Annotated in this window: 440 protein-coding genes, 10 tRNA genes and 1 riboswitch (2 of these 451 cut by a window edge); of the genes, 182 read left to right on the top strand and 268 right to left on the bottom strand. The window is 68.7% G+C overall.

From position 1 onward, the window contains the following. The 3 genes from N7L95_RS23365 to N7L95_RS23355 form a co-directional block, all read right to left on the bottom strand. Positions 1-330, bottom strand: the 5' end (the start) of a protein-coding gene (locus N7L95_RS23365; protein ID WP_301257643.1) for an HlyD family secretion protein. Its footprint begins 645 nt before the window's first position; 330 of the gene's 975 nt are visible here — the first part of the coding sequence; its start codon is at positions 328-330; its stop codon lies off the left edge, out of view. 1 nt (position 331) lies between these two features. Further along, the gene (locus N7L95_RS23360) at positions 332-1,726 is read right to left on the bottom strand and encodes a TolC family protein (RefSeq protein ID WP_301257642.1); all 1,395 of its coding nucleotides are present in this window, start codon (positions 1,724-1,726) and stop codon (positions 332-334) included. A 233-nt stretch (positions 1,727-1,959) separates the two neighbouring features. Then, entirely contained in the window at positions 1,960-3,075 is a 1,116-nt protein-coding gene (locus N7L95_RS23355) for an AI-2E family transporter (protein ID WP_301257641.1), read from the bottom strand. Positions 3,076-3,303: 228 nt separating this feature from the next. Here N7L95_RS23355 and N7L95_RS23350 point away from each other — a divergent pair, with 228 nt between their 5' ends. Then, entirely contained in the window at positions 3,304-4,176 is an 873-nt protein-coding gene (locus tag N7L95_RS23350; RefSeq protein ID WP_301257640.1) for a putative Ig domain-containing protein, read from the top strand. Positions 4,177-4,243: 67 nt separating this feature from the next. Here the strand turns inward: N7L95_RS23350 and N7L95_RS23345 are convergent, their stop codons facing one another. Beyond that, entirely contained in the window at positions 4,244-5,485 is a 1,242-nt protein-coding gene (locus N7L95_RS23345; protein WP_301257639.1) for a YihY family inner membrane protein, read from the bottom strand. Positions 5,486-5,504: 19 nt separating this feature from the next. Here N7L95_RS23345 and N7L95_RS23340 point away from each other — a divergent pair, with 19 nt between their 5' ends. The 6 genes from N7L95_RS23340 to N7L95_RS23315 all read left to right on the top strand — a co-directional run bounded on the left by N7L95_RS23340 (position 5,505) and on the right by N7L95_RS23315 (position 10,020). Next, entirely contained in the window at positions 5,505-5,900 is a 396-nt protein-coding gene (locus N7L95_RS23340) for a DUF2069 domain-containing protein (RefSeq protein WP_301257638.1), read from the top strand. Next, positions 5,897-7,315, top strand: a complete 1,419-nt coding sequence (locus N7L95_RS23335) for an FAD-binding oxidoreductase (RefSeq protein WP_301257637.1) — start codon at positions 5,897-5,899, stop codon at positions 7,313-7,315. The genes N7L95_RS23340 and N7L95_RS23335 overlap by 4 nt, the downstream gene beginning before the upstream one ends. 115 nt (positions 7,316-7,430) lie before the next feature. Then, positions 7,431-8,189: a molybdate ABC transporter substrate-binding protein gene (gene modA, locus N7L95_RS23330; protein WP_301257635.1), complete on the top strand. Its 759-nt coding sequence runs from the start codon at positions 7,431-7,433 to the stop codon at positions 8,187-8,189. Positions 8,190-8,209: 20 nt separating this feature from the next. Further along, entirely contained in the window at positions 8,210-8,881 is a 672-nt protein-coding gene (gene modB, locus N7L95_RS23325; RefSeq protein WP_301257634.1) for a molybdate ABC transporter permease subunit, read from the top strand. Between the two features lie 10 nt (positions 8,882-8,891). Continuing rightward, positions 8,892-9,590: an ABC transporter ATP-binding protein gene (locus N7L95_RS23320; protein WP_301257633.1), complete on the top strand. Its 699-nt coding sequence runs from the start codon at positions 8,892-8,894 to the stop codon at positions 9,588-9,590. Positions 9,591-9,639: 49 nt separating this feature from the next. Beyond that, entirely contained in the window at positions 9,640-10,020 is a 381-nt protein-coding gene (locus tag N7L95_RS23315; protein ID WP_301257632.1) for a winged helix-turn-helix domain-containing protein, read from the top strand. A 79-nt stretch (positions 10,021-10,099) separates the two neighbouring features. Here the strand turns inward: N7L95_RS23315 and N7L95_RS23310 are convergent, their stop codons facing one another. The 24 genes from N7L95_RS23310 to N7L95_RS23195 form a co-directional block, all read right to left on the bottom strand. Continuing rightward, positions 10,100-10,567: a DUF1178 family protein gene (locus N7L95_RS23310; RefSeq protein WP_301257631.1), complete on the bottom strand. Its 468-nt coding sequence runs from the start codon at positions 10,565-10,567 to the stop codon at positions 10,100-10,102. 7 nt (positions 10,568-10,574) lie between these two features. After that, positions 10,575-11,210 carry an NUDIX domain-containing protein gene (locus N7L95_RS23305; protein WP_301257630.1) on the bottom strand — a complete coding sequence of 212 codons (636 nt, stop codon included), beginning with the start codon at positions 11,208-11,210 and terminating at the stop codon, positions 10,575-10,577. 17 nt (positions 11,211-11,227) lie between these two features. Then, positions 11,228-11,533 carry a DUF2818 family protein gene (locus N7L95_RS23300; protein WP_301257629.1) on the bottom strand — a complete coding sequence of 102 codons (306 nt, stop codon included), beginning with the start codon at positions 11,531-11,533 and terminating at the stop codon, positions 11,228-11,230. A gap of 13 nt (positions 11,534-11,546) precedes the next feature. Beyond that, positions 11,547-13,025 (bottom strand): NADH-quinone oxidoreductase subunit NuoN, encoded by a 1,479-nt coding sequence (gene nuoN / locus N7L95_RS23295; protein WP_301257628.1) that lies wholly within the window; start codon positions 13,023-13,025, stop codon positions 11,547-11,549. Between the two features lie 13 nt (positions 13,026-13,038). Continuing rightward, complete coding sequence (locus N7L95_RS23290) at positions 13,039-14,523, bottom strand: NADH-quinone oxidoreductase subunit M (protein ID WP_301257627.1); 1,485 nt, start codon at positions 14,521-14,523, stop codon at positions 13,039-13,041. Positions 14,524-14,539: 16 nt separating this feature from the next. Continuing rightward, positions 14,540-16,573, bottom strand: a complete 2,034-nt coding sequence (gene nuoL / locus N7L95_RS23285) for an NADH-quinone oxidoreductase subunit L (RefSeq protein WP_301257626.1) — start codon at positions 16,571-16,573, stop codon at positions 14,540-14,542. 18 nt (positions 16,574-16,591) lie between these two features. Then, on the bottom strand, positions 16,592-16,900 hold the full coding sequence (nuoK, locus tag N7L95_RS23280; protein WP_301257625.1) for an NADH-quinone oxidoreductase subunit NuoK: 309 nt from the start codon (positions 16,898-16,900) through the stop codon (positions 16,592-16,594). Continuing rightward, a complete protein-coding gene (locus tag N7L95_RS23275) occupies positions 16,897-17,553 on the bottom strand; it encodes an NADH-quinone oxidoreductase subunit J (protein WP_301257624.1) in 657 nt (218 codons plus the stop codon). Before N7L95_RS23275 ends, nuoK begins: the two co-directional genes overlap by 4 nt. A gap of 69 nt (positions 17,554-17,622) precedes the next feature. After that, on the bottom strand, positions 17,623-18,120 hold the full coding sequence (gene nuoI / locus N7L95_RS23270) for an NADH-quinone oxidoreductase subunit NuoI (RefSeq protein ID WP_301257623.1): 498 nt from the start codon (positions 18,118-18,120) through the stop codon (positions 17,623-17,625). A gap of 7 nt (positions 18,121-18,127) precedes the next feature. Then, a complete protein-coding gene (gene nuoH / locus N7L95_RS23265; RefSeq protein ID WP_301257622.1) occupies positions 18,128-19,222 on the bottom strand; it encodes an NADH-quinone oxidoreductase subunit NuoH in 1,095 nt (364 codons plus the stop codon). A gap of 17 nt (positions 19,223-19,239) precedes the next feature. Continuing rightward, positions 19,240-21,555 (bottom strand): NADH-quinone oxidoreductase subunit NuoG, encoded by a 2,316-nt coding sequence (gene nuoG, locus N7L95_RS23260; protein ID WP_301257621.1) that lies wholly within the window; start codon positions 21,553-21,555, stop codon positions 19,240-19,242. A 14-nt stretch (positions 21,556-21,569) separates the two neighbouring features. Beyond that, positions 21,570-22,901, bottom strand: a complete 1,332-nt coding sequence (gene nuoF, locus N7L95_RS23255; protein WP_301257620.1) for an NADH-quinone oxidoreductase subunit NuoF — start codon at positions 22,899-22,901, stop codon at positions 21,570-21,572. Next, positions 22,901-23,398 (bottom strand): NADH-quinone oxidoreductase subunit NuoE, encoded by a 498-nt coding sequence (nuoE, locus tag N7L95_RS23250; RefSeq protein ID WP_301257619.1) that lies wholly within the window; start codon positions 23,396-23,398, stop codon positions 22,901-22,903. Before nuoE ends, nuoF begins: the two co-directional genes overlap by 1 nt. Beyond that, positions 23,395-24,648 carry an NADH-quinone oxidoreductase subunit D gene (locus tag N7L95_RS23245; RefSeq protein WP_301257618.1) on the bottom strand — a complete coding sequence of 418 codons (1,254 nt, stop codon included), beginning with the start codon at positions 24,646-24,648 and terminating at the stop codon, positions 23,395-23,397. Before N7L95_RS23245 ends, nuoE begins: the two co-directional genes overlap by 4 nt. Before the next feature lie 15 nt (positions 24,649-24,663). Continuing rightward, on the bottom strand, positions 24,664-25,263 hold the full coding sequence (locus tag N7L95_RS23240; protein WP_301257616.1) for an NADH-quinone oxidoreductase subunit C: 600 nt from the start codon (positions 25,261-25,263) through the stop codon (positions 24,664-24,666). Between the two features lie 12 nt (positions 25,264-25,275). Beyond that, entirely contained in the window at positions 25,276-25,752 is a 477-nt protein-coding gene (locus tag N7L95_RS23235) for a NuoB/complex I 20 kDa subunit family protein (protein WP_301257615.1), read from the bottom strand. A 14-nt stretch (positions 25,753-25,766) separates the two neighbouring features. After that, a complete protein-coding gene (locus N7L95_RS23230) occupies positions 25,767-26,126 on the bottom strand; it encodes an NADH-quinone oxidoreductase subunit A (protein ID WP_301257614.1) in 360 nt (119 codons plus the stop codon). 216 nt (positions 26,127-26,342) lie between these two features. Beyond that, a tRNA-Leu gene (locus N7L95_RS23225) sits at positions 26,343-26,427 on the bottom strand. A 168-nt stretch (positions 26,428-26,595) separates the two neighbouring features. Continuing rightward, positions 26,596-27,072, bottom strand: a complete 477-nt coding sequence (gene secG, locus N7L95_RS23220; RefSeq protein ID WP_301257613.1) for a preprotein translocase subunit SecG — start codon at positions 27,070-27,072, stop codon at positions 26,596-26,598. Positions 27,073-27,106: 34 nt separating this feature from the next. Then, entirely contained in the window at positions 27,107-27,847 is a 741-nt protein-coding gene (gene tpiA / locus N7L95_RS23215; protein WP_301257612.1) for a triose-phosphate isomerase, read from the bottom strand. 43 nt (positions 27,848-27,890) lie between these two features. Beyond that, positions 27,891-28,877 carry an NAD(P)H-quinone oxidoreductase gene (locus N7L95_RS23210; protein WP_301257611.1) on the bottom strand — a complete coding sequence of 329 codons (987 nt, stop codon included), beginning with the start codon at positions 28,875-28,877 and terminating at the stop codon, positions 27,891-27,893. Between the two features lie 99 nt (positions 28,878-28,976). After that, positions 28,977-31,115 carry a polyribonucleotide nucleotidyltransferase gene (gene pnp, locus N7L95_RS23205; RefSeq protein WP_301257610.1) on the bottom strand — a complete coding sequence of 713 codons (2,139 nt, stop codon included), beginning with the start codon at positions 31,113-31,115 and terminating at the stop codon, positions 28,977-28,979. 201 nt (positions 31,116-31,316) lie between these two features. Further along, positions 31,317-31,586 (bottom strand): 30S ribosomal protein S15, encoded by a 270-nt coding sequence (gene rpsO, locus N7L95_RS23200; protein WP_301257609.1) that lies wholly within the window; start codon positions 31,584-31,586, stop codon positions 31,317-31,319. 240 nt (positions 31,587-31,826) lie between these two features. After that, positions 31,827-33,083: a branched-chain amino acid ABC transporter substrate-binding protein gene (locus N7L95_RS23195; RefSeq protein WP_301257608.1), complete on the bottom strand. Its 1,257-nt coding sequence runs from the start codon at positions 33,081-33,083 to the stop codon at positions 31,827-31,829. Between the two features lie 143 nt (positions 33,084-33,226). Between N7L95_RS23195 and N7L95_RS23190 the strand changes: the two genes are divergently transcribed. Next, the gene (locus N7L95_RS23190; RefSeq protein WP_301257607.1) at positions 33,227-33,694 is read left to right on the top strand and encodes an Hsp20/alpha crystallin family protein; all 468 of its coding nucleotides are present in this window, start codon (positions 33,227-33,229) and stop codon (positions 33,692-33,694) included. A gap of 139 nt (positions 33,695-33,833) precedes the next feature. On the opposite strand, the gene tsaD is transcribed toward N7L95_RS23190, so the two are convergent. Next, on the bottom strand, positions 33,834-34,865 hold the full coding sequence (gene tsaD, locus N7L95_RS23185) for a tRNA (adenosine(37)-N6)-threonylcarbamoyltransferase complex transferase subunit TsaD (protein ID WP_301257606.1): 1,032 nt from the start codon (positions 34,863-34,865) through the stop codon (positions 33,834-33,836). A gap of 197 nt (positions 34,866-35,062) precedes the next feature. Between tsaD and N7L95_RS23180 the strand changes: the two genes are divergently transcribed. Together N7L95_RS23180 and N7L95_RS23175 are read left to right on the top strand one after the other, a co-directional pair. Further along, positions 35,063-35,353 (top strand): hypothetical protein, encoded by a 291-nt coding sequence (locus N7L95_RS23180; protein WP_301257605.1) that lies wholly within the window; start codon positions 35,063-35,065, stop codon positions 35,351-35,353. Between the two features lie 297 nt (positions 35,354-35,650). Next, positions 35,651-36,130 (top strand): DUF2846 domain-containing protein, encoded by a 480-nt coding sequence (locus N7L95_RS23175; protein WP_301257604.1) that lies wholly within the window; start codon positions 35,651-35,653, stop codon positions 36,128-36,130. 334 nt (positions 36,131-36,464) lie between these two features. Here the strand turns inward: N7L95_RS23175 and lgt are convergent, their stop codons facing one another. Together lgt and N7L95_RS23165 are read right to left on the bottom strand one after the other, a co-directional pair. Further along, entirely contained in the window at positions 36,465-37,262 is a 798-nt protein-coding gene (gene lgt / locus N7L95_RS23170) for a prolipoprotein diacylglyceryl transferase (RefSeq protein ID WP_301257603.1), read from the bottom strand. A 22-nt stretch (positions 37,263-37,284) separates the two neighbouring features. Next, positions 37,285-38,178 carry a LysR family transcriptional regulator gene (locus N7L95_RS23165; protein WP_301257602.1) on the bottom strand — a complete coding sequence of 298 codons (894 nt, stop codon included), beginning with the start codon at positions 38,176-38,178 and terminating at the stop codon, positions 37,285-37,287. Between the two features lie 118 nt (positions 38,179-38,296). Between N7L95_RS23165 and ilvD the strand changes: the two genes are divergently transcribed. Continuing rightward, the gene (gene ilvD / locus N7L95_RS23160; RefSeq protein ID WP_301257601.1) at positions 38,297-39,979 is read left to right on the top strand and encodes a dihydroxy-acid dehydratase; all 1,683 of its coding nucleotides are present in this window, start codon (positions 38,297-38,299) and stop codon (positions 39,977-39,979) included. 44 nt (positions 39,980-40,023) lie between these two features. On the opposite strand, the gene N7L95_RS23155 is transcribed toward ilvD, so the two are convergent. From N7L95_RS23155 to N7L95_RS23140, 4 genes are all read right to left on the bottom strand, one after another. Beyond that, entirely contained in the window at positions 40,024-40,413 is a 390-nt protein-coding gene (locus tag N7L95_RS23155) for a thiol-disulfide oxidoreductase DCC family protein (protein ID WP_301257600.1), read from the bottom strand. After that, positions 40,410-40,949, bottom strand: coding sequence for a DUF4166 domain-containing protein (locus N7L95_RS23150; RefSeq protein ID WP_301260218.1), 540 nt, complete (start codon positions 40,947-40,949; stop codon positions 40,410-40,412). The genes N7L95_RS23155 and N7L95_RS23150 overlap by 4 nt, the downstream gene beginning before the upstream one ends. A gap of 77 nt (positions 40,950-41,026) precedes the next feature. Beyond that, positions 41,027-42,139: a saccharopine dehydrogenase family protein gene (locus N7L95_RS23145; RefSeq protein WP_301257599.1), complete on the bottom strand. Its 1,113-nt coding sequence runs from the start codon at positions 42,137-42,139 to the stop codon at positions 41,027-41,029. Positions 42,140-42,289: 150 nt separating this feature from the next. Next, positions 42,290-42,532 (bottom strand): TIGR04438 family Trp-rich protein, encoded by a 243-nt coding sequence (locus N7L95_RS23140; protein ID WP_301257598.1) that lies wholly within the window; start codon positions 42,530-42,532, stop codon positions 42,290-42,292. A 112-nt stretch (positions 42,533-42,644) separates the two neighbouring features. Between N7L95_RS23140 and N7L95_RS23135 the strand changes: the two genes are divergently transcribed. After that, entirely contained in the window at positions 42,645-42,956 is a 312-nt protein-coding gene (locus N7L95_RS23135) for a c-type cytochrome (RefSeq protein ID WP_301257597.1), read from the top strand. A 69-nt stretch (positions 42,957-43,025) separates the two neighbouring features. On the opposite strand, the gene pabB is transcribed toward N7L95_RS23135, so the two are convergent. Both pabB and acs read right to left on the bottom strand, forming a co-directional pair. After that, entirely contained in the window at positions 43,026-44,786 is a 1,761-nt protein-coding gene (gene pabB / locus N7L95_RS23130; RefSeq protein WP_301257596.1) for an aminodeoxychorismate synthase component I, read from the bottom strand. A gap of 75 nt (positions 44,787-44,861) precedes the next feature. Continuing rightward, positions 44,862-46,838, bottom strand: coding sequence for an acetate--CoA ligase (acs, locus tag N7L95_RS23125; RefSeq protein ID WP_301257595.1), 1,977 nt, complete (start codon positions 46,836-46,838; stop codon positions 44,862-44,864). A gap of 738 nt (positions 46,839-47,576) precedes the next feature. Here acs and N7L95_RS23120 point away from each other — a divergent pair. Together N7L95_RS23120 and N7L95_RS23115 are read left to right on the top strand one after the other, a co-directional pair. Then, complete coding sequence (locus N7L95_RS23120) at positions 47,577-49,103, top strand: fumarate hydratase (RefSeq protein ID WP_301257594.1); 1,527 nt, start codon at positions 47,577-47,579, stop codon at positions 49,101-49,103. A gap of 209 nt (positions 49,104-49,312) precedes the next feature. Next, positions 49,313-49,801 carry a VOC family protein gene (locus N7L95_RS23115; RefSeq protein ID WP_301257593.1) on the top strand — a complete coding sequence of 163 codons (489 nt, stop codon included), beginning with the start codon at positions 49,313-49,315 and terminating at the stop codon, positions 49,799-49,801. Between the two features lie 817 nt (positions 49,802-50,618). On the opposite strand, the gene N7L95_RS23110 is transcribed toward N7L95_RS23115, so the two are convergent. After that, complete coding sequence (locus N7L95_RS23110) at positions 50,619-51,908, bottom strand: mechanosensitive ion channel family protein (protein WP_363324855.1); 1,290 nt, start codon at positions 51,906-51,908, stop codon at positions 50,619-50,621. Between the two features lie 132 nt (positions 51,909-52,040). Beyond that, the gene (locus N7L95_RS23105) at positions 52,041-52,976 is read right to left on the bottom strand and encodes a histone deacetylase family protein (protein ID WP_301257591.1); all 936 of its coding nucleotides are present in this window, start codon (positions 52,974-52,976) and stop codon (positions 52,041-52,043) included. Between the two features lie 50 nt (positions 52,977-53,026). Between N7L95_RS23105 and N7L95_RS23100 the strand changes: the two genes are divergently transcribed. From N7L95_RS23100 to mltB, 4 genes are read left to right on the top strand one after another with little or no spacing between them, the layout of a single operon-like run. Continuing rightward, complete coding sequence (locus N7L95_RS23100) at positions 53,027-53,953, top strand: AAA family ATPase (RefSeq protein WP_301257590.1); 927 nt, start codon at positions 53,027-53,029, stop codon at positions 53,951-53,953. 2 nt (positions 53,954-53,955) lie between these two features. Then, positions 53,956-54,972: a DUF58 domain-containing protein gene (locus tag N7L95_RS23095; protein ID WP_301257589.1), complete on the top strand. Its 1,017-nt coding sequence runs from the start codon at positions 53,956-53,958 to the stop codon at positions 54,970-54,972. 14 nt (positions 54,973-54,986) lie between these two features. After that, positions 54,987-57,143, top strand: coding sequence for a transglutaminase TgpA family protein (locus tag N7L95_RS23090; protein ID WP_301257588.1), 2,157 nt, complete (start codon positions 54,987-54,989; stop codon positions 57,141-57,143). Then, positions 57,136-58,254, top strand: a complete 1,119-nt coding sequence (gene mltB / locus N7L95_RS23085; RefSeq protein WP_301257587.1) for a lytic murein transglycosylase B — start codon at positions 57,136-57,138, stop codon at positions 58,252-58,254. The genes N7L95_RS23090 and mltB overlap by 8 nt, the downstream gene beginning before the upstream one ends. A 79-nt stretch (positions 58,255-58,333) precedes the next feature. Here the strand turns inward: mltB and N7L95_RS23080 are convergent, their stop codons facing one another. Genes N7L95_RS23080 through N7L95_RS23055 form a run of 6 tightly spaced genes read right to left on the bottom strand, consistent with a single transcriptional unit; the run spans position 58,334 to position 63,873 of the window. Further along, positions 58,334-60,301, bottom strand: a complete 1,968-nt coding sequence (locus tag N7L95_RS23080) for a hybrid sensor histidine kinase/response regulator (RefSeq protein WP_301257586.1) — start codon at positions 60,299-60,301, stop codon at positions 58,334-58,336. An 11-nt stretch (positions 60,302-60,312) separates the two neighbouring features. Further along, positions 60,313-61,218, bottom strand: coding sequence for a sensor histidine kinase (locus tag N7L95_RS23075; RefSeq protein WP_435870039.1), 906 nt, complete (start codon positions 61,216-61,218; stop codon positions 60,313-60,315). Then, positions 61,215-62,264 (bottom strand): SpoIIE family protein phosphatase, encoded by a 1,050-nt coding sequence (locus tag N7L95_RS23070; protein ID WP_301257585.1) that lies wholly within the window; start codon positions 62,262-62,264, stop codon positions 61,215-61,217. Before N7L95_RS23070 ends, N7L95_RS23075 begins: the two co-directional genes overlap by 4 nt. Then, positions 62,237-62,641 (bottom strand): anti-sigma regulatory factor, encoded by a 405-nt coding sequence (locus N7L95_RS23065; RefSeq protein WP_301257584.1) that lies wholly within the window; start codon positions 62,639-62,641, stop codon positions 62,237-62,239. The genes N7L95_RS23070 and N7L95_RS23065 overlap by 28 nt, the downstream gene beginning before the upstream one ends. Beyond that, complete coding sequence (locus N7L95_RS23060; protein WP_301257583.1) at positions 62,625-63,002, bottom strand: STAS domain-containing protein; 378 nt, start codon at positions 63,000-63,002, stop codon at positions 62,625-62,627. Before N7L95_RS23060 ends, N7L95_RS23065 begins: the two co-directional genes overlap by 17 nt. A gap of 13 nt (positions 63,003-63,015) precedes the next feature. Then, positions 63,016-63,873, bottom strand: coding sequence for an STAS domain-containing protein (locus N7L95_RS23055; protein ID WP_301257582.1), 858 nt, complete (start codon positions 63,871-63,873; stop codon positions 63,016-63,018). A gap of 345 nt (positions 63,874-64,218) precedes the next feature. Here N7L95_RS23055 and N7L95_RS23050 point away from each other — a divergent pair, with 345 nt between their 5' ends. Then, positions 64,219-65,301: an HPP family protein gene (locus tag N7L95_RS23050; protein WP_301257581.1), complete on the top strand. Its 1,083-nt coding sequence runs from the start codon at positions 64,219-64,221 to the stop codon at positions 65,299-65,301. Positions 65,302-65,369: 68 nt separating this feature from the next. Here the strand turns inward: N7L95_RS23050 and N7L95_RS23045 are convergent, their stop codons facing one another. The 4 genes from N7L95_RS23045 to N7L95_RS23030 all read right to left on the bottom strand — a co-directional run bounded on the left by N7L95_RS23045 (position 65,370) and on the right by N7L95_RS23030 (position 71,147). Beyond that, entirely contained in the window at positions 65,370-66,164 is a 795-nt protein-coding gene (locus N7L95_RS23045; protein WP_301257580.1) for a transglutaminase family protein, read from the bottom strand. 13 nt (positions 66,165-66,177) lie between these two features. Then, on the bottom strand, positions 66,178-67,137 hold the full coding sequence (locus N7L95_RS23040) for an alpha-E domain-containing protein (RefSeq protein WP_301257579.1): 960 nt from the start codon (positions 67,135-67,137) through the stop codon (positions 66,178-66,180). Between the two features lies 1 nt (position 67,138). Then, positions 67,139-68,575, bottom strand: coding sequence for a circularly permuted type 2 ATP-grasp protein (locus N7L95_RS23035; RefSeq protein WP_301257578.1), 1,437 nt, complete (start codon positions 68,573-68,575; stop codon positions 67,139-67,141). A gap of 142 nt (positions 68,576-68,717) precedes the next feature. Further along, entirely contained in the window at positions 68,718-71,147 is a 2,430-nt protein-coding gene (locus tag N7L95_RS23030) for a DNA internalization-related competence protein ComEC/Rec2 (protein WP_301257577.1), read from the bottom strand. Positions 71,148-71,215: 68 nt separating this feature from the next. Here N7L95_RS23030 and N7L95_RS23025 point away from each other — a divergent pair, with 68 nt between their 5' ends. The 3 genes from N7L95_RS23025 to N7L95_RS23015 all read left to right on the top strand — a co-directional run bounded on the left by N7L95_RS23025 (position 71,216) and on the right by N7L95_RS23015 (position 72,665). Further along, positions 71,216-71,671 carry a RidA family protein gene (locus tag N7L95_RS23025; protein WP_301257576.1) on the top strand — a complete coding sequence of 152 codons (456 nt, stop codon included), beginning with the start codon at positions 71,216-71,218 and terminating at the stop codon, positions 71,669-71,671. Positions 71,672-71,712: 41 nt separating this feature from the next. Beyond that, positions 71,713-72,195 (top strand): disulfide bond formation protein B, encoded by a 483-nt coding sequence (locus tag N7L95_RS23020; protein WP_301257575.1) that lies wholly within the window; start codon positions 71,713-71,715, stop codon positions 72,193-72,195. Between the two features lie 128 nt (positions 72,196-72,323). Further along, positions 72,324-72,665, top strand: coding sequence for a hypothetical protein (locus N7L95_RS23015; protein WP_301257574.1), 342 nt, complete (start codon positions 72,324-72,326; stop codon positions 72,663-72,665). 113 nt (positions 72,666-72,778) lie between these two features. Here N7L95_RS23015 and N7L95_RS23010 read toward each other — a convergent pair whose 3' ends face one another. The 7 genes from N7L95_RS23010 to aepX all read right to left on the bottom strand — a co-directional run bounded on the left by N7L95_RS23010 (position 72,779) and on the right by aepX (position 80,258). After that, entirely contained in the window at positions 72,779-73,345 is a 567-nt protein-coding gene (locus N7L95_RS23010) for a hypothetical protein (RefSeq protein ID WP_301257573.1), read from the bottom strand. Further along, positions 73,320-74,624, bottom strand: a complete 1,305-nt coding sequence (locus tag N7L95_RS23005) for a CDP-glycerol glycerophosphotransferase family protein (protein ID WP_301257572.1) — start codon at positions 74,622-74,624, stop codon at positions 73,320-73,322. Before N7L95_RS23005 ends, N7L95_RS23010 begins: the two co-directional genes overlap by 26 nt. 61 nt (positions 74,625-74,685) lie before the next feature. Beyond that, positions 74,686-76,533, bottom strand: coding sequence for a hypothetical protein (locus tag N7L95_RS23000; protein ID WP_301257571.1), 1,848 nt, complete (start codon positions 76,531-76,533; stop codon positions 74,686-74,688). Continuing rightward, complete coding sequence (locus tag N7L95_RS22995; RefSeq protein ID WP_301257570.1) at positions 76,530-77,222, bottom strand: YidC/Oxa1 family membrane protein insertase; 693 nt, start codon at positions 77,220-77,222, stop codon at positions 76,530-76,532. The genes N7L95_RS23000 and N7L95_RS22995 overlap by 4 nt, the downstream gene beginning before the upstream one ends. Positions 77,223-77,234: 12 nt before the next feature. Beyond that, positions 77,235-78,098, bottom strand: a complete 864-nt coding sequence (locus N7L95_RS22990; protein ID WP_301257569.1) for a phosphocholine cytidylyltransferase family protein — start codon at positions 78,096-78,098, stop codon at positions 77,235-77,237. Between the two features lie 11 nt (positions 78,099-78,109). After that, complete coding sequence (locus tag N7L95_RS22985; protein WP_301257568.1) at positions 78,110-79,303, bottom strand: pyridoxal phosphate-dependent aminotransferase; 1,194 nt, start codon at positions 79,301-79,303, stop codon at positions 78,110-78,112. 46 nt (positions 79,304-79,349) lie between these two features. Continuing rightward, positions 79,350-80,258, bottom strand: a complete 909-nt coding sequence (gene aepX / locus N7L95_RS22980) for a phosphoenolpyruvate mutase (RefSeq protein WP_301257567.1) — start codon at positions 80,256-80,258, stop codon at positions 79,350-79,352. 165 nt (positions 80,259-80,423) lie between these two features. Between aepX and N7L95_RS22975 the strand changes: the two genes are divergently transcribed. From N7L95_RS22975 to N7L95_RS22955, 5 genes are all read left to right on the top strand, one after another. After that, the gene (locus N7L95_RS22975) at positions 80,424-81,548 is read left to right on the top strand and encodes an extracellular solute-binding protein (protein WP_301257566.1); all 1,125 of its coding nucleotides are present in this window, start codon (positions 80,424-80,426) and stop codon (positions 81,546-81,548) included. A gap of 29 nt (positions 81,549-81,577) precedes the next feature. Beyond that, positions 81,578-82,642, top strand: coding sequence for an ABC transporter ATP-binding protein (locus tag N7L95_RS22970; protein WP_301257565.1), 1,065 nt, complete (start codon positions 81,578-81,580; stop codon positions 82,640-82,642). Next, the gene (locus N7L95_RS22965) at positions 82,642-84,297 is read left to right on the top strand and encodes an ABC transporter permease (RefSeq protein WP_301257564.1); all 1,656 of its coding nucleotides are present in this window, start codon (positions 82,642-82,644) and stop codon (positions 84,295-84,297) included. The genes N7L95_RS22970 and N7L95_RS22965 overlap by 1 nt, the downstream gene beginning before the upstream one ends. 100 nt (positions 84,298-84,397) lie before the next feature. Then, positions 84,398-85,276 carry a phosphonopyruvate hydrolase gene (locus N7L95_RS22960; RefSeq protein WP_301257563.1) on the top strand — a complete coding sequence of 293 codons (879 nt, stop codon included), beginning with the start codon at positions 84,398-84,400 and terminating at the stop codon, positions 85,274-85,276. Positions 85,277-85,294: 18 nt separating this feature from the next. Next, entirely contained in the window at positions 85,295-85,810 is a 516-nt protein-coding gene (locus N7L95_RS22955; RefSeq protein WP_301257562.1) for a hypothetical protein, read from the top strand. A gap of 130 nt (positions 85,811-85,940) precedes the next feature. Here the strand turns inward: N7L95_RS22955 and parC are convergent, their stop codons facing one another. From parC to N7L95_RS22940, 3 genes are read right to left on the bottom strand one after another with little or no spacing between them, the layout of a single operon-like run. After that, complete coding sequence (gene parC, locus N7L95_RS22950; protein ID WP_301257561.1) at positions 85,941-88,265, bottom strand: DNA topoisomerase IV subunit A; 2,325 nt, start codon at positions 88,263-88,265, stop codon at positions 85,941-85,943. A 25-nt stretch (positions 88,266-88,290) separates the two neighbouring features. Further along, the gene (locus N7L95_RS22945; RefSeq protein ID WP_301257560.1) at positions 88,291-88,818 is read right to left on the bottom strand and encodes a GNAT family N-acetyltransferase; all 528 of its coding nucleotides are present in this window, start codon (positions 88,816-88,818) and stop codon (positions 88,291-88,293) included. A 1-nt stretch (position 88,819) separates the two neighbouring features. Further along, entirely contained in the window at positions 88,820-90,808 is a 1,989-nt protein-coding gene (locus N7L95_RS22940; protein ID WP_301257559.1) for a DNA topoisomerase IV subunit B, read from the bottom strand. Between the two features lie 104 nt (positions 90,809-90,912). Here N7L95_RS22940 and N7L95_RS22935 point away from each other — a divergent pair, with 104 nt between their 5' ends. From N7L95_RS22935 to N7L95_RS22905, 7 genes are all read left to right on the top strand, one after another. Beyond that, positions 90,913-92,127 (top strand): MFS transporter, encoded by a 1,215-nt coding sequence (locus N7L95_RS22935; protein ID WP_301257558.1) that lies wholly within the window; start codon positions 90,913-90,915, stop codon positions 92,125-92,127. A 7-nt stretch (positions 92,128-92,134) separates the two neighbouring features. Beyond that, positions 92,135-92,278, top strand: a complete 144-nt coding sequence (locus N7L95_RS22930; protein ID WP_301257557.1) for a hypothetical protein — start codon at positions 92,135-92,137, stop codon at positions 92,276-92,278. A 1-nt stretch (position 92,279) separates the two neighbouring features. Next, entirely contained in the window at positions 92,280-93,086 is an 807-nt protein-coding gene (locus tag N7L95_RS22925; RefSeq protein ID WP_301257556.1) for an SDR family oxidoreductase, read from the top strand. Further along, on the top strand, positions 93,083-93,655 hold the full coding sequence (locus tag N7L95_RS22920; RefSeq protein WP_301257555.1) for a class I SAM-dependent methyltransferase: 573 nt from the start codon (positions 93,083-93,085) through the stop codon (positions 93,653-93,655). Before N7L95_RS22925 ends, N7L95_RS22920 begins: the two co-directional genes overlap by 4 nt. Positions 93,656-93,700: 45 nt before the next feature. Next, positions 93,701-94,582, top strand: coding sequence for a 4-hydroxy-tetrahydrodipicolinate synthase (gene dapA / locus N7L95_RS22915; RefSeq protein WP_301257554.1), 882 nt, complete (start codon positions 93,701-93,703; stop codon positions 94,580-94,582). An 88-nt stretch (positions 94,583-94,670) separates the two neighbouring features. After that, on the top strand, positions 94,671-95,843 hold the full coding sequence (gene bamC / locus N7L95_RS22910) for an NlpB/DapX family lipoprotein (protein WP_301257553.1): 1,173 nt from the start codon (positions 94,671-94,673) through the stop codon (positions 95,841-95,843). Positions 95,844-95,871: 28 nt separating this feature from the next. After that, complete coding sequence (locus tag N7L95_RS22905) at positions 95,872-96,645, top strand: MBL fold metallo-hydrolase (RefSeq protein WP_301260216.1); 774 nt, start codon at positions 95,872-95,874, stop codon at positions 96,643-96,645. 86 nt (positions 96,646-96,731) lie between these two features. On the opposite strand, the gene N7L95_RS22900 is transcribed toward N7L95_RS22905, so the two are convergent. From N7L95_RS22900 to N7L95_RS22890, 3 genes are all read right to left on the bottom strand, one after another. Continuing rightward, entirely contained in the window at positions 96,732-96,974 is a 243-nt protein-coding gene (locus N7L95_RS22900; RefSeq protein ID WP_301257552.1) for a hypothetical protein, read from the bottom strand. A gap of 149 nt (positions 96,975-97,123) precedes the next feature. Further along, complete coding sequence (locus N7L95_RS22895) at positions 97,124-97,624, bottom strand: hypothetical protein (RefSeq protein WP_301257551.1); 501 nt, start codon at positions 97,622-97,624, stop codon at positions 97,124-97,126. A gap of 39 nt (positions 97,625-97,663) precedes the next feature. Then, positions 97,664-98,785: a JmjC domain-containing protein gene (locus N7L95_RS22890; protein ID WP_301257550.1), complete on the bottom strand. Its 1,122-nt coding sequence runs from the start codon at positions 98,783-98,785 to the stop codon at positions 97,664-97,666. 26 nt (positions 98,786-98,811) lie between these two features. On the opposite strand from N7L95_RS22890, the gene N7L95_RS22885 reads away from it, so the two are divergent. Beyond that, entirely contained in the window at positions 98,812-99,333 is a 522-nt protein-coding gene (locus N7L95_RS22885; protein WP_301257549.1) for an FKBP-type peptidyl-prolyl cis-trans isomerase, read from the top strand. A 67-nt stretch (positions 99,334-99,400) separates the two neighbouring features. Here the strand turns inward: N7L95_RS22885 and dut are convergent, their stop codons facing one another. After that, positions 99,401-99,850, bottom strand: coding sequence for a dUTP diphosphatase (gene dut / locus N7L95_RS22880; protein WP_301257548.1), 450 nt, complete (start codon positions 99,848-99,850; stop codon positions 99,401-99,403). Next, positions 99,847-101,091 (bottom strand): bifunctional phosphopantothenoylcysteine decarboxylase/phosphopantothenate--cysteine ligase CoaBC, encoded by a 1,245-nt coding sequence (gene coaBC / locus N7L95_RS22875; RefSeq protein ID WP_301257547.1) that lies wholly within the window; start codon positions 101,089-101,091, stop codon positions 99,847-99,849. The genes dut and coaBC overlap by 4 nt, the downstream gene beginning before the upstream one ends. A gap of 294 nt (positions 101,092-101,385) precedes the next feature. Here coaBC and N7L95_RS22870 point away from each other — a divergent pair, with 294 nt between their 5' ends. Genes N7L95_RS22870 through N7L95_RS22860 form a run of 3 tightly spaced genes read left to right on the top strand, consistent with a single transcriptional unit; the run spans position 101,386 to position 104,349 of the window. Beyond that, on the top strand, positions 101,386-101,961 hold the full coding sequence (locus tag N7L95_RS22870) for a GbsR/MarR family transcriptional regulator (RefSeq protein ID WP_301257546.1): 576 nt from the start codon (positions 101,386-101,388) through the stop codon (positions 101,959-101,961). 1 nt (position 101,962) lies between these two features. Next, positions 101,963-103,357, top strand: coding sequence for a cytochrome ubiquinol oxidase subunit I (locus N7L95_RS22865; RefSeq protein ID WP_301257545.1), 1,395 nt, complete (start codon positions 101,963-101,965; stop codon positions 103,355-103,357). Further along, on the top strand, positions 103,354-104,349 hold the full coding sequence (locus N7L95_RS22860; RefSeq protein ID WP_301257544.1) for a cytochrome d ubiquinol oxidase subunit II: 996 nt from the start codon (positions 103,354-103,356) through the stop codon (positions 104,347-104,349). Before N7L95_RS22865 ends, N7L95_RS22860 begins: the two co-directional genes overlap by 4 nt. 11 nt (positions 104,350-104,360) lie before the next feature. On the opposite strand, the gene N7L95_RS22855 is transcribed toward N7L95_RS22860, so the two are convergent. The 5 genes from N7L95_RS22855 to alaS form a co-directional block, all read right to left on the bottom strand. Beyond that, a complete protein-coding gene (locus N7L95_RS22855; RefSeq protein ID WP_301257543.1) occupies positions 104,361-104,780 on the bottom strand; it encodes a hypothetical protein in 420 nt (139 codons plus the stop codon). Then, positions 104,774-105,373 carry a peptidoglycan recognition protein family protein gene (locus N7L95_RS22850; RefSeq protein WP_301257542.1) on the bottom strand — a complete coding sequence of 200 codons (600 nt, stop codon included), beginning with the start codon at positions 105,371-105,373 and terminating at the stop codon, positions 104,774-104,776. Before N7L95_RS22850 ends, N7L95_RS22855 begins: the two co-directional genes overlap by 7 nt. 164 nt (positions 105,374-105,537) lie before the next feature. Further along, positions 105,538-105,819 carry an HNH endonuclease signature motif containing protein gene (locus tag N7L95_RS22845; protein WP_301257541.1) on the bottom strand — a complete coding sequence of 94 codons (282 nt, stop codon included), beginning with the start codon at positions 105,817-105,819 and terminating at the stop codon, positions 105,538-105,540. Between the two features lie 63 nt (positions 105,820-105,882). Further along, on the bottom strand, positions 105,883-106,626 hold the full coding sequence (locus N7L95_RS22840) for an NMCC_0638 family (lipo)protein (RefSeq protein WP_301257540.1): 744 nt from the start codon (positions 106,624-106,626) through the stop codon (positions 105,883-105,885). Between the two features lie 101 nt (positions 106,627-106,727). Continuing rightward, entirely contained in the window at positions 106,728-109,367 is a 2,640-nt protein-coding gene (gene alaS / locus N7L95_RS22835) for an alanine--tRNA ligase (protein ID WP_301257539.1), read from the bottom strand. 291 nt (positions 109,368-109,658) lie between these two features. Between alaS and N7L95_RS22830 the strand changes: the two genes are divergently transcribed. Together N7L95_RS22830 and N7L95_RS22825 are read left to right on the top strand one after the other, a co-directional pair. Further along, on the top strand, positions 109,659-111,137 hold the full coding sequence (locus N7L95_RS22830) for an NAD-dependent succinate-semialdehyde dehydrogenase (RefSeq protein WP_301257538.1): 1,479 nt from the start codon (positions 109,659-109,661) through the stop codon (positions 111,135-111,137). 467 nt (positions 111,138-111,604) lie between these two features. Continuing rightward, the gene (locus N7L95_RS22825; protein WP_301257537.1) at positions 111,605-113,164 is read left to right on the top strand and encodes a methyl-accepting chemotaxis protein; all 1,560 of its coding nucleotides are present in this window, start codon (positions 111,605-111,607) and stop codon (positions 113,162-113,164) included. Between the two features lie 33 nt (positions 113,165-113,197). Here the strand turns inward: N7L95_RS22825 and N7L95_RS22820 are convergent, their stop codons facing one another. From N7L95_RS22820 to atpE, 3 genes are all read right to left on the bottom strand, one after another. Beyond that, positions 113,198-113,488, bottom strand: a complete 291-nt coding sequence (locus tag N7L95_RS22820; protein WP_301257536.1) for a hypothetical protein — start codon at positions 113,486-113,488, stop codon at positions 113,198-113,200. Further along, positions 113,485-113,943, bottom strand: a complete 459-nt coding sequence (locus N7L95_RS22815; protein WP_301257535.1) for a DUF2778 domain-containing protein — start codon at positions 113,941-113,943, stop codon at positions 113,485-113,487. The genes N7L95_RS22820 and N7L95_RS22815 overlap by 4 nt, the downstream gene beginning before the upstream one ends. A gap of 134 nt (positions 113,944-114,077) precedes the next feature. Further along, positions 114,078-114,320 carry a F0F1 ATP synthase subunit C gene (gene atpE, locus N7L95_RS22810; RefSeq protein WP_301257534.1) on the bottom strand — a complete coding sequence of 81 codons (243 nt, stop codon included), beginning with the start codon at positions 114,318-114,320 and terminating at the stop codon, positions 114,078-114,080. Between the two features lie 122 nt (positions 114,321-114,442). Between atpE and N7L95_RS22805 the strand changes: the two genes are divergently transcribed. Next, positions 114,443-115,237, top strand: coding sequence for a Rossmann-fold NAD(P)-binding domain-containing protein (locus N7L95_RS22805; protein ID WP_301257533.1), 795 nt, complete (start codon positions 114,443-114,445; stop codon positions 115,235-115,237). A gap of 30 nt (positions 115,238-115,267) precedes the next feature. On the opposite strand, the gene N7L95_RS22800 is transcribed toward N7L95_RS22805, so the two are convergent. After that, positions 115,268-116,833, bottom strand: coding sequence for a phospholipase D-like domain-containing protein (locus tag N7L95_RS22800; RefSeq protein ID WP_301257532.1), 1,566 nt, complete (start codon positions 116,831-116,833; stop codon positions 115,268-115,270). A 140-nt stretch (positions 116,834-116,973) separates the two neighbouring features. Next, a complete protein-coding gene (locus N7L95_RS22795) occupies positions 116,974-117,786 on the bottom strand; it encodes a helix-turn-helix transcriptional regulator (protein WP_301257531.1) in 813 nt (270 codons plus the stop codon). Positions 117,787-117,929: 143 nt separating this feature from the next. Between N7L95_RS22795 and N7L95_RS22790 the strand changes: the two genes are divergently transcribed. Continuing rightward, a complete protein-coding gene (locus N7L95_RS22790; RefSeq protein ID WP_301257530.1) occupies positions 117,930-118,619 on the top strand; it encodes an O-methyltransferase in 690 nt (229 codons plus the stop codon). A 331-nt stretch (positions 118,620-118,950) separates the two neighbouring features. Here N7L95_RS22790 and N7L95_RS22785 read toward each other — a convergent pair. After that, a tRNA-Gly gene (locus N7L95_RS22785) sits at positions 118,951-119,024 on the bottom strand. A gap of 141 nt (positions 119,025-119,165) precedes the next feature. Between N7L95_RS22785 and N7L95_RS22780 the strand changes: the two genes are divergently transcribed. Together N7L95_RS22780 and trmB are read left to right on the top strand one after the other, a co-directional pair. Then, complete coding sequence (locus N7L95_RS22780; protein ID WP_301257529.1) at positions 119,166-121,130, top strand: 3'-5' exonuclease; 1,965 nt, start codon at positions 119,166-119,168, stop codon at positions 121,128-121,130. A 24-nt stretch (positions 121,131-121,154) separates the two neighbouring features. Continuing rightward, positions 121,155-121,895, top strand: coding sequence for a tRNA (guanosine(46)-N7)-methyltransferase TrmB (gene trmB / locus N7L95_RS22775; protein ID WP_301257528.1), 741 nt, complete (start codon positions 121,155-121,157; stop codon positions 121,893-121,895). 69 nt (positions 121,896-121,964) lie between these two features. Here trmB and N7L95_RS22770 read toward each other — a convergent pair whose 3' ends face one another. The 5 genes from N7L95_RS22770 to N7L95_RS22750 all read right to left on the bottom strand — a co-directional run bounded on the left by N7L95_RS22770 (position 121,965) and on the right by N7L95_RS22750 (position 126,819). Continuing rightward, positions 121,965-122,822 carry an undecaprenyl-diphosphate phosphatase gene (locus N7L95_RS22770; protein WP_301257527.1) on the bottom strand — a complete coding sequence of 286 codons (858 nt, stop codon included), beginning with the start codon at positions 122,820-122,822 and terminating at the stop codon, positions 121,965-121,967. A gap of 85 nt (positions 122,823-122,907) precedes the next feature. Then, positions 122,908-123,531: a YceB family lipoprotein gene (locus tag N7L95_RS22765; RefSeq protein ID WP_301257526.1), complete on the bottom strand. Its 624-nt coding sequence runs from the start codon at positions 123,529-123,531 to the stop codon at positions 122,908-122,910. After that, positions 123,524-124,756: an ABC transporter permease gene (locus tag N7L95_RS22760; protein ID WP_301257525.1), complete on the bottom strand. Its 1,233-nt coding sequence runs from the start codon at positions 124,754-124,756 to the stop codon at positions 123,524-123,526. Before N7L95_RS22760 ends, N7L95_RS22765 begins: the two co-directional genes overlap by 8 nt. Next, a complete protein-coding gene (locus tag N7L95_RS22755) occupies positions 124,753-125,469 on the bottom strand; it encodes an ABC transporter ATP-binding protein (RefSeq protein ID WP_301257524.1) in 717 nt (238 codons plus the stop codon). The genes N7L95_RS22760 and N7L95_RS22755 overlap by 4 nt, the downstream gene beginning before the upstream one ends. A gap of 12 nt (positions 125,470-125,481) precedes the next feature. Then, entirely contained in the window at positions 125,482-126,819 is a 1,338-nt protein-coding gene (locus N7L95_RS22750; protein WP_301257523.1) for an efflux RND transporter periplasmic adaptor subunit, read from the bottom strand. 233 nt (positions 126,820-127,052) lie between these two features. Between N7L95_RS22750 and N7L95_RS22745 the strand changes: the two genes are divergently transcribed. From N7L95_RS22745 to N7L95_RS22720, 6 genes are all read left to right on the top strand, one after another. Further along, a complete protein-coding gene (locus N7L95_RS22745) occupies positions 127,053-127,742 on the top strand; it encodes a TetR/AcrR family transcriptional regulator (RefSeq protein ID WP_301257522.1) in 690 nt (229 codons plus the stop codon). A 43-nt stretch (positions 127,743-127,785) separates the two neighbouring features. Further along, positions 127,786-128,994: an efflux RND transporter periplasmic adaptor subunit gene (locus N7L95_RS22740; RefSeq protein ID WP_301257521.1), complete on the top strand. Its 1,209-nt coding sequence runs from the start codon at positions 127,786-127,788 to the stop codon at positions 128,992-128,994. 18 nt (positions 128,995-129,012) lie between these two features. Further along, positions 129,013-132,213, top strand: coding sequence for an efflux RND transporter permease subunit (locus N7L95_RS22735; protein ID WP_301257520.1), 3,201 nt, complete (start codon positions 129,013-129,015; stop codon positions 132,211-132,213). 43 nt (positions 132,214-132,256) lie between these two features. Continuing rightward, the gene (locus N7L95_RS22730) at positions 132,257-132,922 is read left to right on the top strand and encodes a protein-L-isoaspartate O-methyltransferase family protein (protein WP_301257519.1); all 666 of its coding nucleotides are present in this window, start codon (positions 132,257-132,259) and stop codon (positions 132,920-132,922) included. 6 nt (positions 132,923-132,928) lie between these two features. Further along, positions 132,929-133,267, top strand: a complete 339-nt coding sequence (locus N7L95_RS22725; protein ID WP_301257518.1) for a rhodanese-like domain-containing protein — start codon at positions 132,929-132,931, stop codon at positions 133,265-133,267. 64 nt (positions 133,268-133,331) lie between these two features. Then, positions 133,332-134,702 carry a TolC family outer membrane protein gene (locus N7L95_RS22720; protein ID WP_301257517.1) on the top strand — a complete coding sequence of 457 codons (1,371 nt, stop codon included), beginning with the start codon at positions 133,332-133,334 and terminating at the stop codon, positions 134,700-134,702. 31 nt (positions 134,703-134,733) lie between these two features. On the opposite strand, the gene N7L95_RS22715 is transcribed toward N7L95_RS22720, so the two are convergent. Together N7L95_RS22715 and N7L95_RS22710 are read right to left on the bottom strand one after the other, a co-directional pair. Continuing rightward, entirely contained in the window at positions 134,734-135,993 is a 1,260-nt protein-coding gene (locus tag N7L95_RS22715) for a 3-deoxy-D-manno-octulosonic acid transferase (RefSeq protein WP_301260215.1), read from the bottom strand. 163 nt (positions 135,994-136,156) lie between these two features. Then, on the bottom strand, positions 136,157-137,545 hold the full coding sequence (locus N7L95_RS22710; RefSeq protein ID WP_301257516.1) for a phosphomannomutase/phosphoglucomutase: 1,389 nt from the start codon (positions 137,543-137,545) through the stop codon (positions 136,157-136,159). A gap of 168 nt (positions 137,546-137,713) precedes the next feature. Here N7L95_RS22710 and N7L95_RS22705 point away from each other — a divergent pair, with 168 nt between their 5' ends. The 4 genes from N7L95_RS22705 to pcaC all read left to right on the top strand — a co-directional run bounded on the left by N7L95_RS22705 (position 137,714) and on the right by pcaC (position 141,192). Beyond that, positions 137,714-139,240, top strand: a complete 1,527-nt coding sequence (locus N7L95_RS22705; RefSeq protein ID WP_301257515.1) for an Ada metal-binding domain-containing protein — start codon at positions 137,714-137,716, stop codon at positions 139,238-139,240. After that, positions 139,237-139,740 carry a methylated-DNA--[protein]-cysteine S-methyltransferase gene (locus N7L95_RS22700; protein ID WP_301257514.1) on the top strand — a complete coding sequence of 168 codons (504 nt, stop codon included), beginning with the start codon at positions 139,237-139,239 and terminating at the stop codon, positions 139,738-139,740. The genes N7L95_RS22705 and N7L95_RS22700 overlap by 4 nt, the downstream gene beginning before the upstream one ends. 83 nt (positions 139,741-139,823) lie before the next feature. Further along, complete coding sequence (locus tag N7L95_RS22695; RefSeq protein ID WP_301257513.1) at positions 139,824-140,702, top strand: DMT family transporter; 879 nt, start codon at positions 139,824-139,826, stop codon at positions 140,700-140,702. Positions 140,703-140,751: 49 nt separating this feature from the next. Further along, positions 140,752-141,192 (top strand): 4-carboxymuconolactone decarboxylase, encoded by a 441-nt coding sequence (gene pcaC / locus N7L95_RS22690; protein ID WP_301257512.1) that lies wholly within the window; start codon positions 140,752-140,754, stop codon positions 141,190-141,192. Positions 141,193-141,492: 300 nt separating this feature from the next. On the opposite strand, the gene N7L95_RS22685 is transcribed toward pcaC, so the two are convergent. From N7L95_RS22685 to N7L95_RS22550, 28 genes are all read right to left on the bottom strand, one after another. Continuing rightward, positions 141,493-141,569 (bottom strand) — tRNA-Asp (locus N7L95_RS22685). Positions 141,570-141,627: 58 nt separating this feature from the next. Beyond that, positions 141,628-141,703: transfer RNA gene (locus tag N7L95_RS22680), tRNA-Glu, on the bottom strand. Positions 141,704-141,776: 73 nt separating this feature from the next. Continuing rightward, positions 141,777-141,853 (bottom strand) — tRNA-Asp (locus tag N7L95_RS22675). A 58-nt stretch (positions 141,854-141,911) separates the two neighbouring features. After that, positions 141,912-141,987 (bottom strand) — tRNA-Glu (locus N7L95_RS22670). Positions 141,988-142,027: 40 nt separating this feature from the next. Then, positions 142,028-142,103, bottom strand: a tRNA-Ala gene (locus tag N7L95_RS22665). Between the two features lie 86 nt (positions 142,104-142,189). Beyond that, positions 142,190-143,584 carry a glutamate--tRNA ligase gene (gene gltX, locus N7L95_RS22660; RefSeq protein ID WP_301257511.1) on the bottom strand — a complete coding sequence of 465 codons (1,395 nt, stop codon included), beginning with the start codon at positions 143,582-143,584 and terminating at the stop codon, positions 142,190-142,192. Next, positions 143,581-144,822 (bottom strand): O-succinylhomoserine sulfhydrylase, encoded by a 1,242-nt coding sequence (locus tag N7L95_RS22655; RefSeq protein WP_301257510.1) that lies wholly within the window; start codon positions 144,820-144,822, stop codon positions 143,581-143,583. Before N7L95_RS22655 ends, gltX begins: the two co-directional genes overlap by 4 nt. 13 nt (positions 144,823-144,835) lie before the next feature. Next, positions 144,836-146,356, bottom strand: a complete 1,521-nt coding sequence (gene purF, locus N7L95_RS22650; RefSeq protein WP_301257509.1) for an amidophosphoribosyltransferase — start codon at positions 146,354-146,356, stop codon at positions 144,836-144,838. Between the two features lie 31 nt (positions 146,357-146,387). Next, a complete protein-coding gene (locus tag N7L95_RS22645) occupies positions 146,388-146,882 on the bottom strand; it encodes a CvpA family protein (protein WP_301257508.1) in 495 nt (164 codons plus the stop codon). A 2-nt stretch (positions 146,883-146,884) separates the two neighbouring features. Then, positions 146,885-147,745, bottom strand: a complete 861-nt coding sequence (locus N7L95_RS22640; RefSeq protein ID WP_301257507.1) for an SPOR domain-containing protein — start codon at positions 147,743-147,745, stop codon at positions 146,885-146,887. A 77-nt stretch (positions 147,746-147,822) separates the two neighbouring features. Next, positions 147,823-149,169: a bifunctional tetrahydrofolate synthase/dihydrofolate synthase gene (gene folC, locus N7L95_RS22635; protein WP_301257506.1), complete on the bottom strand. Its 1,347-nt coding sequence runs from the start codon at positions 149,167-149,169 to the stop codon at positions 147,823-147,825. Positions 149,170-149,293: 124 nt separating this feature from the next. After that, the gene (accD, locus tag N7L95_RS22630) at positions 149,294-150,166 is read right to left on the bottom strand and encodes an acetyl-CoA carboxylase, carboxyltransferase subunit beta (protein WP_301257505.1); all 873 of its coding nucleotides are present in this window, start codon (positions 150,164-150,166) and stop codon (positions 149,294-149,296) included. After that, entirely contained in the window at positions 150,163-150,993 is an 831-nt protein-coding gene (trpA, locus tag N7L95_RS22625) for a tryptophan synthase subunit alpha (protein WP_301257504.1), read from the bottom strand. The genes accD and trpA overlap by 4 nt, the downstream gene beginning before the upstream one ends. Continuing rightward, a complete protein-coding gene (gene trpB / locus N7L95_RS22620) occupies positions 150,990-152,240 on the bottom strand; it encodes a tryptophan synthase subunit beta (protein ID WP_301257503.1) in 1,251 nt (416 codons plus the stop codon). Before trpB ends, trpA begins: the two co-directional genes overlap by 4 nt. Before the next feature lie 24 nt (positions 152,241-152,264). Continuing rightward, the gene (locus N7L95_RS22615) at positions 152,265-152,912 is read right to left on the bottom strand and encodes a phosphoribosylanthranilate isomerase (RefSeq protein ID WP_301257502.1); all 648 of its coding nucleotides are present in this window, start codon (positions 152,910-152,912) and stop codon (positions 152,265-152,267) included. Positions 152,913-152,925: 13 nt separating this feature from the next. Further along, positions 152,926-153,711, bottom strand: a complete 786-nt coding sequence (truA, locus tag N7L95_RS22610; protein WP_301260214.1) for a tRNA pseudouridine(38-40) synthase TruA — start codon at positions 153,709-153,711, stop codon at positions 152,926-152,928. A gap of 53 nt (positions 153,712-153,764) precedes the next feature. Further along, positions 153,765-156,404: a FimV/HubP family polar landmark protein gene (locus tag N7L95_RS22605; protein ID WP_301257501.1), complete on the bottom strand. Its 2,640-nt coding sequence runs from the start codon at positions 156,402-156,404 to the stop codon at positions 153,765-153,767. 274 nt (positions 156,405-156,678) lie between these two features. Then, positions 156,679-157,812: an aspartate-semialdehyde dehydrogenase gene (asd, locus tag N7L95_RS22600; RefSeq protein WP_301257500.1), complete on the bottom strand. Its 1,134-nt coding sequence runs from the start codon at positions 157,810-157,812 to the stop codon at positions 156,679-156,681. A 121-nt stretch (positions 157,813-157,933) separates the two neighbouring features. Continuing rightward, positions 157,934-159,013 (bottom strand): 3-isopropylmalate dehydrogenase, encoded by a 1,080-nt coding sequence (gene leuB / locus N7L95_RS22595; RefSeq protein ID WP_301257499.1) that lies wholly within the window; start codon positions 159,011-159,013, stop codon positions 157,934-157,936. A 122-nt stretch (positions 159,014-159,135) separates the two neighbouring features. Next, entirely contained in the window at positions 159,136-159,783 is a 648-nt protein-coding gene (leuD, locus tag N7L95_RS22590) for a 3-isopropylmalate dehydratase small subunit (protein WP_301257498.1), read from the bottom strand. A gap of 66 nt (positions 159,784-159,849) precedes the next feature. After that, complete coding sequence (gene leuC / locus N7L95_RS22585; protein ID WP_301257497.1) at positions 159,850-161,259, bottom strand: 3-isopropylmalate dehydratase large subunit; 1,410 nt, start codon at positions 161,257-161,259, stop codon at positions 159,850-159,852. Positions 161,260-161,399: 140 nt separating this feature from the next. Next, the gene (locus N7L95_RS22580) at positions 161,400-162,713 is read right to left on the bottom strand and encodes a citrate synthase (RefSeq protein ID WP_301257496.1); all 1,314 of its coding nucleotides are present in this window, start codon (positions 162,711-162,713) and stop codon (positions 161,400-161,402) included. A gap of 27 nt (positions 162,714-162,740) precedes the next feature. Beyond that, positions 162,741-163,013 carry an FAD assembly factor SdhE gene (locus N7L95_RS22575; protein ID WP_435870038.1) on the bottom strand — a complete coding sequence of 91 codons (273 nt, stop codon included), beginning with the start codon at positions 163,011-163,013 and terminating at the stop codon, positions 162,741-162,743. A gap of 34 nt (positions 163,014-163,047) precedes the next feature. Then, positions 163,048-163,755 (bottom strand): succinate dehydrogenase iron-sulfur subunit, encoded by a 708-nt coding sequence (locus N7L95_RS22570; protein ID WP_301257494.1) that lies wholly within the window; start codon positions 163,753-163,755, stop codon positions 163,048-163,050. Positions 163,756-163,780: 25 nt separating this feature from the next. Beyond that, the gene (gene sdhA, locus N7L95_RS22565) at positions 163,781-165,556 is read right to left on the bottom strand and encodes a succinate dehydrogenase flavoprotein subunit (RefSeq protein WP_301257493.1); all 1,776 of its coding nucleotides are present in this window, start codon (positions 165,554-165,556) and stop codon (positions 163,781-163,783) included. Next, positions 165,556-165,954: a succinate dehydrogenase, hydrophobic membrane anchor protein gene (sdhD, locus tag N7L95_RS22560; RefSeq protein ID WP_301257492.1), complete on the bottom strand. Its 399-nt coding sequence runs from the start codon at positions 165,952-165,954 to the stop codon at positions 165,556-165,558. The genes sdhA and sdhD overlap by 1 nt, the downstream gene beginning before the upstream one ends. 17 nt (positions 165,955-165,971) lie before the next feature. Continuing rightward, positions 165,972-166,391 (bottom strand): succinate dehydrogenase, cytochrome b556 subunit, encoded by a 420-nt coding sequence (gene sdhC / locus N7L95_RS22555; protein WP_301257491.1) that lies wholly within the window; start codon positions 166,389-166,391, stop codon positions 165,972-165,974. A 95-nt stretch (positions 166,392-166,486) separates the two neighbouring features. Further along, complete coding sequence (locus N7L95_RS22550) at positions 166,487-167,263, bottom strand: GntR family transcriptional regulator (protein ID WP_301257490.1); 777 nt, start codon at positions 167,261-167,263, stop codon at positions 166,487-166,489. A gap of 193 nt (positions 167,264-167,456) precedes the next feature. Between N7L95_RS22550 and N7L95_RS22545 the strand changes: the two genes are divergently transcribed. The 7 genes from N7L95_RS22545 to acnB all read left to right on the top strand — a co-directional run bounded on the left by N7L95_RS22545 (position 167,457) and on the right by acnB (position 176,502). Next, positions 167,457-168,443, top strand: a complete 987-nt coding sequence (locus tag N7L95_RS22545) for a malate dehydrogenase (protein ID WP_301257489.1) — start codon at positions 167,457-167,459, stop codon at positions 168,441-168,443. A 96-nt stretch (positions 168,444-168,539) separates the two neighbouring features. Beyond that, positions 168,540-169,586, top strand: a complete 1,047-nt coding sequence (locus tag N7L95_RS22540; protein ID WP_363324854.1) for an HpcH/HpaI aldolase/citrate lyase family protein — start codon at positions 168,540-168,542, stop codon at positions 169,584-169,586. Beyond that, complete coding sequence (gene prpB / locus N7L95_RS22535; protein ID WP_301257488.1) at positions 169,583-170,467, top strand: methylisocitrate lyase; 885 nt, start codon at positions 169,583-169,585, stop codon at positions 170,465-170,467. Before N7L95_RS22540 ends, prpB begins: the two co-directional genes overlap by 4 nt. Before the next feature lie 13 nt (positions 170,468-170,480). Next, positions 170,481-171,653, top strand: coding sequence for a bifunctional 2-methylcitrate synthase/citrate synthase (gene prpC, locus N7L95_RS22530; RefSeq protein WP_301257487.1), 1,173 nt, complete (start codon positions 170,481-170,483; stop codon positions 171,651-171,653). A gap of 67 nt (positions 171,654-171,720) precedes the next feature. Then, positions 171,721-172,206 (top strand): hypothetical protein, encoded by a 486-nt coding sequence (locus tag N7L95_RS22525; RefSeq protein ID WP_301257486.1) that lies wholly within the window; start codon positions 171,721-171,723, stop codon positions 172,204-172,206. A gap of 28 nt (positions 172,207-172,234) precedes the next feature. Then, the gene (locus N7L95_RS22520) at positions 172,235-173,686 is read left to right on the top strand and encodes a bifunctional 2-methylcitrate dehydratase/aconitate hydratase (RefSeq protein WP_301257485.1); all 1,452 of its coding nucleotides are present in this window, start codon (positions 172,235-172,237) and stop codon (positions 173,684-173,686) included. 230 nt (positions 173,687-173,916) lie between these two features. Continuing rightward, on the top strand, positions 173,917-176,502 hold the full coding sequence (gene acnB / locus N7L95_RS22515; protein ID WP_301257484.1) for a bifunctional aconitate hydratase 2/2-methylisocitrate dehydratase: 2,586 nt from the start codon (positions 173,917-173,919) through the stop codon (positions 176,500-176,502). 171 nt (positions 176,503-176,673) lie between these two features. Here acnB and N7L95_RS22510 read toward each other — a convergent pair whose 3' ends face one another. Next, on the bottom strand, positions 176,674-177,420 hold the full coding sequence (locus tag N7L95_RS22510) for a DUF72 domain-containing protein (protein ID WP_301257483.1): 747 nt from the start codon (positions 177,418-177,420) through the stop codon (positions 176,674-176,676). Between the two features lie 199 nt (positions 177,421-177,619). Here N7L95_RS22510 and N7L95_RS22505 point away from each other — a divergent pair, with 199 nt between their 5' ends. Together N7L95_RS22505 and acnA are read left to right on the top strand one after the other, a co-directional pair. Beyond that, the gene (locus N7L95_RS22505) at positions 177,620-178,510 is read left to right on the top strand and encodes a DUF4349 domain-containing protein (RefSeq protein WP_301257482.1); all 891 of its coding nucleotides are present in this window, start codon (positions 177,620-177,622) and stop codon (positions 178,508-178,510) included. 132 nt (positions 178,511-178,642) lie between these two features. Continuing rightward, positions 178,643-181,396, top strand: coding sequence for an aconitate hydratase AcnA (gene acnA / locus N7L95_RS22500; protein ID WP_301257481.1), 2,754 nt, complete (start codon positions 178,643-178,645; stop codon positions 181,394-181,396). A gap of 83 nt (positions 181,397-181,479) precedes the next feature. On the opposite strand, the gene N7L95_RS22495 is transcribed toward acnA, so the two are convergent. From N7L95_RS22495 to tolB, 8 genes are all read right to left on the bottom strand, one after another. Further along, a complete protein-coding gene (locus N7L95_RS22495) occupies positions 181,480-181,830 on the bottom strand; it encodes an ArsC family reductase (protein ID WP_301260212.1) in 351 nt (116 codons plus the stop codon). Positions 181,831-181,832: 2 nt separating this feature from the next. After that, positions 181,833-182,369 carry a hypothetical protein gene (locus N7L95_RS22490; protein ID WP_301257480.1) on the bottom strand — a complete coding sequence of 179 codons (537 nt, stop codon included), beginning with the start codon at positions 182,367-182,369 and terminating at the stop codon, positions 181,833-181,835. 227 nt (positions 182,370-182,596) lie between these two features. Then, positions 182,597-182,672 (bottom strand) — tRNA-Lys (locus tag N7L95_RS22485). A 95-nt stretch (positions 182,673-182,767) separates the two neighbouring features. Then, a tRNA-Lys gene (locus tag N7L95_RS22480) sits at positions 182,768-182,843 on the bottom strand. A gap of 47 nt (positions 182,844-182,890) precedes the next feature. After that, positions 182,891-183,697 (bottom strand): tRNA threonylcarbamoyladenosine dehydratase, encoded by an 807-nt coding sequence (locus tag N7L95_RS22475; RefSeq protein ID WP_301257479.1) that lies wholly within the window; start codon positions 183,695-183,697, stop codon positions 182,891-182,893. A 152-nt stretch (positions 183,698-183,849) separates the two neighbouring features. After that, positions 183,850-184,635: a tol-pal system protein YbgF gene (ybgF, locus tag N7L95_RS22470; protein WP_301257478.1), complete on the bottom strand. Its 786-nt coding sequence runs from the start codon at positions 184,633-184,635 to the stop codon at positions 183,850-183,852. A 10-nt stretch (positions 184,636-184,645) separates the two neighbouring features. Then, positions 184,646-185,179, bottom strand: coding sequence for a peptidoglycan-associated lipoprotein Pal (gene pal / locus N7L95_RS22465; RefSeq protein WP_301257477.1), 534 nt, complete (start codon positions 185,177-185,179; stop codon positions 184,646-184,648). A gap of 158 nt (positions 185,180-185,337) precedes the next feature. Then, a complete protein-coding gene (gene tolB / locus N7L95_RS22460; RefSeq protein ID WP_301257476.1) occupies positions 185,338-186,615 on the bottom strand; it encodes a Tol-Pal system beta propeller repeat protein TolB in 1,278 nt (425 codons plus the stop codon). On the opposite strand from tolB, the gene N7L95_RS22455 reads away from it, so the two are divergent. Next, positions 186,614-186,775, top strand: a complete 162-nt coding sequence (locus N7L95_RS22455; RefSeq protein WP_301257475.1) for a hypothetical protein — start codon at positions 186,614-186,616, stop codon at positions 186,773-186,775. The two genes, tolB and N7L95_RS22455, sit on opposite strands and share 2 nt — an antisense overlap. Before the next feature lie 33 nt (positions 186,776-186,808). Here N7L95_RS22455 and rng read toward each other — a convergent pair whose 3' ends face one another. Genes rng through N7L95_RS22415 form a run of 8 tightly spaced genes read right to left on the bottom strand, consistent with a single transcriptional unit; the run spans position 186,809 to position 193,822 of the window. Beyond that, positions 186,809-188,275 carry a ribonuclease G gene (gene rng, locus N7L95_RS22450; protein WP_301257474.1) on the bottom strand — a complete coding sequence of 489 codons (1,467 nt, stop codon included), beginning with the start codon at positions 188,273-188,275 and terminating at the stop codon, positions 186,809-186,811. A 16-nt stretch (positions 188,276-188,291) separates the two neighbouring features. Next, the gene (locus N7L95_RS22445) at positions 188,292-188,915 is read right to left on the bottom strand and encodes a Maf family protein (protein ID WP_301257473.1); all 624 of its coding nucleotides are present in this window, start codon (positions 188,913-188,915) and stop codon (positions 188,292-188,294) included. Positions 188,916-188,928: 13 nt separating this feature from the next. Further along, positions 188,929-189,399: a 23S rRNA (pseudouridine(1915)-N(3))-methyltransferase RlmH gene (gene rlmH / locus N7L95_RS22440; RefSeq protein WP_301257472.1), complete on the bottom strand. Its 471-nt coding sequence runs from the start codon at positions 189,397-189,399 to the stop codon at positions 188,929-188,931. Further along, positions 189,396-190,202 (bottom strand): ribosome silencing factor, encoded by an 807-nt coding sequence (gene rsfS, locus N7L95_RS22435; RefSeq protein WP_301257471.1) that lies wholly within the window; start codon positions 190,200-190,202, stop codon positions 189,396-189,398. Before rsfS ends, rlmH begins: the two co-directional genes overlap by 4 nt. 31 nt (positions 190,203-190,233) lie before the next feature. Then, positions 190,234-190,848 carry a nicotinate-nucleotide adenylyltransferase gene (gene nadD / locus N7L95_RS22430; protein WP_301257470.1) on the bottom strand — a complete coding sequence of 205 codons (615 nt, stop codon included), beginning with the start codon at positions 190,846-190,848 and terminating at the stop codon, positions 190,234-190,236. After that, positions 190,839-191,747, bottom strand: coding sequence for an oxygen-dependent coproporphyrinogen oxidase (gene hemF / locus N7L95_RS22425; RefSeq protein ID WP_301260211.1), 909 nt, complete (start codon positions 191,745-191,747; stop codon positions 190,839-190,841). The genes nadD and hemF overlap by 10 nt, the downstream gene beginning before the upstream one ends. 20 nt (positions 191,748-191,767) lie before the next feature. Continuing rightward, positions 191,768-193,048, bottom strand: coding sequence for a phosphoribosylamine--glycine ligase (gene purD / locus N7L95_RS22420; protein WP_301257469.1), 1,281 nt, complete (start codon positions 193,046-193,048; stop codon positions 191,768-191,770). Between the two features lie 48 nt (positions 193,049-193,096). Further along, complete coding sequence (locus N7L95_RS22415; RefSeq protein ID WP_301257468.1) at positions 193,097-193,822, bottom strand: YebC/PmpR family DNA-binding transcriptional regulator; 726 nt, start codon at positions 193,820-193,822, stop codon at positions 193,097-193,099. Positions 193,823-193,953: 131 nt separating this feature from the next. Here N7L95_RS22415 and N7L95_RS22410 point away from each other — a divergent pair, with 131 nt between their 5' ends. The 6 genes from N7L95_RS22410 (at position 193,954) to N7L95_RS22385 (ending at position 200,536) form a co-directional block, all read left to right on the top strand. Then, positions 193,954-195,474, top strand: coding sequence for a helicase HerA-like domain-containing protein (locus N7L95_RS22410; RefSeq protein WP_301257467.1), 1,521 nt, complete (start codon positions 193,954-193,956; stop codon positions 195,472-195,474). Positions 195,475-195,595: 121 nt separating this feature from the next. Further along, a complete protein-coding gene (locus N7L95_RS22405) occupies positions 195,596-196,000 on the top strand; it encodes a DUF2306 domain-containing protein (protein ID WP_301257466.1) in 405 nt (134 codons plus the stop codon). A 25-nt stretch (positions 196,001-196,025) separates the two neighbouring features. After that, complete coding sequence (locus N7L95_RS22400) at positions 196,026-197,183, top strand: sensor histidine kinase (protein WP_301257465.1); 1,158 nt, start codon at positions 196,026-196,028, stop codon at positions 197,181-197,183. Next, on the top strand, positions 197,158-197,952 hold the full coding sequence (locus tag N7L95_RS22395) for a LytR/AlgR family response regulator transcription factor (RefSeq protein WP_301257464.1): 795 nt from the start codon (positions 197,158-197,160) through the stop codon (positions 197,950-197,952). The genes N7L95_RS22400 and N7L95_RS22395 overlap by 26 nt, the downstream gene beginning before the upstream one ends. A gap of 167 nt (positions 197,953-198,119) precedes the next feature. Beyond that, positions 198,120-199,253, top strand: coding sequence for a branched-chain amino acid ABC transporter substrate-binding protein (locus N7L95_RS22390; protein WP_301257463.1), 1,134 nt, complete (start codon positions 198,120-198,122; stop codon positions 199,251-199,253). Between the two features lie 314 nt (positions 199,254-199,567). Continuing rightward, positions 199,568-200,536 carry an MBL fold metallo-hydrolase gene (locus tag N7L95_RS22385; protein WP_301257462.1) on the top strand — a complete coding sequence of 323 codons (969 nt, stop codon included), beginning with the start codon at positions 199,568-199,570 and terminating at the stop codon, positions 200,534-200,536. Between the two features lie 87 nt (positions 200,537-200,623). Here N7L95_RS22385 and N7L95_RS22380 read toward each other — a convergent pair whose 3' ends face one another. After that, a complete protein-coding gene (locus tag N7L95_RS22380) occupies positions 200,624-201,007 on the bottom strand; it encodes a hypothetical protein (RefSeq protein WP_301257461.1) in 384 nt (127 codons plus the stop codon). A gap of 252 nt (positions 201,008-201,259) precedes the next feature. Here N7L95_RS22380 and N7L95_RS22375 point away from each other — a divergent pair, with 252 nt between their 5' ends. The 9 genes from N7L95_RS22375 (at position 201,260) to N7L95_RS22335 (ending at position 208,281) form a co-directional block, all read left to right on the top strand. Then, positions 201,260-203,311 carry a glutamine--tRNA ligase gene (locus N7L95_RS22375; protein ID WP_301257460.1) on the top strand — a complete coding sequence of 684 codons (2,052 nt, stop codon included), beginning with the start codon at positions 201,260-201,262 and terminating at the stop codon, positions 203,309-203,311. A gap of 247 nt (positions 203,312-203,558) precedes the next feature. Then, entirely contained in the window at positions 203,559-203,993 is a 435-nt protein-coding gene (locus N7L95_RS22370) for a hypothetical protein (protein WP_301257459.1), read from the top strand. Positions 203,994-204,060: 67 nt separating this feature from the next. Continuing rightward, a complete protein-coding gene (locus N7L95_RS22365; protein WP_301257458.1) occupies positions 204,061-204,705 on the top strand; it encodes a LysE family translocator in 645 nt (214 codons plus the stop codon). A 135-nt stretch (positions 204,706-204,840) separates the two neighbouring features. Continuing rightward, the gene (locus N7L95_RS22360; protein WP_301257457.1) at positions 204,841-205,143 is read left to right on the top strand and encodes a DUF4177 domain-containing protein; all 303 of its coding nucleotides are present in this window, start codon (positions 204,841-204,843) and stop codon (positions 205,141-205,143) included. Beyond that, complete coding sequence (locus N7L95_RS22355) at positions 205,140-205,352, top strand: hypothetical protein (protein ID WP_301257456.1); 213 nt, start codon at positions 205,140-205,142, stop codon at positions 205,350-205,352. The genes N7L95_RS22360 and N7L95_RS22355 overlap by 4 nt, the downstream gene beginning before the upstream one ends. Before the next feature lie 129 nt (positions 205,353-205,481). Next, the gene (locus tag N7L95_RS22350; protein ID WP_301257455.1) at positions 205,482-205,718 is read left to right on the top strand and encodes a hypothetical protein; all 237 of its coding nucleotides are present in this window, start codon (positions 205,482-205,484) and stop codon (positions 205,716-205,718) included. Positions 205,719-205,875: 157 nt separating this feature from the next. After that, positions 205,876-206,682: a hypothetical protein gene (locus N7L95_RS22345; RefSeq protein ID WP_301257454.1), complete on the top strand. Its 807-nt coding sequence runs from the start codon at positions 205,876-205,878 to the stop codon at positions 206,680-206,682. A 249-nt stretch (positions 206,683-206,931) separates the two neighbouring features. Then, positions 206,932-207,588: a PEP-CTERM sorting domain-containing protein gene (locus N7L95_RS22340; RefSeq protein WP_301257453.1), complete on the top strand. Its 657-nt coding sequence runs from the start codon at positions 206,932-206,934 to the stop codon at positions 207,586-207,588. Between the two features lie 207 nt (positions 207,589-207,795). Continuing rightward, entirely contained in the window at positions 207,796-208,281 is a 486-nt protein-coding gene (locus N7L95_RS22335; protein WP_301257452.1) for a hypothetical protein, read from the top strand. Here N7L95_RS22335 and N7L95_RS22330 read toward each other — a convergent pair. Further along, positions 208,278-209,255 (bottom strand): DNA-processing protein DprA, encoded by a 978-nt coding sequence (locus tag N7L95_RS22330; protein WP_301257451.1) that lies wholly within the window; start codon positions 209,253-209,255, stop codon positions 208,278-208,280. The two genes, N7L95_RS22335 and N7L95_RS22330, sit on opposite strands and share 4 nt — an antisense overlap. Before the next feature lie 206 nt (positions 209,256-209,461). Between N7L95_RS22330 and N7L95_RS22325 the strand changes: the two genes are divergently transcribed. Then, entirely contained in the window at positions 209,462-209,785 is a 324-nt protein-coding gene (locus N7L95_RS22325; protein WP_301257450.1) for an H-NS histone family protein, read from the top strand. A 36-nt stretch (positions 209,786-209,821) separates the two neighbouring features. On the opposite strand, the gene N7L95_RS22320 is transcribed toward N7L95_RS22325, so the two are convergent. The 5 genes from N7L95_RS22320 to N7L95_RS22300 all read right to left on the bottom strand — a co-directional run bounded on the left by N7L95_RS22320 (position 209,822) and on the right by N7L95_RS22300 (position 212,949). After that, a complete protein-coding gene (locus N7L95_RS22320) occupies positions 209,822-210,169 on the bottom strand; it encodes a hypothetical protein (RefSeq protein ID WP_301257449.1) in 348 nt (115 codons plus the stop codon). 116 nt (positions 210,170-210,285) lie between these two features. Next, positions 210,286-210,828, bottom strand: coding sequence for a YgjP-like metallopeptidase domain-containing protein (locus tag N7L95_RS22315; RefSeq protein WP_301257448.1), 543 nt, complete (start codon positions 210,826-210,828; stop codon positions 210,286-210,288). A gap of 100 nt (positions 210,829-210,928) precedes the next feature. Further along, positions 210,929-211,879: a DUF808 domain-containing protein gene (locus tag N7L95_RS22310; protein ID WP_301257447.1), complete on the bottom strand. Its 951-nt coding sequence runs from the start codon at positions 211,877-211,879 to the stop codon at positions 210,929-210,931. Positions 211,880-211,995: 116 nt separating this feature from the next. Continuing rightward, the gene (locus N7L95_RS22305) at positions 211,996-212,217 is read right to left on the bottom strand and encodes a hypothetical protein (RefSeq protein WP_301257446.1); all 222 of its coding nucleotides are present in this window, start codon (positions 212,215-212,217) and stop codon (positions 211,996-211,998) included. Between the two features lie 213 nt (positions 212,218-212,430). Then, positions 212,431-212,949 carry a GNAT family N-acetyltransferase gene (locus N7L95_RS22300; protein ID WP_301257445.1) on the bottom strand — a complete coding sequence of 173 codons (519 nt, stop codon included), beginning with the start codon at positions 212,947-212,949 and terminating at the stop codon, positions 212,431-212,433. 159 nt (positions 212,950-213,108) lie between these two features. Here N7L95_RS22300 and N7L95_RS22295 point away from each other — a divergent pair, with 159 nt between their 5' ends. Beyond that, the gene (locus N7L95_RS22295) at positions 213,109-213,432 is read left to right on the top strand and encodes a 2Fe-2S iron-sulfur cluster-binding protein (protein ID WP_301257444.1); all 324 of its coding nucleotides are present in this window, start codon (positions 213,109-213,111) and stop codon (positions 213,430-213,432) included. Positions 213,433-213,455: 23 nt separating this feature from the next. Here the strand turns inward: N7L95_RS22295 and N7L95_RS22290 are convergent, their stop codons facing one another. Beyond that, positions 213,456-214,001: a hypothetical protein gene (locus tag N7L95_RS22290; protein ID WP_301257443.1), complete on the bottom strand. Its 546-nt coding sequence runs from the start codon at positions 213,999-214,001 to the stop codon at positions 213,456-213,458. A 251-nt stretch (positions 214,002-214,252) separates the two neighbouring features. Between N7L95_RS22290 and arfB the strand changes: the two genes are divergently transcribed. Next, positions 214,253-214,660 carry an alternative ribosome rescue aminoacyl-tRNA hydrolase ArfB gene (gene arfB / locus N7L95_RS22285; protein ID WP_301257442.1) on the top strand — a complete coding sequence of 136 codons (408 nt, stop codon included), beginning with the start codon at positions 214,253-214,255 and terminating at the stop codon, positions 214,658-214,660. Between the two features lie 22 nt (positions 214,661-214,682). On the opposite strand, the gene N7L95_RS22280 is transcribed toward arfB, so the two are convergent. Continuing rightward, positions 214,683-215,453 (bottom strand): ParA family protein, encoded by a 771-nt coding sequence (locus N7L95_RS22280; RefSeq protein ID WP_301257441.1) that lies wholly within the window; start codon positions 215,451-215,453, stop codon positions 214,683-214,685. A gap of 226 nt (positions 215,454-215,679) precedes the next feature. On the opposite strand from N7L95_RS22280, the gene N7L95_RS22275 reads away from it, so the two are divergent. After that, positions 215,680-216,702, top strand: coding sequence for an LLM class flavin-dependent oxidoreductase (locus N7L95_RS22275; protein WP_301257440.1), 1,023 nt, complete (start codon positions 215,680-215,682; stop codon positions 216,700-216,702). Between the two features lie 24 nt (positions 216,703-216,726). Here N7L95_RS22275 and dbpA read toward each other — a convergent pair whose 3' ends face one another. Then, a complete protein-coding gene (dbpA, locus tag N7L95_RS22270) occupies positions 216,727-218,148 on the bottom strand; it encodes an ATP-dependent RNA helicase DbpA (protein ID WP_301257439.1) in 1,422 nt (473 codons plus the stop codon). 341 nt (positions 218,149-218,489) lie between these two features. Here dbpA and N7L95_RS22265 point away from each other — a divergent pair, with 341 nt between their 5' ends. Next, positions 218,490-219,971: a cellulase family glycosylhydrolase gene (locus N7L95_RS22265; RefSeq protein WP_301257438.1), complete on the top strand. Its 1,482-nt coding sequence runs from the start codon at positions 218,490-218,492 to the stop codon at positions 219,969-219,971. A 108-nt stretch (positions 219,972-220,079) separates the two neighbouring features. On the opposite strand, the gene N7L95_RS22260 is transcribed toward N7L95_RS22265, so the two are convergent. Continuing rightward, a complete protein-coding gene (locus N7L95_RS22260; RefSeq protein ID WP_301257437.1) occupies positions 220,080-220,868 on the bottom strand; it encodes a DUF4397 domain-containing protein in 789 nt (262 codons plus the stop codon). A gap of 174 nt (positions 220,869-221,042) precedes the next feature. Next, a complete protein-coding gene (locus N7L95_RS22255; protein ID WP_301257436.1) occupies positions 221,043-222,302 on the bottom strand; it encodes an FAD-dependent oxidoreductase in 1,260 nt (419 codons plus the stop codon). Positions 222,303-222,523: 221 nt separating this feature from the next. Here N7L95_RS22255 and N7L95_RS22250 point away from each other — a divergent pair, with 221 nt between their 5' ends. Then, entirely contained in the window at positions 222,524-222,799 is a 276-nt protein-coding gene (locus N7L95_RS22250; protein WP_301257435.1) for a hypothetical protein, read from the top strand. 364 nt (positions 222,800-223,163) lie between these two features. Here N7L95_RS22250 and N7L95_RS22245 read toward each other — a convergent pair whose 3' ends face one another. After that, positions 223,164-223,853 (bottom strand): NUDIX hydrolase, encoded by a 690-nt coding sequence (locus tag N7L95_RS22245; protein WP_301257434.1) that lies wholly within the window; start codon positions 223,851-223,853, stop codon positions 223,164-223,166. Between the two features lie 187 nt (positions 223,854-224,040). Here N7L95_RS22245 and N7L95_RS22240 point away from each other — a divergent pair, with 187 nt between their 5' ends. Genes N7L95_RS22240 through N7L95_RS22225 form a run of 4 tightly spaced genes read left to right on the top strand, consistent with a single transcriptional unit; the run spans position 224,041 to position 228,927 of the window. Next, positions 224,041-224,898 carry a cysteine hydrolase family protein gene (locus N7L95_RS22240; protein WP_301257433.1) on the top strand — a complete coding sequence of 286 codons (858 nt, stop codon included), beginning with the start codon at positions 224,041-224,043 and terminating at the stop codon, positions 224,896-224,898. A gap of 23 nt (positions 224,899-224,921) precedes the next feature. Next, the gene (pncB, locus tag N7L95_RS22235; RefSeq protein WP_301257432.1) at positions 224,922-226,109 is read left to right on the top strand and encodes a nicotinate phosphoribosyltransferase; all 1,188 of its coding nucleotides are present in this window, start codon (positions 224,922-224,924) and stop codon (positions 226,107-226,109) included. Between the two features lie 14 nt (positions 226,110-226,123). Next, positions 226,124-227,824 (top strand): NAD+ synthase, encoded by a 1,701-nt coding sequence (locus tag N7L95_RS22230; RefSeq protein WP_301257431.1) that lies wholly within the window; start codon positions 226,124-226,126, stop codon positions 227,822-227,824. A gap of 11 nt (positions 227,825-227,835) precedes the next feature. Continuing rightward, entirely contained in the window at positions 227,836-228,927 is a 1,092-nt protein-coding gene (locus N7L95_RS22225; RefSeq protein WP_301257430.1) for an NUDIX domain-containing protein, read from the top strand. A 204-nt stretch (positions 228,928-229,131) separates the two neighbouring features. Here the strand turns inward: N7L95_RS22225 and N7L95_RS22220 are convergent, their stop codons facing one another. Further along, the gene (locus N7L95_RS22220) at positions 229,132-229,536 is read right to left on the bottom strand and encodes a hypothetical protein (protein WP_301257429.1); all 405 of its coding nucleotides are present in this window, start codon (positions 229,534-229,536) and stop codon (positions 229,132-229,134) included. 125 nt (positions 229,537-229,661) lie between these two features. Between N7L95_RS22220 and N7L95_RS22215 the strand changes: the two genes are divergently transcribed. Further along, on the top strand, positions 229,662-230,471 hold the full coding sequence (locus N7L95_RS22215) for an MmyB family transcriptional regulator (RefSeq protein ID WP_301257428.1): 810 nt from the start codon (positions 229,662-229,664) through the stop codon (positions 230,469-230,471). A 12-nt stretch (positions 230,472-230,483) separates the two neighbouring features. On the opposite strand, the gene N7L95_RS22210 is transcribed toward N7L95_RS22215, so the two are convergent. The 4 genes from N7L95_RS22210 to N7L95_RS22195 all read right to left on the bottom strand — a co-directional run bounded on the left by N7L95_RS22210 (position 230,484) and on the right by N7L95_RS22195 (position 234,763). Further along, complete coding sequence (locus N7L95_RS22210) at positions 230,484-232,370, bottom strand: putative bifunctional diguanylate cyclase/phosphodiesterase (RefSeq protein WP_301257427.1); 1,887 nt, start codon at positions 232,368-232,370, stop codon at positions 230,484-230,486. A gap of 1 nt (position 232,371) precedes the next feature. Beyond that, positions 232,372-233,502, bottom strand: coding sequence for an FIST N-terminal domain-containing protein (locus N7L95_RS22205; RefSeq protein WP_301257426.1), 1,131 nt, complete (start codon positions 233,500-233,502; stop codon positions 232,372-232,374). Positions 233,503-233,661: 159 nt separating this feature from the next. Then, positions 233,662-234,183: a DUF4142 domain-containing protein gene (locus N7L95_RS22200; protein WP_301257425.1), complete on the bottom strand. Its 522-nt coding sequence runs from the start codon at positions 234,181-234,183 to the stop codon at positions 233,662-233,664. Positions 234,184-234,295: 112 nt separating this feature from the next. Then, positions 234,296-234,763 carry a hypothetical protein gene (locus tag N7L95_RS22195; RefSeq protein ID WP_301257424.1) on the bottom strand — a complete coding sequence of 156 codons (468 nt, stop codon included), beginning with the start codon at positions 234,761-234,763 and terminating at the stop codon, positions 234,296-234,298. A gap of 194 nt (positions 234,764-234,957) precedes the next feature. On the opposite strand from N7L95_RS22195, the gene N7L95_RS22190 reads away from it, so the two are divergent. The 8 genes from N7L95_RS22190 to N7L95_RS22155 all read left to right on the top strand — a co-directional run bounded on the left by N7L95_RS22190 (position 234,958) and on the right by N7L95_RS22155 (position 241,701). After that, positions 234,958-235,362 (top strand): response regulator, encoded by a 405-nt coding sequence (locus N7L95_RS22190; RefSeq protein ID WP_301257423.1) that lies wholly within the window; start codon positions 234,958-234,960, stop codon positions 235,360-235,362. A 93-nt stretch (positions 235,363-235,455) separates the two neighbouring features. Next, on the top strand, positions 235,456-235,845 hold the full coding sequence (locus N7L95_RS22185) for a four-helix bundle copper-binding protein (protein WP_301257422.1): 390 nt from the start codon (positions 235,456-235,458) through the stop codon (positions 235,843-235,845). Between the two features lie 166 nt (positions 235,846-236,011). Then, the gene (locus tag N7L95_RS22180) at positions 236,012-236,338 is read left to right on the top strand and encodes a hypothetical protein (RefSeq protein ID WP_301257421.1); all 327 of its coding nucleotides are present in this window, start codon (positions 236,012-236,014) and stop codon (positions 236,336-236,338) included. Between the two features lie 11 nt (positions 236,339-236,349). Further along, entirely contained in the window at positions 236,350-237,690 is a 1,341-nt protein-coding gene (locus N7L95_RS22175) for an erythromycin esterase family protein (RefSeq protein WP_301257420.1), read from the top strand. 153 nt (positions 237,691-237,843) lie between these two features. Beyond that, the gene (locus N7L95_RS22170) at positions 237,844-238,617 is read left to right on the top strand and encodes an esterase/lipase family protein (RefSeq protein WP_301257419.1); all 774 of its coding nucleotides are present in this window, start codon (positions 237,844-237,846) and stop codon (positions 238,615-238,617) included. Positions 238,618-238,634: 17 nt separating this feature from the next. Next, positions 238,635-239,399 carry an endonuclease/exonuclease/phosphatase family protein gene (locus N7L95_RS22165; RefSeq protein WP_301257418.1) on the top strand — a complete coding sequence of 255 codons (765 nt, stop codon included), beginning with the start codon at positions 238,635-238,637 and terminating at the stop codon, positions 239,397-239,399. Then, complete coding sequence (gene clsB, locus N7L95_RS22160; protein ID WP_301257417.1) at positions 239,396-240,664, top strand: cardiolipin synthase ClsB; 1,269 nt, start codon at positions 239,396-239,398, stop codon at positions 240,662-240,664. Before N7L95_RS22165 ends, clsB begins: the two co-directional genes overlap by 4 nt. A gap of 2 nt (positions 240,665-240,666) precedes the next feature. Next, positions 240,667-241,701 carry a lysylphosphatidylglycerol synthase domain-containing protein gene (locus tag N7L95_RS22155; RefSeq protein WP_301257416.1) on the top strand — a complete coding sequence of 345 codons (1,035 nt, stop codon included), beginning with the start codon at positions 240,667-240,669 and terminating at the stop codon, positions 241,699-241,701. Positions 241,702-241,743: 42 nt separating this feature from the next. Here N7L95_RS22155 and N7L95_RS22150 read toward each other — a convergent pair whose 3' ends face one another. Continuing rightward, entirely contained in the window at positions 241,744-241,965 is a 222-nt protein-coding gene (locus N7L95_RS22150; protein WP_301257415.1) for a hypothetical protein, read from the bottom strand. Between the two features lie 97 nt (positions 241,966-242,062). Between N7L95_RS22150 and N7L95_RS22145 the strand changes: the two genes are divergently transcribed. From N7L95_RS22145 to N7L95_RS22135, 3 genes are all read left to right on the top strand, one after another. Then, positions 242,063-243,304: an extracellular catalytic domain type 2 short-chain-length polyhydroxyalkanoate depolymerase gene (locus N7L95_RS22145; RefSeq protein ID WP_301257414.1), complete on the top strand. Its 1,242-nt coding sequence runs from the start codon at positions 242,063-242,065 to the stop codon at positions 243,302-243,304. A 112-nt stretch (positions 243,305-243,416) separates the two neighbouring features. Continuing rightward, a complete protein-coding gene (locus tag N7L95_RS22140) occupies positions 243,417-244,346 on the top strand; it encodes a LysR family transcriptional regulator (RefSeq protein WP_301257413.1) in 930 nt (309 codons plus the stop codon). A gap of 95 nt (positions 244,347-244,441) precedes the next feature. Beyond that, positions 244,442-244,684 (top strand): hypothetical protein, encoded by a 243-nt coding sequence (locus N7L95_RS22135; protein WP_301257412.1) that lies wholly within the window; start codon positions 244,442-244,444, stop codon positions 244,682-244,684. A gap of 79 nt (positions 244,685-244,763) precedes the next feature. Here the strand turns inward: N7L95_RS22135 and N7L95_RS22130 are convergent, their stop codons facing one another. The 10 genes from N7L95_RS22130 to N7L95_RS22085 all read right to left on the bottom strand — a co-directional run bounded on the left by N7L95_RS22130 (position 244,764) and on the right by N7L95_RS22085 (position 255,591). Beyond that, positions 244,764-245,078, bottom strand: a complete 315-nt coding sequence (locus tag N7L95_RS22130; protein WP_301257411.1) for a hypothetical protein — start codon at positions 245,076-245,078, stop codon at positions 244,764-244,766. Between the two features lie 23 nt (positions 245,079-245,101). Next, positions 245,102-245,383 carry a hypothetical protein gene (locus N7L95_RS22125; RefSeq protein WP_301257410.1) on the bottom strand — a complete coding sequence of 94 codons (282 nt, stop codon included), beginning with the start codon at positions 245,381-245,383 and terminating at the stop codon, positions 245,102-245,104. Positions 245,384-245,410: 27 nt separating this feature from the next. Continuing rightward, positions 245,411-246,091, bottom strand: coding sequence for a DUF502 domain-containing protein (locus N7L95_RS22120; RefSeq protein ID WP_301257409.1), 681 nt, complete (start codon positions 246,089-246,091; stop codon positions 245,411-245,413). Positions 246,092-246,178: 87 nt separating this feature from the next. Beyond that, the gene (locus N7L95_RS22115; RefSeq protein WP_301257408.1) at positions 246,179-250,042 is read right to left on the bottom strand and encodes a PAS domain S-box protein; all 3,864 of its coding nucleotides are present in this window, start codon (positions 250,040-250,042) and stop codon (positions 246,179-246,181) included. 200 nt (positions 250,043-250,242) lie between these two features. Further along, entirely contained in the window at positions 250,243-250,488 is a 246-nt protein-coding gene (locus N7L95_RS22110; protein WP_301257407.1) for a hypothetical protein, read from the bottom strand. 49 nt (positions 250,489-250,537) lie between these two features. Further along, on the bottom strand, positions 250,538-251,476 hold the full coding sequence (locus N7L95_RS22105; RefSeq protein WP_301257406.1) for a Kiwa anti-phage protein KwaB-like domain-containing protein: 939 nt from the start codon (positions 251,474-251,476) through the stop codon (positions 250,538-250,540). Then, positions 251,473-252,021, bottom strand: coding sequence for a KwaA family protein (locus N7L95_RS22100; RefSeq protein ID WP_301257405.1), 549 nt, complete (start codon positions 252,019-252,021; stop codon positions 251,473-251,475). Before N7L95_RS22100 ends, N7L95_RS22105 begins: the two co-directional genes overlap by 4 nt. 8 nt (positions 252,022-252,029) lie before the next feature. Next, positions 252,030-253,958, bottom strand: a complete 1,929-nt coding sequence (locus N7L95_RS22095) for a DNA/RNA non-specific endonuclease (RefSeq protein ID WP_301257404.1) — start codon at positions 253,956-253,958, stop codon at positions 252,030-252,032. A gap of 129 nt (positions 253,959-254,087) precedes the next feature. After that, positions 254,088-254,432: an antibiotic biosynthesis monooxygenase family protein gene (locus N7L95_RS22090; protein ID WP_301257403.1), complete on the bottom strand. Its 345-nt coding sequence runs from the start codon at positions 254,430-254,432 to the stop codon at positions 254,088-254,090. A 19-nt stretch (positions 254,433-254,451) separates the two neighbouring features. Then, complete coding sequence (locus N7L95_RS22085) at positions 254,452-255,591, bottom strand: cytochrome P450 (protein ID WP_301257402.1); 1,140 nt, start codon at positions 255,589-255,591, stop codon at positions 254,452-254,454. Positions 255,592-255,672: 81 nt separating this feature from the next. On the opposite strand from N7L95_RS22085, the gene N7L95_RS22080 reads away from it, so the two are divergent. Then, a complete protein-coding gene (locus N7L95_RS22080; protein ID WP_301257401.1) occupies positions 255,673-256,365 on the top strand; it encodes an ArsR/SmtB family transcription factor in 693 nt (230 codons plus the stop codon). On the opposite strand, the gene N7L95_RS22075 is transcribed toward N7L95_RS22080, so the two are convergent. Continuing rightward, positions 256,362-257,282, bottom strand: coding sequence for a LysR family transcriptional regulator (locus tag N7L95_RS22075; RefSeq protein ID WP_301257400.1), 921 nt, complete (start codon positions 257,280-257,282; stop codon positions 256,362-256,364). The two genes, N7L95_RS22080 and N7L95_RS22075, sit on opposite strands and share 4 nt — an antisense overlap. A 105-nt stretch (positions 257,283-257,387) precedes the next feature. Between N7L95_RS22075 and N7L95_RS22070 the strand changes: the two genes are divergently transcribed. After that, on the top strand, positions 257,388-257,987 hold the full coding sequence (locus N7L95_RS22070; RefSeq protein WP_301257399.1) for an FMN-dependent NADH-azoreductase: 600 nt from the start codon (positions 257,388-257,390) through the stop codon (positions 257,985-257,987). Positions 257,988-258,024: 37 nt separating this feature from the next. Further along, a complete protein-coding gene (locus N7L95_RS22065) occupies positions 258,025-258,906 on the top strand; it encodes a pirin family protein (RefSeq protein WP_301257398.1) in 882 nt (293 codons plus the stop codon). Between the two features lie 20 nt (positions 258,907-258,926). On the opposite strand, the gene hpaR is transcribed toward N7L95_RS22065, so the two are convergent. After that, positions 258,927-259,469, bottom strand: a complete 543-nt coding sequence (gene hpaR / locus N7L95_RS22060; protein WP_301257397.1) for a homoprotocatechuate degradation operon regulator HpaR — start codon at positions 259,467-259,469, stop codon at positions 258,927-258,929. A 210-nt stretch (positions 259,470-259,679) separates the two neighbouring features. On the opposite strand from hpaR, the gene N7L95_RS22055 reads away from it, so the two are divergent. From N7L95_RS22055 to N7L95_RS22030, 6 genes are all read left to right on the top strand, one after another. Then, positions 259,680-260,879 carry an imelysin family protein gene (locus N7L95_RS22055; RefSeq protein WP_301257396.1) on the top strand — a complete coding sequence of 400 codons (1,200 nt, stop codon included), beginning with the start codon at positions 259,680-259,682 and terminating at the stop codon, positions 260,877-260,879. A gap of 5 nt (positions 260,880-260,884) precedes the next feature. Beyond that, positions 260,885-262,330, top strand: coding sequence for a di-heme oxidoreductase family protein (locus tag N7L95_RS22050; protein ID WP_301257395.1), 1,446 nt, complete (start codon positions 260,885-260,887; stop codon positions 262,328-262,330). Beyond that, entirely contained in the window at positions 262,330-263,400 is a 1,071-nt protein-coding gene (locus N7L95_RS22045; RefSeq protein WP_301257394.1) for an imelysin family protein, read from the top strand. The genes N7L95_RS22050 and N7L95_RS22045 overlap by 1 nt, the downstream gene beginning before the upstream one ends. A 4-nt stretch (positions 263,401-263,404) precedes the next feature. Further along, the gene (locus tag N7L95_RS22040; protein ID WP_301257393.1) at positions 263,405-264,484 is read left to right on the top strand and encodes a DUF1513 domain-containing protein; all 1,080 of its coding nucleotides are present in this window, start codon (positions 263,405-263,407) and stop codon (positions 264,482-264,484) included. Positions 264,485-264,551: 67 nt separating this feature from the next. Next, complete coding sequence (locus N7L95_RS22035) at positions 264,552-265,295, top strand: alpha/beta hydrolase (protein ID WP_301257392.1); 744 nt, start codon at positions 264,552-264,554, stop codon at positions 265,293-265,295. Positions 265,296-265,505: 210 nt separating this feature from the next. Beyond that, positions 265,506-265,862, top strand: coding sequence for a hypothetical protein (locus N7L95_RS22030; RefSeq protein WP_301257391.1), 357 nt, complete (start codon positions 265,506-265,508; stop codon positions 265,860-265,862). A gap of 165 nt (positions 265,863-266,027) precedes the next feature. Here the strand turns inward: N7L95_RS22030 and N7L95_RS22025 are convergent, their stop codons facing one another. The 3 genes from N7L95_RS22025 to gntR all read right to left on the bottom strand — a co-directional run bounded on the left by N7L95_RS22025 (position 266,028) and on the right by gntR (position 268,536). Continuing rightward, the gene (locus tag N7L95_RS22025; protein ID WP_301257390.1) at positions 266,028-266,726 is read right to left on the bottom strand and encodes a phasin family protein; all 699 of its coding nucleotides are present in this window, start codon (positions 266,724-266,726) and stop codon (positions 266,028-266,030) included. 238 nt (positions 266,727-266,964) lie between these two features. Continuing rightward, positions 266,965-267,384: a hypothetical protein gene (locus tag N7L95_RS22020; protein WP_301257389.1), complete on the bottom strand. Its 420-nt coding sequence runs from the start codon at positions 267,382-267,384 to the stop codon at positions 266,965-266,967. A 126-nt stretch (positions 267,385-267,510) separates the two neighbouring features. Beyond that, entirely contained in the window at positions 267,511-268,536 is a 1,026-nt protein-coding gene (gene gntR / locus N7L95_RS22015; RefSeq protein ID WP_301257388.1) for an HTH-type transcriptional regulator GntR, read from the bottom strand. Between the two features lie 162 nt (positions 268,537-268,698). On the opposite strand from gntR, the gene N7L95_RS22010 reads away from it, so the two are divergent. The 4 genes from N7L95_RS22010 to N7L95_RS21995 are packed head-to-tail and all read left to right on the top strand — an operon-like array spanning position 268,699 to position 272,131. Further along, positions 268,699-269,247 (top strand): gluconokinase, encoded by a 549-nt coding sequence (locus tag N7L95_RS22010; RefSeq protein ID WP_301257387.1) that lies wholly within the window; start codon positions 268,699-268,701, stop codon positions 269,245-269,247. A gap of 23 nt (positions 269,248-269,270) precedes the next feature. Next, a complete protein-coding gene (locus N7L95_RS22005) occupies positions 269,271-269,792 on the top strand; it encodes a TRAP transporter small permease (RefSeq protein WP_301257386.1) in 522 nt (173 codons plus the stop codon). 7 nt (positions 269,793-269,799) lie between these two features. Then, complete coding sequence (locus N7L95_RS22000) at positions 269,800-271,080, top strand: TRAP transporter large permease (RefSeq protein WP_301257385.1); 1,281 nt, start codon at positions 269,800-269,802, stop codon at positions 271,078-271,080. Positions 271,081-271,120: 40 nt separating this feature from the next. Then, positions 271,121-272,131 carry a TRAP transporter substrate-binding protein gene (locus N7L95_RS21995; RefSeq protein ID WP_301257384.1) on the top strand — a complete coding sequence of 337 codons (1,011 nt, stop codon included), beginning with the start codon at positions 271,121-271,123 and terminating at the stop codon, positions 272,129-272,131. A gap of 165 nt (positions 272,132-272,296) precedes the next feature. Here the strand turns inward: N7L95_RS21995 and N7L95_RS21990 are convergent, their stop codons facing one another. The 3 genes from N7L95_RS21990 to N7L95_RS21980 all read right to left on the bottom strand — a co-directional run bounded on the left by N7L95_RS21990 (position 272,297) and on the right by N7L95_RS21980 (position 276,163). Continuing rightward, positions 272,297-274,528: a molybdopterin-dependent oxidoreductase gene (locus N7L95_RS21990; RefSeq protein ID WP_301257383.1), complete on the bottom strand. Its 2,232-nt coding sequence runs from the start codon at positions 274,526-274,528 to the stop codon at positions 272,297-272,299. A 324-nt stretch (positions 274,529-274,852) separates the two neighbouring features. Beyond that, complete coding sequence (locus N7L95_RS21985; RefSeq protein ID WP_301257382.1) at positions 274,853-275,524, bottom strand: LysE family transporter; 672 nt, start codon at positions 275,522-275,524, stop codon at positions 274,853-274,855. Between the two features lie 132 nt (positions 275,525-275,656). Then, positions 275,657-276,163, bottom strand: a complete 507-nt coding sequence (locus N7L95_RS21980) for a MarR family winged helix-turn-helix transcriptional regulator (protein WP_301257381.1) — start codon at positions 276,161-276,163, stop codon at positions 275,657-275,659. A gap of 57 nt (positions 276,164-276,220) precedes the next feature. Here N7L95_RS21980 and N7L95_RS21975 point away from each other — a divergent pair, with 57 nt between their 5' ends. Together N7L95_RS21975 and gloA are read left to right on the top strand one after the other, a co-directional pair. Then, the gene (locus N7L95_RS21975; protein WP_301257380.1) at positions 276,221-276,802 is read left to right on the top strand and encodes a PaaI family thioesterase; all 582 of its coding nucleotides are present in this window, start codon (positions 276,221-276,223) and stop codon (positions 276,800-276,802) included. Beyond that, the gene (gloA, locus tag N7L95_RS21970; RefSeq protein ID WP_301257379.1) at positions 276,799-277,188 is read left to right on the top strand and encodes a lactoylglutathione lyase; all 390 of its coding nucleotides are present in this window, start codon (positions 276,799-276,801) and stop codon (positions 277,186-277,188) included. The genes N7L95_RS21975 and gloA overlap by 4 nt, the downstream gene beginning before the upstream one ends. A 73-nt stretch (positions 277,189-277,261) precedes the next feature. On the opposite strand, the gene N7L95_RS21965 is transcribed toward gloA, so the two are convergent. From N7L95_RS21965 to N7L95_RS21955, 3 genes are all read right to left on the bottom strand, one after another. Continuing rightward, positions 277,262-277,885: a bifunctional 4-hydroxy-2-oxoglutarate aldolase/2-dehydro-3-deoxy-phosphogluconate aldolase gene (locus N7L95_RS21965; RefSeq protein WP_301257378.1), complete on the bottom strand. Its 624-nt coding sequence runs from the start codon at positions 277,883-277,885 to the stop codon at positions 277,262-277,264. Positions 277,886-277,917: 32 nt separating this feature from the next. Beyond that, positions 277,918-279,732 carry a phosphogluconate dehydratase gene (gene edd / locus N7L95_RS21960; RefSeq protein ID WP_301257377.1) on the bottom strand — a complete coding sequence of 605 codons (1,815 nt, stop codon included), beginning with the start codon at positions 279,730-279,732 and terminating at the stop codon, positions 277,918-277,920. A gap of 218 nt (positions 279,733-279,950) precedes the next feature. Next, entirely contained in the window at positions 279,951-280,412 is a 462-nt protein-coding gene (locus tag N7L95_RS21955; RefSeq protein WP_301257376.1) for a hypothetical protein, read from the bottom strand. An 89-nt stretch (positions 280,413-280,501) separates the two neighbouring features. On the opposite strand from N7L95_RS21955, the gene N7L95_RS21950 reads away from it, so the two are divergent. Further along, the gene (locus N7L95_RS21950; protein WP_363324853.1) at positions 280,502-281,137 is read left to right on the top strand and encodes a gamma-glutamylcyclotransferase; all 636 of its coding nucleotides are present in this window, start codon (positions 280,502-280,504) and stop codon (positions 281,135-281,137) included. Between the two features lie 65 nt (positions 281,138-281,202). Here the strand turns inward: N7L95_RS21950 and N7L95_RS21945 are convergent, their stop codons facing one another. The 3 genes from N7L95_RS21945 to N7L95_RS21935 all read right to left on the bottom strand — a co-directional run bounded on the left by N7L95_RS21945 (position 281,203) and on the right by N7L95_RS21935 (position 284,710). Then, on the bottom strand, positions 281,203-281,847 hold the full coding sequence (locus N7L95_RS21945; RefSeq protein WP_301257374.1) for a nucleotidyltransferase family protein: 645 nt from the start codon (positions 281,845-281,847) through the stop codon (positions 281,203-281,205). 171 nt (positions 281,848-282,018) lie between these two features. Then, positions 282,019-284,241: a xanthine dehydrogenase family protein molybdopterin-binding subunit gene (locus tag N7L95_RS21940; protein ID WP_435870037.1), complete on the bottom strand. Its 2,223-nt coding sequence runs from the start codon at positions 284,239-284,241 to the stop codon at positions 282,019-282,021. A 10-nt stretch (positions 284,242-284,251) separates the two neighbouring features. Beyond that, the gene (locus tag N7L95_RS21935) at positions 284,252-284,710 is read right to left on the bottom strand and encodes a (2Fe-2S)-binding protein (protein WP_301257373.1); all 459 of its coding nucleotides are present in this window, start codon (positions 284,708-284,710) and stop codon (positions 284,252-284,254) included. Between the two features lie 130 nt (positions 284,711-284,840). Here N7L95_RS21935 and pdxH point away from each other — a divergent pair, with 130 nt between their 5' ends. Next, positions 284,841-285,476 carry a pyridoxamine 5'-phosphate oxidase gene (gene pdxH, locus N7L95_RS21930; protein WP_301257372.1) on the top strand — a complete coding sequence of 212 codons (636 nt, stop codon included), beginning with the start codon at positions 284,841-284,843 and terminating at the stop codon, positions 285,474-285,476. A 23-nt stretch (positions 285,477-285,499) separates the two neighbouring features. Here the strand turns inward: pdxH and N7L95_RS21925 are convergent, their stop codons facing one another. The 3 genes from N7L95_RS21925 to msrA form a co-directional block, all read right to left on the bottom strand. Further along, entirely contained in the window at positions 285,500-287,566 is a 2,067-nt protein-coding gene (locus N7L95_RS21925; RefSeq protein ID WP_301257371.1) for a TonB-dependent receptor, read from the bottom strand. A 108-nt stretch (positions 287,567-287,674) separates the two neighbouring features. Next, positions 287,675-288,046 (bottom strand): hypothetical protein, encoded by a 372-nt coding sequence (locus N7L95_RS21920; protein WP_301257370.1) that lies wholly within the window; start codon positions 288,044-288,046, stop codon positions 287,675-287,677. Between the two features lie 24 nt (positions 288,047-288,070). Then, the gene (gene msrA / locus N7L95_RS21915; protein ID WP_301257369.1) at positions 288,071-288,649 is read right to left on the bottom strand and encodes a peptide-methionine (S)-S-oxide reductase MsrA; all 579 of its coding nucleotides are present in this window, start codon (positions 288,647-288,649) and stop codon (positions 288,071-288,073) included. Between the two features lie 161 nt (positions 288,650-288,810). Here msrA and N7L95_RS21910 point away from each other — a divergent pair, with 161 nt between their 5' ends. The 3 genes from N7L95_RS21910 (at position 288,811) to N7L95_RS21900 (ending at position 292,102) form a co-directional block, all read left to right on the top strand. Further along, complete coding sequence (locus tag N7L95_RS21910; RefSeq protein ID WP_301257368.1) at positions 288,811-289,986, top strand: NAD(P)/FAD-dependent oxidoreductase; 1,176 nt, start codon at positions 288,811-288,813, stop codon at positions 289,984-289,986. A 13-nt stretch (positions 289,987-289,999) separates the two neighbouring features. Further along, complete coding sequence (locus N7L95_RS21905; protein ID WP_301257367.1) at positions 290,000-290,818, top strand: YdcF family protein; 819 nt, start codon at positions 290,000-290,002, stop codon at positions 290,816-290,818. A gap of 123 nt (positions 290,819-290,941) precedes the next feature. Further along, on the top strand, positions 290,942-292,102 hold the full coding sequence (locus N7L95_RS21900) for a mechanosensitive ion channel family protein (RefSeq protein WP_301257366.1): 1,161 nt from the start codon (positions 290,942-290,944) through the stop codon (positions 292,100-292,102). A 275-nt stretch (positions 292,103-292,377) separates the two neighbouring features. On the opposite strand, the gene ubiD is transcribed toward N7L95_RS21900, so the two are convergent. Next, entirely contained in the window at positions 292,378-293,931 is a 1,554-nt protein-coding gene (gene ubiD / locus N7L95_RS21895) for a 4-hydroxy-3-polyprenylbenzoate decarboxylase (RefSeq protein WP_301257365.1), read from the bottom strand. 257 nt (positions 293,932-294,188) lie between these two features. On the opposite strand from ubiD, the gene N7L95_RS21890 reads away from it, so the two are divergent. The 3 genes from N7L95_RS21890 (at position 294,189) to nrdR (ending at position 297,163) form a co-directional block, all read left to right on the top strand. Continuing rightward, entirely contained in the window at positions 294,189-295,088 is a 900-nt protein-coding gene (locus N7L95_RS21890; RefSeq protein ID WP_301257364.1) for a lytic transglycosylase domain-containing protein, read from the top strand. A 174-nt stretch (positions 295,089-295,262) separates the two neighbouring features. Further along, positions 295,263-295,379, top strand: a riboswitch (ZMP/ZTP riboswitch). Positions 295,380-295,451: 72 nt separating this feature from the next. Continuing rightward, entirely contained in the window at positions 295,452-296,699 is a 1,248-nt protein-coding gene (gene glyA / locus N7L95_RS21885) for a serine hydroxymethyltransferase (RefSeq protein ID WP_301257363.1), read from the top strand. Positions 296,700-296,719: 20 nt separating this feature from the next. Then, the gene (gene nrdR / locus N7L95_RS21880; protein WP_301257362.1) at positions 296,720-297,163 is read left to right on the top strand and encodes a transcriptional regulator NrdR; all 444 of its coding nucleotides are present in this window, start codon (positions 296,720-296,722) and stop codon (positions 297,161-297,163) included. Between the two features lie 145 nt (positions 297,164-297,308). Here the strand turns inward: nrdR and N7L95_RS21875 are convergent, their stop codons facing one another. The 6 genes from N7L95_RS21875 to N7L95_RS21850 are packed head-to-tail and all read right to left on the bottom strand — an operon-like array spanning position 297,309 to position 304,135. Continuing rightward, positions 297,309-297,761: a type IV pilin protein gene (locus N7L95_RS21875; protein ID WP_301257361.1), complete on the bottom strand. Its 453-nt coding sequence runs from the start codon at positions 297,759-297,761 to the stop codon at positions 297,309-297,311. 27 nt (positions 297,762-297,788) lie between these two features. Beyond that, a complete protein-coding gene (locus N7L95_RS21870; RefSeq protein ID WP_301257360.1) occupies positions 297,789-301,427 on the bottom strand; it encodes a pilus assembly protein in 3,639 nt (1,212 codons plus the stop codon). Between the two features lie 17 nt (positions 301,428-301,444). Beyond that, positions 301,445-302,023, bottom strand: coding sequence for a hypothetical protein (locus N7L95_RS21865; RefSeq protein WP_301257359.1), 579 nt, complete (start codon positions 302,021-302,023; stop codon positions 301,445-301,447). Then, complete coding sequence (locus N7L95_RS21860; protein WP_301257358.1) at positions 302,020-302,892, bottom strand: PilW family protein; 873 nt, start codon at positions 302,890-302,892, stop codon at positions 302,020-302,022. The genes N7L95_RS21865 and N7L95_RS21860 overlap by 4 nt, the downstream gene beginning before the upstream one ends. Continuing rightward, positions 302,889-303,476 (bottom strand): type IV pilus modification protein PilV, encoded by a 588-nt coding sequence (gene pilV / locus N7L95_RS21855; protein WP_301257357.1) that lies wholly within the window; start codon positions 303,474-303,476, stop codon positions 302,889-302,891. The genes N7L95_RS21860 and pilV overlap by 4 nt, the downstream gene beginning before the upstream one ends. 20 nt (positions 303,477-303,496) lie before the next feature. Further along, positions 303,497-304,135, bottom strand: coding sequence for a GspH/FimT family pseudopilin (locus tag N7L95_RS21850; protein ID WP_301257356.1), 639 nt, complete (start codon positions 304,133-304,135; stop codon positions 303,497-303,499). 151 nt (positions 304,136-304,286) lie between these two features. Here N7L95_RS21850 and ribD point away from each other — a divergent pair, with 151 nt between their 5' ends. From ribD to tolA, 12 genes are all read left to right on the top strand, one after another. Next, a complete protein-coding gene (gene ribD / locus N7L95_RS21845) occupies positions 304,287-305,372 on the top strand; it encodes a bifunctional diaminohydroxyphosphoribosylaminopyrimidine deaminase/5-amino-6-(5-phosphoribosylamino)uracil reductase RibD (protein WP_301257355.1) in 1,086 nt (361 codons plus the stop codon). A gap of 157 nt (positions 305,373-305,529) precedes the next feature. After that, entirely contained in the window at positions 305,530-306,162 is a 633-nt protein-coding gene (locus N7L95_RS21840; protein ID WP_301257354.1) for a riboflavin synthase, read from the top strand. A gap of 75 nt (positions 306,163-306,237) precedes the next feature. After that, on the top strand, positions 306,238-307,335 hold the full coding sequence (gene ribBA, locus N7L95_RS21835; protein ID WP_301257353.1) for a bifunctional 3,4-dihydroxy-2-butanone-4-phosphate synthase/GTP cyclohydrolase II: 1,098 nt from the start codon (positions 306,238-306,240) through the stop codon (positions 307,333-307,335). 34 nt (positions 307,336-307,369) lie between these two features. Next, positions 307,370-307,834 (top strand): 6,7-dimethyl-8-ribityllumazine synthase, encoded by a 465-nt coding sequence (gene ribH, locus N7L95_RS21830; protein ID WP_301257352.1) that lies wholly within the window; start codon positions 307,370-307,372, stop codon positions 307,832-307,834. A 5-nt stretch (positions 307,835-307,839) separates the two neighbouring features. Then, a complete protein-coding gene (gene nusB, locus N7L95_RS21825; RefSeq protein WP_435870110.1) occupies positions 307,840-308,343 on the top strand; it encodes a transcription antitermination factor NusB in 504 nt (167 codons plus the stop codon). 10 nt (positions 308,344-308,353) lie between these two features. After that, positions 308,354-309,532, top strand: a complete 1,179-nt coding sequence (locus N7L95_RS21820) for a pyridoxal phosphate-dependent aminotransferase (RefSeq protein ID WP_301257350.1) — start codon at positions 308,354-308,356, stop codon at positions 309,530-309,532. 113 nt (positions 309,533-309,645) lie between these two features. After that, positions 309,646-311,268 (top strand): serine/threonine-protein kinase, encoded by a 1,623-nt coding sequence (locus N7L95_RS21815; RefSeq protein WP_301257349.1) that lies wholly within the window; start codon positions 309,646-309,648, stop codon positions 311,266-311,268. Further along, a complete protein-coding gene (locus N7L95_RS21810; RefSeq protein ID WP_301257348.1) occupies positions 311,265-311,717 on the top strand; it encodes a TssQ family T6SS-associated lipoprotein in 453 nt (150 codons plus the stop codon). The genes N7L95_RS21815 and N7L95_RS21810 overlap by 4 nt, the downstream gene beginning before the upstream one ends. A 151-nt stretch (positions 311,718-311,868) precedes the next feature. Continuing rightward, a complete protein-coding gene (ybgC, locus tag N7L95_RS21805; protein WP_301257347.1) occupies positions 311,869-312,291 on the top strand; it encodes a tol-pal system-associated acyl-CoA thioesterase in 423 nt (140 codons plus the stop codon). After that, on the top strand, positions 312,288-312,992 hold the full coding sequence (tolQ, locus tag N7L95_RS21800; protein WP_301257346.1) for a protein TolQ: 705 nt from the start codon (positions 312,288-312,290) through the stop codon (positions 312,990-312,992). Before ybgC ends, tolQ begins: the two co-directional genes overlap by 4 nt. A gap of 9 nt (positions 312,993-313,001) precedes the next feature. After that, a complete protein-coding gene (locus N7L95_RS21795) occupies positions 313,002-313,427 on the top strand; it encodes a biopolymer transporter ExbD (protein ID WP_301257345.1) in 426 nt (141 codons plus the stop codon). 6 nt (positions 313,428-313,433) lie between these two features. Then, the gene (gene tolA / locus N7L95_RS21790; RefSeq protein WP_301257344.1) at positions 313,434-314,345 is read left to right on the top strand and encodes a cell envelope integrity protein TolA; all 912 of its coding nucleotides are present in this window, start codon (positions 313,434-313,436) and stop codon (positions 314,343-314,345) included. 78 nt (positions 314,346-314,423) lie between these two features. Here tolA and N7L95_RS21785 read toward each other — a convergent pair whose 3' ends face one another. Beyond that, positions 314,424-314,972 carry a DinB family protein gene (locus N7L95_RS21785; protein ID WP_301257343.1) on the bottom strand — a complete coding sequence of 183 codons (549 nt, stop codon included), beginning with the start codon at positions 314,970-314,972 and terminating at the stop codon, positions 314,424-314,426. A gap of 318 nt (positions 314,973-315,290) precedes the next feature. Here N7L95_RS21785 and N7L95_RS21780 point away from each other — a divergent pair, with 318 nt between their 5' ends. Both N7L95_RS21780 and N7L95_RS21775 read left to right on the top strand, forming a co-directional pair. Then, on the top strand, positions 315,291-316,001 hold the full coding sequence (locus N7L95_RS21780) for a hypothetical protein (protein ID WP_301257342.1): 711 nt from the start codon (positions 315,291-315,293) through the stop codon (positions 315,999-316,001). Between the two features lie 62 nt (positions 316,002-316,063). Then, positions 316,064-317,344 carry a pectin acetylesterase-family hydrolase gene (locus tag N7L95_RS21775; protein ID WP_301257341.1) on the top strand — a complete coding sequence of 427 codons (1,281 nt, stop codon included), beginning with the start codon at positions 316,064-316,066 and terminating at the stop codon, positions 317,342-317,344. Positions 317,345-317,394: 50 nt separating this feature from the next. Here N7L95_RS21775 and N7L95_RS21770 read toward each other — a convergent pair whose 3' ends face one another. Together N7L95_RS21770 and N7L95_RS21765 are read right to left on the bottom strand one after the other, a co-directional pair. Next, positions 317,395-318,648, bottom strand: coding sequence for a GGDEF domain-containing protein (locus N7L95_RS21770; protein WP_301257340.1), 1,254 nt, complete (start codon positions 318,646-318,648; stop codon positions 317,395-317,397). After that, positions 318,645-319,874, bottom strand: a complete 1,230-nt coding sequence (locus N7L95_RS21765; protein ID WP_301257339.1) for a GGDEF domain-containing protein — start codon at positions 319,872-319,874, stop codon at positions 318,645-318,647. Before N7L95_RS21765 ends, N7L95_RS21770 begins: the two co-directional genes overlap by 4 nt. Before the next feature lie 354 nt (positions 319,875-320,228). On the opposite strand from N7L95_RS21765, the gene N7L95_RS21760 reads away from it, so the two are divergent. Then, on the top strand, positions 320,229-322,805 hold the full coding sequence (locus tag N7L95_RS21760) for a GspE/PulE family protein (RefSeq protein ID WP_435870036.1): 2,577 nt from the start codon (positions 320,229-320,231) through the stop codon (positions 322,803-322,805). Positions 322,806-323,281: 476 nt separating this feature from the next. Further along, positions 323,282-323,887 (top strand): PEP-CTERM sorting domain-containing protein, encoded by a 606-nt coding sequence (locus N7L95_RS21755; RefSeq protein WP_301257338.1) that lies wholly within the window; start codon positions 323,282-323,284, stop codon positions 323,885-323,887. A gap of 21 nt (positions 323,888-323,908) precedes the next feature. Here the strand turns inward: N7L95_RS21755 and senA are convergent, their stop codons facing one another. From senA to xseB, 4 genes are all read right to left on the bottom strand, one after another. Continuing rightward, the gene (senA, locus tag N7L95_RS21750; protein WP_301257337.1) at positions 323,909-325,108 is read right to left on the bottom strand and encodes a selenoneine synthase SenA; all 1,200 of its coding nucleotides are present in this window, start codon (positions 325,106-325,108) and stop codon (positions 323,909-323,911) included. Positions 325,109-325,247: 139 nt separating this feature from the next. Further along, entirely contained in the window at positions 325,248-327,140 is a 1,893-nt protein-coding gene (dxs, locus tag N7L95_RS21745; RefSeq protein ID WP_301257336.1) for a 1-deoxy-D-xylulose-5-phosphate synthase, read from the bottom strand. Further along, positions 327,140-328,030 (bottom strand): polyprenyl synthetase family protein, encoded by an 891-nt coding sequence (locus N7L95_RS21740; RefSeq protein ID WP_301257335.1) that lies wholly within the window; start codon positions 328,028-328,030, stop codon positions 327,140-327,142. Before N7L95_RS21740 ends, dxs begins: the two co-directional genes overlap by 1 nt. Then, the gene (gene xseB, locus N7L95_RS21735) at positions 328,027-328,266 is read right to left on the bottom strand and encodes an exodeoxyribonuclease VII small subunit (protein ID WP_301257334.1); all 240 of its coding nucleotides are present in this window, start codon (positions 328,264-328,266) and stop codon (positions 328,027-328,029) included. Before xseB ends, N7L95_RS21740 begins: the two co-directional genes overlap by 4 nt. 263 nt (positions 328,267-328,529) lie before the next feature. Between xseB and N7L95_RS21730 the strand changes: the two genes are divergently transcribed. The 5 genes from N7L95_RS21730 to N7L95_RS21710 all read left to right on the top strand — a co-directional run bounded on the left by N7L95_RS21730 (position 328,530) and on the right by N7L95_RS21710 (position 333,790). Beyond that, complete coding sequence (locus N7L95_RS21730; protein ID WP_301257333.1) at positions 328,530-329,633, top strand: aromatic ring-hydroxylating oxygenase subunit alpha; 1,104 nt, start codon at positions 328,530-328,532, stop codon at positions 329,631-329,633. Between the two features lie 141 nt (positions 329,634-329,774). Beyond that, positions 329,775-331,469, top strand: a complete 1,695-nt coding sequence (locus tag N7L95_RS21725) for an adenylate/guanylate cyclase domain-containing protein (RefSeq protein WP_301257332.1) — start codon at positions 329,775-329,777, stop codon at positions 331,467-331,469. Further along, positions 331,469-332,359 carry a DMT family transporter gene (locus N7L95_RS21720; RefSeq protein WP_301257331.1) on the top strand — a complete coding sequence of 297 codons (891 nt, stop codon included), beginning with the start codon at positions 331,469-331,471 and terminating at the stop codon, positions 332,357-332,359. Before N7L95_RS21725 ends, N7L95_RS21720 begins: the two co-directional genes overlap by 1 nt. After that, positions 332,356-333,222, top strand: coding sequence for a sulfurtransferase (locus tag N7L95_RS21715; RefSeq protein WP_301257330.1), 867 nt, complete (start codon positions 332,356-332,358; stop codon positions 333,220-333,222). The genes N7L95_RS21720 and N7L95_RS21715 overlap by 4 nt, the downstream gene beginning before the upstream one ends. 133 nt (positions 333,223-333,355) lie before the next feature. Continuing rightward, positions 333,356-333,790 carry a universal stress protein gene (locus N7L95_RS21710; protein ID WP_301257329.1) on the top strand — a complete coding sequence of 145 codons (435 nt, stop codon included), beginning with the start codon at positions 333,356-333,358 and terminating at the stop codon, positions 333,788-333,790. A gap of 147 nt (positions 333,791-333,937) precedes the next feature. Here the strand turns inward: N7L95_RS21710 and N7L95_RS21705 are convergent, their stop codons facing one another. Both N7L95_RS21705 and N7L95_RS21700 read right to left on the bottom strand, forming a co-directional pair. After that, positions 333,938-334,714: a ZIP family metal transporter gene (locus tag N7L95_RS21705; protein WP_301257328.1), complete on the bottom strand. Its 777-nt coding sequence runs from the start codon at positions 334,712-334,714 to the stop codon at positions 333,938-333,940. A gap of 65 nt (positions 334,715-334,779) precedes the next feature. Beyond that, positions 334,780-335,649, bottom strand: a complete 870-nt coding sequence (locus tag N7L95_RS21700; protein WP_301257327.1) for a dienelactone hydrolase family protein — start codon at positions 335,647-335,649, stop codon at positions 334,780-334,782. Positions 335,650-335,834: 185 nt separating this feature from the next. Between N7L95_RS21700 and N7L95_RS21695 the strand changes: the two genes are divergently transcribed. Beyond that, positions 335,835-337,382 (top strand): Ppx/GppA phosphatase family protein, encoded by a 1,548-nt coding sequence (locus N7L95_RS21695; RefSeq protein WP_301257326.1) that lies wholly within the window; start codon positions 335,835-335,837, stop codon positions 337,380-337,382. Between the two features lie 40 nt (positions 337,383-337,422). Here the strand turns inward: N7L95_RS21695 and sixA are convergent, their stop codons facing one another. The 4 genes from sixA to N7L95_RS21675 all read right to left on the bottom strand — a co-directional run bounded on the left by sixA (position 337,423) and on the right by N7L95_RS21675 (position 342,108). Then, complete coding sequence (gene sixA / locus N7L95_RS21690; RefSeq protein WP_301257325.1) at positions 337,423-337,899, bottom strand: phosphohistidine phosphatase SixA; 477 nt, start codon at positions 337,897-337,899, stop codon at positions 337,423-337,425. 30 nt (positions 337,900-337,929) lie between these two features. Further along, positions 337,930-340,005 carry a polyphosphate kinase 1 gene (gene ppk1 / locus N7L95_RS21685; RefSeq protein WP_301257324.1) on the bottom strand — a complete coding sequence of 692 codons (2,076 nt, stop codon included), beginning with the start codon at positions 340,003-340,005 and terminating at the stop codon, positions 337,930-337,932. 213 nt (positions 340,006-340,218) lie between these two features. Continuing rightward, positions 340,219-340,980: a LytR/AlgR family response regulator transcription factor gene (locus tag N7L95_RS21680; RefSeq protein WP_301257323.1), complete on the bottom strand. Its 762-nt coding sequence runs from the start codon at positions 340,978-340,980 to the stop codon at positions 340,219-340,221. Between the two features lie 33 nt (positions 340,981-341,013). After that, positions 341,014-342,108, bottom strand: a complete 1,095-nt coding sequence (locus N7L95_RS21675) for a sensor histidine kinase (protein WP_301257322.1) — start codon at positions 342,106-342,108, stop codon at positions 341,014-341,016. A 153-nt stretch (positions 342,109-342,261) separates the two neighbouring features. Between N7L95_RS21675 and argH the strand changes: the two genes are divergently transcribed. Continuing rightward, positions 342,262-343,665 (top strand): argininosuccinate lyase, encoded by a 1,404-nt coding sequence (gene argH / locus N7L95_RS21670; RefSeq protein WP_301257321.1) that lies wholly within the window; start codon positions 342,262-342,264, stop codon positions 343,663-343,665. Between the two features lie 80 nt (positions 343,666-343,745). Next, positions 343,746-344,219: a hemerythrin domain-containing protein gene (locus tag N7L95_RS21665; protein WP_301257320.1), complete on the top strand. Its 474-nt coding sequence runs from the start codon at positions 343,746-343,748 to the stop codon at positions 344,217-344,219. A gap of 27 nt (positions 344,220-344,246) precedes the next feature. Here N7L95_RS21665 and N7L95_RS21660 read toward each other — a convergent pair whose 3' ends face one another. From N7L95_RS21660 to N7L95_RS21650, 3 genes are all read right to left on the bottom strand, one after another. After that, entirely contained in the window at positions 344,247-345,038 is a 792-nt protein-coding gene (locus N7L95_RS21660) for a copper resistance protein NlpE N-terminal domain-containing protein (RefSeq protein ID WP_301257319.1), read from the bottom strand. Positions 345,039-345,161: 123 nt separating this feature from the next. After that, positions 345,162-345,875 carry an MgtC/SapB family protein gene (locus N7L95_RS21655; RefSeq protein ID WP_301257318.1) on the bottom strand — a complete coding sequence of 238 codons (714 nt, stop codon included), beginning with the start codon at positions 345,873-345,875 and terminating at the stop codon, positions 345,162-345,164. Between the two features lie 252 nt (positions 345,876-346,127). Continuing rightward, positions 346,128-347,039, bottom strand: a complete 912-nt coding sequence (locus N7L95_RS21650; RefSeq protein WP_301257317.1) for a DUF72 domain-containing protein — start codon at positions 347,037-347,039, stop codon at positions 346,128-346,130. Between the two features lie 142 nt (positions 347,040-347,181). Here N7L95_RS21650 and N7L95_RS21645 point away from each other — a divergent pair, with 142 nt between their 5' ends. The 4 genes from N7L95_RS21645 to N7L95_RS21630 all read left to right on the top strand — a co-directional run bounded on the left by N7L95_RS21645 (position 347,182) and on the right by N7L95_RS21630 (position 352,223). Continuing rightward, positions 347,182-347,661 carry a hypothetical protein gene (locus N7L95_RS21645; RefSeq protein ID WP_301257316.1) on the top strand — a complete coding sequence of 160 codons (480 nt, stop codon included), beginning with the start codon at positions 347,182-347,184 and terminating at the stop codon, positions 347,659-347,661. Positions 347,662-347,937: 276 nt separating this feature from the next. Next, the gene (adh, locus tag N7L95_RS21640; RefSeq protein WP_301257315.1) at positions 347,938-349,458 is read left to right on the top strand and encodes an aldehyde dehydrogenase; all 1,521 of its coding nucleotides are present in this window, start codon (positions 347,938-347,940) and stop codon (positions 349,456-349,458) included. Positions 349,459-349,531: 73 nt separating this feature from the next. Then, entirely contained in the window at positions 349,532-349,915 is a 384-nt protein-coding gene (locus N7L95_RS21635; RefSeq protein ID WP_301257314.1) for a DUF779 domain-containing protein, read from the top strand. Positions 349,916-350,192: 277 nt separating this feature from the next. Further along, positions 350,193-352,223, top strand: a complete 2,031-nt coding sequence (locus N7L95_RS21630) for a sigma-54-dependent Fis family transcriptional regulator (protein WP_301257313.1) — start codon at positions 350,193-350,195, stop codon at positions 352,221-352,223. Positions 352,224-352,253: 30 nt separating this feature from the next. Here the strand turns inward: N7L95_RS21630 and N7L95_RS21625 are convergent, their stop codons facing one another. The 7 genes from N7L95_RS21625 to N7L95_RS21595 all read right to left on the bottom strand — a co-directional run bounded on the left by N7L95_RS21625 (position 352,254) and on the right by N7L95_RS21595 (position 356,902). Then, positions 352,254-352,844 (bottom strand): DUF1287 domain-containing protein, encoded by a 591-nt coding sequence (locus tag N7L95_RS21625; RefSeq protein WP_301257312.1) that lies wholly within the window; start codon positions 352,842-352,844, stop codon positions 352,254-352,256. Between the two features lie 232 nt (positions 352,845-353,076). Continuing rightward, positions 353,077-353,832, bottom strand: a complete 756-nt coding sequence (locus N7L95_RS21620; RefSeq protein WP_301257311.1) for a hypothetical protein — start codon at positions 353,830-353,832, stop codon at positions 353,077-353,079. After that, positions 353,829-354,401 (bottom strand): riboflavin biosynthesis intermediates N-glycosidase, encoded by a 573-nt coding sequence (ybiA, locus tag N7L95_RS21615; protein ID WP_301257310.1) that lies wholly within the window; start codon positions 354,399-354,401, stop codon positions 353,829-353,831. The genes N7L95_RS21620 and ybiA overlap by 4 nt, the downstream gene beginning before the upstream one ends. Positions 354,402-354,464: 63 nt before the next feature. Then, positions 354,465-354,791 carry an antibiotic biosynthesis monooxygenase family protein gene (locus N7L95_RS21610; protein WP_301257309.1) on the bottom strand — a complete coding sequence of 109 codons (327 nt, stop codon included), beginning with the start codon at positions 354,789-354,791 and terminating at the stop codon, positions 354,465-354,467. 103 nt (positions 354,792-354,894) lie between these two features. Next, the gene (locus N7L95_RS21605) at positions 354,895-355,497 is read right to left on the bottom strand and encodes a gamma carbonic anhydrase family protein (protein WP_301257308.1); all 603 of its coding nucleotides are present in this window, start codon (positions 355,495-355,497) and stop codon (positions 354,895-354,897) included. Positions 355,498-355,632: 135 nt separating this feature from the next. Next, complete coding sequence (locus N7L95_RS21600; RefSeq protein ID WP_301257307.1) at positions 355,633-356,151, bottom strand: DUF7674 family protein; 519 nt, start codon at positions 356,149-356,151, stop codon at positions 355,633-355,635. 166 nt (positions 356,152-356,317) lie between these two features. Continuing rightward, complete coding sequence (locus N7L95_RS21595; protein WP_301257306.1) at positions 356,318-356,902, bottom strand: YdcF family protein; 585 nt, start codon at positions 356,900-356,902, stop codon at positions 356,318-356,320. A 380-nt stretch (positions 356,903-357,282) separates the two neighbouring features. On the opposite strand from N7L95_RS21595, the gene dinB reads away from it, so the two are divergent. The 5 genes from dinB (at position 357,283) to N7L95_RS21570 (ending at position 362,620) form a co-directional block, all read left to right on the top strand. Then, positions 357,283-358,494, top strand: coding sequence for a DNA polymerase IV (dinB, locus tag N7L95_RS21590; protein ID WP_301257305.1), 1,212 nt, complete (start codon positions 357,283-357,285; stop codon positions 358,492-358,494). Between the two features lie 34 nt (positions 358,495-358,528). After that, the gene (locus tag N7L95_RS21585) at positions 358,529-359,482 is read left to right on the top strand and encodes a LysR substrate-binding domain-containing protein (RefSeq protein ID WP_301257304.1); all 954 of its coding nucleotides are present in this window, start codon (positions 358,529-358,531) and stop codon (positions 359,480-359,482) included. A gap of 40 nt (positions 359,483-359,522) precedes the next feature. Then, positions 359,523-360,707, top strand: coding sequence for an alpha-hydroxy acid oxidase (locus N7L95_RS21580; protein ID WP_301257303.1), 1,185 nt, complete (start codon positions 359,523-359,525; stop codon positions 360,705-360,707). 860 nt (positions 360,708-361,567) lie between these two features. Next, a complete protein-coding gene (locus N7L95_RS21575; RefSeq protein ID WP_301257302.1) occupies positions 361,568-362,275 on the top strand; it encodes a CPBP family intramembrane glutamic endopeptidase in 708 nt (235 codons plus the stop codon). A 66-nt stretch (positions 362,276-362,341) separates the two neighbouring features. Beyond that, positions 362,342-362,620: a hypothetical protein gene (locus N7L95_RS21570; protein WP_301257301.1), complete on the top strand. Its 279-nt coding sequence runs from the start codon at positions 362,342-362,344 to the stop codon at positions 362,618-362,620. Positions 362,621-362,663: 43 nt separating this feature from the next. Here N7L95_RS21570 and N7L95_RS21565 read toward each other — a convergent pair whose 3' ends face one another. From N7L95_RS21565 to N7L95_RS21540, 6 genes are all read right to left on the bottom strand, one after another. Further along, a complete protein-coding gene (locus N7L95_RS21565; RefSeq protein ID WP_301257300.1) occupies positions 362,664-363,026 on the bottom strand; it encodes a DUF1801 domain-containing protein in 363 nt (120 codons plus the stop codon). 485 nt (positions 363,027-363,511) lie between these two features. Further along, the gene (locus N7L95_RS21560) at positions 363,512-364,342 is read right to left on the bottom strand and encodes a DUF2243 domain-containing protein (protein ID WP_301257299.1); all 831 of its coding nucleotides are present in this window, start codon (positions 364,340-364,342) and stop codon (positions 363,512-363,514) included. Positions 364,343-364,421: 79 nt separating this feature from the next. Continuing rightward, entirely contained in the window at positions 364,422-364,760 is a 339-nt protein-coding gene (locus N7L95_RS21555; protein ID WP_301257298.1) for a hypothetical protein, read from the bottom strand. Positions 364,761-364,950: 190 nt separating this feature from the next. Further along, on the bottom strand, positions 364,951-365,202 hold the full coding sequence (locus tag N7L95_RS21550; protein ID WP_301257297.1) for a hypothetical protein: 252 nt from the start codon (positions 365,200-365,202) through the stop codon (positions 364,951-364,953). A 147-nt stretch (positions 365,203-365,349) separates the two neighbouring features. After that, positions 365,350-365,919, bottom strand: a complete 570-nt coding sequence (dcd, locus tag N7L95_RS21545; protein ID WP_301257296.1) for a dCTP deaminase — start codon at positions 365,917-365,919, stop codon at positions 365,350-365,352. A gap of 39 nt (positions 365,920-365,958) precedes the next feature. Then, positions 365,959-366,759: an FTR1 family iron permease gene (locus tag N7L95_RS21540; protein ID WP_301257295.1), complete on the bottom strand. Its 801-nt coding sequence runs from the start codon at positions 366,757-366,759 to the stop codon at positions 365,959-365,961. Positions 366,760-367,004: 245 nt separating this feature from the next. On the opposite strand from N7L95_RS21540, the gene N7L95_RS21535 reads away from it, so the two are divergent. Continuing rightward, positions 367,005-367,532, top strand: a complete 528-nt coding sequence (locus N7L95_RS21535) for an Mpo1 family 2-hydroxy fatty acid dioxygenase (RefSeq protein WP_301257294.1) — start codon at positions 367,005-367,007, stop codon at positions 367,530-367,532. Between the two features lie 20 nt (positions 367,533-367,552). Here the strand turns inward: N7L95_RS21535 and apbC are convergent, their stop codons facing one another. Continuing rightward, a complete protein-coding gene (gene apbC, locus N7L95_RS21530) occupies positions 367,553-368,644 on the bottom strand; it encodes an iron-sulfur cluster carrier protein ApbC (RefSeq protein WP_301257293.1) in 1,092 nt (363 codons plus the stop codon). A gap of 140 nt (positions 368,645-368,784) precedes the next feature. On the opposite strand from apbC, the gene metG reads away from it, so the two are divergent. Further along, positions 368,785-370,848, top strand: a complete 2,064-nt coding sequence (gene metG, locus N7L95_RS21525) for a methionine--tRNA ligase (protein ID WP_301257292.1) — start codon at positions 368,785-368,787, stop codon at positions 370,846-370,848. A gap of 78 nt (positions 370,849-370,926) precedes the next feature. Here the strand turns inward: metG and lolA are convergent, their stop codons facing one another. The 3 genes from lolA to N7L95_RS21510 form a co-directional block, all read right to left on the bottom strand. Further along, a complete protein-coding gene (gene lolA, locus N7L95_RS21520; RefSeq protein ID WP_301257291.1) occupies positions 370,927-371,535 on the bottom strand; it encodes an outer membrane lipoprotein periplasmic chaperone LolA in 609 nt (202 codons plus the stop codon). Then, complete coding sequence (locus N7L95_RS21515; RefSeq protein ID WP_435870035.1) at positions 371,532-373,958, bottom strand: DNA translocase FtsK; 2,427 nt, start codon at positions 373,956-373,958, stop codon at positions 371,532-371,534. The genes lolA and N7L95_RS21515 overlap by 4 nt, the downstream gene beginning before the upstream one ends. Positions 373,959-374,052: 94 nt before the next feature. Then, on the bottom strand, positions 374,053-374,721 hold the full coding sequence (locus N7L95_RS21510; RefSeq protein ID WP_301257290.1) for a Crp/Fnr family transcriptional regulator: 669 nt from the start codon (positions 374,719-374,721) through the stop codon (positions 374,053-374,055). Positions 374,722-374,965: 244 nt separating this feature from the next. Between N7L95_RS21510 and trxB the strand changes: the two genes are divergently transcribed. The 3 genes from trxB to rpmG all read left to right on the top strand — a co-directional run bounded on the left by trxB (position 374,966) and on the right by rpmG (position 376,627). After that, the gene (gene trxB, locus N7L95_RS21505; protein WP_301257289.1) at positions 374,966-375,928 is read left to right on the top strand and encodes a thioredoxin-disulfide reductase; all 963 of its coding nucleotides are present in this window, start codon (positions 374,966-374,968) and stop codon (positions 375,926-375,928) included. 271 nt (positions 375,929-376,199) lie between these two features. After that, entirely contained in the window at positions 376,200-376,433 is a 234-nt protein-coding gene (rpmB, locus tag N7L95_RS21500; RefSeq protein WP_301257288.1) for a 50S ribosomal protein L28, read from the top strand. 26 nt (positions 376,434-376,459) lie between these two features. Then, the gene (gene rpmG, locus N7L95_RS21495; protein ID WP_047194013.1) at positions 376,460-376,627 is read left to right on the top strand and encodes a 50S ribosomal protein L33; all 168 of its coding nucleotides are present in this window, start codon (positions 376,460-376,462) and stop codon (positions 376,625-376,627) included. Positions 376,628-376,733: 106 nt separating this feature from the next. Here the strand turns inward: rpmG and N7L95_RS21490 are convergent, their stop codons facing one another. The 4 genes from N7L95_RS21490 to purN form a co-directional block, all read right to left on the bottom strand. Beyond that, positions 376,734-377,447, bottom strand: a complete 714-nt coding sequence (locus N7L95_RS21490; protein WP_301257287.1) for a PEP-CTERM sorting domain-containing protein — start codon at positions 377,445-377,447, stop codon at positions 376,734-376,736. A gap of 264 nt (positions 377,448-377,711) precedes the next feature. Continuing rightward, the gene (locus N7L95_RS21485; RefSeq protein WP_301257286.1) at positions 377,712-378,935 is read right to left on the bottom strand and encodes a DesA family fatty acid desaturase; all 1,224 of its coding nucleotides are present in this window, start codon (positions 378,933-378,935) and stop codon (positions 377,712-377,714) included. Between the two features lie 153 nt (positions 378,936-379,088). Beyond that, positions 379,089-380,348 (bottom strand): RsmB/NOP family class I SAM-dependent RNA methyltransferase, encoded by a 1,260-nt coding sequence (locus tag N7L95_RS21480; protein ID WP_301257285.1) that lies wholly within the window; start codon positions 380,346-380,348, stop codon positions 379,089-379,091. A 146-nt stretch (positions 380,349-380,494) separates the two neighbouring features. Further along, positions 380,495-381,121 (bottom strand): phosphoribosylglycinamide formyltransferase, encoded by a 627-nt coding sequence (gene purN, locus N7L95_RS21475; RefSeq protein ID WP_301257284.1) that lies wholly within the window; start codon positions 381,119-381,121, stop codon positions 380,495-380,497. 142 nt (positions 381,122-381,263) lie between these two features. Here purN and N7L95_RS21470 point away from each other — a divergent pair, with 142 nt between their 5' ends. Next, positions 381,264-382,571 carry a tryptophan--tRNA ligase gene (locus N7L95_RS21470; RefSeq protein ID WP_301257283.1) on the top strand — a complete coding sequence of 436 codons (1,308 nt, stop codon included), beginning with the start codon at positions 381,264-381,266 and terminating at the stop codon, positions 382,569-382,571. Positions 382,572-382,612: 41 nt separating this feature from the next. After that, on the top strand, positions 382,613-383,047 hold the full coding sequence (locus N7L95_RS21465; protein WP_301260207.1) for a DUF3717 domain-containing protein: 435 nt from the start codon (positions 382,613-382,615) through the stop codon (positions 383,045-383,047). A gap of 39 nt (positions 383,048-383,086) precedes the next feature. Here N7L95_RS21465 and N7L95_RS21460 read toward each other — a convergent pair whose 3' ends face one another. The 6 genes from N7L95_RS21460 to N7L95_RS21435 form a co-directional block, all read right to left on the bottom strand. After that, entirely contained in the window at positions 383,087-384,463 is a 1,377-nt protein-coding gene (locus N7L95_RS21460; protein ID WP_301257282.1) for a sensor histidine kinase, read from the bottom strand. Then, entirely contained in the window at positions 384,463-385,185 is a 723-nt protein-coding gene (locus N7L95_RS21455) for a response regulator (protein ID WP_301257281.1), read from the bottom strand. Before N7L95_RS21455 ends, N7L95_RS21460 begins: the two co-directional genes overlap by 1 nt. A 107-nt stretch (positions 385,186-385,292) precedes the next feature. Then, positions 385,293-385,886, bottom strand: coding sequence for a Spy/CpxP family protein refolding chaperone (locus N7L95_RS21450; RefSeq protein WP_301257280.1), 594 nt, complete (start codon positions 385,884-385,886; stop codon positions 385,293-385,295). Positions 385,887-386,013: 127 nt separating this feature from the next. After that, complete coding sequence (locus tag N7L95_RS21445; RefSeq protein WP_301257279.1) at positions 386,014-387,051, bottom strand: XdhC family protein; 1,038 nt, start codon at positions 387,049-387,051, stop codon at positions 386,014-386,016. 28 nt (positions 387,052-387,079) lie between these two features. Further along, positions 387,080-388,507, bottom strand: a complete 1,428-nt coding sequence (locus tag N7L95_RS21440) for an ATP-binding protein (protein ID WP_301257278.1) — start codon at positions 388,505-388,507, stop codon at positions 387,080-387,082. After that, a complete protein-coding gene (locus N7L95_RS21435; RefSeq protein ID WP_301257277.1) occupies positions 388,504-389,169 on the bottom strand; it encodes a response regulator transcription factor in 666 nt (221 codons plus the stop codon). Before N7L95_RS21435 ends, N7L95_RS21440 begins: the two co-directional genes overlap by 4 nt. Before the next feature lie 123 nt (positions 389,170-389,292). Here N7L95_RS21435 and N7L95_RS21430 point away from each other — a divergent pair, with 123 nt between their 5' ends. The 4 genes from N7L95_RS21430 to N7L95_RS21415 all read left to right on the top strand — a co-directional run bounded on the left by N7L95_RS21430 (position 389,293) and on the right by N7L95_RS21415 (position 398,689). Beyond that, entirely contained in the window at positions 389,293-389,820 is a 528-nt protein-coding gene (locus N7L95_RS21430; protein ID WP_301257276.1) for a hypothetical protein, read from the top strand. Positions 389,821-389,910: 90 nt separating this feature from the next. Continuing rightward, entirely contained in the window at positions 389,911-393,156 is a 3,246-nt protein-coding gene (locus tag N7L95_RS21425) for an AAA family ATPase (RefSeq protein ID WP_301257275.1), read from the top strand. 11 nt (positions 393,157-393,167) lie between these two features. Beyond that, positions 393,168-396,398: an AAA family ATPase gene (locus N7L95_RS21420; RefSeq protein ID WP_301257274.1), complete on the top strand. Its 3,231-nt coding sequence runs from the start codon at positions 393,168-393,170 to the stop codon at positions 396,396-396,398. 14 nt (positions 396,399-396,412) lie between these two features. Next, positions 396,413-398,689 carry an AAA family ATPase gene (locus tag N7L95_RS21415; protein WP_301257273.1) on the top strand — a complete coding sequence of 759 codons (2,277 nt, stop codon included), beginning with the start codon at positions 396,413-396,415 and terminating at the stop codon, positions 398,687-398,689. 509 nt (positions 398,690-399,198) lie between these two features. Here N7L95_RS21415 and N7L95_RS21410 read toward each other — a convergent pair. After that, entirely contained in the window at positions 399,199-399,669 is a 471-nt protein-coding gene (locus N7L95_RS21410; protein ID WP_301257272.1) for a hypothetical protein, read from the bottom strand. Positions 399,670-400,139: 470 nt separating this feature from the next. Here N7L95_RS21410 and N7L95_RS21405 point away from each other — a divergent pair, with 470 nt between their 5' ends. Next, positions 400,140-400,997, top strand: coding sequence for a hypothetical protein (locus tag N7L95_RS21405; RefSeq protein WP_301257271.1), 858 nt, complete (start codon positions 400,140-400,142; stop codon positions 400,995-400,997). A 790-nt stretch (positions 400,998-401,787) separates the two neighbouring features. Here N7L95_RS21405 and N7L95_RS21400 read toward each other — a convergent pair. The 8 genes from N7L95_RS21400 to N7L95_RS21365 all read right to left on the bottom strand — a co-directional run bounded on the left by N7L95_RS21400 (position 401,788) and on the right by N7L95_RS21365 (position 409,380). Continuing rightward, positions 401,788-402,426 (bottom strand): GAD-like domain-containing protein, encoded by a 639-nt coding sequence (locus N7L95_RS21400; RefSeq protein WP_301257270.1) that lies wholly within the window; start codon positions 402,424-402,426, stop codon positions 401,788-401,790. An 8-nt stretch (positions 402,427-402,434) separates the two neighbouring features. Continuing rightward, positions 402,435-403,697, bottom strand: coding sequence for a DUF6861 domain-containing protein (locus N7L95_RS21395; RefSeq protein WP_301257269.1), 1,263 nt, complete (start codon positions 403,695-403,697; stop codon positions 402,435-402,437). Between the two features lie 302 nt (positions 403,698-403,999). Further along, entirely contained in the window at positions 404,000-405,322 is a 1,323-nt protein-coding gene (locus N7L95_RS21390; protein WP_301257268.1) for a M12 family metallo-peptidase, read from the bottom strand. Between the two features lie 1,296 nt (positions 405,323-406,618). Continuing rightward, positions 406,619-406,990 (bottom strand): hypothetical protein, encoded by a 372-nt coding sequence (locus tag N7L95_RS21385; protein ID WP_301257267.1) that lies wholly within the window; start codon positions 406,988-406,990, stop codon positions 406,619-406,621. Then, positions 406,987-407,433 carry a lysozyme gene (locus N7L95_RS21380; RefSeq protein WP_301257266.1) on the bottom strand — a complete coding sequence of 149 codons (447 nt, stop codon included), beginning with the start codon at positions 407,431-407,433 and terminating at the stop codon, positions 406,987-406,989. The genes N7L95_RS21385 and N7L95_RS21380 overlap by 4 nt, the downstream gene beginning before the upstream one ends. Positions 407,434-407,453: 20 nt before the next feature. Further along, a complete protein-coding gene (locus N7L95_RS21375) occupies positions 407,454-407,735 on the bottom strand; it encodes a hypothetical protein (RefSeq protein ID WP_301257265.1) in 282 nt (93 codons plus the stop codon). A 61-nt stretch (positions 407,736-407,796) separates the two neighbouring features. Further along, a complete protein-coding gene (locus N7L95_RS21370; protein ID WP_301257264.1) occupies positions 407,797-408,222 on the bottom strand; it encodes a hypothetical protein in 426 nt (141 codons plus the stop codon). Continuing rightward, positions 408,223-409,380 carry a carbohydrate binding domain-containing protein gene (locus tag N7L95_RS21365; protein ID WP_301257263.1) on the bottom strand — a complete coding sequence of 386 codons (1,158 nt, stop codon included), beginning with the start codon at positions 409,378-409,380 and terminating at the stop codon, positions 408,223-408,225. 147 nt (positions 409,381-409,527) lie between these two features. Between N7L95_RS21365 and N7L95_RS21360 the strand changes: the two genes are divergently transcribed. Then, complete coding sequence (locus tag N7L95_RS21360; protein ID WP_301257262.1) at positions 409,528-410,034, top strand: hypothetical protein; 507 nt, start codon at positions 409,528-409,530, stop codon at positions 410,032-410,034. Here N7L95_RS21360 and N7L95_RS21355 read toward each other — a convergent pair. From N7L95_RS21355 to N7L95_RS29645, 27 genes are all read right to left on the bottom strand, one after another. Further along, positions 410,024-410,482 carry a hypothetical protein gene (locus N7L95_RS21355; protein WP_301257261.1) on the bottom strand — a complete coding sequence of 153 codons (459 nt, stop codon included), beginning with the start codon at positions 410,480-410,482 and terminating at the stop codon, positions 410,024-410,026. The two genes, N7L95_RS21360 and N7L95_RS21355, sit on opposite strands and share 11 nt — an antisense overlap. 1 nt (position 410,483) lies before the next feature. Beyond that, the gene (locus N7L95_RS21350) at positions 410,484-410,825 is read right to left on the bottom strand and encodes a hypothetical protein (protein WP_301257260.1); all 342 of its coding nucleotides are present in this window, start codon (positions 410,823-410,825) and stop codon (positions 410,484-410,486) included. Position 410,826: 1 nt separating this feature from the next. Next, positions 410,827-413,922 carry a phage tail protein gene (locus N7L95_RS21345; RefSeq protein ID WP_301257259.1) on the bottom strand — a complete coding sequence of 1,032 codons (3,096 nt, stop codon included), beginning with the start codon at positions 413,920-413,922 and terminating at the stop codon, positions 410,827-410,829. Further along, positions 413,919-414,335 (bottom strand): DUF6950 family protein, encoded by a 417-nt coding sequence (locus tag N7L95_RS21340; RefSeq protein WP_301257258.1) that lies wholly within the window; start codon positions 414,333-414,335, stop codon positions 413,919-413,921. Before N7L95_RS21340 ends, N7L95_RS21345 begins: the two co-directional genes overlap by 4 nt. Then, positions 414,332-414,898, bottom strand: coding sequence for a hypothetical protein (locus tag N7L95_RS21335; RefSeq protein ID WP_301257257.1), 567 nt, complete (start codon positions 414,896-414,898; stop codon positions 414,332-414,334). The genes N7L95_RS21340 and N7L95_RS21335 overlap by 4 nt, the downstream gene beginning before the upstream one ends. Next, positions 414,895-415,494, bottom strand: a complete 600-nt coding sequence (locus tag N7L95_RS21330) for a hypothetical protein (RefSeq protein WP_301257256.1) — start codon at positions 415,492-415,494, stop codon at positions 414,895-414,897. The genes N7L95_RS21335 and N7L95_RS21330 overlap by 4 nt, the downstream gene beginning before the upstream one ends. Then, positions 415,491-417,620, bottom strand: a complete 2,130-nt coding sequence (locus N7L95_RS21325; protein ID WP_301257255.1) for a phage tail tape measure family protein — start codon at positions 417,618-417,620, stop codon at positions 415,491-415,493. Before N7L95_RS21325 ends, N7L95_RS21330 begins: the two co-directional genes overlap by 4 nt. Continuing rightward, the gene (locus N7L95_RS21320) at positions 417,620-417,793 is read right to left on the bottom strand and encodes a hypothetical protein (RefSeq protein WP_301257254.1); all 174 of its coding nucleotides are present in this window, start codon (positions 417,791-417,793) and stop codon (positions 417,620-417,622) included. The genes N7L95_RS21325 and N7L95_RS21320 overlap by 1 nt, the downstream gene beginning before the upstream one ends. Positions 417,794-417,855: 62 nt before the next feature. Continuing rightward, the gene (locus tag N7L95_RS21315) at positions 417,856-418,218 is read right to left on the bottom strand and encodes a hypothetical protein (RefSeq protein WP_301257253.1); all 363 of its coding nucleotides are present in this window, start codon (positions 418,216-418,218) and stop codon (positions 417,856-417,858) included. Then, a complete protein-coding gene (locus N7L95_RS21310) occupies positions 418,218-418,835 on the bottom strand; it encodes a phage tail tube protein (protein ID WP_301257252.1) in 618 nt (205 codons plus the stop codon). Before N7L95_RS21310 ends, N7L95_RS21315 begins: the two co-directional genes overlap by 1 nt. Before the next feature lie 149 nt (positions 418,836-418,984). Further along, positions 418,985-419,335, bottom strand: a complete 351-nt coding sequence (gene gp17, locus N7L95_RS21305) for a tail completion protein gp17 (RefSeq protein ID WP_301257251.1) — start codon at positions 419,333-419,335, stop codon at positions 418,985-418,987. A gap of 10 nt (positions 419,336-419,345) precedes the next feature. Beyond that, positions 419,346-419,801, bottom strand: coding sequence for an HK97-gp10 family putative phage morphogenesis protein (locus N7L95_RS21300; protein WP_301257250.1), 456 nt, complete (start codon positions 419,799-419,801; stop codon positions 419,346-419,348). Next, positions 419,798-420,133, bottom strand: coding sequence for a phage head closure protein (locus tag N7L95_RS21295; protein WP_301257249.1), 336 nt, complete (start codon positions 420,131-420,133; stop codon positions 419,798-419,800). The genes N7L95_RS21300 and N7L95_RS21295 overlap by 4 nt, the downstream gene beginning before the upstream one ends. Positions 420,134-420,142: 9 nt before the next feature. Next, complete coding sequence (locus N7L95_RS21290) at positions 420,143-420,424, bottom strand: head-tail connector protein (RefSeq protein WP_301257248.1); 282 nt, start codon at positions 420,422-420,424, stop codon at positions 420,143-420,145. Positions 420,425-420,427: 3 nt separating this feature from the next. Continuing rightward, positions 420,428-420,724, bottom strand: a complete 297-nt coding sequence (locus tag N7L95_RS21285) for a hypothetical protein (RefSeq protein WP_301257247.1) — start codon at positions 420,722-420,724, stop codon at positions 420,428-420,430. Positions 420,725-420,812: 88 nt separating this feature from the next. Further along, a complete protein-coding gene (locus N7L95_RS21280) occupies positions 420,813-421,982 on the bottom strand; it encodes a phage major capsid protein (protein WP_301257246.1) in 1,170 nt (389 codons plus the stop codon). Between the two features lie 65 nt (positions 421,983-422,047). Next, the gene (locus N7L95_RS21275; protein WP_301257245.1) at positions 422,048-422,737 is read right to left on the bottom strand and encodes an HK97 family phage prohead protease; all 690 of its coding nucleotides are present in this window, start codon (positions 422,735-422,737) and stop codon (positions 422,048-422,050) included. Further along, a complete protein-coding gene (locus N7L95_RS21270) occupies positions 422,706-423,962 on the bottom strand; it encodes a phage portal protein (RefSeq protein ID WP_301257244.1) in 1,257 nt (418 codons plus the stop codon). The genes N7L95_RS21275 and N7L95_RS21270 overlap by 32 nt, the downstream gene beginning before the upstream one ends. Then, a complete protein-coding gene (locus N7L95_RS21265) occupies positions 423,959-425,620 on the bottom strand; it encodes a terminase large subunit (protein WP_301257243.1) in 1,662 nt (553 codons plus the stop codon). Before N7L95_RS21265 ends, N7L95_RS21270 begins: the two co-directional genes overlap by 4 nt. Before the next feature lie 44 nt (positions 425,621-425,664). Then, the gene (locus tag N7L95_RS21260) at positions 425,665-426,147 is read right to left on the bottom strand and encodes a P27 family phage terminase small subunit (RefSeq protein WP_301257242.1); all 483 of its coding nucleotides are present in this window, start codon (positions 426,145-426,147) and stop codon (positions 425,665-425,667) included. Between the two features lie 179 nt (positions 426,148-426,326). Further along, on the bottom strand, positions 426,327-426,695 hold the full coding sequence (locus N7L95_RS21255) for an HNH endonuclease (RefSeq protein WP_301257241.1): 369 nt from the start codon (positions 426,693-426,695) through the stop codon (positions 426,327-426,329). A 135-nt stretch (positions 426,696-426,830) separates the two neighbouring features. Beyond that, positions 426,831-427,253, bottom strand: a complete 423-nt coding sequence (locus N7L95_RS21250; protein ID WP_301257240.1) for a hypothetical protein — start codon at positions 427,251-427,253, stop codon at positions 426,831-426,833. Continuing rightward, complete coding sequence (locus N7L95_RS21245; protein ID WP_301257239.1) at positions 427,253-428,602, bottom strand: replicative DNA helicase; 1,350 nt, start codon at positions 428,600-428,602, stop codon at positions 427,253-427,255. The genes N7L95_RS21250 and N7L95_RS21245 overlap by 1 nt, the downstream gene beginning before the upstream one ends. Then, positions 428,589-429,410, bottom strand: coding sequence for a helix-turn-helix domain-containing protein (locus N7L95_RS21240; RefSeq protein WP_301257238.1), 822 nt, complete (start codon positions 429,408-429,410; stop codon positions 428,589-428,591). Before N7L95_RS21240 ends, N7L95_RS21245 begins: the two co-directional genes overlap by 14 nt. A gap of 76 nt (positions 429,411-429,486) precedes the next feature. Then, positions 429,487-429,729 (bottom strand): hypothetical protein, encoded by a 243-nt coding sequence (locus N7L95_RS21235; RefSeq protein ID WP_301257237.1) that lies wholly within the window; start codon positions 429,727-429,729, stop codon positions 429,487-429,489. 71 nt (positions 429,730-429,800) lie between these two features. After that, positions 429,801-430,322: a phage regulatory CII family protein gene (locus N7L95_RS21230; protein ID WP_301257236.1), complete on the bottom strand. Its 522-nt coding sequence runs from the start codon at positions 430,320-430,322 to the stop codon at positions 429,801-429,803. Next, positions 430,303-430,545 carry a transcriptional regulator gene (locus N7L95_RS29645; protein WP_363324852.1) on the bottom strand — a complete coding sequence of 81 codons (243 nt, stop codon included), beginning with the start codon at positions 430,543-430,545 and terminating at the stop codon, positions 430,303-430,305. The genes N7L95_RS21230 and N7L95_RS29645 overlap by 20 nt, the downstream gene beginning before the upstream one ends. Here N7L95_RS29645 and N7L95_RS21225 point away from each other — a divergent pair. From N7L95_RS21225 to N7L95_RS21180, 10 genes are all read left to right on the top strand, one after another. Continuing rightward, positions 430,544-431,446, top strand: coding sequence for a helix-turn-helix domain-containing protein (locus N7L95_RS21225; protein ID WP_301257235.1), 903 nt, complete (start codon positions 430,544-430,546; stop codon positions 431,444-431,446). The two genes, N7L95_RS29645 and N7L95_RS21225, sit on opposite strands and share 2 nt — an antisense overlap. Beyond that, on the top strand, positions 431,443-431,691 hold the full coding sequence (locus N7L95_RS21220) for a hypothetical protein (RefSeq protein WP_301257234.1): 249 nt from the start codon (positions 431,443-431,445) through the stop codon (positions 431,689-431,691). The genes N7L95_RS21225 and N7L95_RS21220 overlap by 4 nt, the downstream gene beginning before the upstream one ends. 149 nt (positions 431,692-431,840) lie before the next feature. After that, the gene (locus N7L95_RS21215; protein WP_301257233.1) at positions 431,841-432,065 is read left to right on the top strand and encodes a hypothetical protein; all 225 of its coding nucleotides are present in this window, start codon (positions 431,841-431,843) and stop codon (positions 432,063-432,065) included. A gap of 15 nt (positions 432,066-432,080) precedes the next feature. Then, a complete protein-coding gene (locus tag N7L95_RS21210; RefSeq protein WP_301257232.1) occupies positions 432,081-432,695 on the top strand; it encodes a hypothetical protein in 615 nt (204 codons plus the stop codon). Between the two features lies 1 nt (position 432,696). Continuing rightward, entirely contained in the window at positions 432,697-433,149 is a 453-nt protein-coding gene (locus N7L95_RS21205; protein WP_301257231.1) for a hypothetical protein, read from the top strand. A gap of 35 nt (positions 433,150-433,184) precedes the next feature. Further along, a complete protein-coding gene (locus N7L95_RS21200; RefSeq protein WP_301257230.1) occupies positions 433,185-434,873 on the top strand; it encodes a ParB/RepB/Spo0J family partition protein in 1,689 nt (562 codons plus the stop codon). Continuing rightward, on the top strand, positions 434,870-435,880 hold the full coding sequence (locus N7L95_RS21195; protein WP_301257229.1) for a hypothetical protein: 1,011 nt from the start codon (positions 434,870-434,872) through the stop codon (positions 435,878-435,880). The genes N7L95_RS21200 and N7L95_RS21195 overlap by 4 nt, the downstream gene beginning before the upstream one ends. Before the next feature lie 77 nt (positions 435,881-435,957). Continuing rightward, entirely contained in the window at positions 435,958-436,326 is a 369-nt protein-coding gene (locus N7L95_RS21190) for a hypothetical protein (protein ID WP_301257228.1), read from the top strand. Between the two features lie 21 nt (positions 436,327-436,347). Then, positions 436,348-436,566 (top strand): excisionase family protein, encoded by a 219-nt coding sequence (gene xisR, locus N7L95_RS21185; RefSeq protein ID WP_301257227.1) that lies wholly within the window; start codon positions 436,348-436,350, stop codon positions 436,564-436,566. Further along, positions 436,536-437,762 carry a site-specific integrase gene (locus N7L95_RS21180; RefSeq protein WP_301257226.1) on the top strand — a complete coding sequence of 409 codons (1,227 nt, stop codon included), beginning with the start codon at positions 436,536-436,538 and terminating at the stop codon, positions 437,760-437,762. Before xisR ends, N7L95_RS21180 begins: the two co-directional genes overlap by 31 nt. A gap of 46 nt (positions 437,763-437,808) precedes the next feature. Here N7L95_RS21180 and N7L95_RS21175 read toward each other — a convergent pair. From N7L95_RS21175 to N7L95_RS21160, 4 genes are all read right to left on the bottom strand, one after another. Beyond that, positions 437,809-437,899, bottom strand: a tRNA-Ser gene (locus tag N7L95_RS21175). 92 nt (positions 437,900-437,991) lie between these two features. Next, positions 437,992-439,299, bottom strand: coding sequence for a serine--tRNA ligase (gene serS / locus N7L95_RS21170; RefSeq protein WP_301257225.1), 1,308 nt, complete (start codon positions 439,297-439,299; stop codon positions 437,992-437,994). Between the two features lie 73 nt (positions 439,300-439,372). Next, positions 439,373-440,323 (bottom strand): 4-hydroxy-3-methylbut-2-enyl diphosphate reductase, encoded by a 951-nt coding sequence (ispH, locus tag N7L95_RS21165; RefSeq protein ID WP_301260206.1) that lies wholly within the window; start codon positions 440,321-440,323, stop codon positions 439,373-439,375. Positions 440,324-440,325: 2 nt separating this feature from the next. Next, entirely contained in the window at positions 440,326-440,802 is a 477-nt protein-coding gene (locus N7L95_RS21160) for an FKBP-type peptidyl-prolyl cis-trans isomerase (protein ID WP_301257224.1), read from the bottom strand. A 49-nt stretch (positions 440,803-440,851) separates the two neighbouring features. On the opposite strand from N7L95_RS21160, the gene radC reads away from it, so the two are divergent. Together radC and N7L95_RS21150 are read left to right on the top strand one after the other, a co-directional pair. Further along, complete coding sequence (gene radC / locus N7L95_RS21155) at positions 440,852-441,526, top strand: RadC family protein (protein ID WP_301257223.1); 675 nt, start codon at positions 440,852-440,854, stop codon at positions 441,524-441,526. A gap of 10 nt (positions 441,527-441,536) precedes the next feature. Further along, positions 441,537-442,202: a Smr/MutS family protein gene (locus N7L95_RS21150; RefSeq protein WP_301257222.1), complete on the top strand. Its 666-nt coding sequence runs from the start codon at positions 441,537-441,539 to the stop codon at positions 442,200-442,202. A 21-nt stretch (positions 442,203-442,223) separates the two neighbouring features. On the opposite strand, the gene N7L95_RS21145 is transcribed toward N7L95_RS21150, so the two are convergent. From N7L95_RS21145 to N7L95_RS21125, 5 genes are all read right to left on the bottom strand, one after another. Beyond that, positions 442,224-442,634: a group II truncated hemoglobin gene (locus N7L95_RS21145; RefSeq protein WP_494516330.1), complete on the bottom strand. Its 411-nt coding sequence runs from the start codon at positions 442,632-442,634 to the stop codon at positions 442,224-442,226. Between the two features lie 10 nt (positions 442,635-442,644). Then, complete coding sequence (locus tag N7L95_RS21140; RefSeq protein ID WP_301257220.1) at positions 442,645-443,988, bottom strand: M48 family metalloprotease; 1,344 nt, start codon at positions 443,986-443,988, stop codon at positions 442,645-442,647. A gap of 95 nt (positions 443,989-444,083) precedes the next feature. Then, positions 444,084-444,893: a MinD/ParA family protein gene (locus N7L95_RS21135; protein WP_301257219.1), complete on the bottom strand. Its 810-nt coding sequence runs from the start codon at positions 444,891-444,893 to the stop codon at positions 444,084-444,086. A gap of 4 nt (positions 444,894-444,897) precedes the next feature. Next, positions 444,898-445,617, bottom strand: coding sequence for a GGDEF domain-containing protein (locus tag N7L95_RS21130; protein WP_301257218.1), 720 nt, complete (start codon positions 445,615-445,617; stop codon positions 444,898-444,900). A gap of 182 nt (positions 445,618-445,799) precedes the next feature. Beyond that, positions 445,800-445,992: the 3' end of an ABC transporter permease gene (locus tag N7L95_RS21125; protein WP_301257217.1), read on the bottom strand. The gene runs 2,339 nt beyond the window's last position; only the last 193 of its 2,532 coding nucleotides appear in the window; its start codon lies beyond the right edge, outside the window; its stop codon occupies positions 445,800-445,802.

Raw genomic sequence — 445,992 nt, 5'->3', positions numbered from 1 at the left:
CTCCACCTCCTCGGGCCGCGCACCGGCGCCGGCCTTGGCCGCCACCGCCTGGGCCGCCTCCTGGGCGGCGCGTGCCTGGGCCACCTTGGCCTGCACCTCGGGGCTGTCGAGTTCGAACACCAGGTCGCCCGCCTTCACCTTCTGCCCCAGCTGCACGTGCAGCTTGCTGACCCGGCCGGGCACCTTGGCGGACAGGTTCACTTCCTGCGCATCGATCTGCCCCTGCAACGGCAGCCGCTGCGGTGCAAAGGCCCGGCTCAGCCCCCAGCCCAGGAAGGCGAGCACGGCCAGGCCCAGGATGGCCGGCACGAGACGGTTCTTGCTTGTCATGTCATTCGGCTTCGAGTGGAAGGACGATGTCGGCCGTGGCGGCCAGCTCGGGCAGGCGCTGCGGCTGCCCGCTCGCCTCCAGCAGCCGGGCCAGCGCCATCACGTATTCATACGCGGCCTGCGTGCGCTCGATCTCGGCCTTGGCCAGGCGCAGCCGCGCATCGGTCACGTCCACCGAGGTGGACTGGCCCTGCTGGAAGGAGGCGGTCTGCAGGCGCAGGTCCTCCTGGCTCAGTTCGAGCGTGGATCCCATCGACAGGAATTGCACCCGGGCCTGCTCCATGGCCCGCCACTGCTTCTCGATCAACGTGGGGATGTCGCGGCCAGCCTGCTCGGCGGTGACTTCCACCCGCTGCTGCTCGAGCCGGGCAGCTTCCCGTGTCTTGGCCTTGTCGATGCGCCCGACCAGCGGCATGCTCATCATCACGCCGAAGAACCAGTTGGGTTCGACCGCCTTGTCCTTGCCGTGGTTCAGGTTGTAGTTGGCCACGGCCAGCACCGTCGGCGCATGCTCGCTGCCCTGCAGCCGCAGCGCCTGTGCCGCCTGCTCGCGCTTGCTGTCGATTTTCTTCCAGGCCGGATGGTGGGCCAGCCCGGCGTCGACGAAGGACTGCAGCGCGCCCACCGGCTGCCGGTGCACGAACAGCGGGGTGGTCGGGCGCACCGGCTGCGGCGACGCCAGCAGCCGGTCCAGCGCGACACGCGCAATCTCCAGGTCGCTGCGGGCCTTGGCCTCGTCGCGGCGGGCACCGTCGAGCGCAACATCGGCGCGCAGCCGCTCGGCACGGGCAATGAGGCCGCCCTGCTCGAGCCGGGTGGCCATGCGGTGGTGCTCGGCAATGCCCGCGGTGGCCTCGCTGCGCACCCGCGCCGCTCGCTGCGCCAGCTGCACCGCGAAGTAGCGCTGCGCCACCAGGGCCGCCTCCTTGTCTTGTGCATCCAGGCGCTCGGCCTCGGCCTCCTGGGCGCGCCCGCCTGCCAAGCCCTGCACGGCCTGCAGCCGGCCACCGGTGTACAGCGGCCAGCTGGCGCCGAGGCCCAGCGAGGTGATGTCCACCACGCGCTCGGTGCGCCAGCGGTTCGGCACGGGCGGCAGGTCCGGCCCGGGCAGCACCGGACCGACGCCCCCCAGCACCGGATTCACCGCACCGGCCACGCGCGAAAGGTCCAGGTCGAAGCTGGTCTTGACCCGGCCGGCAAAGCCGGTCAGGTTGAGCGCCGGGCCGTCCAGGCGCTCCAGTGCCTGGGCCTGCAGCTGCTTGGCTTCTGCATCCAGCCGGGCCCCCTGCACCTGGCCCGAGACGCGCCAGGCCAGTTGCAAGGCCTCATCGAAGGCCAGCGGCCGCCCGGGCGGCACGGCCGCCGTCTGGGCCGCCACGGCGGTGGCGCCGAACAACAGCAGGCTGGCCAGCGCCGCACGGCGATGCTTCTGATCTGCCAGGACTCTTGAACAAGGCCAGGATCCGGTCGGAAACGGGGGAAGCACAGGTCGCATGGTTCTTGTTTGCCGCGGGAGAACGGCCATTGTGGCGGCCAACCGCCAGGCGAAGGCTTCAAGGTGTTGGCGGCGTGGCGGCCTCGCCGCAGCCGCTGAGGTAGCCGCTTCAATGAGGCGGCCGCGGCCGGTGCTCAAGCGTCGCGGGCGCCCGTGTGCGGGGCACGCGGATCGTTGCGGCCCGAATCGCTCGCATAGATGTCCCACACCGCGATGAACATGGCCGCGATCACGGGCCCGATGACAAAGCCGTTGATGCCAAAGATCACCATGCCGCCGAGCGTGGCGATCATCACCACGTAGTCCGGCATCTTGGTGTCCTTGCCCACCAGCACCGGCCGCAGCACGTTGTCCACCAGGCCGATCACCAGCACGCCGTAGGCGACCAGGGCTGCGCCCTGCCACAGCGACCCCGTGGCCAGAAAGTAGATGGCCACCGGCAGCCACACCAGCGCCGCGCCCACCGCCGGCAGCAGCGACAGGAAAGCCATCAGCACCGCCCAGAACACCGCGCCGCTGATGCCCAGGAAGGCGAACGCCAGGCCGCCCAGCGCCCCCTGGGTGGCGGCCACCACCACGTTGCCCTTGACGGTGGCCCGGATGACGGTGGTGAACTTCGTGAACAGCTGCTGCTTGTGCTCGGCCGCCAGCGGCACTGCGCGGCCGATGCGCCGCGACAGTGCGCCGCCGTCGCGAATCAGGAAGAAGGCCAGGTAGAGCGTGATGAAGAAGCTCACCACCAGGTCGAAGGTGTCCTGCCCGATGCTGAAGATGCGCGTGGCGATGGCCTGGCTGCCTTGAGCGAGGCCGGCGGTGATGCGGCGCTGCAGCGCGCCGATGTCGCCCAGGTTGAAGCGGTTGAGCAGGTCGGTGATCCAGCTTGGCAGCGAGGCGAAGACGCGCTCGAAGTAGGCGGCGAAGTTCAGCTCGCCGGACTGGATGCGCTGGTAGATGGCCGCGCCTTCCTGCGCCATCGAGGCCGACAGCAGGAACAGCGGCAGGATCACGATCACCACCACCAGCGACAGCGTGGCGAGCGCCGCCAGCGTCGGCCGCTGCCGCATGCGGGGCAGCAGCCGGCGGTACACCGGCGCGAACAGGATGGCGATGATGGCGCCCCACAGCACCGCGCCGTAGAAGGGTCGCAAGATCCAGGCGAAGGCCAGCGAGACCACGGCCAGCAGCAGCAGGAAGGCCTTGTTCTCAGTGACCGGCGGATGGTCGGGACCGGGGGAATGCGGGTATGCCATGGGGCGTCGGGTTTCGTGTGAACAGGTGCACATGTTAGAGCGCCGCTGGCGTCTTCCCCCTCAGACCGGGGGCGGGCTGCCTGAGCCGCGGGCCGGCGCAGGCAGGCGACTTTACAATTTGCAAACAATACGCAACACCGATCGCTTGATCGCGCGAGGGATTTCTATGTCCGTTCATCGCCGGCCGCAGTCCTGCGCGCGTTCGCCCCTGTGCTTGTTCTCGTTGGCTTGTCCGCCTGTGGCGGCGGTGGCAGTGGCGCCGACCTGGAAGTGGATTTCAACTACGAGTCGACCTCCGTCGAGGTACTGCAGTCGCTGACGCTGTCGCCTCGACTGCATGGCCTGGAAGGCCACTCGCCGCGGTGCAAGGTGGTCGGCGGCCGCCTGCCTCCCGGCATGCAGCTGGACCGCGGCAACTGCCGGGTGCATGGCACGCCGACCGAAGCCGGCCACTACACCGCCGACGTCGAGCTGACGGTGTCGGACTACCAGGGCGAGGTCTGGGCGCGGGTGAACCTCAACGTCGACGGCTACCGCCTGCAGCATTCGGTGCCGAGCGGCTTCGTGACCTGGGGCCTGCCGTATGAGTCGCGCACCGAGCTGGCGGGCTACACCGCCGTGCCGGGCGACATCGTGACCTACAGCGTGGAAGGCGCGCTGCCCGCCGGCCTGGCCATCCACCCGGCGACCGGTGTCATCTCGGGCGTGCCAGGCGAGGTCGGCACGTTCGGGCCGCGCATCGCGGTCACCGTGCAGCGCAATGGCAGCACCACGAAGGCAGCGACCGCCCTGTTGCGGGAGATCACCGTGTCGCCGCCCACCTTCCACTACACGACGCTGGACAGCGCACCCAACTGGCCAATGACGTCCTGGCCGGTATGGGGTGACTTCGCCACCGAATCGAGCTTCAGCTATGCACTCGCCGAAGTGCAGGGCTGCCCTGCTGCGCTGCCCCCGGGCCTGGCGCTGAACGGGCAGACCGGCGTCATCTCGGGTGTCCCCACCTTGGCCGACATGTCGTGCACGGGCATCGTCGCCACGATCACCCGCCAAGGGCGGACACTGCAGGTGCGGCAAGTTCTGACGTTCACGATCCTGTGACGCTCACCGGGTTCAACCGCCGCCCCTGTGCGGCGGCGACACGGGCCCAGGCCCGGTGTGCCGCGCCTCACGGCCTCAACAAATCCGCCAGGCTCATGCGCGCAAAACCTGCCCGCTCCCAGAAGCCGCGCAGCGTCGGCGAGGGGTCGAGCAGCAGCTCGGCCAACAGCGGTTGTGCCGTGGTGCGCTCCGGCTCGGCCAGCAGCACATAGCGCGCGCCAGCCGGTGACTGCTCCTCCAGCCGCGCCACCCAGTCGAGTGCGATCAAGGTCTCCAGCACCGGCTCGATCTGCAGCGGGTCGGTGCGCAGCCGCTCGGCCAGCGTGGCGGCAGACACCCCGTGGTAGTCCTGTGCACGGGCCTCGTGCAGCTCGCGCAGCATCGTCACCGCCAGGTGGAAGCGGTGGCCCGGCGTGGACGGCCGGCGCACCACCTGCATCTGCAGGCTGGGCGCATAGGCCGCCACCACCGCGCCCAGCAGCACGATGACCCAGCCAAAATAGACCCAGACGAGGAAGATCGGCACCGTGGCAAAGGTGCCGTAGACGGCTGAATAGGTCGGCACCACCCGCACATACCAGGCCAGCAGGCTCTTGGCCAGCTCGAAGCCGATGGCCACGAACAGGCCACCGGCCCAGGCATGCGTCCAGCGCACATGCGTGTTGGGCACGAAGCGGAACAGCGCCGCGATGGCGCCGGCGAAGAGGCTGAACTCCAGCACGTTGAGCAGGAAGCTGACGCCGCCCGGCAAGGCATTCACCAGCCCGCGCGAGGTGCTCAGTGCATACGAGGTCATGCTCAGGCTCACGCCCAGCAGCAGCGGGCCGAGCGTGGCGGCGGCCCAGTAGATCAGCACCCGGTGGGCGATCGGGCGGGCCTTGCGCACGCGCCAGATGGCATTGAGCGTGCGGTCGATCGTCAGCAGCAGCGCCAGCGCCGTGAACACCAGGATGACCAGGCCCAGGCTGCCCAGCCGGTTGCTGTTGTTGGCGAACTGGGTCAGCGCCTTGAGCACCGGCTTGGCAATGGTGTCCGGGATCAGGCTCTGGACGAAGTACTTCTCCAGCGAGGTCTGGAAGCGCGCGAAGATCGGAAAGGCCGTGAAGATGGCCAGCGTGACCGTGAAGAAGGGCACCAGCGCAATGATGGTGGTGAAGGTCAGGCTGCTGGCGGTCAGGCCCAGGCGGTCTTCTCTGAAGCGCTGGCGCAGCGTCTTGAGCGTCTCCATCCAGGGCCAGTCGTGCAGGGTCTGCACCGCCCTGCCGAGCTGCTCGCGCCACGGTCGGCGCAGTCCCAGGGGAAAATTCATGGCCGGTATCATGCCATCGATGAATCGAAGCACCGTCCCCGACACCACCCGTGCCCTCGCCGTCGCAAGCCTGCTCGCGCTCATCGTGCTCGGGCTGGGCTGGGAGCTGTGGTGGGCCCCGGTGCGTCCGGGCGGCTCGCTGCTCGCGCTCAAGGTCCTGCCCCTGACGCTGCCGCTGGCCGGCCTGCTCAAGCGCCGCATGTACACCTATCGCTGGGTCAGCCTGTTCGTGTGGCTCTACGTCGCCGAAGGCGCGGTACGCGCCACCAGCGACCGCGGCACCAGCGCCGTGCTGGCCGCCGTGCAGGTGCTGCTGTGCCTGCTGCTGTTCACCGCCTGCGCGCTGCATGTGCGCTGGCGCCTGCGCCAGGCCAAGCGCTCCGGCCTCGCCTCCCCTTCCACGGAAACCCCATGATGTCCAAGCCTGCCCTGCTCGACGCGCTGCGCGCGGCCGTCGGCCCGAACAACCTGCTGGTCGACGGCGACCTCTCGGCCTGGGAGCTCGACTGGCGCAAGCGCTATCGCGGCAAGGCGCTCGCCGTGGTGCGCCCCGGCAGCACCGCCGAGGTCGCCGCCGTCGTGCAGGCCTGCGCGGCGCACGGCGCCAGCCTGGTGCCGCAGGGCGGCAACACCGGTCTGGTGGGCGGCTCGGTGCCCGACCAGAGCGGCACCCAGGTGCTGTTGAGCCTGCAGCGGCTGAACCGCATCCGCGAGATCGATCCGGCCAACCTCACGATGACGGTGGAAGCCGGCTGCGTGCTGCAGGTGGTGCAGGAGGCGGCCGCCGCGCAAGGCCTGCTGTTCCCGCTCAGCCTGGCGGCCGAAGGCAGCTGCACCATCGGCGGCAACCTGGCCACCAATGCCGGCGGCACCCAGGTGCTGCGCTACGGCAATGCCCGCGAGCTGTGCCTGGGCCTCGAAGTGGTGACGGCCCAGGGCGAGACCTGGGACGGGCTGTCGGGCCTGCGCAAGGACAACACCGGCTACGACCTGCGCGACCTCTACATCGGCAGTGAAGGCACGCTGGGCATCATCACCGCCGCCACACTGAAGCTCTACCCGCAGCCGGCCGGCCGCGTCACCGCGCTGGCCGCCCTGCCCTCGCTGCAGCATGCGGTGTCGCTGCTGCAGTTGGCGCAGGCCCGGCTGGGCGCCGGGCTGACCGGCTTCGAGGTGATGGGCGAGTTCGCGCTGCAGCTGGTGGCCAAGCACTTCCCCCAGCTGGCCCGGCCGCTGGGCCCGTCGCCATGGATGGTGCTGCTGGAGCAGTCGGACACCGAGAGCGAGGCGCACGCCCGGGCCCTGTTCGAGAGCATGCTGGAGACGGCGCTGGAGCAGGAGCTGATCACCGACGCGGCCATTGCCGAAAGCATCGAGCAATCGCGCGGGCTGTGGCACCTGCGCGAGTCCATCCCGCTGGCGCAGGCCGAGGAAGGCCTGAACATCAAGCACGACATCTCGGTGCCGGTGTCGCGCATCCCGGCCTTCGTGGCCGAGGCCGACGCGCTGGTCACTCAACGCTTTCCCGGCGCCCGGCTGGTCAACTTCGGCCACCTGGGCGACGGCAACCTGCACTACAACGTGCAGGCGCCGGCCGGTGCCGCGGCGGCCGACTTCCTGCGCGAGCACGAAGCCGCCGTCAACGAGGCGGTGTACGACGCGGTGGTGGCCCATGGCGGCTCGATCTCGGCCGAACACGGCATCGGCGCCCTCAAGCGCGAGGAGCTGAACCGTCGCAAGTCGCCAGTGGCGCTGTCGCTGATGCGCACCATCAAGCGCGCGCTCGACCCGGAGCTGCGGCTGAACCCCGGCCGCACGATCGACGCCTGAATGGGCCCGGCCTGACGGGCATCAAGCACCCGCGCGGCCGATCGGATGCTCCGGGAGGCCACCGATGTGTTTGGCGGTATATTGCGCGCTGCCTTACCACTTCCCCAGGCTGCGCATGTCCCGCTTCCTTGCCCGCATTGCTGCCGGCGCGCTCCTTGTTCTCGGCGCCACCGGCCTGTCGCAGGCGGCCGAGCTCACCGTGAGCGCCGCATCGAGCCTGACCCAGGCTTTCAAGGACATCGCCGCGGCCTACGAGGCGCAGCATCCCGGGACCCGGGTGCTGCTGAACTTCGGTGCCTCCGGTGCGCTGCTACAGCAGATCGCCAAGGGCGCGCCGGTGGACGTCTTCGCCAGCGCCGACCAGCAGACCATGGACCAGGCCGAACGCCAGCAACTGCTCCAGCCCGGCCTGCGCCGCAATTTCGTTCGCAACGCCTTGGTGGTGATCGTGCCGCAGCAGGCAGCGGTGCAGCCGAAGTCGCTGCCGGACTTGCGGCAGCCCGGCATCGCGCGGGTGGCCGTCGGCACGCCGGCCAGTGTGCCAGTGGGCCGCTACACCCAGGCGGTGCTGGACAAGGCCGGCCTGTGGAGCGCGATCGGGGCCAAGGCCGTCAATGCTGCCTCGGTGCGCCAGGCGCTCGACTATGTGGCGCGTGGCGAAGCCGATGCCGGCTTCGTCTATGCAACCGACGCGGCACTGATGCCGGACAAGGTGCGCGTCGCCTTCGCGGTGCCGACCGAGACGCCGGTGCTCTACCCGATTGCACCGCTGGCGGGCAGCACCCAACCGGACGAGGCCAGCCGGTTCGTCTCCTTCGTGCTGTCGCCGCCGGCCCAGGCCATCCTCGTGAAGTACGGCTTCGCGCGGCCCTGAGCGACGGCACGGTCACCCGGATGGACGCGGCATGGATTGCCCTCGGCCTGTCGCTGAAGGTCGCAACCTGGGCTACCGCACTGGCCGCCGTGCTGGGCGTGGCCGCCGGCTATGCGCTGTCGCGCTGGCGCTTCTTCGGCCGCGAGCTGCTCGATGCGGTGCTGCTGCTGCCCATGGTGCTGCCCCCCACCGTGCTGGGCTACTACCTGCTGGTGCTCATCGGCCGCCACGGCGCGCTGGGCCGCTGGCTGGAGCAGGCGCTGGGCATCCGGCTCATCTTCACCTGGCAGGGCGCGGTGATCGCCGCCACGGTGGTGGCCTTCCCCTTTGTCTGCAAGTCGGCGCGGGCCGCCTTCGAGAACGTCGATGCGCAGTACGAGCAGGCGGCCCGCGTGCTCGGCTGCTCGGAGGTCGGCATCTTCTTTCGCGTCAGCCTGCCGTTGGCGTGGCGCGGCATCCTGGCCGGCGTGCTGCTGGCCTTCGCCCGGGCGCTGGGCGAATTCGGTGCCACGCTGATGGTGGCCGGCAGCATTCCGGGCCGCACCCAGACGCTGTCCATCGCGGTGTTCGAGGCGGTGCAGGCCGGGCAGGACGAGGTGGCTCACCTGCTGGTGGCCATCACCTCGCTGACCTGCGTGGCGGTGCTGCTGCTGGCCAGCCGGCTGGCGCCGCCCCGGGTGCAGGACCGGTGAGGCAACATCGATGAGCTGGGATGTGGCCGTTCGCAAGCAGCTCGGGCAGGGCGCGCAGCGCTTCGCGCTCGATGTGGCATTCCGCAGCGAGGCCCGGCGCCTGGTGCTGTTCGGCCGCTCGGGCGCCGGCAAGACGCTGACGCTCAAGGCGATGGCCGGGCTGATGCGGCCGGACAGCGGCCATGTGCGCATCGGCGGCCGCACGCTGGCGGACCTGGAGGCGGGCCTGTGGCTGCCACCGCAGCGCCGCGAGGTCGCCTACCTGTTCCAGGAATATGCCCTCTTCCCGCACCTCAGCGTGGCGCAGAACGTCGCCTTCGGCCTGCATCGCGGCTGGCGCAATCCGCCCCGGCAGTGCCGGCATCCGGCGGTGCAGCGCTGGCTGACAACGCTGGAGCTGGACGGCCTGGCGCAGCGTTATCCGCATGAGCTCTCCGGCGGCCAGCGGCAACGCGCCGCGCTGGCCCGCGCCCTGGTGGCCGAGCCCCGTGCGCTGCTGCTGGACGAGCCCTTCGCCGCCCTCGATGCGCAGCTGCGCCGCAAGCTGCGCGACGAATTGTCGGCCCTGCAACGCGAACTGGACCTGCCGATGGTGCTGATCACCCACGACCCGGCCGATGTCGACGCCTTCGCCGACGAGGTGCTGCACATCGACGCCGGACGCGCCGTCGCAGCCCTGCCGGGGCGCGATCCCTTCCACGCCTGTTGATTCCCGACGCCGCCGGGCCGCGCAGCGCAGCGCAGCCGGCCTACCTGCCATGTCCCAAGAGCCTGAGTCCCCTGCCCCTCCTGCCGAGCTGCGCCTGCGCATCCGCGTGACGCGGGGCGAGGACATCGCCATCGGGCCCGGCAAGATCGCGCTGCTGGAAGCCATCCGCGAGCACGGCTCCATCACGCTGGCAGCCAGGCAGATTGGCATGTCCTACCGGCGTGCCTGGATGCTGCTCGATGAAGTGAACCGGTCCTTGCGCCGGCCAGCCACCACCTCCGCGCAGGGCGGGCAGCGCGGCGGCGGCAGCGTGTTGACGGCCGAAGGGGAAACGGTGGTTCGCCTCTACCGCGAAATCGAGCGGCAGGCCGAACAGGCCTGCGCCGCACAGATCACGGCCTTGCTGGCCATGGTGGGCGACCCGGAATGAGCGCCCGGCCGCCGCACAACCGCGGGTGCGGCGGCAACCGCCGGCACGCCGGCCGGATGCGGCCGGCGACGCCAGGGGCTCACTGCACCGGGTCCTTCAGGGCCTCGGGCACCGGCAGGGCCATCACGTCGATGCCCTCCTCGACCAGCGCCTGCGCCTCCTCGGGGCTGGCGTTGCCGCGGATGGCCCGGGCTTCGGCTTCGCCGTAGTGAATGCGGCGGGCCTCGTCGGCAAACCGCTCGCCGACGTTCTCGGTGTTCTGCATCACATGGCGCACGGCCTTCAGCCACAGCGCCTGCACCTCGGCCGGTACCATCGCCCCGGCGGGCGGCGCGGCCGGTGCGGCGGCGGCCGCGGGCGGCGCCGGACTCTCCTTGGCGCCCGACAGGTTCAGGCGGGGCGCGCTCGGCAGGCGGGTCAGCGCGGTGTCGCCGCACATCGGGCAGGCCACCAGCTGACGCTCCTGCTGCAAGCGGAAATCGTCCTCCGAGCCGAACCAGCCCTCGAACCCGTGCCCGTGGCGGCACTGCAGGTCCAGCACCTTCATGGCATTCCTAGGCGGCGCCGGCGGCAGCCGTCGCCGGGGCTGCGGGCTCGGGCCGCACCGGCTCGCTGCGCCAAGGCAGCTCCCAGGCACCGGCGCGCCAGCGCTGCAGCCACAGCAGGCCGATCATGGTCTTTGCATCCGTCACGCTGCCGTCGCGGATCCAGCCATCCAGTTCCTCGGCGCTCGCGCTGAAGACTTCCAGGAACTCGCCTTCGTCGAGCTGCTTCTCGCCGGCCACCAGGCCTCGTGCGAACCAGATCTCGATGCCTTCGGTGGAATAGGCGATGGCATTGTTGAGCACGCCGGCATAAGCCCATTCCCTCGCGCGGTAGCCGGTTTCCTCCAGCAGCTCGCGCTCGGCACACAGGCCGCCGGGCTCACCCGCGTCCAGCTTGCCGGCCGGGAACTCCACCATCACGCGGCCCAGCGGATAGCGGTATTGGCGCTCCAGCACCAGCCGGCCGTCGTCCAGGATGGGCACGATCATCACCGCGCCGGGGTGCACGATGTACTCGCGGAACGCGGTACCGCCATCAGGCAGGCCGATGCGGTCGCGCCGCACGTCCAGCATGTGGCCGCGATAGACCTGGGTGGTCTCCAGGCAGTGTTCCGAGAGATGGGCGTCGCGGGCCGGGGCGGTCATGGATCGGGCTTTCGGGCTCAGGCCGGCCGGTGCCGGCGCAGGTAGCGCCAGACGAAACCGGGGAAGGCCAGGGTCAGGAACAGGCAGAGCGAAACGGCGTAGAACTCCCATCCCTGCGGCTGACGCTGGCCGATGCGCGACTCCAGGCCGAAGCCCAGCACCACGACCAGGCCGAACAGCACCAGCAGCTCGAGCAGCCGCCAGCCCAGCGCCTTCGGCGCGCGCAGGGGGCCCACGGCGAACAGGCGCTCGTTCAGGAACGGCAGGTTGGCGGCCAGTGCGGCAGCCGCCAGCACCAGCCAGACCGAGACGGTGGCATCCACGGGATGAGGCAGCTTACTTCAGCGCGTTCGTGATGGCGTTGGCGCACAAGGTCATCAGCCCGCCCGGCAGCAGGCCGAACACCAGCACCGCCAGGCCGTTGACCGACATCAGCACCCGCGCTTCGCCGCTGGAGCCGATCGGCGCGCGATCGACCGCTTCGTCGAAGTACATCAGCTTGATGACACGCAGGTAGTAGAAGGCGCCCACCAGCGACAACAGCACCGCCGCCACCGCCAGCCCCAGGTAGAGCGGATGGCTCGAAGCCACCAGTGCCTGCAGCACCGCCAACTTCGCGTAGAAGCCCACCGTCGGCGGAATGCCGGCCAGCGAGAACATGAAAATCGCCATCATCGCCGCGTACCACGGGCTGCGCTGGTTCAGGCCCTTCAGGTCGGCCAGTTCCTCGGCCTCGAAGCCTTCGCGGGCCAGCAGCGCCACCATGCCGAAGGTACCCAGCGTGGTCAGCACATAGGTGACCGCGTAGAACATCGCCGAGCTGTAGGCGTTGGCGGCCCAGGTGCTGTTCTCGTTGACCACGCCGCAGGCCAGGCCCAGCAGCATGAAGCCCATCTGGCCGATGGTCGAGTAGGCCAGCATCCGCTTCAGGTTGGTCTGGGCGATGGCGGCGAGGTTGCCCACCACCAGCGAAGCGACGGCCAGCACGATGAGCATCTGCTGCCATTGCACCGCCTCGCTGAACATGCCGTCGACCAGCAGGCGCAGCGCCATCGCGAAGCCGGCCAGCTGCGGCGCGCCGGAGATCAGCAGCGTGATAGCGGTCGGCGCACCCTGGTAGACGTCGGGCACCCACATGTGGAAGGGCACGGCGGCCAGCTTGAAGGCGAGGCCGGCCACCACGAAGACGATGCCGAAGGTCAGCACCTCCTGGTTCTTGGCGCCCGAGCTGAGCTGCTTCAGCACCTCGGGGATGTAGAGCGACTCGGTGGCGCCATACATCATCGACAGGCCGTACAGCAGGAAGCCGCTGGCCAGCGCGCCGAGCACGAAGTACTTCATCGCTGCCTCGGTGGAGGCCGCATGGTCGCGCCGCAGCGCCACCAGCGCATACAGCGACAGCGACATCAGCTCCAGGCCCAGGTAGATGACCAGGAAGTTGCGCGCCGACATCAGCAGCATCATGCCCAGCAGCGAGAACAGGCTGAGCGTGAACAGCTCGCCCTTGAGCATGCCGCGATCGGCGGCATAGGGACGGGCATAGACCAGCGACACCAGCGTGGCGATCGTCGCGAAGAACTCGAGCAGGTTGCCCAGCGGATCGCTGACGATCATCTGCTGCATGCCTTCGATGGTCTCGGTCGAGCGCAGGTCGGCCAGCTGCAGCGCGCCCACCGCCGCCAGCGACAGCAGGGTCAGCACATAGGTCGTCGTGCGACGGGGATCCTTGACGAACAGGTCCACCATCGCGATGACGCAGGTCATCACGAGCAGCAGGAGTTCGGGATAGATCGGTTGCAGTTCTTGAAAAGTCATCTCGATCGCCTCGTCAGTTCGACGCCTGCGGCAGCTTGGACTGCTGCACGTGCTGCAGCAGGTCGACCACGGATTGGTGCATCACGTCGGTGACGGGCTTGGGGTACAGGCCCATCCAGAGCACCGCCACGGCCAGCACCGCCAGCATGGCGAACTCGCGCAGGTTGAGGTCCTGCAGCGCGCGCACGTTGTCGTTGGCCACCGGGCCGAAGTAGACGCGCTTGACCATCCACAGCGTGTAGGCCGCACCGAAGATCAGCGTGGTGGCCGCCAGTGCGCCCAGCCAGAAGTTGACCTTCACCGTGCCGAGGATCACCAGCCACTCGCCGACGAAGCCCGCGGTGCCCGGCAGGCCGGCATTGGCCATCGCGAACAGCACCGCGAACGCGGCGAAGGTCGGCATGGTGTTGGCCACCCCGCCATAGGACGCGATCTCGCGGGAGTGGACACGGTCGTAGAGCACGCCGATGCACAGGAACATCGCGCCGGAGACGAAGCCGTGCGAGATCATCTGCACCACCGCGCCGGTGACGGCCACCTCGTTGAAGACGAAGAAGCCCAGCGTCACGAAGCCCATGTGGGCGATCGAGGAGTAGGCCACCAGCTTCTTCATGTCCTGCTGCACCAGCGCGACCAGGCCGATGTAGACCACCGCCACCAGCGACAGCGCCACCATCACGCCGGCCAGCTCGCGGCTCGCGTCAGGCGCGATCGGCAGCGAGAAGCGCAGGAAGCCGTAGGCACCCAGCTTCAGCATGATGGCCGCCAGCACCACCGAGCCGCCGGTGGGCGCCTCGACGTGGGCATCGGGCAGCCAGGTGTGCACCGGCCACATCGGCACCTTGACCGCAAAGGCCAGGAAGAAGGCGCCGAACAGCAGCTTCTGCGGACCCAGGTCGATCAGCGCACGGTGCCAGTCGAGGATCTCGAAGCTGTGGGTCTTGGTGTACAGGTAGACCAGCGCGACCAGCATCAACAGCGAGCCGAGCAGCGTGTACAGGAAGAACTTGAAGGCCGCATAGACGCGCCGCGGGCCGCCCCAGATGCCGATGATGATGTACATCGGGATCAGCGTGGCCTCGAAGAACACGTAGAACAGCAGCCCGTCGAGCGCAGCGAAGACGCCGATCATCAGGCCCGAGAGGATCAGGAAGGCGCCCATGTACTGGTTGACGCCCTCGGTGATGACCTCCCAGCCTGCCACCACGACGATGACGGTGATGAAGGCCGTCAGCACGACGAACCAGACCGACAGGCCGTCCAGGCCCAGGTGGTAGTTGACCTTGAAGCGTTCGATCCAGGGCAGGCTCAGCTCGAACTGCATGGCCGAGCTGGCGGCGTCGAAGCCGGTCACCAGCGGCACCGTGAGGGCCAGGCCCACCAGGGCGCCGGCGAGCGCCAGCCAGCGCACCATGCCGGCCTGTTGTTCGCGGCCCAGGGCCAGCAGCACCCCACCGAAGACGATGGGCACCCAGATAGCGAGGTTCAGCAGACTCATGTTGTTCGACCCTCGCTCAATGCGCCAGGAAGGACTGCAGGTAGGGCCACAGCTGCCAGGTGATGAGGGCGAACACGCCCACCAGCATCACCAGCGCGTAGTGGTAGATGTAGCCCGACTGGAACAGCCGCACCAGCGAAGCCGTCCAGCCGACCAGCTTGGCCGAGCCGTTGACGGCCAGGCCGTCGATCAGGGCGACGTCGCCGCCCTTCCACAGCGTGAAGCCGAGCAGGCGCGCACCGGCCGCGAGGATCTTCTCGTTGAACCAGTCCATGTAGTACTTGTTTTCCAGGATGCGGACCAGGAAGCCGAGCCGGCGATGCAGCATCGCGGGGATGGCCGGCTTCAGCATGTAGAACACGTAGGCCGTCACCACGCCGGCCAGGGCCAGCCAGAACGGCGGCGCCATCAGGCCATGGGTCGCCATGCCCAGGGCCGAGTGGAAGTGCTCGCCCAGCTCGGTCATGGCCGGGTGGCGGGCGGCATCCACGAAGATCGCGTTCTTGAAGAACTCGCCATGCAGCATCGGCTCGATGGTCAGGTAGCCGATCGCCAGCGACGGGATGGCCAGCAGCACCAGCGGCAGGGTCACCACCCAGGGCGACTCGTGCGGCTCGTGCACATGGCCATGGTGGTCGTCGTGATGCTCGTCGTCTTCCGGCGGGAAAGGCTTGTGGCGGAAGCGCTCCTCGCCGTGGAAGACGAGGAAGTACATCCGGAAGGAGTAGAAGGCAGTGATGAACACACCGGCCATCACGGCGAAGTAGGCGAAGCCGGCACCGGGCAGGTGGCTGGCGTGGACCGCCTCGATGATGCTGTCTTTCGAATAGAAGCCCGAGAACAGCGGCGTGCCGATCAGGGCCAGCGAGCCGATCAGCGAGGTGATCCAGGTGATCTTCATGTACTTGCGCAGGCCACCCATGTTGCGGATGTCCTGGTCATGGTGCATGCCGATGATCACCGAACCGGCGCCGAGGAACAGCAGCGCCTTGAAGAAGGCGTGCGTCATCAGGTGGAACACCGCCACCGAGTAGGCCGACACGCCCAGCGCCACCGTCATGTAGCCCAGCTGCGAGAGCGTGGAATACGCCACCACCCGCTTGATGTCGTTCTGGATGATGCCGAGGAAGCCCATGAATAGCGCGGTGATGGCACCGATCACCAGCACGAAGTTCAGCGCGGTGTCCGACAGCTCGAACAACGGCGACATGCGCGACACCATGAAAATGCCGGCGGTCACCATCGTCGCCGCGTGGATCAGCGCCGAGATCGGGGTCGGGCCTTCCATCGAGTCGGGCAGCCAGACGTGCAGCGGCACCTGGGCCGACTTGCCCATCGCGCCGATGAACAGGCAGATGCAGATCACGGTGATCAGCGCCCAGTCCGAGCCCGGGAACAGCACGCCGGTGAACTTGCCGGCCTGTGCATACGCGAAGGCGTCGGTGTAGTTCAGCGTGCCGGCATAGGCCAGCACCAGGCCGATGCCCAGGATGAAGCCGAAGTCGCCAACCCGGTTGACCAGAAAGGCCTTCATGTTGGCAAACACGGCCGACGGCTTCTTGAACCAGAAACCGATCAGCAGGTACGACACCAGGCCCACCGCCTCCCAGCCGAAGAACAGCTGCAGGAAGTTATTGCTCATCACGAGCATCAACATCGAGAAGGTGAACAGCGAGATGTAGGAGAAGAAGCGCTGGTAGCCCGGGTCTTCCTCCATGTAGCCGATGGTGTAGATGTGCACCATGAGCGAGACGAAGGTGACCACGCACATCATCATTGCGGTCAGGCCGTCGACCAGGAAGCCCACTTCCATCTTGAGCGTGCCGACGCTCAGCCATTCGTAGACGGTCTGGTTGAAGACCTCGGCGCCGTCGAAGGCCACCGCCTTGAGCGTCAGCGCCGACAGCACGAAGGCGATCAGGACGCCCAGGATGGTGACGCTGTGTGCGCCCTTGCGGCCGATCTGCCGGCCGAACAGGCCGGCCAGCACGGCGCCGGCCAGCGGTGCCAGCGGCACCGCCAGCAACAGGTTCTGAGAGAGCTGTGTCATTTTTCTGTTGCTCCCGCCTTAGCCCTTGAGGCTGTCCAGTTCGTCGACGTCGATGGTCGAGCGGTTGCGGAACAGCACGACCAGGATGGCCAGGCCGATGGCCGACTCGGCGGCCGCCACGGTGAGGATGAAGAACACGAACACCTGGCCCGACATGTCGCCGAGGTAATGCGAGAAGGCGACGAAGTTCATGTTGACGGCCAGCAGCATCAGCTCGATGCACATCAACAGCACGATCAGGTTGCGCCGGTTCATGAAGATGCCAATGACCGACATCGCGAACAGGATCGCGCCCAGCGACAGGTAATGCCCGAGAGTGAGCGTCATGCCTTGCTCCCCGTGGAAACTTGCTCGTTCTGCGCGGCAGCGGCCACCGGCGCCACCTCGACCTCGGCCTTCATCGCCACCACCTTCAGGCGGTCGGCCTTCTTGACCTTGACCTGGTCGGACGGATCGACGTAGCGCGAATCCTTGCGCTGGCGCATCGTCAGCGCGATCGCCGCGATGATGGCCACCAACAGGATCACCGCCGCCACTTCCAGCGGATAGAGGTACTTGGTGTACAGCTCATAGCCGAGCAGCTTGGTGTTGCCGAACTGCAGCGCACGGGCGCTCAGCGGCTCGGCCTCGGGCACGTTGAAGCCGCCCATCAGCACCACCGCCATCTCCAGCGCGATCACCGCGCCGACCAGGCCGGCCAGCGGAAAGTGCTTCCAGAAGTCCTGCCGCATCTGGTCGACGTTGATGTCCAGCATCATCACGACGAAGAGGAACAGCACCATCACCGCACCGACGTACACCAGCACCAGCGAGATGGCGAGGAACTCGGCCTGCAGCAGCATCCACACGCCGGCGGCGTTGAAGAAGGCCAGCACCAGGAACAGCGCCGAATGCACGGTGCTGCGGGCGGTGATCACGCGAAACGCTGAGAACAGCAGGATCGCGGAGAACACATAGAAGAGCGCGGTCTTGGTATCCATGTTTTTCTCGGGTTAAGGGCCGCCTCCCGGGCAGGTGCACCGGGAGCGGCCCTACGACAAGCGGAGGGCTTATCGGTACTTGGCGTCCGCCTCCTTGTTGGCCGCGATTTCTTTTTCGTAGCGGTCGCCAACGGCCAGCAGCATCTCTTTCGTGAAGTAGAGGTCGCCGCGCTTCTCGCCGTGGTATTCGAGGATGTGGGTTTCGACGATGGAGTCGACCGGGCAGCTCTCTTCGCAGAAACCGCAGAAGATGCACTTGGTCAGGTCGATGTCGTAGCGCTTGGTGCGGCGGGTGCCGTCGGCGCGCACGTCGGACTCGATCGTGATGGCCATGGCCGGGCACACCGCTTCGCACAGCTTGCAGGCGATGCAGCGCTCTTCGCCGTTGTCGTAGCGGCGCAGCGCGTGCAGGCCGCGGAAGCGCGGGCTCGCCGGGGTCTTCTCCTCCGGGAACTGCACGGTGATGTGGGGCGACAGGAAGTGCCGGCCCGTCAGGGCCAGGCCCTTGAGCAACTCCGTCAACAGGAAGGTGTTGAGGAAGTTCTTGATGGAAGCTACTGCGGACATGGTGTGTTTACCTCGTCGTCACAACGGCCGGTTGCCATTTCCAGATGTTCAGCGTCGGCGACTGCATCACCAGGCCCACCAGCACCAGCCAGACCAGCGTGACGGGAATGAAGATCTTCCAGCCCAGACGCATGATCTGGTCGTAACGGAAGCGCGGGAAGGTGGCGCGCACCCACAGGAACATCGTCACGACCACGAAGGTCTTCATGCCCAGCCAGATCCAGCCCGGCACCCAGGTGAAGGGGGCGAAGTTCAGGGGCGACGACCAGCCGCCGAGGAACATGAGCACCGCGATGATGGACACCAGGATCATGTTGGCGTACTCGGCCAGGAAGAACATGGCGAACGACATGCCCGAGTACTCGATCATGTGGCCGGCCACGATTTCCGATTCGCCTTCCACCACGTCGAAGGGGTGGCGGTTGGTCTCGGCGATGCCCGAGATCACGTAGACCACGAAGATCGGCAGCAAGGGCAGCCAGTTCCACGACAGGAAGGTCAGGCCCATGTCGGCCGCCATGCCGTGCTCCTGCGCGGCCACGATGTGGCTGATGTTCAGGCTGCCCGAGACCATCAGCACGATGACGAAGGCAAAGCCCATCGCGATCTCGTAGGACACCATCTGGGCCGACGCACGCAGCGCGCCGAGGAAGGCGTACTTCGAATTGGAGGCCCAGCCGGCGATGATCACGCCGTAGACCTCCAGCGAGGTGATGGCCATCAGGAACAGCAGGCCGGCATTGATGTTGGCCAGCGCCACGTCCGGGCCGAAGGGAATCACGGCCCAGGCGGCAAGCGCCGGCATGATGGTCATGATGGGGGCCAGGAAGAACAGGCCCTTGTTGGCCGCGGTCGGGCGGATGATCTCCTTGAAGATCAGCTTCACCGCATCGGCGATCGGCTGCAACAGGCCCAGCGGGCCGACCCGGTTGGGGCCGGGGCGGACCTGGGTCCAGCCGATGGCCTTGCGCTCCCACAGCGTCAGGTAGGCCACGCAGATCATCAGCGGCAGCACCACCGCGACGATCTTGACGAGCGTCCAGACGACCGGCCACAGGCCGCCCAGCGTGGAAAGGCCGAAAGTGTTGATGGTCTCAAGCATGCTTCACCTCTCCCGCATCAGGCCCGGGCCACGGCGATCTCGCCGAACATCGCGCCCAGCGTCGCGGTGGCCGGGTGGCCGGCCGGCACGCGCACGCAATTGGCAGGCAGCCCCAGCTCCAGGCGGGCCGGCAGCACCACCGAGGCAGCCCCCTGGCTGACCCGCACCGCATCGCCGTTCTTCAGGCCCAGCTGCTCGAACAGCGCGGCCGGCAGGCCGGCCACCGGCGGTGCGGCATCGGCCGTCAGCTGCAGGGAGTGGGCCCGGCGCACCAGGGCGTCAGACGAATAGATCGGCACCTGGGCAATGCGCTCCAGGCCCTGCGCGGAAGCAGCCACGACAGCCGGCGCCGCGGCGCTGCGGTTGCCCAGGCGCTGAGGCAGTTGCTCGATGTCGCCGAGCGCCGCCGTGCGGACGTCTTCGGAGCTTTCGTACTCGAAGCCCGGCAGGCCCAGCGTGTTGCCCAGCACCCGCAGCACCTTCCAGGCCGGCCGGGTCTCGCCGGCAGGCTTGACCACGCCGTAGAAGCTCTGCGCCCGGCCCTCGGCATTGACGAAGGTGCCCGAGGTCTCGGAGAACGGCGCGATCGGCAACAGCACGTCGGCATACTCCACCGCGGCAGTGCGGAAGGCCGTCATCGCCACCACCATCTCGGCGCCTTGCATCGTTGCCATCGCCTGGGCGGCGTTGGCCGCGTCCAGCTCGGGCTCGACGTTCAGCAGCAGGTAGGCCTTCAACGGCTGTGCCAGCATCTGGCCGGCGTCGAGGCCGCCCTGTCCCGGCAGCGCGCCGGCCAGCTGGGCGCCGACGCTGTTGGCCGCTTCGCCCAGGAAGCCGACCGAGGCACCGGTCTGCTCACCGATCCAGCTGGCCAGCGCCAGCAGGGTGTCGGCCTGCGGATGCTGCGCGGCGGCATTGCCCAGCAGCACGGCCTTGCGCTCGCCGGCCAGCAGGGAAGCGGCCACCGCCTTGGCGGCGTCGGTCGCCTCGCCGGACGCCGGCGCGGACACGCCTCGCTCGGTCGCCACGGCGGCCGCGATGTCGGCCAGCGCCTGCGGCCAGGCGCTGGGCGCCAGCGTCGTCTGGCTGGCGAGCTTCATCAGCCAGTCGTCCTGCACCGCGTGCAGGCTGTGGACCTGCGCGCCGTGGCGCACGGCCTGGCGCAGGCGTTGCGCGAACAGCGGATGGTCCTTGCGCAGGAAGGAGCCCACCACCAGGGCGGACTGCAGCTTCGACAGTGCCGCGATCGGCAGGCCCAGCCAGCGGGCCGAACCGCCATGGCGGAAATCGGCATGGCGCAGGCGATGGTCGACGTTCTCACTACCCAGGCCGCGCACCAGCTTGGCCAGCAGGTGCAGCTCTTCCACCGTGCTGTGGGCGGTGCTCAGCGCGCCGATGGCCTGCGGGCCGTGCTCGGCCTTGATGACCTTCAGGCCGTTGGCCACGTATTCGAGCGCGGTGGGCCAGTCCACCGCCTTCCACTGGCCGCCCTGCTTCAGCATGGGCGTGGTCAGGCGCTCGTCGCTGTTGAGGGCCTCGTACGAGAAGCGGTCGCGGTCGGCGATCCAGCACTCGTTGACGTCTTCGTTTTCCAGCGGCAGCACGCGCATCACCTTGCTGCCCTTGACCTGCACGATCAGGTTGGCACCGGTGGAGTCATGCGGGCTGACCGACTTGCGGCGCGACAGCTCCCAGGTCCGGGCGGTGTAGCGGAACGGCTTGCTGGTGATGGCGCCGACCGGGCACAGGTCGATCATGTTGCCCGACAGCTCGGAGTCGATCGTCGCGCCCACGAAGGTGGTGATCTCGGAATGCTCGCCCCGGTGCACCATGCCCAGCTCCATCACGCCGGCCACTTCCTGGCCGAAGCGCACGCAGCGGGTGCAGTGGATGCAGCGCGACATCTCGGCCAGCGAGACGACCGGGCTGACTTCCTTGGCCAGCACCACCCGCTTTTCCTCGGTGTAGCGCGAGGAGGAGCCGCCGTAGCCCACCGCCAGGTCCTGCAGCTGGCATTCGCCGCCCTGGTCGCAGATGGGGCAGTCGAGCGGGTGGTTGATGAGCAGGAACTCCATCACGCCCTGCTGCGCCTTCACCGCCTTGTCGCTCTTGGTGCGCACGATCATGCCTTGCGTCACCGGGGTGGCGCAGGCCGGCATCGGCTTGGGCGCCTTCTCGACGTCGACCAGGCACATGCGGCAGTTGGCCGCGATCGAGAGTTTCTTGTGATAGCAGAAGTGCGGAATGTAGGTGCCCGCCTTCTCGGCCGCATGCATGACCATGCTGCCCTCGGGCACCTCGACCTTCTTGCCGTCCAGTTCGATTTCAACCATGGTGGGGCTGTTCTTCAGACGTAGGCCGGGACCTGGCAGGTCTTGTGCTCTACGTGGTAGGCGAACTCATCGCGGAAGTGCTTGAGCATGGCGCGCACCGGCATCGCGGCGGCATCACCCAGCGCGCAGATGGTGCGGCCCTGGATGTTGTCGGCCACCGAGTTCAGCAGGTCCAGGTCTTCCGGACGGCCCTTGCCGTTCTCGACCCGCTCGACCATGCGCCAGAGCCAGCCGGTGCCCTCGCGGCACGGCGTGCACTGGCCGCAGGACTCGTGCATGTAGAAATAGCTCAGCCGCAGCAGCGACTTGACCATGCAGCGGCTGTCGTCCATCACGATGACCGCGCCCGAGCCCAGCATGGAGCCGGCCTTGGAGATGGCGTCGTAGTCCATCGTCAGGTCCATCATGATGTGGGCCGGCAGCACCGGCGCGGACGACCCGCCCGGGATCACCGCCTTCAGCTTGCGGCCCTTGCGCACGCCGCCGGCCATCTCCAGCAGCGTGGAGAACGGGGTGCCGAGCGGGATCTCGAAGTTGCCGGGCCGCTCGACGTCGCCCACCACCGAGAAGATCTTGGTGCCGCCGTTGTTCGGCTTGCCGATCTTCAGGTAGGCGTCACCGCCGTTGCGGATGATCCAGGGCACCGCGGCGAAGGTCTCGGTGTTGTTGATCGTGGTCGGCTTGCCGTAGAGGCCGAAGCTGGCCGGGAACGGCGGCTTGAAGCGCGGCTGGCCCTTCTTGCCTTCGAGCGACTCCAGCAGCGCGGTTTCCTCGCCGCAGATGTAGGCGCCGAAGCCATGGTGCGCATGCAGCTGGAAGCTGAAGGCGCTGCCCATGATGTTGTTGCCGAGGAAGCCGGCGGCACGCGCCTCTTCCAGGGCGGCCTCGAAGCGCTCGTAGACCTCGAAGATCTCGCCGTGGATGTAGTTGTAGCCCACCGCAATGCCCATCGCGTAGGCCGCGATGGCCATGCCTTCGATGACGATGTGCGGGTTGTAGCGCAGGATGTCGCGGTCCTTGCAAGTGCCCGGTTCGCCTTCGTCGGAGTTGCAGACGAGGTACTTCTGGCCCGGGAACTGCCGCGGCATGAAGCTCCACTTCAGGCCGGTGGGAAAGCCCGCGCCACCGCGGCCGCGCAGGCCGGAGGCCTTGACCTCGGCGATCACCTGGTCGGGCGTCAGGCCCTCGGTGAGGATCTTGCGCAGGGCCTGGTAGCCGCCGCGTGCCTCATAGTCCTTCAGGCGCCAGTTGCTGCCGTCCAGCCCGGCATAGATCTGCGGCTGGATGTGGCGGTCGTGGAAGCAGGTCTCGCGGCCGGTGGCCTGGAACTTGGAGAGGTCCAGCATCACTTCACCCCTTGCTTGGCGGCCGCAGCCAGTTCATCGACCAGCGCATCGAGGCGCTCGGGCGTCATGAAGCTGCACATCTGGCGGTCGTTGACCAGCATCACCGGCGCGTCGGCGCAGGCGCCCAGGCATTCGCATTCCTGCAGCGAGAACAGGCCGTCGGCGGTGGTGCCGCCCAGCTCGACATTGAGCTTCTTGGCCAGGTACTCGGCGGCGTTCTTGCCGTCGCGCAGCAGGCAGGGCAGGTTGGTGCAGACGTTGAGCTTGAACTTGCCCACCGGCCGCTGGTTGTACATGTTGTAGAAGGTGGTCACCTCGTGCACGGCGATGGCCGGCATGCCGAGGTAGTCGGCCACTTCCTTCTCGGCCTCCGGGGAGACCCAGCCCTGCTCCTGCTGCACGATGGACAGGCAGGCCATCACGGCCGATTGCTTCTGGTCCGCCGGGTACTTGGCGACCTCGCGCGCAAAGCGCGCCTTGGTGGCATCAGAGATCATCGATCAATCTCTCCGAACACGATGTCCATGGTGCCGATCACGGCCACGGCGTCGGCGATCATGTGGCCACGCGACATTTCGTCCATCGCGGCCAGGTGGGCAAAACCGGGGGCCCGGATCTTCAGGCGGTAGGGCTTGTTGGCCCCGTCGCTGACCAGATAGATGCCGAACTCGCCCTTGGGATGCTCGACGGCGGCATAGGCCTCGCCCTCGGGCACGTGGAAGCCTTCGGTGAAGAGCTTGAAGTGGTGGATCAGCTGCTCCATGCTCGACTTCATCTCGACGCGCGAAGGCGGGGCCACCTTGTGGTTGTCGGTGATGACCGGCCCCGGGTTCTTGCGCAGCCAGTCCACGCACTGCTGGATGATGCGGTTGGACTGGCGCATTTCTTCCACGCGCACCACGTAGCGGTCATAGCAGTCGCCGTTGGTGCCCAGCGGGATGTCGAAATCCAGGCGGTCGTAGACGTCGTAGGGCTGCTTCTTGCGCAGGTCCCAGGCGATGCCCGAACCGCGCAGCATCGGGCCGGTGAAGCCCAGGTTCAGCGCCCGCTCGGGCGAGACCACGCCGATGCCGACCGTGCGCTGCTTCCAGATGCGGTTGTCGGTCAGCAGCGTCTCGTACTCGTCCACATGCTTGGGGAAGCGCCGCGTGAAGTCCTCGATGAAGTCCAGCAGCGAGCCCCGGCGGTTCTCGTTGAGCTTGTCGATGGCCTTCTGGTTCTTGATCTTCGAGACCTTGTACTGCGGCATCGTGTCCGGCAGGTCCCGGTAGACGCCGCCCGGACGGAAATAGGCCGCATGCATGCGCGCACCCGAGACCGCCTCGTACATGTCGAACAGGTCTTCGCGCTCGCGGAAGCAGTAGATCAGCATGTTCATCGCGCCGCAGTCCAGCCCGTGCGCACCGAGCCACAGCAGGTGGTTCAGCAGCCGGGTGATCTCGGAGAACATGACGCGGATGTACTGCGCCCGCACCGGCACCTCGATGCCCATCATGCGTTCGATGGCGAGGCAGTAGGCGTGCTCGTTGCACATCATGGACACGTAGTCGAGACGGTCCATGTAGGGCAGCGACTGGATGAAGGTCTTGCTTTCGGCCAACTTCTCGGTGGCGCGGTGCAGCAGGCCGATGTGCGGGTCGGCACGCTGGATCACTTCGCCATCGAGTTCCAGCACCAGGCGCAACACCCCGTGCGCGGCGGGGTGCTGGGGGCCGAAGTTGAGGGTGTAGTTCTTGATTTCTGCCACGGATCTACCTCTGGCTCAGTGGTGCAGGCCGCCGTAGTTTTCCTCGCGGATGACGCGGGGGGTGATCTCGCGCGGCTCGATGGTCACCGGCTGGTAGATCACGCGCTTTTGCTCGGCGTCGTAGCGCATCTCGACATGGCCCGTCACCGGGAAGTCCTTGCGGAAGGGATGGCCGATGAAGCCGTAGTCGGTCAGCAGGCGGCGCAGGTCGAGGTGGCCGTCGAAGACGATGCCGAACAGGTCGAAGGCTTCGCGCTCGAACCAGTTGGCGGCATTCCAGATCTCGTTGACCGAAGCCACCACCGGCAGGTCGTCGTCCGGGCAGAAGACCTTCAGCCGCAGGCGCCAGTTGTGGGTGATCGACAGCAGGTGGGTCGCGACGCAGTAGCGCGGGCCTTCGTAGCGGCCATCGCCGTAGCTGGAGTAGTCCAGGCCGCACAGGTCGATCAGCTGCTCGAAGCGCAGCTCGGGATGGTCGCGCAGCATCGTGGCCACGGCCACGTAGTCGGCCGCGCCGACCGTCAGGGTCAGCTCGCCCAGGTCCTGCTCGATGCGCTTGACCTGCGCGCCGAGCACGGCCTGCAGGCGCTCCTGGAGGGTGTTGATCTTGCTCATGGTGCGCAGGGCTTAGCGGGCAATCGTGTTTTCGCGGCGGATCTTGCTCTGCAGCTGCAGGATGCCGTAGAGCAGCGCCTCGGCCGTCGGGGGGCAGCCGGGCACGTAGACGTCGACCGGAACGATCCGGTCGCAACCACGCACGACCGAATAGCTGTAGTGGTAGTAGCCGCCGCCGTTGGCGCAGGAGCCCATCGAGAGCACCCAGCGCGGCTCGGCCATCTGGTCGTACACCTTGCGCAGCGCCGGCGCCATCTTGTTGCACAGCGTGCCGGCCACGATCATCAGGTCGGACTGGCGCGGGCTGGGGCGGAACAGCATGCCGAAGCGGTCGATGTCGTAGCGGGCCGCGCCCGCATGCATCATCTCCACCGCGCAGCAGGCCAGCCCGAAGGTCATCGGCCAGAGCGAACCGGTCTTGGACCAGTTGATCAGCTTGTCGGCCGTCGTGGTGATGAAACCTTCCTTGAGAACGCCTTCGATACTCATCGGGATTTACCTCGTCATTCCCAGTCCAGGGCGCCCTTCTTCCACTCGTAGACGAAGCCCACGACCAGGATGCCCAGGAAAATCATGATGGCCCAGAAGCCGGCCGGGCCGATCTCGCGCAGCGACACCGCCCACGGGAAGAGGAAGGCGATCTCGAGGTCGAACAGGATGAAGAGGATGGCCACCAGGTAGTAGCGGACATCGAACTTCATGCGTGCATCCTCGAAGGCTTCGAAGCCGCACTCGTAGGGGGAATTCTTGGCCGCGTCGGGCTTGCGCGGCCCGAGCAGGAAGCCGAGCACTTGGGGAGCGACGCCCACCGCAATGCCGACCAGGATGAACAGGATGACAGGGAGGTACTGGTCGAGACTCATGATGATCTTGGACGCGTGGCTCGCTGGTTCAGAGATTGGCTGCGCGAAAAGTCTTCAGAGATCCGGCTCGTAGAACATTTCGGCAAAAATAAGGCGCGCTGTCCCCAGCGGCAACACCGCTGCTCAGCACGCCCACTTTTCCCTGAGTTGCCCTTATCAGATAACTTCCAGGGCGCCCGGTGCGGCACCGGATCAGAACCACACCGATTGAATTTTTGGTGCCGACGGCGAGACTCGAACTCGCACAGCTTTCGCCACTACCCCCTCAAGATAGCGTGTCTACCAATTTCACCACGTCGGCCTGCAAACCAGGGAGTACCCGCATTGTAGATTCATGAACATCTCAAGAATCGGCGGGAGGCCTGGCCGGCAAAGGTGTTCGATTTGCAAGAGGAGTAGCTCACCGAACAGCCTCGCATTCTAACCCTAAAGCAGCGCGTTCTCAATGGAGCGGGCTGCTTCGATGAAGTTATTTCGTCGGAATCTGGCCCCCACCCGATGCCGGAGTGGCGGCAGGCGCCGGCACCGCTGCTGCCGGAGCACTTGCCGCTGCGGCTGCACTGGCGGCCGGCGTGGCCGGCACCGCTGCTGCGGACGCCGCATTGCCCGGGATCTGCGCCGCACCAGGAATGCCCGCGGGACCGGAGGCCGCCGGCGCAGTCGGGATCGCGCGGTCCAGCACCGTTTCGCTGTTGCTGCTCACCGGACGCGAGGTCGACAGGTAGGCCAGGCCCAGCGTGCAGACAAAAAACAGCGAGGCACAGACGGCGGTCGTGCGCGACAGGAAGTTGGCACTGCCGGTGGCGCCGAACAGGCTGCCGGAGGCGCCGCTGCCGAAGGAAGCGCCCATGTCCGCGCCCTTGCCGTGCTGCACCAGCACGAGGCCGATCATGGCCAGCGCCGACAGCAACTGCACGACGAGGATGACGGTGGTCAGAATCTGCATCTAAGGTTCTCCAGGAAAGTGGCCGGCCCGCGGATCAGAGTGCGGCGCGGCAGATGGCGGTGAAGTCGGCGGCCTTCAAGGACGCGCCGCCGATCAGGCCGCCATCGATGTCGGCTTGGGCGAACAGGCTGGCCGCGTTGTCGGCTTTGACGCTGCCGCCATACAGCAGGCGCATCTGGTCGGCATGCGAGGTCGCGGCGCGCAGCTGGGCACGCAGCAGCGCGTGCACCTCCTGCGCCTGCTCGGGGGAAGCGGTCTTGCCGGTGCCAATGGCCCAGACCGGCTCGTAGGCCACCACGGCCTGCGGCATGCAGTGGCCCAGCGTGTGGATCACCGCCGACAGCTGGCGCTTGACGACCTCGGCGGTGTGACCCGCTTCGCGCTCGGCCAGCGTCTCGCCCACGCAGACGATGGGCACCAGGCCTTTGGCAACCACGGCCTTGGCCTTGTCGGCCACCAGCTGGTCGGTCTCGCCGTGGTAGGCGCGGCGCTCGGAATGGCCGACGATGACATAGCGGCAGCCGATGTCGGCCAGCATGGCGACCGAGACTTCGCCGGTGTAGGCACCCTGCTCATGCGCGGAGCAGTCCTGTGCGCCCAGGGCGATGTGGCTGCCCTGCAGCGCCAGCACGCACGACGCCAGGTAGGGGAACGGCGCGCACACCGCGGCCTCGCACACGAATGGCTCTGCCGCGCGCAGGCCCGCCAGCAGCTCGGCATTGCTCGCCAGCGTGCCGTGCATCTTCCAGTTGCCTACGACCAGTTTCCGACGCATCTCTTTGCTCCGTTCCCGCTCAAAAAGCCCAATATTCTAAGGTTCACCAGACCAGCATCAGCTTGCCGATGTGCTGGTTCGACTCCATCAAGGCATGCGCTTCTGCCGCCTGTGCAGGTGCGAAGGTGCGAAACACCACCGGCGTGATGCGACGCTCTGCCAGCAGCGGCCACACCCGCTCGCGCAACTCGCGCGCGATGACCGCCTTGAACGCCACCGGCCGGGGACGCAGGGTCGAGCCGGTGACCGTGAGGCGGCGGCGCATCAGCGCCGAGAGGTCGAGCTCGGCCTTGCTGCCCCCCTGCAGCGCGATGATCACCAGGCGGCCGTCGTCGGCCAGGCAGTCGATCTCGCGCGGCAGGTAGTCGCCGGCCACCATGTCGAGAATCACGTCCGCGCCGCGGCCCTGCGTCAGCCGCTTGGTTTCGGCCGCGAAGTCCTGGCTGCGGTAGTTGATGGCATGGTCGGCCCCCAGCTTCAGGCAGGCCGCCACCTTCTCGTCGCTGCCGGCCGTTGCCAGCACCGTCGCGCCGAAGGCCTTGCCCAGCTGGATGGCGGTGACGCCGATGCCGCTGGTGCCGCCCTGCACCAGCAGCGTCTCGCCGGCCGCCAGGCGGCCGCGCTGGAACACGTTGGACCAGACGGTGAAGAAGGTCTCCGGCAGGCCGGCCGCCTCCACATCGGTCCAGCCTTCGGGCACCGGCAGGCATTGCGCCACCGGCGCCACGCACAACTCGGCATAGCCACCGCCCTGCACCAGCGCACAGACGCGGTCGCCGGGCCGGAAGCCGGCCTCGGCCATCGCCTGGGGGTCGCCGCCAACGATTTCGCCGGCCACTTCCAGGCCCGGGAGGTCACTGGCGCCGGGCGGCACCGGATAGTGGCCCTTGCGCTGCAGCACGTCCGGCCGGTTCACGCCCGAGGCGCGCACGCGAATCAGCACGTCGCCGGCGCCGGCGACCGGGTCCGGCCGCTGGCAGGCGCGCAGCACCTCCGGCGCGCCGTGTTCGGCAATCTCGATGGCTTGCATGGCAGGAGTCCCCCAGCGTGGAAACGCAGGCAAGAGGAAGAAGGCGCGCCCGCCGCCAGTCCGCAGACCGGGCCGGCGGGCACGCCCGCGGGCGCAGCCTTATTGCTGCTGTTGCTGTTGTTGCTGGTCGCCGCCTTCGTTGCGGTCGATCAGCACCTTGCGCGACAGCTTGACGCGGCCCTTCTCGTCGGTCTCCAGCACCTTGACCTTCACGATCTGGCCGACTTCGAGGTAGTCCTGCACGCGGTTGACGCGCTCATGGGCGATCTGGCTGATGTGCACCAGGCCATCCTTGCCCGGCAGCAGGTTCACCAGCGCACCGATGCCGTCCAGGATCTTGGTGACCGGGCCTTCGTAGACCTTGCCCACCTCGACCTCGGCGGTGATCTCCTCGATCCGCTTGCGGGCCAGCTCGGCCATCTCGGTGTCGGTGGAGGCGATGGTCACGGTGCCGTCGTCCTCGATGCTGATCTGGGCACCGGTTTCATCCTGCAGGCCGCGGATGGTCGCGCCGCCCTTGCCGATGACGTCGCGGATCTTCTCGGGGTTGATCTTCAGCGTGTACAGGCGGGGCGCGAACTGCGAGACCTCGGTCTTGGCACCGCCCATCGCCTCGACCATCTTGCCGAGGATGTGCAGGCGGGCTTCCTTGGCCTGGGCCAGCGCGACCTGCATGATCTCCTTGGTGATGCCCTGGATCTTGATGTCCATCTGCAGGGCCGTCACGCCGGTGGTGGAGCCGGCCACCTTGAAGTCCATGTCGCCGAGGTGATCCTCATCGCCCAGGATGTCGGTCAGCACCGCGAAGCGGTTGCCTTCCTTGATCAGGCCCATGGCGATGCCCGCCACATGCGCCTTCAGCGGCACGCCCGCGTCCAGCAGCGACAGGCAGCCGCCGCAGACCGAGGCCATCGACGACGAGCCATTGGACTCGGTGATCTCCGACACCACGCGGATCGCGTAGGCGAAGTCGTCCTTGGACGGCAGCACCGGGATCAGCGCCCGCTTGGCCAGGCGGCCGTGGCCGATCTCGCGGCGCTTGGGGCTGCCGACGCGACCGGTCTCGCCGGTGGCGAACGGAGGCATGTTGTAGTGCAGCATGAAGCGGTCGGTGAACTCGCCGCTCAGCGCATCGATGATCTGGGCGTCGCGCTCGGTACCGAGCGTGGCCACCACCACCGCCTGCGTTTCACCGCGGGTGAACAGGGCCGAGCCATGGGTGCGAGGCAGCACGCCGGTGCGGATCTCGATCGGGCGCACGGTGCGGGTGTCACGGCCGTCGATGCGCGGCTCGCCCGCCAGGATCTGGCTGCGCACGATGCGGGCCTCGATCTCGAACAGCAGGCCCTCGACCTTCACTTCGTCGAACTCGGCGCCTTCGGCCTTCAGCGCTTCCTTCACCGCGGCATAGGCGTCGCGGGTGGCCTGGGTGCGGGCCTGCTTGGAGCGGATTTGGTAGGCGGCGCGCAGCTTCTCTTCGGCCAGGCCATTCACCTTGGCGATGAAGGCTTCGTCCTTCGCCGGGGGCTGCCAGTCCCACTCGGGCTTGCCGGCTTCGCGCACCAGCTCATGGATGGCGTTGATGGCGATCTTGCCCTGCTCGTGGCCGAACACCACGGCGCCCAGCATGACGTCCTCCGGCAGCTGGTCGGCTTCGGACTCGACCATCAGCACGGCGGCTTCGGTGCCGGCCACCACCAGGTCCATGCGCGAGGTGGTCTGCTGCGTCTTGCTCGGGTTGAGCACGTACTCGCCGTTGATGTAGCCCACTCGCGCGGCGCCGATGGGGCCATTGAACGGGATGCCGGAGATCGACAGCGCAGCGCTGCTGGCGATCATGGCGGCGATGTCGGCATCGACCTCGGGGTTCAGCGACAGCACGTGGATGACGAGCTGCACTTCGTTGAAGAAGCCTTCGGGAAACAGCGGGCGGATCGGACGGTCGATCAGGCGCGAGGTCAGGGTTTCCAGCTCGCTGGGGCGGCCTTCACGCTTGAAGAAGCTGCCCGGGATCTTGCCGGCGGCATAGGTCTTCTCGATGTAGTCGACCGTCAGCGGGAAGAAGTCCTGGCCCGGCTTCGGGTTCTTGGCGGCGACGACGGTGGCCAGCACCACGGTGTCGTCGATGTCCACCAGCACTGCGCCGGTGGCCTGGCGAGCGATTTCGCCGGTTTCCATGCGGACCGTGTTCTGGCCCCATTGGAAGGTCTTCGTGACTTTGTTGAACAGACTGCTCATGAGTGTCTCCAGTGATACTTGCGCGTTGTGGCAGCGCATTTGGCCTGGAGTCGCCCGCCGTAGCGCGGATGCCATTCCAGCGGGACTGCCGGTGCGGCAACCCCCCTGGAATGACACAGCAACGCTTTACGTCGGCACGGCTCCAAAAACAAAGAGCCTGTACTGGCAATCCCAGACAGGCTCTCTTTCATTGTCGGCAGCTTACTTGCGCAGGCCCAGCTTCTGGATCAGCGCGGTGTAGCGGTCGGCGTCCTTACCCTTCAGGTAAGCCAGCAGGCGCTTGCGACGGTTCACCATCTTCAGCAGGCCGCGGCGGCCATGGTGATCCTTGGCATGCAGCTTGAAGTGGGGGGTCAGCTCGTTGATGCGGGCGGTCAGCAGAGCGACCTGCACTTCGGGAGAGCCGGTGTCGGCAGCGCCACGGGCGTTGGCCTTGATGATGTCGGCCTTGTTCATTTCTGCAACGGACATTTTTACTCGATTCCTTGAATGGAAACCGCTGCCCGGAACAGAGCCTGCGGTTTCGTTTTCACTTGCGGTCGCGGGTGAAACCAACTCGCGCCGTGCGTTTCCTGCCTGGCCGGCCCGGGCCTTGAGGCACCAGGCAGGCACTCCCCTGAACGGGCAGCCTTCGGGCAGGAAGCCGGGATTATACGGCAAGCCGTGGACCGCTTGCCCACCAGCGTGGCACCGGCGGCGCAGCCCGCTGCGTCACGGCCGCGTCATGCGGCAGCTGGTGGGCTGCTCGGTGGCCTCCGGCGTGAGATAGCGCATGGTCTTGAAGCCGTAGCCGGAGCCTTCGTTGTCGAAGCGCGCGCCGTCGCCGCCGGCGCGCTGCATCTGGCTGACGTAGAGCGGCTGGATGAACTGATGGTCGGCCGCCCGCATGCGCCCGGCATGGAAGCCGCCCAGGCTGCGACCGTCGTAGGCGGCCCCCTCCATCGCGCGGGCCACCTTGGCCGGCTCGGCACTGCCGGCCTTCTGCATGGACTGCACCAGCAGCTCCACCATGGCCTGCATGCGCGCGTGCACATAGTCGTCGGCCGGTTGCGGGAAACGCTGGCGGAAGCTGGCATAGAAGGCGTCGGAGCTGGGCGTGCCGACATTGGGATGCCACTCGGCCACCGCCAGGACCTTGCCGACCCCGGCATCGCCGATGGCCGCCGGCGCACCGAGGGCATTGCCGTAGAAGGTATAGAACTTCGCATCGAGGCCCGCCTCGCGCGCCGCGCGGATCAGCAGCGTCAGGTCGTTGCCCCAGTTGCCGGTGACCACGGCTTGCGCGCCGGCCGCCTTCATCTTGGCGGCATAGGGCAGGAAGTCCTTGATGCGGCCCAGCGGGTGCAGCTCCTGCCCCACCACCTCGATGTCGGGGCGGCGGGCCGCCAGCATCTCGCGGCTCTTGCGCACCACATGCTGGCCGAAGCTGTAGTCCTGGCCGATCAGGTAGACGCGATGCACGCCACGGTCGGCCGCCAGCACATCCATCAGCGCTGCCAGTCGCATGTCGGCATGGGCGTCGAAGCGGAAATGCCAGAAGCTGCATTTCTCGTTGGTCAACGCCGGGTCCACCGCGGAGTAGTTCAGGAACAGCGCCTGGCGCTGTGGCTCGCGCTGGTTGTGCTTGTTGACCGCGTCGAGCAGTGCCGCGGCAGTGGCCGAGCTGTTGCCCTGCAGGACAAAGCCGGCGCCCTGGTCCACCGCCGCGCGGAACATCGACAAGGCTTCCTCGGTGTTGCCCTTGCTGTCGAGCCGCAGCAGCTCCAGCTTGCGGGCGCCGCCGGGCAGCTTCACGCCGCCGCGGGCGTTGACCCGCTCCACCGCCCAGGCGATGTTGCGGTGCACCGCCTCGCCGGCGTTCGCGAAGCTGCCGGACAGGCCTTCGACCAGGGCCAGCTTGATGGTCGGCGCCGGCGCCTGGGCGCAGGCCGCCGTGCCGAGCAGGGCCGCAGCGAGCACAGCGACCATGCGGCGTGCACTTTGCACGCCGCGTGTGGAGAGGACAGCAGGATGGAAGGAAGTGCGCATCTTGAAAAGAAAAAAGCCGCACTCAATTCCTGCGGCATGGGGCTGCAGACTGCGCAGCGACCGCAACGATTGTAGGAGTTCCGATGTTCGTGATGCCCATTGCCCGTACCGCCCGCAGCACCGCCCTGCGCCCCGATGTGCTGCGTGCCGTCGACCGCCTGCTGCACGACGGCTTGCAAGCCCGCGGCCAGGCGACCGAAGAGCACCGCGCCGAAGCGAGTCGCGCGCCGGCGCTCGACATCGTGGAGACCGCCACCGCCTATCTCGTCACCGCCGACCTGCCTGGCGTGACGCGCGAAGACATCCAGCTGTCGGTGGAAGGCCGCCGCGTACAGCTGCTGGCGGAGGCCAAGGCGGCCTCCGCTGCGCCGGACGCCGAGGCACCGCGCATGCTCTACCGCGAGCGCGCACCCGCCCGCTATGCGCGCAGCTTCACCCTGCCGGCGGCGGTGGACCAGGCCGGGGCCCAGGCCCGCTTCGACAACGGCGTGCTGAGGTTGACGCTGCCGAAGCAGGCCGCCGCCCAGCGCGTGCAGATCCGGGTGAACTGAGCCCGCGTGAACTGAGCCGCATCGGGACGCCAGGCTGATGGCGTTGCGGCCCTGGTGCGGCCGCGTCGAACCCGGAGCCGCCGGGCGGCGTGGCGAGAGGCGCCCCTGAAAGCACCCCTTGTCCCGATGCACGCCGCAGTCAGACCGAGGCGAGGTCCCAGCGGGGCTTGACGTCGAAGGCGTAGTCGCAGCGGGCCTGGGCGCGGCCGGCCTGCAGCCGCATGGCGCCGGCCAGCGCGATCATCGCGCCGTTGTCGGTGCACAGGGCCAGCTCCGGATAGTGCACCCGCACGCCACGACGACGGCAGGCCTCGTCGAGCTGGCTGCGCAGGGACCGGTTGGCGCCGACACCACCCGCCACCACCAGACGCTTGAGTCCGGTCTGCTTGAGCGCCTTGAGCGACTTCTTCAGCAACACCTCGACGATGGCGGCCTGGGTCGAGGCAGCCAGATGAGCCCGGTCCTGCTCACACACGTTGCTGCCGAGCTTGCGCACCTGGGTCCAGACGGCCGTCTTCAGGCCCGCGAAGGAAAAATCGAGGTTGCCACTGTGCAGCAGGGGCCGCGGCAGCTCGAAGGCGGCCGGGTCCCCGAACTCGGCCAGGCGCGCCAGCTGAGGGCCGCCCGGATAGCCGAGGCCCAACAGCTTGGCCGATTTGTCGAAGGCCTCGCCGGCGGCATCGTCGATCGTCTCGCCGAGCAGTTCGTATTGCCCCACGCCATCCACCCGCATCAGCTGCGTGTGCCCTCCAGAGACGAGCAGGGCCACGAAGGGAAACTCCGGCGGATCCGTCGACAGGAAGGGCGACAACAGATGCCCTTCCAAATGGTGCACTCCCAGCACCGGCTTGCCCAGGGCGGCACCCAGCGCACAGGCTGCCCCCGCGCCGACAAGCAGCGCGCCCGCCAGGCCCGGGCCACGCGTGTAGGCCACCACGTCGACCTCCGCCAGGCTGCGCCCGCTGTCCTGCAAGACCTGCCGCGCCAGCGGCAGCACCCGCCGGATGTGGTCGCGTGAGGCGAGCTCGGGCACCACCCCTCCATAGGCCTGGTGCATCTCGATCTGGCTGTGCAGGGCATGCGACAGCAGGCGAGGCACGGCAGAGCCGACGTTCTGTACCAGCGCTACGCCGGTTTCGTCGCAAGACGATTCAATCCCGATCACCAACATGGGACAAAGTGTAGCGGCAGCGACAAAGTCATTCGCCGGCGCTCCTCGACCATCCTTTCGCAGCCTTTTGTCACGCCTGGACACGCGCGATCCGCGTCTGATGTGAGGAATGTCACTTAGGGTGCCGGACCGGCAAGTTAGTCTCGCCCCCCGTCGCACTGTGCACAGTGCCTTCCCGACCAGAGAGCCCAGGGACCATGAAGGAATACAAACTGTCCGGCTGGCCCGAGTTGCCGAGCGCTTACCAGCGCACGGCTTACCAGCGCATGCTGCACCAGATGTCGCACGGCTTCGTGCCGCTGGCGCAGCTGGTGCGCGCCAGCGGGCTGGGCAAGGACTCGGTGAAGGCCTTCCTGTTGCAGTTGGGCAACCGCGGCGTGCTGATGGAGCGGGAACGCGTGATGGCCCCCCTGCTTCTCACCCTGGCCAGCCGTTCGCTGGACTGGCTCAAGCGAACGTTCAAGTGCCAAATGCCGCGCCGCAGCTGAGCCAGCGTCGCAGCATCGATCTCGCCCTTCGCCGGCGTGGGCCGCTGGCTACCACGCCATACCGGTCTCGGTGCGGATGGCACTCTCAGCCCAGCCGGCATGAAGCGACACTGGATCGCTTAGCACAGATCCACGCGAACGCCCGTGAGGCATGTCGCGTTGCAGCCTCCATCACCGCGTCTTGTCGCCTCCCTTTCACACCAAGGCGAGGGATTGATACAAATACTTACCAATGAAAAACTCCACCTCCTTGTAGCGACAGCCCGCCGGGCCGTCAACGAGAGTCGGAGTATCGAAATGAGAGTTGGAGCCATCAAAGCGGCGCTTGCCGCAGTCACCATCGCTGTTCTGTCCGGGTGTGCCACTCTGCCGGCACCCGAGGTGATGAAGGCGGAAGTCGCTTCGTACCAGCTGCCCAAGCTGCCGCAGGAAGGCCAGGCGATCGTCTACGTCGTGCGCCCTTCGGGCCTCGGCACGCTGATCCGCTTCAACGTCTTCGTGGACGATCAGGAGACCGACTCGGAGATGGGATACACCCGTGGCTCCCAGTTCATCTACTTCAATCTGAAGCCGGGCACGCACCGCATCTACTCGAAGGCGGAGAACTGGGCCGAGGCGGAAGTCACCGCAAACGCGGGTGACATCATCTTCCTGCAACAGGAACCCGCGATGGGTATCGTGATGGCGCGCAACAACCTCTTCGCACTGCCGGACTACCAAGGTAAGTACCATGTCAAGACCCTGACGCTCGGCACGATTCACAAGACCGACAAGTGATGCGCGCGAGCCGCTTGCAGCGACTGCGGGCGGCGCGCGCCGACACTCCTGAGGAGAATGCTGGCACCTCTCGCCGGACCGTTCCTGTTGCGCAGCTGTACACCGGCAATCGACAGGATGCCGAGCTGATCTTGCTCTCGCATCCGCGCTAGCGGTACCGGACCGACGGGAACGCTGGCTCCCGGCACGGAGCAACATCGCCCGAATCAGATGGCCCGGGTCTTGCTTTGAATGCTGGCCCTCTGCGTTGGGCGATTGCTCCTTATCTCCTCAGGGCTCCGGCCCTTCTCGGTCTTCGCACCTTCGCGTGGCAAAGACCGTTTTTTTTGGGGCGTCAGCGCGCCCGGCGGCCGGCCCACCACCAGATCAGTGCACCAGCAAGCATCATCGGCACGCTCAGCCATTGGCCCATGCTCAATCCCAGTGCAAGCAGGTTGAGGAAACGGTCGGGCTCGCGGAAGTACTCGGCGATGAAGCGGAAGGTGCCGTAGCCAAACAGGAAGGCGCCGGAGACCTGGCCAGTAGCGCGCGGCTTGCGGGCATAGAGCCACAACAGGACAAAAAGCAACAGGCCTTCCATGCCGAATTGGTACAGCGGCGAGGGATGGCGGGGATCGTTGGTGCCCGACTGGGGGAAGACCATGGCCCACGGCAGGTCCGGGTCGGCCGGCCGGCCCCACAGCTCCCCGTTGATGAAGTTGCCGATGCGACCCGAGGCGAGGCCGGTCGGCACGCAAGGCGCGATCAGGTCGGTCACTTCGAAGAAGCGGCGCTGGCGCGTGCGGGCGAACACCGCCATCGCCACCAGCACGCCCAGCAGGCCGCCGTGGAAGGCCATGCCGCCCTCCCACACCTTGAAGATTTCCAGTGGCTGCGTCAGGTAGAACACCGGCTTGTAGAAGAGCACGTAACCCAGCCGCCCGCCCAGCACGACGCCGAGCACACCGTAGAACAGCAGGTCTTCGATGTCGCGGCGGCTCCAGCCGGCCTGCGCCCATTGCGGCTGCTTGACACGCAGCGAACCGAGCCACAGGAAGAGCCCGAAGGCAACGAGGTAGGTCAGGCCGTACCAGTGGATGGCGAGCGGGCCGAGCTTGACGGCGATGGGGTCGAACTGGGGATGCACCAGCATCAGCGGGTCCTTGTGGTTGGGCTCATGGCGCGACGATCTGCGCCTGCACATGGTCGACGAAGCGATCCACCACCGGATGGTGCTGCGGCGCCCAGAGCAGGCTGGTTTCACAGGCCAGGCCGCTCGTCGGCAGCGGACGATAGACCACTCCGGGGCGCTGCAACCGGGTCACCGAGGCCGGCACCCACGCCACCCCCATGCCGGCCGACACGAGGTTGACGATGGTTTGCATCTGGTTCGCTTCCTGGCCGATGTGCGGCGCCCATTGATGGGCGCTGTACAGCGAAAGCACCGCATCATAAAGGGAGGGCGCGATGCCGCGCGGGAAGATCACCAGCGGTTCCGCCAGCACCGCAGACAGCGCCGGTGCCTCGCCTTCGGCCAGCACATGGTCGCTTGGCAGGGCCAGCACGAGCGGCTCGCGCAACACCACCTGCGACTCGAAGCCGGCCACGCCGCTGGCCCCCGGCGCATGCAGCACGAAGCCGGCGTCGATCTCGCCGGCCGCGAAGGCGGCCAGCTGCACATCCAGCGTCGCCTCCTGAAGGGCGAGCTCGACGCCGGGCCAGGCCTCCCGGAAGCTTTTGAGCCAGTGCGGCAGCGGGCCGTAGCCGATGGTGGACACAAAGGCCAGCCGCAGCCGGCCCAGCCCGCCCTGCGCGGCGGCACGCGCCAGCGGCCCCAGCCGATCGGCGTCAGCCAGCAGTCGCCGCGCCTCGGGCAGCAGCACCGCCCCGGCCGCACTCAGTGCGACCGAGCGGCGGGTGCGCCGGAACAGCTCCACGCCCAGCAAGGCCTCGAGCTGGCGGATGGCCATGGTCAGGGGCGGCTGCGTCATGTGAAGGCGGGCAGCGGCGCGGCCGAAGTGCAGTTCCTCGGCCACCGCAACGAATTGCCTGAGCTGCCTCAGTTCCACGGGCGCCCTTTCATATATCCGATGAATCAATCACAGCTGAAAGATATATTGGAGCAGAGAGAACCGTCGCCGCATACTGTGGGGCTCCAGACCCCCACGAATCCCCGAAGAGGACGCCATGAGCATCAACCGCCGCTCCAAGAACATCACCGAGGGCGTGGCGCGCGCGCCCAACCGCTCGATGTACTACGCGCTCGGCTACCAGGCCGAGGACTTTCGCAAGCCGATGATCGGCGTGGCCAACGGCCACTCGACCATCACGCCCTGCAACTCGGGCCTGCAGCGGCTGGCCGACGCGGCGGTGGCCGGCATCGAGGAGGCCGGCGGCAACGCGCAGATCTTCGGCACGCCGACCATCAGCGACGGCATGGCGATGGGCACGGAAGGCATGAAGTACTCGCTGGTCTCGCGCGAGGTGATCTCCGACTGCATCGAGACCTGCGTGCAGGGCCAGTGGATGGACGGCGTGCTGGTGGTCGGCGGCTGCGACAAGAACATGCCGGGCGGGCTGATGGGCATCCTGCGCGCCAACGTGCCGGCCATCTACGTCTACGGTGGCACCATCCTGCCGGGCCACTACAAGGGCCAGGACCTGAACATCGTCAGCGTCTTCGAGGCGGTCGGCCAGTTCTCGGCCGGCAAGATGAGCGAGGAAGACTTCTGCGAGATCGAGCGCCGCGCCATCCCCGGCAGCGGCTCCTGCGGCGGCATGTACACCGCCAACACGATGAGCTCGGCCTTCGAGGCGCTGGGCATGAGCCTGCCCTACTCCTCCACCATGGCCAACCCGCACGAGGAAAAGGCCAACTCGGCGAAGGAATCGGCCCGCGTGCTGGTGGAGGCCGTGCGGCAGGACCTCAAGCCGCGCGACATCGTCACCCGCAAGGCCATCGAGAACGCGGTGGCGGTGATCCTGGCCACGGGCGGCTCCACCAACGCAGTGCTGCACTTCCTGGCCATCGCACATGCCGCGGAGGTGGAGTGGACCATCGACGACTTCGAGCGCATGCGCAAGAAGGTGCCGGTGCTGTGCGACCTGAAGCCGTCCGGCAAGTACCTGGCGGTCGACCTGCACCGGGCCGGTGGCATTCCCCAGGTGATGAAGGTGCTGCTGAAGGCCGGGCTCCTGCATGGCGACTGCATCACCATCACCGGCAAGACGGTGGCGGAGAACCTGGCCGACGTGCCGGACGAGCCGCGCGCGGACCAGGATGTCATTCGGCCCATCTCGCAGGCGCTCTATCCCGAAGGCCACCTGGCCATCCTGCGCGGCAACCTCGCCACCGAGGGCGCGGTGGCCAAGATCACCGGCTTGAAGAACCCGGTGATCACCGGCCCGGCACGGGTCTTCGACGATGAGCAGTCGGCCCTGGCCGCCATCATGGCCAAGCAGATCCAGGCCGGCGACGTGATGGTGCTGCGCTACCTGGGCCCCAAGGGTGGCCCCGGCATGCCGGAGATGCTGGCGCCCACCGGCGCGCTGATCGGCCAGGGGCTGGGCGAGTCGGTCGGCCTGATCACCGATGGTCGCTTCTCCGGCGGCACCTGGGGCATGGTGGTGGGGCATGTGGCGCCGGAAGCGGCGGCGGGCGGCACCATCGCCCTGGTGCAGGAGGGGGACTCCATCACCATCGACGCGCACCAGCTGCTGCTGCAGCTCAACGTGTCCGACGAGGAACTGGCACGTCGCCGCGCCGCCTGGAAGGCGCCGCTGCCGCGCTACACCCGCGGCGTGCTGGCGAAGTTCGCGCGCAATGCGTCGAGCGCCAGCTCGGGCGCGGTGCTCGACAAGTTCGAGTGAACCCGGCGGCCCCGGGGCGCCGGCCGCGCTCCGGGCGCTGCCCCTCAGTCGAGGAAGCGGGCCGCCTGCTCCGGCGTCGGCATCAGGCAGGCCTCGCTGCGGCCGAACAGGCGATAGCGATGGCGAGCCACCCAGCGGTAGAGCCGGTCGCGCAACGGGGCCGGCACCAGCCAGGCCAGCCAGGCCAGGCGCCACGCACCACCAAGTGTGTGCAGCACTCGCAGGATGGCGGCGGTGTGCTGCCAGGAACGGCCGCCGTCCAGCACCAGCAGCGTTTCCAGGCCCTGCAGTGGCAGGCCGGCGGCCTGCAGCAGCGCGCGGCCGGTGGCTCCCTGCATCGACGCGAAGCGGATCCGGCCCTGCCGGTCGTGTTGCAGAAGGAACTGCACCCAGCGGCTGCACAACAGGCACTGCGCGTCGAACACCACGATCATCCCTGCCGCTCCCATTCGCAGCTGTCCAGGTCGAGGTGGCCCTGGTAGCGCGCGACCTGCCCGCATCCTGGCACCCAGGCGCCGACATCGAAGTGCAGCCGCCGCCCCGCGCCGCTCTCCACCGCGCGCACCTCGGGCATCAGCCAGCGTGGGCAGGGAATGCCGAGGAAGCGCAGGCCTTGCAAGACCATTTCAAGACGGCCCTCGCGCTCGCGCAGCTCGAACACCAGCTCGGCGGCGCCGAGGCGCTCCACCAGCCGGCGGCCGCGCAACTGCAGGCAGGAGGACATGGTGCTGAGTGGAAAGTGGCGGGTCCACACCTCCAGCGCCGGCCGCGCGTCCAGCGCGAAGCGGATCGGCCCGGCACTGGCCCGCAACGGCGCCCGCAGCGCCCAGGCCAGCAGGCGGGCAAGCCAGCCGGCCGGTGCCTGCACGACGACCTCGCCGCGCAGCGCCAGGCGGCCGGCCAGCCGATGAAAGTCTTGCACGGCAGGCGCCAGCCGACCATACGCCTCCCCCATCACCGACTCGTACATGGACGGCACTGGCGCCGCCACTGCTTGCCGCGTGGCGCCTGCCGGCGTTTCCGAAGCACCGTGCTGCCTTGCGGGCCTCATGGCTCGATCTCCTTCATCACAATCTGCAGTCCCTGCGCCTGCGCGGCGACATCGTCCAGCGTGAGCAGGCCCAGACAGGGCAGCGCACCTCGGTGGACCAGGTCACCGCCGGCCAGCCGGCGGGCCAGCGCCGCCGCCGCGAGTGTCGGCACCGAGGGTCCGTCGCCCGCGGTGGCCAGCAATTCCCATTGCCGGCGAGCCGGGCGCCCTGCGGCGTCCAGGCCCTGCACCTCCACATGCATGGCTCCCGCATCCGAACCGAAGCGGCGCACGCGGTCGGCCACCGCCTTCAGCAGCCGGGCATGCGCCGACCAGTCGCGCACCCAGCCACGCCGGGCGAGGGCCGCCATGAGGTTCATGCCGCGGTGCATCCAGCGCAGCTCCAGCCCGGCGCCGAAACGCACCGCCGGCTGCCCGGGATAGCGTGCCGGCAGCAGCGCGAGGTCGGGCACATCGCAAGGCGACAGCAGCCGCTCGCCGACCGGCGCTGCATAGCGGTGCCGCCAGCTGCCGGACCAGCCGACAGCCCCGCTGCGGCCGGGCAGTGGCTGCCCGCAATAGCTCAGGATGGCGGTCACGGTGGCCAGGCCGCGGTCGGTCCGGTTGCCGGGACTGATGCCGATGTCGATGCGGTCGACCCGCTGCCAGCCGGCGGCCAGGTGGTCGGCCGCTGCGGCAGAGAGGGCCGGCACCGAACTGGCGCCGCTGGCCACCAGCACACCACGGCGACATGCGGCGGCATCCAGCCCGCCAATGCCGCAGACGAACTCGCGGCCGTCGGCAAGGTCGACATAGTGCGTGCGAGCGTCAATGCAGGCCTGCGCCACCCGATAGTCCTGGCCCTGGAAGGGCCCCGAGGTGTGCACCACCAGCTGCGGCTGCCACTGCTGCAGCGCCTGCGCGAGCGATGCGGGTGCCGTGGCGTCCAGCCTGGTGGCCTCCAGCCGGGCGCGTGCGGCCGGCTGCAAGGCCGCGACGGCGGACCGTGCCTGCTCCAGCGAACGGCCACCCAGCACCACTTCGTAGCGTGGATCACGGCCCAGCCGCTCCACCAGCCGGCGCCCGAAAAAGCCGTAGCCGCCGATCACGAGAACACGAAAACCCGACATGCCTGGGACAATGAGAGGCAGGACCGGCGGCAAAGCAGCCGCCATGCTCACCGCTGCGCACGCTCCCGCGGCCCGGAACCAGCGCCTGGATCGGGCGGCCCCGCGCCACAGCACGGCACCGGCCGGCCACACTCCGGCGCACGCCGCATGTCAGCGACGCTTGCGCGGCTCCATGCCGAGCGCAGCCAGGTTCTTCTTGCGGCGCTCCTCCTTGCGGGCCTCCATCTTCTCGACCTCACGTCGCTTGGTGTAGCCGGTGCCGTCCGCCCACATCCACCAGAAGATGGCAGCCAGGAAGGGCGACAGCACCCACCACCACTCCCAGGCCGCGACCGGCCCGAACTCGGCCCACTTCATCAGGATGAAGAGCAGGCCCAAGCCGACAAACCACATGACTTTTTCTCCACGGTGCGAACTGTTTTCCCTCAAGGAAAGGTTTCAGCCCGCCGAATAGAATACGTTGAACAAAATGTATCCCAAACCCCACGTGAACCGAAAGGAAGCAATGAAACACGCCCTCGCTCTCGTTGCCGCACTGAGCGCGACCTGCGCCGCCTCTCCCGCGTTCGCCAGCCAGCAATTGGCCCAGCAGAAGAACTGCATGGCCTGCCACGCCACCGACAAGAAGCTGGTGGGCCCGTCCTTCAAGGACGTGGCGGCCAAGTACGCCGGCCAGAAGGACGCGGCCGACAAGCTGGCTCAGAAGGTCATCAAGGGTGGCGCCGGCGTGTGGGGCCCGGTGCCGATGCCGGCCAACGCGCAAGTCAGCGAAGCCGAAGCCAAGCAACTGGTGCAGTGGGTGTTGTCCGTCAAGTGACGCTCCCGCCCGCTCCCGGGCCGCGACTTCCAAAACCCGCCCGGCTGTCGGCCCTGGCGGGTTTTTTCATCATGGGCGCTCCAGTGTCACCTCCACCCACCCCCGGAGGCTGTTGAAGAAGGCGAGGCCGTCGGCACGCTCGAGGCAGCCGATGTCGAGGATGGCCTCGGCCAGCTGCCCCTGCTCGAGCAGCTCGGCGCGCAGCACGCCGTCGAGCAGCCCGCAGCCGAGCGCCGGCGTCAGCCAGCGGCCCTCCAGGCGCACCGCCAGGTTGCCGCGGGTGAACTCGGTGAGCTGGCCTTGCTCATTCCACAGCAGGGTGTCGAACACGCCGGGTTCGGCCGGCGCGAAAGCATCGTAGGCATCGCGACGAGTGGTCTTGAAGCGCACGAATTCGCTGCCGGCATCGATGGCGCGGGTGGCCAGACGCACCTTCTGGCCGGCCGGCGTCGGCGCCAGCGCGAAGGCCTCCAGCCGCACCCGGCCGTCGGGCGGCAGCAGCAGCCGCACGCGCCAGTCGCCCCGCACATGGGTGGCAGCCAGGGCGCGCAGGGCCCGCTCGACGGACTCGCGTTCGAAGGCGTGCCCGAAATGGCCGGCGGCGCGTTCGAGGCGCTGCAGGTGGCGCCCGACCCGCAGCCACTGGCCCTCGTGCAGCCGCAGCGTCTCCAGCAACTCGAAGGGCCGGGCCGCACGCTCCAGGAAGCGGCGCTTGACCTGCCACTCGCGCCGCTCCGCCGCCGCTTGCGCGTCGGCCGTGATGCCGCTGCCGATGCCGCACACCGCCTGCCCGCCGGCCCGCAGCTCCAGCGTGCGAATCGGCACGTTGAAGGTGGCTGCGCCACCCGGCCGCAGCACGCCGACCGCGCCGCAGTAAACCCCCCGCGGGCCGTCTTCGAGCTGGCGGATCCAGTGCATGGCCCGCAGTTTCGGTGCGCCGGTGACCGAGCCGCAGGGAAACAGCGCACGGAACACGTCCGACAGCCGGGTGCCCGGGCGGGTGCGGGCCTCCACGTCGGAGGTCATCTGCCACAGCGTGGGCCAAGCCTCGGTATGGAAGAGCCGCGGCACCCGGACGCTGAACGGCTCGGCCACGCGCGAGAGATCGTTGCGGATGAGGTCGACGATCATCAGGTTCTCGGCACGCTCCTTCTCGGAGCTGACCAGGTGGCGCGCGGCCGCCTCGTCCTCGGCCGGTGTGCCGCCGCGCGGCGCGGTGCCCTTCATCGGCCGCGACAGGAGGCCGGGCGGCTGCCAGTCGAAGAAGAGCTCGGGCGACAAGGACAGCACCTGACCGTCGCCGGTCTCGATCAAGGCCAGCAGGCCGCGCGGCTGGGCGCGGCGCAAGGCGTCGAACAGGGCGCGCGGTGAGCCGGCGAAGGCGCTGCGCAACCGGGTCGTGTGGTTGACCTGGTAGACCTCGCCAGCGGCTATGGCCTGGTGGATGCAATCGATGTCGGCAGCGAAGCGCTGTGCGTCGATCCCGTCCTGCCATTGCATGGGGGCGTAGCTCTCTGGGGGATCGGGCGGTGCCGTCCACGCCTGGGCGGCATCGAACACCGCGAACCAGGCCAGCGGGCCGTCGGGTGCATGCACCTCGGCCCGCGGCTCGAAGGCCGGTGCCGCCTCGTAGCGCACATAGCCGACACACCAGCTGCCCTGCAGCGATTGCTGCCAGGCCGCATCGATGACAGCGGCCACCTCGTCCAGGCGCAACGCCTGCAGCACCGCGCGTGGCTGCGAAAAGCTGCGGCGCAGCGGTTCGCCGCCGCGCGGCGACGCGAAATCGACAAGGGCGGAAACAGCAGGGAATGCGGAGGGAAACGACATCGCCGCGGTACAGAGTCTGGCGGCGAAGTCTAAACCCGCGCCGGGCCGGCCTGGCGGCCGCCCCGGCGCCTCGCGTCAGTTGGTCTGCGACAACTGTTCGAGGATGGCCGGGTTCTCCAGGGTCGAGGTGTCCTGCGTGATCGCCTCGCCCTTGGCGATGGCGCGCAGCAGGCGGCGCATGATCTTGCCGGAACGGGTCTTGGGCAGGTTGTCGCCAAAGCGGATGTCCTTGGGCTTGGCGATCGGGCCGATCTCCTTGCCCACCCACTCGCGCAATTCCTTGGCGATGCGCTTGGCTTCCTCGCCCTCGGGCCGGGGCCGCTTCAGCACCACGAAGGCGCAGACCGCCTCGCCGGTGGTGTCGTCCGGGCGGCCGACCACCGCGGCCTCCGCCACCAGCTCGGTGTGCGAGACCAGGGCGGATTCGATCTCCATTGTGCCCATCCGGTGGCCGGAGACGTTCAGCACGTCGTCGATGCGGCCGGTGATGGTGAAGTAGCCGGTCTTGGCATCCCGCACCGCGCCATCGCCGGCCAGGTAGTACTTGCCCTGGAAATCGGCCGGGTAGTAGCTCTTCTTGAAGCGCTCGGGGTCGCCGTAGATGGTGCGGATCATCGACGGCCAGGGCTTCTTCACCACCAGGATGCCGCCCTGCCCCCAGGGCACCTCCTTGCCGGTCTCGTCGACCACCGCGGCCATGATGCCGGGGAAAGGCAGGCTGCAGGAGCCGGGCACCAGCGGCGTGGCGCCGGGCAGCGGCGTGATCATGTGGCCGCCCGTCTCGGTTTGCCAGAAAGTGTCGACGATGGGGCAACGGCCGCCACCGACGTTCTGGTGGTACCACTCCCAGGCGGCCGGGTTGATGGGCTCACCGACCGAGCCGAGCACGCGCAGCGACGTGAGGTCGTAGTTGCGGGGATCCGCCGCGGGATTGACCTCGGCGGCCTTGATCAGCGAGCGGATGGCTGTCGGCGCGGTGTAGAAGATGGTGACCTTGTGGTCCTGGATCATGCGCCAGAAGCGGCCGGCGTCCGGATAGGTCGGCACGCCTTCGAACACCACCTGGGTGGCGCCGTTGGCCAGCGGCCCGTAGGTGATGTAGGTGTGGCCGGTGACCCAGCCGATGTCGGCGGTGCACCAGAAGATGTCATCCGGGCGCAGGTCGAAGGTCCACTTGGTGGTGAGCGCCGCATGCAGCAGGTAGCCGCCGCTGGCATGCTGCACCCCCTTGGGCTTGCCCGTGGAGCCGGAGGTGTAGAGCAGGAACAGCGGATGTTCAGCGCCCACCCATTCGGGCTCGCACTGCGTCGGTTGCGCCGCCATCGCGTCGTGCAGCCAGCGGTCGCGCGCCGGGTCGAAGTTGACGTTGCCGCCGGTGCGGCGATAGACCAGCACCTGGCGAACGCTGTCGCAGCCGCCGAGCGAGAGCGCCTCGTCGACGATGGCTTTCAGCGGCAGCTGCTTGCCGCCTCGCAGCTGCTCGTCGGCGGTGATGACGGCCACGGCGCCAGCGTCCTCGATGCGGTCGCGCAGGCTCTGTGCCGAGAAGCCGCCGAACACCACCGAATGGGTGGCGCCGATGCGGGCACAGGCCTGCATGGCCAGCACGCCTTCGACCGACATCGGCATGTAGATGACAACCCGGTCGCCCTTCTTCACCCCTGCCTCGCGCAGTGCATTGGCCAGCTGGCAGGTGCGCTCCAGCAGCTGGCGGTAGGTGTGGCGGCTCACCTGGCCATCGTCGGTCTCGAACACGATGGCGGTCTTGTCACCCAGGCCGCGCTCGACATTGAGGTCCAGGCAGTTGTAGGAGACGTTCAGCGTGCCGTCCTCGAACCACTTGAAGAAGGGTGCCTGGCTCTCGTCGAGCACCTGGGTGAAGGGCTGCCGCCAGGTGACGAACTCGCGGGCCAGCCGGGCCCAGTAGCCCTGGTAGTCGCGCTCGGCTTCGTCACACAGCTGGCGATAGGCATCCATTCCGGAGACATGCGCTTGCCTCGCGATCGCCTCGGGCGGCGGATAGATTCGGGTTTCATGCTCAGGGGTCGACATGGCGGTCTCCTTTCAAGGGGCAATGATGATCCTCATCTCGGCCGCAATCTTGCGATCGGCGAGCGCTGCACTGCGTGGCGCAGCAGCTGTTTTGGTCGGCGCACCTTAGTGGGAGCCTCTTACGAACGGCTTACTCTGGCGGCGGCGGTCCCTGCCGCTGGCCGCGGCGTGCGGGGGACGCCAGGTCGCCCCTTACCCCTCATTCTGGCCCAGGCGCGCGGCCTGCCGGCGGCGCAAGCCGAGGCCCGCGCCCCCGCGCAAGCGAAGGCCGGGCCAGAGCGCATGGCAGGTGAGCGGACGGGACGGGCCGAGGCGACATGGTCGCGCACAGTACCTGCTCTGCCGGCACAGCACCGCTGGCAAGGTCGACAGTGATTGGGCAGCCGGCGACGAGGGCACGAGCGACTCGCGGGGCGCCGTCGCCATTCGCGCACGCGCCGCGCTTCCACGGACGAGGTCCCGGGCAGGGTCCCGCAGGACCACATGCGCAAGAGATCGCGCCCTGCGCCACCGGTCGGGGTCGGACGGTGCGCCGGTGCGGCACGGCGGGCCGCGCATGGCCAAGCGCTTCACGCCCGTCCGGGCCGCGGGGGCGGCGGGCGCGGCGCGCACCGGCCCACGGCATCCAGTGAGTGCCGACTCCGCGGCCGGCGGCGTGCAAAAGTACGTGGAACCCGCCCCGGTAGGCCCTGCGGCCGCGAGAGATAATCCAGGGCTTGCCCGAGACCCTCTGACACCATGACCACCACGATCAAACACGACGACCTGGTCGAGAGCGTCGCCGCCTCGCTCCAGTACATCAGCTACTACCACCCGGCCGACTACATCCAGCACCTGGCGCGCGCCTACGAGCGCGAGGAATCGCCGGCGGCCAAGGACGCGATTGCACAGATCCTGACCAATTCGAAGATGAGTGCCGAAGGCCGGCGCCCCATCTGCCAGGACACCGGGATCGTGAACGTGTTCATGAAGATCGGCATGGACGTGCGCTTCGAGGGCTTCCCCGGCTCGATCGCCGACGCGGTCAACGAGGGCGTGCGCCGCGGCTACATGAACCCCGAGAACAAGTTGCGTGCCTCGGTGCTGAGCGATCCGCACTTCGAGCGCAAGAACACCAAGGACAACACGCCGGCCGTGATCCACATGGAAGTGGTGCCGGGCAACACGGTGGACATCATCGTCGCGGCCAAAGGCGGCGGCTCCGAGAACAAGTCGAAGTTCGCGATGATGAACCCGAGCGACTCGCTGGTCGACTGGGTGCTCAAGACGGTGCCCCTGATGGGCGCCGGCTGGTGCCCGCCCGGCATGCTGGGCATCGGCATCGGCGGCACGGCCGAGAAGGCGATGCTGCTGGCCAAGGAGTCGCTGATGGAAGACATCGACATGTACGAGCTGCTGCAGCGCGGCCCGCAGAACAAGCTCGAAGAGCTGCGCCTGGAGCTGTACGAGAAGGTCAACGCGCTGGGCATCGGCGCCCAGGGCCTGGGCGGCCTGACGACGGTGCTGGACATCAAGATCAAGACCTACCCGACGCATGCAGCGTCCAAGCCGGTGGCGATGATCCCGAACTGTGCCGCGACGCGCCACGCGCACTTCGTGCTGGACGGCTCGGGCCCGGCCTACCTGGAGCCGCCCAGCCTCGACCTGTGGCCTGACGTGCAGTGGGCGCCGGACTACAACAAGTCGAAAAAGGTCGACCTCAACACCCTCACCAAGGAAGAGGTGGCCAACTGGAAGCCGGGTGACACCCTGCTGCTGAGCGGCAAGATGCTGACCGGCCGCGACGCGGCGCACAAGCGCATCCAGGACATGCTGGCCAAGGGCGAGCCGCTGCCGGTCGACTTCACCAACCGCGTCATCTACTACGTGGGCCCGGTGGATCCGGTGCGCGACGAGGTGATGGGGCCGGCCGGCCCGACCACCGCCACCCGCATGGACAAGTTCACCGACATGATGCTGGCCCGCACCGGCCTGATTGCGATGGTGGGCAAGGCCGAGCGCGGCCCGGTCGCGATCGAGGCGATCCAGAAGCACAAGAGCGCCTACCTGATGGCAGTGGGCGGCGCCGCCTACCTGGTCTCCAAGGCCATCAAGGGAGCCCGGGTGGTGGGCTTCGAAGACCTGGGCATGGAAGCAATCTACGAGTTCGACGTGCAGGACATGCCGGTGACGGTGGCCGTCGATGCGGGCGGCACCTCGGCCCACATCACCGGCCCGCGCGAGTGGCAGGCCAAGATCGGCAAGATCCCGGTGGCGGCGGCCTGAAGCAGGCCGGCATCCAGCCGAACTGAACGGGGGCCTTCGGGCCCCCGCTTCGTTTCAGGACAGGCGGCTTGGCGGCGCGATGAAGACGGGCTTGAACGCTCCGGCCAGGGGAACTATGCTGTACGCCCATACAGTGTCCTGGGACCCCCAGCCGCCGCCCGGGCCGGCCGGGTGGGCTGTTCCCGATGGCTGCCCGGTGGAGACGCTTCATGTCGAATACAACCGTCAAACCCATTCCGGACGGCTATGCCGCCGTCACCCCCTACCTCACCATCAGCGGCGCGAGCGAGGCCATCGAGTTCTACAAGAAGGTCTTCGGCGCCGTCGAGCGCATGTGCATGAAGGCGCCCGACGGCAAGGTGGCGCATGCGGAACTGGTGATCGGCGGCTCGGTGCTGATGCTGCATGAGGAATCTCCCGAGTGGAAGGCCTTCAGCCCGCGCACCATCGGCGACTCGGCCAGCAGCGTCATGCTCTACGTCGACGATGTCGATGCCGTGGTGCAAGGTGCGGTCGACGCCGGCGCCACCCTGCTGATGGCGGTGGCAGACCAGTTCTACGGCGACCGCAGCGGCAGCGTGAAGGATCCCTTCGGGCACAAGTGGCACATCGCCACCCATGTCGAGGATGTGTCGCCAGAGGAAATCGAGCGCCGCGCCGCCGAGATGTTCGGGCAGGGCCAAGCGCGCGAAGCTTGATTTCATTCGCTGGGCGAGGCGCACGCGCTTGCTGCGGCCGGGCAGCGGGCGCCAGGCAGGGCCGGCAAGCGCAACCTGCGAGCGCCCGCTCAGGCAGGCGCCCTGCGGGCCGCGCTCGCCGCGCAGGGCGGCGCTGCACCACGGGTGCAATGCGCGCCCGAGGCGAGGCCTGAAGCGCCGGCTGCCGCACCCCCGCAGTACTGGCTTGCGTTGGTCGAGCAGTGGCTGCAGCGCGGGCCGCACCCGCTTGCAGCGCTCGGCCTGCGCGACACGCAGCAGGGCCACGGACAGCTGCGGGTTGCCTGCTCATTCGCCCCTCGCGACGAAGGTGCGGTCAGGTTACCGCTGAAGCCGCCACACTTGCGGGCAGGAAGTGAAACGCAGCGGCCGCCGCCTGCCGCGGCATCGAAGCCGTCCCTGTGAACGAGCAGAGGCACCAGCCACAACGCCAGGCACTCGACGCGACGAACGGGTGATGAGCGGGGCCTTCCTGCAGGGACTGGATGAAGCAAGCGCTCGTGCACCCACCGCAGGTCGATCGTAGGGCAAGCGTTGCGCCATGACCCCGGTTGACCGTTTCCGGTCGCTGCTCCTGGTCCGGCGTCCGATCATTGTCGACATCCTCTTGGCCACCTGCCGCCGCTTGCGTCGACCGGCTTCAGCCCGAAGCAGTGGATGAAGGTGATGCTCCACCCCAGCGGCCGGAACTTCGCGCTCGGGCAGGCGACCGCTTGCAGGCAGGGGCCCGAACCTGCCGACCGCGCTGCCTGGCTCAGTGCAATCCCGCGCGCGGTGGCACTGCCCGCCCTGAGCCGCCTCACGCCACCCGCGACACCTTCGCGCCGGCCCCCGCCACCTCATCGCCCCGCACCTGCCGCACCACCCGCTGCGGATACGGAATCTCCACGCCCGCTGCTTCCACCGCCTGCAGGATGGCCACGTTCACGTCCGAAAGCACGTTGGCCTGGCCCTGGCCCGGATCCGCGATCCAGAACTGCACGGTGATCTCCAGCCCATCGGCCACGAAAGCCGTCAGGTGCAGGCTGGGTGCGGGCTCGGCCAGCACACGCGGCACCTCGCGCACCAGGGCCAGCACCTGCTCCCGCAGCACGGTGAAATCGGTGCCGTAGGCCACGCGGAACACCGTGCTCAGCTGCTGGCTCGGGTCGGCCTGCGAGGCATTCTCGACCCGCTGCGTCATCAGCAACTCGTTCGGTACGATGGACTCGCGCCCATTGGCCGCCCGGATCACGGTGAAGCGGGTGTTGATGTCGATGATGCGCCCCTCGAAGTTGTCGACCTTCACCAGGTCGCCGATGCGCAGGCTGCGCTCGGCCAGGATGACGAAGCCGCTGACATAGTTCGACGCCAGCTTCTGCAGGCCGAAACCCAGCCCCACCCCGATCGCACCGCCAAACACCGACAGGGCCGTCAGGTCGATGCCGGCGGCCGACAGCGCCAGCAGCAGGCCCACCAGCAGCAGCAGCGAGCGCGTGGCATTGGCCGCGATCTTGCGCAGCGACAGGTTGTGCGTGGCGCCCTTGAGCAGGCGTGATTCAATGGCCGACGAGATCCACAAGGCCACCATCAGCACCACCACCGCGCTCAGCGTGCCCTCGATCAGGTTGCGCAGCGAGACCCGCGCGGCACCGATCTTCCAGTGCACCTGGTCGAGCTCCTGCATCACCAACGGCAGCAGGCCGGTGACCCACAGCACCATGCCGGCCCAGGCCAGCCAGGAGATCGACTGCTCCGCCACGCGCAGCAGGGTCGACGAGGGGAAGGCCGTCGTCAGCACCCGCACGCTGACCCGGATGACGAGCAGCGACACCAGGATGGGCACCGCCAGCCTGAACACCGCGATCGGCACCCACTGCGCCACCAGCGGCCGCACCGCCAAAGCCAGCACCAGCGCCAGCACCGGGAAGAGCACACCGTCCCAGCCCCGCTCGCCGAGCCACACCGGCAGGCGCCGGGTGTCGACACGCTGGCGCAGCAGGCGGGTGGTGAGGTAGGACAGCAGCAGGCAGGCCGACAGCACGGCCAGCTCCAGCAAGGCACCGGGCCGGGTCAGGGAATGCAGCAGTTCGCCGAGATCGGCGGTCAAGGGAGTGGCAACCATGGAAAAAAAGAAGCTGAGGTTGTTCGTCAGCGGTGCCGGCCGGCGGCGCGGCCTCACCTCGGCCCGCCGGGGCAGGCCAGGCCTCGCACCCCGGGGGCGCAAGGCCGCCAGAGGGCGCTACACGCCCGCCAGCACCCGCACGTGCGCGGCGACACTGCGAGCCAGCGCACTGAGACTGTAGCCGCCTTCGAGGCAGGACACGATACGGCCCTTGGCATGCCGCTCGGCCACCTCCTTGATGCGGCGGGTCAGCCATTCGTAGTCCGCCTCGACCAGGCCGAGCTGGCCGAGGTCGTCCTCCCGATGGGCGTCGAAGCCGGCCGAGATGAAGATCATCTCCGGCTTGAAGCGCTCCAGCCGGGGCATCCAGATGGCCTCCACCAGCTCGCGGATCTCCATGCCCTTGGTGTAGGCCGGCACCGGCAGGTTGACCATGTTGTCGGCCGCCGGCTCGGTGCCCGAGAACGGGTACAGCGGATGCTGGAAGAAGCTGACCATCAACACGCGCTCGTCACCTGCCAGGATGTCCTCGGTGCCATTGCCATGATGTACGTCGAAGTCCACCACCGCGACCCGCCGCAGGCCACGCACGTCGAGCGCATGGCGGGCGGCAATCGCCACGTTGTTCAGGAAGCAGAAGCCCATCGCCTGCGAGCGCGTGGCGTGGTGGCCGGGCGGTCGCACCGCGCAGAAGGCGTTTTCCAGCTCGCGGTCGATCACTGCGTCCGTCGCGGCCACCGCGGCGCCCGCCGCGCGCCGGGCGGCGGTCCAGGTCTCGGCGACCAGCACGGTGTCCGGATCGAGGGCATGCGGCTCGCCGGTCTGCACCACCTGCTCGGCCAGGTCCTTCAGATGGATCAGATAGGCGGTGGTATGCGCGAGCGACACATCACCCAGCGCCACCTCGGGGGCCTCGCGCTTGTCGAGCGCGATGTCGAGGCCGCTGGCCAGCAGGAAATCGTCGATCGCATCCAGGCGTTCGGGGCATTCGGGATGGCCCTGGCCCATGTGGTGGCGGTGGCAATCGGGATGGCTGTAGTAGCCGGTCGCCATTGTGCAAAGGTCCCCGTCTTCGAATCTGGATTTCAGGTATGGTGCCGGGCATGAACAGCACCGTGCACGAGCAGCTTCAGCGGCTGCTGGATCAGGTTAACACGATCATTGTCGGCAAGCGCCAGCAGGTGGAGGACAGCGTGGCCTGCCTGCTGGCCGGCGGCCACCTGCTGATCGAGGATGTGCCGGGCGTCGGCAAGACGACGCTGGCACACGCGCTGGCGGTCTCGTTGGGCCTGCGCTTCTCGCGGGTGCAGTTCACGGCGGACCTGATGCCGTCCGACCTGGTGGGCGTCAGCATCTACGAGCGCGGCAAGGAAGCCTTCGTGTTCCACCCCGGCCCGGTGTTCGCCCAGGTGCTGCTGGCCGACGAGATCAACCGCGCCGGCCCCAAGACCCAGAGCGCGCTGCTCGAAGCGATGGAAGAACACCAGGTCAGCACCGAAGGCGAGACCCGCCCGCTGCCCTCGCCCTTCTTCGTCATTGCCACGCAGAACCCGAGCGACCAGCTGGGCACCTACCCCTTGCCCGAATCGCAGCTCGACCGCTTCCTGATCTGCATCACGCTCGGCTATCCCGACCGCGCCTCCGAGCGGCTGCTGCTGGCCGGCGAGAACCGGCGCAATGCCATCGAGCACCTGGGGGCGGTGATGTCGCCGGCCGACCTGCTGGCTGCCCAGCAGGCGGTGCTGCAGGTGCACGCGGCCGACCCCCTGCTCGACTACCTGCAGGACCTGATCGCCGCCACCCGCTCAGGCCGCTGGTTCGTCGAGGGGCTGAGCCCGCGGGCCGGCATTGCGGTGCTGCGTGCGGCCAAGGCGCGGGCGCTGCTGGCGCAACGCAGCTATGTCGCACCCGACGATATCCAGGCCATCCTGCCGCAGGCCGTCGCGCATCGCCTGGTACCGGTGGCCAGCAGCGGGCGCGGCCGGCTCGAGCAGGTGCGGGCCATGATCGAGGCAGTGCCGCTGCCCTGAAGATGGCGAGTCCTTCCCTGCCCTCCCGGCCGGCCGCCGCCCGTCGCGGCCCGGGCGCCTGGCTGCGTGGGCGCTTCGACGCCTGGTTGCACGGCCGCCTGCGGCTGTCCGACACCCTGCTGCTCACGCAGCGCAATGTCTACATCCTGCCGACACGGCCGGGGCTGATGTTCGCCCTCACCTTGCTGGTGTTGCTGCTGGCTTCGATCAACTACCGGCTCAACCTGGGCTACCTGCTGACCTTCCTGCTCGCCGGGGCCGGCATCGCGGGGATGTATGTGACGCACGGCGCGCTGCGCGGCCTGACCCTGCACCTGAAGCAGCCATCGCCGGTCTTCTGCGGCGAGGCAGCGACGCTCGAGATCACCTTGACCAGCGCCGACACGCGGGCCCGCTACGGCATCGGGCTGCGCCCCTGGCGCAGTGAGCCGGGGGTGGCCGAGCCCGGCTGGAGCTGGACCGACGTGCCGCCGCAATCCCAGGCCATCGCCCACGTCAGCGTGCAGCCGCAGCGCCGGGGCCTGCACCGGGTGCCGCCGCTGACGGCCGAGACGCGTTTTCCGCTCGGCATCTTCCGGGTCTGGGCGGTCTGGCGGCCGGCGGCCGAGCTGCTCGCCTACCCGGCGCCTGAGCCACAGGCGCCGCCGCTGCCCACCGCGCAGCCGATGCCGGGCGGGCCGGTGCGCACCCGCGGTGGCCAGGGCGGCGAGACCGAGGGCGTGCGCGCCTACCGCCGCGGCGACCCGCTGAAGCTGGTGGTCTGGAAAAAGGTGGCCAAGAACGACGAGATGGTGAGCCGCGATACCTCCGCCGCCGCGCGCCAGGAACTGTGGCTCGATCTGCAGCTGGCCGGCGGCCCCGGCATCGAGCAGCGCCTGTCGCGGCTGGCGGCCTGGATCATCGATGCCGACCGTCGCGGGCTGGCCTACGGCTTGCGCCTGGCGGGCCAGGAAATCGCGCCGGACCACGGCGAAGCACACCGGCGCCGCTGCCTCGAGCGGCTGGCGCTGCACGCCTGAACGAGCCCGGCCAGATGGACACCCCGGCTCGCCCTCTCCACCCCGCAAGCGCCTCGCGCGCCGGCAGCGCCCGCTCTGCCGGCGCGCCTGGACAGCCCCCGCCCGGCCTGCCGCCCCGCTGGTCCAACCTCAAGCACCTGCCGCGCGAAACGCGCGACACGCTCTACCTGCTTGCCGTCATCGCCTGGGTGGTGATGCCGCATGTCACGCACCTGCCCGTCTGGTGTTCGGCGCTGGCCGCCGGCGTGCTGCTGTGGCGCGGCTGGCTGGCGCTGGGCGCACGGGCGCTGCCGGGGCGCTGGGTGGTGGGCGGGTTGCTCGCGGCCGCGGTCGCGGCCACCTGGCTCACCCACCGCACCGTGCTCGGCAAGGAAGCCGGCGTCACGCTGGTGGTGGTGCTGATGGCGCTGAAGACGCTGGAGCTGCGCGCGCGGCGGGACGCCTTCGTGGTGTTCTTCCTCGGCTTCTTCCTGGTGCTCACCCACTTCTTCTACTCGCAGTCGCTGGCGCTGGCACTGGTGATGGTGGTGGCGGTGTGGGGCTTGCTGACGGCCCTGGTGCTGGCCCACATGCCGGTCGGCCATCCCAGCCTGGCCAGCGCCGGCGCCTTGTCGGCACGCATGTGCCTGCTGGGCGCGCCGGTGATGCTGGCGCTGTTCGTGCTGTTCCCGCGCTTCGGACCGCTGTGGGGGCTGCCGAACGATGCGGCCAGCGCGCGCACCGGCCTGTCGACGGACATGACGATGGGCACGGTGGCCGAGCTGGCGCTGGACGACAACATCGCCATGACGATCCGGTTCGACGGCCCGGCGCCGCCGCCCGACACCTTGTACTTCCGCGGCCCGGTGCTGTCGGCCTTCGACGGCCTCACCTGGCAGCCGGCCGAGCGCCGCTACTGGGGCCGCGGCCAGCAGCTGGACGCCGAGTTGCAGGTGCGCGGCAAGCCGTTGCACTACGAGGTGACGATGGAGCCCACCCGCGTGCCGGTGCTGCCGCTGCTGGAGGCGACCACCGAGGTGGCCGAGGTCTCGGGCCTGCGCCCGCGGCTGCAGCCCTCGCTCGAATGGGCCATCGGCCGGCCGCTGATGGACCGTGAGCGCTTGCGCGCCACCAGCTACACCGATCACCGGCACGGCCCGCTGCAACCGGTGCTGGGCCTGCAGGACCACCTGCAACTGCCCGCCGGCTACAACCCGCGCACGCTGGCCTGGGCCGCGGCGCTGCGGCGCGACCCGCGCCATGCGCGCGCCGAACCGCAGGCGCTGGCGCAGGCGGTGCTGGAGCACATCCGCAGCCAGGGCTACAGCTATACGCTGACACCCGGGCCCTACGGCGACGAACAGGGCCGCCATGCCATCGACGAGTTCTGGCTGGACCGCAAGCAAGGCTTCTGCGAGCACTTCGCTGCGGCCTTCGTGGTCATCATGCGGGCCCTCGATGTGCCCGCTCGCATCGTCACCGGCTACCAGGGGGCCGAGCTCAACCCGGTGGACGGCTACTACCTGGTGCGCAACAGCCAGGCTCATGCCTGGGCGGAATTCTGGCAACCCGGGCGCGGCTGGCTGAGGGCCGACCCAACCGCCGCCGTGGCGCCCGAACGCGTCACCCGCAGCCTGGCGCTGCGGCCGGCCCCCGGCCTGGTCGGAGGTGTGCTCGGTACGGCCGACTCCACCTTCTGGCGCGCCCTGCGCAACCAGTGGGCGGCCATCAACAATGCCTGGAACCAGAAGGTGCTCAACTACTCCCGCGGCGAGCAGCTGGACCTCCTCAAGCAACTCGGCGTCCGCTCGCCCAGCTGGCAGGACCTGGCCCTGCTGCTGGTGCTGCTGCTGGCGCTGGCGTCCGCGCTCGGCGCAGCCTGGGCCTGGTGGGAGCGGCAGCGGCAGGACCCGTGGCTGCGTGCCTACCATGGCATGCAGCGCCAGCTGGCTGCCGCCGGCCTGCCGTCGGCCGCGCACACCCCGCCGCGCGAGCTGGCGCGTCTGGCCCTGCAGCGCTGGGGCGAGCCGGCGCGCGGGGTCGCCACGCTGCTCACCCGCATGGAGGCGGCGCGCTACGCCCCTCCCGCGCAGGCCGGCCACGTGCGTGGCCCTACACTGGCGCGCTTGCTGGCGCGCTCGCTGGCACGTGAACTGCGGCGCGCCCAATCTGCCCCACTGGACCATGCCTGAAACGACCCCGACCCTGCTGCGCCGAGTGCGCCCCGGCCTGCTGGCCGCCTTGTTGTGCCTGCCCGCCGCCGCTGCCCTGGCCCAGGCCACGGCCCCTTCGGCGGCGGCCGCCCCGCCCGCCGCCGAGGCGCCGGACATCGTCACCTATGGCGGCCGCGAGGACGTGGTGGCGCTGGCCGATGCGATTGCCGAACGCCGGCAGCTCGACCGCACCTGGGTGCGGGAGACGCTCGCGCAATCCCGCTTCATCCCCTCGGTGGCCCGCTACATCATGCCGCCGCCGGCCGGCAGCGCGAAAAACTGGGCCGCCTACCGCGCCCGCTTCGTCGAGCCGCGGCGCCTGCGCGCCGGCGTTGCCTTCTGGGAGGCCAACGAACGCTGGCTCAGTCAGGCCGAAGCCGCCTTTGGCGTGCCCGCCAGCGTGGTGGTGGGCATCATCGGCGTCGAGACGCTCTACGGCCAGCACATGGGCAACTTCCGGGTGCTGGACGCGCTGGCCACCCTGAGCTTCGACTTCCCCCCCGGCCGCCGCGACCGCCGCGAGTTCTTCCGCCAGGAGCTGGAGCAATTCCTTGTGCTGTGCCACAGCGAGGCGCTGGACCCGCTCTCGCTGCGCGGCTCCTATGCCGGTGCGATGGGCATGCCGCAATTCATGCCGAGCAGCTGGAACAAGTACGCGGTGGACTTCGACGGCGACGGCCACGTCGACCTGCACCGCAGCGCCGCCGATGTCATCGGCAGCGTGGCGCACTACCTGTCCGAGTTTGGCTGGGAGCGCGGCCTGCCGACCCACTTCGAAGTCGCCGCACCGGTGGAGGTGGCCGACCGGGCGGCACTCCTCGCCCCCGACATCCAGCCCACCTTCACCGCCGAGGAGTTCGCGGCCCGCGGTGCCGGCCTGCCCGAGGCCGGTCGCCGCCATGCCGGCAAGCTGGCCCTGATCGAGCTGCAGAACGGCGAGGCGGCGCCCACCTACCTGGCGGGCACGTCCAATTTCTACGCCATCACGCGCTACAACTGGTCGAGCTATTACGCGATGGCGGTGATCGATCTCGGGGAGTCGGTGGCCGCCATGCGCAAGGCGCGGCGCAGCGGCGCCGGCCCCCGCTGAGCCAGCCCGCAGGCGTTGCGGTGGCGGTGCTGCGAGCGGCTGCCGCCGCATCCGGCAGCGCGCCGCCCCGGCCGCGCCGTCAGGCAGCGCCAGCCACCTTCAGGATGCAGTTCACCAGTTCATGCGCCCGCAGCGGCTTGGCGCAATGCGCGTCGAAGCCGGCGGTGAGCGCCAGCTCACGGTCCTGCGGGCGGGCGAAGGCGGTCAGCGCCACTGCGGGCAGCCGCTTGTGGCCGTCCTGCGCGCGCTCCCGCTCACGCACGGCCCGGATCAGCGCATAGCCGTCCTGGCCCGGCAGGCCGATGTCGCTCACCATCACGTCGGCATCGAATTGCTGCAGCAGGCGCAGGCCCTCGCTGCAGTCGCGCGCGGCCTGCACCACGGCGCCACGGTCGCGCAGGATGACGGAGAGCATCTCGCTCGCTTCGAGATCATCCTCGACCACCAGGATCTTCATCTGTGCCAGCCCGGCCAGCGACTCGCCACCGTCGGCCGGCTCCTCGGCCGGCGGCGCGCCGGCCGCCCCATGCATCGCCTCCGGCGGCAACTGCGCCGGGATGAAGACGCGGAAGGTCGCCCCGCGGCCGCGGCCCTCGCTCTCGGCCGTGACGCGGCCGCCGTGCAGCTCCACCAGGTGCTGCACGATGGACAGGCCCAGCCCCAGCCCACCGTGGTACCGGTTGCTGGCCGAATCGCTCTGCGTGAAGCGGTCGAACAGGAAAGGCAGGAAGTCGGCCGCGATGCCCTGCCCCTGGTCGGTGACCACGAGTGTGGTGCCGACCTCGTCCTGGCTCAGCGTGACCCGCACCTGCGCGCCCGGCGGGGAGAACTTGATGGCATTCGTCATCAGGTTCCAGACGATCTGCTGGAAGCGGGCCGCATCGAGCGGCACCGGCCGACCCGCCGGCGGCGCCTCGAGCACCAGCTGCAGCTCCCGGTCCCGCAGCGCACCGGCCAACGCCGACAGCGAGGAGCCGAGCAGCTCCACCGGGTCGACCAGCGTCGGGTCGAGCCGCAGCTTGCCAAGGTCCATGCGCGAGACGTCCAGGATGTCGGCGATCAGCCGGGTCTGGGTGGTCGCATTGCGCTCGATCGCGTCCAGCCCGCGGGACAGGTCGGCCGCCGCCTGGCTGCGCTTGAGCACATGGACCCAGCCCATGATGGCGTTCAAGGGCGTGCGCAGCTCGTGCGACAGCACGGCCACGAATTCGTCCTTGGAGCGGCTCAGCCGCTCGGCCGCCGCACGGGCCGCCTGTTCGCGCTCGAGCAGTTGCTCGCGCTGGCGCACCAGCTGGGTCCGCTCGGAGATGTCGGTGGCAATGGCCATATTGACCCCCGGCTCCACATGGGCCGACAGGCGCCACTCCAGGTCGACCGGCCGGCCGGCCGCATCCAGCAGCGGGAACTCGCCTTTCCAGACGCCGTCGTGGCTGTCGCGCAGGTAGCCCTCGACCCGCGCCCGCCAGTCGGACGGGGCCAGCTCGGCCAGCCGGCGCCCGGCGATGGCGGGCGCATCCAGGCCCAGCAGGGCCAGCATCGCCGCATTGGCGTCGATGAAACGGCCCTCAGCATCGATCAGGCAGATGCCGCTCGGTGCCTGCTGGTAGATCGCACGAAAGCGCGCCTCGCTGCGACGCATTGCATCCTCGGCGGTGCGGGCCCGCACCAGCGCCTGCACGGTGGCCACCAGCAGTGCCGGCTCGGCCGGATGCGTCATGTACGCATCGGCGCCGGAATGCAGGCCGCGCACCTTGTCGTCGTCCTTCACCCGCGCAGCCGACAGGTGCACCACCGGCAGGCGCGCGGTGTCCTCGCGGGCCCGCAGCTCGCGGCACACCTCGAAACCGTCCATGTCCGGCAGGTGCACGTCGAGGATGACTGCGGCCAGGCTGGAACTCGCCAGGCTCAGCGCCTCGCCGCCGGTGCCCGCCTCGCAGATCTGGAAGCCGGCCGCCTTCAGCACGCGGCCGGTGGCATAGCGGGTCACCGGGTTGTCGTCGACCACCAGCACCCGCTGTGCGGCCAGCGGGGCGGACAGCTCATGCATGGGCGGCACCATCACGCCACCCCCTGCGACGGTGGCGGCTCGACCGCATGCGGCAGCCGCAGGGGCACCGTGACGGTGAAGGTGGAGCCCACCCCCAGCTCGCTGGCCAGCGAGACGCGGCCGCCCAGCAGCTCGGCCAGGCGCCGGCTCAGCGAAAGGCCGAGGCCGGTGCCCCGCAAGCGCTTCTGGACGGGCGAGTCGACCTGCGTGAAGTCCTCGAAGATGGCGTGGTGGAACTCGGGCGCAATGCCGATGCCGGTGTCCGACACCGCGAAGCTCACGGTGTCGTCCTCATTGCGACGCGCCGACACCCGCACCTCGCCCTGCGTGGTGAACTTCAGCGCGTTGGAGATGAAGTTGCGCAGGATCTGCGAGAGCTTGCGGTCGTCGCTGTAGAGCGGCGGCACGTCGTGCGGCTCCTCGAAGACCAGCATCACGTCGAGGTTGGTCAGCACCGGTTTGAACATGCCACGCAGGGCCGAAAACAAGGCCACCATGTCGAACCAGGCCGGCGAGATCTCCACCCGGCCGGCCTCCACCTTCGCCAGGTCCAGCAGGTCGTCCACCATGTCCGAGAACTCGGCCGCGGTCTGCTGGATGAAGCGGACCTGGGTTTCCTGCTCGGCCGTGAGCGGCCCGTCCACCCGGTCCATCAGCAGCCGCGCGATGCTGCGGATGGCGCCGATGGGCGTGCGGAACTCGTGGCTCATGTAGGCCAGGAACCGGCTCTTCAGCTCGGTGGCCTCGCGCAGCTGAGCCGCCTGCGCGTCCAGCTCGGCATACAGGGCGAGCACGCCGCGGTTGGTTTCTTCGAGCTCCGCCCGCAGCGCCTGCACCTCGGCCTCAGCCTCGGCCAGGCGCGCCGCCGGATCGTTGCACGCGGCCTGCGGGGCCGACGAGTCATCCAGGTTCATCATGGCTCCCTCCTGCGCAACACCACCACGGCGGTGTCGTCGCGTCCTCTGCGGTGATCGCGCATCAACCATGCCGCCACCAGCGACGGATGGCGCTGCAACAGGCCCGGCCACTCCTTCACGCTCCAGCGCGAGGTCAGCCCATCGCTGTGCAGCACCAGCAGCGCATGCGGCGGCCAGGGATAGTGCAGATCCTGCATGCGGCGAATCTGCAGTCCCACGGTGCCGTGCTGCGACAGCAGGGTGCGCTCTTCCAGTGCCGACAGCAGCCGCCCCTGCACGTTGCCGGCGCCGGCGAAGCGCAACGCCCCCTCCACCGCATTGAGCTCGGCCGCCGCCACCGCGGCGCCTCGGGTCGACCGCAGCAGGGCGTGGGCCCGTTCGATGATCTGCGCCGGCCCGCAATACGGCGCGGTGCCGAAGGTTGCCGTCGCCGCTTGCGCCGCTTCCGCCGCGCCGGGCCCGTGGCCGAGCCCGTCGGCCAGCAGCACGCTGGCGCGGCCGCCATCGAGGATCAGCGCCCACGCATCGCCCGACACTGTCTCGCCGGGCGCCGGCAACACGACGGCGCCCGCTTCGATCGCCGCGGGCGCCTGGCCCGCGACCGGCGTCGCCGCCATCACCACGCGTGCCAGGATGACGGTGCCGGCGGGCACTGCCGAGTAGATGTCGAACTCGTCGGCCAGCCGCCGCACCGCGCCCAGGCCGGTGCCCGGCGTGCCGCCCGTCGAATAGCCGTCGGCCATGCAGGCGCCCAGGTCGGCAATGCCCGGCCCATGGTCCACCGACAGCAGCTCCACCGTCTGGCGGCCGCCCAGTTCGCCGGCCCCCAGCAGCAACTGCCCCTCGCGGGCATGCCGCACCAGGTTGTTGCCCAGCTCGGTGGCGAGCAGCGCCACCCGGCCCGCGGCGACCTCGTCGAAACCAAGCGCCTCGGCCGCCTGAACCGCACAGCGGCGCACCTGGCCCACCTGGCTGGACTCCACCACCTCGAAAGCGCGATGAGGAGGCAGGACCACCATCACTTCCAGCGCGCGATGGTCACGCAAGTGCCCTCGCCGACCGCGGTGCGCACCGAGAACTCGCCGACCAGGCGCTTGCTGCCGGACAGTCCCATGCCCATGCCGCGGCCCGAGGTCCAGCCGTCCGTCATGGCGAGTTCGAGGTCGGGGATGCCCGGCCCCTGATCCTCGAAGTGCAGGCGCAGGCCCTGGCGCAGGCCGTCGTTCAGGATTTCCCAGCGCATTTCGCCGCCGCCGCCATAGACGACGGTGTTGCGCGACAGCTCACTGGCGGCGGTGATCATCTTGGTTTGGTCCACCAGCGAGAACTTCAGCTCCTGGGTCAGTCGGCGCACCACTTGGCGGCTGAGCACGATGTCCTGCTCATTGCGCAGCGGCAGGCTGCCTTCAGCCTGCTGCGACATCGCGCTGCCCTCCTGCCGTAGCCAGCAGGCGCATGCCGCGCTCCACATCGAGGGCCGTGCGCACCCCTTGCAGTGACAAGCCCAGCTCCACCAGGGTGATGGCCACCGCCGGCTGCATGCCGACCACCACCGTCTCGGCCCCCAGCATGCGGGCAATGCCGGAAATGCTGGCAAGCATCCGGCCGATGAAGGAATCGACGATCTCCAGCGCCGAGATGTCGATCAACACCCCCTCGGCCCCGGTGCGCGAGATGCGCTCGGACAGATCGTCCTGCAGCGCGAGGGCGGTCTGGTCCTGCATGTCGATCTGGATCGTGACCAGCAGGTTGCGACCCATGCGCAGGATAGGAATGCGCTCCATGTCGGCCTCCGTCTCAGGCGGCGTCGCGCGTGACCGTGTGGCCGGTGCGCTTGAGCGCCAGCGCCAACGCATCGGCCAGGGTCGACTTGGTGGTGATGCCCTGAAGGTCGATGCCCAGGTGCACGATGGTCTGCGCGATCTGCGGACGGATGCCGCTGACGATGCAGTCCGCGCCCATCAGGCGGATCGCGGTGACCGTCTTGAGCAGATGCTGGGCCACCAGGGTGTCCACCGTCGGCACGCCGGTGATGTCGATGATCGCCAGCTCCGAGGAGGTCTCCACAATGCGTTGCAGCAGGCTCTCCATGACCACCTGGGTGCGGCTGCTGTCCAGCGTGCCGATCATCGGCACCGCCAGCACGCCATCCCACAGCTTGACCACCGGGGTCGACAGCTCGAGCAGCTCTTCCTGCTGGCGCTTGATGATGTCTTCGCGGGAAGTCTGGTAGGTGTCGACCGTGAACTGGGCCATCTTGTCAACCAGCGTCGAGGCCCACCAGAGCATCTCGGCCAAGACGGCGGGGTCCTGCTGGTGGCGTTGCTGCAAGCGGTTGAACAGCGGCTTTTTCATGGCCAGCACCAGCAGGCTGGTGTCGCCGGCGCTGGATCCTTGTGCGGCACGGGAGCGCGACAGCGTGGCCAGCCTCTCGCGCAGCGGCGCCCAGGGCGCCGCGTTGAAGCGGCCAGGCTCGCCGTCTGCTGCAATGCCGATGGCGAACGCCTCGAGCACCCGCGACGCGTCGGCACTGGCGGTCTGCCCGACGGCCGCACCGGCAGACTGGTTTGCAAGAAATTCGGCAATCCATTCACTCAGGAATCGCTCCGGCTCGGTCTTCAGGCAGGCGTCGATGGACTGGTTCTGCGATTTCATCTTGGTCTTTCCTCCTCGGGAATGGCATGTGCCATGTGTTGTGTTGCCCCGGACGGCGGCCGCCCGCGATTATGGCCGCGCCTTGCGCGCAACTGCCGGGAGCAGCCTAGGCGCAAAAACCGTGCGCAGGCGAGGCGCCATCGGCCGCATGCACCGCCACAGTACTGAGCGATTTCACAAATAGGTGCACGAAAGCCCCGTCTTGGTGCCGCCTTGCATAATGCGGCCTGTTGTTTGGCTCGACTGCCTCCCACCTTGCACTGGCTTCACGCTCTTCTGCCGCCCCCCGTCCCGGCCAGCGCCGCTGAACGGGTGCGCGCCTGCTGCGGCGCCCTCGTCGGGCTCTTGATCACCGGGTTCATCACGCGGGCCGCGCTCGGCGGCACGGGGGCGCTGCCACTGCTCGTGGCGCCCATGGGCGCATCGGCGGTGCTGCTGTTCGCGGTGCCTGCCAGCCCGCTGGCGCAGCCGTGGTCGGTGCTGGGCGGCAACATGCTGTCGGCGCTGGTGGGCGTCACTTGTGCGCACTGGATTGGCGATCCGCTGCTGGCAGCGGCGCTGGCGGTGTGCACCGCCATCGGGCTGATGTTTGCCTTGCGCTGCCTGCATCCGCCGGGCGGCGCGGTGGCGCTGTTGAGCGTCATCGGGGCGCCCGCCATCAAGGCCCAGGGCTACGCCTTCGCCTGGTGGCCGGTCGGCTTCAACTCCCTGCTCCTGGTGCTGGCGGCCGTGCTCTACCACCGCCTCACGGGCCACCGCTATCCGCACCCGGCCAGCGTGCCGCCGGCCGCGCAGCCGCATGGCACCCGCGACCCGGCCCCCTCCGAGCGCCTGGGCATCCGGGGCCAGGACGTGCAAGCCGCGCTGCGGCAAGGCCCCGACCTGCTGGACATTGCGGAAGACGACCTGCAGGCCTTGATCGAGCAGGCCGAGCAACGCGCGCTGCAACGCCATGCGGGCGTTCCGAACTGCGCCCACCTGATGTCGCGCGACGTCGTCTCGGTGGCTGCCGAGGCGCCGCTCGCCGAGGCCTGGCGGCGGCTGCAGCGCCACCGGGTGCAGGCGCTGCCGGTGGTGGACGCCGAACGCCGGGTGGTCGGCATCATCTCCCAGAGCGACTTCTTCAGCCATGCCGGCTGGCAGGAGCAGGAAGGGCTGGCAGCCAACTGGCGGCGCTTCATGCGTCGGCTCGGCGATACCGGCGGCCGGGTGCCCGCGGTGGCGGAGCTGATGTCCAGCCCTGCCGTCACGGTCAGCCCCGGCGATCCGCTGACGACGCTGGTGGAAGCGATGTCCGACGGTGGCCTGCACCAGTTGCCGGTGGTGGATGAGGAGGGCCGGCTGCAGGGCATCGTGGCGCAATCGGACCTGATCGCCGCACTGCACCGCCTAGTCGTGGCGCAGGCGCTCCAGGGCGGCCGGGCCTAGCGTTCGCCCCGCCCCGCCCGGACAGCGGCGCCGCGACCAGCTGGCCGCAGCCGCCCCCCGCCGCTGCCTCAGAGGCGGCGCACCTCCACATGCACCTGCATGGTCTCCCGCCCGCCGCCATGGCGCACCCCTTTGACCGGCGGGCAGGCGGCGTAGTCAGGCCCCACCGCGAGCCGCACATGGCGTTCGTCCATCGGGCAGGCATGCGTGACGTCGACGCTGAGCCAGTGTTGCGCCGCGATGTCGAGGCAGACGTCGACCCAGGCATGGCTGGCCAGCTCCGGCTCGTCCTCGGCGTGGAAATAGCCGCTCACATAGCGTGCCGGCACCCGGTGGCTGCGGCAGGCGGCGATGAACACGTGGGCCTGGTCCTGGCACACGCCCTTGCCCCAGTCGAAGGCCTCCAGCGCGGTGGTCTGCACGCCGGTGTGGCCGGGCCGGTAGCTCACCTGGGCGCGGACCGCTGCCGCCAGCGCCAGCATGGCGTCGGCCGACACGCCGGCCGCCAGATAGGGCGCCGCCCAGGCCGCCAGGCGCGCATGTGGCTCGGCCAGCGGCGTGGGCCGCAGGTAGAGCCAGGGCGACGCACTGCCCGGCGGATCGGCGAAGCTCGCCACGCCATGCGTCTGCACCGTGCCGCCCGCGCGCAGCGTGCCCTTGCGCAAGCGGGCCGGCAGCGTGCAGCTGTGGGTGCGGTTGCCATAGCCGTCGGTGGACTCGAACAACCGGCCCGGCCCGCTCACCTGCCATTGCAACACCGTCTGCTGCGGGCCGGACGAGGGTGTCAGGCAAAGCGCCTGCACCGCATGCTGCAGCTCGGCGCTGTACTCGTAGTGCGTGGCGTGGTGGATCTGGAACAGCATCGCGTGGGGCACCTCAGTGCATCACCGGCACCAGGAAGTCCCGGCTGATGCCGACACCGAGGTCGCCAATGCGGTCGAGGAACTGCGTGAGGTAGGCGTGCAGGCCGGTGGCCAGGATCTCGTCGATGCGGGCGTACTGCAGGTCGGCCTGCAGCCGCCCGGCGCGGCGCAGCGTCTCGTGCGACTGCTGGTTGGCCACGTCCCGCAGGTTGAGCACCACCTCGTTCACGCAGGCCGCCAGCGAACGTGGCATGTCGGGCCGCAGGATGAGCAGCTCGGCCACCTTCTCGGGCCGGATCACGTTGCGATAGACCTTGCGGTAGACCTCGAAGCCGGAGACCGAGCGCAGGATGGCCGACCAGTGATAGAAGTCGTACTCCAGCTCTTTCTCGCGCGCCACGCCGAAGAAGTCGCTCTGCACGGCATGGAACTTCACGTCCAGCAGGCGGGCGGTGTTGTCGGCCCGCTCGAGGAAGGTGCCGATGCGCAGGAAGTGGAAGGCCTCGTCCTGCAGCATGGTGCCCAGCGTCACACCACGCGAGAGGTGCGAGCGGAACTTGACCCACTCGAAGAACCGCGCCGGGTCGCGCTCCAGCTCGCCCTCGTCGACCAGGCGCTTGAACTCGAGCCAGGTCTGGTTCTGCGTTTCCCAGACTTCGGTGGTCAACGTGCCGCGCACCGCCCGCGCGTTCTCGCGCGCGGCGCGCAGGCAGCTCGCGATGCTGGAGGGGTTGCGCTCCTCGCGCACCATGTAGTCCATGACGTTCTTGGCGCTCACGCTGTCGTAGCGCGCGGTGAAGTCGTGCGTCAGCTCGGAGATGCTCAGCAGGCCGCGCCAGCCCTGCTCGGCGGCGCCGGCCGACTGCGGCAGCAGGCCGGTCTGGTAGTTGACGTCGAGCATGCGGGTGGTGTTTTCGGCCCGCTCCATGTAGCGGGCCATCCAGAACAAGTGGTCGGCAGTCCTCGACAGCATCTCAAGCCTCCAGCACCCAGGTGTCCTTGGTCCCACCGCCCTGGCTGCTGTTGACCACCAGCGAGCCCTCCTTCAGCGCCACCCGGGTCAGCCCGCCGGGCACCATCTGCAGCGCCTTGCCGCTCAGCACGAAGGGCCGCAGGTCGATGTGGCGGGGCGCGATGCCACTGTCGACGAAGGTCGGGCAGCTCGACAGCGACAGCGTCGGCTGCGCGATATAGCCGCTCGGATCGGCCAGCAGGCGGGCGCGGAAGTCGGCCACCTCCTGGCGGCTGGCCGCGGGCCCGACCAGCATGCCGTAGCCGCCAGCCCCGTGCACCTCCTTGACAACCAGCTCCGGCAGGTGGTCGAGCACATAGGCGAGGTCGTCGGGCTCGCGGCACAGGTAGGTCGGCACATTGGCCAGCACCGGCTTCTCGCCGAGATAGAACTCGATCATCTTCGGCACATAGGGATAGACGGACTTGTCGTCGGCGATGCCGGTGCCGATGGCGTTGGCCAGCGTGACGTTGCCGGCCCGGTAGACGCCCAGCAGCCCCGCACAGCCGAGCGAGGAGTCGGCGCGGAAGGCCAGCGGATCGAGGAAGTCGTCGTCGACGCGACGGTAGATCACGTCCACCCGCTTCGGGCCCTGGGTGGTGCGCATGTAGATGAAGTTGTCCTTGACGAACAGGTCCTGGCCCTCGACCAGCTCGATGCCCATCTGCTGCGCCAGGAAGGCATGCTCGAAGTAGGCCGCGTTGTACATGCCGGGCGTCAGCACCACCGCGGTGGGCTCGTTGACGCCGGCCGGCGCCACCGCCCGCAAGGTCTCGAGCAACAGGTCGGGGTAATGGTCCACCGGGGCGATGCGGTGCTCGCTGAACAGCTCGGGGAAGAGCCGCATCGTCATCTTGCGGTTCTCCAGCATGTAGCTGACGCCGCTGGGCACCCGCAGGTTGTCTTCCAGCACGTAGTAGGTGCCGCTGCCGTCGATATGGGCCGCACGCACGATGTCGATGCCGGCGATGTGGGCGTAGACGCCGCCCGGCACGTCCACGCCCAGCATCTCGGGACGGAACTGGCTGTTGCCGAACACCTGCTCGGGAGGAATGAGCCCGGCCTTGACGATCTCCTGGCCGTGGTAGATGTCGTGGATGAAGCGGTTGAGCGCCGTCACCCGCTGCGCCAGGCCGCGCTCCAGCTCGCGCCATTCGTGCGCCGGGATGATGCGCGGGATGATGTCGAAGGGAATCAGCCGCTCGGTGCCGGCGCCGTCCTCATCCTTCGCGCCATAGACGGCGAAGGTGATGCCGACGCGCCGGAAGATCATCTCGGCCTCCTCACGGCGCGCCTTCAGCACGTCGCGCGGCTGGCGCCCCAGCCAGCGCTCATAGGTGCGGTAGTGCTCGCGCACCTGGTCGGCGCTCGCATTCATCTCGTCGAAACTCGGTCTCATCGTGGCACTCTCCGGGGCGACCCACATGCAAGAAGCAGGCCTTGCGCATGGTGCCATGAACCACGGCATGGCGGGGGCGGCTCGCCATGCCTTCCAGCTCGCCCGGCCGCTGCCTCGATGCGCCAGCCAGCCCGGGTCGCCCTCACGGCCGATGGTGCCAATAGCGCCGCCGCACCTCCCGCTCGCATTCACCATGGCCATCGGCCCAGCGATAGGCGCCACAGGACGGGCTGGCGATGCGTTCGATGCCGCGGCTGTCGTAGCGAGCCACGACGCTGCTGGCGGGATGGCCGAAGCGGTTGCGCCAGCCCGCCTGGAACACCACCGTGCGTGGCTGCACCGCGTCGAGGAAGGGGGCGCTGCTGGAGGTCTTGCTGCCATGGTGGGGCGCCAGCAGCAGCTCGGCCTGCAGGCCCGCTCCCAGTGCGGACACCAGCCGCAGTTCCTCGCTGCGCTCGATGTCGCCGGGCAGCAGGGCGCTGTGGCCGCCGCCGCTGACCTTCAGCACGCACGACACCCGGTTCGGCGCCAGCGGCGGCGACCGGTCGCCGGCAAACGGATGCAGCAGCTCGAAGTGCACGCCGTCCCACCACCAGGCCTGCCCGGCAAGGCAGTCGGTGTGGCGTGCCATCTGGGCCCGCAGCGGGTGGGCCGGCTCGAGCGAACTCCACACTTCGATGGACGCGAAGGCGCGCAGCAGCGAGCCGGCGCCGCCGACATGGTCGCTGTCGCGATGCGACAGGACCAGCCGGTCCGGCTGGCGCTCGCCCAAGGCTTGCAGCAGCGGCAGCAGCACGCGCTCGCCGGCGTCGGTGTCGCTGCCGTAGGGGGGGCCGCTGTCGTAGACCAGGGTGTGCTGCGCCGTGCGGACGATCACCGCCCCGCCCTGCCCCACGTCGGCAGCCAGCACTTCGAAATGCCCCGCTGCCGGGCGCGGCGCCTGCGGCATCAGCAAGGGCAGGCCAAGGGGCAGCGCCAGCAGCCGCCAGCACAGCGGCAGCGGCAGTACCGCCAGCAGCCCGGCCAGGCAGCCGGCGGCCAGGGCCCAGGCCGGTGCAGCCGCGACGGTCCAGCTGGCGAAGGGCCAGCCCGCCAGTTGCAGCAGCCAGGCATCGAGCGCCTGCATCACCGCCGCCGCCGCGTGCCACAACCGCGGCCATGCCACGCCGAGCAGCGCCAGCGGCGTGACCACCAGGGTCACCAGGGGAATGGCCACCAGGTTGGCCAGCAGACCCACCAGCGAGACCTGATGGAAGAACAGCAGGCTCAGCGGCGCGAGCCCGACGCTCGCATGCACCTGCGTGCGAACCCCGTCCCGGGCGGCACGGCCCAAGCCGGCGCCGAGCCGTCGCAGCCGGGACCCCGCCTGCGACGGCGGCGCGGGCGGCGCTTGCCCCGGTTGAGCCGCCATCAGCAGCGCCACGGCCCCGAAGGACAGCCAGAAGCCGGGTTGCAGCAGTGCCCAGGGATCGAAAGCGGCCACCACCACGGCAGCCCACAGCAGCACCAGCGGCCATGGCCACCGGCGGCCGGCGCCGCCCATCAGCGTGACCACCGCCAGCATGCACACGGTGCGCTGTGCCGGCACGCCCCAGCCGGAGAACAGCGCATAGGCGGTCGCCAGGGCCAGCCCGCCCACGCGGGCCGCCGAGGGCGCCGGCCAGCGCAGCATCAGCGGCCCGTGGAGCCGCCAGAGGCGGCCCACCCCCACCGCCGCCAGCCAGGCGAACATCGTCACGTGCAAGCCGCTGATGGCCATCAGGTGGGCCACCCCGGTGAGGCGGTAGACCTCCCAGGCATCGTCATCGATGGCAGCCTGGTCGCCCACCACGAGCGCCGCCAGCACGCCCGCGGCTCGCGGGTCCGTCACCTCCGCCTGGATGGCATCGCGCACACGCTGCCGCCAGCGCTGCCAGCCTCCGCCGTCGGGGGCGCCGATCAGCCGCGGCGCCGACGGGCCGGCGGCCCGCACCTGGCCGGTGGCACCGATGCCCTGCTCGAACAGCCACAGCTCGTGGTCGCGCGCGTGGGGGTTGAACAGGCCGTGCGGCTGCTTCAAACGCACCGTGAAGCGCCAGGCCTGCCCGGCCCGCACATCGGGTGCCGGCTCCGGACTGCCGCTGGCGCCCGGACGGAAGCTGCCTGAATACCAGGACAGGAGCAGCAGGCGCGGCAGCACCACCGGCCGCCCGTCCTGATCCGCCTCTCGTACCTCGAAGACAAAGCGCGTGCCCTGCCCGGCACCCGTCGGCTGTGGCAGCCCGGCCACGATGCCGCTGACCTGCAGGTCGACCCCCTGCAGGCTGTCGTGCAGTCGAGCGGCGCACCGCTGGCTGCCCAGGCTGCCGGCCAGCCCCCAGCCCAGCGACGCCGAAGCCAGGGCACAAAGCACCACGAAGTACCGTGCCGGCCCGCGCACGGCCAGCCACCCGCCGACGCTGCCCAGTACCAGGGCTGCCGCGTAGGACAGGCCCGGCCACAGCACCGGCTGCTGCAGCTGCATTGCCATGCCGGCCAGGACCGCAAGCGGCCCCAGCCAGGCACCCGTCGTTGCCTTGCTCTTGTGCTGCACCCCGGACCCTCCCCGTGTGGGCACCAAGTGTAGGATTGCCGCTTCGCCAATACAGGAGGCCCTGCCCCATGTCCGTCTACGACAAGCTCAAAGCGCTCAACATCGAACTGCCACCGCTGGCCGTGCCGGCTGCCGCGTATGTGCCCTTCGTGCGCACCGGCTCGCTGCTGTTCCTGTCCGGGCATATCGCAAAGAAGGACGGCGCGGTCTGGGCCGGGCAGCTCGGCAAGGACATCACCACCGAGCAGGGCCAGGCCGCCGCGCGCGCGGTGGCGATCGACCTGCTGGGCACCCTGCACGCCGCGGTCGGCGACCTGAACAAGATCAAGCGCATCGTCAAGCTGATGAGCCTGGTCAACAGCACGCCGAGCTTCACCGAGCAGCACCTGGTGACGAACGGCGCCTCGGAGCTCTTCGGCCAGGTGTTCGGCCCCCAGGGCGCGCATGCCCGGAGCGCCTTCGGTGTCGCGCAGAATCCGCTGGGTGCCTGCGTCGAGATTGAACTTATTGCCGAAGTCGAATAACGAAGCTCATCCCTTCAACTTGTACCGCTGCGGAGCCCGTCTTGCGTCTGTCGTCTTCCTCCACCCTGTCCGGCGTCATCTGCCTGGCCAGCCTGGGCGCCGTCGGCGCCGCACTGGTGTCCCAGTACGCCTTCGGCCTGCAGCCTTGCCCCTGGTGCGTGCTGCAGCGGGTGATCTTCCTGGTGATCGCGCTGCTGGCGGGCATCGCCTGGGCAGTGAAGGTACCGCTGGTGCGCCGGGTGGCGGCAGGGCTGGCGGCGGTGTTTGCCGTGGCGGGCATCGCCGCGGCGGTTCACCAGAACACCGTGGCAGCCAAGTCCTTCTCCTGCAACCTGACGCTGGCCGACAAGATCATCAGCGCACTCGGCCTGGAGCAAGCGCTGCCTTTCGTGTTCGCGGTCCGGGCGTCCTGCGCGGACGCGGCGGCGACACTGCTGGGCCTGCCGTATGAGTTCTGGAGCCTGGCGCTGTATGTCGTGCTGGGTGTCGCGGCAGTGATGATCGTGCGGCGCCCGGCCGGCTGAGCCCGGCCCCCGCCCCTTGTGGCGCCGCTGATCCCCTACCTGGGCCAGGGTCCGGCCGACCGGCGGCTGGCGCACGGAATAAGCTGGGGTCGCTTGCCGCGATGAACGCGGCATGAGGAGCTCAGCCCATGGTTCCCTGGTACACCTTCTGGACCCGCTCGATGGACATCGCAACCGGCGCGCCGGAAGTGATCACCCGCCGGCTGACGATGATGAACGCCCCCTGGCCATGGCCGATGGCCACCGTGCTGGAATCGCAGCGCATGGTCTGGGAGAAGACACTGGCAGCCAGCCAGGCCTGGTGGAGCACCTGGTTCGCGATGTGGCCGCACTTGATGCAGTCGCCGCAGACGCTGATGCGGCCCACCTTGCACCACACCGGGCACCTGGTACGCACCGCCAACCAGGCGCTGCTGCCTTACAGCCGCACGGTGAAATCGAACGTCAAGCGGCTGCGCAAGCCCGGCTGAGAGCGGGGCTGGCTCCCGGTCGCCGCGCCGTGGCCCGCACGGCGGCCTTCCGGCGACCCACCGGGCAGAGCCATGCCGGGCCGCATGCCGAGCCCCGGCCCGACCAGCCTGCGTCAGGCGCCCGGCCGCCACGCCATCCAGCCGAGCAGGGCCAGGTTGTGCAAGCTGTGCAAGCCAGCTGCACAGGCCAGTGCGCGCACCCGCACCCCAGCCTGCAGCGACAGCGTGAGCAGCGCGCACAGCAGAAGCGCCGCCGGGAAGGTGGATGTCGCAAGGGCACCATGCAATGCGGCATGGGCAGCAGCGAAGCCGGCTGCCGGCACGGCGGCGCGCCACCACAAGCCCGGGATCGCGGCGAAGCGGCGGGAGCGATGCAGCAAGCCGACCACCGCCCACAGCAGCAGATTCTCGGCCAGGGGAGACAACAAGCCAGCCGCCAGGAACAAGCGCGGGCCGGGCATGGGCACTGCCGGGGGCCTCACGGCCAAGGACGGCTGCAACACGGCGGCCACCGCGTATGTCAGCACGAGCGAGGCCGCCACGCCCGCAAGCACCAGCCGCACAGGGGCGTGCAGCAGCGCCCGCAGCAGCAGGCGCGCCTGCGGGTCGCAGGCAGCGGCTGCCGGGGCCACCCGGCCGGCGGCCGGCCGCCCGTCAAGCCGGGGATGCAGCAAGGGCACGAGCCCCCCCGGCAGCGGCCAGCTGCAGGATGTCTTCAAGCGCGTCGACCGCCGGGACGGCGGCCTGGCCGAAATGGAGCACATACTGCTCACGCAACGCCCGGATCTGTGCGGTCCGGGAAACGTCGCCAGCCATGTCGGCAGCGAGGCTGGCCAGGCGCGGCAGGTCGCCCTCGCCCACCTTCTTGCCGACGATGTCGAGCACCGTCAGCTCCCACGGATCGTAGGGCAGGTCGTTGGCTTCGAAGCCGCGGCGTTCCGGCTCGAAGGCCAGGCTGAGCACCGGCTTCTCGGTCAGGAAACAGTAGTCGAACAGCACGCCGGAGATGTCCGACACCATCAGATGCGATTCCGACATCGCATGCAGGGCGTCCCGGCTGTCGTCCCAGCGCAACTCCGCGAACTCCCGCGTTTGCTCGCGCAGATCGGCCAGCAAGGCCGCTTCGGAGATCCAGCTCTGGGGATGCGGCCGCACCGTCACGCGCAAGCCGGCCTCCACCAACGGCCGGATCACCCGCATGCCATAGCGTGTGAGGAGACCGTTCTTGCCCCAGGTGGGCGCAATCAGCACATGCAACGGTGCCTTCGCGCTGTGCTGCACCGGCGGCAGCTCGCGATAGGCCGGCAGCATCTCGTCGTAGTAGAGGCAGCCGGCCTGCACCAGCAGCTTCGGTGGCTGGCCACGCAGCTGTTCCAGGCAGCGCAGGGTGCGCTCTTGGTGCGGGCCGCAAAGGATGACCGAATCGAAGTAGTCGAAGGAGTAAGGACGATTGAAGGCCTTGTCGGTTGGCGAATGGATCAGGTGGGCATAGTGCCGCACATGGCGCGATCGCTTGATCTGCAGCACGTCCAGGCCAGGGGTGGTCATGATGCACACCTCGGCATGCAGGGTGTTCAGCTGGGCCCAGGCGGCCGGGCCGCGACCGATGTGCCGGGTGACGACACCGGCGATGCCGGACTGCAGCAAGGGATCGCCCGCATCGCTCGACAGGTACAGGCAGCCGATGCCGCGGCGTGCCAGCTCTTGCAGCAAAGGCCGGAAGGTGCCCTCATACTGCCCGCCTTCGCTATAGACCACCAGGCGCCGGTCTTGCGCGGAGTCCCCCGCGTGGCGGCCGAACCAGGCACGCAGCTGTGTCGGCGCCCGGACGATCAGGCCCTTGAGCGCGAAGAAGGACGCCGCGGCAAATCCGACCACCGCGGAAAACAGCATGCTCCCGGTACCGGGGTCGAGGTACAGCAGCAGCGACGGCAGCAGCGTGGCATCCAGCGCGCTCATGATGGCTTCCTGTCGATGAGAGGTGAAGAAGAGGCGCTGCCCGCCGGCTCACGGCCGGGAGTCACCGCAGCATCTCCCAGTTCTTGGGCTGGGTGACGTCTTCCTTTACCCGGTAGAGGTGCTCGACCCGGTAGTTGTCGGGCCCCTGGCCACTGGGCTGCCAAGGCGTTTCATGCAAGGTGACCCAGCCTTGCACTGGCGTATAGCGGATGACCTTGCCGCTGACCCGGTCCTTGCACCCCCCCAGCACGTCACAGACGATGCCGGGCACGCTGGCGTTGGCGATGAACTGCTTCGACTCGGCGATCGGGCCCGACGCACCGAAAGGCTTGATCATCAGGAAACTCTGGAACATCGAGTAGCGGGTCTGCTCCGGCACCTGCTTGAGCAGCGGGTTGTGCGACACCCAGCCGTGATCGGACACCACCACGAACATCGTGTTGTCATAGATGCCCTGGGCCTTGAACCAGTCCATGTACTGCCCGAGCATTTCCACCGTGCACCGGGTGGTCTGGTAGATGGCAGCCGTGTCGCTGCTGTTGTAGCGCTGGATCAGCGAGTGCACCGTCTCGTTCGCGTCCGACAACTTGCGGTCCGGAATGCAGTCGCCTTTCAGGAACAGCGGCGCGCGCGGCAGCTCGTTGGTGATGAAGGTGAAGGTGTCGCGCGGCGCCGCCGTATCCGACAGCTCGCCCATGCTGGCAAGACTGAAGAAGTTGTTGAGGTACTTGTCCTCCTTCTTCTTCCAGATGTAGGACAGCCCGACCCAGCTGCCCTTGCCGTAGATCGATTCACGCAGCGAGGTCGGCGCCACCCGCAGCAGGCTCAAGGCGATGTACTGGTGCGCCAGGCCGAGGCGCAGGCGATCTTCCTGGCCCTTGCGTACATTGGCCTTCTTGGCGCCGATGCGCTTGCCGATGGAGTGGATGCAGCGTGCAATGCCCGGCCCTTCGTAGCGCTGGTTGAAGTACTCGCAGTCCCCCTTGCGCTGCAGCCCGAACCAGAACGGGTCGGAGTACAGCACCTGGTAGCCATGGGCACTGAAGTTGTCGACATAGAGCCGGTAGGCGTCGCTGACCTTCTCCTTCAAGGAGGCCCCGCTGCGCTGGTTGATGCCCGAGACGGTGTAGTCGAACCCGCCGAACACGGCCGGCAGACCGTTGAAGGTGCGGTTGCCGGTGGAGACGATGTTGGAGTACCAGGTGTAGCCGGGGAACTGCGCCGGCAGGCGAGGGCTGTCGGCGAAGATGTCAGGCAGGTAGCCGCTCATCGCACCGTCGACAAAGATCATCACCACGTTCTTGCCGGTCTTGGAGTAGCTGAACAGCTTGGCGTTGCCGGCCAGCTCGTCTTCCGACTTGCGGCTGACGCGCTCATGGATCGAATACAGGCTGTAGCCGGTGGCCACCACGCTGGCCAGCAGCGCCACCCCCAGGCCGTTCAGCAGCCAGGAGAGGCGACGCGCCAGCAGGTACACAGCAGCCACGACACACGCCAGCAACACCACCGCGTCGATCAGCAGCGACGTGGCGTTCGGCGCCAGCCCGGCCGGCTCCGAGAAGCTGAAGTTGTCCAGCACGCCCGCATGCGGGGGGAGGAAGAAGCCGAAAGCCAGCGCCGCGAACAGCAGCACCAGCCCGGCAGCGATCCACAGCGAGCGAACCCTGCTGGACGAGATGCGGTACACCACGTAGGCCAGCCCGGCATAGAGGATGCCGTAGCCGAGCACCACCCCGAAGAAGAAGCTGAAGTAACCACGCAGGCCGTCGACGTCGTCCTCCAGTCCGGTCAGCGACGCCGGCAGTGCGACAGCCACCACCATGAAGAGCGCCGCTGCCAGCAGGGCGTAGACGCGCCCCTGGCGCCCCTGCAGCTCGGCGAACACGGGAAAGCGGATCGGACGGCTCATGCGCATTTGCTCGCTCGGTAGAAGTCGTGTGATCGGCGGCTCGAATAGAAGAGGCTCTTGAACACCGAGAACAGGTTGTTGGTGGTCCAGTACAGCACCAGCCCGGCTGGCGACCGATACAGCAGCACCAGGAACAGCACTGCGATGACATGGCCCTGCACCTTCTCGCTCACGCCCTGCCCCTGGCTGTACAGCCACAGCGCGATCAGGTTGAGCAAGGTCATGACGATGGGCAGCAGGTTGATTCCGAACAGCAGGCCGTCCGGCGCCCCGAGATCGGGGATGCCGAGGAAAGGCACGCCGGACAGCGGTGCATGCCGGTTCAGCAGACCGAAGGCAGCGATGAACAAGGGGATCTGCAGGGCCAGCGGCACCAACCCGCGCATTGCGAAGATCGGGTGGTAGCGGTGTTGGCGGTACAGGGCGCGCTGCATCATGTAGCGCTCCTGCCCCGCGAAGGCGAAACTGAACTCCTGCAGCTTGGGCGCCATGCGCGCCTGCGCCTCCCGTTCGCGGCCCTGCACCTTTTCTGCCCAGTGGTAGGCGGGCAGCAGGAGCAGGTTGAACACCAGGCTCAGCACCATGATGGCCACCCCCTGGCTCCTCGTGAGCTCGAAGGCCCACTCAAGCACTACCAGCAAGGCGGCCCGTATCGGCTCGATGAGGATCAGCTCCAATGCCCCGAACATCGCATCACTCCATCAACCGAGGGCTGCCGCCACGGGCAGCCCGGGCGCCGGGAGGCCTGCCCCCGCGGTGCCGGCGCTGCCGGACCCGTCAAGCGGCGGGAACAGGTCCTCCGCAATGGCCAGGTCTTCCGGCGTGTCGATCTCGAACCACCTCAGGCCGGTCGTCTCGAGGGCCTCGATGGGCAGGCCCTGGCTCACCAGGTCTTGCATCGCATACTCCAGCGGAGCCTTGACACCGCCCTTCACGATGGTGTCCTTCACCGCCGCCCGCAGCGCTTGCGCCGGCTGCCCGGCGCGCAGGAAGCTGATGTTCACGGTCTTGAACGATTCGGCCAGCGGAAAGTCCGGCGTGCGCACGCTCTCGTGCAGCCAGGCGGCCACCCGGCCCTGCCCGGTCAAGGCGAAGGTGCCGGACAGGCTGGGCTCATAGGGCGAGAGCACCGTCAGCGCCGACGCCTGCGCGGCCGAGGCAAAGGTGCGGCGGATGAGCTCCGGCTCGCACACCACGTCGCCTTCGACCAGCAGCAGGTGGGCCGCCGGGTCCACCGCGTCAAGCGCCAAGTCGAGCGAGAACACCGAGCCGGTGGCCGCGTAATTCGGGTTCTCGACGAAGTTCACCCGCAGCCCGGCATAGCGCTCGGCGAAGAACTGCCGGATCTGGTCGCCCAGGTAGCCGATGGCAACGGTGATGCCCTCCACACCGTGCGCCAGCAGCGAATCGACCATGCGCTGCAGGATCGGCGTGCCGTTGACCGGCACCAGGCACTTGGGACGGGCCGCGGTATTGGGCCCCAGGCGGCTGCCCAGGCCCGCGGCCAGAATGATGACCTCGGTGTGGCGGGCCAGGGCCAGCGCGTCCGGATGTGTGTCGCTCATGGCAATCTCCCTCATTCGATCTCGGCGAAAAACCGCTGCAGGCGCAGCAGGCCCTTGGTGACGTCTTCGCTCTTGATGGCGTAGGACACCCGTATGCCGGTCGGGTCCCCGAAGGCAGCGCCGGAGACCACCGCCACGTTCGCATGCGCCAGCGCCAGCTCGCACAATGCGTCCACATCCTTCACCTGCTGGCCGCGGAAGGACTTGCCCAGCTTGGACTGGATGTCGAGGAAGAGATAGAAGGCGCCTTCCGCTGGTGCCGCCTTGATTCCCGCCATCTCGTGCACGATGTGCAGCGCGTGCTGCAGCCGATCGTCGAGCAGGCGATTGGCCGCGTCGACGAAGGGCGCCATGCCTTCGCGCAGCGCCGCCATGACGGCGTACTGCGCCACGCTGTTCGGATTGGAAGTGGTGTGGCCCTGCAGGTTTTCCATCGCCTTGACCACCGGCGCCGGCGCGGCGACATAGCCCACCCGCCAGCCGGTCAGGGCCTGGCTCTTGGAGAAGGAGTTGACGACAACCACCCGATCCTTCACCTCCGGACGCAAGGCAACGATGTTGGAATGCTCATGGCCGCTGCGCACCAGGGAGGCATAACACTCGTCGAAAATGATCCAGAAGTCGTGTTGCAAGGCCAAATCGGCAACTCGGCGCAACTCGTCGGCGTCGTAAATGGTGCCGGTCGGGTTGTTCGGCGTGTTGATGACGATCGCTTTCGTCTTCGCCGTCACGGCCCGCTCGACGTCTGCCGCCAGCAGGCGGTAGCCGGAGCGACGCGTATCGATGAACACCGGCCGCCCCCCGGCCAGCTCCACCTGGGACGGGAAAGTCACCCAATAGGGCTGCGGGATGATCACTTCGTCGCCTGGATTGACCAGCACCAAGGCGGCATTGAAGAGCGCCTGCTTGGCACCGGCGGTCACGCCCGCCTCGGTATCCTGGTACGGGGTGCCGCACTGCCGGCTGACCAGTTCGGCCACCAGCTTCCGCAAGCCCGGCAAACCAAGCGTCGGCGTATAGATATTGTGCCCGGCATCGATCGCTGCCTTCGCGGCCGATTTCACCGTGGGGCTGGTGTCGATATCGAGCTCCCCGGCCGCGAAATTCACGACATCGACGCCGGCGGCCTTCAGCTCGTTGGCGATGACCCGCATTTTCGAGGTGCCGGGCGGAGAGAGAAGCCGAGTGCGATCGGACAACATCATGGCAAACATCCTCTGGTCGAGTGAAGGGCAGAATGGGCGATGCGATTCACCGTGTGCCGGGAATCAGGTCGAGAATTTCATTGATACCAAGGCAATAAGGCTCGGCTTCCTGCGTTCTGCCATATTTCAGAATGTCGGTCGCAGCACGGCGCATTGCCAGATACGCCGCCCTCAGCATGTGATTGGCATAGATCACGATATTGAATCCGGCTTGCTCCAGCTCATCGAAATAGGTCTGGCAATAGCTGGTCGGCACGCAGACCAGGGGCACCTGCGGGAACTCGCTGCGGAAGCGTCTGGCGAACTCGACCACTTCGGCCGGCTCGGAGCGGCGGCTGTGGATCATGATGCCGTCGGCGCCCGCGGCCAGGTAGGCCTGGGCCCGCTGCAGCGCGTCTTCCATGCCGGCCTCGAGGATCAAGCTCTCGACACGGGCGATGATCATGAAGTCGTCGCTGATCTGCGCTGCCTTGCCGGCTGCGATCTTGGCGCAGAACTCGCCGATGTTTTCCTGCTGCTGCAAGACGGTGTTGCCGAACAACGAGTTCTTTTTCAGGCCGGTCTTGTCCTCGATGATCACGGCCGACACGCCGACCCGCTCGAGCGAGCGGACATTCAACGCGAAATGCTCTGGCTTGCCGCCGGTGTCACCATCCATGATCAGCGGCAGCGTGGCCACCTCGAAAATGTCGTTGACATTGAAAAGGCGGTTGGAGATGTCGAGCGCTTCGATGTCGGGCTTGCCCCGCTCGGTGGAATCGGTCAGCGAACTGGACCAGAGCGCGTCATATTGAACCGACTCACCCGTTCGGGCATCTGGCACATCCAGGCTTTCCGCGAGCAGGGCGGATATGGGGCTGTGCGCCTCCAGCACCCTGAGGCATTTCTTCTGCGAGAGCCGCTGCCTGAGCAGTGCCCTGCGCCGATCAGCGGTAACTCCACGAGGTTTTTCCATGATCGTCCTTCCCCAAGGCGCTGCGATTCAGGGCCGTCATGAAACCGACTTCGCAGCGAGATACACGGACAGGATGGCCAGCAACCTACTTCGCTGGGGCACTGCCACGGAATTGTCACATTGAAAATTTTGCCGGGAAGCTGCCTCTTCTGACAGTAAGGTTGCATGCAGATTTACGAGAATGCGTACTTGACGACCCGCGGAATCGGTATTTACAACAATTGGCGGCCGCTCACCTGCCACAAAAATCAGGTGTTGATAAAACAGTGGCTTTGTAAGATGGCCGAGGACCATTCACCGGAGAGGGACATGCTGAATAGAGCGGCCCGGGCCTGCGCGGCCCTTTTATTGGGCGGCGCTGCGATGATCGCGTCCGCGGCGGAGGTGGTTCTTTATTCCTCGAATAACGTCGACGCCATCGGGCGCGCGGTCGAGCTATTCAACAAGACCCATCCGGACATCAAGGTTTCGGTGGTACGCGCCGGCACCGGTGCGCTGATGCAGCGGATGAAGGCGGAGGCCGCCAATCCCCTCGGTGATGTTTTCTGGTCGGGCGGCCTCGCCACGGTGCGCGAATTCCGGCATCTGCTCGATCCATATCAATCCGCGCATGCGGCGTTCGTCCCTTCGCCCTACCGGGAGCCGAGCGGGCTCTGGCTGGGCACCAACACCCAGGTGGCCGTGTTGATGGTGAACCAGCGCCAGACCGGGACCGACCCGGTGCCGGCCCGCTGGGCCGACCTGGCCGCCCCCCAGTGGAAAGACCGCATCGTCATTCCCGACCCCGAGCGCAGCAGCGCGTCCTATGCGGCCCTCTACGGCTTGCGGCAGTTGCTCGGGGCAGACACCCTCGGCCGGATCGCGCGCAATGCGACAGTGGTCAGCACCACCTCGGCGGCCTATGAGGGCGTCGCCAAAGGCGAGTTCGCCGTGGCGGTGACCATGGAGTACGCCGCGCAGGAGTACGTTGCCGGTGGCCTGAAGGAAATCCGCGTGGTGTACCCGGCGGAAGGCACCTTCGCCTCGCCGGAAGGCATGGCCCTGATCAAGGGCGGCAAGCACCCGGCCGAAGCGCGCAAGCTCTATGACTTCCTGGCCTCGCGCGAACTGCAGGCGCAGCTGGCCAAGTCCAACTACCGCCGGCCGCTGCGCAGCGACATCGACGTCAGCCAGCTGACCGGCCTCCCGGCGCTGGACCGCCTCAAGATCGTGCCGCTGGACGAAGCGAAGATGGCCGCTGCGCGTTCGGAGTTCCTGGCGCAGTGGCGCCGCCTCCTGGCGTCGCGTTGAGCTCCGCCGCGTCTGCACGGAAAGCCACAGTGCGCGTCACCTGCGAGAACATCCGCCAAAGCTACGCCGGCCAAGCGCTGTTCGCCGACCTCAACCTCTGCATCCCGGCCGGCGCCTTCTTCACCTTGCTGGGCCCCTCGGGTTGCGGCAAGACCACCTTGCTGCGCATGCTGGCTGGCTTTGTCCGGCCCGACCAAGGGCGCATCCTGTTCGGCGAGCAGGATGTGACCTCGGTGCCGGTGCATCGGCGCGGCGTCGGCATGGTGTTCCAGGATTACGCGCTGTTCCCCGACCGCTCGGTGCTGGAGAACGTGCGCTACGGGCTCTCGGCACGCCAGGTCCCGCGAGCCGAATCGACCGCCCGTGCCACTGCGATGCTGCGCCGGGTGGGGCTCGAAGCGGTGGCGCAGCGCTCGCCGGCCAGCCTCTCCGGCGGGCAGCGGCAGCGGGTGGCGATGGCCCGGGCCCTGGTCATCGAGCCTCGGCTGCTGCTGCTCGATGAGCCGCTGTCCGCACTGGACGCCAAGCTGCGGGTGGAGCTGCGCTCCATGGTGCGTGAACTGCAGGCCGAGGCCGGCATCACAACGGTGTTCGTCACGCACGACCAGGAAGAGGCGCTTGCGCTCTCCGACATTGTGGCGGTGATGGACCGGGGCCGCATTGTCCAGCTCGGCACACCGCGCGAGGTCTACCGCACGCCGCGCACGCCCTTCGTTGCCGATTTCGTCGGCCGCGCCAACTTGCTGCCGATCATCGAGGAGCTGCCGGCCGACGCAAACGGCAGGCGCCGCTTCAAGACGTCCGGCGGCGTGCTGTTGAGCGGCAACGCCAGCGCCTGCTCCCCGCCAGCGAGCTTCGCAGTGCGCAGCGAGGACATCGTGCTGACCGACGCCCGGCCGGCGGCCGAAGGGGAACTGGCCGGCATTGTCGAGCGGGCCGAGTTCCGCGGGGGAATCACGGCCTACACCGTCGGCACCCCGGCCGGCACGCTGCAGGTGGACGTGCTCTCGCAGCAGCAGCAGCGCCTGCGGCAGCCTGGCGAGCCGGTGCTGCTGCGCCTGCCCACCGATGCCCACATGGTGGAGCGCGACTGATGCTGCTCGGCTGGCGCCGCGACCCGGCCTGGACCGCCCTCACCGGATTGGCCCTCGGCGTGATGCTGTTGTTCCTCGTCTGGCCCTTGCTCGGGATGCTGGGGCAATCGCTCGTGGCCTCCGACGGGAGCACCGGCTGGGGCGCCTACCTGCGCTTCTTCTCCGAAGCCCAGTACCGCACGGTGCTGCTGAACACCCTGGTGCTTGGCGCTGCCGTGACGCTCGGCGCCGTACTGCTGGGCGGCGGCCTGGCTTTCGCGGTGGCTCGCTGCAGCTTCCCGCTGGCTGGATGGGTGGCGGCCTTGCCGCTGCTGACCCTGGTCATCCCGGACGTGGTGGTGGCCGCCGCCTGGGTGCTGGTGCTGGGCAAGCAGGGCCTGGTCAACGAATGGCTGGCGCGCTGGGGCTGGCAGCTGCCCTCGCTCTATACCTGGTGGGGCCTCGTTTTCGTCATGACGTTGGACCACTACGTCTACGCCTTCGTCGCCGTGCTGGTGGGCCTGAAGTCGATGGACCGCGGCCTGGAAGAAGCGGCCCTGAGCCTGGGCAGCCCGCCGGGGCGCGTCATGCGCACGGTCACCGTGCGGCTGCTGATGCCCTCGGTCTTCGCCGCCGTGCTGGTGGTCTTCACGCACGTCATCGGCAGTTTCGGCATACCGGCGATCCTGGGCCCGCGCATTCCCGTGCTTGCCGTGAAGGCGTACAACGAATTCGTCAGCGAGATGGGCGGCGATCCGCAGATGCCGGCCGCCACGGCGTCGGTGCTGGTCCTGCTCGGCAGTGTGCTGTTGCTCCTGCAGAAGCTCGTCGTGGAACGTCGCCAGTACCAGATGGAATCGGGGCGGCCACCGCTGCCGGTGCCCTTGAGCGGCTGGCGTGCCGCGCTAGCGACCGGCGGCGTGCTCGCTTTGGTGCTGCTGTCCGCGCTGCCGACGGTGGTCGTGCTGCTGACCGCCTTCACGCCGTCGGCCGGGCCGATCCTGCACTACGGCGAGTTCACGCTCCGGCACTTCGAATCGGCGCTGATGCGCGCGCCCGAGCCGCTCTACAACTCGCTGTTCCTGGCCGCGGTGGCGACGGCCGCCGGCGTGCTGTTCTCGGTCGTCACGGCCTACCTGGTGGTCAAGCGGCGCTCCGTCTTCACCGCCGGGCTCGACTTGCTGGTGATGCTGCCGCTGACGGTCGCCGGCACGGTACTCGGCATCGCGTTGGCGCAGGCCTTCAGTTCGGGATGGCTGGTACTGGCGGGCACTTGGCCCATCATGGCGCTGGCCTACTTCCTGCGCCGCGTGCCGAGCAGCGTGCGGGCTGCCGCGGGCCCGCTGCACAACGTCAAGGACCACCTCGAAGACGCCTCCATGAGCCTCGGCGTGGGTCCCTTGCGCACCTTCTTCCAGGTGGTGGTGCCGGTCATCGGCCCTTCTGTGGCGGCGGCCGCGGTGCTGATGTGGATCACCAGCCTGTCCGAGCTGTCCGCCACCGTGGTGCTGTATTTCGGCGGCATGAGCACCATGCCGATCGAGATCTTCCAGCAAGTGGACAGCGGCCGCCTGGCATTGGCCAGCGCCTACAGCGTGCTGCTGCTGGTGGCCATCTTCATTCCCCTGGTGCTGGCCCGGTGGGTCTTCCGCCTGCGACTAACATCGCTGCAGTGAAGCCGCTTCGCCGACCACTGGCGCCCACGGGCTGCGATCCCGGCGCCGGCCTTGGCGCCGCCATCAGATCGCCACCTGCCCGCTACCAGCCGAGACCACCATGCATCACGACAAGCACCGCGCCTTCCGCGCGGCTCTGAGCAGCGGCCAGCTGTTCACCGCCATGGCCGCCCACAACCCCCTGGTCGCCAAGCTGGCCGAGGAAGCCGGCTTCGGTGGCGTGTGGGCCAGCGGCTTCGAACTCTCGGCCAGCCATGCCGTGCCCGACGCCAGCATCCTGCCGATGAGCAGCCACCTCGAGATGTGCCGTGCCATGGCGGCCGTGCTGTCAGTGCCCCTGATCGCGGACGTGGACACCGGCTTCGGCAATGCGGTGAGCGTCTCCTACATCGTCCCCCAGTTCGAAGCCGCCGGGGCCTCGGCCCTGGTCATGGAAGACAAGAGCTTTCCGAAGGACACCAGCCTGCGCGAAGGCGGCCGGCAGGAGCTGGTCCGCATCGAGGAGTTCCAGGGCAAGGTGGAGGCCGCCTGCGCTGCGCGCGACAACCGCGACCTGTGCGTCATCGCGAGGACCGAGGCCTTGATCGCCGGCCGCGGCCAGGCCGAGGCCATTCGCCGCGCCCTGGCCTACGAGGAGGCCGGCGCCGACGCCATCCTGGTCCATTCGAAGCAGAAGACGCCGGACGAGATCCTCGCCTTCGTCGCCGCCTGGCCGGGCCGGGCACCGCTGGTGCTGGTGCCCACCGCCTACCCCCGGCTGACCGAGCGGGACATCGCCGCATTGGGCAAGGTGGCGGTGGTGATCTATGGCAACCACGCCATCCGGGCGGCCGTCGCTGCCTGGCGCAGCGTGTTCCGCCAGATCCGCCAGGACGGCGGACTGCTGGGCGTCGAGCCCGGCCTGCCGACGGTGGCGGAGATCGTGGAGTTGCAAGGCGATGCGCACATGCGCAGCATCGAGCAGCGCTTTCTCCGATAACTTGAAGGAAGGAGTTCCATGAACGAGACCCAGCTGATTTCCTGCCGTGCCGGCACGGTCTGCCTGCCGCCCAAACCGCTGATCGGGCGCGAAGACGGCGGCCATCTCATCGTCAATCCGCCGCGCCCGGTGTGGGAGCGCAGCGAGCTGACGCGCACCGAGCTGATGGAGTGGAGCTTCCTGGTGGCCGCCACCGGCCAGGCCATGCTGGAGGTGCTGCCGCAACTGCAAGGCGGCTGCCTCAACTACTGGGAGGCCGGCAACTGGGCCCTCAACGAGCTGGCCGAGCCCCGCGGCCCGAAGTCGGTGCAGGACCATCGGCGCGTGCACCTGCACATCTTCGGGCGCAGCCCGCGAGCGCAGGACCCGGACTGGCGCTGGGGCGAGTCGCCGAAGTTTCCCGACTATGTCGATTCGGCGAGCTGGTCCGCCAAGTTCACGCTGCTGGAGGACGAGGAGTGCACTGCCCTGCGCCGCCGCATCCTCGAGATCCTGAAGGACAAGTACGACGTCGACGCCACGGTGAACGGCTGAAATCGGCAGCGCCGGCCCACTCGCGGCAGGCCATCATGCGCGTCCACCGCGGCGGTACGGCCCGACAGGCACCGCCTGCCGGGGCCCTGCTCGCCGCGCGCAGCAGCCGCCGCCGGCCGCTCCGGCCGGCCTAGCCGCCGGCGAGCACGCGCTGCGGTTTCATGCCCAGGTCGGCCGGCTTGCCCTTGCGCGCCCGCTTGCTGGCGTAGCCAGACAGCGCCGCACCCTTGAGCTCCTCGTCCTTCGGTTTGCCGCCACGGCCGGTGCCCAGCACCCGCAGGCTGGTGCCGCAGGCGGCGACCGACACCAGCGGGTCCTTGGCATCGACTTCCATCAGCGTGAGGCCGCGCCCGCCCTTGGGCTGCAGCTTCAACTCGTCGATGCCGAACACCAGCAGCCGCCCGCTCAGCGCCAGGCAGGCCACCCGTGTGCTGCTGCCGACCGGCGCCGGCGGCAACAGCCGGGCACCCTCGTCCAGCGTGAGGAAACCCTTGCCGCCCTTCTGGCGCGACATCATGTCGCCCAGCTTGGCCATCAGGCCGTAGCCCGCGGTGCTGGCCAGCAGCAAGGTGGTGTCGGCGGGGCCGGCATAGTAGTGCGCCGGCTGCGAGCCCGACTCCAGCTCGATCATCGTCGTCACCGGCTGGCCGTCGCCGCGCGCGCCCGGCAGGCCGCTGACCGGCACGGTGTAGACCCGGCCGTTGCTGCCGAACACCAGCAGCGTGTCCACCGTGCGGCATTCGAAGGTGCCGTAGAGCCCGTCGCCCGCCTTGAAGGCAAAGCTCGCCGCGTCGTGCCCATGGCCCTGGCGCGAACGCACCCAACCCTTCTGGCTCACCACCACCGTCACCGGCTCGTCGATGACCTTCACCTCGGCCACCGCGCGCTTGTCCTCCTGGATCAGCGTGCGGCGCTCGTCGCCGAAGGTCTTGGCATCGGCCTCGATCTCCTTGACCACCGTGCGCTTCAGGCTGGCAGGGTTGCCGAGGATGTCCTCCAGCTTGGCCTGCTCGACACGCAGGTCCTTGAGCTCCTGCTCGATCTTCAGCGCTTCCAGCCGCGCCAGCTGGCGCAGCCGGATCTCGAGGATGTCGTCCGCCTGCCGCTCGCTGAGCTTGAAGCGCTCGATCAGCGCCGCCTTCGGGTCGTCCGAATGACGGATGATGCGGATCACCTCGTCGATGTTCAGCAGCACCAGCTGCCGGCCTTCGAGCACGTGGATGCGGTCGAGCACCTTGTCCAGCCGGTGGCGCGTGCGCCGCTGCACGGTGGCCAGGCGGAAGCCGATCCATTCGACCAGCACCTGTCGCAGCGACTTCTGCGTCGGCCGGCCATCGGCGCCCACCATGGTCAGGTTGACCGGCGCGGAGCTTTCCAGGCTGGTGTGCGCCAGCAGGAAGCGGATCAGCTCCTGCTGGTCGATCTTGCTGGTCTTGGGCTCGAACACCAGGCGCACCGCGGCGTCCTTGCTCGACTCGTCGCGCACCACGTCCAGCACGCTGAGGATGTTGGCCTTGAGCTGCTGCTGCTCGGCGGACAGGGCCTTCTTGCCGGCCTTGACCTTCGGGTTGGTCAGCTCCTCGATCTCCTCCAGCACCTTCTGTGTGCTGGTGCCGTGCGGCAACTCGGTCACCACCAGCTGCCACTGGCCACGGGCCAGGTCCTCGATCTTCCAGCGCGCCCGCACCTTCAGGCTGCCACGGCCGCTGGCATAGGCGTCCCGGATGTCGGCGGCGCTGCTGATGATCTGGCCACCGCCAGGGTAGTCGGGCCCGGGCAGCAGGGTAAACAGCTCGTCGTCGGTGAGCTTCTCGTTCTTGATCAGGGCCACCGCCGCGGCGGCCACCTCGCGCAGGTTGTGCGAGGGCACCTCGGTCGCCAGGCCCACTGCGATGCCGCTGGCGCCGTTGAGCAGCACGAAAGGCAGGCGCGCCGGCAGCTGCCGGGGCTCCTGCGTCGAGCCATCGTAGTTGGGCATGAACTCGACCGTGCCCTCGTCGATCTCGTCCAGCAGCAGCCGGGCGATCGGCGCCAGCCGCGCCTCGGTGTAGCGCATGGCCGCCGCGCCGTCGCCGTCGCGCGAGCCGAAGTTGCCCTGGCCGTCGATCAGCGGGTAGCGCTGCGAGAAGTCCTGCGCCATGCGCACCAACGCGTCATAGGCGGCCTGGTCGCCGTGCGGGTGGAAGCGGCCCAGCACGTCGCCGACCACCCGCGCGCTCTTCACCGGCTTGGCGCCGCCCGCGCCGGTGAAGGCCAGCCCCATGCGCGCCATCGAATAAAGGATGCGCCGCTGCACCGGCTTCTGCCCGTCGGTGACGTCCGGCAGCGCGCGGCCCTTGACCACCGACAGCGCGTACTCCAGGTAGGCCCGCTCGGCATAGTGGGCCAGGGTCAGCTCGTCGCCGGCGTTGCCGCCGGTGGTGCCGCTGAAAAGGTCGATCGTGTCTTGCGTCATCGTTCAGTTGTCGGTCACGCCGGGCTCAGGCCGCGGCTTCCAGGCCCGCGTCGCAGCGGGCGGCATATTCGGCTTGCAGCAGGGACATCACCACCAGCGACTCGTAGCCTTCGTCGGTGCGCACGCACTCGCGCAGCCGGCCTTCCTCAACGAAACCCTCGCCGTCGTACAGGGCCTTGGCGCGGGTGTTGTGCACCTTCACGTCGAGCCAGAAGCGGTGCGCCCCCAGGTCCTCGAAGGCGATCTTCTTGAGCAGCCGCAGGCAGGCCCGTCCCAGGCCCTGCCCCTTGGGCTGGATCACCATGCGCTTGAGCTCGATGGAGCGGTGCCGGTTGCGGCAGCCCACCAGGATCACGAAGCCCACCGGCTGCAGCGCGTCGCCGGCCTCGACGATGAAGTGGCGGAAGTCGGGGAAACGCACCGCCGCCTCGTGCTGGGTGCGGTCCCAGGGAGTGATGGACGGCAGGTTGTCCGGGTCGGTCTCGACCGAGATGACGTAGCCCAGGTCGTCGATCAGGGTCGGCCGCAGCCGGATGCGTGCGTTGCCTATCACGTCACACGTCCACTTCCACCGCGTCGCCGTGCAGCTCCATCAGCTCGCGGCGTGACTGCGCCTCGCCCTTGCCCATCAGCTTGTTGATGGACGCCTGCGTGTCGGCGAAGTCCAGTGTGCCGTAGGCCACCTGCAGCAGCCGGCGGGTGTCGGGGTTGAGCGTGGTCTCCCACAGCTGCTCGGCGCTCATCTCGCCCAGGCCCTTGAAGCGGCTGATGCTCCAGGCGTTCTCGCGGCAGCCTTCCTTGCGCAGCTTGTCGAGGGTGGCGGTCAGCTCGCCCTCGTCGAGCGCGTAGATCTTGGCGGCCGGTTTCTTGCCGCGCGCCGGTGCATCCACCCGGAACAGCGGCGGCTTGGCGATGTAGAGGTGGCCCCGCTCGATCAGCTTCGGGAAGTGGCGGAAGAACAGCGTCAGCAGCAGCACCTGGATGTGCGAGCCGTCGACGTCGGCGTCGCTCAGGATGCAGACCTTGCCATAGCGCAGCCCGCTCATGTCCGGCTCGTCGTTCACGCCGTGCGGATCCACGCCGATCGCCACCGCGATATCGTGGATCTCGTTGTTGGCGAACAGGCGGTCGCGCTCGACCTCCCAGGCGTTCAGCACCTTGCCGCGCAGCGGCAGGATGGCCTGGGTTTCCTTGTTGCGACCCATCTTGGCGCTGCCGCCGGCCGAATCACCCTCGACCAGGAAGACCTCGTTGAGCGACAGGTCGCGGCTTTCGCAATCGGTGAGTTTGCCGGGCAACACGGCCACGCCGGAGCCCTTCTTCTTTTCCACCTTCTGGCCCGCACGCTGGCGGGCCTGGGCCTGCTTGATCACCAGCTCGGCCAGCTTGCGGCCGTAGTCCACATGCTGGTTCAGCCACAGCTCCATGGCCGGCTTCACGAAGGTGGACACCAGGCGCAGCGCATCGCGGCTGTTCAGGCGCTCCTTGGTCTGGCCCTGGAACTGCGGGTCCAGCACCTTGGCCGACAGCACGAAGCTGGCGCGCGAGAACACATCGTCCGGCATCAGCTTCACGCCCTTGGGCAGCAGCGAATGCAGCTCGATGAAGCCCTTGACGGCGTTGAACATGCCGTCCTTCAGGCCGGCCTCGTGGGTGCCGCCGGCCACCGTGGGAATCAGGTTGACATAGCTCTCGCGCATCGGCGCGCCGTCCTCGGTGAAGGCGACGCACCAGACCGCGCCCTCGCCCTCGGCGAAGTTCTCGGTCTCGCCCGAACTGGCATGGTGCTCGCCTTCGAACAGCGGGATCACCGGATCGGCGGTGAGCGTCTGCATCAGGTAGTCGCGCAGGCCGCCCTTGTACAGCCAGGTCTGGGTCTCGCCCGACTTCTCGTAGGTGAGCGTCACCGTGACGCCCGGCATCAGCACGGCCTTGCTGCGCAGCAGGTGCACCAGCTCGTTCTTGGGCAGCTCCGCGCTCTCGAAGTACTTGGCATCCGGCCAGACGCGCACGCTGGTGCCACTCTTGCGGTCGCCGCTGTCGGCCTTGCGCTTCTTCAGCGGCTCGATCACGTCGCCGCCGCTGAAGGCAAGGCTGGCCGCCTGGCCGTCGCGCCAGACCGCCACCTCCAGGCGCCGGGCCAGCGCGTTGGTCACGCTCACGCCCACCCCGTGCAGGCCGCCCGAGAAGCTGTAGGCGCCGCCCGAGCCCTTGTCGAACTTGCCGCCGGCATGCAGCCGGGTGAAGACGATCTCCACCACCGGCACCTTCTCTTCCGGATGCAGGCCGAAGGGAATGCCGCGACCCTCGTCGTGCACGCTGACCGAGCCGTCGGCATGCACCGTCACCGCAATGCGCTTGCCGTGGCCGGCCAGCGCCTCGTCGGCCGCGTTGTCGATGACTTCCTGGACGATGTGCAGCGGGTTGTCGGTCCGGGTGTACATGCCCGGGCGCTGCTTGACGGGCTCCAGGCCCTTGAGGACGCGGATGGACGCCTCGCCATACGAGCCGTCGGGTTTGGAACTGCTGGGTTTGGTAGCCATGGCGGCGCATTCTAGGCGTGTCGCGAAGGCCATTTTCAGCGGGCTGGCCCACATCGCGGGCCGCGCCAGCAGGCTCGTGCGCCTTTCGCTACAGTTGCAAAACGATGCAAGCCTCCGCCCCGCCCAAACTCTCGATGACGCAGGTGCTGATCTGCGGCGCCATGATCGTCACCCTCTCGATGGGCATCCGCCACGGCTTCGGCCTGTGGCTGCAGCCGGTGACCATGGACCGCCAGTGGAGCCGCGAGACCTTCGCCTTCGCGCTGGCGGTGCAGAACCTGATGTGGGGCCTGGCTGGCCCCTTCGCCGGCATGCTGGCCGACCGCTTCGGCGCCTTCCGCGTGCTGGTGGGCGGCGCGCTGCTGTATGCCGCGGGGCTGGCGCTGATGGCAGTGTCCGCCTCGGGGCTGGCCTTCACCGGCAGCGCCGGCGTGTTGCTGGGCATGGCGCAATCGGGCACCACCTATGCGGTGGTCTACGGCGTCATCGGCCGCAACGTGGCGCCCGAGAAGCGCTCCTGGGCGATGGGGGTGGCCGCCGCGGCGGGCTCCTTCGGGCAGTTCCTGATGGTGCCGGTGGAGAGCTGGCTGATCCGCACAGTGGGCTGGCAGGAGGCCTTGTTCCTGCTCGGCTGCCTGGCGCTGGCCATCATGCCGCTGGGCTTCGGGCTGAAGGAGCCGCAGGCCAGCGGCCCGAAGGCGGCCGGCCAGAGCATCGGCCAGGCGCTGCGCGAGGCCTTCGCCTACCCCAGCTTCCGGCTGCTGATGGCAGGCTACTTCGTCTGCGGCTTCCAGGTGGTGTTCATCGGCGTGCACATGCCCAGCTACCTGAAGGACCACGGCCTGCCGCCGGAGGTGGCAACCGGTGCGCTGTCGCTGATCGGCCTGTTCAACGTCTTCGGCACCTACAGCGCCGGCCTGCTCGGCCAGCGCTTCCCGAAGCGCTACATCCTGTCGGCCATCTACCTGCTGCGTTCGGTGGCGATCCTCGCCTTCCTGGCCGCACCGCCCACCGCTGCCAGCGTCTACGCCTTTTCGGCGGTGATGGGGCTGCTGTGGCTGTCCACCGTGCCGCCCACCAATGCGGTGATCGCGCAGATCTTCGGCGTGCAGTACCTGTCGATGCTGGGCGGCTTCGTGTTCTTCTCGCACCAGGTGGGGTCCTTCCTGGGCGTCTGGCTCGGCGGCAAGCTCTACGACGCCACTGGCAGCTACGACGTGGTGTGGTGGATCTCGGTCGCGCTGGGCCTGTTCGCCGCCGTCGTGAACCTGCCGGTGCGGGAAGGCGCCATTGCACGCGCCGCCCCGCAGGCGGCATGATGTGCTGATGCAAGACCGCCACCCCGCGCCCCGCTGGCTGCGCGCCCTCGCCTGGGCGCTGGGCCTGGCCGTGCTGCTGGTGGTGTTCGCCTGGTACTGGCAGCCGGTGCTGGTGGTGGAGCTTGCCAACCAGTTATGGAGCTGCTTCTGACATGAAGGTGGTCGTCATCACCGGCGCCTCCGATGGCATCGGCGCCGAGCTGGCCCGCCAGATGGCCCGGCGTGACGGCGCCGGCCTCGCGCTGGTGCTGGCCGCGCGCAGCCTGGACAAGCTCGAGGCCGTGGCCGCGCGCTGCCGCGACAGCGGCGCGCAGGTGCTGGTGTGGCGCTGCGACGTCGGCGTGCAAGCCGACTGCCGGGCCCTGATCGACGCCACTGTCGCGGCACACGGGCGCATCGACATGCTGGTCAACAACGCCGGCATGTCCGCCCACGCCCTGCTGCAGGAGGTGCAGGACCTGGCCTGGTACGAGCAGCTGATGCGCATCAACCACTGGGGCAGCGTCTGGTGCACCCACGCCGCGCTGCCGCATCTCAAGGCCAGCCGTGGCCGCATCGTGGCGGTCAGCAGCCTGGCCGGCCTGGTCGGCGTGCCGGGCCGCACCGCCTACTGCAGCACCAAGTTCGCCCAGACCGGCTTCTTCGAGGCCCTGCGCGTCGAGCTGCAGGACAGCGGGGTGTCGGTCACGCTCGCCTACCCCGGGGTGGTCGCCACCGACATCCGCTACCGTGGCTTCAACGCCGCCGGCCAGCCGGCCGGGGTCAGCGGCCTGGACGAGCGCGGCGCGATGAGCGTCGAGACCTGCGCCCGCCTGATTCTGGACGGCGCCGAACGCCGTCGCCGTGACATCGTGATGAGCGCCAAGGGCAAGCTGGGCCGCTGGCTCAAGCTGCTGGCGCCACGCATGGTCGACCGCATGGCTCTGGCGGCGCTGAACAAATCGGGGCAAGGAGCGTGAGCGGGCCGCTGCTGCCGCCGCCCGCAAGGCCGGGCGTTGCCTCTGCCTGGGTGCAGCGCTGGTCGCACCTGGTGCCCGCCGGCGCGCGCGTGCTGGACGTCGCCTGCGGCAGTGGCCGCCACCTGCGCTGGTTCGCGCAACGCGGTTGCCAGGTGACCGGCGTGGACCGCGATGCGGCGGCCGTCGAGCCGCTGCGGCCGCTGGCAGAGATCATCGTCGCCGACATCGAGTGCGGCCCCTGGCCGCTGGCCGGCCGCCGCTTCGACGCAGTGGTGGTCACCAACTACCTCTGGCGGGCCTTGCTGCCTACCGTGGCCGGCAGCCTCGCCGACGGCGGCGTGCTCCTCTACGAGACGTTCAGCCTGGGCAACGAGCGCTACGGCCGGCCATCCAACCCCGATTTCCTGTTGCGCCCCGGCGAGCTGCTGGCGCTGGCCGCCGAGGCCGGGCTGCAGGTGGTGGCCTACGAGAACGGCTTGCTGCACGAGCCGCAGCGCTGCGTGCAGCGGCTGGTTGCGGTGCGTCCCGCAGCGGCCGGCAGCGCCGTGCTCCACGCGCTGCAAAACTGAGCCCCCGCCCCGTGGGTAAAATCGCCGGATTCTGAGGAACATCCCATGACCCCGATTGTTGGCAGCATCGTCGCCCTCGTGACCCCGATGCACGAAGACGGCAGCGTGGACTTCGACACGCTGCGCACACTGATCGACTGGCACATCGCCGAAGGCACCGACTGTATCGGCGTGGTCGGCACCACCGGCGAGTCGCCGACCGTCACGGTCGAGGAGCAGGCGGAGATCATCCGCGTCGCGGTCGAGCATGCCAAGGGGCGCGTGCCCATCATGGCCGGCGCCGGCGCCAACTCGACGCGCGAGGCGATCGAGCTGTCCAAGTACGCCAAGAAAGTGGGGGCGGACTGCACGCTGCAGGTGGTCCCCTACTACAACAAGCCGACCCAGGAAGGCATGTACCAGCACTTCAAGGCCATCGCCGAGGCGGTGGACATCCCGGTGGTGCTGTACAACGTGCCCGGCCGCACGGTGGCCGACATGCAGCACGAGACCGTGCTGCGCCTCGCCGAGGTGCCCGGCATCGTGGGCATCAAGGAAGCCACCGGCAACATCGACCGCGCCGCCTGGCTCATCAAGCAGGCGCCCAAGGGGTTCTCGATCTATTCGGGTGACGACCCGACCGCCTTCGCCCTGATGCTGCTGGGCGGCCATGGCAATGTCAGCGTCACCGCCAACGTCGCGCCAAAGGCGATGCACGAGCTGTGCATGGCCGCCATCGCCGGCGATGCCAAGCGCGCAGCGGCCCTCCACCTGAAGCTGCTGTCGCTGCACAAGCTGCTGTTCGTCGAGGCCAACCCGATCCCCGTCAAGTGGGCCCTGGCCCGCCTGGGCAAGGCCGGCGCCGCCCTGAGGCTGCCGCTGGTGCCCTTCTCTGCCGCCCACCACGCAGCGATGGAAGCCGCGCTGCGTGAAGCGGAACTGCTCTGAGCCCTTCGCTCGGACGCCGCCCCGGCAGGGGCGTGGCCGCCAGGGTCGTCCGACCCTGGCCCGCCCTGCCGAGCACATTGAACCGGAGATGTCTTCTGTGAATGCGCCCTTGAACCGGCCCGCCGCACCCACTGTCCGCCTCACCGCGGCCGCACTTGCCCTGAGCGCCCTGGCCGGCTGCTCCTCGGTCAATTCCATGCTTGAGGGCGACAAGGTCGACTACCGCTCCAGCGGCGCCAAGTCGGCCCGGCTGGAGGTGCCGCCCGACCTCACCCAGCTGAGCACCGATGCCCGCTACCAGGTGCCGGCCAGCGGCAGCGTGAGCGCGGCGGCCTACCAGGCCAACACCCCGGCGCCCACGGCCGCCCAGACAACCACCACCGGCTCGGCCGGCGTCGCGCCCAGCGCGATCGGCGACCTGCGGCTCGAACGCGCCGGCAGCCAGCGCTGGCTGGTGGTCAACCAGTCGCCCGAGCAGCTGTGGCCGCAGCTGAAGGAATTCTGGCAAGAGGCGGGCTTCAGCCTGACGACCGACTCGCCGCAAACCGGCGTGCTGGAAACCGATTGGGCGGAGAACCGCGCCAAGCTGCCGATGGACATCATCCGTCGCACCGTCGGCCGGGTGCTGGAGTCGCTGTACTCGACCGGCGAACTGGACCGTTTCCGCACCCGGATCGAGCGCACCGCCACCGGCAGCGAGATCTACATCAGCCATCGCGGCATGGTGGAGGTCTATACCAGCCAGCAACAGGACGCCACGAAGTGGCAACCGCGTGACGCCGACGAAGCACTGGAAGCGCAAATGCTCAGCCGCCTGATGGTCAAGCTCGGTGTCAAGCCCGAGCAGGCCAAGGAAGTGCTGGCCACGCCGACCGCGCCGGCACGCGCCCGGGTGGTCAGCGGCACCAGCGGCCCCGCCGTGCAGCTGGACGAGGGCTTCGACCGGGCCTGGCGCCGGGTGGGCCTGTCGCTCGATCGCAGCGGCTTCACGGTCGAGGACCGCGATCGCGCCCAGGGCCTCTATTTCGTGCGCTTCATCGCGCCGTCGGCCGAGAAGGACCGCCGCGAGCCCGGCCTGCTCAGCCGCTGGTTCGGCGGCGGCAAGTCCGACGACAGCAATGCGCCGGCACGCTACCGCGTACTGGTGAAAGGCGAGAACGAGCAACGCACGCAGGTGACGGTGCTCAATGCCCAGGGCACGCCGGAACCTGGCGAAGCCGCGCAGCGCATCGTCAAGCTGCTGGCCGAGGACCTGAAGTAAGCCTGGCCTGTCCGGCGCACCGTTCATGATCCGCTTCTGCAGTCTGGGCAGCGGCAGTGCCGGCAATGCCACCCTCGTCGAAGCCGCCAGCGGCAGCACCTGCACCCGGGTGCTGGTCGATTGCGGCTTCTCCCTGCGCGAACTGGACCGCCGGCTGGCCCGGCTGGGACTGACCAGCGCCGAGCTGGACGCGGTCTTCATCACGCACGAACACAGCGACCATGTCGGCTGCGCAGCCACGCTGGCACAGAAGCACCAGGTACCGGTCTGGACCAGCCACGGCACCTGGCAGGCACTGGGTGAGCCGCAAATGGGCGGGCAGCTGCACTGGGCACGCGACGGCGACGCCATCGTGGTCGGCGATCTGCAGCTGATGCCCTATACGGTGCCGCACGACGCGCGCGAGCCGCTTCAGCTCAGCTTCACGGACGGGGCTGCCAAGCTCGGCATCCTCACTGACGCGGGCAGCATCACCCCCCACCTGCTGGCGCACCTGCAGGGCTGCGGCGCGCTGCTGCTGGAGTGCAATCACGATCCGGAGATGCTGCAGCGGTCCCGGTATCCCGCTTTTCTCAAGGCACGCATCGCCGGCCGGCACGGCCACCTGGCCAATGCGACGGCCGCCGCCATCCTGCAAGCAAGTGCGCATGCCGCACTGAAGCACGTGGTGGCCGCCCATTTGAGCGAACAGAACAACACGCCCGCGCATGCGGCGGAAGCGCTCGCGGGCGCGCTGGGCTGCACGACAGAGGACATTGTCGTGGCTCGGCAGGACCTCGGCTTCGAGTGGCTCACCGCCTGAGGCGGGCGAGCAAGGCGCAACACGCCTTACCCCCAGCAACAAAAAAGCCGCCATCAGGCGGCTTTTTCGTCACGTCTGTGTGAGGCTCACTGCGAAGCGGCGGCCGAAGCAGCGTCGGCAGCAGCAGCAGGAGACGCAGCGTCAGCAGCCGGGGAAGCAGCGTCAGCGGGAGCGGAAGCAGCTTCGGCCGGAGCAGCAGAAGCGACGTCAGCCGGCGTGGTGGCAGCCGGCGTGGTGGTTTCCGCAGCGGGAGCCGGCTCTTCCTTCTTGCCGCAAGCAGCCAGGGCCAGAGCAGCAATCACGGAAGCCAACAGAAGCGACTTTTTCATTCCTTATTCCTCAAAAAGTTTCGACCAATCACCGGTAATTGTCGGAACCCCTCCTCGTGTGCTGAGTCCCAACCAAGACTTGGAGCATGCATCTTCTGTGATGCTTTTCCACGCCTAACCAAAAATTATAGCCTAGGGTAAACCACCATTCATAGTCCCAGCGTGGTGGCGGGGAAGGCGGAGACGCTTCGCTGCCACACTTCCTGCAGCGCTTCCTCGATTCGGATCAAGTCAGCAGCGGAAGTATCGACAACACCGCGATAGCGTAACGGGTCCAGCAGCCGCACCGAACAATGTCCTGGTGCTAGCCATGCTCGCGGCACGGTTTCCGGCGAGAGATGCCCGATGGCCCGGCACTCCACCACATGGGCCCAGTCACGTCGCCAGGTGACCCAGCGAGGGTGGCTGCGCACCACCTCGTCGTAGTGGCAAGCCATCACCTTGAGCTTGCGATGGGCATAGCCCCAGCGGGTCAGGCAGTCGACCAGGCTGCGTTCACCCAGCGGCCAGTCCGCGAAATCCACGTCGCACAGCCACAGCTCGGCACAACCGCGCTCGGCTGCCAGCTCGAAGGCGGTGCGCACGGCCTGCTGGAAGGCGTGGCGCGAGTCGAAGCTGGTGGATAACACGCCGCTCTCAGTCATCGACATCTCCTCGTTCTAAAAACCGCCAGGCAGGCCGGCCATGCATCAGGCAGGATGCAGCCAGCCGTCGTCGCCCCAGCGCTCCAGCAACTCACGCGCCCCTTCGCTCAATTGCGACACCTGGCGCGCATCGAGGCAGCGGCTGTCTGCCAGAACGCGCATCAGCTTCGCATCGCGGCCACCGGCTCGGTAGGACTCGCCGTTGAAGAAGACATGCCGCTCGTCATACATCATGCGCGAGCGCCGGTCGAGCCTGACCCCGCCCGACAGGTCAGCCGCATCGCCCACCTCGAACCAGACCTGCGGCTTGGGCTCGCTCAGGTACTCGCCCAAGGCGCACTGCAGAGAGGCCTCGTCCCGCAGCAAGGCCTGCAGGGCGTCGCGAGCGTAGTCGGCGAGGCCCTCGGGAATCGCGCCGGGCGTTTCGGTGGCCGGCTGGCGCGGGTCGCGGTAGAGCGGGCTGTCGCCCTCTGCCTCCACCGCCTCGAGCATGCGCACCATGATCTCGCGCGCCAGTTCGGTGCGGGCCGGGGCCCGAAAACCGATCGACGCCGTCATGCATTCGCCCTCGGCCACGCCGTCATGGGCCCAACGTGGCGGCAGGTACAACATGTCGCCCGGCTCCAGCACGAACTCCTCTTCCGCGATGAAGTTCTGCAGGATCTTCAGGGGCACGTCAGGCTGCAGTTGCGGATCTTCCAGGCGGCCAATGCGCCAGCGCCTGCGGCCCTGCACCTGCAGCAGGAACACGTCATACGAATCGAAGTGCGGCCCGACGCCACCTCCGTCGCTGGCCCAGGACACCATGAGGTCGTCCACCCGGGCATCGGGCACAAAGCGGAATTGCTGCAGCAGATCGTGGGCGGCGTCGCGGTGCAGGTCCACGCCCTGTACCAGCACGGTCCAGCCCGGCTGGGTCGTCGGCGGCAAGGACCGGCGCGGCAACGGGCCGCGCTTGAGCGACCAGCCACCGTTGCCCTCCTGCACGATGAGTCGGGATTCAACATCCTCGCTGGCCGCCATCTCGAACAGCTCCGAGCGGGAGACGAGCGGCTGCGCCAGCGCCACGGCCTGGCGGATCAGCAGGGGTTTCTTGTGCCAGTGGCGACGCATGAATTGTTCGGGCGTCAGACCCCCGAGCAATGACAGCTTTTGTGTAATGTCCATGAGAAGCATTGTGCGATGATTGCCCGATGTTGATTTCCACTCCCTGCGTGGTGAGCCTCACCTGGAGGCTCCAAGACACCCTCGGCCACCTGATCGACGAACTGGCCGAACCGGTCGAGTTTCTCTACGGCGGCGACGACCTGCTCCCCAAGGTCGAAGAGGCCATCGAAGGCCAGCAAGCCGGCTTCGAGACCCAGATCCAGCTCGAACCCGAGCATGCCTTCGGCGACTACAACCCCGAGCTGGTGTTCTTCGAGGAACGCAGCATCTTCCCGGAGCATGTCGAACCCGGCATGCAGTTCGACGGTCTCCCCGAAGGGGCCACCACCCAGGGCATGCCGAACGACCAGATCTACACCATCACCGAGGTCTACGAGACCCACGTGGTGCTCGATGGCAACCATCCGCTGGCGGGCATCGCGCTACGCCTGAGCCTGAAAGTGGCCGGGGTGCGTGCCGCCACCGAAGAAGAAATCGAGCAGGGCACGGTCGGCCAGCCTGCCGTGACGGTGCTCAACACCGTGCCCGGCGGCTCGCAGCTGCACTGACCATCTTCCGCCGGGCGGCCCTCGCCCGGCGCGGCAGTCCTTGGAGGGCGCGCCGCGCAGGTTCCTCTCAGCCTTTGCCGGTAGAGCCGAAGCCGCCGGCCCCTCGCTCGGACACCGAGAAGGCTTCCACCACATTGAAGCGGGCCTGCACCACCGGCACGATGACCAGTTGCGCGATGCGCTCCATCGGTTCGATGGTGAACGTCGTGCTGCCGCGATTCCAGCAGCTCACCATCAACTGGCCCTGGTAGTCGGAGTCGATCAAGCCCACCAGGTTGCCGAGCACGATGCCGTGCTTGTGCCCGAGTCCCGAGCGTGGCAACACCAGGGCCGCCAGGCCGGGGTCCGCAATGTGGATGGCCAGGCCGGTCGGGATCAGCCGGGTCTGCCCCGGCTCCAGCACCAGGGCTTCGTCCAGGCAGGCACGCAGGTCGAGCCCGGCGCTGCCGGGTGTCGCATAGGCGGGGAGTTGCTCGGCCACGCGCGGGTCGAGCACTTGCAGGTCAATGGTCGTCATACGGAGTGAGGGGCGATGCGGGCGGCGATTTCTTGCACCAGCTGGCGCGCCAGCGTCAGCTTGTCGGCGGTGCCGCCGCCCGGGGGCAGCTCCCGGTGGGTCTGGGCGTCCACCAGCAGCAAGGCGTTTTCGTCTCGGCCGAAGGTGGCCGGGCCGAGGTTGCCGACGATCAGCGGGATGCCCTTGCGCTCGAGCTTGGCGCGGGCGTGTGCGAGCAGCTGCTCGCTCTCGGCGGCAAAGCCGACGCAGTAGGGCCGCAGCGGCAGGGCCGCCACTGCAGCCAGGATGTCCGGGTTCTCGGTCAGCTCGAAGGTCGGGGCGAGCTTCTTGCCGTCCTTCTTGATCTTGTGCTCGGCCAGCGTCGCGGGCCGCCAGTCGGCCACCGCGGCCGTCGCCACGAAGACGTCATGGCCGCTGGCCAGCGGCAGCACCGTGTCGTGCATCTGCTGGGCGCTGCGCACGTCGATGCGATGGACTCCGCGCGGCGTCGCCAGGTCGACCGGGCCGGCCACCAGGGTCACCGCAGCCCCCGCTTCGCGGGCGGCTCGCGCAAGGGCAAAGCCCATCTTGCCGCTGGACAGGTTGGTGATGCCGCGCACCGGATCGATCGCCTCGAAGGTGGGCCCGGCCGTGATCAGCACCGTGCGGCCGAGCAGCGCCTTGGGTTGGAAGTAGGCGATCAGGTCTTCCAGCAACTCGGCCGGCTCCAGCATGCGGCCGTCACCGACTTCCCCGCAGGCCTGGTCACCGTGGCCCGGGCCGAGCAGCACGGCGCCGTCGGCCACCACCTGGGCCAGGTTGCGCTGGGTGGCGGGGTGGGCCCACATCTCGCGGTTCATCGCGGGCGCCAGCAGCAGCGGGCAGCGTTGCTCGCCGGCCGTCCATGGCCGTGCGAGGCACAGCAGGCTGAGCAGGTCGTCGGCCCGGCCCTGGGCCAGGCTGGCGATGCAATCGGCGCTGGCCGGTGCGATGACGATGGCATCCGCCCCGCGCGTCAGGTTGATGTGGGCCATGTTGTTCGGCTCGCGCGCGTCCCACTGGCTGGTGACCACCGGCCGGCCCGACAGCGCCTGCAGCGTCACGGCAGTGATGAAGCGCTCGGCCGCCTCGGTCATCACCACCTGCACCTCGGCCCCCGCCTTGGTCAGCAGGCGCACGAACTCCGCGCTCTTGTAGCAGGCGATGCCGCCGGACAAGGCGAGCAGCACGCGCTTGCCGTTCAGTTGCAGGGGGGCGGTCATGACGGGCCTTTCCTCAGGGTCTCGAGCGGTGGATGGGCGGCAGTGGTTCACGCAGGCGTCGGCTTTCCTATTGCGGCCACCCGCCCGGTGAAGCGGGCGTGGCCGCCGCACGGCACGCGAAGCTCCTGGCCGCGCCGGGATCCGCCGCACAACGGGGCCCGATTATCGGGGCGCCGCAGCGCCTGTGGCAGGCCCGGCTATTCCGACTGAGGAACGAGGTTTTCCCGAATTTTCAGAAATTCCTGAAAATTCAGTTGATACTTGCGCTTACTCAAGAGCAGAAGAGGACGCCTCATGTATTCGATGTCACCCCTGGTACGCAGCTTCGTCGCGCACTTTGGCGAAATGGGCAGCCGCTGGGGGATCAACCGCACCGTGGGCCAGATCTACGCACTGATCTTCGTGTCGCCCCGCCCGATCAACGCCGACGAGATCGCCGAGCGGCTGGAGTTCTCGCGTTCCAACGTCAGCATGGGCCTGAAGGAACTGCAGGCTTGGCGCCTGGTGCGGCTCAAGCACCTTGCCGGCGACCGGCGCGAGTATTTCGAGGCGCCTTCCGATGCCTGGGAGATCTTCAACCGCCTGGCCGAGGAGCGACGCCGGCGCGAGATCGAGCCGACCCTCTCGATGCTGCGCAACGCCCTGCTCGAAGAGCCGACCACCGACGAAGACCGCATCGCCCAGGAACGCATGAAGGACATGCACGACCTGATCGAGCTGCTCATGACCTGGTTCGACGACGTGCGGCGGCTCGATGCCCAGACCTTGTCTCAGCTGATGAAGATGGGCTCCAAGGTGCAGAAGCTGCTCGAGTTCACCGGCAAGGTGAAGCTGCTGCCGGGCGGCAAGGCCGCGGCGAAGGAGGAATGACATGGACGCCCTCATGCTCTCGCGCATCCAGTTCGCCGCCAACATCACCTTCCACATCCTCTTTCCGACCATCAGCATCGCGCTCGGCTGGACGCTGCTGTTCTTCCGCTGGCGCTGGCTCAGGACCCAGGCCGCCGGTTGGCTGACGGCCTACCGCTTCTGGACCAAGGTGTTCGCCCTCACCTTCGCCCTGGGCGTCGTGTCGGGCATCACGATGAGCTTCCAGTTCGGCACCAACTGGCCTGGCTTCATGGAACGGGTGGGCAATGTGGCCGGCCCGCTGCTCGGATACGAGGTGCTGACTGCGTTTTTCCTGGAGGCGACCTTCCTCGGCGTGATGCTGTTTGGCCACGGCAAGGTGTCGGAGCGGGTGCACCTGCTGGCCACCTTCCTGGTGGCCTTCGGCACCACCATGTCGGCCTTCTGGATCCTGAGCCTCAACTCCTGGTTGCAGACGCCCGCCGGTCATGAAATCGTCAACGGCGAGTTCCACGTGCGGTCCTGGCTGGAGGTGGTGTTCAACCCCTCCTTCCCCTACCGGCTGGCACACATGCTGCTGGCCTCCGGGCTCACGGTGGCCTTCCTGCTGGCCGGCCTGAGCGCCTGGCAGCTGCTGCGCGGCACTGCCAACCGGGCCACCGCCCGCGTGCTGCGGGTGGGCCTGACAGTGGCGGCCGTGCTGATTCCGGTGCAGATCTTCGTCGGCGACCTGCACGGGCTCAACACCCTCAAGCACCAGCCGCAGAAGATCGCCGCGATGGAAGGTGTCTGGCAGACCGAGCGGGGCGCGCCGCTGCTGCTGTTCGCCCTGCCCGACGAGCAGCAACGTCGCAATCACTTCGAGCTGGGCATTCCGCGGGCCGCCAGCCTGATCCTCACCCATGACGCCGATGGCGAGATCCGCGGCCTGGATGAATTCCGCGGTGCACATCCGCCGGTGGCGCCGCTGTTCTTCGGCTTCCGCGTGATGGTGGGGGTGGGCGTGCTGATGCTGGCGGTGAGCTGGATGGGCGTGTGGCTCTACCGGCGCCATGGCTGGCAGGCCGAGCGGCTGCCACGGGCCTACCTGTGGCTGGTGGCCGGCATGACGTTCTCGGGCTGGGTTGCGACGGTGGCCGGCTGGTATGTCACCGAGATCGGTCGCCAGCCCTTCATCGTGCACGGCCTGCTGCGCACCGCAGACGTGGCGGCGCGGGTGCCGCCGCCGATGATCGCGCTGACGCTGGCAGCCTACCTGGCGGTGTACCTGGCGCTGATCGTGGCCTACATCGCCGTGCTGCGCTACATGGCCGAGAAGCCCGAGGAAGTGCTGCGCCACGAGGCGGCCGAGCGCCGCCACAGCCCCAGCGCCGCGCTCACCGCGCCCCTGCCCGAGACCGACCGGAGCCCCGCATGAACATCGACACCCTGCTGCCCATCGTTTTCATGGCCCTGATGGGGCTGGCGATGCTCGCCTACGTGGTCCTGGACGGCTACGACCTTGGCGTGGGCCTGCTGATGCACCGGGCCGACGACCGCGAGAAAGACACCCTGGTCGCGTCCATCGGCCCCTTCTGGGACGCCAACGAGACCTGGCTGGTGCTGGGCGTCGGCATCCTGCTGATCGCTTTTCCGAAGGCGCATGGGGTGGTGCTCACCGCCCTCTACCTGCCGAGCGCGGTGATGCTGATCGGCCTGATGCTGCGCGGTGTGGCCTTCGACTTCCGCGTCAAGGTGCACGCCCGCCACAAGCCGCTGTGGAACCGGGCTTTCTTCGCCGGCTCCGGCATTGCGGCCATGGCGCAGGGCTGGATGCTCGGCCGCTATGTCACCGGCTTCGCCGACGGCGCGCTGGCCGCGGCCTTCGCGGCCGCCATTGCGCTGGCCCTGCCGGCTGCGTACGTCCTGCTCGGCGCCTGCTGGCTGCTCATGAAGACCGAAGGTGCGCTGCAGGCCAAGGCCCAGCGCTGGGCCAAGCTGGCCTGGGGGCCCGTGGTGATCGGCATCGCGCTGATCTCGCTGGCCACGCCGGTGGTCAGCACCACGGTGCGCGAACGCTGGTTCAGCCTGCCCGAGTTCATCGCGCTGCTGCCGATTCCGCTGAGCACCGGACTCGCCCTGGCAGCGCTGCGCGGTCTGCTGAATTCGTCGCGGGTGCGCGGCAAGCTGTGCTGGGCGCCTTTCGTGCTCGTGGTCAGCGTCTTCGTGCTGGGCTTCTTCGGCCTGGCCTACAGCCTCTACCCCTATGTGGTGATGGACCGCCTCACCATCTGGCAAGCCGCCGCGGCCAGCAACTCGCTGGTGGTCATCCTGGCCGGCACGGCCGTCTCGGTGCCCGCCATCATCGGCTACACCTTCTTTGCCTACCGGGTGTTCTGGGGCAAGACCGGCGAGCTGAGCTACGCCTGAGGGGCGGCCCGTCAAGGCGCCTCGAAGGCGGGCGTGCGGCACTCGCCGCAATGGAAGTAGAGGGTGCGCCCGTCCGGCAGCGTGAGGCGGCCGCGGCGTTCACGGTCGATGAACCAGCCGGCCGGCCGGCCGTCGGCCAAACGCAGGCTGCCGCGCGCATGGCAGCGCGACATGTCGAGGTCATGGCCAAACTCCCGCGGGCTGGCGCCGCGGGCCCGGCGGAAGAACTCGCGCACATCGTCGGGCGCCAGGACGAAGGCGGCACATTGTTCAGGCGTCTCGTCGCCGCTGATCTCGTCCGTCCAGGCGCCGTTCTCCTGCACGTCCACACTCAGCGTCGCAGGCAACCCGGCCGGCGAGCCGACGCGCTGCTGCGCCTGCGCGGCTGCAACGCCGAGCGAGGCGAGCAGGCACAGTGCCGCCTTCACCATGACGCGCTCGCCGCCTCGGTGGCGTTCTTTTGCGAGACCTGCGGATGCCGGAACACCTCGCTGGCCGGCAAGTCGAAATGGGCCCGCAGGGCCATCACCAGCCACCGCAGCGCGATGTTCTGCTCGGCGCTGACCGGCTCGTAGGTGCGCCGGTCGGGGTCGGGCTCATCGAGTGGCAGCGCCTGTCCCACCAGTTCGATGCCCAGGCTGTCCTCGTTGCAGGGATAGCGGTCGGGCACCTGCTTGCGCATCTCGTACTGGTGGCGGATCGCCGGCGACATGGCCTGCAGCGCCTGCGCCTCGCCCGGCGTGCAACGGCCTTCAGCCACGCAACGGGCCCGCAGCCGCCCCACGTGGGCACAGCGGCGACGGACCGACGCCGTCTGGTAGACCGTGCCGTCCTTGTCGATCAGGAAGTGAGCGCCGTTGCCTGCATGGCGGTAGGCATCGAGCGTCGAGGCTGCGGTGGCGCCGCCGGTCTGATGCACGATCAGGCCGCGCACCCGGTGCAAGGGTCCGCGTTCGATCTGCGGGCGGATGGCGAGCCGGATTCGGGCATCGTCGACATGGCCCTTCTCGCTGATTTTCAGCAATTCATTCCTCCCCGAAGCAGTGAAGTAGTCACTTACTATGAGAACGAACGAGGTGAAAATCCGTTAAGCGTCGTTGAAAGGTGCAATCGGGAAGACAGGCGGGAGAGGAAGTGGCAGATGCGCCACGCACCCCGCTCGGGGCGGCAGTTGCGCCATCCGAAGCGTCAGCGGCGGCGCCTGGGCCTCGCGCTGCCGTCATTGAACTCCGGCGGCTTCTTGCGGACCCACTGCACGAAGCTGGCGATCTCGGGGTGCCCGCGCAGCGCTTCCCAGCTGGCGTAGCCACGTGCCAGCTCCTTTTCGGAGAAGGTCGCGTGGATCTTGCGATGGCACACCCGGTGCACCAGGGTCTTGTCGCGGCCCCCTTCGCTCTTGGGCACCAGGTGGTGCTCGTCTGCACTCGGGCCGGGCACGATGGGCCGGCCACACAGTGGGCAGGGGGGCACCGGCTCCGCCATCGACCCAAAGGGCTGCGCACCGCGCAAGCTCCTGCGCGCGACCATCGGGCTTCAGCGGGCCGGCAGGCCGTCCGGGTCGGGAAGGGTGGCGGCCGGTGCACGTGCCAGGTGGAGTGCCTGCACACCGGGCGGCGCGTCGAGCGTGGTGACCACGTTCAGGCCCCAGTCCTGGCTGCCGCCGACGCGGCGGTAGCGCAGCTGCAGCTGGCGCCGCCAGGCTCCACCGCGATCGATGTTGCGCTCGGTGCCCTTGCTCACACGGGCGCCCTTGGCGCCCAGTTCGGCCATCGCGCGCTGGAACTCCTGGTGCACGGCCGGGCCGCTCACCCCTTCGGCCCAGACGGTGCAGCCGCCGTCAGTCAGCACCACCAGATAGAGCTTAATGCCGCCTTCGGGCTGTGCGAACACCGAGCCGGTGTGGCCGTCAAGCAAGGTACTGGCCTCGGGCGCCTGCGCGTCGCGCGGCTCGAAGCCGGCGGACAGGGCCCAATCGGTGGCGCCGGTCAGGTCGCCTTCGGTGAGCACGCAGCCATCGACGAAGGCACGGGCCACCGCGCGGCCCTGCGCCACCAGGGCCGCGCCCGGTGCCGCGGCCGCTGCCGGGGCCGGGCCGGTCGGCTCCAGCGGCGTGCTTTCGATGCGCGCGGGCAGCACCGGTGCGGTCTCGGCCGCCGTCTCTGGCTGCGGCTCCGGCTGGGCCTGCGCCTGGGCGTGGGCCGGCACCGAACCCAGCAGCGCGGCACATCCCAGCGCCCGTGCCGCCCGGGCGGCAGCCTGCCTCCAATTGCGATCCATCTGCATTGCTCCCTCCCCCCGCGGCGCTGGCTGCGCCGCCCGATGAACAACGCCCGCCACGGCGCAGCCGGAGCGGGCGTTGCAAGACATGCCGGCGCGCTTTACAGGCGCTCGGCCACCCAGGCCTGCACCGAGGCCAGCGCAGCGTCGAGCTGCGTCGGGTCGGTGCCGCCGGCCATGGCCAGGTCCGGCTTGCCGCCGCCCTTGCCGCCGACCTGCTGGGCCACGAAGTTCACCAGCTCGCCGGCCTTGACCTTGCCGGTGCTGTCGCTCGTGACGCCGGCAGCCAGCTGCACCTTGCCACCGTCCACCGCGGCCAGCACGATGGCAGCCGACTTCAGCTTGTCCTTGAGCTTGTCCATCGTGTCGCGCAGGGTCTTCGCATCGGCCCCCTGCAGCGTGGCGGCCAGCACCTTCAGGCCCTTCACATCGACCGCGCGGGACAGCAGCTCGTCGCCCTGCGACGACGCCAGCTTGCCCTTGAGCGCCGCCACTTCCTTCTCCAGGCTGCGCACCTGCTCCAGTACCTGAGCGATGCGCTGCGTGACGTCCGACGGGGTGGACTTCAGCGTGCCGGCCACCTGGTTCACGGTGGACTCGAGGGTCTGCAGGTAGGTCAGCGCGTTTTCGCCGGTGACCGCCTCGACGCGCCGCACGCCGGCGGCCACGCCGCTTTCGGCCACGATCTTGAAGAGGCCGATGTCACCGGTGCGCGCCACATGGGTGCCACCGCACAGCTCGCGGCTGCTGCCGATGTCGAGCACCCGCACGGTGTCGCCGTACTTCTCGCCGAACAGCATCATGGCGCCCAGCTTCTGGGCTTCGTCGATCGGCATCACGCGCGCGCCGGTCGGGTGGTTGGCCAGGATTTCGGCATTGACGATGGCCTCGACGCGGCGGATCTGCTCGTCGGTCAGCGGCGCGTTGTGGGCGAAGTCGAAGCGGGTGCGCTCCGCGTTCACCAGCGAGCCCTTCTGCTGCACATGGCTGCCCAGCACCTCGCGCAGGGCCTTGTGCATCAGGTGGGTGGCGCTGTGGTTGCGCACGGTGCGGGCGCGCTGCTCGGCATCGACCCGCGCGCTGATCACGTCGCCGGCCTTGATGCGGCCTTCCACCACGCGGCCGTGGTGCCCGTAGACGTCGGCCTGGATCTTCAGCGTGTCCTCGACGAGGAAGCGGCTGCTGTTGTTGCGCAGCTCGCCGACGTCGCCCACCTGGCCACCCGACTCGGCATAGAACGGCGTGTGGTCGAGCACCACCACCGCGTCGTCGCCAGCGCCGGCCGACTCCACCTGGGTGCCGTCGACATACACCGCGGTGACGGTGGCAGTCTCGCGCAGCAGGGCTTCGTAGCCGTGGAAGGTGGTGGCCTGGCCGCTGTACTCGAGGCCCTGGGCGGCCTTGAACTTGCCGGCCGAGCGGCCCGCCTCCCGCTGCCGGCGCATTGCCAGGTCAAAGCCGGCGCCGTCCACCGTCATGCCGCGCTCGCGGCAGACGTCGGCGGTCAGGTCGAGCGGGAAGCCGTAGGTGTCGTGCAGCTTGAACGCGGTCTCGCCATCGAGCTCGGCCTTGCCCTGGCGCGACAGCTCGGCCAGCGCGGCGTCGAGGATCTCCATGCCGTTGGCGATGGTCTGGAAGAAGCGTTCCTCTTCCTGCTTCAGCACCTCGACGATGCGGGCCTCGTGCTGGCGCAGCTCGGGATAGGCCTCGCCCATCTCCTTGACGAGCGCCGGCACCAGCTTGTGGAAGAAGGGAGTGCGCGCGCCCAGCTTGTAGCCGTGGCGGATGGCGCGGCGGCAGATGCGGCGCAGCACGTAGCCGCGGCCGTCCTTCTCGGGGATGACGCCGTCGGCCACGATGAAGGAACAGGCGCGGATGTGGTCGGCAATGACCTTCAGCGACGGCGAGTCGGCTTCATAGCCACTGGCGCCCGCGCCGGCCACCGCCTGGCTGGCGGCGGCCAGCAGGTTCACGAACAGGTCGATCTCGTAGTTCGCGTGCACGCCCTGCAGCACCGCGGCCACGCGCTCCAGGCCCATGCCGGTGTCGACGCTCGGGCGCGGCAGCTTGTGCATGACGCCCGCTTCGTCACGGTTGAACTGCATGAAGACGTTGTTCCAGATCTCGATGTAGCGGTCGCCGTCCTCCTCGGGCGAGCCCGGGGGGCCGCCGGGGATCTCGGGGCCGTGGTCGTAGAAGATCTCGGTGCAGGGGCCGCAGGGACCAGTGTCGCCCATCATCCAGAAGTTGTCGGACTGGTAGCGGCCACCCTTGTTGTCGCCGATGCGCACGATGCGCTCGGCCGGCACGCCGACTTCCTTGTGCCAGATGTCGTAGGCCTCGTCGTCCTCGGCATAGACGGTGACCCAGAGCTTTTCCTCGGGCAGCATGAAGTGCTTGGTCAGCAGCTCCCAGGCATAGCGGATGGCGTCCTGCTTGAAGTAGTCGCCGAAGCTGAAGTTGCCCAGCATCTCGAAGAAGGTGTGGTGGCGCGCGGTGTAGCCCACGTTCTCGAGGTCGTTGTGCTTGCCGCCGGCGCGGATGCACTTCTGCGCGGTGGTGGCGCGGCTGTAGGGCCGCTTGTCGAAGCCGAGGAAGACGTCCTTGAACTGGTTCATCCCGGCGTTGGTGAACAGCAGCGTCGGGTCGTCGCCCGGCACCACCGGGCTGGAGGCCACGATCTGGTGGCCCTTCGACTCGAAGAACTTCAGGAACTTGGAGCGGATCTCGGCGGCTTTCATCCGGGTCTTTCTGGCTGGCGCCGCAGCCCGCGACGGGCTGCCATGGCGCGTAGATGCTTGATCTGGCGAAGCTTTCGATTATAGGCGGGGGGCCTGCGAAGACGGGCCGGGGCCGCCGGCGCCGCCGCGGCAAAACCACAGGCGCCGGGCGGCCGCGCAGGCGCCCAGCGGGCCCTTGCCCCGGCCAAGGTCAGGCCGGCGCGGTCCCTGCAGGACGCCGACCGTCGTCTTATGATGCCCTTCTGCCTCTCGCGCGTTGCGCGCCCGCCATTCAAGGACGAACCGCACACCATGGACATGACTTCCTCCCCCCTCGCGAGCTTGAAGGATGCCGGCCTGCTGAAGACGGAGGCGCTGATCGACGGCGCCTGGGTCGGCAGCGACGCTCGTTTCGATGTGCATGATCCGGCCACCGGCCGCCGTCTGGCCGATGTTCCGAACCTCGGCGCCGCCGATGCCGAGCGGGCCATCGCCGCCGCCGAGCGGGCCTGGGCCGGCTGGCGTGCCATGACGGCCAAGGCGCGCGCCGCGGTGCTGATGAAGTGGTTCCAGCTGCTGCAGCAACATGCCGACGACCTGGCCCGCATCATGACGGCCGAGCAAGGCAAGCCGCTGGCCGAGGCGCGCGGCGAGGTGGCCTATGCGGCCAGCTTCATCGAGTGGTTCGCCGAGGAAGGCAAGCGGGTCTATGGCGAGACGATTCCCACCACCGACCCGGCCAAGCGCTACCTGGTCATCAAGCAGCCCATCGGCGTCTGCGCGGCCATCACGCCGTGGAATTTCCCGATCGCCATGATCACCCGCAAGGTGGCGCCGGCGCTGGCCGCGGGCTGCCCGGTGGTCATCAAGCCGGCCGAGCAGACGCCGCTGTCGGCACTGGCCACGGCGGAGCTGGCGCAGCGGGCCGGCATGCCGGCCGGCGTGCTGAACGTGCTGACCGCCGACAGCCGGCGCTCCATCGAGATCGGCAACGTGCTGTGCGCAAGCGACACCGTGCGGCACCTGTCCTTCACCGGCTCCACCGAGGTCGGCCGCATCCTGATGCAGCAGTGTGCGCCGACCATCAAGAAGCTCTCGCTGGAGCTGGGCGGCAACGCGCCCTTCATCGTCTTTGACGATGCCGACCTGGACAGCGCGGTCGAGGGTGCCATCCAGAGCAAGTACCGCAATGCCGGCCAGACCTGCGTGTGCGCCAACCGCATCTATGCACAGGACGGCATCTACGACCGCTTCGTCGAGAAGCTGGCCGCCCGGGCGCGCTCGCTGAAGGTGGGCAACGGCTTCGACGAGGGCGTGACGCAGGGCCCGCTGATCGAGGACAGCGCGGTCGCCAAGGTCGAGCAGCATGTGGCCGACGCGGTCGCCAAGGGGGCCAAGGTGCTGACCGGCGGCAAGCGGCTGGAAGGCCGATTCTTCGAGCCGACCGTGTTGTCCGAAGTGACCTCCGACATGCTGTGCGCACGAGAGGAAACCTTCGGCCCGGTGGCGCCGGTGTTCCGCTTCCGCACCGAGCAGGAAGCCGTGGCGCTGGCCAACGCGACCGAGTACGGCCTGGCAAGCTACTTCTACAGCCGCGACATCGGACGCATCTTCCGCGTGGGCGAGGCACTCGAGTACGGCATGGTGGGCGTCAATACCGGCCTCATCGCGGTGGCGGAGGTGCCGTTCGGCGGCGTCAAGCAGTCCGGCCTTGGGCGTGAGGGCTCGCGCCACGGCATGGAGGACTATGTCGAAGTGAAGTACCTCTGCCTGGGCGACCTGAACAAGTAGCCCGGCCGCCGCTGCTGCGCGAAGCGCAGTGGCGCCGCCTGTGGGGAACGTCGGGCGCCTCCGGCCTGCGCCCGCGCCGCGGCGCGGGCGCAGGCCGTACCGCGCGGACCGGCCGCCCTTCCTCCTGGGCCGCCGCCTCGGCCCACCGTGTCAGTTCACCACCGAGGGCCACTGCCCTTGAGCCACTGTCCCGAGCCACAGGCCTTAGGGCGTTGCCTTAGGCCACCGCCCTAAGGCAACGTGCCTATTCCGCCCCCGGCCGTCCCACCGGCCGAGTCGTGCGTGCGAATGTTGGCGGCCGTTGCACCGCCACGCCCCCTGGCTGTCAAGTCGCAGGGAGCGACTCCGATATTGGGTGCATATCGCTCAAGGCCGGCGAGCGTGCTCGCCTTCCTGCACCCCAAGTGCCCGGCGCCGACGACGTCCGTGCCGTCGGCGCCGCGCGGCCCTTATCCACGAGTCAGCTGATGAACTTCCTGCAACGTCTCTCGGTGGCCGGCAAGATCGCCTTTGGTTTTGCCTGCGTGCTGCTGGTCAACGTATTGATCACGGCCTTCTCCATCTCACAGCTCAGCAGAGTCAACGAACAGGCCGGCCTGGTGGCCGACGTTCGGCTCACCGGCGTGCGCGACGGCCTGATGATGGCCGAATCCGCCACCCGCTACCGCCAGCGCGAGTTCCGCCTGCTGGCGCTGGGGGCCGACCAGCACCCCGCCGCGTTGCGCGGCCTGGACGAGACGTTGAAGGAGTACGAGGGCTATCGCAGCGCCTATGAGGGCGCGATCAACGACCCCGCCGAACGGGCCTTGTACGACGCCGCGCAGGCCCGCTTGCGCGACTATGTCGAGACCAGCAACAAGGTGCGCGCGCTGGTCGCTGCCGGCCAGACGGCAGAGGCCGCCGCGCTGGCCACCAGTACCGGTGGCGAACGCTTCAACGCGCTGCGGGACGCCCTGCTGGCGCTGGCCAAGTACAACGACGAGCACAGCCGCCTGGACGCCGCCAAGGGCGATGCCATGTATGCCGAAGGCCGCAACATGATCATCGCGGCGCTGGTCGCCGCCATCGCCATGGCCTGCCTGCAATGCTGGCAGATCACCCGAGCCATCACCCGGCCGCTGCACCGCGCGGTGACGCTGGCCGAGGCGGTCACCCGTGGCGACTTGACGCAGACCGAGGAAGCCCGCGGCAACGACGAACTCGCCCACCTCACCGGCACGCTGGTGCGCATGACCGGCCAGCTGCGCACGCTGGTGGGCGACGTGCGCTCCGGGGTGGAGTCGGTGAGCACCGCGTCGGCGGAAATCGCCAGCGGCAATCACGACCTCTCGGCCCGCACGGAGCAGGCTGCCTCCAACCTGCAGCAGACGGCCTCCAGCATGGAGCAGCTGACCCACACCGTGACGCAGTCGGCCGACGCCGCGCGCCAGGCCAACCAGCTGGCCGGTGCAGCCGCGCAGGCGGCCCGCCGTGGCGGCGAGGTGGTGGCCCAGGTGGTCGGCAACATGCAGGGCATCGAGGAAGCCTCGCGCAAGATTGCCGACATCATCGGTGTCATCGACGGCATTGCCTTCCAGACCAACATCCTGGCCCTCAACGCGGCGGTGGAAGCCGCCCGCGCCGGTGAGCAGGGTCGCGGCTTCGCGGTGGTGGCGGGCGAGGTGCGCAACCTGGCGCAGCGTTCGTCGCAGGCCTCGCGCGAGATCAAGAGCCTGATCGGCGCTTCGGTGGAGCGGGTCGAGAGCGGCACCCAGCTGGTGCAGGACGCGGGCGCCAGCATGAACGAAATCGTCACCTCGGTGAGCCGGATGGCCGACATGATGGCCGAGATCACGGCCGCCGCTCAGGAACAGCGGGACGGCATCGGCCAGGTCAACGTGGCGGTCTCCGGGCTGGACCAGATGACGCAGCAGAATGCGGCGCTGGTCGAGCAGTCGGCCGCCGCCGCCAGCTCGATGCAGGATCAGGCGCGACGCCTGGCCGAGGCGGTCGGCGTGTTTCGCACCGAGGCCGGCGCGGCCGCCTGACGCGCGTGCCCGGCCACGGCCGGGCCGGCTGCCTCAGCGGCCCGGGCGGGGCGCGGGCCGATCGCCTTTGAAGCGCTTCCAGACGGCCAGCCCGAGGCCGGTGACCAAAGCCACCGCGGCGAAGGCCAGCAGCACCAGGTACAGCAGCTCCAGGTCGGCCGCCGCTTCGGCGCCGGCCGGCGCCACCGCGTCGATCAAGGCGTTGCCGCCCTGGCGCAGCAGTGCCGGGAAGGCCTCCGGCCGTGCGTACCAGAAGCGCACCAGCGCCACCGTGGCCGCCAGCAGCCACAGGCCGAGCAACGCGCGCGAGAGCGACCGCCTCATTTGACGACCACGCGCCCGTAGGCCTTCAGCTGCGTGCCGGGCACCGCCTCGGGCGCCACGCTGCGCAGGATGGCACGCAGCTGCTGGAAGTGGGTCAGTTCGTTGAGGGTGATGCAGCCCTCGCTGCGTCCCAGCGGGCCCTTCGGGTGCAGGCGGAAGTTGCCGCGGGCGACCTCGTTGCAGAAGGTCTCGTCGTCGATCTTGCCGTCGGCGGCGTACAGGGCGAACCACTCGCGCCGGTCGCTGAACAGGTTGCGGATGGCGCCCAGGGTGCCGCCGGTCTCGCGGTCGAAGATGTAGTAGGTGCCAGGCGGAATCGCGCCGGTGCCCTTGTTGCACACCAGCGCCCGCTGGTTGGCGCTGCTGCCCAGGCCCGAGAAGGCCGGAAAGGACATGGCGCCGATCTTGAAGGCGCTCATCGGCTGGTTGTTGAGTTCAAAACTGCATTCGAACATGCGGCCCCCCTGTATGTGGTTGGTTTCTCGGGCGTGAGGCAGCCACGCCGCCGCATGCGGCCACGCTGCGCTGCGCAGCGTGGCCGCGCCGGGCGCTGCCGGCAACACCTAGGATAAGGTGCCCACGCCCGCCTTCAGCCCTTGAAAGGGTTGGCCACCGCGAACCACATGCCGATGCCGGTGGCGATGATGAAGGCGCCGTCGGTGAGGCCGGCCGCCAGGAAGAACCGGCTCTGCAGCTGGTCCATCAGCTCCGGCTGGCGGGCCGAGGACTCGAGCAGCTTCATTGCCGACATCGCCACGCCGATGCAAGAGCCGAGGGCGGCCATGCCGATCAACAGGCACACCGCCAGCGGCAGCAGGTCAGGGGTGTTCATGATGGGTGCTCCTTCTTGCGTCACGGCGGGATGCCGTGGCCGCATGGTCGCCGCCTCCCGCGCCGAAAGCGATGACCTGCGACGTCATGGCCGCACCGCAAGCCGGCCGGCATACTGCAGCCATGAACCTGCTGCTTCCCGCCCTGCGCGCCGGCCACGGCCCGGCCCGCCGCCCCGCCCACCCGGCCCAGCGCGTCGCACTCGTCGCGGGTGCCGCCGGCAGCCTGGGCTCGGCGGTGCTGGAGCAGGCACTGGCCTCGGGGGCCTTCGCCCGCGTGCAGGTGCTGGTCACTTCGCCGGTCGCTGCCGCGGTGCGCGGCTTCGAATCGCTCACGCTTGCGCAGCTGGCCGCTGCCACCTCCGCCCCGGCGGACACCGCCTTCATCGTGTTCGACCGCGAGCGCCACGCGAACGGGCGAGACGGCGCCTTCCTGCGGCCCCAGCCGGCCGACCTCCCGGCGCTGGCCGAGGCGCTGCGGCAGGCCGGCGTGCAGCGGCTGCTGGTGGTGCTGCCACACGCGCCGGCCGGGCTGCCGCAGGCACTGCGCCAGGGGCTGGCCTCGCTCGACGAGCATGCCGTGGCGGCGCTCGGCTTCGAGCAGGCGGTGTTCGTGCGCTCGGCGCAGGCGGCCGCCCCGCAACACGGCCCGCGGCTGCAGGGCCTGGCGCACTGGATGTTGCGGCAGCTGCACCTGATGCTGCCCCAGCAAGAGCAGCCGGTGCGTGGCCCCAAGGTGGCCGCCTTCGTCGTGCAGCTGGCCCGCGCCTTGCCGCAGGCGAGCGCCGGCACGCGGGTGGTGCCGCCCGAGGTGGTGTGGCAGGCCGCACAGCACCCGGACAGCACGGCGGTGGCGCAGGCCTGGCTGCAGGGCCAGCCGCTGCCGCCCTTGCCGACACTGCGCCGGCCGCGCTACTGAAACGGGCCAGCCATCGAGGGCGGTGGCCCGCTACAGCATCTCTTCCGGCGCAAAGGGGGTCAGGAGCAGCAACAGGGTGCGCAGCCAGGCGCTTGCCTCCGGCTCGCCATGGTGCACTTCCGGGTCCTCCGGCGCCTCCTTGGTCCACTGCAGCCGGTTCTCGGGCGTCAAGGACAAGCGGAAGCTGCTGTGCAGGATGACGTCCTCGTAGAGCCGCACCAGCTGTTCGGCCAGCGCGGGGCTGCGCAGCACCATACCGATCTCGCTGTTGAGCCGGGCCGAGCGGGGGTCCATGTTCATCGAGCCCACCAGCACGGTGCGCCGGTCGATGACCATGGCCTTCACGTGCAGGCTGGCGCGCGAGGAGCCGTACGGCCCCAGGCGACGCCGTGGCGGCACGCGCAGCTTGGGCTGCAGTTCGTGCAGCTCGACGCCGGCGCGCAGCAGCGCCTCGCGATAGCGGGCGTAGCCGATGTGCACCACCGGCGCATCGGTGGCCGCCAGCGAGTTGGTGAGCACCCGCACGCGCACCCCGCGCTCCCGCAGCGCCTGCGTCAACGCGAGGCCGCGCGGGCCCGGCACGTAGTAGGGCGAGATCACCAGCAGCTCGCGCTGGGCACCGGCCATCAAGGCCGTCACATCGTCGGCAATGGTCTGCTCGAGATCCGGGTCGCCTTCACTGACGATCTTGGACGGCCGGTCGGCCAGCACGGTGGCCGGCACCCAGGCCAGGCGCAGGCGGCCGTCGGCGATCTCGCGCGCCAGCACCGTTGTGCGGCGCGGCGAAGGGGACGCCACGCTGCCGACCAGCGGCGGTGTCGTCGAGGCGGCCGGCGCCTGGGCGCTGGCGAGTGTCTCCACCGGATAGGCCAGCGCGCTGTTCCAGAAGGCGTCGAACGCCTTCGACAGCTCGTGCACCACCGGACCGGCCGCCACCACGTCGAGGTCGAGGAAATTGCTGGTCGGGCTGCGTACGAAATAGGCGTCGCCCAGGTTGCGGCCGCCAGTCACCGCCATCGAGTTGTCCGCCACGAACATCTTGCTGTGCATCCGGTGGTTGATGCGGCCGATGTCGGTCAGCGAGCCGGCCACCCGCGTCAGCAGCGACAGCCGCCCGCTCGGGAAAGGATTGAAGAGGCGCACCTCGATGTTCGGGTGCTGCGAGAAGCGCAGCAGGTTCTGGTCTTCGCCGACGGTGTGGATGTCGTCGAGCAGGAAGCGCACACGCACACCCCGGTCGGCCGCCGCCTGCACATGCGCCAGGATGTTGCGCGTCGATTCGTCGTTGTGGATCAGGTAGTACTGCAGGTCCAGCGTCTTCTGTGCATGGTCGGCCAAGTCGATCAGCGCGCCGAGCGCATCTTCGCCGGACACCAGCAGCCGAAAGCCGGACAGCCGGGGGTGCGGCGCGTTCGACGCGACCAGGTCGCCCAGCCGGGTACCGGCCGTGTCGCCCAGCGCCTGGGTGAGTGGCGGGGAGCCGCGGTCCGGCAGCCCGGCGCAGCCGGACAGCACCACGACCAGCAGCCCGGCCAGCCAGCGGGCCCACTGCCCGGCCAGCCAGCGGGCCCACTGCCCGGACACCGAGGCGGGCATGCACGTCCGCCGTAAAGCCGAGAAGCGCGCTGCCAGGGTGATTTGCATGGATGCGGTTGTAGCGCAACTTGCCCGGGCCGGCTGTAGGACGAGGGTTGACGGCGGCCAGGGCCCCGTCAACGCGGACGCCGGGCGACCATTCACGACTGCGCGAGCCGCCGGTATTGCGAAGGCGTGATGCCGCAGGCCCGCTTCCAGGCCCGCACGAAGTGAGCGGAGTCGAAAAAGCCGGCCAGCTGGGCGACTCCGGTGAGCGATTCGCACCCGGTCCGCATCGCGTGGCCGGCAAGGGTCAGGCGCACGGCCTGCCGCAAGGCCTCGAAGCTGACGCCGGCGCGGGTGAAGCTGCGCTGCAGCGTGCGGGGGCTGGCCCCCACCGCCCGGGCGCACTCGGCCAGCCGGGCCGAGGGTTGGGCATAGAGGCTGTCCACACTGTCCTGCAGCGCGGCACACCGGACGCCGAGCCGGCGCATGTGCTCGGCCAGGCGATGCGCCTGGTCCTGGCGGCGTGGCTGACCGCCGCCACCCGGCGGCAGCAGCCTGGCCACGCAGGCGGCCGCCAGCTGAGCACGCAGCTCGCTGGCGGCTTCTTCCCGGCCGTGCGCCGACTGCAGGTGCACGGCCGGTGCCAGCGCCAGGGAACGCGCGGCACCCAGCGGCGCCATCTGGTTGAAGCCGTTCCAACGGCAGGCAAACGAGGCCGCGTCGGTGGCGCCAAGCAGGAGGTCGGCGAGGGGATGTGCATCCGCCTCGATCGCCGAGGCGGCCTGTTGCTCCAGCCGTGCCGGCGACCAGCGCTGGCGGGCGGCCCGGGAGGCGACCTGCAGGTAGGCCTCGTGGCTGATGAAGCCGTCCACCACCTGTTGCACGGCGCGCGCGAAGCGCTGCAGGGGATCGGGCGGCGGCCCTTGCAATGCGGCCGCCAGCAGGTGGTAGCTGGTCTTCTGTGGCATCGGTGTCGGTGTCCTCCCAGCGGCTGAGGCGCCCGGGTGCGCCATTCTCGCAGCGACAGTCGCCGTGCGAGTGGCGCTTGCGTACAAGCCGCGTCGGGGAGGAGGCGCCAACATGCCGCCTCGTTTCTCACAGGAGCATTCCCATGAACCCTCAGCTCTCCGCCTCGTGCGGCACCCTCACTTCCCCGCGAGTTCGGCAGGTCCTGGACCGGCTGTATGACGACACCCTGAACACCGACCCGGTGCTGCGCCGGGCGGCCGCGGCGCGCGGCATCACGCATGAAGAACAGGCCGGCTTCTACGAGGCGATGAGCGCGGCCTACATGCCCGTCACGCCCGAGTTCGGCAAGCTGCTCTATGTGCTGGTGCGTGCCACACGGGCCCGCATGGTGGTGGAGTACGGCACGTCCTTCGGCATCTCCACCCTCTTCCTCGCCGCCGCCTTGCGCGACAACGGCGGCGGCCGGCTCATCACCGGCGAGCTGCAGCCCTTCAAGGCCGAGCGCGCCCGCGAGCACTTCGCTGCCGCCGGCCTGGCCGACCTCATCGAGCTGCGGGTGGGCGACGCCCGGGAGACCTTGGCCTGCGACCTGCCGCGGCAGGTGGACCTGGTGCTGCTGGATGGCCTCAAGTCGTCCTACCTGGCGGTGCTCCAGGGCCTCGAAGACCGGCTCGTGCCTGGCAGCGTGCTCGCCAGCGACAACAGCGACATGGCGGGTGCCCAGGGCTACCTGCAGCATGTGCGCGACCCGCAGCGCGGCTATGTGTCGTGCGCGCTGGCCACCGCGGCCCTGGGGATGCAGCATGGGCACGAGGTGGTGGTGAAGCTGTGAAGGCCGCTGGCGAGCCAGCTGCCGGCGGCGGCCAGCAATGGCCAAGGCATTATCGATCGACGCTTCAGCGGGTGAGCCGTGTCGCAGGCTCAGGGAGACGGCAGGGCCGGGGCCGGGCAGCACCTGCCCTCGCACATCCGGCGCACCTTGCGCACGCCGCCGACCTGGCCGGGCAATGGCTGCCGACCCAGGCGCCCCATCAGGCCGCCATCGCCGGCACACCTGGAGCCGGCCAGCAACGCCGGTGAAGCGTCACGGGGCCAACTCCCCGGCAGAACCACCACAGGAAGCGCTCGGAAACAAAAAAAGCGTTGGCAATCAACGCTTTAGCTGGAGCGGGTGAAGGGAATCGAACCCTCGTATGAAGCTTGGGAAGCTGCCGTTCTACCATTGAACTACACCCGCGTGTGGCCGCGTAGTGTACCGCGAACTGGCACCGGTTCAAGCAACGCAGCGTCGACGGCCGCCGCTGCACCGGCGCACCGCGGCCGCATCGCCCACAATCCCGGCTGCGCACGCTCGCGTCCCCGTATCGTAGGAACCCCCTTGACCCCGGCCCGCTTCATCCCGAAAACCATCGTTCCGACCGACGAACAGGTGGCGATCCAGACCGCCACCGCCAACACCCTCGTGGTCGAGGCCAACGCCGGTGCGGCCAAGACCACCACGCTCGCGCTGCGCATCGCCGAGTCGTGGCAGCGTGGCGTGACACCCGACCAGATCCTGGCCCTCACCTTCACCGAACCGGCGGTGGCTGCGCTGAAGGCGGCGCTGCGCAAGGTGGGCGTGCCGCACCCGGTGGTCAGCCGGCTGCGCATCGAGACCTTCGAGCGCTTCTCGGCCGCCGTGCTGCGGGTCATCGAGGGCGGCGAGGTGCCGCAGCTGCTCGCCGCCGAGGAACTGAAACCGCATGTCTGGGAGGCGGTGCTGCGCGTCGAAGGCAACCCGCACGAGAAGCACCGCGACGAACTGCAGTTCCCCACCGCCGGCGACAACTCCGCCATCGAGGCGTTCCTGGCCGAAATGCTGCACCTCAAGGGCACGCTGCAGCTGGAGCTCGACAGCTCCGAAGACGGCCTGAGCCCCGACCGGGCTGCCGAGCTCGGGCGCGACTATCTGCAGCTGCAGGTCTTCCGGCAGTACGAGAACCAGGTGCGCCGGGGCGGCCATCCCGACCGGCCGGCCTTTCGGGGCCCTTTCGACGCCACCTATGACCTGGCGCGCCTCATCCTGGCGGGCGAAACCCTGCAGGGCCTGCGGGCCTGGCCGGCCGGGCTCAAGGTGCTGGTGGTCGACGAAATGCACGACCTGAACCGCGCCATGTTCACGGTGCTGGAGGCCGTGCTGCTGAACCACCCCGGCTGCTTCTTCTGCGGCGCCGGCGACCATGACCAGGTGATCCACCAGATCACCGGTGCCGAAACCCGCTTCATGCAGGACGAGCTGTCGGTGCGCACCCGCCGCCGCATCCACCGCCTGCCGCTGACGGCCAGCTACCGCTTCGGCCGCCAGCTGGCACTGAGGGCCGGCCGCCTGGCCCGCAAGCCGTATGCCTCCAACTGCGAGCATGACACCCCGGTGGCGGTGCGCCACTACGGCCCGGGCGCGCCCTCCTGCGTGGACCAGCTCCTCGAGGAGGCGCATCGCTGGAAGACGCTGCACCGCGGCCGGCGCATGTCGGAATGGGCCGTGCTGCTGCGGCATGACCACCAGTCCATCGAACTGGAGAACCGCTTGCTGGCAGCCGGCCTGCCCTATGTCACACGCGGCTTCGACAGCTACCTGCTGCGGCCCGAGGTGCTGCTCGTGCGTGGCCTGCTGGCGGTGGCGGCCGACAACTTCTCGAGCGTGGAGAGCGCCGACACGCGCAAGCGCATCGTCGAGGCCTTCGTCTTCTTCTGCGAGGTCGAGATCATCGATGCCGAGCGCCCCGAGGTGCCGCAGCGGCGCCTGGTGCAGGAGGCCGTGCAGTTCGCCATCGAAAGCCCGCGCGTGCTGATGCAGTTCTTCGAGAACCAGGTGATGAACAACGTCACGCCACGGGTGCGCCGGCGCCTGGCGGCCGCGCTGGAGGTGGCTCGCAGCCAGGGCGGCCCGGAACTGCTGCCGCGCTTCCTCGCCGCGCTCGACCTGCGGGCGCTCGCCGCGAGCCGCCTGGTCGAGACGCGCCGGCGCGAGGAAGCGCTGGGCAACATCGACGCACTGGAGCGCCTGGCCCTGGGTCACCGCGACGTCGGCGACTTCTTCGCCTTCCTGAATGCGGCCGAGTTGCGACAGCAGGCCCTGAAGGACTCCGACAGCCTGGTGCTCGGCACCATCGAATCGGCCAAGGGGCTGGAGTTCGACCATGTGCTCATCCCGTGGCTGGAGCGCAAGGTGTTCCCCGACCCGCACGAGCCGGCCGAAGACGAGGCCAACCTGTTCTATGTCGGCATCACCCGGGCCCGCAAGCAGCTCACGCTGCTGGCCCACGCGGAGCACCCGAGCCCGCTGCTCGCCCGGCTGCAGTGACGCGGGCCGGGGCACAATCCCGGCATGTCACACGATGCTCCCCCGTCCCTGCCGCCGGCCGACGAGCCGCCGGCCAACCAGCCTCCCGCCGAGGTCGCCCATCCGCGTTCGATCCGCAGCTACGTGATGCGGGCCGGCCGCACCACCGAAGGCCAGGCCCGCGCGCTGGCCGAGCTCGGCCCCCGCTACGTCCTGCCTTACCAGGAGACCGTGCTCGACGTGGACGCGGCCTTCGGCCGCCATGCGCCGACCGTGTTCGAGATCGGCTTCGGCATGGGTGACGCGACCGCCCACATCGCGGCACTGCGGCCGGACGAGAACTTCATCGGCTGCGAAGTGCACGAGCCGGGCGTCGGCGCGCTGCTCAAGCGCATTGGCGAACAGCAGCTGGAGAACCTGCGCATCATCCGCCACGACGCGGTGCAGGTGCTGGAACACATGATCGCGCCCGATTCACTGGCCGGCGTGCACATCTTCTTCCCCGACCCGTGGCACAAGCTGCGCCACCACAAGCGGCGGCTGATCCAGGCGCCCTTCGTCGCACAGCTGGTGTCGCGGCTGGCGCCCGGCGGCTACCTGCATTGCGCAACCGACTGGGAGCCCTATGCGCAGCAGATGTTGCAGGTGCTGTCGGAAGCCGAAGGCCTGGAGAACACGGCCGACGGCTATGCACCGAAGCCGGCCTACCGCCCGCTCACCAAGTTCGAGAACCGCGGCCTGCGGCTCGGCCACGGGGTGTGGGACCTGGTGTTCCGCAAACGCTGAGATGGCGGCCGCCCGCCCGGGCGGCGCGCACGGCAGGAGCCCCCCCTGCCCAGGCCCCGGGGGCACGGCTCAGACGTGCCACTCCACCCAGCCGGTGTAGGCGGTCAGCAGCACCAGTCCGCCAAACACCAGGCGATACCAGGCGAAGACGGTGAAGTCGTGGGTGGATACGTAGCGGATCAGCCAGCGGATGCACAGCAGCGCGCTGAAGAAGGCGAACACCAGGCCGACGCCGAACATCGGCAGGTCGGCCACGCTCAGCAGATCGCGCTGCTTGTACAGCGAGTAGACGCCAGCCCCGATCAGCGTCGGGATGCCGAGGAAGAAGCTGAACTCGGTGGCCGCCTTGCGCGAGAAGCCGAAGATCATCGAGCCGATGATGGTCGCCCCCGAGCGGCTGGTGCCTGGCAGCAGCGCCGCACATTGAACCAGCCCGACCTTCAGCGCGTCCAGCGGCGTCATGTCGTCGACCGTCTCGACGCGGGCGCGGCGCCGGCCCTCCAGGTCGCGGTCGCCGAAGCTGTGGCGGTGCCGCCGCTCCACCCACAGGATGATCAGGCCGCCGATGATGAAGGCCGAGGCAACAAAGAGCGGGTTGAACAGCCGCGCCTTGATGATCGAGCCGAGGGCCAGGCCCATCACCACCGCCGGAACGAACGCGATCACCACATTGAGCGCAAAGCGCTGGGCGACCGGGTCGTGGGTGATGCCGGCCACCGTGCGCAGCAGGCGTTCGCGGTACTCCCACATCACGGCGAACATGGCACCGGTCTGGATCGCGATCTCGAACACCTTCACCTTGTCGCCCACCAGGCCGAGCAGCGAAGAGGTCAGGATCAGGTGGCCCGTGGACGAGATGGGGAGGAACTCGGTGAGCCCTTCCACGATGCCCATCACTGCGGCCTTCAACAACAACACGATATCCAAACCAATGACCCCCGACTGAGAAACGCCGGGCATCATACCCAGGCCGCCCGGCAAAGCTGTGTGGCTTCGCAACCGGGCGGCGCCCTCAGCGCACCGGCTCCAGCGAGATGGCCAGGCCGTGCGGCGTGACGCGGATCGCGCCCGGCCGCAGGCCGTGCGACTGCAGGCGCTGTACATCATCGGGCGGCAGCTGGTAGACGCTGAGCTCGCTCAACAGGTTCTCGGCCAGCGCAGCCGCCACGCGGCCCGCCCGGCCTTGCAGCCAGCCGCCTGCACTGCCCAGGTCCAGCCGCTCCACCCGCGGCTGCTCGAGCTTCACGCTGTGCTCCGCCGCATCGAAGCGCAGCCCGTAGCTCAGACCCAGCGTGCCGGCGATCGGCCGCCCGCCCAGCAAGGGGTCGACATTCACATCGAACTCGGTGGCCAGGCGGTTCTCGGCCGGCAAGAGCTTCAGCCGCGGCTGCACCACCACCAGATCGAGCGCCCCGAGCACCCGCGAATTGAAGGGAAACTGGCGATTCAAGGCCTCCAGCAGGCGGGCCTCGGACACTTCGATGGTGCGCGGGCCGCCCAACCCGGCACAGCCGGCAGCGAGCAGCGTGGCGCCAAGCCCCAGCCCGCCGGCCAGCAGCCGGCGCCGCCGCGACGGTGGGCCGTCTGCAGCGCGATGAGAGGGGGTGCCATGGAGAGGATGCAGGGTGTCACTCATGTCGCAAAGCCTGTATTGGCAAGAGCGCAGCGGCCCGCCGCGCCGGATAGAACCCGAAGAACACGCCGACGGCGGCCGAGAAGCCGGCCGCCAGCACCACGGCCTGCCAGCCGAGCACCACCTGCCAACCGGCGAAGTGGGCCACCGCGGCCGAGGCCGCCGCCCCCAGCGCGATGCCGATGGCGCCGCCCAAGCCGCTCAAGGTGACCGCCTCGATCAGGAACTGCCCGAGGATGTCGCGCGAGCGGGCACCCACGGCCATGCGAAGGCCGATCTCCCGGGTGCGCTCGGTCACGCTGACCAGCATGATGTTCATGATGCCGATGCCGCCCACCACCAGGCTGACGCCGGCCACCGCCGCCAGCAGCCAGGTCATCACCTGGGTGGACGCCTCCTGCGCTGCCAGCACTTCGGTGAGGTTGCGCACGGTGAAGTCGTCGTCCTGCCCCGGCTGCAGGCGGTGGCGCTGGCGCAGCAGCTGGCGCATGCCGTCCTCGGCCGCCTGCATGCTCATGCCCTCGTGCACCTGCACCGTCACGCTGCCCACACTGCGCAGCCGGCTAGACGACCGGCCCTGCAGCCGGTTGCGAAAGGTCGCCAGCGGCACCACGACCACATCGTCCTGGTCCTGGCCGAATGCGTTCTGGCCCTTGCGCGCCAGCACGCCCACCACCGTCAGCGGCACCCGGTTGACGCGGATCATCTGGTCGATGGGATCCGCCTCGCCGAACAGCTCGCGTGCCACCGTCTGCCCGATCACCGCCACCTTGGCCGAGCGGCTCGCCTCCTGCGGCTCGAACAGCCGGCCGGACGCCAGCGGCCAGTCGCGCACCTCGAAGTAGTCGGTGGTGGTGCCCAGCACCTGGGTCGGCCAGTTGGCGTTCATGGCCACCACCTGCGCGCCAGTGCGCTGCTGCGGCGCGGTGGCGCGCACCTCGGGCACCTCGCGGGCGATGGCGGCCGCATCGTCCTCGGTCAGCGTGTTGCCGGCGCCGCTGCCCAGCCGCACGCCGGAGGCGGTGCGCGAACCGGGCATCAGCAGGATGACGTTGGAGCCAAGCGCGCGAATCTGCTCCGCCACCCGGGCCTGGGCGCCGCCGCCCACCGCCACCATCGTGATGACGGCCGCCACCCCGATGATGATGCCGAGCATGGTCAGCAGGCTGCGCATCAGGTTGGTCAGCAGCGCCCGCCAGGCCGAGCGCCATGCCGCGGCGAGGTTCATGCCGGCGCCTTTGCTCGATGCGGCGGCTGCTGCCGGTCCTCGACGATGTGCCCGTCGCGGAACAGCAGGCAGCGGCCGGCCCAGGCGGCCACGTCCTGCTCGTGCGTCACCAGCACGATGGTGATGCCCTGCCCATGCAGCTCGCTCAGCAGCCGCATCACCTCGTCGGAGGTGGTGCTGTCGAGTGCGCCGGTGGGTTCGTCGGCCAGGATCATCTGGGGCCGGTTCACCAGCGCGCGCGCAATCGCCACCCGCTGTTGCTGGCCGCCAGACAGCTCGGCCGGCGTGTGCCCGGCGCGGGCACTCAGCCCCACCCTTTGCAGGCAGTCGAGTGCCCGGGCCCGGCGCTCGTGGCGGTCCAGGCCGGCATAGACCAGCGGCAGTTCCACGTTCTCCAGCGCCGAGGTGCGTGGCAGCAGGTTGAACTGCTGGAAGACGAAGCCGATGCGCCGGTTGCGGATGGTCGCCAGCGCATCGCCCGACAGCGACTCCACCGCCTCCCCGGCCAGGCGATAGCTGCCTGAGCTGGGCCGGTCAAGGCAGCCGAGGATGTTCATCAGCGTGCTCTTGCCCGAGCCCGAGGCGCCCATCACCGCGACAAACTCACCGGCCTCGATGTCCAGCGACACACCGCGCAGCGCATGCACCTCGCTGCCGGAATCGCCGTTCATGCGGTAGGTCTTGGTCAGTGCACGGGCCTCGATCAACGCCATCCCGATGCTCCGTCAGAAGCCCAGCCGCGGGCCGCCGGGCGCCCGCGGGCCGCCGTCACCGCCAGCCGGTGCATGGACGCCGACGACCACCGTATCGCCGGCCTTCAGCTCACCGCCCAGCACCTCGGTCATGGCACCGTCGCTGATGCCCAGCCGCACCGGCACTGCGCGCGGCTCGCCGCCCCCCCTGGGCAGCACGAGCACCCGGCCGGCAGAGCCGCCTCCGGCTTCGCCATGGCGGCCGGCGCCCGGTGCACGGGCCCCGCGCTCGCGCCGCGGCGCGGACGCCGCCCGGGCCGCCTCGTCAGCGGCCGGCAGTCGCACCCGCAGGGCGGCGTTGGGAACCTTGAGCACCTGCTCGCGCACGTCCGTCACGATGCGCACATTGGCCGTCATACCGGGCAGCAGCCGGCTGCCGGGCTGGCTGAAGCCCACCACCACCGTATAGGTCACGACGTTCTGCGTGCTGGTGGCCGCCTTGCGCACCTGCTTCACCCGGCCGGTGTGGCTCAGGCCGGGGAAGGCATCCACCGTGAAGCTGGCGGACTGGCCCGGTTGCACGCGGCCGATGTCGGCCTCGTCCACCGGCACCTCCAGCTGCATGTCCTCCAGGTTGCGGGCGATGACGAACAGCTCCGGCGACTGCAGGCTGGCGGCCACCGTCTGGCCCAGCTCGATACTGCGCTTGATGACGATGCCGTCCACCGGCGAGCGGATCTGGGTGCGTTGCAGGTCGACCTTCGCCTGCGCCAGTTGCGCCTCGCGCTGGCGCACGGTGGCCTCGGCATTGCGCACCTGCGCCTGTGCCACGCTGCGTTGCGCCTCCGCACCGCGCTGTGCCTCGGCCAGCGTCTCGGCCTGGGCTCGGCTGCGCTCCAGCTCGGCGGGCGAGATGAATTCACGCGCCAGCAGCTCACGGCTGCGCTGCAGGTCGCGCCCGGCCTGTGCCGCTTCCAGCCGGGCGCGCGACAGGGCCGCCTCGGAAGCCAAGGCATTGGCCTGGGCCGTCAACACCGCGGCGCGCGCCGCTTCGACGTCCGCCTGGGCTTGCTGCACCCGGTACTCGAAGCTCTGCGGGTCGAGCCTGGCGATGAGCTGGCCCTTGCGCACCTCCGAGTTGAAGTCGGCCAGCACCTCGTTGATCTGGCCCGACACCTGGCTGCCCACCTGCACCTGAGCGACGGCCGTCACCGTGCCGGCCGCCGAGACACTGGCCTGCAGGCTGCCCTGCTCCACCAGCGCGGTGCGGTAGCTGAGCGGTGCGTCCTGCCCGGCCCTCCAGGCTGCAATGCCGGCCAGCGCCGCCAGCAACAGCACCCCGCCCACGGCCCACCTCTGCTTGAACTTCATGGGCGGATTCTAGAAAGCTGCAGCCGCCGGCCACCGTGCCGTGGCCGGCTTCACGCTTCTTTACCTTGCCTGCGGCCGAGGCCCGCCGCCCTTGGGCGACACTGCAGGCCAGGCGGCAGCGGATGGCCGTGCCGGCGCCGACGGCTGCCGCCGCCCGGCCGGCGCGCCCCCGGCTTGACCGTGCCAGCCCTGGCACGATACATTACTGACCGGTCAGTCATTAGTGTTCCTCGATGCCCCCTCGCCCGCCCGCCCCGCCGCCCGCCGATGCCGAGCCCTCACGCCGCCGGCGCAAGGAGGCGCGTCCGCAGGAACTGCTGGACGCAGCGCTCGACTTGTTCGTCGAGAAGGGCTTCGCCGCCACCAAGATCGATGACGTGGCTGCGCGCGCCGGCGTTTCCAAGGGCACGGTCTATCTGTATTTCCCCAGCAAGGAAGAACTGCTGAAGGCGGTGATCCGCCACAACCTGTCGCTCACCATCGCCCAGGGGGGCGACATGGTGGCCAGTTTCGAGGGCAGCACCGCCGAGCTGATGCACCTGGTGGCCCGCACCTGGTGGGAGCGGGTCGGCGAGACCCAGGCCTCCGGCATTTTCAAGCTGATCATCACCGAGGTGCGGAACTTCCCTGACCTGGCACAGTTCTACGAAGCCGAAGTGATCAACCCGGGCCTGCAACTCATCACCGGCTTGCTGCAGCGCGGTGTCGATCGTGGCGAGTTCCGTCCCATCGAGTTGCTCGACACGGCCCATTCCTTCATCTTCCCGATGCTGATGCTCTCGCTGCACAAGCACTCCATCGGCGCCTGCCCCTCGTCCGAAGCGCTCGCGCAGGACCCGCGCCGCTTCATCGCCAACCACATCGGCCTGATGCTGCGCGGCCTGATGGCGGACCCGGCGACCTCGACCGGTTCCTCGCCCTAGGCCAGCACCGCTCAAAAGCAAGACGAAAACAATGAGGGTCCGCATGCAACGAGCGCTGAAATGGCTGCTGCCCGCCGTGCTGGTGCTGCTGCTGGGCGCGGTGATCGGCCGCGCAGTGATTGCACGGCGCGCGCCACAGGCGCCCGGGCCGTCGAGTGCGGCGGCCGCCGCCCTCGAGCTCGCTCCGACCGACCTGGTGGTGGCGCGCCGCCAGGCGCTGGTGCGCCGGCTGCCGCTGTCGGGCAGCCTGGAGGCCGTGCGCACCGCGGTCGTCAAGGCCAAGGTGGCCGGCGAGCTGCGCAGCCTCGATGTGCGCGAGGGCGACACCGTGCAGGCAGGCCAGCTCATCGGCCAGCTCGACACCAGCGAGTACGACATGCGGCTGAAGCAGGCCCGCGAACAAGCGGCCTCCGCCGAGGCCCAGCTGGACATTGCCGAGCGCACGCTGCAGAACAACCGGGCCCTGGTGGACCAGGGCTTCATCTCGCGCAATGCGCTCGACACCTCGGTCTCCAATGCCGCGGCGGCCCGTGCCACCTTGCTGGCGGCGCAGGCCAGCGCCGACCTCGCGCGCAAGTCGCTCGACGACACGGCGCTGCGATCGCCAATTCCGGGCCAGGTGTCGCAGCGCTTCGCGCAGGCTGGCGAGCGGGTGGGCGTGGATGCGCGGGTGGTCGAGATCGTCGACCTCTCCCGCATCGAGATGAAGGCGGCGCTGCCGCCGGAGGACGTGGCTCAGCTGCACATCGGCAGCGTGGCCTCGCTACAGGTGGAGGGCCTGGCGCAGGCGGTGCCGGCGCGGGTGGTGCGCATCAACCCGGGCACGGCCGCCGGCACCCGCGCGGTGACGGCCTACCTGAGCGTGCAGCCCCATCCGGCGCTGCGCCACGGCTTGTTCGCGAGCGGTTGGGTCGCGCTGGGCGAGCACACCGCCCTGGCGGTGCCAGAGGCCAGCGTGCGGCTGGACCGGCCCTCTCCCTACGTGCTAGTGCTGCAGGGCGGCCGCGTCGTGCAGCGGCCGGTCGTGCTCGGCGAGCGCGGCCGGGGAGCCGACGGTACCGACGGCTGGGTTGCCGTCACCGGCGGCCTGGCCGAAGGCGACGCGGTGCTGCACGCGAGCCTGGGCGCCGTGCGCGAAGGCACGCCGGCGCGCGTCACCACGCTGCCCGCCACGCTGCCCGCCACGCTGCCCGCCACGCTGCCCGCCACGCTGCCCGCCACGCTGCCCGCCACGCCGGCCGCCAGCCGCTGAAGCCCGGGCCAATCCGCCATGTGGTTCACCCGCGTCTCCATCAAGAACCCGGTGCTGGCCACCATGGTGATGCTGGCCTTCGTGGTGCTCGGCCTGTTCGCGCTGCAGCGGCTGAAGGTGGACCAGTTCCCGGACGTCGAGTTTCCCGTGGTGGTGGTGCAGGTGGCCTACCCCGGCGCCTCGCCGGAGATCGTCGAGTCCGAGGTCACCAAGAAGATCGAGGAAGCGGTCAATACCATCGCGGGCATCAACCAGCTCACCTCACGCTCCTACGACGGCCAGTCGGTCGTCATCGTGCAGTTCAATCTCGACATGGACGGTCGCAAGGCCGCGGAGGACGTGCGCGAGAAGGTGGCCGCCGTCCGGCCCCTGCTGCACGACGAAGTGGAAGAGCCGCGCGTGCTGCGCTTCGACCCCGCCTCGCGAGCCGTCTACACGCTGGCGCTGACCTCCCCGGACGGCACGCAGTCGCCGGTGGCGCTGAGCAGCTATGCCGACCAGGTCGTCAAGAAGCGGCTGGAGAACGTGCGTGGCGTCGGCTCGGTGACGCTGGTCGGCGGCCTCGAGCGCGAGATCAACATCTACCTGCGCCCCGAGGCCATGGAGGCCCTCGGCGTCGGGGTGGACCAGGTGCTGCAGGCGGTCCGCAACGAGAACCAGGACCTGCCGGCTGGCGCGCTGCGCTCGAGCGCCAGCGAGCGGGTGGTGCAGGTGAACGGCCGGATCCGCCGGCCGCAGGACTTCGGCCAGATCATCGTGGCCCGCAAAGGCAGCGGCGGCAGCAGTGTGCCGGTGCGGCTGTGGCAGGTGGCCGACGTGGTAGACGGACCGCAGGAAGTCGAGAGCCTGGCGCTCTTCAACGGCCGCCGCACGCTGGCCCTGTCGGTGCAGAAGGCGCAGGGCGAGAACACCATCGACGTGGTGGACGGGCTGAACCGCGTGCTCGACGAGCTGCGCCGCGAACTGCCGCCCGGCCTGGCGCTGGACGTGGTGAGCGACAACTCGCGGCCGATCCGGGTGGCGGTGAAGAACGTGCGCCAGACCCTGCTGGAAGGCGCGCTGCTCACCATCGCCATCGTCTTCCTGTTCCTCAACTCCTGGCGCTCCACCGTCATCACCGGGTTGACGCTGCCCATCGCGCTGATCGGCACCTTCCTCTTCATGTACTGGTTCGGCTTCAGCATCAACATGCTGACGCTGATGGCGCTGAGCCTGTGCGTGGGCCTGCTGATCGACGATGCCATCGTGGTGCGCGAGAACATCGTGCGTCATGTGCAGATGGGCAAGGACCCGCGCCGCGCCTCGCTCGACGGCACGCAGGAGATCGGCATGGCGGTGCTGGCCACCACGCTGTCCATCGTGGCGGTCTTCCTGCCGATCGGCTTCATGGGCGGCATCATCGGCCGCTTCTTCCATCAGTTCGGTGTGACCATCGTGGCGGCGGTGCTGATCTCGATGTTCGTCAGTTTCACCCTGGACCCCATGCTGTCCAGCGTCTGGCACGACCCCGCCATCGACCACCGGCCAGGCGCGCGCGGCGGGCGGCCGAGCCGCTACGACCGCACGCTGGGCCGCCTCACCGGCGCGGTGGAGCGATTCTCGGACCGGCTGTCGGTGGCCTACCAGCGCATCCTGGCCTGGTCGCTGCGCCACAAGCGGGCCACCCTCGGGATTGCGGCGCTGAGCCTGCTGCTGAGTTTCGGGCTGGTGCCGGTGCTCGGCACCGAATTCGTGCCCAAGGCCGATTTCTCGGAGACCAGCATCAGCTTCTACACGCCGAGCGGCTCATCGATCGAGGTGACGGAAGCCAAGGCCCGCCAGGTGGACGCCATCGTGCGCGAGTTCCCCGAGGTGCGCTACACGATGGCCACCCTCAACGCCGGCCAGGCGCAGGGCCGCAACTATGCAACGCTGCAGGTGCGGCTGGTCGACCGCGACCAGCGCTCGCTCGGCGTGGACCGCATGTCGGTGCTGCTGCGCGAGCGGCTGGCGCGGGTGCCGGGCATCACGGTGACCCATGTGGGCCTGCTCGACTCGGTCGGCGGCGGCAAGCCGCTGTCGGTGTCCCTGCAGGGCGGCGACCTGCGCGAGCTGCAGCGCCTGGCCGACACGCTGACCGCGCGGCTGCGCACCATTGCCGGCCTGGTGGACCTGGACACCACCATGAAGCCCAGCAAACCCACCGTGGAAGTGAGCCTGAAGCGCGACGCGGCCTCCGACCTGGGGCTGGGCGTCGGCAGCCTGACCGACACGCTGCGCGCGCTGGTGGCCGGCCAGACCACCGGCAACTGGCGGGCCGAGGACGACGAGAGCTATGACGTCAAGGTGCGCCTGGCGCCGAATGCACGCGATGCAGCGGCCGACCTGCAGCGCCTGGGCCTGAGCCTGCCGGCAACCGATGGCGGCACCCGCATCGTGCGGCTGTCGCAGGTGGCCGAAGTGAGGCCGTCCTTCGGGCCGACGCAAATCAACCGGCGTGACCTGAACCGCGAGGTCGAGATCACCGCCAACGTCTCGGGCCGCTCGCTCGGCGAGGTGTCGGCCGACATCCGGCAGGTGCTGGAGCAGACGGCGCTGCAACCGGGCTACCGCTGGCGCTTCGGCGGCGCCACCAAGGACATGCAGGAATCGTTCGGCTATGCGGTGTCGGCGCTGGCCCTGGCGGTGATCTTCATCTACATGATCCTGGCGTCGCAGTTCAAGAGCTTCCTGCAGCCGATCGCGCTCATGTCCTCGCTGCCGCTGACGCTGATCGGCGTGGTGCTCATCCTGCTCGTGTTCGGCTCGACCTTGAACATGTTCTCCATCATCGGCATCGTGATGCTGATGGGCCTGGTGACGAAAAACGCCATCCTGCTGGTGGATTTCGCGAACCGGGCGCGCACCGGTGACAGCGGCGAAGCCGGGGACGGCCGCCGCCTGGACCGCGAGGCGGCGCTGCTGATGGCCGCCCGGGTGCGGCTGCGGCCCATCCTGATGACAACGCTGGCGATGGTCTTCGGCATGGTGCCGCTGGCCTTCGCGCTGTCCGAGGGCGCCGAGCAGCGTGCCCCCATGGGCCAGGCGGTCATCGGCGGCGTGGTGACGTCCTCGCTGCTGACCCTGGTGGTGGTGCCTGTCATCTACTGCTACCTGGACGACCTGTCGAGCTGGCTCAAACGCAAGCTGGCCGCTCCAACGGGGGCGCATCAGGCGGCCGCAGCGGGAGAGGCGAAATAAAATGCCACTTTCCCGCAACGCCTACTCACCGCCTGGACGGCCCATGAACATCGAACAAGCCCGCTTCAACATGATCGAACAACAGATCCGCACCTGGCAGGTGCTGGATCAGTCCGTGCTGTCGCTGCTGGCGGTCGTCAAACGCGAGGACTTCGTTCCCGCGGCGCACCGTGGCCTCGCCTTCATGGACATGGAAGTGCCCCTGGTCGACAACGGCTCGCAAGGCCGCTCGATGCTGGAGCCCAAGGTGGAGGCCCGGCTGCTGCAGGAGCTGGCCGTCGGCAAGCACGAGAAAGTGCTGGAGATCGGTGCCGGCTCGGGCTACATGGCCGCCCTGCTGGCCCACAAGGCGCAGCGCGTGCTCAGCCTGGAAATCGATCCCGAGCTGGCCCGCTTCGCGGCCGACAACCTCAAGCGCGCCGCAGTGATGAATGCCGAGGTGCGCCAGGCCGATGGCTCCAAGGGCGCGCTGGCCGAAGGCCCCTTCGATGTCATCCTGGCCTCCGGCTCGGTGGCCACCGTGCCGCAATCGTTGCTGGACCAGCTGAAGGTGGGCGGCCGCCTGGCCACCATCGTCGGCAACGATCCCATCATGCAGGCCGTGCTGGTCACCCGGGTCGACCAGAACGCCTGGCGCACCACCGTGCTGTTCGACACCGTGGCCCCTCGCCTGCTCGGCTTCGAAGAGCAGCCCAAGTTCCGCTTCTGAACCCCCATGCAACAGCTCACCGTTCACGACGTCCAGCACCTGATCGCCAACGCAGCACCCGCCGAGCGGCCGCTGCTGCTGGATGTGCGTGAACCGTGGGAGTTCTCGCTGGCGGCATTGCGGCTGCCACAGGCGGACACCTTGCACATCCCGATGCAGCAGTTGCCCGCACGCCTGGCCGAGATCGAGCCCGGGCGCACGGTCATCTGCGTCTGCCACCATGGCATGCGCAGCCTTCAGGTGGCGCGCTACCTGGAGCAGCACGGCCATGAGGACGTGATCAACCTGCAGGGCGGCATCGACGCCTGGTCGCAACAGGTCGATCCCGCCGTGCCGCGCTACTAGCGCGTCGCCCCGCCTTTCTCTCCCCCTCGCCTTTCCAGCGGAACTCCAAACAGAAGGAAGAACCATGCCCGTGCCCCAGCAGCCCACCCGCCGCCCCCGGCGTCCCGCGACGGCCCGCCTGATGCTGTCGCTGGTGGCCTTCGCCGCCTTGTCCGTCGGCAGCGCCGGGGTGCAGGCGCAGAGCCTGGCCGAGATCTACCAGGCGGCACGCGGCTACGACGCGCAGTACCTGGCCGCCCGGGCGCAGGCCGAATCGGCCCGCTACCAGACCGAGCAGGCCTATGCGCTGCGTCGCCCGAAGGCGGAGCTGAACGGCACCTATGCGCATTCCGACGCCGAGTCGGCCGGCGGCACCGAGCGCTCCAACCGCAGCACCGAAGTGAGCGTGGCGGCCCGCCAGCCGCTGTTCAACCGTGCCAACAGCGCCAGCATCGAGCAGGCCGAGCGGGCGCTGGAGGTGGCGAGGGCCGAGCTGCAGACGGCCGAGCAGGACCTCATCGTGCGGGTGGCCGACGCCTACTTCCAGGTGCTGGGCGCACGCGATGCGCTGGCCGCGGCGCAGGCCAACAAGAAGGCCATCTCCGAGCAGCTCGCCTCGGCCAAGCGCAACTTCGAGGTCGGCACCGCCACCATCACCGACACCCGCGAAGCACAGGCGCGCTTCGACCTGGCGACGGCGCAGGAGATTGCGGCCGACAACGACCTGCGCACCAAGCAGATCGCCCTCGACCAGCTGGTGGGCCGTGGTGTCGATCCGCGTCCGCTGGCCGGCAACGTCACGCTGCCGCCGGTGGAGCCGGCCAACGTCGACGCCTGGGTGTCGCAGACCGAAACCGCTCCCGCGGTGCGGCGTGCCCGACTCGGCCTTGAGGTGGCCGAGCTGGAAACGCAGAAGGCCCGTGCTGGCCACTTGCCGACCCTGGATCTGGTGGGCCAGGTGGGGCGCAACCGGCTGCAGGGCGATCCGCAAAGCATGCTGCCCGGCGCCTCGGGCCTCGGCACCTCCAAGAGCGCCACCGTGGGTGTCGAGCTGAAGCTGCCGCTGTTCGCCGGCTTCGCGGTGCAGAACCGGGTCAAGGAAACGCTGCTGCTCGAAGACAAGTCGCGCAACGACCTGGAGGCTGCCCGCCGCGGCGTGGCGCAAGCCACCCGGCAGGCCTTCTTCGGCGTGCAGTCGCAGCTGGCCCGGGTGAAGGCGCTCGAAGCAGCGGAGGCCTCCAGCAAGCTGGCGCTGGAAGCCACCCAGCTGGGCTACAAGGTCGGCGTGCGCGTCAACCTGGACGTGCTCAATGCGCAAACGCAGCTCTTCACCACCCAGCGCGACCTGGCCCAGGCCCGCTACGACGTGTTGGTCAACAGCCTCAAGCTGCGGCAGGCCGCCGGGCAACTGCAGCCTGAGGACGTGGCACCGGTCAGCCGTCTGCTGGCCCCCTGAGCCGGCGCCCCTCGGCGCTGTGCCGGCCGCCTCACGCGGCCAGCGTCGCAATGCGGGCAGCCATCCTGGCAGCCGCCCCGCGGTTGGCCGCCGCAAACGCCAGGCAACTCGCCACCCAGCGCTCGCGCTCACCCGACAGCGCGAGCCGGCAGGCCTGCTCCACGCCCTGCGGCAGGCCCTCCACCCGCAGCGAGGCACCCGCCTGCAGCGACAGCTCGGCTGCATCGGCGAAATTGAAGGTGTGCGGCCCCATCACCACCGGACAACCGCAAGCCGCGGCCTCGATCAGGTTCTGGCCCCCGAGTGGCGCGAAGCTGCCGCCCAGCAGCGCCACGTCGGCCGCCGCGTAGTAGACCGGCATTTCACCAATCGAGTCACCCAGCCAGACATCGGCCTCGCCGGCCCGCGGCGGCGGCTGCTCGCCCCAGGCACTGCGCCGCTGCAACTGAAAGCCGGCGGCCTGCACCATCGCTGCCACTTCGTCGAAGCGTTGCGGGTGGCGCGGCACCAGCAGCAGCAGGGGGCGGGGTGCCGGCAGCTGTTGCCAGGCCACCAGCAGGGGCGCCTCCTCGCCTTCGCGGGTGCTGGCGGCTGCCACCACCGGTCGCCCGCCGGCCACGCTCCGCCAGCGCCGGCCGCGTGCCAGCAGCTCGGCGTCGGGGTTCATGTCGAACTTCACGTTGCCGCAGACCTCGACCGGCTCGGCACCCGCTTCGCGCAGGCGCTGGGCGTCGGCTTGGGTCTGCGCCAGCACCAGGCGCAGGGCATGCACCGCGGGACGCATCACCGCCTCGAGCCGGCGCGCCTGCTTCAGGCTTTTCTCGCTGAGCCGGGCATTGGCCAGCACCATGGGCACGCCAGCATCGCGGGCGCCATGCAGCAGGTTGGGCCACACCTCGGTCTCCATCAGCACCCCCACACGGGGGCGGAACTGCTGGAAGAACCGCTGCACCACACCCGGCGTGTCATAGGGCAGCCAGGCCTGGCGGTCCCCCGGCTGCAACAGCTTCTCGCCGGCTTCGCGGCCGGTGGCAGTGCCGTTGGTGAGCAGCAGGCGCATGCCGGGCAGCTCTCGCCGCAGCGCCTCGATGAGGCCCGCCGCCGCCCGTGTCTCGCCGAGCGAGACCGCGTGGACCCAGACCCAGTCGCGCGAGGGCCCGCCGCGGTACAGGCCGAGGCGCTCCAGCACCGCATGACGGTAGAGCGGCTCCTCGCGGCCACGCCACCAAAGCTTGAAGAGGTAGGCTGGCTTGAGCAGGCCGAGCAACAGGGAATAGGCATGCCGCGCCATGCCGCGGCGCAGCGCACTCACGGCGCCGCCTCCGTGGCTGGAGGGCACGGGGCCGCGCCATGGGCGCGGGACTGTCTGTAGGGGAAGGGGGCAATTCGCACCGGGCGATTGTCTACAAAATCGCCCGGCGGTCCTATCCGGGGGCCGCAAGGGCCCCGCCGGCTCAGTGGCCGGCGCCGACCTGGGCGTCGGGCTTCACGGCGCGCAGCGCGGCCATGAACTCGTGCTCGATGCGCTCCAGCGCCTCGCGGGTGTGGCCCTCGAAGCGCAGCACCAGCACCGGGGTGGTGTTGGAGGCGCGCACCAGGCCGAAGCCGTCGTCGTACTCGGCGCGCAGGCCGTCGATGGTGATGACCTCCTTGGCGCTCTTGAACACCTCGCCGCCTTGCAGCTTGGCGCGCAGCTGCTCGATCACCTGGTGATGCTCGCCTTCGGCGCACGGCACGTTGAGCTCGGGCGTGTTGAAGCTGGTGGGCAGGTCATTGAGCACGGCGCTCGGGTCGGCGCTGCGCGAGAGGATCTCCAGCAGGCGCGCCGCGGTGTAGGTCGCGTCGTCGAAGCCGTACCAGCGCTCCTTGAAGAAGATGTGGCCGCTCATCTCACCGGCGATGGGCGAACCGGTTTCCTTCAGCTTGGCCTTGACCAGCGAATGCCCGGTCTTCCACATCAACGGCTCGCCGCCAGCGGCGCGGATCACCGGCGCCAGGCGCTGGGTGCACTTGACGTCGTAGATCACCGCGGCGCCCGGGTTGCGCGAGAGGATGTCCTGCGCGAACAGCATCAGCTGGCGGTCCGGGTAGATGATGCTGCCGTCCTTGGTGACGACACCCAGGCGGTCGCCGTCGCCGTCGAAGGCCAGGCCCAGCTCGGCGTCGGTCTCCTTCACCGTGCGGATCAGGTCGGCCAGGTTTTCCGGCTTGGACGGATCGGGGTGGTGGTTCGGGAAATCACCGTTCACTTCCGAATACAACTCCGTCACCTCGCAGCCGAGGGCGCGCAGGATGCCGGGCGCCGATGCGCCGGGGATGCCGTTGCCGGAGTCGACCACGATCTTCATCGGCCGGGCCAGCTTGGCGTCGCCGCTGATGCGGTCGCTGTACTCCTTCAGCAGGTCGACCTGGCTGAGGGCGCCTGCGCCCTGCACATAGTCTTCGGCCTCGATGCGGCGGCGCAGGGCCTGGATCTCGTCACCGTAGATCGCACGGCCGGCCAGCACCATCTTGAAGCCGTTGTAGTCCTTCGGGTTGTGGCTGCCGGTCACCTGGATGCCCGACGAGCAGCGGGTGGCCGCAGCGTAGTAGGTCATCGGCGTCGTCACCGGGCCGAGGTCGATGACGTCGACACCGGTGCTGCGCAAGCCGCGGATGAGAGCCGCCGAGAGCGACGGCCCCGAGAGCCGCCCGTCGCGGCCGACCGCCACCGCCTTCTCGCCCTGGGCACGTGCCTCGCTGCCGAAGGCGCGGCCGAGGTGCTCGGCGACGGATTCGTCCAAGGTCTTGCCGACGATGCCGCGCACGTCGTAGGCCTTGAAGATGGATGCTTCAACTTTCATTTGGTACTCCCTCGTACAGCAGTGAATCGTCGGATTGTAGGGACGGTGCCCCACGTGCTTGTGACGGCGAAGTAACGGCTTCGCCGGCGCCGGCGATCACATCGCAAGCGGCGGGCCACATGTCCGGAAACGACCAGTCGTTGCCGCCGCGGCCGGGATAATGGCCGCATGATGTTCGACACCGATGCCGCCTACCTCGCCCTCAAGGCACGCGACGCGCGCTTCGACGGACGGCTCTTCGTAGGCGTCACCTCGACCCGCGTCTACTGCCGTCCGGTCTGCCGGGTGCGTACGCCGCGACAGGACAACTGCCGCTTCTACGCCACGGCAGCCCAGGCCGAAGCCGCCGGCTTCCGGCCCTGCCTGAAGTGCCGTCCCGAGATCGCACCGGCCGACCGCGGCCTCGCCTGGTCGGTGATGGACGCATCCCGCACCCTGGCGCACCAGGCCGCGCACTGGCTCGAACAGCGCGCCGCCCAGGGCGACGAGACCACCATCGAGGCCCTTGCTGCCGCGCTGGGCATCACCGATCGGCACCTGCGGCGGATCTTTCTTGCCGAGCATGGGGTGACGCCACTGCAATTTCTGCAGACGCGCCGCCTCCTGCTCGCGAAACAACTGCTGACCGATACGGCCCTGCCGGTGACCCAGGTCGCGCTGGCGGCCGGCTTCGGCAGCGTGCGGCGCTTCAATGCCGCCTTTGTCGAGCGCTATCGCATGAACCCGAGTGCGCTGCGCCGCCAGGCGCCATCGGGCGGCTCGGGCTCGGGCTCGGGCTCGGGGGACAGCATCTGCCTGCAGCTCGCCTATCGCGAGCCTTACGAAGGCGAGGGCCTGCGCCGCTTCCTCGGCCAGCGCGCCATCCCGGGCGTGGAGGTGGTGCAGGTGGACGGCCCGCGGCCCTGCATCCGGCGCAGCCTGCGCATCGAACACGAAGGAGGCGAGCAAGCGGGCTGGCTGCAAGTCAGTTTCGTGGCCGGCCGGCCGCTGGTGCGGGTCGAGCTGGCTCCCGAGCTGGCCTTGCACAGCGCGCGGGTGATCGGCGGCGTGCGGCGCTGGCTCGACCTCGATGCGATGCCGGAACTCATCGACGCGGCGCTGGCCCCCCTCCCCGGCCCCGGGACACGGCTGCCCGGCGCCATCGATGTCTTCGAGCTGGTGGTGCGGGCCGTGCTTGGCCAGCAGGTGACGGTGGCTGCCGCACGGACCTTCGCCACCCGGCTCGTGACGGCCTTCGGCGAACCGGTGCAGACACCCTGGCCGGAGGTGAACCGGCTGTTCCCGTCGCCACGGGCCGTCGCCCGGCTTCGGCCCGAGCAGCTCGGCGAGCTTGGCATCGTGCGACAACGCGCGGCCGCCATCCTGGCGCTGGCCGAGCATTGGCCCACCTTGTCGGCGCTGATCGCCGGGCGCACGGCTCCAGGCGTGCTGCTGTCCGCGCTCGAAGCGCTGCCGGGCATCGGCCCGTGGACCGCCCACTACATCGCGATGCGCGCACTGGCCTGGCCGGACGCCTTTCCGCCGCGCGACGTCGCCGTGCTCAAGGCGCTGGAGCGGCACTGTGGTGCCCATGGCCAACGCGAAGCCGAGCGCCATGCCCAGGCCTGGAGCCCGTGGCGCTCCTATGCCGTGCTGCGGCTGTGGGCGTCCCTCGCCTGCGCCCCCCGCCCCGTCGAGGAAAGCCTGGTGTCATGAAGAACCTTCATACTCGCCTCAGTGCGCAATGCCGGCTGAGCTCGCCGCTCGGTGGGCTCGTGATGGCCCGCACACCGGCCGGCCTCGCCGGCCTCTGGTTCGACGGGCAGAAGCACCATCCGGGCGAGCTGCACGCGCCGATCGATGAACAGGACAGCCTGATGCGACAGGCCGCCGAGGAGCTGGCTGCCTTCTGGCGCGGGGAGCCGGTGGCCTTCGGCGTCCCGCTGGACCTGCAGGGCACCCCGTTCCAGCGCGCGGTGTGGCAGGCCTTGCTGGAGGTCCCCCTGGGGAAGACCTGCAGCTATCGCGACCTCGCAGCCCGCCTGGGCAGCACCAGCGCCACGCGGGCGGTGGGCGCGGCGGTCGGCCGCAACCCGGTGTCCGTCATCGTGCCCTGCCACCGGGTGCTCGGCAGCAACGGCGGCCTCACCGGCTATGCCGGCGGGCTGGAGCGAAAGGCGGCACTATTGCAGCTGGAGGGCGTGCTGGCCCTGTAGAAGAGAAGAACGACAAGCAACGCTCGCGTGGGCGCGGCGCACGGCCACAGGCCTGTGCCGATCCACGCGACGGCAAGGACCCAATGAAAACTTCAGATCTGTTCGACCTCCTGCTGCTCGCGGCCATCTGGGGGGCTTCCTTCCTGTTCCTGAGGGTGAGTGCCGGCGAATTCGGGCCGGCAGCGCTGGCCTTCGTGCGCGTCATCGGCGGTGCGCTGTTCCTGCTGCCCATCGTCGCGATGAAGGGCCATGCCGGGGCGCTCCGCCGCAAGGCGGGGCACCTCATGGTGGCCGGCGTGCTGACCAGTGGCATCCCCTTTCTCTGCTACAGCTTTGCAGCGCTGTCGATCACAGCCGGCCTGTCGTCCATCTTCAACGCCACCACGCCGCTGTTCGGCGCGGTGGTCGCCTGGTGGTGGCTGAAGGACAAGCCGACCCGCTGGCGCGCCGCCGGCCTGGCCATCGGTTTCCTCGGCGTGTTGTGGCTCGCCTGGGACAAGGCCAGCTTCAAACCAGGGGCCGATGCGACCGGCTGGGCGGTGGTAGCCTGCCTGGTGGCCACCTTCTGCTATGGCCTCTCGGCCAGCTACACGCGGCGCTACCTGCAGGGCGTGCCGCCGCTGGCAGTGGCTGCCGGCACCCAGCTGGGTGCCAGCGCCTTCCTGGCGCTGCCGGCCCTGCTCACCTGGCCCGACACGTTGCCCTCCGCCCGCAGCTGGGGCGCGGCAGTGGCGCTGGCGCTGCTGTGCACCGGCATCGCCTACATCCTCTACTTCCGCCTGCTGGCCCGGGTGGGCCCGGCCAACACCATCGCAGTGACCTTCTTGATCCCCGCCTTCGCAGTGGCCTGGGGTTGGCTCTTTCTCGGTGAAGGCGTGACGCTGGCGATGCTGATCGGCAGTGCGGTGATCCTGCTGGGCACGGCCCTCGCGACCGGCCTGCTGCCGCGCAAGAGCGCTTGACTGACAATCGGCTCCAGTGTCTTGAACCCTTGATTCTGGAGTCATCGTCATGAGCGACCCATCCCGCCACGAGCTGCCCTTCGAGCCTGCCACGCCCATCGCCGCCGCTTTCGAGCAAGGCCTCGCCGTGCGTCGCCAGGTGCTCGGCGACACCCATGTGCAACGGGCGCTGGCGCAGGCGGGCGATTTTCAGGCGGAACTGCAGGAGTTGGTGACGGCCTTCGCCTGGGGCACGGTGTGGACCCGCGAGGGGCTGCCGCTGAAGACCCGCAGCATGCTGACGGTGGCCATGCTGGTGGCACTGGGCAAGCAGAAGGAACTCGAAGGCCACCTGCGCGGCGCGCTGAACAACGGCGTCAGCGTGGCAGAACTCAAGGAGATCCTGCTGCACAGCGCGGTCTACTGCGGATTCCCGGCAGCGATCGAAGGCTTCCGCACTGCTGCGGCAGTGATCGCCCAGTACGAGCCACCTCCTCCCGCAGGCGCCTGAAGCCCACGAAGGGCGGCGAGAGCAGCTGTCGCCGCAAAGAATGGCGGCCTGCAGCCGCAGGCCAGCAAGCCAATGGACGGCCGGGGCGTCGCCGCCCCGCCATTCTCTCGTTCACACTGGGGGCGCGCCGGTCCTCCCGCCACCGCCCCACAGCGACAGACGGCGCCCCGTAGCCGGCATCGATCACGCCCGCTGCCACCACGCGCCTTTGGCGCGGATGACGGCCACCACACGGCACCGGTATGCCGCCCAATGGAGCGGCAATAAAAAAGCCGCCCCGTGGGCGGCTTTTCAAAAGCTTGGCGGAGTGGACGGGACTCGAACCCGCGACCCCCGGCGTGACAGGCCGGTATTCTAACCAACTGAACTACCACTCCGCGTGGCGGCAAGTTCCGATATAAGCCAACTGGCTCACATCGCAAGCCTTGCCAAACTTGGCGTCCCCTAGGGGATTCGAACCCCTGTTACAACCGTGAAAGGGTCGTGTCCTAGGCCTCTAGACGAAGGGGACAGATTCTTCTTCTCTATCTCTACACTTCTGAATTAAAAAGCCGCCCAGGCAAGGCGGCTTTTTATCAAAGCTTTGGCGGAGTGGACGGGACTCGAACCCGCGACCCCCGGCGTGACAGGCCGGTATTCTAACCAACTGAACTACCACTCCGCGTGGCGGCAAGTTCCGATGTAAACCAACTAGCTCACATCGCAAGCCTTGCCAAACTTGGCGTCCCCTAGGGGATTCGAACCCCTGTTACAACCGTGAAAGGGTCGTGTCCTAGGCCTCTAGACGAAGGGGACAAATTCTTCATCACCTCTTGAACTGCGCGCCACCTTTAAATGGTGGAGGTAAGCGGGATCGAACCGCTGACCTCTTGCATGCCATGCAAGCGCTCTCCCAGCTGAGCTATACCCCCGTCACTCGTTTCGATCTTCAGCATTTGCTGTTGATCTACTTTGTGTGTCGCGCTGTTCAAGCGAGAATGAAAGTATATAACGGTTCTCAAACGATGTGCAAGCGGTCGAGCACAATTTTTTGATTGAACAGTTCCAGCACCGCATCGATGGACGGTGTCTGAGCCCGGCCGCACACCAGCACGCGCACCGGGATGGCCAATTGCGGCATCTTCAGTCCATGCGCCGCAATGCTCTCCTTGATGGCCTGCTGGATGGCGCCCTTCTCCCAGGCCACGCCCGCCAGCTTGCCGGCCAGCGTTTGCAGGGCCGGCTTCACGGCGTCGGTCACATGCGTGGCCAGGTCCTCGGCGCTCGGCGTCACGTCCTGCAGGTACATGGCCAGCCAGTCGGCCAGCTCCACCGTGGTGGCGCAGCGGTCCTTGAAGAGCGCGCAGCGGCGTGCCATGCGCTCGTCGGCGGGATCCACCTCGATGCCGCGCTTGGCCAGTTGCTCGGCCACCAGGCCCGCCAGGACGGTGTCGTCACAGGCCTTCAGGTGCTGGGCATTGACCCAGCGCAGCTTGGTCTCGTCGAACTGGCCGGGCGACTTGCCGAGGTGGTCGAGGTCGAACCACGCGACCAGTTGCTCGCGGGTGAAGATCTCGTCGTCGCCGTGGCTCCAACCGAGACGCGCGAGGTAGTTCACCACCGCCTCCGGGAGGAAGCCTTCGTCGCGGTAGTCAGTCACCTTTTTCGCGCCGTGGCGCTTGCTCATCTTCTCGCCCTGCTCGTTCAGCACGGTGGGCAGGTGGGCGTACACCGGCGGCTCCTTGCCGAGCGCGCGGAAGATGTTGATCTGCCGCGGCGTGTTGTTGACATGGTCGTCGCCGCGGATGACATGGGTGATCGCCATGTCGAGGTCGTCCACCACCACGCAGAAGTTATAGGTGGGCGTGCCATCGGGGCGGGCGATCACCAGGTCGTCGAGTTCGTCGTTGCTGATCTCGATGCGGCCCTTGACCTTGTCGTCCCACACCACCGAGCCGCCCACCGGGTTGCGAAAGCGCAGCACCGGTTGCACGCCCTCGGGCACCGGCGGCAGGGTCTTGCCCGGCTCGGGCCGCCAGGTGCCGTCGTAGCGCGGCTTTTCCTTGGCGGCGATCTGCCGCTCACGCAGCGCGTTCAGTTCCTCGGCGCTCATGTAGCACTTGTAGGCCAGGCCCTGCTCCAGCATCTGGCCAAGCACTTCCTTGTAGCGCTCCATGCGCTGCATCTGGAAGTACGGGCCCTCGTCATGGTCCAGGCCCAGCCACTGCATGCCTTCGAGGATGACGTCCACCGCGGCCTGCGAGGAGCGCTCGACATCGGTGTCCTCGATGCGCAGGATGAACACGCCGTTGTTGGCGCGGGCGAAGGCCCAGGGATAGAGGGCCGAGCGGATGTTGCCGAGGTGGATGAAGCCGGTCGGTGACGGGGCGAAGCGGGTGCGGATCTGGGTCATGCTGGCAGGGTGTCGAGGCCGCGCGCGAGGTCGGCGATCAGGTCTTGCACATCCTCCAGCCCGACCGCGACGCGGATCAGGCCTTGCGTGATGCCGGCGGCCTGGCGCTGCGGCTCGGTCAGGCGGCCGTGCGAGGTGCTGGAGGGATGAGTGATGGTGGTCTTGGTGTCGCCCAGGTTGGCGGTGATCGAGCAGATCTGCGTCTGGTCGATCACATGGAAGGCTTTCTGGCGAACGTGCTCCGGCCCGCCCTGCGCCTCGCCGCGCACGATGAAGGACAGCACCGCGCCGCCGCAGCCCTTCTGCTGGCGCATCGCCAGTTCGTGCTGCGGATGCGAGGCCAGGCCCGGGTAGTAGACCCGCTCCACCTGCGGGTGCTGCTCCAGCCAGGTGGCCAGCTGCAAGGCACGGGCGCTCTGCGCCTCCATGCGGATGGCCAGCGTCTCCAGGCCCTTGAGCACCACCCAGGCGTTGAAGGGAGACAGCGACATGCCGGCGCTGCGCATCACCGGCACGAACTTGCCTTCCACCAGCGCCTCGCTCGCGCAAAGGGCGCCGGCGATCACGCGGCCCTGGCCGTCCAGGTACTTGGTGCCGGAATGGATGATGAGGTCGGCGCCCAGCTTGGACGGCTGCTGCAGGGCCGGCGAGCAGAAGCAGTTGTCCACCGCCAGCCAGGCGCCGGCGGCGTGGGCGATGCCGGCCAGCGCGGCAATGTCGCACACCTCGGTCAGGGGGTTGGTGGGCGTCTCGGCGAACAGCAGCTTGGTGTTCGGCCGCAGCGCGCGCTGCCATTCAGCCACGTCGGTCTGCGAGACGAAGGTGGTCTCGATGCCGAAGCGGGCGAACTCACCGCCCAGCAGCTTGATGGTGGAGCCGAACACGCTCTGCGAGCAGACGATGTGATCGCCCGCCTTCAGCAGGCCCATCACCATGAGCAGGATGGCAGCCATGCCGCTGGAGGCGGCGATGCAGGCCTCGGTGCCCTCGAGGGCCGCCAGGCGTCGCTCCATCATCATCACCGTGGGATTGGTGAAGCGGGTGTAGACGAAGGCCTCTTCCTCGTTGGCGAAGCGCGCCGCGGCCGTGGCCGCATCGGGGTGCACGAAGCTGCTGGTGAGGAACAGGGCCTCCGAGTTCTCGCCCCAGGGCGTCGCCGGCAGGCCCTCGCGAACGGCCAGGGTGTCGGGCCGCACGTCGGCCGGGAAGCTGACTCTGGGGATCTTCTTCTCGCTCATGGCCGCCCCCCGGTTACTGTTCGTCGGCGCTCTGCAGCGCCAGGCGCGACCGCTGCGAATCCTCATCGTCGCCCTGGGCGGCGCGCTGGGTGGCCATCGCATCGAAGTCGGCCGCCGAAACGTCGCCGGTGATGTAGACGCCGTCGAAGCAGGAGGCCTCGAAGCCGTCGATGTGCTTGTTCAGCGCGCCCACCGCCCGCTTCATTGCCGCCACGTCCTGGTAGATCAGCGCATCGGCGCCGATGAACTCGCGGATGTCCTCGATGCTGCGGTCATGCGCGATCAGTTCGCTCTTGGTCGGCATGTCGATGCCGTAGACATTCGGGAAGCGCACCGGCGGCGCGGCCGACGCCATGTACACCTTGCGGGCGCCCGCCTCGCGGGCCATCTGCACGATTTCCTTGGAGGTGGTGCCGCGCACGATGGAGTCGTCCACCAGCAGCACGTTGCGGCCCTTGAACTCCTGCGCGATGGCGTTGAGCTTCTGGCGCACCGACTTCTTGCGCACCGCCTGCCCCGGCATGATGAAGGTGCGGCCGACATAGCGGTTCTTCACGAAACCTTCGCGGTACGGCTTGCCGATCTTCTGCGCCAGCTGCATGGCGGCCGGCCGGCTCGATTCGGGAATCGGGATGACCACGTCGATCTCGCTGGGCGGCATGGTCGAGATCACCCGCTGGGCCAGCGTCTCGCCCATGTTCAGGCGCGCCTGGTAGACCGACATGCCGTCGATCACCGAGTCGGGCCGCGCCAGGTAGACGAACTCGAACACACAGGGCTGCAGCGTCGGGTGGTCGGCGCATTGCTCGGCATGCACGCGGCCTTCGAGGTCGATGAACAGCGCTTCGCCGGGCGCCACGTCGCGCACGAACTTGTGCAGGGTGCCTTCCAGCGCCACCGACTCGCTGGCCAGCATGACCTGCTTGCTGCCGTCGGGCAGCTCGGCCTCGCCATAGCACAGCGGGCGGATGCCGAAGGGATCGCGAAACGCCAGCAGGCCGTAGCCGGCGATCAGGCAGACCACCGCATAGGAGCCCTTGATGCGGCGGTGCACGCTGCGCACCGCCTTGAAGATCTGTTCGGGCGTCAGCGGCAGGTCGCGCGCGGCCATCTCCAGCTCATGGGCCACCACGTTGAGCAGCACCTCGGAGTCGCTCTCGGTGTTGATGTGGCGGCGGTCGATCGCGAACAGCTCCTTTTTCAGGGCATGCGCGTTCGTCAGGTTGCCGTTGTGCACCAGCACCAGCCCGAAGGGCGCGTTCACATAGAACGGCTGGGCCTCTTCCTCGTTGTAGGCGTTGCCCGCCGTGGGGTAGCGCACCTGGCCCAGGCCCATGTTGCCGGGCAGCGCGCGCATGTTGCGCGTGCGGAACACGTCGCGCACGAAGCCGCGCGCCTTCTGCATGAACACCTTGGTGTCCATTGCGGTGACGATGCCGGCCGCATCCTGGCCACGGTGCTGCAACAGCAACAGCGCGTCATAGATCAGCTGGTTGACCGGCGTCTTGGAAATCACGCCAACGATGCCACACATACCTACACCCCAGAAGTTGTTGCTGCCGGCCTCAGGCCGGCAGCTGCTGCGCCAAGACGGCGGGCATCAGCGGCTTGAGGCCGTTGAGCACCCTGTGCAGCATCGCTGCGCCGTGAGATTCCTGCCACGCGGCGCTGCGCGCCAGCGGCGTCCACGCCACCAAGGTGGCGATGACCAATGCAATCAACAAGCCCCGCACCAGCCCGAAGCCGGCGCCAAGCGCGCGGTCTGCTGCGCTCAGCACGCTGGCATGCACCAGCCGCTTGAGCAGCCAGGCTACGAGACCCCAGACGAACAGGGTCGCGATGAAGACGATGGCAAAGGTACTCACATGGTTAAGCACCGAGCCGGCACTGCCGATCGGGATGCTGGCCGCCAGCTGCGGCGTCAGCCACTGCGCCACGATGTAGGCCACCACCCAGCCGACGATGGACAGCACCTCGAACACCAGGCCGCGCACGATGCCCACCACCAGGGACACCAGCAGCAGCGCCAACAGCGCCAGGTCGACCCAGCCCAGGCCCATGGTCACAGTGCCAGCAAGGCGGCCTGCAAGCCGGCCGACTTCAGCTTGCCCGCAGCCTGCTCCGCCTCGCTGCGCGAGGCGAAGGGGCCGACGCGCACGCGGATGCGCTGCCCCTCACCCGTCTGCACCACCTGGGTGTAGGTCTTCAGGCCCAGGCGCTCGACCTTCTGGCGCGCTTCGCGGGCACTGGCGGTCTCGCCATAGGCGCCCACCTGGAGGATGAAACGGCCGCTCTCGGCTGCAGCGGCCGGCTTGGGAGCGTCGCTGCGCGGGGTGTCACGACCTTCCAGCAAGGCCTGCGCGCGGGCCGCGTCGGTGGCCGCCGGCTTGGGCGGCTCCGGGCGCGGTGCCGGCTTGGGCTCTGGCTTCACTTCGGCCCTGGGCTCCGGCTTGGGCTTGGGTTCTGGCTTCGGTTCAGGTTTTGGCTCGGGCCGCACCGGCGCGGGCGCCGGTGCCGGTGCCGGCGGCTTCGCGGCGGGCGCCGGCGTGGCCGCAGCGACTCGCTCCTCGGCCACCGGCCGCGACGGCGGCGGCGCCACTTCCCGGCCGGCGTCGGCAGCGGTCTCGTCGATGACCTCGGCGGGCTTGGGCGCCGTGGCGGCCGGGCGCTGCGCCGGCACGACCAACGGCGGCGCGTTGTCCTTGCGCGGGATCTCGATCGGGATGTCGACCCGGATGGTGCGCGGCTCAGTCTCGAACACCAGCGGGAAGCCGATGACCCCGATGCCGACCAGCACCGCCGCGCCGATCAGGCGATGGCGTGCACGGGTGCGCGCCTGGTCGATCGACTCCTGGTTCGAGGTGGCGCCCGGAGCGACGGCGGGCGCCGCGGCGGAACGCTTGAAGAAGGAGAGCAGACCCATGCGTCTATGAGGTAGTGGCTGCGGCCGCGTCGTTGGCGGCGCGGCCGGGGGAGCTTGGTTCGGTCAGGGCTGGCGGCTCAGCCGAGGTGTTTAGCGGCGAGGCGGGGGGTGCCGTTCTGCAACACGCCGCCCACGGTGTAGAAGGAGCCAAACACGACGATTCTATCAGCGGGGTCCGCCCCCTCCAGGGCCGCCTGCAGCGCCGACATCGGGTCGGCATGGCAGTGGGCCGTGGCATTTTTCGCAGCGCCGGCGCCTGTCTTCGGCAGGGCCTGCCACTGCTGGTGCAACTGGGCCGCCGAACTGGCGCGCGGCGTGGGCAAGTCGGTGAAGTGCCAGGCATCGACCAGGGGCAGCAGCCGCTGCAGGATACCGGTGCTGTCCTTGTCGGCCATGGCACCGAAAACAGCCAGGGTGCGCGGGTAGTAGCCCATCTGGTCGAGGTTCTGCGCCAGGGTCGCGACGGCATGCGGGTTGTGCGCGACGTCGAGCACCAGCGTCGGCTGCCCCGGGACGATCTGGAAGCGGCCCGGCAGCTCCACCAGGGCCAGGCCGGTGCGCACCGCCTGGGCCGTCACCGGCAGGCGGTCGCGCAGCGCCTCCAGCGCGGCCAGCACGCCGGAAGCGTTGAGCAGCTGGTTGGCGCCGCGCAACGCCGGGTAGGCCAGCCCCGTGTAGCGCTTGCTGCGGCCGGCCCAGGACCATTGCTGCCACTGGCCACCACCGCCTTGCTGGCCGGCATAGTTGAAGTCGTGGCCGAAGCGCCACAGGTCGGCGCCGACGGCGGCCGCGTGGTCGAGCAGGCTTTGCGGCGGCACCGGGTCGCTCACCACCGCCGGGCGGCCGGCGCGCATGATGCCGGCCTTCTCGCGGGCGATGGACTCGCGGTCCGGGCCGAGGAAGTCCATGTGGTCCAGATCGATGCTGGTGATGACGGCACAGTCGGTGTCGACCACATTGACCGCGTCGAGGCGGCCACCCAGGCCGACCTCCAGCACCACCGCATCCAGCCCCGAGCGGGACAGCAGGTGCAGGAGGGCCAGGGTGGTGAATTCGAAATAGGTGAGCGCGGCGCCGTCGCGGGCCTGCTCCACCGCCTCGAAGTGCGGCAGCAGCCGTTCAGCCTGCACCACCTCGGCATCGATGCGGCAGCGTTCCTCGAAATGCACCAGGTGCGGCGAGGTGTAGACCCCCGTGCGGTAGCCCGACTGCCGCAGGATGGCCTCCAGCATCGCGCAGGTGGAGCCCTTGCCATTGGTGCCGGCCACGGTGAACACCGGACAGTCGAAGCTCAGGCCCATGCGGTGCGCGACGGCCCGTACCCGCTCCAGCGTCAGGTCGATGGTGGCGGGATGCAGGCGCTCGCAATGGGCCAGCCAGTCGGCCAGCGTGTTCGGCGAGGCAGTGGGGCGGGTGTCGGACATGACGCGATTGTTGCAGGGCGGGCGACACCCTGGAGCCGTGAATGACAAGGGCCGGCATCTGCCGGCCCAGGAGCGGGGCGTCGCCGCGCGGCGTGCCCCTCGGGTGCCAGGCGCCTGCCTGGCGTCAGGCGACGGCGTCGGCCGGCTGGCGCTGCAGCATGGCCAACGCACGGGCGACGGTGCTGCGGAGTTCGCGACGGTCGATGATCATGTCGAGCGCGCCCTTCTGCAGCAGGAACTCCGAGCGCTGGAAGCCTTCCGGCAGTTTCTCGCGCACCGTGTTCTCGATCACGCGCGGGCCGGCGAAGCCGATCAGCGCCTTGGGCTCGGCCATCACGATGTCGCCGACGAAGGCGAAGCTGGCCGACACGCCGCCCATGGTCGGATCGGTCAGCACGCTGATGTAGGGCAGCTTCGCCTTGGCCAGGCGGGTCAGCGCGGCATTGGTCTTGGCCATCTGCATCAGGCTCAGCAGGCCTTCCTGCATGCGGGCGCCGCCGGTCGCGGTGAAGCAGATGAAAGGCGTCTTCTGCTCGCAGGCGGTCTCGACACCGCGCACGAAGCGCTCGCCCACCACCGAACCCATGGAGCCGCCCATGAAGTCGAATTCGAAGCAGGCCGCGACCACCGGGATGCTGTGCACCGCCCCACCGACCACCACCAGCGCATCGGTCTCACCGGTGTTCTCGAGGGCGTCCTTGAGGCGGTCCGGGTACTTCTTGCTGTCCTTGAACTTCAGCGCGTCGACCGGGATGACTTCTTGGCCGATCTCGAAGCGGCCCTCGGGATCGAGGAACTTGTCGAGCCGGGCCCGCGCACTGATGCGGTGATGGTGGGCGCACTTGGGGCAGACATAGACGTTCTGCTCCAGGTCCGTCTTGTAGAGCACCGTTTCGCACGACGGGCACTTGATCCACAGCCCCTCCGGCACCGAACGGCGCTCGGCCGGGTCGGTCTGCTGGATCTTGGGCGGCAGCAGTTTTTCAAGCCAACTCATGCGTTCACTCCTTCCTTGAGGGTGTCGAGGGCGGCCCGCATTTCTGCCATGAACCGCCCTGCCGTCGCCGCCACGTTCTCGGGCGGTTGTTCTTCAAGCAATTGCACCAGGCGCGAGCCGATCACGACGGCGTCGCTGACCTCGCCGACCGCGCGGGCGCTCTGAGCGTCGCGGATGCCAAAGCCGACGCCCACCGGCACGCCGACATGCGCCTTGATGCGCGGCACCATCTCGGCCACCGCGCTGACGTCGAGGTGGCCGGCACCCGTCACGCCCTTCAGCGAGACATAGTAGACGTAGCCGCTGGCGATGCGCCCGACGTCCTTCATGCGCTGCTCGGTCGAGGTGGGCGCCAGCAGGAAGATGGGGTCCAGCCCGCGGGCCTTCAGCCGGGCCGCGAAGTCCTCGCACTCCTCGGGCGGGTAGTCCACCACCAGCACCCCATCGACGCCCGCGGCCTGGGCCGCGGCGGCGAAGGCATCGGCCCCGTGGCGCTGGTCGTAGCGCTCCACCGGGTTGGCGTAGCCCATCAGCACCAGCGGCGTGGTCTGGTTGCGCGCCCGGAAGGCGCGCACGTAGTCCAGCACCTGCGCCATGCCGATGCCCTTGGCCAGCGCCCGCTCGGAGGCGCGCTGGATCACCGGGCCGTCGGCCATCGGATCGGAAAACGGCACGCCCAGCTCGATCACGTCGGCACCCGACTCGGCCAGCGCCAGCATCAGCTCGACGGTGGTCTCGGGATACGGATCGCCCGCGGTGACGTAGGGAATCAGCGCCTTGCGGCCCTCGCCGGCCAGGCGGCGGAACGTCTCGGCGATGCGGCTCATGCCCGGCCTCCTTCGGCGCCGAGCGCCCGCGCCGGTTGCTCGGCGGCCATCGGGTTGATGCCGGACAGGCCGGCCACCGTGCCGATGTCCTTGTCGCCGCGACCGGACAGGCACACCAAAATGGACTGGTCGGGCCGCATGGTCTTGGCCAGCTTCATCGCATAGGCCACCGCATGGCTCGATTCCAGCGCCGGGATGATGCCTTCGGTACGACACAGGTAGTGGAAGGCCTGCAGCGCTTCCTCGTCGGTGATGCCGACGTACTCGGCCCGGCCGATGTCCTTCAGGTAGGCATGCTCGGGGCCGACGCCGGGATAGTCGAGGCCGGCCGAGACCGAATGCGTCTCGATGACCTGGCCGTTGTCGTCCTGCAGCAGGTAGGTGCGGTTGCCGTGCAGCACGCCGGGCGAGCCGGCGCTCAGCGAAGCCGCGTGCCGGCCGCTGTCCAGCCCCTCGCCCGCCGCCTCGACTCCGATGAGCCGGGTGCCGGCATGCGCGATGTAAGGATAGAAGATGCCCATCGCATTGCTGCCGCCGCCCACGCAGGCTACCACCGCATCGGGCTGGCGGCCGGTCATCTCGGGCATCTGCTCCAGGCATTCGTCGCCGATCACGCTCTGGAAGTCACGCACCATGGCTGGATAGGGGTGCGGCCCCGCCACGGTGCCGATGATGTAGAAGGTGTCCTCGACATTGGTCACCCAGTCGCGCAGCGCTTCGTTGAGCGCGTCCTTCAGCGTCTTGGAGCCGCTTTCCACCGGCACCACCTTGGCGCCCAGAAGGTGCATGCGGTAGACATTGGGAGACTGGCGCTTGACGTCCTCGCTGCCCATGTAGACGACGCATTCCATGCCGTAGCGGGCACAGATGGTGGCGGTGGCCACCCCATGCTGGCCGGCGCCGGTCTCGGCGATCACGCGCGGCTTGCCCATGCGCCGGGCCAGCAGCGCCTGGCCGATGGTGTTGTTCACCTTGTGCGCGCCGGTGTGGTTGAGGTCCTCGCGCTTCAGGTAGATCTGCGCGCCGCCCATCTCGCGGCTGGTGCGCGCGGCATGGTAGACCGGGCTGGGCCGGCCGACATAGTGCTTCAGCTCGCGGCGGAATTCGGCGATGAAGTCCGGATCGACCCGGTACTTGTCATAGGCCGCCTTCAGTTCATCGAGCGCGTGGACCAGGGTCTCGGCGACGAAGGAGCCGCCATAGGGGCCAAAGTGCCCGCGGGCATCGGGTTGCTGGTAATCGTTCATGGCTTCGGGTGAGGGTTGGGTGCTTCAGGTCCCGGCGGCCGCGATGCGGGCATCCGCCTCGCGTACCGCCTCGCAGAACCGGCGGATCGCGTCGGCATCCTTGATGCCCTTGGCGCGCTCCACGCCGGAGCTGACGTCAACGGCCCAGGGCCGTACCTGAATCACCCCACCGGTCACGTTTGCAGGCGTTAACCCACCAGACAAAACGACCGGACGAGGCACGCTTGGTGGTATGAGTGACCAATCGAATGCCTTTCCGCCACCCCCGTAGCCTTCGACGTGCGCATCCAGCAGCAGCGCCTGGGCGGAGGTGTATTGAGCGGCAAAGTGTAGCAAATCGAAGCCCGTGGCCATCCGTGCCGCCCGCAAGTAGGGACGGCCGGCCGCCTCGCAGGCTTCGGGCGTCTCGTCGCCGTGGAACTGCAGCACCAGCTGCGGCACGGCCGCGCAGGCCTCGGCCACCTCGGCTGGGGCGGCATTGACGAAGAGCCCCACCGGCGTCACGAAGGGCGGCAACCGCCGCGCCAGCGCGACGGCACGCTCCAGCGTGACATGGCGCGGGCTGCGCCGGTAGAAGACCAGGCCCACCGCGTCGGCGCCGGCATCGACGGCGGCATCGATGTCGGCTTCCTGGGTCAGACCACAAATCTTGATGCGGGTGCGTTGGTGCATGGTGGGCCGCGCCTCAGGGCAGCCAGTCGGCCGAAGGCGCGGTGTCGGGCAGGCCAAAGATCTCATCGTACCGCGGGCCCAGGAAGTACAGCCCGTCGGGCGAGAAGGTCGGCGCGGCCAGCTTGCGGTCGCGCGACGCCAGCACGCCCCCCAGCCAGGCCACCGACTGGCTGCCGGCGCCCACCGCGACCAGGCAGCCCATCAGGTTGCGCACCATGTGGTGCAGGAAGGCGCTGGCCTCGAATTCGAAGCGCCAGTAGGCACCGCGGCGCTCGATGCTGATTTCGCGCAGCGTCTTCACAGGCGACTTCGCCTGGCATTCGGAGGACCGGAAGGCACTGAAGTCGTGCTCGCCGATCAGCAGCGCCGCCGCTTCGCGCATGCGGTTGGCATCCAGCGGCCGGAACACCCAGCCGGCGAAGCCGGTCTCCAGCGCTGGCCGCACCGCGGCCTCGCGCAGCACATAGCGGTAGCGTCGCCCGATCGCGCTGTTGCGGGCGTGGAAGTGGCGCGGCACCGGCTGGCACCACTGCACCGCGATGTCGGGCGGCAGGAAGGTGTTGGTGCCTCGCACCCAGGAAAAGGGCGTGCGCTGGACCGGCGCATCGAAGTGCACCACCTGGTTGATGCCGTGCACACCGGCATCGGTGCGCCCGGCACACAGCGTGCGAACGCCCTGGCCGGCGAAGCGGCTCAGGGCGGATTCGAGGTGGTCCTGGACGGTGTGGCCACCAGGCTGGCTTTGCCAGCCCTGGTAGCCGGTGCCGCGGTAGGTGACGCCGAGGGCGATCCTGGCCAGGCCGGAATCGCTGTCCTCGGTGGTGTCTGCGGCGGTGGAGGCGGTCGGCTCGTTCAGGCCAGCTCTTCCAGCATGGTCTGGGCCTTGGCCTTCAGCGCGCCGCTGGAGCGGGTGACGACTTCCTGCAGCAGCTCGCGGGCGCCTTCACGGTCGCCGATCTGGCGGAACTCTTCCGCCAGTTCGAGCTTGCGTGCCAACGGGTCGCCGGCGTCGCCGACGTCGTCCAGCTGGAAGTCCGGCAGCTCATCGAAGGTGGCCGGCTGCGAGGGCGCGGCCTGGATGCGGGTGGTCTCGTTCGGGTCAACCGAGTTGAGGTCGAGCGAGAGATCGTCCAGGCTGAAGTCCATCGCATTGTTGGACGAGGCGGGCTCCGGCTGGCGCACAGGCTCCGCCGCTGGCGGCAGGTCCGGCAGGTCGAAGGACATGTCCAGGTCGCGCACGCCGGCCGACGCGGGGGCCGGAACCTCCAGGTCGGGCATGTCGAACTCGGGCAGTTCGGCCTGCGGTGCGGGGCTGAAAGGCTTGGTGTCGTCCAGGCTCATCGGCGCAGCCGCCGGCGGCTGCGACATCGGCAGGTCGAGGTCGAGGTCGACCGGGCCTTCGGAGTCCTGCGCATCGTGGCGCGGCGCCGCTGCAGGCGGCATCACCGAATGCGGCATCGTCGTCGCACCCAGCGGCTCCACCGGGGCCGCTGCCACACGGGCATCGGCCGGTGCGCCGCCCGGCTGGTACAGCACGTTGTCCGGATCCACCTGGCGGCCCAGTTCCTGGGCCCGGGCCCAGTCCTCGCCCTGGCCGCCGGTCAGGCTGTACAGCTGGGTGGCCAGCAGTTCGAAGCCCTTGGTGTCGCGGCGCTTGGCATAGACCTCCAGCAGCTTGGTGCGGATGGCCAGGCGCTCCGGCGTGGCACGCATCGCTTCCTTGAGGATCTCCTCGGCCTGCAGGTCGCGGCCGTAGGCCAGGTACACGTCGGCCTCGGCGACCGGATCGACGTCGCCGATGGCGTCGAGCTGACTCAGCGAGTAGCTCAGCGACGACGGTGCACCGGAGGCGTCCTTGGTGTCAATGCGCTGGCCGCCACTGGCACCGAAGAAGGAATCCGGCTGCAGGCGGCTTTCGAGGAAGGAGGTCTCGCCGCTGTCCTTCTTCGCCTTGGAGCGCACGGTGTACAGCGCAAAGCCGCCCAGCAGCAGCGCCAGCAGGCCACCGCCGACCAGGGCGAGGTTGTCCTGCAGCATGGCCATCAGGCCGGGCTCTTCCACCGGCTGGACAGCCGGCGCGGGCGGCGGTGCCGGCACCGGAGCCGGCTCGGAGGCGGCTTCGCTGGCGACCGGAGGCGCCGCCTCTGCAGCGGATGCGGTGTCCTCGGCCGAGGCGGTCAGCGCCGGCTCGGAAGCAGCGACCGGCGGCTCCACCGGCGCGGAAGCGGGCGCAGGCGCCGTCACGGGCGGCGGGGGGGCGACCGAGGCAGCCGGTGCCGGCGGCGGCGCGACCGGAGGTGCTGCCGGCACCTGCACGCCAGGCACCGGGGTCTCGGCAGCGGCCGGCGCCGGTGAGCCGGATGCGCCCGCCTTGCCCTTGCCGGAAGCAGCCTCGCCGCCCTTGATGCTCTTCAGGTCCTGAAGGTTCTTGGACAGCTCCGCAACACGGGTGTCGCCTTCCTGTTTGGCGCGCTCCTTGGCGATGCGGTCTTCGGTCGAAGGCGCCCCCTTGGCGCCCAGCGCACCCTTGCTCAGGGTCAGGCGGTCCGGCGTCTGGCTGGTGGCTTCCTTGCGGTCCTCGACCGCCGCGTCCACCTTGCCCGAGGCCTGGCGGCCGGGCTCGTCGGTGCCGGCCGACGGCACCGCACCGGCCAGGCGTTGGCGATAGGCAGCGAAGTCGGCGCTCTGCGCCTGGATGATCTGGCGCGCCTCGGACGTCGAGACCGACTGGGCCTGCTCGGTGGACGGCACCGACAGCACCGCACCCGATTTCAGGCGGTTGGCGTTGTTGCCAATGAAGGCGTTCGGGTTGCTGCGATACAGCGCGACCAGCATCTGGTCGAGCGAGACGCCGGAGCGCTGCACGCGGCCAGCGATGGAGTAGAGCGTGTCGCCACGCCGCACCGTGTATTCGTCTTCCCCGGCTTCGCTGCCCGCGGTGCGGGCCGGCTCGCTGCTGCGGGCCGGCGCCGACTCGGCGCGGCGCTCGCTGGCGCGCGGCGCCCGCGAGGCGGCGGCGGACGGCTCTGAAGCCGCCGCGGCGGCCGCAGCACGCGAGCGGCTGCTGGAAGCGCCGCTGCCACCATCGCTGCTGGACAGCGCTGGTGCCGTGGTGGAGCCGGACGCCTGCCGGGTCACCGGCGGATCGAGCAGCAGCGTGTACTCACGCACCAGGCGGCCGGAGCTCCAGGAGAGCTCGAGGATCATGTCGACAAACGGCTCCTGCACCACCCGTTCACTGGTGATGCGCAGGAACGGCCGCCCGTCGGGGCGCCGCTGCAGGCTCACCTGGGTGCCGGGCAGGACGGCGTTGTAGTCCACCCCTGCCGCACGGTAGGCGTCGGGCGCCGCTACGCGCGCGCGGAACTGGCCCTCTTCCTCCGGCGTCATGCTGGTGATGTCGATCTCGGCCCGCAGGCTCTCGCCCAGCGCCGACTGGACGTTCAGGCGGCCGAGGCCGAGCGCCGCGGCCTGGCCGGCCGCGAGGAACATGGCGGCAGCCGCCACCCCTGACAGAGCGAAACGCCCTACGGATCGTGTGTTTCGTTTCAAGGCGTCTCCCAAAGGATCAAGCGGCCGAACGCGCGAAGCTTTCATTATGAGCAGATTGGCATGCAAGAATGCCAGTCAAAAATGCAGAAATTACAATAACATCAAGCAGATACGCTGACAAGCTCATGCAATTGCTGACATTCGTTTGCCGGCAAGGGCGTTGTAACGCAAAGTAGCATGTCTCTTGGCCACAACGCCCTCATGCCTGCCCTGCTCAGGCGTCGAGCAGGATGCGCAGCATGCGGCGCAGCGGCTCGGCCGCCCCCCACAGCAACTGGTCGCCGATGGTGAAGGCACCGAGGTACTCGGGGCCCATGGCCATCTTGCGCAAGCGGCCGACAGGAATGGTCAGCGTGCCGGTGACCGCCACCGGTGTCAGGTCGCGGATGGTGGCCTCACGCGTGTTCGGCACCACTTTGACCCAGGCGTTGTCGTTGGCGATCATGGATTCGATATCGGCCAGCGGCACATCTTTCTTGAGCTTGAAAGTGAGCGCTTGACTGTGGCAGCGCATGGCACCGATGCGCACGCAGAAGCCGTCCACCGGGATGCCCGCCGTGTCGAAGCCGTCGCCGATGCCCAGGATCTTGTTGGTCTCGGCACCGCCCTTCCACTCTTCGCGGCTGCTGCCGTCACCCAGGTCCTTGTCGATCCAGGGGATCAGGCTGCCGCCCAGCGGTACGCCGAAATTCGCGGTTTCCTCCGCGCTGAGCGAGCGCTGCTTGCCGATGATCTTGCGGTCGATCTCAAGGATGGCGCTCTTTGGGTCGTCCAGCAGCGAGCGAACTTCCGCGTTCAGGGTGCCGAACTGCGTCAGCAGCTCGCGCATGTGCTGCGCACCGCCGCCCGAGGCAGCCTGGTAGGTCATGGTGCTCATCCACTCGACCAGGCCGGCCTTGTACAGCGCACCCACGCCCATCAGCATGCAGCTGACCGTGCAGTTGCCACCGATCCAGTTGCGGCCGCCCTGGGCCAGCGCGTTCTTGATGACCGGCAGGTTCACCGGGTCGAGCACGATGACCGCGTCGTCCTTCATGCGCAGGGTGGAGGCGGCGTCGATCCAGTGGCCCTTCCAGCCGGCAGCGCGCAGCTTGGGGAAGACCTCGGTGGTGTAGTCGCCGCCCTGCGCGGTGATGATGATGTCGCAGCGCTTGAGGGCCTCGATGTCGAAGGCGTCCTTGAGCGTGGTTTCGTTCTTGGCCATCGCCGGGGCGGCGCCGCCGGCGTTGCTGGTGCTGAAGAAAACCGGCTCGATCAGCGCGAAGTCGTCCTCCTGCTGCATGCGGTCCATCAGGACGGAGCCGACCATACCGCGCCAACCCACCAGTCCAACCAAAGTCGTCGTCATCTTATTGATCCTGTATTTGTTCGGTGTCTCACCGTGCCGCCGCAGGAAATCGTCACCCCGGAGGGACCTGCGGCAGATGCCATGCGTTGCAGCCCGGGGACTGCCCGGGCGCTTGGTGGGGTCAAGCCTGCGCTTTCAAGTGGGCGACCACAGCGTCGCCCATCTCCTTCGTTCCGACCTTGGTCGTGCCATTGCTATAAATATCGGCGGTTCGCAAGCCTTGCGCCAGTACGCTTTTCACGGCCCTGTCGATTCGCTCAGCGGCTTCCGGCTGATTCAGGCTGAAGCGCAACATCATGGCGGCGCTCAGGATGGTGGCGAGCGGGTTGGCAATGCCCTGCCCGGCAATGTCGGGGGCCGAACCATGGCTCGGCTCGTACAGGCCCTGCCCGCGCGCATTCAGCGAGGCCGACGGCAGCATGCCGATCGAGCCGGTGAGCATCGCTGCTTCATCACTGAGGATGTCGCCAAACATGTTGCCGGTGAACAGCACATCGAACTTTTTCGGGGCCTTCACCAGCTGCATCGCGGCGTTGTCGACGTACATGTGCTCCAGCGCCACGTCCGGGTACTGGGCATGCACCTCGGTGACCACCTCCTTCCAGAACTGGAAGGTTTCGAGCACGTTGGCCTTGTCGACGCTGGTGACCTTCTTGCTGCGCTTGCGGGCGGCCTGGAAGGCGACATGGGCGATGCGCTCGATCTCGGGCCGGCTGTAGCGCATGGTGTCGAAGGCTTCCGGCTGGCCGGCGAAGGCGCCATCCGGCGCCTCGCGGCGGCCGCGCGGCTGGCCGAAATAGATGTCGCCGGTGAGTTCGCGGATGATCAGGATGTCGAGGCCGGCCACCAGCTCGGGCTTGAGGCTGGAGGCGTGCGTCAGCTCCTCGTAGCAAATGGCCGGGCGGAAGTTGGCGAACAGCTGCAGGTGCTTGCGCAGGCCCAGGATGGCCTGCTCGGGGCGCAGCGAGCGCTCCAGCGTGTCGTATTTCCAGTCGCCGACCGCGCCGAAGAGCACGGCGTCGGCCTCCTTGGCCAGCTTGAGGGTGGCTTCCGGCAGCGGATGGCCGTGCGCCTCGTAGGCGGCACCGCCCACCTTGGCCTCTTCCATCTCGAACGGCAGGTCCAGCACACGCAGCACCTTGACCGCCTCGGCAACGATCTCGGTCCCGATGCCATCGCCCGGCAACACGGCAATCTTCATCTCTGTCCTTTCAGCAGGCGCGAGCGCGCCTCGGCAGCGCCCGCAGGGAAACAACGCAGGCAGGCCCGGGCCGCGGCGACCCCGCGGCGCCCGCCTGCATCACGCAGCAGCAGCGAACCCGCTCAGACGATGCGGTGGTTCAGCCACGGCTTGGTGGCCAGGCGCTCCGCCTCGTAGGCGCGGATCTTGTCGGCATGGCGCAAGGTCAGGCCGATGTCGTCGAGGCCGTTGAGCAGGCAGTACTTGCGGAAGGGCTGTACCTCAAAGGCCAGCTCGGTGCCGTCGGGCTTCACCACCACCTGGCGCTCCAGGTCCACCGTCAGCTGGTAGCCGGAGAAGGCATGCACCTCGTCGAACAGGCGGGCCACCTCGTGCTCGGGCAGCACGATGGGCAGCAGGCCGTTCTTGAAGCAGTTGTTGAAGAAGATGTCGGCATAACTGGGCGCGATCAGCGCCCGGAAACCGTACTGCTCGATGGCCCAGGGCGCGTGCTCGCGGCTGGAGCCGCAGCCGAAGTTCTTGCGCGCCAGCAGCACCGAGGCGCCCTGGTAGCGTGGCTGGTTCAGCACGAAGTCGGGATTCGGCCGCCGGCTGGCCGGGTCCTGCCCGGGCTCGCCAACGTCCAGGTAGCGCCACTCGTCGAACAGGTTGGGGCCGAAACCGGTCCGCTTGATCGATTTCAGGAACTGCTTCGGAATGATGGCGTCGGTGTCGACGTTCTCCCGGTCCATCGGCGCGACCAGGCCCTTGTGCACTCGGAATGCTTGCATGCTCTTTATCCCTCGGTCCGGGCCGCCCGGCGGCCCGATGCATTTCTCACGCCGTGCCTGCGCCGCTCAGCCGAGGCGGCGCACGTCGACGAAATGGCCTTCCATCGCGGCGGCAGCGGCCATGGCGGGGCTCACCAGGTGGGTGCGGCCACCGGCGCCTTGCCGGCCTTCGAAATTGCGGTTGGAGGTGGAGGCACAGCGCTCGCCCGGCTCCAGCCGATCAGCGTTCATGGCCAGGCACATCGAGCAGCCCGGCTCGCGCCACTCGAAGCCGGCGGCCTTGAAGACCTGGTCCAACCCCTCGCGCTCGGCCTGCTCCTTCACCAGCCCGGACCCCGGCACCACCAGCGCCAGCTTGACGTTGGACGCCACACGCCCGCCGATGCGCCGCACCACGGCGGCGGCCTCGCGGATATCCTCGATGCGTGAATTGGTGCACGAACCGATGAACACCTTGTCGATGCGGATGTCGTTGACGGCCTTGTTCGGCTCCAGCGCCATGTACTGCAGCGCGCGCTCCATCGCACTGCGCTTGACCGCGTCCTTTTCCTTCTCGGGGTCCGGCACCCGGTCCTCGATCGAGACGACCATCTCGGGCGAGGTGCCCCAGGTCACCTGCGGGCGGATCTGGGAGGCGTCGATCTCGACCACCGCGTCCCAGTGGGCGTCGGCGTCGGAATGCAGGGTGCGCCAGTAGGCGACCGCCTGCTCCCACTCGACGCCGGACGGCGAATAGGGGCGGCCCTTGACGTACTGCAGCGTGGTGTCGTCCACCGCTACCAGGCCGGCCCGGGCGCCAGCCTCGATGGCCATGTTGCACACTGTCATGCGGCCTTCCATGCTGAGCGCGCGGATCGCGCTGCCACCGAACTCGATGGTGTAACCGGTGCCGCCGGCCGTGCCGATGCGGCCGATGATGGCCAGCACGATGTCCTTGGCGCCGCAGCCCTGCGGCAGCTGGCCTTCGACCCGCACATGCATGTTCTTGGCCTTCTTGGCCAGCAGCGTCTGGGTGGCGAGCACGTGCTCCACCTCGCTGGTGCCGATGCCATGGGCCAGCGCACCAAAGGCGCCATGCGTCGATGTGTGCGAATCGCCGCAGACCACGGTCATGCCCGGCAGGGTCGCGCCCTGCTCGGGGCCGATGACGTGCACGATGCCCTGGCGGCGGTCGCGCATCTTGAACTGAGTGATGCCGAAACGGTCGCAGTTGGCGTCCAGCGTCTCGACCTGCAGGCGCGAGACAGGGTCGGCAATGCCTTGCGAGCGGTCGGTGGTGGGCACGTTGTGGTCGCTCACTGCCAGGTTGGCCGACAGGCGCCAGACCTTGCGGCCGGCCACCTCGATCCCTTCGAAGGCCTGCGGGCTGGTGACCTCGTGCAGCAGGTGGCGGTCGATGTAGAGCACGGCGGTGCCGTCCTCTTCGGTGTGGACGACATGCTCGTCCCAGATCTTGTCGTAAAGCGTCCGGCCCATGGTTGACTCGCGTTCTCAGGCTCGTGGGAGGGGTGCGCGGCGTGCGCGCCCCCCAATTTTAGGTGCGAACAAGCAAAAACCCCGGCACGGGGGCCGGGGTTTTTGGCGTGTGGTCGACCGTGGGGCGACCCGGGGTCCCCTCAGCCGCGCTGGGCGATGGGCTTGACGTCGCGCTTGGTGGCGCCGACGAACAGCTGGCGCGGGCGGCCGATCTTGTACTCGGGGTCGCCGATCATCTCGTTGAGCTGGGCGATCCAGCCCACCGTGCGGGCCAGCGCGAAGATGGCGGTGAACAGCGACACCGGGATGCCGATGGCGCGCTGCACGATGCCGGAGTAGAAGTCGACGTTCGGGTAGAGCTTGCGGGAGACGAAGTACTCGTCTTCCAGCGCGATCTTCTCCAACTCCATCGCGAGCTTGAACAGCGGGTCGTTGCCCAGGCCCAGCTCGTTCAGCACTTCGTGGCAGGTCTCGCGCATCAGCTTGGCGCGCGGGTCGTAGTTCTTGTAGACCCGGTGGCCGAAGCCCATCAGGCGCACGCCGGAGTTCTTGTCCTTGACCTTGCCGATGAACTCGCCGATCTTGGCGACGCCGCCCATCTGCTGGATGTCTTCCAGCATGTTCAGGCAGGCCTCGTTGGCGCCACCGTGCGCCGGGCCCCACAGGCAGGCCACGCCAGCGGCGATGGCGGCAAACGGATTGGTGCCCGAGGAGCCGCACAGGCGGACCGTGGAGGTGGAAGCGTTCTGCTCGTGGTCGGCGTGCAGGATGAAGATGCGGTCCAGCGCGCGCACCACCACGTCGTTCGGCTCGTACTCTTCGCACGGCGTCGCGAACATCATGCGGGTGAAGTTCGCGGCGTAGGACAGCGAATTCTTCGGGTAGATGTAGGGCTGGCCGATGGAGTACTTGTACGCCATGGACACCAGCGTCGGCAGCTTGGCGATCAGGCGGATGGCCGAGATCTCGCGGTGCTGCGGATTATTGATGTCGGTGCTGTCGTGATAGAAGGCCGACAGGCCGCCCACCAGCCCGGTCAGCACCGCCATCGGGTGTGCGTCGCGGCGGAAGCCGCGCAGGAAGAACTGCATCTGCTCGTTGACCATCGTGTGGTTGGTCACGCGGCTGGTGAAGTCCTGCTTCTGCGCCTCGTTGGGCAGGTCTCCGTACAGCAGCAGGTAGCAGGTCTCGAGGAAGTCGCAGTTGGTCGCCAGTTGCTCGATGGGATAGCCGCGGTACAGCAACTCGCCCTTGTCGCCATCGATGTAGGTGATGGCGGAGTTGCACGACGCAGTGGACAGGAAGCCCGGGTCGTACGTGAATTTGCCGGTCTGTGCATACAGCTTTCGGATGTCGATCACATCCGGGCCGATGGTTCCCTTGTAGATCGGCAGCTCCATGCTGGGGCTGCCATCGGAGAACGCGAGGGTCGCTTTCACGTCTGACGGTGTCATGGCATTTCCTTGGTTTTCGAGAATCGTTTACGCCGGCTGGCGCATCTGGAGGAGAACGTCACGGACCTCCGGCCGATCGAGTTCCCCTTCCGGCTCCCTGCGCGCCAGCAGCAAATCCAGCAAGTCGTTGTCGGACAGATCCATGAGAGCCATCAGGCCCTCGGCCTGACGCACGGTGAGGGTGCTCTCGTGGCGGGCGAAAAACCGCTCGACGAACAAATCGTTTTCAAGCAACCCGCGTCGGCAGCGCCAGCGCAGCTTGCTCAGGGCTCTTTCATCGAGCAGTTCGGCGTCCATCATAGGCCTTGCTTCGTACCGGGCAGGCGGGCGGGGTTTACACCGCCCGACGCACCATCAGTTCCTTGATCTTGCCTATCGCCTTCGTGGGGTTCAGGCCCTTGGGACACACGTCCACGCAGTTCATGATCGTGTGGCAGCGGAACAGACGGTAGGGATCTTCGAGGTTGTCCAGGCGGTCGTTGGTCGCCTGATCGCGGCTGTCGGCGATGAAGCGGTAGGCCTGCAGCAGGCCGGCCGGACCGACGAACTTGTCCGGGTTCCACCAGAAGCTGGGGCAGCTGGTGGAGCAGCTCGCGCACAGGATGCACTCGTACAGGCCGTCCAGCTCCTCGCGCTCCTCGGGCGACTGCAGGCGCTCCTTCTCGGGCGGCGGCGTGTCGTTCACGAGATAGGGCTTGATGGAGTGGTACTGCGTGAAGAACTGCGTCATGTCCACGATCAGGTCGCGGATCACGGGCAGGCCCGGCAGCGGCTTCAGCACGATCGGGTCCTTCAGCGTGCGCATGTTGGTCAGGCACGCCAGGCCGTTCTTGCCGTTGATGTTCATCGCGTCCGAGCCGCACACGCCTTCGCGGCAGGAGCGACGGAACGACAGGGTGGGATCCACCGCCTTCAGCTTGACCAGGGCGTCGAGCAACATGCGTTCATTGCCGTCGAGTTCGATCTCGAGCGTCTGCATGTAGGGCTTGGCGTCCTTGTCCGGATCGTAGCGATAGATCGAGAAAGTGCGTTTCTGGCTCATCGTGGGTTCCTGCGGGCTGCGGCCCTCAGAAGGTGCGGACCTTGGGCGGGATCGATTCCGCGGTCAGCGGTTTCATGTTGACCGGCTTGTAGTCGAGACGGTTGCCTTCGCTGTAGAACAGCGTGTGCTTGATCCAGTTCTCGTCGTCGCGGTTCGGGAAGTCGTTGTGGGCATGGGCGCCGCGGCTTTCCTTGCGGGCGGCGGCCGAGATCATCGTCGCCTTGGCGGCCTCGATGAGGTTCTCGACTTCCAGCGCCTCGACACGCGCGGTGTTGAAGACCTTGGACTTGTCCTTCAGGCCGATGCTGCCGACGCGCTTGTCGATCTCGAGGATCTTCTGCACGCCTTCGTCCATGCTCGCCTGCGTGCGGAACACGCCGGCGTGGGCCTGCATGCTGCGGCGGATGTCGTTGGCCACGTCCTGCGCGTACTCACCGTCGGTGGCGGAGTCCAGCCGCGCCAGGCGAGCCAGGGTGCGGTCGGCCGCGTCCTTGGGCAGGGGCTTGTGGCTCTTGTTCTTGAGGTTGAAGTCGACGATGTGGTTGCCCGCCGCGCGGCCGAACACCACCAGGTCGAGCAGCGAGTTGGTGCCGAGCCGGTTGGCGCCGTGCACGCTCACGCAGGAACACTCGCCCACCGCGTACAAGCCGTTGATGATGTCGTTGGGCACGCCGTTCTTCGGCACCACCACCTGGCCATGGACGTTGGTCGGAATGCCGCCCATCTGGTAGTGGATGGTGGGCACCACCGGGATCGGCTCCTTGGTGATGTCGACGTTGGCGAAGTTGTGGCCGATCTCGAACACCGACGGCAGCCGCTTCATGATGGTCTCGGCGCCGAGGTGGGTCATGTCCAGCAGCACGTAGTCCTTGTTGGGACCGCAGCCGCGACCTTCCTTGATCTCCTGGTCCATCGAGCGCGAGACGAAGTCGCGCGGCGCCAGGTCCTTCAGGGTGGGCGCATAGCGCTCCATGAAGCGCTCGCCGTTGGCATTGCGCAGGATGGCGCCCTCGCCGCGACAGCCCTCGGTCAGCAGCACGCCCGCGCCGGCCACGCCGGTCGGGTGGAACTGCCAGAACTCCATGTCTTCGAGCGGGATGCCGGCGCGCGCCGCCATGCCGAGGCCGTCACCGGTGTTGATGAAGGCATTGGTCGAGGCGGCGAAGATGCGCCCTGCCCCGCCGGTGGCCAGCAGCACGGTCTTGGCTTCGAGGATGAAGACCTCGCCGGTCTCCATCTCCAGCGCCGTCACGCCCACCACGTCGCCGTCGGCGTCGCGGATCAGGTCGAGCGCCATCCATTCGACGAAGAAGTTGGTGCGGGCGCGCACGTTCTGCTGGTACAGCGTGTGCAGCAGTGCGTGGCCGGTACGGTCGGCCGCGGCGCAGGCGCGCTGCACCGGCTTCTCGCCGTAGTTGGCGGTGTGGCCGCCGAAGGGGCGCTGGTAGATGGTGCCGTCCGGATTGCGGTCGAACGGCATGCCGAAGTGTTCCAGCTCGTAGACCACCTTCGGCGCCTCGCGGCACATGAACTCGATCGCGTCCTGGTCGCCGAGCCAGTCGGAGCCCTTGACGGTGTCGAAGAAGTGATAGTGCCAGTTGTCTTCCGACATGTTGCCCAGCGAGGCACCGATGCCGCCCTGCGCCGCCACGGTGTGCGAGCGGGTCGGGAAGACCTTGGTCAGCACGGCCACGTTCAGGCCGGCCAGCGAGAGTTGCAGCGAGGCCCGCATGCCGGAGCCGCCAGCCCCCACGATGACCACGTCGAACCGGCGTTTCGGGACAGAAGTTCCCACTTGCATTACAGCCTCCACAGAACTTGAACCGCCCAGCCGGCACAGCCCACCAGCCAGACGATGGTGGCCACCTGCAGCGCGAGCTTCATGCCCACCGACTTCACGTAGTCCATCCAGATGTCGCGCATGCCCACCCAGGCGTGGTAGGCCAGCGAGATGATGAGGACGAAGGTCAGCACCTTCATCCACTGTTGAGAGAAGATGCCGGCCCATTTGTCGTAGCCGACGATCTCGATCTCGCGGGTGCCGTCCGGCGATTTCTTGTGCCAGGGGACCAGCACCTGCACGATGATGGCCACCGTGAACAGGGCCATCAGCAGCCCGGTGACACGCTGGGCCAGCCAGTCGCCCAGCCCGTAGTGCGCGCCCACCACCAGGCGCTTGGATCCGTAGTTTTTGCTCATCGTGGGGTCTCGTTGGATCAGGACATGAACAGCTTGTAGCCCAGCGCCGCGGTCAGCAGCAGGCTGAAGACCAGCGTCGCGATGGCAGACTGGCGGCCCTGCGCCTTGCTGACGGTGTGGAAGGCATCCATCACCAGGTAGCGGATGCCGGCGGCGAAGTGGTGCAGGTAGGCCCAGATCAGTCCCAGCACCACCACCTTCATGAACCAGCCAGGCAGGAAGCCCCAGCCGGCGACGAAGGTCGACGTGAATTCGGCATACGACATTTCAGAGGTGACGCTCTTGTCGAACAGCCAAATAATGAAAGGCAGCAGCAGGAACAGGATCAGCCCGCTGGCGCGGTGCAGGATCGAGACGACCCCGGCCAGCGGGAGCCGGTACTGGAGTGCGTCGATCAGGCGCATCGTTCCCGGCCTTTGTTTTGCGATTTCAGGCATACCCAACCTTCTAGCTATGTAACAACGGTGAAACTCGGCGGATTTTATTGCAACGCAGCAGATGCGGTTGCACTCACGCGTTCGATGACCGCACCTTAGCTGACCTCGTTGCGGTAGAAGTGCGCGGCCGTGTTGTAGAGGCCGCGCCTCAATTCGACCGGCTTGTCGCCGTAGGTGAGCGAGAGGCGCTCGACGCTCAGCAGCGGAGCGCCCTCGGCCAGGTTCAGCAGGCCGGCCGCGGTGGCGTCGGCAGAGACGGCACGCAGCTTCTCCTCGGCGCGGATCATGCGCACGCCGAATTCGGTCTCGAAGAGGCCGTACATCGGGCCGCGGTAGTCGCTCAGGCGCTCGGCGGTCAGCCCCTTGAACAGCATGCCGTGCAGCCAGATGTCGTCGAACACCACCGGCTGGCCGCGGAAGTAAAGCAGGCGGCGGATCTGCAGCGCCGCGTCGCCCGACTTGAGCTCCAGCGCCCGCGCCACCTCGGCAGGCGCGCGCAGGCGACGGCAGTCGATGAACTTGCGCTCGACCGGCGAAGCCTCGCCGTCATCGGGCATCAGGCGCAGGAAGCGGTACTGGATTTTCTCTTCGGCATGGGTGGCGACGAAGGTGCCCTTGCCCTGGCGGCGCACCAGCAGGTTCTCGGCCGCCAGCTCGTCGATCGCCTTGCGCACCGTGCCTTGGCTGACGCGAAAGCGCGCCGCCAGGTCGACCTCGCTGGGAATGGCCTCGCCCGGCTTCCATTCGCCGGCCTGCAGGCTGCGCAGGATGAGCCCCTTGATCTGCTGGTAGAGCGGACTGAAAGCGGGGCCGCCCGCCTCGCTCGGAGAGGCAGGAAACTCGGGCAGCGTCGACGGAGGCAGGGTCGCCATGGCAGCGATTGCATCACATCGCCCCGGTGAAGTCCAGGAACTGATAAATCATGTCTTATATAAGACATAAGACCATTGACAGTGTGGAGAGCACCCTCTAGACTCCCCTACACTGTGGACCTGGAGCGTGTGCCGTGCTGCGCCGCGGCATCTCGACCCCCGATCCTCACAACACGATTCCCTGGAGTTTCACATGAGCAAGCAACCCGTACGCGTGGCCGTCACCGGCGCGGCTGGCCAGATCGGCTATGCCCTGCTGTTCCGCATCGCCTCTGGCGAAATGCTGGGCAAGGACCAGCCCGTGATCCTGCAATTGCTGGAGATCCCCGACGAGAAGGCTCAGAAGGCGCTCAAGGGCGTCATGATGGAACTCGAGGACTGCGCCTTCCCGCTGCTGGCTGGCATGGAAGCCCACAGCGACCCGATGACGGCCTTCAAGGACGTCGACTACGCCCTGCTGGTCGGCGCCCGTCCGCGCGGCCCCGGCATGGAGCGCAAGGACCTGCTGTCGGCCAACGCGCAGATCTTCACTGCCCAGGGCAAGGCCCTGAACGCGGTGGCCAGCCGCAATGTGCGCGTGCTGGTGGTCGGCAATCCGGCCAACACCAATGCCTACATCGCCATGAAGTCGGCCCCGGACCTGCCGCGCAAGAACTTCACCGCGATGCTGCGCCTGGACCACAACCGCGCGCTGAGCCAGATCGCCGCCAAGACCGGCAAGCCGGTCGCCAGCATCGAGAAGCTGGCCGTGTGGGGCAACCACTCGCCGACGATGTACGCCGACTACCGCTTCGCCACCATCGGCGGCCAGCCGGTCAAGCCGATGATCAACGACGAGGAATGGAACAAGAACGTGTTCCTGCCCACCGTCGGCAAGCGCGGCGCCGCCATCATCGAGGCACGTGGGCTGTCGTCGGCCGCCTCGGCCGCCAATGCCGCCATCGACCACATGCGTGACTGGGCGCTCGGCACCCAGGGCAAGTGGGTGACGATGGGCGTGCCGTCGAACGGCGAATACGGCATCCCGAAGGACGTGATGTTCGGCTTCCCGGTCACCGTCGAGAACGGCGAGTACAAGATTGTCGAAGGCCTGGAGATCGACGCCTTCTCGCAAGAGCGCATCAACCTGACGCTCAAGGAACTCCAGGAAGAGCAGGACGGCGTCAAGCACCTGCTGTGATCGGCCCCGGGGCCGGTCACGGCCCCGTCAAGGAAGGCCGGCAGCGTTCTTCGCCTGTCGGCCTTTTTTTCGACCTCCGATTTACGTATACGTCAATTGACCAACCGCCCTGCTCCCGCCGCGCCCCATCCGGCGCAGGCCTTGTTCGAGGCCGGTGAGGCACTGCCCGCCCTGCCGGTGTGCGACCACTATGCCGGCGTGGAGCCGCGCATGCGCAAGAGCCTGGCGCTGCAGGCGGAGCTGGGAGAGCGCCATGGCACCGCCGTCTTCGACGCGACGCTGGACGCCGAGGACGGTGCGCCGGTGGGCGGCGAGCAGGAGCATGCGGCGCTGATCGCCGAGCTGGTCGACTCGCCGCTGAACCGCTACGACCGCGTCGGCGCGCGGGTGCATCCCGTCGGCCATGCGGCCTTCGATACCGAGGTGCGCACCCTGCTTGCACGCTGTGGCCAGCGGCTGGCCTACCTGATGGTACCCAAGCCGCGCAGCCTGACCGACGTGGAGCTGGCCTGTCGCCGTATCGACGCCCTGGCGGCCGAGGTGGGCCTGGCGCGGCGGGTGCCGGTGCATGTGCTGGTCGAAACCCATGGCGCGCTGCGCGACGTGTGGCAGATCGCCGCGCATCCGCGGATCGAGTCGCTGTCCTTCGGGTTGATGGACTTCGTCTCGGCCCATCGCGGCGCGATCCCCTCGGCCGGCATGAGCGCGACCGGGCAGTTCAGCCATCCGCTGGTGCTGCGCGCGAAGGCCGAGATCGCCGCCGCCTGCCATGCCGCCGCCAAGACGCCCTCGCACTGCGTCGTGACCGAGTTCAACGATCTGCAGGCGCTGCGCGCCGCCGCCGGCAAGGCGGCCCGGGAGCTGGGCTACACCCGGATGTGGAGCATCCACCCGAACCAGATCGAGCCCATCATCGAGGCCTTCGCGCCCGATGAAGAAGAGGTGGCCACCGCCGCCGAGATCCTGCTGGCCGCGCAAGCCGCCGGGTGGGGCCCGGTGCGTCACCGCACGCGCGGCAGCGACACGCTGCACGACCGCGCCAGCTACCGCTACTACTGGCACGTGCTGGATCGTGCCCACCGCACCGGCCGGGCGCTGCCGGACACCGCCGTCCAGGCCTTCTTCACGGAGACAACCGCATGAGTTCCCCGACCCCCGGCGCCCGCTTCCGCGAGGCGCTGCGCCAGGAATCACCCCTGCAGGTGATCGGCGCCATCAACGCCAACCATGCGCTGCTGGCGCAACGGGCCGGCTATCGTGCCATCTACCTGTCGGGCGGCGGCGTGGCGGCCGGCTCGCTGGGCATGCCCGACCTCGGCATCAACACGATGGACGACGTGCTGGTCGACGTGCGCCGCATCACCGACGTCTGCGACCTGCCGCTGATGGTGGACGTCGACACCGGCTTCGGCCCGAGCGCCTTCAACATCGCGCGCACCGTCAAGAGCCTCATCAAGGCCGGCGCCGCCGCCTGCCACATCGAGGACCAGGTGGGCGCCAAGCGCTGCGGCCACCGGCCGGGCAAGGAGATCGTCACCGCGCAGGAAATGGCCGACCGGGTGAAAGCTGCGGCGGATGCCAAGACCGACGCCGGCTTCTTCCTGATCGCCCGCACGGATGCGATCGCGGTCGAGGGGGTGGATGCCGCCATCGAGCGCGCACTGAAATGCGTGGAAGCCGGCGCCGACGGCATCTTCGCCGAGGCCGCCTATGACCTGCCCACCTACCGCCGCTTCGTCGATGCGGTGAAGGTGCCGGTGCTGGCCAACATCACCGAGTTCGGCAAGACGCCGCTGTTCACGGTCGAGGAGCTGCGCAGCAGCGGCGTCGGCATGGTGCTCTACCCGCTCAGCGCCTTCCGGGCGATGAACAAGGCGGCCGAGGCGGTCTATGCCGCCATCCGCCGCGACGGCACCCAAAAGAACGTGCTGGACCTGATGCAGACCCGCGAAGAGCTGTACGAGCGCATCGGCTACCACGAGTACGAGCAGCGCCTGGACGCGCTGTTCGCCGCGAAAAAGTGACGAGGAGACAACCATGAGCGAAACGACCACCGCCGCCCCCGCCACCGCGCCGGGCTTCAAGCCGAAGAAATCGGTCGCCCTCTCCGGCACCGCCGCGGGCAACACCGCGCTGTGCACGGTCGGCCGCACCGGCAACGACCTGCACTACCGCGGCTACGACATCCTCGATGTCGCCGAGACCTGCGAGTTCGAGGAAATCGCCCACCTGCTGGTGCACGGCAAGCTGCCCAGCGTGGCCGAGCTGGCGGCCTACAAGGCCAAGCTCAAGGCGCTGCGCGGCGTGCCGGCGGCCGTCAAGGCGGTGCTGGAGCAACTGCCGCCCAGCGCCCATCCGATGGACGTGATGCGCACCGCGGTCTCCACGCTCGGCTGTGTGTCGCCCGAGAAGGACGACCACAACCACCCCGGCGCGCGCGACATTGCCGACAAGCTGATGGCCAGCCTGGGCTCCATGCTGCTCTACTGGTACCACTGGAGCCACAACGGCCGCCGCATCGAGGTCGAGACCGACGACGACTCCATCGGCGGGCACTTCCTGCACCTGCTGCACGGCCGCGCGCCGAGCGAATCGTGGGTGAAGGCCATGCACACCTCGCTGATCCTCTACGCCGAGCACGAGTTCAATGCCTCCACCTTCACCGGCCGCGTCATCGCGGGCACCGGCTCGGACATGCACTCGGCCATCGCCGGCGCCATCGGCGCGCTGCGCGGCCCGAAGCACGGCGGCGCCAACGAGGTGGCCTTCGAGATCCAGAAGCGCTATGACACCCCCGGCGAGGCCGAGGCCGACATCCGCCGGCGCGTCGAGAACAAGGAAGTCATCATCGGCTTCGGCCACCCGGTCTACACCGTCAGCGACCCGCGCAACAAGGTCATCAAGGGCGTCGCGCAACGCCTGTCGGCCGAGGCGAACAACATGAAGATGTTCGACATCGCGGCCCGGCTGGAGTCGGTGATGTGGGAAGTCAAGAAGATGTTCCCCAACCTCGACTGGTTCAGCGCGGTGAGCTACCACATGATGGGCGTGCCGACCGCGATGTTCACCCCGCTGTTCGTGATTGCCCGCACATCCGGCTGGAGCGCCCACATCATCGAGCAACGCATCGACGGCAAGATCATCCGCCCGAGCGCCAACTACGTGGGCCCTGAAGATCTGAAATTTGTCGCACTGAAGGACCGCCGCTGAACGCTGTTACAGGATGCACGCGACCACAATCGGGGCTTTCCGCTCATTCCCAGCTAGGAGACCCACCGTGAGGACCCCCCTGATTCGCGCCGCCTGCATCGCCTCCAGCGCCCTGCTGGCCCTGTCGTTGGCGCACGCCGCCGAGAACAAGCCGGTCAAGAAGAAGAAGCGTGCCGCCGCCGCAGCAGCAGCGGTGGCCGCGCCGGCCGCGCTCGCCGCGGCCACGCCGGAACAGCTGCAGGCGGCTGAGAACGTGCTCTACGGCACCAGCGATTGCGAGTTCAAGCAGTCGGTCGACCTGGCGATGAACGCCACCACCCCCGGCTATGTCGACCTCAAGTTCGGCAAGAAGAACTATGTGATGAAGCCCGTGCTGTCGACCACCGGCGCCATGCGCCTGGAGGACGTGCGTGGCGAAGCCCTGTACCTGCAGATCGCCAACAAGTCGATGCTCATGAACGTCAAGACCGGCCAGCGCATGGTCGACGAATGCGTCCATGAAAAGCAGCGCGAGGCGGCCCAGGCCCTCAAGGCCGCGGCCACCCCGCAATAACCCCGTCCCGAGACACCCAAGAGGAACCATGTCCGCCGCAATCTCCAACGTCCGTCCCGATCCCGACAAAGTCCTGGTCGACATCGTCGACTATGTGATGAAGTACGAGGTCACGTCCCCGCTGGCCTACGACACCGCACGCAACTGCCTGATCGACACGCTCGGCTGCGGACTGGAGGCCCTGGAGTACCCGGCGTGCACCAAGCTCCTCGGCCCGGTGGTGCCCGGCACCGTGGTGCCCCATGGCGCCAAGGTGCCCGGCACGCAGTTCCAGCTCGACCCCATCCAGGCCGCCTTCAACATCGGCACGATGATCCGCTGGCTGGACTTCAACGACACCTGGCTGGCCGCCGAATGGGGCCACCCGTCGGACAACCTGGGCGGCATCCTGGCCACCGCCGACTGGCTCAGCCGCAACGCGGTGGCCGCCGGCAAGAAGCCGCTGCTGATGCGCGACGTGCTGACCGCGATGATCAAGGCGCACGAGATCCAGGGTTGCATCGCGCTCGAGAACTCCTTCAACAAGGTCGGCCTCGACCATGTGGTGCTCGTCAAGGTGGCGTCCACCGCGGTGGTGGCGCAAATGCTGGGCCTCAACCGCGAGGAGATCATCAACGCCGTGTCGCTGGCCTGGGTCGACGGCCAGGCGCTGCGCACCTATCGGCATGCGCCCAATACCGGCTCGCGCAAGAGCTGGGCGGCCGGCGACGCCACCAGCCGCGCGGTGCGTCTGGCCCTGATCGCCAAGACCGGCGAGATGGGCTACCCCAGCGTGCTCAGCGCCAAGGGCTGGGGCTTCTATGACGTGCTGTTCAAGGGCAACGAATTCAAGTTCCAGCGCCCGTACGGCAGCTACGTGATGGAGCACGTGCTGTTCAAGATCAGCTACCCGGCCGAGTTCCACAGCCAGACGGCAGTGGAAGCGGCGATGACGCTGCACCAGCAGCTGGCCCAGGCCGGCAAGACGGCGGACGACATCAAGAAGGTGACCATCCGCACGCACGAGGCCTGCATCCGCATCATCGACAAGAAGGGCCCGTTGAACAATCCGGCCGACCGCGATCACTGCGTGCAGTACATGGTGGCGGTGCCGCTGATCTACGGCCGCCTGACCGCCGCCGACTACGAGGACATCATTGCCGCCGACCCGCGCATCGACGCGCTGCGCGACAAGATCGTCTGCGTGGAAGACACGCAGTTCACCAAGGACTACCACGACCCCGAGAAGCGCTCGATCGCCAATGCGATGACCGTCGAGCTGAACGACGGCACCCGGCTGCCTGAAGTGGTGGTGGAGTACCCCATTGGCCACAAGCGCCGCCGTGCCGACGGCATTCCGCTGCTGGAAGCCAAGTTCCGCACCAACCTGGCCCGCCGCTTCCCGAAGAAGCAGCAGGACGCCATCCTGGCCGTCTCGCTGGAGCAGAAGACGCTGGAAGCGATGCCGGTGCACGAGTACGTGGACCTGTACGTGATCTGACCTCCCGCACTCCTTTCGCCCGGCCATCCGTGGCCGGGCGAGCACCGGGGACGCAGCAGCCCGGGGCAGCCCGCCCTGCGGCTCCTGCGTCCTCGGCGCCTGTGCCTCGCCCCCTGCGCTTGCCGCCGCCCGTGCAGTCTTCAACACCGCGCGCCTTGGCAAGTCTTATATAAGACATAAAATACGAAAGTCGCCGGCCCGCCAGGGGCCGGCCATCCCCGGAGCCCCACATGCTGCAAACCTACCGCGACCACGTCGCTGAACGCGCCGCGCTCGGCATTCCCCCGCTGCCGCTGTCTGCCCAGCAGACCGCCGAGCTGATCGAGCTGCTGAAGAACCCGCCGGCCGGCGAAGAACAGTTCCTGCTGGACCTGCTGACGCACCGCGTGCCGCCGGGCGTGGACGATGCAGCGAAGGTGAAGGCTTCCTTCCTGGCCGCGGTGGCGGACGGCAGCGTCAAGGTGGCGCTGATCTCGCGCGCCAAGGCGACCGAGCTGCTGGGCACCATGGTGGGTGGCTACAACGTCAAGCCGCTGATCGAGCTGCTGGACGACGCCGAAGTGGCCGCTGTCGCGGCCGAGGGCCTGAAGAAGACCCTGCTGATGTTCGACTACTTCCACGACGTGGCCGAGAAGGCCAAGGCCGGCAACGCCCAGGCGAAGGCGGTCATCCAGTCGTGGGCGGACGCCGAGTGGTTCACCTCGCGCCCGGAAGTGGCGCAGAAGATCACGGTCACCGTGTTCAAGGTCACCGGCGAGACCAACACCGACGACCTCTCGCCCGCGCCCGACGCCTGGAGCCGCCCGGACATCCCGCTGCACTACCTGGCGATGCTCAAGAACGCCCGCCCCGGCATCACGCCCGAGGAAGATGGCAAGCGCGGCCCGGTGCAGTTCATTGAAGAGCTGAAGAAAAAGGGCCACCTGGTGGCCTATGTCGGCGACGTGGTGGGCACCGGCTCCAGCCGCAAGTCGGCCACCAACAGCGTGATCTGGGCCACTGGCGAGGACATTCCCTTCGTGCCCAACAAGCGCTTCGGCGGCATCTGCCTGGGTGGCAAGATCGCACCGATCTTCTTCAACACGCAGGAAGACTCCGGCGCATTGCCGATCGAGGTCGACGTCTCCGGCATGGACATGGGCGACGTGGTCGACGTCTACCCCTATGCCGGCAAGATCGAGAAGAACGGCACCCAGATCGCCAGCTTCGCACTCAAGAGCGACGTGCTGCTGGACGAAGTGCGCGCCGGCGGCCGCATCAACCTCATCATCGGCCGCTCGCTGACCGCCAAGGCGCGCGAGTTCCTGGGCCTGGGCGCCTCCACCGCCTTCCGCCTGCCGACCTCGCCGAGCGCCTCGACCAAGGGCTACACGCTGGCGCAGAAGATGGTCGGCCGCGCCTGCGGCCTGCCCGAGGGCCAGGGCGTGCGCCCGGGCACCTACTGCGAGCCGCGCATGACCTCCGTCGGCAGCCAGGACACCACCGGCCCGATGACCCGCGACGAGCTGAAGGACCTGGCCTGCCTGGGCTTCAGCGCCGACCTGGTGATGCAGAGCTTCTGCCACACGGCCGCCTATCCGAAGCCGGTGGACGTGAAGATGCACCGCGAGCTGCCGGCCTTCATCAGCAACCGCGGCGGCATCGCGCTGCGCCCGGGCGACGGCGTGATCCACAGCTGGCTCAACCGCATGCTGCTGCCCGACACCGTGGGCACCGGCGGCGACAGCCACACCCGCTTCCCGATCGGCATCAGCTTCCCGGCCGGCTCGGGCCTGGTGGCCTTCGCCGCGGCCACCGGCGTGATGCCGCTGGACATGCCGGAATCGGTGCTGGTGCGTTTCAAGGGCAAGATGCAACCCGGCATCACCTTGCGCGACCTGGTGCACGCGATCCCGCTGTACGCCATCAAGCAGGGCCTGCTGACGGTGGCCAAGCAGGGCAAGAAGAACATCTTCTCGGGCCGCATCCTGGAGATCGAAGGCCTGCCGGACCTGAAGGTCGAGCAAGCCTTCGAGCTGAGTGACGCCTCGGCCGAGCGCAGCGCGGCCGGCTGCACCGTGCGCCTGAACAAGGAACCGATCATCGAGTACCTCAACAGCAACATCACGCTGCTGAAGTGGATGATCGCCAACGGCTACCAGGACAAGCGCAGCCTGGAACGCCGCATCAAGTCCATGGAGCAGTGGCTGGCCAAGCCGGAGCTGCTGCAGCCGGACGCGGACGCCGAGTACGCGGCCGTCATCGAGATCGACCTGGCCGACATCAACGAGCCCATCGTCTGCTGCCCGAACGATCCGGACGACGCCAAGACGCTGTCGGACGTGCAGGGCGCGACGATCGACGAGGTCTTCATCGGCTCCTGCATGACCAACATCGGCCACTTCCGTGCAGCCTCCAAGCTGCTGGAAGGCAAGCGCGACATCCCGGTGAAGCTGTGGGTGGCGCCGCCGACCAAGATGGACGCGGCCGAGTTGACCAAGGAAGGCCACTACGGCGTGCTGGGCGGCGCGGGCGCCCGCATGGAAATGCCGGGCTGCAGCCTCTGCATGGGCAACCAGGCGCAGGTACGCGAGGGCGCGACGGTGATGTCCACCAGCACCCGCAACTTCCCCAACCGCCTGGGCAAGAACACCAACGTCTACCTCGGCTCGGCCGAGCTGGCCGCGATCTGCTCGAAGCTGGGCCGCATCCCGACCGTTGCCGAGTACCACGCCGACATGGGCGTGATCAACAAGGACGGCGACAAGGTGTACCGCTACATGAACTTTGACCAGATCGAGGAGTTCAGCGACGTGGCCAAGGCGGTGGCGGTCTGAACGTTCCCCTGCGGCATCGCTGCGAGAAAGGCCCGCTTCGGCGGGCCTTTTCCTTTCTCGGACCGGGCAAGGCCGGCGGCAGCCGTCGCCGGCGGTCCGCCTCAGCCGCCTTGAGGCATGGCCGCGCCCTGGCCCGGCACGGGCACCAGCCCCCGCAATAGCGGCCCGTGCTCAGCCCTGCGGCAGCCGCTCGCGGAACTCCAGGGCGTTTTCCATCGCGGCGCCGGAAGCGGTGTTGTCGAAGATGCACCAGGTGTCCGCCCCTGCCGGTCCTGGCGCCAGCGCGTCGGCCCATTGCTGCAGCACCTCGGGGCTGTAGCGCGAGTAGTAGAGGCGCGGCGAGCCATGCCAGCGGTAGTAGAGAGTGGCGCGCCGGCTGCTGCGCGCCGAGCCCATCCAGCCACCGGGCCGGGCGGCCGCCGCTGGCCGTGCCGGGTCGGCCGCGACGCGGCCCACGCGGGCGGACTTGAGCACTCGCTCCGCGACCGGCTCGAACCAGCTCGCATGCCGCGGTTCGCACACCACTGGCCCTTCATGGCGCTCCCGCAGCAGGTCGAAGAAGTTGCCGGCGACGGCGGCATCGAAGGCAAGCGACGGCGGCAGCTGCACCAGCAACACGCCCAGCTTGCGGCCCAGGCCCGCCACTTCGGCCAGGAAGCGCTCCAGCGGCTCGTCGGCCGCCTGCAGCCGCCCCTCGTGGGTGATGCTGCGCGGCAGCTTGACCGAGAAGCGGAAGTGCTCCGGCACCTGGCCCGCCCAGCGTTCATAGGTGGCCGCGCGGTGCGGGCGATAGAACGAGGTGTTGATCTCCGCGCACCCCAGCACGCGGGCATAACGGTCGAGGTGCTGGCCCTCGCCGGGAAAGGCGGAGCCCATGGCCCGGGGGATGCTCCAGCCGGCGGTACCGATGAAGATCATGCCCGGGAGCATACCAAGCCCCTGGCCACCGTCGCTCCCGCGGCGTCGCAGGCTCCCTGCCGGCGGGCGGCCGGTGCCCTTCACGGCCCCGCCGCGCGGGCCGGTGCGCGTTGCGCATCATTTTTCGCTGGCGGCCAACCCCGCGGAGGCCCCGGGCGCGTTTCACCGCCTGTCCTTACTTTGCTCCCCGGAGTCTTCCATGCGCCGCCCTCCCCGCCTGCCGTTCGTCCTGCTCCTGACCCTGGCCACGCTCACCGCCTGCGGCAGGAGCGGCCCTGCCGAGCCTGCCATCAGCGAGCAGGCAGCCCCTGCGTACGGCATGGCACCCGCGGCAGCAGCCGCACCGGTGCAGGCGGCCGAGGGCGGCGCCGGCTCCGCGCCGGCAGACAACGCCTCGCCGCAGCGCCGCTACCTCGCACTGCGCCATGACCTGACGCTGTTCACCGACGCCGACGGCGTCGAGGCGGCCTGGAAGGCCGCCGGGCAGGCGTGCGCCGCAGCCGGCTGCGAGGTGCTGGCGTCCTCCCTGGTCAACAACGCCGACCAGCATCCCACCGGCGCCTCGCTCGAAGCGCGTGTCCCGCCGCAGCAGCTCGACGCCTTCCTGGCCAAGGTGACGGCGCTGGGCAGCGTCGGCCAGCACACCACCCAGGCCGAGGACAAGACCGACGAAGTGATCGACACGGAAGCCCGCCTGAAGAACATGAGCGAGTTCCGCGACAACCTGCGCCGCCTGATGGCCACGCCCAAGGCCAAGCTGGGCGAGCTCATCGAGGTGGAGCGCGAGCTGACCCGCGTGCAGAGCGAGATCGACAGCCTGGCCTCCCGCCGCAAGGCCCTGGCCAGCCTGACGGACAAGGTGCATGTGGTGCTCAGCTTCCAGGCCCGGCCCTCGGTGATCGAGACCGGCATGTGGTCGCCGGTGCGCGGCGCGGTGCTCAACACCGGCCATGTGCTGGCAGCGAGCCTGGCCGCGCTGATCGAGCTGACCGCTGCCCTGCTGCCCTGGACGCTGGCCCTGTTGGTGCTCGGCAGCGTGGTGCGTGCGATCTGGCGCCGGCGCAGCAAGCGCCGCGCCACCACCCCCTGAGGCGTCAATCGGGGCGGCTGGGGCGGCGTGCAGGGGCGGCGAAGTCCCTGCACGCTTCTTGCGACGCAAGCTCAAACTGCGACAATCCCCACGATCTTTCCCCACCTTGAACCGCACCTCGGAGTGACCCCCATGGCCAAAGCCGCCCAAGAGAAGACCCCGAAGAAAGCCGCCCAGGCGCCCGTGCATGCCTTCGCCCAGACCTACAAGACCTTCCAGACCGCTTCCGGCAAGCAAGGCAGCTTCTTCTCGCTGCCCGAGCTGGCCAGGCAGTTCCCGAATGTCGAGAAGCTGCCGGTGTCGATCCGCCTCGTGCTCGAAAGCGTGCTGCGCAACTGTGACGGCAAGAAGGTGACTCCCGAGCACGTGCAGCAGCTGGCCAACTGGCAACCGAATGCTCAGCGCACCGACGAGATCCCGTTCGTGGTTGCCCGGGTGGTGCTCCAGGACTTCACCGGCGTGCCACTGCTCGCCGACCTGGCGGCCATGCGCTCGGTGGCCGCCGAGATGGGCAAGAACCCGAAGACCATCGAGCCGCTGGTGCCGGTGGACCTGGTGGTCGACCACTCGGTGATGATCGATCACTACGGCAGCAAGAAGGCGCTGGACCTGAACATGCGGCTGGAATTCCAGCGCAACCAGGAACGCTACGAGTTCATGAAGTGGGGCATGCAGGCCTTCGACACCTTCGGCGTGGTGCCCCCGGGCTTCGGCATCGTGCACCAGGTGAACCTCGAATACCTGGCGCGCGGCGTCCACAAGCGCGCCGACGGCGTCTACTACCCCGACACCCTGGTCGGCACCGACAGCCACACCACGATGATCAACGGCATTGGCGTGGTCGGCTGGGGCGTGGGCGGCATCGAGGCGGAAGCCGGCATGCTGGGCCAGCCGGTCTACTTCCTGACGCCCGATGTGGTGGGCTTCGAGCTGAGCGGCCAGCTGCGCGAAGGCGTCACCGCCACCGACCTGGTGCTCACCGTCACCGAGATCCTGCGCAAGGAAAAGGTGGTGGGCAAGTTCGTCGAGTTCTTTGGCGAAGGAACCGCCTCGCTGGCCGTGCCCGACCGCTCCACCATTGCCAACATGGCACCCGAGTACGGCGCCACCATGGGCTTCTTCCCGGTGGACGAGAAGACCATCGAGTACTTCAGGGGCACCGGCCGCACCAAGCAGGAAATCGAGGCCTTCGAAGCCTATTTCCGCGCCCAGGGCCTGTTCGGCGTGCCGACAGCGGGGCAGATCAACTTCACCAAGGTCGTGAAGCTCGACCTCGGCACGGTGGCACCCAGCCTGGCCGGCCCCAAGCGGCCGCAGGACCGCATCGAGATCGGCAACCTGAAGTCCACCTTCACCGACCTGTTCAGCAAGCCGGTGGCCGAGAACGGCTTCAACCAGCCGGCGGACAAGCTCGAGCAGACCTTCACCGCCGGCAAAGGCCTGGACATCCGCAACGGCGACGTGTTGATCGCCGCCATCACGTCCTGCACCAACACCTCCAACCCGGGCGTGCTGCTCGCGGCAGGCCTGCTGGCCAAGAAGGCGGTGGAGGCGGGGCTGAAGGTCAAGCCGCACATCAAGACGTCGCTGGCCCCCGGCTCGCGCATCGTCACCGAGTACCTGGAGAAGGCAGGCCTGCTGCCCTACCTCGAGAAGCTGGGTTTCTCGGTGGCGGCCTACGGCTGCACCACCTGCATCGGCAACGCCGGTGACCTGGCGCCGGAGCTGAACGAGGTGATCTGGCGCAACGACCTGATCTGCGCCGCGGTGCTGTCGGGCAACCGCAACTTCGAGGCGCGCATCCACCCCAACATCAAGGCCAACTTCCTGGCCTCGCCACCGTTGGTGGTGGCCTATGCCATCGCCGGCAATGTGCGCCGCGACCTGATGACCGAGCCGGTCGGCAAGGGCAAGGGCGGCCGCGACATCTACCTGGGCGACATCTGGCCGACCAGTGCCGAGATCTACCAGTTGATGAAGTACGCGATGGACGCCAAGGCCTTCAAGGAGAACTACGCCCGCGTCAGCAGCCAGCCGGGCAAGCTGTGGTCGCAGATCGAGGGGGTGGAAGGCCAGGTCTACAACTGGCCCAAGTCCACCTACATCGCCGAGCCGCCCTTCTTCCAGGGCTTCGGCATGGAGCCGCAGGCGGCTGAGGCAGGCGTCAAGGGCGCCCGGGCGATGGCGCTGTTCGGCGACTCCATCACCACCGACCACATCTCGCCGGCCGGCTCCATCAAGGAAGACTCCCCGGCCGGCCGCTGGCTGAAGGAAAACGGCGTGATCAAGGCCGACTTCAACAGCTACGGCTCGCGGCGCGGCAACCACGAGGTGATGATGCGCGGCACCTTCGCCAACGTGCGCATCAAGAACCTGATGATCCCGCCGCGCGAGGACGGCTCGCGGGAGGAAGGCGGCTTGACGCTGTTCCAGCCCGGCGGCGAGAAGATGTTCATCTACGACGCCGCGATGAAGTACATCGAGCAGGGCACGCCCACCATCATCTTCGGCGGCGAGGAGTACGGCACCGGCTCCTCGCGCGACTGGGCGGCCAAGGGCACCCAGCTGCTGGGCATCAAGGCGGTGGTGGCGCGCAGCTTCGAGCGCATCCACCGCTCCAACCTGGTCGGCATGGGCGTGCTGCCGCTGCAGTTCGTCGGCGAGGATTCCTGGGAGTCGCTCGGCATCAAGGGCGACGAGGAGTTCGACGTGCTGGTGGGCGAGGACATCAAGCCCCAGCAGGACGCGACCCTGATCATCCGCCGGGCCGATGGCAGCGAGCAGCAGGTGACGCTGAAGCTGCGCATTGACACGCCGATCGAGGTCGACTACTACAAGCACGGCGGCATCCTGCCCTTCGTGCTGCGCCAGCTGCTGGCGGCCTGAGCGGCTGCCCTTCGGACGGCCAGGAGCCGCGGCGCCCCGCCAGGGGGCCGCGGCTTTTTTCATGCCACGTGGCGGTGGGCCGCTCAGCCGTGCTTCAGCGCCTGGTAGGCATCGGCGTCGAAGCCGACCAGCACGGTCTCGCCGGCCTCGACCACCGGCCGCTTGATGACGCTGGCCTGGGCCAGCATCAGGGCGCGGGCACTGGCCGCGTCGGTCACGCCCGCCTGGGTGGCCGGATCGAGCTTGCGCCAGGTGGTGCCCTGGCGGTTCACCAGAGCCTGCCAGCCCTTGGCGGCCAGCCAGCGGTCCAGGCCGGCTTCGGGCACGCCCTGCTTCTTGTAGTCGTGGAAGGTGTAGGCCACGCCCTGCTCATCGAGCCAGCGGCGCGCTTTCTTGACGGTGTCGCAATTGGGAATGCCGTAGAGGGTGATCATCATCATCGACGCCTGATGGTCAGCGAGCCGTAGCGATCGTCGCCATCACAGATGGGATCGATGTTGTAGCCGGTGGCGGTGACCTTGTTGGAACTGCGGTCCAGGCTGACCTGGAACCACTGGCAGAACACGGCATCGTAGCGGTAAGACCAGATCAGCTCATTGCGCCGCGGGATGCTCATCACGTGCGACGGCCGCCCGAGCCGGTAGAGCACCTCCTGGCGGTCGATGCCAAGGGGCAGCGCATTGAAGTTTTTCTCCTCCAGCACCTGCTGCCAGCCACTGACCTTGCCTTGCGTGTCGAGGTCGACCATGTAGGTGTGCTTGCCGAAGGGGCCGCGCGCGAACTCGAGCCGCCGCGTGCCTTGTGGCCCGGTGTGCTCGCCGGTGGGCGGGCCCATGCGGGCAACCACCTCGGCGGCCGGGGTGCCGGGCTGCAGGTCGCCCGGGCTGTAGCCGGTGGCGCAGCCGGCCAGGCACAGGGCCGCCACGGCCACCGGCAGTGCGGCGCGTGAAACGGGGAAAGAAGACATCGGCATGGTGGGCTCCTTGCTGTCGCGCCTTGCATCGTGCGGGCCAGGCGTTCTCTGATGGGAGTCTGCCAGGAGGTCCACGGTTCTGTGCGCCGGGCCAACCGAGCCCCCCGGACCATCGGGGCGCCACCGCCTCATGGCTCGTGCAAGCCGGGCGCGAAGCAACATTGCGAAAGACACGATGCAAAGAAAAAACCCGCAAGTCCTGCTTCCAGAACTTGCGGGCTTTGTCTTGGTGGGCCCTGAGTGACTCGAACACTCGACCTACGGATTAAGAGTCCGCTGCTCTACCAACTGAGCTAAGAGCCCGAAACTTTTTTCTCGCCGACAGTCTTCGATCTGTCTACCAAAATTTGCGAGGACCGAAGTGTCTCACAAATTACGCTGTTGTGTGCAGCTTTTTTTGGTGGGTTGTGCAGGATTCGAACCTGCGACCAACGGATTAAAAGTCCGCTGCTCTACCAACTGAGCTAACAACCCGCGAAGCCTTAGATTATAGGCAGTCTTCTAAGATGTGCGCAAGTAGGTCAGCGCGGCTTGCACTCCCCTGCGGTGAGCTGGCGCAACACCTCGCCGGCCGCCACCAGGCCGAAGGTGGCCGTCACGCTGACCACCGATCCATAGCCATGGCAATTGAGGCTGCCGTCGACGTCGCAGCTCTCGGGCGGACGGGTCACCGGCTCGCGGGAGAAGACGCAACTGATGCCGATGCGTCCCTTCCTCGGCGCGCCATGCTCGCGCCGCAGGCGCTGCCGCAGCGACGCCAGCAGCGGATCATGCGTGGTCTCCGACAGATCGGCCAGCTCGACGGCCTGAGCCCGCTGCTTGCCACCCGCCGCCCCCACCGTCACCAACGATGTGCGAGTCGCCAGCGACCAGGCAGCCAGCGCGTTCTTGGCGCGCACCTGGTCGCAGCAATCGATCACCGCATCGACGGGACCTTGCAGCAATTGCGGCCAGTTGTCGGGCTCGACGAACTCCTCCACGCCGAGCACCCGACAGCCGGGGTGGATCAGCTCGATGCGCTCGCGCAGGGCTTGCACCTTGGACTGGCCGAGGGTGGTCTCCAGGGCATGCACCTGCCGGTTGACGTTGCTCAGTGCCACATGATCGAGGTCGAACAGCTGCAGCTCGGCGACGCCGCTGCGCGCCAGGGCCTCGGCCGCCCAGGAGCCGACGCCTCCCAGCCCGACCACCGCCACGCGCGCCGCGCGCAGCCGCTGGTAGCCTTCCGAGCCATAGAGGCGGCGCAGGCCACCGAAGCGGCGCTCGCCATCGTCGCCGTCGTCATTGCCCGTGCGGATGCCGATGTCGTCGAGCGCAAGATCGTTCATGGGGAGTACTGCCTTTGCCGTCTGCTGCATGATGCCGCAGCGCAGCCGACCGCCCAAATGAAAACAGCCCAGGAAACCTGGGCTGCTCGGCATGAGCGGGCGGCGCCTGCATGGGGCCGATTGTAGAAGTCCCGGCCAGGGCCGGCGGTGGCTCAGCGCAGGGCCGCCAGCCGCTCCTTGGCTTCAGCGGCCGCTTCGCTTTGCGGATGGGCCTTGATCAGCTCGTCCAGGGTGCGACGCGCGGCCGCACGGTCCTTGAGCTCGATCTGGCACATCGCGATCGACAGCAGCGCTTCGGGCGCCCGCATGTGCTGCGGCGAGGTCGTGACCAAGCCGCGGAATGCCGCCATCGCGTCGCGATAGTCGCGCTTGCCATAGTGCGCGTTGCCCATCCAGTACAGCACCGACTCGTTGTAGCCGCTGCCCGGGTAGCGCTTCTGGAAGCCGGCAAAGGCGGTCGCAGCGGCCGGGAAGTCGCCCTTGCGGAACAACTCCAGGGCCGCTTCGTAGTCGCGCTTCTCATCGGGACGGACCTGGAACTCCTTGCCGTCCACCGTCACCTTCTGCGGCTCGAACTGGCGCATGCGGTCGTCCAGGCCCTGCTTCAGGTCGGTCTGGCCGCGCTGTACCTCCGACAGCTGGCGTGCCAGCTGCTCGTTCTCGCCGCGCAGGCGAGCGGTTTCCGCCCGCATCTGCTCCAGCTGGTTGTTCAGGTCCAGCAGGCTGCGGCGCAGCTGGTCGATCTGCTCGGTGGTGCGCGCCTGCTCGGCACGACGCTGCTCGTGGCCCTGCTCGACCTTCTGGCGCAGGTCAAGGATGGCGCGGCGCGCCTCGTCGTCGCTGAACAGTGCATGGGCCGAAAGCGGCGCCATGCAGGACCAGGCCAGCAGCGCGGCCTGCACCGCGCTGCGCGGTCCGCGATGGATGCGGAGCTTCATGGTCGCCGGCTCAGCGCAGGTTCAGTTCGGCGCGGCGGTTCTTGGCCCACGCCTCTTCGTCGCCGCCCTGGGCAGCCGGACGCTCTTCACCGTAGCTGACCGCTTCCATCTGGGCTTCCTTGACGCCCAGCAGTTCCAGCGACTTGCGCACCGCCTCGGCGCGCTTCTGGCCCAGGGCCAGGTTGTATTCGCGGCCACCGCGCTCGTCGGCATGGCCTTCGATCGTGACGCGACGCTGGCCGCCGTTGAGCAGCTTGGCATAGGAGGCCATCGTCTGGCCGTACTCGTCCTTCACCACATAGCTGTCGAAGTCGAAGTACACCACCCGGTCGAGCTTGCTGGCCGCGTCACCTTGCTGGCCTTGCTGGGCCGACAGGTCGACGTTCTTCACGGCGGACTCGGCGGCACCGCTGCCCGTACCAACGGCCTTGGGCTCGCGGCTTTCCACCGGCGTCTCATCCAGTTTCACGCTGGATCCGCAGCCCGCCAGGACCGCGGCCAGGCATGCGGTTGCCAGCGCAGAGGACACAGTGCGAAGTTTCATGGAAATGCTCCTATCAAGAACGAAACGCGTGATTCACGACACGCCGGGGTGAATGGCCTGCCCTCAAAAAACGGGCAGGCCGGAAACGGCTGCCGACCGGCGCGGTCGGCAAGGTGCGACATTGTGAAGCATCGGCAGGCCAGGTGCAGCGGCCGCGATCAACGTGAGAACGGGCCCCAGACCGGCTCCCGCACGTCCCCCCGGTTGGACAGCAGGGTCGCTTTGATCTTGCCATCAAGCGTGGTGGTCATCAACACGTCCCGGCCCTGGGCCCGGGTGGCATAAAGAATCAGCCGGCTGTTCGGCGCGAAGCTCGGGCTCTCGTCGTCACGGGTGTCGGAAATGGTGGTCACCGTGCCGGAGGCCAGCTCCATCAGCTGCACCCGGAAGGCACCGCCGCCGTTGCGCGTGATGAAAGTGAGCCAACGGCCATCGGGGCTGACGGCCGGGCTGACGTTGTAGCTGCCGTTGAAGGTGATGCGCTCGGCCGAACCACCGCCCGCCGGCATGCGGTAGATCTGCGGCGAGCCGCCGCGGTCGCTGACGAAGTAGATGGACTTGCCGTCGGCGCTGAAGACCGGCTCGGTGTCGATGCCGGGGCTGTTGGTCAGCCGCTTCAGGCCTTCGCCGCTGCGGCTCAGGCCATACAGCTGCGACAGGCCGTCGCGGGTCAGCACCACCACCATCTGGCTGCCGTCCGGCGACCAGGCCGGCGCGCTGTTGGAGCCCTTGAAGGCGGCGATGGGGCGGCGCTTGCCGGTGGCGATCTCCTGCGAGTAGACCACCGGCTTGCGGGTCTCGAAGGACACATAGGCCAGCTCCGCGCCACCTGGCGACCAGGCCGGCGAGATGATGGGCTCGGCGCTGGCGAGGGCCACCTGCGCCGCCTCGCCGTCGGAGTCGGCCACCCAGAGGGTATGGCGCTGTGCAGCCTTGGTCACATAGGCGATGCGGGTGGCGAAGACGCCCTTCTCGCCGGTGATCTTTTCATAGATGTAGTCGGCGATGCGGTGCGCCACCAGGCGCATGTCGGCCTCCACCACTGCATAGGCCTGGCCGCCCAGGTCCTGCCCGCGCACCGTGTCCCACAGGCGGAAGCGCACGTCGACCCGGCCGTCGGCCAGCTTGGAGACGCTGCCCACCGCCAGGGCGTCGGCACCGCGGCCGCGCCATTCGGCCGGCGTGGGGCGGGCCGACTCGTCGAGCGCGGCGCCGCCGGCATCGACACTGCGGAACTGGCCACTGCGCTCCAGGTCGGCGCGCACGATGGCCGAGACCTGCTGGGTCCAGCCGGCCTCGCCCCGGAAGGGCGCGATGGCGATGGGGAACTGCGTGGCCCCCACGCCGGTGATGTCGACGCGGAACTGCGCCATCGCGCCGCCGGCGGCAAGTGCGGCCGGGACGGACAGAAAGCTACGGCGGGAGAACATGCTCATGGCGGTCTTTCTTGCATCCTTTCTGGTGGTCGATGTGCCGCGGCCCGAGGCCGGGCGGCACCGCAAAGTCGTGATCATCCGGCCTGCCGCCGCGGCGCGCGGCGTAACCGTGGTAACAAGGCCACGGCCGTCGGCGCACAGCAAGGGCATGGCCCTGTAGTGCAGGGATTCGGCCGTCAAGTTCCGCGCGCGCTCACAGCAGCACGATGTCGTACTGCTCCGGTGAGACGGTGGCTTCGGTCTGCAGCGAGATGGGCTTGCCGATGAAGTCGGACAGCGCAGCCAAGTGGGCGCTCTCTTCGTCGAGCAGCATCTCGACCACCGCCGGCGACGCCACCACCCGGAATTCCTTCGGGTTGAACTGCCGCGCCTCGCGCAGGATCTCGCGCAGGATCTCGTAGCAAACACTGCGCGCGGTCTTTACCGAGCCCTTGCCGCTGCAGGTGGGGCAAGGCTCGCACAGCATGTGGGCCAGCGACTCGCGGGTGCGCTTGCGCGTCATCTCCACCAGGCCCAGCTGGGTGAAGCCGCTCACCGTCATCTTGACCCGGTCGCGCTGCAGCTGCTTGCGCAGCTCGGCCAGCACCGCGTCCTTGTGCTCCTCGCGCACCATGTCGATGAAGTCGAGGATGATGATGCCGCCCAGGTTGCGCAGCCGCAGCTGGCGGGCGATGGCCTGGGCTGCTTCCAGGTTGGTCTTGAAGATGGTGTCGTCGAAGTTGCGGGCACCGACATAGCCGCCGGTGTTGACGTCGATGGTGGTCAGCGCCTCGGTCTGGTCGACGATCAGGTAGCCGCCCGACTTCAGGTCGACCCGCCGCGCCAGCGCCTTCTCGACTTCCTGGTCGATGTTGAAGAGGTCGAAGATCGGCCGCTCGCCACGGTAGTGCTGCAGCTTGTGCACCGAGCCCGGGGTGTACTCGCGGCCGAAGCGGGCCAGCGCCTCGAACTGCACGCGGGAGTCGATGCGGATGGCCTGGGTCTCGTCGCTGGCCAGGTCGCGCAGCACCCGCTGCGCCAGGTTCAGGTCCTGGTGCAGCAGGGAGCCGGGCGGGGTCTTGAAGCTGGCCTGGCGGATGCTCGCCCACATCTTGCGCAGGTAGGCAATATCGGCGGCCAGTTCCTCGTCGGTGGCGTCCTCGGCATTGGTGCGCAGGATGAAGCCGCCGCCCTCCTCGCCCACCAGCCGGCCCATGCGGCTGCGCAGTTGCTCGCGCAGCTCGGGCGAGCCGATCTTCTGCGAGATGCCGATGTGGTCGTCCTGCGGCAGGAAGACCAGCAGCCGGCCGGCAATGCTGATCTGGGTGGCGAGCCGGGCCCCCTTGGTGCCGATGGGGTCCTTGATGACCTGCACGGTGAGGCTTTGGCCCTCGAACACGAGCTTCTCGATGGGGGTGGGCGGGGCGCCGCCATGGCCGCCCTCGGCGAAGGCGCCGCGCTGCCAGACGTCAGCCACATGCAGGAAGGCGGCCCGCTCCAGGCCGATGTCGATGAAGGCGGACTGCATGCCGGGCAGCACGCGGGCCACCTTGCCGACATAGATGTTGCCCACCAGGCCACGCTCCAGCGTACGCTCGACGTGCAGCTCCTGCACCGCGCCGTTCTCGACGATGGCCACCCGCGTTTCCTGCGGGGACCAGTTGATGAGGATGTCTTGCATGTGCCGTGGCGGGGAGTCAGTACCGGACACCGAAGCGTTGCAGAAGCCGGGCCGTCTCGTACAGGGGCAAACCCATGATACCGGAGTAACTTCCGGTGATGCGCTCGATCCAGGCTGCGGCCTGGCTCTGGATGGCGTAGGCGCCGGCCTTGCCCATCGGCACGCCGCTGGCCACATAAGCGGCCAGCTCGGCCTCGCCGAGCGGTGCGAAACGCACCCGCGAGACGTTCACCTCGCACTCGGTACGCCGGGCGGTGCCCAGCGCCACTGCGGTGATGGCCCGGTGCTCGCGGCCCGACAGCGAGCGCAGCATCTCGGTGGCGTCGTCGGCGTCCCGCGGCTTGCCGAGGATGCGCCGGCCCAGCGCCACGGTGGTATCGGAGCAGAGGATGGGCGCCGCCGGCAGGCCGCGGCGCTTCAGGCGCTGGCGCGCGGCGCCAAGCTTGGCCAGCGTGACGCGCTCGACATAGGCGGCCGGCGCCTCGCCGGCCCGCTCGGCCTCCAGCGCCTCGGCATCTTCGTCTGCATCGGGCAGCAGCAGTTCGTAGCGCACGCCCAGCTGCTCCAGCAACTGGCGGCGGCGCGGGCTCTGCGAGGCAAGGTAGAGGAAATCGTGGGCAGGAGCTTTGTTGTTGGGCATCGGCCGCAGGGTCTCATTCGCGGTGGTAAGGATGGCCGACCATGACCGACCAGGCGCGGTACAGCTGCTCGGCGAGCAACACCCGCACGAAGGCATGCGGCAGGGTCAGGTCGGACAGGCGCAGCCGCTCCTCGGCGGCGGCGCGCAGGGCCGGGTCCAGGCCGTCCGGCCCGCCGATCAGCAGGGCCACGTCGCGGCCGTCATGCATCCAGGCCTTGAGGCGGCCGGCCAGCTGCACGGTCGTGAGCCGGTCGCCACGCTCGTCGAGCACCACCACGCGGGCACCCTTGGGCACGGCCGCCTCGATGCGGCCGCGCTCGGCGGCCATCAGCGAGTCGGTCGACTTGTTGTTGCCGCGCGGCTCGGTCTTGACGGCCTTGAGCTCCAGCCGCAGCTCGGGCGGGAAGCGCTTGGCATAGTCGTCATAGGCCGTCTCGGCCCAGGCCGGCATGCGCTGACCGACCGCGACGACCAGCAGCTTCATGCCTTGCGCGCAGGCGCCTTCTTGGCCACGGCCTTCTTGGCTGCCACCTTCTTCGCCGGCGCCTTCTTGGCTGCCACCTTCTTGGCGGCCGCGCGCACCGTGCCGGTGGTGACGGTCACGGTGCGGCTGACGGCCGGCGCCTTCTTGGCCGCGACCTTCTTCGCCGCCACCTTCTTGGCAGCAGGCGCCTTCTTGGCCGCGGCGGTCTTGCCGGCCGGACCAGTCAGGGCGGCCTTGCGCGCCGGGGTGTCGCGGCCTGCGGCCGGCTTCGGCGCGGCCGCCTTCCTGGCGGCGACCTTCTTGGCTGCCACCTTCTTCGCGGCCACCTTCTTCGCCGGCGCCTTGTCGGCAGCCGCCTTCTTGGCGGCTGTCTTCTTGGCCGGGGCCTTCCTGGCGGCCGGTGCCTCGACAGCTTCGTCTTCGTCCTCGGCCCCTTCGGCCTTGGGCAGGCGCTTGGTCTCGGCGGCTTTCAGCTTGACCGGCTTCTCGCCCCAGATCTCCTCCAGGTGGTAGTACTGGCGGAAAGCGGGTTGCATGATGTGGGCCACGGCGGCGCCGCAGTCCACGATGATCCATTCGCCATTGGCTTCGCCTTCGGTGCGCATCACCTGGAAGCCCTGCTCCCGGACGCTGTCGCGGACGCTGGCGGCCAGTGCCTTGGTCTGGCGGTTCGAGGTGCCGGAAGCGATGATGACCCGCTCGAACAGGGGCGACAGGTGTTCAGTGTTGAACACTGCGATGTCTTGGGCCTTGACGTCTTCCAGGCCATCGACGATGGCTCGCTGCAGTTTGCGGATGTCCATTGAGTCGGGCGTCTCCGTTGTATGAGAAAAATCAAAGATTTGAATAAAGGCGATGCTGCGCAATATAGCGCGCCACCGACCCAGGAACCAGCGCATCCACCGGCTCGCCCCGCGCAACGCGGCTGCGCACCTCGGTGGACGAGATCGACATGGCCGGCAACGGCAGCTGTTCGATCGCATGCGGATGCCCGGCCAGCACTGCTCCGGGGGCTGGCTCGACACCGGCTCGGCCGGCCACCGCAAGCGTCACGCGCTGCAGCAACTCGGTCCAGCCATGCCAGCGGTCGAAGCCGGCGTACTGGTCCTGGCCGATGACCAAGAGCCACTGTGCGGGGCCCGGTTCGCGCGCTTGCAGCTCGCGCACCGTTTCGATGGTGTAGCTCGGTCCGCTGCGCTCGACCTCGCAGGTCGACACCTCGAAGCCGCGCTCCCCCTCGACCGCCAGCTTGGCCATCGCCACCCGATGCTCGGCCGGCGCCAGCACGCGTGCCTTGTGCCACGCCATGCCGACCGGCACCCACAGCAGCCGGTCGAGGCCGAGGTGGTCGCGGGCCACCCGCGCCAGTGCCAGGTGGGCATGGTGGACCGGGTCGAAGCTGCCGCCGAAGATGCCGATACGCCGGGGCGCTGCACCGCTCAGAGCCATGCGCGCGGCACCAGGAAATCGGTGTACAGCCGCTGCTCGGCGCTGCCTTCCTCGGGATGCCAGTCGTAGCGCCACTTGGCCAGCGGCGGCATCGACATCAGGATGGACTCGGTGCGCCCGCCCGACTGCAGGCCGAACAGGGTGCCGCGATCCCAGACCAGGTTGAACTCGACATAGCGTCCGCGCCGGTAGGCCTGGAAGTCGCGCTCGCGCTCGCCGTAGGTCAGCACGCGGCGGCGTTGCAAGATGGGCAGGTAGGCGTGCAGGAAGGCATCGCCCACCGAGCGCATCATCGCGAAGCCGCCGTCGAAGCCGCCTTCGGTGTAGTCGTCATAGAAGATGCCGCCGATGCCACGCGCCTCGTTGCGGTGCTTCAGGAAGAAGTACTCGTCGCACCACTGCTTGAAGCGCGGGTACTTGTCCTCGCCAAAGGGTGCCAGGGCTTGCTGGCAGGTGGCGTGGAAATGGCGGGCGTCCTCTTCAAAGCCGTAATAGGGCGTCAGGTCCATGCCGCCGCCGAACCAGCTGACCGTCTCGCGGCCCGCCGGATGCGCGGCGATCATGCGCACGTTCATGTGCACGGTGGGCACATACGGGTTGCGCGGATGGAAGACCAGCGACACGCCCAGCGCCTCGAAAGGCGCGCCAGCCAGCTCAGGCCGGTGCTGGGTGGCCGAAGGCGGCAGCTGCGGCCCCCGCACATGCGAGAAGTTGCAGCCGCCGCGCTCCAGCAGCGGCCCGTCCTCGACCAGCCGCGACACCCCATCGCCCTGCAGGCGCCCGCCGGGTGGGCGGGTCCAGGCATCCCGGACGAAAGGCGTGCCGTCCTCTGCCTGCATCGTGTCGATGATGCGGTCCTGCAGGCCCAGCAGGTAGGTGCGGACGTCCTCGGTCTTCATGCCACGGCGTTGGGCTTCGCTCACCGCTTCACCGCGCGGTAGCCGATGTCGCCGCGGAACTGCATGCCGTCGAAGTGGATGCCGTGCAGCACCTGGTAGGCGCGCTGCTGCGCGGTCTTCACCGAATCGCCCAGCGCCGTCACGCACAGCACACGGCCACCGGAGGTGCGGGTCTGGCCAGCATCGCCCACGGTGCCGGCATGGAAGACCATCGCATCGGGCTGCTCGGCCGGCAGCCCGGTGATGAGGTCACCCTTGCGCGGGTTCAGCGGGTAGCCATGCGCGGCCAGCACCACGCCGAGCGCGACACGGCGGTCCCACTGCAGCTCCACCTTGTCGAGCGAACCGTCGGTGGAGGCCAGCATCACGTCCAGCAGATCGGTCTTGAGACGCATCATGATCGGCTGGGTCTCGGGGTCACCCATGCGGCAGTTGAACTCCAGCGCCTTGGGCTGGCCCTGGGCGTCGATCATCAGTCCGGCATAGAGGAAGCCGGTGTACGGAATGCCGTCGCGCGCCATGCCGGCGATGGTGGGCAGGATGATGTCCTGCATCGTGCGGCCATGCACGTTGGGCGTCACCACCGGGGCGGGCGAGTAGGCGCCCATGCCGCCGGTGTTGGGCCCCTGGTCACCGTCGTTCAGGCGCTTGTGGTCCTGGCTGGTGGCCAGGGCCAGCACGTTCTTCCCGTCGCACAGCACGATGAAGCTGGCTTCCTCGCCCTGCAGGAACTCTTCCACCACCACGCGCGCGCCGCCGTCGTTGTGCACGACACCCAGCTTGTTGTCGAGCAGCATCCAGTCGATGGCCTCGTGCGCCTCCTGAAGGGTCATGGCGACCACCACGCCCTTGCCGGCGGCCAGGCCGTCGGCCTTGATGACGATGGGCGCGCCCATGCGGTCGACATAGGCGTGCGCGGCCTGCGCATCGCTGAAGGTCTCATAGGCCGCGGTCGGAATCTTGTGGCGCCGCATGAAGTCCTTGGCGAAGGCCTTGGAGCTCTCGAGCTGGGCCGCCGCCCGGGTGGGGCCGAAGATGCGCAGCCCGCGGGCGCGGAACACGTCCACCACGCCGGCCGCCAGCGGGGCTTCCGGGCCGACCACCGTGATGCCGATCTTCTCGGCTTCCGCGAAGTCGGCCAGCGCCTGCGGGTCGCCGATGGCGACGTTGTGCAGGCGCGGGTCGAGCAAGGTGCCGCCGTTGCCCGGCGCCACATAGACGCGGTGCACCTTGGGCGACTGCGCGAGTTTCCATGCCAGGGCGTGTTCGCGGCCGCCCGAGCCGATGACGAGAACTTTCATGTGTGATCTTTCACCCGGCTCCGCGACCAGCGCGTACTGCCTGCTGCCTCATTCGTTGATGATCGCGTTGTGGTAGACCTCTTGCGCGTCGTCGAGGTCCTCGAGCACGTCCAGCAGCTTCTGCATCCGCTGCGCGTCCTCGCCGGACAACTCGATGGTGTTCTCCGCGCGCATGGTCACTTCTGCCACCTCGGGTTTCAGGCCGGCGCCGTCGAGCGCCGCCTGTACCGCCTCGAAGTCGCCCGGGGCGCAGAGCACCTCGATGGCGCCGTCGTCGTCGGTGACCACGTCCTCGGCGCCGGCTTCCAGCGCCACTTCCATGATCTTGTCCTCGGCGCTGCCAGGCGCGAACACGAACTGTCCGCAGTGCTTGAACTGGAAGGCCACCGAGCCTTCGGTGCCCAGGTTGCCACCGTACTTGCTGAAGGCATGCCGGACTTCGGCGACGGTGCGCACGCGGTTGTCCGTCATGCAGTCGACGATCACGGCCGCGCCGCCAATGCCATAGCCTTCGTAGCGGATTTCCTCGTAGCTCACGCCCTCGAGGTTGCCGGTGGCCTTGTCGACGTTGCGCTTGATGGTGTCGGCCGGCATGTTGGCCGCCTTGGCCTTCTCGATGGCCAGGCGCAGTCGCGGGTTGGTGGCGATGTCACCGCCGCCCTGGCGGGCGGCGACGATGATTTCGCGGATGACCCGCGTCCAGATCTTGCCGCGCTTCTCGTCCTGGCGACCTTTGCGATGTTGGATGTTGGCCCATTTGGAATGACCGGCCATAGCGAAGCTCCTGAATCCTGAAGGGCGCCCAGCTTGTTGTTGTGCGGTGCGCGGGTTGGCGGGTGTGTCTCTTGGATAGACTGCGATTTTATCCGGGCCCCCGACGGCCTGCCTTTTTGACGGAACCCGCCATGGCCGACCCCCTCCTGCTTGCCAAGCACCACGAGATCGAAACCTTCCTGTTGCCGGCCCTGGCGAACCGCCACGGCCTGGTCACCGGCGCCACCGGCACCGGCAAGACGATCACGCTGCAGGCGCTGGCCGAGGGCTTCTCGCGCATCGGCGTGCCGGTGTTCATGGCCGATGTGAAGGGCGACCTCACCGGCATCTCCCAGCCGGGCGCGCTGTCGCCCAAGCTGGCGAAGATCCTGCAGGAGCGCGGCCTGCCGGCGCCCGCGCCGCACGCCTGCCCCACCACCCTGTGGGACGTGTTCGGCGAGCAGGGCCACCCGGTGCGCGCCACCGTCTCGGACATGGGGCCCCTGCTGCTCGGCCGCATGCTCGACCTGAACGAGACGCAGCAAGGGGTGCTGTCGCTGGTCTTCAAGATCGCGGACGACAACGGCCTGCTGCTGCTCGACCTGAAGGACCTGCGGGCAATGCTGCAGCACGTCGGCGACAACGCCAGCAGCTTCACCACCGAATACGGCAACATCAGCGCCGCGAGCATCGGCGCCATCCAGCGCGGCCTGCTGCAGATCGGCGAGCAAGGCGGCGACAAGTTCTTCGGCGAGCCGATGCTCAACATCGCCGACTTCATGCAGACCGAGCGCGGCCACGGTGTCGTCAACGTGCTGGCGGCCGACAAGCTGATGCATTCGCCGCGGCTGTACGCCACCTTCCTGCTATGGATGTTGTCAGAGCTGTTCGAGTCGCTGCCCGAGGTGGGCGACCTCGAGCAGCCGAAGCTGGTGTTCTTCTTCGACGAGGCCCACCTGCTGTTCGACGACGCGCCCAAGGCCCTGGTCGACCGCATCGAGCTGGTGGTGCGGCTGGTGCGCTCGAAAGGGGTGGGCGTTTACTTCGTCACCCAGAACCCGCTGGACGTGCCCGACTCCGTGCTGGGCCAGTTGGGCAACCGGGTGCAGCATGCGCTGCGTGCCTTCACGCCGCGCGACCAGAAGGCGGTCAAGGCCGCCGCCGACACCATGCGCGCCAACCCGGCCATCGACATCGCCACCGCCATTACCGAGCTGGCGGTCGGCGAGGCGCTGGTCAGCCTGCTGGACGAGATGGGCCGCCCCGGCATCACGCAGCGGGTGTTCGTGCTGCCCCCCGGCAGCCAGATCGGCCCCATCACGCTGGCGCAGCGGCAGGCCCTGCTGCAGGGCTCGCTGGTGGCGGGCGTCTATGAGCAAGCCATTGACCGCGAGTCGGCCTATGAGCGCCTCAAGGGCCGGGCCGCCGGTGTGGCGGCCGGGCAGGCACCAGGCCAGGCCCCGTCCGGGCGGCAACAGGCGCCTGCGGCCGGCGGGATGCTGGACGGCCTGAGCGACGTCCTGTTCGGCTCGACCGGCCCGCGCGGTGGCCGCCGCGACGGGGTGGTGGACGCACTGGCCCGCTCGGCGGCGCGCACCATCGGCAGCAGCGTCGGCCGCGAGCTGATCCGTGGCGTGCTGGGCAGCCTGTTCGGCGGCTCCCGCCGGCGCTGAAGCGGGCACCGCTCGCGCCCTCAGGCGACAGCCTGCACCCGCTTTGCGGCGTTTCGTCGCAAGGGTGTGGCAGCCGGCGCCGGCCGGCGAGACAGTGGCGGCCACACCCCCAGGAGCCGCCATGCCACTGCCTTCACCCGTCGTCCTCGTCCATTTGTGTTTCGCCCTGGGCGCCCTGCTGCTCGGCCCCCTGGCCCTGCTCGCACCCAAGGGCCGCCCGGGCCACCGTGCCGCCGGCTATGCCTGGGTCACGCTGATGCTGGGGGCGGCCTTGTCGAGCCTGTTCATCCATAACCACCTGCGACCGAACCTGGGCGGCTACACCGCGGTGCACCTGCTGGTGCCCGCCACCCTGCTCAGCATCGCCTTCGCGGTGCGCGCCATCGTGCGTGGGCAGGTGCGCCGGCACCGGCGCCTGATGCTGGCCACCTACGTGTCCGGCTGCCTGGTCGCCGGCAGCCTGACCTTGCTGCCCCACCGCTACCTGGGGCAGCTGCTGTGGCACCACGCGCTGGGGCTGAGCTGAGCACCGCTGCCCTGAGAATGCGCCCATGAACCGCCCTCCACCGCCGTACCGACCGACTCCCGCCGGGCCGCCCGCTGCCCCGCGGCTGGCATCCCTGCTGCAACGCGGCGCCATCGTGGCGGTGCTGTGCGTGGTGGTCGCGGCGGTCCTCTACGCCATCGAGCGCCAGCCGCTCGGCCGCAGCGTGGTCTATTCGCTGTGCGTCGGCCTGCCATGCTGGCTGATCATCGACCTGGCCCGGCTGCTGCTCGCACGGCAGCTCCACCGGCGGAATCCGCACCGCATGCTCCATCCGGAATGGCCGGGCTGGGGGCGCATGGCCGGCTGCATTCTGGTCGGCGTGGCGGTGGCCTTTCCGCTCGGGCACCGGCTGGGCGACTGGCTGACCGGCAGCCGCTCACTGCATCCCGGCGCCGAGTTGCGCGGCGTTGCACCCGCGCTGCTCATCTCGCTGGTCGCAGCCCTGGTGGCCACCTGGTTCTTCTATTCGCGTGGTCGCCTGGCCAGCGCCGAGGCGGCGGCCGAGTCGGCACGGCGCCTGGCGACCGAGCACCAGCTGCGGCTGCTGGAGTCGCAGCTGGAACCCCACATGCTTTTCAACACCCTGGCCAACCTGCGTGCCCTGATCGGCCTGGACGCGACGCGCGCGCAGCTGATGCTGGACCGGCTGAACGCCTTCCTGCGCGCCACCCTGTCGGCCTCGCGGGTGGAACGCCACCCCCTGGCGGCCGAGTTCGAGCGGCTGGCCGACTACCTGGCCCTGATGCAGGTGCGCATGGGCGAGCGCCTGCAGCCGCGCTTCGAGCTCCCGGCCACCCTGGCACGCCTGCCGGTGCCGCCGCTGCTGCTGCAGCCGCTGGTGGAGAACGCGATCAAGCACGGCCTCGAGCCGGCCCTGGCCGGCGGCCAGCTGCTGGTCTCTGCCCACTGCGAGGGCCAGCGCCTGTGGCTCAGCGTGCGCGACACCGGCGTCGGGCTGCAGCCGTCCGGCGCCGCCCGGGACGGCGGCGGTTTCGGCCTCGACCTGGTGCGCCAGCGACTGCAGGCGCTCTATGGGGACACCGCCAGCCTCGAGCTGTCGCCGGTCGACGCTGCCGGCGGCGGCACCCTTGCCCGCATCGGCCTGCCCCTGCCCTTGCATGACAACCCGCACCCGCATGAATCCGACCGCGCTGATTGCTGAAGACGAACCCCTCCTCGCCCAGGCCCTGCAAGCCGAGCTCGCCCGGCAGTGGCCGCAGCTGGAGGTGGCCGCCGTGGCGGCCAACGGGCCAGCGGCACTGGCCCAGGCACTCGCGCTGCGGCCGAGCTTGTGCTTCCTCGACATCCGCATGCCCGGACAGAGCGGCCTGGAGGTGGCCCAGGCACTGGCCGAGGAATGGCCTGACGAAGCCGGCCCGCTGCCCCTGCTGGTGTTCGTGACGGCCTATGACCAATACGCCTTGCAGGCCTTCGATGCCGCGGCTGCCGACTACCTGCTCAAGCCGGTCGAGCCGCAGCGTCTGGCGCGCTGCTGCGAGCGCCTGCGCCACCTGCTGGCCGCCACCGCGCGCCCGCAGGTCGCCGAGCAGGCCCTGGAACAGTTGCGCGCCCTGCTGGCCGGCACTGCGGCGCCGTCACGTGCCCCGCTGCGTTTCATCCAGGCCAGCGTCGGCAACAGCGTGCGCCTCGTGCCGGTAGAGGAGGTGCTGTACTTCGAGGCGGCCGACAAGTACGTGCGGGTGGTAACGGCCGACCGCGAGTACCTCATCCGCACCGCACTGCGGGAGCTGCTGCCCCAACTTGATGCGGAGGTGTTCTGGCAGGTCCACCGCGGCGCGGTGGTGCGTGCCTCTGCGATCGACGGCGTGCACCGCGACGACGCAGGCAAGCTGCGCCTGTCCTTCCGGGGAGGCCATCCAGGCACGCTAAATGTGAGCCGGCTCTACGCCCCCCGGTTCAAATCCATGTGACAGGCGCGGTCCTGCGCTGACCCGCCTAGGACTTACCCGCACAATCCCTGGCGACATGCGGCGAATTGCGCAGTTTGGAGGCGCGGCATGGCCTGATTTCTGCAACAGGCCGATCCGAAGATGTTTACGTCCTGTAGCATCCAGTCCGGTTTTGAGGAGAAGATCCCATGTTCCGTCGCGTGTTCGTGCTGGGCGTCGTTGCCACCAGCCTCGTCCTTGCTGCCTGCTCGCCTGTCCCTGACACGGTGAAGATCGGCGTTGCCCAGCCGCTCAGCGGCCCGCTCGGTGCGCTCGGCACCGACATGCTGAACGGGGTGAAGCTGGCGGTAGAGGACCTGAACAAGCAGGGGCTGAAGATCGACGGCAAGACCGTCAAGGTCGAGGTGGTCGCGGTCGACGACAAGGCGGACGCGGCCACCGGCAAGACGGTGGCCAAGCAGCTCGCCGACGCCGGTGTGGTGGCGGTGATCGGCCACCTGAACTCGGGCGTCAGCATGGCGGCAGCGCCGGTCTATGCCGAGAAGGACATCCCGCAGCTGGCCATCTCCACCAAGCCCGAATACACGCAGATGAACCTGCCGACCACCTTGCGGCTGGTCGCCAACGACGCGCTGCAGGGCAAGGCCATGGGCTCGTATGCGGCACGCAACATCAACGGCATGTCGTTCGCGGTGATCGACGACAACACGCCCTACGGCAAGGGCCTGTGCGACATCGCCGCCGGCCAGCTGCAGCAGCTGAAGAAGACCGTCTCGCTGCGCAAGTCGCTGGACGACAAGACCACCGATTTCTCCGCCCTGATCCCCGAGCTGAAGAGTGGCAGCGTCGACGTCATCGTGACCACGCTGGCCGACTACCAGGTGCTGGCGATGGTGGAGCAGCTGGCGCAGGCGGGCCTCACCAAGGTGCAGATCCTGGGCGGCGACACCATCAAGACCGACAAGCTGATCAAGACCGCATTGCCGCTGCGCGTCTATGCCACCTCGCCGATCATCGAGCCGCGCGAATTCCTGCAGGGCAAGGCCTTCCTCGAAAAGTACCGCAAGGCTTTCGGTGGCGAGCCGATCTACGGCGCCCACTACGCCTATGACGCGGTGTGGGTCCTGTCGGCCGCCATGCAGCGCGGCCGCACGGTGGACGGCAAGAAGCTGGTGGCCGAGCTGAAGAGCATCGACGCGCTGGCGCCCATCACCAACGCGGTGCGCTTCAATGAAAAAGGCGAGCAGTTCTACGGGGTCATCAGCGTCTACACCGCACGCCAGGGTGTGTGGGACGCAGTGACGCGCTCGGACAACTGGTAAGCGCAGCCGCCGCACAGGCGGGCTGCCACACCCTGCTCGAGGGCGCCGCATTGTCGGCGCCCTTTTTGTTTGTCGACCATACGAAGCGCCGCCCGGCCGGGCCGGTGGCTGCCGCGCACACGGGCAGCCACCGGCGCCGGACGCCTGGCGGCTGCACCCTCCGCTGCGCCACCGGCCAGACCGGCCCACCTGCAAGATGTGCTGACCGCCACGCCCGCGCCATCCGGAAAACCGCGGCCCTTCGCCAGCAGAAAAATCGCGAACTGCATAGACTGCGCACTCTTCATCCGAGTCCAAGCCAAGGAGTTCCGTTTATGTCGACTTTCACCCGCTGGCTGCGTCGTGGCGCACTGGGCCTGGCCTGTGCGCTGACCTTCCTGCCTGCTGCCCACGCCGAGGCGCCGCAGCAGAAGACCCAGGTGCCCGGCTACTACCGGCACATGGTGGGCAGTTTCGAAGTGACCGCGCTGTATGACGGGCAGATCGAACTCGACACCAAGATCCTCAAGAACACGCCGCCGGAGCAGATCCAACGCCTGCTGGCGCAGATGTTCCGCAACAACCCGACGCCCACCGCCGTCAATACCTACCTGGTCAACACCGGAAGCCGGCTCGTGCTGGTGGACAGCGGCGCCGGCCGGATGTTTGGCAACACGCTGGGCAATGTCGTCAGCAGCTTGCGGGCGGCCGGCTACGCCCCCGAGCAGGTAGACGCCGTGCTGCTCACCCACCTGCACGGCGACCATGTCGGCGGCGTCATCGACGCCGAGGGCAAGGCGGTGTTTGCAAACGCCGACCTCTTCGTGGCGAAGAAGGAGGCCGACTACTGGCTCAACCCCGAGACCGCTGCCAAGGCGCCGAAGGAAGTGCAGGGCTTCTTCAAGATGGCCCAGAGCGCGGTGGCCCCCTATGTTGCGGCAGGGCGGTTCAAGACCTTCGAGGGTGAGCAGGAACTGATGCCCGGGGTGCGCCCGCAGGCGACCCACGGCCACACGCCGGGGCACACCAGCTACCGATTCGAGTCGGGCGGTCAGCAACTGCTGGTGTGGGGCGACATCGTGCACAACGCCTTCGTGCAGTTCCCGCGGCCGGAAACGACGATCGAGTTCGACATCGACCAGAAAGCGGCCAGCGCCACCCGCAAGCGCCTGTTCGAGGAAGCGGCACGCGGCCGGCTGCTGGTGACCGGCATGCACCTGCCCTTCCCTGGCATCGGCAATGTGCGCGCCGAGGGCAAGGGCAGCTACCGCTGGGTGCCCATCGACTACGGCCCCGTCCGTTGACCGCGGCATCCGCCGCGGCTGTACCGATGACGCAAACCGCCGGAGACGGCGGTTTTTTCATGGCGCTGCGCCCGAGGCGGCCGGCGCTCAGTCGTCCCAGTCACCGTGGCGGCCACCGCGACGGTCGTCGCGGTCCCAGCCGCGATGGCCGTGGTGGTGGTGATGGTGCCGCCAGTGGCCACCGTGGCGGCGTTGGTGGTAGTAGGGATAGGGCTGGGCATAGACCGGCTGCCCGTAGACCACCGTCGGCGGCTGCTGATAGACCACCGGCGGCGCGTAGACGACGGGCGGCGCCGGGTAAACCACTGCCGGCGGCTGGTGCACGATCACGGGACGAGCATTCGACACATGGGTGCTGACGCCCGGCCCGTGCACACCGACCGACCAATAGACGTCCTTGGCAGATGCGGGCGCAGCGGCCAGTCCGGCCAGCGCGAAGGCGGCACTTGCGAAGAGGGCACGTCGAATCATCACAGTTCTCCTTGGAGGCCCAACTTGGCGGGCCTTGCTGACTTAACGCGCCATGTGCCGAATTGGTGGTCCGCTTTACCCAGGCTTTACCTTCGCGTCGAGGTGTAACGCAGCGTGACTGAACGAATCGGCCGCGCACGTCCCTGCGCAAACCTGCGCGCGCCGCGAAGAAGACGCGCAGCGGCATGCAGCCGGCACCCGGCTCGTAGAATGCCTGCAACCTGTATCACCTTTTCCCCCCCTTTCCTGCACATGACGGCCCCAACGAAAGAAGAGCACAAGCCGAGCAACTTCCTGCGCGGCATCATCGAGCGCGACCTGGCAGAAGGCCGCTACGCCGGCCGCCACTTCGGCGGCACACCCGGCGATGGCAGCCACCACGCCGCCGGCGAGCCGGACCAGGCCCGTGTGCGCCTGCGCTTCCCGCCCGAGCCCAACGGCTACCTGCACGTGGGCCATGCCAAAAGCATCTGGGTCAACTTCGGCCTGGCGCAGGACTACGGCGGCGTCTGCCACATGCGCTTCGACGACACCAACCCGGAGAAGGAAGAGCAGGAATACGTCGACTCCATCCTCGACGCCGTCCAGTGGCTGGGCTACAGCTGGGATGCCCATGGCCGCTCCCACCTCTACTACGCAAGCGACTATTTCGACTTCATGTACCGGGCTGCCGAGTACCTGATCGAGAACGGTCATGCCTACGTGGACGAGCAGTCGCCGGAGGAGATGCGGGCCAACCGGGGCGATTTCGGCACCCCCGGCACCGACAGTCCCTTCCGCAACCGCTCGCCCGAGGACAGCCTGGCGCGCTTCCGCGAGATGCGAGACGGCCGGCATGCCGACGGCGCGATGGTGCTGCGCGCGAAGATCGACATGGCCTCGCCCAACATCAACATGCGCGACCCAGCCATCTACCGCATCAAGCACGCAAGCCACCACAACACCGGGGACCGCTGGTGCATCTACCCGATGTACACCTTTGCCCACCCGATCGAGGATGCGCTGGAGAACATCACGCATTCAGTCTGCACGCTGGAGTTCGAAGACCAGCGGCCCTTCTACGACTGGCTGCTGGAGCGCCTCGTGCCCATCCTGCGGAGCCCCGAGTTCACGCAGGCGCTGCAGCTGGTGGAAGCGATCGAACGCCAGGGTGGCGACGCGGCGCGGGAGTTCGCGATGCAGTGCATGCAGCACGCCCACAAGCTTTACGGCAGCCCGGCCGAGCAGCAGATGCGCGCGATCTTCGCGGGCTGGCAGCAAGACCCGGCCACCGTCCCGGCGGGCCTGGACGGCTTCTTCCGCCTGCTGAAGGCCGAGGCGCACCAGTTCACGCCGCTGCTGGCGCATGCGCTGCAGTCGCAGCGCATCGAGCCCTTCAAGCTGCCGCACCAGTACGAATTCGCCCGCCTCAACCTGAGCTACGTGATCACCAGCAAGCGCAAGCTCAAGCAACTGGTAGACGAAGGCATCGTGGCCGGCTGGGACGATCCGCGCATGCCGACCATCGTGGGCCTGCGCCGCCGCGGCTACACCCCCGAGGCGATCCGCCTGTTCTGTGAACGCAGCGGCGTCAGCAAGGCCGGGGGCTGGATCGACTACAGCAACCTCGACGGCGCCCTGCGCGAAGACCTGGAAGGCAAGGCGCCGCGCGCGATGGCGGTGCTCGACCCGGTCAAGCTGAAGCTCACCAACTGGACCGAGGTCTTCGGCAACGAGGCCCACCGCGAGCACAGCACCGCCCCGGCCCATCCGGCCCGGCCGGAGCTGGGGATGCGCCACTTCTCCCTCGGGCCCGAGCTCTGGATCGAGCGTGAGGATTTCATGGAGGTGCCGCCCAAGGGCTACCACCGCCTCTACCCTGGCAACATGGCCCGGCTGAAGTACGGCTACGTCGTCAAGTGCACCGGCTGCGAAAAGGACGACACGGGCCGCATCACCGCCGTGCTGGCTGAAGTGGTGCCCGACACCAAGAGCGGCACACCGGGCGCGGACAGCGTCAAGGTCAAGGGTGTCATCACCTGGGTGAGCGTGGCCGACGGCGTGCCAGCCGAGGTGCGCCTCTATGACCGGCTCTTCAGCGACGCCCAGCCCGATGCTGGCGGCAAGGACTTCAAGCAGGCGCTGAATCCGGACAGCAAGAAGGTGGTGCAGGCCTATGTCGAGCCGTCGCTCGCGAGCGCGGCGAGTGACCAGCGCTTCCAGTTCGAGCGGCATGGCTACTTTGTCTGCGACCGTCACGACCATCAACCCTCGCATCCGGTCTTCAACAAGATCACCGGCCTGAAGGACAGCTGGGGCAAGTAAGGCAAGGCGGCGCCCGCGGTGCCTGCCGGGCGGCCGGCATGGCGCTCGAAGACGGCGGACCGGCTCCGCCCGCACAGCGGCGCCCTGCTTTGGCGCCGCGCCCGCAGCAGCCGGGAACAGCTCGCGCGAACTTTTTCACGCCGGGCCGCGGCGCGCGAGCCGGCGGCTGGGCCAGCACCATCAAAACTTGCAAGACTTCCGCCTTGCGCATCCGTGAGTCGTTGACGGCTGCGCGCTTGGAGGTGGCTTGCGTCCGTTTTTCGTCCCTCGTGGCCCGCAGGCGGCCGCCGCTGCGCTGACCCTGCTGGCCGCTGCCCCGGCCCATGCCCAAGGGGAGCTCGGCCGCGCCTTCGGCTGGCTGGCATTCGCCTGCGTCCACCTTGGCCTTTATCTGGGGGCGTTGTCGCTGGCGTTTCCGCGGCGGGGTGGCAGCCGGTCGCACACGCAGTGGTTCATCATCGTGCTGCTCGGCTACCCGGCCACTGCCTACGGCGTGTTTTCGGTGGTGCTGCTCGCACGCGCGGCCGACCTGCGCGACGGCGCGACCTTCCTGCCGGTCCTCGGCGGCGCAATTGCCGTACAGTTCCTGCTCTGGAGCGTGCTGGCCCTGCTGTTTTTCCTCTGGCGGCGCAAGCTGCGCCGCGAGGCGGACGAAATGCACTCACGCATCGACGCCTGGTAGCTGCGCGGCGCCGAAGCGGGGGCTGGTTCGCGATGTCCGTATCCCCGGCCTCGGGCCAACCCTGACCATGCTCGGTACCCAGCACCTGCTCCTGTTTGTCGTTTCCGGCCTGTTGCTCAACATCGCGCCCGGGCCGGACTCCCTGCTGGTCGTCACCCGCAGTGCCAGCCAGGGCTGGCGGGCCGGTTCGGCGGCTGCACTGGGCATCGGTGCCGGCACCTGCGTGCACGTGGCGGCCGCGGCGCTCGGGCTGTCCGCCGTGCTTGCCACCTCCGCAGCGGCATTCACCGTCGTGAAGTACGCCGGCGCGGCCTACCTGCTTTACGTCGGCCTCACGCTGCTGCGGCAGCGAGGCCAGGCGCCGGCGGCCGATGCCTCGACATTGGCGGCGGTGCCGCCGCTGCCTTGGCGCCGGATCTTCCTGCAGGGCTTCCTGACCAATGTGCTGAACCCGAAGATGGCGGTGTTCTTCCTCGCCTTCGTTCCGCAGTTCATCGCGCCGGACGCGCCGAGCAAGCCACTGGCCTTCTTGCTGCTGGGTGGCATCTTCAACCTGAACGGCATGCTGTGGTGCCACCTGCTGGCCGTCGGCACTGCCTTCGCCAGCCGCCGTGTCCGCATCAGCGCGGCTGCCCGCCGCTGGATCCACCGGCTGGTGGGCGCGGTGTTCGTCTCGCTGGGCGTGAAGCTGGCGTTGTCGGCCCGCGCCTGAGCAGCCAGTCCGCCGCCGGGCTTTTCTCACGCGCGCACGCACGCGGCGCACCCCCATCTCGGGGGGACGACGCTGCCACGGTGTTTTGCAGTCGGACTTCGGTATATCGTCCCGCAGCGCGGCTGCCCGAGGGGGGTGGCCCGCGATCGCCGCTTCCGGCCCGCCGCCCGCGGCGCGGTGCCGTCGGCCGGGCAGCGGCTTGCTCATCCTGTCGAGATCATTCCAATGAAAGAATACAAAGTCGTCATTTATCAAGAGGGCATGCTGGGGTCCTTGCTGCTGGGCGCGTCGAAGGTCGATCCCGTCCGCTTCACCACCTTCCTGAACAAGAACGCCAAAGAGGGCTGGCGTGTCGTCACGATGGAGAAGGACATTCGCCGCATGCTGCTGCTGTGGCGTCGCGAGGCCTATGTGGTCGTGATGGAGCGCGAGGCGTGAAAGCCGGGGCGGTGATCTGCACCGCGATCTTCGTCACGTGGATCGCACTGGCCCTGGGGCAGCTGTGGCTGGCCTGGCTGGAACCGGTGCTGTTCGTGAAGATCTCGGTGACGCTGGCGGGCCTCTTCGTGGTGTGCCTGGCGGTCACGCTGGTGTGCCGCGAGTACGTCAGCGACCAGCAGATGAAGCGCGACGGCTTCATCGACTGACCCCTCGGACGCGCTCTAGAGCGCGGCTCGAACCGGGTGCCGCCGGGTTGTCCTCGGCGGAGCGCGGCCTCATGGGTCGCCGCTCCGCCCACGCCGCCGGCGTCGCATCGGTCCCAGCAGGATGCGCGCATGCGCATGCCTCGCCCCCTGAACCTCCACCTCGGCCTGCTGACGACCGCCCTGGGCCTGCTGGCCGGCTGTTCTTCACCGCAGCTCTACGCTGCTGGCCAGGAGTGGCAACGCCAGCAGTGCCGGCAGCTGGCTGATTCGGCCGAGCGCCAGCGCTGCCTCGAGCGGGCCGCCACCGACTACGACCGCTACCGCTGGCAGAGCCCGGCCGCCCTGCCACCGACCTCCTCCCGCTGAAGCTGCCGTCCAGCCACGCGCCACTGCAACATGGGCGCCACAGTCGCCAACGCGGGCGGCCGGGGAGCGAGCCCTTCGGCTATCCTGTCGCCCTGCTCGAAAGGGCAAGCCAGGTGCTTGCCCCTGCCCACTGCCTTCTGCCACCTCCGACCTGCCTGTGATCTTCAGTAGCCCCGCACTGTCGTTTGCGCTCGCCCTCTGTCTGGCCCTGGCCGTGGCGGCCGGCCTGCAACTCGGCTGGCTGCGGCACCTTCCGGAGGTTGTGCATGCGCGGCGCGTGGCCGGGATGGAGTTGCTGGGACAGTTGCTGCTTGCAGTGGCGCTTGCCGGTTTTGCCGCCGGCTACGCCGATGTGCAGCGCAGCCTGCTGCGGCTGCAAGCGATGGCCGAGGCCGACCGCGACGCCGAGCAGCTGCGTGGCAGCGCCCGCGTGCTGCTGACCCATGAATGCGCGAATCCGGCCGAAGACGATGACGTCTTCCGTCGGCCCAAGTTCGGCTTCTGCCTGCGACAGGCGGGGGGCCCGGAGCAAGCGCTGATGCCCACCGCCCCGGCCCAACCGGACGGCTGCCCACCGGAGGTGGACGAGTTCCTGCAGTGCCGCAACTACCTGCCGGCCCAGGCCCGGCTTTGCAGTGCGGCACGCCGTGTCGCCGAGTCGGCCGCCCCTTTCCTGGAAACCCGCGCGTTCGCCGAGGTGCTGCGTGCTCAATCGCGCTTCACGCTGTGCCCGCAGTCGGGCGTGGCGCTGGAGCATGCACTGGCGCTGTCGACCCGGCTGGACGAGCGTGACGAGCAGACGCTGAAGAGCGGCACCGTGCGCGAGGTGCCGGACGCGCAGCAACGGCCGTCCACCGGCTACTTGTGGCTTGCACTGGTTTTCGGTGTGGCCGCCATTGCCATGAAGCTCGCGCTGGCCCTCGACCGCTGGCGCCCCACCATCCAGCGGTCGACGACCTCCTGATTCCTCCAGCGGCGCTTTCTACACGGCGCGCTCGTGCACCCCTGAAGGGGGTGACAGGCTCTTTTGCCAGGTCCGCAGCGCCCTCGCTGCCGGCTCTGCAAATTGTGTTCGCCGCGACCTGCGATTCCCCCTGTCACGTCAGCACAGACATAGCTCGGCCGCCGGTCGTGGCGGAACATCCGCTCGGGGGAAACCCTGGGTCGCCCGGCCGGGCGACCGAACCTGCGCACCCAACATCAGGAGGACTACATGAAGTTGAACTCCCTCATGGCCAGCCTCGGCGTCGCTGCCGCCCTGCTGTCCACCGTCGCGGCCCAGGCCGCCACCGTCTACACGGACCTCAACCAATGGAAAGTAGATGTCGGCACCTACCAGGGCACGACGGTCGTTCCCGGCTATGACTTCGATTCCCCGGCCTCCATCGTGCTCAGCGGCGGCTCGAAGCTGGACAACTTCTCGACGCCGGTGCAGCGCTTCACGGTGGGCAGCAGCTGGCTGACCTGGCCAGGTCAGCCCGGCTCGGACGGCACCACCGTGTTCTACAGCCCCAGCAACTCCCTGAGCATCGATTTTTCGCCGGGGCTCGTGCTCAATGGCGTAAACCGGGCAGAGCGGGTGGACTCCTTCGGCTTTTTCGTCGAGCCGAATCCTTTCGGTGAATTCAAGATCACCTTGGACCTGTCCACCGGTGAATCCGTGACCCAGACGGTCGACGGTTTCGGCGGCGCCAAGTTCTTCGGCTGGACGGGCGGCTCGGTGACCCGCCTGACCCTCTCCAGCGAGGCCGATTTCGCCTTTGGCGATTTCTATGAGGGCAACCTGGTGCCGGTGCCGGAGCCCGGTACCTACGCCCTCTTCGCCCTCGGCCTGGGCGGCCTGCTGCTGGTTCGCCGGCGCCCTCGGTAAGGTCGCTGCCGGCATCGCGGCCGGCTGAACCGGGGCTGCGCCACCGCCCGGCGCCCCCATCCCCTCATGGGCGGCGTCAGACGCCGCTGACAAGTGGCTGCGCGCCTGTCCGAGTGCCAGGCGCGCAGTGATTGGCGACCATGCCAGGCATGCGCTGCGTCTTCTTCCCGGAAGGCGCATTTCGGTCAAGACATCGAGGGGTCTCGAATGCACAAAGATGATCACCCGGAAACTCTGGGCGTGTTCAAGCCGGTCGGCCACGTCGTGGCCTCCTTCCCGAGCGGGGCAGATGCGGACGGTGCCGCCGAGGCACTGGCTGACGCCGGCTTCAGCGACGCCTACGTGGTGCGCTACACCCCTGAACAAATGAAGGCACAGGTCGAGCGAGACATCGCTCAAGCCAGTCCATTGGCGTCGTTGGGACAGGAACTCAATCTGGTCAAGGCCCATGGAGCCCTGGCCGACAAGGGCTACCACTTCCTGGTGGTGCATGCCCCGAAAGACGAAGAGACCCGCAAGGTGGCCGATATTGCGCGCGCCTTCCATGCCGAGCGGGCACAGAAATACGGCAGCTTCCTGATCGAGGAGCTGATCGAGCCCGGCACTGAAGAGCGCCAGGTTTTCGAGTCGCCAGACCGGGGCCTGGATGCGCAGAACCACTCGGGACGCGAAGGCCGTCCCGGCTCGCGCTAAGCGGGGCGTTGCTGCGCCACTGCCGCTACCGCCTGGCCTGCGCCGAGTCGCTGCGCGGCTGCGGCAAGCGCCTCGAGCAGGGCCGGGTAGTCGTCACGGGTGTGGATCACGCGGGCCTGGAGCTGCTGCACCAGGCGCTGTGGCAGGCCTCGCTGCGTGCTGACGCCGGCGTCCTCCGGCGGCAGCACGGCGAACAGCACTCGGCCCAGCGCCGAGCAGTGCTGCGCGTGCGTGAAGGCAGCGCTGCTGGCCGCACCTTCCACGACGACCGAACCACAGGCGAGTTCTGCCTCGAGCCGATGGCGCGCCGCAAGCGAGTCGGGTGTCGCGCGCACGCCCGGCGCGTGCTCGGACAGGCAGGCCCCGCCCTGGGCCAGCACCCGCTCGGCCAGTTCCCGCTGGCCCTTGGGCCCGAGCCTGTCGAGGCCATGATCGACCACCAGCAGCCCCGCTCGGGCACCGTGCAGGCTCCCTTCCTGGGCTGCAGCGTCGATGCCGCCCGCCAGGCCGCCCACCACCCGCCACCCGGCTTCTGCCAGCGTGGCCCCGAGCCGGCGAGCGATCGCCTGCCCGTGGGCGGTGGCGCGCCGGGTGCCGACCACCGCCACTGCCGGTCCGTGTGCCAGGCTGTCGAGCGAGCCGCGCACGAAAAGCACAGGAGGCGATTGCGCCAGCCCGCGCAGTGCCGGCGGATAGGCAGCATCAGCGCAGGTCAGGGCCTGGATGCCCTGCGCCAGCCCCTGTTCCAGCGTTGCCCGCGCTTGCGACAGGCTGGCATTCAGCTCCCCCGGGCGCACCCCGGCCTGTACGAGCAGGTGCTGGTCCGGATCGGCCACACTGCTCGCGGCGACCGCTTCAATACACCGACGCAGCGGGGCGCCGCTGAGGCGGCCACTGCGCAACAAGGCCAGGGCGGCGACAGCCAGGGGGGACGGCCGGTCGGGCAGCGAAGCGGACGCGGTGGACGAAAGCATGGTGCGCATTCTCTCCGCCCTGCCCTGGCGACGACAGCGCACCGCCCCTGGCAGCTGTCCCCGGCAGACGCGCCGGCGCGACAGTTGTGCGAGCAGCGCCGCAGCCCGCGCAGTCTGTCTGTTAGGCTGTATGGCCGGAGCGTCGCCTTAGCGCAGCCTGCTGGCGCCCTTTGGAGGCGCGGAATGCCGTGCCGGTAGTGTTGGCCATGAATCGAAGACCCGCAGAGTCCCCACCCCCGATCGACAACCCGCAGAAGGAAGCCGCCCTGCGCACCGTGCGCAAGCTCATGGCATTCTGGGGCTTGACCGCCAAGGATCTCCGCCATGCGCCGGAGCCGGTCGCCCGGCCACCGGTCCCCGACAGCGTGCGCTACCGCCACCCCACCACCGGGGACACCTGGAACGGCGAAGGCGCCCAGCCCGACTGGCTCAAGCGGGCGTTGCTGAACGAGGGCTACACGGTGGCCGAGCTGCGGGTCGGCAACGCCGCCCCCGAGTCGGGCGCCGCGAACAAGGACCCGGCGGTCTGAAGCGACCGAGGCCGTCGCTCTGCGGTCGATCCGCGCCTATTGCGGCGCGGCTGGCCTGGCAAGTCGGGACACCCTGGCCATGACCTCCTGCGCCCGCAGCTCCGCATTCAGTGCCGCCTCCAACGGGGAGCGGCACAAGCCGGCGTGCTGGTAGTTGAGGTTCTCGTACAACTCTGCCGTGGCCGGATAGGCCGCTAGCACAGCTTGCACCGCCGCGGGCGGCGAGAGCTGGGACAAGGCTCGCGACAAGCGGGCCACCACATCGCGATATTGCTCGGGTGACGGCGCCTGCGGGCTGCGCTCCATCCGCTCCAGCAGACGTGCCAAGGTCACCACCACCCCCAGGCCGGCCGGGGCACGATCGGTTTTTCCAGTGATGTTCAAGGGCCACCTCCAAGCTTGCCGGCACGGTACGGCTGCCACGCTGCTTCCTGCCGGCTTCGATACCGCAGCTGGGGGCGAGGCGCCGGTCTTCAAGACGGCGGGCCCCGCGCTGCCGCTCAGGGCCGCGGGCCTTCGGCCCGGGGCTGCCTCGCCAGGTGGTCCTGATGGGTGAGATAGAGGCGCAGGTCGAATTCCAGCTGGTGGTAGTCGGGCGCCATGTGGGTGCACAGCTGGTAGAAGGCCTTGTCATGTTCCCGCTCCTTGACGTGGGCCAGCTCATGCACGACGATCATCTTCAGGAACTCGGCGGGCGTGTCCTTGAACAGCGCTGCCACCCGGATCTCCCGCTTGGCCTTCAACTTGCCCCCCTGCACCCGCGACACGGTGGTGTGGGTGCCCAGGGCATGCTGGATGACATGCAGCTTGTTGTCGTAGGCCACTTTGCTGAGCGGCTCCGCATTGCGCAGGAAACGCTGCTTCAACGCCTGCACATAGGCATACAGGGCACGGTCGCAGCGCACGTCGTGCGCTGCCGGGTAACGGCGCGCGAGCATCTCGCCCAGGCGCCCCTGCGCCAGCAGCTCGCGCACTTGCTGCTGCAGCGGTGCGGGGTAGGCGGCGAGGTATTTCAGCGGTGGGAGCGAATCGGAGCTGTGCATGCTTGTTGGGATCCGGCCATGAAGCGCCCGCGGCCCCCCGCCCGGCGGCTGGCGCCCGCGGTGCCGGCCAGGCCGCGCTCGCGCAGTCGGACGCAGCGGCTCAGCCGCCCTTCTTGCCGAACAGGCGTTGTGCCACGGTGACCACCGCCAGAACAACGGCGCCGGCCAGCACGCCGGCCAGCCCGTTGAGCACGGGCGGCGTCAGCGCCTGCAACACGCCACCGATGGCCGGCACGCCGGCCATGCTGTGCTCGACGCTCTCGATCACCTCGTGGGCACCGGGCAGCCCGTGTGTCAGGATGCCGCCGCCGACCAGGAACATCGCCACCGTGCCAGCCACAGCCAGGCCCTTCATCAGCAGGGGCGCGGCCTTGAGCAGCAGCGCGCCGAAGCCTTTGCCGATGCGGGTCAGGGCGTCCTGCCCTTGGCGCTTCATCAGGTAGAAGCCGGCGTCGTCCAGCTTCACAATGCCCGCCACCAATCCATAGACCCCGACCGTCATGATCAGGGCGATGCCGACCAGCACCGCCACCTTGGTCGCCAGGGGTGCGGTCGCCACCGTGCCCAGCGCAATCACGATGATCTCGGCCGAGAGGATGAAGTCGGTGCGCACCGCCCCCTTGATCTTCTCCTTCTCGTAGGCCACCAGGTCCACGGAGGGATCCGCGAGCGCATGAGCCAGCTCGGCATGGTGGGCGTCGTCCTCGGCCTGGCTGTGCAGGAACTTGTGGGCGAGCTTCTCGAAGCCTTCAAAGCAGAGGTAGGCGCCGCCGATCATCAGCAGCGGCGTGACCGCCACCGGCGCGAAGATGCTGATGGCCAGCGCGGCCGGCACCAGGATGGCCTTGTTGCGCATGGAGCCCACGGCCACCGCCCACACCACGGGCAGCTCGCGGTCGGCATTGACGCCCGACACCTGCTGGGCATTGAGCGCCAGATCGTCCCCCAGCACGCCGGCCGTCTTTTTCGTCGCCACCTTGGTGAGCACGGCGACATCGTCGAGGATGGTCGCGATGTCGTCGATCAGGGCGAGCAGGCTGGTTCCGGCCATTGAATAAGTCCTCCTGGTGATGGTGCCCGCGGCGTCTTCGGTGCGCCCGGGCGGGCGGGAGGCATTGTCTCAGAACCCGATCGCGGCCCAGCGCCGCGTTTGCCCTCGGCTGGGGATCAGTGCGTCTCGGCCGGCACGACGGCCGGCACCGCGAATTCGCGGCCCACCACGGCGCGGGCGTACAGGTAGTTCTGCCGCGCCCGGTCGCTCAGCGAGTCGAGATTGACCTGGCCCTTGGCATCGCAGGGAAACGCCAGTCCACGGCCCTGATTGAAGAGCGAGCGGAAGCGCAATTCGAAGCCTTGCAGCACGGGAAGGGTGGTGAAGGTGGCGTCCATGGCATCAGTCTCCTGGGGCGAGCGGGGTGTTGACGATGGACCAACTGTAGGCAAGGGCTTCATGGGCTTCATTCAGAGCGCCGCGGTGAGATGCGTCGGACAGCCGCTGCCCGGCTTGTAGAAAAATCCCTGACAAGGCCCCCACCTGCGGGGGCCGCGCCGCACAACAGCAGGGCCTGAGCGGCCCTGGTGCGGGCCGCAGGCACACGGGTGTCAGGCGATGTCGCGTTGCAGGCGGATCTCTTCGAGCTTCACGCCACCGACAGCCACCGTCTTGGCGGAGTTCATCTCCCGCTTGAAGCCGGCCAGCTCATGGAAGCGCAAGGCGCGTTCGTTGCGCAGGTGCACCCACACGGTGACCTTGGTGCAGCCTTCCTCCACCAAGCCGTCGCGAGCCGCGTCCCACAAGGCAAGCCCGACGCCGGTGGCCCAGTGCGAGGGCGCGGCATAGATTGCCCAGATCTCGCCGGTGGTCGACGGCGTGCCCTTGTCGCGCGAACGATCGAAGCCGACGAAACCGACCACCCGCCCGTCTTCGGTGGCCACATGCACCTGCGGTTCGAACATCTCCACCGCCTCCTTCCAGAAGGCCTGGCGCTTCTCGACCGACAGGCTCTTCAGGTGCTCGTCGGGCACCAGGCCTTGATAGGCGGTCTGCCAAGCAGCGACATGGATCTCGGCGATGGCCTTGGCATCGCGGGCGGTGGCGGGTCGGACCTGGTAACGGGACATGACGGGATTCATCGGGAAACAAAAATGGAAGGGTCGGATTGTCGTCGTTTCAGCACACATTGCATCTGCATTTGCAAAGGCACCACGCACGGCCCGCCGCCCCCAGCCGGACCATGTCGGCGCCGGTCGCCCGACAATGGCCGGATGCCACCGTCTTCCATGCCACCAGTCCAGCCAGCAGCATCTCCCGCTCCGCACGAACTCCTCCTGGAGCCCGCCGGCTGGCGCCTGCCGGTACCCGAAGGCACGAGCCTGCTGGCCGCGGCGCGTGAAGCGGGCATCCGGCTGCCCAGCTCCTGTCGCAACGGCACCTGCCGTGCCTGCATGTGCCGCCTGCAGCGCGGCAGCGTCAGCTACTCCATCGCCTGGCCCGGGTTGAGCGCCGAAGAGAAGCAGCAAGGCTGGATCCTCCCCTGCGTGGCGCATGCCCGGTCCGACCTGGTGCTGGAGGTGCCGCACGCCACGCGCATCCCCACCGCATGAAGCGCCGGCCCGCGGGGCCCGGCTCAGCTCGGCAGCCAGCGGGTCAAGCCGCGCCGGCGCCTGGCCGCCAGATAGACCGCGATGCCCAGGCCCGCCAGGGCCGACTCCCACGGTGAGGCAGCGGCCGGATCGAAGGAGGCGGACGCGGTGGAGGGGGCGGCCGGCGCCGCCGGCCGTCCACCGCCCTGCCTGGTGCCACCGGAGCCGCTGCGACTCGCCTGCCCGCCAAGCGATGCCGACCGGGTGTGAGGCGGCAGCGCGCCGGGCACCGCAGCGCCCGGGTCGGCCGCCAGCGGGAACAGTGCCGCATGGCCGATACCAGCGGCGCCCGGGCGCAGTGGCAGGGCGACGCCCCAGCCCCCGCCTGGCAGGCGCGGTGCGCCCAACCCGGCCACGAAGCTGGCAGCGGCTGGCTGGGGCGATGAGCGGCCGCGCTCTTCGCCGGTTGCCGGGGCTGGCGTCGCGCCGCCGCTGACTGCCAATGCGCTGGCCGGCTGGCCTTGCAATGCCCATACGAAGGCGGCGGCCGCAAACCATGGCCGGCGGGCCGAGATCCTCACTCTGTCCACGTTGCTGGTCTCCCTGGGAGCTCCGCAGCCGCCGGCCGAGGCGGACCGGCGGAACGGCTGGCCGCCGAAGTGGCGACGGGTTATGGAAAACCCTAGGGGACGATGCTCGGAACCGCAACGAACAAGCGTTTCACACAGTAAGGACAAGCTTCTGAATGACAGTTTCCTGGGCATAAAGTGCACGCGCCTGCCGTGGCCTTACCAGCGGTCAAGGCCGCGCCGAGGGCAGGCCCCGGCGCTATGCTTGCGCCATGCCGGAGTTGCGCTTCACACTGAAAGACGAGGAGATCGAGTTCACCGCCATTCGGGCCCAGGGGGCCGGCGGGCAGAACGTCAACAAGGTGTCGAACGCGGTGCACCTGCGTTTCGACATCACGGCCTCCTCGCTACCGCCCCTCCTCAAAGAGCGGCTGCTGGCCCTGCGCGACCAGCGCATCAGCGCCCAAGGGGTGGTGGTCATCAAGGCGCAAAGCTACCGCAGCCTGGAGCAAAACCGCGACGACGCGCTGGCACGCCTGCACGAGCTGGTGGCCCGCGCCGCCGACGTGCCCGAGGTGCGGCGCCCGACCCGCCCGACCCGCGGCTCGCAACGCCGGCGGGTGGAGGCCAAGGTGCAGCGCGGGCAGGTGAAGGCCCTGCGCGGCCGCGTCACCGAGTGACAGACCGGCGCAGCGACGCGCCCTAGCGGGTCGGCAAGGCCCGGTGCAGTGCGAGGAATTCCTGCGTCAGCTTGTGCCGGGGATCGAGGTGGATCATGGGCTTGCGCTGCTCGTGCGATTCGCGGATCTTCACCGAGGCGCTGAGATAGGGCTGTAGCACCGGCAGGCCGTCGTCCAGCAAGGCCTGCACCAGTCGCTGGGGCACCTTGGCTCGCGGCTGGAACTGGTTGACCACGATGCCATCCACCTGCAGCTCATGGTTGTGGTCGCTGCGGATCTCCTGCACGCTGTCGAGCAAGCTGTCGACCGCATGCCGGGAGAAATCGTCGCAGTCGAAGGGAATCAGGCAGCCCTGCGCCGCAATCAGTGCCGACCGGGTGAAGAAGTTGAGCGCCGGGGCGGTGTCGATGTAGATGCGCTCATGGTCGCTGGCCAGCTCGGCAAGCGCTTCGCGCAACTTGTAGATCTTGTAGCGCGTCTCCAGCTTGCCCTGGAGTTCGTCCAGCCGAGGAGAGGAAGCCAGCAGGTGCAGCCCGGGCCAGGGCGTGGCGATGACAAACTCCCGGGCTGCCCGGGGATGGACGCTGAACTTCAGGGTCTGCTCGAAGAAGTCAGCCAGCGTCGGCAGCCCGGATGGTGGCGGCCCGCCCAGCAGGTAGCGGGTGGAATTGCCCTGGGGGTCAAGGTCGATCACCAGGGTGCGCCAGCCCTGGTGGGCGCTGATGGCAGCGAGGTTGCACGTGATGGTCGACTTGCCGACCCCGCCCTTCTGATTGAACACGACATGCCGCACCGCGAACACCTCCCGCAGGGATACCGGCCGGCCGCCACATCGACAGCGGTGCGCATGCACCTTGGATGCGCGCCGCCCGCCGGATATCTTCATTGTGCAGCGCAACAAGCAGAGTGCAAAGAACGCCCGCGGCGTGGGGGCTAATCCGGTCCGCGCCGGCAGCGTGCGGGCCTTCGCATACGCTGGCGCAGCGCCTCACGGCATACGACAGCAGGCACCGCACCGCATGAAACTCTCCGTCCTTGATCAATCGGTCTCGCTTGCCGGCAGCAGCGAAGACGCCGCCATCCGCGACACCCTGGAACTCGCCCAGCACTGCGAGGCGCTGGGCTACCACCGCTTCTGGCTCAGCGAGCACCACAGCCTGCCGACCATCGTCGGCTCGGCACCCGAGGTGCTGATGGCCGCCATCGCCGCTCGCACCCGCCACATCCGCATCGGCAGTGCCGGGGTGATGCTGCCCCACTACGCGGCGCTGAAGGTGGCAGAGCAGTTCCGGGTGCTGGAGGCCCTGGCACCGGGCCGAATCGACCTCGGTGTGGGCCGCGCGCCCGGTGGCGACATGCGCACCGCCCGTGCGCTCAACCCGCAGGCGCCGACGGCAGCCGACCACTTTCCAGAACAGGTGCTGGACCTGCAGGCCTGGGTCAGCGGCCAGCCGCATCACGGCATCGTGGCTCACCCGCGGCCGCCGCGGATGGAGCACGACCGCTGGCAGCGGGTGCCCGAGCTCTGGGTGCTCGGCAGCTCGGACTACGGGGCAAGGCTGGCCGCGCAATACGGCCTGCCCTATGCGTTCGCCTACTTTTTCATGGACGGGCTGGGCGTGGAGCAGGCACTGGGGCTCTACCGGGCCCTCTACCAGCCGAGCGCCCGCCATCCGAAGCCACAGGCCACCGTCTGCGTCTGGGCGCTGGCCGCCGACTCCGAGGCAGAAGCCCGCCACCATGCGCTGAGCCGCGACCGCTGGCGCGCCGACCGCGCGCGCGGCGTGCTGGGGCCGCTGCAGGCACCCGAGCTGATTGCGGCGGGCGGCTTCAGCGCCGAGGACGCGCCGACGGTCGAAGCCTCCCGGCGCAAGGCCTTCGTCGGCGACCCGCGGCAGGTGGCCGACAAGCTGCGCGCGCTGGCCGAGGAACTGCAGCTGGACGAACTGGTCATCAACACCTGGGCCCACGATCCGGCCGTGCGCCGCAACTCCTACCGGTTGCTGGCGCGCGAGTTCGACCTGCGGGCGCCGGCCGTCTGAACGCTGGGAGCCGGTGGCACCGGCTCAGGGCTGCCCGTCGTCCAGGAAGCGCGCCTTGACCTTGCGGCCCTTCACCTTGCCACCGGAGAGCTTGCGCAAGGCCGCCGCCGCAATGTCCCGCTCCACTGCCACATAGGTCGAGAACTCGGTGACGTTGATCTTGCCGATCTGAGCAGCGGCGAAGCCGGCGTCCTGGGTCAGGGCGCCCAGCACGTCACCCGGCCGGATCTTTTCCTTGCGACCGCCGAGGATCTGCAGCGTCACCATGGGGGCCTGCAACGGCCCGCTGCCGGTCGGCTTGAGTTCCGCCAGCGGATGCCATTCGGACTCACGGCCTTGCAGTTGCTCGATGCGGCCGACCCGCCCCATCTCGTCCAGGCTCGCCAGGTTGAGGGCCCAGCCGTCCTGGTCGGCGCGACCGGTGCGGCCGATGCGGTGCACATGCACTTCCGGCTCCGGCGTCACGTCGACGTTGATCACTGCCTCCAGCTGGGCGATGTCGAGCCCGCGGGCCGCCACGTCGGTGGCCACCAGCACCGAGCAGCTGCGGTTGGCGAACTGGATCAGCACCTGGTCGCGGTCGCGCTGCTCCAGTTCGCCATGCAGCGCCAGCGCCTGGAAGCCCTGCGCGCGCAGTACATCGACCAGGTCGCGGCACTGCTGCCGGGTATTGCAGAAGGCCAGCGTGCTGAGCGGCCGGAAATGGTTCAGCAGCAGCGACACGGCGTGCAGCCGCTCATCCTCGCCGACCTCGTACCAGCGCTGCCGGATCTTGGTGGGGGCATGGCCGCCCTGCAGCTTCACTTCCTGGGGGGAGCGCAGGAATTGCTGGCTCAGCTTGGCAATCCCCTCCGGGTAGGTCGCCGAGAACAAGAGGGTCTGCCGCTCGCGGGGGCACTGCCGTGCGACGGCCGCGATGTCGTCGAAGAACCCCATGTCGAGCATGCGGTCTGCCTCGTCGAGCACCAGGGTGTTGAGCGCTTCCAGTTGGAGGTGGCCGCGCTCGAGGTGGTCGAGGATGCGGCCGGGCGTGCCGACCACCACATGCGCGCCGTGCTCCAGGCTGGCGGCCTGCGGCCGCAAGGTGGCGCCGCCACACAAGGTCAGCACCTTGATGTTGTCCTCCGCCCTGGCGAGGCGGCGAATCTCCTGCGCCACCTGGTCGGCCAGCTCCCGCGTCGGGCACAGCACCATGGATTGCACCGCGAAGCGCCGTACATCCAGCCGGGCCAGCAGCGCGAGCGCAAAAGCGGCCGTCTTGCCGCTGCCGGTGCGGGCCTGGGCGATCAGATCGTGCCCTGCCAGGGCCAGTGGCAGGCTGGCCGCCTGGATCGGCGTCATCGCCAGGTAGCCCAGTCGCTCCAGGTTGGCCAGCATGGCGGGCGCAAGCGGCAAGCTGGCGAAGGCGGAGCCGGCGGCCCCGGAGGTGGAATCTGAGCTGTTCATCGACGGATTATCCCAGCAGCCACCGCCTGCCCTGCGCCGGCCGCCGCGCCCGGGTGCGCCGTCTTGCACGCTGCAGGCCGATCGCTTGGTGTGCAGCTGCAACAGGCGGGCCAACGCGCCAGGCACCCGCCAGCGCCAGGCAAGCGAGCACGGCGGCCCCGGTTCTCCCTGGCGATCGGCCATCGATCGCTGCGGCAGCCGGCTTGCCAATGGCACCTCACCACGTCACGCCTGCTTACCCGGCACCCAATGGGTTGCCGGACGATGGCGGCCTGCCCTCCCCAGCAGACTCGCCACGGCGTGTCGCTGCGCCGTGCCCTGAAACCCCTGCATTCCAAGCCATGAAACTCAAGCAACATTGGGCCTGCGCCGCCGTGCTCGCTGCGCTGTCGCTCACAGGCACGCCGGCAGCCGCCTTCTACGTGTCTGGCGGGCAGATCCACGATCAGGCCGGCAACCGCGTGACGCTGAAAGGCGTGAACTGGTTCGGCTTCGAGACCGAAACCCGCGTCGTCCACGGCCTCTGGGCCCGCAACTGGAAGGAGATGCTGGACCAGATGCAATCCGCCGGCTTCAACGCCGTGCGCATCCCGGTCTGCCCTGGCAGCCTGCGTGGCGAGCCGACCTCGTCGATCGACGCCAGCCGCAACCCGGACCTGCAAGGCCTGAACAGCCTGCAGGTGCTGGACAAGCTGGTGGCCGAGCTGGATCGTCGCCGCATGTACGTGCTGATCGACCATCACCGGCCCGACTGCAGCCAGATCTCGGAGCTCTGGTATGTGCCCGGCTACACCGAGGCGCAGTGGATCGCCGACCTGAAGATGGTGGCGCAGCGCTACAAGGGCCACACGCACTTCCTTGGGCTGGACCTGAAGAACGAGCCGCACGGCAGTGCCACCTGGGGCACCGGCAACGCAGCGACCGACTGGAACCTGGCGGCCGAGCGTGCCGCCAAGGCGGTGCTGCAGGTCGCCCCCGACGCGCTGGTCATCGTCGAGGGCATCGGTGGGCAGAGCCAGTGCAGCACCACCCCCGGCTGGTGGTGGGGCGGCAACCTCGAACCGCTGGCATGCAAGCCGCTCAACATCCCGCTCAACAAGCTGGTGCTGTCGCCCCACGTCTATGGGCCCGACGTGGCACACCAGAGCTATTTCGACGCGCCCAACTTCCCGGCCAACATGCCGGCGGTGTGGGAAGCGCACTTCGGCCGCTTCGCGAGCCAGGGCTACGCCATGGCCATCGGCGAGACCGGTGGCAAGTACGGCAGCGGCAACCCAAAGGACAAGGCCTTCCAGGATGCGCTCTTCGCGTGGCTCAAGCGCAAGGGCATCAGCAATGTCTTCTACTGGTCATGGAACCCGAACAGCGGTGACACCGGCGGCATCCTGAAGGATGATTGGGTCTCGGTGCGCGAGGACAAGCTGGCGCTGCTGCGGACTTTCTGGAACGACGTCGGGAACCCGCCGCCGCCTCCGCCTCCGCCTCCGCCTCCGCCTCCGCCTCCGCCTCCGCCTCCGCCGCCTCCGCCTCCGCCTCCGCCGCCGCCCCCTCCGCCTCCGCCGCCCCCGCCGTCGGGCGTGACGACCCAGGTCAGCAAGACGAATGACTGGGGCGCCGGCTACTGCGCCAATGTCGACGTCCGCAACGGCGGCAGCACGGCACAGACCTGGAAGGTGAAGGTCGGCATCGAGGGCAAGGTCTACACCGCCTGGAACGCCACCTGGTCGCAGCAAGGCCAGGTGCTGACGGCTTCCGGCGTCGGCTGGAACGCGAGCGTGCCGGGCAAGGGCAGTGTGCAGTTCGGCTTCTGCGCCAACCGCTGACACGACGCGGCCCCGCGTGGCCAGAACGCCATCGCGCCCGCCAGGCAATGCCGTGGCGGGCGCGATGGCGGCAGCCCGGCGGCGATGCCGCCGGGCTGCGCTTCAAGCTCAGTCTTGCGAGGTGAGCTCCTGCGTGGTGCGGCTGCCATCGTCGGCCTTCACCACCAGCACCTTGAAGTCGTTCGGGATGACGCTGCCAATGCCGCCGCTCGGGATGACGGTCAGCAGCCAGTCGGCGTTGTCACCGAGCTTCACCGGCGAGTCGAACAGCACGTCCTTGGTGCCGGCCGAGGTGATGCGCAGGCGCCAGTCATCATGGCCCTCCACTTCCAGCGAGTCTTCACCCGAACGCGGCTGGGTCTGCTTGAAGCCGACATTGGAGAACCGCGGCGCCAGGGTGGCGATGTCTTCGTTCGCGCGGGTCAGGTAGACGTCCACCGCGGCGGAGTTGAAGGCTGCATGCAGCACCCGCACCCGCGCCTTGTCGCTCAGCAGGCCCTTGTCATAGGGGTCGTCGATCAGGTGCAGATCGGTGCCGGCCAGGGCCGGCAGCGCCACCAGGGTGTACTTGTGGCCCCGCTCGGCCTCGAAGGGCACCTTGCTGCCCACCTGCACGTCGGCGCCGGTCGTCTTCACCATCAGGTCGGTGTCACCGGTGTTGAACTCCAGGTACTGGGACGCAAACTTGTAGTTGACACCGTCCACCTCGCGCACCTTGTTGCCGTTGTGGTAGAGGGTGACGTCGGGCGCCACCGGCACGGCGTGCACGAAGCGGATCTTGGGATCGGCCGTGTCGGTGCGGTCGTCCAGGTTGTCGTCGCTGCCACCACCACCGCAGGCCGCCAGCAGGAAGGCGGGAGCGACCACTGCGAGCAGGAGCTTGGAGAGCTTATTCATGTAGGTACACCCTGTAGAAATGTTGATAGGGGACCGCTTGAAGCAACAAGCGGCTGCGATAAAGCAGACGAATGATCGAAGTGGATCGCTTGCAGCGTTATCGGAGGGGAAGCAGCGCGCGTGTCGGCGTTCTCCGACAACGATGTGCCGCGCGCGCGACGCGCGGCGAACGCATCACGCGCTGCGCGCCTCGTCCTGCGGGGCCCGCCCGGCCGCCAGTGCCTCGCGCAGGCCGGGCGTGAGGGGCAGCCGGCCGAGCACGCCGTGCTGTGTGCCGGTCAGCACGCGCAGCATATGGCCGCGGCCGAACGGCAGCCGGCCCATGGGAGCGAAGGCAAGGTCGCGCACGGCCGCGAGGCGGTCGTGCGCCGACTGGAACAGCGGTGTCAGCCACCGGCTCCAGAAGTGATAGATGCCGACATGGGCACGGCGCTCTCGTTCGTAGCGGGCCAGTGCGGACGGCAGCTGTGTCTCGGCCCGCAGCGCCTGGCGCAGCGCCCACGCATCGAGCAGCGCCATGTTCACGCCCTGCCCCAGCTGCGGACTCATGGCGTGCGCGGCGTCACCGATGGCCACCAGCCGGCCTCGGTGCCAGCAACCGAGTACCGCGTCGCGATAGCTGGCACGGGCCAGCCGCCCGGGCTCGGGCAAGGCTTTCAATACCGCCGCGGCCTCGGGCCACAAGCTCTCGACCTCGGCAGCAAAGCTGCCCGCGGCACCTGATTGCGTCGCCTCGAACTCGCCGACCGGCAAACTCCAGAAGAAGCTCAGTCGTGGCACCGGGTCGCCCGGCCGGGTGCCCACCGGCAGCAGGCCGATCATCTTGCGGGCGGCCCGATAGCGCTGGCGCAGCTCGCCACCGTGCTGCCAGCCGGCCAGAGGCAGCAAGCACCACAGCGCCCCCCAGGGGTAGGGGCGGTCGACGGTGGCAGCACCGAGCGCGGTGCGCAGCGCAGAAGCGGCACCATCAGCCGTGATGATGAGGTCGTAGGGGCCGTGCCAGGCGCCGTCGGCCGTGCGCAGCCGGCCCTGCTCGGCCTCGACTGCGGTCACGGCTTGTCCGGTGTGCAAGCTGCCCCGCCCTTGCCAGGCCGCGCGCAGGATCTCGAACAGCGCGCCGCGCTGCATGCCGAGGCCGTACAGCCCGGGGTCGAGATCGGCATAGGCCATGTCCATCACGGTGCGCCCGGACGGCGTGTCGCCATGCAGCCGAAGCACGGGGGCGCCGTGGGCGAGTGCCTGGCTCAGCAGGCCAATCTCATGCAGCACGCCCAGGCCGGTGGGCTGCAACAGGAAGCCGGCTCCTACAGGGCCGGGGGCGGCGGCGCGCTCGAACACCTCGACGCGGTGGCCGTCGTCGCTGAGCATCAACGCGGCCGCCTGGCCGGCACTGCCCCAGCCGACGATGGCAATGTGAAGAATAGGTCTGGACACGCGCGGATTATCGGGGGCGGCATCCGGAGTCGAACCACTCGCCTTGGGGGTGCGATCCCTCAAACGGGTGGCCGGCCGATATCGCTGCTGCAGGCGCCCTCCTGCCCCGGCGCGTGCGCCACACCGGGCCGGCCGCGCGACCGAAGACGGCCCGGCTGCGCCGTGAGCCCGACATGACGCATGATGTGCAGCTGTGCACTGATTCCTACGGAAGTACGCCAATGAAGAAGACCGACCTCGAGAAGAACAAGGGCCTGAAGATCGCCGGCCAGATGAAGCAGGCCGGGGTGCCGGGGCGCTTCGGTGCCGCGGCCGGCGCAGTGCCGGACCGCCGGGAGCAGCGCCGCCTTGACCAGGCACAGGGCCTCGTGCCCTTTGCCGTCAAATTGCACGCGGACCTGGCGCAACGGATTCGCACCTTGGCCGACAGCCGTGGCGGCAACCTCAACGAGGTGGTGGCCGAACTGCTGGAGAAAGGCCTTGGCGAGCAGCGCTGAGCCAGGTCGCGACAGGCGCCGGATGTGAGCACCGGCTCAAGCACCCCGGCCACCGGGGGCGCCGGCGCGTGACTATTTCACGGCCCCGCGCGAAGCGAGCAAGGACGCGACTTCCGTGACATCTGCGTTACGCTGATTCGTCATCATTTCAAGGTAAGCTCGCGGCGCCCGCCCGGACGCAGGCCATGCACTTCAGTGCCGGCGTGACGCATGGGGCACATGGTCGCCCTGGTGCGCATGGCCTGCAACGGGTTGGCACCGCCGCTTCACCACGGCCACCACTGCCTCTTGCCCATCATCCTCGTGCCCTTCTTCTTGCACGGCGGCAAGCCGGCATCGGCGCCTGCCTCCGCCCCGGCTTCCCTCATCCCCGCGCGTTGATGCCACGCTCCACCAAGGACAGCGACCGTCGGTACTCCGGCCGCAGCCGGTAGAGCTGCGCCGGCCGGTTGGCCCGACCCTGCTCCATCTCGCCCGCCAAGGCCTCCACCATGCCGAGCTCCTCGACCTTGCGGCGGAAGCTCACCTTGTTGATCGGCTCGCCCAGCACCGCCTCGTACACCGACTGCAGCTGCGGCAAAGTGAAACGCTCCGGGCACAGGTAGACCGGCAGCGACGAATACTGGCTCTTGCTGCGCACCCGCGACAGCGCCACCTCGATGATGTCGCGGTGGTCGAACGGCAGGGCCGGCAGGGAGCCGACCGGCAGCACCTGCACGTCGGGATCGTCCTGCGGCAAGAGGTGGTCTGGAACGAGCGCGTAGTAAGCGATCGCCACCGACCATCCCCGCGGGTCACGGCCCGGGCCGGAGAAGGTCGCCAGTTGCTCCAGATAGGGACTGACGATGCCGGTCTTGTCATGCAGCACCCGGGCGGCAGCGTCACCGGCATGCTGGTCCTCGGTCGGGTGAATGTAGCCGCCGGGCAAGGCCAGGGCCCCCGCGAACGGCTCACGCTCCCGCTTGAGCAGGACCACGCAGAGGCGCTCCTCGCGCAACGTCAACAGCACGACGTCGACGCTGCAGATGACGGATTCCCCTTCGGTGCGGCGCATTGAGATGGTTACTTTCGCGGTACAACGAAGTAGCTTAACAAGAGAGTGGCCCGTCCACCGCGGGCGGGTGCCGCCACCCGCGGGCGCGAGCGATGCAGGCGCCCGGGCTGCCGCTTCATCGACTTAGTTGCACACTTAATCTAAGTCAGGTACAGTGCGCTTCATGTCATCACGAAAAGGCCCAGCCATGAACCACAACATCCAGCTGCTGATCATCGACCCGCAGAACGACTTCTGCGACTTGCCAGCCGACTGGTGCCCGCTCGATCCCCTCACCGGCCAGCCACTGGCGCCGGCACTGCCGGTGGCCGGCGCGCATGCGGACATGCAGCGGGTGGCGCGGTTCATCGACGCGGCCAGCGCCCGGCTGGACGGCATCACCGTGACGCTCGATTCGCACCACCGCATCGACATCGCCCATCCCACCTTCTGGCAGCAGCGAGACGGGGCGGCGGTGGGGCCCTTCACCCAGATCACCGCCGCCCAGGTGCGCGCCGGCGACTACCGGCCGCGCGACGCCGCCGCCCTGCCCCGCACCCTGGCCTACCTCGACGAACTGGAAGCACGCGGCCGCTACACGCTGATGGTCTGGCCCGTGCACTGCGAGATCGGCAGCTGGGGCCACAATGTCCATGCTGCGGTCCGCGCCGCCTACAACCGCTGGGAGGAGGCCACCCTCACCGAGGTGCAGAAGGTGGTGAAGGGCGACAACCCCTGGACCGAGCACTACAGTGCGGTGCAGGCCGAGGTGCCGGACCTCGAAGACCCCGACACGCAACTCAACCGCGAGCTGATCGACCGGCTTGACGCGGCAGGCCTGATCCTGGTGGCCGGCGAGGCCAGCAGCCATTGCGTCAAGGCCACCACCGAGCATGTGGTGGCCCAGCTCAGCGGCCGGCTCGAGCGCGTGGTGCTGCTGACCGACTGCATGAGCCCGGTCGGCGGCTTCCAGGCGCAGCATGAAGCCTTCCTGGCCGACATGCGCAGCCGCGGCGTGCAACTGGCCACCAGCACGGACCTGCTGCAGCGCCTGCAGTCCGCCTGAACTCCCTAGATCGAAAGCACTCCATGCACGCCGTCATCAACAGCCTGCTCGAAACCGACCTCTACAAGTTCACGATGTGGCAGACCATGCTGCATCGGCACCCCCAGACGCAGGCCGAGTACACCTTTGCCTGCCGCAACCAGCCGGCCTACCCGCTGACCGAGCTGCTGGACGAGGTGAACCAGCAGCTCGACCACCTGTGCTCGTTGAGCTTCCGGGCCGATGAGCTGGCGTACCTCGGCAGCCTGCGCTTCATCAAGTCGGACTTCGTCGACTTCCTGCGCATCTTCCGCTTCCAGCGCGAATTCATCAGCGTGCGCGCCAACGGTGGCCGGCTGGAGATCGTCGCCCGCGGCCCGCAGGTCCATGTGATGGCCTTCGAGATCTATGTGCTGGCCATCGTCAACGAGCTGTACTTCCGCCGCTTCGACCCTGCGGCCGCCCTCGACGAAGGACGCCGACGCCTGCAGGGCAAGCTGGCGCAGCTGCGCGCCTTCCATGGCGAGCCGGCGCGGCGGCATCCCTTCGAGTTCTTCGACTTCGGCGTGCGCCGCCGCTACTCCGGCGCCTGGCAGCGCGAGGTGGTGGCCACCCTGAAGCGGGAAGTCCCGGAGTACTTCAAGGGCACCTCCAACGTGCTGCTGGCACGCGACCTCGACCTGGTGCCCATCGGCACGATGGCTCACGAGTACCTGCAGAGCTACCAGGCCCTGGGCGTGCGGCTGCGCGACTTCCAGAAGGCCGCGCTGGAAGACTGGGTGCAGGAATACCGCGGTGACCTCGGCGTGGCACTGACCGATGTGGTGGGCATGGACGCCTTCCTGGCCGACTTCGACCTGTACTTCGCCAAGCTCTTCGACGGCCTGCGGCACGATTCGGGCGACCCGGCACAGTGGGCCGAGAAGGCCTTGGCGCACTATGCCCGGCTGCGCATCGACGCCCATACCAAGCGGCTGGTGTTCTCCGACGGCCTGGACTTCGAGAAGGCCTTTGCGCTGTACCGCGCCTTCGCGGACCGCACCCAGCTCGGCTTCGGCATCGGCACCAACCTGAGCAACGACGTCGGACAGACGCCGCTCAACATCGTGATGAAGCTGACCCACTGCAATGGACAGCCGGTCGCCAAGCTGTCGGACAGTCCCGGCAAGACGATGTGCGAGGACGCGACCTTCCTGGCCTACCTGCGCCAGGTCTTCAAGGTTCAGGGCTGAAGGAGTCGATGCACATGATCAAGATCACCGTCGCCCAGCTCAACCCCACCATCGGCGACATCGAGGGCAATGTGGCCCGCATGGTCGACGCAGCGCGGCAGGCGGTCGCCGAAGGTTCGCAGCTGGTGGTGTTCACCGAGCTGTCGCTGACCGCCTACTATCCCGGCGACCTGCTCGACGAACCGAGCTTCCTGCAGCGCGTGGACCAGGGCATCGCTGCGCTGCAGGCCGCCTCGCGCGGGCTGCCCGGGCTGCACTGGGTGGTCGGTGCGCCGCTGCCCACCGAGGGCCCGGGCAAGCGGCTGCTCAACATGCTGCTCGTCATCAAGGACGGCGAGGTGGTGCTGCGCTATGCCAAGCAGTTGCTGCCCACCTACAACATCTTCGACGAGCGCCGCCACTTCGAGCCGGGGCCGGACGTCGCGAAGGTGCTGCGCATCGGCACCATGCAGATCGGTTTCATGATCTGCGAGGACGGCTGGAACGACGCCGGCACCGACTACCGCATCAACCCCTTCGAGCGCATGCGGGATGCCGCGCCCGACCTGGTGGTGTCCATCAACGCCAGCCCGTCCAACATCGGCAAGCGCGAGCAGCGCCACCAGATCTTCAGCGCCGCCAGCCGGCGCCACCGCCTGCCGGTGCTGTGGGTCAACCAGGTGGGCGGACACGACCAGCTGGTGTATGACGGTGCCTCCTTCGCCGTGCTGCCGGAGGAAGGAGTGGTCTACGAGGCGCGCCGTTTCACCGAGGACATCCGCACACTGTCCTTCGACGGCAGCCGCTTCCTCGCGGCCAGCGGCGAGCCGCTGCCGCCGGTGCCGGCCGAGGGCCTCTCGACGATGGCCTTCTACCGCGCGCAGATCGTCCTCGGCCTGCGCGACTACGCTCGCCGCTGCGGCTTCACGCGCGTGGTCGTCGGGTCATCGGGCGGCATTGACAGCGCCCTGACGCTGGCACTGGCGGTTGAGGCGCTCGGGCCGGACCAGGTGGTGGGCGTGACGATGCCGTCGAGCTTCTCGTCGGCCGGTTCGGTGGACGATTCGGTGGACCTGTGCCGCCAGCTCGGCATCACGCTGCACACCCATCCGATTGCCGACATCGTGTCGGCCTTCGGCCGGCAGTTCGAGGCCGGCTTCGGGCAGCCGCTGCAGGGCCTGGCCCTGGAGAACCTGCAGGCCCGGGTGCGCGGCACGGTGCTGATGGCCTACTCCAACAGCCGGGGCCACCTGCTGCTGACCACCGGCAACAAGTCGGAGATCTCGGTCGGCTATTGCACCCTCTACGGCGACACCAACGGCGGACTGGGCCTGCTCGGCGACCTGTACAAGACCGAGGTGTTCGCGCTGTCGCGCCACCTCAACGAGGCGGCCGGCCGGGAGCTGATTCCACAGGCCATCATCGACAAGGAGCCATCGGCCGAGCTGGCCCCGGGCCAGAAGGACACCGACAGCCTGCCTCCCTACCCGGTGCTGGACGAGATCCTGAAAGTCCTGATCGAGGGCGACCGCCTGCCGGCCGCCGAGCATGAGGCGGCCAGTCGCTTCGTCGAGCAGCTGCAGCAGGACGAGGCCGGCCGGGCGCTGGTGGACCGCGTGCGCGGCATGATTGCCCGCAACGAGTACAAGCGCCGCCAGGCCCCCCCCATCATCCGCGTGCGTTCGCGCGCCTTCGGCACCGGCCGGCAAATGCCGATCGCCGCCAAGCACCTGTGAGAGAACCGTCCATGGCCATCGCCACCCGCCCCGCTTCCCTGGCCTCGGTGCCCCACGCCGAGGCTGCCGTCTACATCGGCCGCTTCCAGCCCTTTCACAACGGCCACCTGGCCCTGCTGCAGCAGGCGCTCGCCCTCGCACCGCTGTGTGTGGTGGTGATCGGTTCGGCCTACCAGGCGCGCACGCCGAAGAACCCCTTCACCTGGGAAGAAAGGGCGGAGATGATCCGCCTCGCCTTGCCCGCCAGCGAGCGCGAGCGGCTGCACTTTTTGCCAATGCGCGACTACTACGATGAAGCCCGCTGGATCGACGCCGTGCGCAAAGGGGTGGAGGCCATCCTGGTGGCGCAGGGCCGGCCGGCGCATGCCGCGGTCACCCTGGTAGGCCACTTCAAGGACGCCACCAGCGAGTACCTGCGCGCCTTCGCCGGCTGGCGGCTGGCCTCCTTCGAGCGGGTCGGCGCGGTCGACGGCAAGCACCTGCGCGACGCGATCTTCAGCGCTGCCGGCCACCCGCTGGAGCCGACGCTTGCCGCGCTCACCAGCCAGGCGCCGGCTTCGACGCTCGATTTCCTGCGCGCCTGGCACGCGCTGCCCTTCATGCCGGTGCTGGCGGAAGAGTGGCGGGCCTTGAAGGCGTATCGCGAATCCTGGGCCAGCGCGCCCTATCCACCGGTGTTCGTCACGGTAGACACCGTCGTGCGCTGCGGCGACCGGGTGCTGCTGGTGCAGCGCGGCCAGGCGCCCGGCAAGGGCCTGTATGCGGTGCCGGGCGGCTTCATCGAGCAGCGCGAGACCGCCTATCAGTCGGCGCTGCGCGAGCTGAAGGAGGAGACCCGGCTCAGCCTGCTCGACGTGACGATGCGCCAGTGCCTGAAGGCGGCGGTGGTGTTCGATCATCCCGACCGAAGCCAGCGTGGCCGCACCATCACGCATGCCCACTACTTCGACCTGGGCGACCGCGAGCTGCCGGAGGTGCAGGCCGGAGACGATGCGGCCGGCGCGAGCTGGGTGCCGATCGAGCAGCTGCGCGCGATGGAAGACCGCTTCCTCGACGACCACTTCCACATGCTCGACCACTTCCTTGGCTTGACGCCGCGGTAGAGCCCGCTCGACGCCGGGGCGCCAGGGCGAAGCGAGGGTCCGGCGCTCGCCCTTGCAGGGTCCGCGGTCCGGCCCGGCGGCGCCTGGCGCCGGCCTTCCACGGTCACTCCGCTCGAGGCCGGAGAAGGCGCCCGCCGTGCACCCGGTGCCGGGCGCCGCGATGGCTCCCGCCATGGCGGGCACGGGCGCCATGCCTTGCCCGGGTCATGCGACGGCCGGCGACGCACGACGCAGCCCCAGGTACTGCAGCTCGGCGAGTGCCCCAACGACCACCGCCTGCAGCACGACAAACGCCTGGCCCAGCAGGCTCGGCTGCACCCAGCCGCTGACCAGCAGCAGCGCGCTGTCCAGCACCCACATGGCGTTGTAGGCCACCAGGGCCCATAGCCCGGCGCGCGGCAGGCGCTGCCGGCTGGCCAGCCAGGCCACCAGTGCGGCAAAGGGCAGCAGGCTGGCGCCGGCCAGCATCAGCAGCGTGGCAGGCAATCCAAGCCATTGCGCGAGCGACGACGCGCCGAGCACCAGCAGCGCACCGGTGCCGGCACTTGCCAGCGCATCGGCCCACAGCACGCGGCGCAGGAGAGGGGTCATGGAAACGAAGGCGGTCATGGCGTACTCCTTGAAGTGGCGGCCCTCACCGGAGCCGTGGCCGCATCCTGGGCCCGCGCCGGCGCCAGGTCCATGACGTCGGAGGTCATGGCCACCGGGAGGCTGCCGCGCTATCGTTCGCTCCCATGGACACCCGCAGCCTCCCCACCGTCGGCACCCTGTTGCGCCAATGGCGACAGCGGCGGCGCCTGAGCCAGCTCGATCTCGCCTGCGACGCCGAGGTCTCGGCGCGTCACCTCAGCTACATGGAAACCGGCCGCTCCTTGCCCAGCCGCGAGATGCTCTTGCGCCTGGCCGAGCACCTCGAGGTGCCACTGCGCGAGCGCAATGCCTTGCTGGTGGCCGCCGGCTATGCACCGATGTTTCCCGAGCGGCCGCTGGCCGCACCGTCGATGCAGGCGGCCCGGGCAGCGGTGGAGCGCATACTCGCCGGCCACGAGCCCTGCCCGGCGCTGGCCATCGACCGGCACTGGAACCTGGTGATGGCCAACGCGGCGGTGCCGCCGCTGCTGGCCGGCGTGGACCTGAGCCTGCTGCAGCCACCGGTGAACGTGCTGCGGCTGAGCCTGCACCCCCGTGGGCTGGCGCCGCGGATCGGCAACCTCCAGCAGTGGCGCTCGCACCTGCTCGCCCGCCTGCATGCCCAGGTGGAAGCTAGCGGCGACCCGGTGCTGGCCGGCCTGCTGGACGAGTTGCAGGCCTTGCCTCCGCCGTCCGGGGCAGTCGCCCAGCACGAGGAAGACCACGACTTCGCCGGCATCGTGGTGCCGCTGCAGCTAATGACCGAGGCCGGCCCGCTGGCGCTGATCAGCACCACCACCGTTTTCGGCACCCCGGTGGATCTGACGCTGGCGGAGCTGGCGCTCGAGACCTTCTTCCCGGCCGACGCCGCAACCGCGCGGGCCCTGCAGGCCTTGCAGGCCTCGCGCGGCTGAGCGGCCCGCGGCTCAGCGCGGCACGGCCAGCGGCAGCAGCGCGGCCGCCTGCTCCGGCGGCACCGGCCGGCTGTACAGATAGCCTTGTCCGATGTGGCATCCCTGCTCACGCAGGAAGGCCGCCTGGGCCTCGGTCTCGACCCCCTCGGCCACCACCTTCAGGCGCATGGCCGAGCCAAGCGCACCGATGGCCTGCACGATGGCCGTGCTGTCGCGGGCCGATCCGATCTCGCGCACGAAGGAGCGGTCGATCTTCAGCGTGTCGATCGAAAAGCGGTTCAGGTAGGCCAGCGAGGAGTAGCCGGTGCCGAAGTCGTCGATCGACAGCCGCACGCCCTGCGCCTTGAGCCGCTCCAGGATGCCGGTGCTCAGGTCGGCATCGGTCATCAGGCCGGTCTCGGTCAGCTCGAGCTCCAGCCAGGCCGGGTCCATGCCGGTCTCGCGCAGGACCTGCAGCACCAGGTCCACGAAGTCGGGCTGGCGCAACTGCCGCACCGAGATGTTGACCGCCATCTGCACTGGCGCCGCGCCGCTGTCCACCCAGCTCCGCCACTGGTGGCAGGCAGTGCGCAGCACCCACTCGCCGAGGGGCAGGATGGCACCGGTCTCCTCCGCCGTGGGGATGAAGCGGTCGGGCGACAGCAGGCCGAGTTGCGGATGTTCCCAGCGCACCAGCGCCTCGAAGCCGATCAGCGCACCGTTCTGCAGGTCGAACTGGCCCTGGTAGTGCAGGCGCAGCTCGCCGCGTTCGCCAGCAGCGCGCAGCCGGCCTTCGAATTCCAGACGATCCTGGGCCTGGGTGCCGAGCTGGGAGCGGAAGAACTGATAGTTGCCGCGACCCTGCTCCTTGGCCAGGTACATGGCTGCGTCGGCCTGCTTGAGCAGGCTGTCGACATCGCTGCCGTCGGCCGGGAAGAAGGACAGGCCGATGCTGGTGGCGCTGTACAGCTCCTGCCGGTCCACCAGGAAAGGGTGGTGGAAGGCTTTCAGGATCTTCTGCGCCACCGAGGCGGCCGCCTGCGGCGTCAGCCCGTACAGGGCCACGGCGAATTCATCACCGCCCTGGCGGGCCACCAGGTCCTCGGCCCTGAAGCAGGACTTCACCCGCTGTGCCACCTGCTGCAGCAGCCGGTCGCCGGCACCATGGCCCAGCGTGTCGTTGACGGACTTGAAGCGGTCCAGGTCCAGGAACATCACCGCCACCTGGGCCTGCTCGGCACGCGCCTGGGCCAGCATCTGCTCCAGCCGCTCGGCGAACAGATGGCGATTGGCCAGCCCGGTGAGGCCGTCGTAGTTGGCCAGGTAGCGCAGCTGCTCGTGGGCCCGCTTGCGCTCGGTGATGTCGCGGAAGCACCAGACCCGCCCGACCGTCTTGCCGTCCATGCGCTGCAGCGTGGAGTACAGCTCCATCACCCGGCCGTCGAGGCATTCGATCTCTTCGTTGATCTGCGCGGCGCGGTCGTAGGCCAGCTTGTGCAGGCGGTCTACGAAGGCCTCGCCATCGGCCACCTGGCGGCCCAGGTGCTGCAGCAGCGCAAGCGCCTGCCCGGCGCTGGCCAGTTGCTGCGGGATGTCCCACAGGCGGCGGAAGCGTTCGTTGTAGTCGACCACCCGCCCGTGCACGTCCACCACCACGATGCCGTCGGCCGTGGCGTCCAGCGTCGCGCGCACCAGCGACAGGCTGCGCTGCAGCTGCTCCTGCGCCTGCTGCAGGCTGGCGGTGCGCTCACCCACTTTCTGCTCCAGCGTGGCATTGGTCTTGAAGAGGGCGTAGGCGCCTTGCTCGGCCTCGGTGCGCCCTTCCGCCGCGCGCATCAGCACGGCATTGGTCTTCTCCAGCTTGCGCACCCGCTCTTCCAGCGCGCGGATCAGGGCCTGCGGGTCCAGCTTGTCGTTCATCTCAGCGGCCGATCGCGACGCCCGTCAGGGTCTGGTTGATGTGCATGGAGTTGTACTGCTCGCCGTAGGTGCTGAAGCCGACCGCGCCGTGCGCGGCCATCAGCGCACCGACCGGCTCCACCATGTTGCGGGCCAGCATCTCGTGGTAGCGGAAGACACAGTCGCAGGCGATCAGCAGCTCCGGCACGCCCACCTGCCGGCGGATGGCCTCCAGCCGCTGCGAGAGGCCGGCCATCAGGTCCGTCCCCTGGGCCACCGAGAGCACCACGCCCACATCGATGGCGCAGGCGAAGGTCATGCGGTGCGCCTCATCGACCCAGGCAATCGATCTCGGGTAGTACTCGCCGCGGCTTTGCACGCCCACCGGGAACCGGGTGAAGACCGAGATGTCCAGCTGCTCCACCGGCACGCCGACCAGGCGGGCGTACTCGAGCGCAGCCTGCTCGCCGTTGATCTCGCTGACAGAGCGGCTCTCGGGGTCGGCCTCCGTGATGACCATGCGGGTCGAGGTCGGCACATAGCTCTCCGTCTTGAAGACCACGAAGGGCCGGGCGGTGGTCACCAGCGCCAGCACCGCGGTGTCGCGATGGAATCCACCGTCATGGAAAAGATAGGGGAAATGCCCCGGATCGACCCCGTCGCCCGACGAGCCGCCGAACAGCTCGATGTCACCGAGCGCCAGGTGCAGCGAGTGCGCCAGCCGCTCCTCGCGGCAGGAGGAGCCATCCACCAGCAGGAAGGCAAAGGTATTGGCGCCGCTCGGGGCAGTGCCCCGGGCCGCCAGTTCGCCGAGCAGGCTGCCGACGATGGCGGCGCTGTCAGCAGCGGCATAGCGTCGCAGGTCCTCGATCGTCCTCAGCGCCACCGAGAACTCGCTCGAGGCCAGGCTGAAGCCGCTGATGGCGCCGGTGCGGTAGCCCAGCGGCCCGATTTCGGCCGCCGTCGTGCAGCCGATCAGCGGGGTGTCGCCGAAGCGCTCCCGCAGGGCTGTGGCAAGCGCCGGCCGGTCGTGGCCAGGCGAGCAGAAGATGACCGCCAACGCCAGCCCGGGACGCCAGATCTGCCGATGAATGGCGTCTGCCGCCCGCTGCGGGTCGCGCTCCTCGGTCATGCCGCGCAGGATGGAATTCAAGACGCACTCCACAGGAAATGGGCGCCGCCCCCGCGCCCGAGTGGCGGGAAGAGCGTCGCCTTCTTCGCTGTGGATATCGGCCCGCCCCGCGGCGACTTGAACCGGCCGGCCCGGCCGAGCGGCCGGGCCGTGACCCAGTTCACGCCCTGGCGGCGCGGGTCAGGGCTGCTTCTTGAGCTGGGCGTCCAGTTCCTTGGCCATCTTCAGGTGGTGCTCCAGGGCCGGCACCGTCTTGCTGGCAAAGGCCTTCACGTCGGCATCCTTCGCCTCGGCGGCAGCGCGGTTGAAGAGCTTGAGGGTCTCCTCATGCGCATCGACCCCCATTTCGTCGGCATAACGGCGGTCGAAGCGCGCACCGTCCATGGTGCTCAGCACCTTGGTCTTGGCCTTCTGCATGGCGGAGGGCTCGTTCGGCACTTCCACACCCTTGGATGCGGCCAGCGCCTTCAGTTCCTCGCCCACCTGGGTGTGGTCCGCGATCATCTGCGCGGCGAAGGCCTTGACCTGCGCATTGCTGGTTTTCGTCTGCGCCACCTTGCTGCTCTCGATCTCGGCATGGCCGTTCTGGGCGGCCTGCTTGAGGAAAGCGACATCGGCCTTCTGCAGGCCCTGCGCGGCAGCGGTACCCGCCAGGGCGAGGGCGGCCACTGCAGCGACCACAGGATGGAGGATGCGATTCATTCGGTCTCCTGGGAAACAGGCCGGGCACGGCAGGCGCCCGGCGATCGGCGGCACCCGCTGGGCGCCGCCCCTGCGCATGGCGGCCGGCCGCATGCGCGACCGGCCCGCACGATCACTGCTGGGTGCCGGTACCCGTACCGGTGCCCGGTGCCGGCATCTGGGTGCCAGCGGCACCCGGCGCGGAGGCCGCGCCTGCCGAGGGCAGCGTGCCAGTGGAGCCGGTACCGTCCGGCGTGGTGGCGGTGCTGTTCGCGCCCGAGGTACCGCCGGTGCCGGTGGTGCCCGAGGTGCCCGCGGTACCGGCCGCGCCGGTGCCCGGGGTCGGCGTGCTGGTGGTGCCCGTCGTGCCGGTGGTGCCCGAGGTGGCGCCGGTGCCGGCGGCCGCCGGGTCGGTGCTGCCCGGAGTGGCACCGGTGGCGGGGCTGCCACCCGTCGTTCCCGGCGTGTTGACGGTGCCACTGGTGTCAGCCTGCGCCATCGGCTCGGGCGTCGCTTCATCGCGGCGTCCGCAGGCGGTGAGCGTGAGCAGGGTGGCGAGGGCAATGCCGGTCACTTTGAGCGTCACATGTAAGCCTTGCATGGGTACTCCTTCGAATGGCAGGTGAATGAACATGCGTCAAACTCGGGCTCCAAGCTGTCATTTCCGCCAGATGCACTGGCAGGCGCGAGGAGCGCTCGACAAGAAACGGCCCGGCAGCCTGCGTGCCCGGTCTCGTCGGCCGGGCAGGCAACGGCGTCCTTTCCGCAGGGATCGGTCATTGCACTGGAGCACGCATGGAGTTTCTTGTCGTCGAAGATGACCCGACCAGCCAGATGCTGGCGGCGGGCATGCTGAAAGCGCTGGGCTATGCGGTGCGCCTCGCTGGCGATGGCGCGGAGGCGATCGAGGCCTGCCGGCAGCTGCCGCCGGACGCGATCCTCATGGACGTGCAGATGCCCCGCATGGACGGCCTGCAAACCACCCGCGAGCTGCGCCGCCTGCAAGGCGAAGAAGTGATGCCGTGGTTCCCCATCATCGTCGCCAGCGCCTTCTATTCCCCCACCGACCGGGCGGCCTGCTTCGACGCCGGCGTGGACGGCTTCGTCACCAAGCCGCTGATGCTCGCCAAGCTGGGGGCCGAGGTTTACCGGGTGGTGCAGCGCACGCGCCGCATGCCGCCCCGCAGCAGCACCGCTTGAACACGCCGGCTCGCTGGGCGCAGCGATTGCTTTTCGGGTGCAGGCTCGACACCGTCTCGGGCCCTTCCCAACAAAAGCCACCAGGAGAACGTCATGCCCGAAACCGCCGCTCCCACACAGACCCATGCCGCCTGCATCGAGGCCTGCTACGCCTGCGCCGATGCCTGCGACCGCTGCGCCATTGCCTGCCTCCAGGAGGCCGATCCCAGGCAGATGGCCCGCTGCATCGCACTCGACATGGACTGCGCCCAGGCGTGCCGGCTCGCTGCCGGATTCATGGCACGCGGCAGTGCTTCCGACAACGCCGCCTGTGCCTTCTGCGCCACGCTGTGTGACCAGTGCGCGGAGGAGTGCGACAACCATGCGATGTCTCATTGCCGCGAATGCGCTGAAGCATGCCGCCGGTGTGCCGCGGAATGCCGGCGCATGGCGGATCACAAGGCCCGGCCCACGACGGTCGCCGGCACCCACGCCCGCCATTGAACGCTGCTCCGCGCCCTTGACGTGGAACGGGGCTTGCTCGGCGTCTCTGCCCTGCAAAGCCGGGCACCGGCCCCGCCGAAGCAGGCGGGCCGGGCCCTGGCAGCCGGCAGGGTTTACATCCCAGCTGTATCCGTTTCACCCAACCGCTGTGACCCAGCCCGACGCCATGCACCTCCATCAAGTCAGGGAACGCTTTGAGCAGATCGAACTGTGCATCGACGATGCCGCACTGGCCTGCCGCTCGAGCGGTTATGCCCCCCAGGAATTGAAGGAGTACGTCGGCGAGCTGGACCGTCGCTCCGACCAGCTGAAGCGGCTGGTACAGCAGGCGCGCGACCCGGCCAGCCTGCTTGAATGCATCGAATCGCTGGAGCAGGTGGGCGAGCGGGTGATGGAGGCCTGCCGCAATGCACGCCATGTCGACCCGCAGTTGCGCAGCGCCATCCAGGAAGCCCACCTCGAGATCGCGGCCCTGAAGCGCGCCCTGCACTGAGCGGGAGCACCATGGCCAGTGACGCCGCCGCCCTTGACGCCGTTCGCCAGCAGGCATGGCGGCTCGACGGTCGCGACGCGCTGACGCGCCTGCTGGAAGAGGTGGGTGACTGCTCGCTGGTGCTGCTTGGCGAAGCGAGCCACGGCACGCACGAGTTCTACCGCCTGCGGGCGCAGCTGACACAGCGGCTGATCACCGAGAAGGGCTTCGATGCGGTGGCCGTCGAGGCCGACTGGCCCGATGCCCTGCGGGTGAGCCGCTACCTTCGGGGCCCCAGCGACGATGCCAGCGCCGAGGAGGCCCTGGGCGGCTTCGAGCGCTTTCCTCGCTGGATGTGGCGCAACGTCGAGGTCGTCGAGTTCGTCGAGTGGCTGAAGGTGCACAACCAGGCCATCGCCGCGCGGGACCGCCGCGTCGGCTTCTGGGGGCTCGACCTCTACAGCCTGCGGGCCTCGATGGACGCGGTGGTGCGCTACCTGGAGCGGGCCGACCCTGAGGCGGCCCGGCGTGCCCGCGAGCGCTATGCGTGCTTCGACCACCTGGCCGAAGATCCACAGCGCTACGGGTATGCCGCCAACTACGGCTTGCGCGAAGACTGTGAGCGCGAGGCGCTGCAGCAACTGCGCGAACTCTGCCGCGACGGCGCGCGGTGGCTGTCGCGGGATGGCAGCGGCGAGGCCGACGAGCGCTTCTACGCCGAGCAGAACGCGCGCGTCGTCCGCAATGCCGAGATGTACTACCGCACCATGTTCCAGGATCGCAACGATTCCTGGAACCTGCGCGACACCCACATGGCTGACACCCTGCAAGCCCTGCAGGAGCACTTGCGGCTGGAGCGTGGCCGCACGCCACGCATCGTCGTCTGGGCCCACAACTCGCATCTGGGCGATGCCCGGGCCACCGACACCGGCGAGCACGGGCAGCTGAACCTCGGGCAGCTGATGCGCGAGCGCCATGGCAGCAGCGCCTTCCTGGTCGGCTTCACGACCCACGACGGCCATGTGGCGGCCGCCTCGGACTGGGATGGCCCGCTCGAACGCAAGGCGGTGCGCCCTTCGCTGCCCGGCAGCATCGAGCGTTTGCTGCACGACAGCGCACTGGGCGACTTCGTGCTGCCCTTGCGCGGCCGCGAGCCGCTGGGCCAGGCGCTGGCCGAGCCCTTGCTGGAGCGGGCCATCGGCGTCATCTATCGCCCCGAGACCGAGTTGCTCAGCCACTACTTCAAAGCACGCGTGCCGGCCCAATTCGACGCGCTGCTGCACATCGACCGCACGCGCGCCGTGCGCCCCCTCGACCCCTCGGCGCTGTGGCATCACAGCACCGAGCCCGAGACCTACCCGTCCGGCCTCTAGGCCGCCATGCCGATGGCGGGGCTGTCGGACGGGTCCGACACTTCCGTGGGAGTCCCAGGAGTCGCGAGCGACAGCGCCCTTCCCTAGCATGGGTAGCCGTGGAATCCCTGCCGTGCCAGCCCTTTGCACTGGCGCGACACCGAAAGGAAAAGCATGACCGCCGTAGCCGCCGCACCGTCCTTCGCCCTGCTGTGCCTGGAACCGCTGCGCGCTGCGCTGGAGTTCACCGCCAGCCGCTTCACCCGCCACGACGACTTCCCCGCCGGTGACGGGCACCCGGTGATCCTCTTTCCCGGCCTGGCTGCCGACCGGGCGGCGCTTGCGCCGCTCTGCGACTTCTGCGGCAAGCTGGGCTACGAGGCCCACGACTGGGGCCGCGGCGTCAACACCGGCCCGCAAGGCGACCTGGAAGACTGGCTGGAGCAGCTGTGCGAGGACGTGCAGGTGCACACCCGCCGCGTCGGCCGGCGCGCCAGCCTGGTGGGCTGGAGCCTGGGGGGCATCTATGCCCGAGAGGTGGCCAAGAAGGTGCCTGAGGCGGTCCGCCAGGTCATCACCCTCGGTGCGCCTTTCGGCGGCGGCGAGCATGCACATGCCGGCTGGCTCACCCACCTGCTGAGCGGCCAGAGCCGGAGCGTCGCCGAACTGCTGGGCGAACGCCTGCGCACGGCCCCGCCGGTGCCCACCACCTCGATCTACAGCCGCACCGACGGCGTGGTGGCATGGCAGTCCTGCGTCGAAGCCGACGGCCCCCGCTGCGAGAGCATCGAGGTGAGCGACGCCAGTCACATCGGCCTGGTCTGGAACGCCCGTGTCTGGCAGGTGGTGGCCGACCGGCTCAGCCAGCCCGAGGGCCAGTGGCGCCCTTACGCCGCTGCCCCGTGCGAGCCTGCCACGGCCGAGACCGGCTGTGCTCCCCATCACTGAAGCCCGCCCCGACATCGATGACCCAGAACCCCACGGCCCTGACGCTGCGCCTGTTGACGGTCAACACCCACAAGGGATTCACGGCCCTCAACCGCCGCTTCATCCTGCACGAGCTGCGTGACGCCGTGCGCCATGTATCGGCCGACATCGTCTTCCTGCAAGAGGTGATGGGGGCCCACGAAGTGCACTCGTCGCAGGTGGCGGACTGGCCGGATGCGCCGCACTACGAATTCCTTGCCGACTCCATGTGGAAGGACTTCGCCTATGGCCGCAACGCGGTCTACCCCGAGGGCCACCACGGCAACGCGGTGCTGTCGAAATTCCCCATCGTGCGATACGACAACTGCGACGTGTCGGTGGAAGGCCCCGAGAAGCGCGGCCTGCTGCATTGCGTGCTGGACGTGCCCGCCTTCCACCGCGAGGTGCATGCCATCTGCGTGCACCTGGGGCTGCGCGAGTCGCACCGCGATGAACAGCTGCGCCTGCTGTGCCAGCGCATCGACCATGAGGTGCCGCCCGATGCACCGCTGTTCATTGCCGGCGACTTCAACGACTGGCGGCTGCGCGCCCATGCGCGGCTGGCGCGCTGCGCCGGGCTGCACGAAGTGTTCGTCGAGTCCGAGGGCCAGGCCGCCCGCACCTTCCCGGCCCGCTGGCCGCTGCTGCGCCTGGACCGCATCTACGTGCGCAACGCGCAGGTGACGCGGCCCTTCAAGCTGCCGCGCCGGCCCTGGACGCATTTGTCGGACCATGCGCCGCTGGCGGCGGAGGTGGCGCTATGAACGCGGTGCATGCGAAGGACTGGGCGCAGGGCAACCGATTGCGGCTGCTCGAGAACGGCGAGGCCTTTTTCCCGCGGGTTTTCGAGGTGATCCGCGCCGCCCGGCGGGAGGTGCTGCTCGAGACCTTCATTCTGTTCGACGACAAGGTCGGGCAGGAGCTGCGGGAGGTGTTGATCGACGCCGCTGGCCGCGGCGTCCAGGTGCAGGTCACGGTGGACGGCTATGGCTCACCGGACCTCTCCGCCGAATTCATCGGCGGCATGACTGCAGCAGGCGTGCGCTTCCGTGTCTTCGATCCGGCGCCCAAGCTGATGGGCCTGCGCACCAACGTGTTCCGTCGGATGCACCGCAAGCTGGTGGTGGTGGACGGCGAGGTGGCCTTTGTCGGCGGCATCAACTTCTCGGTCGAGCACCTGTGGGAGTTCGGTCCCGCCGCCAAGCAGGACTATGCGGTGGAAGTGCAAGGGCCGGTCGTGGCCGACATCCATCGCTTCGCCAGCGAGGCCTTGCCCGAGCCGCGCTCGCGCTGGTGGCGCCGGCGCGTGTCCATCGGCACCCAACGGGCTGCGGCCAGTGGTGGTGCGCGGGCGCTGTTCGTCACGCGTGACAACCAGGACCATCGCACCGACATCGAGCAGCACTACCTGTTTGCCATCCGGGCCGCACAACGTCGCATCATCATCGCCAATGCCTATTTCTTCCCCGGCTACCGGCTGCTGCGCGAGTTGCGCCGGGCGGCGCAGCGCGGCGTGCAGGTGGACCTCATCATGCAGGGCGAGCCGGACATGCCGATTGCGCAGCATGCCGCGCGGACCCTTTACGAGCGCCTGCTGCGGGACGGCGTGAGGATCTACGAGTACTGCCAGCGCCCGCTGCACGGCAAGGTGGCGGTGGTGGACGAGGAGTGGTCCACCGTCGGCTCCAGCAACCTCGATCCGCTCAGCCTGTGGCTGAACCTGGAGGCCAACCTCGTGATCCGCGACGCCGACTTCACCGCCCACCTGGCGCAGCGGCTGCAGGCGCTGATCGACCGCCATTGCCGCCAGTTCACGGCCGAAGACGTCGTGCCCTGCAGCCGCTGGCACCTGATGGCCAGCTCTGTCGTCTACCACTTCCTGCGCCGCTTTCCGTCCTGGTCCGGCTGGCTGCCGGCCCATGCGCCCAAGGTGCAGCTGGTGTCGCCGCCCACCTCCGCGGAGCAGCAGGGCGGCGCATCGACCGTCCACGAATCCCCCCAGTCCACCGTGACGAAAGGCGCCGGCTGACCATGCCCACCCTCCTCCATCCAAAGACCCTGCCCGGCGGGCAGCCCCGTGCCGGACGGCAGAACGGCCCTTCCGACAGCGCAGCCACGACCGCCCGGCAGCGCCGGTGGGCGGTACTGCGCAAGGTGCTCACCTGGGCCTTCTTCGCGCTGGTGATCGGCATGGTCGCCTCGCAGGCGCGCTCGGTGGAGTGGGGCCAGGTGGGCCAGGCGCTGCGAGGCTACCCGGCCATCACGCTTGCGCTGGCTGGCGCACTGGCCCTCCTGAGCTACCTGCTGTACAGCAGCTTCGACCTGTTCGGCCGCGCCTACACCGGCCACCGCCTGCCGGTGCCCACCGTGATGGGCGTGGGCTTCATCAGCTATGCCTTCAACCTCAACCTGGGGGCGCTGGTGGGCGGCGTGGCCTTCCGGCTGCGGCTCTATAGCCGCCTGGGGCTGGAGAAGGGGCAGATCGGGCAGATCCTGGGGCTCAGCGTGCTGACCAACTGGCTGGGCTATTGCGCACTGGCCGGAGCGGTGTTCAGCATGGGTCGCATCGAAGTGCCACCCGACTGGAAGATCAGCTCCGGGGCGCTGCAGGTGCTGGGTGTCGTGCTGGTGATGCTGGTGGCCGGCTACCTGGCCGCTTGTGCCTGGTCACGCCGGCGCAGCTGGCAGGTGCGCGGCCATGAGCTGGCGCTGCCCTCCCTGCGGGTGGCCCTGCTACAGCTGGCCGCCTCCAGCGCCAACTGGCTCACCATCACCGGCATCGTCTACGTGTTGCTGCAGCAGCAACTGGCCTATCCGGTGGTGGTGGCGGTGCTGCTGGTGGCCGCGGTGGCCGGGGTGCTGACCCACGTCCCGGCCGGCCTGGGCGTGCTGGAAGCGGTGTTCATCGCCCTGCTGGGCGGCCAGGTGGCGCAGGGACCGCTGGTGGCGGCCCTGGTCGCCTACCGGGCCATCTACTACCTGGCACCGCTGCTCATCGCCGCGGTGATGTATGCCCGGCTGGAAGCGCGGGCCCGGCGCACCGCCGCGCAAGCCGCGCAGGGCTGAACCGGCCCGCCGTCACGGCGGGTGGCCCGGCACCGGCAGTTCTTACTGCTTGGTTGCGGAAAACGGTGCCACCACCCCGGTGCTCTCGGCGAGTTCGGCCAGCATGGCGCGCGCCACCGGATTGAGCGACTCGTTGTGCGACGCAGCCTCCAGCGCGGACGCAAAGATCGGCATGTTGGCCTTCGATGCTGCCGCCAGGGCGAGCAAAGACTGGCGCCACACTTGCTGGAGGATGTCTAGGGTTTCAGTTTGGATGGGATTCATCGACGTCTTGACGAAAACGAGGGACCGGTCGTTGGACTCTGCCGTTACGTGAATGCCGAGCATTGCACGCGGTGACATGAGGGAGATGGAGCAGAAGATGTACCCGCTTCCGGCGATTGCCACTTCCACCGACCGGCACCGGCGCGATGCCGGCATCTCCCGCTGCGGTCGCCTGCTGCGGCCCCTTGGCGGTCTGCTTGCCGGCTGGGCAATGGTCTCCCTGGCAGGCGCCGAGCCGCTGCCGCCGCTGGGCATCGACCGCACTGCCGTGACCGTCTCCGGGCTGTCTTCCGGCGGCTACATGGCGGTGCAGCTGCTGGTGGCGTATTCGGGCACCTTCTCGGGAGCGGCCGTCATTGCAGCTGGCCCCTATGACTGTGCGGAAGGCAATGTCGAGCACGCCAGCCGCCGCTGCCTGGGCCACGGCGGGGAGATTCCGGTGGAGCGCCTGGCGGCGCTCACCCGCGCCCGGGCGGCGGCCGGCAGCATCGACCCCCTGTCGGCACTGGCCAGGGCGCGGGTCTACCTGTTCTCCGGCCGGCGCGACAGCGTCGTTCCGACGGCCGTGACCGACGCGCTGCAGCGCTACCTGCTGCACTTCCTGCCCGCCACCGCACTGCGCTACCGCAAGGACATCGACTCCGAACACGGCATGGTCACCGACGGCCATGGCAGCGCCTGCGGCCACAAGGGCAGCCCCTACATCAATGACTGCGCCTTCGACCTGGCCGGCGAACTGCTCGCCTTCCTCTACGGCCCGCTGCAACCGCGCAACGAGGGGCCCTTGCGGGGCCGCTTCGTGTCGTTCGACCAGCCGGCGTGGCCGCGCGACCATGGCCTTGCACCCAGCGGGCGGCTGTTCGTTCCCGCCGACTGCGAACGCGCCGGTGCCCACTGCCGGCTGCACCTGGCTTTCCACGGTTGCGGGCAGAACGTGGCGCGCCTCGGCGAACGCTATGTGCGCGAGACCGGCTACAACCGCTGGGCCGACACCAACCACATCGTCGTGCTGTACCCGCAAACCGGCGCCACGGCGCCCAACGGCTGCTGGGATTGGTATGGCTACAGCGGCCAAGAGCATGCCCTGCGTTCCGGCCCCCAAATGGCGGCGGTGCACGGCTTCGTGGAACGCCTGGCCGGCACGGCGGGCGCCTGCCACCATGCCACGCTCTGGGAACACCTGCTGGCAGGGCGGCTCTACCTGGCCTGGGGCATGGCATATGCCAGCGGTTCTGGTGAAGCCCTCGGTGGCTTCTGGCCGACCCGTCGCCTTGGACTGCGACAGACCGGGCCCGCACGCTACGAGCGCACCTCCTGCCCGGCCACAAGCCGGCCCTGACAGCAGCGGACCGGCGTTCCCGGGCCGCCCCAAAAACTCCTTAAACACCACCGGCCAGAATCCCGGCCAGCGGCACGCCGGTCCCGGCGCGTCCACCCACAGGAGCCGACAGATGGATCGACTGAACTCGATGCGCGCCTTCGCCAAGGTGATCGACGAAGGCGGCTTCGCCGCCGCCGCCCGCGCCATGGACGTCTCCGCGGCGGCGGTGACACGGCTGGTGGCCGACCTCGAGAACCACCTGAAGGTGCGGCTGATCCACCGCTCCACCCGCCGGCTGGCGCTGACCCCCACCGGGCAGGGCTATCTGGAGCGCGTACGGTCCATCCTGCATCAGCTCGAGGAAGCCGAAGCCCAGGTGGACGCCGCCATGCGCCTGCCCGAGGGCGCGTTGAAGATCAAGGTGCCGGCCGCCGCGGTGGCTCGTCACCTGGGCTGCCATCTGCCGCGTCTGCAGCTGCGCTTTCCCGGCTTGAAGCTCAACTTCCTGGTAGCGGCGGCGGATGCGGCCAGCAGCGCGGATACCGGCTGGGATGCCGCTGTGCTGCTTGGCGGTGCTTGTCCTCCAGCGGGGCTGGACGGCGAGGCGGTGGCGCGGGCGCTCTCGCATGGCAGCGGCGTGCTCTGTGCCAGCCCGGCCTACCTGAAGCAGCACGGCATGCCACTGCACCCGGCCGAACTGGCCCGGCATGAATGCCTGCTGGCCGACCCGGCCGGTGAAGCCGGTGCCGACACCTGCTGGCGCCTGGTCAGCGCCGGCGACAGCCACACGGTGCACAGCCGCGCCAGCCTGAGCGCCGGCTCGCTCGACACCTTGTACGCAGCCGGCGTTGGCGGCCTCGCGCTGGTGGGCTTGCCGTCGATGATGATCGAGGATGCGCTGGTCGACGGCACCCTGGTGCAGGTGCTGCCACAGTGGCAGGCGCCCACCTTCACGCTGTACGCCGCCATGCCGTCGCGCAAGTTCGTGCCAAGCCGGACGCGGGCCTTCATGGACTTCCTGGCCGAAGTGTTCCAGCCGCCGACCGCGGCCGCGATGTAGGACGACACCGACATTCCCGTCGGAGCCTGCGGGCTTCGCAAGCCTGTCACGCAGCCCTAGCATGCTGCCAAGCAGAACAACTACCGTCCACCCCCATGACAAGAGCCCACAGCGGCAAATACCTGCTTCTGGTAGGACCGCAAGACGCCCCCCGTGCCCTGCTGTTCGGCGCCCGCCATGACCTGCTGGCAGAACTGGATCACAGCGACCTGGTGATCGATGACCTGGTGCAGGCCGGCGCGCCCTGCCCTCCGCCCGAGCCCCTGGCCCGCCAGGCCGGGCTCGCCAAGCGGGGAGAAGCGGCCAACGCGCGCTGCTATCGCCTGGCCGACTGGTAGGCCACAGCGGCGCTGCAGGGGCCAGCCGGCAGGCGGCCCGCATTGCCGGCGACGGTCCGGGCCACGGCCGGCATTGGCCTCAGTCCACCACTTCGATCACTTCCCAGCGGATCTCGCAGCCACCGTCGGCGGCTTCAGCGGCCTCGATCAGGCGCCCCGCACCGCAGGCACCGCGCTCGACCGTGGCCGGGTCGAGCGCTGCGAGCACGAGGGCTGCGTCCTGGTCGTTCGCGATGCGCAGGGCGGTCGTGCCGTCCCCGGTGCTGAACGGGCCGTCGTGCCAGCGCAGCGCGCGGGCCGGGTCATCGGTCAGCCAGCGGCCGCCGCGCAGCTCGACCTTCACCCGTCGCTCACGAGGCAGGTGCAGGGTGAGCAGGACCAGCCGCGCCGACATCGCCTGTCCTTGGCCGCGGCCCGTCAGCCGCCGATGGACAGCGCCGGCGTCTGCGGCGCGCCGCTGTCGGGCCGGCCCGGCCCCTGGCTCAGGTGTTGCGACCGCTGCCGCTGCTCCCGCCAGGCGCCGAACTCGGTGCAGAAGCGCTGGTAGCGCTCGTCGCACCAGCGGCGATAGTCGTCATCGCAGCGGCGCAGCTGCTCGCTGCGCCACTGCAGGTAGTGGCTGTCGCCCGGAGCGTCATGCCGGTCCGTGTGCGGCCGGTGTCCGAGGCCCGGGTCGCGTTCGTACTCGCTGGGGTACATCGCTTCTCCTTGTTGTCTCGGGCGATGTCACTGTCCAGCAACGGGTGTTCCCATCCCGGCCGGCGCGGCGGCCATGTACTGCGGGCTGGACACCCCCATGGACACATAGATGCTCGTCACCGCTTCGACGCCCATGTCGGCCGGCTCCACCCATTCCGCCGGCACGAACAGCAGGCCGCCGCCCACCGGCACCGGAGCGGTCGGCACCAGCACCGCGAGGTAGGCGCGCCCGCCCAGCAGCAGCGGCTGGGCGCTGGACAGCAGGGCCAGCGCGGCGGCGCCGCCGCGGCCGCCGAAATGGCACCAGACCGGGCTCATCGAGGCCGGGCCGCCATCCTTGTTGCGCTCAGTGAGCAGGGCCAGCAGGCGCTTCATCACGTCATAGACGGTCCGCACCACCGGAATGCGCAGTACGGCGGACTCCAGCGCATGCCGCAAGCCCTTCTGCACGCCGGACTCCACCAGCAGGCCAAGGCCGAACACGCCGAGCATCACGATCGCGAAGCCGAGCAGGTAGGCGATGACCTCCGAGCCCGCCACGCCGACGCCAAGCAGCACCAGCACGCGGCCGACCAGGCTCTGCGGACCGATCAGGCCGTAGAGCAGTTGCATCACCCAGGCCAGCATGATGACGGTGACGGCCAGCGGCAGCACCGCCACCAGTCCGGTGAGGAAGGTCCGCAACAGCTTGCGCAAGCGATGTTTCAATCCGGTCTCCTGGCGCGGCCGGCGAGCCGGACCCCATGCCCCACGCCGCCGCGCGCTGGCGGCTATTGTGTCGTGTCGCCGGTGCGATCAGGCGAGCAGGCGCTCCAGCGCTTCGGGTTCGACCGGCTTCACCAGGTGGTGGTCAAAGCCGGCTTCGCGCGAGCGCCGCCGGTCCTCGTCCTGGCCCCAGCCGGTCAGTGCGACCAGCAACGCGTCGCGGCCCCACGGCTGTTCGCGCATCAGGCGGGCGGTCTCGTAGCCGTTCAGCCGCGGCATGCCGATGTCGAGCAGGATGATCTGTGGCCGGAAGCTGGCCGCCAGGCCGAGCGCCTCCACGCCGTCGTGAGCCACGCGGGCGTCGTTGCCCATGATCTGCAGGATGGCCGCCAGGCTCAGCGCCGCGTCCTTGTTGTCGTCCACCACCAGCATGCGGCGCCCGGCGCACTCCGCGGGGTTGACCGGCTCCGCCGGCGCCGGTGGCTGCGCCGGCTGTGAACGCGCCAGCGGCAGTTGCACGCAGAACTCGCTGCCATGACCGAGCCCGGCGCTGGCCGCCTCGACGTGGCCACCATGCATCTCCACCAGGCGCTTCACCAGGGCGAGGCCGATGCCCAGGCCGCCTTGCGAACGCTCGATGGAGCGGTCGCCCTGCGAGAACATCTCGAACAGGCGCGGCAGCATCTGTGCACCGATGCCCACGCCGTTGTCGCTGACACAAACGCGCGCCTCGGCGCCCAGGCGCTGTACCTGCAGGCCGATGGCGCCGCCCGGCTCGGTGTACTTGGCCGCGTTGTTGAGCAGGTTGGAGAACACCTGGGCCAGCCGCGTCTGGTCGGCATCCACATGCAGCGGCTCCTGCGGCAGCTCGATGGTCAAGGTGTGGCCTGCGCCCTCGATGAGCGGACGGCTGGTCTCCACCGCGTCGCGCACGACCGCTGCCAGCTCCACGCGTGCGATGCGCAGCTTGATCTTGCCGCGGCTGATGCGGCTGACGTCCAGCAGGTCGTCGATCAGGCGCACCATCTGCGCGAGCTGGCGCTCCATGACGGCGCGGGCCCGCTCCTGCGCCTGCAGGTCAGTACCGGCCAGCCGCATGATCTCCAGCCCGTTGCGCAGCGGCGCCAGTGGGTTGCGCAGCTCGTGCGCCAGCGTGGCCAGGAACTCGTCCTTGCGCTGGTCGGCCTCGCGCAGTGCCAGGGCCTGGCGCTCCAGGGTCTCGCGCGAGCGCTTGGCCTCGGTGACGTCGCGCATGATCTTCAGGAAGCCGCGCCGCTCGCCACCGGCGCTCAGCCGCATCACCAGGCCGCTGGACCAGAAACGGCTGCCGTCCTTGCGCACATGCCAGCGCTCGTCCTCGGCCTGGCCTTCGCGGCGGGCCTTGTCCAGCTCACGTTCCACCACACCCTTGGCGACGTCCTCGGCGGTGTAGAGCAGCTCGGCATGGCGGCCGAGGATGTCGGCTTCCTCGTAGCCCAGCACATGGCGCGCGCCCACGTTCCAGGCGGTGATGCAGCCCTTGGCATCGAGCGTGAAGATGGCGTAGTCGCGCGCGCTTTCCACCATCAGCCGGAAGCGCTCCTCGCTCTGCCGCAGTGCCTCCAGGGCTTGGCGCCGGTCCTGGATGTCCATGCAGGTGCCAATCCATTCACTGATGCGCCCGGACGCGTCGCGCACTGGCACCGCCCGGCTCTGGAAGTAGCGGAAACTGCCGGTGGCCGCATGCCACAGCCGGGCCTCGACGTCGTAGTGCCCGCCCGACTCCACCTCCTGCAGCCAGGCCTGGCGCAGCCGCTCGCGATCTTCGGCATGCACCGCCTGTAGCCAGCCGAAGCCGCGGTGCTCGGGCCAGTCCTGCCCGGTGCACGCCTGCCACGACGGCTGGGGCTCCGCGAACTCGCCCTGCGCATTGGTGACCCAGACGATGGCGGCGGTTGCCACCACCAGCGAGCGAAACCGCTCGGCGCTGCGCCGTTGTGCCGCCTCGGCCCGCTTGCGTTCGGTGATGTCGCGCCAGCAGTTGACCGCGCCCAGGATCTCACCCTGCGCGTTGCGGATCGCCGCAGCGTCCACCAGCACCGCCACATGCGAGCCGTCGGCCCGCTCGACCAGCAGTTCCTCGTTGCACACGGTCTCACCGTGGCGCGACGCGCGGTACAGCGGCAACTCCTCGGTGGCCAGGCGGCGCCGGCCGTCGGCGGTGTAGACAGGGTGGCCGTCCAGCGGGTGAGCGCCAGTGGCGCCGGCCGGCGCACCGATCAGCTCACGGCCGAAACGGCTGTTGGCCAGCACCGGGTAGTCGGGCGGCCCGCCGACCCAGGCGATGCCCTCCGGCAGGTTGTCGAAGATGGTCTGCAGCAGGGCCTTGGCCTGTTCGGCCTCGCCGGCGCGGCGCTCGGCCTCGGCACGGGCCTGCTCGAGTGCACGCTCGACCTGCTTGCGGTCGTTGATGTCGAGCATGGCCGCCACCAGGCCCACCACGCGGCCCTGCGCGTCGCGCTCCGGCGCGTAGGCACAGCGCATGTGCTGCACGCCCACCAGCGCATACGGGATCTCGGCCTCGAAGCTCACCGTCTCACCGGCCAGCACCCGCTGCACATAAGGCAGCAGGCTGCGCCAGGCCGCCTCGCCCACCACCTCGGCAACATGACGGCCGACCAGGGCCTCGGCGCTCAAGCCGAAGCGCTCGGCATACGCGCGGTTGGCGAAGCGATACCGGCCCTCGGCATCGCTCTGGGCGATCAGCACCGGCGCGTTGTCGGCCACCAGCCGCAACTGCTCGCGCCCCTGCCAGAGCGCCGCCTCGATGCGCTTGCGCTGGGTGATGTCCACGAAGACGCTCATGGCGCCCCGCACCTGGCCATCGGCATCGAGCAGTGGCACTGCATTGCCGACCACCGAGGCCACCTCGCGCCCCGGCACGGCCACCTCGAGCTCCACGCCCAGCACTGCCCGGCCCTCCCGGGCCGCCTGCTGCAGCGGCAGGGCTTCCACCGGCAGCGGCTCGCCCTGGCGCAGGCAACGCCAGGTCGAGCTGCCCGGCGGCACCGCCGGCACGCTGCCGCCGCGGCCCATCAACTCGGCGGCGTGGCGGTTCTCGCTGATGCGCTCACAGTTGCGGTCATGCGCCTGCCAGATGGCCACCGGCGCGGTATCGAACACCGCCTGCAGTTCCTCGACCCGGCGTTCGAGTTCGCGGTTGAGACCCTGGATGCGGCCCTCGGCCTCGCGCTGTGGCGTGACGTCGCGCGCCGCACCGTAAAAGCGCAGCACCCGCCGGTCGGCCCCGCTCACCGGCCGCAGCTTGAAGTGCACCCACACGCTGCGGCCGTCGCGCGTGACATGGCGCATCTCCGCCTCCACCTCCTCGCCAGCCAGCACCCGGCGCATGAACTCGCGTGCCGCGGCCCGTTCCTCGGGTGCCACCACGGCGCGCCAGCCGCCTCGCGCCAGCACCTCGTCCATGGTGTAGCCCAGCAGCTTGGTGAAGCCTTCCGTGATGGAGTCGATCACGGTGCGGCCATCTTCGAGCACCGTGGCTTCGAAGGCGAAGTCGGTGGTGAGGTCGGCGATCGATCGGTGGAAGGTCTGGCTGCGCTCCAGGCGCAGCCGGGTGGCATGCAGCGCCCCGCACAGCAGGCTGGCCGTCACGCCCACGGCGAGGAACAGCACCAGCGCGCCAGCCCGGTCGTGCTCGGCCAGCTCGAAGCCATGGCCAGGCGCCGAAGCCAGCCAGGCGAAGCCCACGCCACACAAGCCCGTGGTCAGCAGGCCGGGCCGCAAGCCGTTCAGCGCGGCCGACACCAGCACCGCCAGCACCGCGGGCAGCATCATCACCTCGGTGTGCAAGTGGCCTTGCAGCACCGCGCCAGCCGCCACGGCCGCCCCGGCGGCCAGCACCGCCAGCAGCCAGGCACCCAGCCTGGCGGCCCGTGCGTCGCGTAAAACTTTCATGTCGGCGCCCTCTGCTGTTCCCCCCGAAGATGGGAGCGTTGCGACCAGCGGAGCAGCGGGGCGTCCCTGCTTTCACGGCCCGTTGTCCCGCCTGCGCGACATCATGCAGGGATCACCAGGGCGCGAACGTAAGGAACTGCAGCACGCGCTACCCTCCCTGATCAGAGGGTAGCGCGTGCGCGGGGAGTGGGAGCGGCGGATCAGTCTTTCTTGACCGGCGGGCAGGAGCTGCCGGGCTGCAGCTTCCAGTCCTTGTCGTCCTTGCCGGTGGAGATTTGCCGCTCGGCATGTTCAGCCGCGGACGGCGAGATCGGGTCGCTGGCGGGGAAGGTCTGGTCCAGCGCGTCGTCGAGCAACTCCTGATAGGTAGGGACCTTGTCCTCCGGCTTCTGGGCCTTGCCCTCCAGCCGATGGTCTTCCCGCTTTTGGTTGTGTTCGTCTTTCATCGCGCTTCTCCTTTCCGGAAAGATCGTGCAAGCGCCGTGCCTGCGTTGCTCAATCGATCTTCTTCTTGACCAGCGCGTCAAAGGTCTCGTCGTTGACCGGCGAGCGCAGCCGGCCGTTGTTGAGCAGCAAGAGGACGGTGTCGACGTTGTGCTCGTCGACGACGATGCGGCCCTCGTGCACCTCCAGTCCCCACTGTTCCTGCTCGTTGAGTTCGAGCAGTCGCTGCATGAAGCGCGCATCGCGGTAGTAGCCGCTTCGGTCGAGCGCCGACATGCGGCGCAGGCGCGGCAGACTGGTACCCACTGCCTCCCGCAGCGGTGCCACGTCCACGAAGATGCCGGCCTGCTCCAGCTCCTGCAGCACCGTGTCGCGCACCCGCTCCATGCCAAGGCGGAAGTTCAGCGCGCTCTCGAACTGTCGCTTGCTGAAGATGAACACTTCGCCGTCACCGGCGAGGAAGTCGAAGCCACTGGCCAGCGTGAATACCTGGCCTTCGTCGAGGTCGAGCAGCATGTGGCCCTCCCAGAGCAGGTTGCGCAGGCCGCGCACGCGGCGGGTGCTGCTCTGCACCGCGGTCTTCTTCACCGCGTAGAGCGAACGCTCGCGGGTCTGCAGGCAGACCACATAGCACCAGGCGTTGAGCAGGTCGTCGATGTGCTGTGCACGAGGCGCGTCGAGCCCGCGGGCGACCTGTTGCTCGATGGCAGGGAAGTCGGTGTCCTCGGCCTCGAGCGTCAAGACCCGCTCGTCCTGGTCTTCGGACACGAATTCATAGGGGATGCTCTCCAGCGGCTGCTGCAGCAGCTGTACCACTTCGCCATGCAGCTTCGCCTGCAGCTTCTCGTCGATGTCCACGCCCAGCACCTCGTAGCGGGCCCGGCGGTCGACCAGGCGACGCTTGACCACCCACAGCGTGGTGGTGGCGTGCTTCCAGTCGGTGTGTTGCAGCGCGGCAAGCTTGTACTGCGGCGAGTCGGCCATCTTCATGCTTCGGTTTCAACCTTCTTGACGAAGTAGAGGAAGTTGGAGAGTCGCGTCACATGGCAACGATCTCCGACACGGAACTCGGTGCGTGACAGCAGCAGGCCCTGGCGCTCGCGCGCGCCTTCCTTGAACTGCGTGTCATAGAGGCCGTAGCCGGCCAGTCCCAGCACCGGATTGACGAGGACATTGCGCGTGCGATAGGCCAGCGCAAACAACATGCCCAGGAACAGGCCCAGGCACAGGAGCGTGCGCCAGTCGCCGAGGTTGAAGTTGTAGAAGGAAATCATGTAGGGGATGGTGTACGCGAACAGCTCCCCCGACTTGTTGCTGACCTTGGTCACCTGCACCGGCAGCCCGTCAGGGATGGACCGCACCGCGAAGAACAGCGCCAGCAGGCACAGCGCAGCACTCCCCGCCACCGCGGCTGCCAGCCGCGGGTGCTGCGGCAGGAAGCTGGTGGCATCGAGGTCCTTCACGAGGATGATCAAGGCCAGCGGGAAGTAGGAGCTGGCGAAGATCAACAGCGAGGGCCAGAAACGCAGCTTCATGGCCGGCGTCAGCCGCTGCGGCGGCGGGGGAAGCGCACGTCTTCCGGCCGGTAGATCTGGATGCCCGGCGACCAGGTGGGCACCGACTCGTCCTGCTGCCGCAGCGCGAAGTTGTCGGCATCGCGCAGCGCCTTGCCAAAGCCGATGCCGGTCAGAGCCTCCACATCGGCCAGCGGCACCTGGTAGGTCTTGAAACGGCCGTAGTGGAAGGCCTCGGCCAGCATGTCTTCCTGGGTCAGCAGGTAGGCCGCGCAGTTCAGCTCGCCGGTGTCGGCCGTGACCAGTGCCGCCACCTTCCAGAACCGCAACGGCACCTGCACGTCCTGGATCACCGGATCGCCGGCGGCGAACACCGGTCCGGTGAAGACGCACACCTTCAGATCCAGCGCGTCGGCGTTGTCGAGGACGTAGTCCTCCAGCTCCAGCCATTCGCGCTGGTTCAGGCCCGGCATCTGGGGTGCGGCATTGGTGTAGTGGAAGGTGTCCTCGTTGGCACGCGCCGCCTCGTCCGGCTCGCCCCACACCGGGTCTTCCCGGCGCACCATGTGGCCGCGGTCGAAGCTGGTCGGGCCGTAGAACTCCTTGCCGATCTGCTGCCGGCGGTCGATGCGCGAGTCGAAGAACCAGACCTGCCCCTTGCGCGAGAGCTTGCGCCTCGAGCTGCCGTCGATGTTGACCGCGGTCACCATCGGCAGCCGGCGCGAGCTGCTCATGCGCACGCTGAAGTGGGTGTAGTCCAGCCGCCAGGGGTCGGCGCCCTCGCCCACCTTGAGCAGGTCCTCGCGCAGCGCCGTCTTGGCCGGCTTGGGCAGCGGCACGCGCGGGCCCAGGAAGCGCTCGTCATAGCCGGGCGCCACATAGCTGGCGGCCGGGCGCGTCTTTTCCTGCAGCTGGGTGTGCAGCGGCGCACCACCGACCCAGGTGCGACCCTTGGCGGCGCGCAGCATCTCCAGCACCGTGTCGATGCGCACCGCGTAGTTGGCCTTGCGATGCGCGCCGGCATAGTGCAAGCCCAGCGCCTTGCCGGTCTGCATGTCGAGGATGACGCTGCCTGAATTCCCGCCCAGCGTGGTCGCATCGTGCTCGAAGAACCAGGCATCGTGGTCCACCGTCATCACCTCGCCTGGCGAGAACCGCTTCACGTCGTAGATGTCGCCGAAGATGCGGTCCACCAGCCGCGAGTCGCTGCGGCTGTCGCGCGCGGGGTAGCCCACCACTGCCATGAAGCGGCGCTGCCGCAGGTTGCGGGCCACCGATTCGACCGGCTCGATCGGCGGCGGCAGTCGCAGCCCCGGCTCGGCCACCACCCGCAGGAAGGCGACGTCAGGGGCGGATTCGCTGTGCGGCGCGATATAGAGCACCTTCTCGATGCGGAACTCGGCCGCGACGACCGAGCGGTACTCCTCGCGGAAGTCGATCCGAGGCAGCACTTCGGCGCCGCCCTGGTTGCGGATGAAGACATAACCCATGCCGGTCGCATCGCGCCGTGCAAACTCCGAAGCCACATGGCGGTTGGTCACCACCACGCCTTCCTCGATCATCCAGCCGGTACCTACCCACTCCAGCGCCGGGTGGCCGACCAGCTCGACACGCCCCACCGAAGGCAGGGCCGGCTCGAAGGCTTCGCGGTACTTGCGCACCCGGCGCGACATGACGTCGGAGCGTGTCGGCAGGGTCACCCGGTCGTTCTCGACCATCAACACGGGCCGCGCGATGGCGCGCACGATCGCCTCGGACAACGGGCGGCTCTTGAAGGCTTCTTCGGGCTCCGGGTTTTCCAGCAAGGACGCCAGCGTGCCGGTGTCCACGTCCCACAGGCCGCCCAGCTCGCTCTCGGCCGCGCGCCGCTGCAGCTCCACCCGCATTTCCTTGTCGTCCAGGATGGACCGCAGGCTGCGGCGCCTTGCCCGTTCTTCGGAGTCGTCGCGACTCGTCATGCCACTTCTCCCTGGTGCACCGCCTCCTGGCGGATACCTCAGGGTAACGCTGCAGGCTGACGCTTGCCTGCACTCTCTGTACTACTTTCTCCTGGTAACAGGAAATGGCTTGACTGGTACTGGAAGCGCTCATCCATGCTCGGTTCGGCTATCAACCGGGGCCTCGGCCCGAGGGCCCAGGCCGTAGTCGCGTTTCACCTCCGCGACCCGCAAGCGGTAGTCGGCAAACACCTCCCGCCGGCCCTCAGCCTGGGCGGCACGGTGCGCCTCCACCTGGCGCCAGCGCGCCACTGCCGCCTCGTCGCGCCAGAAGGACAGCGACAGCAGCTTGCCCGGCTCGCTCAGGCTCTGGAAGCGCTCGATGGAGATGAAGCCCTCCACCTGCTCCAGCAAGGGCCGCAGCTCGGCGGCCAGGTCGAGGTAACGGTCGGTCTGGCCCTCGTGCGGGCGGACCTCGAATATGACGGCCATCATGTGGTGCTTCCTTCCTTGGTCACAGGGTGAGCAGCGGGATGCGGGCATTGACCGACGGCCGGTACACCGGCCGCTTGCCAAAGCCAGCCGCAGCGCTGCAGAGCCGGTCCGGCTGCTGCACCAGCACCGCCATGGCGCCGCAGGTCATGGCGGCGGCCAGGTCCGAGCCGGGGCAGCGGTGCCTGCCGCTGCCGAAACCGTCGTGGCCCACCTGCCGGCGGCGGGCGTCGAAGCGCTCGGGCTGCGCATGCAGGGCTGGATCACGGTTGGCCGCGGCCAGCAGCACCAGCACGGCCTCGCCAGCCGCCATCTCGACGCCGGCGCCGAGCCGCACGGCGCGGCCCGCGTAGCGGCGCGTGTTCTGGATGGACGGGTCGTGCCGCGCCACCTCGGCCACCACGCCGTCCAGCGGCTGCCGGCCGGCCTGCACCTCCGCACACAGCGTGGCATCGCGGCCGAGTGCCAACGCGGTATTGCCGATGAGCCCGGCCGTGGCATCGCAGGTCTGGCTCAGCAGGCCGACCAGATTGGCGGCGAACACCTCGCGCGCCAGCCCCGGATCCTGCGGCGGCGCCCAGTCACCCAGGCCGCGGTCGAAACAGCCGGACAATTCGGCCGCGGCGGCCTGCGCCGCCTCCAGCTGTGCAGTACCGCTCAGGGGAGACAGGCAGGCGACAAACGCCTCGACCTGGCGGGCCACCCGCGGGCAGTCGCCGTCCGGCACACCGAGCAGCTGCGCCATCACCAGCAGCGGCACCCGGTACAAGGCTTGCGCGTCGTCGGCCGATCGCGCCGCCCACACAGCGCTCGCCTGCTCGGCCGCCAAACGCCGGGCTTCGGCCGGTTGCCATGCCGCCAGTACCGTCCTCAGCGCCCGACGTGCCGCGGCATGCGGCACGCCCTCGTTCATGCGCGCCAGCCGGCCGAACACCGCACCCGCGGCGGTGCCTTGCAGCGCCGGCGGCACCGGCTGCCCAGGCGGCCGGACCAGCAGGTCGGGATGCTGCAAGGCCCGCTCGACCAGGTCGGCACTGGCGGCCACCCAGCTCGACAGGCGCTCGTCAAAGTACCAGGGCCGCTCTGTGCGCAGGCGCGCGTAGTACGGATAGGGATCGACGGCGGTGGCGGCCTGCACCGGGTCGTGGGGATCGTGCTTCATGTCGTGAGGGATCGTCGCTGCTGTGAAGTGACTGGCAGTCTGCTAGGCTCGGAACTCCCACGCTTCCACCGACAACGAAACATGGATGCAGACTGCGGCCTGCCTGGCATTGCGGCGGCCATTGCGGAACCGGCCCGCGCAGCGATGTTGTGCAGCCTGCTGGACGGCCGCGCCCGCACCGCGACCGAGCTGGCCGCGCTGGCCGGGGTGGCCGCATCGACGGCCAGCGCCCACCTTGGCCGATTGGCTCGCCAGCAGTTGGTGGAGTGCCTGCCCCAGGGCAAGCATCGCTACTACCGGCTGGGCTCGCCGGAGGTCGCCGCAGCCCTCGAAGCCCTGCTGGTGGTGGCCGGTACGCCGCGGCCCGCCTTCCGATCGAGCGCCCCGACATCGTTGCGGCAGGCCCGCACCTGCTACGACCACATGGCCGGCGGCGTCGCGGTGTCCGTGCTGCAGACCCTGCTCTCGCGTGGCTGGCTGCTGCAGGAGGGGCGCGACTACGACGTGGCGGAGCCCGGGCTGCAGGCGCTGGCCGGCTGGGGCATCGACGTCGCGGCCACACGCGGACAGCGACGTCGCTTCGCCTGCGCCTGCGTCGACTGGAGCGAGCGCCAGCCGCACTTGAGCGGTGCACTGGGCGCGGCACTGCTGGACGCGGTGATCGGCCGCCGCTGGGTGGTGCGCGAATTCGACAGCCGCGCGCTGACGGTGACGCCGCAAGGCTGGCGGGAATGGCTCGCCCCGCTGGACCTCCGCCCCCAGGCGCCGGCCTAGACAGTGACGCCGGCCACGCCCTGCTGTTCCAGGGCTTCCTGCAGCATCTGCAGGAACACGCGGGTCTTGGCCGGCATCAGTCGCCGCCCCGGAAAGACCGCCCAGGCCGGCAGCTCCGGCAGGCACCAGGCCGCCAGCACCCGCACCAGCCGCCCCTCGGCGACCCAAGCCGCCGCCAGTACGTCGGGCAACGCAACGATGCCGATGCCCTGCAAGGCCAGCCCCATCAACAGCGGCGGCGAATTCGCCGTGCCGCGCGGCGGCGGCAGCCCTTGCCAGCGCTCCTCGCCGCGCAGCAGCACCCAGGGCATGAATTCGCCGTTGCTCGCCCGCAGCGGCAGTCCGTCGTGCTGCAGCAAGTCGGCGGGTTGCTGCGGCGTACCGCGCAGCGCCAGGTAGGACGGCGCGGCATACAAGCCCCAGGTGTGGGTGAACAGGCGCCGGGCCGCCAGGCTCGAATCCTCCTGCAAGGCACCCATGCGGATGGCCAGGTCGTAGTTCTCGCCGACCAGGTCGACCCGGCGCGCCGACACATCGACCTCCAGCGTGATGGCGGGATGCCGAAGCAGAAATTCGGCCAGAAAGGCGGACAGGTCCAAGCCGCCGAACTCCCCCGGCAGCGAGACGCGCAAGCGCCCACTCGGCAGGGCCTGCCGGTGCAGGGCCAGGGAGGCGGCGGCGTCCACCTCGGCGGCCACCTGGCGGGCATGCTCCAGCAAGGCCAGGCCGAAATCCGTCAGGCTCAGCTTGCGCGTGGTCCGCATCAAGAGGCGCTCACCCAGCTGCCGCTCCAGCAAGGCCAGGCGGCGCGAGACAGTGCTCTTCGGCAGGCCGACCCGCTCGGCAGCGCGCGTGAAGCTGCCGGCCTCGGCCACGCGGGCAAACAACAGGAGGTCGCCCGGATCAATCTGCTGCATTGTTCCTTGCATGGAACAATGTTATCCATCTTCCTGGCTTTTTAGGCGAATACATCATCAATAAAGTCTCGACATCGCCACCCACTCTTTGCAAGGTTCACTGCCATGAAGATTCTGCAAGTCAACTCCAGCGCTCGCGCCGAAGGCTCCCAATCCGCCCTACTGGCCGACCAGCTGGTGGCCCGGCTGAAGGCCGCCGCGTCCGACGCCGAACTCGTGCTGCGCGACCTGGCCCGCACGCCGCACCCGGCACTCGACGAGGCCGCGCTGCAGGCCCTGTTCACGCCGGCCGAGCAACGCACCGCCGGGCAAGCCGCCCGCGTGGCGCTGGACGACACGCTGATCAGCGAGATCCAGGCGGCCGACGTGGTGGTGCTCGGGGTGCCGATGTACAACTTCGGCATCAGCACCCAGCTGAAGAACTGGATCGACGCCATTGCCCGGGCCCGCGTCACCTTCCGCTATACCGAGACCGGCCCGGAGGGCCTGCTCACCGGCAAGAAGGTCTACGTCGTGCTGACCCGCGGCGGCCGCTATCGCGACACGCCGGCCGACACGCAGGTGCCCTACCTGCGGACCGTGCTGGCCTTCCTCGGCATGACGGACATCGAGTTCATCTACGCGGAAGGCATGGCGATGGGCGAAGACGCTCAGCGTGCAGCCCTCTCCGACGCCCAGCGCCAGATCGAGGCGGTGCTGGCCTGAACGGCCGGCCTTCGCGATCGTTTCCGAGGAGTACACCGTGAACCGCTCACCCGACCTGCCTGAAACAGTCACCCATGCACGCCGGGTCGAGCGCCTGGTGCAGGGCACCGCCACCTCAGACGGTGGCGGAGTCAAGCTCACCCGGGTCCTGACCCAGCCGCTGCAGCGGCGGCTCGACCCCTTTCTGATGCTTGACGCCTTCCACAGCGACGATCCGGACGACTACGGAGCCGGCTTCCCCGATCACCCGCACCGGGGCTTCGAGACCGTCACCTACATGATCGCCGGCCGCATGCGGCACCGCGACAGTGCCGGCAACGAAGGTCTGCTCGGCCACGGCGGTGTGCAGTGGATGAGCGCCGGGCGCGGCCTGGTGCATTCAGAGATGCCGGAACAGGAAGCCGGCCTGATGCAGGGCTTCCAGCTGTGGCTGAACCTGCGGTCCCAGGACAAGATGGGCTCGCCCTGGTATCGCGACATCCAGGCCGCAGACGTGCCGCAGTTCGATACCGCCGCAGGCGTGACCGCCCGGGTCATCGCCGGCAGCAGCCATGGTGTGCCGGGTGCCGTGCAGCGGCCGCACACCGAGCCGCTTTACCTCGACCTGCAGTTCGGCAAGGGCAGCCACTTCGAGCAATCCCTGCCTTCCGGACACAACGCCTTTGTGTATGTGTACGAGGGGGAACTCGACATTGGCGGCCAGGCCGTGCCGGCCCAGCGCATGGCCATCCTTGCCAATGCGCCGGACGCCGACGGGGTGGTGCTGCGCAGCCGCGGCCGCGCACGTGCACTGTTGATCGCGGGGCGCCCTCTGAACGAACCGATCGCCCAATACGGCCCCTTCGTGATGAACAGCAACGCCGAGATCTTTCAGGCGGTGGACGACTTCCGCGCCGGCCGCTTCACGGCCGCCGCATAAGCCGGCCTCGCGCCGGCTCCTCAGCGGGGCCGGGACGGCGAGGCCATCACTCGTGGCCTCGCCAGCGGCGCCTTGCGAGGCACCGGCGTGCGCTGGCGGCGCGAGATCGGCAGCTTCACCGGCTCGATCTGGCCGGGATCCGGCAAGGCAGCCACGCGGTCCAGCAACTCGAGCAACCGGCCCAGCACCTGCGGTCCCAGTTGGGACTCGATCTCCTGGTAGCGGGCATCGACGCGCGAGGCCATCTTGTCGACCAGGCGGCGGCTCTTCGGCGTCAACTCGACGACCACCTTGCGCTGGTCGGTGGAGATGCGAAAGCGCTTGATCCAGTCGTCACGCTCCATGCGCTCGAGGACGCCGGTGAGACTGGGGCCGGGAATGCTGCAGGCTTCGGCGATGCGGCCGATCTCCATCTCGCCGTGTTGCGAGAGGGTGCGGATCACGCGCCACTGCTGCTCGGTGACGCCGGCCAGCTTGAGGTTGGGGCGGAAGTAGCGCATGACGGCCTCACGCGCTCGCAGCAAGGCATGGGGCAGATTGCGATGCTGTATGACGGCGGGCATGGCGCTCTCCTGACAGATGTTAATTAGTTCGTTCATTAATTCTAGGCGTCGCATCTCCGCTTCGCCCTGCCTGTTAGCTGGCTTGTTTGACAGGTACCTGTGAGAAGACGCCGGCACTGCAGCCCGCCACCGCCATTCGCCGCCACTGACGGTAATAATAATTAATCGCATCTACAATGAAGTTCTTCCATAGCGACCTGAAGGAGTGAGATGTCGATCCAACGCCTGCTGCTGGCAGCTGCCTTGTCTGCTGCCGCCCTCCCGGCTTCGCTGCCCGCGTCGGCCCAGGGCAGCGCGGCGACCAGCGCGTCTGCTGCAGTGGCGCCAGTCGCCGCGCCCCAGGTCGTGGCCCACTATGCAACGCTGGTGCATGCCAGCTATGAAGACACCTTGCAAGGTGCGCTCGCGCTGCAGCAAGCGGTGACGGCCTTCACCGCCCAGCCGTCGGCCGACACGCTGGCCGCGGCGCGCAAGGCCTGGCTGCAGGCCCGCGAGAGCTACGGCCAGACAGAGGCCTTCCGCTTCTATGGCGGCCCGATCGACGACGAGCAGGGGCCCGAAGGCCGCATCAACGCCTGGCCCATGGACGAGTCCTTCGTCGACGGTACCCGCGACAAGGCCCGCGCCGGCCTCGTGAACAACCGCAAGGTGGCCCTCACGAAAAAGACGCTGGCGGGCTACAACGAGCGCGGCGGTGAAGAGAACATTTCCACCGGCTGGCATGCCATTGAGTTCCTGCTGTGGGGCCAGGATGTGGACGAGGCCGGCCCGGGTGCTCGCTCCTTCGAGGACTTCGTGGACGGCAAGGCGCCGAATGCCGACCGCCGCCGCCAGTACCTGAACGTGGTCACCGAGTTGCTCGTGGACGACCTGCGCTCGCTGGTCAAGGCCTGGGCGCCGGACGCCAGGAACTACCGCGCCCGCTTCGAGAAAGGCGGCAACGAATCGCTGCGCAAGATCTTCGTCGGCCTGGGGTCGTTGTCGCGCGGCGAACTGGCCGGCGAACGCCTCGAAGTCGCCCTGGCCAGCCAGGACCAGGAGGACGAGCATTCCTGCTTCTCGGACAACACCCACCGCGACGTGGTGGCCAATGCGCTCGGCATTCAGAACGTCTGGCTCGGCCAGTACCGGCGCAGCGACGGCCGCACGCTGTCGGGCCCCTCGCTGCGCGACCTGGTGGCCGCCCGCGATGCGGCCCTCGCCGAGCGCACCACCCAGCAGATTGCCAGCTCGGTGGCAGCCGCGGAGGCGATCCAGGCGCCCTTCGACCGCGAGATCACCGGTGGCAAGGACGCTCCCGGCCGCCAACGCGTACAGAAGACCATTGCCAGCCTCGTGCAGCAGAGCAAGGACCTGGTCGACGCGGCCAACAGCGTTGGCATCACCCGCCTCACCCTGACCCAGCCCTAGTGAACATGCCTCGAATCCCCCCGGCCTGGCGGCGACGCGCCGCGGCCGCTGCCGCCCTGCTGGTGCTGGGCGGCGCCACCCTGGCGCTGCAGGCGCAGGGCAGCGACGACGATCCTCGCGGCGAGCGCACCGGCGGCGCCACCACCGTGTTCGCCGACGGGCGCAACGCCTTCTCCTTCCCCGCTGCCAACCTGGCCGATGAAGAGCGCACTCGCTTCGCCATCGGCAATTCCTTCTTCCGCCGCAACTGGGTCGAGGCGCCGGCCTCCACCACCGCTCGCGACGGGCTGGGGCCGCACTTCATCGCGCGCTCCTGCGGCGGCTGCCATGTGCAGGACGGACGCGGTGCGCCGCCTGACCTGCGGCGCGGCCTGGGCGAGCAGCCGGTGGCCTTGCTGATGCGGCTGTCGGTACCCGGCCGCAACGAGCATGGCGGCCCGCAGCCGGACCCGGTCTATGGCGATCAACTGAACAATGCCGCCGTGCAGGGCGTCCAGCCCGAGGCGCAGGTGGCGATCCGCTACACGCCGGTGCAGGGCCGCTTCGCCGACGGCACCCGCTACACGCTGCAGCAGCCTCACTACCGGCTGCGGGACCTGGCCTACGGCCCGACTGCCGAGGGCCTGATGTTGAGCCCGCGCATTGCGCCCCAGGTCATCGGCGTGGGCCTCATCGAGGCGATCGACGAGGCGGACATCCTCGCCAATGCCCGCGAGCAGGCGGCGGCCGGCGGCCCGATCAAGGGCCAGCCGAACCGGGTCTGGGACGCGCCGTCGCAGCAGCTGCGCATCGGCCGCTTCGGCTGGAAGGCCAATGTCGCCACCATTGCCCACCAGACGGCTGCGGCCTTCCTGGGCGACATGGGCATCACCTCGTCCCTTTTCCCCGACGAGGCCTGTTCGCAAACCCAGACCGACTGCCGCCACGCCCCCCGCGGCGCCAAGGGCGAGGGCCCGGAGATCGACGACAAGACGCTGCACGACGTCGTCTTCTACCAGGCCACGCTGGCACCGCCCGCGCGACGCAAGGCGGATGACCGGCAAGTGGTGCGTGGCCAGAAGCTGTTCCATGAGGCCCAGTGCGCAAGCTGCCACCGGCCCAGCTATGTGACGGGCAGCAGCCCGTTCCCGTCGCTCGGCAGCACGGCGCTGCAAGGCCAGAGGATCTGGCCCTACACCGACCTGCTGCTGCACGACATGGGCCCCGGCCTGGCAGACGGCCGGCCCGACTTCGAGGCCGGCGGCCGGCAGTGGAAAACGCCGCCGCTGTGGGGCATCGGACTGATCCGGGACGTCAACGGGCACCAGCGCCTGCTGCACGACGGCCGGGCGCGTGGGGTGCTGGAGGCCATCCTCTGGCACGGCGGTGAAGCACAGGCAAGCCGCGACCGGGTCCTGAAGCTCAGCCGCGAGGACCGCGCGGCGCTGGTCAACTTCGTGGAGTCGCTGTGATGAGAGCCCTGCTGACGGCGGCCGCCCTGGCCGTGCTTGGCACCACCCTGCCGAATGCTGCGCTCGCCCAGGCGGCGCGCCCCATCGTTGCGGTGCCCTACTACACCGCGGTGTCCTTCATGCAGGGGTTGAACGAGCATTGGTATGCGCCGCGCTCGGAGGAATTCGCCCGCCAGAGCGCGCAGCTGCAGCCTGCCGTCCATGCCCTGTGCGAGGCCGCACCGAACGCCGCCCCAGCTGCCTTGCAGACGGCGCGAGCGCGGTGGCGCGACAGTGCCCTGGCCTGGGACCGGCTCTCGGGCGTCGCGGCAGGTGCCCTGCTGGCCCGCCGCTCGGCGCGCCAGATTGACTTCACGCCCACGCGGCCCGAGCTGATCGAGAAGGCCATCGCGCGGGCACCGGAAGGTGCCGCTGGCATGGAGCGCATCGGCACGCCAGCCAAGGGATTGCCGGCGCTCGAATGGCTGCTGTGGCAGTCGCGGCTGGCACCCGCCACGCCGGCTTGCCGCTATGCCGAGGAGGTGGCTGCCGATATTGCGCGCGAGGCGGACGCCCTGGCGCGCGCCTACCGCGAGGCGGTCGCCACGCCGGACGAAGCGGAGCAGGCGTCCGCCGCGATGGCGGAAGTCGTCAATCAGTGGGTGGGCGGCATCGAGCGCCTGCGCTGGCAAGACCTGGAGCGTCCGGTGCGCAGCGCCGGCCAGGGCGGCCGGCAGGCCGCGCAGTTCCCGCGTGCATTGAGCGGTGCCACTCGCCAGAGCTGGCAGGCCCGCTGGGAGGCCGTGGCCACGCTGTCGGCCGCGCCGTCTGGCAGCACGGCGCCGCAGCCAGGCAAGGGCCTGGTGCCGATCGAAACCTACCTGCGCGGGCGCGGCTTGAACGACGTGGCCGACCGCCTCGCGGCTGGCGTGGGGCAGGCCGATCAGGCCCTGCGCCAGGCCGGCCCCCAGGCGCCGGCTGGTGTGCTGGCCGCGGCCAGGACGCTGGGCGCGCTCAAGCGGCTGGCGGAAGGCAGCGCAGCGCCGGCGCTCGAAGTGAGCATCGGCTTCTCGGACGCCGACGGAGACTGAGGCGATGTGGAAGCGACGCGACTGGATGGTCGCCGCCCTCGCCCTGGCGGCCGGTAGCGTGGAAGCCCGCCGCCTTACCGAGCCCGCACCGCGGCTCGCCGCCACCTGGGCCACCGACGACGGCCACCAGGTCGGCATCGTCGGGCTGGCCGGCAGCACCGCGGTGATCGAAGCGCGGCTCGATGTGCCGACCCGGGCCCATGGGCTGTGGGCCGAAGCCGGCGGCACGCTGCTGACGGTGGCCAGGCGCCCCGGCGACTGGCTGCTGCGCTGGCGGCGCGACGGACGTGCGCTGGCCTGGGCCTGGATCGAGCCGGACCGCGCCTTCAACGGCCATGTGCTGGCCAGCCCTGACGGCCGCACCCTGTACACGACGGAAAGCGACTTGCAGAGTGGCCAAGGGCTGATCGGCGTGCGCGACGCCGCCAGCCTGCAAAAGCGCGCCGAGTGGCCCACCCATGGCTGCGACCCGCATGAGCTGCTGTGGGACCGTGACGGCCGCCTGGTCGTGGCCAACGGCGGCATCGCCACCCGCCCGGAGACCGGGCGGCAGAAGCTCGATCTGGCGCACATGGACTCCTCGCTGGTGCGTCTGGAGCCGGCGCGCGGCGAGTTGCTCTCGCAATGGCGGCTGGACGACCAGCGCCTCAGCCTGCGCCATCTGGCCCGCCTCGACGACGGCCGCTTCGGCATTGCGCTGCAGGCGGAGCACGACGAAGCCGGACGCAAGCAGGCGGCGCCCGTGCTCGCCCTGTTCGACGGGCGCAGCCTGCGCACGGCCGACGTGCCCGACGGCAGCCCGCTGCAGGGCTATGGCGGTGACATCGCCGCCTGGGACGACGGCTTTGCCGTCAGCTGTCCTCGTGCCGCCTGCGTGGCGCTGTGGCGACATGACGGCCGCTTCGCCGGGCGGCTCGCGCTGGACGAGGCCTGTGCGCTGGCCAGCCGCCGCGGCCGGCTCTGGACCGGCGGACGCGAGGCGGTGCTCGACCTGCACACCGCCCAGCTCGGGCAACCCAGCGCGCGGCCACTGGGCGAAGCGCTGCGCCTGGACAACCACTGGGTGCCGCTGCCGGCGCGCTGAGCCGCCACCCGATCACGGGGCATGGCCGAAGCCGGCCGGAGAGGCCGGGAACGCCGGCTGCCACGCCATGGCAATGGAGAACCACCTGCCCGTTCCGCCCGACGCCCGCCCGGGCATCAGCAGTCCGCTGCAATCGGAGCAGCTGCCGCTGCTGTATCGCTGGCGCCCGGCCCTGCCGGCCTCCACCCGGCGTCCGCTGGTGATCCTGCTGCACGGCGCCGGCGGCGACGAGATGAGCCTGGCCCCGCTGCTGGAGGTGCTGCCCCGCGACATCCATGTGGCCCTGCCCCGGGCGCCCGTGATCGCGCCGCAGGGCGGCTTTGCCTGGTACATGCTGGCAGAGACACCGCACGGCCTGCGGCCCGACGCGGACCAGGCGGAAGCCGCCCGTGTGCAGTTGCTCCAGTTCATCGGCCAGCTGCGCCTGGCCCATCCCTTCGACGCCCGCCAGGTCTATGCCGCGGGCTTCAGCCAGGGCGCGGTGCTGGCCGCCAGCCTGGGTCTGACCCGCCCGGACAAGGTGGCCGGCATTGCCATCCTCTGTGGGCGCATCCTCTCCCAGGTGAAGTGGCAGCTCGCACCCGACTCGCAGTTGTCGCGCCTGCATGCCTTCCTTGCACATGGAGGGGCGGACGAGGTGATCCCGTCCCAGTTCGCGGTCGATGCCATGCACACGCTGGCAGAACATCGCGTCAGGCTGCTGTACCGGGACTACCCCGGCGGGCATGAAATTTCGGCCCAAATGGCCCGCGACTTCGCTGACTGGGTGGCACAACGGACCGCCCTGGCCTATCTCCAGGCCGACCACTGAAGCCAGCCCGCCGGGGCGGCCACGGTCGCCCTGTGTGGGCACGCCTGGTGCTCGATGCGTGTCATGGGCATCCCGCCGGCGCCTCGCCGGTCCTCGGAAGCCCAAGGCCACTGCCCGCCCTCGCGCTACACGGTGTTGCAAGTAGCGCCTCCTTCGGCCACCGCCGAAGGCGCCGGGCTCCTCCTCCATTGAATTGAAAGGAATGCCGACATGGACACCAGGAAGACCTTGCTTGCCACCGCCGTCCTCGCCTGCCTCACGACCGGGGCCGCCCTCGCGCAAAGCAGTCCAGCCGACCCCGCCAGCCCGCCACTCAGCGGAACCCAACAGAACATCGGCAACTCGCAGGGCAACGCATCCCAGACCGGCGCGCAAGCCACCGAAGATGCCGGCGGGAGCCGGTCCCGCCATTCGCACCCGGCAGGCGACACGTCACCCGACGGCCGCACCGGGGACTTCAACATCAGCCCGTCCTCGAACCTGCAGGGCCCGGTCGGCGAAGGCGAGGCCACTCAATGGTGGCCCGGCAAGGACAGCGACTCGAACGCGAGCACGCAGGAACGCTGAAGTCGTCCCGCCGGCCGATTGCAGGAAGGCAGGTCGCGGCAGACGGCGGCGGCACACACCGCCGTTCCGCTTCGTGACGTTGCCCGCCCCGACCGGCATGCGCCGGGCGCTGCGGTGCCGGCCGCTTCGAGACGGCAACGCCGGCCACGATCGGCCGGCGTTGCTTCAATGCACCGAGCGCTGCTCGGCGCCTGCCTGGCCAGCGGCGCGTTGCCACTGGTTGGCCTGCGACAACCATTGGTCCCAGGCCGACGTGGCCCAGCTGAGGGCGCTGCGCGCGGCGTCCGGCGCCGGCCAGGCCACGCCGTTGCCGCCCCAGGCACGGGTGGATTCGCCCACCGCGCCCTGCGCCGCAGAGGCACCCCGGCCGGCCCACTGTTGTGCCGAGCTGAGGGCGGCCTTCTGCAGGTCGCCCAGCGCCGCGGCCGCCGTGCTGGCCGCCTCCGCACGGGTGCGGTGGGCGGCGTCGAAGCAGCTGGTCCAGTACTGCAGCGCGCTTTCGGCGTGGGAGCGCAGCAACTGCGCCTGCAGCCCAAACAGGTCGCCGACGTCACGCGCCTGGCTGAGCCGGGTCTGCGCCTCCTGGTAGCGCTGCTCGGCCTGCTGGCCCGCCTCCAGTTGCACCTGGCGCAGCGCCTGCGCGCCCTTCACCAAGGACTGCGCCAGCGCCAGGCCAGCGCCCAGTTGCGCCTTGCCAAGCTCGGCCCATTGGTCCAGCGCGGCGCTGGTGCCAGCGCTCAGCCGCTGCTCGACCTTCGAGGCCTGGCCGGCCGCCTGTTCCGCGGCCTGGCTGGTGGCAGCGCTGGCTGCCTGCGCGGTTTGCGCGGCCGCTGCGGCGATATCGGAGGTAGCGGGAGTTTTCATCTTGATTCTCCTGAGTCGAGAGAGGAAGTGAGAAGAGTGGGAGCAAGACAAGCACCCGGGGCGGCGGCCACCGCCCCCGGCAGAGGAAGGGGGATTGGGCGAGGTGTAGCGGCGTGAGTCAACGAAAAGCCCGGGCACGTCGTGGGCATGCTCCTCCCGAAATGTGACAAGCCGATGCCGCCTCGGCCACTGACCAGTGATTGGCAGGCCCGGCCACCCCGCTCGAACGACGGGGGTTTCAGTGCAGGCGCTGCTCGCCGCCCTGGCCGGCCCAGGCGTACCAGGGAGCCCACCATTGCTGCCAGTCCCCCATGCCTCGCCATCCCAGGGTCCACAGTTCACGCGCAGCTTCCTGGAAGGGCTGGGGCGGCACGGTGCCGGCCATCAACTTGTTCGAGTCTTCATCGACAGAGTCGTCGGGGCGCGGCGCCAGGGGGGCATTGGGATACCACCATTGCAAGGGTGTCAGCCAGATCATCGCCTGGGCCTCGACCCAGGCTGCGCTGGTGCGCTCGGCAGCGTCCACCGCCGAGCGGCTGCAGGCGTCGAAGAGCTGCATCCAGTCCGCCACCGGACCCGGCTCGCCGGCGGAATGCAGCATGCGGGGAATCACGTCGGTCGCCGTCTGCTGCGCCTGGATGTGGGACTTGGTGCTCATGCGTCGCTCCTGAAAAGGGGAAGAGGCCACCTCGGCGGTCGGACCGTCCAACATACGCGGCGGCTCCCACTGCATGCAAGCGCGGCGGCAATTCCTGACGCCGTCGTGCAGGCACTTCCCGGCGACTCAGGCGCTCTCGCGCACCACCACCTGGTAGCCCAGCCGCACGCAGCTGGCGGCGGGCGACTCGCCGCGCATCAGTTGCAAGAGCATGCGGGCCCCTGCCTCGCCCACCTCGTAGCGAGGCGTGCGCACGGTCGTCAACGGCGGAATCATCTGGTCGCTGCCGGCCAGGTCGTTGAACCCCGCCACTGCCAGCTGCCCCGGCACTGCCACACCGAGGCGGTGGGCCGCCAGCAGGCCCCCCTGCGCAAGGTCGTCATTGCAGAAGAAGACGGCGCCCACGTCGCTGCGTGTCTGCACCAGCTCCTCGAACAGGCGAGCACCGAGCGCGATCGACGAATGCTCGGGGCACAGCAACTCCAGCCGCGCGTCGTACAGGCCGGCGCGGCGCATTGCGCGGCGGTAGCCCTCGGCCCGCTGCAGCGTACGCGGATCCAGCTGGGCGGCGACGAAGGCGATGCGCCGGTGGCCCCGCGCCAGCAGGTGCTCGGTGATCGCCATGCCGGCTTCCAGCTGGGAGAAGCCGGCGCAATAGACCCCTGGCGCGTCGGTGGCCTCCATCAGGTGCACGCATGGCAGGCCGCTCGCATGGATCAGCTGGCGGGCGCCCTCGGTGCGGTCGAACCCGGTGACCAGCAGTCCGGCCGGCCGATGCGCCAGGTAGCTGCGCAGCAACTGCTCCTCTTCCTGCGGGTCGTAGTGGGTGACACCGATCAGGGCCTGATAGCCAGCCGGAAAGAGCGTGCGATGCACCGCCTCCAGCAGGTCCACGAACAAGGCGTTGGACAGCAGCGGAACCAGCACCGCCACCTGGGTGCTGCGGGACGAGGCGAGCGCCCGGGCCGCCGGGTCGGGCACATACCCGAGCCGCTGCACGGCCGCCTCGACCCGGGCCGTCAGCTCGGCGCCCACCCCTCGTTCCTTGCGCAGGGCCCGTGAGGCGGTAATGGGGCTCACCCCCGCCTCGCGAGCCACGTCCTGCAAAGTGACCCGGCCGCTGGAGCGGCGGCGGCGCGTCGGTTCGTTCATCCTCGGGTTATCCCTATTCGTTTTTCGACAATGCGGCTTAGGATAGCGCTACCCATTGACCCAGGCAACGGCCTGCATCGCGCAGCGGACTGACGGTGGCCTACCTCGTCCGGTGCGACGGGCTTTATTTTTGCCCGCCTGTTCAGGCGGTTTTTTAGGACGATGATGGATAGCGCTACCCAATCTGCTTTCCCTGCCCGCGCGCTGGTCGTGATGGGGGTGGCCGGTTGCGGCAAGTCCAGCGTGGGCGAGGCGGTGGCCCGCCGGCTTGGCTGGCCGCTGCTGGAAGGCGATGACTTCCATTCCCCGGAGAGCGTTGCCAAGATGCGCGCCGGCATTCCGCTCGCGGATGCCGACCGCGAAGGCTGGCTGGCGCGCCTTGGCGCCCAGCTGGCGGCCCACCCGGCAGGCGCGGTGCTGACGTGTTCGGCACTCAGACAGCGCTACCGCGACCTGCTTCGCGCAGCCGCCCCCGGCCTCTGCTTCGCCTTCCTCGATCTGGACGAGGCCACCGCATATCGCCGCGTTGCGGCCCGTCCCGATCATCTCTTCCCGCCCAGCCTGGTGGCGAGCCAGTTCGCCACGCTCGAATCGCCGGTGGGCGAGCCCGGGGTGCTGCGGCTCGATGCCACCGCGGCCATCGACAAGCTGGCCGACCAGGTGGTCGTCTGGTTGCGGCCCGGCCATCGGGGCGCTGCCACCGCACGCTGAGTTCCTGCTGGAAAGACAAGCACATGAGACTTGCTGCAATCCGCCGCTTCATCGCGGCAGCCACGGCGCCACTGCGGCGACTCGCGGAGGGCGCCATGGCGCTGGGCCTGGCCGGCATGGTGCTGGCGGTCTTCGTCAACGTGGTGCTGCGCTACGGGTTCGACACCGGCATCGTGTTCTATGAGGAGCTGTCGCGGCTCTTGTTCGTCTGGCTGGTCTGCATCGGCGCGGTGCTGGCCTCCGGCGAGCGCAAGCACCTCGGCTTCGAGATGCTGACCACCCGCCTGCGCGGGCTGCCGGCTCGCGTGTGCCTGTGGATCAGCCGGCTCGGCATTGCCTACATCCTGGTGCTGGTGGCGCAGGGATCTTGGCAGCAGGTACAGGCCGGCATGAACAGCTTCAGCACCGTCATCGGCTATCCGCTGGCCCTGGCCGCGGCTGCCACCCTGGTGATGGCCGTCGGCATGCTGGCCGTGCTGCTGGTGCAGTCGCTGCCCGGCGGGCAGGACGACGAGCCCCCGCACAACGACACCGCCGTGGAGTGAGCCGACCATGCTCGTGACCGTCATCTTCCTGGTCGTGCTGATTGCCTCGATGCTGATCGGCATGCCCATCGCCCACGCCCTGGTGCTGACCGGCGTGGTGCTGATGTACCACCTCGATTTCTTCGATGCCCAACTGCTGGCGCAGAACCTGCAGGCCGGCTTCGACAGCTTCCCCTTGCTGGCAGTGCCCTTCTTCATCCTTGCCGGCGAGCTGATGAATGCCGGCGGGCTGAGCCGCCGCATCATCGAGCTGGCGCGCACCTTCGTCGGCCATATCCGCGGCGGGCTGGGCTTCGTGGCGATCGGTGCGGCCATCCTGCTGGCGTCGATGAGCGGCTCGGCCATCGCGGACACCGCGGCGCTGGCCACCATCCTGCTGCCCATGATGCGCCAGCAGCAGTACCCGGACAGCTATGGCGCCGGCCTGCTGGCCTCGGGCGGCATCATTGCGCCGATCATCCCGCCGTCGATGCCCTTCGTGATCTACGGCGTCACGACCAACACGTCGATCAGCAAGCTGTTCCTTGCCGGTGTCTTTCCCGGGCTGATGATGGGCCTGTTCCTGGTGGCCGCCTGGTGGGGCATCGCCCGCAAGCACCAACTGGCTGCCATGCCCCGCATCGGCTGGGGCGAGCGTGGCCGCGCGCTGCTGCGCAGCCTGTGGGCCCTGATGATGCCGGTGATCATCCTCGGTGGGCTGAAGGGCGGCATCTTCACGCCGACCGAAGCCGCCGTGGTGGCCGCGGTGTACGCGCTGCTGGTGTCGGTGTTCGTCTACCGCGAGCTGGACTTCAAGGGCGTCTGGCACGTGCTGGTGGCGGCGAGCAAGACCACCGCCATCGTGATGTTCCTGTGTGGCGCGGCCACCGTGACCGCCTACATGATCACGCTGGCCGACCTGCCCAACGAGCTGGCACAGAGCTTCGCGCCGGTGATGGGCAACCCGATGCTGTTCATGGCGCTGATGATGCTGTTCCTGCTGCTGGTCGGCACCGCGATGGACCTGACGCCCACCATCCTGATCTTTGCGCCGGTGTGCGCGCCGCTGGCGGTGAAGGCCGGGATCGACCCCGTCTACTTCGGCTTCATGTTCATCTATGTCGGCTGCCTGGGGCTGATCACCCCGCCGGTGGGCACGGTGCAGAACGTCGTGGCCGGTGTCGGCCGCCTGCGCATGGAGACCGTCATCCGCGGCACCACGCCCTTCCTGCTGATGTATTTCGTGCTGCTGGTGCTGTTCATCGCCCTGCCGCAGCTCATCCTGACCCCCTTGAAGTGGATCCAGTGAGGTCCACCGCTGTTCCCGCCCCCTGAAGGAGATGCAAGCCATGAAGCTCAAACAACTGGTCGCCGCGCTCGGCCTTGCCCTGGTCGCCGCCGGCGCCGCACAGGCGCAGGACTTCAAGCCGCGCATGATCCGATTCGGCTACGGCCTCAACGAACAGTCCAACCAGGGACGGGCGGTCAAGCTCTTCGCTCAGGAGGTCGAGCGGGCCTCGGGCGGGAAGATGAAAGTGCGGGCGATCGGCTCGGCCGCCCTCGGCTCCGATGTGCAGATGCAGCAGGCCTTGATCGGCGGCGCGCAGGAGATGATGGTGGGCTCCACCGCCACCCTGGTGGGCATCACCAAGGAAATGGCGATCTGGGACACGCCTTTCCTGTTCAACAACACCCGGGAGGCCGATGCGGTGCTAGACGGCCCGGTGGGCCAGAAGGTGATGGCCAAGCTGCACGAAAAGGGCCTGGTCGGCCTGGTCTACTGGGAAAACGGCTTCCGCAACCTGACCAACAACAAGCAGCCGGTGGCCAAGCTGGAGGACCTGAACGGCATCAAGCTGCGGGTGATGCAGAACAACGTCTTCCTCGACAGTTTCAAGACCCTGGGCGCCAACGCGGTGCCGCTGCCGTTCTCGGAGCTGTTCACGGCGCTGGAGACCAAGGCGGTGGACGGCCAGGAGAACCCCTACAACACCATCCTGTCGAGCAAGTTCTATGAGGTGCAGAAGTACCTCACGGTCACCAACCACGTCTACAGCCCGTGGATCGTGCTGGTCAGCAAGAAGTACTGGGACGGCCTCTCGCCGGCCGAGCGCAACGTGCTGCTGGCGGCCGCCAAGAAGAGCCGCGACTTCGAGCGCAAGGACACCCGCGAGGAAGCCACCAAGGCGCTGGCAGAGCTGAAGGCCAAGGGCATGCAGATCAACGAGCTGTCCCCGGCCGAGGCCGCCCGCATGCGGGACCGCCTCACGCGCGTGAACGCCGGCCTCGCCTCCAGCGTCGGCATGGACCTGTGGAACGAGGTGCAGGCCGAGGTGGCCAAGCTGCGCGGCTCGAAGTGAGACTGGCCGGCCGACGCGCCGCCCGAGTGAGGGCGCAAGGCAGGCACCCGGCCGATGCGCCCGCCTGCGCCAGCAGGGGAGCCACCTCGCGATGCACCCCGGCCTGTCTCCTTCCCCTTCGCCCCCTGCCGCCCGGCACGGCACCGCCCTGCGGGCCGCTTCCGGTCAGCCTGCTGCCTCTACCCGCACCGGCACACCACTGAGCACCGCGTTGCCGGACAGCGGGTCCCGCCGACCCTCGTCCAGCACCGCGTTCAGGTTGGCGCCAGGCCGCTCGGCTGCCACCCGCAGCCGCGTGCCAGGCAGGTCGTGCCCCCAGCCATGCGGCAGGCTCACCACACCCGGCATCATCTCGTCGCTGACCTGCACCGGCGCCTGCACCGCGCGGCCGTCGTCGGCGATCAGGCGGGCCAGGCCGCCATCGCGCAAGCCCAGCCGGGTGGCGTCCTGAGGATGGACCAGCAGCGTGCAGCGCACCGGCCCCTTGGCCAGCACGGGCAGGTTGTGCATCCAGCTGTTGTTGGAGCGCACCTGCCGGCGGCCGACCAACAGCAAGGGCGGCACCGGCCGCTCCAGGTCACCAGTGACGCGGCTCAGGTCGCCCAGCAGCAGCGGCGGGGCCAACTCGATGCGACCCGACGGGGTGCGCAGCACCTCCGGCACCCGGGACTGCAAGGGACCAAGGTCGATGCCGCCGGGTGCCGCCAGCAGCGTCGCCAGCGTCAATCCACCCGGCCGTGTCCCGAAGCCGTCGCCATACGGCCCGCTGCGCAGGGCCAGGTCCAACTGCCGCTGCGGGCCGCGCCAGGACGAGACCGCCTCGAACACCGCCTGCGCCTGCGGGCCGGCCTGCTTGTGCAACTGCTCCAGCGTCTGCCGGTCGTCCAGTGCGTCGAGGTCGGCATCGGCACCCAGTCCCTGCACGATGGCGGCCAGCCGTAGCAAGAGCCGCCATTCGGGGGGCTGGCCGGCCGGCGGGTCAAACACCGGCTGGCTGTAGCGCGCATGGTTGCGCCAAGACAACTGCGGAAAGGCCACGTCGTAGTGAGCTTCCTCCAACGGCGACAAGCCCGGCAGGATGACGTCGGCATGCCGTGTCGTCTCGTTCAGGTAGATGTCGATGCTCACCATGAATTCGAGCGTGTCCAGGGCTGCGGCCAGGCGCGCACCATGGGGGGCCGACAACACCGGGTTGCTCGCGATGGAGATAAGCGCCCGCACCTGCCCCTCGCCCGGCGTGGCGATCTCCTCGGCCAGGCAGGTGAGTGGCAGCTCGCCGTACACCTCCGGTGCACCGCTGACCCGGCTGTGGTGCCGGCCCACCACCACCCCGCGCCCCCGGCCTGGCGCGCCGGCCGTGTTGGCCGCGAAGGCAGCGGCTTTCGGAAACAACGCGCCGCCCGGCTCGTCGAGGCGGCCGGTCAGCACATTGAGCACATCGATCAACCAGCTCGCCAACGTGCCGTACTCCTGCGTGCAGGTGCCGATGCGGCCATAGACCGCTGCTCGGGGTGCCGTCGCCAGCGTTCTGGCCAGGCGGCGTATCGACTCGGCGGCCAGGCCGCAACGCTGGGCGACCTGCTCGGCCGCGAAGCCGGCCACCGCAGCGCGCAGCTCGTCCAGTCCCGCCACATGCGAAGCCAGCCGGCCCAGCCGCACCAGGCCTTCCTCGAACAGGGTGTGCACCATGCCAAGCAGGAGGAAGACGTCGCCACCGGGGCGAATGAAGAGGTGTTCGTCCGCCAGCGCCGCGGTCTCGCTGCGGCGCGGGTCCACCACCACCAGCCGCCCGCCGCGCGCCTGCATCGCCCGGGCCTTGCCACGGAAATCGGGCACGGTCCACAGGCTCCCGTTCGAGGCCACCGGGTTGGCTCCCAGCATCAACAGGAAGTCGCAGCGCTCGATGTCGGGCACCGGAATCGACAGCCAGTGGCCGAACATCAGCCCACAGGCCAGCTGCTTGGGCATCTGGTCCAGGGTCGAGGCAGAGTAGACCTGACGGCTGCCCAGCGCCCGCGCCAGACGCGGGAAGTACAGCATCAAGCCCATCTTGTGGACCGAGGGGTTGCCCAGCACGAGCGCCGCCGCATCACGGCCATGGCGCTCCAGCAGCGGCGGCAGGCGCCGCTCGATCTCGGCGAAGGCCTCGTCCCAGCTCACCTCGACAAAGCGCCCCTGCCGCTTGAGCAGCGGCATGCGCAGGCGGTCTGGGTCCTCATGCAGGTCTTTCAGCGCGACGCCCTTGGGGCACAGGTAACCGGCGCTGAAGATGTCGGCCGCATGGCCACGCACCGCCTTCACGCGACCGTCGGCCACCGTCAGCTCCAGTCCGCAGCAAGCTTCGCACAGCGGGCAGATGCGATGGACCGTCTTCTCTTGCACTTTGCTTGGATACATGCGGGTTCCCTTCGGATCGGGTGGATCGCCAGCATGCCGGCGCCGGCCGGCCCGCACCATGACGTGCGAGGTCAAGCCCACGCGGCAGCGGCCGCCAGTCGCCGATGGTGACTCGGCCGGCGCCGCGCGCCAGTCACGCATGAGACAGCCGCTCCCGTCGGTGCGCCAGAGAGCGCCCGGTATCGGGCGCGCCATGCCGGGGCCGCGCGCCGCGAGTTCGGCCTCGGCATACCCACCACCCGGCACCGGCTGCACCGGGCCCGCGAGTGGGCCCGGAGGCCAGGCTGGCTGGCTACGGGCCGGAGGTCGATGGCCCGGGGCGCCTCAAGGCTGGCCGTGGAAGGCGGCCGGCGGCTGCGGCGACGCCGGCCGCTCGTGCACCACCAGCTCCCGCAGTGACGACAACGCCAGCGCCAGGAAGGCCACCGCGCAGGCCCGGTAGGTCAGCCGGGCCCAGTGCTGGCCGACGCTGCGGAACACCCGATCCACCAGTGCCGCGCAGATGAAGCACCACAGGATCGAGGACAGCATGAAGCCGGCGAAGAACACCCCGTAGTGCGCCGCAGTGGGCCGGGCGACGCCAACCGCCCCCATGGCACTGCCGAGCGCGGCCCAGTACGCGACATTCTGCGGATTGGTGACCGACAGCAGCACCCCGGCCCTCAAGGCACGCCGCCCCTCGGTCGGCATGCCCCCGGCCTGCAGGGCGAACTCCTGATTGGCCGCCCGCCAGGCATCCCAGGCGAGCCAGGCCAGGTACAGCACGCCCGCCACGCCGATGGGCAGGCGCAGCGCTGGGCTTTGCACGAGCAGGCCCACCCCGGCCAGCCCCAACACCGCCCACAAGGCATCCCCCACCAGCGAGCCCACCTGCACCGCGAAGGCCGGCCGGAAACCGCCTCGCACCCCCTGGCGCACGGTTTCGGCAAACACCGCACCGGGCGCCGCATTGAAGAGGAAGCCCAGCACGACGGCAGCGGCAAACAAGCTCAGCATGGATGACTCGGCGCAAGAAGAGAACGAGCGGCGGAAAGCAGAAGCCGTGCCGCAGGGCCAGCCGCCACGGGGCCCCTGACGCCGGCTGGCGCCGCGGCCATCGCAGGAATGAGCGGCGGAGGCTGCCCGTGTTCAGGCATCCCCTTCGGCGTCGTCGGGATCGGCCTCGAACAGGGCCTGGCATTCGTCGAGCAGGGCGTGCAGTTGCACCACCCGATCCGGGCCCAGCTTCTCGTTGAGCGCCAGTTGCGCCTGCTTCCAGGCCCGCTGCCCTTCGATCCGCTTGGCATGGCCCGCCTCGGTGGCCGCCACCAGCCGGCTGCGCGCGTCGGCGCCCGGGCCGAGTGCCACCCAACCGCGCGCCACCAGCGGCTGCAGGTTGCGCGTGAGGGTCGAGGGGTCAACCTTGAGATGCGCGGCCAACGCCGATGGCTTCATCGGCCCGTGCAGCACCAACTGGGACAGCAGCGAATACTGCGTCCCTTTCAGACCGGTGGCACCCACCACTGCGTCGTAGTGCCGGCTCACTGCACGGGTGAGCTGGCGCAGCTTCAGGTTGGTGCAGCCGCGCGGCACCGAGGCGGTGCGGGCCGGCTCCGGATTGGTGCTAGCGCCGGTGCCGGGGCGGTTTTTCAACATGCTATATATTGTAGGCACAACAATTGTTATTACAACAATTCATTGAAGGAGTGAAGCATGAATGTCGCCGCCACGGTCAATGAGACGCTGGCCGCATGGCAAGCCCGCGAAGAGGACGTGCGCAGCCGGCTGTTGGCACCCGGGCTGAGCCGGCTGGAACAGGTACAGGGCAAGACCGGCCTGGAGGTGTTCCAGGCCATGCTGAATGGCGAACTGCCGCCCGCCCCGATCGCGCAGACGCTCGACTTCCTGCTGGTCGAGGCCGAGCATGGGCGTGTCGCCTTCCAGGGCCGGCCGCAGTTCAAGCACTACAACCCGCTGGGCAGCGTGCATGGCGGCTGGATCGCAACGCTGCTTGATTCGGCGGTGGCCTGCGCGGTGCATTCCACGCTGCCCGTGGGCAAGACCTACACCACGGTGGAGTTGAAGATCAACTACGTCAAGGCGCTCACCGAAAAGGTGCCGCTGGTGCGGGCCGAAGGCCGGGTCATCCATGCCGGCCAGCGCATGGGCACCGCCGAAGGCCGGCTCTGCGGCCCCGATGGCACGCTCTACGCGCATGCATCGACGACCTGCTTTATCCTCGACCTTCCCGGCTCCGCACCGGAGCGCACCCGCAACGACCCGCCATCCCGATGAGACTTCTCCACACCATGCTGCGCGTGGGCAACCTGCAGCGCTCGATCGACTTCTACACCCAGGTCATGGGCATGCAACTGCTGCGCACCACCGACCGCCCGGAACAGCAATACTCGCTCGCCTTCGTTGGCTACGGCTCGAATCCCGAGCATGCGGAGCTCGAACTCACCTACAACTACGGCGTGGAGCAGTACGAGATGGGGACGGCCTACGGCCACATCGCCATCGAAGTGCCCGACGCCTATGCCGCCTGCGAGCGCATTCGCGCCCACGGCGGCCAGGTGACGCGGGAAGCCGGCCCGGTCAAGGGCGGCCACACGGTGATCGCCTTCGTGACCGACCCGGACGGCTACAAGATCGAACTGATCGAACGCAAGCCGGCCTGAACCGGCATGGCGCGGCTCGCCGCGGCGGCAGGGCACCCGGCCTCGTGACCGGCCCTGCACGCCACGGTCCTGCTCAGCCGCGCAGCGCGCTTGCCTCGCGGGCCAGCCGCGTGATGGTCGCCCAGTCGCGGGCCTTCACCGCCTCGGCCGGAGTCAGCCACGAGCCACCGCACACCTTCACGTTCGGCAGGGCCAGGAACTGCCCCGCCGTCTCGGGCGTGATGCCGCCGGTGGGGCAGAAGGACACATCGGCGAACGGCCCGGCAAAGGCCTTGAGCATCGGGATGCCACCGGCCGCGGTCGCCGGGAAGAACTTCAGGAAGTGGTAGCCATCGGCATTGGCCGTCATGACCTCGCTGCCGGTGGCCACGCCGGGCAGCAGCGGCAGGCCCAGCTCCTGGCAGACGCGGCCGATCTCGGGCGTGTAGCCCGGGCTGACCGCGAAGTGGCAGCCGGCATCGCGCACTGCCTTGGCGTCCAGCGCGGTACGCACCGTGCCGGCGCCGACGATGGCGTCCGGCACCGCCTTGGCGATGGCCTCCATGCACTGCAGCGCCACCGGCGTGCGCAGTGTCACCTCCAGCACCCGCACCCCGCCCGCCACCAGTGCTTCGGCGAGCGGGACCGCATCTTCCAGGCGGTCGATGACGATGACGGGGATGACGGGGCCGTGAGCGGCCAGTTCGAGCGTGTTCATGCAGTCCTTTCGTTCTTCGATGGATCAGGGCGTCACAGCCAGGTGCAGGCGCCTTCCTCGGCGCTGAGCACGTTGCGCCGCATGCCGGCAAAGAGGTCGCGCCCCAGCTGGTGGGCATAGACGCCGGACAGCTCGGGCGGGATCGCGGCGACCTCGCGGCCGGCCCATTCAGCGGGGTCGACCAGCGCGTCCAGCGTGCCAGCCACCGCGTCGAGCCGGATCACGTCGCCTGTGCGCACCTTGCCGAGGGGGCCGCCCCCCAGCACCTCGGGACTGACATGGATGGCTGCCGGCACCTTGCCGGAGGCGCCGCTCATGCGGCCGTCCGTCACCAGCGCGACGCGATGGCCCTTGCCCTGCAGCACTGCCAGCGGCGGCGTCAGCTTGTGCAGCTCGGGCATGCCGTTGGAGCGCGGCCCCTGGAAGCGCACCACGGCAATGAAGTCGCGCTCCAGCTCGCCGGCCTTGAAGGCCTCCTGCAAGGCCTCCTGCGTGTCGAACACGATGGCCGGTGCCTCCACCACATGGCGGTCTTCCGGCACGGCGGAGACCTTGATGACCGAGCGACCCAGGTTGCCCTTCAGCAGCTTCAGGCCGCCGGTGGGGCTGAAGGGGGCGTCGGCGGTGCGCACCACCGATTCATCGGCACTGCCTGCCGGCAGCGCCTGCCACTGCAGGCCAGCCTGGCCGAGGGCCGGAACCTGGCCATAAGCGGCCAGGCCGCCCTCGGCGACCGTGGCGACATCGGGGTGCAGGTAGCCATGCTCGAGCAGTTCGCGGATCACGAAACTGGGACCGCCGGCCGCCTGGAAGTGATTGACGTCGGCCGAGCCGTTCGGGTAGACGCGCGTCAGCAGCGGCACCACGCCGGACAGGTCGGAGAAATCGTTCCAGTCGATCATGATGCCGGCCGCGCGGGCCACTGCCACCCAGTGGATCAGGTGGTTGGTGGAGCCGCCGGTGGCCAGCAGTGCGACCATCGCATTGACGATGACGCGCTCATCCACCATCTCGCCGATGGGCGTGAAGCGCCGCGCCTTGATGTTGCGCAGGGCGGTGCGCACCGCCTCGCGCGTGAGCTCCTCGCGCAGCTCGGTATAGGGCGGCACGAAGGCGGCGCCGGGCACATGCAGGCCCATCGCTTCCATCAGCATCTGATTGCTGTTGGCCGTGCCGTAGAAGGTGCAGGTGCCGGGGCCGTGGTAGGCCTGCGACTCGGCTTCCAGCAGCTTGTCGCGGCCGACCAGGCCCTGCGCATACTGCTCGCGCACCTTGGCCTTGTCGCTGTTGGACAGGCCGGTGGACATCGGCCCGCCCGGCACGAACACGCACGGCAGGTGGCCGAAGTGCAAGGCGCCGATCAACAGGCCCGGCACGATCTTGTCGCAGATGCCCAGCAGCAGCGCGGCGTCGAACACGTCGTGCGTCAACGCGATCGCGGTGCTCATCGCAATGGTGTCGCGTGAGAACAGGCTCAGCTCCATGCCGGGCAGGCCCTGCGTGACGCCGTCGCACATGGCCGGCACGCCGCCGGCGACCTGGGCGGTGGCCCCGTTCTTCTGCGCTTCGTCGCGGATGAGGTCGGGATAGCGCTCGTAGGGGTGGTGGGCCGACAGCATGTCGTTGTAGGCCGTCACGATGCCCAGATGGGGCGCGCGCTCGGCCACCACGCGGAACTTCGCCGTGTCAGGCAGGGCCGCAAAGGCGTGCGCGACGTTGGCGCAGCCCATGCGATCGGAGCCGCGCGGCCGGTTGGATGCCTGGGCGACGCGCTCCAGGTAGGCACGGCGGGTCGGTGCGCTGCGCTCGCGGATGCGCTGCGTCACTTCGAGCAGGACGGGTTTCATGCGGGGTGTCGGATTGTTGAGTAGCGATGTAACTTACTGGGCGATTATTAGGTAACCAAGTTACATCGTCAAATCAACTGGAGCCCGCCCCGCCGCTGCCTGGGTCATAGGCGCAGGAGGACGGACGGGCGGCCGTGGGAGACGCGCATTTTCCCGCCCGTGAACGGCACACCGCGCCGTCCTTCAGCGGCCTGCGGGGCCGTTCCTGCGCGCCGGCATCATTGCAGGCGCAACTCGATATGCGGTCCCGGCTGGTCGGCCGGGGCACCGACGGCCGGCGGCAGGATCGCGAGCTGCAGATCCTGCACACCGTTGGCCTGCAGGGTGTGGTGAACCGATTCGGCCTGGCGCAGCGCCAGCTCGCGGTCGCCTTCATCGCGCAGGATGGGCGCGATCAGCACGGTGCGCCCGCTGGTGCGCACCTCCTGCGCTGCCTGGGCCAACAGGTCCAGCGATTCCGACGGCAGGCTCGCATCCGCGCGAAACTGCAGCCGTGCCAGCGGTGGCGGCGGCAGCGTCGCCGCGGCCTCCGGGCCGCCATCGGCGCTGGCGGCCGGGAGATCGGCAGGCGGGCCGGCCCGCTGTACCCAGGCCAGCCCCGCCACGCCCAGCACGGCGGCAGCCAGGCCGGCAACCCACCAACGGCGGCGCGTGGACACACCCTGCTTCATGGAGGACATCCGGCTCGGCTCCCTTGGCAATGTTCAGAAGTGAGCGATCATAGTGGCGCCCGCCACTCCTGGCCGCCCACCCCGGCCCTGCCTTGCCTGTGCCAGTCCCCCACACCCTGCCCGACCCGCCGGCCAGCCTCGACACGCTGCAGGTGCGCGACCCGCAGCTGCTGCTGCAGCAGACACTGCGCGGCTGGGACCCCGGGCAAGACCTGTGGGTCTTCGGGTATGCCTCGCTGATCTGGAATCCCGAAGTCGAGCACAGCGAATGCCGGCTGGCCGAGGTGCATGGCTGGCATCGCGCGCTGAAGATGTGGTCGCGGGTGAACCGCGGTTCCCCGCAGTTGCCAGGACTGGTGTTCGCGCTCATCTCCGGCGGCGCCTGCAAGGGCATGGTGTTGCGTGTGCCCCGGGCGTGCGCCCGCGCGGAGCTCGACCGCCTCTGGCTGCGGGAGATGCCGACCGGCGTCTACGATCCGAAGTGGCTGCATTGCCGCACGGCACAAGGCCCGGTCCAGGCGCTGGGCTTCACGCTGAGCCGGCGCAGCCCCAACTACACCGGCGAGCTGACGCCTGAGCGCCTGGTAGAGATCCTGAGGCAGGCGCGCGGCCGCTATGGCAGCACGCTCGAGTATGTGACGCGCACCGATGCCTGCCTGCGTGAGCACGGCATCCGCGACCGTGCGGTGGCTGCCGTGCTGGCCCTGGCACGCGAACATGCCCTGCTGGCTTGAGCCGGCCCACCGGCGGTGACAGCGCGCCGCCCGGCGGCCCGCCACCGCCTCACGCAGCCCTTGCTTCAGGCTCCCGGCCGCATCGGCCGGGACAGCGAGGGCGCGGCGTGGAACTGCCGCAGCCGGTGCAGGTCGTCTTCGGTGTCGAGGTCGAGCAGCACACCGGGATCGGGCACCTCGACCGCCGCAGCCGGGTAGCGCGCCACGATCCGGCGGGCGCCCTCGTCACCGGTCAGGGTCGCCAGCTCCGAAAACAGCTCGGCGGCGAAAGCCACCGGGTGGCCGCGCCGGCCTCCATGCTGCGCATAGGCCACCGGGTGGTCGGCCAAGCCGTCCACCACCGCGCGCAGGGTCTCCGGCCGCACCATCGGCATGTCGCCTGGCAGCACCAGCCAGCCGGGCGAGTCGCCGCGCGCGCGCACGCCGGCCGCAATCGAATAGCCCATGCCGAGCGGGTCGGCCGGGTCGCGGCCCCGGGCGGGCGGGTCGGGCACCACCACCACGTCGTGGCTGGCGACGTGGCTCTTGACCAGTTCGCGCAGCGCGGCGGTGGTGACGACCACCAGCGGCAGGCGACTGGCAATCACCTGCGACAGCGTGGTGCCGAGCACCGTGGAGCCTGCGAAGGCCTGGGTCAGCTTGTGGCTATGCCCTCTGAATCGCGTGCCGGCACCGGCAGCAAGGACGATCACCACCGGTACGGCATTCATCCGGGGCTCCTCTCTCGGCTGGTCAGGGGCCCTCCATGTGACGGAGGGGACGCCCACAGGATGAAAGCCCGCATTCCGCCTTGGAACTGGGATCTGCCCCTAAGGGCTAGCCCGCCCCTCAAATTTCCGGCAAGCCTTGCACAGCGATGACGTTTCTGCACCAACGGAGATTCACGCGGTCGCGAAGGGCAAATCACGCAAGCGCCGGCCGGTCAAGGTCGCCAACGCGTTCGCGAAGGCAGGGGCCAGCGGCGGCAGGCCCGGCTCGCCAATGCCGGTCGGTGCATCGGCGCTGGGCACGATGTGCACCGCCACTTCCGGCATCTGCGGCAGGCGTGGCACGGTGTAGTCGCTGAAATTGCCCTGCTGCACGACGCCGTCTTTCAGCGTGATGGCGGCGCCCGGCAAGGTGGTGCCCAGCGCCATCAGCGCCGCGCCCTGGACCTGCGCTTCCACCGTGAGCGGATTGACCGCGAAATTGCAATGCACGCCGGCCGTCGCCCGGTGCAGCACCGGCTGGCCTTCCCGCATCGACGCTTCGACGACCCAGGCCACCACCGAGCCGAACGACTCGTGCACCGCAACGCCCCAGGCGCGGCCCGCCGGCAGCCGGCGCTTGCCATAGCCGGAGCGCTGCACCGCCAGCTCGAGCGCGGCCAGGTGGCGCGGATGCCGGCCACCCCACAGCCGGCGGCGGTAGGCCACCGGGTCCTGGCCGCTGGCGTGCGCGATCTCGTCCACCAGCGTCTCCATCACATAGGCCGTGTGCGTGTGGCCCACCGAGCGCCACCAGAGCACCGGCACATTGACCTGGGGATGATGCACCTCGAGCGCCAGCGGCAGGTCGTAAGGCGTGTCGACCACGCCCTCGACCGCCACGCTGTCGACGCCGTTCTTGACCATGAAGGCCTCGAACGGCGTGCCGGTGACCAGCGACTGGCCGACGATGGTGTGCTTCCACCCGAGCACCCGCCCGCTAGCATCGAAGCCAATGTCCGCACGGTGCACATGCATCGGGCGGTAGTAGCCGCCGCGCAGGTCGTCCTCACGGCTCCAGATCAGCTTCAGCGGCCCGCGGTGCCCGGCTGCCTGCCAGGCGCGGGCAACATGCGCGGCCTCCACCAGGTAGTCGGAGGTCGGCACCGCCCGCCGGCCGAAGCCGCCACCGGCCATCATCGTCACCAGTTCGACCTGCCCCACTTTCAAGCCCAGTGCCGCGGCTACCGCGGCCTGGTCCACCGTCTGGAACTGCGAGCCGGCCCAGACCTTGCAACCGCGCTCCTGCAACTCGATGACGCAGTTCAGCGGCTCCATCGGCGCATGGGCCAGATAGGGAAAGCTGTACTCCGCGGTGATGCGGCGGGGCGCCTCGGCCAGGCGGCTCAGGTCGGCCTCGCGCGCCTTCATCCCGGGTTGGCGGGCCAGCTCCCGATAACGGGCCAGCAGGCGATCGGTGTCCACCTTCTCGACGCCCGAGCTGTCCCATTCCAGCTGCAGCGCTTCCCGCCCCTGGCGGGCCGGCCAATAGCCGTCGGCCACCACCGCCACGCCGCTGGCACCGCGGTCCAGCGGCACCTTGAGAACCTCGACCACGCCGCGCACCGCGCGGGCGGCGGTGGCATCGAGCCGCGCAAGACGGGCACCGAACACCGGCGGCCGGGCAATCACCACCACCTTGCAACCGGGCGGCTTGTAGTCCATGCCGAACACCTGGCGACCGCTGGACTTGGCTGCCGCATCCAGCCGCGGCGTCGGCCGCCCCAGCAGCCGAAAGTCCTGCGGCGCCTTCAGCGTCACCGCCTGCGGCACCGGCTGACGCATGGCGTCCTGCGCCAGTTCGCCGAAGGTGGCCTGCTGGCCGGCGGCCGTGACCACCCCGTCACGCACCTGCACCTGCGAGGCCGGCACCGACCAGCGCTGCGCCGCGGCGGCCACGAACATGGCCCGCGCGCGGGCGCCCAGTTCACGGTACTGGTTCCAGGAACTGCGCACCGAGTTCGAGCCGCCCGTCATCTGCAGGTGGAAGTTCGGGTCCTTGTAGGCGTCGCCAGCTGGCGCCAGCTCGCCGCGCACCTGGCTCCAGTCCGCATCCAGCTCCTCGGCCACCAGCATCGGCAACGCGGTTTGCACGCCCTGCCCGAAGTCCAGCCGGTTGACCTGCACCACGACGCTGCCGTCCGGCTCCACCCTCAGGAAGGCCGAGGGCTGCCGCTCTGGCGGCAGGCTGGCGGTGCTGGACGGTGGCTCGGCGGCCAGCGCCGGAAAACAGCCCAGCGCGAAACCCGAGCCGGCCGCCAGCTTCAAGAATGCACGGCGCGGCAATGCGTCGGACGACGCCGCCCGCCCGCTGGTCGAGGCGGCACCCACGCGTGTCATCAGGCGTTCATAAGACATGGCTTGCTCCTCATGCCAGCGCGGTGGCGGCGTCCTTGATGGCCGCGCGGATGCGCGCATAGGTGCCGCAGCGGCAGATGTTGCCGGCCATGGCGGCGTCGATGTCGGCATCGCTCGGCCGCGGCGTGCGACGCAGCAGGGCCGCCGCGCTCATGATCTGCCCGCTCTGGCAATAGCCGCACTGCACCACGTCATGCCGCACCCATGCCGATTGGAGCGCACGGCCGATGCGGTCGTCCGCCATTGCCTCGATGGTGGTGATGCGTTGGCGCTCGACGGCCGACAGGGGCGTGATGCACGATCGCACCGCCTCCCCGTCCAGGTGCACCGTGCAGGCGCCGCACAGCGCGGCTCCGCAGCCGAACTTGGTGCCGGTCAGGCCGAGATGGTCACGCAGCGCCCACAACACCGGGGTAGCGGGGTCGGCGTCCACCTGCACCGTGCGGCCGTTCACTTGGATGGGGATCATGCGCAGTCCTCCGGAGTGGGGCAAATGAAGCACGGCACCTTATAAGGCAGTTATTAAGAATTTGCAGCGTCGTGGCCATGGGCCGCCAGCCGCTGCGCCTCGGCGACGCCGGCCTCCCTATACTGGCGCGATGAACCGCATCGCCGACCTTCGCAAGAGCTATGAACGCGCCGAACTCGAGGAATCGGCCGCCCGCAGCGAGCCGCTGCAGCAGTTCGACGCCTGGCTGAAGGAAGCCATCGCCGCCGAAGTGCCCGAGCCGAACGCGATGACGCTGGCCACCGTGGGAGCCGACCACCGGCCCTCCACCCGCATCGTGCTGATCAAGGGCTATGACAGCCGCGGCATCGTCTGGTACACCAACTACGAGAGCCGCAAGGGCCGCGAGCTGGCCGTCAACCCCCATGCGGCGCTGCAGTTCCATTGGGTGGAGCTGGAGCGCGTGGTGCGCATCGAGGGCAAGGTGGAGAAGGTGAGCGAGCAGGAGTCGGACGACTACTTCCACTCCCGGCCGCTGGACTCCCGCCTGGGCGCCTGGGCTTCGCCGCAGAGCCAGGTGATCCCGTCCCGCGCGGTGCTGGTGGCGAACGCCGCGAAGTACAGCGCCCAGTTTGCGCTGCAGCCGCCCCGGCCGCCGCATTGGGGCGGCTTCCGCCTGGTGCCCGATACCTGGGAGTTCTGGCAGGGTCGCAAATCCCGCCTGCACGACCGGCTGCGCTACCGGCTGGAAGACAGCGGCTGGGTCAAGGAGCGCCTGGCTCCCTGACCCGCCGGCCGGCTGCGGCCGGCTCAGAAGTCCATGCGCAGGCCGACCTTCAAGGCCCGGCCGGGCAAGGGCGCGAGCTCCCGCACGGTGCGGATCGAGGCGGCGTTGTAGGCCAGCTCGTCCGTCGCATTGCTCAGCTTGGCGAACAGCAGGCCACTGCCGCGACCGGCCTTGAAGCGATAGCCCCCCGACAGGTTGAGCAGCGTGTGGCTGTCAGTGGCCACGTCGTCGTGGCTGACGCGCGACTGGCGGGCGGCATGTTCCACCTCCACCCTCGCTGTCCAGCCCCCCTTGGCATAGCCCAGGCCGATTGCCACACGGGCCGGAGCGATGCGCGGCAGCGGCTCGCCGGTATCGCGGTTGGTGGCGCGGACGGTGTCGATGCGACCATCCAGGTCCAGTGTGTAGCCGGACTCCACCAGGCGGCGCTTGCCTTCCAGCTCCAGGCCCCAGAACCGGGCCTTGACGCCTTCGAAGGCATAGACGGGCACCTCGGTGGCGTCGCCATCCTCGCCGGCCTCGCTCACCGTCTCGCCGGTGCCCTGCAGCGCGATGAAGTTGGAAAAGCGGCTGCTGTAGGCTCCGGCCTTCAGGCTGTGCGGGCCCTGCTTCCAGGCCAGCGACAGGTCGAGGTTCATGCCGCGCTCCTTGCGCTGCTCGGCGTTGCCGCGCTCATAGGCGGCAGTGGCCACATGAACGCCATCGGCAAACAGCTCGTAGAACGTCGGCGCTCGCTCGGTATGGCTCAGGCTGCCGGCCAGTTGCCAGCCTGCACCGAGTTCCAGCAGGCCGCCCACCGAGCCGCTGCGCAAGCTGAAGCTGCGCTCGCCGCCCGCGCCGAAGCGAGGTTCCTCCGCCCCGGCCGCATCCCCCCGCGACGTCACAGTGGCACGTTCGAATCGCACGCCCGCATTGAGCTTGCCCTGTGCCAGCGGCCATTCCTCCACCGCGAACAGCGCGCCCTGGCGGGTATGGGTGGCCGGCACGAACGCCTCCTCGCCCAGCGCCGAGAAGCGGGAGCGCTCGAATTGCAGCCCCAGCACACCACGCAGCGGGCCAAGCGGCGCATGCTCCAGCTCCAGGCGGCCATCGTTGCCGACCGTCTTGAAGCGGGTGCCGACCTCGCTGCCCTCGTATTCGTCATGGCCGTAGTCGGTGTGGCTGAACTGTGCCCGGACGGCCCGCAGCCAGCCGTCGAACCCGCGCACCTCGCCGGAGAATGCGTAGCGATCCCGCTTCATCTTGACTGTCACCTCGGGCTCCACCACCACGCCGTAGTCGTTCTCGTAGCGATCCACCGACATCCCGAAGTGGCCCTGCTCGAAGGTGAGGGCCGCGCCCACCGCGGCGCCACGCGCGCGGCTCGCCGAATTGGCGATGCGGTCGGTGGCCGGCAGCTCGGCGCCATCGGCCCGCGGCCTGAAGCGCGGCACATGCAGGTCGTCGGTGTCGCGATGGAAGGCATCGGCATGCACTGCCAGGCGGCCGTTACCTGCCTCCACCATGGCGCTGGCACCGCGCTCGCGATCGGCGCCACCATAGCGCAGCTCGCCGCTGCCGCCCACGCCGGTGACCGGCGCCCGTGGAATGCGGTTGTCGATGGTGTTCACCACGCCGCCCATCGCGCTGCCGCCGTACAGCAGCGCTGCCGGGCCGCGCAACACCTCGACGCGCTCGACCACCAGCGGGTCGATGGGCACTGCATGGTCGAAGCTGAGGCTGGAGGCGTCCAGTGCAGCACCGGAGTTGTTGAGCACGCGGATGCGGTCGCCGTCGAGGCCGCGGATGACCGGGCGATTGGCATTCGGCCCGAAGTAGCTGGCAGCGACACCCGGCAGGCCATTGAGCGTTTCACCGAGGGTGGAGCCACGCCGCAACTGCAGGGCCGGCCCGGACAGCACGCTGGAAGGCGCCACGGGTTCGCTCGCACGTAAGGGATTGCCGGTGACGACCACCGGCGGCAGGCGGGTGTCGGCAGCCGGCGTGGGGCCGGTGTTGGCGGTTTGTGCCTCGACGGCCAGCGAGACGAAGGCCGCGCAGGCGGCCAGGGCAGGCAGGCGCGCATCGCGCCCGGAAGAACGAAGTTTCATGATGGAAAGGCAAGGCGGGCGGCAGACTCAAGGGCTGCCGCCAGAACAAGGCAGGCGCCCGCCGGCTGCCTCTGCAGGCGGCCGGCGGGGACGGTTCATCAGGAAGCGTCAGGCCCGCGGCGGAGCGCGCGCGTCGTAGGCACGGCCGGCCGCCGGAGCGCATCCCTGCACCGGCGCCAGCAGCGGCGTGGCGCCGACCTCCAGGACCGGCAGGGCCGCCGGCTGCCAGACGCCGGCATCGCCGCTGGCCGCATGGTCATACAGCGGACAGGCGGTGTCGCCAGCCAGGTGGCCAAACAGGCTCTTCGAAACGCTCGCCTGCACCGAGGGCAGCGCGGCTGCCGACCGCGCGGCCTGCCCGCTGCCGTGGTGCACCCGGTGCGCCAGCCCCAGCGCCTGCGCCAGCAACAAGGCGGCCACCAGCAGCCAGGCGGCCGGTGCCGACAGGCGCAAGGGGCGCGAGGAAGGCGGGCGGGACATGGGCAATCGACGCTGGCCGCCGGCTCAGGCGCGGCGCAGCCGGCTGGCGAAGGTGCGGCGGAACTTCTCGACCTTCGGCGCAACGACAAACGCGCAATAGCCCTGGCCGGGATGGTTCTCGAAATAGTTCTGGTGGTAGGCCTCGGCCGGCCAGTAGTTGTCCACCGGTTCAAGCTCGGTGACCAGGGGGCCAGGCAGCGTCCCGCTGCCGGCGAGTTCGTCCATCACGGCCCGGGCCACCTCTTGCTGCTGCGGCGTCGAGACATAGATGCCGGAGCGGTACTGGGTGCCGACATCGTTGCCCTGACGGTTCAGCGTGGTCGGGTCGTGGATGACAAAGAAGATCTCCAGCAGCTCACGCAGCGAGATGCGGCCGGGATCGAACTCCAGCCGCACCACCTCCGCATGCCCGGTCTCGCCGCTGCAGACCTGTTCATAGCTCGGCTGCACGACCGCCCCGTTCGAATAACCCGACTCCACGTCGAGCACGCCGTCGACGCGGTCAAAGACGGCCTCCAGGCACCAGAAGCAGCCGCCGGCCAGGTAGATGGTTTCGCGCCGGCCCGACCCGGCAGATGTTTGGCTGTGGTCGTTGTGGTCCATGGGCACCCTTGATGGAGCTTGCACTCGCGGCTGACGCGGTGCACGCCGAGCATAGCAGGCCACGCAAGAGGCGTCGTGGTGCCCCGGGCGTCATTGCGATCACCGACATTCACCTCCTGCAACAGCATCATGCAGCGGTTTCCCCACAATCGCTGCCCATCGTGCCCAGCACCAGCAAGACCAGCTTTGACCTCATCGTCGTCGGTGGCGGCCCGGCGGGATCGGCCGCGGCATGCACCGCGGCGCGCCAAGGACTGAGGGTGGCCTTGCTGGACCAGGCACGCTTCCCGCGCGACAAACTGTGCGGCGGGCTGCTCACCTTGCGCGCGGCCAAGGTCTACGCCAGCGTCTTCGATCGAGGCTGGGACGACACGATCGAAGCCCGGGCCCACGGACTGCGCCTGTTCGGCCGGCAAGGCCACCTGCTCAATGAAGTGCATGACCGGCAGTTGCTGCAGTTCACCTGCCGCAGTCGCTTCGACCATTTGTTGCTGCAGCAGGCCGAAGCGGCGGGCGTGCAGCTCCACCTTGGCCAGCGCGTGCGCCATATCAACGCCGGCGAGGCCGCCGTGCAGCTGGACGACGGCCGCCGCTTCAGCGCACGCGCCCTGATCGGTGCCGACGGCGTACGCAGCGCCGTCGCCCGTGGCCTGTTCGGCCGCTCCTTCAATCCCGACACGATTGCGCTGGGCCTGGAGATGGAAGTCCCGCGGGAGTTCGAGGGTGCCGATGGAGTGAGCGCGCCGGAGATCCACCTCGGCGTCGCACGCTGGGGCTATGGCTGGATCTTTCCCAAGCGCGAGACGCTGACGGTGGGCTTGGGTGGCCTGCTGCCGCACAACCCGCGGCTGCGCCAGGACTTCGAGGCTTTCGTGCAGCGGCGCTTCCTGGGCCTGCCGGCGGCGCGCATCAAGGGCCATCACATTCCTTATGGCGACTGCCTGAGAACGCCAGGCCGCGACCGGGTGATCCTGTGCGGCGACGCCGCCGGTCTGGTGGAGCCCATCACCGGCGAAGGCATTGCCTTCGCGATGCTCAGTGGCCGCGAGGCCGCGCTCTCGGTGCAGGAGGCGCTGGGGAAGTCGGGCTCGCCGCTGGCGGCCTACCTGCCACGTTACCGCCGGCTGGTGGCCGACTTCCGCATTGCACGCGGCCTGCGCCAGCTGATGTTTCCACGAGCGTGCGAGGCCTTGTTCCTGTACGCATTGCCTCGGCTGCGCCACGCGCCCGCCCGCCACATGGACCTGATGGCCGACGAACTGGGCTATCCGGCGTATGCCCGCTACATCGCCGCTAGCGTGTTGACCCGCGGCTGGCGTAAGCTGCTGCCCTTTTAAGCTCTCGCTTGCCATGCTGGACGTCCTCGCCCCCTACAAACCGGTGCTGACCGCGCTGCTGCTGCCACCGGCTTCGCTGATCGTGCTCATGCTCATCGGCGTCCGGCAGATCCTGCCGCGCCGGGTGCTCGGTGCCACGCTGGTGCTGCTGAGCGCACTGGCCATGTGGCTGACCTCCACGCACGGCTTCGCCCGGCTGCTGCAGACCTACGTGCTGCGCGCGCCGGAGGCGCTCGGCCCGATCGACCTGGAGCAGCTGCAGAACGAAGTGAAGACCCACGCCAAGAGCGGTGGCAAGGACGGCGGCATCGCCGTGATCGTGCTGGGCGGTGGCATGAAGCCGCGGGCGCCGGAGTATGGCGTCTCCGACCTGACGCCCACTTCCTTCGAGCGCCTGCGCTATGGCGTCTGGTTGTCGCGCACCTTGAACCTGCCGCTGGGTTTCTCCGGCGGCCTGGGCTGGGCCCAGGCCAATGAAAGCCCGGCCGAAGCCCGCATTGCCGAGCGCATCGTGCAGCAGGAATACGGCCGCAGCCTCCGCTGGATCGAGGACCAGTCGCGCGACACCCGTGAAAACGCCCGGCGCACCGCGCCCTTGCTCAAGGAGTCGGGGGTGCGCAAGGTGTTGCTGGTGACCCATGGATGGCACATGCGCCGCGCGGTGCGCGCGTTCGAGGAGGCGCTGGGCGCCGACGTCACCGTCACGGCGGCACCGGTCGGGGTCTTCGCACGCCGTCGCATGGAGGCGACCGACTGGCTGCCCAGCACCGAAGGGCTGCAGCAGAACCGCATCGCCCTGCGCGAGTTGCTCGGCCTGGCAGCCGGCAGCTGAGCCTCCGGGCCGCTGGACGGCCCGGGCAAAAGAAGCCGCCCCGTCCTGTCGTCCTCCGGCCGACAGCCGGACGGGCGCAGCTGCGTGAACATCGCGTGGGTTTCCTTGAGAAAGGTAAGACGCATGGATGGACACGCCCTTCGCGGCTGGCTGGCCGATACCGAGCTGCTCGGCATTTCCCTTGGCAACTGGGCACTGGTGTGTGCCGCCACGCTCGGCAGCTATCTGGCCATGAGCCTCGCGCTCAGCCTCGCCACCCGGCGCGCGCGCGCCATTTCCAGCCGGGGCGGGCACCGCATCGACGGCTTCCTGGTCGACCTGCTCAGCCATACCAGTCGCAGCCTGATCGCCGTGGCGGCCCTGCTGATCGGCCTCGGCCTGCTCGACCTGCCGGAGCGCTGGAGCGCACGTGTCGGCCACCTCTGGTTCGTCGCGCTGGCGCTGCAGTTCGCGCTGTGGGCCAATCGTGCGGTGAGCATCGGCCTGCAACGCTATGTCGAGCGGCATGCGTCGGCCGGCATGACGCAGGTCAGCGCCTCTGCCACCCTGATGTCCTGGGGCCTGCGAACGCTGCTGTGGGCAGTGGCGCTGCTGGCCATGCTGTCGAACATGGGGGTCAACATCACCGCCTTCGTGGCCAGCCTTGGGGTCGGCGGCATCGCGGTGGCGCTGGCGGTGCAGAACGTGCTGGGAGATCTGTTCGCCTCGCTGTCCATCGCGGTGGACAAGCCGTTCGAGGTGGGCGACTTCATCGTTGTCAACGGCACGTCGGGCACCGTCGAGCATGTCGGGGTGAAGAGCACGCGCATCCGGGCCCTGAGCGGCGAGCAGGTGGTGGTCTCCAACACCGACCTGCTGAAGCAGACCATCAGCAACTACAAGCGGCTGACCGAGCGCCGCATCGTCTTCAAGTTCGGCGTCACCTACGACACCACGCCCGAGCAGGCAGAGGCCATTCCGGCGCTGGTCAAGCGCATCGTCGAAACGAACGACAAGGTGCGCTTCGACCGCGCGCACCTGCAGGGCTTCGGCGAGAGCTCGCTCGACTACGAGGTGGTCTACATCGTCCTTGATCCAGGCTACAACTTGTACATGGACCTGCAGCAGAAGATCAACCTCGACCTGATGCGCGGCCTGCAGGAACTGGGCGTGGAATTCGCCTTCCCGACCCGTACCGTGATCGTCAGGGAGTCGTCGAGAGGCACCGACAGCGCCGAGGCAGAACCGCATCGGCCGAGTCGCGGCAACGGATTCGAGCGACCGCCGTCGCGCTCGATGCAATGACACACCGGCGCCGCGGGCCCTGCAAATAGAAACCCCTCCGGGCCTCGAAGGCCGGGAGGGGCCGTGGTTCACACCACATCGGAGCGCCGAAGTTTTGAAGTCCGGGACTCCTGCGCGCAGAGACTGCGCAATTGAAATGCCTGCAAAGCAGACGACTCAAAGATACGCAGTCCCCCGGGTTTGATCAAGTGCGGCTTTCCAATGAACCGCGAGAAATTCATTGGGGCTGCTGATGGCCGCGGGGCAGGCAGTGCGTGCCCCGCGGTCATGTCGGCTCAACCCGCCATCAGGCGGCCGAACAGATCCTCCACCCGGCGTTCGACCTCCACGTCCATCGTGATCAGCCGGCCCCATTCACGGTCGCTCTCGCCGGGCCATTTGTTGGTCGCGTCCAGTCCCATCTTGCCGCCCAGGCCGGAGACCGGCGAGGCGAAGTCCAGGTAGTCGATCGGCGTGTTGCTCACCAGGGTGGTGTCGCGGCCCGGGTCCACGCGGGTGGTGATGGCCCAGATCACGTCCTTCCAGTCGCGGATGTTGACGTCCTCGTCGGTCACCACGATGAACTTGGTGTACATGAACTGCCGCAGGAAGCTCCACAGGCCGAACATCAGGCGCTTGGCATGCCCCGGGTAGCTCTTCTTGATGCTGATGATGGCCATCCGGTAGCTGCAACCCTCAGGCGGCAGGTAGAAGTCGACGATCTCCGGGAACTGCTTCTGCAGGATCGGCACGAAGACCTCGTTCAAGGCCACGCCGAGCACGGCCGGCTCGTCCGGCGGCTTGCCGGTGTAGGTGGAGTGGTAGATCGGGTTCTGGCGCATCGTGATGCGCTGGACCTCGAACACCGGAAACCAGTCTTGCTCGTTGTAGTAGCCCGTGTGGTCTCCATAGGGGCCTTCCAGCGCATGAAGGTAGCCGCCTTTTTCCTTCACCGGCACCCCATGCTCGGAGTGGCCCTCGAAACCCGGCGGAGCCACCGGGATGTGGCCTTCCAGCACGATCTCGGCACTGGCCGGCACCTGAAGGCGTGCCTCTCCTTCACCGACGCCACAGGCGACCACCTCGGTGCGGCTGCCACGCAGCAAGCCCGCGAATTGGTACTCGCTGAGGCTGTCGGGCACTGGCGTGACCGCGCCGAGGATAGTGGCCGGGTCAGCGCCCAGCGCCACCGCGATCGGGAAGGGCTGACCGGGGTTGGCAAGCGCGAACTCGCGGAAATCGAGTGCCCCGCCCCGGTGAGCCAGCCAGCGCATGATGAGCTGGCGGCGCCCGATCACCTGCTGCCGGTAGATGCCCAGGTTCTGTCGCCGCCGCGGCTGCGGCACCTGCTGAGGTCCGCGGGTGATGACCAGACCCCAGGTGACCAGCGGCGCCACGTCGCCGGGCCAGCAATGCTGCACGGGCAGGCGGCCAAGGTCGACCTCCTCGCCCTGCCACACCTCTTCTTGGCACGGCGCAGAGCGCCGCTCGGCCGGCTTCATGTCCCACAAGGCCTTGCCCATCTGCAGCAGCCGCCCGGCGTCTTTCAGGCCGCGCGGCGGCTCTGGCTCCTTCAGGGTGGCCAGCAGCTGTCCGATCTGCCGCAACTCGGAGACGTCCTCGGCGCCCATCCCCAGGGCCACACGTTTGGGGGTACCGAACAGATTCGCCAGCACCGGGATGCGGTGCCCCACCGGCTGCTCGAACAGCAGTGCCGGGCCGCCGGCTTTCAGCACGCGGTCGCCGAGGGCCGTCATCTCCAGCCGAGTGGAGACTGGCTCACCCACGCGCTTGAGCTCCCCGAGCGACTCCAGGCCGTGAACAAACTCACGCAGATCCCGATACTTCATAACGAAGAGGAATTAAAAGCTATTTCTAAATGCTTGACTGGTTATGAGCGGCCTCCATAGAATCCGCCCGTTCCCCACCCAAGGGATTACCCGCACCGGTCACCCGGTGCGACGCTGCCGATGCAATCAGCCGCCGTCCGCGTCCCGCCTTCTGCGGAGACGCCTAGCGTAGACGCGGCGCATTATCGCTGTCGGGTCCGGCCGCCCTGCTCCATGGAGCCTGTGCGATGCCGGTCCGGCGGAAGGAAAGGAGTGACATGACAGCGTGGGACTCAGTGCAAGCCGCGGTTGGCCGCGCCTGCACCGCAAGCGCCGCCTCAGTGGCGGTGTTCTGTCAAGACGTGGGCCATGGCTTGCTGGAGATCTGCCACAACGGCCTGGCATTCGTGGGCCTGGTGGTTCTGGCCGGCGCCCTGTTCTTCGCCGGTCGTGCCGACCTCCGGCATGCGCTGGAGATGCAGGCACTCGGCTGGCTGCAGGCGCGCCAGGAAGCGCGCGTGGAAGCATCGCCCGAGGCCTTCCTGGCCAGCATGATGGAGCCCGAGGCCATCCAGCGTGCGACGGCGGTCGATCCTTCCGAGCTGACCCGGCAGCAGGCGGCCGTGGCCCAGTGGCTGTCGCGCCGCTACCGGGTGGCGCCGGAGCCGGTGGCACGGCTGGTGAAGGAAGCGTGGCACGTCGGCGGGCGCACCGGGATCGAGCCGACGTTGATCCTGGCCATCATGGCGGTCGAATCGAGCTTCAATCCCTTTGCCCAGAGCTCGGTCGGCGCGCAGGGCCTGATGCAGGTGATGACCCGCGTGCATGACGACAAGTACGAGCGCTTCGGCGGCAACCACGCGGCCTTCGATCCAGTCACCAACCTGCGGGTTGGCGTGCAGGTGCTGAAGGAATGCATTGCGCGCGCCGGCAGCCTGGAAGGCGGGCTGCGCTACTACGTCGGCGCCGCCAACCTGCAGGACGACGGCGGCTATGCGGCCAAGGTGCTGTCGGAGCAGGCGCACTTGCGCAATGTCGCGGCCGGTCGCCAGGTGCCGGTGTCCGCCCCTCAGATGCTGCAGGCGGTGCACGCGCCGGCACCAGCCTCTGCGCCTGCGACCGCGGAGGTGCCTGCCACCGAGGCCGGCGAGCCAGAGCAACTGGCCCTGGTGCGTTGACCCCTTTGGCAGCCCTGCCTGCCGCCATAGCAAGCCGGCCCGTTGCGGGCCGTTTTCATTGACGCGCGGCATCGAGCGGCAGCCACACGCGGGCGCACAACGCACCGCGCCGGTGCGGCGACCGCCCAGCTTGACGCGCCACGGCGGCTGGCTGCGGGGATATCCATTACACTTGCCGGGCTGCACAACTGGCGATAGGACCCCTGCCTGCGGGAGCGTCCGAGGTGGCGAACCACCGGGAAGTGCGGCCGGCACACCGCTGCCGTTCAGCCGTTCGCCTGGGCAGCCTTCCGATCGATCGGCGCCGCCGTGGCGGCGCTGCCGTATCGACGAGGGACTTCTCGCACCGAAGAGGACTGCCAAATGTTTGACCGCACCGTTTCCACCCTGCCGAACATCGATGCCGAGCTGTGGGCTGCCATCCAAAAGGAAAACCAGCGCCAGGAAGAGCACATCGAGCTGATCGCTTCCGAGAACTACGCCTCGCCGGCCGTGATGGCCGCGCAGGGCACCCAGCTGACCAACAAGTACGCCGAAGGCTATCCCGGCAAGCGCTACTACGGCGGCTGTGAATATGTCGACGTGGTGGAGCAAATCGCCATCGACCGGCTGAAGCAGCTGTTCGGCGCCGAGCATGCCAACGTGCAGCCCAATTCCGGCTCGCAGGCCAACCAGGGTGTGTTCTTCGGCCTGCTGCAGCCCGGCGACACCATCATGGGCATGAGCCTCGCAGAAGGCGGCCACCTGACACACGGCATGCCGCTGAACATGTCCGGCAAGTGGTTCAAGGTGGTCAGCTACGGCCTGAACGACAAGGAAGAGATCGACTACGACGCGATGGAGCGGCTGGCCCACGAGCACAAGCCCAAGCTCATCATCGCGGGCGCCTCGGCCTACAGCCTGCGCATCGACTTCGAGCGCTTCTCGCGTGTCGCCAAGGCGGTGGGCGCCTACTTCATGGTGGACATGGCGCACTATGCCGGCCTGATCGCCGGCGGCGTCTACCCCAACCCGGTGCCGTTTGCGGATGTGGTGACCTCCACCACCCACAAGAGCCTGCGCGGCCCGCGCGGCGGCATCATCCTGATGAAGGACCAGGTGGCCAAGCAGATCAACAGCGCCATCTTCCCCGGCATCCAGGGCGGGCCGCTGATGCACGTGATCGCGGCCAAGGCGGTGGCCTTCAAGGAGGCCCTGTCCCCCGAGTTCAAGGCCTACCAGCAACAGGTGGTCAAGAACGCGCAGGCAATGGCAAGCACCCTGATCGAGCGCGGCCTGCGCATTGTCAGCGGCCGCACCGAAAGCCACGTGATGCTGGTGGACCTGCGCGCCAAGGGCATGACGGGCAAGGAAGCCGAGGCACTGCTCGGCCAGGCCCACATCACTTGCAACAAGAACGGCATCCCGAACGACCCCGAAAAGCCGATGGTGACCAGCGGCATCCGCCTGGGCTCGCCAGCCATGACCACCCGCGGCTTCACCGAAGCCGAGGCGGTGCAGACGGCGCATCTGATCGCCGACGTGCTGGACAAGCCGCGCGACGAGGCCAACATCGCCGCCGTGCGCGAGAAGGTCAATGCGCTGACCCGGCGCTTCCCGGTCTACCGTTGAACTGACACCACCCCCTCGCCATGCGCTGCCCGTTCTGCGGCCACGAAGAGAGCCAGGTCGTCGAGACGCGCGAGTCCGACGAGGGGGATGTCATTCGCCGTCGCCGGCGCTGCCTGTCCTGTGACACCCGGTTCACCACGTACGAGCGGGCCGAGGTGACCATGCCGGCGGTGGTGAAGAAGGACGGCAGCCGTGCGGAGTTCGATCCGGCCAAGATTCGAGCGTCGATGACGCTCGCCTTGCGCAAGCGGCCGGTGAGCCTGGAGCAGATCGATGCCGCGCTGCAGCGCATCGAGCAGAAGCTGCGTTCCAGCGGCATGCGCGAAGTCGCCAGCTCCAAGCTGGGCGAGTTCGTGATGCGCGAGCTCAAGAAGCTCGACAAGGTGGCCTACGTGCGGTTCGCGTCGGTGTACCGCAGCTTCGAGGATGTGGATGAGTTCAGTCGCCTGATCAAGGAGATCTGAATCCGCCAGCCTGCCGGCGGCGCCCTCCCCTGCGCCTCTTGCCGGCACCGCCAATAAAAAGCGCCCTGCGATTGCAGGGCGTTTTTTGTTGGGATTCTTCGCTCGGTCTGATGCGTCAGCCTGCGGCCCGCGCGATCAGTGCTTCTCAGCGCCAGCAGTCGGAGGCTTTGACACCTTCGGCGCCGTCTTCGATCTGGCGACGGCCCCTGCTGTCAAGAACCAGCGTGCCGCATTTGTCATCGGCCATCGAACCGCCCGCCGTTGGCTTCGCTTTCAGGACGTAGCTGCGAGGCGTCGTTTCTGCATCGTCGACGGCGACCTCGTACACCGCCGTGCCCTCGCGCGGAGACTGGTTGAGCGGGAGCACCCCGTTCACATAGGTGCTGTTCGCCGAGTAATAGCGCTGCATGTATTGCGCGCCTTCCATCAAGGCGGCCTGCGCATCGGCCCGCCGCCCGCGCTTCACCTGTTCGCTGAAGCTCGGGTAGGCGATGGCCGCCAGGATGCCGATGATGGCCACGACGATCATCAGCTCGATCAGCGTGAAGCCGCGCCCCGCGCGGGGGGCGCGGGCCAGGAGGGTGGGGACTGCTTTCATGGCCATATTGTGCGCCTGCCCAATGGGTTACTTGATGGGCGGATTGATGATCCGGCGCCAAACCCGTTCGCTGATCACCTTATTGGTGTTCGGCGGTTTGCAGTTGATGATGCAATAGACCTTGCCATCCTGTTCACCCAAGGGGTCGGTGCCCGCGGCGCCGCCCGAGTTTTGCAGGCTGACGTCGGTTTCCTTGTCGGCACCGTTGGCCGGCTCGCCGGTGCCGCCGGGGCGGACCGGCTTCTTGGTCAGCACCACGCCGCGGCCGTCCGGGCGGGTGATGAAACCCGCCGCGTTCAGGTCGGAGCTGTTCAGCACGCCGTCGCCGTTCGTGTCGAGCACGGGCGCCTTGGTGTATTGACCGCCTTCGTGGGCCGGCATCAGGAAGTTGAAGCCCTTGCCTTCGGTGGCCTCGCATTCGCCGGCCGCGGCAGCGGGCACGATGGTGCTGATGTAGACGAAGTCACCGATCACCACCGGCGGATAGATCGAACGCTGGCGTTGCTCAATGCTGAAATTCATGAACCAGCCCGACTTGTCCTTCCAGTCCACATCGTTGGAGGTGACCTCATAGTAGGTTCGCTTGGTCAGCGGGTCGATCTTGGAACCCAGGATCCGCTGCTCGACCAACTGGTCGCGCGTGACGGCTGCCGTCAGCGCGGACGTCTCGCCGGCCTTGGTGCGGTCCCAGACGCCATAGACGGCCTGCACGGTCTTGTCATCGGGATCGCCTTCCGTGGACAGCTTCCCGGTCGCGAAGAGCACGACATTGCCGTTCTGTTCATGCGGCACGTAGGACGGCGACGAGGTGATCGGCTGTGCCACGCCACCGCTGCTTGCCGTGAACAGCGGCCTGCCACCCAGGCCTACCTTCCAATCGGTGCTGACGCCGGTGCCGAAGTCGAAACGCCACAGGTTGCCCTGGAGATCGCCGGCATACACGCCGATCACTTGTTGCTTGGCATCCTTGATCAGGCGCACGCCGCCCAACCCGTTGCCGCCGGCCGTACCGGCGATCAGCTTGGAGATGGCCCCCGTCGCCAGGTCGATCACCAGCAGAACCGCACGGCCGTTGGTGCTGAAGCTGCCATTGCCAATGAAGACCTTCCAGCTGCCGTCAGCCAGCACGCCGATCTGGGCGTCGCCGTTCATGTAGCCGATGTCGGCGTCGTTGGCGCTCGACAGCTCCCACATCACCGAGCTGGCGTTGAGGTTGGCCGCGATGTTGTCCTTGTCAAGCCGCAGCGCGAACAGGCCCTTGCCGCCGGCCCCCAGCGTGCCGACCAGCACATTGGTCCAGCTGCCATTGAGATAGGCATCCGCCTCGGTCAGCGGGCCGTCGACGAAGAACTGGTGGTAGTTCGCTGCGGTGCCGTAGTCCTTCTTCGAGAGCTTCGACAGGTTCGGCAGCACGGCGTTCGGCACATAGGCGAACACTTCAGTTCCTGCATTGGCCGGCGCCGGCGTGACCAGCGTGTCGCGGAACGCATGCAGCATGCCGCCGTTGCCTCCGAGGAAGATCACCGGGTCGCGCTTCTTCTTCGCGTCGACATACTCGCGATACGTCTTGCCGCCGATCGGCAGCGTTTCGTAGAACATGTCGACGTTGCCGCCCACCAGGGAAGGAGGCGAGTTGACGAAGTCCGGCAATTTCCCGGCGCGAATCCGGAAGTTGGTGGTTTCAGTACCTTCGTTCGACGTGTCGCCGCGAAGGTAATTGACCAGGGATTCGGACACATCAGTGCCGATCAGCTTGCGGGTCGCGTCCGGCATGCCGGCCCAGGTGAAGGGCACGACCTTCTTGTTGACGGCGTCCCAGGTGTAGATCTGGCGCAGTCCGTGGGCCGGCAGCTTTTCGCTCGCCTTCCACAGGGGCGTGCTGCCCGCCACGCCGTTCGCGTCGAGAGAGAACGCCTCCAGCTCTCCAGTCCACTTGACCGAGGTATAGCTGGGCACGTACTTGCGGTTGCCATCCTGCAGGATGGGACCGGCCGACGCCACACCCGCTTCCTTCAGCCCATCACGACCCGCCGCCGAACCCAGCGCGCTGGAAATGGCCTTGGCGAGCTCGCCCGAATTCGTGGCGGAGAAGAAGCGGCCACGTGAGTTCACGGCGGCGTGCCACAGGTCATCAATCTCGTCGTCCGTCCAGGACTTGGTGCCCTTGGTCAGCGCGAGCAAGTCCTTCTTCGGATCGAGGGTGCCCTTGACGCCCAGGCCGACGGTGAACTGCGTCAGGTGCTGCCAGTACGCAGGGTCGCCGCCGGGCACCTCATCGGTCGCGGGCTGGGGATTGACCTTGTTGGCCAGGTCCGGGCGCAGATCCTTCTTCCAATACTTCATCGCCACGTCGGCGAGGGTGTTGGAGTAGTCGTCCTTGTAGGGCCGTTCGGCGGTGTAGCGCGTGTAAGCGGCTCCCGTCGGCGCCGAGCTCGCATAGGAATCACCATTGGTGTTATCGGCGTTGCCCGCGGCGTTGTAGCTGTCGTTGTAGTAGCCGTCGGTCATCAGGATGTTGTAGGCGCGACGGCAGGACAGGTCGGCAGCGCCCGTCACGGTGCCGGGTTTCGCGCTCCAGGGCCCCTTCGCGTCATTGCGCTGGAAGTAGACGCCCACCGTGTCCATCGCGGTACGCAGCGGCGTCGAACCGTTCGCGATGAAGGTCTTGCTCTGGATCTGCGTGAGGAGGGCCGAGCGCTGAGTGGCGTCGAGATCGTTCACGCCCATCCGGATGACGGACGTGTTGACGCCTTGAATGTCAGCGACCGTCGAATGGTTGATGGAGCCCCAGCCCATGCGCACGGTGTTATCGACGCCATGCAGCGCTTCCGAAATTGCTGCCTTCGTCAGGAACATCCGGGTGCGGTAGAAGGTGAACCAGTTCGCAAAGTTTTTGCGCTCCTCGTCACGGGTGCAGGAGGTCGCACCGGTGCAGTCGGTGCGCCCAGCCGCCTTCGGAAATGGGCCGCTGTCGTTGATGTCGTATTGGACGTAGTTGGCCGCGACCCTCGGGTCGGTGCCCGCCTTCAGGCGGTAGTACAAGCCCCGCGACACCTGCGCATCGGCAGTGGGGCAGTAGGCGTCAGTCGACGGGTTCGTGCACCACCGCTTCCTCGACGAAGAAATGGTCGCCGTCAAGTCGACCGTCCCTTGCGTCGTGTCCACCGGATTCCAGTATGCGCTCGTGGGAACCGCATCCGGGAAGCGGCCACCGCCCGGCTTCATCCAGGGCAGGTAGCGGACCTCTGGGTTGTAGTAGATGGAGTTGACATCCGGCGAACGGAATTGGCGCTGGAAGACCGAGTTGCTGTTTCTGATCGCGGTGACGCTGCCCAGAATGGTCATGTTGCCGAGCGGGGTCGGATCGTCCGGCAGGACGTCCATGACCCGGGCAGCGCCGGTGTAGGGCAAGGTGACGTCGTAGCCGTTGACCTTGAAGGTGTTCTCCGGCATGTGATTGGCGCGCATCGAGCCGGAATCGTCGATGGTCAGCATCACGTTGGCCTTCGGCACCCCGCCCTCGCGACGCAGCAGCGGCTTCTGCGAAGGCGCGGTATCGGCCGCCCAGGCAGGCGTCAACGCGCCAAGTTGCAGGGCCACCACCGTGACACACACCACGGTTCTGGAAAACACGGAGCGCTGCGGAGCGCATGCTGTGGGCTTCATTGTTTTCTCCTTGTTCTTCACGGCGCTGCCGGCGCAGGCGCCAGGCGCAGGATCGATTGCAGCCAGATCACCGTGCCGCTCTCGGTCGCCTTGGTTTCGGCGTTGGCGGTGTAGTCGGGGCTGAATCCGCGGGCGGTCACGAGGATCACATCAGCGGTGCCCATCGTGCTCATCTCCGCCATGCATTCCGGCGTGATCAGGTCGACCGAGTTGTCCTCGGGCTCGAGCCACTCGTCGGGGACCTGGACGCGAACCGTCGCGTCGCTCCACTTGTCTGCCGTCTCCCATGCGGCCTTCGCTCCGGTGGCCTTCGGCTGCAGGTTGAAGCCCTTCTCCGCGCGCTGCGGGTCCGACAGCCTGAGCAAACTCTCGCAATAGCGCAATCCGATCTGTGCGCCCTGGGTCGCCAGTGTCTGCATGCGTTCGTTGTTGCTCACGAGGTCCGCGTTCAGGGCGCCTCGCATCACGCTGACCGAGGTGAAGCCGATGACCACCAGCATCACCAGCACCACCAGCAGCACCACGCCGGACTGCGCCCGGACAGCCACCTTCTTTCGCGGGCGGTCAAGCCGCCGCACTTGCGAGAACTCGGTCATGCAGGTGCCCCCAGGCGGTTGTGCAACACGATGGTCGAATGAAAGGCGCGGTACATCTTGCGGTCGCCATCGGCTGGGTCGACCTTGGTGCCGTCGCATCCGTAGTAGGCGGTGGCCTCGTCCATCACGTTGTCCGCACTTTGAACGACCACGCAGACGCGCACGGCGATCACGCGGTTCCAGTCGTCCGGGGCAAGATCCGCCGCGTTCCGGTAGCGCGCCACCTGGGTCGGCGTAGCGACGTTGGCCACGCCATAGTTGAGTTGGAGCCCGACAATGTTCTCGACCAGAGGCTGATGGGACGTTGTACTGGGATCGCCACCACCGTTGCCACGGCAATAGAGCGCTGGGGTCACGCCGTCGGCACCAGTGTCAACGTAGAAGCGGTTGTAGGCGACGTAGATGCCCCCGTCGAGCGGCAGGTTCTGGCCGAGGCAATCAGCCGGCGTGCCGTCGCTGGTGACAACCACCGTGCTGGCATCCGCCTGATAGGCGATAGCAATGGCGTCATTGCTTCCTTCGGCGTTGCAGCCGCCTGCAATCAGTTCCTGCAGGCTCTTCTTGGCGTCCTTGAAACCTTTGTCGCAGCCGAAAATCGCCGAGCCGGCATAGGCCTTGGCCCAGCGGCCATCGGTGTCCACTGCGTTGGGCTGACTGAAGCCGGCCATCTCGATCTGCGCCCGCATGATGTTCAAGGCGACCGTTGCGTCTTCGGTGATCTGTGCCATGGCGCTGCTATGGCGCCCACCCACCCCGGCCCCAAGGTAGGTGGACAGCACCACACCGATCACCACGAGGCCGATCACCAGCGACACCATCACCTCGACCAGCGACAAGCCCCGCTGGCGAAGCTGCAATCTGCTCTTCATAGCTCGATCCTGAAATACGAACACCGCGGAGGAGCCTCGGCTTCCGCTTCTTCGCCGCTGCCAGCGTCATCGCCCGATGCGTACCCGCCCGGGCACTCGCCTTCGGGCCGATCTACGTCGGAACTACTGCCCGGGTCTTTCCAGGCGATCCAGACATTCACTGCATTGCTCGCACTGTCGCGGTCGACATAGGCATTGCCTCCGGGCAGCAAGCGGAACAGATTGCCGCGCCACTCCGCCATGTCCCGATCTGCGATTTCGGCCGGCGTGCAGTTGGCGGGGTCGGCACAATCGGGAACCTCTGGCGCTTCGTCAAGCTCGGCGTAATCGTTCTTCAGGTTGTACTGGTCCGCCATCGCGCCGGCCGGATTCGCCCGCATACGGTCCCCGATGTCGGCGGCCAGCAGCGTCGCAATGGACCGGAACTCGGTGGTCTTGTTGTAGCGGCTCGCGTTGCCGATCAACGCCGCCAAAGCGAGAACGCCAAAAGACATGATCAAGATCGAGACGAGGATCTCGATCAGCGACACGCCCTGCTGGCGCTTGCGAAGAACGGCCCGCGGGCCCTGCAATGACTGCTTCACTATGGATGCTGATCTCATGGTTACGTCCCCTCGCCCGAGCCGGCGCTGCCGTCCGGATCGCCCGTCTGGACGATGCACTTGCCGAGCCGCCCCTGCGCCGTGAGGCAGCGCGTTCGCACGAAACGGTCGCGCTCAGACGCATCGGAGGGCATCTTGGGATCGAAGGTGATGGTTGCCATCACGCTCGCGGTGGCCAAACCGTTGGCGCGGAAGGTGATGGACGTCGAGTTGGCATTCCAGGTCACGCCGCCGCTGGACGTCAGCGGCTGTTGCACCGCAATCAACTCCTCGCTTTCTGCGGTGTAGGCACCGTCGCCGTCCGGATCGGCAAACACCAGCCATCCGGAATGCCACCCGCCATCCTCGTCGGCGGCACACGTGGGGGCCGCCTCTTCCGTCGTCACGCTCATGCACATGCTGGCCGTGCCGCTGCGCTTCAACGCCTCCGAGCGTGTCAGCCGCACTGCCGAACCGAACGCGTCCACATGCGAGGCGATCGCACGGCTGGTCAGAAACGCCTGCATACTCGGCGCCGCGAGCGCCATGACAATCGCCACGACGGTCACCGTGACCATCAGCTCGATCAAGGTGAACCCGGCCGAGCGGGCCGGTCCGGCAAACAGCCGGCGGGGCACCAGTGGGGGGCGATTTTTTTGCATGGCGCGATTCTGGCGATGGAGTGGGTGACTTGCGCATTCTCTGTGACGAACGGTGTGCGCAACGGCACAGGAGGCTGGGTTTTGCCTAGCCCCCGAATTTGTAACAAATGAGACAAGTACCGTGAGCGACGGGGATCGAGACATATTTCACATGCAGGCCGCGCTTGAGCTGGCGCGCGCTTCCGCACCCCTGAGCCCACCCAATCCGGCCGTCGGTTGCGTGCTCGTGTCGCCAGACGGAGAAGTGATCGGCACCGGCCGCACCGACCGCGTCGGCGGCCCCCACGCCGAAGCGCGGGCGCTGGCCGACATGAAGGTGCGCGGGCACAGCGGCCGTGATGCGACCGCTTACGTGACCTTGGAGCCGTGTAGCCATTTCGGGCGGACGCCGCCCTGCGCCGACGCCCTGGTGCGCGAAGGCGTGCGGCGGGTGGTGGTGGCGACGCAGGACCCCAATCCCCTGGTGGCCGGCCGCGGCATCGAGCGACTGCGGGCGGCCGGCATCGAGGTGAGCGTCGGCTTGCTCGAGGAGGCGTCTCGCGAGGTCAATCCCGGCTTCTTCTCGCGCATGACGCGGGGCCTGCCCTGGGTGCGACTGAAGGTGGCGGCGTCACTGGACGGCCGCACCGCGCTGCAGAACGGCGCCAGCCAGTGGATCACCGGCACCGCAGCCCGCGTCGACGGCCACCGCTGGCGCGCCCGGGCCGGCGCCATCCTCACTGGCATCGGCACCGTGCTCGACGATGACCCGCGCCTCGACGTCCGGGAGGTCGAGGCCCCCCGCCAGCCGCTGCGCGTGGTGCTCGACTCGCAACTGCGCACGCCGGCGCACGCCCGCCTGCTGCAGGTGCCGGGGTCGGTGCTGGTCTACGCCGCCCAGGACCATGCCGAACGCCGCGCCGCGTTGCAGGCAGCGGGCGCCGAGGTGGTGGTGCTGCCCGCCACGCGGGGGCGGGTTGACCTGTCGGCGATGCTGCGCGACCTGGCCGCACGCCAGGTCAACGACCTGCATGTCGAGGCCGGGCACCGGCTCAACGGTGCGCTGGTCGAGGCCGACCTGGTGGATGAATTCCTGGTGTACCTGGCGCCCAAGCTCATCGGGCTGGGCCGCGAGATGATGCAGTTCGGCCCGCTCGCCGCGCTGGGCGAGGCTCGTGCGCTGGAGTTCATCGACGTCGAGCGCCTGGGCGACGACCTCCGCCTGCGCGCCCGCCGCAGGGAGCGCCACCCGGACTGACAGGCGGGGCGAGGTCGGCCGTGGCCATGCCGCGAGGCAGTCGCGCGCACGACGCGTGCGGGCCGCCAGCATTCCATGCGCGCCCGGGCACCCTGCGGGACGACGGCCGGCCGCGCAGCGCCTCACACGCCGGCCGATGACCTGCGACAATGGGGTCATGTTCACCGGCATCATCAGCGGCCTCGGCCGCATCGTCACGGCCGAGGCCATCGGTGCCACGGCCGCCCACGGCAAGCGCTTGTCCATCCAGGCCCCGCCCGGCTACCTGGACGACGTTCAGCTCGGCGACAGCATCGCGCTCAACGGCGCCTGCATGACTGTCACGTCGATGGACCCGGCCACCGCCCGCTTCACGATCGACATCTCGGCCGAAAGCCTCGACAAGACCGCCGGCCTCGATGCTGCCGGGCCGGTCAACCTCGAAAAGGCGATGCGCCCGCAGGACCGCCTGGGTGGCCACCTGGTGAGCGGCCATGTCGACGGCATCGGCCAGGTCAGCCACTTTGCGCCGATCGGCGAATCCTGGGAGCTGCGCATCGTCGCGCCGGCCGAGCTGGCGCGCTTCCTCGCCTACAAGGGTTCGGTCACCGTCAACGGCGTCAGCCTGACCGTCAACCGCGTCACCGATCTCGCCGAGGGCAGCGAGTTCACCATCAACCTGATCCCGCACACGCTCGAGCACACCACCCTCGGCAGCCTGCGTGCCGGCTCACGGGTGAACCTCGAGATCGATCTCATCGCCCGCTACGTCGAGCGCATGCTCACGGCCGGCGTGAAGCCTGCCGCGTAAGCTGCCAGGACGGCGCTGCGCGGGCCCGGCGAAGGCCGGCGCGGGCAGGCCACTCACCTACAATTGCGCCCCATCATGCCCATCTCCCCCGTTCCTGAAATCATCGCCGAGCTGGCTGCCGGCCGCATGGTCGTCCTGGTCGACGAAGAAGACCGCGAGAACGAAGGCGACCTCGTGCTCGCCGCCGACCATGTCACGCCCGAAGCGATCAACTTCATGGCCAAGTTCGGCCGTGGCCTGATCTGCCTCACCCTGACGAAGGAACGCTGCGAGCGCCTGCAGCTGCCGCCGATGGCCACCCGCAACGGCACCAAGCACGGCACCGCCTTCACCGTCTCGATCGAGGCGGCGCAGGGTGTCACCACCGGCATTTCGGCCGCTGACCGGGCGCAGACCGTGAAGGTGGCGGTGGCGCGCGACAGCACCGCGCGTGACCTGGTCCAGCCCGGCCACATCTTTCCGCTTCAGGCCCAGGAGGGCGGTGTGCTGATGCGCGCCGGCCATACCGAGGCCGGCTGCGACCTGGCCGGCATGGCGGGGCTGACGCCGGCGGCCGTCATCTGCGAAATCATGAACGACGACGGCAGCATGGCGCGCCTGCCCGACCTCGAGATCTTCGCCCGCGAACACGGCCTGAAGATCGGCACCATTGCCGATTTGATCGAATACCGCAGCCGCAACGAAACCCTCATCCAGCGCGCCGGCGAACGCCTGCTGCGCACCGCCCAGGGTGAATTCCGCTGCATCGCGTACCGCGACCGCTCCGACGGCCTGCATCTGGCCTTGACCGTCGGCGAGTGGAACGAGCAAGACGAAGTGGCAGTGCGCGTGCACGAGCCGCTGTCGGTGCTCGACCTGCTCGACGCTGGCGAATGCAGCCACTCCTGGCCGCTGGGCAAGGCGCTGGCGCGGCTGCAGCAGGAGCCACGCGCCGTGGCGGTGCTGATGAACTGCGGCGAAAGCGCCGAGGACATGCTGGAGCACTTCCGCCCGGAGGCCACCGAGCGCCTGCGCCAGCGCGGCCAGATCGACCTGCGCACTTATGGCGTGGGCGCGCAGATCCTGCGCGACCTGGGCGTGACCCGCATGAAGCTGCTCGGCAGCCCGCGCCGCATGCCGAGCATGGTCGGCTACGGCCTCGAAGTGACCGGCTTCTTCGGCCCCGAGGCCTGAGCCGCGCACCAACCCCCTACTCAAAGGACATCCCATGCAAGGCGCAGACAAGGGCCAGGCAATTGAACTCGATGGCGAAGACCTGCGCATCGGCATCGTGCAGGCCCGCTTCAACGAACCCATCACCGCCAAGCTGGCCGAAGCCTGCCTGGCGGAGCTGCATGCGCTCAAGGTATCGGCCAAGCACATCGAGCATGTGACAGTGCCCGGCGCGCTCGAGGTGCCGGTGGCCCTGCAGGTCATGGCCGAGAGCGAGCGCTTCCATGCCTTGATCGCGCTCGGCTGCATCATCCGCGGCGAAACTTATCACTTCGAGCTGGTGGCCAACGAAAGCGGCGCCGGCGTCACTCGTGTCTCGCTCGACCACCAGCTGCCGGTGGCCAATGCCATCCTCACCGTCGAGAACGAGGCCCAGGCCTGGGCCCGTGCCGAGGAAAAGGGCCGCGACGCTGCGCGCGTGGCGGTCGAGATGGCCAACCTGCTGGAAGACCTGACGTGATGAGCATGCCCGACGACAAATCCGCCGGCAAGCCGCCGGCCAAACCCCAGGGCAAGCGCCCGCAGCAGAAGTCGGCCCGCCGGCGCTCGCGGGAGTTTGCGCTGCAGGGCCTGTACCAGTGGCTGGTGTCCGGCGCGGAAGGTGCCGAGATCGAGGCGCATGTGCGCGCCGAGATCGAAGGCTTCTCCAAGGCCGACGCAGCCCACTTCGACGCCCTGCTGTACGGCTGCATCCGCGAGGCCGCCGACATCGACGCGCTGCTGTCGCGCCATGTCGACCGCAAGACCACCGAGCTGTCGCCGGTGGAGCACGCGGTGCTGATGATCGGCGCCTACGAGCTCAAGCACTGCATCGACATCCCCTACAAGGTGGCGATCAACGAGGCGGTGGAGCTGGCCAAGAGCTTCGGCGGCACCGACGGCCACAAGTATGTGAACGGCGTGCTCGACAAGGCGGCCGTCGACTTGCGGCCGGCCGAGGTCGAAGCGGCCCGCAACGCCCGCCGCTGAGCAGCGCCCGATGAAGTTCGCCGCGCGCACCGGGCAGATCGAGCCCTTCTATGTGATGGAGTGCGCAAAGGCGGCCGACGAGCTGGCCCGCAGCGCCGTCTGCGATCCCGCCCGGGGCGGCCGGCCGATGATCTACCTGAACATCGGCGAGCCGGACTTCACCGCCGCGCCACTGGTGCAGGAGGCCGCCGAGCGTTGCATCCGCGGCGGCCGCACGCAGTACACCCCCGCACTCGGCCTGCCCGAGCTGCGCGAACGCATCAGCGCCTGGTACCTGGCCCGCTTCGGGGTGCAGGTGCCGGCCCGGCGCATCGTGTTGACTGCCGGCGCCTCCGGCGCCCTGCAGCTGGCCTGCCTGGCCCTGGTCGACGCCGGTGACGAGATCCTGATGCCCGACCCGAGCTATCCCTGCAACCGCCATTTCGTGTCGGCCGCGCAGGGCCGCCCGGTGCTGCTGCCAAGCGGGCCGGAGCAGCGCTTCCAGCTCAGTGCCGCCGCCGTCGAGGCGGCCTGGGAGGAGCGCACCCGCGGGGTGCTGCTGGCCTCCCCCTCCAACCCCACCGGCACCTCCATCCATCCGAGCGAGATGCGGGCGATCGCCGAGCTGGTGCGCCGGCAGCAGGGCGTGACGGTGGTCGACGAGATCTACCTGGGCCTGAGCTTCGACGATACCTATGGCCACAGCGCGCTGGCGCTGGGCGACGACATCGTCACGATCAACAGCTTCTCGAAGTACTTCAGCATGACCGGCTGGCGGCTCGGCTGGATGGTGGTGCCTGAGGCCATGGTGCCGGTGGTGGAGAAGCTGGCGCAGAACCTCTACATCTGCCCCTCCACCGTGGCGCAGCATGCGGCGCTGGCCTGCTTCGAGGCGGAGAGCCTGGCCGAATACGAGCGGCGCCGTGCCGAATTCCGCCGCCGCCGCGATTTCCTGGTGCCGGCGCTGAACCGGCTGGGCCTCACCGTGCCGGTGCTGCCCGACGGCGCCTTCTACGCCTGGGCCGACTGCTCCGCCCACCATGCCAGCAGCTGGGACTTCGTGTTCGAGCTGATGCAGCGCGCCCAGCTTGCACTGACGCCGGGGCGTGACTTCGGCAGCGCCGCTGCGGAGCGCTATATCCGCCTGTCTTATGCCAGCCGGATGGACCTGCTGGAAGAAGCGGTGGCGCGGTTGCAAGCCGCACTTTGATGCAAGCGTCTTGCGCACTGCGTCACGGCGGGTTACTGGAGCCCCCTGTTTCCGGGACATTTGTCACGGTTATGGTTGTTGAGCACGTCTATTGCTTCGTCTAAGCTGGCGTCGTGGAATTCCAGAAGACCGTCATTGCCCTCACGCCTGAACAGGCGCTGGAGGCCGAGCGTGCCGCCCGCGGGGCCGGGCAGGACGAATCCAGCGTGACGGCACCCACGCCGCTGAACCCGGACGGCAGCGACGCCTCGGTCTTCGGCCCCGACGCCGAGGACCTGCTGGGCACCGCCGCCGCGGCCCGCGCCAACGGCCGCCCACCGGTCTATGACGACCTGCCGACCATCGGCTACATCGGCCGCTATGCGCTCAAGTACCGGCTCGGCGAGGGCGGGCTGGGCACGGTCTATGCCGCGCACGACCCGCTGCTGACGCGCCTGGTCGCCATCAAGACGCTGAGCCTGGAGCTCTCGCCCGAAGCGCGCGAGCAGTTCAACGCCATGTTCCTGAACGAGGCGCGGGCGGCCGGCGGCCTCAATCATCCGCACATCGTCACGGTCTTCGATGCCGGCACCAGTCCGCAGGGCGCCTACATCGCGATGGAGCTGCTGAAGGGCAAGGACCTGCGGCAGCTGCTGAAGGAAGGCTGGCGTCCGACCCCGGTGGAGGCGGCGCTGATCATCCGGCGTGCGGCGGACGCGCTGTCCTATGCGCACTCTCGTGGCGTGGTGCACCGCGACGTCAAGCCGGCCAACATCTTCATGGTGGGGCGCACCCAGCCCAAGGTGCTGGACTTCGGCATTGCCCGCGTCGCCAGCCAGCAGGAGGGCGGCACCTCCGGCGGCGACGACTACGTGGCCGGCTCGCCCTACTACATGGCCCCCGAGCAGGTGCGGCATGCCCCGGTGGACCGACGCTGCGACGTCTTCTCGCTGGGGGTGGTGCTGTACGAGCTGCTCACCGGCACCAAGCCCTTCCAGGGCGCGACGCTCACCGAGATCGCCACCGCGGTGGCCACCCGCACGCCGCCACCGGCGGACGAGGTGAACCGCCAGGTGCCGGCGGCGCTGTCTGCCATCGCGGCCCGGGCGATGGAAAAGGACCCGGAAGACCGGTTCCGCTCCGCCCGGGTGCTTTCGCGCGAGTTGCGCCATTGGCTGCAGGAACAGAGCGAGGCGGCCCAGCAGGACGAGTTCGACACCAGCCAGCGCCGCAAGCTGCGCCGGCGCTGGGCGCTGGGCGGGCTGGCCACCGGCGCGGTGGTGGCGGCAGTGGCCATCAACCTCACTGATTTCCTGTCGCCCGCCAGCGGGCCGCTGCCGTCGGCAGCACCGGCGGCATCACAGGTGCTGGCCGCTGCACCGTCGGCGCCGGCGCCCGTGCCAGCTCCGGCACCGGCCCAGGTGCCGGCGGCTGCCACACTCGACCCGTTCGAAACCTTGCTCGGCCCGGCGCCGGCCACCACGGCGGCGGCCGCCGCATCCGCGGCCGCCTCGGTACCGGCGGAGACGCGCCGCAACCCGGCCCAGAGCGGCCAGGTCAACCTGGCGGTCAGCCCCTGGGGGCATGTGGAGGTCGACGGCGTGGCTACCGGCACGGTACCGCCGCTGAACCGGCTGGTGCTGGCCGAAGGCCGCCACACGATCACGATCCGCAACGACGAGTTCCCGCCCTTCACCACCACCGTGACGGTCACTGCTGGCCAGCCGCTGACCATCCGGCACAAGTTTGGATCATGAGACGAACGCTGTACGTCCTCGGCGCCCTCTGCGCCTTGCTCGCCGGCTGCGCAGAACTGATGCCGGCCCCTGCGTCACGCGCCCCGGCGCCCGCCACCCCCGCACCGGCCAGCCCGCCGCCGGCACATGCACCGGCGCCCAGCGTGAGCGAGCTGATGGAGCGACCGGCCGAGCGCGCGCTGCTGAGCGGCATGCGGGCCTATGACGACGCCCAGTACGGCGACGCCGAGCGCCAGCTCAACCGTGCCCTGCAAGCCGGCCTGGCCTCGTCGCGCGACCGCGCCACGGCCTACAAGTACCTGGCCTTCATCTACTGCACCAGCCAGCGCACCGCGCAGTGCGAAAGCGCCTTCCGCTCGGCGCGGCGGGCCGACCCGGGCTTCACGCTCAGCAAGTCGGAAGCCGGACACCCGCTGTGGGGGCCGGTGTTCGTGCGCAGCCAGCGCTGAGGCGGCGCTGCCGGCCGGACCAGAGGGCTGGCCGGCAGCCTGGGCGCGCTGCCCCGGGTGGAGCGGCTGCGGCGATAATCGCGGCTTTCCGATTGCCACGCGAACCGCGCCTGCGGCGCCGCCAGCCGGCGCCGCGGCGACGCCCTGATGCATGCCTGATGCCACCCCTGCGGCGCCCGCGCCCTTCTCTTTCCCGGTGCGGGTGTACTGGGAAGACACTGACGCCGGTGGCGTGGTGTTCTACGCCAACTACCTGAAGTTCTTCGAGCGAGCACGCACCGAGTGGCTGCGCGCACGGGGCTTCGAGCAACAGCGGCTGCGCCAGGAGGCGGGGCTGATGTTCGTCGTCGTGCAGACGGCGGTGCGCTACCTGCAGCCGGCCCGGCTCGACGACCGGCTCGACATCTCGGTGGAAGTGCGCCACGCGGCCCAGGCCTCGCTGCAGTTCGTGCAGCGCGCGCTGCGCCAGGGAACCATCGTGGCCGAGGGCGATATCAAAATCGGCTGCGTCGATGCGCACAGCTTCAGGCCGCGACGCATTCCAGCAGAACTACTCCAGGAAACAACTACATGAACCAGGACCTGTCCATCTTCCAACTGATCCTGCACGCCAGCCTGGTGGTGCAGATCGTGATGGCCTTGCTGATGCTGATGTCGCTCGCCAGCTGGACGGTGATCTTCGGCAAGTACTTCGGCCTGGGCCGCGTGCGCGGGCTCAATGACGACTTCGAGCGCGAGTTCTGGTCGGGCCGCAACCTCAACGACCTCTACACGCTGGCCTCCGACAGCCCGGTCAAGGGCGGCCCGATGGAGCGCATCTTCGCCTCGGGCATGCGCGAGTTCCTGAAGCTGCGCGACCGCCGGGTCAGCGATGCCGGCGCCCTGCTCGACGGCGCACGACGCGCCATGCGGGCCAGCTTCCAGCGCGAGATGGACGCGGTGGAATCGCACCTGTCCTTCCTCGCCACCGTCGGCTCGGTCGCGCCCTACGTCGGCCTGTTCGGCACCGTCTGGGGGATCATGCACGCCTTCACCGGGCTGGCGAACATGCAGCAGGTCACGCTCGCCACCGTCGCCCCCGGCATCGCAGAAGCGCTGGTGGCCACGGCCATCGGCCTGTTCGCCGCCATCCCGGCGGTGGTGGCCTACAACCGCTACGCCCGCGACATCGACCGCGTCGCGATCAAGCTGGAGACCTTCATCGAGGAGTTCTCCAACATCCTGCACCGCAACATCGGCCACACCCCGGGCGTTGCCGGGCCGGCCGGCCACTGAGGACCGCCGATGCCAGCCGTCAGCCCCCGCGGCGGATCGCGCCGCCGCACCATCAGCGAAATCAACATGGTGCCCTTCATCGACGTGATGCTGGTGCTGCTGATCATCTTCATGGTCAGCGCCCCGATGATGACCACCGGCATGATCGACGTGCCCTCGGTGGGCAAGGCTGCCAACACACCCGAGCGGGTGGTGGAAGTGGTCGTGCGTGCCGACGAGACGCTCAAGCTCAGAGTCAACGGCAAGGACAGCGGTGACACCACGCTCAATGCGGTGGCCGATGAAGTCAAGGACGCGCTGCAGGGTGTGGAAGGCGCGCCGGTGGTGATCTCGGCCGACAAGGCCGTCAAGTACGAGGCCGTCGTCAAGGTCATGGACAAGCTGCGCCGGGCCGGCGTGCAGCGGGTCGGCCTGTCGGTCAAGACCACGGGCTGAGGCGCGATGAACCAGGTCACCGCCGAACGCGACGATTTGCTGCCCCGCCCGCCCGACCGGCGCGGCTCGGGCCTGCTGCTGGCCCTGGTGATGCACGGCCTGCTGATCGGCGGGCTGGCGCTGGGCCTGAACTGGCGCTCCAGCGAGCCAGCGGCGGTAGAAGCCGAACTGTGGGCCGCCGTGCCCCAGGCCGCCGCGCCAGCCCCCGAACCCCCGCCTCCGCCGCCCGACACCCGCCCGGAGCCCACACCGCAGCCGCAACCCGAGCCCAAGCCGGAGCCCAAGGTGGAACCCGACCGGCAGGCCGAGATCGCGCTGGAGAAGGAGCGCGAGAAGAAGCGCCGCGAAGAGGCCCGCGAGCGCGAGCAGGAGGAGGAGCGGGAACGCAAGCAGCGCGAGCAGGAACGCCGGGAGAAGGCCGAGCAGGAGCGCAAGGACGCCGAGCGCAAGCGCGAACTGGCCGAGGCCGAACGCAAGAAGCGCGAGGAGGCCGACCGCAAGACCCAGGAAGCGAAGCAGCGCCGCGAAGAGCAGGACAAGCGCCTGCAGGCGCAGCGCAGCGAACGGCTGAAACGCCTGCAGGCGGAGGCCGGTACCGGCAGCGCCGAGCAGGGAGCCGCGAACGGAGGCCTGAGCGCGGGCGGGCCGTCGGCCGGCTATGCCGGCAAGCTCAAGGCCCGCATCCTGCCCAACATCGTCTACGCCGACACCACCGTGGGCAATCCCGCCGCCGAGGTGGAGGTGAAGGCCGCGCCCAACGGCACCATCCTCGGCTCGCGGCTGGTGAAGTCCAGCGGCAACCCCGAGTGGGACCAGGCGGTGCTGCGCGCCATTGACAAGACGCAGACGCTGCCGCGTGACGAAAACGGGCGGGTGCCTTCGCCGCTGCTGCTGACCTTCAGGCCGCGCGACATGTGAGCCCGGCGCCGCCGGCCAGGCGGCGACGCGGGCGGCTGCCGGGCCGCCTGCCGCACCCGCCGGCCGCCCTCTTGCCGCTCAGGGGTTGAGCAAGGCCAGCAGGTCGGTCGTGCCGGGGTCCACCCCCGCCTGCATCAGCAGGGTCGTCACCTGGCCTCGGTGGTGCGTCTGGTGATTGAAGAAATGACTCAGTGCCTCCCAGGCCGGATGGCTGCGAGCCAGGCCGGTACTGGTGGTGTAGGTCAGGGTCTGCGACACGCGCTGCGGCGTCAGCCAGAGGCTGAAGGCCTCGATGGCAGCATCCACACGCACCCGGTGCCCCTGCATCGCCGCGAAATCGTCATACAGCTGCATGTTGAGCCCGGTGAAGGGCGGCAGCGAAAGGACGGTGTCGTCCAGCATCGTCAGGTCGGTGCCGAGCTTGGCGAAACGCCCGAGCCAGAGCTTGTCGCCCAGCAGCAGGTGGTTGAGGGTGCCGTGGATGGAGCCGAAGAAGGCACCGCGGTCACGCTTGCGCTCATCGTCGGACAGGCCGGCGGCGGCCTCGTAGAGCCGGGCGTTGAACCAGGCGTTGTAGCGGGCCATCCACACATAGTGGGCTGTCAGCGGAACCGGTGCATCGGACATCAAGCATTCCATCGGCGAACAGGCAGGGCCCGCAGTCTAGCGCGCCGCCGCCCCCCTTGCGGCACGCCTGGTGATCGCACTGCCCGCATGATCTTGCGGTACCGCCGCGCAGGTCATGTACGGCCGCACCCGCCTGGCGCATCCTTGCCCTGCTTCATGGCCTGAATGGGAGCCCTGCGTGCAGTACCCGCTCGACCTTCGCCTCCCCCCGACCGGCCACCGGCCGCTTTCGGTCCGAGCCCTTCGCCAGGGCCCCGCCCTCGCCGATGCAGGGCAGCGAGCCCTCGCCGGCCGACCTGGCATCGAGGAGGCCGCGCCATGAACCGCATCGTGGCCTTTGTCTTCGTCGCCATCCTGGCGGCATTGGCGTCTTTCCTGCTGTACGCACCGGACGAACGCCCGCCAGCCGCCACCCCCGACACCGCTGCGCCGCGTGCAGCCGCCGATCCCGGCCGGGGTCGCAGTGCGACCGCCGCCGCCACGCCTGCATCCACCGAGGTCGCGGCCGGGCCCGCCACGGCGGCCTCCCCGGCCTGGGCCAGCGGCCTCACCGCCCAACAACGCCAGCAGTTGCAGGATGCCCTGCGCGACCACCCCGACCGTGAGGCCGAGTTGCAACGGGTCTCGCACTACATGGCCTACATGCAGACGATGGAGCAGTTCCGGCAGCGCCAGGCGCAGGGCGCGCCGAAGGCCGAGTTGCAGGCCTTGGCCCGCCAGCTGGATGCCGGGCTGGAGCAGCGCCTGCAGCAACGTGAGATGTCGGCCGCCGAAGCGCATCTGCTCAAGGCCCGGCTGCTCGACACCCTGCTCCCGGATGACACCCAGCGCGCCGCCGCCCTCGCCCAGTGGCGCGAGCAACATGCACCGCGCCCGGCGCCGCCCGATGCCCGGGAAGCCCGCTACCGCGCCCAGGAAAGCGCCCTGGTGGCCGCCTGGCAAGCACAGCCGCCCGCCCAGCGGGACCTGAAGCAACTGCAGGCGCAGCTCGAGACGCTGCGGCAGTCGGTGTTCGGCAACGGCCGCTAGACGCCTCCCCATGCGAGGCGCCTGGCTTGCCGGGCACTGCCACTTTCACTCGGGAAATTGCGATGAAGATGTCTTTCGGGTTTCTCCCGGCGCGGGCACTTGCGCGCTGGTTCTGCGGCGCGCTGCTGGCCTTGCTGCCGGCCTGGGCCAGCGCGGGCTACTTCCAATGGGACGTCGTGGAGCTGCCGGCGTCCTCCGGCGCGTCCTGCGGCAATGGCACGCCCTACCGCTTTTTCGTCAACCGCACCCCCTTCAGCGAGAGCACCGTGGTGGTCCTGGAAGGCGGCGGCGCCTGCTGGGACCAGGCCTCCTGCCTCGGCCAGTCGAAGCTGGGCGCCACCAACCCGGACGGGGTGGGTGCGGACTACATGAGCTCCATCAACCTGGCGGCCTTCGGCTTGGTGACGCCCTTCACGGCGCGGCTGCATCCCTTCGACCGCATCCGCACGCAGGGCTGGAACATCGTCTACCTGCCTTACTGCACGGGCGACGTGCACACCGGCAGCGCCGTGCAGGTCTATGCCGACAGCCAGCCGGCCCAGCCGCGGGTGCAATACCACCGCGGCCAGGCCAATGTGGCGGGCGCGGCGCGCTGGCTGCGCGAGCACCTGGGTCGCCCCGACGAGTTGCTGGTGACCGGCTTCTCGGCCGGTGGGGCCGGCGCCACCGGTGGCTATCCGCTGCTGCGCGATACCCTGCAGCCCGGCCGCTCGTCGATGCTGGCCGACTCCGGGCCGCTGTTCCCCGCCGCCCGCGGCACCACGCCGGCACAGGCACCATCGCTGCCGCTGCACAACCGCATCCGCGAAGCCTGGGGGCTGGACGCGCCGGGCGGCATGATCGACGTCTATGCCGGCCGTCCCGGGCTGGACGTCAACGACCTGGGCAGCGTCAGCACGGCGCTGGCGCTGAGCTATCCGCAGGACCGCTTCTCCTACGTGGCCTTCCAGACGGACGGCATTTACTCGGCCTTCAGCTATGAGAAGTTCTATCCCGAGATCATCAACGCGCCGGATGACGCCACCCGCCGCGCGCTGATCCAGCAGCGCTGGCGCCAGGACCTGATGCGCTGGGTGCCCTCGTTGCAGCGCCATGCCAACGTGGGCTGGCACCTGCCCCACTGGCGTGAGCTGAACGATGCGCATTGCCTGACCATCATCGACTTCTCGGGCACCGGCATCGAGGAAAGCGGCGTCGAGTCGCTGCTGCCGGTGGTCGAGAACACGCTGGAGCGCGACGCGCCGCCGCTGCGCCATGTCGAGACCGACCAGGTGTCGGACTACTCGCGCGCGGTGAACCCGATCCAGGCGCTGATCTCGTTCTTCATGAAGCTGTTCGGCTGACCAGAGGCGCGCGGGCGCCTGCCTCGCCGGCCACCCGGCGGCGAGGCGGATCAGCTGGTGGTGGAGGCGAACAGGCGCGAGTCGATGCGGCTGGACACCACTTCCTCCGAGGCATAGAAGCGCACCCGGTTGCGGCCAGCCCGCTTGGCCTCGTAGAGGGCTTCGTCCGCCTGGCGCAGCAGGTCCACCACGTCCACCCGGCTGCTGTAGAGCGCCTGGGCCGACGCATACGCCACGCCGACACTCATGGTGCAGCTCAGGAAGCTGCGGCCGGTGTCGATTTCGAGCGTCTCGAAGCTGCGCCGCAGGCGGTCGGCGAACACACGGGCGCCGGGCACGTCGGTGCCCGGCAGCACCAGGCAGAACTCCTCGCCACCCAGCCGGGCGAAGACATCGGTCTCGCGCTTGGCCCGGTGCACCAGCTGGGCCAGCGCCTTCAGCACCAGGTCGCCGACATGGTGGCCATGGCTGTCGTTGACGCGCTTGAAGTGGTCGACATCCAGCATCAGCACCGCCACCGACTGCCCCAGCCGGGCGGACAAGCCCGTCAACCGGCCGGTGCTCTCCTCGAAGCCGCGGCGGTTCAGCGCCCCGGTGAGCGGATCGCGCACCGCCAGCGCGTGCAGTTGCTCCGCGAGCCGGAAGTTCACCATCAGCACGTACAGCAACACCAGTGCCCCCGTCGATACCAGGCCGACCCCTGCGAGGATGGTATTGACATGCGTCACCACCTCCGGCAGCTCGGCATTGCGCGAACCCATTAGGATCCCGCAGCGCCAGGCCCAGCCCACACCTTCGAGCAGCGCGCACAAGGCCACGCCGACAAACAGCGGATGCCGCCGCCGGCCGGTGTAGCGCAGCGCCACCCAGGCGATCCAGATCCACAGGCCGGTGATAATTGCCGACGCCGTAACGGTGTTGTAGCGCGGCAGTCCGACCGCCTCGAAGCCGAGGCCAAGGGCCGCATACAACACCGCCACCCCGACAATCCATCTGCGTCGGTCCGGCCGGTGGCAGAAGCGCCGCAGTCCCTCGCCCACCGCACTGATGCCCAGCACCATCAGGCAGTCGCCCAGCACGTAGAGCGCGCGCCCCAGCGGCGTCTGTGAATGCACCTGGCTGCCGGCCAGCAGCATGCCCACCAGCACCAGCACCGCGCCCGTGCTCCACCACCGCGGGCCCGGCACATTGGGCACCATGCGCGCCAGCACCCACAGCAGCACCGAGGCAATGACCAGCAGCAGGCCGAAAGCGGCCGCCAGCCCCCAGAACTGGGGTGGCCCGAGCTCCAGGCCGGGGATCATGCGCCTCCCTCCACCGCCGGCAGCCAGGGCCCGGCTGGCGTGCCCGGTGCCGGCGGGGCAGGCGCCGCGTGGGTCGGCTCTTCCGGCGCCAGCGCGCAGCGATTGCGCCCGCCCGCCTTGGCCTGGTAGAGCGCCTGGTCGGCACGGGCCAGCAGCGTCTCCCAGTGCGCTTCCTCGCCCGGCTGCGCGGCCACGCCGATGCTCGCGGTCAGCTCCAGCCGTCCACCGTCGCTGCGCTCGAAACGGTGCGCCTCGATGGCGGCACGCAGCCGCTCGGCCTCGGCGCTGCCCTGTTCGCCGTCGGCGCCGGGCAGCAGCACGACGAACTCCTCGCCGCCGAGTCGGCCCACCAGGCCGGCCTGGGCGAAGTGCTCGCCGAGCAGCCGGCCCAGCGCCTGCAGCACGCGGTCGCCTTCGGCATGGCCGTAGGTGTCGTTGACGGCCTTGAAATGGTCGAGGTCACAGCTCAACACCGCCACCGGGCGGCCGACCCGCCGCGCGAAGGACAAGGTGCCCGGCACCGCCTCCTCCAGCCCGCGCCGATTGAAGACGCCGGTCAGCGGGTCGCGCACCGTCAGCTGCGCCAGCGCCTCGTTCATGCGTGCGGTCATCAGCAGGGCCAGGCCGGTCACCACGGCCATGATGGTGATGGTGGTGACCATGCTGGCCGCCCCGTACAGCTGCATCACCTGGGTCGCGGTGAACGGCAGCGGCAGCAGGAACATGGCCGCCCGCAGCAGCGCCAGCACCGCAATGGTGCCGAAGCCCACCTGAAGGTAGAGCCGCACCTCGCGCAGGGTGGGGCCGGTGACGCTGCGCAGCGTCCAGAGGGCGGCACCGGTCAACAGCGCGATGCCGGTGGTACGCACCGCCATGCGCACCGTCACGCTGGGCAGCAGGGCGGTGAAGAGCGCGGTGACGACCAGGCTGGCCAGCACCACGCTGCCCGCCAGCGCCCAGGGCCGCGACAGTCGCAGGTAGTGGCGCAGGCCAATCAGCAGCAGGCCGTAGCCGCTCAGCAGCAGCGGCTCGCGCAGCACCAGCAGCAGGGCCGGCAACGCCTCGCCACGGCCCACCAGGGCGCTGCCCAGGCTCAGCGGCACGAAGGCCAGGGCCCAGTAGCGGGCACCTTCGGCGTCGGGCACCCATCGGATGGCCAGCCCGAGCAGGACGGCCAGCAGGAAGCCGAGCACGGAACCGGTGATGGCGACGATGGAGAAGTCCAAGCAGCACCTTTACGCAACAAGCGCGACAGCGCCGGTGCCCCCTGCGCCCCGACGCCGACACGGGAGGAACCTACCAGACGGCGCCACGGGGGCGGCCGCAGCGGCCGCAGCGGCCGAGGTGGCCAGGTTGGCCGGGGTGGCGGCAGTATGCCAACCACCCCCCTGCCCAGCAAGCCGGTCGAAGCCCGGAACTGGACGGTAACACGGGCCTTGATCCGGGCCTTGCCAGCGGCCCGGGAGCGGCATCATCAAGCCCTTATCGTGCGTGCGTCCGCCCGGCCGCCGGCGTGGGGAACCGGCCGAAGCCGCGCCCCGCCACGACCGCTCGCACCGCCCCTTCGGAGCCGCTGCCCCATGTCTGATGCGATCCTGTCCCTGAACGAGCCGACCCTGCCCATGCCGCTGGACGAGCTGCCGCGCCAGGCTCCGACCCCGGCCATGGCGCCTGCCACGCCGCCGGCGGGGCTGCGGGAGAAGACGCAGCACGCGCCCTTCCGCTGGCCCACGCCCCCCTTCGGCGCCTATCCCGCGGCCACCGAGCAGCAGCAGCCCCTGGAATGCGAGATCGAGGGCCTGAACGGCCGCCAGATGCGCGGCCGGCTGATCTTCTTCGTGCCGGGCGAGGGCGTGGTCCATGTGCAGGTGCCGCCGGCGCGCACCACCATGGCCCTGCGCTTCAGCCAGTTCCGCGCGCTGCACATCCTGGAGCCCCTGCGGCCGCTGGCGGTGGCCAGCGACGACCCGCACGCAGCCATGCTGGACCTGCGCCCGCGCCTGAGCTACAGCGTGCACATGAGCAGCGGTGAGGCCTTGCGCGGCGAGACGGTGGGCCATGTCGAGACCGACGACGGGCTCTTCCTGTTCCCGCCAGCCGATGACCACGGCGGTGTCCACCGCCTCTTCGTGCCGCGCCAGGGCTACACCGGCGTCGACGTGGGCCCGCGCATCGGCGAGCTGCTGGTGGCGCACAACGCTGCCACGCCCCGCCAGGTGGAGCAGGCGGCTGCGCAGCAGCAGGAACTGCGCGACCGCAAGCTGGGCGACATCCTGGTCACCCGCAAGATCGTCTCGGCCGAAAAACTGCTCGCGGCGCTCGAGCAGCAGTCGCGCATGCCCATGGTGCGCATCGGCGAGGCGCTGGTCTCGCTCGGCATGGTGACCCAGGCCGACCTGGACGGCGCGCTGGAGCAGCAGAAGACCGACCGCAAATTGCCGCTGGGCGAATTGCTGGTGCAAAGCAACCTGGTCTCCCGCCAGGACCTGCAGACGGCGCTGGCCCACAAGATGGGCTACCCGCTGGTGGACGTGATGAACTTCCCGGCCGACCCCGAGGCCCTGCGCAAGGTGCCTTCGTCGGTGGCGGCGCGGCTCAACGCCCTGCCGCTGGTGGTGCGCGATGGCCGGCTGGTGGTGGCGCTGGAAGACCCCTCGCGCCGCGCGGTGCTGGAGGAACTGGAGTTCGTCAGCCAGCTCAAGATCGTGCCGGCGCTGGCGCAGTTCGGCGACATCGAGACGGCCGTGCGCCTCGCCTACGAGAAGATGGGCAGCGACGCCTGGACGCTGCGCGGCGCGCCGGCGGTGATCGAGTTCGACGCGGGAGACACCGGCCGCCTGATCGAGACGCTGGAGAAGGAAGGCACCCCGACCCAGACGCCCGCCGAGGAAGACGCGCAGATCGAGCAGTCGGACAACTCGCTGGTGCGGCTGATCAACAACATGATCGTCGAGGCCCATGGCCAGGGCGTGTCCGACATCCACGTCGAGAGCTACCCCGGACGCGAGAAGCTCAAGATCCGCTTCCGCAAGGACGGCCTGCTGCAGTCCTACCTGGAGCTGCCCCACACCTACCGCAACGCCCTGATCTCGCGCATCAAGATCATGTGCGACCTCGACATCTCCGAGCGCCGCAAGCCCCAGGACGGCAAGATCAACTTCGCCCGCTACGTGCCCAGCCACAAGATCGAGCTGCGGGTGGCCACCATCCCCACCAACAACGGCCTGGAGGACGTGGTCATGCGCATCCTGGCCTCGGCCAAGCCGCTGCCGCTGGACGACCTGGGCCTCAGCGACTACAACCTGCGCCACCTCAAGGAGGCCGTGCAGCGCCCCTACGGCATGGTGCTGTGCGTCGGCCCCACCGGCTCGGGCAAGACCACCACGCTGCACTCGGCCATGAGCTACATCAACGTGCCCGAGCGCAAGATCTGGACCGCCGAGGACCCGGTGGAGATCACCCAGCCCGGGCTGCGCCAGGTCCAGATGAACCCCAAGATCGACTGGACCTTCGCACGCGCCCTGCGCAGCTTCCTGCGCGCCGATCCCGACGTCATCATGGTCGGCGAGATCCGCGACGAGGAAACCGCCAAGATCGCCGTCGAGGCCTCCCTCACCGGCCACCTGGTGCTCTCCACCCTGCACACCAACAGCGCCCCGGAAACCGTCACCCGGCTGCTGGACATGGGCATGGACCCGTTCAACTTCGCCGACTCGCTGCTCGCCGTGCTGGCCCAGCGCCTGGTGCGCCGCCTCTGCAGCGCCTGCCGCCAGAGCCGCCCGGCCACCGAGGAAGAAATCGAGGAGCTGCTCGGCGACTACCTGCATGCCTGGGGCCCTGCGCCCGAGCCCGCCGAGCGACAGGCCTTGCTGGACGGCTGGATCGCCCGCCACGGCCGCAACGGCCGGCTGGTGCACCACCACAGCGTGGGCTGCGAGAAGTGCGGCCAGACCGGCTTCCGTGGCCGGGCCGGCCTGCACGAGCTGATGGTGGCCTCTCGCGAACTGCGCCGCCTGGTGCAAACCGGCGCCCGAGCCGAGGAGCTGCAGCGCCTGGCTCTGCGCGAGGGCATGCGCACGCTGCGGCAGGACGGCATCGAGAAAGTCCTGCAAGGCGTCACCACGCTCGCCGAAGTACGTGCCACCAGCAACTCGTAGCGCTCCTGCCACATCCCGGGCACGCCAATTGGCGCGGCCGGTGGCCGGCGCCCTTCCCGGCCATGGACCGGCCAGCGGCCCGCAGCCCGCCAGCCCGCGCTCCGCTTGGCCTGGCAAGCCCGACAGGTCGCTGCTGCCAGCCGCCATTTGCCTGGCGACGTTGCAAACCTCTACATCGCATTGCACACGCTTGCACCCCCGTGGGCGGTGTTCCCGCATGCTGGCTTCCAGCAAGCAGTGAACCGTGCCCCCGGGCTGGGCTTCCTGCAAGCCCCGGCCGGCGCCACACCCTGACGCCGCCCGCCGCGGGCGCTGCCTGGCGCCTTGGGCGCCGGGGCCAATCGCCGGCAGGCCTCGGCCTGCCCCTGCCGCCTTGCCGTGCCTGGTGCCGCAAGGCAGACAACCGTGCAAGCCGCGTCCTGGTCCTCACGGCCCGGACAGGACAGGGCTTGCCTTGCGCAATTGCGGAGGATGTGATGTTGAAACGCTTTGCAGTAGCGAGCCTCGCCGCCCTGGCAGCACTGGGCAGTGCCGAGGCCGCCCCCCTGCAGCTGATCCTGGACCGCCCGGGTGCCCAGGCGACCGATTTCGACCCGGTCCGCTCGCTGGACGGGCGGGACTATGGCTTTGGTGCCCTGGTGGCCGAGGCCGGCGCGATGGTCACCTACACCTTGCTCGGCAGCGAGTCCGACTACGCGAATGTGTTTGAGGCGGCCGGTGCCGCCCTGGGCGGCACCTCGCTGCCGGGGCACGACCCACGCGGCCAAAGCATCCTGGAGTCGGTCGACAGCACGCGCCTGCTCGGCTTCAGCTTCAGCACCATCTGGCCCGCCGGCTACCCTCGTGTGGTGAATGGCGAGCCCGGCGCCCCGTTTGCGATCTTCGGAGACGGCCAGACGCCGGTGGAGACCGAATTTGGCAGCTTCCAGTACGTGCTCGGCTTCAACGACGGTGGCACGGACATCGACTATGACGACCTGGTGATCGGCGTCAACGCGGTACCCGAGCCAGCCACCACCAGCCTGATGCTGGCCGGGCTGCTGGGCGGCGGCTGGCTGCTGCGGCGGCGCAAGCCGCGCTGATCGAGGCGGCGGCGGCCCGCATCACAGCGCGCAGCTGCGAAACCCGCAGAACAGCTCGTCCCGCTCCGGTGGCGCCGAATGCCGCTGGCGCGGCTCCTTCATGCGCCAGCGGGTCGCGACCGAGCCGCCCCGCAGCACGCGGTGACGGCCGAAACCCGCGAGCGAGCGGCCAGCGTCCGGGTGGGCGACGAAGCCGGGATAGGGCTCGAAGCGATCCGCCGTCCATTCCCACACCTCGCCCCAGCGGAAGCCGCGGGTGATGGCCGTGCAGGCAGCCCGCTCCCACTCCGCTTCGGACGGCAGGCGCCGGCCGGCCCAGCGGCACCAGGCGCGCGCTTCGTACCAGTTGACATGCATGACCGGTGTCTGCGCGGCCACCTGGACCAGGCTGTTGCCGCGACGCACCATCACCCGGTGGCGCACCTGCTCGACATGGCGCGGCGCCCGCCGGCCCGTCAGCTGCAGCCAGGCCCAGCCCTCGGCGGTCCACCAGTCGGCGTTGTCATAGCCGCCGTCCTCGATGAACTCGGCGTACTGCGCCCAGCTGACGGGCTGGGCGTCGATCTCGAACTCCGCCAGGCGCACCTCGTGCGCGGGCATTTCGTTGTCGAAGGCGAAGCCCGCCGGATCGCTGCCCAGGCGCCATCCGCCGCCCGGCAGGCCGATCGGCTCGCGCAGCGCGGCCGGCAGCGGCCACTCCAGGCCGGGCACCGGCAAGCCGAGCGTCTGGGCCGCCACCGCCAGTCCCTCGGCCAGCGCGTCCTCGTGGAACAGCGCAAGCCGGAAGAAATAGAGCCCCTCATCGGTCTCGGGCGCGTGGTTCAGCAGTTCGAGCGTCGATTCCAGTGTTTCCACCAGGTAGCTGCGGGTCGCCTCGGACGAGGGCAGCGGCAGGGACCAGCGCTGGTCGGCGGGCACGCCGGCCGGGTCGTACCAGGCGTCTGCATTCGGCTCGATCGAAGCCAGGCGGGGCCGCCGAGGGTCGGCAGCCAGCCCGCGGTGGCGCTCCAGGTTGCGGCCGACCCAGTATTCCTGGAACCAGCCGGCATGCCCAAGCGTCCACAGTGGCGGATCGAATTCGGCGACCGGTGGCAACTGCAGGGGCGGCTCGAAAGCGCTGAAACGGTGCAAGGTGCAGTTTCGGCTGTCGATCAGCGCAAGCGACAGCAGGTCGCGCCCGCTGCGGCGCATCTCAGGCGTGTCGATGTCCACCCACTCCACCCCGTTGGTCGGTCGTCAGCCCGCGCACCTTGCCGCCGGGCCTCGTGCGGGTCATTGTCGCACCCGGTCTGCCGGGCGCGCCGCAGCGTCCCGCAGGGCGCCGGCCGGCTGGCCAGGCACCCGCGCAGCACCGGGCCGCTTACTGGTTGATGGCCGGGCGCACCAGTTCCAGCTTGGTGCCGAAACGCTGCAGGATGGCCCGCTCGATGCCAGCCGCATCCAGGCCCTGCAGGGCCAGCAGCTTGGCGGGATCGCCATGTTCGATGAACTCGTCCTTCAGGCCGAGCATCAGCACCGGCGTGGTCAGGCCCGCCGCATGCAGGGCCTCGGCCACCGCGCTGCCGGCCCCGCCGACCACGCAGCCTTCTTCCACGGTCACCAGCGCGTCGTGGTTGCGCGCCAACTGCTCCACCAGCGCGTTGTCCAGCGGCTTGACAAAGCGCATGTTGGCCACCGTCGCGTCCAGCCGGCCGGCCGCCTCCAGCGCCGGGTACAGCAAGGTGCCAAAGGCCAGGATGGCGATGCGCCGGCCTTCCCGGCGCACCTCACCCTTGCCGAAGGGCAGTTCGGTCATGGCGGTCTCCACCGCCACACCGGCGCCGCTGCCACGCGGGTAGCGCACGGCGGTGGGGTGGTCCTGGCAATAGGCGGTGTAGAGCAACTGCCGGCATTCGTTCTCGTCGGCCGGCGTCATCAGGCTCATGTTGGGAATGCAGCGCAGGAAGGCGATGTCGAAGGCCCCCATGTGGGTCGCGCCATCGGCACCAACAATGCCGGCGCGGTCGAGGGCGAACACCACCGGCAGGTTCTGGATGGCTACATCGTGGATCAGCTGGTCGTAGGCCCGCTGCAGGAAGGTGGAGTAGATCGCCACCACCGGCTTCAGCCCTTCGCAGGCCAGGCCGGCGGCGAAAGTGACCGCATGCTGCTCGGCGATGCCCACGTCGTGATAGCGCTTGGGGAAGCGCTGCTCGAACTCCACCATGCCCGAGCCCTCGCGCATGGCAGGCGTCACGCCCACCAGCCGCTCGTCCCGCTCGGCCATGTCGCACAACCACTGGCCGAACACCTGGGTGAAGCTGGGCTTGCCAGCCGGCGCCTTCTTCAGGCCCTCGGCCGGGTTGAACTTGCTGGGGCCGTGGTAGGCCACCGGATCGGCTTCGGCCAGCTTGTAGCCGTAACCCTTCTTGGTCACCACATGCAGGAACTGCGGGCCCTTGAGCTTGCGCAGGTTCTCCAGCGTCGGCACCAGCGAATCGAGGTCGTGGCCGTCGATCGGGCCGACGTAGTTGAAGCCGAACTCCTCGAAGATGGTGGCCGGCACCACCAGGCCCTTGGCGTGTTCCTCGATGCGCCGGGCCAACTCGAACAAGGGCGGCGCGTTCTTCAGCACCTGCTTGGCGCCTTCGCGGGCGGCCGCGTAGAAGCGGCCCGACAGCAGGCGGGCCAGGTACTTGTTCAGTGCGCCCACCGGCGGCGAGATCGACATGTCGTTGTCGTTCAGCACCACCAGCATGTCGGCCGTGCCGACCGGATGCGGGTAGCCGGCGTTGTTCAGGGCCTCGAAGGCCATGCCGGCCGTCATCGCCCCGTCGCCGATGATGGCCACCGCCTTGCGGTCCTCGCCCTTTTGCCGGGCTGCCAGCGCCATGCCGAGCGCCGCCGAGATGGAGGTGGACGAATGGGCGGTGCCGAAGGTGTCGTACTCGCTCTCGTCACGGCGCGGAAAGCCGCTCATGCCGCCCAGCTGACGCAGCGTGGGCATGCGCTCGCGCCGGCCGGTGAGGATCTTGTGCGGGTAGGTCTGGTGGCCCACATCCCACACCAGGCGGTCGTGTGGGGTGTCAAAGACGTAATGCAGCGCGATCGTCAGCTCGACGGTGCCCAGGTTGGACGACAGGTGACCGCCGGTCTGCGAGACGCTGTGCAGCAGGAAGTCGCGCAGTTCCTCGGCCAGGCGGTGCAGATCCTGGCGCGGCAGCCGGCGCAGGTCGCCGGGGGAGTTGATGGTTTCGAGGAGAGAGTATTTCATCAGCTTTGCCGATCCACGACTTTGTCTGCCAGCACGCTCAGCCAGGACGCATGCGGCAGGCCGCTGCGGGCCAGTGCTTCCTGGGCGCGCTCGCGCAGCTCGCCGGCATAGCGGCGGGCGGCGTCCAGCCCGAGCACCGACACATAGGTCGGCTTCTGGTGGTGCGCATCCTTGCCGGCCGTCTTGCCCAGGGTCTCGGAGGCCTGGGTCACGTCCAGGATATCGTCCACCACCTGAAAGGCCAGCCCCACGCTCCAGCCGTAGTCGGACAGGGCCTCCCACGCCGCTTCGGCGGGCGCGCCGCAGGCCGCGCCCATCTGCACGCTGGCGCGCAGCAGTGCGCCGGTCTTGCGACGGTGCATGTCGCGCAATTCTTCTTCGCTGAGGGTGCGGCCCACGCTGGCCAGGTCGATGGCCTGGCCGCCGGCCATGCCTTCGTGTCCGGCCGCACGCGCGAGCAGGCGGCACAGGCGCGCCTGCAAAGCGGGAGGCACCTGCTCCGGTTCGGGCGTCAGCACCTCGAAAGCGAGCGCCTGCATCGCGTCGCCCGTCAGCATGGCGTTGGCCTCGCCGAACTTCACGTGCACCGTGGGCTTGCCGCGGCGCAGCACATCGTTGTCCATGCAGGGCATGTCGTCGTGCACGAGCGAATAGGCGTGGATCAGCTCCACCGCGCAGGCCGCCCGCAGCGCCGCGTCGGCATGGCCGTCCACCGCCTGCGCGGCGGCCAGCACCAGCAGCGGGCGCAGCCGCTTGCCGCCGTCGAGCACGCCGTAGCGCATCGCGGCGCCCAGGTCCACCGGCGCGTCGGCCGGCACCCAGGCCATCAGGGCCGACTCGACGCGGGCGAGTTCGCCCTGTGCCCAGCGGTCGAAATCGGCAGCATTCATGCTTGCATCCAAGGTTTCAGTTGGCCCTCTTCCAGCACCTTGACCTGCTGCTCCACGACCTCCAGGCGGCCGCGGCAGTAGGTCAGCAGCTGCGCGCCGCGCTGGTAGCTCTGCAGCAGGCGGTCCAGCGGCAGCTGGCCGGACTCGAGTTCGGACACCAGCCGCTCCAGCTCGGCCAGCGCGTCTTCGTAGCTCGCGGGCTCGGCGCCCGGGGCAGGGGTAGGGATGTGGGCCATGTCTTGAGGTGAAACCGCCGATTGTAGTCAGGGCTTCCCTTGCCAACCGGGGTCGTTTTGCACGCTGCCGGAGCCGGCGGATGCAGCACTTGATACACCTCAGGGCAGAGCGTGCCCGGCCCGGTCTAAAATACCCGGTTCCCCTGACAGATCGTCGCTGCCTCAGCTCGAATGGAGGTTCCGGTCAAGCACGTGCGAACTGGGGGAAGACGGGCCCACCGTGGGTGGTGGTTGGACATGGGTTTTTGGAGATCCTGGGGATCATGTCAGACCTAAGCATTGCCCTTGAGCAAAGCCACACGCAACTGCCGGTAACGGCATATTTCGACGGCGGACTGTTCCGCCGCGAGATGGAGCTCATCTTCCATGGCTATCCCCGCTACCTGGGGCACGAACTCGCCGTGCCTCAGGTGGGGGACTATTACGCGCTGCCCCATGAAGGCGAGGGGCGGGCGTTGGTGCGCACGCCGCAAGGGGTGGAGCTGATTTCGAACGTCTGCCGCCATCGCCAGGCCGTGATGCTGCGCGGCCGGGGCAACACCCGCAGCCACATCGTCTGCCCGCTGCACCGCTGGACCTACGGGCTGGACGGTCAACTGCTCGGTGCGCCGCATTTCGCCGACGACCCCTGCCTGAACCTCAACAACTACAAGGTCCAGCGCTGGAACGGCCTGGTGTTCGAGGGCAACGGCCGGGATGTCGCTGCAGACCTGGCGGGCCTGGGGCCGCGCGCGGCGCTCGACTTCGACGGCTTCGTGCTGGACAAGGTCGAGCTGCACGAGTGCGACTACAACTGGAAGACCTTCATCGAGGTCTACCTCGAGGACTACCACGTCGGTCCTTTCCACCCCGGCCTGGGCAACTTCGTGACCTGCGACGACCTGCGCTGGGAGTTTGGCAAGCACCACTCGGTGCAGACGGTGGGCATCGCCAACCGCCTGGGCAAGCCGGGCTCGGACGTCTACCGGCGCTGGCACGATGCGGTGCTGAACTTCGGCAACGGCCAGCAGCCGCCGCATGGCGCAATCTGGCTGACCTACTACCCGACCGTCATGGTCGAGTGGTACCCGCATGTGCTGGTGGTCTCCACGCTGTACCCGAAGGGCCCGCAGAAGACGCTCAACGTGGTGGAGTTCTACTACCCCGAGGAGATTGCGGCGTTCGAGCGTGAGTTCGTCGAAGCCCAGCAGGCGGCCTACATGGAAACCTGCATCGAAGACGACGAGATCGCCCTGCGCATGGATGCCGGCCGCAAGGCCCTGATGGAGCGAGGCGACAACGAGGTGGGCCCCTACCAGAGCCCGATGGAAGACGGCATGCAGCACTTCCACGAGTGGTACCGGGCCGCCATGCGCCTGAAGGGCTGACCGCCCGGCGGTGCATCCCGCCCTTCCCCCCAAGCCCGGCCCCGGCCGGGCTTTTTCTTGGCCGCACGCCATGCATTGCAGTTTGGGGCTGCTCAAGCACAATGCCACCGTGTCTTACCGGCTCGCCACCCTCCTTCCGTCGTGAACGCAGCGTCCGCGTCGCCGCAACGCCGCTCGCTCAGCCGCACCCTGCCCATGGCGGTGCTGTTGTTCACCATCGTGCCGCTGATCATCGCCGGCTCGCTCTCGCTGGCGGAGAACGCCCAGCGCCTGCGCCTGGAGCAGGAACGCCGCACTCGCCAGACGGCGGTGTTGATGGCCGGACGGGTGCGTCAGCTGATGCTCTCGGTGGAACGCATGGGCACGATGCTGGCAGGCACGCCGGGCACCGAGGACGTCGTGACCGGCGCCGACCCGAACGGCGGCACCCTCTATCTCGAGTTGCGCAGCCTGGTGCGCAGCCACCCTGAACTCGACGGCGCGCGGGTGCTGGATGCCAGCGGCCGCACGCTGCTCGGCTATCCCGACGAGCAGTTTCTGAAGGCACCGGCCCGGCTGCCGCCGTCGCAGGACGCATGGTGGCAGCCACGTGCGCCGGGCCAGGGAGCCGACATGCTGCTGCCGGTGCGTGTGGCCGGCGGCCCCTCCACGGTGCTGGGCTGGGTGGCCCTCGGCGTCACGCCAGCGGCGCTGCTCGACACCATCGACCTGCCCGACGGCGACCGGCGCGAGGCGCAGGCGGTCCTGAGCGACCTGCACACCGCCACGCCGCTGGCGACCGTGTCGCATCCGGGTGTCGATGAAAGCGACGCGCTGATCAGCGACGCGCCCGCGCATGCCGGCTGGCAGGTGCGCGCGGTGCAGTCGCTGGCCACCTACCGGGCGCTGGTTCGCGAGGACCTGCTGCGCTTCGGGGCGGTGGCGCTGGTGGTTTCCTGCATCAGTGCCTGGGTCGCCTGGCGCTATGCCCGCGGGCTGGCACGCGATGTCCGCGGCGTGGCGCGTTCGGCCCGTGCTATCGTCAAGGGCCACTATCTCAACGCCCACGTCGAGGTCCACCGCGACGATGAACTGGGCCTGCTGTCGCAGTCCTTCAACCACATGAGCTGGGAGCTCGAGAAGCGCGAGCGCGAGCGCGACGTGTTCGGCCGCCTGGTATCCCCGGAAGTGCGCGACCAGCTGCTGCAGGGTGAGCTGATCCTTGGTGGCTATGAGGTGGAGGTGACGGTGCTGCTGAGCGACATCCGCGGCTTCACCCAGTTGTGCGAGGCAATGAAGCCACGCGACATCGTGCTGACCCTTAACGAGTACTTCACCCGCATGACCGAAGCCGCGCAACGCTACGGCGGCTACGTCAACAACTTCATGGGCGATGCGATGGTGGTGGTCTTCGGCGCCCCGAAGCCGGACGAGCACCGGGTGGTGCGTGCACTCTATGCCGCCGAGGCCATGCAGCAGGCGCTGCAGGCGTTCAACCGCGAGCGCGCCGCCTATGGCGCGCCGGCCCTGGTGATGGGCATCGGGCTCGCCAGCGGCACCGCGCTGGCCGGGCAGATCGGCTCGCCCGAGCGATGCATCTACACCGTCATCGGCGACACCGTGAACGTCGCCGCGCGCCTGGAAAGCCTTTGCAAGGAGCATCCCGAGATGGTCACCTTCGCCAATGCCGCCACCCACGAGCTGTTGCCGCCCCACCTGCGCGAGTTGCTGCAGCCGATGGGCGAGCGCCAGCTCAAGGGCCGCGATCGTTCGGTGCAGGCCTACGCCTTGCCGCGTGACGCGCAGCTGCCGCCGCCACCGGCCCACCTCATGCGCGTGGTCGAGGAGGTGCTGTGATGCCCGCCTCGCTGCTGATGGTGGCCGCTTCCTTCCTGTTTGCCACCATGGGCCTGTGCGTCAAGTACGCCTCGGCCTACTACAACACCGGCGAGATCGTGTTCTACCGCGGCCTGGTCGGCGCCATCGCCATCGCGCTGCTGGTGCGCCACCGCGGCGGCACGCTGCGCACACGGGTGCCGGGCATGCACTTCTGGCGCGGGCTGTCGGGGGTGGCAGCGTTGAGCATGTGGTTCTATGCCATCGGCAACCTGCCGCTGGCCACCGCGATGACGCTCAACTACATGTCCTCGGTGTGGATGGCGCTCTTTCTGCTCGGCGGCACCATCGTGCTTGGCGGCGCCCGGCTGGACGGGCGGGTGGTGGGGGCCGTGCTGTGCGGCTTCGCCGGGGTGGCCCTGATCCTGCGGCCGACCATTGCCGACAACCAGCTCTGGCACGGCTTGATCGGATTGCTGTCCGGCATGCTGAGCGCCACCGCCTACCTGCAGGTGACCGCACTGGGCCGCAGCGGCGAGCCGGAATACCGCATCGTCTTCTACTTCTCGCTGGGCGGCATGGTGGCCGGTGCACTGACGATGCTGGCCGGCCGCGCCAGCCCGCACACGCTGGTGGGCGCCGGCTGGTTGCTGGCGGTGGGACTGCTGGCCACCAGCGCGCAGCTGATGATGACCCGTGCCTACAGCACCGGCAAGCCGCTGGTCAACGCCAGCCTGCAGTACCTCGGCATCGTCTTCGCCTTCATCTACGGCGTGCTGCTGTTCGGCGACCCGATCACCTGGCAGGCGGTGCTCGGCATGGCGCTGATCGTGCTGGCCGGCGTCGCGGCCACCTTCCTGCGGGCGCGCGCCGCGCCCGCCACCCCGGCCTCCACCCCCTCCGACACATGAGCCACACCACCCTCATTTCCGCAGAAGCCCTGCGCGGCCTGCTGGACGCCCGCGCTCCCTCGCTGGTCGTGCTGGACGTCAGCTTCGACCTGGCCGACCCCACCGCGGGCCAGGCCGCGTATGCGGCAGGCCACCTGCCGGGCGCGCTGTACGCGCACCTGGAGCGCGACCTGTCGGCGCCCAAGTCGGCGCCCGGTCAGCCGCCGCGGGGCCGCCACCCGCTGCCGACGCGCGACGAGTTCGCCGCCACCGCCGGCCGCTGGGGCATCACACCAGCCAGCCAGGTGGTGGTCTACGACCGCCAGGGCGGCATGTACTGCGTGCGTGCCTGGTGGATGCTCAAGTGGCTGGGCCACGAGGCGGTGGCCGTCCTGGACGGCGGCCTGGCCGCCTGGCAGGCCGCCGGCGGCACGCTGAGCACCGAGCAGCCGCTGCCGCCAGCCCAGCCGCCCTATCCGTGCGCCGCACCGGTGGCACGCGCGGTGAACGCCGAAGAACTCCAGGCGCGGCTCGGTGATCCGGGCCTGCCCCTGTTCGATGCGCGCGCACCGGAGCGCTACCGCGGCGACGTCGAGCCGCTGGACCCGGTGGCGGGCCATATCCCGGGCGCCAACAACCGCTTCTTCAAGGACAACCTGCAACCCGACGGCCGCTTCAAGCCGGCTGCCCAGCTGCGGGCGGATTTCGAATCCTTGCTGGGCGGACGCGACCCGGCTGCGGTCGTGCACCAGTGCGGCTCGGGTGTGACGGCCTGCCACAACCTGCTGGCGATGGAGGTGGCCGGACTCGGCCGCGCCACGCTCTATCCGGGCTCCTGGAGCGAGTGGTGCGCCGATCCGGCCCGTCCGGTGGCGCGCGGCTGAACAGGCCGCCGCCGCGGCCTCCCTGATGCGGGAGGGGATGCCCCCCTTGCGGGGCCGGCGTGACTTCGGTCAACATGGTCCGAGGCACCGCGTGCAACGATGCACCATCCCCGACATCGGACGGAGGTCTTCCATGTACAAGCGCATCCTGGTTCCCACTGACGGCTCGGACATCACCCAACGGGCGATCGCCGCAGCCATCTCGCTGGCCAAGCTCACCGGCGGCGAGATCTTCACCATCAGCGTGAAGGACCCCTACCCCTACAGCGCCATCTCGGAGATGCAGCCCACGCTGCCACAGGAATTCCTCGACGCGCAGGAACGGGTCGCGGCCCGCAACGTGACGGCCGTCAAGGAGAGCTGCGAGGCGGCCGGCATTCCCTGCACCGGGCACACGGTGGAGTCGGTCAGCGTGTGGGAAGCGGTGGTGGACCATGCCAAGCGCCAGGGCTGCGACCTGATCGTGATGGCCTCCCACGGTCGCCGCGGCGTGCAGGCCCTGCTGCTCGGCAGCGAAACCAACCGGGTGCTGACGCACAGCACCATCCCGGTGCTGGTGGTGCGCTGATTCCTTTGTGGCGACGGGGGGCCGCATGCGCCACCCGCCTGGTGCGCGCGCCGGGGCGCCGTTGCAGCGCCTTGCCATGCGGGCCACCCGCCCGGCCACGGCGCCGGCCCGGGCTGCTGGCCCGGCAAGGCGGCAGCGCCGGTTCGGTCAGTGGCCGTGGAAGCGGCCCACGATCAGCGTGATGAAGCCCAGGCCCAGGCCCAGCCACAGCAGCTGCGAGAGGGTTTCCTTCAGCGACAGGCGGCGCTGCAGTTGCGGGATCAGGTCGGCCACCGCCACGTAGATGAAGCTCGACGACGCGATCACCAGCAGGTAGGGGAACCAGCTCTCCAGCGCGCCGACCACGAAGTAGCCCAGCACGCCGCCCACCACCGCGGCCAGCCCCGACAGGGCGTTGTAGAGCAAGGCGCGTGAGCGCGAGAAGCCCGCATTGAGCAGCACGATGTAGTCGCCCACCTCCTGCGGGATCTCGTGGGCGATGACGGCCATCGCCGTCACCACGCCCAGCTGCGGCTCAGCGAGGAAGGCGGCGGCGATGATGATGCCGTCGCAGAAGTTATGGATGCTGTCGCCCACCAGCACGCTCCAGCCGCCGCGGCCGGCCTGGGCATGATCGAAGCCATGGTGGTGGTGGTCGCCGTCGCCTTCATGGTGATGGCCGTGGCGGTACAGCTCCGCCTTCTCCAGCAGGAAGAAGAACAGCAGGCCGCCGAGCAGGGTCAGGAACAGTTCGTGCGCGTCGACCGCGCTCTCGAACGCTTCGGGCAGCACATGGATCAGCGCGGTGCCCAGCAGCACGCCGGCCGACAGGCTCACCAGGTGGCGAACCACCTTGCTCAGGATCGTGAGGGTGAGGCTGGCGGCGATCAGTACCGACAGCACACCGCCGATCAGCGTCGCGAGGACGATGTAGGTCAGGGTCATTGCGAAAGCTCAACAAAAAGCCGCGCCTCGATGCGCGGCTCCTCGTGCAGGTAAGGAGACCAGGTTCAGGCCACCCCGTGTTTCCTGAACCAGTCCAGGCAGCGCTTCCACCCGTCCTCGGCCGCTTCCTTGCGGTAGCTGGGCCGGTAGTCCGCATGGAAGGCATGCGGCGCGTCGGGATAGACGACAAACTCGGACTGCTTGGCCGCGGGCCCCCCCGCCGCCAGTGCAGCCTTCATCTTATCAACCGTGTCAAGCGCGATGCCGGCGTCCTGCCCGCCGTAGAGGCCCAGCACCGGCGCCTTCAATTGCCCGGCCAGGTCAAGCGGATGGCGCGGCGTGTTCTCGCTGGCCGTGCCCACCAAGCGTCCGTACCATGCCACCCCGGCCTTCACCGGCCCATGCGCCGCGTAGAGCCAGGTGATGCGGCCGCCCCAGCAGAAGCCGGTGATGCCGAGCCGGTCGGTGTCGCCGCCCTGGGCCTTGGCCCAGGCCACGGTGGCATCCAGGTCCTGCATCACCTGGCTGTCGGGCACCTTGGCGATGATCTCGGCCTGCAGCTTCGCGATCTCGGTATAGGCCTTGGCATCGCCCTGGCGCACGAACAGCTCCGGTGCGATCGCCAGGTAGCCGAGCTTGGCGAAGCGCCGCGCGACGTCGGCGATGTGCTCATGGACGCCGAAGATCTCCGAGATCACCAGCACCACCGGCAGCTTGCTCTTGCCGGCCGGCTGCGCCCGGTAGGCCGGCATCTTGAAGCTGCCGACCGCGATGCTGACCTCGCCTGCGGTGAGGCCGGCACTGTCGGTCATGAGCGTCTGCGCGGTGACCGGCATGACGGCGGCTGCAAAGCCGCTGCCGAGCGCGGTGGAGACGAAATGGCGGCGGGAGAAGCCGCGGGTGGGCAAGAGGCTGTCGAGATCTTCGGTGGACATCGGACGTCTTTCCTGGAAGCGGTCTGCGCAAGCCGGCCTGCGCCGCACGGGGGCCTGACCGCGGCGGCCCGCCGCGAGAGACTGGAACCACGCAGGGTACACGACTCGCTTCCTTCCTGTGGGCCGCCCCCCGGCCGGGACCATCGTCATCGGGGCTGATGTCAAATGAAGAGACAATGCGCGCCATGAGCCTGGAAAAGACCGCGGCGCCGCCGCTGCCGCCCCCCTCCTCCCCCGACGTCGATGGCCTGCTGGCGGGCATCGACCTCGGCTCCAACAGCTTTCGCCTGGAGATCGGCCAGCTCACCCATGGCCGCTACAAGCGCATCGACTACCTGAAGGAAACCGTGCGCCTGGGCGGCGGCCTGGATGCCGACGGGCTGCTGACCGAAGACGCCACCGAGCGCGGCCTGGCCTGCCTGGCCCGCTTCGCCGAGCGGCTGCACGGCTTCGGCCCGCAGCAGGTGCGGGCGGTGGCCACCCAGACCCTGCGCGAGGCACGCAACCGCGACGCCTTCCTGGCCCGTGCCCAGGCGGTGCTGGGCCACCCCATCGAGGTGATCTCCGGCCGCGAGGAAGCCCGCCTCATCTATGCCGGCGTGGCCCGCCTGATGCCGCCCAGCGCCGGGCACCGCCTGGTGATCGACATCGGCGGCCGCTCCACCGAGATGATCCTGGGCCGGGGCCGCACGCCGGTGGTGGCGGAGTCGTTCCAGATCGGCAGCGTGGGCCTGTCGATGCGCTACTTCCCGGACGGCCGCTTCACCGCCGAGGGCTTTCGCGCAGCCCAGGTGGCCGCTGGTGCCGAGCTGGAAGAGGCCCTGGAAGTCTTCGCTCCCGGCCTGTGGAGCGAGGCGCTCGGCTCGTCCGGCACGGTGGGGGCGGTGTCGCAACTGCTGCTGGCCAACGGCATCACCGATGGCGCCATCACCCCCGAGAGCCTGCGCTGGTGCATCGAGCAATGCCTGCGCGCCGGCCATGTGGACCAGCTGCAGCTGGCCGGCCTGAAGGACGACCGCCGCCCGGTGCTCGGTGGCGGGCTGTCGATCCTCTACACGCTGGCAATCCATTTCGGCATCGAGTCGCTGCAGCCGGCCCGCGGCGCGCTGCGCCAGGGCGTGATCTTCGACCTCGACGAACGCCGCTCGGCCGGCAGCGACCACCGCCCGGTGCACGATGTGCGGGACGAGTCGGCCCGCCAGCTGCAGGAGCGCTTCGGCGTCGATATCGCGCAGGCGGAGCGCGTCGAGCAGGTGGCACTGGCGCTCTACCGAAGCGTGGCGCCGCGGGCCTCCCTGGATGCCCGGCGGCAGCTGCGCTGGGCGGCGGCCCTGCACGAAGTCGGCATGATGGTGTCCCACCACGACCACCACCGGCACAGCGCCTACCTGCTGGCCCATGTGGACGCGCCGGGCTTCTCGCAGTCAGAGCAGCGGCGGCTGGCCTCGCTGGTGCTTGGGCAGCGCGGCGGCCTGCGCAAGCTGGACGAGGCACTGCAGGACGAGGGCTTCGCCTGGCAGGCCCTGTGCTTGCGGCTGGCCCTGCTGCTGTGCCACGCACGCCGGCTGCCGACGCTCAGCGCCCTGACGCTGGAACGCGCCGGCCGCACGGCTTACCTGGCCTGGGCACCGGATTGGGACAGCACCCACCCGCGCACCGCCTTCCTGCTGCGGCAGGAACAGGATGCCTGGGAGCGCAGCGGTGCGTTGAAGCTGGTGCTGCCGACACGCTGACCCGGCCGGCCTGCCCGCCGCCCATCGGCCAGGCGCCTGCCTAGCCGAGGAAGTCCACCGACTGCACGGCCTGCAGGACCACCTGCACCGTGCCGTCGCGCTCGCGGCGCCTGAGCCACCAGACGGCGCCCTTCTTCAGCGTCCAGTCCTGCTCCGTCCCGGCGAGCAGCTGGGCCGCCACCCGGCCGAGGGTCGGCTGGTGGCCCACCACCAGCACCGCCTCGTTGCTGCGCGGCCAGCGCACCGCCTCGAGCACCGCCCGCACCGGCGCCTCGGGCGCCAGCGACGGCACGGTCTTGAAGGGACGGCCCAGGGCCTGCGCGGTCTGCTGGGTGCGCAAGGCCGGGCTGACCAGGACACGGGCGGAGGACGGCAGGTGGCGGTGCAACCATTCCGCCATGCGCGCCGCCTGCCGCTCGCCCTTGGGCGTCAGCGGCCGTTTCAGGTCTTCGGCGGCGCCCTGGCTGTCGTCCGCCAGGGGCCGGGCTTCGGCGTGTCGCCACAGGATCAGGTCCACCGTTTCCTCCCGTGCAAGGGGCTGCGCCGCTCAGAGCGCGGCCCGGTAGCGTTCCATCAGCGCCTGCTGGGCGCTCGGTCCATCGGTCTGCAGCCGCTCGTAGTGGCCATCGGGCATCAGGGTCCAGGCGTCCTTGGCATCGTGCAGATAGGGCACCAGGCATTCGTCGATGATGCGCTGGCGCAGGCGCGCGTCGCGCACCGGCCAGGCGATCTCGATGCGGCGGAACATGTTGCGGCTCATCCAGTCGGCGCTGGAGAGGTAGAGCACCTCGTCGTCCTCGCCCTCGCCCCAGCGGAAGTAGGCCACCCGCGAATGCTCGAGGAAACGGCCGACCACCGAGCGCACCCGGATGCGGTCGGTCCAGCCCGGCACGCCGGGCGGCAGCATGCAGGCGCCCCGCACCACCAGGTCGACGTCGGCGCCGTGCTGGGCGGCCCGCACGAGCGCCTCGATCATCGGCACGTCGGTCAGCGCATTGACGCGCAGCACGATGCGCGCCGGCAGGCCCGCCGCCGCCGCCTCGGCCACCTGATCGACATGGCGCACCATCTGCTTGTGCAGCGTGAAGGGGGCCAGCTGCAGGTGGCGCGGCGTGCGCACCCGGGTCAGGCTGGCCAGCTGCTGGAAGACGGTGTCGGCATCGGCGGTCAGCTCGGCATCGGCCGTCAGGTAGCCGATGTCGGTGTAGAGCCGCGCGGTACGCGGGTTGTAGTTGCCGGTGGACAGGTGCGCATAGCGGCGCAGCACCGGCCCGCGGGCGCCGGTTTCGCGCCGCGTCACCAGCAGCAGCTTGGCATGGGTCTTGAGGCCGACGATGCCGTAGACCACCTGGGCCCCCACCGCCTCGAGCTGCTCCGCCCAGTTGATGTTGGCCTCTTCGTCGAAGCGGGCCTTCAGCTCCACCACCGCCATCACTTCCTTGCCACGGCGGGCGGCTTCCAGCAGCAGGTCCATCAGCACCGATTCGGTGCCGGTGCGGTAGATGGTCTGCTTGATGGCCAGCACATCGGGGTCGTGCACCGCCTCGCGCAGGAACTGCACCACCGGCTCGAACGATTCGAAGGGATGGTGCAGCAGCACGTCACCCTGCTTGAGCCGCTCCAGGATGGGCATGGTGCGCGGCAGCGCCGCCGGCCAGCTCGGCTCGTAGGGCTCGAAGCGCAGATGCGGCGCATCGGCCTGGTCGATCAGCTGGTTCAGCCGCACCAGGTTGACCGGCCCGTTGGCCCGGTAGAGCGCCGCCTCCGGCAAGCCGAACTGGTGCAGCAGGAATTCCGACAGCTCCGGCGGGCAGCTGCTCACCACCTCCAGCCGGATGGCCTGGCCGAAGTGCCGCGTGCTCAGCGAGGTGCGCAGGGCCTGCCGCAGGTTGGTCACGTCCTGCTCGTCCACCGCCAGGTCGGAGTCGCGCGTGACGCGGAACTGCGAGAAGGCCTCCACCGAGCGCCCGGGAAAGAGTTCTTCCAGGTGGGCGCGAATGACGCTGGACAGCAGCACGAAGGCCTGGCGGCCGTGGGTGATGGCGTCCGGCAGCCGGATCACGCGCGGCAGCACCCGCGGCACCTTGACGATGGCAATGGAGTTGGCGCGCCCGAAGGCGTCCTTGCCGCCGAGCTTGACGATGAAGTTGAGCGACTTGTTGGCGACCTGCGGAAAGGGATGGGCCGGGTCCAGCCCCACCGGCACCAGCAGCGGCCGCACCTGGCGCTGGAAGAACTGGTCGACCCAGCGGCGCTGCTCCTCGTTGCGCTCGGCATGGCTGAGCACCACGATGCCTTCGCGCTCCAGGGCCGGCATCAGTTCCTCGTTGAAGAGGGCGTATTGCTGGTCGATCAGGGCGTGCGCGGCTGTCGCCACGTCGGCCAGGTCGCGGGCCGAGACGCCGCCGCCGGGCAGGCGCGAGGCCTCGAGGTAGTCGCCGAAGCGAACCTCGAAGAACTCGTCGAGGTTGGAGGACACGATGCAGACGTAGCGCAAGCGCTCCAGCAGCGGCACGTCTTCTCGCCTTGCTTGAGCCAGGACCCGGTAGTTGAACTCGAGGATGGCGCGCTCGCGATTGAGCAACTGGAGCCCGGCGGGCCGGACGGGGACATCAGCGGTCATGGAAATTCAGTATATGACCGCTCTATGACAGCTCCGCGACAAGTGTCACAGCTTGCACTGTGCCCGGCATGGCGCTAGCGATGCGCCGCGAACACACCGCGCATGAAGCGGCGCGGCGCTTCCCGGCGATGGCGCGCGAGCTCGGTGCCGCCCCCCCTGCGCCCGCCCGGCCGAAGGGCGGCCGCCAGCGCACCGCTGCCGCGCCCGGCGCAGCTACAGGCCCTGGCGCGTCAGGGCATCGCGCACGCCCGCCACCTGGCGACGCGACACGCCGAGCCATTCATCGACACCGTCCAGCCGCACCGCCCAGCCTTCCTTGCCGCCTTCGTCGTCCTCCGCCGGCGCCAGCCGGCGCTCCAGCGCCCGCACCGCCTTGCGTGCCACCAACGCATTGCGATGAATGCGCAGGAAGCGGTCGCCCAGCCGCTCTTCGAGCTCCGACAGCGAGTCGTCCAGCACATAGGTGTGGCGGGCAGTGCGCAGCGTGACGTACTTCAGCTCGGCCTTCAGGTACAGCACCTCCGACAGTGGCACCCGCGTGACGCGGCCGCGGTCGTTCACGACGAACACCGGCTCGCTGCCCTCGCCCGGGCTGCCGGCACGCGCCTTGAGCCGCTCGGCCGCGCGGGCCAGGGCGGCCTGCAGCCGTTCGCGCCGCACCGGCTTGGTCAGGTAGTCCACCGCCTCCAGGTCGAAGGCGGTGACCGCATGCTCGGGATGCGCAGTGACGAAGATGACGGCCGGCGCCTGGGCCTGCGAGCGCAACTGCGCGGCCAGCTGGGTGCCGTCCGCCCCCGGCATCTGGATGTCGAGCAGCACCACGTCGCAGCTCTGCTGGGTCAGCCAGCTGAGGGCCTGCACCGCGCTGGCGGCCTCGCCGGCCACTTCGGCGGCCGGCGCCTCGCATTCGCCCACCAGTGCGCGCAGGCGCAAGCGCGCCAGCTCCTCATCGTCGACGATCAGCACGGACAGCATGCGGCCTCCTTCCTTCGTGTTGTAGCTTGATTGTCAATCGAGCGGCACCACCACGTGCACCCGCCAGGTGTTGCGCTCCGGACCGGCAGCGAACTGCGCCGCCAGGTCGTGCATCAGGCGCAGGCGCTCCTTGACGTTGCGCAGCGCGATGCCATGGCCTGCGGTGCTCGGATGGTCCACCCCGGGCAGCGAATTGCTGACCGAGATCAGGGCCTGGCCGCGCCGCGTGCCGGTGCGGATGCGCACCCAGCCGCCCTGTGCGGCCGGCTCGATGCCGTGACGAACCGCATTCTCCACCAGCGGCTGCAGCAGCAGCGGCGGCACCCGGGCCCGCCCGGCCGCGGGATCGACGTCCCAGCTGACCTTCAGGCGCTGGCCGAAGCGGATCTCCTCGATCGCCAGGTAGCGGCGTGCCAGCTCGACCTCCTCGGCCAGCGTCACGGTGCTGCCCGATTCGATCAGGGCGACGCGGAACAGCTCGGCCAGGTCTTCCAGCACCGATTCGGCACGCGCCGGGTCGATGCGCACCAGCGCGATCGCGGTGTTCAGCGTGTTGAACAGGAAATGCGGCCGGATGCGCGACTGCAATTCGGCCAGCCGGGCCTGGGTGACCGCCGGCAACTGGCTGCGCGAGCGCAATCGCAAGGCGTAGAACAGCGCTGCTGCCAGCGCCGCTCCGCCCAGCATGGGCGCCAGCGGCCCGGCCTGCGGATGCAGCGGCAGGCCGACCAGCCGCACCTGCCACCAGCCATAGGCGCCGCACAAGGCGCCCAGCCCGGTGGCCACCAGCCATTGCACCGGCTCGGCCACCCGCGCCAGCGGGCGCTTCAGCAGGCAGGCCACCACCAGCCACGACAAGGTGGCCGGCATCGCCACCGCGGCACTTTGGCCGAAGGCCAGCAGCCAGGCCAGCGGCTCGCTCGCGACGAAGCTCACGCCCACTGCCAGCACCGCATGCACGAACAGCACGGCGCGCAGCACCACGCCGACATGGCAGGCATCGAAGGGCGACGGCGCGCCGGGATGGGCGGCGGCGTTGGCGCTCAGCTGGTCGAAGATGGTCGTCGTCGCGAACTGGCTGGTGTTCGAGCCGGTGGTACTGCGCGGCGGCGTGGCGACGGGGGGCAAGCAGGGGTCTCCTCGGATGCAGCCGACTAGAATCGACGGCGCTTGCGCGAGCCGGGTGCCGCGCCAAGCAAATGGAGACGATTTTCCAAGACTGCCCCGGCCGGCGGCAAGCGCCGTGCACCGCGCCCGTCGGCCTCATCACCACCGCTCATCATGTCCGCCAATCAACTCGACAAGAAATCCGAAGCCTGGTCCGCGCTGTTCTCCGAGCCGATGAGCGAGCTGGTCAAGCGCTACACCGCCAGCGTCTTCTTCGACAAGCGGCTGTGGCGCGCCGACATCGACGGCTCGCTGGCGCATGCCGAGATGCTGGCCGCCCAGGGCGTGATCAGCGCCGACGACCATGCCGCGATCCAGCGCGGCATGGCGCAGATCGCACAGGAGATCGACGCGGGTGATTTCGAGTGGAAGCTCGACCTGGAGGACGTGCACCTCAACATCGAGGCCCGCCTGACCCAGCTGGTGGGCGATGCCGGCAAGCGCCTGCACACCGGCCGTTCGCGCAATGACCAGGTGGCCACCGACGTGCGGCTGTGGCTGCGCGGCGAGATCGACCTGATCGGCGGCCTGCTGGGCGACCTGCAGGCCGCCCTGCTGACGCTGGCCGACGCCAATGCGGACGTCATCCTGCCCGGCTTCACCCACCTGCAGGTGGCGCAACCGGTGAGCTTCGGCCACCACATGCTGGCCTATGTCGAGATGTTCTCGCGTGATGCCGAGCGCCTGCTGGACGTGCGGCGCCGCGTCAACCGCCTGCCGCTGGGCGCCGCCGCGCTGGCCGGCACCAGCTACCCGCTGGACCGCGAGCGGGTGGCCCGCACGCTGGGCATGGAAGGCGTCTGCCAGAACAGCCTGGACGCGGTCAGCGACCGCGACTTCGCGATCGAGTTCAGCGCCGCCGCCTCGCTGGCCATGGTGCATGTCTCGCGGCTGAGCGAGGAATTGGTGCTGTGGATGAGCCAGAGCTTCGGCTTCATCGACATCGCCGACCGGTTCTGCACCGGCTCGTCCATCATGCCGCAGAAGAAGAACCCGGACGTGCCGGAGCTGGCCCGCGGCAAGACCGGCCGCGTGGTGGGCCACCTGATGGGCCTGATCACGCTGATGAAGGGCCAGCCGCTGGCCTACAACAAGGACAACCAGGAGGACAAGGAGCCGCTGTTCGACACGGTGGACACCTTGAAGGACACCCTGCGCATCTTTGCCGAGATGGTGGGCGGCATCACCGTGAAGCCCGAGGCCATGGAGCGCGCCGCGCTCAAGGGCTATGCCACTGCCACCGACCTGGCGGACTACATGGTGAAGAAGGGCCTGCCCTTCCGCGACGCCCACGAGGTGGTGGCGCATGCGGTGAAGACCGCGCTGCAGCAGGGCGTCGACCTCTCCCAGCTGCCGCTGGCCACGCTGCAGGGCTTCTCGCCGCTGGTGGGCGAGGACGTTTACGAGGTGCTGTCGCTGCGCGGCTCGCTGAACGCCCGCAACATCCTGGGCGGCACGGCTCCGGCCCAGGTGCGGGCGCAGGTGGCCCGCCACCGCGCCCGCCTGGCCCGCGCCTGAAGGCGGCTTGCGTTGGCGCAAGCCCGCCGGCGGGCCAGCCGGGTAGCCTCGAGGGCATCTTTCTCGACAAGAAGTTGCCCATGCCCTCCCTCGTCTGGTCCGACGCGCTCAAGCTCGACAACCCTCGCATGGACGACACCCATCGCGAGTTCGTGGACCTGCTGAACCGCCTGGAGGCGGCGCCCGATGACGAGGTGCTGCCTCGCTTTCGCCGCCTGGTGGAGCACACGGTAGGCCACTTCGCCCAGGAGGACCGCTGGATGCAGGCCACCGGCTTCGCACCGCAGAACTGCCATACCGGCCAGCATGCGCAGGTGCTGCAAATCCTGCAGGCGCTGCTGGAGCGGGCCGATCTGGCGGAGCTGAGGCGCGCCACCGCGGAGCTGGCGCAGTGGTTCGAGCACCATGCGCAGACGATGGACGCTGCGCTGGCCTTCCACTGCGTCCAGCGCGGCTACGACACCACCGAAGAGCGCTTTGCGGCGGGCCGGGAACCGGTCGCCGCGGCGGAGGCCGCGCCCATCACCGGCTGCGGCAGCCACGCCTGCGCCTGAACGGGCACGGCCGCGGTCGGCCGTGCGTCAACGAACGCGGATGTTGAAGGTCGCGACGTCGATGACCTTGGGCACCGGCTCGGCGGAGGCGCTGCGGTACTCCAGCCGCAAGACCTGAGTGCCGCTGCCGGCAGCCTTGAAACGGAACATGTCGAGCCCGGCCCCGTTGGGAGTCGGATCGGCCACATGCACCGGCTCGCCCTGCGGCGCCATGGCGGCCAGACCTTCAGCCTTGGCCGCCCAGTGGTAGCCGCTGCTCGGCTGGCTGGCCAGCAGCAGCACGACTTGCTGGCCGGGCTTCACCTCGGCATCGCTGCCGCGGTCGGCATAGGTCAGCACCAGGGCGGAAGGCGGCACGCCGTCCGGCACCCTCACCAGGCTGCGCGGCACCGAAGCCGGCATCTCGTTGCCGTCGGAGCCCAGGGCACGCAGCACCTGCGGGCTCTGTTGCTGGAAGATGCGCGCGCGCTCGGGATGGTCGGGGTCGATGTGCAGCAACTGGGCCTGGGCATCGTCGGAACTGCCGCGGGCCGCCAGCCAGTTGCCGGTGGTGTTGGTGCGGCGGTTGCCTTCCTTGCCGGCCAGGAAGGTCTGGTTCAAGCTGTAGCGGGCCGGCAGGCCGGCGGCGTTGGCGTACAGCTGCAGGTCGGTGCGCACGCCGGCACAGTCGGTGCACGGCAAGGTGCCCACATAGCGGGCGACGGGCGTGGCCCCATCCGGGGCGGTGTGGCCGATCGGCGGCTCGCCGGAGCGCCAGGAAGCGCAACCCGCCAGCACCGCGGCAGCGGCAAAGGCGGGGAGCAGTCGTGAAGAGATCATGCCAAGCAGTCCTTGTTGAAGCCGGAAGATGCCGCGCAGAGGCGGCACACGTCCCCCTGCACCGTAGCGACGAAGTGCCAGCCGCGCAAGAGGCCGCCGCCCACACCCGCCGGCGGCAGTCACTCACTCGCTCAGCGGCAGCAGGCGGAATTCCTTGACCATGTCCAGCGTGCACAACATGTCGGCCAGGGCGCCGGCACGGCTGGCCCGGTCCGCCCGGATGACCATGCGGTACTCGAAGAAGCCGGCGACGCCGTCCAGGCGGTAGTTGAGGTTGGCGATGGTGAAGCCGAAGTTCGCCAGCATCCGCCGCATCTCGACTTCGTCCATCTTCGCATGGCGGTCGAAGCGCACCACGAAGTTGGCATAGAACTGTGACGGTATGCGGTTCTCGATCCAGCGGAACACCGACAAGGTGCCCAAGGTCAGCACGGTGCTCAGCAAGGCCGGCAAGTAGAAGCCCACGCCCACCAGCACGCCGATGGCAGCAGTGATCCAGATCGAGGCGGCGGTGGTCAGCCCGCGCACCGACAGGCCGTCCTTCATGATGGTGCCGGCCCCCAGGAAGCCGATGCCGGTCATGATGCCCTGCGCCATGCGGGTCGGGTCCATCGTCACGGCGGTGTGGTGCAGCTCGGGGAACCAGCGTTCCTGGTAGACCGTGACCAGCATCAGCAGGCAGGTGGAGAGGCAGACCAGCGCATGGGTGCGGAAACCGGCGGGCCGGCCGTGGTAGCTGCGCTCCAGGCCGATGGCCGCGCCCACCGCAAGCGCCGCCACCAGGCGCATGGCAATGGCCTGGTGGGTGGGGTCGGTGAACAGCGCGTGCCAGTCCATGGGGAGGAAGCCTGTGATGTTTGTTTTTCGTGGGCGGCCGCTGGAGACACGCCGGCTTACATGTCTCCGGAAAGGAGCAGCTGCCGTGCCTGCACGCCCGATGATCGGCCTGCCGGCAGCCGGACGCCAGCCTCGGTCACGGCGCCCGCCCTCAGGCAAGCGGCATCAGGAGCAGCTACAGGTGCGCAGTGCCCGGCTTCTGCGTATGGCACCCCATCGGGTTGAACCGCCCGCCGGCAGCCTTGCTGGCGCTCAACCTGGGTAATTGGGCTGCCCCGGCTCCACCGGTGCGGCCGGCAGGCCCAGCAGTTCACGCAGGCGCATGGCGTCGAAGGGAGCGCGGACCTTGATGTCGTTGTCGAAATAGCAGTAAACATCGCGCCCGGGTGCCCCGGCCGGCGGCACCGGCGAGATGAGGCGGGCATCGTCGGGCTGCGTGCCACGGCTCCAGGCAGCGATGCGGCGTGCCCAGCGCGCCAGCGCCGCTTCGCCATAGCCACTGGCATACAGTTCCTTGTCGCCATGCAGCCTGATATAGATGAAGTCGCTCGTCACGTCTTCCTTGAACGGCCAGCGCCCTGCCGTGTCGGCCACCACCAATGCAATGTCATGGCGCCGGAGCAGGGCAACGAAGGCGGGATCCACGAAGCTCTCGTGGCGCACCTCCACCGCATGCCGCAGGCGCATGCCGGGCGGGGCCTGCAGGCAGTCGCGCCCGTCCATGAAGGCCTCGCGCCGGCTGGCAATGGCCATGGCCTGTTCGGTGTCGCGCGGCAGGCCGGCAAAGAAGGCGTCCAGCCGCTCGGCATCGAAGGGCATGGACGGCGGCAGCTGCCACAGCAGCGGCCCCAGCTTCTCGCGCAATTCGAACAGGCCCGAGGCGAAGAAATTCGCGATCGCCACGTCGATGTTGCGCAGGCGCAGCACATGGGTCAGGTAGCGCGGTCCCTTGACGGCGAAGACAAAACCGCGCGGGGTCTGCTCATGCCAGTGCCGGTAGTCTTCCGGCCGCAGCAGGGAATAGAAGGAGCCGTTCAACTCGATGCTCTGCAGGCGCCGTGAGGCATGGGCCAGTTCATCCCGCTGGCGCAGTCCCTCGGGATAGAACACGCCGCGCCACGGTTCATAGCGCCAGCCTGAAATGCCGATGTAGATGCCGCTCATGCAGGCCCGTGAGCAAGAACGGTGCGCGGCCCGCCGGCAAGCGACGAACTGGCGGCCCGCGGCAGCGCTGTTCCGGGGATCACCGCGCCGCGCGCTTCCTAGACTGGAGTCTGCAGCGCACCCTGCGCCCGAAAGAATCAAGATGACTGTTGTCCCTGTTCAACTGACGCTCGACTGGGAATCCGGAGAAGGCCGCATCGAGGTGGACGCTGCCTTCTCGGCGACCCATGCCCGCTTCCGTCGCGACGTGCTGGCCGACTGGCAGGACGAGATTGCGCTGCTCATCGAGCAGGCCGAAGCCGAGCTCGACCCGGGCCGGGCCGAGCAGGAAATCGCCGAGCAGCGCCAGCGCAACCTGCAGCGCCGCCGGCTGTGCGAAGAGCTGGCCGGCCTCACCATCGAGCTGGCCGAGCCGCTGGTCAACGGTGACGTGCTGCTGCACCTCTCCGACGGCCACAGCGTGGTGCTCTATGCCTACGAGGAAGACGTGAAGCTCGAAAGCGTCGATCCCGGCCGGGCGCGCCTGCATGCGCAAAAAGCCTGTGCCGGCGATGTCTATGTGCGCGAGGACCTGCCAAGCCCCGGCGCAGCCGAGCCCACCCCGCCGCGGCTCGCCAGCTGAAGCGAAGGCCGCCGCCCGGCGGCCTGTGTCCCCGTCCTGTCCTGCTGCCCGCCTGCGCTGTGGCGATCTGCCACAGGCCGCCGCGCGGGTGTGCCATAGCGCACCACGGCCCGCCGCGTCTGTCGGTGTTTGCCCGCATCGCGCGCCCCCAGGAAGCGCCCCGCTCCCCGGTTCAGCCTCCTGGCACGACCCTCGCTGTGCAGGGGTCGATGGCTGGTGCCATTCCGCGCCGCCGCACGCCAACCCGTCCCACAGGCGCACCCCGAGGAGACAACGATGGACATGCTCGAACCCGGCCGCTTCGGCTTCCCGATCGACTTCAAGAAGCGCTACGCCAACTACATCGGCGGCCGCTGGGTGGAGCCGGTCGCCGGCCAGTACTTCGAGAACGTCACGCCGGTCACCGGCAAGGCCTTCTGCGAGGTGCCGCGCTCCAATGCCGAGGACATCGAGCGCGCGCTCGACGCCGCCCATGCCGCGCGTGCGGCCTGGGGCCGCGCTAGCGCCACCGAGCGGGCCGGGGTGCTGCTGCGCATCGCCGACCGCATGGAACAGAACCTGGAGCTGCTGGCCACCGCCGAAACCTGGGACAACGGCAAGCCCATCCGCGAGACGCTGGCGGCGGACGTGCCGCTGGCCATCGACCACTTCCGCTATTTCGCCTCCTGCGTGCGAGCGCAGGAAGGCTCCATCGGCGAGGTTGACCACCAGACCTGCGCCTACCACTTCCACGAGCCCCTGGGCGTGGTGGGCCAGATCATCCCCTGGAACTTCCCGCTGCTGATGGCGGCCTGGAAGCTGGCACCGGCGCTGGCCGCCGGCAACTGCGTGGTGCTCAAGCCGGCAGAGCAGACACCGGTCTCGATCCTGGTGTGGCTGGAGCTGGTCGGAGACCTGCTGCCGCCCGGCGTGCTCAATGTGGTCAACGGCTTCGGGCTGGAAGCCGGCAAGCCGCTCGCCTCCAGCAAGCGCATCGCCAAGATCGCCTTCACCGGCGAGACCACCACCGGCCGCCTCATCATGCAGTACGCCAGCCAGAACCTGATTCCGGTAACGCTGGAACTGGGCGGCAAGTCACCCAACATCTTCTTCGAGGATGTCTGCGCCCGCGACGACGGCTTCCTGGACAAGGCCATCGAAGGCTTCGTGATGTTCGCGCTCAACCAGGGCGAGGTCTGTACCTGCCCGTCGCGGGCGCTGATCCACGAATCCATCTACGACCGCTTCATGGAACGCGCGCTGCAGCGGGTGGCCACCATCCGCCAGGGCAACCCGCTGGACAAGGCGACGATGATCGGGGCGCAGGCGTCCAGCGAGCAGCTGGAGAAGATCCTCAGCTACCTCGACCTGGGCCGCCAGGAAGGCGCCCAATGCCTCATCGGCGGCGAACGCAACCTGCTGGCCGGTGACCTGGAAGGCGGCTACTACATCAAGCCGACCGTCTTCAAGGGCCACAACAAGATGCGCATCTTCCAGGAAGAGATCTTCGGCCCGGTGGTGTCGGTCACGACCTTCAAGGACGAGGAAGAAGCGCTCGCCATCGCCAACGACACGCTCTATGGTCTGGGCGCCGGCGTCTGGACGCGGGACATGAACACCGCCTTCCGCATGGGCCGGGCCATCCAGGCCGGCCGCGTCTGGACCAACTGCTACCACGCCTACCCGGCCCATGCGGCCTTCGGTGGCTACAAGCAGTCGGGCATCGGCCGCGAGACGCACAAGATGATGCTCGACCACTACCAGCAGACCAAGAACCTGTTGGTCAGCTATGGCGAGCAGCCCCTGGGCTTCTTTTGAGCAGGCCGGGGCGGCCCCGGGCAGTGCCCGGGCCGCCTTGCATGGCAGGCGCTGCGCAGCACGGAGGTCATCGATGAACGACGTCGCCCCGGTTCCCCAGGTGAGCGCCACCCCGGCCGCGCTCGCCCTCATCGAGCGGCTGGCGCAGCAGCACGGGCCCCTGATGTTCCACCAGTCCGGCGGCTGCTGCGACGGCAGTGCGCCAATGTGCTTTCCTGCTGGCGAGTTGCAGCTCGGCGAGCAGGACCGGCTGCTCGGCCACCTCGGCGGCACGCCCTTCTACATCAGCGAATCGCAGTACGCGTATTGGTGCCACACCCAATTGATCATCGACGTGGTGCCCGGGCGCGGCGGCATGTTCTCGCTCGAAGGTCCACTGGGGCTGCGCTTCCTGACCCGCTCGCGCCTCTATGACGACCATGAGCTGCAATGGCTCAAGGCACAGGGCCACCTGTGACAAGCCCCAGTACTACATCGCCACAGTTTGTGCCTCCCGGCTCCTGACTCCTTTCGACCTCAAGCAATCACTGCAGGGCTGAGGGATCTCCCTGAGGCCTCGAGCAGCCATTTGTTCCATAACGGTACACAGCCACAGAGGGCGCGAAACAAAGCGCTCATCGCTGGATTTGCCCTGTTTTTGTGCCTAGCATGAGGACGCCGCGCGCCCGCCGCCACGCCGGCGGGATGCAAATCAGGAGACAACCGCGAAAGCGGAACATAAGGAGAGGCGCACGATGCCTACCCCCAACGACGGCAGCCCACACGGCTTGCGCGACCTTGCGCGCGCCTGCACCACGCCCGCCGGAGCCCCCTACCCCCTGCCCTACCCGGCCCACCAGGAAACCATCCTGCGCTCACACGAGCGCTGCGAAGCCCTGGGCCTCAGGCGCAACCAGCCCCCCGACCTGACGCCGCTCACGAGAAGTGAGCTGGCGGTGGTGCGCGAGCGCAATCACCGCCTGCTGATGCATGCGGTACCGGTGATGGAGCACCTGCTGGAGCAGACCCGTGCCACGCGCAGCATCGTCGTGCTCAGCGACACCCAGGGCACCGTGCTGCACACCGTGGGCCCGGACGATTTCCTGCAGCGTGCCAGCAAGGTCGCGCTGGCACCGGGGGCCAACTGGTCGGAGCCGGCCAAGGGCACCAACGCGGTCGGCACGGCGCTGGTCACCGAGGCGCCCAGCGTGGTGCACGGGGCTGAACACTTCCTGCATGCCAACGACTTCCTCACCTGCTCGGCAGTGCCCATCCTCGACCCGCGTGGCGAGGTGCTGGGTGTGCTCGACGTCAGTGGCGATCGCGGCTCCTACCATCCTCACACGCTCAGCCTGGTGAAGATGTCGGTGCGCATGATCGAGAACCACCTGCTCGGCGCCGACCATGGCGATGCGCTGCGGCTGCACTTCCACGCCAGAGCCGAATACATCGACACGCTGATGGAAGGCATCCTGGCCATCGACCGCGAAGGCCGCGTGCTGGCAGCCAACCACAGTGCGCTCCAGCTGCTCGGCATGAGCGGCGCCGCGGTGCGCATGAACAGCGTGGTGGGCCTGTTCGGCGTGTCGGTCAACACGCTGCTGGACCATTTCCGCTCCGCGGTGGCGGCGCCCCTCAAGCTGTGCTGCAACGACGGCCAGCAGGTGTTCCTGCAAGCGCGCTGCACCTGGACCGGCTGGTCGCGCCTGTTCGCCGCCAGCAGCGCCCTCACCGACGAACCCACCACTGCCTCGCCCGGCAGCCCGCTGCGCATCGAGGAGCCGGCCCATCCCGATGCCGAACCCCGCACCGCATTGCAAGGCCTGCACAGCGGTGACGCGCAGATGGCATCGGTGGTCGGCAAGATCCAGCGGGTGCTGGACCGCGACATTCCCATCCTCATCCTTGGCGAGACCGGCACCGGCAAGGAATTGCTGGCGCGGGCCATCCACCAGGACAGTGCCCGTGCCGCCGGCCCCTTCGTGGCGGTGAACTGCGCCTCGCTGCCCGAGACCCTCATCGAGGCCGAGCTGTTCGGCTACGAGGAAGGCGCCTTCACCGGTGCCCGCCGCAAGGGCTCGCCCGGCAAGATCGCGCAGGCCCATGGCGGCACGCTGTTCCTCGACGAAATCGGCGACATGCCGCTGCCGCTGCAGGCCCGGCTGCTGCGCGTGCTGCAGGAGCGCCAGGTGACGCCGCTGGGCAGTTGCCGCGCCACCGCGGTCGACGTGATGGTGATCAGCGCCACCCACTGCCGCCTGCAGGAGATGATCGAGCGGCAGTGCTTCCGCGAGGACCTCTACTACCGGCTCAATGGCCTGGCCGTGCGCCTGCCGGCGCTGCGCGAGCGCAGCGACCTGATGCGCATCGTGCAGAAGCTGCTGCGCACCGAGTGCAAGGGCCGGGTGCCGGCCCTCGATGCGGAGGTCACCCGCCTGGTGCTGCGCTACCGCTGGCCCGGCAACATCCGCCAGCTGGTGAACGTGCTGCGCACCGCCGCGGTGATGGCGGCCGGCGAGCCACTGATCACCCGCGCCCACCTGCCGGACGACTTCCTCGACGACGCCCAGCGCGGTGCCACCTCGGCGCCGTGGGTTCCGCCCGCGCCGCCCGAGACCGAGCCGGGCAACAGTGCCAGCACCACGCTGGAGGAGCTCGAGCTGCAGGCGATCCGGCGTGGCATCGAGGAAGCGGGCGGCAACATCTCGGTGGCGTCACGCCGGCTGGGCATCAGCCGCAACACCATCTACCGCAAGCTGCGCTGGCGCACGCCGGAGCACAGCTAGGCGGCAGAACCGGCGACCGGCACCCGGCGCCTAGCGCCGGGCGGCCGCGGCGGCGCCTGCCGGCAGCCAGCGGTAGTGCCCCGTGATGGGGTAGGCGAACAGCAGGTCGTCTTCCCGGGTGCCCTGGCCGATGTTGTGCAGCACGAGCGGCCGCCCGTCGACCGAGCGCGACGAGACGATGCCAATGTGCGGCAGGTTGCCCGGCAGCCGCCAGGTGACGAGGTCACCGGGCTGGTAGTGCGCCCCGTCCCGGCTCGGCGGCAATGCGGCGCCGCGCCGCGTGAAGAAGACCTGCAGGTTGGGCACCCGGCGGTGATCGATGTTGGGATCGGGCCGCTTCAGCCCCCAGCTGTGCGGATAGGCCGACCAGGCCGCCTTCATGTCCTCGTGCACCAGCTGCTGCAGGTCGATGCCAAGCTGGCGATAGGCCCGCACCACCACGTCGGTGCAGACGCCTGTATGCAGCGGCACGTCGCCGCCCGGATACGGCATGCGGCGATAGGCGCCGTCGTACTGCACGGTGACGCCCACCTGCCGGCGCGCGGCCTCCACCAACGCGCCCGGCTGCGTGACGGCCCAGGACGGGCCTGCCAGCAGCGCCGACAATATCGCCGCCCGCATGCCAACGCCCCCTGGCGCCGCTGCCCGCGTTGCGACTCGCGCTACCCGGGCCACGCCACGCAGCAGCACACCGGTGAAGCCCGATGCCGCGGCGACCAAGGGCGCCTCTCTGTCCTCAAGCGCTGCCCGGTGTCGTGCCCACGCCCTCTTCTTCGGCTGCCGCATGGCCGCCCCTCCCATGTTGTCTTGGTTCTCCGCGATGCGCGCCGCCCTGGGCAGCGCGCATCGCGGCTCAAGGCCGCGTGCGCCCGCCCTCGCCGCGGCACAGCCGCAGGTTGGTGCGGGCCGCGCGCACCGGCCCCAGGTAGCTGTCTTCCATCACCGGCGACACCCATTCCTCGCGCAGTGCAGCGTCGCTCTTGGCGGCGTCTGCGGCCAGCGGCTCCAGGGTCTTCAGGCAGGCCGCCAGGTCGCCCAGCTTGTACTGCGTCAACGCCAGGTCGTTGCGAATCCAGTGGGTGTCCACCCAGCCCAGCGTGGCACTGCAATCGGCCAGCAGCGACTCCAGCCGCGCACGCGCCTGCGCATGGCGGCCCGCCTTGTAGTGGCGCGTGGCCTCGGCGCGGCTGCGCCCCACCTCGGACAGCGTGCAACCGGCGGCGGGCTTCAGGTACAGCCCCTCGAAACGGGCGCGTGCGCCGCACCACTGCCGGCAGGCGTCGGCATCGTCATGGGCGATCGCCACGCCCCGGCCTTGCAGCCGGGCAGTGGCATGGCAGGGCGGCTCGTCAGCGTCACTGCCGTCGATGTGCAGGCGGCCATCGGGCAGGATCTCGCCGCCCAGCTCGCAGACGTGCGCGTTGCCGCCTTCGGTCTGCAGCTCGAAGCGCTGGCGACCCTGCGTGCCGGGCCGCACCGTGAGCTGGCCCCAACCGTGCTCGGTGAGGTATTCGCCGGGCGCAATGGCCGGGGCCGCCTGCGCCATGCCGGCAGCCAGCGCCAGCAGCCCGGCCGCCAGGGCCTTCAGCCGGATCAGCCGCGGGCTCATGCGCGCCGCTCCCGCAGTTGCCGGCGGGCTTCCATCAATGCAAAGCCCAGCAGGTTCAGCCCGGGCCACTTCGCCGGTGCCGCCGCATCGGGATCGGTGGCCGCCAGCCCGATGCCCCAGACACTGTCCACCGGGCTGGCTTCCACCAGCACCCGCTCCCCGGTGCCCAGCAGGTAGTCGGCCAGCGCCGGGTGTTGCCCGAACTTCTCGACATTGGCCTGCACCACGATGGCAAAGCGCTGCCGCGTCCACACCGCCTCGTCGAAACCGCGCACCTGACGGCCCAACTTCTTCGCTTCGGCGGGCGTACCGGCCGCGAGGATGGCGCCTGCGATCTCCGCATCGCCGAAGAGGCGCGCCTTGGCCACCATCATGAAGTGCTCGGCGCTTCGGTAAGGGTCGCCGTCGACTTCGAAGGGCGCCTCCCACCACTGGCTGAGGCAGCCCTTGCCGATGCCGCCGCCGGCGGCGCTGCGGTGGCCCCAGAAGAACAGGTAGTCAGGATGCAGGCCGGCGGCCAGCTGCTGCAGCAGGTCTTGCCGGCTGCGAATCGGGGAAAAGGAAGCCATGAGTGAGAGGGTCGGGTGCCCGGCGGGCTGGAGAAGGCCTGCGCGGCCGCTTGCTTGACCGGCTCAGGCCGGGCGGTTGTGCACCACGTGCGGCAAGGTGCCGTCACCATAGGTGCGCAGCACTTGCGAGACGATGACCTGGTAGCCGTCGAGCCAGCGTCCCTGGGCCGCCTTGGCCCGCAGGTGCTCGGGATGGCGCATCAGCGCCTGCAGCCCGACCTCCGACGACCAGTAGTACACGTTGGCAATGCGCCCCGTCGCCGGGTCCTCCCAGCTCTCTTCGCCCAGGTAGCCGTCGGAATGGCGCGCCACCTCGGCAATGGCTTGGTCGAGCTGGTGGAACTCTTCGTCGAACTGCTTCTTGCGAAAGATGAAGGTGGCGGAATACATCGTGTGTCGGAACCGGAGAGCGGACGGCCTGGCGGGCTGCAAGCGTCCCATGCACGGCTCGCCTTGCCTATCCTCAGAAAGGGGGGGATGGAATGCGGCCGCCTCAGGACGCGTCGTGGACGCGGTCGTCGCGGTGGGCGGCCAGCGACTGCGAGAGTCCGCGTGTGATCTTCACCATGTCCGCCTCGCTGCGCTGCAGGCCATAGACGGTGAGCGGGAAGTCCAGCGGCTGCTGCAGCGCCCAGATGCGCTCATGCTCGCCGGGCGGCAGCAGCTCGGCCGGCTCGCCGACCGCCACCCACCCGATGGGCACCGTGGTGCCCGCGGGCAGCTGCGTCTTCAGGTGGACGACGGCATGGATGCGCACCTCGCTGCCACGGCCGACCTGGGCTGCATGGAAGATCGCCGCACCGGTGGCGACGAACACCTCGTCTTCCAGCGTGCAGCCCACCACATGCGCCTGCGGACCCACCAGGCAATGGTTGCCCACCACCAGTGAATGCCGGGCGGTGCTGCGCAGCACTGCGTTCTCCATCACGATGGTGTTCTCGCCGATCTCGATCGAGCCGCCCTCGGCCACCACCTGGGCCCCGAAGAGGATGCGGCAGCCGGCACCGATGCGCACGTCGCCGCAGACGACGGCGTTGGGCGCCACGTAGGCAGCGGGATGGATGCGCGGCGACAAGCCGGCGTGGGTGATCAGCATGGGCGGACTCCCGGGCAGCGCGAGGCGAAAGGGTGCCAAGGATAAGCAATATTCGCTTGCATGGCGCGCCCTTCTGCCGCAAGCGGCAGGCGCCGAGCGACGAGCCCGCCAAGGCCGGCTGCCGCCGCCGGTCGCTCAGGCGGCGTAGCCGACGTAGGGCACCTTGCCGGACCAGAAGTCGGTGAGGCTCTGCCACCAACGCTGGCCTTCGCTGCCGAGGTGGCGGCGGAAGTGGTCGGCATCGGCTCCGTCGCTGGACCATACGTTCTGCACGCCCTCGAGCACGCCGATGGTGGCGAACTCGCGGACGGCTTGCGAGCCGTCGCGGAAGGCCCGCTCCAGGCAGGCCGCCACTGCCTCGAAGCAGGAGGCGTCGCCAGCCTTGCACAGCGACAGCAGGTGGTGGGCAAAGGCGCTCGCCGCGATGTACAGCAGGGTGTGGCCATGGGCACGCTGGTGCTCCAACCACTCCGGGGCGAACGAGGGGCAGGCCTGCGCGAGCAGCGCCATCACCTCCTGCGGCTGATGCAGCACCGGTGCCGGCGCCTCCGAGAACAAGGCGAAGTCGGACGGCAAGGGCAGCGCGGCACCCCGCACAGAGGCAGCGCCGGCCCGCGTGGCACGGAACTGGATGTCTTGAACCGCTTGTGTCATGGCGAATGTGATCCTTTCACAGCTTCATCATGCACTTGTGCATCTTGCGACAATGGGATCACGCGCTTCTATTGCATTTTTCACAGAGTTGTATCTGTAGCCGCGCCGCACCGTGTCAGGCTGGCACGACCCGGGTCGCATGCTGGAGCAGCAGGGGTCCGGGGCCTCAGGGCATCCACCAATACATGAGGTAGGCAGGCACCTCGCGAGCGAGGGAGTAGGCATCGCGCCACTCGACATACCGTGCATGGGCCGAGCCGATGCGCGGCACGCCGGCCTTCTGCAGCGCCAGCCGGGTGCGCGCCACGTGGAAGTACTGCGAGGCGACGAGCGCGGAGGTGAGCCCGTGCCGCTGCAGGTAGCGGGCGGTGAAGCGGGCAGTGGCTGCGGTGTTGACGCCCTGGTTGTCCTGCACGATGGCCGCTGCCGGCACGCCCTGCGCCACCAGGTAGCGGGCCATCGCTGCGGCCTCGTCATGCCCCTCCCGGCCGATGCCGCCGCTGACCAGCAGCCGCGGCGCCCGGCCTTGACGGTACAGCAGCAACGCTGCATCCAGCCTCGCCTTCAGTCGCGGGCCCGGATGGCCGTCAGGCGCGACCGTGTTGCCGGGCACGACGATGAGATCCGCCGGGAAGACCTCGTCGTCGAGGCCCCGCACGACGATCGCAGCCGCGGCCAGCGCATAGGCGCTGGCCGCGGCGACCAGCAGTCGCCACAGCCACCGGCGGCCCGGGGTGGCCAGGCGTGGCAAGGGCGAGCCAGCATCACTGTGGCGGGGAGGTGAACGGCGGGTCATTCGTGGTGGAGGGTGGGAACAAGGCCATGGAGACAAGCTGCCGGCTGGATGCCGCGCTGCAAGGGGCGCCGAGGCCTCGCTGGATCGTCGCGCCGCCCGTATACTGTATGAACATACAGGTTAGATTTCTCATGCTCGACGCTTGCCCTTCGGTCCGGCCTTCCCTGCCCGCGCAGCCTTCGCTGCTGGATGCCGGAGCGCCGGGCCGCAGCATACGCAGGCGGCGCCTGCGCGTCCACCCTTCGCGCAGGGCCCACCGCGCGGGCACCGGCTGGCACCGGGTGGCGGGCCGGGCCGGGCGCCGGCACTAGCGACGCGCCCCGGCAGTACCCCTCATGGACCGCTACATCGCCCACCTCGACATGGACGCCTTCTATGCGTCGGTGGAACTGCTGCGCTACCCCGACCTGCGCGGCCGCCCGGTGGTCATCGGCGGCGGACGGCGCCACCAGCCGGTGCAACGGGACGACGGCAGCCGCGAGTATGCGGTGCTGCGCAGCTATGTCGGGCGCGGCGTCATTACCACCGCCACCTATGAGGCGCGCGCGCTGGGTGTCCATTCGGGGATGGGCTTGATGAAGGCCGCCGCGCTCGCCCCCGACGCGGTCCTGCTGCCGGTGGACTTCGACGAGTACCGTCGCTATTCGCGGCTCTTCAAGGCCGCGGTGGCTGAAGTCGCTCCCCACATCGAGGACCGCGGCATCGACGAGATCTACATCGACCTGAGCGAGCTGCCCGGGGTGCGCGACGCCGTCGGCGACGACGCGCTGGGCGGGGTGCGGGCCCTGGCCGCGGCCATCAAGGCCAGCGTGCGCCGCGCCACCGGGCTGAGCTGCTCGATCGCGGTGACGCCCAACAAGCTGCTGTCCAAACTGGGCTCCGACCTCGACAAGCCCGACGGCCTCACCCTGCTGCGCACCGAAGACCTGCCCACCCGCATCTGGCCCTTGCCGGCCAAGCGCATCAACGGCATCGGCCCGAAAGCCAGCGAGAAGCTGCAGGCCCTTGGCATCCAGACCATCGGCCAGCTGGCGGCGGCTGATCCGCAATGGCTCATCAGCCAGTTCGGCGCCAGCTACGGTGCCTGGCTGCATGAAGCCGCCCACGGGCGCGACACCCGGCCGGTGGTCACCTACAGCGAGCCCAAGTCGCTCAGCCGAGAGACCACCTTCGACCGTGACCTGCATGCGCGCCACGACCGCGAGCAACTGAGCGCCATCTTCACCCGGCTCTGCGAACAGGTGGCCGACGACCTGGTGCGCAAGGGCTATGTCGGCAAGACCATCGGCCTGAAGCTGCGCTTCGACAACTTCAAGACCGTCACCCGCGACCTGACGCTGCCGCGCCACACGCAGGATGCACGCGCCATCCGCCAGGCGGCCGGGCTCTGCCTCAAGCGCGTGCCGCTGGAGCGGCGCCTGCGCCTGCTGGGCGTTCGGGTGGGCTCGCTGTGCCGGCCCGGTGAACTGCCCACGGCCGAGGTGGCCGAGGTGCCGGCCGACGAGGCGGCGGCGCCCCGCACCCCCTATACCCTGCCGCTGTTCTGAGGGCCGCGGACGATCGATCCGCTAGCATTCGGCCATGCCCGCCCCGCCCCACCTGCGCCTGCCATCGCTCGACGGACTGCGCGCCTTCGAGGCGGCCGCCCGCCTCGGCACTTTCGAGCGGGCGGCCCAGGAGCTGAGCATCACCGCCAGCGCCGTCAGCAAGCGGGTGACCACGGTGGAAGAATTGCTGGCCACCCAGCTGCTGCTGCGCCATGGCAAGAGCCTGGCGCCGACGGCCGCCGGCAAGGAATACCTCGATCAGGTGCGCGCCGCCCTGGGCCTGCTGGCCGCAGTGCCGCTGCACCGGCGCATGGGCCGCCACAGCGAGCGCCTGCGCGTCTGCGCACCTCCCACCTTTGCTCGCCAGGTGCTGGTGCCCGGGCTCGACAGCTACACCCGGGCGCATCCCGAGGTCGAGCTCGAAGTGGTGCTGAGCATCCCCTACCTCGAGCAAACCGCGGGCGATGCGCATGTGGAGGTCCGCAACGGCGATGCCGCAGCGGCCGGCGGCACGGTGCTGATGCACGACATCGTCATACCCATGGCGTCCCCCGCGCTGCTGCAGCGCTTGCCGCCGCTGCGCGAGCCCGCCGACCTGCTTCACGCACCGCTGCTGCGCACGCCGCTGCAGGCCTGGCTGCCGTGGTTTCGTGCCGCCGCGCTGGACTGGCCCGAACCGGCGCACGGCCCCAAGCTGGTGGACCTTGGCCTGCTGCTGGAGGCCGCCATCGCCGGCCAGGGCGTGGCCCTCATGCGACCCAGCCTGGCCCGCCAGGCACTGGCCGGCGGCATGCTGCAAGCGCTGTTCGGGCTGTCGACGCCGGCCGACCATCCCTACTACCTGCTGCCGCATGCCGGCAGCGGCACAGCGGCGGACTTCGCCGCCTGGCTGCAAGGCTGGTGCGCCGAGGTGGTCGCCGAAGGGGAGGAACTTCTTTCGCGTCACACCCGAGAAACTTTCCGCACCGGGCGCGCCACCCAGGCCTAGCATGGCGAGCGCGGCCGATCGAGCCGCACAGGAGACCCGCATGCCCCCCGTGATCACCAACATCGAAGACCTGCGCCAGCTGGCGCGCAAGCGAGTGCCGCGCGCCATCTTCGACTACGTCGACCGCGGCTCCTACGACGAGCTCACCCTGCGCGCCAACAAGGCCGACCTCGACGCCATCGCGCTGCGCCAGCGGGTGGCCATCAATGTGGAGCACCGCTCCACCGCCACCACGCTGCTCGGCGAGCCGGCGCGCATGCCGGTGGCGATTGCGCCCACCGGCCTCACCGGCCTCAACTGGGGTGACGGCGAGATGCTCGCCGCCCGGGCGGCCGAACGCTTCGGCGTGCCCTTCACGCTCAGCACGATGTCGATCTGCTCGATCGAGGACGTCGCCAGCGTCGTGCAGCGGCCCTTCTGGTTCCAGCTCTATGTGATGCGCGACCGCGGTTTCGCCGCCTCGCTGATCGAGCGGGCCAAGGCCGCCCGCTGTTCGGCCCTGGTGCTGACGCTGGACTTGCAGATCCAGGGCCAACGCCATCGTGACATCAAGAACGGCCTGTCGGTGCCCCCCCGCCTGACCCTGGCCAACCTGCTCGACATCGCCAGCAAGCCGGCCTGGGCGCTGCGGGTGCTGGGCGGGCGACGCAAGACCTTCGGCAACCTCGAAGGCCACGTCAGGGGCGCCGATTCGCTCAGCACGCTGAGCCAGTGGATCGCCGGGCAGTTCGACCCCACGCTGAGCTGGGCCGATGTGGAGTGGGTGCGTGGCCTGTGGGGCGGCAAGCTCATCCTCAAGGGCATCCTCGACGCCGAGGATGCCCGGTTGGCAGCCGCGGCCGGCTGCGATGCCATCGTGGTGAGCAACCACGGCGGGCGCCAGCTGGACGGCGCCCTGTCCAGCATCCGGGCGCTGCCCGAGATCGCCGACGCGGTCGGCGACCGCACCGAGCTGTTGTTCGATGGCGGCGTGCGCTCGGGCCAGGACGTGCTGAAGGCGGTGGCCCTCGGCGCCCGCGGCTGCATGATCGGGCGCGCCTTCCTCTACGGCCTGGGCGCCATGGGCGAGGCCGGCGTCACCCGTGTGCTGGAGATCCTGCGCAACGAGCTGGACGTCAGCATGGCGCTCACCGGCACGCGCGACATCCTCGAGGCCTCGCCTGCCCTGCTGCGCCTGCCCGGCGAAACGGCCCGCGGCGCGGGCCCGGTGCGGCGCGTCGCCTGAACCCGCGGCGGGCCGCCCGGCTGCCGCTCCTGCCCTGCGACGGGCCGCGCCCACAGCCTCGAGCACCACGGCCGGGTGACAGGCCGGTGCGCATCGCCGTCCGCCGGCCATGCCGTGCCGCCCGGTAGCCGCGACGAGCGTGCGCCGTGCAGCCGTCCAGCCGCATCCAGCGGTGGCTGCGGGCACGCCTGGCACGCACCGCATGCCGTCGGCCCTGAACCGGCACCCCTCCGCCGCGCCGGCCCTCGCCCCTCCATGCGACACCTCATCGGGTGTGCTGCCCGGCGTGCATCACACAAAGTGAAACCGGCGCACGGGCCAGGCTGCTTAGATTGGCCGCCATGCCTGCGGCCGGACGGCCGCCCCATCGGCGGCGTTCCGGACAGGCGGTTCATCGAGGGGTTCCTGATGCTGCTGCGACACCGGGGCTGCTGCCCGCCCGCCCCGCACACCGACCGCGCTGGTGCAAAGACGCCCAACGGCCGGGCCCCCGGCCGCCACCGCGGCCGAGCTGCCCGGCGCGTCGACCGGTTGTTGCGGGCTGACGGGCTTCATCCCGGACAGAAGTGGCGACCGCCACCCACCGCTGCTCGCGGGCCAGGCGGCGCGGCCTCCCGCCCGGCCAGCGACGCGCACCGCCCGACGGCGGCCCGCCCCCGGCTGGGCGACTGCGCGACCGAGGCCTGCGCCAGCGGATGCAGAATGCGCAGCCTCGACGCGGCCCGTTCTCGCGTGCCGCACGCCGCCCTACCGCTTGCCAGCCCCCTGCGGACCCGACCGATGATGCTGCCCGTCCCGCTGCCTGCCCCTGACCCGTTGCCGCCACCCGCCTTCCCGCCCGGGCTGCCAGGAGGCCGCCGATGATTGCGTCGGCCGCCTGGCGTGCGCCGGTCGCGCCGTTGTTGTGCCTTGGCGCCTATGCCCTGGGCCTGGCGCGCGGGCCATGGCCCTTGCTCGCGGCCAGCCTGTTCGGCCTCCTGCTGTACGCCTCCCAGGCGGCCTCCCGCCGGGTGGCGCCGTGGGCGTTCGCGGCCGCCGGCGCAGTGATGCTGGCGCTAGCCCTCGGCGCAGTGCCGGGCTTCAGCCGGCTGGACCTGGGACCGGTCACGGTCAATACCGCCAAGGCGCTGGGAGGACTCGCCGCGGCGGTGATGCTGCCCTCAGCATGGCGCTGGAATCGCGCCTGTACGCTGACGGCGGCTGCCTGCCTGATCGGCGTCCCGGCCCTGGCCTGGGCGGTGGGGCAGGTGCGGTGGGCACCGACGGGGCCGGCCTTGCTCGCCGTCTTTGCCGCGGGCAACCTGTTCGGCACCCTCGCCGAGGAATGGTTCTTCCGCCGCTGGGTGCAGACCCCTTTGCAGCGCCTGGGCAGCGTCGTGGCCGTGGTGCTGACGGCGGTGCTGTTCGGCCTCGCCCACCTGGGCGCAGGTCAGACCTTCGCGCTGCTGGCCGGCGTTGCCGGCCTGGGCTATGCGGCGGTGTTCCAGCTCAGCGGCGGCAGCGTCTGGGCCGCCGTGGCGGTGCACCTGGCCCTCAACGTGTTGCGCGTGGGCCTCTTCGGCCATTGATTCCGGGGGGCTGGCAAGGCTTGCAGGTGCTGACGCCAAACTTACAATGGCGGCCGAGAGCTTCCCATGACCCTGCACCAACTTCACCTCATCAAGCGCTGGCACCAGGCGCACAAGGCCGACCGCCCGATCGAATACCACGTTTACGATCTCGTGCTCACCGCCTGGATCCTCGGCTGGGCCGGCGCGCCGGCGGCGCTGTTGCTTGGCGAGACACTGCCGTTATTCGCCTGCGGCCTGCTTTTTCTGGTGCCGGCCTTCTACGTCACCATCCGCTGGCGCCTGCATGTGCGCGGCCGCCTGCGCTGCGACTGGCTGAATGTGATCGAGACTGCCCGCGCCTGAGCGCCTGGCGAGGTGCTGGCGCCCCAGCGCGGCCGGCGTCCGCTCAGGGCGGCAGGTCCAGCGCCGCCCGCACCAGGGCCTTTACCAGCGCCTCGTCCACCGGTTGGCGATAACGGCACTTCAGGTGCCGCACCCCCTTGCCGGAGCCCTCCAGCTGCGGAAATTGCGGCGCCAGCGCGGCGCCGTGGAAGAACTGCAGGTTGGCATGTGTCTTGTGGGTGACGATGGCCAGCACATGCTGGCCGGCCTGGGTGAACACCAGGTTGCCCCACTTGACCGCCTGCTCCAGGCCCGGCGCCGCCTCCAGCACGGTGCGCTGCAGAGCCTGCGCGGTGGCACGCTCCTCCGGCAGCAGGTTGTCGAAATACGCCGCCACGAGGGCTGCGGGACGTACAGGAATCCGCATCTGGGCTACCCCCTGCCCGCCGCCGCGTCACCGCGGCGCCGCCGGCACGGGGGCACCCGGGCAGGCACAGCCGTTTTTTCGGTGCCACATGGGCGGAAAGGTCTGGCAAGGCGCTTCATGCTTGACGGCATTGAAGGTGGGGTACATGCAACAAGCTTGTGAAACATCGTAGCTCCAGTATCGAAGGCGTAACCCCTGCCTCGCAAACAGCGCGACCTACAACCACAGGCGTTGCTGCGATAAATACCCATCGTGCCGACAGCTGTGCCAAGCATTGGTAGCCGGCCGACCGGAACAGATGTGGCCCTGGCCATGCTGCCGGTGAAGCCGAGGAGATGGCACGCCACGGCCGTCGGAAGCCGCCGGCCAACGGCATCGCCACGGTGTCAGCAAGCGGTCGCGGGCAAGGCCGGCATGCGTTGCACGAGCAGCGCAGGCGCGCCGCCATCGCCCGCCGGGCCCCCTCGAAGAAGCCCGAGCGAATATCAGGTGCCGGATGCCAGCGGCGGGCGGATGCCCTCCTTCCGCCATGACAGGCAGACGCCGGCCGCCAGCGAGGAACCGACGGCCAGCACGCCATCGTGCCACTGCAGTGTCGGCGCCTGGCTTCGTGGCTGCTCGGGTGCCAGGATCCAGACGGTGCCGGGCGCATTCGTCCACACAATGCGTCCCTGCAGCCGCTCGGCGGCCGCCAGCGCCCGGGCGGGCGGCACCCCGGGTGCCAACAACAGCGTGATGGACGGCGTCGTGCCACGGGGCGGCTGCGCCGCCCAGGCAGCCAGGCCCAGCGCCAGCGCGGCCAGAACGACGGCCATCCCCTGCCCACCGATGCCCGCCGGCCCCCGCCGGCACAGGCGCCAGCCGGCCCACATCGGCAGCAGGCCGAAGCCGAGCAGCCAGCCCAGGTCCCAGGCCAGCGGCTGCGTCGTGTCCATGCGGATGCGGTGCAGGCCCAGCAACCAGTGGCTCAACACCGCATCGACCCCATGCCAGATGCCGAAGCCAAGCAAGACCCAGCCCAACAACAGCCGGGCACTGCCGGCAGCCGCCAGGCGCTGGCGCTCACGCAACAGGATCAGCAGGCCGGCCGACGCCAGCAGGTACATCAGGGCATGGAACAGGCCGTCTGCCATCACCTGCACCCGCAGGTCGCGCAAGCCCCCGCCCTGCAAGCCGCTCAGCAGGTGGTGCCATTGCAGGATCTGGTGCAGCAGGATGCCGTCGAAGAAGCCGCCCAGGCCAAAGCCAACCAGGGCAGCGCCCCACGGCAGGCGCCCCGGGGCAGCATCAATGGCATGGGAAGCAGGGACGGACATGCGACAGCTCCACGAGCGACTCGATGTCCGCCACAAGCAAGCCGGGCGCCCACGCAGCGCCTGGGCGCGGCCGGCCGCCTCAGTGGGCCTGCGGGGAGTTGCTCAGCGAAGGCAGGCGGCGGCAGCTTTCGAACAACTCGAGAGCCAGCGCGCTCAAGGTCTCGTCGCCGCTGCTGTGCGCCAGCGCCATGCGGTCGAACGCATAGGCACGATCGACCAGCATGCGGCCGATCTGCACCGGCCAGCCGTAGCCGGCCATCAATTCGCGAAAGCGTGCCAGGGTCAGCAGCTCCGAAGCAGGCACCACCGACTCGGGCGGACGCTGCGGCACGGGCGGGCGGCTGACCGCGGCGACGGCGCTGCCGAACTCCGGCGGCAGCTCGTCGAGGTACTCGACGACTTCGGGCAGGGGGATCATGGGCACTTCCTGTACTGCATCGGCTTCGAGGGCAGAAGCCATGCTCGTCACGATAGCGCGGTGGCAAGCCCGCCTATCCCTGGAAAAGCACGGCCCACTGCGGCCACTTCCGCCGCCACGGGGAGCCGGCCGGGGTGTCGCCCTGCGTGCGCGCGAGGGGCCGGGGCGTCGGTGGCAAGCCATGTCGGCCTCAGCATGCCAGGGCCGGCAGCGACCAGCAGGCCTGCAGGTCGGTGGCGCAGCGGCGCAGCGGGTGGCAGTCACTCGACAGCGCTGAACGGATCAAATCAACCGCATAGCCGCGGTCGCGCTGCAGGCGGGTCAGGTCCACCCACCAGCCCTGCCCGGCCATCATCCACTTGAAGTCCACCAGCTGCAGCCACTCGACCGGCCCGGACGGCGGCCGGCTGGCGGCCGCTTCATTGAGTCTCATCGTGCCCATGTGCGCCTCCACTGTCATCGCCCCTGCGTCGGGGAGCCATGCAGCAAGATTAGGAGGCGGCCGGCATTCCGACATCCCAAGCAAGAGGGGGGAGCGCCCCCCCAGTTTTGGGATGGAAAGGCCCTGCCGGCAGGCGCCGGACCGGCTTCAGGTCTTGGGCAGCGTCACACCGCGCTGGCCCTGGTACTTGCCGCCGCGGTCCTTGTAGCTGGTCTCGCAGACCTCGTCGCTCTCGAAGAACAACACCTGGGCGCAACCTTCGCCGGCGTAGATCTTGGCCGGCAGTGGCGTGGTGTTGCTGAACTCCAGCGTCACATAGCCTTCCCACTCCGGCTCGAAGGGCGTCACGTTCACGATGATGCCGCAGCGCGCATAGGTGCTCTTGCCGAGGCAGATGGTGAGCACGCTGCGGGGAATGCGGAAGTACTCCATCGTGCGCGCCAGCGCAAAGCTGTTGGGCGGGATGATGCAGACATCGCCCTTGAAGTCGACGAAGCTCTTCTCGTCGAAGTTCTTCGGGTCCACCACGGTGGAGTGGATGTTGGTGAAGATCTTGAACTCGTCGGCACACCGGATGTCGTAGCCGTAGCTGCTGGTGCCGTAGCTCACGATCTTGTGGCCGTCGGCCGCGCAGCGGACCTGGCCAGGCTCGTAGGGCTCGATCATGCCCTGCTCCTCAGCCATCCGGCGGATCCATTTGTCGCTCTTGATGCTCATGCTGTGCCGTCCGTGCGCGATGAAAAAGGGTCCGACATTCTAGGGGCTCGGGCGGCCGGCAACGGCGCCAGCCTTCATCGACCGGTCGCCGCGGCCCAGCCAGGCGCCAGCCAGCAGCCACAGGACCGGCAACACCACCAAGGCGAGGCTCAACAACTGCGCCAGGCGGCCTTCGGCGATGTCTTCCGTTGCCAGGTGCCACCAGGCGTTGTCCACGCCGGGGATCAGTGCCGCCTCGGTGAACTCGTGCAGGGCGTAGATGAGCAGTTGCACGCTGAAGAGCACCATGAAGATCGAAGTGACCTGGAAGAAGCGCGCCAGGTCGATGCGCGTGCCCTGCCGGGTCCAGGCCCAGGCCAGCAGGCCGGCGATGGAGACCCCCAGCAGGCCGCCCCAGGCGAGGTGGCGCAGCTCCTCATTGGCGGCAAGCGAGGCCAGGATGGTGGCCGTCTCCACCCCTTCCCGGCCGACCATGAAGAAGGCGAACACCGCCACGCCCCACCAGGCGCGCATGCCGTCCTGCGGCGCCGTGCGGACCGAGAGCTCGCTGGCCATCTGCTGCCGCAGCGCGCGGCCGGCCTTCCGCATGTGCAACACGCAGCCGAGCACGGCAGCCATCGCGAGCAGGGCCATCGCCCCTTCCCAGGCCGGCGACAGGGCACCGATGCGCGACAGCAGCCAGCCCAGACCGATGGATGCGGCCACCGCCGCGGCGGTGCCGCTGCGCAATGCCCCAAGCAGGCGAGCGCGGCCCTCGCGCCTCAGCCAGGTGGAAGCAATCGCGATGATGAGGAAGGCTTCCAGCCCCTCGCGCAGGCAGATCAGCAGGGTTTGCAGCATGGCGGCAGTGACGGTGTCTTGAAGATGCGCCGATTCTCAACAAGAATCGTTCTCATCTACTTGCGCCATATCAGCGTCCCGCGTGCCCGAGCCCTGTGGTGCGCACGGCGCTTGCAACACTGGGTCAGTGAAAACCTTCATGCAAAGCTGCAAGAGATGCCAGGATTTTCGCGGCCGGGATGGACTCGAAGCCCTAGCATTGACACATTGCCGAGTCGCTTCAGCGACCGTCCCCGGAGACAAGCATGCGCAACGTCCTGACCCTGCTGAGCCAATACGCCGAGTACCACCGCGACCAGCGCAACATCGCGACCCACTTCGTCGGTGTGCCGATGATTGTCTTTGCCGTCGGCGTGCTGATGGCCCGCCCCGGCTTCGAGGTCGGAGGCCTGACTCTGACCCCTGCCTGGCTGGCCTTTGCGGCGGCCGCCGCCTGGTACCTGAGCCGCCATGCGGTGCTGGGCCTGGCGGTCAGCGCGACCATCGGCGTGCTGATGCTGCTGGCACACCGTGCGGCTGACGCGAGCACGGCGCTCTGGCTGGCCACCGGCATTGGCTTCCTGGTGCTGGGCTGGATGATCCAGTTCCTGGGCCACTACTACGAGGGCCGCAAGCCGGCCTTCGTCGACGACCTGATCGGCCTGCTGGTGGGCCCGATGTTCGTGGTCGCCGAGGCGATGTTCGCGCTGGGCTGGAACCCGGCCCTGCTGCGCGAGATCGAGCGCCGCGCCGGCCCCACGGTGCTGCGTGACCTGGCCAACGCCCGGCCCTGACGTCGGGCTGCGGGGCGGCCTCAGGTGTTCTTCGAGATCGAGATGGTCGGAAACTTCGCCGAGTAGTCCTTGGCCGTCTCGGCCACCTTGGCGGCGATCCTGCGCGCCACGTCAAGGTAGATGCGGGCCACCTCGCTGCCCGGCTCGCTGACCACGGTGGGCCGCCCCGAATCCGCCTGCTCCCGGATGCTGAGCTTCAGCGGCAGGGCACCCAGGTAGTCCACGCCGAACTGCTCGGCCATGCGGCGGCCGCCTTCCGCGCCGAAGATGTGCTCGGCATGGCCGCAGTTCGTGCAGACATGCACGGCCATGTTCTCGACCACGCCCAGGATGGGCACCCCCACCTTCTCGAACATCTTCAGCCCCTTGCGGGCGTCGAGCAGCGCAATGTCCTGCGGGGTCGTGACAATGACGGCGCCGGTCAGCGGCACCCGCTGGCTGAGGGTGAGCTGGATGTCGCCGGTGCCCGGCGGCATGTCGACGATCAGGTAGTCGAGCTCGCGCCAGTTGGTCTGCCGCAGCAATTGGTCGAGCGCCTGGGTGGCCATGGGGCCGCGCCAGATCATCGGGTTGTCGGGCTCCACCAGGAAGCCGATCGACATCACCTGCACGCCGTGGTTCTCGAGCGGCTCCATGGTCTTGCCGTCGGCGCTCTGCGGGCGATCCTCGATGCCCATCATGGTTGGCTGGCTGGGGCCGTAGATGTCGGCGTCCAGCAGGCCCACCGTGGCCCCTTCGGCAGCCAGTGCCAGCGCAAGGTTGACTGCAGTGGTGCTCTTGCCGACGCCGCCCTTGCCCGAAGCCACCGCGATGATGTTCTTCACGCTGGGCAGCAGCTGCACGCCACGCTGAACCGCATGGGCGATGACTTGCGTGCGCAGCTGCACATCGACCTGGCGAACCCCGTCGACCGAACGTGCCGCCGCTGCCAGCTGCTCGCGCAGCGCCGGCTCCAGGCTGCGGGCCGGGTAGCCCAGCTCGACCTCGAAGGCGACGTCGGCACCGTCGATGCGCAGGTTCTTCAGCGACTTCGACGTCACATAGTCCTTGCCGGTGTGGGGGTCGGCGACACGCCGCAGGGCATCAAGCAGAGCTTCTTGGGAGACGGGCATGGAGGAGCGAAAGCGTAGGCGTTGTGGATGTGCCGAACCAGTCTAGCGCAGCCCGCGGCCGACCGCCCCCGAGGGCGGCATGCGCCGCCTAGAATCTCGGTTTTCCCTGACCGGCGCCCGCGCGCCCCCACGAGGCCACGATGACCCGCAAGCTCTTCGTCACCACTGCGCTGCCCTATGCCAACGGCAACTTCCACATCGGCCACATCATGGAATACATCCAGGCCGACATCTGGGTGCGCTTCCAGCGCATGCAGGGGCACCAGGTGCACTTCGTGGGCGCCGACGACGCGCACGGCGCGCCGATCATGATCGCGGCGGAGAAGGCCGGCAAGACGCCGCAGGCCTTCGTCGCCGGCATCGCGGCGGGGCGCAAGCAGTACCTCGACGGCTTCCACATCAGCTTCGACCACTGGCATTCGACCGACAGTGCCGAGAACACCGAGCTCGCCCAGGGCATCTATTGCGCCCTGCGCAAGAACGGCCTGATCTTCTCGCGCCACATCGAGCAGTTCTTCGACCCGGTGAAGCAGATGTTCCTGCCCGACCGCTACATCAAGGGCGAATGCCCCAAGTGCAGCGCCCGGGACCAGTACGGCGATTCCTGCGAGGTCTGCGGCGCCGTCTACGCGCCCACCGAGCTGAAGCACCCCTATTCCACCCTGACCGGCGCCACGCCGGTGATGAAGTCGAGCGAGCACTACTTCTTCCAGCTCTCCTCGCCGCGCTGCATCGACTACCTCAAGGACTGGACCCAGGACGGCAAGCTGCAGCCGGAGGTGGCCAACAAGATCAAGGAATGGTTCACCACCGACGAGGCCGGCCACGGCGGCCTGAGCGACTGGGACATCTCCCGTGATGCGCCCTATTTCGGCATCGAGATCCCTGACGCGCCGGGCAAGTACTTCTACGTCTGGCTGGACGCGCCGGTGGGCTACCTGGCGTCGCTCAAGAGCTACTTCAGCGCCGGTGGCCCGAAGGCCAAGTACGGCGAGGCCCGCTCCTTCGATGAATTCATCGCCTCGCCCGAGGTCGAGCAGTACCACTTTATCGGCAAGGACATCACCTACTTCCACACGCTGTTCTGGCCCGCGATGCTGCACTTCAGCGGCCGCAAGGTGCCGGACAACGTCTTCGTGCACGGCTTCATCACGGTCAGCGGCGAGAAGATGAGCAAGAGCCGCGGCACCGGCATCGATCCGTTGAAGTACCTGTCGCTCGGCATGAATGCCGAGTGGCTGCGCTACTACATCGCGGCCAAGCTGAGCGCCAAGGTGGAAGACGTCGACTTCAACCCCGAGGACTTTGTCGCCCGCGTCAACAGCGACCTCATCGGCAAGTACATCAACATCGCCAGCCGCGCGGCCGGCTTCATCAGCAAGCGCTTTGGCGGCAAGCTGGGCACCGTTGCGGCGCCCGAGGGCGAACAGCTGCTGGCCACCCTGCGCGCCGGCGCACCCGAGGTGCAGCGCCTCTACGAGGAACGCGAATTCGGCAAGGCGCTGCGCGAGATCATGCTGCTGGCCGACCGCGTCAACGAATACGTCGACCAGAACAAGCCCTGGGAGCTGGCCAAGCAGCAGGGCGCCGACGCGCGCCTGCAAGAGGTCTGCACCGTGTGCATCGAGGCCTTCCGGCTGCTGAGCATCTACCTCAAGCCGGTGCTGCCGGCGCTGGCCGCGCAGGTGGAGTCCTTCCTGCAGGTGCCGCCGCTGACCTTCGAGGATGCGGCCCGCGGCCTGGGCGAGCACCAGATCGGCGTCTACCAGCACCTGATGCAGCGGGTCGATCCCAAGCAGCTGGAAGCACTGTTCGAGCCGCCGGCGGTCGAGGCGCCCAAGCCCGGCGGCGAGGACATCGCGCCGGCCATCTCGATCGACGACTTTGCCAAGATCGACCTGCGCATCGCCAAGATCGTCGACTGCCAGCACGTCGAGGGCTCCGACAAGCTGCTGCGCCTGACGCTGGACGTCGGCGAAGGCCGCACGCGCAATGTCTTCAGCGGCATCAAGAGCGCCTATGCGCCCGAGGACCTGATCGGCAAGCTGACCGTGATGGTGGCGAACCTGGCGCCGCGCAAGATGAAGTTCGGCATCAGCGAAGGCATGGTGCTGGCCGCCTCGCATGCCGACGACAAGGCCAACCCGGGCCTATACGTGCTGGAGCCGTGGCCGGGCGCGACGCCCGGCATGCGCGTGCGCTGAGCACCGGCCGGCCCGGCCTGGGGGCCGGCTACGTGTCGCCACCCCTCGCCCAGCCGCCCGGCTGGCGGGGCGGCGGCCTCACTCCTCCAGCACATCCGCTCCGGCGGGTGGCGTGAACTTGAAGGTCTGCGAGTCCAGCGCCACGTTGGGCTCGACGCGCGTGAAGCTCAGCAGCGACTTCTGCCCGAAGCTGTCCAGGATCTCCACCGCCGCCAGGTCACGTCCCTTGAAGCCGACCTTGACCGACTGGAACTGGCTGTCCTTCTGCCGGGGCACGGCCTCGGCCCATTGCAGGCCGTCCTTCTCGGGCAGCGGCTTCAGCTCGAAGTCCTTCTCCAGCGCGCCGCCGGCCAGCAAGGCCGCCGGCGTGGCGCCCAGCGCCTGCGTCATCGGCCGCACGGTGACCTGGTTGAGGTCGGTGTCGTAGAGCCAGACCTTCTGGCCGTCGGCCACGATCAGCTGCTCGAAGGGCTTGGCGTACTCGAAGCGAAAGCGCCCCGGCCGCAGGAACTCGAAGGTGCCCTTGGTGGTTCGCTTCTTGGCGCCGTCGGGCGAAGTCACCGTCTGGCTGAAGTAGGCGCGGCCGCTCTTGACGTCCTGCACGAAAGCCTTGAGCGTGTCGACCGAGTCGGCCCAGGCAGGGAGCGCGGCGCCCAGCAGCGCCGCCAGCATCAGCAGTTTTTTCATTCGTCTCGCTTGGGAACGATGATGTCCCGGTTCCCGTTGGTGGCCATGCTTGATACGAGCCCCGACTTCTCCATTTGTTCCAGCAGCCGGGCGGCCCGGTTATAACCGATGCGCAGGTGCCGCTGCACCAGCGAGATCGAGGCCCGGCGGTGCTGCAGCACCACCTGCACCGCCTGGTCGTACATCGGATCGGCCTCGCCCTCTTCGCCTCCGCCGCCGCCTTCGCCGCCCGGGCCGCCCTCGCCTTCCAGCGTGCCGCCTTCAAGGATGCCCTCGATGTAGTTGGGCTCGCCCTGGCTCTTCAGGTACTCGACCACGCGATGCACCTCGTCATCGCTGACGAAGGCGCCGTGCACCCGGATCGGCAGGCCGGTGCCCGGCGCCATGTAGAGCATGTCGCCCTGGCCCAGCAGGGCCTCGGCGCCCATCTGGTCGAGGATGGTGCGCGAGTCGATCTTGCTCGACACCTGGAAGGCGATGCGGGTCGGGATGTTGGCCTTGATGAGGCCGGTGATCACGTCCACGCTCGGGCGCTGGGTGGCCAGGATCAGGTGGATGCCGGCGGCGCGCGCCTTCTGCGCCAGGCGGGCGATCAACTCCTCGATCTTCTTGCCGACCACCATCATCAGGTCGGCCAGCTCGTCGATCACCACCACGATGTGCGGCAGCCGGTCGAGCGGCTCCGGTTCCTCGGGCGTGAGGCTGAAGGGATTGCTGATCTTCTCGCCGCGCTCGGTCGCCTCGGCGATCTTCTTGTTGTAGCCGGCCAGGTTGCGCACGCCCAGCTTGCTCATCAGCTTGTAGCGCCGCTCCATCTCGCCGACACACCAGTTCAGCGCGTTGCCGGCCTGCTTCATGTCGGTGACCACTGGCGCCAGCAGATGCGGGATGCCTTCGTACATGGCCATCTCGAGCATCTTCGGGTCGATCATGATCAGGCGCACGTCGCGCGCCTCGGCCTTGTAGAGCAGCGACAGGATCATCGCGTTGATCCCCACCGACTTGCCCGAGCCGGTGGTGCCGGCCACCAGCACGTGGGGCATCTTGGCGAGGTCGGCCACCACGGGATGGCCGACGATGTCCTTGCCCAGGCCCATGGTGAGCAGGGACTGCGCGTCGTTGTAGATCTGCGAGCCGAGGATCTCGGCCAGCCGGATGCTCTGCCGCTTCGCATTGGGCAGCTCCAGCGCCATCAGGTTCTTGCCCGGGATGGTCTCCACCACCCGGATGCTGACCAGGCTGAGCGAGCGCGCCAGGTCCTTGGCCAGGTTGACGATCTGGGAGCCCTTGACGCCGGTGGCCGGCTCGATCTCGTAGCGGGTGATCACCGGGCCCGGCGAGGCCGCCACCACCCGCACCTCGACGCCGAAGTCCTTCAGCTTCTTCTCGATCATGCGGGAGGTCATCTCCAGCGTCTCGGGCGTCACGGTGGTTTCTAGCTTGGCAGGAGCCGCGTCCAGCAGGTCGACCTGGGGCAGCTTGGTGTCGTTGAGCTCCTTGAAGAGCGGCTTCTGGCGCTCCTTGACGACGCGCTCGGACTTCGGCACCTCCACCACCGCCGGCTCGATCATGATGGGCGGGTGGTCTTCCACGACGTGGCGCTGCACCTCCACCACCTTCTCGCGTTCCTTGATCGCCTTCTCGCCCAGGCGCAGGTCTTCCTTGATCTCGCGGCGCACCTCGCGCTTGACGCGCCAGCCGTCGATGCGCGCGCCCAGGCCCTCGGCCGCGCGCACCCACGAGAAACGCAGCGCCATCGAGACCCCCGCCACCAGCAGGGCGATCCACCAGACGCCGGAGCCGGCGAAGCCGAGCAACTTCATGCTGGCCGGGCCGAGCACGTCGCCCAGCACGCCGCCGGCATGGCCGGGCAGGTGCGCTTCCAGCCGGTACAGCCGCGTCCACTCCAGGCTGCAGCTGGCGCACAACAGGGCCGCCAGGCCCAGCCAGAACAGCCAGCGAGGGGGAGCCGCCACCGGCTCTGCCGGCGCGACGTCCGGCGGCCGCAGCAGGTCGGCCAGCGCGCTGAGCCAGCCGCGCAAGGCCACCAGCACCAGCCACCAGGAGGAGAAGCCGAACAGGAAGTACATCAGGTCGGAGACCCACGCTCCCAGCACGCCGGCGGCGTTGTGCACGCCCGTGCCGTCGCCGGTGGTGGACCACGCCGCATCGGCCGGCGTGTGGCTGAGCATGGCGAACAGCAGCAGGATCAGGCCCAGCGCACCGAGGAACACGCTCAATTGCACCCGCCAGCGCGGCGGCACGGCGGGTTCGGGCGCGGCCTTCTTGGCCCTGGGCGTGCGGGTATAGGGCGCAGAAGCCGCGCGGCCCGAAGCGGGCGCAGGCGCGGGCGCAGGAGGCGGCGGCACGGGCGCCGCCGCCGAGGTCGGATCGCCCCCGAGGGAGCCAAGAGGAAATGCCATGCGCGAATTGTGAATCAAGCGCGTGGCGCCGACACCACAGAAGGCCCCGGGTGCAACACCTGTGAACGATTCCGTGCCGCCGTGGCGGCCGGGCTCAGCTGGCCTGCAGGCGCTCCTTGATCACCACCGAGCCGTCGGGCTGGGTCTCGACGTACTGGCGTTCCTCCAGGTCCTTCATGACCCGGCTGACCATCTCGCGCGAGGCCCCGACGATCTTGGCCAAATCCTGCCGGGAGACCTTGTTGCGGATCAACAGCGTGCCGCCGGTGTCCTCGGCCATGTCGAGCAGGGTGCGGGCGACGCGGCCATAGACGTCCAGCAGCGCCAGCGACTCGATCTGCCGGTCGGCCGCGCGCAGCCGCGCGACCAGCCCGCGCATGATGGCGTAGGAGAGGCTCGAGTTTTCCGGCAGGCAGCGGGCGAACTCGGTGCGGCCGAGCACCAGCACGTCGGTCTGCACCTCGGCCCGCACGGTGGCCGAGTGGGGCTCGTTGTCGATCAGGCTCATCTCGCCGACGTAGTCGCCGGGGTGCAGCATCGCCAGGATCACCTCGCGACCACGGGCGTCGGCCGTCAGCACGCGGGCCCGCCCGGTCAGCAGAATGAACAAGGCGTTGGACTTGCGGCCCTGCTCCACCACGATTTCGCCGCGCCGGTAGCGCCGCTTGACCACACCTTCTGCAACGGCTTCGGCCTGGGTGCTGGTCAACATCGAGAACAGGGGCACTCGTCGAATCAGGTCCAGGTTAGACAGCATCGCCATACAGATCACCTTCTGCGTTGTTTCGTCCTGCGGCTGCGCAAAGCCCGCATCGAGCGCCGGCCGGCGGCCTTTTCTACAATCCGCTTGTGATGGCGCCCAAGGGCCCCATCTGCCGGCAGTGGCACACCTACCTGCGCGCCGTGAGATATCTCACAGCTGGACTCTACCCGAAGAGCGGCCGCGCAGCAGGGGGAATACCACCCGAGAAACGACTCCAATTCCGCCTCACCGAAGCGCCACCGCCATGAGCATTACCGTCAAGCACGCCCAAGTCCTGATCCTCGGCTCCGGTCCCGCCGGCTACACGGCCGCCGTCTACGCGGCTCGCGCCAACCTCAAGCCCCTGCTGATCACCGGCATGGCGCAGGGCGGCCAGCTGATGACCACCACCGAGGTCGACAACTGGCCAGCCGACGTCGACGGCGTGATGGGCCCCGACCTGATGCAGCGCTTCCAGCGCCATGCCGAACGCTTCAACACTGAAATTGTTTTCGACCACATCAACGAGGTCGCGCTCGACCAGCGGCCGTTCCGCCTGAAGGGTGACGCCGGCGAGTACACCTGCGATGCCCTGGTGATCGCCACCGGCGCCTCGGCCAAGTACCTGGGCCTGCCGTCGGAGGAGGCCTTCATGGGCCGCGGCGTCAGCGGCTGCGCGACCTGCGACGGCTTCTTCTACCGGGACCAGGACGTCTGCGTGGTCGGCGGCGGCAACACGGCGGTGGAGGAGGCCCTCTACCTGTCCAACATCGCCCGCAAGGTCACGCTGATCCACCGCCGCGACAAGTTCCGCGCCGAGCCCATCCTGGTCGACAAGCTCAACGAGAAGGTCGCGGCCGGCAAGATGGAGCTCAAGCTCTTCTCGGTGCTCGACGAGGTGCTGGGCGACGCCTCCGGCGTCACGGGCGTGCGCATCAAGAGCGTCCAGGACGGCCGCACCGAGGACATCGCGCTCAAGGGCTGCTTCATCGCCATCGGGCACCAGCCCAACACCGACATCTTCAAGGGCCAGCTGGAGATGAAGGACGGCTACATCGTCACCCGCTCCGGCCTGAACGGCTTCGCCACCATGACCAGCGTGCCGGGTGTCTTCGCCGCCGGCGACGTGCAGGACCATGTCTACCGCCAGGCGATCACGAGCGCGGGCACCGGCTGCATGGCCGCGCTCGACGCCCAGCGCTTCCTGGAACAGGACGGCCAAGTCTGAGATACTGCGTCCCGGCCACCGCCTGAAAGCGGGGCCCTGCACATCGGCGGCGGCCTTGCATGGGCCGCCGCGGTTTTTTCTGGCTATAATCGCCGTCTTTGCCGAAACCGGCTTTGCCTCTATTTTTCGCATGTGAGTTCCAGCTCACCGTCGCGAACGCAGGACGCGAAGCCTTCGAAGGGCGTCCACCAAGCGGCTTGGTTCGGTTTCTCTGACCGGGCTGCCTGCTCTAGGCGTCAAATCTGAACCGAGATTGAAACGGAGAAGCGTCATGGCACGCGTCTGTCAAGTTACGGGCAAGCGCCCGATGGTGGGCAACAATGTGTCCCACGCCAACAACAAAACGAAGCGTCGCTTCCTGCCGAATCTGCAGTACCGCCGCTTCTGGGTCGAGAGCGAGAACCGCTGGGTCCGCCTGCGCATCAGCAACGCCGCGCTGCGCCTGATCGACAAGGTCGGCATCGAGCAGGTCGTGGCCGACCTGCGCGCCAAGGGCGAGCTCTGATCGCCACTGCTTAAGGAGCACACACCATGGCCAAGACCGCTCGCGAAAAGATCAAGCTGGAGTCGACCGCAGGCACCGGTCACTTCTACACGACCACCAAGAACAAGAAGACCACGCCCGAGAAGATGGAGATCATGAAGTTTGATCCCAAGGCTCGCAAGCACGTCGCCTACAAGGAAGTGAAGCTGAAGTAATTCAGCCTCCCTTGCAGATCGCAAGTAGAAAACCCGCCCGGCGAAAGCCCGGCGGGTTTTTTGTCGTTGCCGCCCTGCCGGCGGGCGTGGCCGGCAGGGGCCGGCATCAGCCGGCGTGCGACTCGCTGGACCGGGTGGCCGCCTGGCGCCGGCGGCCAACCGCCGCCAGGCCGACAAGGCCCAGCGCCGTCAGCGCCACCGTGGCCGGCTCGGGCACCGCCGGGGCGAAGGTGGTGAAGATGCTCGAGCTGTGCATCCACCCATAGGTGCCGACACTCATGCTCGCGCCCCGGGTGTAGCTGGTGGCCTGGGTGTCGAGGAAGAGAAAGCGCGAGCTCTGCCCGGCCTCGATGCCGGCCACCCAGTTCGGGAAGTCGAAATAGAACACCGAGTAGGTGTCGGGCGAGAACACCGCGAATGCCTCGGTGGGGGCCACGTCGCCCAGGCCGTCGGAGCGCCAGTCGACGTCATAGCTCGGGGCTTCGATGTCGCGCACCTCGAAGTTGTTGACAGCGGCCTGCGAGCCTTCGTCGACCGAGATGCGCCAGTAGAAGTCCAGCGTGCCGTCCACCGAGGAGCGCACCACGCGGGACTGGATCTGCCCGGACACCGGCCGCCCATCGACCCCGTAGGAGAAGGACACCAGCTCGTCTTCGAGCACTTCGCCAGCCAGGCTCGGCCGCTGGGCCACGCTGGTGCCCGGCAGGTCTTTGGCCTCAAAGGAGCTGTCGAGGATGATGGCCTGCGCCGCACCTTGCATGCCGATGGCGAGGCCAACGCCGAGGACGATTCGGCGGAGGGCGGGATGGAGAATTTTCATGACGGGTCTTCCCTGACAAGGCAACAAAGTAGGAATCGGGCCCAAGGCCCGGACGATTCCCTCACCCCGCGCTTCTGCTCGCCGAGCGCTTGCCATCGCAAGCATAGCGGGCCACCGTGCGCCGGCGAAGCCCTCGCCGCCAGACGGACGGCGGCGGCGGTCGTGCCGTACCGGCCGGCGCCAGCGAATATGCAGAAGTGAAATAACAGCGGTGAAAAAAAAGCGCCTTCCGAAGAAGGCGCTCCTTGTCAGCGGGACGGCCGGTCAGGCGTGGGCAGCACGCAGCTTGAGGGCGAAGTCCTGCAGGGCGGCGATGCCGCTTTCCTCGGCCTTCTTGCACCAGGCCTGCAGGTCGGCCACCAGCTGCTCGGCCGACACATTGGTGCGGGTCCAGAGCTGGCGCAGTTCCTCGCGCATGGCCAGCAGCTTGGCCAGGGCGGGCGAGTCGGCGCAGGCGCTGGCGATTTGCTGGCGCACGCTGCTCGGGATGCGGTCCTCGTCGCGGTGCAGCCAGCGCTTGGCCAGGCGCAATTCCTTCCACTTGGCGGTGTTCTTCGCGCCGGCCGCCTTGAGCTGGTCCAGCTCGGCAGCACAGGCCCGCTTCAGCTCGCGGCCGTACTTGGCCATCACCTCGTAGCGGTTGGCGATGATGGCTTCCAGCGTGTGCGCATCCGCCACCGGGCGAACCTGGCCGAGCTTGAGCATCGGCGGGGTCTTGCGGACCTTGGCCAGGCCCAGGATCTCGAAGGTGCGGATGTAGAGCCAGCCGATGTCGAACTCGTACTTCTTGACGGACAGCTTGGCCGAGGTCGGGTAGGTGTGGTGGTTGTTGTGCAACTCCTCGCCGCCGATGATGATGCCCCAGGGCGAGATGTTGGTGGAGGCGTCGGCCGCCTCGAAGTTGCGGTAGCCCCACCAGTGCGCCAGACCATTGATGATGCCGGCGGCGGTGATCGGGATCCACAGCATCTGCACCGCCCAGACGGTCGCGCCCAGGGCGCCGAACATCAGCAGGTCGATGATGAGCATCAGGCCCACGCCGTGCCAGGTGAAGCGGCTGTAGACGTTGCGCTCCATCCAGTCGTCGGGCGTGTTGTGGCCGTACTTGCTCAGGGTTTCCTGGTTCTTGGCCTCGGCACGGTAGAGCTCGCTGCCGGTCAGCAGCACGGTCTTGATGCCGCGGGTTTGCGGGCTGTGCGGGTCGTCATGCGTCTCGCACTTGGCGTGGTGCTTGCGGTGGATGGCGACCCATTCCTTGGTCACCATGCCGGTGGTCATCCACAGCCAGAAGCGGAAGAAGTGAGAGACGATCGGGTGCAGGTCGACCGAGCGGTGCGCTTGCGAGCGGTGCAGGAAGATCGTCACCGCGGCAATCGTGATATGGGTCGCGCCCAGGGTGATGGCAAGGACCTGCCACCAGGAGGCATTCAGCACACCATTGGCGAGCCAGTCGACCAGGCTCTCCCACACGACAAGAATCTCAGACATCAATCAGCCTTTCAAAAAGCTCGCCGCATTGTAGGGGACCGACTCTCGCGAGCCGCGCGGAAAAGACGGGTAATTTCCGGGACTTCCGCGGCATCTGCAGCGAAGTTTCCACCTTGCCCCTGCTTGACGAGCTCCCTGTTGGAGCCCTCGGTGCTAGCCGCGTTCCCACACGGCGGCAAAAAAGCCATCCGTCGCGTGCCGGTGCGGCCACAGTCGCAGGTGCTCTCCGTGTACAAGCAAGTTCGGTTCCGGCACCTTGGCATGGGCCAGCACCTCGGCCACCGGCACTGGCTTGAAGTGGCGCTGCTCGCTCTCGCTGAAACGGTCGGCGATGCGCTCGTTTTCTTCCGCCAGCACGCTGCAGGTGGCGTACACCAGCCGGCCGCCCGGCTTCACCAGGCGGGCCGCGCTCTGCAGGATGGCGGCCTGCTTCTCGACCAGCTCGGCCACCGCCTTGGGCGACTGGCGCCACTTGAGGTCGGGGTTGCGCCGCAGGGTGCCGAGCCCGGAGCAAGGGGCGTCGACCAGCACGCGGTCGATCTTGCCGGCCAGGCGCTTGATGCGCTCGTCGCGCTCGTGTGCGATCTGCGCCGGGTAGACGTTGGACAGGCCGCTGCGGGCCAGCCGTGGCTTGAGGTTGTCGAGCCGGTGGCCGGACACGTCGAACGCGTAAAGCCGACCGGTGTTGCGCATGGCCGCGCCCAGCGCCAGCGTCTTGCCGCCCGCGCCGGCGCAGAAGTCGACCACCATCTCGCCGCGCTTGGCTTCGGTCAGCAGGGCCAGCAGCTGGCTGCCCTCGTCCTGCACCTCGACGTCGCCGCGGGTGAACAGCTCCAGCTTGTTGAGCGCGGGCTTGCCTTCCAGCCGCAATCCCCAGGGGGAATGCGGGGTCTCGCGGGCCTCGATGCCGTGGCTGCGCAGTTCCTCGATCACCGCTTCCCGGCGGGTCTTCAGCAGGTTCACCCGCAGGTCGAGCGGCGCGCCCTGGTTGAGGCTGTCCACCAGCGGCCAGAATTCGTCACCCAAGGTGTCCTTGAGCGGCGTGACCAGCCAGTCCGGCAGGTTGTGCCGCAACTTCTCGGGCAGGCTGGCGGGGTTGATCGCCTTGACTTCCGTCAGCCAGGCCTGCTCATGGGGGCCGAGTGCGCTGCGCAGGAAGCTGTCGCTGCCCTGCCAGGCCAGGATGGCCAGGCGCCGCTCCAGCGCACCGGAGCCGGACTGCGCGAAGTGCTGCAGCAACAGGCGCTGGCGCACCACGGCATAGGCGGTTTCGGCCAGGGTGTGGCGCTCCCGCGGGCCGAGCAGGCGGTGTTGGCGGAAGAAGGCGGAGACGACGCTGTCGGCAGGCGCGTCGAACTTCAGGACGGCGCGCACCAGGTCGGTGGCGAGATCAAGCAGGGCATGAGGATGCATGCCGCGATTATCCCAGCCCGGCATGCCGGCGCCGCGACAGCATCGCGGCAGCGGGATGCGGCGTCGGGCCGGCGGGGAGCGGCGCCGGTGCGGCCGCTGTGGCGGCTGCGCCCGGTCGGGGCCCCCCCGGCAGGGACCGGGATGACTCAGTTCACCAGCTGCGACTCGCCGCGGCGGTGGGTGACGCGGTTGCCGCTCACCTCCAACGCCTCTTCGACGATCCAGCGCACCGCCATTGGGTAGATGCGGTGTTCCTGCACCAGCACTCGCCGCGACAGGCTGTCCTCGCTGTCGTCCGGCTGCACCGGCACGGCGGCCTGCACGATGATGGGCCCATGGTCGAGTTCCGCCGTGACATAGTGCACGGTCGCACCGGCAAGCTTGCAGCCCGCCTCGATGGCGCGCCGGTGTGTGTGCAGGCCCGGGAAGGCGGGCAGCAGCGACGGGTGGATGTTGATGAGCCGGCCGTCGTAACGGGCGACGAAAGCCGGCGTGAGGATGCGCATGAAGCCGGCCAGCACGACCAGGTCGGGCGCATGCGCATCGATGGCCTGGGCCAGCGCTTCGTCGAAGGCCTCCCGGCTGGCATGCTGCTTGTGGTCGACCACGCCGGTGGCGATGCCGCGCGCAGCGGCGAACTGCAGGCCCAGGGCGTCCGGGCGGTTGCTGATCACGGCCGCCACCTGCGCCGGCCATTGCTCCGCCGCACAGGCATTGACGATGGCCTCCATGTTGGAGCCGCGGCCGGAGATCAGGATCACGATGCGTTTCATGGGCCGGCAGTGTAGCGGCCGGGGTCGGGCCGCGGCCAGCGGCGTGCCAGGCGGCCGCCACCTACAATGCGCGCTCCCGCCACGCAGCCCCTGCCGAGCGACCCCGGCCCCGCGCTGCACGGCGCTTCCTTGAGAGCCTTCCATGAGCGAACGAGTCCTCACCGGCATCACCACCACCGGCACCCCGCACCTGGGCAACTACGTGGGCGCGATCCGCCCCGCCATTGCCGCCAGCCGTGCCGCGGGTGTCGAGAGCTTCTTTTTCCTGGCCGACTACCATGCGCTGATCAAGTGCGACGACCCGGCCCGCATCGAACGCTCGCGGCTGGAGATCGCCGCCACCTGGCTGGCCGCCGGCCTGGACACCGAGCGCGTGACCTTCTACCGGCAAAGCGACATCCCCGAGATCACCGAGCTGACCTGGCTGCTGACCTGTGTCACCGCCAAGGGCCAGATGAACCGGGCCCATGCCTACAAGGCGGCCACCGACGCGAATGCCGCCGCCGGCGAAGATCCGGACGCCGGCATCACGATGGGGCTGTTCTCCTACCCCATCCTGATGGCGGCGGACATCCTGATGTTCAACGCCCACCGGGTGCCGGTGGGGCGCGACCAGGTGCAGCACATCGAGATGGCGCGCGACGTCGGCCAGCGCTTCAACCACCTGTTCGGCCAGGGCCGCGAGCTGTTCGTGCTGCCGCAGGCGGAGATCGAAGAGGACGTGGCCACCCTGCCCGGGCTGGACGGCCGCAAGATGTCGAAGAGCTATGACAACACCATCCCCTTGTTCGAGGGCGGTGCCAAGGGGCTGAAGGAGGCAATCGCCCGGGTGGTGACCGACTCGCGCCTGCCGGGCGAGCCCAAGGACCCGGAAGGGGCGCACCTGGTCACGATCCACGACGCCTTCGCCACACCGGAGCAACGGGCTGCCTTCCATGCCGAGCTGCGCGGCGGGCTGTCCTGGGGCGAGGCCAAGCAACGCGCGGTGGCGCTGATCGAGGCGCACATCGGCCCGATGCGGGCCCGCTATGCCGAGCTGATGGCGCATCCCGAACGCATCGAGGCGGTGCTGCAGGCCGGCGCGCAGAAGGCCCGCGCGGTGGCCACGCCCTTCCTTGCCGAGCTGCGCCATGCGGTGGGCCTGCGCCCGATGACCGCGCTGCCGGTGGTGGCCGCGACCGCGGCCGACGCCGCGAAGCCGGCACTGCCGGTGTTCAAGCAATACCGCGAGGCCGACGGCCGCTTCTACTTCAAGCTCACGGCGGCCGACGGCAGCGTGCTGCTGCAGAGCCAGGGCCTGGCCGAGGGCCGGGAGGCGGGCGCCTGGGTCAAGCGGCTGAAGACCGAAGGCGCTGCCGCGCTGGCCGAAGCGCCGGTGCAGCGGGGCGACGGCGTGTCGCCGGCCGCCGTCGAGGCGGCGCTGGCGGCGCTGGTGGCGGCACAGGAATGAACGGCCGCGATACCGCGGCATTCCCCCAGCAGGCAGACGCCATGGCCGGCATCCACATCACCGACATCGAGGCCGCCATCAACTGGTGGCGCGAACGCGAGCCCTCGCCCGACGGCATCTCGCTGTGCCCCCCGCTGCGGGCGCTGGCCGAGGTGTATGCCCTGATGGTGTACTACCACGAGCAGGAGTGCGACGAGCACAGCATGCCGGCCGCCGCCAAGCAGGCCTGGCTGGCCTGGTACGACACCCTGCCCGACACGCCCTGCATCGCGATCTGCTCCACCAGCCAGGGCGACGACGTGTGCAAGGGCTGCGGGCGCGACTTCGGCGAAGTGCAGTTCTGGCCCGAGATGAGCCCGGCAGAGAAGCGCGCCACCTGGCGCCGCATCACCTTGCAGGGCAGTGCCTGGCGGTTCAACCGCTATGCCGAACGCGCGCGGGAAGACAAGAAGCCCGTCCCGCCGAGCGACAGCTGAACCGGCGGGCCGACACCGGCGCCGCCCGATCGATGCCTGTCAGGCTGCCGCGGGGTCCCTGCCCAGCGGCAGGCGCAGGCTGAAGCAGCTGCCGCCGCCCTCGCGCCCGTCGCAGCGCACCACGCCACCGTGGCGCTGCGCAATCTGGCGCACCAGGCTCAGGCCGAGGCCGACGCCGCCGGCATACTCGGCATGTCCGGGCATGCGGTAGAAGGCCTCGAAGATGCGCTCGCGCTGCTCGGGCGGTACGCCCGGCCCCCGGTCGCAGACCTGCACCACGGCTTCCCCACCCTGCAGGCTCACCGACACCTCCGGCGGCTCGCTGCCGCCATAGCGGCGCGCGTTCTCCAGCAGGTTGCGCAGGGCGCGGCGCAGCAGGCGTTCATCGCCCGGCACAGTCACCTGGCGACCGCTCACCTGGGCATCGACATGGGCGCCCTCTTCCGCGGCCAGCGCCAGCAACTCGACCGGCTCGGCGAGATCGAGCGGCGGCATGGCATCGAGCCGGCTGGCCAGCAGCACTTCCTCGACCAGCGCGTCCAGCTCGCGGATGTTGTGCTCGATCTCCTGCTTCAGCCCCGCGCGCCCTTCGGGCGAGGCCGACTCCATCAACGACACGGCCATCTTCAGCCGCGCCAGCGGCGAGCGCAGCTCGTGCGAGGCATTGGCCAGCAGCGACTGGTGCGAGCGCACCAGCGCCTCGATGCGGTCAGCCGCCTGGTTGAAGCTGGCGGCGACCGCGGCCACCTCGTCACGGCCGCTCACCGCCACCCGGTGGCTCAGCTGGCCGGCGCCGAAGCGTTCCACGCCGCCCTTGAGTGCTTCGAGCTGGCGGGTCAGCCGCCGCACCACCGGCCAGGCCCCGGCCGAGACGGCGAAGAACAACACCACCAGCGCCACCACCAGGCCGCCACCACGCAGGAAGGGCGGCGGCTCCAGCGGTCCGCCGTGGCGAGACGGCCGCGCGCTGTCGGCCTCGCGGCCGGGCACCCCAGGCAGCGCACCCGAGGCGGCGCGCGCACCGTCGCGCGTGCCGCGGTTGCCGCGCAGCACCCAGATCAGGCGCCCGTCGCTCAGCGGCAGGCGAAAGCGCCGCCGGGGCCCTTCCTGCTCGACCCGCTCGAAGGTGGCGGAGGTGGCGATGCGGCGGCCGTCGGCGCTGTCCAGCGCGAGCGGCAGGCGCAGCCGCTCGGCCCATTCGAGCAAGGCCGCGCGCTGCTCGGCCTCGGGCGCATCGGGGCCGGGCAGGTTGTTCTGGGCCAGCTCGCCCCAGGCGGCCATGCGGTCGGACCAGACGGCCTGCTCCTGCTGGCGCTCGTTCTCCAGGTTGTGCTGGAACAGCCAGCCGGCCACCAGCGCGAACAGCAGCAGCACCGCCACCACGGTGAGGTAGATGCGCAGGTAGAGGCTTTTCATCAGTCGCGCTCGCCGTCCTGCTTCTTGGCGAACATGTAGCCGGCACCGCGGATGGTGAGGATGCGGCGCGGGTTCTTGGGGTCGTCCTCGATCGCGGCGCGAATGCGGGAGATGTGCACGTCGATGGAACGGTCGAAGGCCTCCAGCGCGTGGCCCTTGAGTGCATCCATGATCTGGTCGCGCGAGAGCACCCGTCCCGGCTGCTGCGCCAGCACCGCGAGCATCTGGAACTGGTAGCTGGTGAGCTCGCATTCGCGGCTGTCGAGCCGGGCGATGCGGGCACCCAGGTCGATCTCCAGCCGCCCGAAACGCTTCACTTCTGCATCGTCGGCAGCCGGCGCGCCGCTGCTGCGGCGCAGCAGCGCGCGCACGCGGGCCAGCAGCTCGCGCGCTTCGAAGGGCTTGGGCAGGTAGTCGTCGGCCCCCAGCTCGAGGCCCACCACCCGGTCCATCGGCTCGCCGCGCGCGGTCAGCATCAGCACCGGCAGCGCACGGGTGCGCGCCTGGGCCCGCAGCTGCCGGCACAGGTCGAGGCCGTCGCCGTCGGGCAGCATCAGGTCGAGCAGCACCGCGTCGATGGCCGGCTCGCGCGCCTCCAGCCGCTCGCGCGCGGCCCGCAGGGTGGGCGCCGTCTCGACCAGGTAGCCGGCCTGGCGCAGGTAGTCGCCCACCATGCCGGTGAGCCGGGTGTCGTCATCGATCAGGAGCAGGCGAGCGGACATGGCAGAAACATTGGGCAATCAGGAGTGGCGCAAAGCATAGCGCGCAGCACCGCGCGCCCCGGGGGCGGCGGTGCCGCGCACCTCCGCTCAGGCAGAGGAGGCGTCGCTCACTGCTGCGGCTTGGGCGACTGGGCCGCCTTCTCGCGTGCCTGCTCGCCGTGCTGCTTCCAGCGCTCGGCATGCTGCTTCATGCGCTCGGCAAGCTGCAGGCGCTGCTCGGGGGTCAGCACCCGGCTGACCTCGATCATGGCCTGGCTGACGCGGCGCGACACCTGGTCGGCATGCGCCATCTGCTGCTGCCGCAGCGCCTCGACCGCATTGGCGTCGACGGTGGGCTGGGCGAACAGCGCCATGGCCTGCTGGCGCAGCGCGCGCCCGGCCTCGCGCTGGCCCTTCAGGTCGTTGGCGGCAGACAGCGCGATCTGCTTGACCTGGGCACGCTGCGCGTCGGTGGCGTTGAGGTCCTTGAGCAGCCGGTCGACCATGCGCTCGACCCGTTCCGGGCTGCCCATGAACGCGCCGGGCATGCCCATGCCCATGCCGCCATGGTGGCCGGGGCCGCCATGGCCATGGGCCAGCACCGGCACGGCGGCCGCGGCGGCCAGGCCGAGCACGAGGCCGAGCGCCAGGCCCTTGAGCGAACGGCGCGCCGGGGCCGGGGCGGCGGTGGTGGTGGTGTTGGCGGTGTTGAACTTGGTCACGATGCACTCCTTGCAGGACTCGGGCACGGCGCCCATGACGTCATGCTCGCGGCCCCAGGTAAAGCCACCGTGCCGCGCCGGTAAAGTTGTGTGAAGGCTGCGGCCGCCAGGCCGGGCGCCCGCAGCCTCAGGACGGCTGCGGCTGCTGGCCGGCGAGGCCGCAGCCCGGCCCGGGCACCACGGCGGCGGCGGCCTTGGCTCGTGCCATGTCGGTGGCCGCCGGGACACCGTTCTTGGCAGCGATGATCTCCGCCGCGATCGACACCGCGATCTCCGGTGGCGTGCGACTGCCGATGTAGAGGCCCACCGGTCCGTGCAGCCGGGCCAGCTGCGCCGGGGTGAGGCCGAAATGGTCGCGCAGCCGCTCGCGCCGCGCCTCGTTGTTGCGGCGCGAGCCGAGGGCGCCGACATAGAAGGCCGGTGAGCGCAGCGCCTCCATCAGGGCCAGGTCGTCCAGCTTGGGGTCGTGTGTCAGCGCGACCACGGCGGTGCGCTCGTCGGGGCGGATCTCGGCCACCAGGTCGTCGGGCATCGCGCGGCTCAGGCGCACGCCGGGCAGCGCCCAGCCTTCGTGGTATTCCTCGCGCGGGTCGCAGACGAGCACGTCGAAGTCGAGGCCGAGTGCGATCTGGCACAGGAACTTCGACAGCTGGCCGGCGCCGATCACCAGCAGCCGCAGGCGCGGGCCGTGGAGGGTGGTCAGGCTACGGCCGTCGAAGGCCAGGCCCGCCGAGGGCTGCGCCGGGGTGAGGTCGACCGCGCCGGTCGCCAGGTCGAGGCGGCGCGCCACCAGGCGCCGCTGCTGCACCGCGGCCAGCAGTTCCTCGATGCGGCTGGCCGCATGCAGCGGCTCGCAGACCAGCTGCAAGGTGCCGCCACAGGGCAGCCCGAAGCGCCGTGCCTCCTCGGCCGAGATGCCATAGCTCACCACCTCGGGCCGGGCCGCGGGGATGCCGCCGGCCTGCACGCGGGCGATCAGGTCGTCTTCGATGCAGCCGCCCGAGACGGAGCCCACCGCGCGCCCATCGTCGCGCAGCGCCAGCATGGCGCCCTCCGGCCGCGGGGAGGAGCCCCAGGTCCTGACCACCGTCACCAGCAGCACGCCGCGGCCTTGGGCGCGCCAGGCCGCGGCACGGCTCAGTACCTCCAGATCCACGCTGTCCATCAACACCTGCCTTTCACGGTCACCTGGGTCAGAAGGCCTCAGCAGCACGTGGCGTGCGCGGCAGGGCGGCGGCCGGCTGGGCAGCCGGCGGCGGCAGGGCGGACAGGGGCTCGAAGTCCAGCCACACCGCCAGGCCGCGCCCGTCCAGGCCCTCGCCGACCTGCACGCAGGTGCCATGCAGCTGAGCGATCCGCGACACCAGCGACAGGCCGATGCCACTGCCGCGCCCGCCCACTCCCGGCACGCGGTAGAAGCGGTCGAAGATGCGCTCGTGTTCCTGCGGCGGCACGCCGGGGCCGTTGTCGGCCACCATCAGCCGCACGGCCTGTTGCGAGCCCTCCGGGCCGCAGCGGCAGGACACCACGCAGCGCCCGCCGGGCGGGGTGTAGCGCAGGGCGTTGTCGATCAGGTTGCGCAGCAGGATGCCGAGCGCGTCGACATGGCCGCTGATCACGCAGGGCTCCACGTCGAGCACGATGCGCTGCTGCTTCTGCTGGGCCACCACCTCGAAGTCGCGGGCGATCAGCTCGATGGTCTCGTACAGCTCCACCGGCTCGCCCCGGCGCGGCTGCGAGGCGTCGATGCGGGCCAGGTCGAGCAGCTGCTCCGACAGCCGGGTGCTGCGCTCGACGCCGGCAATCAGCTTGAGCAGCGAGGCCTTGGCTTCCTGCGGCTTGTCGGCCGAGGCGGCCAGCTGGGCATGCGCCAGCAGCGCCGCCAGCGGTGTGCGCAACTCGTGCGCGGCGTCGGCGATGAAGCGCTTCTCGGCCTGCAGGGCGGTGTCGAGCTGGCTCAGCAGGCGGTTGAAGGACGCCACCAGGGGCTGTACCTCCAGGGGCAGCCCCTGGGTCGGCAGCGGCTCCAGGTCGAGCGGGCTGCGGCGGCTGAGCGCCCGCTGCGCCGCGGCCACCGGCCGGAACGACCAGTGCACCACCCCCCAGATGGCGGCCTTCAGCAGCACCAGCACCAGCAGCGCCGACGACAGGCTGATCTTGGCCCAGCGCCGCAGGTCGGCCATCAGCAGCGTCTTGGGCTTGCCAACCTGGATCTGCAGCGTGCCGGTGGCATCCGACACGGCATAGACGCGCCAGGTCTCGCCGGCCACCTCCACTTCGTCGAAGCCGTCGCGGAAATCAGGCTTGATCGGCAGGTCGGGCGCGCCCGGCGACTGCAAGGCCAGGCGCTGGCGGTGGCGCCAGGCCTGGAAGCTGACCTTGTCGCCGTGGTAGTCGTCCGCCTGCGGCGGCAGCCGGAAGCGCGCCTTGCTGATGGGCTGGCTGCCGGCGTCGGCCGGCAGGGTCAGCAGGATCTGGGTGGCGATGTCGCGCAGCATCGCGTCCCACTGGCCGGTCTGGTGCCGGCCCATCTGCACCACCTGGCAGCCAATCCACACGCCCCAGAACAGCAGCATCGTGGACAGCAGCACCACCAGCAGGCGCACCCGCAGCGACTTCATGCGCGCTCCTCGCCCACCCGGTAGCCAAAGCCGTGCACGGTGACGATCAGATCGTCGCCGAGCTTGCGCCGCAGCTGGTGGATGTAGACCGCGATGGTGTTGCTCTCGATGCTGCTGCTGCCGCCATAGACCGCATCCTGCAGCTGGTCGCGGGTGACCACCCAGCCGCGCTTCTCCATCAGGGCCAGCAGCGTGCGGTACTCGTGCACGCTGAGCGACACCGGCTCGCCGTCGCGGGTCACGACGCGCTTCGCCGGGTCGATGCAGACCTTGCCGTGGCTGATCAGCGGCGAGACCCGGCCCTGGCTGCGCCGCACCACCGCCCGCAGGCGGGCGCACAGCTCGTCGAGCTGGAAGGGCTTGGCCACGTAGTCGTCGGCGCCGGCGTCCAGGCCGTGGATGCGGTCGCTGAGCTGGTCGCGGGCGGTGATGATGAGGACCGGTGTGGCGTCGTAGCGTGCCCGCAGGCCCTGCAACACCGCCAGGCCGGAGCCGCCGGGCAGGCCCAGGTCGAGCAGCACCGCGTGGTAGGCGTGGTCGGTGAGCGCCAGGCGCGCGGCCGGCGCGTCAGGCGCGCGGTCGACCGTGTAGCCGGCCCGCTGCAGGCCGTCGCGGACCGCCTCGGCCAGCATGTCGTCGTCCTCGACCAGCAGCAAGTGCATCGTTCCACCTCAAAAGCATCTGTCAGGGCGGGCGCCCGCCGTGCCGCGCAGTGTGCCGGAACGCCATTAAAGACTTCTTAACCCGGCCTTCCCAGAATGCCGGCGTCGAGAAGGAGAACCGCCATGCCCGCCCTGCCCCGCCTGCTGCCCCTGCGTCCGGCCCGCGTGCCGGCCCTGCGACTGTACCGCCTGTCGCCGGCCGAGCCGGTTCCCGAGCCGCTGCAGGCGGACTGGGAGTACGGCGTCGACCGCCTGCTGAGCTGCTGCGGAGACGCCGAAACGGTGCTGTGGGAGGCGCCGCGGGCCCGGGTGCTGGAGCTGCGCTACTGCCTGGCGGAAGCGGCCGATGCCGGCGCAGCCGGCCGGCCGGTGTCGCTGACCATGATCCGCACCCTGCTGGATGCGCGGGGCCGGCCGATCGCCTGGTGGCAGCGCTCGATGGCCCGCGCCCGCGCGGCGGCGATCCTGCTGCCCGCTTCGGCCGCACCGAACCGCTCCATCTACTGCGTGCACGCGGAACGCGCGCCGTTGTGGGAGACGGTGCAGCGGCTCTGCAGCGAGCGCTACGCGGCCGAGCGCGCGGGCGAGACGGCCGCAGTGGCGCGGGCCACCGGTGGGGCACCATTGGGTGCCCTGGCCGCCGGCGCCTGAGCGACACCCCCGCCTGGGGGCCCCGGGCGGCATGCGGGCCGGCGCGCTGCTGCGGCAGAATCCGCCGTTTGCCCTGCTGCTGCGCGTCCGATGCGACCTACGAGCCTGCCCCCGCTCGCCTTCTTCGAGCTCACCACCGTTTCCGGCGAGACCGTCGTCACGCCGCTGGCCTTTCCCGAGGTGGCCTGGCTCGGCAGCAGCGCGCCGGCCATGGCACGCAAGCTGGCGCGCGCGGTGCAGGCCGAGTGGCTGGACCAGGGACGCTACCTGGATGCGATACAGCTGGCCGACCCGCCGGAGTTCGAGCGCCACGAGATCGAGGTGGACCTGCCGGGCGGCCCGGACGCACTGCTGCAGCCCGCCCGGCGCGTCCGGCATGTGGCCTTCCTGGCCAGCGGGCGCGCCGGCGCGCGCAGCCTCGCCTGTGTGCCGGCCCTCGGCATCGTGGCGCTGGCCGAGACCGGGCTGCTGCGCGAAGCGGTGGTCGAGGCGATCCGGCTGGAACACCGGCGCGAGGGCCGGCAAGCCGACGTGCGCCGCCAGGTCGCCGCCGCCTGGTTCGAGCAGGTGGAGCTGAAGCAGCTGCCGCTGGAGCTGGTCTTCCACAGCGCCGAGGCGCTGCGCCGCCTGCAGGAGCAGCGCAGCGAGCCGCTGCTGGAGGCGGTGGCCGACGAGATGCATGTGGCGACCCGCCCTGCCGCCGGGCTGGCCGACCCGCTGGCGGCGCTGCTGCGCGCGGCCGAGGGGCCGTTCGCGCGCAGCGTGCTGGTGGTCGGCGCCGAGGGCAGCGGCAAGACCGCCCTGCTCCAGCAGTATGTGCGCGAGCGCCGCCGGCGCGGGCTGGCCGCCCCCTGGGAGACCAGTGCGGCGCGGCTGATCCAGGGGCTCACCCGCGACGGCGGCTGGCAGCACGCGCTGGCGGTGCTGTGCCACGAGCTGGCTCAGCGCGACCTGATGCTCTACGTCGGCCACCTGGCGGAGCTGTTCGAGGTGGGCCAGTACCAAGGCAATGCGGTCAGCCTCGGCGACGCGCTGCGCGAGCCACTGGCCCGCGGCCGCCTGATGCTCCTGGCGGAAGCCACCCCGGCGGAGCTGGCGCGCATCGAGCTGCGCAGCCCCGGGTTTTCGGCGCTGTTCCAGGCGGTGACCCTGCCCGAGCTGACCGAGGCGGCGCAGGAGCAGGTGATCGTCGAGGCGGTCGGCGCACTGGCGCAGGAACACCGGGTGGCCCTGTCGCAGGAGGCGGTGGCGGAAGTGCTGGCGCTGCAGCGGCGGTTCTCGCCCTACTCGGGCTTTCCGGGCAAGGGCATCCGGTTCTTCGAGGAATTGATCCTGCACGCCCGCGGGCAATCGCCCCGGCTGGGCCGTGACGAAGCGCTGGACGCCTTCTGCGCCGAGACCGGCATGCCGCGACGCATGCTGGACGCCCGGCTGCCGCTGGACCTGGCCGAGGTGGATGCCTTCTTCCGCCGCCGCCTCTTCGGGCAGGACGAGGCACTGGACGTGGTCACCGGCCTGCTGGCCACCACCAAGACGGGGCTGGCGCGCACCGGCAAGCCGATCGCCTCGCTGCTGCTGATCGGGCCCACCGGCGTTGGCAAGACGGAGACGGCCAAGGCGCTGGCCGAATTCATGTTCGGCGACCCGCGCCGCATGATCCGCATCGACATGAGCGAGTACGCCGACCCGCACGCCGTGCTGCGCCTGCTGGGTGACCTGGGCGGCGACGAGGGCGTGCTGATCGGCGCGGTGCGCCGGCAGCCCTTCTCGGTGGTGCTGTTCGACGAACTCGAGAAGGCCGACCCGAGCTTCTTCGACCTGCTGCTGCAGGTGCTGGGTGAAGGCCGGCTGACCGGTGGCAATGGCCTGACCGCCAACTTCTGCGGCTGCTTCGTGGTGATGACCTCCAACCTGGGCGCCGAGGTGATGCAGCGCGCGCCCATCGCGATGACCGAGCGCCGGGACGATCCCCGGCGGCATTTCGAGCAGGCGGTGCAGGACGCCTTCCGGCCCGAGTTGTTCAACCGCATCGACCACATCGTGCCCTACGCGGCGCTATCGTCCGCGCAACGGGCACCGATCTTCGCGCGCGAGATGGCCTTGATGCGCCAGCGCGAGGGGCTGCTGGAGCGCAACGTCGAGCTCGCACTGGCCAACGATGTGGCGGACGCACTGGCCGCCCTGCCCGGCGACCCGCGCTACGGCGCCCGCGACGTGCAGCGCGTGCTGCGCCGCCACCTCTTGCTGCCGCTGGCGCATGCGCTGGCCCCGCATGCCTACGTGGCGCCACTGGCGGTGCAGCTGCGCCCCGGTGCGCCAGGCGCGCTGGCGCTGCAGGCCGAGCCGCTGCAGCGACCGGTGGACCCCACACCGCTGCAGGCCGCCGACGCGCTGGCCGAGGCGCGGCGCCACTGGCAGCGCGTGACCGAGGGGCCGCTGTTCGTGAACCTCGTGAATCAGGTGTTCCGGCTGGAGAAGCAGCGGCAGCGCTACGAGCACAAGCGCCGCCGTGCGCCGCAGCTGCCGCACTGGGACGGCACCGAGGATGCGGCGCGCGCCCGCAGCCTGGCCGCCGTGCAGCAGGATGCCGAGGCGCTGTTCGCCGAGATCGCCGACCTCGAGGGCCAGGCCTTGCTCGCGCTGGCCGGCGAGCACGCAGCGCCGCCCGACGTGGCGGCCTGGCGCGGCCGCTTCCTGGCCTTCAAGCAGCAGGCCTTCCATGCGGCCCGCCCGGCCAGCGCCCGCTGCACGGTGGGGCTGTACGCCTCGCCGCGCCTGCTGCCGGTGCTGCACCAGGCCTGGTGCGAGGTGGCCGCGCGCGCCGGGTTCGAGGCGCGCAGCCAGGTGGTGCGCCTGGCGGACGAGACGCACCGGCCGGCCCCGCCGCGCGAGCCTGATGCGGCCAGCGACGGGCCAGCCCGCAACGAGGAAGCAGCCGCCGCCCGGGCCAGTGCCTACCGCAAGTTCCCCTGGCCGCAGAAGGAGGGCCGGCATGCCTTGATGGTGGGCTTCGAGATCGAATTCAGCGGACCGGCCGCCTTCGACTACTTCCGCCAGGAAGGCGGCGTCTGGCGCCTCTGGGAGGACGACCGCAAGACCGACGCCTGGGTGTCGGTGCGCAACCAGCCGCTGGCGGAGTTCGAGACGCCCCACCAGGTGCACCGGCAGCACTTCTTCGACGGCCTGCCCGTGCACCGGCAGCTCAAGCAGGGCCTGCTCAGCGACCCAGGCGCAGACTGGCGCTGCGAGTTCCCGGACGAGTTTGCCTGGAAGCGGGTGCTCGACCGGCACTTCGAGGCCTTGATCGACCGCATGCTGCTCGGGGAGGACGTGTGATGAGTACCGGCATGCTGAAGATTCCCGTCTTCGTGACCCACCGCAAGGACGCCGGCTACCGCCTGCGCTGCCTGTTCCTGCCGCAGCTGGACGCGGTCGCGCAGCGCTACGAGACGGCGCTGAACAAGCTGCGCCAGGTGGTGGTGCAGCACTTCCGTGGCGTGAAGAGCGAGCGCTCCACGCTGGACGAGCGGCTGTGGCTCACCTTTGCGCCGGAGCTGCGCTTCGAGCTGGTGCCGCTGGGTTTCGACACCGGGCGACGCTGGGTCGAGGGCGTCTTCGCGGCGGCCCACTTCAGCGTGGGCGAGCGCCGCTATGCCTGCCTGCCGCAGTTGGACGGCACGGTGGCCGACCTGGGCGAGCTGCACCTGGACAAGGCCCAGCGCACCGAACGGCTGGTGGCGCGCATCCAGGCCTACTTCCGCGAGCAGCGCAAGGAGCTGGGCGAGCGCTTCGACCCGCAACGCTACCTGGCGGCACCCAACGACGAGCTGGCGGAGCTGGAGCTGTCGCTGCACCTCGGGCATGGCCGCTTTCCCTTCGAAGGCGGCAACGAGCTGATGGCCGCGCTGCACGGCGACCCGATGGGCGACGGTGCGAGCGAGATCGTGCGGGTGGCGAGCGACCTCAACGAGCTGTACCCCGACGGGCTGTCCAGCGCCTTCCTGCGCGACGACGCGGTGCAGGCGCTGGAGCAGGCCATCTACCGGCCCGACGGCGGTGCGCTGGTGCTGGTGGGCCCGCGCGGCGCCGGCAAGACCACCTTGGTGCACGGTGCGCTGCGCCGCTACATGGCCGCGCACGCCGGGCAGGACCGAGCCCGGCTGCAGAAGATCTGGCAGCTCGATCCGATGCGGGTGATCTCGGGCATGAGCGTGGTCGGCCAGTGGCAGCGCCGCATGGCGGTGGTGCTGCAGCATGTGCAGTCGCGCCGGCAGGAGCCGTTCCGCATTGACCAACCCGACCATCTCTACTGCGACAACCTGGTGCCGCTGCTGTCCATCGGCCGCAGTTCGCAGAACCGGCTGACGCTGGCCGACGTGCTGCGCCCGCCCCTGGAGCGGCGCGCCTTCACGATGATCGGCGAGGCGACGCCCGAGGCGTGGCAGAAGGTGCAGCAGGGCGACCGCCGCTTCGCCGACCTGTTCCGCGTGATCCGGGTCGAGCCGCCGCCCCGGCAGGTGGCCATCCGCATCGTCGGCCGGCGCCGGGCCGAGCTCGAAGCGCAGCACGGCTGCCGCATCGACTCGGCGGCGGTGGCCGAGCTGCTGAAGATGGAGCGCCGCTTTGCTGGCGACGAGGTGCTGCCCGGCTCGGCGCTGCGGGTGCTCGACCGCCTCGCGGTGCGGCATGCACGGCAGTCGGTGGGCCGTGCCGAGGTGCTGGCGGCCTACACCGCCGCCTACCACTTCCGCGAGCGGCTGTTCTCGCGCCATGTGGGCCTGGCCCCGGTGGAGGCGCAGGCCCATTTCGAGCAGCGCCTGATCGGCCAGCCGGAGGCCTGCGCGCAACTGGTCGATGTGGTGGCCCTGGTGAAGTCGGGCCTGGCCGCGCCCGGCCGGCCGCTGTCGTCGCTGCTGTTCATCGGCCCCACCGGCGTGGGCAAGAGCGAGGCGGCCAAGCTGCTGGCCGACTACCTGTTCGAGGACGAAGGCGGCCTGGTTCGCTTCGACATGAACGAATACGTCGATGCCAGCGCCCTGGAGCGCCTGGTGGGCGATGCCGCACGGCCCGATGGCCAGCTCACGGCGGCCGTGCGGCAGCGGCGTGCCTGCGTGCTGCTGCTCGACGAGATCGAGAAAGCGCACCCCGCGGTGCACGACCTGCTGCTGCAGCTGCTCGGCGAAGGCCGGCTGACCGACGCGCTGGGCCGCACCACCGACTTCTCGCACTGCGTGGTGGTGCTGACGTCCAACCTGGGGGCCGCCGCAGCCCAGCGCCATACCGGCTTCATGCGCCAGGCCGCCGACGCGGCCCACAGCTACCGGGAGGCGGTGGAACGCTTCTTCCGGCCCGAGTTCCTCAACCGCATCGACCAGGTGGTGGGCTTCAAGCCCCTGGCAGCCGCGGACATGGCGGCGATTGCGCGACTGCAGCTGGAGCGGATCCTGTCGCGTGACGGCTTCCTGCGCCGGCTGAGCTTCCTGAACGTGTCGCCGCAAGGCTTGGAGCAGCTGGCCCGCCTGGGCCATGACGAAGCCTTGGGGGCCCGTGCGCTCAAGCGTGCCATGGAGCGGGCCCTCACCGGGCCCATTGCGCAGCGCCTGGCCGCCTCCCCGGTGGGCCAGCCGATGCTGCTGGACGTCGACTTGCAGGGCGGCCGGCTGGCCACCCGCGCCACGCTGCTCGACTATGCCGCGCTACAGCCGGTGGCCTTGCCGCAGGACAGCGCGTCCCCGGCGGCCTACCAGGCCTTGTCCGACCGCGCGCAGGCGCTGCACGAGCACCTGCGTGTCGAGCTGGACCGCGCGACCGACGCGGCCGTGTCGCTCGCACTGCGGGCGCTGCAGGTGCGGCTCGACCCGCTGCGCGACAGGCTGGCGCAGCGCTGCTGGGAACTGGCCGAGCAGCGCATAGCGACCGCCCGCCCGGTGGCCGCCCCCCAGCTGCGGCCGCGCGACTGGCGCGAGCAAGGCCGGCCGCTGGCCGACATGCTGTTTGCGCAGCACGACATCCGCGACTTCTTCGAGCAGGCACACAGCAGCGCCCGGCCGCTGCGCAAAGCAGAGGCGGAAGTGGTGCGCTGGCAGCTGGAGCTGGAGGGGCTGGCCCGCCGCGCGGCCAGCCTGCGGCGCCATGGCGTCGAGCGCGTCGGCATCGAAGTGGTGCCGTTGCAGAGCAGCGCGCCGCCCTCGGTGCTGGAGGCGGCCTGGGGCGACTATGCCGCCCTGCTCTTGCAGCTGGACGCGCACGAGTTGCCGTCGTCGAGCCCCGGCACGCGCTGCTTCGAGGGCACCGGCCTGCGCAAGGCCTTCGACCGGGAGTGCGGCGTTCATCTCTGGTACCTGGGCAGCGACCGACCGGTGCCGGTGGCCGTTCGCCTGCGGCCGCTGGAGGCCGGGGCGGCGCCGCCGATGCCCACCGAGATCATCCGCATCCGCCTTGAACCGACCCGCCCGGCCGAGCTCAGGCGCCTGACCGACCTGCGCTCCGGCTGGGTGCGCAAGTTCTCGGGCCCGCTGAGCGAAGACGACTGGCGACTGTTGCTGTGGGACGGCCACCAGGCCGACCTGGCGGCCTGAGGAGGAGCCACTGCATGGCCACATCGTCCTACCCCCTGCTGTGCTGGCAGACCGGCGAGGAGTCGGTCTTCGGGCTGCTGCTCGGCACCGGCCTGCAGGCCGTCGAGCGCAACCCGCGCCGGCTCAAGACCGCCCTGGCGGAGACCCTGCAGCGCGAGCGCGAACGCGGCCGCTGGGTGCCGGCGCCGGACATCGACGAGGCGCGGCTGAAGCTGCTGAACGTGAAGGTCAGCCTTGCCCACCGCACGCCAAAGGGCAGCTTCCCGGTGCCCGGCGCGAGCGACTTCACGGTGGCGGCGGTGTACGGCGCCAATGCCGCGGAGGGCTATTCGAAGTGCTATCTGCCCTACCTCGACGAGAGCTTCTACTACTACGACGACGCGCAGCTGCCGGTGCTGATCGAGCACTACACGCGCGACCGCCTGGACGGACTCCCACCCGAAGCCGCGCAGCGCTACCTGATGCCGACGCGTCCCTGGCTGGAGCAGCTGGAGTGGCGCCACGATGATCGCGGCGCGGACAGCCGCGGCCTGCCCCGCCACCTGCGCGACGCGCACAGCCAGCTCGAGCTGGTGGCCGACCGCCTGCCCGAGCCGGGCGGGCGACGCGGCCAGCATGTGTTCCCCGAGACCGCATGGGAGCAGGGCGCACTGCTGGATGAGCTGGTGGCGCGCTTGCTGCGCGGCGGCAACCTGCTGCTGGTGGGCGAGCCGGGGGTGGGCAAGAGCGTGGCCATCATGGAGGCGATCCGCAAGGCCCACCGCCTGGCTGCCGGACGCGAGGCGCAGCAGCCCACCTTCTGGCGCAGCCATGCCGAGCGCCTGATCGGCCGCGCCAAGTACCTGGGCGAGTGGCAGGCGCTGTGCGACCAGCTGGTGCAGTGGCTGGAGCTGTCGCAAGGCGTGCTGTGGCTCACGGATTTCGTGAACCTGCTGCAGACCGGCGGCGAGAATGCCGAGGATTCGATGGCCGCCTACCTGCTGCCGGCGCTGCGGCGGGGCACGCTGCGGCTGGTGGGCGAGGCCACCCCGGGTGAGCTGGAGACCGCGCGGCGCCGGCTGCCCAGCTTCATCGACTGCTTCGAGCCGCTGTCGCTGCCCGAGATGGACGGCAGCCGCGCGCGCCGGGTGCTGGAGCTGTTTGCCGGCCATGCCAAGGCTGCGTTGTCGGTGGAGATGGACGCCGCGGCCCTCGACACCGGCTATCGGCTGTTGAACCGGTATGTGCGCTATGAGCGCTTCCCGGGCAAGGCGGTGAAATTCTTCGGCGAATGCGTGCGCGGCGCGCTGGCCGACGGCATGCCGGTGGTGACCGAGGCGGCCGCCATCGCGCAGTTCGCCCGCACCACCGGCCTGCCGGAGACCTTCCTGCGTGACGACCAACCGCTGGACGAGGCCGCGGTGCACGGCTTCTTCGCCCGGCGGCTGTTCGGGCAGGACGCCGCCATCGAGCAGCTGAAGGAGGTGGTGTACCTCTTCAAGGCCGGCCTGAACGACCCGGCCAAGCCCATGGCCACCCTGCTGTTCGCCGGCCCCACCGGCGTGGGCAAGACGGCCGCCGCCAAGGCGCTGGCGGCCTACTTCTTTGGCGCGGGCGGGGGCAGTGACCCGCTGTTTCGCATCGACATGAGCGAGTTCCAGCACAGCTTCCAGGTGGCGCGCCTGGTGGGCAGTGGCGACCGGCCCGGCAAGCTGGTGGAGCATGTGCGCCAGCGGCCGTTCTCGGTGGTGCTGCTCGACGAGATCGAGAAGGCCGACCCATCGGTGTTCGACCTGTTGCTGGGGGTCCTGGACGAAGGCCGGCTGAGGGACAGCCGCGGCCGGGTCACCGACTTCCGCTCCAGCCTGATCGTGATGACCACCAACCTGGGCGTGCGGCAGGGCGCGTCGCTGGGCTTCATGGACGACGACGGCGCGGCGGGCACGCTGCAGGGCATCCGGCAGTTCTTCCGGCCGGAGTTCTTCAATCGCATCGACCGGGTGGTGCCCTTTGCGCCCCTGTCCCGGGCGGCGATCGAGGCGATTGCGCAGCAGGAGCTGGAGGCGGTGGGCGACCGGGAGGGGCTGCGGCGGCGCGGCATCCGGTTGAGGTTCTCGCCGGAGCTGGTGGCATTCGTCGCCGCGGTGGGCTTCAGCCCTCGGTATGGCGCACGGCCGCTGCAACGGGTGGTGGAGCAGCGGGTGGTGGCGGCGGTGGCGCGAGCGTTGTTTGGGGGCGTGGAGGACCGGGCTGTGCTGGAAGTGGGCGTGGTGGCGGATGAGGTGGTGGTGACGGTGCGTCGCGGCGAGTGAAGGCGATCGAGGAATGCCACCCCCGCGGCGCAGGATGGCAGAAGGCTGATATGCCGTGCCGTACCCAATCCGCGGGCACCGGGCGCTGCCGGGCACCGTCAGTCGTCATCCTCGTCGTCGCGCCTCCTGTCGCCGCCCGCCACTGAAGCAGCGGCCCTGCAAAACACTGAGGCTGCGGCAGAAGCGAACAGGGCTCTCCTCGACCGCATGGGGTCGCCGGGCGTTCTGATTTCCGGGGACATTTTCCGGCTCAGTCCCGCGTGCGTTTGTGGGACGGAGCGGCGCCTCAGCGCGGTCGATGCATTCGATCCGCCCGTCCTGCGTTCGCGCAATCGGCCTGCTTCGCCGTTGCCGAACGACGCCCTTGACCTTGCAAGTTGAAGTCGACTCGCCAATCCAGAAGCGGGAAAAGGCGGTCCTTTGGCGCTCCATGCGCCCTGGCTGATGTCCTGCCGCTGCCCATCGTGGTCAACGCCATGCGGTCCCAGGAACTGCGACCGAACTGTGGGTCAGAACTGTGAATCCAAAGCCGGTGACGGCGGCGTCACATACCCACTGCACATCTCCGTGATGGTGGCAGGCGCTCCCGACTGAAGGCACACCTGCTCGACCAGAGAAATTGCTGCCAGGATCGGGACGTTTGCTTCTGCGACGCGTGGTGTTCTGAACTGCGCCTCCCTGATGTCGCTGATCGACCGCCCAGGGAAACTGGTCTTCAGGAGACCGTCCAACCCTTTGATCAGGAGAATGGCCTGGCGAGATGAAGGGCGGGCCCGACTGCCATCGATCGAGATTCCCTTCAAGTAACCGTCAACGGAAAGGTGAGATCTAATTTTCCTGATGGCGCCGGCGCAGCTGACTTCCAACTCCACAGACCCGCCATCGGCATGGATACTTCCGTGCCTGATGGCAAAGATTTTTCCACACTGAGGCTGAACTGCAAAAGCGTTCGCAGCAATCAGCGAGCTGACGATCAGCAACGCCGCATTGATTCGATTCCCACAAATACACATCATTCACAACCCCTCGCATAGATCGTTCTTTTGGCAAGGCGACTCTTCCGCGAATGGTAACGCCGAGCTTGTCGGGTCATGTCGACGACTTGTTGAACAGGTGGCTTGTTCTCAGATGCCGCACGAGGGCCACTAAGGTGCTTAACGAATACTGCTGGCAACACTGCCGGCGCGTAGGCACGGATCGCTTATAGACGGCGCCAACTTCACACCCACTTCACTCTGGGCACCTAAAGTGAGCTGAAAGCCGGGCCTCACGTTGCCTCTATGGATCGGCTACCGCTGCAACTAAACAGAGGCACTTCGTCAATCGCCTAACAATCAAATTAGGAAAGTTGACAGGTTTCAAGCAAAGACCGAGAAAAACATACTCTCCCGCTTCCCTGTCTTTAGACCGCCAGAAACCGAACATCGCCTAACATGCCAGGAGCCGCAGAATGAGATCATTCTCCGCAGCCGCAGTTGTGACTTTATGTCTACTCGCGCAGGAAAGTCTTGCGGGTCTGCCATTCCATCCTCAGCCGACGTCGTCTGTAAGTGGCGAGGACCTTCCGAAGGATGGCTTTACGCGCCTGAGACTCAGCCTGTCTAGCAACGATGCAAATAGTCAAAGCGGAATACGGCTCGGCCAGGTTGCAGTCTGCTCGGAATCGGCTTGTTATCAAGCAAACACGCCGCAAACAGTCAGCCTAAAAAACTCTACCCAGGGGCTCGGCACCCTCGTTGCCGACATAGTTGTGCCGCTTATAGAAATTCGATCGGTCCATTTTGGATCGACGACAGGTCAGAAATCAGTGCTGGGCGACTTAAAACTACAGACTTCGTTGAAACTGGAAGCGGATTACAGAGGCGCAGAGATTGCAGTAGTGCTCGAGAAAACTGACCAACCTGGCCGCCAATTATACGCACCAATATCCGCCGCCACGAACCTCTGGCACCCGGAAGGCACTCGCGTTTACTACAACCCGAAGTTCGCGACGACCGCCAATCTCCCCCTAGGAGTGACGCTGCACATTCCTGAGAAGGCCACTGAATCGCCACATATTTTTCATCTTTCTGTTCACAAGGCAGGCGGCGCCTTCCCGATGATCGACATCTTCCCTCAGGTGAAGCTTTCGAAAGAGGCAACCATCACCATGTCGAGAATCGAGCGGCCGCAACCCGCAGATAGACAAGCGAAACTCGAAACTCTGGACCTCGTGCCGCCTGAGACCGGGGCAGCACCTCGCGGTAACAAAAACCGCAAGAAGAAATCTTTCAAAGTTTTTGATACCGGGCTGATTAATGGCGACTAATCCAGCGCTGCGCTGGCAAAGCGTTGATCTACAACAGCTCACCGTGCTGGTCCGAGAAGCAAGGGTCCTTGGTCGAGACAAGGCGCGAACAAAGACAGCAGTAGAGCGGCTGGTCGAGCTGAACGCGAGGGCCGCTCAGGTCCTTGAACGGCAGCACACGCGAACGCAGCTGCAGAAGCACGGACGGGTCTTTGCGACGCCAGGGCAGCCCGAGAAGCCGTGGCACGACGAACCGCTGCAGTGGAGGGCCTGAAATGCTTTCCTGCGCCGGTGCGGCGTCCGGTATCGAGCCCCAAAGGAGTGCCGCGACACCAGCGTCACCTTGGCCCTACAGGCCGGCGCCGATCCTGTGTGGGTCGCTCGTCAGCACGGACGCAGCATCCAGGTGATGATGCGCGACTATGCAGGCGTCATTCCTAAAGCCGACCGTGGACGCAACCTCGCAGCGGTGAACAGAGCCCTTGCTGAGCAGGCTCCAACAGCGAATTCCGCAGTAGAACCGCAGTAGCAGACGCCGGAAAAAGAAAAAGCCGTTGAAACTCAACGGCTTGATCTGTCTTGGCGGAAAGGGAGGGATTCGAACCCTTTTCTAGCCCACGTCAACCCACTCAAGCCCTGGCATTCTTAGGTGCCCCGTCGGAAAAGGACGGGCGAAAGCGGGCTGAAGCGGGCTCATTCCGCAGTGAATTCCGCAGTAGCCGTCCTACCGCTGGCCGCGGCGGCCCCATCCGAACCCGCTCCGTGAAGGCAAGCAGCACGTCCCGGCCGAGGTGCTGTAGCACCCGAGCCGCTAGGACTGTATCCCGGGCAGGCGATGAATCCGCAGAGGCACTAGCTGCGCGAGAAACACGAGATGTTCGATCGCCTTAACGCGCTTGAGTGTTGTCAGAGAACCATTTCCGCCCATAGCACGCGCCGGGACAAATCCATACATTTCGTCGCTGCTGAGCCTCCCTAGTCGTTCCAGCGCCCGCTCGAAGAGCGGCTCACCGGAGTCGTCGTCGCAGTCATTTCTGTCTTGATCCTGCCGGGAGAAAAAGGCACGGATGCCAAGATCCTCCTTTTCACCAGTCAGCCGGGCGCTACCGAGATACGCTGTTGCATGCACCGCGTCAATGCTCAAAGCCACCCCTGTCTCGCGGCCCCAGAAATGCAACCTCCCGAACGCGCCGCGTCCAATCACATAGAAGCTATCCTCCTGCGCAAGAGGAGTGCGATCGATCCACGCTTTCACTACCGGCTGATACTCCTCCGGATCGACGACCCAGAACACTCCGCTTCCGTATCCGGCCCATCCATATTCCTTCCAGTACGTCAGCAGCTGAGACGGTAGCACTCCTGTGTACTTCTCAATAACTTGCTTCGGAACAAGACGTGCGCTTACCGGCGGTCCGATGTTTTCCAGGAAGAACTCGAAATCTTCATCCATCTGATGCCCTATTTACAACGGTGCAACTTGGCATGCATGAGCGTTTTTGCTCGGTCGCCTTTCGGCACATTCTCGGCCGCTCGGTCTAAGTCTTCAATTCGTGATGCCCATTGGGCACCGATCCTTGAATTGACGTCGCTGTCGCCCATATCTGTGATCCAGTCACGGCCTCCCGCCTTCATGTCGGGGTTGTGAAGAGCGGCCAAAGTGGACATTTGCTCTTTCGCCACTTCAATCGCCTTTGCCTTTGCCGCTTTCGGGCTCATTCCCTCTGCCCTGAACTTGTCAGTGAGGTCGTCCTGAAGGGCTCTACGGTACGCGTTGCGCGCGCTTCGCGCGATCTGCGGATCTCGAACAGACTCGCCCTCCTCAAATGCGCGTCGGCCCTCAAGGTATTCGGCAACGGTCATGTCGTTCAAGCCACGTTCTTGGCCGCCTAGCTGCCGGTCGAACTCGGGAATCATAGACTCCGGTAGGTCGTTCGACTCGAAGCACGGCACCTTCTTCTCGGGCATGCGCCTCGGCCCGCTGGGTGTGCCATCGGGCTCCTTCGGGCCTCGGGGCGGCGGGGGAGGCGGTGGCGGTATGGCGCCCTTGCCCCCGCCGCCCGCGGCACTGCCATTGGCGCTGCGATAGTTCAACCCTGGGTGGCCCGCCAGCTGCTTCTCGTTCGCTACCAGCCAGTCAGCGACCCTCGGCCCGAGCCGGGGGCTCTCTCGGATCTCGCGCAGCAGCTGCGCCTTGTCGCCTCTACCGCGCGTCAGGTACTCCGAGAGGGCCATCAGGACCGCCATGACAAGGATGACGTGGCCTTGCGCGAACTGACCGGCGGCGAAGCTTACGGCGTTGTCCTCGCCCACAAAGGCGTAGTCCCTCGAACGCATGCCAGTACCCGGTGGCGGCCCCCAGCACGCGCGGAAGCCGTCCTCATAGCACCGGAAGGCATCGGGCAACGAGTCGGCTAGGTACTCCACCAATGAGGCGAGCCCCAGGAGGCCGAGAATCCACACACCGGCCTTCGCGCCTAGGCCGGCGCCAATGCCGGCCCCCGGTACCGCGCCCACGCCACCAGCAAAGAAGCCCGCGACGCCACCCGCCACGCCGCCGACCACGACTGAACCGCCGTAGTACAAAGCAATGTCCTTGCAGGCCTCAATGAGGATGTCGAGGATCATCGACACCTCCAGGCCGGCCAGGCGGTTGACCACAATGCGGCGGGTCTCTTCACCCGACCTGTACAGCGCTTCTGTGACGCGATCCACGCGGCTCATCTGCCGGTCCATGAACCGCGCCGCGCTGTTCACCTGGTCACGCAGTGCACGCCCCCAGTGGTCGAAGGCATAGCCTCCAGTGGAGCTGTGGCCTCGCCGTAGCTCTTCTTCCTTGTACCGCAGCTCACTCAATAAGCTGAAGCGGTTGAAACCCCTGCCTACCATCGCATCGCTGCCTCCCACAGCTGAGCGCCGCCCCAGGAAGGTGTGTCAGCGCGGCGGCGAGTATGGCAACCTGTCCAGCAGTCGCTGTGACCGACTGTTAAGCGCGCGCTGCCCGCATGCAGGCAGCAATCACAGATTCACTGAACAATGAATGGCACGACCGCAGCTACTGCGACAGCCGCTCGCTTTGACTTCGGCCTCGGTTGCTGAGGCGTGCCGCCGTTCGGCTTGGTTCGAAATGCCGCCACGTAAGAGGCCTTCTCGTTCAGAAAGCGCGCAACGTCGCCGTTGCTGTCGTTACCGCAGGCGAAACCCTGACAGTCGCGTCTCGGGCTAGAGAAAACAGATATCTTTTTACTCCAACAAGTGGACCCGTTATTGCCAAAAGTGCACTTGTGCACTCGTGGCGTTGCCATAATCGTACTGAAGCATGGCGCGCAGGATGGTGCATCATTGTAGGTGCTGTCCCGAAAACCGTGCGCATATAGCGGAGGCTGGGAGTAATCATCCTCGTGCATCGCGCCAAACAGGTGCCCGATTTCATGACCTAAGGTCAAATCGCCGACCATGCAATTGATATCGACGATCACATATGCATCCGACGCCGGCACGGCGAGGCCTCTCGCCTCCCCGCATGTCGGAGGTGTTGCCACCAGCACGCCGATGTCTGCACCCGATGCATCGCGACGGCGCCGAACCTCTTCCATCAGAGAGAACTCCCGCAGAACGTCAGTAGGCTTCTTGCCTGCCTCACTCAAGGGTATTTCGAAAATATCGACGGCGGAAGCCTTGATATTCACGCGACTTGCGGCATAAGCTTTGTTAAGCTCATTAACTGCGATCGCCACGTCGCGTTTCATATCGTCCGTACTAGCCCTTGCGCGGGGAGTAAAAGCAAATAGCAGATCCAGCTGCACGGGTTTTGCAGCGCTGCTGACGGAGGAGGCTTTTGCGGCAGCAGAAGCGGGCGGTGCCGAAGGCGTAGGCAGCGGCTTTGGATTGTCCGACTCTTGTGGAAGTCTGCGGGGGTCCATGCGGGTAAGCGCATATGACCCGTCGTCAAGCGCCGTCACGATGTAGACGTCATGCGAGCGCACCCGCCCGCCCCAAATCCGGTCTCCTTTAACTAGAAAGAGAGCGTCGTCGCCGTCCTGTGTGCGGGCCGACCAAGAGAAGCCGCCGTCCTCAAGCGGTTCGCGTTTCCCTCCCTTGAAGACGATTACCCGCCCTGGAGCAAGCTCAACCCGCACTTCGTCAGCCTGTAAAGCGCTCACGTCAATGTTAAGAACTCGAACATCGACAGTAGTACGCTTTGCTTTCAAGGCCTTCAGTTTGTCGTTCACCTCCGTGGATAGCGCCTTACGGGCGGTATCCACGGGCAGAAACAAACTTTTGGCCTGTGCCATTGCCACCTGAGAAACGATGCACAAAAGAAGTGCAGCAAAATATTTAATCATCATCCCTAAGCAAATAAGCCACGCCTCACCTGAAGGCCAGCTTGGCGCCGGCCTTCACCAGCTCAACCTTACGGAGCGATGGAGAGCGAGTCCACTATAGGGCGCTTCCAGTCGTCGCATTCCACAACTGCAACATCGACCTTCTTATCGAGCGAGAACGCTGTCAAAGCCAGGCTGTATTGTTGCCGACCTTTCTCCGTATTTGCTTTGATTCGAAAATACGTTGGCCCCGCTGGTGCACCGCACTGGGCGGACGGGTTCCCGCCGCTTAGGATGTAGACCCTCCCCTCACTGTCGCCCCCTTCAACGATGATGGAGGCGATCGGGACGGCCCCGAAGGCGAAAGAACTGACCGACATAGCGACAACAGCGAACAAGGACCGAATATACATAGCACCAGGAAGTTAAATAGTAGATTTCGCCTATATGGCGTACCGGAGCGAGCTGCCAGGAAAATACAAGGCTACCGCTTATTGATATACCGCCAGAGCGTCGACAAGGGGCCTCTTGTCCTTGTCGCACCCTTTGAATGTGGCGCGCATTTGCTTCCCCATTGAAAGCGCCATTAACGCTAGAGCGTATTGGTGACGCCCTTTCTGCGAATCCATCCTCAACACGAACACTCGGCTCCCCTCGGACGCCTTCGCGAGGGTAGGAACCGGATCAGCGCAGAATTTCGTAGAGGAATACACCTCTACCGCGACAGTATCACCTTCCGGCACTAAAGAGATTACACCGGATCTTTCACTCCAGTCCGCAGAGACGGCGTTGGAACCAGCCAGCGTCACAACCAACCCCATGAGGAATGGCTCAATTTTCATAACAAGTTCTTCGTTGAAAAACGATTCCCACAAGAATGACAACACCTCTCAATGGATAACTGGGAGGCGGGAAGAAAGCCCAGATTGGGTATTCGGCGCGGTGCCCTGAAAGGAGATTTTCCGGGCAACGAACCAGTTTGAGGAAGCCCCCTCCTATTGGGGACATCCGAAACGGTGACCTCTTACATATTGACGTTGACTATTCACTTCACCGCGGCGTCACGGGTCCGCGATGTAGATCTCGATCCAGCCGCGAGCGGCATTGCTGTCAGGCACAGCAATGGATGCGGCGCATTCCGGCAGTTGTTTTCACAGAAATCGCGACCAAGGGGCGCCCCCCGCTAATCGCAGAGCCTTGGGGCCGCGATGCGCGTGAAGCGCTGGGCCTGAAGGTCAGGGAGCAAGAGCGGCAGCCCGGCACCGGTCGTAGAGACTGGCCATCTCCTGCGCCTTCATCACCCAGGCACCAAACGAATCCTCAGTGAGCGGGGTTCGCGGCGGGCAGCTGGCCACTACCAGCGGGCTGGGCCGGCTCGGCGCCCGGTAGGGTGCTGTTGAACAGCCGCACAGCATCAGGGCCAGAACGGCAGTCGCGGTAAACGGTCTTGGTGCGTACTTCATGCTCCAGCTTCTGATGAACGGTGGTGTGCTGCACCGTGATGTTGGAAATCGCCTTGGCAGCCGCGTCGATGGCGGCATCGCGGGCGACCTGGGCCACCCTCTCTTCCCGGGCCTTCGCGGCTTCGCAGGCGTCCTGCCCGACAGTGCGGCCGTAGACGAATGCACCGGCAGCGCTGGCCACCCACAGGGCCCCAGCAGCGAGCAGCAGGTAGGGGGCGGCCGGGCTCATGACACCCGCCCCTCGCACATGGCCCGCTCATGCGCGCGCCGCCGCACCAGGCCGGGCAGCTGCTGACCACCGGCCCACACCCAGCGCGACAGCTCAGCGCAGGCTCCGGCCAGGTCCCCCGCGTTCGCTTTCCTGGCCAGGGTCGAGGCACAGAACTTCTCTCGGCCCACGTTGAAGGCGAAGCTGATAAACGCCGCCTTCTCATGCGGCCGCAGCGGCTGCTTGATGCAGGCAATGTCCGCCTCGGCCTCCAGCAGGTCGATGTACATCAGCTCGTCGCACTGATCCGGCGTGAACTGCTGGCCCATTCGCAGCTCCGGGCCGGTGTGGCCCCGGCAAGCCGTGAGGATGCCCACCGGGTCACGGTAGGTGCGCGGCACCGTCCCCTCGAACGTCACCACGCTAGAAACGGCAAGGGCCGCAACTGCGGCCCCTGCTCTCATCAAGAACTTCTGTTTTGGCGTCATCGCGGACCGAACCCTCCCCCCTTGAATGCCGACCAGGCGCCGGCCAGCGCGGCGATTGCGGCCGCGATGTAGCCAATCGGTCGGGCGACTGTGCCGATCCAGTTGAAGACCCTGAAGGCCCCCTTCACGCTGCTGAAAAACTCGACCAGCTCGCCGGTGTTCGCTTCCACCCGGCGGGTCGCCTCCGTGTTCTCCTGCATGCCGGCTTCCAGCCGCTCGACCCGGGCCACCAGGTCGGCCGGATCGAAGCCGCTGCCCTCCTTGTTCGTTTGGGCCATGGGCCCCTCCTTCTGTCGTTGGTGTGAGGTGTCCAGACGTCTGGACACGATGCGATCCGGCTCAAGCCGGCCGCGTGGGCGCTCCCGGCAGCAGAGCCAGCAGCTCGCTTACGGTAGGAACAGGGCGCCGGCCCGCCTGCACCTCGGCCACCAGCTCATGGCAGCGCGCCCACACTTGGGACCGCCAGGCACGCAGCGCCCGGCCCTCGGCCTGGAAGCGCGGCACGCTGGGTTCCTCGCCGTAGGTCACGGCTGTAAAGATGCTGTCGTAGCCCCAGCGGCCGGCCTGCGCGTCCAGGTGCACCTGCACGGCGGCTTCCAGCTGGGCGGCCTGGTCCTCGATCACCGGTGACGGCGGCGCCTCCGGCTCGTGCCCCGCCTGGAGCCATTCCTGGTACTCCTGCCAATCCCGGTTCCCGGCGTCGTCGGGGATGTAGGCCCCATCGCTCAGCCGGATCACAAATCCGTTTGCATTCAGTCGGTACATTCACAGCTCCGCAGAGGCGTAGAGAAGCCCGTTCACGATGGAGTCGCCCGTGCTGCCCACGTCGGCCCGCAGGCTGCCGCCAAAGGGCGAGACATCGAACAGCTGGGCATTGCCCGCGTTCGCATAGGTCACCGCGACGGTTACGGTGGGGGTCACGCGCTTTTCCACTCGAAAGTTGAAGGCCGTCCCGTTGGTCTGCGAACCGGCGCCGCACTGCGCCCGGTGGTAGACCTGCAGGGCTTCGTAGTAGCGCTGACACAGGGCCAGCTCGACCTGTAGCGGCCGCAGCTCGAAGGGCGTGGCGTGCCCGCCCTCCTCCACCTGCACACCGGTCACCTGGAAGGTGAACACCGTGTTCGGCGAGAAGTTATAGGTGAGGTGCAAGCAGTCGCCGCTGGTTCCCAGCACCTTGCCTGTGATGGGTGGCACCGTCACCGTGAAGACGTAGCGCTGCCAGCTGGTTGTCAGGGCCAGGTTGGTCGCTACGTTGGTGAAGACGGTGGCCGAGGGCGAGCCACCCGCACCGAAGTACTGCCCGAGCGCGATGTTCGGCAGGGTCAAGGGCGCCGAGGCGCGGGCATAGAAGCTCACGGTGACGGTCTTCCCCGCCAAGGTCCGCACCCGCTCGATGTTCTGCGTCAGCGCCGTGAAGGTGGCGCCGCTGCCCGCGGCCGTCTGAGCGAACTGCAGGTAGTGCACCGCCTCGCCGGCCACCGTGTCGCCCACCGCGAAGGACTGGCGGGAGATGACGCGGGTGGCGCCCGTGCCGTCATGGTCCACCCGCCAGCGGTCGGCGGTGTAGGCATAGGGCACCGGATTGGTGAAGCTGGTGCCCCGTTGCCACACGTCCATGTTGCCGTTGATGATCTTGTTGCGGAAGCCCATCGCGCCAGTGCGCGCGGCCAGGCCGGCCGGCGTGACGGCCCGCGCCGTGTCGGTGCCCGCCTGCGCCTCGGCCACGGTGGCCAGCTCTACCAGGCCGCGCGCCGCCGCACTTGCGTCCGGCACGCCCAGGGCTTCACGGGCGGCCGCCTTGTTGCTGCTGTCGGTGCCCAGCAAGTCGGCCAGGAACTGCCGCAGCGCCGCGAAGTTGCCTTTCTGCTGGGCGGCGGTGGTGGCGCCGCTGATGAGGGCGGCTTCAGTTGGAAGGAGTGCCATATGGATGAATGAGGTGGTAGAGGAGGCTCCCGGCTTGGTGTGCACCGATCTGACATGAGGCAAACCGGCGGAGGTGACGCACCGCTTGCGACGTACTACATTCACACCTGCCGGCACATGCTGCGGCCGGCTATAGGGAGCGGAACGATGCAAGTGACTTACACCATCGCCACGCTGGCGGGCACCGGCCTTTTGATTGCCACGGCGCCCGATGGCGCGGACATCGAAGCGGCGATTGCTGCCGAAGAGAAAATGGTTGGCGAAACGTTCGACAGAGCCGACATCAACATCACCAGCGGCCTTACGCTGACCGACGATGTTGAGGAAGGCGATGCGGTTCTGTATTCAGGCTTCGAACTGGGCGAGCTGAAGGACGCCGAAGGCCGCGTGTTTCGGTACGCTGTGCGACGCGCCGTGCCGACGAGTGAAGCGGAGTTCAAGCGCCTGTCCCACTGGGCGAAAACGTTGTTGACGGGCGACTACGGCCTGGGATACCAGAATGGCCTGCGTCGCCGCTACTACGGCGAGCGTTTCGGCTCCCCCTCCCAACATGAGCAGTGGTTGGAGAAACAGGACGACTACGGGCGCGGCTACCGCGACGGCGTTGCCGGTCGTGAGCCGCAGGCGCCGATGGGCACTCAGCTCAGCCCTTGAGCCAGAGATGGCCCCAGGTGTCCAGCATGGGCAGCCCGCTGCCACGCCACCGCCAGGTGGTGCTGCTGTCCACCGAATGCACGGCGTCTTTGCGCCAGTGGACCGTGGTGTAGCCGTTCTCATCCTGCAAGACCAGTTGAGTGATGAAGGACGCCGGCCATTGCCCGGTGATATGCAGCGTGGTGGTGTTACTGGTCAGCGTGTACGTCAAGGCCACTTCGGCGCCCTTGAAGCGCGGCAGCGTGCCCCATGCGCCTATCCGCCGGTTGCCGCCCGCGGCGCCGCCCGCGCTGACCACCAGAATGGAGCTGTCAAAGTGCTCGTACACCCGACGCCAGGCGCCGGCCTCGTGACGCCAGACCCCGCGGGCCTCGCGCCACTCACCGGCGTGGCGCACCCAAGGCACGCACCCGCTCCAGGCGCCTGCAATGTTGCGTTCGATGGCCATGTCAGTACTGCAGCCAGAGATCGCCATCGGCCGCTGCGCCGCTGGGCGGGGCGGTGGACACGGTGACCTGGCCCAGGCCCTGACCACCACCACGGGCGTAGATCAAGCCGGACGCCTTCACCGCCCCTTGCGCCGTCAAGTCGCCCTGCACCGTGGTGGCCCCGGCGATGGTGCCGCCGCTGGCCGAGAAGGCGCCGAGCGCCGCCCGCGCCGCGGCCCGGTCGCTGCTATCGGTACCCAGCAGGTCGGCCAGGTACTGCCGCAAGCGGGCGAAGTTGAGTTTCTGCTGGTCGTTGGTGGTCGAGGCGCCGGTGAGCGACGCCTCGGTTGGAAGCAATGCCATCTCAATACCCTTGAATGTAGGCGTCCACCACACCGGGGACGCTCGTGTTGTTGATGTCGAGCACCTGGACCAGCGGCCCCGGACTCACCTGCTTGTCCACGATGCGCGCCCCGACGCCGCCCTGCCCATCGCTCTGCACGGTCAGCTGGATGTTCTTGATCACGCGATAGGCCTTGCCCACCGGCAGCCGGGTCCCGCCCAGCGACACCGGCACATCGTCCAGCCGCTCGGTGAGGTCGGGCACGTCGAGGTGCGGTGTCAGCTGCAGGACGCGGCCGCGCACCAGGCCGGCCGCGGTCGCCAGGCGCACGCCGATGGGCTCGCCCTGCGAGACCACCACATTGCCGGGCCAGGGCTGCCAGCCGGGCCCCGCCGGCCAGATCGGGTCACTGTCGGCCGGCCAGAAGGCCGCGCCGTCGTCGCTCCAGTACGCGGTCTGGGCCTCGCGCAGGTACTGCAGCCGCACGTCGTCGCCCTCGACGTCCATGTCGATGGAGAGCGTGCCCTCGGCGGTGGTCGTGAAACCGAACTCATAGCTCAAGCCGCGGTAGCTCGACAGCGGCCAGTACGGCGCCCCGCCGCTGCCCCAGTGCAGCCCCGTGCCCTCCTGCCAGTAGGCGGTGGCGCCGTCCGCCTCCAGCACGCCCTCGTTGACCGCCCCGCCGTCAATCAGCCCCGCAAAGTGCGGCGCCTGCGGCCAGCTCTCCAGCACGTTGAGCGTCACCGGGTCGCCCAGGTCGGTGATGACATAGGCCGGCGCCTCGCTCTCGTTGCCCGAGGTGTCCACCGCCTTGACCATCAAGGTGTTGAGCCCCACCGGCCGGGTCACCATGGCCCAGCTCGCCTCGGTCAACAGCCCGTCATGCATCGGCTGGCCCGCTGCCCAGTTCACATTGGCGCCGCTCACATACCGCCAGCGGTAGCCCGCAATGTCGGCTTCGTCCACCGGGCCCCAGGTCAGACGGTTGCCGGTGATGAGCGCCCACGGCACATTGCTGGGCGGTGCGGTCTTGCCCACCACCAGGTGAATGACCTGCACCGACCAGTCGCCCATGGCCAGGCTGTTGCGCGCCCGCACCCGGAGCAGGTAGTGCCGGCCATCCTCCAGACCGGTGAGCACCGCCTCGGTGCTGGACCCTGGCACGCTGACGCTGGACCAGCGGCCATCAGCGGCCGGCGCATCGGCCGGGGTGTAGGCCACCTCGATGTGCCCGGCGGTGAGCACAGCCTGGTCAGCCAGTGCCGGCCAGCTCACGCGCACCCGGGTAATCAAGGTGCCGTCCGACTGCTTGAGCAACAGCGCCGTGCCGCTTTCCACCGTCAGCGGGCCGGGCTCCGGCACCTGCCACCACTTGGGCAAGTTGGTGTTCGGCGTGGCGTTCAAGGCGTCCACGCGCGGATCGAAGCTGTAGACCTCCGGGGCGGTCTCCTTGAGCGTCAACTCAATGAAGCCTTGCAGCGTCCAACGCCGCGACTGCACTTCAAACGGCTTGGCATCCCAGCCGTAGCGCGCCGAGGTCAGCGTCACCACGTCGAAGACCTCCGCCGGGTAGGCCGACAGCTTGAAGGCCGCCGTGAGGGTCAGCGCCTGGCGCGCTTCCCTGAGCATCACCCGGCACACGTGCTGCGCCTGGGCCGACACCGTGACCGCGCCCAGCTCGACCTCCATCGGCAGCTCGCGGCCGTCCTCTTGCACATAGGAGGCAAAGGACACCCGCGGGAAGTCCATCACCGTGTAGTCCTGGGCTGCGTTGGCAAACGTGCCCGTCACCAGATTCACCAGCTGCTCGCGCGGCCGGCGCGGCTGAATGCGGATCTCGGCCGCGTCGCTGAAGTCGTTCTCCCCCAGCGCGAGCACCGGCGCGACGTAGGCCCCCGCCCGCATCACCAGGCGGTTGCCGGCAAACGCGCACTTGCCGGCCATCGCCTCGGCCAGCTCGCCCAGCACCTCGATGGGCCGCGCCCCGCTGCGGGCCACCGTGCTGGCGGTGTAGAGCGGCCGCGTGATGGGCACGCCGAACAGCACCTGGTAGGTGACCCGCTCGTCGCAGGCATTGGCCGCCGCGATGCAGTGCGGCTCGCTCACCGAGCCTGGTGGCAGGTTGCCGCCCATCGGGTGATAGGCGTAGTGCCGCATGAGCAGGGCCGGGTTCTCGCTCCAGGCCGTCGATCCGGTGCGCGGGTCGTAGACCCGGGCACCGCGCACCACGGCGCTGATGTTCGGGATCGAGGACGGGAAAGCGTCCGTGTCGTACACCAGCTCGACCACCAAGTAGGCAATGCCCCGCAAGCGGTGCTCATCGCCCCATTGCTGCGGAAACAGCTCCTTGAGCCGCCAGTGCGCCGGCTGGTCGGGGTGGCCGAGGTGCCAGTGCACGCGGGCTTTGGGCACGTCCTCGGTGTACTGGTAGCTGACGGTGCCGGTGCCACTGACCGCGGGGTAGGTGTCGGCGTTGACCGTGACAGTGCGGCCGTTCACTCGGGCCTCCAGCTGGTTGGTGTAGCCGCCACTGAACCGGAACGTGCACTTCACGCTGGCCCGGTGCGGCTCGTGCGGCAGGACCACGGTGCCCACGTTGTTGACCAGCTGCACCGGCACGCTGTGGCTGGCCTTGCGGCCGCGCACATAGGGCGCGGTGCGCACCCAGCCGTCCATGTCCAGCTCGACCCGCTCGTCGTTGAAGTACACGGCCTCAATGCCGTCGATCTCGTGCGCGGCCAGCGCGACCACCGCCACAAACCGCTCCTTGTCGGGCCCGGTGGTGCCAAAGAACACCAGCGGGCCGGACTTGCGCACGCGGCCGAGCACCAGGTCGCGCGGCTCGACCGCGCCCCGCACCATGATGTGGCGGTCACGCAGGCTCGCGTTGTAGGCGTTGCGGGCGGCCTGCTCTGCCTTGCGCTTTTGGTGCTTGGCGTACAGACCCACCGCGGCGAAGGTCACCACGTAGGTGACGGCCGTGATGGCCACCGCCGCCGCACCGGCCGCGCCAATGGACGTGATGATGGCAGCGGCAATGGCCTGCGGCATGGCGTGGGCGTGTCCGGCCCACAGCAGGAGCCCCGCGGCCAGCAGCCGCTCCAGGTGTCGTTTCATGTTCCGATCCTCCAGGCCACCGTGGCGGCCGACAGCTCCAGCGCGACCAGGCCGGCCGCACCCGGGGCCAGCCAGTGATCGCCATTGCAGACCGCGCACAGCTCGCGGCCCTCATCGACCACCAGGCCGACATCACCCACCCGGGCCAGCAGCGGGCCAATGGGCGGGCCGAACAGCGCGGTGCCCAGCGCCTGCAGGCCGCCGCGCTCGGCGACCAGGCGGGCGGCCTGCAGGGCGCTGTGGTACCGGCCGCGCAGCTCGGCGGCCGGGTCCTGTCCCGTGAGGGCGTGCACCGCATCGGCGACCCACAAGGCGCAGTCGTGCTGCCCCCAGGCGAAGGGCTGGCGCAAGCGCGCAGCCACCAACACCGCCAAGCGATCACGCCAGGCGGGTAAGCGGGTCCAGGTTGTCATCGGCGGTGGAAGCTGGCCGCAGGCCAGACAATGTTTTGTTCGGCCTGGTCGCTCACGTACTCCAGGCCCCGATCCCCAGGGAACAGCCGGCGCTGCTCGGCGTCGCTGTAGCGCATCACGGTCGAGCGCAGCAGATCAATGCCGATGTGCTCGGCGGTCACTGCCATGCGGGCCGCGCCACCAGACTCCGCGAGGGCCGCCGTGTCGAGGCGGCCGGCCCATTCCACCGGCGCGTCCAGCACCTGCAGGCTGTCGGGGTCAAAGATCGCGGTGCGGATCTCCACCGGGCGGCCCTGCAGCGGCTCGGCCAGGGCCAGGGCGATGTCGCTCGCGTGCACCGCCGACAGCTCCAGGCTCAGCCCTTTGATCTCGCCGGGGCTGTCCTCGATGACATCAATGCTGCCGATGCCGGCGGCGCCGCGCCAGGTGCTGCCGTTCCATTGCAAATCCCAGCCGGTGGTGTTCAGGTAGACCGGCTGCGACAGGCCCAGGTAGATCAGCTGCGCAATCACCACCCGGCCACTGGACAGCGCCGCATGGGCGGCAGGCGTCAGCGTTCTCATGTCCAGCTCTCCAGAAACTCCAGCTCCAGGGGCTGCACCGCCCCCGGCCGGTAGCCCACCGGCACGGCGGTGGCCGCCAGGCGGAACCGCCCGGTGGGCCGGTTCCACACCACTGCGGCACCCACCGGCTGGACGACCCGCACCCGGTTGGCCAGCGGCACCACCAGCTCGCCGGCCGCCGAGGCCTGGCCATCCTCGGCCACCATCAGCAGCTGCTCGCCCAGGCCCAGCAGGTCGCCGGCCAGCAGCGTCGCCCCGGGCGCACAGCCGGCCAGCATGAGCACCGCGGCACCCTGCCCTGCCGCCGCCCCCAGCGTCGGCGCCCCGCGCAGCGTGCCGCGCGGCACCGGCCGGCGGAAGTGCCACAAGGCCACCTCATGCGAGGGGCCGCGCAGGCGGGCAATGAAGGCCTCCAGCGCCGCGCCGTGCTGCGGCCGGCGCTCCGGCAGCGTCATGGACAGCCGCCAGCGCTCGCCCAGCAGGTCGAGCACCTGCACTCCCTGCGTGAAGGGACTGGTGTGCACCCGGGTGTTGGCCTCCAGGGACAGCTGCATGGACTGCGGCAGCCACTCCTGCCGCCATTGGTAGATCGTCATGACAAACTCCCCTCCCGGTTGCGACTGCGGTGCACGTCGGCCAGCGTGCGGGCGCGCACCTGCTCGCCCCACGCCGCCAGCTCGGCCCGGTTCACACCGTCGCCAAACGTGTAGTGGTTGTTGATGACCACGGCGCCCTGCGATCCACCGCCCTGCAAGGACACACCCAAGCGGCCATCGCGGCCGCGCTTGAGCGGCATGACCGCCTCGGGCCCCGCCTCGCCCATGACGCCCAGCGAGAAGCCGCCGCCCTTGGCGAACTGGAACAGGGTCGGGCTGCCGAAGATGTCGCCCTTGGCAAAGGCCTGCACGCCACTGCTGCCGAAGGCATTGCCCTTCGCGTTGGCCATGAGGCCGCCCACGAAGTCGAAAATCTGGCTCACCCAGCCGCCGCCCTTGCCGCCTTTGCCGAACAGCGATTGGCCGATGTCGGCCGCAATCGCTTCGGCCGCCATGCGGACCAGCAAGCCTTTCCACATGTCGCCGATGGATTTGAAGTCGCCCTCCAAGGTCTTGCTCAGCGTGTCGCCGAGGGCGTCCTGGATGTTGCGGGCCGCTTCGTCGGCAAAGGTGTCCATTGCGTCCGTGGCCTGCTTCAGCTTGTCCGGCAGGATCTCCAGCCGAGCCTGCGCGGCTTCGCTGAACCGCTCGGCGCTGATTTCGCCCCTCTCGAAGGCCTCGGCCAGCATCTGCATGTCCTTGCGCTGGGCCTCCAGCTTGCCGGTGGGGGCCGCCTCCAACAGCGCATTCAGGCGCTTCTCCTTCTCGGCCAGTTCGGTCGCCTCGGCGCTGGCGCCCTTGTGCAGCTCGGTCAGCTTGGCAATCGCAGCCTGCGTGATGGGCAGCTGGTCCGCTGAGACCTCCGACAGGCTGCGCTTGAGCAGGTCGATGGCCTCGGCGTACTTGCGGGCCGACACCACGTCGTTGTCCTGCAGCGCCTTGAGGGCCAGCTCCTGGGCCTCCGACACCGGCTCAAAGCTCAGGCCCAGGTCGGTGCCCGACTTGAAGCGCGCCGTGCCGGTCTTGCCGCCCTTGCCGGCCCCACCACCAGGTGGTGGCTTCACTTTGGGCGGGTCCTCGCTGCCGGCCTTCGCGGCCTTCTCTTCCGCGTCGGCCAGCTCCTTCAGTTGCTTCGTGGTGGCTTGCGCCTCGCCCTGCAGCTTGCGCAGCTTGTCGTTCAGGAAGTCATAGCGGCGGCGCAGCTCCGGGTTGTCGGGCCGCACGTCCAGGGTGCTCTTGACGCCCACCAGCAGGTTGGTAACGCGCTCGATCTCGGCAGCCTGCGCCTTGGCCTTGCCCTCCAGCTGGCCAACCTGGTCCAGGCCCAGCGTGGCCGACAGCCCACCACCGAACAGGATGGCGGCGCCCTTGAGCACGCCTTCGTCCCGGGCGGCCTTGGCGTAGAAGCTGGCCAGGCCGCTGAGCGTCGGCAGCAGCGCGTTCGCAATGACGCGGTTCAGGTCCTCGGCATTGGTCCGCCAGTCGGCCAACTGCTTGTTGAAGACCGAGGCCTGTTCCGCCTGCTCGCTGGTCACGCGCGCCGTCAGCTCGGTTTGGTCCGCCAGGTCCTTGAGCAGTGGCGCCACCTCGCGCACGTTGTCGCCGAACAGGGCTTGCACCAGGCGGGCCTTGTCGGCGTCGTCGCTGTAGCCGGCCAGCGCGCGGGCCAGCTGGTGCAGCGCGTCCACCGGCCCGCCCTGCCGCAGCTCTTTCGTGCTCAGGCCGATGGCATCGAGCGCCTGACCAATCTTGCTATCCGGGTCGGTGTCGCTTAACACCTCGTTGAACTTCACCAGCACGGCGGCCACTTGGTCGAGGCTGCCGCCGGTGCGCCGGGCCACGTCCTCCAACGCCGAGATGTTCTCAACGCTGTCGCCGGTGGCGTCGGCCACGTCGTTGAGGGCGTCGATGGCATCGACCCCGGCCTGCACGAACTGGGTCAGGGCGCCGACGGTGAAGGCACCGGCCAAGGTGGCGCCGACCTCCACGGCGGTGTCCTTGATCCCTCCGAACGCGGCTTTGATCTTGCCCACCTGGCCCTCGGCCAGCTCGGCCGCCTGCTTCAGGTTCTGCTCGAAGGTGGCGAGCTTGGCCTCCAGGTCAATCGACAGTTTGGCAAGTGGCATCAGGTCGCCTCATTCGGGGGACGGTGGGTCTTGATGACGTGCAGCCGGTGGATCAGGCCTTCCACGTCGGTGATGCCCAGCAGCTCGACCACCACCGGCAGGCCGGCCCAGTCGATGCCGCCGGCACCGTTGCTCAGGTGGGACCAGGCCGTCAGCGCGGTGCGGTCCGCCACCGTCGAGGTGGGCGGGGGTTCGCCCTCGTACTGGACGCCGCCCAGGGCATCCAGCAGGGCCGTCAGTTTTTTTCTGCGTCCTGCAGGCTCAGGCGGTGCTCGGCGATGGACTGCAGCAGCTCAGTGCCCAGCAGCTTCACCCACGCCAGGCGGTCGCTGATGACCTCGGTCCACAGCTCACGGGTGAACGGCACCGGGTCGCTGGTGCCCACGGCCTCGCCGATCAGGTCCGCCTCGGTGATGCCCTGCCAGCCGGTCACGTAGTCGCGCAGGTGCTCCAGCTCGACCTGCATGCCACCCTTGCCGACAAAGCGGATCATCTCGGCCTCGGGCGGGCGAATCAGGCACACCCGCTTGCCCTCGCCCACGGTCACCCAGCGTTCGCGCTGGGCGCGCAGCTTCTGGATCAAGACGCTGCTGTCCATCAAGCGGCCCCTTCGATCACAAAGCCCTTCACCTTGACGCTGAAGCTGCCGGTGCCCGAAGCCCCGGACGACACGGACTCACCAGGCAGGGAGGGCTGACCGCGGAAGAGGCGCACGGCACCGTCCTTGAGGGTGATGCGGAAAATCAGCCAATCGCCTTTGCGGGCCACCTCACGCAGGCGCTGCAGGGCGGCCGAGCTGACCGACTCGGCGCGCAGGTTGAAGCTGACGGTTTGCGCGGCGAGCTGGCCGTTTTCTTCCTGCTTCTGCTCGTCGAGCAGCACCGTCACGTCAATGCTGTCCGCCGAGGCTTCGCTGATTTGGTAGTCCATCACCGTCGAGAGCGTCAGCCACGCGGTGACCGGCACAAAGGAGCCGCCGGTGAATGCACCGTAGCCGCTGGTGTCGATGTCCTCCAGCGTGAAATCATTGGTGGTCACCGCCGAGAGCCGGCAGGCCTGCCCGACCAGCTGCGGCATGCCATTGGCGGCCGAGAAGTGGCCGACGCTTTTGGCGACCAGGCCGTGCGCGGCGCTGGTGGCCACGGGCGCCTTGGCGGCGGTCAGTGCCGTCACCGTCTTGGCGGCGCCTTCCGTTGCCCCGATATCGACGCGCACACCGCGCCCAACAATCCATCCCATGTGTCAGTCCTTGAAGTAGAGGGCGCAGGCCACCGAGGCGTCCAGACGTCTGGACGGCCTTGTGGGGGCGCCATGAAAAAGGGACCGCGTGTGGCGGCCCCGGAAAGCAAGCGGGTCAGCGGACCTCAGTCCCACCACTCCACCGTCAGCACCGCAGCATCCATGGCCAACTCACCGTCATAGGCGGTCGAGCGGGACAGCAGCGTGCCACCCGCGGGCGCGAGTGCCGCCTCCACGGCGTCGGCCACCGCATCGGCGGCGGCCTGGCTGGTGGCCCAGCACTGGACCTCGAAGGTCACCCGGTCCAGGTGCTTGGTGCCGTCCAGCCCGTACTGCGGTTCATGCGAGCTGTTGAACACCACATAGGGCGCGGGCTGCTTTGCGCTGATGGCATTGGCCGCGATGCGGTCACCCAGCAGGGCGGCCAGGGGCGGGTGGGCCAGCAAGGCGGCCCGGAAATCGGTTTCTGCGCTCATGTCGCTGTGCTCATTTCTTTCGGTTCAGTCGTTCAACCACCGGGGCCGCGACCTGGATGAACTTGGCAAGGGCCTCACCCAGGCGCTGCGCTCCCTGCTGCAGGAAGGCGCGCCCTTCCATGCGCTTGCTGCCGAACTCGACCCATCGCCAGTAGTAGGGATCGGTCGGGCTCTTGGCGCCGCGCTGCTCCTTGCGAGCCGGCCGGACGTTGACAAACACGCCGACGTCACCCGCCTTGCGCGCGACCTTGCTGGTTCGCACGGTGATGGCGTTGCGCATGGTTCCCGAGGTGCGGTGCGGCACCTGGCGTTCATTGCCCAGGACCGGCGCATGGCGCTTGGCTTCGTCCCGCACCACCCGGGCGCCGGCTGCCAGCGCAGCGCGCAGGCCCCGCTTGCGCAGTTCGTCGGGCACCGCCAGCAGGGTCCAGATGGCTTCGCGCAAGCTCTTGTCGCTGTCGCTCATTCCAGCCTCCCATCGCGCACGCCCTGCAGGCACATGAGCTGCAGCCACTCGCGGCCGCCCTGCAGCTCGATCACCGACGCGACCTCATGCGGCTGGCCGCGCCACAGCACCCGCATGCTGGACTGCAAGCCAGGCCGGTAGCGGATGGTGAAGCGCACGGTGACCTCGCTTTGCGCCTGGGCGGCGGCGAAGAACTCCCGCCCGCTCAGCGGCTCGGCCTTGGCCCACACCGTGGCCGCCTTGATCCACACGCCTTGCTCCTGGCCGTAGGCGTCTTTCACGCTGGCCAGCTGCTGCAGGGCAATGCGTTGGTTCAGTTCGCCTGCTTGCATGTCCGTCCTTCAGGTCCAGGTCCGCGCCTGGTCCAACAGGTGGGAGTTGAGGAACCGCGCGAGGTCGTCGCGGCCGGCGGTCGGGTTGTCGTGCAGGTGCGTGCAGATGGCAATGGCGCACAGCTCGGCGCCGGCATCGGGCGGGCGGTCGAAGGTGCCGGGCGCCACGCCGCAATGGTGCTCGATGGCGGCCTGTGCCGCGGGAATCAGCACGTCACGGATTTGGCCGTCCAGCTCATCGCCGTCGATGCGGGCACTGACCTTGACCTTCTCCAGCGTGGTGATGGGCATGGCTCACTCCTTGGCGGTGCGGATGCGGCGCTTCGGTTCGTCGGCGGCCGTGGCTTCCGCGCCTTCTGCCGGCGTCGCCTCGACCAGCGCGGGCTCGGACGACACCGGGTCAGTCGGCGCCTGCGTCTGCTCGGCTGCCGGCGGCAGCCCGTTCTGAATCTCCAAGAGGTACTTGGCACAGCGGGCCTGCTCGACCAGGTGGCGCGCCAGGATGTCAGGCACGCGCGCCTGGTCCCCGGCGGTGAAGTTGCCGAGCTGGGCGCTGTGCCCGGTGTGAGTGAAGATGATGTTGCGTTGCATGTGTTCTCCTTGCCGCTGACCCACCCGTGAGCCAGTGGAAAGAAAAACGGCCCGGGCAAGGCGGGGCCGCGGATGGGCGGAAGGAGGATCAGGCAGCGGCCGGCTTCAGCGGGCCATAGCGGAACGCCAGCGGGCGCTCGACGGCCAGCATGCAGCGCCGCTCCGCGCGGATCGTCACCAGGTTCTTCGTGAAGTTGTCGCCGTCGCTCTCCGACATGTCGATGGTGACGGCCTCGCGGTCATGGAAGGTGCCGGCCGCCGCCAGCGCCGCGACCGCGACATTGCCCACCGGCACGGCGCTGGAGATCTCCACCGGGCGGTTGAACAGCACCGGCGGTGCGTCCATACCCGGGTCGCCCAGCAGGTAGCGGCCCTGCCCGTCCTTGGTCAGCCTCAGCTTCCACCAGTCGGTTGGGTTCAACAGGATGGTGTCGGCCGGGAAGTCGCCGGCCTGGGTGTCGCCGATCATCAGGCCGATGAGGTCAAACCCGTTGTTGGCCAGGCCGAGCGTCTGCAGCTGCGCGGCGGTGTAGCCGTGCGCCGTGTGGTTGCCGACCTTGAGGAAACCGTGCATGTTCGGCGAGGTGCCATTGCCCGCGAGGATCTGGTTTTCCACCCGCAGGTCCACGCCGTAGCGCATGCGCAGGTTGATGTAGGCGACCAGGGCGGCGTTGTCGGCCGCGAGCTGGCGGCTGATCTTCAGCCAATGCGCGACGGTGGCGACCGGCACGTTCTCCAGCGTGGTGGTAAGGCCGCTTTCCGGCTTGGGCGCGCCTTCGGCGGTTTCGGCAGCGGCATTGGTGAAGACGCTTTCCCGCACGAACTCGACTGCATTCGAGCTGGTCGGCACCGACACCAGGCGCGCCTCCAGCGTCAGCTGGCGGAAGGCCCCGCTGACGATGCCGGGGCGGCGCTCGGGCGCGGTGTTGGCCACCGTGTTGGTGACCGTGTTCTTCACCTCGACCCGCATCTTCTGCACCTGGCCACCGGCAAACGCCTTGTACTGCTCGCTCTTGCAGAACTGCGCGCCCCAGGTGTCTGCCGGTTTCTCGCCCTCGGCGCGCAGCACGCCCTTCTGCTCCAGCTGCGTCAGGCGATCCGCCAGCGTGCGCTGCTCGGTGCCCAGCTGCTCCAGGGCCGTTTTGGTGTCGGCCGTCACCTTGCCCAGGGTGGCCAGCTCGCCGGCCGCCTTGGTGTCCATCGTCTTGAGCTCGGCCTCGATGTTGTCCAGGCTCTTCATCAGCGCTTCGATCGTCATGTCTTGCTGTCCTCAGGAATGAAAGAAGCCGCCTCGCGGGCGGCCAGTGTTTGAGTGGTGATCGGTCAGTGGCGGGCGATGCCCAGCCGGGTGATGCGGGCGGCCAGCGCCTGCAGGCTCTTTTCGTCCAGGTCGCTCGCGGGCTGGGTGTCGCCGGCCAGCACCTTGCGGGCTCGTGTCAGCAGCGCGGCGGCGGTGTCCTTGCTGAAGCCGCCGGCATCGCGCAAGAACAGCTCCAGCTCGCGCAGGCTGTCGATCTCCTCAATCGCCGTCGCCAGCGCGTCGCTCTTGACGCTGGCCAGGTCGATGCGCGCCGAGCTGTCGGCCGGGAAGGCCACCGGGCTGACCTCGATGAGCCGCGACCATTTGCGGATCACGCGGCCGGTCTCGGTGGTGTCGTAGTCCCCCTGCTTGACGTAGCCGCCGATGCTCAGGCCGTCCAGGGTGCCGTGACGCAGTGCTGCGCGCACGTCCTCGGCCAGGCCCATGCCGGGGGTCAACTCCCCTTCGACATACAGCCCGTGATCGTCTTCCTTGGCCACCAGGAACTTGCCCACCGGCATCGTCCACTCGTGGTTGAAGAACATCTTGGGCAGGCCGTGCTGGCGCAGCGTGGACGCAAAGGCGCCTTTGAGAATGGTGTCGCCGTAGCTGTCCACCCCGCCGAAGACAGACGCGTAGCCGGAGAAGGTGCCGCCCTCCCCTTCGGCCTTGAGCTGAACCTCATTGAGCGACAGTGTTTTGCGTAGCAGCATTGGGTGCCTCCGGAGTGGGCTTGACAGTGCCCAGCAGATGCAGGGGCACCAAGTTGGACTGCGCCGTGAGCTGGTCGCCGCCGAGGATGGGCGGGTCGTTCTCCAGCTGGCGGCATTCGTTGCGGGTCTTCAGGCCGTTCTGCACGGCCGTGGCGTAGATGGCCATGCGGTCCTTGGCTGAGCCGCGCAGCAGCGCATCGAAGTTGATCTCAGCGGTCAGGCGCACCCGTTGTTCAGACGTCTGGACGCGCTTGCGCACTGCCTGCTCGATGCTGACCAGGATCGGCCGCACGGTCAGCTTGTAGAAGCCGTCCACCAGCTGCTCAACGCCGCTGCCCCAGGTGGTGACGTTAGAGTGGTGGATGAGCACGGGCGGCACGTCGAACCAACGGCAGATTTCCTCGACGCTGAAGCGGCGCGACTCCAGCAGCTGCTGATCCGCCGGGCTCATGCTCAGCTGCTGGTACTTCATATTGGCCTCCAGCAGGTACAGCCGGGCGGCGTTGCCCAGGGACATCTCGGCGAAGCGCTCCAGCAAGACCTTGCGCTGGGAGTCCTTCAGCACGCTGTCGAGCATCAGCACGCCGGTGGGCTTGCCGCCGTCACCAAACACGCGCTGGGCCTGCTCCTGGGCCCGAGCGGCTTCGCTGGTGGTGGCTCGCATGTAGTCGAGGCGGGACAGCCCGACGGTGCCGTTGCCCAGGTCCTTGAGGTGGAGCACGTTCTCTTCGGCCAGCGCCGCCACGTCATTGCCGACGCGGTAGAGGTACACCAGCGAGCCATCCTCGAACACATGCGGCTTCACCTGGTCGGCCGGCATCGGCCACAGGCTCACCGCCTCGCCGTCCGGGGCGCGGTCAATGCGTGCGTAGGCGTTGCCCTTCAGGTCGTGGTTGAGCATCATCGCCGTCCAGAACTGGTAGGGCGTCATGCGCGCGTTCGGCGAGTCGTGCAGCAGCTGGTAGAGACGGCTGCCACGCGCCAGCGTCCGCTGGCCGCGGGCGTCGGTCTCGTACACAAAAAACGGCAGCGACGCGATGATCTTCGCGCGCCGGTCCACGCAGGCCCAGACGGTGCTCAGCTGCAGCGCCTGGTCGATGCCGATGCTGCGCACACCATCGACCAGGGCCGCCGCGGGCAGCGGCACCTGGTCGCCACGGCGTTCGCCCAGGGCGCCGCCTGCCCAGCCGAACCAGCCGAGCACAGAGGAAAGGTATCGGTTCATCCCACCACCGGGTTGTTGATGAAGTCGTCAATGGAAGGCGCGAGGTCGGTCGAGACCGCCCGGCTTAAGGCCATCACCGTTGCCACAATGCCGTCGATGCGCCCGGTGTCGTTGGAGCGCTTCTTGTCCGGCCGGAAGTTGCCATTGCTGTCGTACAGCAGAGCGACGTTGCCGGCGCACCAGCGCAGCACCGGGTGCCCGCCGTGCCGCAGGCGCTTGCTGTAGACCAGCTCTTCCAGCCGCTTGGCGCCGGGGTACATGCCGCCGGTGTTCTGCGGCACTTCCACCAGCGGCACGTCCTGCTCCATCAGGTCGTTGGCCAGCTGCTGGGCGTTCCAGCGGTCAAAGCCCAGCTGCACCAGGTCGTAGTCCTTCATGGCCTGCAGCACCGTTTCCTTCACCGGGGTGTAATCGGTGACGTCCCCCGGCGTTGCGGTCAGCCAGCCCTTCTCTTGCCACGTGCGGTAGGGCGCCGCGTCGTCCTTCTCCTGCGTCTGCACCTTGACCTCAGGGCACCAGAACCAGGCCAGCACGTACCACTCGCCGTCAGCTTCATCGGGCGGGAAGACCAGCACAAAGGCCGTCAGGTCGCGCGTGGATGCAAGGTCCAGGCCGCCGAAGCAGCGTCGGCCGCGCAGCAGCGCCGGGTCAAAGCGCTTGCCGCCCTTGTCCCACACCTCGATGTCGAACCAGCCCTCTGCGCTGTTCACCCAGCGGTTGAGGTCCTTCGTCAGAAAATTCGCCCGCGCGCTCGGCAGCGCCGCCGCCTTGCGCGCCATGTCGCGCATGTAGCTCAGCGTCTTGGACCGGCCGAGTCCCGGGTTGGCCTTGATCCAGTTGCGCTCGTCAAAGGGATCATCCCCATCGTCCAGCGTGTAGATGTAGCCAAAGAAGGCATCGTCCTGCCGCTTGCCCTCCAGCACGCTGATGAGGTAGCGCCGCACCTCGGTGCAGATCCCGTCCAGGATGAACCCGGCGGTCGTGATGGCCGAGAGCAGCGGATGGAAGCGCGCGCCCAGCGCCGACTCCATGACATCCCACACGTCGCGCGTCTTCTGCGCGTGCAGCTCATCGAACAGGATGGCCGAGGGGTTCAGGCCGTCGAGGTTGTCGGCGTTGGCCGGCAGCGGCCGGAACACCGACGTGTCCATCACCACCTTCTCTTGGTTCAGGCCGCTGAAGATGTCGAGCGATCGCGCCATGCCGGGCGAGCGCCTGGTCCACCGCTTGATGTTGTCAAACGCCGGCTTGAACACCGTCATGGCCTGTTCGCGCGTGGTGGCCACCGCGTACACCTCAGCGCCGACCTCACCGTCCATCATGAAGAGGTAGGCGCCTTGCGGCCCCTTCCAGGTGCTCTTGCCGTTCTTGCGCGCGACCTCTTCATAGCCCCGCGAGAAGCGCCGGCCGCCGTCCGCCTCGCGGCGCCAACCGTACAGCACCGCCGTCCAGAACTGCTGCCACGGGTCGAGCTGGATGGGCTGGCCTGCGAGCGAGCCCTTGATGTGCACGAAGAACTTCTCAATGAACTGGATCACGTGCCAGGCATGCGGCGGGCTGAACACCAGGCCGCGGGCCGCCCCGTCGCGCAGGTCCTGGTAGTGCCGCTGCACGGCCAGGTAGACATACCGCCCCACCGTGATGTCACCCCGCAGCACCGGCAGCCCGTAGGCTTCGTCCCACGCCTGCAGGGTGGGCGGGGTCAGTTCGGCCAGCCGCTTCGGGGTGAGCTGGTGCCGTGGTTTACGAGATCGCCGAAGAGGTCGTCCTGGCCGGCCTGGGCCCCGGACTCCTTGCGCACTCGCGTGAGCGATGGAATCGTCAAGCATGCTTTGGGGAGCCATTGCCCTAGTTCTTGTTTGAGTCGCCGTGCGTCTTCCGCCCACGGCGTGGGGGACACCCACCCGTTGGCCGAGGTCTGCGTGCGGCCCTTGGTTTCGCACTCCGCCTCGCGGTCCAGCCACTGGCAGTAGGTGTGCACGATCATTGCTATCGGCATGCCGGCCGTCAGGTGCTCGATGCCCGCTTCCCGCAGGGCGGTGCAGATGTACTCGAACACCTCCAACTCGCGCGAGTTGAAGTTCAGACCTGGCGGCGGCGTCGGCGAACGGACCTCGCCCGCCACGGCCTGCGCGGTCGGCGCAAGGCCGCCGAGCGCCGCAATCGGCTTCACAGAATCGTTCATGGTTCGCTGATTTGGTTGAGGTCAGGACGACATAGCAGCGCCGCGTCCATGCGCTCTATGGGCCTGTGGTTTCGACCCCCCGGGGGGTAGTTTTTGTGCCGCGAAAAAATACGGCTGGCGTTCGGTCCCGAGCAGGAAGGGCCTGGACTTTTGAGCCCCCCTCCCCTGTGTCGCCCGCCTCAGCGCCGGGCCCGCCCGCGCGCCGCGTCCCGGCCGGTCTTGGCTTGGTGGCGCGCCCGGCAGATGCACCGCAGGTTGCTCAGCGCATCCGTGCCGCCCTCGGCCTTCGGCACGATGTGGTCCACGTCGGTGCCGGAGTGCACGATGCCCTCGGCCAGGCAGGGCTGGCAGATGCCAGCGTCGCGCTTGAGCACCTGCGCCCTGAGCTTGTCCCAGGCAGTGCCGTAGCCCCGCTGATGCCGGTTGCCGCGGTTGCGGTCGGCGAAGGAGCCGGGCACCACCTTGTGTGCGGCGCAACGGCTCGTGCCATCGGTCACCAGCTGAGTGCAGCCAAGATGACGGCAGGGCTTGGGGGCGGCTTTGGGCATGGCGGCGTGTCCTCAGAAACAACAAGGCCCGGACAGCGGGAGATCGCTGCCGGGCCTTGCTTGCCTTGGTCGCCGTCGAAGGGCACTAATCCCAAGGTTGCCTGAATGTACCGACTTTCGAGTAATGATCGAAAGTCATTCGCTCGGGCGGGCCGCCTGCTGCACACCTTCAACGCGGCGCCGCTCCCTCGCCGCACGGTCCTTTCGGGCGGTGAAGTGGTCAGCCAGTCTTCGCTGCGCTTGGTCAACGCGATTGTGTACGGTCTTCTCGGTGCAGCACAGCCGCGCCGCCTTGGCACGCATGCCGCCTTCCCCGAGGTAGTACTCCAGCACCGCCGCCTTCAGCTCGCTCGGAAGCAGCTTCACTGCGTCATCCATCTCGGCCGCGTCACAGTCGGTGATGGGAATGATCGCTTCCCTGTACTCCGAGCGACCACCGCCAAGCATTGCCAGGCTGGCCAATACCGAGGTGCCGTAGCCGAGCCCGGCCGAGCCGCGCGTGAGCCGCCAGCGAGCCCAGTTCAGCAGTCGATGTTCAATCCAGTCGATGCGTGCCATCAGCGTAGCCCCTCCTCTTCACGTCCGCCGCGCTTCTTCCCAGCCCGCGGCGCCGGTCCTTCCCAGTCCTCGAACAGCTGGAACTCCCCGGTCCACTTCAGATTGATCGTCCCCGGCGCGCCGTTGCGCTGCACGATCTCCAACTGTGCGTGCTGCCTGTTCTCATCCGTCTTCACGCCCAGTGGGTGGGCATGCTCCCGGTACAGCAGCGCGATGATGTCGGCTGCAGCCTCAATCGCGCCCGAGTCACGCAGGTCGGTCATCACCGGCGGGCCGTGTCGCTTGTCGGCCTCTCGGCTGCACTGAGACAGCACGATCACCGCTACGCCGAACTCGCCGGCCATGGCCTTCAGTCCGTTGGAAATGCGATCCAGCTCCTGGTTGCGGTTGTCGCCATCGCCGGCCATCAACTGCAAGTAGTCGATGATGACAACGCCCAGCGGCCCGCGCCGCTTCGCAGCCATCACCTTGCGTCGCACATCCAACAGCGTGAGGGCACGTTGGTCGTCCAGAATCATGCGCAGGTCGCGCATGCGCTCCACCGCCTCGGACATGCGGCTCCAGCCCTCGCTGTCCAGCTCTTTCGGCCGACGCAGCGCGTTCAGATCGACGCAGCCTAATGAGGCGGTATGCCGCAACATCAGCTCGATCACGGGCATCTCCTGGCTGAGCAGCAGCACGCCGTGTTGCGCTGCCATGCCTCGGGCCAGGGTCAGGGTCAAAGCGGTCTTGCCCATCTTCGGCCGGCCGCCCAGCACCATCAGCTCACCCGCACGCAGACCACCCGACAGGATTCGGTCCAGGTTGGCCAGCCCGGTGGACATCACGGTGGTGCGCCCCTCAGCCTCGGCCTGCATCCAGTCCAGGAAGGCGACGGTTGCATGGTCCAGCGATACCGACTCGACCACGTGGCCGCGCTTCTCGCCCAGGCCCGTGAGCTGTGACATCGCAGCGTCGATCTTCTCGGCCGGCGCTTTGCCGGGGCGCACCGCTTCTTCCACCATCGCACTTCCCAGGCGCATCAGCTCGCGCTCCTGCCAGCGGTCAAACACGATCTGCGCATAGCCACGGATGTGCGCGGCGCTCGGCACGGCGTGGGCCAGCTCATTGAGTGTCGGCAGGTCGTGCTGGCCAGCTTCCATCACCGTGATGGTGTCGGCCACCTGCCGCTGCCGAATGAGCGATGCGACGCTGCGGTAGATCGCTCGATAGGCCGGGTCGTAGAAGTGCTCCGGCTGCAGCAGGTCGCCCACCTGGTCAAACGCGCTGTTGTCGATGAGCAAGGCGCCCAGCACCGACTCCTCGGCCTGCCGGCTCTGTGGCGGCAGAAAGCCTTCATGCTGCAGCATGGCCGCCCTCCTGGTCCGCCTGGTCCTCCAGGGCACGCCTGTTGGCCTGCGCCTGCAGGCCCTGGGTCGTCAGCTTGCAGGTGCCATTGCCCTGCAGCACCCACAGCCGATACCAGTTGCCCTCCACCGAGTTGCGGAAGGTCCGGCGCCAGTCGCGCTGCCGCTTGCCGGCATCGCTGCGGCGGCGCTTGAACTCGAACCAGTGCAGTGCCAGCGTCTCGCGGTCGATGCCCACCGTTTCGCAGTAGCGGAAGACCGGATCACCGGGCGGTATCGGCTGCACGCCTTGGGCTGTGCACTCGGCCAGCCAGGTCTGCAGAGCGATGGGGCCGCGAGCCGAATCGCGCTTGACGGGACGAGCGGCGGCATGCGCTGCATCGGGCAGGCTTTCGGAAACTCCCGGCTCCCCCTGCGAAGGGGGTAAGGGGGTAATTTCTTCTTCTGACGGTTCAATGACGGTTTGGGTGGCACTGTGCCGGGGCAAATGCGACTGTGTGCCAGGGGTGGGGTGGCGCTGTGTCTCCGCTTTGGGGTGGCGCTGTGCCGCCTTCTTAGGGTGGCAGTCGGCCGCTGCGGGCAGCACCTCAGGGGGCTGCATCTGTTGCTCAGGGGCAGCCTCATAGGCGTCCGGGCACAGCGTGTAGAGGTTCGCCCGCATGGCGTTCTTCTCGACGCGCAGCAGGCCCACCTTCTCAAGCCAGCGCAGGGAACGCTGCACGGTGCGCGGATGCAGGCAGGTTCGCAGCGCCAAGGTATCGACGGCCGGCCAGCAGCGGCCGCGGTCGTCGGCGAAGTCGGCCAACGACATCAACACGGCTTTTGAGGGCGAAGGCATCCACAGGGCCCAGCAGCGGCCCATCATCACAGTACTCAAGTTGTTGTCCTCAGTCGTTGAGTTGACGCGCTTGCAGCGACCAGTGCTGCAAGGCTTTGAAGGGGTCGTGAGCCGCCTGCAAGTGTTCAATCCGCTCCGGCATCAGTTCGTAGACGCGGGCAGGCTTCGGGGCACCAGGCAACCGGACTAGCCGTGGCTGCGCTTGAAGCTCCACGCCCAGCATTCGCTGCACCGTGCAGTGCGCTACCCGGTAGCCAACCTGCGCTGCCGCAGACAGTTCGCGCAGTGCCATCGGCCCACCGCTGCGAAGCGCGGCTGCAACGGCGTGCCGCACCTCGCCATGGGGGCGCCCAGTGCGAGCCATCACAGCACCTGCAGCACGTTATTGAGCGCGGCGATGGCCTCCGCCACCTCGCGGCGGATGCGCTTGCGCTCGTTCGGCGTCACCCGGCGGTCCTTGAGGGCGCCATCGACCTGCCGGTAGACATCGCCGACCTGAGCGCCCAGCTCGCGCAAGGCGTGATCCACGCAGCCGCCCGCGTTGGTCGAGATCGGGAGGGCAACATGGTTCAGCGACGCACACAGCGCATGCAGCGGCCCGTGGTCGCCCGTGATGTGCATGGCCTTCTGCAACTCGCGCACCGTGAGATGGTGCGTGTCATTGGATGGGTTGAGCTTGTGGTTCAGCGTATTGGCGCTAACGCCCATACGCTGAGCCAAAGCAGGGACACCTCCCGGGAAGCTGTGACCCATGTCATACGCAGCGTCAAGAACATCCTGCGTGATGGTGGCGGCCGACTCTCCCATATCGCCATTGGCTGCCTGGAGGCCTGCGGATAACGTTCCGACCATGACTTCCGCCCTTTCACTCGCTGCTTTGGCCATGGCGGCGCAGGACCGACCAAGGGACATCCGGGCGCAGTTCTTCGCACAGAACGGCGCCGCCCTTGGTTCGGGTGAGCTGCTCGATTGCGGGGCAGTGCTCGGCCGGCACCTTGCGCCTGAGCTTCCACATGCTCGGCAGACTCGGCGCGACACCAATGGCTGAAGCAAGGGCGGTAGAGCCGCCGCACACAGTAATAGCTCGCTCAAGGGCAGTAGAAGCCATGCTCAATCACGGAAGTTACCATGTTCGTGATTGTGCATCTATCACCAAAGTGATGCAACTTGCTGGCGTAATCACGCATGTGAATACGATTGCTGACCGCCTCAAAGAGGCACGAGAACGCAAAGGCTGGAGCCAGCAGAAGCTGGCCGATGTCGCGCGAGTCTCGCAATCGACCATTGGCAACATCGAAGCGGGACTGCGTAGGGTCCCGCGCGAGCTGTTGGCGATCGCGGAGGCGCTCGATGTATCGCCGCGCTGGCTCAAGGACGGAACGCCCGAAGAGCCTACGCCGGCGACGATGGAGCCCGCCCCCCTCCCGATGTACCGGCTTCGCAACGTCCGGCCCGTATGGGTCGTTGGACAGACGCAGGGAGGTCTGCCGGAACGCATATGGACTGATGGCGACTACCCTGTGGGAGCGACCGATGAATACGCCGAAGTAGCGACTACCGACCCAAATGCTTTCATCGTCCGCATCACGGGCGACAGCATGATTCCTCGTTATATGCCGCGCGAGTTCGCCCTTGTGGAACCAAACGTGGCACCTGAGCTGGAAGACGACGTGCTGGTGCGCCTTGCCAGCGGCGAAACGATGCTGAAGCGCTTGCTAGGACGACGCGGCGGCATCCGTCTGGGAAGCTACAACGCGCCGGAAATCTACAGTTTCCACGAGTCGGAAGTAAGCTGGCTGTACTACGTAGCTCATCCGATTCCCGCAAGGAAGATCAGGCACTACGTGGCCCTGCCGGAGTACACCGGGCCGGATCGCCGCGTAGTAGATGCTCCCGTGGCACAGGACAGGCGCAGCACCGGCAGAGTTTTCCAGTACGAAGGCGGCCACGAGGGTGAGCTGATGCCGGCCCCGCCAGGCTATACCCGTGCGAAAGGCGGGACCCCATGAAGCGCCGCCCTCCGTTCACCTTGGTTCGTGACCTCCACTCGCATGACACGGTGAAGGCGCTGGAGCAATTGCTGGAAGAGGCCCGGCAGGGGAAAGTCATCGGCATCGCCTTCGCTGCTATGTGCCGGCGCCGCCGATTTTTCGTCAGCGCCGCTGGCGAAGCTCACCGAAACCCAACGTTTGCCCGCGGCATGGTGGCTGCACTTGATGACAGCCTGAGCCAGCTGCTTCACGCCCACTCTTGACCCAGCCCTTGCATTGACGAAGCCGCCTATCAGGCGGTTTTTTTTCGCCCAAACACGTCTCCCGTTCATCACAACAATCACGTAAGTGTTGACTCAATCAAACTCATTCGTGATACTCGCTCCCCACAGAACCACTGCCGAGGATCGAGATGCAACTCAAACACCTTACTGCTGGCGCCCGGTACGCCGCCGGCCGCAGCGCAGCACGCCCGTCCGATAACGATCACTGCTTCCGAATAACGCTCTGCACAGCAGGTGGCCGCCGGCTCAACTTCGAGGCGCACGCAGCGAGCCATCGTGCCCTCGCCGACTACATCGACGCGGTGTACCCGGACCGCCGCTACGCCTCGTGCATCTGCACGAGCCGCCATTGAGCGCAGGAGACCGCAATGAGTTGGGTCTACACCTTGGCAGGTCACGAAGTCGAATTGCGTGACCCTCGCCCGTCCCAGGTGGTCATCAGCGATATCGCGCATCACCTGAGCCTCATCAACCGCTTCAACGGGGCCACCACTCGCCCTTACAGCGTCGCCGAACACCTTCTGCTGGTCTCCGAGATCGGCGAACGAGAGCTGCGCCTGTCGGTGCATGGCCAGCTCGCTGCATTGCTGCACGCCGCGCACCTCACTTGGCTGGGAGACATCGCTGAGCCCGTCAGGGCTGAGTTGGGCGACGCCTGGCGCGTCATCGAATCCCGGTTCGCTGCCCAGGTGCGGGCGTGCTTTGGCGTCGCAGCAGCATCTGCCGCGCATCGTGCCGTGATCGAGCAAGCCGACCGGATGGCGATTGCCACTGCTCGCCGAGACCTGTTGCCGGTCGGTGCACGGCCCTGGCCAGGTCACGAGAACGTCAACGCCGTGACCTGGGCCAACTTGGCCGACGCGGGCCGCGCCCGCTTTGAGCCGTCCGACTGGCGCCAGGCCTTCATGGACCGATACGCCGAGCTGGACTTCGCTCGCAATGAGGCCACAGCGCGATGGCTCGGCCGTAAGGGGAGCCACTGAGATGGACATCCACACTCCCACCCTGACGCCCGGCGCCCGGCCGCACCTGGTGCTGTCCGCCCTGGCGGCCGCGGGCACCATGCATCCTCGTGAGCTGAAGCCGATTGCTGCAGCCGGGGTAGCACCGGAGGCTCAAAACGAGATTGTCGGCAAGGCTCTGCGCCGACTCTACGAACTGCGCGCGGCGTGCCTTACCTGCACGGGATCGGTACGCATCACCGACACCGGCCGCCAGTTGCTTGCGCGCACCGAGGGCCATGCTCCCAGCGTGCAGCGGTCCACCTATGTCGGTGTGCCTGCCGCACCGCGGGATCGGTCTTGGACGCTGCAACCGTGCGTGAGCCCATCCCGCGAGCCTTGCATGCGGGCCGGCGCCTTTGACTTCCGCAAACACCCCAGCCGCATCAGCGGCTGCCTGGTGTACCGCGACGGCCGCAAGGAGATCGCCCGATGAGCCGCCGCCCTCGTTCTACCTCTCATTCACCGAGCATGGAATCCACAGTTCTGCTGTCCCTTGATGCCCTTCGGGAATCGCCGTTCAACCCGCGACGGACCTTCAACCAGGCCGCCCTGCAGGAACTGGCCGACACCATGAAGCCGCCCCATGGCGCGGTGCTGCAGCCTATCGTGGTCCGCCCGTTGGAGCAGAGCGACATCGAGCACTCCCACGAAATCGTGTTTGGCCATCGCCGCTGCCGTGCCGCCCGCCTGGCCGGGCTGACCGTCATTCCCGCCATCGTGCGGTCCATGGCAGACGAAGACGTGAAGCGGGCACAGATTGTCGAGAACCTACAGCGCGAGGATGTCAGCGCCGTGGAAGAAGCAGACGGCTTCAAGACCCTGCGCATGGAGCATGGCGTATCCATTGAAGTGCTGATGTCGCAGACGGGCAAGAGCCGCAGCTACATCTTCAATCGGCTCAAGCTGGCCACCGCTCACGACGATGTGCGCGAGGCGGTGCAGTCGGGCCTGGTCTGTGCCGAGATCGGCCAGGAGCTGGCGCGTGTGCCGAACCCCCTGCAGCCGAAAGCCCTGGACGAGGTGACCTACATCGATTGCAGCGACGGTGAGTCGCGCCGCGTCTCGCTCAGCGTCCGCCGTGCGAAGTCGATCCTGGCCGAGCGCTACCAGCTCAAGCTCACGGCGGCCCCGTTCGATACGCTGAAGCTGGAGCTGGTGCCCGGCGTGCTGGCCTGCGACGCCTGTCCCAAGCGCAGCGATGCGGAGCCGACACTGTTGGCCGACATGGGTCCAGACGTCTGCACTGATCCCGACTGCTTCGCTGCGAAGAAGGCCGCAACCATGGCGCAGCGCGTGGAGGCCATGCGCGCCGCGGGACACACGGTCCTCGACGGCGATGCAGCTAAGGAGCTGATGCCGACTGGCTTCGGGTTCGACCTCTCCAAGGCGTGCTCCCTTGATGACACGGCATTCTGGGAGCCTTCAGCCGACAACCCGCCGCAGCAACACCGCGTGACCTGGCGCGAAGCGGTCCAAAGAGGTGGCGGCCAGGCACCGGAAGTCATTCACGTCGTCCACCCGCACACTGGCGAGCTGGTCGAGGCCATCAGAGCCTCAGAGGCAGATGCACTGATCGCCGGCTCGACCGACGACGATGACGACGAGACGGCCCAGCTGCAGAACGACGACGCCCACGCCAGTCCCGAGGAGCGCGCCGTGGCGGGCCAGGAAGGATGGCGGAAGACGAAGGCGGCCATCATGGCAAGTGTCATGCGGTCCACAACACGAACCGCAGATGAGCTGCGCCTGGTCGCGTCTGCGATTGTCTCCCTAGCTGACGAAGTTCCGCCGGCGGTGGTTGAACTGTTCGGCTGGCCTGAACTCGACGGCTGCAAGTGGGGAGACCTGTTGCAGCTCTTTCAGAGCAAGCTGCAAAGCCTGTCGCCCGACGAGCTGGGAAAGCTGGTCGTCATGCTGGCCCTTGATGCCGCCCCCTTCTCCGCCGGCCGGGTGGACACCATAGCGGAAAAGCTGGAGCTGGCCCGGCGGTACGGCGTGGACGTCCTCAACCCGACTAGCGGGCACGAGACAAGCGTAGAACCTGGCGGCGCGACAGACAGCGCCAACGATGATGCACCCGCAGAGCCCGCCCCTGAAACGCTCATGCTTGATGTTGAGAGCAGGGCCTTGACCGCTGAAGCGGAGGTGCAAGCATGAACCGCTACCAGATCAAGCAGAGTCTCAGGCTTGCAACGGAGATCGATAACGCCGGCAGCCCGCTGCCTTGCTATAGGGAAGCGGCCGCCCTCCTTCGCACGCTGGCAGAGGTCGCCCAGGAGACCAAGGGCGACACCACCACGAAAGCACAGTACCGACGGATGTTCCTAGCGGCGTGCGATGCGCTCGGCCTTGTCAACGAAGCGCTTGGCCTTGATCCGGATGACGGCGGCGCCGAGCCGATCCTTGACGCAATAGCGGAACTGAAAGCTCGCGCGCTGCACAGCGCACCGCGTCCGACCGATGATGAGCTGTGGGACCAGACGATTCAGGCGCGAGACAGCTACCACGACTGGGCCGACAAGCTGGCCAACGCGATTGCCCACCATTTCGGCGCGGACGTTGGAGAGCACAGCAGCTGCTGCCGTCCCTGGGCAAACGCCCTGCAGACGATCGAGGCCGCGCAACTGCCGGCGGACCCTATGGACTGGCCGCTTCCGTGTGACGTCACGGTTGGCCCGGGTACCGCTCAGAAGGGAACCAAGCTGCGCACCCTGGTGGCGCGCATGCAGCTCCTGCACGAGAACTGCGAGAAGCAGAGCCGGCTGAATGCCCAGCAAGCGCCGGAGGTGCCGCCCGGATGGCGACTCGCACCGAATGAGCCCACGCCCGAGATCATCGCGGCGGCAGCGTTGGCTGCGTGGCCGGCCGCAACGGCGAGCGATCTTGATATGGCCCGCCGGGCAGCTCGCATTGTCCTGGAGGCATCGGTTCTGGACCTGGTGCCCGGCGCTACGCTTGATTCGCTAGCCGCGATCATGGCCACGATGGCACCGGCTTACCGCGCCATGCTTGCCGCAGCTCCGCAGGCGCCAAGGACCAACACGTCCACCAACCAGCTGACCCAGCTGCTGCGGCTGATCGCTGACGACGCCTATGCTGCTTCGTTTCAGACCTTCGGCCAGTACCGCAGTGCTCTGTTGAAGGCAGCGAGGGGGCAAGCATGAGCCGGAAACGTTGCCGACGCCGGCCGGTCCCCCCACGGCTGCCGCGCGGGCTGCGCCCATCGCTGGCGGCTGACGTAGTGCGAGACCTCTCCCTGGTCCATCACCTGAACCTCGATGCACTCGTTACAGGCCATGCCGACGAGCGCTTGCTGTGGGACTGGTTCGGTGGTGTGCTTACTTGGTCGAAGGCCGCAGAGGCGACGCAGCACGGTACCGCCGAGATGCGCGAGCAGCTGCACCTGGTCGAATGCGTGCTGGCCCGATACGCCCGCACAGGACGCATTGGATTGACCGGGCCGGAGTATCAACTAGCTAAGGCCGGTGTGATCGTCATGGACCGGCTATCACGAATCGTTGATCGCGCGACGGCCGTCAGCGCGGCCAGCTGGTCGGAGACCGCCCTTCGTTCCCTCACTGCCCCCTACAAACCAACTCACGCCGAATAAACATTACTGAGACTTGATCCTATGAAGTCGAATGCGCAATTTGCGATTTCCTCTTCCCGTTATGTCCGCATCCCGCTTGCTGCCGCTCGCACCGGCTATTCCGTCGAAGCGATCGAAACTAAGGTAAAGCGGGGTGTGTGGCTGCTCGGAAAGGAATATATCCGCGCACCCGATGGTGCAGTGTTGATTGACATGGAAGGATACGAACGGTGGGCAGAAGGTCAGAGACTGGCGGCGTAAAACCAGCTGGCGATCGCATTGAGGTCCGTTTCACTTGGCAGGGGAGAGAGTTGCGGCCAACACTCGCCCTCAAGCCGACAGCAGCGAATTTGAAGCACGCCAAGCGCCTACGCGAAGAAATCGTTAGAGAGATTGCACTCGGCACGTTTATTCTCGCCCGGTACTTTCCGGACTACCGATTTTTAAGCAAGGTTGAGGGCGACACCTCGCCCGCAGCGAGTCGCAGTTTCGCGGATTGGGCTACAACCTGGGCAGAGCTTGCAGCGCGCAGTCTTGAGCATTCCAGCCTTGAAGTCTATAAGCGGCATCTCGCCGCCTATTGGACTTCGGCCTGGGGCACTCTTCACCCTCAGCAGATCACGCACGAGATGGTGCTAAAGCGGCTTGCTGAATTGGCGTCGGATCGCATGGATGAAAGCACGGGCAAAGTACTTAAAGCACTGAGCCGAAAATCGCAGAACAACATCATGATTCCTTTACGTCATGTATTCGAGTTGGCCTGCAAGGAAATTGGCTGCCGCAATCCAACAGACGGTATCGACAATCTAAAGGTGCAAACGGCTCTACCTGATCCGCTGAGCGCGGAAGAAGTCGAGGTCATCCTCGCCGACCTGCGGGAGCACGAGAGTCCCGAGATGGCTGACTGGTTCGAGTTCTCCTGCTTCGCCGGCCTTCGCATCGGTGAGCAGTTGGCGCTGCGCTGGCAAAGTGTCGATCTACGACAGCTCACCGTGCTGGTTCGGGAAGCAAGGGTCCTTGGTCGGGACAAGGCGCGAACGAAGACGGCGGTAGAGCGGCTGGTCGAGCTGAACGCGAGGGCCGCCCGGGTCCTTGAAAGGCAGCGCGCGCGAACGCAGCTGCAGAAGCATGGACGGGTCTTTGCGACGCCAGGGCAGCCTGAGAAGCCATGGCACGATGAACAGCTGCAGTGGAGGGCCTGGAATGCTTCCCTGCGCCGGTGCGGCGTCCGGTATCGAGCGCCCAAGGAGTGCCGTGACACCAGCGTCACCCTGGCGCTTCAGGCTGGCGCAGATCCCGTGTGGGTCGCTCGACAGCACGGACACAGCATCCAGGTGATGATGCGCGACTATGCGGGATTCATTCCTAGGGCCGACCGTGGACGCAACCTCGCGGCCGTCAATCGAGCCCTTGCTGAGCAGGCCCCAACAGCGAATTCCGCAGTAGAAGCGCAGTAGCGGACGCCGGAAAAAGAAAAAGCCGTTGAAAATCAACGGCTTATCTTGGCGGAAAGGGAGGGATTCGAACCCTCGATACGGTATAACCGTATACCGGATTTCGAGTCCGGCGCATTCGACCACTCTGCCACCTTTCCTGGGATTCTTCGGCGCCCTCTCTACGCGGAGCACAGAGAACGTCGTTGCAATCGGGTCGTCGCTATGTAGCGAAGCTCACGATTGTAGCGCATCAGGCCCGCAGTTCTGCAAGCCCTCCCATGTAAGAACGCAAAACTTCCGGCACTTCGACGCTGCCGTCAGCCCGCTGGTAGTTCTCCAGCACGGCCACCAGGGTGCGGCCCACCGCCAGGCCGGAGCCGTTCAGCGTGTGCACCAGCTCGGTCTTGCCCTGCGCGTTCTTGAAGCGGGCCTGCATCCGCCGCGCCTGGAAGGCCTCGCAGTTCGACACCGAGCTGATCTCGCGGTAGGTGTCTTGCGCCGGGACCCACACCTCCAGGTCGTAGGTCTTGGCCGCACCGAAGCCCATGTCGCCAGTGCACAGCGTCACCACGCGGTACGGCAGCCCGAGCTTGCGCAACACGTTCTCGGCATGGCCGAGCATCTCGTCCAGCGCCTCGTAGCTTTTCTCCGGATGCACCACCTGCACCATCTCGACCTTGTCGAACTGGTGCTGCCGGATCAGCCCGCGGGTGTCGCGGCCGGCGCTGCCAGCCTCCGAACGGAAGCAGGGGCTGTGCGCCGTCAGCTTGATCGGCAGCTGGTCGGCCGGCAGGATCTGCTCGCGCACGCTGTTGGTCAGCGACACTTCGGCGGTGGAGATCAGGTACTGCACCGCTGCCGTCTCGTCGCCGCCGCGCGTGACCCAGAACATGTCTTCCTTGAACTTCGGCAGCTGGTTGGTGCCCACCAGCGCCTCGGCGTTGACGATGTAGGGCGTGTAGCACTCGGTGTAGCCATGCTCGCCGGTGTGCACATCCAGCATGAACTGGGCAAGCGCCCGGTGCAGCCGCGCAATGGGGCCGCGCATGAAGGTGAAGCGCGCCCCCGACAGCTTGGCGCCGACCTCGAAGTCCAGGCCCAGCGGCGCGCCCAGGTCCACATGGTCGCGCACCGGGAAGTCGAAACGTCGCGGCGCCTGGCCATCGGGGCTCCAGCGGCGCAGCTCCACATTGCCCGCTTCGTCGGCCCCCACCGGCACGCTGGCATGCGGCAGGTTGGGCAGGTACAGCAGCAGCTCGTTCAGCTCGGCCTGGATCACCTCCAACCGCTCGGCCGAGGCCTTGAGCTCGTCGCCGATGCCGCCCACCTCGGCCATCAGGGCCGAGGTGTCCTCGCCCTTGCCCTTGAGCTGGCCGATCTGCTTGGACAGCGTGTTGCGCCGCGACTGCAGCTCCTCGGTGCGGGTCTGCAGGCTCTTGCGCTCGGACTCCAGCGACTTGAAGCGGTCGACGTCCAGAAACGGTTGCGGCGACTTGCGCGTGGCCAGCCGCGTGGTCACGCCGTCGAGGTCTTTGCGCAGCAGGGTGATGTCGAGCATGGGTGGGGCGGGAGCCGGTCGCTCCCGAGGTTAGGGGTCCTGGAAAGAAGCCGGATTGTATGTAGGCCGGGCCTCAGCGCAGCCCGCTGCCCCCCAGGCCCTTGGGCAGCGGAAAGCGCACCGTCTCCTCCACGCCTTCCATGCGCCGCACGGAGACCGCGCCGAGCGACTTCACCCGCTCGATGACCTGGCGCACCAGGATGTCCGGCGCCGAAGCGCCGGCCGTCAGACCGACCCGGCGCCTGCCCTCGAACCACTCTGGCCGCAAGTCGTCCGGCTGGTCCACCATGTGGGCTTCGGTGCCCAGCCGGCTGGCCACCTCGCGCAGGCGGTTGCTGTTGGAGCTGGTGGGACTGCCCACCACGATGACGATGTCCACCTGCGGCGCCAGCACCTTCACCGCATCCTGCCGGTTCTGCGTGGCATAGCAGATGTCCTGCTGCTTGGGCTCCCGCACCTGCGGGAAGCGGGCCTTCACGGCGGCCATGATCTCGGCCGCGTCGTCCACGCTCAGCGTGGTCTGCGTCACCACCGCCAGGCGGGTCGGGTCGCGCACCTCGATGCGCGCGACGTCGGCCACCTCCTCCACCAGGTAGATGCCGTCGCTCAGCTGGCCCATCGTGCCCTCGACCTCGGGGTGCCCCTTGTGGCCGATCATGATGAACTCGTAGCCTTCCTTGTGCAGCTTGGCCACCTCCACATGCACCTTGGTCACCAGCGGGCAGGTGGCATCGAAGACCTGGAAACCCCGGCCGGCCGCCTCGGTGCGCACGGCCTTGCTGACGCCGTGCGCGCTGAAGACGAGCGTGGCGCCGGGCGGCACCTCCGACAGGTCCTCGATGAAGATCGCGCCCTTGGCCTTCAGGTCGGCCACCACATAGGTGTTGTGCACGATCTCGTGGCGCACGTAGATCGGCGCGCCAAACTGCTGCAGGGCCCGCTCCACGATCTCGATCGCCCGGTCCACGCCAGCACAGAAGCCGCGCGGCTCGGCGAGCAGGATTTCACGCTCCAGCGCTTGCATGTTCACAGCACCCCGATCAATTGCACTTCGAAGCTGACCGGCTGGCCGGCCAGCGGGTGGTTGAAGTCGAACAGCAACCAGTCATCGCCGATCTCGCGCACCACGCCGGCATAGCTGGCGCTGCCGTCGGGCGTCGGAAACTGCACCACGTCGCCGACGTGGTAGGTCTCGTCGGGGTCGCCCAGCTGGTCCATCAGCGTGCGCTTCACCCGCTGCAGCATCTCGGGGTTGCGCTCGCCGAACGCCTCGCCCGGTGCCAGCTCGAAGGTGGCGCGGCTGCCCTCCTCCAGGCCCAGCAGGCGCTGCTCCATCGCGGGCGCCAGCTCGCCGGTGCCCATCGACAGCGTCGCCGGCTTGTCGTTGAAGGTATTGATGATGTCGGCCCCGTCCGGGCCGGCGAGTCGGTAATGCAGGGTCAGGAAGGACCCGGGTTGTACTGCGGCCACCAGAGGTACCTCGGTTTTATGGACTGGGTGCATTGTAAAAGTCCCGTCGATGCACGTGCCGTCGCCTACTCTGACCCGGGTCATGCGCCTTCACGAATTGCCCCTCGATGCCCGTCCGCGCGAGAAGCTGCTGGCCCTGGGGCCGGCCGCCCTGGCCGATGCGGAGCTCCTTGCCCTGCTGCTGCGCACCGGCCTGCCGGGCTGCTCCGTCCTGCAGCTGGCCGGGCAGCTGCTGGAGGACTTCGGCGGTATCGGCGGCCTGCTATGCGCCGAGCCGTCGGCCCTGGCCACCATCAAGGGCCTGGGGCCGGCCAAGCGCGCGGAGCTGCTGGCCGTGAGCGAGCTGGCCCGCCGCGCCCTGGCCGAGCAGTTGCAGGCGCGCCCCGCCTTCGAATGCGCCGAGCAGGTCAAGCACTACCTGCGGCTGCAGCTGGCGGCCCGGCCGCACGAGGTGTTCGCGGTGCTGTTCCTTGATGCGCAGCACCGCCTCCTGGCGCTGGAGGAGCTGTTTCGCGGCACCTTGACCGAAGCCAGCGTCTACCCGCGCGAAGTGGTCAAGCGCGCCTTGGCGCACAATGCGGCCGCCGTGATCCTGTCGCACAACCATCCCTCGGGCATCGCCGAGCCGTCCAAGGCCGACGAATACCTCACCCGCTCGCTGTCCTCCGCACTGGCGCTGATCGATGTCAAGGTGCTCGACCACATCGTGGTCGGGCATGGCCAGGCCGTCTCCTTCTCCGAGCGCGGGCTGCTGTAAGGTGGGAGGCATGAAGGCCAAGAGCTTTGCCGAGTTGGGCGCCGTCAGGAAGTTGCTGCAGGAACAAGCCCGCGAGGCGCAGCAACGCGAGGCCGAGCGCCGCGCCGCCGAGGAGCGCGCCCGCCGCGAGCGCGAGCTGTTCGTGCGCAGCGTCGGCCGCATCACCGCACTGAAGGAACGCGGCCTGGCCGAGATCCGCCGCCCGCTGCCGGAGCCGGTGCCCTTCCAGCGCCGGCTCGACGAGCAGGAGGTGCTGCGCGAAGCCATCTCCGACGAATTCGACGTCGAATCGCTGCTGGAGACCGATGCCGCGCTGTCCTTCCGCCGGCCCGGCATCAGCTTCGAGGTGGTCAAGCGGCTGCGCCGCGGCGAGTGGGTCATCCAGCGCGAGATCGACCTGCATGGCCTGCGCCGCGACGAGGCGCGCGAGCAGCTGGCCGAGTTCCTGCGCGAGGCGGTGCGCCACGGCGTGCGCTGCGTGCGCGTGATCCACGGCAAGGGCAACGGCTCGCCCGGCCGCGAGCCGGTGCTCAAGGCGAAAGTGCGCAGCTGGCTGGTGCAGAAGAACGACGTCATCGCCTTCGTGCAGGCGCGCGCGTCCGAAGGCGGCAACGGCGCGCTGGTGGTGCTGCTGCGCCCGAGCACCGAGCCGCCGCGGGCGCGGCATCCGGAGTGAGGCGAAGGCGGCAGCCGCCCCTCACACGCCCTTGTTGCGCATCCAGTCCGCGGTATTGAAGAACGACGCCTTCAGCCGCTCGGCGAAGGCGGGGTCCATGCCCACTTCGCGCATGGCCTGCTCCATGCAGGCCATCCACTGGTCGCGCTCCTTGATGCCGATGGCGAACGGCAGGTGCCGCGCTCGCAGGCGCGGATGGCCGAAGCGCTCGATGTAGTGCTGCGGCCCGCCGAGCCAGCCGCACAGGAACCAGTGCAGCTTGTCGCGCGAGCCCTCGAGCGTGGTGGGATGCAGCGCGCGCAGCTCGGCCCAGGCCGGCTCCAGCTCCATCAGGTCGTAGAACCGGTCCACCAGCTCGCGCACCTTGGGCTCGCCGCCCAGCAGGTCGAAAGCCGAGACGGCCGGCTCGCCGCGGTCGTTCACATCTTCCAAGGACATCTCACTACTTCAGGTAGCCCCAGGCCTTCAGCCGGTTGGCCGAATAGCTGGCGGCGTCGCCACGCTGCGTCATGCGCAGGTAGCTGTTGTACTGGCGCGCGGCGCGCGCCTTGTCGCCCATCCCCTCGAGCGACACGCCCTTCAGGAAGGTCACGCCCGGGTCCCCCGGCAGCAGCCGGTCGAAGGCGTCCAGGTCCTCGTACGCCCGCTCGGGCTGGCGCGCACCGAGCGCCAGCACGCCGGCCAGCTTGCGGGCCTGCGCCTCCTGGGGGTACACGGTCTTGGCCGCGTCGGCATAGCGGCGCGCCTCCTGGGTATTGCCCTGCGCCTGCAGGCACTGCGCCATGCGCAGGTTGGCAGCGTAGTCCTGCGGGGTGCGCTTGAGGGCGCTGGCGAACTGCGCCTGCGCGTCGCCATGCGCCTTCTTGGCCATGGCCGTCTCGCCGTTCTTGCAGGCGTCGATGGTGGGCTTGATGCGCCGCAGGCCGGCGGTGTGGTCCATGAAGCGCTCACGGCCGGCGGGCGCGCCCTTGGTCGCGCCGTAGCGGGTCTCGGCCAGGCGCTGGGCGGTGTCGCGCCGCTCGGTGCTCATCGGGTGGGAGGAGAACATCGTCTCCAGCAGGCTGGGGGTTTCCTTCTGCTGGTCGACCAGGATCTGGTGCAACTGCGTCATGCCGGTGGCCGGGTAGCCGGCCCGGGTCATGTACTCCTGCCCCAGCGCGTCGGCCTCGCGTTCGTTGTCGCGCGAGTAGCTCGACAGCAGCGCGCTGGCGCCGATCTGGCTGCCCAGGCCGGCGAGCGCGCCCCATTGCGAGCTGGACACCGCCACGTTCAGGCCCGTCACCACCGCCTGCGCCACCATCGCCTGGCCCTGGCGTTGCGCGGCATGGCGGGCGTTGACGTGGCCGAGCTCGTGGCCCAGCAGCGCGGCCAGCTCGGACTCGTCGTGCAGCTCCGACATGATGCCGCGGGTCACGCCCACCGCCCCGGCCGGGAAGGTGTAGGCGTTCACATAGTTGGCGTTCAGCACGCGGTAGGAATACGGCATCTGCTGCCGGTGCGACTGCTGGTGCAGGCGCTGGCCGACGTCGGCCACATAGCGGTTGACCCCACCGTCCTGCACCGAGCCGAGGTCTTGCGAGAACTGGTGCGGCGCCTGCTGCTCGTCGATCTGGCGCTCCTGCGCCTCGCTGAGGCCGACAACGATGCTCTGGCCCGTCACCGGCGAGGTGGCGCAGCCCTGCAGCAGGGCCACGCCGGCCGTGCTGGCGCCGAACAGCCACAAGGTATCGCGCCGGGTCAGCCGGTTGCGGTGCAGGCGCGTGGCCAGGTCATGCGGAACGTCCATGGAACCTCCCTGAGAAACAGACGGCGCCATTGTAGGAAGGCGCGGCGGCGCCGCCATCGCCCGCAACGGGGGAGGCGGCGGCTGGCTGCCCGGCCTCAGGGCCGGTCGCTCGGCGTGTCGATCTTTGCGGCGATGGCCTTCACGCCCTGCGCGGCCGCCGAGCCGGGCAACAGCTCCAGCAAGAGCTGGCGGCGCTGCACCGCCTCGCGCACCGACGGATCGAGCGGAATGTCGCCCAGGTGCGAGAGCCGCACCGGGTCGCCACCCGGTGTGGAGACGAACCGGTCCACCACGTTCTGCAGCTGCTGCGCGATGGCCTTGCCGTCACCCGGGCGCGCCACTTGGTTGATCACCAGGCGCAGCATGCGGCGGCGCTGCTGGGTGGCCAGCACCTTGATGGTGGCATAGGCGTCGGTCAGCGAGGTGGGCTCCGGCGTCGCCACCACCGCCACTTCGTCAGCCAGCGACACCGCATACAGCACCACGTCGGAGATGCCGGCGCCAGTGTCGAGCAGCACATAGTCGTAGCGCGGCACCAAGGTTGCGATGACGGACTGGAACTTGTCGCGCACCTCGGGCGTGAGGCGTGAGTACTCCACCAGCCCGGAGCCGGCCAGCAGCACCGAGAAGCCGCCCGGCGCGGCCAGCACCGCTTCATCGAGCGAGGCCTTGCCGGTGAAGACGTCGTGCAGCGTGATCTTGGGGAAGAGGTTCAGCACCACGTCGAGGTTGGCCAGGCCCAGGTCGGCATCCAGCACCAGCACCTTGTGCCCGCGCTTGGCCAGGCCCGCGGCCAGGTTGGCCGAGACGAAGGTCTTGCCGACGCCACCCTTGCCGCTGGTGATCGCCACCACCCAGGCCTTCTTGCCGCCGTCCGAGCCGGTGGATGCTGAGCGGGCGTTCATAGGTTCATTCATCGCTCGGTTCCTCCTGCATCTCGCCGGAGGTGGTGACCCCAAACAGCATGCTCTTTTCTTCGGCGCTCACGCTGCTGATGGCGGCCTGCTCCAGGCAGACGCGGTTGCGGCCCTCGCTCTTGGCGCAATACAGCTGCAGGTCGGCACGCTCCATCCACAGCGACACCGAAGAGCGCACCCACTGTGGCGCATAGGCGCCACCGACGCTGGCGGTGATGTGTGCCTCGAAGCCCGAGGTCAGCTTGACCGGACGGCCCTCGATGGCCGAGCGCATGCGCTCGGCCACCGCCTGGCCGAAGGTCGGCTGGCAGTTGGGCAGCACGATCGAGAACTCCTCGCCGCCGTAGCGGGCCACCGTGTCCATCGGCCGCACGCATTCGCTCAGCCGGCGGCCGACGGCCTGGATCACCTGGTCGCCGGACTCGTGGCCGTGCGTGTCGTTGATGCGCTTGAAATGGTCGATGTCGATGATCAGCAGCAGTGCCGATTCGCCGGTGCGGGCGACGCGGTCGATCTCGCGCTCCAGCACCGCGCGGAAATGGCGCCGGTTGGTCAGCCCGGTGAGTGCGTCGCGCAGCGACATGTCGCACAGGCCGTCGAGCACGGCCTGCAACCAGGCCGCCAGCGGCCCGTCGTCGCGGTGCGGCAGCGGGTAGCCCCCCTGCTGCAGCAGCGTCAGCGCCTGTTCGAGCATCAGCTCGTCCAGGTTCACCACAGAAGAAGCAGGCGGGAAATCCACAGTGCAGTCAGGGAAAAGGTGGGCTGAGTCTATCAGCGGGCCCGGGGGTGGCACGGCGGCGAAAAAGGCCGCCTCCGCCCCCTTGTTCGCTGCTTATCGGAAGACCCTCCGGGAAACTGAAGGGCGAAGCGGCAAATTTTTCAGTCAGGCCGGGTTCAGGCGGCAGCTTTTCGCAAAGTCTCCACCACCGGGCGGCGCAGCACCTCGCGCAGCCCCCACCAGCCGGCGGCGAGCGCCAGCAGCGCACCGGACAGCGCACCGGCCAGCGGCACCCACAGCGCGGCGTTCCAGCTGAAGTCAAAGACGTAACGCGCCAGCGCCCAGCCCACTGCCGCTGCAGCCAGCGAC

The organism is Eleftheria terrae, assembly GCF_030419005.1.
Lineage (GTDB): Bacteria > Pseudomonadota > Gammaproteobacteria > Burkholderiales > Burkholderiaceae_C > Caldimonas > Caldimonas terrae.
This window is presented reverse-complemented; position numbering and strand designations above follow the sequence as displayed.

Bases quoted from the DNA above. Each gene is read 5' to 3' on its own strand.
- N7L95_RS22870 (WP_301257546.1), top strand. From the start codon at position 101,386: ATGTATTCGATGTCACCCCTGGTACGCAGCTTCGTCGCGCACTTTGGC.
- N7L95_RS23335 (WP_301257637.1), top strand. From the start codon at position 5,897: ATGATGTCCAAGCCTGCCCTGCTCGACGCGCTGCGCGCGGCCGTCGGC.
- N7L95_RS21705 (WP_301257328.1), bottom strand. From the start codon at position 334,714: ATGACCCTGACCTACATCGTCCTCGCGACGCTGATCGGCGGTGTGCTG.
- acs (WP_301257595.1), bottom strand. From the start codon at position 46,838: ATGTCGACCCCTGAGCATGAAACCCGAATCTATCCGCCGCCCGAGGCG.
- N7L95_RS22955 (WP_301257562.1), top strand. From the start codon at position 85,295: ATGAACGAGACCCAGCTGATTTCCTGCCGTGCCGGCACGGTCTGCCTG.
- N7L95_RS22220 (WP_301257429.1), bottom strand. From the start codon at position 229,536: ATGACCGCCTTCGTTTCCATGACCCCTCTCCTGCGCCGCGTGCTGTGG.
- rpmB (WP_301257288.1), top strand. From the start codon at position 376,200: ATGGCACGCGTCTGTCAAGTTACGGGCAAGCGCCCGATGGTGGGCAAC.
- N7L95_RS21255 (WP_301257241.1), bottom strand. From the start codon at position 426,695: ATGCCCAAAGCCGCCCCCAAGCCCTGCCGTCATCTTGGCTGCACTCAG.
- N7L95_RS22645 (WP_301257508.1), bottom strand. From the start codon at position 146,882: ATGGGCCTGGGCTGGGTCGACCTGGCGCTGTTGGCGCTGCTGCTGGTG.
- N7L95_RS21295 (WP_301257249.1), bottom strand. From the start codon at position 420,133: ATGCAAGCAGGCGAACTGAACCAACGCATTGCCCTGCAGCAGCTGGCC.
- trmB (WP_301257528.1), top strand. From the start codon at position 121,155: ATGTCACACGATGCTCCCCCGTCCCTGCCGCCGGCCGACGAGCCGCCG.
- N7L95_RS22245 (WP_301257434.1), bottom strand. From the start codon at position 223,853: ATGCGCCGCACCGAAGGGGAATCCGTCATCTGCAGCGTCGACGTCGTG.
- nuoF (WP_301257620.1), bottom strand. From the start codon at position 22,901: ATGCTGGACCTCTCCAAGTTCCAGGCCACCGGCCGCGAGACCTGCTTC.
- N7L95_RS23210 (WP_301257611.1), bottom strand. From the start codon at position 28,877: ATGCAAGCCATCGAGATTGCCGAACACGGCGCGCCGGAGGTGCTGCGC.
- N7L95_RS22930 (WP_301257557.1), top strand. From the start codon at position 92,135: ATGCAAGACCGCCACCCCGCGCCCCGCTGGCTGCGCGCCCTCGCCTGG.
- N7L95_RS21730 (WP_301257333.1), top strand. From the start codon at position 328,530: ATGTCAGACCTAAGCATTGCCCTTGAGCAAAGCCACACGCAACTGCCG.
- N7L95_RS22750 (WP_301257523.1), bottom strand. From the start codon at position 126,819: ATGAAGTTCAAGCAGAGGTGGGCCGTGGGCGGGGTGCTGTTGCTGGCG.
- N7L95_RS21870 (WP_301257360.1), bottom strand. From the start codon at position 301,427: ATGAAGCCCACAGCATGCGCTCCGCAGCGCTCCGTGTTTTCCAGAACC.
- mltB (WP_301257587.1), top strand. From the start codon at position 57,136: ATGCCTGAAACGACCCCGACCCTGCTGCGCCGAGTGCGCCCCGGCCTG.
- N7L95_RS22860 (WP_301257544.1), top strand. From the start codon at position 103,354: ATGAACATCGACACCCTGCTGCCCATCGTTTTCATGGCCCTGATGGGG.
- N7L95_RS22890 (WP_301257550.1), bottom strand. From the start codon at position 98,785: ATGGACATTACACAAAAGCTGTCATTGCTCGGGGGTCTGACGCCCGAA.
- nrdR (WP_301257362.1), top strand. From the start codon at position 296,720: ATGCGCTGCCCGTTCTGCGGCCACGAAGAGAGCCAGGTCGTCGAGACG.
- N7L95_RS21385 (WP_301257267.1), bottom strand. From the start codon at position 406,990: ATGAGCCCGGCCGCCCCCTACCTGCTGCTCGCTGCTGGGGCCCTGTGG.
- modA (WP_301257635.1), top strand. From the start codon at position 7,431: ATGTCCCGCTTCCTTGCCCGCATTGCTGCCGGCGCGCTCCTTGTTCTC.
- leuC (WP_301257497.1), bottom strand. From the start codon at position 161,259: ATGGGCCGGACGCTTTACGACAAGATCTGGGACGAGCATGTCGTCCAC.
- N7L95_RS23100 (WP_301257590.1), top strand. From the start codon at position 53,027: ATGAACAGCACCGTGCACGAGCAGCTTCAGCGGCTGCTGGATCAGGTT.
- N7L95_RS22800 (WP_301257532.1), bottom strand. From the start codon at position 116,833: ATGCCCGCCTCGGTGTCCGGGCAGTGGGCCCGCTGGCTGGCCGGGCAG.
- N7L95_RS22000 (WP_301257385.1), top strand. From the start codon at position 269,800: ATGCTCGTGACCGTCATCTTCCTGGTCGTGCTGATTGCCTCGATGCTG.
- accD (WP_301257505.1), bottom strand. From the start codon at position 150,166: ATGAGTTGGCTTGAAAAACTGCTGCCGCCCAAGATCCAGCAGACCGAC.
- leuD (WP_301257498.1), bottom strand. From the start codon at position 159,783: ATGCAAGCATTCCGAGTGCACAAGGGCCTGGTCGCGCCGATGGACCGG.
- N7L95_RS22745 (WP_301257522.1), top strand. From the start codon at position 127,053: ATGCCCCCTCGCCCGCCCGCCCCGCCGCCCGCCGATGCCGAGCCCTCA.
- N7L95_RS22200 (WP_301257425.1), bottom strand. From the start codon at position 234,183: ATGAATCGCATCCTCCATCCTGTGGTCGCTGCAGTGGCCGCCCTCGCC.
- N7L95_RS22050 (WP_301257395.1), top strand. From the start codon at position 260,885: ATGCCTCGAATCCCCCCGGCCTGGCGGCGACGCGCCGCGGCCGCTGCC.
- tolQ (WP_301257346.1), top strand. From the start codon at position 312,288: ATGAACCAGGACCTGTCCATCTTCCAACTGATCCTGCACGCCAGCCTG.
- N7L95_RS22825 (WP_301257537.1), top strand. From the start codon at position 111,605: ATGAACTTCCTGCAACGTCTCTCGGTGGCCGGCAAGATCGCCTTTGGT.
- N7L95_RS22965 (WP_301257564.1), top strand. From the start codon at position 82,642: ATGCTGCTCGGCTGGCGCCGCGACCCGGCCTGGACCGCCCTCACCGGA.
- N7L95_RS22655 (WP_301257510.1), bottom strand. From the start codon at position 144,822: ATGAGCGAGAAGAAGATCCCCAGAGTCAGCTTCCCGGCCGACGTGCGG.
- N7L95_RS21210 (WP_301257232.1), top strand. From the start codon at position 432,081: ATGAGTTGGGTCTACACCTTGGCAGGTCACGAAGTCGAATTGCGTGAC.
- N7L95_RS22385 (WP_301257462.1), top strand. From the start codon at position 199,568: ATGTCGACTTTCACCCGCTGGCTGCGTCGTGGCGCACTGGGCCTGGCC.
- hemF (WP_301260211.1), bottom strand. From the start codon at position 191,747: ATGAAGACCGAGGACGTCCGCACCTACCTGCTGGGCCTGCAGGACCGC.
- N7L95_RS21270 (WP_301257244.1), bottom strand. From the start codon at position 423,962: ATGAACCGATACCTTTCCTCTGTGCTCGGCTGGTTCGGCTGGGCAGGC.
- N7L95_RS23040 (WP_301257579.1), bottom strand. From the start codon at position 67,137: ATGCTGTCGAGGACTGCCGACCACTTGTTCTGGATGGCCCGCTACATG.
- N7L95_RS22405 (WP_301257466.1), top strand. From the start codon at position 195,596: ATGCCACTGCCTTCACCCGTCGTCCTCGTCCATTTGTGTTTCGCCCTG.
- purD (WP_301257469.1), bottom strand. From the start codon at position 193,048: ATGAAAGTTCTCGTCATCGGCTCGGGCGGCCGCGAACACGCCCTGGCA.
- N7L95_RS21710 (WP_301257329.1), top strand. From the start codon at position 333,356: ATGTACAAGCGCATCCTGGTTCCCACTGACGGCTCGGACATCACCCAA.
- N7L95_RS22375 (WP_301257460.1), top strand. From the start codon at position 201,260: ATGACGGCCCCAACGAAAGAAGAGCACAAGCCGAGCAACTTCCTGCGC.
- N7L95_RS21715 (WP_301257330.1), top strand. From the start codon at position 332,356: ATGAGCCACACCACCCTCATTTCCGCAGAAGCCCTGCGCGGCCTGCTG.
- N7L95_RS23275 (WP_301257624.1), bottom strand. From the start codon at position 17,553: ATGGATACCAAGACCGCGCTCTTCTATGTGTTCTCCGCGATCCTGCTG.
- N7L95_RS22605 (WP_301257501.1), bottom strand. From the start codon at position 156,404: ATGTTCCTCGCGGCCGGCCAGGCCGCGGCGCTCGGCCTCGGCCGCCTG.
- N7L95_RS22415 (WP_301257468.1), bottom strand. From the start codon at position 193,822: ATGGCCGGTCATTCCAAATGGGCCAACATCCAACATCGCAAAGGTCGC.
- sdhD (WP_301257492.1), bottom strand. From the start codon at position 165,954: ATGAGCAAAAACTACGGATCCAAGCGCCTGGTGGTGGGCGCGCACTAC.
- pal (WP_301257477.1), bottom strand. From the start codon at position 185,179: ATGAAACTTCGCACTGTGTCCTCTGCGCTGGCAACCGCATGCCTGGCC.
- N7L95_RS21225 (WP_301257235.1), top strand. From the start codon at position 430,544: ATGCTCAATCACGGAAGTTACCATGTTCGTGATTGTGCATCTATCACC.
- N7L95_RS22380 (WP_301257461.1), bottom strand. From the start codon at position 201,007: ATGATTCGACGTGCCCTCTTCGCAAGTGCCGCCTTCGCGCTGGCCGGA.
- N7L95_RS23075 (WP_435870039.1), bottom strand. From the start codon at position 61,218: ATGATGAACCTGGATGACTCGTCGGCCCCGCAGGCCGCGTGCAACGAT.
- N7L95_RS23095 (WP_301257589.1), top strand. From the start codon at position 53,956: ATGGCGAGTCCTTCCCTGCCCTCCCGGCCGGCCGCCGCCCGTCGCGGC.
- N7L95_RS22720 (WP_301257517.1), top strand. From the start codon at position 133,332: ATGCCCGTGCCCCAGCAGCCCACCCGCCGCCCCCGGCGTCCCGCGACG.
- arfB (WP_301257442.1), top strand. From the start codon at position 214,253: ATGCCGGAGTTGCGCTTCACACTGAAAGACGAGGAGATCGAGTTCACC.
- N7L95_RS21980 (WP_301257381.1), bottom strand. From the start codon at position 276,163: ATGTTGAAAAACCGCCCCGGCACCGGCGCTAGCACCAATCCGGAGCCG.
- alaS (WP_301257539.1), bottom strand. From the start codon at position 109,367: ATGAAAGCCGCCGAGATCCGCTCCAAGTTCCTGAAGTTCTTCGAGTCG.
- N7L95_RS22165 (WP_301257418.1), top strand. From the start codon at position 238,635: ATGACCCAGAACCCCACGGCCCTGACGCTGCGCCTGTTGACGGTCAAC.
- modB (WP_301257634.1), top strand. From the start codon at position 8,210: ATGGACGCGGCATGGATTGCCCTCGGCCTGTCGCTGAAGGTCGCAACC.
- purN (WP_301257284.1), bottom strand. From the start codon at position 381,121: ATGAAACGCATCGTGATCCTGATCTCCGGCCGCGGCTCCAACATGGAG.
- N7L95_RS22700 (WP_301257514.1), top strand. From the start codon at position 139,237: ATGAAGAACCTTCATACTCGCCTCAGTGCGCAATGCCGGCTGAGCTCG.
- hpaR (WP_301257397.1), bottom strand. From the start codon at position 259,469: ATGCCCGCCGTCATACAGCATCGCAATCTGCCCCATGCCTTGCTGCGA.
- N7L95_RS22215 (WP_301257428.1), top strand. From the start codon at position 229,662: ATGGACACCCGCAGCCTCCCCACCGTCGGCACCCTGTTGCGCCAATGG.
- metG (WP_301257292.1), top strand. From the start codon at position 368,785: ATGACCCGCAAGCTCTTCGTCACCACTGCGCTGCCCTATGCCAACGGC.
- xisR (WP_301257227.1), top strand. From the start codon at position 436,348: ATGAAGTCGAATGCGCAATTTGCGATTTCCTCTTCCCGTTATGTCCGC.
- N7L95_RS23180 (WP_301257605.1), top strand. From the start codon at position 35,063: ATGAAGGAATACAAACTGTCCGGCTGGCCCGAGTTGCCGAGCGCTTAC.
- N7L95_RS21865 (WP_301257359.1), bottom strand. From the start codon at position 302,023: ATGACCGAGTTCTCGCAAGTGCGGCGGCTTGACCGCCCGCGAAAGAAG.
- N7L95_RS22180 (WP_301257421.1), top strand. From the start codon at position 236,012: ATGCACCTCCATCAAGTCAGGGAACGCTTTGAGCAGATCGAACTGTGC.
- N7L95_RS21535 (WP_301257294.1), top strand. From the start codon at position 367,005: ATGCGCAACGTCCTGACCCTGCTGAGCCAATACGCCGAGTACCACCGC.
- edd (WP_301257377.1), bottom strand. From the start codon at position 279,732: ATGAAACCCGTCCTGCTCGAAGTGACGCAGCGCATCCGCGAGCGCAGC.
- secG (WP_301257613.1), bottom strand. From the start codon at position 27,072: ATGCAGATTCTGACCACCGTCATCCTCGTCGTGCAGTTGCTGTCGGCG.
- N7L95_RS21875 (WP_301257361.1), bottom strand. From the start codon at position 297,761: ATGAAAGCAGTCCCCACCCTCCTGGCCCGCGCCCCCCGCGCGGGGCGC.
- rpmG (WP_047194013.1), top strand. From the start codon at position 376,460: ATGGCCAAGACCGCTCGCGAAAAGATCAAGCTGGAGTCGACCGCAGGC.
- N7L95_RS21840 (WP_301257354.1), top strand. From the start codon at position 305,530: ATGTTCACCGGCATCATCAGCGGCCTCGGCCGCATCGTCACGGCCGAG.
- N7L95_RS21610 (WP_301257309.1), bottom strand. From the start codon at position 354,791: ATGTATTCCGCCACCTTCATCTTTCGCAAGAAGCAGTTCGACGAAGAG.
- N7L95_RS23055 (WP_301257582.1), bottom strand. From the start codon at position 63,873: ATGAAATCGCAGAACCAGTCCATCGACGCCTGCCTGAAGACCGAGCCG.
- N7L95_RS23135 (WP_301257597.1), top strand. From the start codon at position 42,645: ATGAAACACGCCCTCGCTCTCGTTGCCGCACTGAGCGCGACCTGCGCC.
- prpC (WP_301257487.1), top strand. From the start codon at position 170,481: ATGAGCGAAACGACCACCGCCGCCCCCGCCACCGCGCCGGGCTTCAAG.
- N7L95_RS21740 (WP_301257335.1), bottom strand. From the start codon at position 328,030: ATGAATGCTGCCGATTTCGACCGCTGGGCACAGGGCGAACTCGCCCGC.
- N7L95_RS21975 (WP_301257380.1), top strand. From the start codon at position 276,221: ATGAATGTCGCCGCCACGGTCAATGAGACGCTGGCCGCATGGCAAGCC.
- N7L95_RS21655 (WP_301257318.1), bottom strand. From the start codon at position 345,875: ATGGACTGGCACGCGCTGTTCACCGACCCCACCCACCAGGCCATTGCC.
- N7L95_RS22055 (WP_301257396.1), top strand. From the start codon at position 259,680: ATGTCGATCCAACGCCTGCTGCTGGCAGCTGCCTTGTCTGCTGCCGCC.
- N7L95_RS22735 (WP_301257520.1), top strand. From the start codon at position 129,013: ATGTGGTTCACCCGCGTCTCCATCAAGAACCCGGTGCTGGCCACCATG.
- N7L95_RS22550 (WP_301257490.1), bottom strand. From the start codon at position 167,263: ATGGCGACCCTGCCTCCGTCGACGCTGCCCGAGTTTCCTGCCTCTCCG.
- N7L95_RS21785 (WP_301257343.1), bottom strand. From the start codon at position 314,972: ATGTCCGATGCACCGGTTCCGCTGACAGCCCACTATGTGTGGATGGCC.
- N7L95_RS21760 (WP_435870036.1), top strand. From the start codon at position 320,229: ATGTCTGATGCGATCCTGTCCCTGAACGAGCCGACCCTGCCCATGCCG.
- N7L95_RS21810 (WP_301257348.1), top strand. From the start codon at position 311,265: ATGAGACGAACGCTGTACGTCCTCGGCGCCCTCTGCGCCTTGCTCGCC.
- pabB (WP_301257596.1), bottom strand. From the start codon at position 44,786: ATGTCGTTTCCCTCCGCATTCCCTGCTGTTTCCGCCCTTGTCGATTTC.
- N7L95_RS21860 (WP_301257358.1), bottom strand. From the start codon at position 302,892: ATGAAGAGCAGATTGCAGCTTCGCCAGCGGGGCTTGTCGCTGGTCGAG.
- N7L95_RS23145 (WP_301257599.1), bottom strand. From the start codon at position 42,139: ATGTCGGGTTTTCGTGTTCTCGTGATCGGCGGCTACGGCTTTTTCGGG.
- ispH (WP_301260206.1), bottom strand. From the start codon at position 440,323: ATGCAAGCGCTGGAGCGTGAAATCCTGCTCGCCGAGCCGCGCGGCTTC.
- N7L95_RS21420 (WP_301257274.1), top strand. From the start codon at position 393,168: ATGCTGAAGATTCCCGTCTTCGTGACCCACCGCAAGGACGCCGGCTAC.
- N7L95_RS22185 (WP_301257422.1), top strand. From the start codon at position 235,456: ATGCCCGAAACCGCCGCTCCCACACAGACCCATGCCGCCTGCATCGAG.
- N7L95_RS22840 (WP_301257540.1), bottom strand. From the start codon at position 106,626: ATGGATCGCAATTGGAGGCAGGCTGCCGCCCGGGCGGCACGGGCGCTG.
- N7L95_RS21230 (WP_301257236.1), bottom strand. From the start codon at position 430,322: ATGGCCAAAGCAGCGAGTGAAAGGGCGGAAGTCATGGTCGGAACGTTA.
- N7L95_RS22820 (WP_301257536.1), bottom strand. From the start codon at position 113,488: ATGAGGCGGTCGCTCTCGCGCGCGTTGCTCGGCCTGTGGCTGCTGGCG.
- N7L95_RS22765 (WP_301257526.1), bottom strand. From the start codon at position 123,531: ATGAGTGACACCCTGCATCCTCTCCATGGCACCCCCTCTCATCGCGCT.
- N7L95_RS22140 (WP_301257413.1), top strand. From the start codon at position 243,417: ATGGATCGACTGAACTCGATGCGCGCCTTCGCCAAGGTGATCGACGAA.
- N7L95_RS23065 (WP_301257584.1), bottom strand. From the start codon at position 62,641: ATGTCGCAGCAGGCTGAAGGCAGCCTGCCGCTGCGCAATGAGCAGGAC.
- N7L95_RS22110 (WP_301257407.1), bottom strand. From the start codon at position 250,488: ATGAAAGACGAACACAACCAAAAGCGGGAAGACCATCGGCTGGAGGGC.
- N7L95_RS22885 (WP_301257549.1), top strand. From the start codon at position 98,812: ATGTTGATTTCCACTCCCTGCGTGGTGAGCCTCACCTGGAGGCTCCAA.
- leuB (WP_301257499.1), bottom strand. From the start codon at position 159,013: ATGAAGATTGCCGTGTTGCCGGGCGATGGCATCGGGACCGAGATCGTT.
- N7L95_RS22035 (WP_301257392.1), top strand. From the start codon at position 264,552: ATGGCAATGGAGAACCACCTGCCCGTTCCGCCCGACGCCCGCCCGGGC.
- rpsO (WP_301257609.1), bottom strand. From the start codon at position 31,586: ATGTCCGTTGCAGAAATGAACAAGGCCGACATCATCAAGGCCAACGCC.
- tsaD (WP_301257606.1), bottom strand. From the start codon at position 34,865: ATGTTGGTGATCGGGATTGAATCGTCTTGCGACGAAACCGGCGTAGCG.
- N7L95_RS22410 (WP_301257467.1), top strand. From the start codon at position 193,954: ATGGCCGACCCCCTCCTGCTTGCCAAGCACCACGAGATCGAAACCTTC.
- folC (WP_301257506.1), bottom strand. From the start codon at position 149,169: ATGTCCGACACCCGCCCCACTGCCTCGCCGAACACGCTGGCCGACTGG.
- gloA (WP_301257379.1), top strand. From the start codon at position 276,799: ATGAGACTTCTCCACACCATGCTGCGCGTGGGCAACCTGCAGCGCTCG.
- N7L95_RS21390 (WP_301257268.1), bottom strand. From the start codon at position 405,322: ATGATGATTAAATATTTTGCTGCACTTCTTTTGTGCATCGTTTCTCAG.
- purF (WP_301257509.1), bottom strand. From the start codon at position 146,356: ATGTGTGGCATCGTTGGCGTGATTTCCAAGACGCCGGTCAACCAGCTG.
- N7L95_RS22640 (WP_301257507.1), bottom strand. From the start codon at position 147,745: ATGGGTCTGCTCTCCTTCTTCAAGCGTTCCGCCGCGGCGCCCGCCGTC.
- N7L95_RS21945 (WP_301257374.1), bottom strand. From the start codon at position 281,847: ATGAATGCCGTACCGGTGGTGATCGTCCTTGCTGCCGGTGCCGGCACG.
- N7L95_RS22030 (WP_301257391.1), top strand. From the start codon at position 265,506: ATGGACACCAGGAAGACCTTGCTTGCCACCGCCGTCCTCGCCTGCCTC.
- N7L95_RS21920 (WP_301257370.1), bottom strand. From the start codon at position 288,046: ATGTCCCGCCCGCCTTCCTCGCGCCCCTTGCGCCTGTCGGCACCGGCC.
- N7L95_RS23305 (WP_301257630.1), bottom strand. From the start codon at position 11,210: ATGACCGCCCCGGCCCGCGACGCCCATCTCTCGGAACACTGCCTGGAG.
- N7L95_RS22300 (WP_301257445.1), bottom strand. From the start codon at position 212,949: ATGTCCCGTTACCAGGTCCGACCCGCCACCGCCCGCGATGCCAAGGCC.
- N7L95_RS21905 (WP_301257367.1), top strand. From the start codon at position 290,000: ATGCTGGACGTCCTCGCCCCCTACAAACCGGTGCTGACCGCGCTGCTG.
- N7L95_RS21820 (WP_301257350.1), top strand. From the start codon at position 308,354: ATGAAGTTCGCCGCGCGCACCGGGCAGATCGAGCCCTTCTATGTGATG.
- prpB (WP_301257488.1), top strand. From the start codon at position 169,583: ATGAGTTCCCCGACCCCCGGCGCCCGCTTCCGCGAGGCGCTGCGCCAG.
- pncB (WP_301257432.1), top strand. From the start codon at position 224,922: ATGCACGCCGTCATCAACAGCCTGCTCGAAACCGACCTCTACAAGTTC.
- N7L95_RS22080 (WP_301257401.1), top strand. From the start codon at position 255,673: ATGGATGCAGACTGCGGCCTGCCTGGCATTGCGGCGGCCATTGCGGAA.
- N7L95_RS21400 (WP_301257270.1), bottom strand. From the start codon at position 402,426: ATGGATGAAGATTTCGAGTTCTTCCTGGAAAACATCGGACCGCCGGTA.
- dapA (WP_301257554.1), top strand. From the start codon at position 93,701: ATGACCCCGATTGTTGGCAGCATCGTCGCCCTCGTGACCCCGATGCAC.
- N7L95_RS21995 (WP_301257384.1), top strand. From the start codon at position 271,121: ATGAAGCTCAAACAACTGGTCGCCGCGCTCGGCCTTGCCCTGGTCGCC.
- N7L95_RS21565 (WP_301257300.1), bottom strand. From the start codon at position 363,026: ATGCGGATTCCTGTACGTCCCGCAGCCCTCGTGGCGGCGTATTTCGAC.
- N7L95_RS23140 (WP_301257598.1), bottom strand. From the start codon at position 42,532: ATGTGGTTTGTCGGCTTGGGCCTGCTCTTCATCCTGATGAAGTGGGCC.
- gntR (WP_301257388.1), bottom strand. From the start codon at position 268,536: ATGAACGAACCGACGCGCCGCCGCCGCTCCAGCGGCCGGGTCACTTTG.
- N7L95_RS21335 (WP_301257257.1), bottom strand. From the start codon at position 414,898: ATGAGAACGCTGACGCCTGCCGCCCATGCGGCGCTGTCCAGTGGCCGG.
- N7L95_RS21620 (WP_301257311.1), bottom strand. From the start codon at position 353,832: ATGAGCCCGCGGCTGATCCGGCTGAAGGCCCTGGCGGCCGGGCTGCTG.
- sdhC (WP_301257491.1), bottom strand. From the start codon at position 166,391: ATGCCTGAAATCGCAAAACAAAGGCCGGGAACGATGCGCCTGATCGAC.
- N7L95_RS21660 (WP_301257319.1), bottom strand. From the start codon at position 345,038: ATGATCTCTTCACGACTGCTCCCCGCCTTTGCCGCTGCCGCGGTGCTG.
- N7L95_RS21455 (WP_301257281.1), bottom strand. From the start codon at position 385,185: ATGTCCGCTCGCCTGCTCCTGATCGATGACGACACCCGGCTCACCGGC.
- N7L95_RS22090 (WP_301257403.1), bottom strand. From the start codon at position 254,432: ATGATGGCCGTCATATTCGAGGTCCGCCCGCACGAGGGCCAGACCGAC.
- N7L95_RS22190 (WP_301257423.1), top strand. From the start codon at position 234,958: ATGGAGTTTCTTGTCGTCGAAGATGACCCGACCAGCCAGATGCTGGCG.
- aepX (WP_301257567.1), bottom strand. From the start codon at position 80,258: ATGGAAAAACCTCGTGGAGTTACCGCTGATCGGCGCAGGGCACTGCTC.
- nuoL (WP_301257626.1), bottom strand. From the start codon at position 16,573: ATGACACAGCTCTCTCAGAACCTGTTGCTGGCGGTGCCGCTGGCACCG.
- N7L95_RS21665 (WP_301257320.1), top strand. From the start codon at position 343,746: ATGCCCTCCCTCGTCTGGTCCGACGCGCTCAAGCTCGACAACCCTCGC.
- nadD (WP_301257470.1), bottom strand. From the start codon at position 190,848: ATGGCTCTGAGCGGTGCAGCGCCCCGGCGTATCGGCATCTTCGGCGGC.
- nuoN (WP_301257628.1), bottom strand. From the start codon at position 13,025: ATGACTTTTCAAGAACTGCAACCGATCTATCCCGAACTCCTGCTGCTC.
- N7L95_RS21140 (WP_301257220.1), bottom strand. From the start codon at position 443,988: ATGGACGTTCCGCATGACCTGGCCACGCGCCTGCACCGCAACCGGCTG.
- N7L95_RS22730 (WP_301257519.1), top strand. From the start codon at position 132,257: ATGAACATCGAACAAGCCCGCTTCAACATGATCGAACAACAGATCCGC.
- coaBC (WP_301257547.1), bottom strand. From the start codon at position 101,091: ATGACCGCCCCCCTGCAACTGAACGGCAAGCGCGTGCTGCTCGCCTTG.
- ubiD (WP_301257365.1), bottom strand. From the start codon at position 293,931: ATGAAGTATCGGGATCTGCGTGAGTTTGTTCACGGCCTGGAGTCGCTC.
- N7L95_RS23290 (WP_301257627.1), bottom strand. From the start codon at position 14,523: ATGAGTCTGCTGAACCTCGCTATCTGGGTGCCCATCGTCTTCGGTGGG.
- N7L95_RS22145 (WP_301257414.1), top strand. From the start codon at position 242,063: ATGTACCCGCTTCCGGCGATTGCCACTTCCACCGACCGGCACCGGCGC.
- N7L95_RS21935 (WP_301257373.1), bottom strand. From the start codon at position 284,710: ATGATCCCCATCCAAGTGAACGGCCGCACGGTGCAGGTGGACGCCGAC.
- tolB (WP_301257476.1), bottom strand. From the start codon at position 186,615: ATGAGCATGTTCTCCCGCCGTAGCTTTCTGTCCGTCCCGGCCGCACTT.
- N7L95_RS22935 (WP_301257558.1), top strand. From the start codon at position 90,913: ATGCAAGCCTCCGCCCCGCCCAAACTCTCGATGACGCAGGTGCTGATC.
- N7L95_RS22230 (WP_301257431.1), top strand. From the start codon at position 226,124: ATGATCAAGATCACCGTCGCCCAGCTCAACCCCACCATCGGCGACATC.
- N7L95_RS21795 (WP_301257345.1), top strand. From the start codon at position 313,002: ATGCCAGCCGTCAGCCCCCGCGGCGGATCGCGCCGCCGCACCATCAGC.
- N7L95_RS21585 (WP_301257304.1), top strand. From the start codon at position 358,529: ATGCCCGCCCCGCCCCACCTGCGCCTGCCATCGCTCGACGGACTGCGC.
- N7L95_RS22250 (WP_301257435.1), top strand. From the start codon at position 222,524: ATGAAGAAGACCGACCTCGAGAAGAACAAGGGCCTGAAGATCGCCGGC.
- tpiA (WP_301257612.1), bottom strand. From the start codon at position 27,847: ATGCGTCGGAAACTGGTCGTAGGCAACTGGAAGATGCACGGCACGCTG.
- N7L95_RS23115 (WP_301257593.1), top strand. From the start codon at position 49,313: ATGTCGAATACAACCGTCAAACCCATTCCGGACGGCTATGCCGCCGTC.
- N7L95_RS23015 (WP_301257574.1), top strand. From the start codon at position 72,324: ATGGTTCCCTGGTACACCTTCTGGACCCGCTCGATGGACATCGCAACC.
- dxs (WP_301257336.1), bottom strand. From the start codon at position 327,140: ATGAAATACTCTCTCCTCGAAACCATCAACTCCCCCGGCGACCTGCGC.
- N7L95_RS21285 (WP_301257247.1), bottom strand. From the start codon at position 420,724: ATGCAACGCAACATCATCTTCACTCACACCGGGCACAGCGCCCAGCTC.
- N7L95_RS22115 (WP_301257408.1), bottom strand. From the start codon at position 250,042: ATGAAAGTTTTACGCGACGCACGGGCCGCCAGGCTGGGTGCCTGGCTG.
- N7L95_RS22505 (WP_301257482.1), top strand. From the start codon at position 177,620: ATGCGCCGCCCTCCCCGCCTGCCGTTCGTCCTGCTCCTGACCCTGGCC.
- N7L95_RS22100 (WP_301257405.1), bottom strand. From the start codon at position 252,021: ATGAAGCTGCGTTTCTGGCCCTCGCTGTTGATCTTCGCCAGCTCCTAC.
- rsfS (WP_301257471.1), bottom strand. From the start codon at position 190,202: ATGGACATCCGCAAACTGCAGCGAGCCATCGTCGATGGCCTGGAAGAC.
- N7L95_RS22895 (WP_301257551.1), bottom strand. From the start codon at position 97,624: ATGTCGATGACTGAGAGCGGCGTGTTATCCACCAGCTTCGACTCGCGC.
- N7L95_RS22130 (WP_301257411.1), bottom strand. From the start codon at position 245,078: ATGTCGGCGCGGCTGGTCCTGCTCACCCTGCACCTGCCTCGTGAGCGA.
- N7L95_RS21625 (WP_301257312.1), bottom strand. From the start codon at position 352,844: ATGCGGGCGGCGATATTGTCGGCGCTGCTGGCAGGCCCGTCCTGGGCC.
- nuoI (WP_301257623.1), bottom strand. From the start codon at position 18,120: ATGTCCGCAGTAGCTTCCATCAAGAACTTCCTCAACACCTTCCTGTTG.
- xseB (WP_301257334.1), bottom strand. From the start codon at position 328,266: ATGGCCCACATCCCTACCCCTGCCCCGGGCGCCGAGCCCGCGAGCTAC.
- N7L95_RS21900 (WP_301257366.1), top strand. From the start codon at position 290,942: ATGGATGGACACGCCCTTCGCGGCTGGCTGGCCGATACCGAGCTGCTC.
- nusB (WP_435870110.1), top strand. From the start codon at position 307,840: ATGCCCGACGACAAATCCGCCGGCAAGCCGCCGGCCAAACCCCAGGGC.
- N7L95_RS21280 (WP_301257246.1), bottom strand. From the start codon at position 421,982: ATGACGATCGAAGCGCTGATGAAGAGCCTGGACAACATCGAGGCCGAG.
- nuoK (WP_301257625.1), bottom strand. From the start codon at position 16,900: ATGACGCTCACTCTCGGGCATTACCTGTCGCTGGGCGCGATCCTGTTC.
- N7L95_RS21985 (WP_301257382.1), bottom strand. From the start codon at position 275,524: ATGCTGAGCTTGTTTGCCGCTGCCGTCGTGCTGGGCTTCCTCTTCAAT.
- serS (WP_301257225.1), bottom strand. From the start codon at position 439,299: ATGCTCGACATCACCCTGCTGCGCAAAGACCTCGACGGCGTGACCACG.
- nuoG (WP_301257621.1), bottom strand. From the start codon at position 21,555: ATGGTTGAAATCGAACTGGACGGCAAGAAGGTCGAGGTGCCCGAGGGC.
- N7L95_RS23195 (WP_301257608.1), bottom strand. From the start codon at position 33,083: ATGGTCGCTGTGCTCGCTGCGGCCCTGCTCGGCACGGCGGCCTGCGCC.
- N7L95_RS23310 (WP_301257631.1), bottom strand. From the start codon at position 10,567: ATGAAGGTGCTGGACCTGCAGTGCCGCCACGGGCACGGGTTCGAGGGC.
- N7L95_RS22490 (WP_301257480.1), bottom strand. From the start codon at position 182,369: ATGCCGATGTCTTCTTTCCCCGTTTCACGCGCCGCACTGCCGGTGGCC.
- N7L95_RS21465 (WP_301260207.1), top strand. From the start codon at position 382,613: ATGGCCGGCATCCACATCACCGACATCGAGGCCGCCATCAACTGGTGG.
- N7L95_RS21350 (WP_301257260.1), bottom strand. From the start codon at position 410,825: ATGGCATTGCTTCCAACCGAGGCGTCGCTCACCGGCGCCTCGACCACC.
- N7L95_RS29645 (WP_363324852.1), bottom strand. From the start codon at position 430,545: ATGGCTTCTACTGCCCTTGAGCGAGCTATTACTGTGTGCGGCGGCTCT.
- N7L95_RS22520 (WP_301257485.1), top strand. From the start codon at position 172,235: ATGTCCGCCGCAATCTCCAACGTCCGTCCCGATCCCGACAAAGTCCTG.
- N7L95_RS23230 (WP_301257614.1), bottom strand. From the start codon at position 26,126: ATGAGTCTCGACCAGTACCTCCCTGTCATCCTGTTCATCCTGGTCGGC.
- N7L95_RS21490 (WP_301257287.1), bottom strand. From the start codon at position 377,447: ATGAAAATTCTCCATCCCGCCCTCCGCCGAATCGTCCTCGGCGTTGGC.
- N7L95_RS22395 (WP_301257464.1), top strand. From the start codon at position 197,158: ATGAATCCGACCGCGCTGATTGCTGAAGACGAACCCCTCCTCGCCCAG.
- N7L95_RS23345 (WP_301257639.1), bottom strand. From the start codon at position 5,485: ATGAATTTTCCCCTGGGACTGCGCCGACCGTGGCGCGAGCAGCTCGGC.
- N7L95_RS21650 (WP_301257317.1), bottom strand. From the start codon at position 347,039: ATGAGCGGCATCTACATCGGCATTTCAGGCTGGCGCTATGAACCGTGG.
- N7L95_RS21330 (WP_301257256.1), bottom strand. From the start codon at position 415,494: ATGACGATCTACCAATGGCGGCAGGAGTGGCTGCCGCAGTCCATGCAG.
- N7L95_RS21195 (WP_301257229.1), top strand. From the start codon at position 434,870: ATGAACCGCTACCAGATCAAGCAGAGTCTCAGGCTTGCAACGGAGATC.
- N7L95_RS22155 (WP_301257416.1), top strand. From the start codon at position 240,667: ATGCCCACCCTCCTCCATCCAAAGACCCTGCCCGGCGGGCAGCCCCGT.
- N7L95_RS22990 (WP_301257569.1), bottom strand. From the start codon at position 78,098: ATGAGCGACACACATCCGGACGCGCTGGCCCTGGCCCGCCACACCGAG.
- acnA (WP_301257481.1), top strand. From the start codon at position 178,643: ATGGCCAAAGCCGCCCAAGAGAAGACCCCGAAGAAAGCCGCCCAGGCG.
- N7L95_RS22105 (WP_301257406.1), bottom strand. From the start codon at position 251,476: ATGAAGATGGCCGACTCGCCGCAGTACAAGCTTGCCGCGCTGCAACAC.
- N7L95_RS21550 (WP_301257297.1), bottom strand. From the start codon at position 365,202: ATGGGCACGATGAGACTCAATGAAGCGGCCGCCAGCCGGCCGCCGTCC.
- N7L95_RS21355 (WP_301257261.1), bottom strand. From the start codon at position 410,482: ATGGCCATCGAACGCAACATTGCAGGCGCCTGGAGCGGGTGCGTGCCT.
- N7L95_RS21540 (WP_301257295.1), bottom strand. From the start codon at position 366,759: ATGCTGCAAACCCTGCTGATCTGCCTGCGCGAGGGGCTGGAAGCCTTC.
- N7L95_RS22150 (WP_301257415.1), bottom strand. From the start codon at position 241,965: ATGAATCCCATCCAAACTGAAACCCTAGACATCCTCCAGCAAGTGTGG.
- ybiA (WP_301257310.1), bottom strand. From the start codon at position 354,401: ATGGCTTCCTTTTCCCCGATTCGCAGCCGGCAAGACCTGCTGCAGCAG.
- N7L95_RS23005 (WP_301257572.1), bottom strand. From the start codon at position 74,624: ATGAGCGCGCTGGATGCCACGCTGCTGCCGTCGCTGCTGCTGTACCTC.
- N7L95_RS21325 (WP_301257255.1), bottom strand. From the start codon at position 417,620: ATGCCACTTGCCAAACTGTCGATTGACCTGGAGGCCAAGCTCGCCACC.
- N7L95_RS22025 (WP_301257390.1), bottom strand. From the start codon at position 266,726: ATGAAAACTCCCGCTACCTCCGATATCGCCGCAGCGGCCGCGCAAACC.
- N7L95_RS21345 (WP_301257259.1), bottom strand. From the start codon at position 413,922: ATGAAACGACACCTGGAGCGGCTGCTGGCCGCGGGGCTCCTGCTGTGG.
- ybgC (WP_301257347.1), top strand. From the start codon at position 311,869: ATGCCTGATGCCACCCCTGCGGCGCCCGCGCCCTTCTCTTTCCCGGTG.
- N7L95_RS21365 (WP_301257263.1), bottom strand. From the start codon at position 409,380: ATGGCACTCCTTCCAACTGAAGCCGCCCTCATCAGCGGCGCCACCACC.
- N7L95_RS22445 (WP_301257473.1), bottom strand. From the start codon at position 188,915: ATGCCCAACAACAAAGCTCCTGCCCACGATTTCCTCTACCTTGCCTCG.
- N7L95_RS22695 (WP_301257513.1), top strand. From the start codon at position 139,824: ATGAAAACTTCAGATCTGTTCGACCTCCTGCTGCTCGCGGCCATCTGG.
- N7L95_RS23045 (WP_301257580.1), bottom strand. From the start codon at position 66,164: ATGCTGTTCCAGATCCACCACGCCACGCACTACGAGTACAGCGCCGAG.
- dinB (WP_301257305.1), top strand. From the start codon at position 357,283: ATGGACCGCTACATCGCCCACCTCGACATGGACGCCTTCTATGCGTCG.
- N7L95_RS22755 (WP_301257524.1), bottom strand. From the start codon at position 125,469: ATGGCGTTGATCGAGGCCCGTGCACTGACCAAGACCTACCGCATGAAC.
- apbC (WP_301257293.1), bottom strand. From the start codon at position 368,644: ATGCCCGTCTCCCAAGAAGCTCTGCTTGATGCCCTGCGGCGTGTCGCC.
- N7L95_RS22330 (WP_301257451.1), bottom strand. From the start codon at position 209,255: ATGCTTTCGTCCACCGCGTCCGCTTCGCTGCCCGACCGGCCGTCCCCC.
- N7L95_RS21990 (WP_301257383.1), bottom strand. From the start codon at position 274,528: ATGTATCCAAGCAAAGTGCAAGAGAAGACGGTCCATCGCATCTGCCCG.
- N7L95_RS21360 (WP_301257262.1), top strand. From the start codon at position 409,528: ATGCAAGTGACTTACACCATCGCCACGCTGGCGGGCACCGGCCTTTTG.
- N7L95_RS22275 (WP_301257440.1), top strand. From the start codon at position 215,680: ATGAAACTCTCCGTCCTTGATCAATCGGTCTCGCTTGCCGGCAGCAGC.
- N7L95_RS23190 (WP_301257607.1), top strand. From the start codon at position 33,227: ATGTTCGTGATGCCCATTGCCCGTACCGCCCGCAGCACCGCCCTGCGC.
- rng (WP_301257474.1), bottom strand. From the start codon at position 188,275: ATGCAAGACATCCTCATCAACTGGTCCCCGCAGGAAACGCGGGTGGCC.
- N7L95_RS21150 (WP_301257222.1), top strand. From the start codon at position 441,537: ATGAAGGCCAAGAGCTTTGCCGAGTTGGGCGCCGTCAGGAAGTTGCTG.
- N7L95_RS21245 (WP_301257239.1), bottom strand. From the start codon at position 428,602: ATGCTGCAGCATGAAGGCTTTCTGCCGCCACAGAGCCGGCAGGCCGAG.
- N7L95_RS22295 (WP_301257444.1), top strand. From the start codon at position 213,109: ATGCCACCAGTCCAGCCAGCAGCATCTCCCGCTCCGCACGAACTCCTC.
- radC (WP_301257223.1), top strand. From the start codon at position 440,852: ATGCGCCTTCACGAATTGCCCCTCGATGCCCGTCCGCGCGAGAAGCTG.
- N7L95_RS21160 (WP_301257224.1), bottom strand. From the start codon at position 440,802: ATGCACCCAGTCCATAAAACCGAGGTACCTCTGGTGGCCGCAGTACAA.
- N7L95_RS21780 (WP_301257342.1), top strand. From the start codon at position 315,291: ATGAACCGCATCGTGGCCTTTGTCTTCGTCGCCATCCTGGCGGCATTG.
- N7L95_RS21260 (WP_301257242.1), bottom strand. From the start codon at position 426,147: ATGAACGATTCTGTGAAGCCGATTGCGGCGCTCGGCGGCCTTGCGCCG.
- N7L95_RS21275 (WP_301257245.1), bottom strand. From the start codon at position 422,737: ATGCTGCTACGCAAAACACTGTCGCTCAATGAGGTTCAGCTCAAGGCC.
- N7L95_RS23025 (WP_301257576.1), top strand. From the start codon at position 71,216: ATGTCCGTCTACGACAAGCTCAAAGCGCTCAACATCGAACTGCCACCG.
- N7L95_RS21480 (WP_301257285.1), bottom strand. From the start codon at position 380,348: ATGCATCCTCATGCCCTGCTTGATCTCGCCACCGACCTGGTGCGCGCC.
- N7L95_RS22125 (WP_301257410.1), bottom strand. From the start codon at position 245,383: ATGTACCCCAGCGAGTACGAACGCGACCCGGGCCTCGGACACCGGCCG.
- ybgF (WP_301257478.1), bottom strand. From the start codon at position 184,635: ATGAAGCTCCGCATCCATCGCGGACCGCGCAGCGCGGTGCAGGCCGCG.
- trpA (WP_301257504.1), bottom strand. From the start codon at position 150,993: ATGAGCCGCATCGCCGAGACGTTCCGCCGCCTGGCCGGCGAGGGCCGC.
- N7L95_RS21215 (WP_301257233.1), top strand. From the start codon at position 431,841: ATGCAACTCAAACACCTTACTGCTGGCGCCCGGTACGCCGCCGGCCGC.
- bamC (WP_301257553.1), top strand. From the start codon at position 94,671: ATGTCTTCTGTGAATGCGCCCTTGAACCGGCCCGCCGCACCCACTGTC.
- N7L95_RS22260 (WP_301257437.1), bottom strand. From the start codon at position 220,868: ATGAATAAGCTCTCCAAGCTCCTGCTCGCAGTGGTCGCTCCCGCCTTC.
- N7L95_RS22900 (WP_301257552.1), bottom strand. From the start codon at position 96,974: ATGAAAAAGTCGCTTCTGTTGGCTTCCGTGATTGCTGCTCTGGCCCTG.
- N7L95_RS23235 (WP_301257615.1), bottom strand. From the start codon at position 25,752: ATGAGTATCGAAGGCGTTCTCAAGGAAGGTTTCATCACCACGACGGCC.
- N7L95_RS21460 (WP_301257282.1), bottom strand. From the start codon at position 384,463: ATGAAAAGCCTCTACCTGCGCATCTACCTCACCGTGGTGGCGGTGCTG.
- N7L95_RS21645 (WP_301257316.1), top strand. From the start codon at position 347,182: ATGACTGTTGTCCCTGTTCAACTGACGCTCGACTGGGAATCCGGAGAA.
- N7L95_RS23000 (WP_301257571.1), bottom strand. From the start codon at position 76,533: ATGAGCCGTCCGATCCGCTTTCCCGTGTTCGCCGAGCTGCAGGGGCGC.
- N7L95_RS22225 (WP_301257430.1), top strand. From the start codon at position 227,836: ATGGCCATCGCCACCCGCCCCGCTTCCCTGGCCTCGGTGCCCCACGCC.
- N7L95_RS21435 (WP_301257277.1), bottom strand. From the start codon at position 389,169: ATGCACTTGCTGCTGGTCGAGGACGACGACATGCTGGCCGAGGCGGTC.
- N7L95_RS23340 (WP_301257638.1), top strand. From the start codon at position 5,505: ATGAATCGAAGCACCGTCCCCGACACCACCCGTGCCCTCGCCGTCGCA.
- lolA (WP_301257291.1), bottom strand. From the start codon at position 371,535: ATGAAAAAACTGCTGATGCTGGCGGCGCTGCTGGGCGCCGCGCTCCCT.
- clsB (WP_301257417.1), top strand. From the start codon at position 239,396: ATGAACGCGGTGCATGCGAAGGACTGGGCGCAGGGCAACCGATTGCGG.
- N7L95_RS22710 (WP_301257516.1), bottom strand. From the start codon at position 137,545: ATGAAAGTTGAAGCATCCATCTTCAAGGCCTACGACGTGCGCGGCATC.
- N7L95_RS21600 (WP_301257307.1), bottom strand. From the start codon at position 356,151: ATGACACAAGCGGTTCAAGACATCCAGTTCCGTGCCACGCGGGCCGGC.
- N7L95_RS22805 (WP_301257533.1), top strand. From the start codon at position 114,443: ATGAACCTGCTGCTTCCCGCCCTGCGCGCCGGCCACGGCCCGGCCCGC.
- pdxH (WP_301257372.1), top strand. From the start codon at position 284,841: ATGAACCGCATCGCCGACCTTCGCAAGAGCTATGAACGCGCCGAACTC.
- N7L95_RS21300 (WP_301257250.1), bottom strand. From the start codon at position 419,801: ATGAGCGACAGCGACAAGAGCTTGCGCGAAGCCATCTGGACCCTGCTG.
- N7L95_RS21515 (WP_435870035.1), bottom strand. From the start codon at position 373,958: ATGGCATTTCCTCTTGGCTCCCTCGGGGGCGATCCGACCTCGGCGGCG.
- N7L95_RS21395 (WP_301257269.1), bottom strand. From the start codon at position 403,697: ATGAGCCGCGTGGATCGCGTCACAGAAGCGCTGTACAGGTCGGGTGAA.
- N7L95_RS21415 (WP_301257273.1), top strand. From the start codon at position 396,413: ATGGCCACATCGTCCTACCCCCTGCTGTGCTGGCAGACCGGCGAGGAG.
- N7L95_RS22715 (WP_301260215.1), bottom strand. From the start codon at position 135,993: ATGGCGCGGCATGCCTATTCCCTGTTGCTCGGCCTGCTCAAGCCAGCC.
- N7L95_RS21425 (WP_301257275.1), top strand. From the start codon at position 389,911: ATGCGACCTACGAGCCTGCCCCCGCTCGCCTTCTTCGAGCTCACCACC.
- N7L95_RS23105 (WP_301257591.1), bottom strand. From the start codon at position 52,976: ATGGCGACCGGCTACTACAGCCATCCCGATTGCCACCGCCACCACATG.
- N7L95_RS22010 (WP_301257387.1), top strand. From the start codon at position 268,699: ATGATGGATAGCGCTACCCAATCTGCTTTCCCTGCCCGCGCGCTGGTC.
- N7L95_RS21580 (WP_301257303.1), top strand. From the start codon at position 359,523: ATGCCCCCCGTGATCACCAACATCGAAGACCTGCGCCAGCTGGCGCGC.
- pcaC (WP_301257512.1), top strand. From the start codon at position 140,752: ATGAGCGACCCATCCCGCCACGAGCTGCCCTTCGAGCCTGCCACGCCC.
- N7L95_RS21555 (WP_301257298.1), bottom strand. From the start codon at position 364,760: ATGATCCCCCTGCCCGAAGTCGTCGAGTACCTCGACGAGCTGCCGCCG.
- N7L95_RS21560 (WP_301257299.1), bottom strand. From the start codon at position 364,342: ATGTCCGTCCCTGCTTCCCATGCCATTGATGCTGCCCCGGGGCGCCTG.
- dut (WP_301257548.1), bottom strand. From the start codon at position 99,850: ATGACGACCATTGACCTGCAAGTGCTCGACCCGCGCGTGGCCGAGCAA.
- N7L95_RS22040 (WP_301257393.1), top strand. From the start codon at position 263,405: ATGTGGAAGCGACGCGACTGGATGGTCGCCGCCCTCGCCCTGGCGGCC.
- N7L95_RS21510 (WP_301257290.1), bottom strand. From the start codon at position 374,721: ATGGCGATGCTGTCTAACCTGGACCTGATTCGACGAGTGCCCCTGTTC.
- N7L95_RS22075 (WP_301257400.1), bottom strand. From the start codon at position 257,282: ATGCAGCAGATTGATCCGGGCGACCTCCTGTTGTTTGCCCGCGTGGCC.
- N7L95_RS22325 (WP_301257450.1), top strand. From the start codon at position 209,462: ATGAATCGAAGACCCGCAGAGTCCCCACCCCCGATCGACAACCCGCAG.
- N7L95_RS21955 (WP_301257376.1), bottom strand. From the start codon at position 280,412: ATGTCCTCCATGAAGCAGGGTGTGTCCACGCGCCGCCGTTGGTGGGTT.
- N7L95_RS21220 (WP_301257234.1), top strand. From the start codon at position 431,443: ATGAAGCGCCGCCCTCCGTTCACCTTGGTTCGTGACCTCCACTCGCAT.
- N7L95_RS23060 (WP_301257583.1), bottom strand. From the start codon at position 63,002: ATGGAGCGCATTCCTATCCTGCGCATGGGTCGCAACCTGCTGGTCACG.
- N7L95_RS22095 (WP_301257404.1), bottom strand. From the start codon at position 253,958: ATGACGAGTCGCGACGACTCCGAAGAACGGGCAAGGCGCCGCAGCCTG.
- N7L95_RS22995 (WP_301257570.1), bottom strand. From the start codon at position 77,222: ATGTTCGGGGCATTGGAGCTGATCCTCATCGAGCCGATACGGGCCGCC.
- N7L95_RS21605 (WP_301257308.1), bottom strand. From the start codon at position 355,497: ATGCTGATCACCCACGCCGGCTTGTCGCCGCGCATCCATCCCGCTGCC.
- adh (WP_301257315.1), top strand. From the start codon at position 347,938: ATGGACATGCTCGAACCCGGCCGCTTCGGCTTCCCGATCGACTTCAAG.
- N7L95_RS22615 (WP_301257502.1), bottom strand. From the start codon at position 152,912: ATGCACCAACGCACCCGCATCAAGATTTGTGGTCTGACCCAGGAAGCC.
- N7L95_RS23355 (WP_301257641.1), bottom strand. From the start codon at position 3,075: ATGGCATACCCGCATTCCCCCGGTCCCGACCATCCGCCGGTCACTGAG.
- N7L95_RS21375 (WP_301257265.1), bottom strand. From the start codon at position 407,735: ATGGCCCAAACGAACAAGGAGGGCAGCGGCTTCGATCCGGCCGACCTG.
- N7L95_RS22350 (WP_301257455.1), top strand. From the start codon at position 205,482: ATGCGCATGCCTCGCCCCCTGAACCTCCACCTCGGCCTGCTGACGACC.
- N7L95_RS22705 (WP_301257515.1), top strand. From the start codon at position 137,714: ATGATGTTCGACACCGATGCCGCCTACCTCGCCCTCAAGGCACGCGAC.
- N7L95_RS21250 (WP_301257240.1), bottom strand. From the start codon at position 427,253: ATGGCACGCATCGACTGGATTGAACATCGACTGCTGAACTGGGCTCGC.
- N7L95_RS22195 (WP_301257424.1), bottom strand. From the start codon at position 234,763: ATGCAAGGCTTACATGTGACGCTCAAAGTGACCGGCATTGCCCTCGCC.
- N7L95_RS22545 (WP_301257489.1), top strand. From the start codon at position 167,457: ATGAGCAAGCAACCCGTACGCGTGGCCGTCACCGGCGCGGCTGGCCAG.
- N7L95_RS21925 (WP_301257371.1), bottom strand. From the start codon at position 287,566: ATGAAACTTCGTTCTTCCGGGCGCGATGCGCGCCTGCCTGCCCTGGCC.
- N7L95_RS22760 (WP_301257525.1), bottom strand. From the start codon at position 124,756: ATGAACCTCGCCGCGGCATGGCGCTCGGCCTGGCGGGCGCTGCTGACC.
- N7L95_RS22240 (WP_301257433.1), top strand. From the start codon at position 224,041: ATGAACCACAACATCCAGCTGCTGATCATCGACCCGCAGAACGACTTC.
- N7L95_RS21200 (WP_301257230.1), top strand. From the start codon at position 433,185: ATGGAATCCACAGTTCTGCTGTCCCTTGATGCCCTTCGGGAATCGCCG.
- N7L95_RS22855 (WP_301257543.1), bottom strand. From the start codon at position 104,780: ATGGTGAAGGCGGCACTGTGCCTGCTCGCCTCGCTCGGCGTTGCAGCC.
- N7L95_RS22740 (WP_301257521.1), top strand. From the start codon at position 127,786: ATGCAACGAGCGCTGAAATGGCTGCTGCCCGCCGTGCTGGTGCTGCTG.
- N7L95_RS21445 (WP_301257279.1), bottom strand. From the start codon at position 387,051: ATGGACAGCGTGGATCTGGAGGTACTGAGCCGTGCCGCGGCCTGGCGC.
- N7L95_RS23155 (WP_301257600.1), bottom strand. From the start codon at position 40,413: ATGATCGTGGTGTTCGACGCGCAGTGCCTGTTGTGCAGCCGCTGGGTG.
- N7L95_RS21965 (WP_301257378.1), bottom strand. From the start codon at position 277,885: ATGAACACGCTCGAACTGGCCGCTCACGGCCCCGTCATCCCCGTCATC.
- N7L95_RS21940 (WP_435870037.1), bottom strand. From the start codon at position 284,241: ATGTCTTATGAACGCCTGATGACACGCGTGGGTGCCGCCTCGACCAGC.
- N7L95_RS21370 (WP_301257264.1), bottom strand. From the start codon at position 408,222: ATGTACCGACTGAATGCAAACGGATTTGTGATCCGGCTGAGCGATGGG.
- acnB (WP_301257484.1), top strand. From the start codon at position 173,917: ATGCTGCAAACCTACCGCGACCACGTCGCTGAACGCGCCGCGCTCGGC.
- tolA (WP_301257344.1), top strand. From the start codon at position 313,434: ATGAACCAGGTCACCGCCGAACGCGACGATTTGCTGCCCCGCCCGCCC.
- N7L95_RS22790 (WP_301257530.1), top strand. From the start codon at position 117,930: ATGAACCCTCAGCTCTCCGCCTCGTGCGGCACCCTCACTTCCCCGCGA.
- glyA (WP_301257363.1), top strand. From the start codon at position 295,452: ATGTTTGACCGCACCGTTTCCACCCTGCCGAACATCGATGCCGAGCTG.
- N7L95_RS22925 (WP_301257556.1), top strand. From the start codon at position 92,280: ATGAAGGTGGTCGTCATCACCGGCGCCTCCGATGGCATCGGCGCCGAG.
- N7L95_RS22865 (WP_301257545.1), top strand. From the start codon at position 101,963: ATGGACGCCCTCATGCTCTCGCGCATCCAGTTCGCCGCCAACATCACC.
- msrA (WP_301257369.1), bottom strand. From the start codon at position 288,649: ATGGACCACAACGACCACAGCCAAACATCTGCCGGGTCGGGCCGGCGC.
- pnp (WP_301257610.1), bottom strand. From the start codon at position 31,115: ATGAGCAGTCTGTTCAACAAAGTCACGAAGACCTTCCAATGGGGCCAG.
- gltX (WP_301257511.1), bottom strand. From the start codon at position 143,584: ATGACCCAGATCCGCACCCGCTTCGCCCCGTCACCGACCGGCTTCATC.
- atpE (WP_301257534.1), bottom strand. From the start codon at position 114,320: ATGAACACCCCTGACCTGCTGCCGCTGGCGGTGTGCCTGTTGATCGGC.
- N7L95_RS22335 (WP_301257452.1), top strand. From the start codon at position 207,796: ATGCACAAAGATGATCACCCGGAAACTCTGGGCGTGTTCAAGCCGGTC.
- N7L95_RS22265 (WP_301257438.1), top strand. From the start codon at position 218,490: ATGAAACTCAAGCAACATTGGGCCTGCGCCGCCGTGCTCGCTGCGCTG.
- N7L95_RS21575 (WP_301257302.1), top strand. From the start codon at position 361,568: ATGATTGCGTCGGCCGCCTGGCGTGCGCCGGTCGCGCCGTTGTTGTGC.
- N7L95_RS23090 (WP_301257588.1), top strand. From the start codon at position 54,987: ATGGACACCCCGGCTCGCCCTCTCCACCCCGCAAGCGCCTCGCGCGCC.
- sdhA (WP_301257493.1), bottom strand. From the start codon at position 165,556: ATGCAAGTGGGAACTTCTGTCCCGAAACGCCGGTTCGACGTGGTCATC.
- N7L95_RS21340 (WP_301257258.1), bottom strand. From the start codon at position 414,335: ATGACAACCTGGACCCGCTTACCCGCCTGGCGTGATCGCTTGGCGGTG.
- N7L95_RS22985 (WP_301257568.1), bottom strand. From the start codon at position 79,303: ATGATGTTGTCCGATCGCACTCGGCTTCTCTCTCCGCCCGGCACCTCG.
- N7L95_RS21240 (WP_301257238.1), bottom strand. From the start codon at position 429,410: ATGTCGTTGGCCGACTTCGCCGACGACCGCGGCCGCTGCTGGCCGGCC.
- N7L95_RS22475 (WP_301257479.1), bottom strand. From the start codon at position 183,697: ATGAACGATCTTGCGCTCGACGACATCGGCATCCGCACGGGCAATGAC.
- N7L95_RS22580 (WP_301257496.1), bottom strand. From the start codon at position 162,713: ATGACACCGTCAGACGTGAAAGCGACCCTCGCGTTCTCCGATGGCAGC.
- N7L95_RS21850 (WP_301257356.1), bottom strand. From the start codon at position 304,135: ATGCAAAAAAATCGCCCCCCACTGGTGCCCCGCCGGCTGTTTGCCGGA.
- lgt (WP_301257603.1), bottom strand. From the start codon at position 37,262: ATGCTGGTGCATCCCCAGTTCGACCCCATCGCCGTCAAGCTCGGCCCG.
- N7L95_RS22960 (WP_301257563.1), top strand. From the start codon at position 84,398: ATGCATCACGACAAGCACCGCGCCTTCCGCGCGGCTCTGAGCAGCGGC.
- N7L95_RS23120 (WP_301257594.1), top strand. From the start codon at position 47,577: ATGACCACCACGATCAAACACGACGACCTGGTCGAGAGCGTCGCCGCC.
- nuoE (WP_301257619.1), bottom strand. From the start codon at position 23,398: ATGATCTCTGATGCCACCAAGGCGCGCTTTGCGCGCGAGGTCGCCAAG.
- N7L95_RS21235 (WP_301257237.1), bottom strand. From the start codon at position 429,729: ATGGCACTGCGCGAACTGTCTGCGGCAGCGCAGGTTGGCTACCGGGTA.
- N7L95_RS21890 (WP_301257364.1), top strand. From the start codon at position 294,189: ATGACAGCGTGGGACTCAGTGCAAGCCGCGGTTGGCCGCGCCTGCACC.
- N7L95_RS22135 (WP_301257412.1), top strand. From the start codon at position 244,442: ATGACAAGAGCCCACAGCGGCAAATACCTGCTTCTGGTAGGACCGCAA.
- N7L95_RS22020 (WP_301257389.1), bottom strand. From the start codon at position 267,384: ATGAGCACCAAGTCCCACATCCAGGCGCAGCAGACGGCGACCGACGTG.
- N7L95_RS21635 (WP_301257314.1), top strand. From the start codon at position 349,532: ATGAACGACGTCGCCCCGGTTCCCCAGGTGAGCGCCACCCCGGCCGCG.
- N7L95_RS23315 (WP_301257632.1), top strand. From the start codon at position 9,640: ATGTCCCAAGAGCCTGAGTCCCCTGCCCCTCCTGCCGAGCTGCGCCTG.
- N7L95_RS22175 (WP_301257420.1), top strand. From the start codon at position 236,350: ATGGCCAGTGACGCCGCCGCCCTTGACGCCGTTCGCCAGCAGGCATGG.
- N7L95_RS23080 (WP_301257586.1), bottom strand. From the start codon at position 60,301: ATGCATGAGCTGTCCGCCCCGCTGGCCGCACAGCGGGTGCTGGTGGTC.
- N7L95_RS22085 (WP_301257402.1), bottom strand. From the start codon at position 255,591: ATGAAGCACGATCCCCACGACCCGGTGCAGGCCGCCACCGCCGTCGAT.
- gp17 (WP_301257251.1), bottom strand. From the start codon at position 419,335: ATGAGCGCAGAAACCGATTTCCGGGCCGCCTTGCTGGCCCACCCGCCC.
- trpB (WP_301257503.1), bottom strand. From the start codon at position 152,240: ATGAACGATTACCAGCAACCCGATGCCCGCGGGCACTTTGGCCCCTAT.
- N7L95_RS22170 (WP_301257419.1), top strand. From the start codon at position 237,844: ATGACCGCCGTAGCCGCCGCACCGTCCTTCGCCCTGCTGTGCCTGGAA.
- N7L95_RS22725 (WP_301257518.1), top strand. From the start codon at position 132,929: ATGCAACAGCTCACCGTTCACGACGTCCAGCACCTGATCGCCAACGCA.
- N7L95_RS23035 (WP_301257578.1), bottom strand. From the start codon at position 68,575: ATGAGACCGAGTTTCGACGAGATGAATGCGAGCGCCGACCAGGTGCGC.
- N7L95_RS22815 (WP_301257535.1), bottom strand. From the start codon at position 113,943: ATGTTCGAATGCAGTTTTGAACTCAACAACCAGCCGATGAGCGCCTTC.
- N7L95_RS22575 (WP_435870038.1), bottom strand. From the start codon at position 163,013: ATGATGGACGCCGAACTGCTCGATGAAAGAGCCCTGAGCAAGCTGCGC.
- N7L95_RS22570 (WP_301257494.1), bottom strand. From the start codon at position 163,755: ATGAGCCAGAAACGCACTTTCTCGATCTATCGCTACGATCCGGACAAG.
- N7L95_RS22315 (WP_301257448.1), bottom strand. From the start codon at position 210,828: ATGCACAGCTCCGATTCGCTCCCACCGCTGAAATACCTCGCCGCCTAC.
- N7L95_RS21630 (WP_301257313.1), top strand. From the start codon at position 350,193: ATGCCTACCCCCAACGACGGCAGCCCACACGGCTTGCGCGACCTTGCG.
- dbpA (WP_301257439.1), bottom strand. From the start codon at position 218,148: ATGAACAGCTCAGATTCCACCTCCGGGGCCGCCGGCTCCGCCTTCGCC.
- ribD (WP_301257355.1), top strand. From the start codon at position 304,287: ATGCAGGCCGCGCTTGAGCTGGCGCGCGCTTCCGCACCCCTGAGCCCA.
- N7L95_RS21440 (WP_301257278.1), bottom strand. From the start codon at position 388,507: ATGAAGTCGCTGCGGGTGCGCCTGCTGGTGGTGCTGCTGTCCACGATG.
- N7L95_RS23320 (WP_301257633.1), top strand. From the start codon at position 8,892: ATGAGCTGGGATGTGGCCGTTCGCAAGCAGCTCGGGCAGGGCGCGCAG.
- N7L95_RS23175 (WP_301257604.1), top strand. From the start codon at position 35,651: ATGAGAGTTGGAGCCATCAAAGCGGCGCTTGCCGCAGTCACCATCGCT.
- ribBA (WP_301257353.1), top strand. From the start codon at position 306,238: ATGCCCATCTCCCCCGTTCCTGAAATCATCGCCGAGCTGGCTGCCGGC.
- nuoH (WP_301257622.1), bottom strand. From the start codon at position 19,222: ATGCTTGAGACCATCAACACTTTCGGCCTTTCCACGCTGGGCGGCCTG.
- N7L95_RS22070 (WP_301257399.1), top strand. From the start codon at position 257,388: ATGAAGATTCTGCAAGTCAACTCCAGCGCTCGCGCCGAAGGCTCCCAA.
- N7L95_RS22975 (WP_301257566.1), top strand. From the start codon at position 80,424: ATGCAGATTTACGAGAATGCGTACTTGACGACCCGCGGAATCGGTATT.
- rlmH (WP_301257472.1), bottom strand. From the start codon at position 189,399: ATGAAGCTGCTGGTCGTCGCGGTCGGTCAGCGCATGCCGGCCTGGGCC.
- ilvD (WP_301257601.1), top strand. From the start codon at position 38,297: ATGAGCATCAACCGCCGCTCCAAGAACATCACCGAGGGCGTGGCGCGC.
- N7L95_RS22305 (WP_301257446.1), bottom strand. From the start codon at position 212,217: ATGGACGCCACCTTCACCACCCTTCCCGTGCTGCAAGGCTTCGAATTG.
- N7L95_RS22400 (WP_301257465.1), top strand. From the start codon at position 196,026: ATGAACCGCCCTCCACCGCCGTACCGACCGACTCCCGCCGGGCCGCCC.
- N7L95_RS22310 (WP_301257447.1), bottom strand. From the start codon at position 211,879: ATGGCCGGAACCAGCCTGCTCGCCCTGATCGACGACATCGCGACCATC.
- argH (WP_301257321.1), top strand. From the start codon at position 342,262: ATGTCCGCCAATCAACTCGACAAGAAATCCGAAGCCTGGTCCGCGCTG.
- N7L95_RS21680 (WP_301257323.1), bottom strand. From the start codon at position 340,980: ATGCTGTCCGTGCTGATCGTCGACGATGAGGAGCTGGCGCGCTTGCGC.
- N7L95_RS21380 (WP_301257266.1), bottom strand. From the start codon at position 407,433: ATGAGAGCAGGGGCCGCAGTTGCGGCCCTTGCCGTTTCTAGCGTGGTG.
- N7L95_RS22340 (WP_301257453.1), top strand. From the start codon at position 206,932: ATGAAGTTGAACTCCCTCATGGCCAGCCTCGGCGTCGCTGCCGCCCTG.
- ribH (WP_301257352.1), top strand. From the start codon at position 307,370: ATGCAAGGCGCAGACAAGGGCCAGGCAATTGAACTCGATGGCGAAGAC.
- N7L95_RS21770 (WP_301257340.1), bottom strand. From the start codon at position 318,648: ATGATCCCCGGCCTGGAGCTCGGGCCACCCCAGTTCTGGGGGCTGGCG.
- N7L95_RS22795 (WP_301257531.1), bottom strand. From the start codon at position 117,786: ATGCCACAGAAGACCAGCTACCACCTGCTGGCGGCCGCATTGCAAGGG.
- asd (WP_301257500.1), bottom strand. From the start codon at position 157,812: ATGACGACGACTTTGGTTGGACTGGTGGGTTGGCGCGGTATGGTCGGC.
- N7L95_RS21470 (WP_301257283.1), top strand. From the start codon at position 381,264: ATGAGCGAACGAGTCCTCACCGGCATCACCACCACCGGCACCCCGCAC.
- N7L95_RS21700 (WP_301257327.1), bottom strand. From the start codon at position 335,649: ATGTCCACCGAAGATCTCGACAGCCTCTTGCCCACCCGCGGCTTCTCC.
- N7L95_RS21135 (WP_301257219.1), bottom strand. From the start codon at position 444,893: ATGAACGCCCGCTCAGCATCCACCGGCTCGGACGGCGGCAAGAAGGCC.
- N7L95_RS22045 (WP_301257394.1), top strand. From the start codon at position 262,330: ATGAGAGCCCTGCTGACGGCGGCCGCCCTGGCCGTGCTTGGCACCACC.
- trxB (WP_301257289.1), top strand. From the start codon at position 374,966: ATGAGCATTACCGTCAAGCACGCCCAAGTCCTGATCCTCGGCTCCGGT.
- N7L95_RS21695 (WP_301257326.1), top strand. From the start codon at position 335,835: ATGAGCCTGGAAAAGACCGCGGCGCCGCCGCTGCCGCCCCCCTCCTCC.
- dcd (WP_301257296.1), bottom strand. From the start codon at position 365,919: ATGAGCATCAAGAGCGACAAATGGATCCGCCGGATGGCTGAGGAGCAG.
- N7L95_RS22830 (WP_301257538.1), top strand. From the start codon at position 109,659: ATGGACATGACTTCCTCCCCCCTCGCGAGCTTGAAGGATGCCGGCCTG.
- N7L95_RS22005 (WP_301257386.1), top strand. From the start codon at position 269,271: ATGAGACTTGCTGCAATCCGCCGCTTCATCGCGGCAGCCACGGCGCCA.
- ppk1 (WP_301257324.1), bottom strand. From the start codon at position 340,005: ATGACCGCTGATGTCCCCGTCCGGCCCGCCGGGCTCCAGTTGCTCAAT.
- N7L95_RS21755 (WP_301257338.1), top strand. From the start codon at position 323,282: ATGTTGAAACGCTTTGCAGTAGCGAGCCTCGCCGCCCTGGCAGCACTG.
- N7L95_RS22210 (WP_301257427.1), bottom strand. From the start codon at position 232,370: ATGAACGACAAGCTGGACCCGCAGGCCCTGATCCGCGCGCTGGAAGAG.
- N7L95_RS22495 (WP_301260212.1), bottom strand. From the start codon at position 181,830: ATGATCACCCTCTACGGCATTCCCAATTGCGACACCGTCAAGAAAGCG.
- N7L95_RS21205 (WP_301257231.1), top strand. From the start codon at position 432,697: ATGGACATCCACACTCCCACCCTGACGCCCGGCGCCCGGCCGCACCTG.
- N7L95_RS22390 (WP_301257463.1), top strand. From the start codon at position 198,120: ATGTTCCGTCGCGTGTTCGTGCTGGGCGTCGTTGCCACCAGCCTCGTC.
- N7L95_RS21720 (WP_301257331.1), top strand. From the start codon at position 331,469: ATGCCCGCCTCGCTGCTGATGGTGGCCGCTTCCTTCCTGTTTGCCACC.
- N7L95_RS23240 (WP_301257616.1), bottom strand. From the start codon at position 25,263: ATGAGCAAGATCAACACCCTCCAGGAGCGCCTGCAGGCCGTGCTCGGC.
- N7L95_RS23150 (WP_301260218.1), bottom strand. From the start codon at position 40,949: ATGTACGAGTCGGTGATGGGGGAGGCGTATGGTCGGCTGGCGCCTGCC.
- N7L95_RS21430 (WP_301257276.1), top strand. From the start codon at position 389,293: ATGCCCGCCCTGCCCCGCCTGCTGCCCCTGCGTCCGGCCCGCGTGCCG.
- N7L95_RS22940 (WP_301257559.1), bottom strand. From the start codon at position 90,808: ATGGCTACCAAACCCAGCAGTTCCAAACCCGACGGCTCGTATGGCGAG.
- N7L95_RS21570 (WP_301257301.1), top strand. From the start codon at position 362,342: ATGACCCTGCACCAACTTCACCTCATCAAGCGCTGGCACCAGGCGCAC.
- N7L95_RS21405 (WP_301257271.1), top strand. From the start codon at position 400,140: ATGAGATCATTCTCCGCAGCCGCAGTTGTGACTTTATGTCTACTCGCG.
- parC (WP_301257561.1), bottom strand. From the start codon at position 88,265: ATGACGCAAGACACGATCGACCTTTTCAGCGGCACCACCGGCGGCAAC.
- N7L95_RS22510 (WP_301257483.1), bottom strand. From the start codon at position 177,420: ATGATCTTCATCGGTACCGCCGGCTGGAGCATCCCCCGGGCCATGGGC.
- N7L95_RS21315 (WP_301257253.1), bottom strand. From the start codon at position 418,218: ATGGACAGCAGCGTCTTGATCCAGAAGCTGCGCGCCCAGCGCGAACGC.
- N7L95_RS21485 (WP_301257286.1), bottom strand. From the start codon at position 378,935: ATGTCTGAGATTCTTGTCGTGTGGGAGAGCCTGGTCGACTGGCTCGCC.
- N7L95_RS22365 (WP_301257458.1), top strand. From the start codon at position 204,061: ATGCTCGGTACCCAGCACCTGCTCCTGTTTGTCGTTTCCGGCCTGTTG.
- N7L95_RS21290 (WP_301257248.1), bottom strand. From the start codon at position 420,424: ATGCCCATCACCACGCTGGAGAAGGTCAAGGTCAGTGCCCGCATCGAC.
- N7L95_RS21775 (WP_301257341.1), top strand. From the start codon at position 316,064: ATGAAGATGTCTTTCGGGTTTCTCCCGGCGCGGGCACTTGCGCGCTGG.
- N7L95_RS22455 (WP_301257475.1), top strand. From the start codon at position 186,614: ATGGCGGTCTTTCTTGCATCCTTTCTGGTGGTCGATGTGCCGCGGCCC.